306 protein-coding genes and 14 pseudogenes are annotated in these 346,204 nt (G+C 60.7%); 144 read left to right on the forward strand and 176 right to left on the reverse strand.

Annotated features, from left to right (window positions below; genetic code table 11):
- Nucleotides 1-71: 71 nt before the first annotated feature.
- The 10 genes and pseudogenes from A9D14_RS17625 to atpD all read right to left on the reverse strand — a co-directional run bounded on the left by A9D14_RS17625 (nt 72) and on the right by atpD (nt 6,880).
- Nucleotides 72-956 carry a F0F1 ATP synthase subunit gamma gene (locus tag A9D14_RS17625; RefSeq protein WP_066850733.1) on the reverse strand — a complete coding sequence of 295 codons (885 nt, stop codon included), beginning with the start codon at nt 954-956 and terminating at the stop codon, nt 72-74.
- 154 nt (nt 957-1,110) lie between these two features.
- Nucleotides 1,111-2,142, reverse strand: a complete 1,032-nt coding sequence (locus tag A9D14_RS20215) for a hypothetical protein (RefSeq protein WP_232469167.1) — start codon at nt 2,140-2,142, stop codon at nt 1,111-1,113.
- A 124-nt stretch (nt 2,143-2,266) separates the two neighbouring features.
- Nucleotides 2,267-2,569: a hypothetical protein gene (locus A9D14_RS20220; protein WP_232469170.1), complete on the reverse strand. Its 303-nt coding sequence runs from the start codon at nt 2,567-2,569 to the stop codon at nt 2,267-2,269.
- Nucleotides 2,553-3,434 (reverse strand): F0F1 ATP synthase subunit delta, encoded by an 882-nt coding sequence (locus A9D14_RS17635; RefSeq protein ID WP_066850734.1) that lies wholly within the window; start codon nt 3,432-3,434, stop codon nt 2,553-2,555. Before A9D14_RS17635 ends, A9D14_RS20220 begins: the two co-directional genes overlap by 17 nt.
- A 3-nt stretch (nt 3,435-3,437) precedes the next feature.
- Nucleotides 3,438-3,718, reverse strand: a pseudogene (locus A9D14_RS17640) (F0F1 ATP synthase subunit C).
- A 25-nt stretch (nt 3,719-3,743) separates the two neighbouring features.
- Nucleotides 3,744-4,445 carry a F0F1 ATP synthase subunit A gene (locus tag A9D14_RS17645; RefSeq protein ID WP_066850735.1) on the reverse strand — a complete coding sequence of 234 codons (702 nt, stop codon included), beginning with the start codon at nt 4,443-4,445 and terminating at the stop codon, nt 3,744-3,746.
- Nucleotides 4,435-4,734 (reverse strand): ATP synthase subunit I, encoded by a 300-nt coding sequence (locus A9D14_RS17650; protein ID WP_332459797.1) that lies wholly within the window; start codon nt 4,732-4,734, stop codon nt 4,435-4,437. Before A9D14_RS17650 ends, A9D14_RS17645 begins: the two co-directional genes overlap by 11 nt.
- Nucleotides 4,735-4,740: 6 nt before the next feature.
- The gene (locus A9D14_RS17655; RefSeq protein ID WP_066850736.1) at nt 4,741-5,079 is read right to left on the reverse strand and encodes an AtpZ/AtpI family protein; all 339 of its coding nucleotides are present in this window, start codon (nt 5,077-5,079) and stop codon (nt 4,741-4,743) included.
- The gene (locus A9D14_RS17660) at nt 5,069-5,461 is read right to left on the reverse strand and encodes a F0F1 ATP synthase subunit epsilon (RefSeq protein ID WP_066850737.1); all 393 of its coding nucleotides are present in this window, start codon (nt 5,459-5,461) and stop codon (nt 5,069-5,071) included. The genes A9D14_RS17655 and A9D14_RS17660 overlap by 11 nt, the downstream gene beginning before the upstream one ends.
- Before the next feature lie 3 nt (nt 5,462-5,464).
- Entirely contained in the window at nt 5,465-6,880 is a 1,416-nt protein-coding gene (atpD, locus tag A9D14_RS17665; protein WP_066850738.1) for a F0F1 ATP synthase subunit beta, read from the reverse strand.
- A gap of 667 nt (nt 6,881-7,547) precedes the next feature.
- Here atpD and A9D14_RS17670 point away from each other — a divergent pair.
- Complete coding sequence (locus tag A9D14_RS17670) at nt 7,548-8,000, forward strand: SPFH domain-containing protein (RefSeq protein WP_232469172.1); 453 nt, start codon at nt 7,548-7,550, stop codon at nt 7,998-8,000.
- A 42-nt stretch (nt 8,001-8,042) separates the two neighbouring features.
- Here the strand turns inward: A9D14_RS17670 and A9D14_RS17675 are convergent, their stop codons facing one another.
- Complete coding sequence (locus tag A9D14_RS17675; protein WP_066850739.1) at nt 8,043-9,122, reverse strand: IS5 family transposase; 1,080 nt, start codon at nt 9,120-9,122, stop codon at nt 8,043-8,045.
- 56 nt (nt 9,123-9,178) lie between these two features.
- Between A9D14_RS17675 and A9D14_RS17680 the strand changes: the two are divergent.
- The 4 genes and pseudogenes from A9D14_RS17680 to A9D14_RS17695 all read left to right on the forward strand — a co-directional run.
- Nucleotides 9,179-9,646 (forward strand): annotated as a pseudogene (locus A9D14_RS17680) (SPFH domain-containing protein); the annotation flags it as partial.
- A gap of 121 nt (nt 9,647-9,767) precedes the next feature.
- Entirely contained in the window at nt 9,768-10,235 is a 468-nt protein-coding gene (locus A9D14_RS17685) for a hypothetical protein (RefSeq protein WP_066850740.1), read from the forward strand.
- Between the two features lie 202 nt (nt 10,236-10,437).
- Nucleotides 10,438-11,181: a Bax inhibitor-1/YccA family protein gene (locus tag A9D14_RS17690; RefSeq protein ID WP_066850741.1), complete on the forward strand. Its 744-nt coding sequence runs from the start codon at nt 10,438-10,440 to the stop codon at nt 11,179-11,181.
- Nucleotides 11,182-11,359: 178 nt separating this feature from the next.
- Nucleotides 11,360-12,268 carry a fructose bisphosphate aldolase gene (locus A9D14_RS17695; RefSeq protein WP_066850742.1) on the forward strand — a complete coding sequence of 303 codons (909 nt, stop codon included), beginning with the start codon at nt 11,360-11,362 and terminating at the stop codon, nt 12,266-12,268.
- Nucleotides 12,269-12,413: 145 nt separating this feature from the next.
- Here the strand turns inward: A9D14_RS17695 and A9D14_RS17700 are convergent, their stop codons facing one another.
- From A9D14_RS17700 to A9D14_RS17710, 3 genes are read right to left on the reverse strand one after another with little or no spacing between them, the layout of a single operon-like run.
- Nucleotides 12,414-13,046: a hypothetical protein gene (locus A9D14_RS17700; RefSeq protein WP_157668303.1), complete on the reverse strand. Its 633-nt coding sequence runs from the start codon at nt 13,044-13,046 to the stop codon at nt 12,414-12,416.
- A gap of 4 nt (nt 13,047-13,050) precedes the next feature.
- Nucleotides 13,051-15,414 carry a heavy metal translocating P-type ATPase gene (locus tag A9D14_RS17705; protein ID WP_066850744.1) on the reverse strand — a complete coding sequence of 788 codons (2,364 nt, stop codon included), beginning with the start codon at nt 15,412-15,414 and terminating at the stop codon, nt 13,051-13,053.
- Nucleotides 15,407-15,691, reverse strand: coding sequence for a hypothetical protein (locus tag A9D14_RS17710; RefSeq protein WP_066850745.1), 285 nt, complete (start codon nt 15,689-15,691; stop codon nt 15,407-15,409). Before A9D14_RS17710 ends, A9D14_RS17705 begins: the two co-directional genes overlap by 8 nt.
- Before the next feature lie 192 nt (nt 15,692-15,883).
- On the opposite strand from A9D14_RS17710, the gene A9D14_RS17715 reads away from it, so the two are divergent.
- Nucleotides 15,884-16,150 carry a metal-sensitive transcriptional regulator gene (locus A9D14_RS17715; RefSeq protein WP_066850746.1) on the forward strand — a complete coding sequence of 89 codons (267 nt, stop codon included), beginning with the start codon at nt 15,884-15,886 and terminating at the stop codon, nt 16,148-16,150.
- A gap of 97 nt (nt 16,151-16,247) precedes the next feature.
- On the opposite strand, the gene A9D14_RS17720 is transcribed toward A9D14_RS17715, so the two are convergent.
- Nucleotides 16,248-17,291 (reverse strand): hypothetical protein, encoded by a 1,044-nt coding sequence (locus A9D14_RS17720; protein WP_066850747.1) that lies wholly within the window; start codon nt 17,289-17,291, stop codon nt 16,248-16,250.
- Nucleotides 17,292-17,530: 239 nt separating this feature from the next.
- Between A9D14_RS17720 and A9D14_RS17725 the strand changes: the two genes are divergently transcribed.
- Nucleotides 17,531-18,178, forward strand: coding sequence for an RNA polymerase sigma factor (locus A9D14_RS17725; RefSeq protein ID WP_066850944.1), 648 nt, complete (start codon nt 17,531-17,533; stop codon nt 18,176-18,178).
- A gap of 265 nt (nt 18,179-18,443) precedes the next feature.
- Here A9D14_RS17725 and A9D14_RS17730 read toward each other — a convergent pair whose 3' ends face one another.
- From A9D14_RS17730 to A9D14_RS17760, 7 genes are all read right to left on the reverse strand, one after another.
- A complete protein-coding gene (locus A9D14_RS17730) occupies nt 18,444-19,391 on the reverse strand; it encodes a ribose-phosphate diphosphokinase (RefSeq protein ID WP_066850748.1) in 948 nt (315 codons plus the stop codon).
- Complete coding sequence (locus tag A9D14_RS17735) at nt 19,388-20,905, reverse strand: thymidine phosphorylase family protein (RefSeq protein WP_198302101.1); 1,518 nt, start codon at nt 20,903-20,905, stop codon at nt 19,388-19,390. Before A9D14_RS17735 ends, A9D14_RS17730 begins: the two co-directional genes overlap by 4 nt.
- A 17-nt stretch (nt 20,906-20,922) precedes the next feature.
- Entirely contained in the window at nt 20,923-22,287 is a 1,365-nt protein-coding gene (locus tag A9D14_RS17740; protein ID WP_066850750.1) for an MBL fold metallo-hydrolase RNA specificity domain-containing protein, read from the reverse strand.
- 214 nt (nt 22,288-22,501) lie between these two features.
- Complete coding sequence (locus A9D14_RS17745) at nt 22,502-24,868, reverse strand: heavy metal translocating P-type ATPase (RefSeq protein ID WP_066850751.1); 2,367 nt, start codon at nt 24,866-24,868, stop codon at nt 22,502-22,504.
- The gene (locus A9D14_RS17750; protein WP_083988180.1) at nt 24,849-25,508 is read right to left on the reverse strand and encodes an NAD-binding protein; all 660 of its coding nucleotides are present in this window, start codon (nt 25,506-25,508) and stop codon (nt 24,849-24,851) included. Before A9D14_RS17750 ends, A9D14_RS17745 begins: the two co-directional genes overlap by 20 nt.
- A complete protein-coding gene (locus A9D14_RS17755) occupies nt 25,465-26,763 on the reverse strand; it encodes a cation:proton antiporter domain-containing protein (RefSeq protein WP_066850753.1) in 1,299 nt (432 codons plus the stop codon). The genes A9D14_RS17750 and A9D14_RS17755 overlap by 44 nt, the downstream gene beginning before the upstream one ends.
- A 228-nt stretch (nt 26,764-26,991) precedes the next feature.
- A complete protein-coding gene (locus A9D14_RS17760) occupies nt 26,992-27,678 on the reverse strand; it encodes a DUF6629 family protein (RefSeq protein ID WP_066850754.1) in 687 nt (228 codons plus the stop codon).
- A 305-nt stretch (nt 27,679-27,983) separates the two neighbouring features.
- On the opposite strand from A9D14_RS17760, the gene A9D14_RS17765 reads away from it, so the two are divergent.
- Nucleotides 27,984-29,600: an L-lactate permease gene (locus A9D14_RS17765; RefSeq protein ID WP_269769232.1), complete on the forward strand. Its 1,617-nt coding sequence runs from the start codon at nt 27,984-27,986 to the stop codon at nt 29,598-29,600.
- A gap of 155 nt (nt 29,601-29,755) precedes the next feature.
- Here A9D14_RS17765 and A9D14_RS17770 read toward each other — a convergent pair whose 3' ends face one another.
- The 3 genes from A9D14_RS17770 to A9D14_RS17780 all read right to left on the reverse strand — a co-directional run bounded on the left by A9D14_RS17770 (nt 29,756) and on the right by A9D14_RS17780 (nt 32,935).
- Nucleotides 29,756-30,319, reverse strand: coding sequence for a lysophospholipid acyltransferase family protein (locus A9D14_RS17770; protein WP_232469174.1), 564 nt, complete (start codon nt 30,317-30,319; stop codon nt 29,756-29,758).
- 458 nt (nt 30,320-30,777) lie between these two features.
- Nucleotides 30,778-31,539, reverse strand: coding sequence for an HAD-IIB family hydrolase (locus A9D14_RS17775; protein ID WP_066850756.1), 762 nt, complete (start codon nt 31,537-31,539; stop codon nt 30,778-30,780).
- Between the two features lie 106 nt (nt 31,540-31,645).
- Nucleotides 31,646-32,935 (reverse strand): glycosyltransferase family 4 protein, encoded by a 1,290-nt coding sequence (locus tag A9D14_RS17780; protein ID WP_157668304.1) that lies wholly within the window; start codon nt 32,933-32,935, stop codon nt 31,646-31,648.
- 480 nt (nt 32,936-33,415) lie between these two features.
- Here A9D14_RS17780 and cls point away from each other — a divergent pair, with 480 nt between their 5' ends.
- The 4 genes from cls (at nt 33,416) to A9D14_RS17800 (ending at nt 39,069) form a co-directional block, all read left to right on the forward strand.
- On the forward strand, nt 33,416-34,846 hold the full coding sequence (gene cls / locus A9D14_RS17785; protein ID WP_066850758.1) for a cardiolipin synthase: 1,431 nt from the start codon (nt 33,416-33,418) through the stop codon (nt 34,844-34,846).
- A 449-nt stretch (nt 34,847-35,295) separates the two neighbouring features.
- Nucleotides 35,296-36,624, forward strand: a complete 1,329-nt coding sequence (locus A9D14_RS17790; RefSeq protein ID WP_083988184.1) for an SAM-dependent methyltransferase — start codon at nt 35,296-35,298, stop codon at nt 36,622-36,624.
- On the forward strand, nt 36,621-37,958 hold the full coding sequence (locus A9D14_RS17795) for a glycoside hydrolase family 130 protein (RefSeq protein ID WP_232469176.1): 1,338 nt from the start codon (nt 36,621-36,623) through the stop codon (nt 37,956-37,958). Before A9D14_RS17790 ends, A9D14_RS17795 begins: the two co-directional genes overlap by 4 nt.
- 160 nt (nt 37,959-38,118) lie before the next feature.
- The gene (locus tag A9D14_RS17800) at nt 38,119-39,069 is read left to right on the forward strand and encodes a DMT family transporter (RefSeq protein WP_198302102.1); all 951 of its coding nucleotides are present in this window, start codon (nt 38,119-38,121) and stop codon (nt 39,067-39,069) included.
- A 51-nt stretch (nt 39,070-39,120) separates the two neighbouring features.
- On the opposite strand, the gene A9D14_RS17805 is transcribed toward A9D14_RS17800, so the two are convergent.
- The 10 genes from A9D14_RS17805 to A9D14_RS17850 all read right to left on the reverse strand — a co-directional run bounded on the left by A9D14_RS17805 (nt 39,121) and on the right by A9D14_RS17850 (nt 48,395).
- The gene (locus tag A9D14_RS17805) at nt 39,121-39,960 is read right to left on the reverse strand and encodes a class I mannose-6-phosphate isomerase (protein ID WP_083988186.1); all 840 of its coding nucleotides are present in this window, start codon (nt 39,958-39,960) and stop codon (nt 39,121-39,123) included.
- Nucleotides 39,961-40,047: 87 nt separating this feature from the next.
- Complete coding sequence (locus A9D14_RS17810) at nt 40,048-40,863, reverse strand: universal stress protein (protein WP_066850762.1); 816 nt, start codon at nt 40,861-40,863, stop codon at nt 40,048-40,050.
- A 321-nt stretch (nt 40,864-41,184) separates the two neighbouring features.
- Nucleotides 41,185-42,453, reverse strand: a complete 1,269-nt coding sequence (locus tag A9D14_RS17815; RefSeq protein ID WP_087910611.1) for a hypothetical protein — start codon at nt 42,451-42,453, stop codon at nt 41,185-41,187.
- 207 nt (nt 42,454-42,660) lie between these two features.
- On the reverse strand, nt 42,661-43,449 hold the full coding sequence (locus tag A9D14_RS17820; RefSeq protein ID WP_066850764.1) for a PepSY domain-containing protein: 789 nt from the start codon (nt 43,447-43,449) through the stop codon (nt 42,661-42,663).
- 6 nt (nt 43,450-43,455) lie between these two features.
- On the reverse strand, nt 43,456-43,992 hold the full coding sequence (locus A9D14_RS17825) for a YybH family protein (protein ID WP_232469178.1): 537 nt from the start codon (nt 43,990-43,992) through the stop codon (nt 43,456-43,458).
- Between the two features lie 41 nt (nt 43,993-44,033).
- Nucleotides 44,034-45,185, reverse strand: coding sequence for a copper resistance protein B (locus A9D14_RS17830; protein WP_066850766.1), 1,152 nt, complete (start codon nt 45,183-45,185; stop codon nt 44,034-44,036).
- The gene (locus A9D14_RS17835; protein WP_066850767.1) at nt 45,182-47,053 is read right to left on the reverse strand and encodes a copper resistance system multicopper oxidase; all 1,872 of its coding nucleotides are present in this window, start codon (nt 47,051-47,053) and stop codon (nt 45,182-45,184) included. The genes A9D14_RS17830 and A9D14_RS17835 overlap by 4 nt, the downstream gene beginning before the upstream one ends.
- Nucleotides 47,054-47,111: 58 nt before the next feature.
- Nucleotides 47,112-47,672 carry an RNA polymerase sigma factor gene (locus A9D14_RS17840; RefSeq protein ID WP_066850768.1) on the reverse strand — a complete coding sequence of 187 codons (561 nt, stop codon included), beginning with the start codon at nt 47,670-47,672 and terminating at the stop codon, nt 47,112-47,114.
- 7 nt (nt 47,673-47,679) lie between these two features.
- Nucleotides 47,680-48,120 carry a periplasmic heavy metal sensor gene (locus A9D14_RS17845; RefSeq protein ID WP_066850769.1) on the reverse strand — a complete coding sequence of 147 codons (441 nt, stop codon included), beginning with the start codon at nt 48,118-48,120 and terminating at the stop codon, nt 47,680-47,682.
- The gene (locus A9D14_RS17850) at nt 48,120-48,395 is read right to left on the reverse strand and encodes a hypothetical protein (RefSeq protein WP_066850770.1); all 276 of its coding nucleotides are present in this window, start codon (nt 48,393-48,395) and stop codon (nt 48,120-48,122) included. Before A9D14_RS17850 ends, A9D14_RS17845 begins: the two co-directional genes overlap by 1 nt.
- A 155-nt stretch (nt 48,396-48,550) precedes the next feature.
- On the opposite strand from A9D14_RS17850, the gene A9D14_RS17855 reads away from it, so the two are divergent.
- The 11 genes from A9D14_RS17855 to A9D14_RS17900 all read left to right on the forward strand — a co-directional run bounded on the left by A9D14_RS17855 (nt 48,551) and on the right by A9D14_RS17900 (nt 55,504).
- Nucleotides 48,551-49,210 carry a DUF2231 domain-containing protein gene (locus A9D14_RS17855; protein ID WP_066850771.1) on the forward strand — a complete coding sequence of 220 codons (660 nt, stop codon included), beginning with the start codon at nt 48,551-48,553 and terminating at the stop codon, nt 49,208-49,210.
- A 12-nt stretch (nt 49,211-49,222) separates the two neighbouring features.
- Nucleotides 49,223-49,612, forward strand: a complete 390-nt coding sequence (locus A9D14_RS19705) for a hypothetical protein (protein ID WP_157668305.1) — start codon at nt 49,223-49,225, stop codon at nt 49,610-49,612.
- Between the two features lie 11 nt (nt 49,613-49,623).
- A complete protein-coding gene (locus tag A9D14_RS17860; RefSeq protein ID WP_066850772.1) occupies nt 49,624-50,100 on the forward strand; it encodes a DUF411 domain-containing protein in 477 nt (158 codons plus the stop codon).
- A 50-nt stretch (nt 50,101-50,150) separates the two neighbouring features.
- Entirely contained in the window at nt 50,151-50,426 is a 276-nt protein-coding gene (locus tag A9D14_RS17865; protein WP_066850773.1) for a DUF5676 family membrane protein, read from the forward strand.
- A gap of 109 nt (nt 50,427-50,535) precedes the next feature.
- The gene (locus tag A9D14_RS17870; RefSeq protein WP_083988216.1) at nt 50,536-51,912 is read left to right on the forward strand and encodes an APC family permease; all 1,377 of its coding nucleotides are present in this window, start codon (nt 50,536-50,538) and stop codon (nt 51,910-51,912) included.
- Nucleotides 51,909-52,664: a MauE/DoxX family redox-associated membrane protein gene (locus A9D14_RS17875; RefSeq protein ID WP_066850775.1), complete on the forward strand. Its 756-nt coding sequence runs from the start codon at nt 51,909-51,911 to the stop codon at nt 52,662-52,664. Before A9D14_RS17870 ends, A9D14_RS17875 begins: the two co-directional genes overlap by 4 nt.
- Complete coding sequence (locus tag A9D14_RS17880) at nt 52,661-53,077, forward strand: potassium channel family protein (RefSeq protein WP_066850776.1); 417 nt, start codon at nt 52,661-52,663, stop codon at nt 53,075-53,077. Before A9D14_RS17875 ends, A9D14_RS17880 begins: the two co-directional genes overlap by 4 nt.
- Before the next feature lie 67 nt (nt 53,078-53,144).
- Nucleotides 53,145-53,675, forward strand: a complete 531-nt coding sequence (locus A9D14_RS17885) for a DUF305 domain-containing protein (protein ID WP_232469197.1) — start codon at nt 53,145-53,147, stop codon at nt 53,673-53,675.
- The gene (locus A9D14_RS17890) at nt 53,672-54,157 is read left to right on the forward strand and encodes a DUF6692 family protein (RefSeq protein WP_066850778.1); all 486 of its coding nucleotides are present in this window, start codon (nt 53,672-53,674) and stop codon (nt 54,155-54,157) included. Before A9D14_RS17885 ends, A9D14_RS17890 begins: the two co-directional genes overlap by 4 nt.
- A gap of 207 nt (nt 54,158-54,364) precedes the next feature.
- Nucleotides 54,365-55,087, forward strand: coding sequence for an NAD(P)-dependent oxidoreductase (locus A9D14_RS17895; RefSeq protein ID WP_066850779.1), 723 nt, complete (start codon nt 54,365-54,367; stop codon nt 55,085-55,087).
- 78 nt (nt 55,088-55,165) lie between these two features.
- Nucleotides 55,166-55,504 (forward strand): hypothetical protein, encoded by a 339-nt coding sequence (locus A9D14_RS17900; RefSeq protein WP_066850947.1) that lies wholly within the window; start codon nt 55,166-55,168, stop codon nt 55,502-55,504.
- Between the two features lie 92 nt (nt 55,505-55,596).
- Here A9D14_RS17900 and A9D14_RS17905 read toward each other — a convergent pair whose 3' ends face one another.
- Nucleotides 55,597-55,863, reverse strand: coding sequence for a metal-sensitive transcriptional regulator (locus A9D14_RS17905; protein WP_066850780.1), 267 nt, complete (start codon nt 55,861-55,863; stop codon nt 55,597-55,599).
- 307 nt (nt 55,864-56,170) lie between these two features.
- Between A9D14_RS17905 and A9D14_RS17910 the strand changes: the two genes are divergently transcribed.
- From A9D14_RS17910 to A9D14_RS17925, 4 genes are all read left to right on the forward strand, one after another.
- Nucleotides 56,171-56,653 carry a DUF305 domain-containing protein gene (locus tag A9D14_RS17910; RefSeq protein ID WP_066850948.1) on the forward strand — a complete coding sequence of 161 codons (483 nt, stop codon included), beginning with the start codon at nt 56,171-56,173 and terminating at the stop codon, nt 56,651-56,653.
- Nucleotides 56,650-57,147: a DUF6692 family protein gene (locus A9D14_RS17915; RefSeq protein WP_066850781.1), complete on the forward strand. Its 498-nt coding sequence runs from the start codon at nt 56,650-56,652 to the stop codon at nt 57,145-57,147. Before A9D14_RS17910 ends, A9D14_RS17915 begins: the two co-directional genes overlap by 4 nt.
- Nucleotides 57,144-57,659, forward strand: a complete 516-nt coding sequence (locus A9D14_RS17920) for a c-type cytochrome (RefSeq protein ID WP_066850782.1) — start codon at nt 57,144-57,146, stop codon at nt 57,657-57,659. Before A9D14_RS17915 ends, A9D14_RS17920 begins: the two co-directional genes overlap by 4 nt.
- Before the next feature lie 134 nt (nt 57,660-57,793).
- Nucleotides 57,794-58,285 (forward strand): DUF2231 domain-containing protein, encoded by a 492-nt coding sequence (locus A9D14_RS17925; RefSeq protein WP_087910613.1) that lies wholly within the window; start codon nt 57,794-57,796, stop codon nt 58,283-58,285.
- A gap of 32 nt (nt 58,286-58,317) precedes the next feature.
- Here the strand turns inward: A9D14_RS17925 and A9D14_RS17930 are convergent, their stop codons facing one another.
- From A9D14_RS17930 to A9D14_RS17960, 7 genes are read right to left on the reverse strand one after another with little or no spacing between them, the layout of a single operon-like run.
- Nucleotides 58,318-58,818: a hypothetical protein gene (locus A9D14_RS17930; protein WP_232469182.1), complete on the reverse strand. Its 501-nt coding sequence runs from the start codon at nt 58,816-58,818 to the stop codon at nt 58,318-58,320.
- Nucleotides 58,815-60,644 (reverse strand): glycoside hydrolase family 15 protein, encoded by a 1,830-nt coding sequence (locus A9D14_RS17935; RefSeq protein WP_066850784.1) that lies wholly within the window; start codon nt 60,642-60,644, stop codon nt 58,815-58,817. The genes A9D14_RS17930 and A9D14_RS17935 overlap by 4 nt, the downstream gene beginning before the upstream one ends.
- A complete protein-coding gene (locus A9D14_RS17940) occupies nt 60,632-61,633 on the reverse strand; it encodes an SDR family oxidoreductase (protein ID WP_066850785.1) in 1,002 nt (333 codons plus the stop codon). Before A9D14_RS17940 ends, A9D14_RS17935 begins: the two co-directional genes overlap by 13 nt.
- Before the next feature lie 6 nt (nt 61,634-61,639).
- Nucleotides 61,640-63,277 carry a GMC family oxidoreductase gene (locus tag A9D14_RS17945; RefSeq protein WP_066850786.1) on the reverse strand — a complete coding sequence of 546 codons (1,638 nt, stop codon included), beginning with the start codon at nt 63,275-63,277 and terminating at the stop codon, nt 61,640-61,642.
- On the reverse strand, nt 63,267-63,875 hold the full coding sequence (locus tag A9D14_RS17950) for a gluconate 2-dehydrogenase subunit 3 family protein (protein WP_157668306.1): 609 nt from the start codon (nt 63,873-63,875) through the stop codon (nt 63,267-63,269). Before A9D14_RS17950 ends, A9D14_RS17945 begins: the two co-directional genes overlap by 11 nt.
- Before the next feature lie 19 nt (nt 63,876-63,894).
- Nucleotides 63,895-64,719, reverse strand: a complete 825-nt coding sequence (locus A9D14_RS17955) for a hypothetical protein (RefSeq protein WP_066850788.1) — start codon at nt 64,717-64,719, stop codon at nt 63,895-63,897.
- Nucleotides 64,719-66,503, reverse strand: coding sequence for a thiamine pyrophosphate-requiring protein (locus A9D14_RS17960; RefSeq protein WP_066850789.1), 1,785 nt, complete (start codon nt 66,501-66,503; stop codon nt 64,719-64,721). The genes A9D14_RS17955 and A9D14_RS17960 overlap by 1 nt, the downstream gene beginning before the upstream one ends.
- A 106-nt stretch (nt 66,504-66,609) precedes the next feature.
- Between A9D14_RS17960 and A9D14_RS17965 the strand changes: the two genes are divergently transcribed.
- On the forward strand, nt 66,610-66,987 hold the full coding sequence (locus A9D14_RS17965) for a sensory rhodopsin transducer (RefSeq protein WP_066850790.1): 378 nt from the start codon (nt 66,610-66,612) through the stop codon (nt 66,985-66,987).
- 7 nt (nt 66,988-66,994) lie between these two features.
- Here the strand turns inward: A9D14_RS17965 and A9D14_RS17970 are convergent, their stop codons facing one another.
- The 3 genes from A9D14_RS17970 to A9D14_RS17980 form a co-directional block, all read right to left on the reverse strand.
- Nucleotides 66,995-68,098, reverse strand: coding sequence for an alpha-hydroxy acid oxidase (locus A9D14_RS17970; protein ID WP_087910614.1), 1,104 nt, complete (start codon nt 68,096-68,098; stop codon nt 66,995-66,997).
- A gap of 156 nt (nt 68,099-68,254) precedes the next feature.
- On the reverse strand, nt 68,255-69,586 hold the full coding sequence (locus tag A9D14_RS17975; protein ID WP_066850792.1) for a PQQ-dependent sugar dehydrogenase: 1,332 nt from the start codon (nt 69,584-69,586) through the stop codon (nt 68,255-68,257).
- Nucleotides 69,577-70,470, reverse strand: coding sequence for a class I SAM-dependent methyltransferase (locus tag A9D14_RS17980; RefSeq protein ID WP_066850793.1), 894 nt, complete (start codon nt 70,468-70,470; stop codon nt 69,577-69,579). The genes A9D14_RS17975 and A9D14_RS17980 overlap by 10 nt, the downstream gene beginning before the upstream one ends.
- A gap of 107 nt (nt 70,471-70,577) precedes the next feature.
- Between A9D14_RS17980 and A9D14_RS17985 the strand changes: the two genes are divergently transcribed.
- Complete coding sequence (locus tag A9D14_RS17985; protein WP_066850794.1) at nt 70,578-71,852, forward strand: SAM-dependent methyltransferase; 1,275 nt, start codon at nt 70,578-70,580, stop codon at nt 71,850-71,852.
- A 478-nt stretch (nt 71,853-72,330) separates the two neighbouring features.
- On the opposite strand, the gene A9D14_RS17990 is transcribed toward A9D14_RS17985, so the two are convergent.
- The 6 genes from A9D14_RS17990 to A9D14_RS18015 form a co-directional block, all read right to left on the reverse strand.
- On the reverse strand, nt 72,331-73,683 hold the full coding sequence (locus tag A9D14_RS17990; RefSeq protein ID WP_063612649.1) for an MBL fold metallo-hydrolase: 1,353 nt from the start codon (nt 73,681-73,683) through the stop codon (nt 72,331-72,333).
- Nucleotides 73,684-73,893: 210 nt separating this feature from the next.
- Nucleotides 73,894-75,660: a SulP family inorganic anion transporter gene (locus A9D14_RS17995; RefSeq protein WP_066850795.1), complete on the reverse strand. Its 1,767-nt coding sequence runs from the start codon at nt 75,658-75,660 to the stop codon at nt 73,894-73,896.
- A 24-nt stretch (nt 75,661-75,684) separates the two neighbouring features.
- The gene (locus A9D14_RS18000) at nt 75,685-76,098 is read right to left on the reverse strand and encodes a DUF6691 family protein (RefSeq protein WP_066850796.1); all 414 of its coding nucleotides are present in this window, start codon (nt 76,096-76,098) and stop codon (nt 75,685-75,687) included.
- Nucleotides 76,095-76,541 carry a YeeE/YedE family protein gene (locus A9D14_RS18005; protein WP_066850797.1) on the reverse strand — a complete coding sequence of 149 codons (447 nt, stop codon included), beginning with the start codon at nt 76,539-76,541 and terminating at the stop codon, nt 76,095-76,097. The genes A9D14_RS18000 and A9D14_RS18005 overlap by 4 nt, the downstream gene beginning before the upstream one ends.
- The gene (locus A9D14_RS18010) at nt 76,541-77,470 is read right to left on the reverse strand and encodes an MBL fold metallo-hydrolase (RefSeq protein ID WP_066850798.1); all 930 of its coding nucleotides are present in this window, start codon (nt 77,468-77,470) and stop codon (nt 76,541-76,543) included. The genes A9D14_RS18005 and A9D14_RS18010 overlap by 1 nt, the downstream gene beginning before the upstream one ends.
- Entirely contained in the window at nt 77,467-77,826 is a 360-nt protein-coding gene (locus tag A9D14_RS18015) for an ArsR/SmtB family transcription factor (RefSeq protein WP_066850950.1), read from the reverse strand. The genes A9D14_RS18010 and A9D14_RS18015 overlap by 4 nt, the downstream gene beginning before the upstream one ends.
- A 134-nt stretch (nt 77,827-77,960) precedes the next feature.
- Between A9D14_RS18015 and A9D14_RS18020 the strand changes: the two genes are divergently transcribed.
- A complete protein-coding gene (locus A9D14_RS18020) occupies nt 77,961-79,307 on the forward strand; it encodes a dihydrolipoyl dehydrogenase family protein (protein WP_087910615.1) in 1,347 nt (448 codons plus the stop codon).
- 8 nt (nt 79,308-79,315) lie between these two features.
- On the opposite strand, the gene A9D14_RS18025 is transcribed toward A9D14_RS18020, so the two are convergent.
- Together A9D14_RS18025 and A9D14_RS18030 are read right to left on the reverse strand one after the other, a co-directional pair.
- A complete protein-coding gene (locus tag A9D14_RS18025; protein ID WP_063612643.1) occupies nt 79,316-79,720 on the reverse strand; it encodes a MerR family transcriptional regulator in 405 nt (134 codons plus the stop codon).
- A gap of 468 nt (nt 79,721-80,188) precedes the next feature.
- A protein-coding gene (locus A9D14_RS18030) for an IS3 family transposase (protein ID WP_087910616.1) occupies nt 80,189-81,540 on the reverse strand; the annotation gives its coding sequence in 2 pieces (ribosomal slippage) (nt 80,189-81,202 and nt 81,205-81,540; 1,350 coding nt in all).
- A gap of 167 nt (nt 81,541-81,707) precedes the next feature.
- Between A9D14_RS18030 and A9D14_RS18035 the strand changes: the two genes are divergently transcribed.
- Together A9D14_RS18035 and A9D14_RS18040 are read left to right on the forward strand one after the other, a co-directional pair.
- Nucleotides 81,708-82,124 carry an MbcA/ParS/Xre antitoxin family protein gene (locus tag A9D14_RS18035; RefSeq protein WP_063612731.1) on the forward strand — a complete coding sequence of 139 codons (417 nt, stop codon included), beginning with the start codon at nt 81,708-81,710 and terminating at the stop codon, nt 82,122-82,124.
- A complete protein-coding gene (locus tag A9D14_RS18040; protein WP_063612641.1) occupies nt 82,121-82,834 on the forward strand; it encodes an RES family NAD+ phosphorylase in 714 nt (237 codons plus the stop codon). Before A9D14_RS18035 ends, A9D14_RS18040 begins: the two co-directional genes overlap by 4 nt.
- Nucleotides 82,835-82,906: 72 nt before the next feature.
- Here A9D14_RS18040 and A9D14_RS19710 read toward each other — a convergent pair whose 3' ends face one another.
- The 15 genes from A9D14_RS19710 to A9D14_RS18115 all read right to left on the reverse strand — a co-directional run bounded on the left by A9D14_RS19710 (nt 82,907) and on the right by A9D14_RS18115 (nt 104,830).
- A complete protein-coding gene (locus A9D14_RS19710) occupies nt 82,907-83,320 on the reverse strand; it encodes a hypothetical protein (RefSeq protein WP_063612640.1) in 414 nt (137 codons plus the stop codon).
- 135 nt (nt 83,321-83,455) lie between these two features.
- A complete protein-coding gene (locus A9D14_RS18050) occupies nt 83,456-83,647 on the reverse strand; it encodes a DUF3008 family protein (RefSeq protein ID WP_063612639.1) in 192 nt (63 codons plus the stop codon).
- Between the two features lie 69 nt (nt 83,648-83,716).
- Nucleotides 83,717-84,082: a PRC-barrel domain-containing protein gene (locus A9D14_RS18055; RefSeq protein ID WP_063612638.1), complete on the reverse strand. Its 366-nt coding sequence runs from the start codon at nt 84,080-84,082 to the stop codon at nt 83,717-83,719.
- Nucleotides 84,083-84,383: 301 nt separating this feature from the next.
- Nucleotides 84,384-85,301 (reverse strand): DMT family transporter, encoded by a 918-nt coding sequence (locus A9D14_RS18060; protein ID WP_063612637.1) that lies wholly within the window; start codon nt 85,299-85,301, stop codon nt 84,384-84,386.
- Nucleotides 85,302-85,648: 347 nt separating this feature from the next.
- Nucleotides 85,649-86,428 (reverse strand): HNH endonuclease, encoded by a 780-nt coding sequence (locus tag A9D14_RS18065; protein WP_232469184.1) that lies wholly within the window; start codon nt 86,426-86,428, stop codon nt 85,649-85,651.
- A complete protein-coding gene (locus A9D14_RS18070) occupies nt 86,425-89,127 on the reverse strand; it encodes an ATP-binding domain-containing protein (RefSeq protein WP_066850951.1) in 2,703 nt (900 codons plus the stop codon). Before A9D14_RS18070 ends, A9D14_RS18065 begins: the two co-directional genes overlap by 4 nt.
- A gap of 17 nt (nt 89,128-89,144) precedes the next feature.
- The gene (locus tag A9D14_RS18075; RefSeq protein WP_066850804.1) at nt 89,145-89,339 is read right to left on the reverse strand and encodes a hypothetical protein; all 195 of its coding nucleotides are present in this window, start codon (nt 89,337-89,339) and stop codon (nt 89,145-89,147) included.
- Nucleotides 89,340-89,389: 50 nt separating this feature from the next.
- A complete protein-coding gene (locus A9D14_RS18080) occupies nt 89,390-89,599 on the reverse strand; it encodes a hypothetical protein (RefSeq protein WP_157668307.1) in 210 nt (69 codons plus the stop codon).
- A gap of 41 nt (nt 89,600-89,640) precedes the next feature.
- A complete protein-coding gene (locus A9D14_RS18085) occupies nt 89,641-93,672 on the reverse strand; it encodes an Eco57I restriction-modification methylase domain-containing protein (RefSeq protein ID WP_066850806.1) in 4,032 nt (1,343 codons plus the stop codon).
- Nucleotides 93,672-96,455, reverse strand: a complete 2,784-nt coding sequence (locus tag A9D14_RS18090; RefSeq protein ID WP_066850807.1) for a DEAD/DEAH box helicase — start codon at nt 96,453-96,455, stop codon at nt 93,672-93,674. The genes A9D14_RS18085 and A9D14_RS18090 overlap by 1 nt, the downstream gene beginning before the upstream one ends.
- Entirely contained in the window at nt 96,452-101,584 is a 5,133-nt protein-coding gene (locus tag A9D14_RS18095; RefSeq protein ID WP_066850808.1) for a DEAD/DEAH box helicase, read from the reverse strand. Before A9D14_RS18095 ends, A9D14_RS18090 begins: the two co-directional genes overlap by 4 nt.
- Nucleotides 101,585-101,759: 175 nt before the next feature.
- Nucleotides 101,760-102,737 carry a helix-turn-helix transcriptional regulator gene (locus A9D14_RS18100; protein ID WP_083988217.1) on the reverse strand — a complete coding sequence of 326 codons (978 nt, stop codon included), beginning with the start codon at nt 102,735-102,737 and terminating at the stop codon, nt 101,760-101,762.
- A gap of 303 nt (nt 102,738-103,040) precedes the next feature.
- A complete protein-coding gene (locus A9D14_RS18105; protein WP_066850810.1) occupies nt 103,041-103,376 on the reverse strand; it encodes a HigA family addiction module antitoxin in 336 nt (111 codons plus the stop codon).
- Between the two features lie 9 nt (nt 103,377-103,385).
- Complete coding sequence (locus A9D14_RS18110; protein WP_066850811.1) at nt 103,386-103,676, reverse strand: type II toxin-antitoxin system RelE/ParE family toxin; 291 nt, start codon at nt 103,674-103,676, stop codon at nt 103,386-103,388.
- Nucleotides 103,677-103,747: 71 nt separating this feature from the next.
- Complete coding sequence (locus A9D14_RS18115; protein ID WP_232469186.1) at nt 103,748-104,830, reverse strand: helix-turn-helix transcriptional regulator; 1,083 nt, start codon at nt 104,828-104,830, stop codon at nt 103,748-103,750.
- A 185-nt stretch (nt 104,831-105,015) separates the two neighbouring features.
- On the opposite strand from A9D14_RS18115, the gene A9D14_RS18120 reads away from it, so the two are divergent.
- The 3 genes from A9D14_RS18120 (at nt 105,016) to A9D14_RS18130 (ending at nt 106,641) form a co-directional block, all read left to right on the forward strand.
- Nucleotides 105,016-106,140: a hypothetical protein gene (locus tag A9D14_RS18120; RefSeq protein WP_083988189.1), complete on the forward strand. Its 1,125-nt coding sequence runs from the start codon at nt 105,016-105,018 to the stop codon at nt 106,138-106,140.
- Nucleotides 106,141-106,149: 9 nt separating this feature from the next.
- Nucleotides 106,150-106,338, forward strand: coding sequence for a hypothetical protein (locus tag A9D14_RS18125; protein ID WP_066850814.1), 189 nt, complete (start codon nt 106,150-106,152; stop codon nt 106,336-106,338).
- A 78-nt stretch (nt 106,339-106,416) separates the two neighbouring features.
- Entirely contained in the window at nt 106,417-106,641 is a 225-nt protein-coding gene (locus tag A9D14_RS18130; RefSeq protein ID WP_066850815.1) for a hypothetical protein, read from the forward strand.
- Nucleotides 106,642-106,674: 33 nt separating this feature from the next.
- On the opposite strand, the gene A9D14_RS18135 is transcribed toward A9D14_RS18130, so the two are convergent.
- The 4 genes from A9D14_RS18135 to A9D14_RS18150 form a co-directional block, all read right to left on the reverse strand.
- Nucleotides 106,675-107,592, reverse strand: a complete 918-nt coding sequence (locus A9D14_RS18135) for a hypothetical protein (RefSeq protein WP_066850816.1) — start codon at nt 107,590-107,592, stop codon at nt 106,675-106,677.
- 162 nt (nt 107,593-107,754) lie between these two features.
- Complete coding sequence (locus A9D14_RS18140; RefSeq protein WP_066850817.1) at nt 107,755-109,101, reverse strand: McrC family protein; 1,347 nt, start codon at nt 109,099-109,101, stop codon at nt 107,755-107,757.
- A 6-nt stretch (nt 109,102-109,107) separates the two neighbouring features.
- Nucleotides 109,108-111,888: an AAA family ATPase gene (locus tag A9D14_RS18145; RefSeq protein WP_066850818.1), complete on the reverse strand. Its 2,781-nt coding sequence runs from the start codon at nt 111,886-111,888 to the stop codon at nt 109,108-109,110.
- Nucleotides 111,885-112,991 carry a DEAD/DEAH box helicase gene (locus A9D14_RS18150; RefSeq protein ID WP_066850819.1) on the reverse strand — a complete coding sequence of 369 codons (1,107 nt, stop codon included), beginning with the start codon at nt 112,989-112,991 and terminating at the stop codon, nt 111,885-111,887. The genes A9D14_RS18145 and A9D14_RS18150 overlap by 4 nt, the downstream gene beginning before the upstream one ends.
- 145 nt (nt 112,992-113,136) lie before the next feature.
- On the opposite strand from A9D14_RS18150, the gene A9D14_RS18155 reads away from it, so the two are divergent.
- Nucleotides 113,137-113,958 carry an IS5 family transposase gene (locus A9D14_RS18155; RefSeq protein ID WP_066561326.1) on the forward strand — a complete coding sequence of 274 codons (822 nt, stop codon included), beginning with the start codon at nt 113,137-113,139 and terminating at the stop codon, nt 113,956-113,958.
- A gap of 11 nt (nt 113,959-113,969) precedes the next feature.
- On the opposite strand, the gene A9D14_RS18160 is transcribed toward A9D14_RS18155, so the two are convergent.
- The 10 genes from A9D14_RS18160 to A9D14_RS18205 all read right to left on the reverse strand — a co-directional run bounded on the left by A9D14_RS18160 (nt 113,970) and on the right by A9D14_RS18205 (nt 129,784).
- Complete coding sequence (locus A9D14_RS18160; protein WP_157668309.1) at nt 113,970-116,246, reverse strand: TM0106 family RecB-like putative nuclease; 2,277 nt, start codon at nt 116,244-116,246, stop codon at nt 113,970-113,972.
- 226 nt (nt 116,247-116,472) lie between these two features.
- Entirely contained in the window at nt 116,473-117,060 is a 588-nt protein-coding gene (locus A9D14_RS18165) for a zeta toxin family protein (protein ID WP_232469188.1), read from the reverse strand.
- A complete protein-coding gene (locus A9D14_RS18170) occupies nt 117,057-117,413 on the reverse strand; it encodes a TA system antitoxin ParD family protein (protein WP_066850821.1) in 357 nt (118 codons plus the stop codon). Before A9D14_RS18170 ends, A9D14_RS18165 begins: the two co-directional genes overlap by 4 nt.
- Before the next feature lie 117 nt (nt 117,414-117,530).
- Nucleotides 117,531-118,745 carry a type II toxin-antitoxin system HipA family toxin gene (locus A9D14_RS18175; protein WP_066850822.1) on the reverse strand — a complete coding sequence of 405 codons (1,215 nt, stop codon included), beginning with the start codon at nt 118,743-118,745 and terminating at the stop codon, nt 117,531-117,533.
- The gene (locus tag A9D14_RS18180) at nt 118,742-119,044 is read right to left on the reverse strand and encodes a helix-turn-helix domain-containing protein (RefSeq protein ID WP_083988191.1); all 303 of its coding nucleotides are present in this window, start codon (nt 119,042-119,044) and stop codon (nt 118,742-118,744) included. Before A9D14_RS18180 ends, A9D14_RS18175 begins: the two co-directional genes overlap by 4 nt.
- Nucleotides 119,045-120,856: 1,812 nt before the next feature.
- Nucleotides 120,857-122,131, reverse strand: a complete 1,275-nt coding sequence (locus tag A9D14_RS18185) for a replication initiator protein A (RefSeq protein ID WP_066850823.1) — start codon at nt 122,129-122,131, stop codon at nt 120,857-120,859.
- A 162-nt stretch (nt 122,132-122,293) separates the two neighbouring features.
- Nucleotides 122,294-123,304, reverse strand: a complete 1,011-nt coding sequence (locus A9D14_RS18190; RefSeq protein ID WP_066850824.1) for a ParB/RepB/Spo0J family partition protein — start codon at nt 123,302-123,304, stop codon at nt 122,294-122,296.
- Nucleotides 123,301-124,500 carry an AAA family ATPase gene (locus tag A9D14_RS18195; protein WP_083988192.1) on the reverse strand — a complete coding sequence of 400 codons (1,200 nt, stop codon included), beginning with the start codon at nt 124,498-124,500 and terminating at the stop codon, nt 123,301-123,303. Before A9D14_RS18195 ends, A9D14_RS18190 begins: the two co-directional genes overlap by 4 nt.
- A 362-nt stretch (nt 124,501-124,862) precedes the next feature.
- On the reverse strand, nt 124,863-128,564 hold the full coding sequence (locus A9D14_RS18200; RefSeq protein WP_066850825.1) for an AAA family ATPase: 3,702 nt from the start codon (nt 128,562-128,564) through the stop codon (nt 124,863-124,865).
- Nucleotides 128,564-129,784: an exonuclease SbcCD subunit D gene (locus A9D14_RS18205; RefSeq protein ID WP_066850826.1), complete on the reverse strand. Its 1,221-nt coding sequence runs from the start codon at nt 129,782-129,784 to the stop codon at nt 128,564-128,566. Before A9D14_RS18205 ends, A9D14_RS18200 begins: the two co-directional genes overlap by 1 nt.
- A 201-nt stretch (nt 129,785-129,985) precedes the next feature.
- On the opposite strand from A9D14_RS18205, the gene A9D14_RS18210 reads away from it, so the two are divergent.
- The 8 genes from A9D14_RS18210 (at nt 129,986) to A9D14_RS18245 (ending at nt 135,466) form a co-directional block, all read left to right on the forward strand.
- A complete protein-coding gene (locus A9D14_RS18210) occupies nt 129,986-130,657 on the forward strand; it encodes a HEPN domain-containing protein (protein WP_087910624.1) in 672 nt (223 codons plus the stop codon).
- Nucleotides 130,658-130,672: 15 nt separating this feature from the next.
- The gene (locus tag A9D14_RS18215) at nt 130,673-131,092 is read left to right on the forward strand and encodes a DUF6508 domain-containing protein (protein ID WP_269769233.1); all 420 of its coding nucleotides are present in this window, start codon (nt 130,673-130,675) and stop codon (nt 131,090-131,092) included.
- Between the two features lie 51 nt (nt 131,093-131,143).
- The gene (locus A9D14_RS18220; protein ID WP_066850828.1) at nt 131,144-131,368 is read left to right on the forward strand and encodes a type II toxin-antitoxin system ParD family antitoxin; all 225 of its coding nucleotides are present in this window, start codon (nt 131,144-131,146) and stop codon (nt 131,366-131,368) included.
- 3 nt (nt 131,369-131,371) lie between these two features.
- Complete coding sequence (locus A9D14_RS18225; protein ID WP_066850829.1) at nt 131,372-131,710, forward strand: type II toxin-antitoxin system RelE/ParE family toxin; 339 nt, start codon at nt 131,372-131,374, stop codon at nt 131,708-131,710.
- An 81-nt stretch (nt 131,711-131,791) separates the two neighbouring features.
- Nucleotides 131,792-132,058, forward strand: a complete 267-nt coding sequence (locus A9D14_RS18230; protein WP_083988193.1) for a WGR domain-containing protein — start codon at nt 131,792-131,794, stop codon at nt 132,056-132,058.
- A gap of 74 nt (nt 132,059-132,132) precedes the next feature.
- A complete protein-coding gene (locus A9D14_RS18235; RefSeq protein ID WP_066850830.1) occupies nt 132,133-134,127 on the forward strand; it encodes an AAA family ATPase in 1,995 nt (664 codons plus the stop codon).
- Complete coding sequence (locus A9D14_RS18240) at nt 134,124-134,894, forward strand: PD-(D/E)XK nuclease family protein (protein ID WP_066850831.1); 771 nt, start codon at nt 134,124-134,126, stop codon at nt 134,892-134,894. Before A9D14_RS18235 ends, A9D14_RS18240 begins: the two co-directional genes overlap by 4 nt.
- Nucleotides 134,891-135,466, forward strand: coding sequence for a hypothetical protein (locus A9D14_RS18245; RefSeq protein WP_066850832.1), 576 nt, complete (start codon nt 134,891-134,893; stop codon nt 135,464-135,466). The genes A9D14_RS18240 and A9D14_RS18245 overlap by 4 nt, the downstream gene beginning before the upstream one ends.
- On the opposite strand, the gene A9D14_RS20530 is transcribed toward A9D14_RS18245, so the two are convergent.
- Nucleotides 135,463-135,645: an NrtR DNA-binding winged helix domain-containing protein gene (locus A9D14_RS20530; protein WP_415877365.1), complete on the reverse strand. Its 183-nt coding sequence runs from the start codon at nt 135,643-135,645 to the stop codon at nt 135,463-135,465. The genes A9D14_RS18245 and A9D14_RS20530 overlap by 4 nt on opposite strands.
- Nucleotides 135,646-135,748: 103 nt before the next feature.
- Here A9D14_RS20530 and tnpA (A9D14_RS18250) point away from each other — a divergent pair, with 103 nt between their 5' ends.
- Genes tnpA (A9D14_RS18250) through tnpC (A9D14_RS18260) form a run of 3 tightly spaced genes read left to right on the forward strand, consistent with a single transcriptional unit; the run spans nt 135,749 to nt 138,186 of the window.
- Complete coding sequence (tnpA, locus tag A9D14_RS18250) at nt 135,749-136,123, forward strand: IS66-like element accessory protein TnpA (protein WP_066848315.1); 375 nt, start codon at nt 135,749-135,751, stop codon at nt 136,121-136,123.
- Nucleotides 136,120-136,461, forward strand: a complete 342-nt coding sequence (tnpB, locus tag A9D14_RS18255; RefSeq protein WP_066843519.1) for an IS66 family insertion sequence element accessory protein TnpB — start codon at nt 136,120-136,122, stop codon at nt 136,459-136,461. The genes tnpA (A9D14_RS18250) and tnpB (A9D14_RS18255) overlap by 4 nt, the downstream gene beginning before the upstream one ends.
- 60 nt (nt 136,462-136,521) lie before the next feature.
- Nucleotides 136,522-138,186 (forward strand): IS66 family transposase, encoded by a 1,665-nt coding sequence (tnpC, locus tag A9D14_RS18260; protein ID WP_066843521.1) that lies wholly within the window; start codon nt 136,522-136,524, stop codon nt 138,184-138,186.
- Nucleotides 138,187-138,334: 148 nt separating this feature from the next.
- On the opposite strand, the gene A9D14_RS18265 is transcribed toward tnpC (A9D14_RS18260), so the two are convergent.
- From A9D14_RS18265 to A9D14_RS18275, 3 genes are read right to left on the reverse strand one after another with little or no spacing between them, the layout of a single operon-like run.
- Complete coding sequence (locus A9D14_RS18265; protein ID WP_066850833.1) at nt 138,335-138,817, reverse strand: hypothetical protein; 483 nt, start codon at nt 138,815-138,817, stop codon at nt 138,335-138,337.
- Entirely contained in the window at nt 138,810-139,517 is a 708-nt protein-coding gene (locus A9D14_RS18270; protein ID WP_066850834.1) for a hypothetical protein, read from the reverse strand. Before A9D14_RS18270 ends, A9D14_RS18265 begins: the two co-directional genes overlap by 8 nt.
- Nucleotides 139,517-140,224: a hypothetical protein gene (locus A9D14_RS18275; RefSeq protein ID WP_066850835.1), complete on the reverse strand. Its 708-nt coding sequence runs from the start codon at nt 140,222-140,224 to the stop codon at nt 139,517-139,519. The genes A9D14_RS18270 and A9D14_RS18275 overlap by 1 nt, the downstream gene beginning before the upstream one ends.
- Before the next feature lie 764 nt (nt 140,225-140,988).
- On the opposite strand from A9D14_RS18275, the gene A9D14_RS18280 reads away from it, so the two are divergent.
- Nucleotides 140,989-144,678 (forward strand): MobA/MobL family protein, encoded by a 3,690-nt coding sequence (locus A9D14_RS18280; protein ID WP_157668310.1) that lies wholly within the window; start codon nt 140,989-140,991, stop codon nt 144,676-144,678.
- Between the two features lie 573 nt (nt 144,679-145,251).
- The gene (locus A9D14_RS18285) at nt 145,252-146,706 is read left to right on the forward strand and encodes a hypothetical protein (protein ID WP_066850837.1); all 1,455 of its coding nucleotides are present in this window, start codon (nt 145,252-145,254) and stop codon (nt 146,704-146,706) included.
- 48 nt (nt 146,707-146,754) lie between these two features.
- Here A9D14_RS18285 and A9D14_RS18290 read toward each other — a convergent pair whose 3' ends face one another.
- Nucleotides 146,755-147,558: a hypothetical protein gene (locus A9D14_RS18290; RefSeq protein WP_066850955.1), complete on the reverse strand. Its 804-nt coding sequence runs from the start codon at nt 147,556-147,558 to the stop codon at nt 146,755-146,757.
- Nucleotides 147,559-147,974: 416 nt separating this feature from the next.
- Between A9D14_RS18290 and A9D14_RS20335 the strand changes: the two genes are divergently transcribed.
- Nucleotides 147,975-148,097 carry a hypothetical protein gene (locus A9D14_RS20335; protein WP_269769234.1) on the forward strand — a complete coding sequence of 41 codons (123 nt, stop codon included), beginning with the start codon at nt 147,975-147,977 and terminating at the stop codon, nt 148,095-148,097.
- Between the two features lie 3 nt (nt 148,098-148,100).
- On the opposite strand, the gene A9D14_RS18295 is transcribed toward A9D14_RS20335, so the two are convergent.
- Nucleotides 148,101-149,615: a caspase family protein gene (locus A9D14_RS18295; RefSeq protein WP_332459796.1), complete on the reverse strand. Its 1,515-nt coding sequence runs from the start codon at nt 149,613-149,615 to the stop codon at nt 148,101-148,103.
- Nucleotides 149,616-150,089: 474 nt separating this feature from the next.
- Between A9D14_RS18295 and A9D14_RS18300 the strand changes: the two genes are divergently transcribed.
- Nucleotides 150,090-150,818 (forward strand): hypothetical protein, encoded by a 729-nt coding sequence (locus A9D14_RS18300; RefSeq protein ID WP_157668311.1) that lies wholly within the window; start codon nt 150,090-150,092, stop codon nt 150,816-150,818.
- A 12-nt stretch (nt 150,819-150,830) separates the two neighbouring features.
- On the opposite strand, the gene A9D14_RS18305 is transcribed toward A9D14_RS18300, so the two are convergent.
- The 9 genes from A9D14_RS18305 to A9D14_RS18345 form a co-directional block, all read right to left on the reverse strand.
- Entirely contained in the window at nt 150,831-151,718 is an 888-nt protein-coding gene (locus tag A9D14_RS18305; protein WP_066850840.1) for a HEPN domain-containing protein, read from the reverse strand.
- A gap of 168 nt (nt 151,719-151,886) precedes the next feature.
- A protein-coding gene (locus tag A9D14_RS18310) for an IS5 family transposase (RefSeq protein WP_087910617.1) occupies nt 151,887-152,709 on the reverse strand; the annotation gives its coding sequence in 2 pieces (ribosomal slippage) (nt 151,887-151,943 and nt 151,945-152,709; 822 coding nt in all).
- A 102-nt stretch (nt 152,710-152,811) separates the two neighbouring features.
- The gene (locus A9D14_RS18315; protein WP_066850841.1) at nt 152,812-154,635 is read right to left on the reverse strand and encodes a UvrD-helicase domain-containing protein; all 1,824 of its coding nucleotides are present in this window, start codon (nt 154,633-154,635) and stop codon (nt 152,812-152,814) included.
- A gap of 8 nt (nt 154,636-154,643) precedes the next feature.
- Nucleotides 154,644-156,518 carry an ATP-dependent nuclease gene (locus tag A9D14_RS18320; RefSeq protein ID WP_066850842.1) on the reverse strand — a complete coding sequence of 625 codons (1,875 nt, stop codon included), beginning with the start codon at nt 156,516-156,518 and terminating at the stop codon, nt 154,644-154,646.
- Between the two features lie 585 nt (nt 156,519-157,103).
- Nucleotides 157,104-158,387 carry an IS256 family transposase gene (locus A9D14_RS18325; protein ID WP_066842647.1) on the reverse strand — a complete coding sequence of 428 codons (1,284 nt, stop codon included), beginning with the start codon at nt 158,385-158,387 and terminating at the stop codon, nt 157,104-157,106.
- A 206-nt stretch (nt 158,388-158,593) separates the two neighbouring features.
- Complete coding sequence (locus A9D14_RS18330) at nt 158,594-159,688, reverse strand: hypothetical protein (RefSeq protein ID WP_157668312.1); 1,095 nt, start codon at nt 159,686-159,688, stop codon at nt 158,594-158,596.
- A 534-nt stretch (nt 159,689-160,222) separates the two neighbouring features.
- Nucleotides 160,223-160,852, reverse strand: coding sequence for a plasmid pRiA4b ORF-3 family protein (locus tag A9D14_RS18335; protein WP_066850844.1), 630 nt, complete (start codon nt 160,850-160,852; stop codon nt 160,223-160,225).
- Between the two features lie 145 nt (nt 160,853-160,997).
- Nucleotides 160,998-161,288: a type II toxin-antitoxin system RelE/ParE family toxin gene (locus tag A9D14_RS18340; RefSeq protein ID WP_066850845.1), complete on the reverse strand. Its 291-nt coding sequence runs from the start codon at nt 161,286-161,288 to the stop codon at nt 160,998-161,000.
- The gene (locus tag A9D14_RS18345) at nt 161,281-161,535 is read right to left on the reverse strand and encodes a type II toxin-antitoxin system ParD family antitoxin (RefSeq protein WP_066850846.1); all 255 of its coding nucleotides are present in this window, start codon (nt 161,533-161,535) and stop codon (nt 161,281-161,283) included. Before A9D14_RS18345 ends, A9D14_RS18340 begins: the two co-directional genes overlap by 8 nt.
- Nucleotides 161,536-161,755: 220 nt before the next feature.
- Between A9D14_RS18345 and A9D14_RS18350 the strand changes: the two genes are divergently transcribed.
- From A9D14_RS18350 to A9D14_RS18370, 5 genes are all read left to right on the forward strand, one after another.
- Nucleotides 161,756-162,571, forward strand: a complete 816-nt coding sequence (locus A9D14_RS18350; RefSeq protein ID WP_157668313.1) for a competence protein CoiA family protein — start codon at nt 161,756-161,758, stop codon at nt 162,569-162,571.
- Nucleotides 162,572-162,988: 417 nt separating this feature from the next.
- Nucleotides 162,989-163,354: an IS66-like element accessory protein TnpA gene (gene tnpA, locus A9D14_RS18355; protein ID WP_062068004.1), complete on the forward strand. Its 366-nt coding sequence runs from the start codon at nt 162,989-162,991 to the stop codon at nt 163,352-163,354.
- Nucleotides 163,351-163,692, forward strand: a complete 342-nt coding sequence (gene tnpB, locus A9D14_RS18360; RefSeq protein ID WP_062068002.1) for an IS66 family insertion sequence element accessory protein TnpB — start codon at nt 163,351-163,353, stop codon at nt 163,690-163,692. The genes tnpA (A9D14_RS18355) and tnpB (A9D14_RS18360) overlap by 4 nt, the downstream gene beginning before the upstream one ends.
- A gap of 73 nt (nt 163,693-163,765) precedes the next feature.
- Entirely contained in the window at nt 163,766-165,409 is a 1,644-nt protein-coding gene (gene tnpC, locus A9D14_RS18365; protein WP_066850848.1) for an IS66 family transposase, read from the forward strand.
- Nucleotides 165,409-165,627, forward strand: coding sequence for a hypothetical protein (locus tag A9D14_RS18370; RefSeq protein ID WP_062067998.1), 219 nt, complete (start codon nt 165,409-165,411; stop codon nt 165,625-165,627). Before tnpC (A9D14_RS18365) ends, A9D14_RS18370 begins: the two co-directional genes overlap by 1 nt.
- 105 nt (nt 165,628-165,732) lie before the next feature.
- On the opposite strand, the gene A9D14_RS18375 is transcribed toward A9D14_RS18370, so the two are convergent.
- The 3 genes from A9D14_RS18375 to A9D14_RS18385 form a co-directional block, all read right to left on the reverse strand.
- Nucleotides 165,733-166,899 carry a helix-turn-helix transcriptional regulator gene (locus A9D14_RS18375; RefSeq protein ID WP_066850849.1) on the reverse strand — a complete coding sequence of 389 codons (1,167 nt, stop codon included), beginning with the start codon at nt 166,897-166,899 and terminating at the stop codon, nt 165,733-165,735.
- Nucleotides 166,900-167,520: 621 nt separating this feature from the next.
- On the reverse strand, nt 167,521-167,835 hold the full coding sequence (locus A9D14_RS18380; protein WP_066850850.1) for a type II toxin-antitoxin system RelE/ParE family toxin: 315 nt from the start codon (nt 167,833-167,835) through the stop codon (nt 167,521-167,523).
- Between the two features lie 3 nt (nt 167,836-167,838).
- The gene (locus A9D14_RS18385; protein WP_198302103.1) at nt 167,839-168,096 is read right to left on the reverse strand and encodes a ribbon-helix-helix domain-containing protein; all 258 of its coding nucleotides are present in this window, start codon (nt 168,094-168,096) and stop codon (nt 167,839-167,841) included.
- Between the two features lie 225 nt (nt 168,097-168,321).
- Here A9D14_RS18385 and A9D14_RS18390 point away from each other — a divergent pair, with 225 nt between their 5' ends.
- The 9 genes from A9D14_RS18390 to A9D14_RS18425 all read left to right on the forward strand — a co-directional run bounded on the left by A9D14_RS18390 (nt 168,322) and on the right by A9D14_RS18425 (nt 175,268).
- A complete protein-coding gene (locus tag A9D14_RS18390) occupies nt 168,322-169,215 on the forward strand; it encodes a 3'-5' exonuclease (RefSeq protein ID WP_087910618.1) in 894 nt (297 codons plus the stop codon).
- Between the two features lie 84 nt (nt 169,216-169,299).
- The gene (locus A9D14_RS18395; protein WP_066850852.1) at nt 169,300-170,133 is read left to right on the forward strand and encodes a hypothetical protein; all 834 of its coding nucleotides are present in this window, start codon (nt 169,300-169,302) and stop codon (nt 170,131-170,133) included.
- A gap of 141 nt (nt 170,134-170,274) precedes the next feature.
- Nucleotides 170,275-170,628, forward strand: a complete 354-nt coding sequence (locus tag A9D14_RS20535) for an HNH endonuclease (RefSeq protein ID WP_157668314.1) — start codon at nt 170,275-170,277, stop codon at nt 170,626-170,628.
- A gap of 76 nt (nt 170,629-170,704) precedes the next feature.
- Nucleotides 170,705-171,526 carry a hypothetical protein gene (locus tag A9D14_RS18400; protein WP_066850853.1) on the forward strand — a complete coding sequence of 274 codons (822 nt, stop codon included), beginning with the start codon at nt 170,705-170,707 and terminating at the stop codon, nt 171,524-171,526.
- Between the two features lie 39 nt (nt 171,527-171,565).
- Nucleotides 171,566-171,979: an MbcA/ParS/Xre antitoxin family protein gene (locus tag A9D14_RS18405; protein ID WP_066850854.1), complete on the forward strand. Its 414-nt coding sequence runs from the start codon at nt 171,566-171,568 to the stop codon at nt 171,977-171,979.
- Nucleotides 171,980-172,059: 80 nt separating this feature from the next.
- Complete coding sequence (locus A9D14_RS18410; protein ID WP_066850855.1) at nt 172,060-173,319, forward strand: type II toxin-antitoxin system HipA family toxin; 1,260 nt, start codon at nt 172,060-172,062, stop codon at nt 173,317-173,319.
- A gap of 374 nt (nt 173,320-173,693) precedes the next feature.
- Nucleotides 173,694-174,248 carry a hypothetical protein gene (locus A9D14_RS18415; RefSeq protein WP_066850856.1) on the forward strand — a complete coding sequence of 185 codons (555 nt, stop codon included), beginning with the start codon at nt 173,694-173,696 and terminating at the stop codon, nt 174,246-174,248.
- Nucleotides 174,217-174,399 (forward strand): hypothetical protein, encoded by a 183-nt coding sequence (locus tag A9D14_RS18420; RefSeq protein ID WP_066850857.1) that lies wholly within the window; start codon nt 174,217-174,219, stop codon nt 174,397-174,399. The genes A9D14_RS18415 and A9D14_RS18420 overlap by 32 nt, the downstream gene beginning before the upstream one ends.
- Before the next feature lie 215 nt (nt 174,400-174,614).
- Nucleotides 174,615-175,268, forward strand: coding sequence for an SOS response-associated peptidase (locus A9D14_RS18425; RefSeq protein WP_232469148.1), 654 nt, complete (start codon nt 174,615-174,617; stop codon nt 175,266-175,268).
- A gap of 8 nt (nt 175,269-175,276) precedes the next feature.
- Here A9D14_RS18425 and A9D14_RS18430 read toward each other — a convergent pair whose 3' ends face one another.
- Together A9D14_RS18430 and A9D14_RS18435 are read right to left on the reverse strand one after the other, a co-directional pair.
- Nucleotides 175,277-175,567 (reverse strand): hypothetical protein, encoded by a 291-nt coding sequence (locus tag A9D14_RS18430; protein ID WP_066850858.1) that lies wholly within the window; start codon nt 175,565-175,567, stop codon nt 175,277-175,279.
- A gap of 249 nt (nt 175,568-175,816) precedes the next feature.
- Entirely contained in the window at nt 175,817-176,068 is a 252-nt protein-coding gene (locus A9D14_RS18435) for a type II toxin-antitoxin system ParD family antitoxin (RefSeq protein WP_066850859.1), read from the reverse strand.
- A 229-nt stretch (nt 176,069-176,297) separates the two neighbouring features.
- Here A9D14_RS18435 and A9D14_RS18440 point away from each other — a divergent pair, with 229 nt between their 5' ends.
- Entirely contained in the window at nt 176,298-176,786 is a 489-nt protein-coding gene (locus A9D14_RS18440) for a hypothetical protein (RefSeq protein WP_066850860.1), read from the forward strand.
- A complete protein-coding gene (locus tag A9D14_RS18445; RefSeq protein ID WP_066850861.1) occupies nt 176,786-178,201 on the forward strand; it encodes a DUF2779 domain-containing protein in 1,416 nt (471 codons plus the stop codon). The genes A9D14_RS18440 and A9D14_RS18445 overlap by 1 nt, the downstream gene beginning before the upstream one ends.
- 355 nt (nt 178,202-178,556) lie before the next feature.
- On the opposite strand, the gene A9D14_RS18450 is transcribed toward A9D14_RS18445, so the two are convergent.
- The 7 genes from A9D14_RS18450 to istA (A9D14_RS18475) form a co-directional block, all read right to left on the reverse strand.
- The gene (locus tag A9D14_RS18450) at nt 178,557-178,847 is read right to left on the reverse strand and encodes a helix-turn-helix domain-containing protein (protein ID WP_066850862.1); all 291 of its coding nucleotides are present in this window, start codon (nt 178,845-178,847) and stop codon (nt 178,557-178,559) included.
- Entirely contained in the window at nt 178,844-179,185 is a 342-nt protein-coding gene (locus A9D14_RS18455; RefSeq protein ID WP_066850863.1) for a type II toxin-antitoxin system RelE/ParE family toxin, read from the reverse strand. Before A9D14_RS18455 ends, A9D14_RS18450 begins: the two co-directional genes overlap by 4 nt.
- A 672-nt stretch (nt 179,186-179,857) precedes the next feature.
- Entirely contained in the window at nt 179,858-180,187 is a 330-nt protein-coding gene (locus tag A9D14_RS18460) for a helix-turn-helix domain-containing protein (protein ID WP_066850864.1), read from the reverse strand.
- Entirely contained in the window at nt 180,174-180,572 is a 399-nt protein-coding gene (locus A9D14_RS18465; RefSeq protein ID WP_415877364.1) for a type II toxin-antitoxin system RelE/ParE family toxin, read from the reverse strand. Before A9D14_RS18465 ends, A9D14_RS18460 begins: the two co-directional genes overlap by 14 nt.
- Nucleotides 180,565-180,714, reverse strand: coding sequence for a hypothetical protein (locus A9D14_RS19720; protein WP_157668315.1), 150 nt, complete (start codon nt 180,712-180,714; stop codon nt 180,565-180,567). The genes A9D14_RS18465 and A9D14_RS19720 overlap by 8 nt, the downstream gene beginning before the upstream one ends.
- Before the next feature lie 160 nt (nt 180,715-180,874).
- Nucleotides 180,875-181,603: an IS21-like element helper ATPase IstB gene (istB, locus tag A9D14_RS18470; protein WP_066842213.1), complete on the reverse strand. Its 729-nt coding sequence runs from the start codon at nt 181,601-181,603 to the stop codon at nt 180,875-180,877.
- Nucleotides 181,590-183,104, reverse strand: coding sequence for an IS21 family transposase (istA, locus tag A9D14_RS18475; RefSeq protein WP_066843861.1), 1,515 nt, complete (start codon nt 183,102-183,104; stop codon nt 181,590-181,592). The genes istB and istA (A9D14_RS18475) overlap by 14 nt, the downstream gene beginning before the upstream one ends.
- Between istA (A9D14_RS18475) and A9D14_RS18480 the strand changes: the two genes are divergently transcribed.
- Nucleotides 183,043-184,206: a carboxylesterase family protein gene (locus A9D14_RS18480; RefSeq protein ID WP_269769231.1), complete on the forward strand. Its 1,164-nt coding sequence runs from the start codon at nt 183,043-183,045 to the stop codon at nt 184,204-184,206. The two genes, istA (A9D14_RS18475) and A9D14_RS18480, sit on opposite strands and share 62 nt — an antisense overlap.
- 45 nt (nt 184,207-184,251) lie before the next feature.
- Here the strand turns inward: A9D14_RS18480 and A9D14_RS18485 are convergent, their stop codons facing one another.
- From A9D14_RS18485 to A9D14_RS18530, 10 genes are all read right to left on the reverse strand, one after another.
- Nucleotides 184,252-185,532, reverse strand: coding sequence for a sugar MFS transporter (locus A9D14_RS18485; protein ID WP_066850866.1), 1,281 nt, complete (start codon nt 185,530-185,532; stop codon nt 184,252-184,254).
- A 28-nt stretch (nt 185,533-185,560) separates the two neighbouring features.
- On the reverse strand, nt 185,561-187,414 hold the full coding sequence (locus A9D14_RS18490) for an alpha-amylase family glycosyl hydrolase (protein ID WP_083988199.1): 1,854 nt from the start codon (nt 187,412-187,414) through the stop codon (nt 185,561-185,563).
- Nucleotides 187,411-188,892: a tryptophan halogenase family protein gene (locus tag A9D14_RS18495; RefSeq protein ID WP_232469150.1), complete on the reverse strand. Its 1,482-nt coding sequence runs from the start codon at nt 188,890-188,892 to the stop codon at nt 187,411-187,413. The genes A9D14_RS18490 and A9D14_RS18495 overlap by 4 nt, the downstream gene beginning before the upstream one ends.
- Nucleotides 188,893-188,943: 51 nt before the next feature.
- Nucleotides 188,944-191,793, reverse strand: a complete 2,850-nt coding sequence (locus A9D14_RS18500) for a TonB-dependent receptor (RefSeq protein ID WP_232469152.1) — start codon at nt 191,791-191,793, stop codon at nt 188,944-188,946.
- A 201-nt stretch (nt 191,794-191,994) separates the two neighbouring features.
- On the reverse strand, nt 191,995-194,505 hold the full coding sequence (locus tag A9D14_RS18505) for a glycoside hydrolase family 31 protein (protein WP_232469154.1): 2,511 nt from the start codon (nt 194,503-194,505) through the stop codon (nt 191,995-191,997).
- A gap of 142 nt (nt 194,506-194,647) precedes the next feature.
- A complete protein-coding gene (locus tag A9D14_RS18510; RefSeq protein ID WP_066850868.1) occupies nt 194,648-195,637 on the reverse strand; it encodes a LacI family DNA-binding transcriptional regulator in 990 nt (329 codons plus the stop codon).
- 760 nt (nt 195,638-196,397) lie between these two features.
- The gene (locus A9D14_RS18515) at nt 196,398-198,452 is read right to left on the reverse strand and encodes an AAA family ATPase (protein WP_066850869.1); all 2,055 of its coding nucleotides are present in this window, start codon (nt 198,450-198,452) and stop codon (nt 196,398-196,400) included.
- 573 nt (nt 198,453-199,025) lie between these two features.
- Nucleotides 199,026-202,238 carry a type I restriction endonuclease subunit R gene (locus tag A9D14_RS18520; RefSeq protein WP_066850870.1) on the reverse strand — a complete coding sequence of 1,071 codons (3,213 nt, stop codon included), beginning with the start codon at nt 202,236-202,238 and terminating at the stop codon, nt 199,026-199,028.
- Nucleotides 202,231-202,635 carry a hypothetical protein gene (locus tag A9D14_RS18525; protein ID WP_066850871.1) on the reverse strand — a complete coding sequence of 135 codons (405 nt, stop codon included), beginning with the start codon at nt 202,633-202,635 and terminating at the stop codon, nt 202,231-202,233. The genes A9D14_RS18520 and A9D14_RS18525 overlap by 8 nt, the downstream gene beginning before the upstream one ends.
- A complete protein-coding gene (locus tag A9D14_RS18530) occupies nt 202,632-203,759 on the reverse strand; it encodes a restriction endonuclease subunit S (protein ID WP_066850872.1) in 1,128 nt (375 codons plus the stop codon). Before A9D14_RS18530 ends, A9D14_RS18525 begins: the two co-directional genes overlap by 4 nt.
- 91 nt (nt 203,760-203,850) lie before the next feature.
- Between A9D14_RS18530 and A9D14_RS18535 the strand changes: the two genes are divergently transcribed.
- Complete coding sequence (locus A9D14_RS18535; RefSeq protein WP_066850873.1) at nt 203,851-204,663, forward strand: IS5 family transposase; 813 nt, start codon at nt 203,851-203,853, stop codon at nt 204,661-204,663.
- Between the two features lie 15 nt (nt 204,664-204,678).
- Here A9D14_RS18535 and A9D14_RS19725 read toward each other — a convergent pair whose 3' ends face one another.
- From A9D14_RS19725 to A9D14_RS18545, 3 genes are all read right to left on the reverse strand, one after another.
- The gene (locus A9D14_RS19725; protein ID WP_156029322.1) at nt 204,679-204,843 is read right to left on the reverse strand and encodes a restriction endonuclease subunit S domain-containing protein; all 165 of its coding nucleotides are present in this window, start codon (nt 204,841-204,843) and stop codon (nt 204,679-204,681) included.
- Nucleotides 204,843-205,943 (reverse strand): Fic family protein, encoded by a 1,101-nt coding sequence (locus A9D14_RS18540; RefSeq protein ID WP_066850874.1) that lies wholly within the window; start codon nt 205,941-205,943, stop codon nt 204,843-204,845. The genes A9D14_RS19725 and A9D14_RS18540 overlap by 1 nt, the downstream gene beginning before the upstream one ends.
- Before the next feature lie 109 nt (nt 205,944-206,052).
- Nucleotides 206,053-207,609 carry a class I SAM-dependent DNA methyltransferase gene (locus A9D14_RS18545; protein WP_066850875.1) on the reverse strand — a complete coding sequence of 519 codons (1,557 nt, stop codon included), beginning with the start codon at nt 207,607-207,609 and terminating at the stop codon, nt 206,053-206,055.
- A 212-nt stretch (nt 207,610-207,821) separates the two neighbouring features.
- On the opposite strand from A9D14_RS18545, the gene A9D14_RS18550 reads away from it, so the two are divergent.
- The 3 genes from A9D14_RS18550 (at nt 207,822) to A9D14_RS19735 (ending at nt 209,224) form a co-directional block, all read left to right on the forward strand.
- Nucleotides 207,822-208,130, forward strand: coding sequence for a HigA family addiction module antitoxin (locus tag A9D14_RS18550; protein WP_202807157.1), 309 nt, complete (start codon nt 207,822-207,824; stop codon nt 208,128-208,130).
- A 682-nt stretch (nt 208,131-208,812) separates the two neighbouring features.
- Entirely contained in the window at nt 208,813-209,094 is a 282-nt protein-coding gene (locus tag A9D14_RS19730; RefSeq protein WP_157668316.1) for a hypothetical protein, read from the forward strand.
- Nucleotides 209,087-209,224 (forward strand): hypothetical protein, encoded by a 138-nt coding sequence (locus tag A9D14_RS19735; RefSeq protein WP_157668317.1) that lies wholly within the window; start codon nt 209,087-209,089, stop codon nt 209,222-209,224. The genes A9D14_RS19730 and A9D14_RS19735 overlap by 8 nt, the downstream gene beginning before the upstream one ends.
- Before the next feature lie 7 nt (nt 209,225-209,231).
- On the opposite strand, the gene A9D14_RS18565 is transcribed toward A9D14_RS19735, so the two are convergent.
- Both A9D14_RS18565 and A9D14_RS18570 read right to left on the reverse strand, forming a co-directional pair.
- Nucleotides 209,232-209,537: a TehB family protein gene (locus A9D14_RS18565; protein WP_066850877.1), complete on the reverse strand. Its 306-nt coding sequence runs from the start codon at nt 209,535-209,537 to the stop codon at nt 209,232-209,234.
- Nucleotides 209,534-209,983, reverse strand: a complete 450-nt coding sequence (locus A9D14_RS18570) for a globin domain-containing protein (RefSeq protein ID WP_066850878.1) — start codon at nt 209,981-209,983, stop codon at nt 209,534-209,536. The genes A9D14_RS18565 and A9D14_RS18570 overlap by 4 nt, the downstream gene beginning before the upstream one ends.
- Nucleotides 209,984-210,087: 104 nt before the next feature.
- On the opposite strand from A9D14_RS18570, the gene A9D14_RS18575 reads away from it, so the two are divergent.
- Nucleotides 210,088-210,531, forward strand: coding sequence for an RrF2 family transcriptional regulator (locus A9D14_RS18575; protein WP_066850879.1), 444 nt, complete (start codon nt 210,088-210,090; stop codon nt 210,529-210,531).
- 179 nt (nt 210,532-210,710) lie between these two features.
- Here A9D14_RS18575 and A9D14_RS18580 read toward each other — a convergent pair whose 3' ends face one another.
- Nucleotides 210,711-211,670, reverse strand: a complete 960-nt coding sequence (locus tag A9D14_RS18580) for a tyrosine-type recombinase/integrase (RefSeq protein WP_066850880.1) — start codon at nt 211,668-211,670, stop codon at nt 210,711-210,713.
- Nucleotides 211,667-212,140 (reverse strand): hypothetical protein, encoded by a 474-nt coding sequence (locus tag A9D14_RS18585; protein WP_157668318.1) that lies wholly within the window; start codon nt 212,138-212,140, stop codon nt 211,667-211,669. The genes A9D14_RS18580 and A9D14_RS18585 overlap by 4 nt, the downstream gene beginning before the upstream one ends.
- Nucleotides 212,141-212,281: 141 nt before the next feature.
- On the opposite strand from A9D14_RS18585, the gene A9D14_RS18590 reads away from it, so the two are divergent.
- The 7 genes and pseudogenes from A9D14_RS18590 to A9D14_RS18620 all read left to right on the forward strand — a co-directional run.
- Complete coding sequence (locus A9D14_RS18590) at nt 212,282-212,707, forward strand: organic hydroperoxide resistance protein (RefSeq protein WP_066850882.1); 426 nt, start codon at nt 212,282-212,284, stop codon at nt 212,705-212,707.
- 10 nt (nt 212,708-212,717) lie between these two features.
- On the forward strand, nt 212,718-213,209 hold the full coding sequence (locus A9D14_RS18595) for a MarR family winged helix-turn-helix transcriptional regulator (protein ID WP_066850883.1): 492 nt from the start codon (nt 212,718-212,720) through the stop codon (nt 213,207-213,209).
- A gap of 40 nt (nt 213,210-213,249) precedes the next feature.
- Complete coding sequence (locus tag A9D14_RS18600) at nt 213,250-213,882, forward strand: glutathione S-transferase family protein (RefSeq protein WP_066850884.1); 633 nt, start codon at nt 213,250-213,252, stop codon at nt 213,880-213,882.
- A 155-nt stretch (nt 213,883-214,037) separates the two neighbouring features.
- Entirely contained in the window at nt 214,038-214,787 is a 750-nt protein-coding gene (locus tag A9D14_RS18605) for a SpoIIAA family protein (protein WP_066850885.1), read from the forward strand.
- Between the two features lie 92 nt (nt 214,788-214,879).
- Nucleotides 214,880-215,041: pseudogene (locus tag A9D14_RS18610) on the forward strand (IS6 family transposase); the annotation flags it as partial.
- A 156-nt stretch (nt 215,042-215,197) separates the two neighbouring features.
- Nucleotides 215,198-216,226, forward strand: a complete 1,029-nt coding sequence (locus tag A9D14_RS18615; protein WP_066850886.1) for an NAD(P)-dependent alcohol dehydrogenase — start codon at nt 215,198-215,200, stop codon at nt 216,224-216,226.
- A gap of 383 nt (nt 216,227-216,609) precedes the next feature.
- Nucleotides 216,610-217,292: pseudogene (locus tag A9D14_RS18620) on the forward strand (IS3 family transposase); the annotation flags it as partial.
- A gap of 137 nt (nt 217,293-217,429) precedes the next feature.
- On the opposite strand, the gene A9D14_RS18625 reads toward A9D14_RS18620, so the two are convergent.
- From A9D14_RS18625 to A9D14_RS18635, 3 genes and pseudogenes are all read right to left on the reverse strand, one after another.
- Nucleotides 217,430-218,509 (reverse strand): transposase, encoded by a 1,080-nt coding sequence (locus A9D14_RS18625; RefSeq protein ID WP_066846364.1) that lies wholly within the window; start codon nt 218,507-218,509, stop codon nt 217,430-217,432.
- Between the two features lie 70 nt (nt 218,510-218,579).
- Nucleotides 218,580-219,283: pseudogene (locus A9D14_RS18630) on the reverse strand (IS5 family transposase); the annotation flags it as partial.
- 231 nt (nt 219,284-219,514) lie between these two features.
- Nucleotides 219,515-220,921, reverse strand: coding sequence for a Coenzyme F420 hydrogenase/dehydrogenase, beta subunit C-terminal domain (locus tag A9D14_RS18635; protein ID WP_083988201.1), 1,407 nt, complete (start codon nt 220,919-220,921; stop codon nt 219,515-219,517).
- An 859-nt stretch (nt 220,922-221,780) separates the two neighbouring features.
- Between A9D14_RS18635 and A9D14_RS18640 the strand changes: the two genes are divergently transcribed.
- The 4 genes from A9D14_RS18640 (at nt 221,781) to A9D14_RS18660 (ending at nt 225,361) form a co-directional block, all read left to right on the forward strand.
- Entirely contained in the window at nt 221,781-222,815 is a 1,035-nt protein-coding gene (locus tag A9D14_RS18640; RefSeq protein ID WP_066850888.1) for an IS110 family RNA-guided transposase, read from the forward strand.
- 389 nt (nt 222,816-223,204) lie between these two features.
- Complete coding sequence (locus A9D14_RS18645; RefSeq protein ID WP_066850889.1) at nt 223,205-223,486, forward strand: type II toxin-antitoxin system RelE/ParE family toxin; 282 nt, start codon at nt 223,205-223,207, stop codon at nt 223,484-223,486.
- Nucleotides 223,486-223,788 carry a HigA family addiction module antitoxin gene (locus A9D14_RS18650; RefSeq protein WP_066850890.1) on the forward strand — a complete coding sequence of 101 codons (303 nt, stop codon included), beginning with the start codon at nt 223,486-223,488 and terminating at the stop codon, nt 223,786-223,788. Before A9D14_RS18645 ends, A9D14_RS18650 begins: the two co-directional genes overlap by 1 nt.
- A gap of 436 nt (nt 223,789-224,224) precedes the next feature.
- Nucleotides 224,225-225,361 carry a MucR family transcriptional regulator gene (locus A9D14_RS18660; RefSeq protein ID WP_066850892.1) on the forward strand — a complete coding sequence of 379 codons (1,137 nt, stop codon included), beginning with the start codon at nt 224,225-224,227 and terminating at the stop codon, nt 225,359-225,361.
- Nucleotides 225,362-225,484: 123 nt separating this feature from the next.
- Here A9D14_RS18660 and A9D14_RS18665 read toward each other — a convergent pair.
- Together A9D14_RS18665 and A9D14_RS18670 are read right to left on the reverse strand one after the other, a co-directional pair.
- Nucleotides 225,485-225,757: pseudogene (locus A9D14_RS18665) on the reverse strand (dGTPase); the annotation flags it as partial.
- 36 nt (nt 225,758-225,793) lie between these two features.
- Nucleotides 225,794-228,763 (reverse strand): annotated as a pseudogene (locus tag A9D14_RS18670) (Tn3 family transposase).
- 129 nt (nt 228,764-228,892) lie between these two features.
- On the opposite strand from A9D14_RS18670, the gene A9D14_RS18675 reads away from it, so the two are divergent.
- From A9D14_RS18675 to A9D14_RS18710, 8 genes are all read left to right on the forward strand, one after another.
- A complete protein-coding gene (locus A9D14_RS18675; RefSeq protein ID WP_066046204.1) occupies nt 228,893-229,534 on the forward strand; it encodes a recombinase family protein in 642 nt (213 codons plus the stop codon).
- The gene (locus A9D14_RS18680) at nt 229,531-230,652 is read left to right on the forward strand and encodes a hypothetical protein (RefSeq protein WP_066850894.1); all 1,122 of its coding nucleotides are present in this window, start codon (nt 229,531-229,533) and stop codon (nt 230,650-230,652) included. Before A9D14_RS18675 ends, A9D14_RS18680 begins: the two co-directional genes overlap by 4 nt.
- 437 nt (nt 230,653-231,089) lie before the next feature.
- Entirely contained in the window at nt 231,090-233,171 is a 2,082-nt protein-coding gene (locus A9D14_RS18685; protein ID WP_066850895.1) for a ParB/RepB/Spo0J family partition protein, read from the forward strand.
- A gap of 130 nt (nt 233,172-233,301) precedes the next feature.
- On the forward strand, nt 233,302-234,297 hold the full coding sequence (locus tag A9D14_RS18690; protein ID WP_066850896.1) for an ArdC family protein: 996 nt from the start codon (nt 233,302-233,304) through the stop codon (nt 234,295-234,297).
- A gap of 63 nt (nt 234,298-234,360) precedes the next feature.
- Entirely contained in the window at nt 234,361-235,026 is a 666-nt protein-coding gene (locus A9D14_RS18695; protein WP_066850897.1) for a citrate synthase family protein, read from the forward strand.
- Between the two features lie 14 nt (nt 235,027-235,040).
- The gene (locus tag A9D14_RS18700; protein WP_066850962.1) at nt 235,041-235,703 is read left to right on the forward strand and encodes a DUF6927 domain-containing protein; all 663 of its coding nucleotides are present in this window, start codon (nt 235,041-235,043) and stop codon (nt 235,701-235,703) included.
- Nucleotides 235,704-235,729: 26 nt separating this feature from the next.
- Nucleotides 235,730-235,960 carry a hypothetical protein gene (locus A9D14_RS18705; protein ID WP_232469156.1) on the forward strand — a complete coding sequence of 77 codons (231 nt, stop codon included), beginning with the start codon at nt 235,730-235,732 and terminating at the stop codon, nt 235,958-235,960.
- Nucleotides 235,957-236,397, forward strand: a complete 441-nt coding sequence (locus A9D14_RS18710; protein WP_332459793.1) for a thermonuclease family protein — start codon at nt 235,957-235,959, stop codon at nt 236,395-236,397. The genes A9D14_RS18705 and A9D14_RS18710 overlap by 4 nt, the downstream gene beginning before the upstream one ends.
- Here the strand turns inward: A9D14_RS18710 and A9D14_RS18715 are convergent.
- A complete protein-coding gene (locus A9D14_RS18715) occupies nt 236,387-236,872 on the reverse strand; it encodes a hypothetical protein (protein WP_066850899.1) in 486 nt (161 codons plus the stop codon). The two genes, A9D14_RS18710 and A9D14_RS18715, sit on opposite strands and share 11 nt — an antisense overlap.
- Before the next feature lie 131 nt (nt 236,873-237,003).
- On the opposite strand from A9D14_RS18715, the gene A9D14_RS18720 reads away from it, so the two are divergent.
- Nucleotides 237,004-238,245 carry a hypothetical protein gene (locus A9D14_RS18720; RefSeq protein ID WP_083988203.1) on the forward strand — a complete coding sequence of 414 codons (1,242 nt, stop codon included), beginning with the start codon at nt 237,004-237,006 and terminating at the stop codon, nt 238,243-238,245.
- Between the two features lie 136 nt (nt 238,246-238,381).
- On the opposite strand, the gene A9D14_RS20225 is transcribed toward A9D14_RS18720, so the two are convergent.
- Both A9D14_RS20225 and A9D14_RS18730 read right to left on the reverse strand, forming a co-directional pair.
- On the reverse strand, nt 238,382-238,552 hold the full coding sequence (locus tag A9D14_RS20225) for a CPBP family glutamic-type intramembrane protease (protein ID WP_230292605.1): 171 nt from the start codon (nt 238,550-238,552) through the stop codon (nt 238,382-238,384).
- Between the two features lie 462 nt (nt 238,553-239,014).
- On the reverse strand, nt 239,015-240,367 hold the full coding sequence (locus A9D14_RS18730) for an NAD(P)/FAD-dependent oxidoreductase (protein WP_225871714.1): 1,353 nt from the start codon (nt 240,365-240,367) through the stop codon (nt 239,015-239,017).
- Between the two features lie 108 nt (nt 240,368-240,475).
- On the opposite strand from A9D14_RS18730, the gene A9D14_RS18735 reads away from it, so the two are divergent.
- The 6 genes from A9D14_RS18735 to A9D14_RS18760 are packed head-to-tail and all read left to right on the forward strand — an operon-like array spanning nt 240,476 to nt 249,303.
- The gene (locus A9D14_RS18735) at nt 240,476-241,516 is read left to right on the forward strand and encodes an efflux RND transporter periplasmic adaptor subunit (RefSeq protein ID WP_066850901.1); all 1,041 of its coding nucleotides are present in this window, start codon (nt 240,476-240,478) and stop codon (nt 241,514-241,516) included.
- A 3-nt stretch (nt 241,517-241,519) separates the two neighbouring features.
- A complete protein-coding gene (locus tag A9D14_RS18740; protein ID WP_066850902.1) occupies nt 241,520-244,660 on the forward strand; it encodes an efflux RND transporter permease subunit in 3,141 nt (1,046 codons plus the stop codon).
- 3 nt (nt 244,661-244,663) lie between these two features.
- Nucleotides 244,664-246,151: an efflux transporter outer membrane subunit gene (locus A9D14_RS18745; RefSeq protein WP_053833465.1), complete on the forward strand. Its 1,488-nt coding sequence runs from the start codon at nt 244,664-244,666 to the stop codon at nt 246,149-246,151.
- Nucleotides 246,138-247,370 carry a patatin-like phospholipase family protein gene (locus A9D14_RS18750; RefSeq protein WP_157668319.1) on the forward strand — a complete coding sequence of 411 codons (1,233 nt, stop codon included), beginning with the start codon at nt 246,138-246,140 and terminating at the stop codon, nt 247,368-247,370. The genes A9D14_RS18745 and A9D14_RS18750 overlap by 14 nt, the downstream gene beginning before the upstream one ends.
- A 32-nt stretch (nt 247,371-247,402) precedes the next feature.
- Nucleotides 247,403-247,792: a Rossmann-fold NAD(P)-binding domain-containing protein gene (locus A9D14_RS20540; protein ID WP_083988204.1), complete on the forward strand. Its 390-nt coding sequence runs from the start codon at nt 247,403-247,405 to the stop codon at nt 247,790-247,792.
- A gap of 29 nt (nt 247,793-247,821) precedes the next feature.
- On the forward strand, nt 247,822-249,303 hold the full coding sequence (locus A9D14_RS18760; protein ID WP_066850964.1) for a phospholipase D-like domain-containing protein: 1,482 nt from the start codon (nt 247,822-247,824) through the stop codon (nt 249,301-249,303).
- Between the two features lie 21 nt (nt 249,304-249,324).
- On the opposite strand, the gene A9D14_RS18765 is transcribed toward A9D14_RS18760, so the two are convergent.
- Nucleotides 249,325-250,839, reverse strand: coding sequence for a mechanosensitive ion channel family protein (locus A9D14_RS18765; RefSeq protein WP_063612715.1), 1,515 nt, complete (start codon nt 250,837-250,839; stop codon nt 249,325-249,327).
- Between the two features lie 441 nt (nt 250,840-251,280).
- On the opposite strand from A9D14_RS18765, the gene A9D14_RS18770 reads away from it, so the two are divergent.
- The 3 genes from A9D14_RS18770 (at nt 251,281) to A9D14_RS18785 (ending at nt 253,436) form a co-directional block, all read left to right on the forward strand.
- The gene (locus A9D14_RS18770) at nt 251,281-251,943 is read left to right on the forward strand and encodes a TetR/AcrR family transcriptional regulator (RefSeq protein WP_053833462.1); all 663 of its coding nucleotides are present in this window, start codon (nt 251,281-251,283) and stop codon (nt 251,941-251,943) included.
- A 417-nt stretch (nt 251,944-252,360) separates the two neighbouring features.
- Nucleotides 252,361-252,906: a sensor histidine kinase gene (locus A9D14_RS18780; RefSeq protein WP_083988206.1), complete on the forward strand. Its 546-nt coding sequence runs from the start codon at nt 252,361-252,363 to the stop codon at nt 252,904-252,906.
- 71 nt (nt 252,907-252,977) lie between these two features.
- Nucleotides 252,978-253,436 (forward strand): ion channel, encoded by a 459-nt coding sequence (locus A9D14_RS18785; protein WP_087910621.1) that lies wholly within the window; start codon nt 252,978-252,980, stop codon nt 253,434-253,436.
- 422 nt (nt 253,437-253,858) lie between these two features.
- Here the strand turns inward: A9D14_RS18785 and A9D14_RS18790 are convergent, their stop codons facing one another.
- The 4 genes from A9D14_RS18790 to A9D14_RS18805 form a co-directional block, all read right to left on the reverse strand.
- Complete coding sequence (locus tag A9D14_RS18790; protein ID WP_157668320.1) at nt 253,859-254,305, reverse strand: hypothetical protein; 447 nt, start codon at nt 254,303-254,305, stop codon at nt 253,859-253,861.
- Nucleotides 254,302-254,571: a hypothetical protein gene (locus tag A9D14_RS18795; RefSeq protein ID WP_046903470.1), complete on the reverse strand. Its 270-nt coding sequence runs from the start codon at nt 254,569-254,571 to the stop codon at nt 254,302-254,304. Before A9D14_RS18795 ends, A9D14_RS18790 begins: the two co-directional genes overlap by 4 nt.
- A gap of 129 nt (nt 254,572-254,700) precedes the next feature.
- Complete coding sequence (locus A9D14_RS18800) at nt 254,701-255,171, reverse strand: MarR family winged helix-turn-helix transcriptional regulator (protein WP_046903469.1); 471 nt, start codon at nt 255,169-255,171, stop codon at nt 254,701-254,703.
- A complete protein-coding gene (locus tag A9D14_RS18805) occupies nt 255,168-255,593 on the reverse strand; it encodes an organic hydroperoxide resistance protein (protein WP_046903468.1) in 426 nt (141 codons plus the stop codon). The genes A9D14_RS18800 and A9D14_RS18805 overlap by 4 nt, the downstream gene beginning before the upstream one ends.
- 461 nt (nt 255,594-256,054) lie before the next feature.
- Here A9D14_RS18805 and istA (A9D14_RS18815) point away from each other — a divergent pair.
- The 3 genes and pseudogenes from istA (A9D14_RS18815) to A9D14_RS18825 all read left to right on the forward strand — a co-directional run bounded on the left by istA (A9D14_RS18815) (nt 256,055) and on the right by A9D14_RS18825 (nt 258,977).
- Nucleotides 256,055-257,568: pseudogene (gene istA, locus A9D14_RS18815) on the forward strand (IS21 family transposase).
- Nucleotides 257,555-257,761 (forward strand): annotated as a pseudogene (locus A9D14_RS18820) (ATP-binding protein); the annotation flags it as partial. The pseudogenes istA (A9D14_RS18815) and A9D14_RS18820, both read left to right, overlap by 14 nt.
- A gap of 106 nt (nt 257,762-257,867) precedes the next feature.
- Nucleotides 257,868-258,977 (forward strand): IS110 family RNA-guided transposase, encoded by a 1,110-nt coding sequence (locus A9D14_RS18825; protein WP_066850731.1) that lies wholly within the window; start codon nt 257,868-257,870, stop codon nt 258,975-258,977.
- Nucleotides 258,978-259,255: 278 nt separating this feature from the next.
- Here A9D14_RS18825 and tnpC (A9D14_RS18830) read toward each other — a convergent pair whose 3' ends face one another.
- From tnpC (A9D14_RS18830) to A9D14_RS18890, 13 genes are all read right to left on the reverse strand, one after another.
- Entirely contained in the window at nt 259,256-260,779 is a 1,524-nt protein-coding gene (tnpC, locus tag A9D14_RS18830; RefSeq protein WP_066850908.1) for an IS66 family transposase, read from the reverse strand.
- Between the two features lie 31 nt (nt 260,780-260,810).
- Nucleotides 260,811-261,167, reverse strand: coding sequence for an IS66 family insertion sequence element accessory protein TnpB (gene tnpB, locus A9D14_RS18835; RefSeq protein WP_066850909.1), 357 nt, complete (start codon nt 261,165-261,167; stop codon nt 260,811-260,813).
- Nucleotides 261,164-261,568, reverse strand: coding sequence for an IS66-like element accessory protein TnpA (gene tnpA / locus A9D14_RS18840; RefSeq protein WP_232469027.1), 405 nt, complete (start codon nt 261,566-261,568; stop codon nt 261,164-261,166). The genes tnpB (A9D14_RS18835) and tnpA (A9D14_RS18840) overlap by 4 nt, the downstream gene beginning before the upstream one ends.
- A 402-nt stretch (nt 261,569-261,970) precedes the next feature.
- Nucleotides 261,971-263,080 (reverse strand): IS110 family RNA-guided transposase, encoded by a 1,110-nt coding sequence (locus tag A9D14_RS18845; protein WP_066850731.1) that lies wholly within the window; start codon nt 263,078-263,080, stop codon nt 261,971-261,973.
- Nucleotides 263,081-263,514: 434 nt separating this feature from the next.
- Nucleotides 263,515-264,207 (reverse strand): AraC family transcriptional regulator, encoded by a 693-nt coding sequence (locus A9D14_RS18850; protein ID WP_087910622.1) that lies wholly within the window; start codon nt 264,205-264,207, stop codon nt 263,515-263,517.
- Nucleotides 264,208-264,314: 107 nt separating this feature from the next.
- On the reverse strand, nt 264,315-265,478 hold the full coding sequence (locus tag A9D14_RS18855; RefSeq protein WP_232469158.1) for a cytochrome P450: 1,164 nt from the start codon (nt 265,476-265,478) through the stop codon (nt 264,315-264,317).
- A 242-nt stretch (nt 265,479-265,720) separates the two neighbouring features.
- Nucleotides 265,721-266,356 (reverse strand): peroxiredoxin, encoded by a 636-nt coding sequence (locus A9D14_RS18860; protein WP_063506149.1) that lies wholly within the window; start codon nt 266,354-266,356, stop codon nt 265,721-265,723.
- A 193-nt stretch (nt 266,357-266,549) separates the two neighbouring features.
- On the reverse strand, nt 266,550-267,029 hold the full coding sequence (gene lspA, locus A9D14_RS18865) for a signal peptidase II (RefSeq protein WP_063506150.1): 480 nt from the start codon (nt 267,027-267,029) through the stop codon (nt 266,550-266,552).
- Nucleotides 267,026-268,420 (reverse strand): aldehyde dehydrogenase family protein, encoded by a 1,395-nt coding sequence (locus A9D14_RS18870; RefSeq protein ID WP_066850910.1) that lies wholly within the window; start codon nt 268,418-268,420, stop codon nt 267,026-267,028. Before A9D14_RS18870 ends, lspA begins: the two co-directional genes overlap by 4 nt.
- A complete protein-coding gene (locus tag A9D14_RS18875; RefSeq protein ID WP_066850911.1) occupies nt 268,417-270,057 on the reverse strand; it encodes an acetolactate synthase large subunit in 1,641 nt (546 codons plus the stop codon). Before A9D14_RS18875 ends, A9D14_RS18870 begins: the two co-directional genes overlap by 4 nt.
- A 67-nt stretch (nt 270,058-270,124) precedes the next feature.
- The gene (locus tag A9D14_RS18880) at nt 270,125-271,714 is read right to left on the reverse strand and encodes a multicopper oxidase family protein (RefSeq protein ID WP_063506153.1); all 1,590 of its coding nucleotides are present in this window, start codon (nt 271,712-271,714) and stop codon (nt 270,125-270,127) included.
- Between the two features lie 26 nt (nt 271,715-271,740).
- Entirely contained in the window at nt 271,741-273,681 is a 1,941-nt protein-coding gene (locus tag A9D14_RS18885; protein WP_063506154.1) for a cytochrome c/FTR1 family iron permease, read from the reverse strand.
- On the reverse strand, nt 273,678-274,340 hold the full coding sequence (locus A9D14_RS18890; RefSeq protein ID WP_063506155.1) for a cation efflux transmembrane domain-containing protein: 663 nt from the start codon (nt 274,338-274,340) through the stop codon (nt 273,678-273,680). Before A9D14_RS18890 ends, A9D14_RS18885 begins: the two co-directional genes overlap by 4 nt.
- A gap of 86 nt (nt 274,341-274,426) precedes the next feature.
- Here A9D14_RS18890 and A9D14_RS18895 point away from each other — a divergent pair, with 86 nt between their 5' ends.
- The 10 genes from A9D14_RS18895 (at nt 274,427) to A9D14_RS18945 (ending at nt 285,793) form a co-directional block, all read left to right on the forward strand.
- Nucleotides 274,427-274,840: a MerR family transcriptional regulator gene (locus A9D14_RS18895; protein WP_050600446.1), complete on the forward strand. Its 414-nt coding sequence runs from the start codon at nt 274,427-274,429 to the stop codon at nt 274,838-274,840.
- 330 nt (nt 274,841-275,170) lie between these two features.
- On the forward strand, nt 275,171-275,518 hold the full coding sequence (locus A9D14_RS18900; RefSeq protein ID WP_050600445.1) for a hypothetical protein: 348 nt from the start codon (nt 275,171-275,173) through the stop codon (nt 275,516-275,518).
- Between the two features lie 63 nt (nt 275,519-275,581).
- Nucleotides 275,582-276,835: a TolC family protein gene (locus A9D14_RS18905; RefSeq protein WP_050600444.1), complete on the forward strand. Its 1,254-nt coding sequence runs from the start codon at nt 275,582-275,584 to the stop codon at nt 276,833-276,835.
- 11 nt (nt 276,836-276,846) lie between these two features.
- On the forward strand, nt 276,847-277,995 hold the full coding sequence (locus A9D14_RS18910) for an efflux RND transporter periplasmic adaptor subunit (RefSeq protein WP_066850912.1): 1,149 nt from the start codon (nt 276,847-276,849) through the stop codon (nt 277,993-277,995).
- A gap of 22 nt (nt 277,996-278,017) precedes the next feature.
- Nucleotides 278,018-281,314 (forward strand): efflux RND transporter permease subunit, encoded by a 3,297-nt coding sequence (locus A9D14_RS18915; protein WP_066850913.1) that lies wholly within the window; start codon nt 278,018-278,020, stop codon nt 281,312-281,314.
- A 440-nt stretch (nt 281,315-281,754) separates the two neighbouring features.
- A complete protein-coding gene (locus tag A9D14_RS18925; RefSeq protein ID WP_050600441.1) occupies nt 281,755-282,126 on the forward strand; it encodes a SpoIIAA family protein in 372 nt (123 codons plus the stop codon).
- Entirely contained in the window at nt 282,123-282,752 is a 630-nt protein-coding gene (locus A9D14_RS18930; protein WP_050600440.1) for a cation diffusion facilitator family transporter, read from the forward strand. Before A9D14_RS18925 ends, A9D14_RS18930 begins: the two co-directional genes overlap by 4 nt.
- Nucleotides 282,749-283,771, forward strand: coding sequence for a sodium:calcium antiporter (locus A9D14_RS18935; protein WP_050600439.1), 1,023 nt, complete (start codon nt 282,749-282,751; stop codon nt 283,769-283,771). The genes A9D14_RS18930 and A9D14_RS18935 overlap by 4 nt, the downstream gene beginning before the upstream one ends.
- 175 nt (nt 283,772-283,946) lie before the next feature.
- Nucleotides 283,947-284,834 carry a ZIP family metal transporter gene (locus A9D14_RS18940; protein WP_050600438.1) on the forward strand — a complete coding sequence of 296 codons (888 nt, stop codon included), beginning with the start codon at nt 283,947-283,949 and terminating at the stop codon, nt 284,832-284,834.
- Nucleotides 284,834-285,793 carry a cation diffusion facilitator family transporter gene (locus A9D14_RS18945; RefSeq protein ID WP_050600437.1) on the forward strand — a complete coding sequence of 320 codons (960 nt, stop codon included), beginning with the start codon at nt 284,834-284,836 and terminating at the stop codon, nt 285,791-285,793. Before A9D14_RS18940 ends, A9D14_RS18945 begins: the two co-directional genes overlap by 1 nt.
- A 503-nt stretch (nt 285,794-286,296) precedes the next feature.
- Here A9D14_RS18945 and A9D14_RS18950 read toward each other — a convergent pair.
- Nucleotides 286,297-286,524, reverse strand: a pseudogene (locus A9D14_RS18950) (transposase domain-containing protein); the annotation flags it as partial.
- 306 nt (nt 286,525-286,830) lie between these two features.
- On the opposite strand from A9D14_RS18950, the gene A9D14_RS18960 reads away from it, so the two are divergent.
- Both A9D14_RS18960 and A9D14_RS20545 read left to right on the forward strand, forming a co-directional pair.
- Entirely contained in the window at nt 286,831-287,010 is a 180-nt protein-coding gene (locus tag A9D14_RS18960; protein ID WP_066847877.1) for a hypothetical protein, read from the forward strand.
- Nucleotides 286,997-289,069 carry a recombinase family protein gene (locus A9D14_RS20545; protein ID WP_066842370.1) on the forward strand — a complete coding sequence of 691 codons (2,073 nt, stop codon included), beginning with the start codon at nt 286,997-286,999 and terminating at the stop codon, nt 289,067-289,069. Before A9D14_RS18960 ends, A9D14_RS20545 begins: the two co-directional genes overlap by 14 nt.
- Before the next feature lie 30 nt (nt 289,070-289,099).
- Here A9D14_RS20545 and tnpC (A9D14_RS18970) read toward each other — a convergent pair.
- From tnpC (A9D14_RS18970) to tnpA (A9D14_RS18980), 3 genes and pseudogenes are all read right to left on the reverse strand, one after another.
- Nucleotides 289,100-290,545: pseudogene (gene tnpC, locus A9D14_RS18970) on the reverse strand (IS66 family transposase); the annotation flags it as partial.
- Nucleotides 290,546-290,605: 60 nt separating this feature from the next.
- Nucleotides 290,606-290,947: an IS66 family insertion sequence element accessory protein TnpB gene (gene tnpB, locus A9D14_RS18975; protein ID WP_066846946.1), complete on the reverse strand. Its 342-nt coding sequence runs from the start codon at nt 290,945-290,947 to the stop codon at nt 290,606-290,608.
- Nucleotides 290,944-291,318 carry an IS66-like element accessory protein TnpA gene (gene tnpA / locus A9D14_RS18980; RefSeq protein ID WP_066848315.1) on the reverse strand — a complete coding sequence of 125 codons (375 nt, stop codon included), beginning with the start codon at nt 291,316-291,318 and terminating at the stop codon, nt 290,944-290,946. The genes tnpB (A9D14_RS18975) and tnpA (A9D14_RS18980) overlap by 4 nt, the downstream gene beginning before the upstream one ends.
- A 170-nt stretch (nt 291,319-291,488) precedes the next feature.
- Between tnpA (A9D14_RS18980) and A9D14_RS18985 the strand changes: the two genes are divergently transcribed.
- Nucleotides 291,489-293,654: a TonB-dependent receptor family protein gene (locus A9D14_RS18985; protein ID WP_232469161.1), complete on the forward strand. Its 2,166-nt coding sequence runs from the start codon at nt 291,489-291,491 to the stop codon at nt 293,652-293,654.
- Nucleotides 293,655-293,900: 246 nt separating this feature from the next.
- On the opposite strand, the gene A9D14_RS18990 is transcribed toward A9D14_RS18985, so the two are convergent.
- Both A9D14_RS18990 and A9D14_RS18995 read right to left on the reverse strand, forming a co-directional pair.
- Nucleotides 293,901-294,227, reverse strand: a complete 327-nt coding sequence (locus tag A9D14_RS18990; protein ID WP_050600435.1) for a YnfA family protein — start codon at nt 294,225-294,227, stop codon at nt 293,901-293,903.
- Entirely contained in the window at nt 294,224-294,622 is a 399-nt protein-coding gene (locus tag A9D14_RS18995; protein ID WP_050600434.1) for a MerR family transcriptional regulator, read from the reverse strand. The genes A9D14_RS18990 and A9D14_RS18995 overlap by 4 nt, the downstream gene beginning before the upstream one ends.
- A gap of 74 nt (nt 294,623-294,696) precedes the next feature.
- Here A9D14_RS18995 and A9D14_RS19000 point away from each other — a divergent pair, with 74 nt between their 5' ends.
- Nucleotides 294,697-295,314, forward strand: coding sequence for a cation efflux transmembrane domain-containing protein (locus tag A9D14_RS19000; protein WP_050600433.1), 618 nt, complete (start codon nt 294,697-294,699; stop codon nt 295,312-295,314).
- A gap of 801 nt (nt 295,315-296,115) precedes the next feature.
- Here A9D14_RS19000 and A9D14_RS19010 read toward each other — a convergent pair.
- Nucleotides 296,116-298,431, reverse strand: coding sequence for an SPW repeat domain-containing protein (locus A9D14_RS19010; RefSeq protein ID WP_332459798.1), 2,316 nt, complete (start codon nt 298,429-298,431; stop codon nt 296,116-296,118).
- On the reverse strand, nt 298,359-298,655 hold the full coding sequence (locus A9D14_RS20415) for an NAD(P)-dependent oxidoreductase (protein ID WP_332459794.1): 297 nt from the start codon (nt 298,653-298,655) through the stop codon (nt 298,359-298,361). The genes A9D14_RS19010 and A9D14_RS20415 overlap by 73 nt, the downstream gene beginning before the upstream one ends.
- Before the next feature lie 346 nt (nt 298,656-299,001).
- Here A9D14_RS20415 and A9D14_RS19015 point away from each other — a divergent pair, with 346 nt between their 5' ends.
- The 11 genes and pseudogenes from A9D14_RS19015 to A9D14_RS19070 all read left to right on the forward strand — a co-directional run bounded on the left by A9D14_RS19015 (nt 299,002) and on the right by A9D14_RS19070 (nt 312,628).
- Nucleotides 299,002-299,445 carry a CBS domain-containing protein gene (locus A9D14_RS19015; protein ID WP_063612671.1) on the forward strand — a complete coding sequence of 148 codons (444 nt, stop codon included), beginning with the start codon at nt 299,002-299,004 and terminating at the stop codon, nt 299,443-299,445.
- Nucleotides 299,446-300,026: 581 nt separating this feature from the next.
- Nucleotides 300,027-301,262 carry a TolC family protein gene (locus A9D14_RS19025; RefSeq protein ID WP_066850917.1) on the forward strand — a complete coding sequence of 412 codons (1,236 nt, stop codon included), beginning with the start codon at nt 300,027-300,029 and terminating at the stop codon, nt 301,260-301,262.
- Nucleotides 301,259-302,776 carry an efflux RND transporter periplasmic adaptor subunit gene (locus A9D14_RS19030; RefSeq protein WP_066850918.1) on the forward strand — a complete coding sequence of 506 codons (1,518 nt, stop codon included), beginning with the start codon at nt 301,259-301,261 and terminating at the stop codon, nt 302,774-302,776. The genes A9D14_RS19025 and A9D14_RS19030 overlap by 4 nt, the downstream gene beginning before the upstream one ends.
- Nucleotides 302,773-305,940, forward strand: coding sequence for an efflux RND transporter permease subunit (locus tag A9D14_RS19035; protein ID WP_066850919.1), 3,168 nt, complete (start codon nt 302,773-302,775; stop codon nt 305,938-305,940). The genes A9D14_RS19030 and A9D14_RS19035 overlap by 4 nt, the downstream gene beginning before the upstream one ends.
- Nucleotides 305,919-306,317, forward strand: coding sequence for a copper-binding protein (locus A9D14_RS19040; protein ID WP_232469163.1), 399 nt, complete (start codon nt 305,919-305,921; stop codon nt 306,315-306,317). Before A9D14_RS19035 ends, A9D14_RS19040 begins: the two co-directional genes overlap by 22 nt.
- Before the next feature lie 173 nt (nt 306,318-306,490).
- Nucleotides 306,491-308,032, forward strand: coding sequence for a multicopper oxidase family protein (locus A9D14_RS19045; protein WP_066850920.1), 1,542 nt, complete (start codon nt 306,491-306,493; stop codon nt 308,030-308,032).
- 12 nt (nt 308,033-308,044) lie between these two features.
- Nucleotides 308,045-308,324, forward strand: a pseudogene (locus A9D14_RS19050) (heavy metal-binding domain-containing protein); the annotation flags it as partial.
- A 297-nt stretch (nt 308,325-308,621) separates the two neighbouring features.
- The gene (locus A9D14_RS19055; protein WP_269769237.1) at nt 308,622-308,858 is read left to right on the forward strand and encodes a methyltransferase domain-containing protein; all 237 of its coding nucleotides are present in this window, start codon (nt 308,622-308,624) and stop codon (nt 308,856-308,858) included.
- Between the two features lie 321 nt (nt 308,859-309,179).
- Nucleotides 309,180-310,463, forward strand: a complete 1,284-nt coding sequence (locus A9D14_RS19060) for an IS256 family transposase (RefSeq protein ID WP_066842647.1) — start codon at nt 309,180-309,182, stop codon at nt 310,461-310,463.
- 577 nt (nt 310,464-311,040) lie between these two features.
- Nucleotides 311,041-312,120, forward strand: a complete 1,080-nt coding sequence (locus A9D14_RS19065; protein ID WP_066846942.1) for an IS5 family transposase — start codon at nt 311,041-311,043, stop codon at nt 312,118-312,120.
- A 181-nt stretch (nt 312,121-312,301) separates the two neighbouring features.
- On the forward strand, nt 312,302-312,628 hold the full coding sequence (locus A9D14_RS19070; protein ID WP_066850923.1) for a hypothetical protein: 327 nt from the start codon (nt 312,302-312,304) through the stop codon (nt 312,626-312,628).
- Between the two features lie 737 nt (nt 312,629-313,365).
- Here A9D14_RS19070 and A9D14_RS20420 read toward each other — a convergent pair.
- Both A9D14_RS20420 and A9D14_RS19750 read right to left on the reverse strand, forming a co-directional pair.
- Nucleotides 313,366-313,497 (reverse strand): annotated as a pseudogene (locus A9D14_RS20420) (YnfA family protein); the annotation flags it as partial.
- Between the two features lie 188 nt (nt 313,498-313,685).
- Nucleotides 313,686-313,904: a MerR family DNA-binding protein gene (locus tag A9D14_RS19750; RefSeq protein WP_066850924.1), complete on the reverse strand. Its 219-nt coding sequence runs from the start codon at nt 313,902-313,904 to the stop codon at nt 313,686-313,688.
- Nucleotides 313,905-314,085: 181 nt separating this feature from the next.
- Between A9D14_RS19750 and A9D14_RS19085 the strand changes: the two genes are divergently transcribed.
- The 4 genes from A9D14_RS19085 (at nt 314,086) to A9D14_RS19100 (ending at nt 319,533) form a co-directional block, all read left to right on the forward strand.
- The gene (locus A9D14_RS19085) at nt 314,086-315,159 is read left to right on the forward strand and encodes a zinc-binding dehydrogenase (protein WP_066850968.1); all 1,074 of its coding nucleotides are present in this window, start codon (nt 314,086-314,088) and stop codon (nt 315,157-315,159) included.
- A gap of 166 nt (nt 315,160-315,325) precedes the next feature.
- Nucleotides 315,326-317,077, forward strand: coding sequence for a copper resistance system multicopper oxidase (locus tag A9D14_RS19090; protein WP_066850925.1), 1,752 nt, complete (start codon nt 315,326-315,328; stop codon nt 317,075-317,077).
- The gene (locus tag A9D14_RS19095; RefSeq protein ID WP_066850926.1) at nt 317,074-318,141 is read left to right on the forward strand and encodes a copper resistance protein B; all 1,068 of its coding nucleotides are present in this window, start codon (nt 317,074-317,076) and stop codon (nt 318,139-318,141) included. Before A9D14_RS19090 ends, A9D14_RS19095 begins: the two co-directional genes overlap by 4 nt.
- A gap of 177 nt (nt 318,142-318,318) precedes the next feature.
- Nucleotides 318,319-319,533 (forward strand): phosphoglycerate kinase, encoded by a 1,215-nt coding sequence (locus tag A9D14_RS19100; protein ID WP_066850927.1) that lies wholly within the window; start codon nt 318,319-318,321, stop codon nt 319,531-319,533.
- Between the two features lie 51 nt (nt 319,534-319,584).
- On the opposite strand, the gene A9D14_RS19105 is transcribed toward A9D14_RS19100, so the two are convergent.
- Entirely contained in the window at nt 319,585-320,208 is a 624-nt protein-coding gene (locus A9D14_RS19105; RefSeq protein WP_066850928.1) for a DUF305 domain-containing protein, read from the reverse strand.
- 433 nt (nt 320,209-320,641) lie between these two features.
- On the opposite strand from A9D14_RS19105, the gene A9D14_RS19110 reads away from it, so the two are divergent.
- Nucleotides 320,642-322,054 carry a sensor histidine kinase gene (locus A9D14_RS19110; protein WP_198302100.1) on the forward strand — a complete coding sequence of 471 codons (1,413 nt, stop codon included), beginning with the start codon at nt 320,642-320,644 and terminating at the stop codon, nt 322,052-322,054.
- Nucleotides 322,055-322,221: 167 nt separating this feature from the next.
- On the opposite strand, the gene A9D14_RS19115 is transcribed toward A9D14_RS19110, so the two are convergent.
- The 4 genes from A9D14_RS19115 to otsB form a co-directional block, all read right to left on the reverse strand.
- The gene (locus tag A9D14_RS19115) at nt 322,222-322,617 is read right to left on the reverse strand and encodes an EMC3/TMCO1 family protein (protein WP_083988222.1); all 396 of its coding nucleotides are present in this window, start codon (nt 322,615-322,617) and stop codon (nt 322,222-322,224) included.
- 103 nt (nt 322,618-322,720) lie between these two features.
- Nucleotides 322,721-323,110 (reverse strand): DUF302 domain-containing protein, encoded by a 390-nt coding sequence (locus A9D14_RS19120; RefSeq protein WP_066850969.1) that lies wholly within the window; start codon nt 323,108-323,110, stop codon nt 322,721-322,723.
- Between the two features lie 298 nt (nt 323,111-323,408).
- Nucleotides 323,409-325,835 carry a glycoside hydrolase family 65 protein gene (locus A9D14_RS19125; RefSeq protein ID WP_066850931.1) on the reverse strand — a complete coding sequence of 809 codons (2,427 nt, stop codon included), beginning with the start codon at nt 325,833-325,835 and terminating at the stop codon, nt 323,409-323,411.
- Nucleotides 325,828-327,402, reverse strand: a complete 1,575-nt coding sequence (otsB, locus tag A9D14_RS19130; RefSeq protein WP_066850932.1) for a trehalose-phosphatase — start codon at nt 327,400-327,402, stop codon at nt 325,828-325,830. The genes A9D14_RS19125 and otsB overlap by 8 nt, the downstream gene beginning before the upstream one ends.
- Before the next feature lie 446 nt (nt 327,403-327,848).
- Here otsB and A9D14_RS19135 point away from each other — a divergent pair, with 446 nt between their 5' ends.
- The 3 genes from A9D14_RS19135 (at nt 327,849) to A9D14_RS19145 (ending at nt 331,354) form a co-directional block, all read left to right on the forward strand.
- Nucleotides 327,849-328,790: a 1-phosphofructokinase family hexose kinase gene (locus tag A9D14_RS19135; protein ID WP_066850933.1), complete on the forward strand. Its 942-nt coding sequence runs from the start codon at nt 327,849-327,851 to the stop codon at nt 328,788-328,790.
- 731 nt (nt 328,791-329,521) lie between these two features.
- Nucleotides 329,522-330,085: an RNA polymerase sigma factor gene (locus A9D14_RS20550; protein WP_066850934.1), complete on the forward strand. Its 564-nt coding sequence runs from the start codon at nt 329,522-329,524 to the stop codon at nt 330,083-330,085.
- A 621-nt stretch (nt 330,086-330,706) separates the two neighbouring features.
- Entirely contained in the window at nt 330,707-331,354 is a 648-nt protein-coding gene (locus A9D14_RS19145; protein WP_066850935.1) for an RNA polymerase sigma factor, read from the forward strand.
- A 68-nt stretch (nt 331,355-331,422) separates the two neighbouring features.
- Here the strand turns inward: A9D14_RS19145 and A9D14_RS19150 are convergent, their stop codons facing one another.
- Nucleotides 331,423-332,166 (reverse strand): Crp/Fnr family transcriptional regulator, encoded by a 744-nt coding sequence (locus A9D14_RS19150; protein WP_083988213.1) that lies wholly within the window; start codon nt 332,164-332,166, stop codon nt 331,423-331,425.
- Nucleotides 332,167-332,265: 99 nt separating this feature from the next.
- On the opposite strand from A9D14_RS19150, the gene A9D14_RS19155 reads away from it, so the two are divergent.
- The 4 genes from A9D14_RS19155 (at nt 332,266) to A9D14_RS19170 (ending at nt 336,736) form a co-directional block, all read left to right on the forward strand.
- Nucleotides 332,266-332,826, forward strand: coding sequence for a hypothetical protein (locus A9D14_RS19155; protein ID WP_066850936.1), 561 nt, complete (start codon nt 332,266-332,268; stop codon nt 332,824-332,826).
- 495 nt (nt 332,827-333,321) lie between these two features.
- Nucleotides 333,322-334,917, forward strand: coding sequence for an ABC1 kinase family protein (locus A9D14_RS19160; protein ID WP_066850937.1), 1,596 nt, complete (start codon nt 333,322-333,324; stop codon nt 334,915-334,917).
- A gap of 53 nt (nt 334,918-334,970) precedes the next feature.
- Entirely contained in the window at nt 334,971-336,026 is a 1,056-nt protein-coding gene (locus tag A9D14_RS19165; protein WP_066850938.1) for a type II glyceraldehyde-3-phosphate dehydrogenase, read from the forward strand.
- On the forward strand, nt 336,026-336,736 hold the full coding sequence (locus A9D14_RS19170; RefSeq protein ID WP_066850971.1) for a CBS domain-containing protein: 711 nt from the start codon (nt 336,026-336,028) through the stop codon (nt 336,734-336,736). Before A9D14_RS19165 ends, A9D14_RS19170 begins: the two co-directional genes overlap by 1 nt.
- A 308-nt stretch (nt 336,737-337,044) precedes the next feature.
- Here the strand turns inward: A9D14_RS19170 and A9D14_RS19175 are convergent, their stop codons facing one another.
- On the reverse strand, nt 337,045-338,052 hold the full coding sequence (locus A9D14_RS19175) for a hydroxyacid dehydrogenase (RefSeq protein WP_066850939.1): 1,008 nt from the start codon (nt 338,050-338,052) through the stop codon (nt 337,045-337,047).
- Nucleotides 338,049-340,472 (reverse strand): phosphoenolpyruvate synthase, encoded by a 2,424-nt coding sequence (gene ppsA / locus A9D14_RS19180; protein ID WP_066850940.1) that lies wholly within the window; start codon nt 340,470-340,472, stop codon nt 338,049-338,051. Before ppsA ends, A9D14_RS19175 begins: the two co-directional genes overlap by 4 nt.
- 528 nt (nt 340,473-341,000) lie before the next feature.
- Here ppsA and eno point away from each other — a divergent pair.
- The gene (gene eno / locus A9D14_RS19185) at nt 341,001-342,278 is read left to right on the forward strand and encodes a phosphopyruvate hydratase (protein ID WP_066850941.1); all 1,278 of its coding nucleotides are present in this window, start codon (nt 341,001-341,003) and stop codon (nt 342,276-342,278) included.
- A gap of 70 nt (nt 342,279-342,348) precedes the next feature.
- Here eno and A9D14_RS20425 read toward each other — a convergent pair whose 3' ends face one another.
- From A9D14_RS20425 to A9D14_RS19205, 5 genes and pseudogenes are all read right to left on the reverse strand, one after another.
- Complete coding sequence (locus A9D14_RS20425; RefSeq protein ID WP_332459795.1) at nt 342,349-342,798, reverse strand: lycopene cyclase domain-containing protein; 450 nt, start codon at nt 342,796-342,798, stop codon at nt 342,349-342,351.
- Complete coding sequence (locus A9D14_RS20430) at nt 342,783-343,055, reverse strand: hypothetical protein (RefSeq protein WP_305930551.1); 273 nt, start codon at nt 343,053-343,055, stop codon at nt 342,783-342,785. The genes A9D14_RS20425 and A9D14_RS20430 overlap by 16 nt, the downstream gene beginning before the upstream one ends.
- A gap of 311 nt (nt 343,056-343,366) precedes the next feature.
- A pseudogene (locus A9D14_RS19195) lies at nt 343,367-344,143 on the reverse strand (polyphosphate kinase 2 family protein).
- Between the two features lie 42 nt (nt 344,144-344,185).
- Nucleotides 344,186-344,875 (reverse strand): methyltransferase family protein, encoded by a 690-nt coding sequence (locus A9D14_RS19200; protein ID WP_066850942.1) that lies wholly within the window; start codon nt 344,873-344,875, stop codon nt 344,186-344,188.
- A 17-nt stretch (nt 344,876-344,892) separates the two neighbouring features.
- The gene (locus A9D14_RS19205) at nt 344,893-345,159 is read right to left on the reverse strand and encodes a DUF2933 domain-containing protein (protein WP_229735667.1); all 267 of its coding nucleotides are present in this window, start codon (nt 345,157-345,159) and stop codon (nt 344,893-344,895) included.
- Nucleotides 345,160-345,510: 351 nt separating this feature from the next.
- Here A9D14_RS19205 and A9D14_RS19210 point away from each other — a divergent pair, with 351 nt between their 5' ends.
- Nucleotides 345,511-345,930 carry a DUF2147 domain-containing protein gene (locus A9D14_RS19210; protein WP_218845286.1) on the forward strand — a complete coding sequence of 140 codons (420 nt, stop codon included), beginning with the start codon at nt 345,511-345,513 and terminating at the stop codon, nt 345,928-345,930.
- Nucleotides 345,931-346,204 lie beyond the last annotated feature (274 nt).

A 346,204-nucleotide genomic window follows, 5' to 3' on the forward strand; every position in this document is an offset into this window, starting at 1 on the left:
GTGGGTTTGGCCTGTCGTGGAGCGACAATGGGCAATAACATGTCCAATGATGATTGCTCCGACGGCGGCAGTTACCGCGATGATGCCAGAGCGTCGAAGCCGGAGATGACATCGAACAGTTCTTCATCAATGTCGCTCTGGCGCAGCTGATGAAAGGCGGCGCGCAGTTGCTCGAGCAATTCGCTGATATTCTTGTCGGCGCGCTCCATGGCTACCAGCCGGCTCGCATTCTCGCTCGCGAGAGACTCGGCGCAGGCCCGAAAGAGTGAGATGAACAGAAACTCGCGGATGAAGGCGCTCGTTGCCGGATAATTGGCGCCTACGATTTCAGGGAGATTCTGGGCGGGCCAGGGGATGTTGAGCAGATCTTGTTGCCACTGTGTGTCGAGCGGCAACAATCGCTGCCCGACCGGTTCATATAGAGAGCCGGGCAACGGGCGATTGTGGAACACCCACAGACTTGCACCATTGGCTGCTTGCGTTTCACTGGCCAACTGAACCTGCGCGACAAGCGAGGCGATGGCCTGGATTGAACTGGGTACTGGCAAGAGTCCCACTAGTTGCAATCCGGCATCCGCCAGGCGGGCAGAAATACGTTCGCCGATCGCCCACACCAAGCATTTGCCGTGAAGCGCGGCAAGGGTCGTGATCGCGTGCTCGGCGATCACGTCGTTAAACTGACCCACCAGACCTTGATCCGACCCGAAAACAATCGCGCTGACTGCTTTGTTGTGCCCGTGTCGTTCTTCGCCGCGCGCTGGAAGCGGGCGCGCGCTTTGCCGAAAGCAGACGCCCAACCCAAGTTCAACAGCGCGCTGGTAATCGGCCAATCCGCGAACGGATCTTTCGAATTGTCCGATGCTCGATGCAGCCAGGGCCTTCATTGTCCGGACGACGGACTGGAGATCGTCGGCACTCTGGATCTTTCGCTTCAGGCCTTCCGTCGTATTGCTCATGACGTGGCCGTTCCATCCTTCGCGGCTTTGAACTGAGCGGCGACCAAAGGGGAACGATTCCTGGACTCGGCTATTGCGTCTGACGGCGGTGCGCCCTGGAAAGGAGCAAGTGCCTGCCGGGCGATTTCGATAATCGCTGCGCGATCGTCATCGCTCAGCTTTTCGGCGCTTTCCAGTTGCGCCCGCACGTTAGCCGGGATGTTGAGGCAGCCTTCTGAACCGCAAGCTCAGCATTCGCCATCTGGCCGAGCGCAACCGTATCGAAAAGTTTCGTGGTTACGGCCAGAAGGATCGCAATTTGCGCCGGTACTGAGACTGGCGCGTTTTCGGGCTGTTGGAGGCAGGCGCGAATGCGGCGACCATGTTCGATTGTTTTGCGGGTGTCTTGATCAAGCTTGGCACCGAACCGGGCGAAGGTCTCGAGTTCCTCAAACTGAGCATAGGCGAGCTTGAGATCGCCAGCTACAGCGCGGAAAGCTGCGCGTTGCGCCTTGCCGCCGACACGCGAGACGGATTTGCCGACATCGACGGCAGGCAATACACCCAGTTCGAACAACGCAGGGGAGAGATATATCTGGCCATCGGTGATCGAAATCAGGTTGGTTGGAATATATGCGGACAGGTTCTGCGCTTCGGTTTCAACGATCGGGCGCCGTGAGCGACCCGCTTCCGAGCTCCTCGCGCAGGTGCGTTGCCCTTTCGAGCAGCCGCGCGTGAATGTAAAAGATATCGCCGGAAAGGCCTCGCGGCCGGGCGGACGTCGCAATAGCAGGGATAGCTCACGGTAAGCACGGGCATGCTGCGTGAGATCGTCATAAACAATCAGCACGGCGCGACCCTGCGCCATGAAATGCTCTGCGATGCTGGTAGCAGCGTAAGGGGCGATGAAGGTCAGACCCGGCGGATCGTTCCCCTCGGTGACCACAACCACCGTATAGTCCATAGCACCGGCTTCCCGCAGTGTTGCTACCGTCTTTGCAACGGCGGAGGCACGCTGGCCGATGGCACAATACACGCACAGCAGATTCTGATCGCGCTGATTGAGAATGGTGTCGATCGCAATGGCGGTCTTGCCTGTCTGTCGATCACCCAAGATCAATTCGCGTTGACCACGGCCGACCGGAATGAGGGCGTCGATGACCTTGATCCCGGTCTGGAGCGGGATCGTAACTGCCGCGCGATCCATAATGTGCGGCGCGTTACGCTCATGGGCAAAGCGCTCGCTGGTGATGACGGGCCTTTGTCGTCGAGCGGTCGTCCAAGCGGATCGATAACGCGCCCCAGCAAGCCATCGCCTACTGCGACATCCATCACCCGGCTCGTGCGCCCGACTTCATCACCAGCGTTGAGATGAGAATGGGGCCCGAGAGCACAACGTCGATTTCGTCTTCGTCGACATTGAACGCTATGCCGAGCGTGCCGCCCTGAAATCTGATGAGTTCCTCAAAGCCGACGGAAGGAAGGCCGGCCACCTTGGCCACACCAGTGGCAATGGCGGTGATCGTGCCGACCTCCTTCGATGTCAGCTGCGGTTTGAATGTTTTTCGCGCCTGTCCAACTGCGGATAAGGCAGGACCGAGAACACTCGGCAAGTTCTCAGGCTTGACGATCATTCGCCCTTCCTGTCCAGTTTTGATGGTTCAGTGATTTTAGGTTGAGACCCTCGGTTTTCGCGATCGATGTTGAGCCGTACTTTAGGGTGGTCTGGGTCTTTACTTCACCTCTCTCCGCAAGTAGTCCATCGACCTGGCTTTCAAGAGACGTCAGATAATCGGCGATGCTCCAGGCGAGCTTTTGTCCATTTGCGATCAGCTCAATCCCGCCGACCAATTCGGGGGCGACAACGAACCGGACGCGGACGTCGATTGAGAAGATATCGTGGAGCGCTTTTTCGATTGCCGCGCGGTGTTCGGCGGGCAAATCAAATGCGCTGCGCACAAGCGCCGGATCAGGGGTCGTCTCGAGAGCCTTGCCAAGTCGCTCCTTGGACCCGCTGTCCATCTCCAGCAGCCGGTCGATGAAGACCTCGCTTATGCGCTCGTCGACATTCGCGGCGGCAAGATCCTTTAACGCCATTCGCGCAACGGAAAAAACCTCCTGCTGGGCCTGGCGGGAGATTGCTTGATTGAGATTGTGAGCCTCGCTTAGCAGCGCTTCCTGTCGTTTTGCACGCATGCCATCGGCGGCCTTCCGTGCTTCGTCGAGGAGCCGCTGTCGCTCCACGCCCACTTCTATGATCGCCATCTTCATGCGGTCGGTGCGTTGCTGATCGAACTGCTCGTTCTTGCGCCGGAACTCCTCGCGCTCTCGTTCCGCTTCCGCCTTTCTTGCGTCGGCGTCGGCGAGTTCGGCAGCGATCCGTTTTTCGCGCGCATCGATCGCGCCTAGGATCGGGCGATAGAGAAAGCGCTTCAACAGCCACACCAGGATGAGAAAGTTGAGCGCTTGCGCACCGACAGTGAACCAATCGATGAGCACGGACTACTGTCCCGCGGTCTGAGCGATGATGTTACTCCAAAACGGATTGGCGAAGATGAGTATCATCGAGATCACGAAGCAATAGATTGCGACCGACTCGATCATGGCCAGCCCCACAAACAAGGTTCGTGTGATCGTGGCAGAAGCATCCGGCTGCTGTGCCAGCGAGCTCAGCGCCGTGGCGACCGCGCGTCCTTCGCCCAGCGCGGGCCCGATACTCCCAAGGCGATCGTCAGTCCGGCAGTGACGATTGAAGCAATCGCAATTAGCGTCGCGCTATCCATAATGCCTCCTTTTTGTTGACGCCGTTCATGCTGAAGGAACTGGTCGTGGCTCTGATCTAGGACCAGTAACGCGTGTGGCGGCAGCGATATATACGGTGGCCAGAATGCTGAAGATGTAGGCTTGCACCATGCCGGTGAGCAGTCCGAGCGCACTCATCACGACGGGGAAAATGAACGGCGTGACGCTGAGGAGGATGGCGAGGATGAGCGCTCCGCTCATCATGTTGCCGAACAGACGCACGGCGAGTGCCAATGTGCGCGACAGTTCACTGATGATGTTGAACGGCAGCATGATGGCTGTCGGTTCCAAATATGATTTGAGATATCCGCCCAGACCCTGTTCCCGAATGCCGTACAGCGGGACGATCACCCAGACGCACAGCGCCAGAGCCGCCGTTGTCGAAAGCGAACCGGTCGGTGGCTCGTAGCCAGGGACAATCGTGAACAGACTGGCCAAGGCGACGAACAGGAAGAGCGTTCCTAAAAAGCCGATGTATTTCCGTGCGGGCCGCAGACCCACATCTTCGATTTGCTGCTCGATGCCCGTGACGATGATTTCCAGCAGATTTTGCCAGCGCGAGCGGTGCAATTCCGTGGAGAGGTTTCGCGTGATGAGCATTGCGCCAATGGCCAGCACAAGCATCAGACCCCATGTGAACACGATTGTGCCGTTGAGCTTGAAAAAGCCTTGCTGCCAGAAGACCATGTCGTCGGGACTAAGGCGCATGGCGTGCCTCCGCTGCCGAGCGGGTGAGGATATTGGTCGATGAACCCGTCAGCCATTTCATCGTCAGACGTGCGGCCAGGAAGCCAAGGAGGGACATGAGCCAGCGCTCCCAATGTGATCCTCCCACCAGATAGAACCCCGCCATGGTGATGCCTGTCCGCACCAGCATGCTGCCCATGAACCAAAGTCCCGGCTGTCTTGACGAAATACCCCTGCGGACGGTCCACCATAGTCCCCGAAGAAGAACACACCGAGCAGAAGGCCAGCGACCAAAGGTGGCCCCAAAGATCCGAGTTCATTCATGGGTGTCTTCCAGATCGTCCTGCATCGCCTTGTCTTCCTTGGCGATCCAGTGCCACGCGTTGAAACAGCCGATGGCAAGACCCGCCACCAACAGGGCGAGAGTCCAGGAAAATTCGGTTGGATGACGTTGATCCAACCAAATGCCGAGCGCGGCCCCGAGCAGCGTCGGGATTGCTACCGACCAGCCGACGAGCCCCATCATTCCCAAACCGAACCAGACGCCTTTGCCGGCATTGCGCCGAGCCTTCAGTTTTCGCTCCGCTTTAGTGCCGATCGTCTTACCGAACGACTGCTCTTGGGTTCGAGGTGTCTTGGTCGGCCTATCTCTCATCGCGGACCGTCACCAAACGGCGGATGAGGTCGCCCTCCAGTTTTGCCAGGGTCGAGCGCATGTCTTGATCGCGTCGGTCGAATGTCAGGAACTCCCGTTCCACCGCGTCGCGCAACTGGCCAAGGACTGTCCCGCTCAGTGCGCGGCGGGCAGAGACGAGCACCTCGGCGCCAGATTTGATAATCACACCTTCATCGATGGCGACGAAAGTCTCCCCGTCAGAGGGCGTTTCGTAAATCAATATACCGGGGACGAGGGCCGCCACGCAGTCCAGACGGTGCGGTAAAATGGCAAACGACCCGTCCGGCGTTTCGGCGACGATGCGCATCACGTCAGTCTTCTCGACGAAGATCTCGAACGGCAGGAGAATCTTGAGATTCATGGGTCAGCCCGCAGGTTCGAGTTCTGATTGAGAGTTCGTTCTGGCTTCGTCGATCGCGCCGATCATGTAGAGCGCGCTTTCGGGGAAGTCCTTGAATTCGTCACGCAGGATGCGCTCACAGCCGCTCAGCGCGTCCTCGAGACTGACCAGTTTGCCCTTGTGGCCTGTGAACTGTTCGGTCGTGAAAAAAGGTTGCGTCAGAAATCGCTCCAACCGGCGTGCGCGCGCGACGATGTTGCGATCGGCGGGGGAAAGCTGTTCCAGACCTAACATGGCGATGATGTCTTTGAGCTCATCATATTGTGCAAGTGTCCGGCGGACCTCCTGGGCCAGGCTATAATGGCGTTCGCCGACGACGCCAGGGGTGGCCATCTTGGATCTGGACTGCAGAGGATCGACGGCCGGGAAAAGCCCTTCGCTGGCCCGCTTGCGCGATAACACGATCGACGCGGAGAGATGCGAGAAGGTGTGCACGGCTGCCGGATCGGTAAAATCATCGGCGGGCACATAGACCGCCTGGATTGAGGTGATTGCGCCGGTGTCGGTGTTGGCGATGCGCTCTTCGAACCCCGATAGCTCGGTGCCCATGGTTGGCTGATAGCCCAGGCGCGACGGCATCTGGCCCATCAAGCCCGACACCTCCATGCCCGCCTGTATGAAGCGGAAGATATTATCGACGAGCAGCAAGACATCGCGGTGTTCGTCGTCGCGGTAATATTCGGCCATCGTCAGGGCCACATGTCCCACACGGAATCGCGCGCCTGGCGGTTCGTTCATCTGCCCAAAGACCATCGCCATGTTCTGTAGCACGCCAGCGTCCTTCATCGCATCGTACAGCTCTTCGCCTTCGCGGCAGCGCTCACCGATACCGCAAAAGATACTGATTCCGGCGTTGTGTCCGATCATATTGTGAATCATTTCGGTCAGCAGCACCGTCTTGCCGACACCCGCTCCGCCGAAAAGTCCCGCCTTGCCGCCGCGTTCGAGCGGCGCCAGAACATCGATGACCTTGATCCCGGTCTCGAAGATCTCCGATTTGGTCGAGCGGTGCATAAGCGAGGGCGGTGCGCGGTGAACCGAACGCCATTCGACTTCGGACAAAGCAGCTTTGCGGTCTATGGCGTTACCAAATACGTCGACCATCCGTGAGAGCACGGACTTACCCACGGGGGCCTTGAGCGGCCCGCCTGTGTTTTCCACCGGCGAGCCGCGAGCCAGGCCCTGTGTCGGTGTTAGGGCAATGCCCCGCACGTGGTGCGCATCTTGCTGCGCCAGCACCTCAATGACGATCTGTCTGTCCGGGCCGGCACGAAGCACGGAATAGATGGGCGGTAAATGATCCTCGAAACGGACATCCACGACACTGCCGCGAACTGCGACGACCACGCCAGCCTTCGCCAATCGCGACGCAGTGCTCATGGCGCCGTGCCAAATGTACTTGCCAGCTGACCTTGGCGTCCGGACGGCCGACAACTTTGCAAGGTTCGAGGGGCGGAGAATGGGCAGGGGGAGGACTCCGCCCCTCGAACGACGCCTGCGCGCTGCTGATTGTTGCCATTATCGCGCGCAGGAACGATCGAAATCATGGATGCGCGCAGCAACAGCGAGGGGCGTATCCCGACCTGGACAGCATGTGAGAATCTCCGTCTGCAAAGTCGTTTCATCAACTGCGGCGCGCCTGGGGCCACTGCAGTGGTTGTCGTTGATTCTGAGATTCTGACGTTCTTCATCTGCGATTCTTACACTTGAAATCTGATTTCTTGGCCTGCGTCGCCCCAAAGGGCATGCGATGGTCGAATCGAGCATATCGATCGTTGTCCAGCCTCCCGGTCCTGAGCCCGAACGCCTGACATGCATTTGTGGTTTGGTTCGGATCATTCACGGCAGGCAGCTGCGGACCGGACTCGGGACATCACCGACATTCTCATACGCCGATTTGCGATGGACGGAGGCGATTCATGGTCTGGCGACCTTCCTTCATTCCATGGCTCTGTAAGATTTCGAATTTCGGCGCGTCTTTGATGGCGTAGTTGCCTCCTATTGGGGCAAGCAGCACATGACAGTGTCCAAGCGATCGGAGAACGAGATGCAGTACGACGCGAGCGGCAACATCTTTACCATAATTGTCATCCTGTTCATTGCGCTGGCAGTTTTCGCAGGCTCGATCCGCATTTTGCGGGAGTATGAGCGCGCGGTTATATTCACGCTCGGTCGTTTTACTGGGGTCAAAGGGCCCGGGCTGATCTTTATTTTCCCGTTTGTACAGACCATTGCACGCGTTGATTTGCGTACGATCGTTCTTGACGTGCCGACCCAGGACCTGATCTCGCGCGACAACGTCTCCATTCACGTGAACGCGGTGATCTACTTCCGCGTGATCGATCCGGAGCGTGCGATCATTCAGGTGGAGCAATTCGATTACGCAATCAGCCAGCTGGACACCCGCAACAACCATGATTTTGGCGCCGTGATTGGGCGGGTTGCGGGGATTGCCGCGAGAGACGCTATTGGAAAGGTTGGATTGGCCAATTTTCGGTGATGTCTTTGGCCTTCCGGGCCTTTTTGTCGATTTCAGGCGCACCTATCCCGTGGCTGCACATCGCTCATGGAAGATCAGGCGGTCGAAGTTGTAGGCGAGATTAGCCAGCGTGAGTTTTGCCTGCGCACGGGCAATGCCGATGGTGCGGATAAAGAGGCCATAGCGGTTCTTCTGGTGGGCAAAGACATGCTCGACCCTGGCCCGGATAGCCGACTTTGCAGCATTCGCGCGTGCCATGTTCTCGGGCATCGGTCTGCCCTTGGGCTTGCGGCGATGGATGCGGCTCTTGAGCATGTTGGCCTTCAGCAATGCCTCGTTCCTGGCGCTACGATAGGCGCTGTCGGCCCAGACATCGCCAGCGGTGTTGGCGGTGTCGATCACCCGGCGCAACTGGCGCCCGTCGCTGTCCGCTGCCGATGTCACCGCTGCTTTGCGAATAAAGCCGAAGCGCCGGTCGATGCTGATATGCGACTTGTAGCCAAACACGGGTGTGGCGATCTGCGGCAGCGGGGTGCCGTCGGGGCGATAACGGATCTTGCCCCCGATCTTCAACGTCCAGCGCGCATCGACATCCTTCTGGTGAGCCTTGTTCGGCTTGCTCCGCCAGATCTGCCTGGCTGACTTGCCGGCTTTGATCGCGGCCTTCTCGTCCTCGGTGTTGCGCTGCTTGGGCGCGGGCACCAGCGTGGCATCGACGATCTGACCGCCCATCGCCAGGTATCCTGCCTCGCGCAGTTGCTGTTCGAACGCCTGCATCAACGCCTCAAGCGTGCCGCTCTCGGTGAGCCGGTTGCGATAGTGACGGATGGTGTTCTCGTCCGGCATCGCGCCGCCAAGGTCGAAACCGAAGAAGCGCATCCAGCTCAGCCGATCTCTGATCATGAACTCCATGCGCGCATCCGACAGATTATGCTGCGCCTGAACCATCAGCACTTTGAACATCGCCACGGGATCGAAGGCCGGGCGACCGCCCTTGGCGCCGTCGCTATAGCCAAGCCCGCGGGTCAGAAGCGGCCGGAAGCGTTCAAACTCAACCGTGCCCGCCAAAACCTCCAGCGGATCGCCGTCCTTGCTCAGCCGGTCCAGGTGCTCCGCAAGCGAAAATAGGCTGCGTGGGTGCATCGACACTCTCCGTTCAATGCCCCGAGTGAATCACAGCACGTGCCTCAAAGCGAGGGGTTTTTGCGGGTGTCCAGCTAGCGCAGACCACGCTTCGCTCGGTGCTCGGCAAGCACGAACTCGACGAAATGCTCTCCGAGCGGGACAAGCTCAACAAGGACATCCAGGAAATTCTCGATGCACAAACCGACGCGTGGGGAATCAAGGTCGCCAATGTCGAAATCAAGCATGTCGATATTCAGGAAAGCATGATCCGTGCGATCGGCCAGCAGGCTGAGGCCGAGCGCGAGCGCCGGGCCCGGGTCATCAATGCCGAAGGCGAGCAACAGGCGGCGCAAAAGCTGCTGGAAGCGGCTGAAACTCTTTCGGCACGTCCTGAAGCCATGCAGCTTCGCTATCTGGGTGCTCTGGGCACAATTGCCGGAGATAAGAGCTCGACCATCGTTTTCCCGTTCCCCATTGAATTTGGAGGATTGTTCGAGACTCTGGCCAAGCAAAAAGATGCGCCTGGTGGCGGCGACGCGTAACCCGTAGGGCAAGCCGATGCAGTCCTGCCCCTTGCCCGGACGTAACAAAGAGGAAGATGCCTTCACTATGAGATACAGATCGTTCTGGCGCCAAGCGCTTGCTACGCTGGGCCTAGCAGGAATGCTCTTCGCTCCGGTCACAGCCAACGCGGGTGTAATCGATGGTTCTCAGAGCGCGGGCGGTCTCACGGTGTATCTAGGCGTGGTGCCGGCGGCAGTGGTGAAGGGTCATCCAACCGGCCATCCCGAGGCGGAGATGCATGGCGGCACGCCGGCAAGCTCTCACAGCATGCACATCACGGCCGCTGTCTTCGAAAAGGCTTCAGGGGCCAGAGTCAAGGACGCGAATGTCACCGCGCATATCCTCGAGCCTGGCGGAATACAACGATCGGTTCGCCTGCAACCGATGACTGTCGCGGGCGCGCTGACTTTCGGCGGGTACACAACCTTTGCCCGAGGCATTAATTACCGGATCGGAATTGTCGTGGACCGCCCGCCGCACATGCTGCCGTCGCAATCGAAGCAGACTCCGCACGCGATGCATCGCAAGCCGTCTGTGACGGTGCATTTCACCTATACCCATGATTGAAGCATGTCGCGCGGCAACCCGGACGGTTGACAGGTGCGTTCCAGCGACGACGGAGGCCTTCCTCTTCCATGGCGCTCTTGTCGTCTAAAGCGCGGGTCTGCATAGCGACAGCAAACTGTAATTCACCGGAGGCTCAAACGTCTTCAGAGGGCGGCGGCAGAAATTCGGCACCGTCAGCGGTCCGGCGCAGGAGGACTTCAGAATGGCAGACCCACTCAAAACTCTAGATCAGCACCCCTTACGGTCCCGCGCGGGGGCGCCCGCCCAAATCTACGATTCGGGGCTGCGATCCTATATGCTCGGCGTCTACAATTATATGGCCAGCGGATTGCTGCTCACCGGCTTGGTCGCGCTATTCGTGGCCAGCACGGACAGTGTACGCGCACTGTTCTTTGCTGCAACCGGAGCGCCGACAGGATTGGGCTGGGTCGCTGTATTCGCGCCCCTGGCGCTAGTGCTTGCCCTGAGCTTTGGCATCAATCGGTTTTCCGAGACGGCGGTCAAGGCCATGTTCTGGAGCTACGCGGCACTCATGGGCGTGTCGCTCGCTACCATTTTTCTTGCTTACACTGGGGTCAGCATCGCCCGCACCTTCTTCGTGGCGGCATCGGCCTTTGCCGCGTTGAGCTTGTGGGGCTATACGACCAAGCGCGATTTGTCCGCGTGGGGATCGTTCCTGATCATGGGCGTGTTCGGACTGATCATCGCCATGCTCGTCAACAAGTTTCTGAAATCCTCGGTGATGGACATGATCGTGAGCGGCATTGGAGTTCTGCTGTTTGCCGGGCTCACGGCCTATGACACCCAGAAGATCAGGAACATCTATTCTGAGGTTAAGGGCAGCGATTTCCGCGGCAAGGCGATCGTAATGGGTGCACTGACGCTGTATCTCGATTTCATCAACCTGTTCCTGTTTCTGCTCCGCTTCATGGGTGAGCGCCGATGACCATACCCGCTGGCAGCTCCAACGGGCGCGGTAATGCACCTTTTCCGGTTCCTCCGGCCGAAGGTCCTGGCGGTCGCGAGCACGGCGTATTCAAACGGAGTGCAAGGCGTGAAATCTGCCGCCGGAAGGAAGTGACACGCAAGAAGGCATCCTCCGCCCGGATGAACGGAGGCGGTGCATGCACGACCCGGTACTGATGGCGCAAATCATTGGCGGTGCCGGCTTCGTTGCTGCGCTCGACCAGTCAGGCGGTTCGACGCCGACCGCGCTGACAAACTATGGCATCAGCGCTCACGATTATTCCGGTGAAGAAGAGATGTTCGCCCTCATCCATCAGATGCGGAGCCGGCTCATTACCGCTCCGTCGTTCGATGGCCGCAAGATCCTGGGTGCGATCCTATTCGAGAAAACGATGGAGGGCGAGGTGGACGGCACGCCCGTGCCGGACTTGCTCCGGCAGCGTGGCATCGTGCCCTTCGTCAAGATCGATCGGGGTCTGGAAGACGAAAAGGATGGTGTTCGGCTCATGAAGCCGATCCCGGGTCTCGAGACCTTGCTTGACCGCGCAAAGGCCAAGGGCATTTTTGGCACGAAAATGCGTTCGCTGATCAACGCGGCGTCCGCCGGAGCCATTGGCGCTATTGTCGATCAACAATTCGGCATCGCAAATCGCATTCTGGACAAGGGCCTGATGCCAATCGTCGAGCCGGAGGTGAACCTGAAAAGCAAGTCGCGCGCCGAATGCGACACTATACTTCTTGGCGCGCTGATGAAAGCACTCGATAAACAGCCAATTGGCCGCCGGGTGATGCTCAAGCTTTCCATGCCAGCAGCGCCAGACCTATTTGCGCCGCTTGTGGGACATCCCAGCTGTGCGCGGGTGTTGGCACTTTCGGGCGGGTATTCGCAGGAAGAGGCTTGTGATGAGCTGGCAAAAAATCATGCGCTTGTGGCAAGCTTCAGCCGTGCGCTCCTGCAGGATCTGCGCGCCGGGATGGATGACGAGGAATTCAATCGCGTGCTCGCCGAAGCCATTGAGCGGATTTACCGCGCGTCGACCGTGAAGACCGCTAACAACCCGGTGTGAATCTTTCGAGAGCTGCCAGCGGGGGCTGCATTCGCCTGTTCCCGCTTACGTTCCGTTCGATTTGGCTTGCGCCTTCCAGCACATATCGCAGACCGGGTCGCCGCGGGAGAGCGTCTGTCGCCGCTCATAATGGCCTCGGCCGCCGTCATTCGCGATGATGTCGGCGCCGGGCCAGTCGTACCGGCACCAGCTTTCGTAAAGAGGCTTCTAGATCGCCGCAGTCGCCCGTTTCCGCAATGAGGGTCCGCATAAGGGTCTGCGGCGGACAGTGGGTAAAGTGGGTGATGAGGTCGTCGCCCTCCCGGCGCACCTCCACCGCGTAACCCGGTGCGCCAGGCGCGTTGAACGGAAAACGCAGCAGCAGTCCGATCGTGCCGCGTAGCCGCTTGCCGGGATCCCGCGTGACCAGACGGAGAGGGAGCGAATTCAGCCGGAGAAGAAGCGCATAGACGTTCCACCCGATGTCGGCGACCGCGCTCCGCGACGATTCTCTGGAAAGCCCTGCTTCGAGCAAGGCCCGATAGGCCGCGGCGGTATAGATGGCTAGCTCCACCATGAGGCGATTGCCTGCGCTCGGAAGTTGACCAAGATCGGACAAGGGGCGCAGTTCCTTCGCCTGTGGCTCCAGGTTCGCGAGGAACAGATCAATCTCATCCGGCAACCAGCGCAGCCACACGCCATCTAACCGCTCGAGAGTTCTCGTTTCGAGCACCTTGCGCGCCGACCTGCTCAGCCTCCAGCGGATCAGCCGACGGACAGGGCGCCAGAGCATATTCACACCGTCATGGCTCGCTTCTGAGATCGAGCGTCCGTAGTCTCAGCGCATTGCCGATAACCGACACCGAAGAGAGGCTCATCGCGGCTGCCGCGATCATCGGGCTCAGCAATATGCCAAACCAGGGGAACAGCACGCCAGCGGCGATCGGCACGCCGAGCGAGTTGTAGGCGAAGGCGAAGAACAGATTCTGCCGGATATTGCGCATGGTTGCACTCGAAAGCCGGTGCGCCTGGGCCAGGCCTTCGAGATCTCCGCGCACAAGGGTCATGCCGGCGCTTTCAATCGCGACATCGGTGCCGGTTCCCATCGCCACCCCAACATCGGCCGCGGCGAGCGCAGGCGCATCGTTGATCCCGTCGCCCGCCATTGCGACAGTCTTGCCTGCCGCCTTCAATTCACCGACGATGCGGTTCTTGTCCGCAGGCGAGACATCGGCATGGACCTCGTCGATCCCCACTTCGTTCGCCACGGCGCGCGCGGTTGCCTCGCTGTCGCCGGTCAGCATGACCACCCGAATACCGGCTGCGTGGAGACGGCCGATGGCGCGCGCGCTGGTCGGCTTGATCGGATCGGCGACGCCGATCAGCCCGGCCGGCTTACCGTCGATTGCAACGAACATCACCGTCCGCCCTTTCGCTCGGGCGGTTTCGGCGGCGTCGGCCATGATCGGGTCATAGGCACCGACCCGGCGCATCATCTTTGCGTTGCCGATCGCGACGCGTCGCTTGCCGACGCTTGCCTCGATACCTTCGCCCGTCACGGAGGAAAAATCGCTCGCCGCCGCGAACTTGTGGCCGCGCGCGCGAGCGCCCTTGACGATCGCCTCGGCGAGCGGGTGTTCACTGCCGATTTCGGCGGCGCCCACCAGGCGCAGCATCTCCGATTCATCGATGCCCTGTGCAGGTTCGACCATGACCAGCTCCGGTCGGCCTTCGGTCAGTGTCCCGGTTTTGTCGACGACGATGGTGTCGACCTTCTCGAAGGTCTCGAGCGCCTCGGCGTTCTTCACCAGGATACCGTTTTGCGCACCCTTGCCGGTCCCGGTCATGATCGACATCGGCGTTGCGAGGCCCAGGGCGCAGGGGCAGGCAATGATGAGTACGGCTACGGCATTGACCAGGCCATACGCGAACGCCGGTTCCGGCCCCCAGACCGCCCAGGCAGCGAAGGTAAGTATGGCGATGCCGATTACCACGGGCACGAACCAGCCCGCGACAAGATCGGCCAGACGCTGGATCGGCGCGCGGCTGCGCTGCGCCTCAGCCACCATCTGCACGATCTTGGACAGCATCGTGTCCTTGCCCACGCGTTCCGCAGTCATGACAAAGCCGCCCGTCTGGTTGACCGTACCCCCCGTCACCTCGTCGCCGATCGACTTTTTCACCGGAAGCGGCTCGCCGCTGATCATCGATTCATCGACGCTGCTCGAGCCTTCAAGAATACGGCCGTCGACGGCGATCTTATCGCCGGGGCGGACGCGCAGGCGGTCGCCCGTCGCGACCTGATCGAGAGCGACCTCACGCTCCGAACCGTCGGGCATGAGTTTTAGCGCGGTCGGCGGCGCGAGTTCGAGCAGCGCGCGCAGAGCGCTCGATGTTGCGCCGCGCGCCTTGAGTTCGAGCACCTGCCCGAGCAGGACAAGCGTGGCGATGACCGCCGCCGCTTCGAAATAGACCGCCACCCGCCCATCGGCATCGTGAAAACCGGGCGGGAAGATGTGCGGCGCAATCGTTCCCACGACGCTGAACGCGTAAGCGATGGCGACGCCGAGCCCGATCAGCGTGAACATGTTGAGGTTCATCGTCCGAACCGATTGCAGACCGCGCGTAAAGAATGGCCAAGCGCCCCAGAGCACGACAGGTGTGGCCAGCGCCAGCTGTATCCATTGCGCCAAGGCCGGTTCGACAAGCTGTGAAAACGGCTGTCCCGGGATCAGATCGCCCATCGCGTAGATGAACAACGGGATAGTGAAGACCAGACTTATCCAGAAGCGGCGGTTCATGTCGACGAGCTCCGGATCGGGGCCGTCATCGAGGCTGAAGGTTTCCGGTTCGAGCGCCATGCCGCAAATCGGGCACGAGCCTGGTCCTTGCTGCCGGATTTCCGGGTGCATCGGGCAGGTGTATATCGTGCCCTCGGGCAGATCCTCGACCGCCTGCAGATGCGTTCCGCTCAGATACATTTCGGGATCGGTCACGAATTTCTGCTGGCAGTGCGCGGAGCAGAAGTAGTGGCGCGCACCATCGTGCTCGGCGCTGTGCTCGGCTCCGGCAATCGTAACGCTCATGCCGCAAACCGGATCAATCGCTACGCCTCCGGTCGGCAGCGCGCCGCTGGCAGGGTCGCAGCAGGTCTTGTGATCAGTCATTTGCAGCTCCGAACCAACGCCTTGTGAGGCGGTGCAGGGGGACGAGGAGGGCCGCCGCCCAGAAACCGTAGATCAAGGACCAAAACAGACCCGCGAGAACACCGCCGAGTGTCAGCCATTCGAACCCGGGGAGCCAGGGCGACCAGGCACGGTGCATTTCGAATCCGGAAGGCAGGGCCAAACCGTAAAGAATACAGGCGATAAGACTGATCATCAGGAACAGGCTCAAAGCCGTGCCCCAGACCAGGATCGCGCGGGGAATGGACAATTGCGTCATGATCGGCTCCTTGCTCCTGACCCGGCAAATTCGGCGTGCTTCGCGGTTTGTCCCGCTCCGATGGACAGGCTAGTGCTTCGACACCCATTCTCCGGTAGCGGACAAGCGGACATTTGTAAACTTTACCCCGGTAGGGTAATTAAGTGCGGTGCATTTGGTACGATATGCCCTGAGGCGACGAAGGATCGGGAGATGAAGTTCACCAAGGAAATCGCTCGTCTGCGGCGGGTCGAGGGCCAGGCGAGGGGTGTGATCCGCATGTTGGAAGACGAGCGGTACTGCGTCGATATCATGCATCAAATCGCTGCGATGGAAGCCGCCTTGCGGGCAACGAGAGCCAGGGTTCTCGCCATTCATGCCCAGGACTGTGTTCAGGAAGCGATCGAGAGCGGCGACAAGGAAACGCAGCGCGCCAAATTCGCAGAACTCGCTGCGCTTTTTGGAAAGGCGGGTCGCTGAGGGCAAAATGCCGGTTGTCATAGCGTTCTGCTTTCCCAGGGCCTCTCCATTTGGGTCCTTGGACAAGGCTTTGAAGGAGTGCTGAGTTGCCTGTCGGTCATCGCTGTCTCTCCAGCGAAGCCATCGAGAGGAATGCGCCGATATAGGCAAGCGTCGATTCCGCGCCTGCGTTGGCATTCATCCGGTCCTCGTGAAGGCCATCATGACACAGACCCTTTTCTGGTTCCACGAGCGCGCGGCCAAGATCATTTCGTCCGAAAAACCATGCCATTGCGATATCCGCGCGCTCGCGCCAGAGGGCGGTGTCGGCACCTGAACTGGCGGCGGCGAGGCACCCATCGACCATGGCATGCGCTTCGATGGGTTGCTGATCGAACCTGCACGGCAATTGGTGTCTGCGTCCAAAATTATGCGTACCGACCGGGTGAAAGACCTGTCCATCGTACTGCCAGTCCCAGAGTGCCTGCAGGGCTGATAGTCCGGCTCCGCGCAGATCAGCCATGCCCAGCACCGTACCGGCCGTAATCGCGGCCTCGGCCAGGCGTCCATTGTCGTAGGCCAGCCCGTCTTCGAACCAGGGCCAGGCAGGTTGCACCGCGTCCCGCCATCGCTGAAGCAATTCATGCGCCAGTTGCTCGCGCAGCTGCTCCGCTTCCCTCCAGGGAGAGCTGTTGCGCAGTAATATGTCCAGACCCGTCAGGACCAAGCTCCACGAACGCGGCGAAGCGAGCTCGTGCAGGCGCGGAAGGACCGCTTCGAGAAGATCGCGTCCCCAGACCCGCATCCATTCCTGAGGCGGCATCGCGATCATGACGCACAAGGCATGAACGGCGCGTGCGCAAGCATCCTCAGCCGCTTCTTCGTCCAGCCAGCGTCGATCATACGTCATGAAGTTCCTGAAATGTCGTGTCTGCCGGTCGAAAGAATGATCGAGAAACGCGGCATAAGCGGTGAGAGCGTGTTGCTCTGTGGCGCTTAGCGTGCGCAGGTGGGCCAGACGGCACATTACGGTAACCGCTCGCGCGTTGTCATCGAGACAGTAGCCATGAGAACGGTCGACGAAATGATGCCGGGCGTGTTGGGCCAGACCCGTATCGTCGGTCAGCGCCAGCAAGTGGACGGTGATCGCCAAGTCAATCATCTTGTGCCATCCTTCACGGCCGCACGCTGAAGCCCGCGCACGCTCGCTGCGTTGCCCGGGTGATCCCGACGACGAGACGAGGCGCTGGTCGTCATCGGCATTTGAGTCGTCCACGATAAGCCTGGATTGTGAGCAATCGATTCGGGTTAAACATGTTAAAGCTTCCTGTAGTGTGGCACTCTGTTGCAGAAGTTTGAGGTAGGCGATCCTCAGCGGGAATATTCGTATTGGAAAGCTCGATGGATGATCCTGCCACTTCGGCGGCTGCCGGCGACGATGCCTTGAGGCCGATGGACGAAGCCGTCCGACGGGCGCTGGTGGACAGTCATCAGGACATTCTCAAATTCCTGAATCGGCGTCTTCACAGTTCCCACGAAGCGGAGGAGGTTCTGCAGCGCTTCATGCTCAAGGCGATCGAGCGCGCGGGAGAGCTTCGCGAGGCAAAGTCGGTCAAAGGTTGGCTTTCGCGCGTTCTGGCAACGACGATTGCCGATTTCCAGCGGACTGTCATCCGACGGCGCAGCAAGGAGATCGGTGTCGATCCGCATGAGCTTGCCGAGAGCAGCCATGCGCACACGCAACCGGAGGTGGATCTTGACCAGACAGTGTGCAACTGCCTTTACCGGCTCCTGCCGACATTGAAGCCCGACTATGCGGAGGTCATATGGCGCGCCGATTTGCTCGAAGAGCCGCGGGACGAGATCGCGAAAAGTCTCGACACGACGGTCAACAATGTGACCGTCAGATTGCACCGCGCACGTCGTGCGCTGAAGACCCGACTCCTGCAGATGTGCCGCACGTGCATCGAGCATGGCTTTCTCGACTGTGAATGTGCCCATGCAGAGTCCTCGCTTCGAGCCCATGTGGGAGGGTTCTCGGCTGATTAGAGATGGCAGATATCTGTCAGGTCTCGAGCGGTTCTCCGGGGCGTAGTGGCAAGTGGGCCGTCCGGGACATTGGTTGACAATACCTGCCCGGGCGGGAGCAGGAATGTTTTCGCTCACTTGAAACGAACAAGCACCTGGCATGTTGTCGGGACGACGGCGGCCGCTCATGGGAAGACGACACCGAATCTCGATAAATCTCCTGCATACCGACTGGCTGACCCATCACCACGGTCGCTGCTTCGTGGCGGATGTTCTGTCCGCATCACTACGAAGGGCTTTCGTTGACGCGTTGACGACCCACCGACGAAGATTCCGGCCGGGCTGTTTCATTGCGCCACGCCTTTAGCGCTGCGGCGATTTGTGGGACGACACTGATTGCGTTGGATGGATGCGCAATGGTGTCGGTACTGACGATCCGGCCGTTGCCCGCCGCCTGCAGTTTCCCAAAGGCATCGCCCGCCAGTATCGGATGGACGACGATTGCGATCGGCGCTGCGGCAGCTGCTTCCCGAAGAATGTGCACCGCTTCGATCATGGTGCGCGCGCTCGAGGCGATGTCATCAATGATCACCGGTGTAAGGTTGGATAAATCGGGCAGATTGGCGGCGGAAATACTGACGTCATAGTCGCCCCTGCGCTCCTTGCGGAGAACTGCGTAGCGAGCGCCGGCAAGGCCGGCGATCTCCTCGACCCACTGACCGCTTTCCTCGTCGGGACCGATAAGGAGCGGATTGGAGACCTCAAGCCGGATCCACGCAGCTATTGCGGGCGCGGCCTGAACCGCAATGGCCGGGATGGAATAGACCGCGCCCAGGTCCGAGTGACGATGAAGGTGCGGATCGACGGTGATGAGTGCATCAAACGTGCGCGAGAGTAGGCGCGCGAAAGTGACCGAAGTTACGGCTTCGCCTTCATTGAAGGCCTTGTCCTGGCGCATATAGGCCAGATAGGGTGCAACGAGGCTGACGCGGCGCGCGCCCATTTCGCGTGCCTTGTCGGCCGCGAACAAGAGGGCCAAGGCCTTGGTATCGGGCCGATCGAGCGTGCACAGCAGAACGACGTCTCGCTCACGGACGGAGGACAACAGGCGCACATAGCTCTCGCCGTCCGGAAACTGGCGCCAGACGATTTCTCCAAGTTCCATGCCGGTCTCGGCACACAAGTGAGCCGCCATGTCGGGCGAGGCGCTGAGCGAGAACAGGACCGGATTCACAGGCTTGCCAATCGAATGACGTCGGGATTGGCGGCGGCGAAGGCCAGCGCGTAGTCCAGCTCGCCGCGGCTCTCCGCGTGAACGGTGAAGATCGGCTCTCCCCGCGCCACTGTCGCACCCAGTTTCACATGTAGCGATATGCCTGCCGATTTGGATCGCGGTGCACCCGCCAACTTGGCAATACGCGCCAGCGTCCGATTGTCGAATGCCGCCACCCTGGCACTGCGCGGTGCGCTGATCGTATATCGCAGCGGTGCGGTGGACGGTTCGGAAAAGCCCCCTTGCGCCTCGCAGATCGCCATGAACTTGTCGAGCGCCCGGCCGTCGTTGAGGATCGAGCTGGCCTGCGCACGCCCCCGCCCGGGCGGTCCGCCAGCGAGGTCGAGAATTCTGCCTGACAGATCAATCGCCCGCTCGCGCAGGTCCGCCGGAGCATCGGGTGCTCTGCGCAGGACGGCGAGAACATCGTGCGCCTCGAGCGCTGGCCCGATGCCCGACCCCACCGGCTGTGTCCCGTCGGTCAACACCGGGGTCACCGAGAGATGGAATTCCGCCGCAACCGCGACCAGATGCGCGCTGAGCCTGGCTGCTTCAGCTGGTGAGCGCACTTTGGCGGTTGCGCCCACGGGTAGATCGAGCAGGACGTGCGTCGCCCCGGCGGCGAGCTTCTTGGACAGGATAGACGCGACAAGTTGGACCTCACTATCCACATCGAGCGCGCGCTCGACGCCGATCAGGATGTCGTCAGCCGGGCTCAGGCGCACATTGCCGCCCCAGACGACACATCCGCCCTCACGCTCGACCACGCGCCGCATCGCTGCCAGATCGAGATTGACTGGCGCCATCACTTCCATCGCATCGGCTGTCCCTGCCGGGGAGGTGATGGCGCGGGAAGAGGTTTTGGGCATGGTGAAGCCGGCAGCGGTGACAATCGCCACAATGAGTGGAGTGGTGCGGTTGGCCGGGAGCCCGCCGACGCAGTGTTTGTCCAAAACCAGTTCATCGGGCCAGTCGAGCCGGTCACCCGCTTCGAGCATGGCACGTGTCAACGCCGCAGTTTCGGTTACGTCGAGCGTCTGCCCGGCAAAGGCGGTCACAAAGCCGGCGAGTTCCACGTCGGAATAGCGGCCGGTGGCGATATCCGCGACGATCCGCGTAAGCCGGTCCTGCTCGAGACGATGGCCGTAGATCTTGACGCGCACATCGCTCATCGAAGCGAGTGGCTGCGGATGACGCACCTCAATGACATCGCCATCGCCAGCATGAAGCTGGCGCCAAAGAGCGTTTGGCAGTCCGACCTCGTCGGGGTCGAGCAGGCCATTTGTCGTGAAAAAGAGCGTTGCGAGTGCGCGGCGGCCTCCCGCATGGACTTCCACGCGCGTCCGCGTCGCGAACCCTTCCGAACGGGCGACTGGACAGTCGGCGTGCATGAACACGATCGCTTCGCCGCCGGTCTCGATGCCGAGGCGCCGAACGCGCAGGCCATGAGGCGCCACTGGCTGGTCGGTAAGCATCTGAGGCCCGCTCGCCCTCATGCGAGCACCACGCGCTCGCCGTGTTCGGGGACCCGCGCCTCCCACCCAAGCCGTTCGGTGATGCAACGGCGAAACGTATCGGAGGCCTCGGGCTCACCGTGAGTCACGAATGTCTGGACCGGCGGATCCTCGAAGCCGCCAAGCCATCGCAGGAGTTCGCCCTGATCGGCATGGGCAGACAGCATGTCGAGACTGGCAACCTCTGCGCGCACAGGGATGAACTCTCCGTGGATCTTCAGTTCGCTGGCACCATCGCGCAGGGCTGCGCCCCGCGTCCCGCCAGCCTGGAAACCGGCCAGGAGGATCGTGTTGCGGGGATCGGGGGCATAAGCTTTGAGATGATGCAATATCCTTCCGCCCGTCGCCATCCCGCTCGCCGCGACAATGATTTTGGGCATGGGGTCGCGATTGAGGCGCTTTGAGTCCTCGACGTCACGGACGTATTCGGCAATGCCGCAGGCCTCCCGGCACTGGTCTTCCGTCAGGCGGTGCTCTCCAACATGGTCGCAGAAGATCGAACTTGCGTTGACCGCCATCGGGCTGTTGAGGAAGATCGGTACGGGACCAAGCCGTCCGCGGCGACGCAGCTGGCTCAGATGAAACAGCAGCGTTTGGGCGCGTCCGACCGCAAATGACGGGATGATGACGCTTCCGCCGCGCCCGATGGTGCGGTTGATGACATCTTCCAACGCGGTTTCGGGGTCGGTCTCGTCATGGTGTCGGTTGCCATAGGTCGACTCGACGACAAGATAGTCTGCTCGCGGAACGCGCACCGGATCGATCATCGTTGCTGCGGAGTAGCGGCCGATATCACCCGAAAAGACGATCCGCTTGCCGTTGCAGTTCAGCTCGATGCTGGCCGCCCCGAGAATATGCCCCATTGGCCGGAAGATCGCGCTGCAGCCTTCGGCAACTCTCGTCGGTTCGTCGAAGCCGGTCGGAGCGAAGGAGGCAAGCGCCGCCTTTGCATCGCGTTCGGTATAGAGTGGAAGAGCCGGCGTGTGTTTGCTGAACCCGCGCTTGTTGGCATAGCGCGCGTCCGCTTCCATGAGATAGCCGCTGTCGGGGAGCAGGAGCTCGCACAGCTTGAAGGTCGCGTGCGTGCTGATCACGGGACCACGGAAACCGTCGCGGACAAGCGCCGGAATGAAACCCGAATGATCAAGATGAGCATGCGTGAGGAGAACGGCATCGATATCGCGCGGCGCGATGGGGAGGGGTTGGCGATTGCGCAGGCGTAGCTGCTTGAAACCTTGGAACAGGCCGCAGTCGACAAGGATTTTGCAGTCGCCGGTCTCGACGAGATATTTCGATCCGGTGACCGTACCGGCACCGCCCAGAAAAGTAAGTTGCAAGGTCATTGGCGCCTTCCTCGGGTGTGGAGCGGCACACCGCGCCGCTTGATGGATAGAGACGCGCTCGCTCGACTGTTATTACAACGCGACTGCCCCGCGTTGATTGCTCTGCCGCATTTGTTCGTGCCTGTCCGGGCGTTGTCGGCTGCTCAATCGCTGGAATGATCCCGCTTTGACAGGAGGGGCAATGCGCCAGCGGTATGCTGCGGGTAGCACAACATCACGCAGGAATCGGGCTCGCCGTGGAGCTCCGATCGCTTTCTCCGGACTCCGCTACGCTCCTGCCGATACCTTCCATTCGCGTCCTTTTGAGGAGCAGTGCATTCACGGCCACGAGCGCGGAGCTCCCCGACATGGCGATGGCGGCGACCGCCGGGCTGATGATCAGCGGGTAGAGGACGCCCGCTGCGACCGGAAAGGCAATGACATTGTAAGCGACAGCCCAGAACAGGTTCTGGTGCATCTTGCGCAAGGTTGCTTTCGAAAGAACGATAGCGCCGACCACGTCATAAGGATCGCTGCGCATAAGTACGACATCGGCGCTTTCCATAGCGACATCGGTGCCGGCCCCGATCGCAAAACCCACATCGGCCTGGGTCAGCGCCGGCGCGTCGTTAATTCCGTCTCCAACCATGCCCACGCGCTTGCCCTGCGCCTGCAACTCCTTGACTTTATCGGCCTTCTGGCCGGGCAGGACGTCGGCGAGCACGGTGCCGATGCCAAGCTGTGCCGCCACGCGCTTTGCCGTGCCCTCATTGTCGCCGGTCAGCATTGCCACTTCGACCCCGCGCTTGCGCAGCGCCGCGACCGCCGCAACGGCGGTGGGGCGCGGGGCGTCGGCGATGGCGATCAGACCGACCAGATCGCCCTTGTGCGCGACGTGAACGACCGTTCGTCCGGCACCCTTCAGCTCGTCCGCCGCCTCGGACAAGGCGCCGAGTGGGACGTTCTCCTCGTCCATCAGTCGGCGATTGCCGAGCAGCACCGTGCTGCCACCGACCAGCGCCTCTGCGCCCATGCCTTCCCGGTTGTGAAAGTCGCGGACGTCGTCGAGCGCGAGATCTCCTGCGCGGTCAAGGATGGCGAGTGCGAGCGGATGTTCCGAACCACGCTCGACCGCGGCGGCGAGCCGCAAAACATCCTCGTCGGACCGGCCTTCCGCAGCGACGATGTCGACCACATGCGGCTGCCCCATGGTTAGCGTGCCGGTCTTGTCGAACACGATCACGTCGAGTTTGGTCGCCTCCTCGAGCGCGCCGGCATTCTTGAACAGGATGCCGTTGGTCGCGCCGAGCCCGGTCCCGACCATGACCGCCATCGGGGTCGCGAGTCCCAGAGCATCCGGGCAAGCAATGACGAAGACGGTTATCGTCAGCGTGACGGCGAACAGCAATGGCGCGCCGAGCCACCAGAACCATGTCGCAAAGGTCGCCAGTCCGATAAGGATCGCGATCAAGACCAACCACTGCGACGCGCGGTCGGCAAGCAGCTGCGCCGGGGCCTTGGAATTCTGCGCTTCCTGGACGAGTTTGACGATTTGGGCCAGCGCGGTGTCGGCACCAACCTTGGTTGCCTTGTACCGGAAGCTGCCGCTCTTGTTGATCGATGCGCCGATGACTTCGTCGCCGACCGCCTTGTTAACCGGCATCGACTCGCCGGTAAGCATCGATTCATCGATCAGCGAGGTTCCTTCGACGATTTCCCCGTCGACGGGGATCTTGTTGCCAGGCTTGATGATGATCGTCTCGCCCACCTGGACTTCGGAGGTGGCGATCTCCACTTCGCGGCCATCGCGAATGACGGTCGCCATCGGCGGCGCGAGATCGAGCAGTGCGCGAATCGCCTGCGACGCCCCGGCGCGCGCGCGCATTTCGAGCCAGTGGCCGAGCAGGATGAAGACCAGCAGGACCGCGACTGCCTCGTAGAACTGCACACCGGGAAAGAGGAAGGTCGAGCCGACGCTGAAGAGATAGCCTGTTCCAACCGACAGCACGACAAGCACCGCCATATTGAGGATCCCATTGCGCAGCGCGCGCCAGGCGGCGACGAAGAACGGCCAGCTGGGATAGATGACCGCGGCGCTCGCGAGGAAGAACAGCCACAGATCGAGGCCCAACTCGAAAGGCGGAGCAGGCGGCGTGAACATGCCGCCCATTGGCGAATAGACGAAGATCGGAATGGTAAAGAGGAGAGCCACCCAGAACCGGTTGCGCATGTCGCGGACCATCGCTTGCATGTCGGCACCAGCGCCGTGTCCCATCTCGTGCGCCATGGCATCCTGCGCGTGCGCCTTGCGGGCAGCCGCAACTCTTTCGTGGCCGGCATGAGCGGATGGTACCGGGTCGGGGCCTGGCTTGCAGACATGTCGGGGATGGACCGCGCCGCGGCAGCGGAAGCCGCAGGAGAGCACGGTCCGGCGCAGCTTTTCCTCGCTGGTCAAACCCTCGTCAAAATCAATCGTAACGCTTCCCGAAGCCGGATTGGCGACAGCGCGACTGACGCCGTCCTCGGCTTCCAGTTGTTTCTCTACGCCGAGATGATCGAGTTCCTCGAAGAGGCCGCCGACCTCAAGCGTCACATTTGCCAAACCAACCTCCAGAAGATTTTTCGTTCTCTCGTCCGGCAGCGTGCACTGCGGATTCGTTGCTCGCTTGGCAAAGACGCTTGAACACCGACGGAATTACACCATGAGTTCGGATTCGCTCTTTCACGGTATCGCGGCGCGACCAATTAGCTCGCCGCGTCGCCCGGAATCGGCTCAAACGGTTCGCGCCGCAAATAGATCGGCGGCGCTCATTGACGATGGCACGTGCAGCTTCCTCGGGGAAGCCGATGCCGGTCAGGAGTTCTTCGCACAATTGCAGACTAGCCTCAACGGTGTCGGGTACCCTCCCCGACGCACCGAGTGCTTGCAGTCGGCGTGCATGCTCAGCATCTTGGGCTCTTGCGTAGATGGGCACATGCGGCCAGAGCTGGTGAGCCGCGCCGACAACATGCTCGGCACTGCCGGGCGCATCCATAGTGGACACGAACGCCGCAGCGCGCTCGATACCTAGATGCGGAAGAAGATCCGGCTGAGTGGCGTCGCCAACGACAACCGGCATTCCCTTCGCACGCTGACGTGCGATGATTTCGCCATCGGTATCGAGCGCGACATAACTGATGCGCTGAGCGTCCAGCAGATCAGCCAGAAGATGCCCAATCCGGCCGAAGCCGCCGATAATCATGCGGGCTTCCCCTGTCCCGAGGTCGGCAGGTACGAGGGTGCCATTCTCCCGCTTCTCCAAAAAATCGGCCCAGCAGACGGTCGGCGGCGGAAAGGGCCGGGGGGAGAAACATCGTCAAGATAACCACCATAAGCATGAACTGACCGACAGTTGGGTCCAGCACGCCGACCGCAAGCCCGGCAGCGAGGACGACGAATGCAAATTCGCCGCCTTGGCAGAACAGGACCGCAGTCTCCGCAGCGACGGCGGCGGGCTGCCGGATCGCTTTCGAAACCACGAACAGGGTCCCAGCTTTGAGTGCGACGAGGCCAATCACTGAAAGTACGACCCAGCCCAGCAACTGCCAGACGGCACTCACGTCAAGGCTCATGCCAACGGACATGAAGAAGAGGCCCAGGAGTAGGCCCTTGAAGGGCTCAATATCACTGGCGATCTGGTGACGATACTCGGTGTCTGCGAACAGCAGCCCAGCAAGAAATGCGCCGAGCGCCATCGAAAGGCCCGCCTGTGCCGTGAGTGCAGCGGTTCCAAGCACAATCAGCAGGACGGCGGCCATAAACACCTCGCGGCTGCCGCTGCCGCCGACGAACCGCAACAGCGGCCGAATAGCAATGCGTCCGACGGCCAGAATGGCGGCGATAATGATAGCAGCCTGAAGGATCGCCCGTGTAGCGGCTCCGGCCAGCGACTCGCTACCTTCCGCGCCGGCCACGCCTACGAGAAAGAGGATGGGGACGACGGCGAGGTCTTGAAACAGGAGGATACCGAACGCTGCGCGCCCGGACCGGGTGCCAAGACGCCCTGTCTCAGTCAAACTCTGCATGACGAGCGCGGTGGATGATAATGCCAGACAAAGCCCTAAAATGGCGGATGCGATCATGGAGTTGCCAAAGGCGTAGGCGATCGCCCCGATGATGGCAGCGGATGCGCAGACTTGCCCGGTGCCAAGACCGAAAACGATCCGTCGCATCCCCCACAATTGCCTCGTTGAGAGTTCAAGGCCGATCATGAACAGCAGAAAGATTATGCCGAGCTCAGCGACGCGACGGACACCGTCGACATCCGCGATAACGACATAGGCGAGCAATGGCACATCCACGACAATGCGATTCAGACCGTGCGGCCCAATCAGGAGACCGGCAAATAGAAATCCGAGGACAGAGCTGACGCCGAGTTTACGGACGGTCGGGATCACCAATCCGGCAGCCGCGAGGAAAACAAAAATTTCCCTCAAGTAGGGAATTTCGTGATCCAACAGTTAAGCCTTTCGAATAGCTGCCATTGAAGCGAGTTGCTCGCACGCTGCCGATCTATGACCCGGTAACGGTCGTCTTGCTTGCAAATGGGTCTTCGAGATACCAGGACGACAAGGATCAAGGAGCATCAGGAATTTTGAGGTGCGTCACCCCGCATCGCTTTTGCCTCCCTCCTCCACCAACAGGAAGACTGTAAACTTTCCCCGATCCAGCGCCACGACATTCCGTCACTCGGCGAGGAAGCGCTCGGATTTTGCTGTGTCCATTCGCGCGCCGGAGGCGAGCGCCGGCGAACGCCGCAAGAAGAACATCAGAACCATCACGCTCATGATCGCCGCAAAGAAACACCAGACCGATATGAACCAGGTTAGGTAAAAGATGCCGGCAAGAAGAAACGACACGATCGCTGCGATGCCAAACCATCGCACCCAGCGGTGGCTCGACAGAAGAGGGCTTATGCAGGTTCCCAAAATATACAGAGCCATGACGATTTTAACGTAGAAGTGGGGTGATACGTAGTCGATATGTCCCTCGGCAGCTGTAGCCACAATCGGAAGCCGGATGAGGAAATAGAGCAGATAAAGACCCACTGCTGTTCCTCCCGCAACCGCTACCAGCAGCGCCTTGCGGCGCCATTTCACAGGTTCGAGAAAATAGACGGCGAGCGGGACAAAGATTGGCCAGAGTACGTGTGAAAATATCGAATAGGCATAAGTCAGCACGGTACTGAGAAGCTGCGTCTTGTCAGGGAATGTCAGCCAAAGTGCGCCCTCGATCAATTGCTGAACGCCAAACAGGAGCGGTATCGCTGCATATGGCCGCTCGGCAGGGTTCCGCGCAAGGCGTATGCTGAATGCACCGGTAACCAGCAACGCTGCTCCGGCGGTGAAACTAGCTGTGGCCGAAAAGCACATATTTGACCTTACCCCCGCAAATTCACGCGCTCATTCTCAATCGACCCTCGCACATTCGGCGGGGACCCGTCTCGATCGACACATGCTTGGGAACTTCCAAAGATGCCACACTAGAGTGCGTACCGCGCGCAGACAAAGATCCCAAACATAAGGCAACCTTGCGTGATCGGGAAGACTGATGTCACGGATAAGGGGACCCACGAGCTCGCGGTTCCAGTGTAATACGTATCCGTACCAAGCGTCTCAATGGGCGCCGGAGGTGCAACGCCCGACAGCAGGGGAGTGCTGGCCCGATCACAATAGCCTTGATCCTTGCCGCGCTTGCGCCGCTCATTGCGGTCCTCGGACTGCTGGTCATGCTTCGTTTGCCTGCCGCCGTGGCGATGCCGTTCAGTCTTCTCGTTACCGCCCTTGTGAGCGTCGTCATCTGGCGTGTGCCGGTAATCCAGGTTCTTGCTGCCGCCGCCGAGGGGACGGTGATCGCGGCATCGATCGTCTGGATAGTCTTCGGGGCGATTTTCCTGCTCAAGGTTCTCACGGCAGGCGGAGCCATGACCGTCATCCGGGACGGGTTCACCCGCATTGCCCCTGACCCCCGCGCGCAAATTATAGTCATCGCCTGGCTTTTCGGGGCCTTCCTCGAAGGTGCTGCTGGTTTCGGAACCCCGGCCGCGATCACCGCACCCTTGCTTGTCGCTCTGCGCTTCAAGCCAATGGCAGCCGTGGTGCTTGCGCTGATTGCCGACAGCAGCCCTGTTTCCTTCGGCGCGATCGGCACGCCCGTCGCAATAGGCCTCGCGCAGGGTCTGGAGGAAGACGGACAGGTCGATGCGGCAATCGCGGCCGACGGTGACCAAAGTTTGGAAACCATGCTCGAGGCAGTCGCGGTTCAGGCAGCGATGATAGATCTTTTTGTCGGCAGCCTCATCCCTCTCATCATGATCCTGATCTTCACGCGTTTCTTCGATGTGCGTCAAAGTTGGAAGGCCGGTCTCGCGGCGTGGAAATTCGCCTTGGCGGCCGGCTTTGCCTACACGCTGCCCGCACTTGGCGTGGCGGCAATGCTCGGGCCCGAGCTGCCCGCGCTCATCGGCGCTCTTTGTGGTCTAGCGATCATGGTTCCGATTGCCCGGAAGGGATGGCTTTTGCCGGATGGAGGGCTGAGACCAACTTTAGAGCACGGCGCCCTCGTCGCCTTCCCGATGTCACTCAAGCGTGCCTGGTCACCCTATTTGCTTCTCGCGGTGATGCTTGTCGTTACGCGGATCGAAATCCTGCCGTTCAAGAGTTGGTTGAACAAGGTTTCCATTCAATGGAACGGCATCTTCGGGACAGAGATCAGTGTCTCGGTCGCGCCATTCTACCTGCCAGGCGCCATGTTTGTTGTCATCGCCGTGCTGACGCTTCGCATGCACCGGATGAACCTTGCCCAGGTCCGAACTTCGCTCAATGAGGCTGCCCGAATCGTCGGAACGAGTGCGATGGCACTGGGCGCAGCGGTGCCGATGGTACGCATTTTTATCCAGTCAGGCGTAAACGACGCTGGTCTTCGCAGCATGCCGATGGAGCTTGCCAGCTTTGCCGCTGGCGGTGTCGGGACGAAATGGCCGCTGGTCGCTCCGTTGCTTGGCGCCCTTGGCAGTTTTCTTTCAGGTAGCGCCACATTCAGCAATATGACATTTGCTCTTTTGCAGACGCAGGCCGCTGAGCAGGTCGGCATGCCAACAGTACTGGTGCTCGCCGGACAAATGCTCGGTGCGAATGCCGGCAACATGGTATCTGTGCTGAACGTGGTAGCCGCAGCCGCGGTGGTTGGTCTGATCAGGGAGGAAGGAACGATCATTCGTTTCACCTTCCTGCCGATGCTCATCTACGCGCTGGCCTCGGGCACGATCATCTTTGCGCTCATGCTGGCGTCGTGACAATGGATCGCGGGCTCCGGCAGTTCGATCACTGTCGCACGGCGCGGGGCTAAATCATGCCGAGGCCACGAACATTATCCGGTAAAAGTGGCCAATAAACTTGCCGCCACTTCACCTAACTCTGAGCCGCTAAATTGGGTAGCGGCATTTTCTTGCTAACCGGCGAGACGGGCGACCTCATCCGCCAACATTCGCTGCGATTGCTGGAAGAACTCCCGAGCGTCCAGGCCTGGCGGAATCGGAGGTAGAAGCGAAACTGTAATGACGCCGGACCGCAGGACAGATCCGGCCGGCCAGAAGCGTCCGGAATCGTGAACGAAAACAAGCGCGGGCAGGCCAAGCGTACGATACAACAGTTCCACGCCGCGTTTGAAAATGATTGGCGATCCGACCGGTTGGCGTGTGCCTTCTGGAAAAATCAACAGTGATCGGCCGTCGGAAAGAGCATCCCGGCACGCTGTCACCATGCTTCGCACCGAGCCGGTGGTGTCGCCTCGATCGATGATGACCATGGGAGAATATCGAAGATACCAACCCAGAACGGGTATTTTGAGAAGTTCCTGCTTCGCGACTATGGCCAGATCGGGAAATAACACGAGTGCCGCAATCGTTTCCCAGGGCGACTGATGATTTCCCAGAATCAAGGCTGGTCTGAGAGCAATATGGCAATCGCCGTGTACGCGATGTATTATACCGGTCCACGCGGCAAGGAGTGCCAAGGTCCCTCGCGCCCAGAGCCGCGTAATTCTGCGCACAACTCGCGGAGGTCTTCCGCTGAGGCAGAGAACAGGAATCAGAGGCGCGAAGCTTAGAGTCCAGAGAACCCAGGAAGCTTTGAAAAGCCATGTTCTCAGCGTGAGAATGTGGAAATGCCTTCCATTTGCGTGCCGCGCGGACCCATGCCGAGGGTTCAGATGGGCCATCAAAAGAGACGCGTACAGGGCACAGGAATTACACAAGCACCTGTTGCACGGCGCGCGGACCTGGCTCGTGGTGCGCGGGCGCGGTTCGAAATCTTCGATGGTGATGATGGCGCACTCGGATCGGCCAACTTGCCGTGTCGACGAGCTGGGTGAAACTTCATGGAAGCTGGAAAGGACGACAAAAGCCGACCTTCCCGAGCGCGTTGCGATATCCGGGCGGCCGGAAGATCGGCTTGCTGGGAGGTTTCCGAGATTCAGAAATGTGTGGAAAGCGGCGGGCCGCAGGCTATGATCGTCCTTATTGCGGTTTTGGTCTCACCGATAAGGGCAACCGGCACAGTTGCGATTCCCGCAGCTCTGACAGGCGCATCATTGCCGCCTGCAAACACTGCATCCCCAAAGAACATCATCTCGTCCTTGCGAATGCTGACCACCTCGGCAAAGCGCGCAAGCCCGTAGGCCTTGTCGACGCCGCGCCGTGTAATATCGAGCGAAGTCGCTCCACCGATACGAATCGAAAAGGCTGGCAACTTTGGCTCGAGGAAAGCTTTGAGCCGCTGACGTTTGCGAAGATCGGGATCCCAGCTTCGTTTTTGGTCGAGTGGCGCCTGCTGGCCGAGACCGGAAAAGGTGATCTGCGTACCTCGATCCTCGATCCGATCGCCCCAGCTCTGCCCGGCATCCAATCCGATCGCCGCGATTGCCTGTTGCAGCGCTGCGTAGATCGCGCTGCGCTCAGTTTCAGTCAGTTCATCGGCATAGATTTGCCGCCAGCGGCGCTCATATTGGAAAAACTTGCTTCCGGAAGTGGGCAAGAGAAAGAGCCGGGACAGGTCAGCGACATCGGGCAGCCGTCCGAGCAGCTGCTTGTCGAATTGGGGCCAGTCCCCGCCTGAGATGACCGCAACCGCCATATGATCGAGCAGGCTGGCCAGAAGGCCACCCATTTCGGCATCAATCGGCTGCTTGCTTTCAGCCAGAGTCCCGTCGAGGTCAAATATGGCGATCGATTTCATGGACGCTCTTTCAAATCCGAATTCAGATTGGGATAGCCACCGAAAACGAGATGCGCGCGCGCTGGGGTCGCGTTTGGCGCAGATCCGGCGATCTCCAATTCAGCCCTCACACTCGCCCATTCACGACAAGCCGTGGCGCATCTGCGCGCAGGGGATCACTGGAGCCGGCCTGCGAAAAGGATGTCTGTGGTTGGGCCTCAAAGTGGGGTTCCGCTTGTTGTAGCGGGATGGGCCGGTTCGCAACATCGCCAATTATCATTGCATACCGTTGCGCCACCGCCGACCAGGTCATTGTGCGGCCGAGCGCAAAGGCGCGTGCCTCGGTCTGGCGCCGCAAGCTGAAGTCCGACAGGAGGCGGCCGACGGCACCGGCCATCGCCTGCGGGTCGCTGAACGGCACCAGCATGCCGCGGCCGTCCGCCAGCAACTCCTGCGCATGCCAATAGGGAGTCGAGACGACCGGCTTTCCCAGGCCAACGGCATAGGCAAGCGTGCCAGAGCAAATCTGCGCCTCGTTAAGATAGGGCGTGACATAGATATCGCAGGCTGCGAGCAGCTGCAGCAGATCGGGCAGATCGACATAGCGATCGACAAAATGGAGATGGCTGGCTACGCCGAACTCGTCCGCCAGTTTGCGAAGACTGTCGCGATAGCGCTCCCCCTCGCTCGCGCGCAGGTGCGGGTGGGTCGCGCCGACGACCGCATAGAGAAGGTCGGGATTGGTCCGGACCAGTTGCGGCAGCGCGGCGATCATCGTCTCGATCCCTTTCCCCGGTGAAAGCAGGCCGAACGTCATGGCAACCGAGCGCCCGCCGAAGCCAAGCGCGTGCTTCGCGCGCTCTGAATCGGACAGAGCAAGGTCGGGAATACCATGCGGCACAACAGCAATCTGGTCTGCCGGTGCAGCATAGATCTGTTCCAGCATCTCACGGCCCTTTTCGGCCATCACGACGAGACGGGCCGAATGCCTAATCAGTTCGGCCATGACCCGTCGCTGATCGTCATCCGGTGTGCTCAGAACTGTATGCAAGATGGTGACCAGAGGTTTGCGAAGCTGGCGCAGGAAGCTCGCGAGATAGGATCCCGCCGGACCGCCATAAAGCCCGAATTCGTGCTGCAGGAGAACGGCATCGACAAGCGAGGAGTTCAGATACTCGGCGGCGTCGGTGTACGTCCGGGCATTTTGCTGTTCAATTTCCAGACCAACTTCCGCAGGGTAATCATACGCTCCAGCTTGATCGGTGACCGCAATCATCTTGCAACCCATTTTGGAAAAACTGCGCAATATCGCACCGCGTAAATCCTGTGAGAAAGTTGCAATTCCGCATTGCCGGGGCACATAGCTGCCGACCATGGCGATCTGAGGGCTGGCGTTCACGACGTTGACTTGATGCATGGTGGATTCTTCACTCGGTCTGTGTGGTAGGGCGAGGCGGTTGCCGATGCTCTCGGGCAAGGTTCGTCCCCTGGATATTGACAAGGACGCGGAGTGAGACTTTTCCTTACGAAGAGCGCGCGCCGCGCGACGCGCGCCGTATGACAACTGTAAGAAGTCGCGCATCGAATCGTCCCTGTGGGCGTTTGATAGGCGGTCCAGAATGGAATGCTATTCATCCGGAGTGCGCATGGCCCGGTAGCGTGGGATCCGAGATGTAAACAACACGGAGCTGCCAATTTCTTCGGATACCGACTGCCCGGCACGGGACGCCCCCCACTCCTCCGTCCCGTGCACGGGGAAGGGCGGCACGTCCAAATCCTGGCGTGTCGCCCTTTCATCTGTCGTCCTTGCGGAACTGGCGCCAATGGGCATTCTCGTTGACGGTGGCAGGTTCTGGGATGGCCGGATCGGCTGCACTGATAGTGCGGCCGGCCCGGCATGAACCTGACAGATCCCATTCCGCTCGCTTACCTGACGCTGGAGTGGACGATCCGCCTTGTCATGCTCGTGACTGTCACATCACGGCGCTCGCCGGAGGAAGCTCGCACCTGGCTTCTGTTCGCTCTCTTTCTTCCGATCCCGACGTTTATATTCTATCTCATCGCAGGCCAACCGAAGGCGCCGCGCTGGCGTAGGCGGCGGTTCGTCGAGGGGCAAATCCTGCTTGCGCGCGCGGCCCGGCAAATCGCCCATTCGCGCCATTGCCTACGGCCGGCGGTGTCGAGTCATCTGGAATCAGCCACGCGTTTCGTCGAAAGCCTCAGTCGATTTCCGGTGCTGGGCGGAAATGCAATCCATTTTCTACCTGATTACGAAGGGGTAATCGATCGGCTTGTTGAGGATATCGAACAGGCAAGCGATCATGTTCATCTGACGACCTATATTTTTGCGGATGACGCAAGCGGCGACCGGATTATGTCGGCGCTGCTGCATGCCGCGAAGCGCGGGATCGATTGCCGCGTGCTGATCGATGCGATGGGTTCGTTTTCCTGGGCATCTTCCGTCACGCGCAGACTGAGGTCGGGAGGTGTCGCGGTCGCTCGCGCGTTCCCCGTCGCATTTCCAGGTTTGGGCAAGGTGCGTGCGGATATTCGCAATCATCGCAAGATCGTCGTGATCGACGGGCAGGTGGGCTACATCGGTTCGCAGAATGTTATCGACAAGAAGGCGTCCTCGGGCCTGATCAACAAGGAACTTGTCCTGCGCGTCGAAGGGCCGATCGTGCTCGAATTGCAAGCGGTCTTTACCGCCGACTGGTTTCTCGAACGAGGGGAGGTGCTCGACCGGAGCCAATTTTTTCCACATGGGCGCGCCAAGGGCAAATACGCCGCTCAGCTTCTGGCGAGCGGTCCGGAATATCCCCTGGCGGGCGCAGGTCCGTTAGTGGTTGCCCTGGTTCATGGCGCGCGGCGCAGTGTCACTTTGACGACCCCATATTTCATTCCGGATGAATCGCTTCTCCAGGCTCTGAAAACAGCCGCGATGCGCGGCGTCGAAGTGCGGATCATTCTTTCGCATGCTAGCGATTCCTGGCTCGTAGGCTTGGCGCAGCGATCCTATTATGAAGAATTTCTGAGCGCCGGGGTCGCGATCTATCTTTACCGCGAGGGGCTGCTGCATGCCAAACACATCAGTATTGACGACGAGATCGTCCTCATCGGATCGCTCAATCTCGACATGCGCTCCTTTTATCTCAATGCCGAGGCCAGCCTGGTTTGCTACGATCGACAGGTTGCTGTCGATCTCAGGATGGAACAGCAGCGCAATCTGGCCGTTAGCGATACGCTCAGCCTGGTGGCTTGGAGGAGGCGATCCTTCCTCGCGACCTTGGCGCAGAACATTGCACGGCTCTTCGGCCCTCTCCTTTGAACGCTTCACCACCCCCGCGCGGAGCATTGGCGGGAGTTTCCTCGGCAGTGATTGCTCGTAATTAGCCTCGTCGATAGGGAGCGCGCAGCCAGTATGCGGAGCGCAGAGCTTGTCGCTTACCGAAGTCTGCGAGCGCATCCTGGATCCGGCATGCTTGCCCGGCTTGCCCGTCCTGGGAGGTCGAATATTGCCGACAGCGCCAAACGCTCGCGGGTTGCGCGCCCCTTTCAGCGCGGTCGCCTCGGCGAAGAAAGCGCCCACATCGCACCAATTCTCAATGCCTGAAAATCGCCGCTCACGCGGCGACCGCATTCAATCTGCCATTCCCGGATAATGACTGGCCGTCCGGGCGCACCGGCCTTGAAGCCATACTACCTTGGAGCGATGTCCTGTAATAGATCGCCTTTGGCGGCGTCTTTCGAAAGTCATCCAGCAAGGTGGGAGCCGAAATGCGCAAATCCAAACAAGTCCATGCCGTACTTGGCCGGCGTTTGCTCGCGGTTCTGGCTCCGTTGCTTCGACGGCTCGTCAAACGGGGCGAACTCATGCTGATCGACGCCGCAGGCAACCGGATGACTTTCGGCACGCCGCAGGATAGTCCGCGAGTGACCGTACGGCTGCACAGGCTTGACCTTCCGCTGCGCCTGCTCATCAATCCCTCGCTGACGCTTGGCGAAGCCTACATGAATGGAGAATGGACGATCGAGGAAGGCACGCTGCGCGACTTCCTGTTTGTTGTCTCATCGAACCTGACCGCGCTGGATGAAGCGCCTTTGGCGCGCCTGCGCACGAAGCTGGGGCGTTTGACGCATGTCCTGCGGCCCATCCGCAAGGCCAAGGCCAAAGCGAATGTTGCGCACCATTACGACCTATCGAGCGGGCTCTATGAAATGTTCCTCGACGAGGATTGGCAATATTCCTGCGCCTATTTTGGCGAGGATTGTGACACGCTCGAGGATGCGCAGGCTGCCAAACGTTCGCACATTGCAAAGAAACTCCTGCCTCAGCCAGGGCACCGGGTTCTCGATATTGGCTGCGGGTGGGGCGGACTAGCGATCGAACTGGCACAGAACTGCGATGCGCAGGTGACGGGGATCACCCTCTCGAAGGAACAGCATCGCCGCGCTGGGGACCGCGCCCGCGAGCAGGGCGTCGATGATCGCGCAGCCTTCAAACTGGCCGACTACCGCGAAATCGACGAGCAATTCGATCGCATTGTCTCGGTGGGAATGTTTGAGCATGTCGGTGCGGCGAGCTTCGGTACCTTTTTCGAGGCGATCAAGCAGAACCTGGCGCCGCGCGGAATAGCCGTCGTACATTCGATCGGCCGCATGGAACCGCCTGGCGGGCGCGACCCGTGGATCGACAAGTATATCTTTCCGGACGGCTATGTTCCCGCCCTGTCGGAAACACTCGCGGCGATCGAGCGCAGCGGCCTTTGGGTGACCGATATCGAAATATTGCGCCTCCATTACGCAGAGACGCTGCGCCACTGGTACGAGAGATTCCAGGAGCGGCGCGCCGCGGCGCACGCACTTTACGACGAACGCTTCTGCCGGATGTGGGAATATTATCTCGCTGCCTGTGAGATGATGTTCCGTAACGGAACCCTGATGGTATTCCAGGTACAGCTTGCCAAGGAGCGCGACGCCGTTCCCCTGACGCGCGACTATCTCTATTCCGATCCGCGGAAGGGGCATCCGCACTGGGCGGATGAGGCGCTCAACGAGCGCGTCGAATCCGAAACCGTCCCGCTGCGCGTGGGCGAATGCGTATGACGCGCAATCCATCATTAGCGACTGGATCGCGCGGCGGGCAGCCCGGGATCATGAAGCGGCTGCCGGTCGAATTGCATCCCGATGCATCGCGGGTCGTCATTCGGCCGTTTTTCCCGGCTGACGATCCCCTTGCCCTGACCATGCCGGAACGCTCGCGGCTGCAGCGCATCGTGGACAGGGTGCTCTCGATGGACCATGCAGCCGTCTCGGCCTACCTTGCGCAGACATTGCTCCCTTTCGAAGACCGCAGCTACTTCGTCGAGAAACTCTTGCTGGCGCGCTTCGAGGAGATCAACGGTCGCATCATCGCGAAATGCTCCGCTACGCGTGAACAGGCGTTGCTCATCGGCGCGTTCTTTCACCAGGAATATTCCTACGAGGCGGCGGCGCTTTTTAATCCGAGTGCCGTCCCGCATCCCGATCAGACGGGTCTGCCGCCAGGCAGCCTACGATTTGTGCTATCGTTGCGCGGCGTGGGGGAGGGGCATATTTCGTCCGTCACGTTTAGGACCGGCAGTTACAATATCAAAACCGGACTCACCATCGATGCGCCAAGCCGCCAGGTCGTCGCGCACCGGCTCGAGCGGGATCCCAATCCATCCGCTAGCGATGGGAGCATCCGGATCGTCTGCAACGAAGGCGATGATCTTTCCGAACGTGTCCTCTTCCCGGTAACGGCGCAGCAACGCAACGGCATCGAAGATCTGCGCCTGGTTCGCTTTGTCGAGGATGATGGCTCATCGCGCTATCTGGGCAGCTATACTGCCTATGACGGCCGGGCCATCGCGCCGGAACTTCTCACAACCGACGATTTCAGAACCTTCAATCTCCACAGAATGGAAGGACCGGGGGCTAACAACAAGGGCCTCGCCTTTTTCCCGAGACGGATAGACGGGAAATACGCACTGCTGTGCCGCCACGACGACGAAAGCATCTGGCTGGCGCTCTCAGACAATCTTCACCATTGGGGCGAAAGCGTCACTGTCGTCTCGCCGCGCTATCCCTGGGAGTTCATCAAGATCGGCAATTGCGGCTCGCCTATCGAACTGGACGAAGGCTGGCTCGTGATCACGCATGGCGTCGGTGCAGTACGAAACTACGCAATTGGTGCGTGCCTGCTCGACAAGAAGGATCCCTCCAGACTTCTGGCGCGCACCCCCGAACCGCTGTTGCGTGCCCAAGCGGACGAACGTTCAGGTTATGTGCCCAATGTGGTTTATAGTTGCGGCAGCCTGGTGCATGACCGGGTGCTTCTTCTTCCCTACGCAATTGCGGATAGTTACACGACATTTGCCACCGTCCCCATCGACCGGCTACTTGCCACTATGCAGTGAAGGCAGGTTTTTCGGTATTGATTGGCGCTGAGCGCAGGAGAAGCGGTGGATTCCAGACGATCGAATTTAGGCCAGCATCGTGCTGCTGCACCGCGGATGCGGTTTGCGCGTACCCAAAGAGGACCCCGAATGTGGCGGTAGCACTATATCCTGTGCGGCGATGCAATGCCCTGAACACCGTCCGGTCGATGACGCTTTGATTCCGCCGAGGCTGTCTGCCATTCTCGTGATGGTCCTTTGGGCCTCATGCTACCCGCTGATCACGATCGGGCTCGCTTTCGCCCCGCATCTGACCTTCGCAAGTCTTCGCGCCGTTACGGCAGGGTCGGCGCTGCTTCTGGTCGCGCTTTGCCTGCGCAAACCCTTCCCGAAAGACAGGGCGGAGTGGGGGTGGATCGCTCTTGCAGGATTTGGCATGACCGGATTCGGTTACTTCGGGATGTTCCATGCAGCCGAATTTGTCGCTCCCGGCCTGGCAACCGTCGTGGCCAATACCCAACCCATCTTCGCAGCGGTACTCGCCTACGGCCTGATCGGGGAACGCCTTGCGTTGCGCGGATGGACCGGCCTGCTGATCGGCTTTCTAGGCGTCGTTATCGTCGCCGCCCCCCAGGTCTTTGCCGGCAACGAGCGCTCAACCGGACTTGGCGTGATGTACGTGCTTCTGGCCGCGCTCGGTGTTGCCGCTGGCAATGTCGCAATCAAGCAACTTGCCAACCGGGTCGACGCGGCGATGGCGATGGGCCTTCAATTGCTTATCGGCGCCATTCCGCTGATGATAATCGCCCTGCTGACCGAACATCCACGTGCTGTCGTCTGGTCGCCGGGCTTCATAGTTTCCCTCGTAGGCCTTGCACTTCCAGGGACAGCACTCGCCTTCTGGCTGTGGCAAACGACTCTGCGCTCGATGCCTCTTTCAAAAGCGAACGTGTTCAGTTTTCTCGTGCCGTTTCTGGGCATTACGATCGGAGCCCTTTTCTTCGCCGAGCCGCTCACTCTCATGGTGATGATCGGCGTGGTCCTCGCCGGCATAGGCGTCTATCTCGGAACGAAAGCCGAGCCCGATAGAGGCCCGGTTCGTGATCAGGGTTCCGCATGCCGATCCAAGTGAAGTGGCTGGCAAGATCGGTAATAGGGCTCTGCGCTGCTCAATTTGGCTTATTCAACGTGACGACACCCAGAGGCCCTCAGTCACCTTGCTGCCTGGATAGGCAACGAGCAGTTCGCCATTGTAGTCGAGGGAATGCTGCTCATCGGCCAGCCATGTCTGGCCCGGCTCCACAGGGGCAGTACCTATACGTCCGTGTCCTGAAAGCGGTACAATCCATGCCGCTGTGCCGGGCGCGAGTGTACCGGCGCGAGCTCCGCTCCATTGCTCGACCACGAATTTATGCCCTTCGGCGACTATCCGGCGAGCATCGGCAAGAACGTACGGTTGTGTTGGAGCCTGCCAGGGTCCAGGGCGTGCCACGCGCAGCGCTGCTTCCAAATGGAGGACGCGCGGACGGCCATAATCGTACATCCTGTAGGTGAGATCGACATTTTGCTGGATCTCGATGAGGGTAATTCCCGCACCGATCGCGTGGATGGTTCCTGCGGGCAGATAGTAGACGTCGCCCGGGCTCACCTCGCGCCAATCAAGCATCGTCTCTATAGTTCCATCGAGCGCTGCGAGGCGCAGGGTGTCGATGGCGACAACTGCCTTCAGCCCCAAGCCGATCTGCGCACCCGGCTCAGCCTTCAGGATCATCCAGCATTCGTCTTTGCCCCTCGGATGTCCGAGCGCTCGCGCTCCGGCATCGTCTGGATGGACCTGGACAGAGAGCCGCTCGCTCGTGAACAGGTATTTGACAAGAAGGACGCCTGAGCGGTGGTTGGGTTCTTCGAACCAGATTTCACCGATCGGATCGTCGCCGCTTGCTGCCTGCGCAAATCCGAAGCCAGGCTGACGGCGACCCCAGACTTTGGCCACCGCGCGGGGAACGAGCTGGACAGGGGTCATAGTCGCCGCCTCCTTCGATTAGCCCTTGCTTGAGGGGCTGGTAAGGAAAAACCATGTGCATATGGCGGGGTCCGTACGCCGATCATATCAGTGCGCGAGAATCAGCGGAACGGGGCTCGTCGTGATAAGATCCTGGGTGACGCCGCCCAGAACAGTTTCGCGGAGTCGCGAATGGCCATAGGCACCGAACACGATATATTCTGCTTCGAGGCTTGCCGCGGCCGCAATGAGCGCATTGGCCACGGTATCTCCGTCGAGCGACCAGTCATGTCTTTCGGCGGTGACACCATATCGCGTCAGGTAATTGCTGAGGGCGTCCAAAGAAGGTTTCTTCCCCTTCTCACTGACACTTACGATATGCAATTTGGGTGCGGCGCGCAGAAGCGAACGGCTCTGCCGAATGGCGTTGGCAGCCTCTGGGGAGCCATTCCAGGCGATCATGGCAGCATTGCTGTTGGTAAAGCGCTGCCCGGCAGTCGGCACGAGTAGTACGGGCGATTGAACATGGAGCGCCACGTCGGCGGCGAGTGGCGCCCTGCGCGGGAGCATCGTTTCCTTCTCTTCGGGTTGGCTTAGAACGATAAGGTCGGCAAACTTCGCGTGTTCGATGATGGTCTGAGCCGCTGATCCCTCGGCGTGAAGCCATTGCCAATCGATTCCCTCCCGTTTGAGCGTATCTTCGATCCGCACCTGTTCAAGTTTCTCGTTTTGGCGAAAAGTCTCGAAGATGCCGGAAGGAACGTATGACCCTCCAAACGGATCGCCGACAAAGAAATACGCATCGAGAGGGCTTGCCTGCAAACAGATCAGCTGCCCGTTGTGGGCGCGGACGACTTCCATGGCAGCAGCTAACCGTGCGGCCTGGCCAGGATCCTGGTTTATGTGGAGCAAAACCGACTTCATCTGATCATCCTGGTCCGGTTGCAATCGAGCGCTTGCGCTGGATCAAAAAGCATACCCTGTTGTCTTTGACGTTTCACTCGATTCGATCTTACACACCGTCCCTGTCGGGCCTGTGGACCTTCAAGACGCCGCTTTTGACAAGGGCACGGGAGCCCTTACCGAGGGCCGAACTCGCACTCATCGCTCGCTGTCGAAATGCCGCTGCCGGGGCCAACAAGCGTAGCGAGCGGGCGGGTATGGCCGCTCATACCCATCCGAACAGCTGGAGGCCTTCCCCAGGGAACACCACAACTTGCGAGCACGAAGAGGATTCGCTGAAATTCAGACTTCCAGGACTGGCGCAAAACCGCCACCCGGTGTGCGCATGTTGGTCGTCTGCCCCCTGTAGAGCCGCGCAGCCTTCAACAATACGGAACCAGCGTAGGTATAGAGCCTCACATCGACCTTGAGGTCCACAGCCTCTCCATCGTACTTGACCTTGCGAAGACTCGGCGGCGCGTATTGCTGGGCGATATAGTCACCGTCCCGGATCTGTGACCAAACGCTGCGGGTAAGCTTGGCACCGCGATAGGCGGCTTTGCTGCCGTATCCCTGCGCCGGCTTGAAGAAGAGATGCCGACGTTCCGCCCAAAGCGACGCGGCGTTATCGGGTGTTACTAGAGTGGTAGCAGGAATAGTCGTCCCAAGAACCTCAGCTTGCTCCTTTGGCAGGCCCCAGTGGGTAAGGAGAGCGCTGTCGCTCAAAAGCGAGAGATTTCGCTTATCGGCCAACATGGTGTGGACGTAAGGGTTTGGCGTGACCACTGCCAGATTGTTCAGATAAGCGCTTTTGAGGACGGAATGGTCCGGCTCATCCAAGGTAAAGTCGACGAGACGATTGTACACCAGATCGATCTTGCAGCCATCCGCAAGAAGTTTACCGCCCGAAGCCTCCAACGCCGTTGGATCAGCGATGACCGCCGAAATTCCCTGACGCTCGAGCGCTGCCTTGGCGAGCAGAAACTCCGGGTAGAGATGCTGATCAAGGGGCGCGTCATCGACTATCGCAATCATGTTGGGTGTCCCGGTGCGGCCCTGCCGCAACCACTCGCTGCGAAACATTCTCGCAATCGCCGGTCCAAAATCTTCCTCTGATCCATTCGAGCCATCAGTGCCGAAGCAGCAGACACGCTGCGCCTTGGCGAGAGCTGCGTTGAGGAACGCGCCGCCAGCATTTGTATTGATCTCGATCAGCACCGGTCCGGATTCGGAAAGATGAAAATCATATCCCATCAGCGCACCGGCAGGGCCCAGATCGGGGGCGGAGCCGGACGGTGCCCACTTCTGCGCCGCCTCACCATATTGCGCGAGGGCTGCGGCGGTCTCCACCGCCCTGACGACGCGTGTCATCACCGTCATTGTCTCCGGCGCGATAAACACCGGCGAGTTCGCGAACAGGTGCGGGTGCGAGATCGCCAACTGCTCCCCGAAACCTTCACGTCCGGTCTGGCTGTTCAATGTGGCCTCGAGCATGTCCCGGTCGAGCGTAATGCAGGAACACACGGAATTGGCACGTAGCGCCGCCTGGAGCGCTTTTGACTTGTCTTGCATCGGGTCTCCTGGCGGCATTTTGGGGGTTATACCAAAGGACGCTGCGGCTCCTGGAATATTTCAAAACATTGGGCGCAGGCATTGCAGGAAGGTAGTGCATCCTTGCCGTGAGCCACGTAGACAGCTATCTTGGCGAATAAAACCTCGAGCGGGCGCATCAAGCAAGTCGGCCGCTTCCGGCGCATCGGAGGGCTGACTCGGAGCCCGTCACCATTTAGAGTTTCCACAGCGTCTGAAGCGATGGGAATCTTGCGAAGTACGCTTCACTTTTCTGCGGCGCAGTTTTGGGAACCGGTTGGCCAAGAGGACAAAGCCCGACAACGCGATCACCGTCCCGCCGATCCCGAACAGCAGCAGCCACCAGCTGTTGATCCGGTCCCGCTCGGTCCAGTCCATGATGTGCAGTCCCCAGACGAAGTCGAAAAAGCGCCAGGTATCGCTTCTTGCGGCGAGGATCGCGCCGCTCGAGGCATCGATGTAGAGCCTCGTCCCGTCTGGATCGGAGAAGGTGATTTGCCACGCTGGAAATGGCCCGCGGAACTCTGTTCCCACCTCGGTTTCGATCAGCTTCGAATTGGCGATCAAGGTCTCGGGCCCAGTCCAGGCGCGCAAAGCGATGGCCCGGGCATCAGCACTCGACAAGGGAGAAACCCTCGTCCCGGTCTCAGTCTGATGAAGCGTCGTCGAGCCATCGCTACGCTCGATCTGGACGAGAGGGCGGCCCGCTACGGATTTGGTCGTTACGGCAACGATGCCTTGTCGATCCATCAACCATCGCGGCGCTGAAAACTCAGGATCGAGCGTTTCGGCCTCGCGCGATATGACGTGCTCGGACCGAACTTGCTCAATCTTGAGAAAGGACATGATCGCGCCGGTTCCCATCCACAATAGTACCTGCACGCCGACAAACAGTGCGAGCCATTTGTGCAGCTTGCTACCGAATATGTGCAGCCGAAGCTTGCGTGACGGCTTTCGCGAAGCCGGAACCGACGCCATGAGATCTTATTGGTTGCGGGGAGGACGCGACGATGAATGGTATTGTACGATCTTCCAGCCATTGGCGTCGTGCGTGAGCACCGATGTCGCTACGCCTTCGCGATCGATCACCCGTCCGTCCGTCAGTTCGATCCGGTAGGTATAGGTTTCCCGGCCGTAAGCCATGTGTCCCATCCGGGTGACCGCGACGGTCGGCTCACCGAAGGTGAAGCTGGTGATCGCGTCCAGTTCAGGCCCCAGGTGATGCGCCATGTAATTGGCGAAGCTGCCTTCATCCTTTCCGTTCTCGTAAACGAAGGATTCTTCCGCAAACAGGGCTATCATGGCCTCAGCATCGCGCGCCTTCAGCGCGTTGCGATACGCTGTGAGAGCAGCCTCCGCCCCCGCGACGTCGTCGTTCATGGCCGCCATATGATCCGCATGGTTCATGCCCTGCGCCGAATGGTCCATCTGCATCGATTGCGAATGCTCTCCATGCCCAGAATGATCCATATCCTGCGCCAACGCCGGCGCCGCACATAAGGCGAGCGCCGCAGCGGCCACGCCCGGAATTATTGTAGTGTGCATCAAATTTTCCTTTTTACTCAGAACCAAAACCGTATGCCGACGACGTAATTCGTCACACTGGGATCTTCTCCCTCGGCGCGTGCGTAGTCGGCGCTCTGACCGATCCTCCATTCCTGATCGATCCCGATATACGGCGCGAATTCACGCGAGAAATGGTAGCGCAGGCGCAGACCGGCTTCGACCGTATCTACCCCCGCACCGATGCCCAGTTCAGGCACATCCTGCGCAGAGAAGGACGCTTCCACACGCGGTTGAATGACCAGGCGCTGGGTTATGCGCTGGTCGAGCTCGGCCTCGATGCGTGCTGTGAGGTCGCCTTTGTCCGACAGGAATGCGGCGGCATCCACTTCGAACAAATAGGGAGCGAGACCCTGGATGCCGACCACGGCATAGGTGCGGTCCATCGGCGCGAAATCCTGCCGGATACCGGCTTGGAAATCGAAAAACGGCGCAATCGCACGACTGTAAAGCGCCTGAACTTCGGCGCTCTCGATCTCTTCGCCGAAACTGCCTTCGCCTTCCGATTTGAACCAGAATTTGTCGAGATCGCCGCCGTAATAGCCCTGCAGGTCGAACAGGTAGCCATCGGACCCCTCGCGCGCGCGGTATTCGACGCGGTCACCCTGGAACCAGAAATACTTCTGGCCGCCTTGTTCATCGCGCAACTGCTCACGGCTTTCGCGCATCGCTTCCACGCCCCAGATCGCATCTCCAGCCCGTGCAGGGCCCGAACCTGCGGAAGCGGGCGGTGGACCGGATGGGATGTCCATCGCCATGGCCTCGTGACCCATGGCGGAACGGTCCATTTCTCCGCCCGCTTGGTCGTCGACCACTCCGGACTGATCCATCGACCCATGGCCCATTTGCGAATGATCCATCTGTGAGTGGTCTACAGGTGACTGGCCCATGGGTTGCGGCACCTCGGGGCTACCTTCACCTTGCGACTGCCTGGATTGGTGATCCATTGCACCATGGTCCATTTGCGAATGGTCCATGGGCATTGCGGAGGATGTCGGCGAGGCATCCTCTTCGCTGCCTTCCTCTTCGGCGGCCTCCTCTGTGTCCGGCGGGTCGGCAGGCTGCATCGGCATGGAATGGTCATGGCCATGGTCTTGCGCGAAGGCGGGCGTTGCCGTTCCGGCAAGCATGAGCGCGATCATATACTTCATCCGCTCTCTCCCACGCGCTGTAGGTCGGGTTGGCCTGCTTCCTGCGGGACCGTCACGATCTGGAACATGCCGGCATGCATGTGATAGAGAAGATGGCAGTGAAACGCCCAGTCTCCTGGCTCGTCGGCGGTGAGATCGAACTGGGCGAAGCCGCCGGGCTGCACGATCACCGTGTGCTTTTGCGGTTGGCGATCGGAAGGTGCGCCATTGACGAGCTCGAAGAAGTGACCGTGCAGATGGATCGGGTGCGCCATCATTGTGTTGTTGACCAGCTTGACCCTAACCCGTTCGTTATAGGCAAAGCGGATCGGCTCGTCGCTGACGGCTGAGAATTTCTCGCCGTCGAACGACCACATGTAGCGCTCCATGTTGCCGGTGAGATGGATTTCCATCTGGCGCGACGGCGTGCGCAGATCGTCATTCGGTTCGAGCGCGACCAGATCTCTATAGTTCAGCACCTTGTGCGGAACCTTGTCGAGACCGATGCCGGGATGGCCCATACGGTCCTGCGGGTTCATGGAAACCATGTCGATGCCCGGACCAACCTCAACATCGGGTGGCAGCCTGGACGTGTCGCGCATGTCCATGCCGCCCATCGACATTCCAGCCATTCCGGCCATCGCTTCCTCGCCTGATCCTTCGCCGCTGTTGCTCATGTCCATGCCACCTGAAGAAGGCGCACCATGACCCATCGCGCCGTGGTCCATGCCGTCCATGTTTCCGCCGGTGCCAGCGCCGTGTGCGCCATGGGCCATTCCGGCCATACCCATGTCGGCCATGGTCAGTAGCGGCGGATCGCGCAGCGCCGGGACAGCCGCGCGGGCACCGGGGCGGCTGGCGAGCGTCGCGACCGCCATGCCCGAGCGATCCATGCTTTCCGCGACGATGGTGTGCGCCTCGCCGATCGGCTCGACGACGATATCGTAGGTCTCGGCGGTGCCGATCTGGAACTCTTCGACCTCGACCGGCCTCACGTTGAGACCGTCGGCCGCTACGACCCAGAATTTCAACCCCGGAATACGGACGTTGTAAAAGGACATGGCGCTACCATTGATCACCCGGATGCGGACCCGCTTGCCGCGCGAAAACAGATATTCCAGTCCCTCTTCAGGACCGTGTCCATTTGCGAGGTAAGTGTAGGTAGAGCCCGTGACGTCGAGGATATCGGTCGGCATCATGCGCATTTCTGCCCACATCCGGCGCTCTTGTCCGGTCAGCGGGTAATCATCGGTCAGGGTGCGCTGCTGGTAATTGAAGTACCCCTCGCCCTTTTTCAGCTTCGACATGATTGTGTGGGGATGCATCGGCGTGAATTCGCTGAGCAGCATCACGTAATCGTAGTCGGCCTGCACCGGGTCGGGTCCGGCAGGATCGACGATGATGGGCCCATAATGCCCGGCCTGTTCCTGCAGGCCGGAATGGCTATGCCACCAATAGGTGCCAGCCTGCCGTATGGCGGGCATTTCGTAGGTGAATGTCTGTCCCGGCCGGATTCCGGGAAAGCTCACACCGGGCACACCATCGAACTGAAACGGCACAAGCAGTCCGTGCCAGTGAATCGAACTGTCTTCGTCCAGCGCATTGGTCACGTTGAGATTGACCGGCTCGCCTTCCTTCAGCCGCACCAGCGGACCGGGAACGCTACCGTTCACCGCTACTCCCATACCGCTACGGCCCTGAACAATTCGCGGGCCGCGCGCGATGGTTAGATCGATGTTGCGGCCGGATACTTCGTCGAAACCCTGGCGGATCGTCGCGCCATGCATGTTGCCGCCGCGCGCCCAGGCGGGCATCGCGGCGGAGGCACCCAAAAGGCCGCCGGCGACGATACTCGAGCCCAGGAATTTGCGCCGATTGATTGCTTGCATGAGAAGGTCCTGTTTGAAGGAGGTTTCTCCTATCCTACGCGGCCGATGGCTGTTCCCCTCACTCGCGCGACACTTTTTCCTTCAGAACCTTTCGGGCGCGGTAGACCAGCGATTCCACCGCCTTTTCAGAAATGCCCAGTATGTCGGCAACCTCGCTCTGGCTTCGGCCCTCGATGGCCGCGAGAATCAGCGCCTCGCGCAGCCGCAAAGGCAGTCGTTGAATTTCGGCATGGGTCTTTTGCAGAAGCTGGCGATCGACTGTCTCGGTTTCCGGAGAGGGCGCAGGATCGGATGCAAGTTCCGGCATGGAAGCATTTCCGAACCCCAGGAACTGCGCTGCCTTCCGCCTGCGGAGTTTGTCGCGACATTTGTTTAGTGTGATGGTCGTGAGGAACGGGAGAACGGGGCGCGCCGGACCTAGCCGCGCGCGTGCGATCCAAGCCGAAGCTAGGGCATTCTGCACGACGTCTTCGGCTTCATCGTGCGCGCCAAGCATTCGCAATGAGGTTGCGAGCAATCGAGGTATGAGCGGCTCTACAAGTTCCGTGAATGCGCGGCGGTCACCAGCGGCGACTTTTGCGACAAGCGCCTGCTCCTGACTATCCGGCTGCCCCTGCACTCCCCGATCATTCAGAAGGCGGACCGGTCAGGGACCGGGCAACCTGCTGATCGAATTCGCGTTGCTGCTCTTCGTCGAGGATGCTGCGCATCGCGAAAACATGCCGGACCGTCGCCTTCTGCAATTCGCCCATACTGGCATGAACCTCATCGATCGCCACGCTGACCTCGGGGCCGTATTCATGCTCCTTGTCCATCGCGGCGGCCAGATTGGCGTTCGCACGCCGAACCGCCAGTTCACGCTGGGCGTTCTCGATTGCGTAGCGTTCCTCGAGACGGTCGAGCCGATCTTCCTGTTGGGCGGTGAGGTTGAGCTGTTCGTGAACGAATTCGTGAAGGCTGGCCGGCTGGGTTGGAGCAAACCATCGCTCGGCGGCGATTGCGCCCAGAATTCCCGCTAGAGCAGCGAGCAGGACAGCGAGCGCGATGTACAGTTTCGGACTTTTCATCAATCGACGTGTAGCAGCGCAGCGGGAGAAAGGCGGGCGTCGCTAAATAGGGGGTAGGCGGTTTCCTGAGCATAGACAGGAGCCTGAACGGTGAGGACGCCCGCGCCGAGCCCAACTGCGAACAGGCCGGCAAACAGCATGCTGCGCATGGCCCTGTCCTGCCGCGCACTTATATCGCCGACACGTTCCCAGACGCCCTCCATGAAGCCGCCGGGCACGCTCGGTGCAACATCGTGGGCAAGAGCGCTCAGAATAGGGTCCAGGTCCTGTTCCATCGGTGCGGGTCGATCCTTCAACTGCTGTTCGCTCCCTATCCCATACGCACGGCGCGTGCGCTCCCCGCACGAATATTTAGTGAGGGGAGGCGGCTCGGGATGCGTAACAGGCAGCATAGCTCTCGTTAATCTGCGGTGAAAGGGCACGCGCCAGCATGAAAACAGTCCATTTTTTGATACTTGTTTGCGCAGTGTTCCTGGCCCTCGGTCCTGTCCATGCGCACGGCGACGAAGCGCATGATTCTCCTGCAGGCGCCGCCGCCACGTCCGTACCCAGTCAGGAAGCGTCTGGGATGAGCGGGATGCAAGGCGCTTCGGGTCAGTCTGCCGAAACCGGCCACGGGTCCGACGCGCATGATGCTGCATCCGGCGGACACGAGAACGCCAGCGAGGGTGACTTTGTCACTGTCCTCAAGAAGCTGCATCCCGCGACGATCCATTTCCCGATCGCACTGTTCCTGCTGGCGGCACTAGCCGAATTGTTCGTCATGGCCGGGAGAGGCGCTGCAGCTGAACCGGCCGTCCGCGTGCTAATCTATGGCGGTGCGGCAGGTGCCGTCGTCGCAGCCCTGTTTGGCTGGATTCATACCGGCCTCTGGTTTGGCGGGGATGCGATCATGCAGTTCCACCGTTGGAACGGAATGCTGATTGCTGCGCTCGGTCTCGCTCTTGCCGCCCTTGCCTACCGGCCGCGTGAAGGCCGAGCCCTTCTGCGCACCGGACTTTTCGCAATGGCCGCGCTCATCCTGCTCCAGGGTTTTCTTGGCGGAGAGCTTGCGCACGGCCCGGATCACCTTGGTCTTTCCTGGACCTGAAGGATACACATCATGCACCATTTCAAGCCGAAGAAGATGATTGGAACGCTTTTCCTCGGGACCGCGCTAGCTGGCCTGGCGGCGTGCGATCAACAACCCGAGCCCATGGCGGACGTCGGAAATACGGCTGCCATCGAGACAGCACCGGCGAGCGCGCCGTCACCAGTTGAGGCCGCTTCCGCAACTCCGACAGAAACCGGCGTAGAAACCGCGCCCGTCGCCAGCGTACCCGCGACCGAGCGCAGGCCAGCTGGCCCCGACGCAGCTCAACCACCGCGCACGCCGACAACCGGTTCGACGCCGACACCCGCTCCAATGACCGCGGATGTTCCGGAACCGGCCGATCCACATGCAGGGCATGACATGGAGTCCATGTCCGATCATGACATGGAAGGAATGTAGGAGATTTGAGCATGAAATTCAGATTTACCGGATTGGGCATACGCCGCGCACGCGCGACACTCGCTACTTTCGGCGTGATCCTCCTCGCAGCCTGCACGAGCGCCGCACAGGCGAGCCCCTATGTAATGTTCCGCGATCCGCAATGCGGATGCTGCGAGGAATGGGCGAAGCATGTTCGCACCGGTCTGGATCACGAGGTCATGGTTCGCGAAGACCGTCCCATGGCCGAGGTAAAGGCCGAAGCAGGCGTGCCTGACGGCTTGGTCTCCTGCCACACGATGGAAGTCGATGGCTATGTGATTGAGGGTCATGTTCCCGCACGCGAGATCGCGCGCCTTCTCGAAGAACGACCCGACGGCGTGACTGGCCTCGCCGTTGCGGGAATGCCCCTTGGCTCCCCCGGCATGGAAGTTGGCGGGAGGGTGCAGCCCTACCAGGTCATCGCTTTCGGACCTGCGGGCGAGCGCGTATTTGCAAGCTATCCATGACCCGCTGGAGCGGGCTGGAGTGAAAGCATTCGATTGAAAGGAAAGCCGATATGACCCATCGATCGATTCGCCCGGAAATCTTGCGATGGGGCTGGACGCTCAGCAGCTTTCTGCTTCTCAGCTATTTTCTCTGTGTGGGTTTCGGCCTCCTTTTCCCTGAGCGGTTTCACATGCACGAGGCCTGGGCGCCTCTCCTGCCAGGCTTCGAATGGCTAACCTGGCGCGGCTTCCTTGCCGGAGCCGTCGGCAGCTTCCTTTATGGCTGGTACATTGGCGTTATCGTGGTGCCGCTTTACGCCGTGTTTGGTCGAGAAAAACGCGGATGACGATACACCTCATACTCCACAGGACCTGTCTTCATCGACGCGTTCCCGGCATTCCGGACGGGGGAGTTCGAGCCTTATGACGGCGACGAAGCATGGCACACATACCGCGATGGAAAGTGCGCCCGACGCCGCTGGTAAGGGGACAATAAGTCTCGCCGGGGGTGTGGCTATGGGTACCGGCGTGATGATCGGCGCTGGGATCTTCGCTCTCACCGGTCAGATCGCGGAACTTGCCGGCCCGCTGTTCCCGCTATCGTTCGTTCTGGGCGCACTCGTCACATCGCTGGCCGCCTATAGCTACATCAAGATGTCCAATGCGTGGCCATCGTCGGGCGGCATCGCGATGATTCTGCAGAAAGCCTATGGTCCTGGCGTCGTTGCGGCCTCGGCTTCCCTGCTCATGGCGCTTTCGATGGTTATCAACGAAAGCCTCGTTGCGCGAACCTTTGCTACCTACGCCCTGCGACCGTTCGGACTTGAGGAGAACAGTCTCCTGCTGTCAGCCTTGGCTCTCGGGCTAATTGTGTTCGCGTATATCGTGAACAAGGCTGGCAATCGATCGGTAAGCGGCTTTTCGCTGATCATGTCGGCGATCAAGATCGGTGGGATTGCTCTGTTTGCCGTGGCCGCCATCGCGGCAAGCGGATTTTTTTCCGGGGCGTTCGCGCAGCAGGCCTCGCAGACAAACGGCGGCGCGTTTCTCGCGTCGGTGGCCTTCTCGATCCTGGCATTCAAGGGTTTCACCACGATCACCAACAGCGGCGGCGAGATTGTCGATCCGCATCGCAATGTCGGCCGCACGATCATGATCTCGATCGCGATCTGCGTGGTAACCTACCTTCTCGTTGCTGTCGCGGTGGGCTCCAATCTGACTATCGGCCAGATCGTCGAGGCGCGAGACTATTCGCTCGCCGCCGCCGCCCGACCTGCGCTTGGTCAGCTAGGGTTCTGGTTCACCATCGTCATCGCGATTGCAGCGACCACCTCCGGGGTGATCGCAAGCGTATTTGCAGTCTCGCGGATGCTCACCATGCTGACCGAGATGAAGATGATCCCCCATAGCCACTTCGGCATGAAGGGCGGGATCAGAAGTCACATGCTCGTTTATACGGTAGTGATCGCAGGCACGCTCGCCGTGCTGTTCGACCTTTCACGGATCGCCTCGCTTGGCGCCTTCTTCTATCTTGTCATGGACATCCTGGTGCATTGGGGCGTCTACCGCCATCTCCGCGAGGAAGTCGGGGCAAGAAGTTCTGTCTTGCTCGCTGCCATCGCCGCCGACGGGGTCATTCTGGCGGCATTCGCGGGCGTAAAGCTCGAAAGCGATCCTGTTATCGTTGGAATCGCTGTGTTTTCCATTGCTGCGGTCTTCGGTCTGGAAACCCTTTTCCTGCAGCGCAAACCTTTACCGAACGGGAACCCGCAGCGCGACACGCGCGTCGATGGAAGCAGCCAAAGCCACGAAAGCGAGGCGGACCAGCAATGAAACAGGCGAAAGTATACCGGATGGTGATGGACGAACATATTTGTCCTTACGGTCTCAAAACGGTCGATCTTTTGAAGCGCGAAGGTTTCGAGATCGACGACAATCACCTTACCTCGCGCGAAGAGACCGACGCGTTCAAGGAAAAACACGACGTCGAAACCACCCCCCAGACGTTCATCGATGGCAAGCGCATCGGTGGCTACGACGACCTGCGCGAGCATTTCGGCAAGTCGCGCAGCCAGCCCGAGGAAGGCGAGACGAGCTACCAGCCCGTGATCGCCATTTTGGGCGTCGCCTTTCTGCTCGGTCTCGCCATCAGCTGGTACGTGTTCGATACCGTTTTCACAATTCAGGCGATCGAATGGTTCGTCAGCCTCTCGATGGCCTTGCTCGCAATCCAGAAGCTGCAGGACATGCGCAGCTTCTCGACCATGTTCCTCAATTACGACCTGCTGGCCCAGCGGTGGGTGCGCTACGGCTTCGTCTATCCCTTCGGAGAGGCGCTGGCGGGTATCCTCATGGTGGCGCACGCCTTGCCGATCATATCGGTCCCGGTGGCGATGTTCATCGGCACGGTCGGTGCGGTCAGCGTCTTCAAGGCGGTCTATATCGACAAGCGCGAATTGAGGTGCGCCTGCGTGGGCGGCAGTTCCAACGTGCCGCTTGGCTTCGTCTCACTGACCGAGAACCTGTTCATGATCGGCATGGGTCTGTGGATGGGCGCCAAGGCGCTGGGCTGGATCACCCTGTGATCGCGGCTCTGCTCCTCGGCTTCGTCCTATTTGCGATCTCGCTCTATTTTCATATGTGGATGCTGCGCGGCGCCAAGGCCCTTTCTCCGCCCGGGAAGGAGCCAAGGCATCTTCGGGTCCTTGCCGGCTCGTCCCTGGTTCTTGCCAGCCATCTCGTCATCGCGGGCATCTTCGCAGGAGGGATGTATGTCGCCAGTCTTTGGGGACTTGGAGCGCTGGAGCAGGACGTCATCGATAGCTGGATGGACTATTATTACTTCGCGCTGATTACGGTATCGACTGTCGGACTGGGCGACATTCTGCCCGCCGGTCACATGCGCGCTATTTCCGGAATAGCCGCACTGACCGGGTTCCTGATGATCAGCTGTACCGCCCAGTATCTCTACCAGACCATGAGCAAACAGGAGAATTGATATGGCGAAAGGCACGCAACACGATCACAGCGAGGGAGGTGGCGGTAATTACTGGCGCTTCATGGCGATGGTCTCGACATCGACCGTTGTCATGTTCTTCCTCATGTATGCCAACACCTATGATGCCGATCACTTCTTCTGGAGCGAAACGCGCTTCTGGATGATGTTCGTGATGGGCGCGATGATGATGGTCGTCATGCTCCTTTTCATGTGGGGGATGTACAAGAACAGGACCAAGAACTTCATCATTCTCGGCGTCGCAGCGGTGGTCTTCGCCCTGGCATTGTGGCTCGTGCGCAGCCAGACCACGATCGACGACGAGGAATATATGGCGGCGATGATCCCGCACCACTCGATCGCGATCATGACCAGCGAACGGGCGCATATCCGCGATCCGCGCGTGCGCAAGCTCGCGCATGACATCATCCTCGCCCAGCGCCGCGAGATCGCGCAAATGAAATACCTCATCGAGGATATCGAGGAAAACGGAGTGAGAGATACCGAGAGGCTGCCCGCGGGCATCGAAACTCCGGTTCCGGCATCTCCACAACCGGATCCAACCCTTGCCGAGACACCCGAAGAAGGAGCTGCGCAATGAAAACGACCTTTATCCTCGCCACAGGGCTGGCTCTCGCGCTGGCTGGGTGCAATCAGAACACCGCCATCGGCAATGATCGCGAAGCGCAGCTTGATCCACCGGCCGAAGCTTCGCCAATCGAGCCTGCTTCCAGCGCGCTGCAGAACATATCGACGGCGCTCGTAAAGCCCGAGACGATGAGCGATGCCGATGTTTTGGCAATCGGCGGGAAGGAAGGTCGTTGTGTCTTCCGCTTGACAGAGGTTGGCTACCCCACCTTCGTTTACGAACCGGGAAGCCAGGGCTTCATCAAGCTGAACGGCAAACTGATCCCGGTCAGCGCCGCCGGTACGGATCGCTATACCAGCGGCGATCTGCTCGTCACTACGCGCCTGCTGGACGATGAAGGCAATGCGGGCTTGCAAGCGCAGGAATTGATCGTGGTCCCGCCCGGGGCAGGAGATGAACTGGGGTACCGTGGGTATTCTATCTGCGATCAGTAGCAGAAAAACCTGCGGGAGCTGCCTGAATTTTTGCCTTAGGCAGACTATGCGCGGGTTTCGAAGCTGCAATGGACAGGCGGCTCCACCTCCCCCAAGAGAGCCTGCGGGTCGCAGGCTCTAGAGCCGTCTCGGAGCCCCGCGCGTGACCAACCCCATGCGCGGGGCTTCACATTCAAGCGCATCATTTGCAATTGCGAAGGTTTCTTTTTGACAGATAATCTGACCCTTGCCGTCTTCGGCGCCGGTGGAAAGACCGGCACGCTGCTCCTCGAACAGGCGAAGCGGCGCGGCCACCACGTGCGCGGTCTCGAGCATCATTTGCCGGACCCGGCGAAACGGATCGAAGGTGCCGACTATATCCAATGCGACGTGCTCGAGGACGACCTTGCTGATGCCATCCGTGGTTGCGATGCGGTTATTTCTACCCTTGGCGTTTCGTTCACGCCATCGACCGCGATCGACCCACCACCGCTCTACACCGAGGGAACACGCCGCATTCTCGAAGCGATGCGCCGGGCGGACATCGACCGGATCGCAGTGATCTCCGCAGCTTTCGTGGACCAGCAGCCCGGAATGCCGTCATGGTTCCGGCTGACTGTTGTCCCCGCTCTGGCAAACATTCTCGAACACATGCGGGTCATGGAGGGCATGCTCGAGGCCGAGCAAGGTCTCAGGTGGACGGCCGCAAGACCCGGTTGGCTTATCAATTTGCCCTATAGCGGCGAAGCGCGAGTGAAAGCGCGGACGCTATCGGCGGACTGCTTCCGCTGCCGCCATGCCGATCTCGCTGCCCTGCTTCTCGATTCAGTAGTGAGTGGGAGGTGGATCAACGAAAAGCCTGCAATCGGCAAGCCGGAGGCTGACGATCTTGAAGGGCTTCTTGCCCTTCGCGAGGAACTGGAAAGCCTCTTCGCATCTTCGTCGCGATAGGTTGAGCGATGGCGATGTTTGTCGCCGTTTGGAATGCGCCGCTTGCGGCATCGGCAATTCGGTCTGGAGTTTGAGAACATGACACATGACAAGAAAGACATCGCAGTGTCGCGGTGGGAAGGCGAGGGCGGGGCACTGCCCTGCGGTCCCCAGGAAGCGCTAGCAGCCACTTGCGACGAGTGGGATATCCCCGCCCTGTCGGACGCGGAGCTCATCCAGCTGCGCATCCGGGTCATTGCCTTGGAAAATATCGTTCTCAGCCTTCTGTCGAAGGCAAGCAACGAGCAGCTGGAGCATATCGCTGAAATGGCGGACTTTATAACGCCGCGGCCCGACGCGAAGCAGCATCCGCTGACCATCCACGCAGCGACCCAAATGAACCATATGGTGGAGCGCGCCAAGCATTTTCGATCATGACGCAGAATGCGGATGGCAACTGGTTGCTTATTTTTCCCACGCTGCCGTTCAGGTCTTTCTCGAAACAGCCTTCAGGAGGGGGGACACCGTCTCTAGCGGTTGAACTTTCCAAAGAGATCGGAAAGTTCCGCCAGTTTCATTCGCTGTGCTTCCTCGTCGCCGCTTTCGATTATGGCTGCGATGGACTCCTGCGCATGGATGGCGAGAACTTTGGTTCTCGTTGCTCGCAAGGCAGCTTCGATGGCTGAAATTTGTTGCAGAATGTCCACGCAGGAACGCTCGTCTTCCATCATGCATATCACGCCTCGTGCCTGACCCTCGATCCGTCGCAGGCGTGTGATCTCTTTTGCGAATTTCATCGTTCGATTCCTCACGATCTCAGGCGACACACAGGAGACTGCCCGGTTATTGCGGGCATGTATGCGAACCGCCGCGTAAATTGGCTGAGCGAAAAGTTCCCTACAAGGCTACTCGGGAAGGAACCGCTAAGCTCTCGAAGGGTTGATCTAATCTGTCGTTGAACGTGGCTTAAAAAGGCCGTCATCGAGGTGCTGTACTGCGGATTGAGCGCGCCCGCCAAACCTTAGGGAACAGGAGAAGCGAATGGCCGAGAACCACCAATCGAAACGAGCGGAAAGCGGCGGTAATTACTGGCGCTTCATGGCGATGGTCTCGACCTCGACGGTGCTCATGTTCTTCCTCATGTATGCCAACACCTATGATGCCGACCACTTCTTCTGGAGCGAGACGCGCTTCTGGATGATGTTCGTCATGGGCGCGATGATGATGGTCGTCATGATCCTTTTCATGTGGGGGATGTACAAGGACAGAAAGAAAAATTTCATCATCATTGGCGTCGCAGCCATAGTCTTCGCGCTCGCGCTCTGGCTGGTCCGCAGTCAGACGACGGTCACGGGAAGCGAGTACATGCAGGCGATGATTCCGCACCATTCGATCGCAATCATGACCAGCGAACGGGCGCATATCCGCGATCCGCGCGTGCGCAAGCTCGCGCACGATATCATCCTCGCCCAGCGCCGCGAGATCGCGCAGATGAAATATCTTATCGCCGATATCGAAGAGAACGGAGTGAGGACCACCGAGAGGCTCCCCGAGGACATCGAAACTCCGCAAGGAGCAATGCGATGAACAAGACATTCTACACTTTTGCCGGACTGGCATTCGCTCTTGCTGCCTGCAACCAGAACACCGCCATCGGCAACGATCGCGAAGCGCAGGTCGATCCAGCGCCCACTCCCGCGCCGATCGAGCCGGCGGCGAGTGCTTTGCGGAACATCGCCACGGCGATCGTCAAACCGGAAACGATGACCACAGCCGAGGTCCAGACCATCGGCGGCGAGCGCGGACGCTGTATTTATCGGCTAACCGAAGTGGGTTTCCCGACGTTCGTCTACGAACCGGGTGTTCGCGGCTTCGTAAAGCTGAACGGCAAGCTGATTCCCCTTACCGCCGAAGGCCCCGATCGCTATTCGAGCGGCGAACTCCTGATCGCGACACGGCTTGTCGATGAAGAAGGAAATGCCGGTCTTCAAGCTCAGGAAATCATCATCGTCCCGCCAGGGGCGAAAGACGAGCTGGGCTATCGAGGATATGTACAATGCGATGAAGGAGTTACGTTGTGACAAGCTTCACCAAGGGGTTGGGCCTCGGTATCGTCGCAACCCTGCTGCTGCTGGTGGCGATTGCGCTGATCGTCATCCTAACCGGTGCATACAATGTAGCGGCCGATGATCGTCATTTGCCGACTACCGAGTGGGCACTCGACACTTCCATGACCAATTCGGTGCAAAGCCGCGCCGAAGACCTTCAAGCACCTGAATTCACTCCGGCAATGGTCGCGGCCGGCGCGGGTGACTACAAGGCCATGTGCGCGCATTGCCATGGCGGTGTCGGCGAGGGGCGGGCGGAATGGAGCGCAGGCATGCTGCCGCATCCACCTGCTCTGGCGACAGCCGCGGAGATGTGGTCGGACGAAGAGGTGTTCTGGCTCGTCAAACACGGCGTAAAGGCATCGGGAATGCCTGCCTTCGGCGGCACGCACGACGATCGGGCAATCTGGAACATTGCAGCGTTCGTGAAAAGCATGCCGGAAATGACCGAGGATGAATATGCCGCGTATCGGGGTGGTCACTGATGCCGGTGTTCGGAACGGGAGCGCTCGCGCCGTTGCGGTCCCGACTGCTTCGGTGCACCGACCTATTTGAAGGATGGTGTCGTCGCAAGTGAAGCTGGCAAAGGAAGAATAGTACCGTGCCACCAGTCCACCCCGTGTTCGTTCACTATCCCATCGCCTTGGGAGCCACCTCGGTCCTGGCAGACACCGCCGCGCTCGTCGCCCACCTCCCCTCGCTGCTCGTTCTCGGGCAATGGTCGATGGCGATTGCTGCTGCAGGTGCGGTAATTGCCGGTATCGCTGGCTACTGGGACATGAAGCGAGACGATCTGGCGGATGAGACACACGAGCTGGTGCACCTTCACTTGAACTCCGGGCTGGTTCTGTTGACCGCTCTCCTTGTCGCGGCAGTATGGCGTTGGTCTCTGGCAGAACCAACGCTTTTCTATCTTGTCTTCGCCTGGATACTTCTCGCCGGCATAGCGCTTCAGGCCTGGATGGGCGGAGAGATCGTTTATGCCCATGGCGGCGGCGTGGCGGCAGCGGGACAGGGAACGGCGCCCGAAGAAGAAGCGAAAAGACCTTCGCGCAAGTTCTACAGTATACTCACCGGCAAGGCCAACGGTAGCAAGCAGCATGATCGGTGAATGGCTTCTTCCCGCTCTTGATCGGAATACGCTTAGGCGGAATAAGCCAAGGCCAGAATCAGCCCATAAGTTGCTTGCGCAAGTACCGTCGTGAGGGGGGTGAGCTTTCCGTAGTGCAGTCCGAATGCTCCCGGCGGCTCGAGCCGGTGCTGACGGCTGGGAGCATCGTATTCGGTGGCCATACGCGGATGGATTATAGGCAGCGCAGGAAGGAAAACGGCTATCAGAAACAGGCCATGGGCAGTTCCCAAAAGGAGGCCGAGCCACCAATCGGATATATGTAGGCTAGCGAACAACAAGGCATAAAAGAAAGCGAAGAACCAGCCACCAAGCAAATAGAGCAGATAGCCGAAGATCAGAGCCCGTCGCCGGTCAGCGGCCACGAATGTGCCGAAGAGAAACGGCAGGCTGAGGCGGGAAAAGCCGAAAAGTTGCGCGCCTTCCAAAATGCTGGTCATCACTGCGGTCGCCACCAGGCCCCACACTGCCGGCGTGACCCAGTTCGCCAAAACCTCCTGCAGCGCTTCGTTCAAACTTCGTCTCCGTTTTTCTCGCCAAGGGCCAAGGCCGCGTGGACGAGCGCCGCATGCGACAGACCTTGCGGAAGGTTGCCGAGCATGATCTGTGCCTCTGGATCGTACTCTTCCGAGAAAATCCTCAGGTCGTTTCCTGCCCCGAGGAGCTTGCGCATCCTCCCCGCAGCTTCGTCGCGCCTGCCCGCCAGCGCCAGATATTCGGCCGCCCAGAAACTACAGGCCATGAACGCTCCTTCGGGGGAGCTGTTATCGTCTATGGACGGATCGTAACGCCAGACGAAAGATCCTTTGGCAAGCTCCGCATCGATCCGCTCGTAGGTCGCAACCATTCGCGGATGATCCGCCTCGATGATCCCCAGCTTGGGCAACAGCAGAACGCTCGCGTCGAGATGCTCGCAGTCCAAGGCTCCGGTATAGGCCTGTCTGTCCTCGTTCCAGCCGTGCTCCAACACGACGGCACGGATCGTGTCGAGGTTTGAGCGCACCTTGTCGCGGTCGAGTTCCAGAAGGTCGCGCTCTTCGAGCCACAGCGCGCCATCGAGAGCACCCCAGCACATCGCTTTCGAGTAAAGATGGTGCAATCGGCCTCGCCGCATCTCCCAGATGCCATTGTCAGGCTGCTGCCAGTTCCCGCACACGGTCTCCACAAAACCGGCCAGTCTCTTCGCTTCGGACCGACCGAAAGTCCCGCCCTGTTCTACCAGTGCGCGGGCGCCCAGGATCACAGAACCGTAACTGTCGAGCTGCACCTGTTGGCTGGCGCCATTGCCGATCCGGACGGGGGCGGAATTGCGGTAGCCCTCAAGATGGGAAACCTCTTTTTCCGGAAGATCGCTTCGGCCGAAAATGTCGTACACAGGTCGCAGTTCGGGCTTGTCCCTTTGCGTCGCATGCATCAGCCAATTGAAATAGGCCTCGGCTTCGTCCTGCAGTCCGCAGCGGACGAAAGCCGAAAGCACGAAATAGGCATCGCGCATCCAGCAATAGCGGTAATCCCAGTTCCGCTTGCCGCCGATCCATTCAGGGAGCGAAGATGTGGCGGCGGCCGCGACCGCGCCCGTTTCGCGGCTGGCCAACAGCCGCAAGGCCATCAGGCTCCGCCGGACAGGCTCGCGAAAATTGCCGCTATAATTGCTGCGCGATAACCACGCGCTCCACCACTGCTCGGCAGCCTGACGCTTCGTCTCGCATTCTTCGCCAAGCACAGGGATGACGCCGATGTCGCGGCGACAAAAGGACAATGAAAAGTACCGGCGATCGCCGGTCTGCAACTTTTCGGATCCAGCGACCTGTCGGCTGTCGCTGTCGCAATCCGCAACATCTGTGCGAAAAAGGATCAGATCGGCCTCGTGCTGGCAGGCCCACGATGTTTTGCCACGTTTTGCAAGATGCGGGTCTTTGCCGAAACACGGGCGAGGTTCGTAAACGAATTCGATGGTGGGGTTGCCACTTTCCGCCTCGACAATGCGAATGAGTTCGCGCTCGGGCTCGAGAGTTCCGCCGAGGCCGTTTGTGCGTAGCGCAAGGAAATCGGTTACTGAAACAATGCCCGTATCCTGGATCAGGCGCGTACGCAGGATCGGCGCTCCACCGATATAGCAGCGTTCGGTGGTGCTCTTTCCCTTCAGCCCGACTGCAAATCTTCCTCCCCAAGCCCCCAGCACGCCGGCGAATAGCGCCGGATCCGCGATGTTGGGCAGGCAGAGCCAGTCGATGCTCCCTGCCTTGGAGACCAGAGCACAGGCCTGCATATCTCCGATGACAGCGTAATCGGCGAGTGGCCTGAAGCCTTCGTCAACCTGATCAGCCCTCACCTTCGCCACAGGCGCGCAACGGCCGTCGCGATGCCGATCAGACCCGCCCCGATCGCGAGGGGAGCGCGGTTTTTCGTCAGCCACAATTGACTGCTGCGTCGCTTCGCCTTGGCGTCGAACGAGCCATGCGCACCATGATCGCCCGCTACCGGCTCATACAGATTGTGCCGCCGGTCGGGCGAAACAGGCTCGTCGGTCTGCTGGCCCGAAACGGCGGTACTAGCCAGATAGCGATCCAGTACCGGCGAGGCGAACCTGTCTCCCCAAACCGATTGCAATGTCGGCCAGCCCAGCTTCACCTCCTTGCGGCCTGCGCTTGCAGCAAAGTGTATCGCCTCTGCGGCGACTTCGGGTTGGTAGGGGGCGCTCGCCGGTTTGGGCTGCATCGGCAGGTTCGTCTTGATCCAGTCGAACTGCGGGGTGTTGACGCCGGGCAGTTGGACCATGCTGATCCGCACCCTGGACTTGTCATGGAGCAATTCGGACCGGACCGAATCGTGGAAACCTTGGATCGCATGCTTGGCCCCGCAATAGGCCGATTGCAGGGGTATGCCGCGATAGGCGAGGGCGCTCCCGACCAGCACGATCGAGCCGCGGTCGCGCGGCACCATTCGCTTCAGCGCGGCGTAGGTCCCGTGCACCTGTCCGAGATAGGTCACTTTCGTGACCCGCTCGTAATCCTCGAGCGACATGTCGACAAAGCGCGAGAGGACGCCGGCGAAGGCTGCATTGATCCATACGTCGACCGGTCCCAATTCTTGCTCGATCCTTGTTGCCGCGTCTTCGACGGCTCCGGCATCGGCGACGTCGCACTGGCAGATGAGGCCTTCGCCGCCAGCCTGCTCGACCTCTCGCATCGCGCCTTCAAGACCATCGCGTCCTCTGGCGATCAGACCGATCTTCGCGCCGTCTTGGGCGAACCGCCGTATGGTCGCCCGTCCGACCCCTGCCGAAGCACCGGTAACCACCACGACTGGTTTCGAGTTCGTTTTATCCATGTCGTATTATAGCTCCCTTCTGCTTGCGAGTTCCGCAATTCGGTCGCTGGTGCGGCAGGCGATCGCCTGGATCGTCAGCGAAGGGTTTACACCGCCCGAAGTGGGGAAAACGGAGCCATCGCAAATCCATAGATTAGGGATATCCCAGCTGCGGCAGTCGGCATCGACGACGCTCGTGGCACGATCATGGCCCATGCGGGCGGTGCCCATCAAATGCGCTGTCTCGCTCTCGTTGCGCCAACGCTGCGTGACTCCGACGACTTCCAGTGCGCGGTCCATGAAATCCAGCGCATGCTCGATCATGGCGTGCTCGTTGTCGCCGAAGGAGAAGGTGACCTGCGGAATGGCAAGTCCGTACTGGTCCGTCTCGTCAACAAGCGTAACGCGATTGCGCTCGCCGGGAAGCACTTCGCCGACCATCTTCAGTCCCGCCGCATGGTTGTATCGGGTCATCTCGTCGAGTAGCTCGCGGCCCCACAGACCTCTTTGCGAGACTGTTCTGGCCCAGTCCGCCGGCAACGGGCCCGGGGCCATGTAGCACCAGCCACCGTGATAATCCTTGCCGGCGTCCTCGTAGTTCCAGTGCTCTGTCAGGGCGAGACTGGGCGGTGCCTTGTAAGAGCGGATCTCGTCTTGCGAATAGCCGTAAACAGACTGGTTTAGATGAACCATCAGGTTCTTGCCGACCAGACCTGACGAATTTGCGAGACCGTCGGGAAACTCGCAACTGGCGGAGTTGAGGAGCAGGCGGGGTGTCTCGATCGCATAACCCGCCACCACGACGTTCCTGGCCTTCTGAAAGCGCCATTCATTACCGCGATGATAGTGGACGCCGGTCACTCGCCCATTCGTAGTTTCGATCCGCCCGACCATCGCCAGATCGCGGATTTCGGCCCCGGCGGCGAGCGCCCGAGGCAGCCAGGTGTTGAGCACCGACTGCTTGGCATTGGTCGAGCAACCGGCGGCGCAGAAACCGCGATAGACGCACGGAGGGGCCTTGCCGCGTGGCGCTGAAAGCGTCGCGATCGGCGTTTCGGCCCAAGCGATACCGAGCTTCTCCGCGCCCCTTGCGAGATAACGGGCGGGGGCGTTCAGGGGATGGGCGCGATAGGGATAGCGCGGGCGCTTCGGTCCCCAAGGATAGCGGACCGGACCCGAGATGCTCAAAGTTTGCTCGACCTCGCGGTAATAGCGCCACATCTCACGCCAATCGAGCGGCCAGTCGACCCCATAACCCAGCTTGCTGCGACTCTTGAACCATTCGGGCCGGAACCGCAGCGAGACCATCATGTAGTGGACGGTCGATCCGCCGACGGCCTTGCCCGAATTGTTCGCGCCCAAATGAATTGGATCGGCACCATCGACAATCCGCTCGTCGGTCCAGTAGAGCTTAGACTGGTGATGCTCGTCCGAGGCAAAATCCTCCAGCGGTCGCCAATAGGCTCCGGCGTCCATGGCGATAACCGAGAAGCCCGCTTCGGCCAGCTTGCAGGCAAGCGTGCCGCCGCCTGCACCGGTGCCGACGATGACGAAGTCTACTTCTTCCTCGCCATATTCGCGCATGGGAACCCAGCCGCCGCGCGTGAACACATCGGGGGCCTTGCCATTCAGCGCGCGGGGCCGCTCTTGCGGGTTATCGTTCATGATGTTGCGGCCACCCGCGAAGGGGACGCCGTGATTCCTCGACGGCTTCCCACGGATCACGCCTGTTCTCGCCAAGCCGGACATAGCCGCGCGGGGATGCCGGTCCGCCAAACCCCATCGCGCTCCACAGCGAGGGCTGCGCCCAATGCGCGGAAGCCAGATCGGGCAGCAGACGCCATTTCCAGAATAGCTCGGACGGCAAGTCCTCCCATAGTTCGGCGCAGACCTCGCCATGTTCCACCATCCCCAGAACCTTGTTTGCGTTATCGGGTTCAAGTTCCGCAAAGTCGCGATCGAAGCGCAGCCTTGCTTCCGCTTCGATCGCATCGAGCCCCCGGCGCCAGCATTCGGCGGTGCGGGGCAGGCAGTCCAGCCGGTGCCCGTCGCCTTCGTCTTTGCCGATCTTTCGCACCACCATCGCCAGGGTGGTGGTTGCGGGTCGTTCCGGTGAGTCGGGGCAAACACGGGTTGTGATCGCACGCAGTGTTGCCAGTTGGGTATCGCTGAGCACGCCTTCGGCGACGGCAAGGGCAAGCCGCCTGTCGACGACTTCGCGGGTTTGCTCGTTCCAGCTCGGTGTGTCTCGCTTGGCAAGCACGTCATAGGTCGGAAAAGGGTCAGTCACGGGCGAATCTACGGATCAGCAACAGTGCTCCAAGGCCGGCGATGGCAAGCCCCGTGAAGGACGGTGGCGCGGGGATGGGCGGCCCGGCGAGCACGTTCTGTCGCCAGTTCTTCCAGCCTCCCATGTTCTTCGACACGCCATAGGCGTGAAACGCCGATCCCAGCAGGCCCAGCGCCGCGGTGGCGGCGAGCGAGGCAGTGGTGATCCAGGTCACGCGCCCGGTCAGGGCAGCGCGCGCCAGCGCGAGGGCAGCGACCGGCGGGATTGCCACTGGTAACCACATTGCGGGATTGTGATACGCGCCTCGGAAGTGGAGCAGTGCGGCCTCTCCGGCTGTCCCGGCAAGGCCCAAAGCGGTGAAGCCGGCAAGCGCACGCCCCGATAACAACGGCACTGGACCCAGCGCCGCGGCGCCGGAACCCAGTGCCTGGGAGGCTGCGCCGAGCGCACCCGCAACAACCAGCGCGGCAGGTGCACCGATCGGTGCCTGGTAGAAGACATTCCCGAGGCTGAAACCACCCGGCTGCTTGGCAATGTTGTAGATATGGAAGCCCAGACCGGCCGCACCTATCCCCACGCTGGCGGCATGAACGCCGATGGACCACGGTCTGACCGCGCTGTTCGCTCCGCCTCGTACAACGAGCGCGCCGTCAGTGATGAGGGATAACGCCGAAGCCCCGAGCGGCAGGACCATCGCCTTGTTGGCAAAGGAGCCGCGATAATGCTCCACAGAGGAATCCGACAGCACCGAACCGGCAACAATGGCCGCGCCTCCGGCAATCAGTCCCGCAGCGTGAGGTCTATCGTCGGCGGGCATCAGTCTTCCGTGAAAACCTTGCTCATCACCTGCTTCGCTGCACCTTTTAGCATGCCCGCTTCGTTCGGATCGCCCTTCAACGCGCTCGTCATGAACGCCTTGGCCTGCTCGAACTTGATGTGCGGCGGCAGCGGCGGGACCTCCGGATCGGTCTTCACCTCGAGAACGCACGGCTTCCCTGCCGAAAGCGCCTCTTCCCATGCAGAACCGAGCTGCCCTGGGTCGTCCACGAAAATTCCCTTGAGGCCGATCATCTCGGCGAACTTGTGATAGGGCATATCGGGCAGGCGCTGCGTCATTTCGGCCTTCGGATTGCCTTCCATCACCCGTTGCTCCCAAGTGACCTGGTTCAAATCCTCGTTGTTGAGCACGCACACGACGAAGGTCTTGTTGGCCCATTTGTGATGGTACTTGGCCACCGTAATGAGCTCGGCCATATTGTTCATCTGCATCGCGCCGTCGCCCACCATCGCGATCACCGGCCGGTCGGGATAGGCGAACTTGGCGGCGATCGCATAGGGCACGCCCGCGCCCATAGAGGCGAGACCGCCCGAAAGCGAGCCCATCATGCCGCGTCGCATCTGGACATCGCGGGCATACCAGTTGGCGCAGGAGCCGGAATCGCTTGTCAGGATCGCGCGATCCGGCACACGCGGGGATAGCTCGGTAAACACGCGTTGCGGGTTGACCGGGTTGGCTTCCACCATCGCGCGGTCGTGCAGCGTCTCTTCCCAGTCCTTTTTCCAGCCAGCGATATCGTCGCGCCAGCCAGTGTCGGTTTTCTGCTCGAGCAGGGGCAGTAGCGCCTCGATAGTGAGCGCGACATCGCCCTGCAGGTTCACATCGTGCGGGAAGCGGATCGAGAGCATTCCGGGCTCGATATCTACCTGCACCCCGCGCGCCTGGTCTTCCTTGGGCAGGAATTCCGAATAGGGGAAACCGGACCCGAGCGTCAGCAGCGTGTCGCACTCCATCATCAGATCGTAGCTCGGCTTGGTGCCAAGCAGGCCGATCGATCCGGTCACCCACGGAAGATCGTCGGGCAACACGTCCTTGCCGAGCAGCGCCTTGGCCGCGCCTGCACCCAGCTTGTCGGCGATGGCGATGACTTCATCCGTCGCACCCTTACTGCCAGCGCCCACGAGCATGGCCACCTTCTTGCCTGAGTTGAGAACTTCCGCCGCACGCTGGAGGTCGTCCTGCGCCGGGACGATCTTCGGCCTGCTATATCCCACACCCGAGAACACCGCCCCGTGCTTGCGGGGCGGTTCCGCCATGTCCTCTTCCTGCAGATCGTTGGGAAATACGAGCGCGGTGACGCGGTTGTTGCCCTTGGCGATCCGCACTGCGCGGTCCACCAAATGGCGCACCTGCGCCGGGACCATGGCATAGCCGGTGAATGCTCCCGCCACGTCCTTGAACATCGAGGTCATGTCGAGTTCCTGCTGGTAATGCGCGCCCACGGCGGTGCGCGCCTGCTGGCCGACGATGGCCAGCACCGGCATGTGGTCCATCCGCGCATCGTAGAGCCCGGTCAGCAGATGCGAGGCGCCGGGGCCCGAGGTCGCCAAGCACACGCCCAACTCGCCGGTGAACTTCGCATGCGCCGAGGCCATGAAGGCGGCCATTTCCTCGTGGCGCACCTGAACGAATTCGAATTTGTCCTTCATCTCGTCGAGGGCGCCGACAAGACCATTGATGCCGTCTCCGGGATAGCCGAAGATCCGGCGCACGCCCCATTCGTGAAGGCGCTTCCAAACAAATTGCGATACTGTCTGTGCCATGATGTCTCCTGAGTCAGGCCCATCCGTCGTATTTGGGAAACGAAAGGTGCCCGGCGAGAGTTCCGAAAGACCGAGGTCTTGAAAAGAAAACAGGAGCAGGTGCACCATGGATGCGATCGGTTGCAAACGTTGGGTTATCGCCGAGGGCTATATTCCCGGAAGCAGCATGGTGAACGCCGATCGGGCACTGGAAAGCCATGAGACCGCATGTATTCTCAATGCCGGTGATCAGCCTGCCAAGGTGCGGATCACTCTGTTCTTCACTGATCGCGATCCGGTCGGCCCTTATGAAATCGATGTCGGGCCCCGGCGAACACTGCATATGCGGTTCAACGATCTGGCCGAACCGGAGGCGGTACCACGAGACACCAGCTATGCCAGCATCATCGAAAGCGATGTTCCGATCATCGTCCAGCATACCCGGCTCGACAGTCGCGCTGCTGAGATCTCCCTCCTGTCGACGATGGCCTTTCCCGCAGAATAGTTCCGGATTAGAGCGGCAGACGGTCTTCCCGGACAAACAGGTCGGGTGACAACGCATCGAGGTTCGGCACGCCATACTGGCCAAGCTCGTTCATCATCTCGGATCGGAGAAGTTCGATCGCGCGGCTGACTCCCGCAGCCCCGAAAGCGTAAAGGCCATAAAGTGTGGCCCGACCGGTCAGAACCGCGTCCGCGCCCAAGGCGCGTGCTTTGAGAATATCGCTGCCTCGGCGAATGCCACCCGAGATGTAAAGCGCGATACGATCTCCGGAGAGTTCTCGGGCGCGCGGCAGGATATCGAGCGCCGAAACCGCCCAGTCTGCCTGCCTACCCCCATGACCGCCAAGAATAACGCCATCGACACCATGCTCAATCGCGCGTGACACATCCTCGAGATTGAGAACACCTTTGAGGAAAAGAGGCTTGCACCATCGTTCGCGGATCCTGGCGAGGTCGTCCCAGCCAAGCGATTTCGGCATTTGCTCTCGGATCCAGTTCGCGCTGTCGAAGAACGAGCGCTCGTCCTTCGGGACGAAGTCGATGACGTTGGAAAACTCCGGCAGACCGCGCGAAAGCGTCGTCACCAGCCAGCGAGGATGACGTGCAGCGTCGATCAGTCCGGGAAGGTTGGGGAAACCGCTAGCGGTTCGGTTCCGCTCGTCCCATTCGCGTTGACCGAAGATCTGGGCGTTGCTGGTGACCACCAGGGCTTCGCAGCCTGCCCGGTCGGCGCGGTCGACGAGCTCCTGCCAGATTTCCTCGCCACCGAAGACATAGAGCTGCCACCAGTGCCGCAGCCCCGGCACCGCCGCGACATCTTCCATCCTGTCGTTCGACATCGTGCTCTGGATGAACGGTACGCCGGCTTCGGCAGCGCCTTGCGCCAGCGCGACATCGGCATTGCGCATGAAAATGCCGTTGAGGCCGGTTGGCGCAATCGCAAGAGGGAGCGATGCGTCGCGGCCCAGCATTTTTGCGGAAACATCGCGGCACGCTTCGTCGGACAGCGTGAAGGGCATCGCTCGCCATTCTGCAAAGGCTTTGCGTTCCCTGTCCAGTGTGGCTTCTTGCCCCGCGCCGCCCTCGAGATATTCAAGGACGAACCGGGGCATGAGCTTGTGGGCCCGGGCGCGGAGATCCGCGATCGACCTGACCCGCGCTATTTTCCTGCCGGCATAGTGAATGCGCCGGGGAGATGATCCGACTTGGGCGACAGTGCCACTCGCTTCTCCCCGCCTGCTCAGGTCCCGTCCCCTGTCGGATCTGACCTACTGGACCGCACGACCTGGCATCTCCTCGTCGGAAACCCGCCAGACCGTGTTGCCCACATCGTCGGCGACCAGCAGCCCGCCTCGCCCATCTAGGGCAACCCCGACGGGCCGACCGTAAGCCTCGCCATCGGCGCTCAGAAAGCCGGTGAGGATATCGTAGACCGGACCGCTGGGTCGCCCTTCAGCGAAAGGGACAAACACGACCTTGTATCCGCTCGGGGGTTTGCGGTTCCACGAGCCGTGCTGACCTATGAAAGCACCTTGCAGGCCGAGCGGCGCCGGATGCGCTGAACCGGTGAATGCCAGCCCTAGCGAGGCGGTGTGCGGGCCGAGCGCGTAGTCGGGAACCAACGCTGAAGCAACGAGGTCGGGGCGGCCCGGCTCGACCCTCTCGTCGACATGATCGCCCCAGTAGGAATAAGGCCAGCCATAGAATCCGCCATCCTCGACCGCTGTCATGTAGTCGGGCGGAACGTCCGACCCAAGCTCGTCACGTTCGTTGACCGCCGTCCAGAGCCGGTTGCTCTCCGGTTCGAACGCCATTCCGACCGGATTGCGCAAACCGCTGGCGAACAGCCGTTCGGCACCGGTGCGCAGATCGATCTCGCGGATTGCGGCGCGACCGACTTCATGCTCCAGTCCGTATTCGCCGATATTGCTCGCCGAACCGATTGCGACATACAGTTTCGTGTTGTCGGGACTGACGGCGAGGCTACGCGTCCAGTGCTGGTTGTATGGTCCGGCAGGAAGGACGGCGATTGTTTCGCCCGCATCGGGAATGCTCGTGGCGCCGGTTTCGTAGCGGAAACGCAGGACCGCGTCGGTATTGGCGACATAGAGATCGGACCCGACCAGCGCCATCCCGAACGGCGAATTAAGTTCGGTGATGAAGGGCGCCCGCATATCGGCGACACCGTCACCGTCCGTATCGCGCAAAAGCGTGATACGGTTAGCGCTCGGGACCGCCGAACCAGCCTTCTTCATGAAAAGCTTCATGAAAAAACCCTTGATACCCTTGCCCAGCTCGGGCTGCGGCGGCGCTGCGGATTCTGCGACGAGGACATCGCCGTTGGGCAGAACATGGAGCCAGCGAGGATGATCCAGTCCGGTGGCGAATGACGTGACCGCCATGCCTTGTGCCGGCACGGGCGCGGCGCCGTCGGGCCAGCCGGTGGCGGGAGCGACATCGAACGTTGGCAAAAGGGTCTCGGCCGGTTCGACGATCTGCGGCGCCGGCCCACTTGCGGCTTCCACCGGTATATCCGCCACATGGCCGCATCCGGCAAGAGCAAGGGAGGCAAGGCAGGTTGAAAAAGCGTTCAGGCGCATGGAGCCTCCTTTTGTAGTTCGGATTCGCCGCGCACTCCCGGTTCGGTCGCCGGGCGCGCAAACGTGAACAAACCATAACGCATGGCACCGGTCCGATAGGCGAGCATCAACCTGGGTAAACTTAGCGCAAAGCTGCGGTTGCGCGTCTCGCTGCTGGTGACAAGTTTACGATAGGAACTGTCGGTGGCGAGCCGTTTCATGAGCCTAAGCAGACAAATGTCCCAGGTCCGCCTTACCTGATGGCTTATATCCTCGAAAGAGAGAAGCTCGAACCCAGCGCATTCGGCGAAGTCGACATACTCCTCACGCGTTCCCATTCCGGGGAGTTGCCCTTCGCGGCAAATCGGCTCGAGCAAATGGCGGATTTCCCATGAGCGCGCGCTTTCCGATGCAAGCCAGGCGCAGATCACCAGTTTGCCGCCGGGCTTGGTGACGCGATGAGCCTCGGCGAAGCATCTCTCCTTGTCGGACATATGCTCGGTGCTCTCGATCGCATAGGCACCGTCGAAAGACTGTTCCGCCAGATCGTTGTGCAGCCAGTCGCGGAGCAGAAATCGAACACTGCCAGTCCGCTGCTCTGCGCGCGCATGTTGCTCCTGCGAAATCGTGAGGCCGGTAACCTCCACGTCATAGGACGTGGCAAGACGCTCGGCCGTTGCACCATAGCCGCATCCAATATCGCAGAAATGCTGCCCGGCTTCGGGTTCCATGCGTTCACCGACCAAATCGACTAGTGCGTCCACTGCCTCGCTGGCCCGCTCGTCGCCCGATCGCCAATAGCCATGATGGACATGTTCGCCCCAGACCTCGCGATAAACACGATCGAGCTCGTCATAGTGACCAGAAACATCGCGCGATTGCGGTTGGGAACGGGGAACGATCATCACCGGTTCCAATCCGTGTGGCCGGAGACTTGTTCCGAGTTGCCCTATAGATAGTATAGAAAATCAGAGATTTGGCGGCGGAGTGCCGCGCCGCGTGGAGTGCCTGAATGAGCAAGCGTTTGATCACCCGCTATCTTGCCGGCATCATCAAGCGCGGAACGCTGGCGGTGTATTTCGCCGATGGTGCAAGCGAGAACTTCGGTACACCTTCGCAAAACTTCCCGGATGTCACCATCCACTTTGCCGATCGCAACGTATCGAGGGACATACTTCTGGACCCGCGACTGGGTGCGGCGGAGGCGTTCATGGACGGGCGGCTGCTTATCGAGCGCGGCGGGATCATGGAACTGGTCGAACTTTTGCGCGCCAACGCGCCGTGGGACCGCGGAGGCTCGATCGGTCGGCCGAGCCGCCTGCGACGATGGCGTAACCGTGCCGCTTTCGCTCTGGAGTCGGTGAATTCGCGGATTGGCTCGCAGCGCAATGTCGCGCATCATTACGATATCGGAAACGCGTTCTACCAACTGATGCTCGATCACCAGCACATGCAGTATAGCTGCGCCTATTGGGACGAAGGCGTCGAGACACTGGCCGAAGCTCAGGAGGCCAAGCTCGCCCATATCGCCGCGAAGCTCGCGCTCGCACCGGGTCAAGAGGTTCTCGATATCGGCTGTGGCTGGGGCGGAATGGCGATCTATCTCGCCCGAACAATGGATCTGAGCGTCACGGGCATCACGCTCAGCGAGGAGCAGCTCGGCCTTGCGCGTACACGCGCCGACGAAGCGGGCGTCTCCGACCGCGTGAAGTTCGAACTGATCGACTACCGCGATCTTGCCGCCAGCGGGCAGCGTTTCGATCGGATTGTCTCTGTAGGCATGTTCGAGCATGTCGGACGCCCGCAATTCGAGACATTCTTCCGCAGCTGCGCCAATATGCTCGCGGATGACGGAGTGATGCTGCTCCATACGATCGGTCGGATCGGCACACCGGGGACAACCGACGCTTTCACGCGCAAATACATCTTCCCCGGCGGCTATATTCCGGCGCTTTCGGAAACCGTCGCGGCGAGCGAGAAATATCGTCTCATTGCCAGTGACGTCGAAGTGCTGCGGCTGCATTACGCCAGAACGCTGCGCGCATGGTATGCCAATTGCGAAGCCAACCGCGAGAGGATCGAGGTAATGTTCGATGCGCGGTTCTATCGCATGTGGATCTTCTACCTAGCCGGCGCCACGGCGGCTTTCGAAAATGGCGGAATGTGCAATTACCAGATTCAGTATTGCCGGGATCGGCGGGCTTTGCCCTTGACGCGCGGATATATGGGCGAGGAGGAAGGGATGTTGCGGGGCAGGTGGGGCAACCTTTCGGGACGGGTTTCTTAAGTTCCTTTGCTGACCTGACAGCAACCGTACGGGCCAGCCACGGAAGATCATGTCCAGATGCTACTGCTCATGGTGCAGTTCTACTTTCGCGCGAAGGAGTTGCATCATCCAATCTGGTCGAACGCAAGGCGCATATCATCAAGGCGACAGCTTCATGCGTGTCTTTCACGTGATTTTCCGCATCATCGAGAGAAACCACCATATCGAGCAGGACGTTTTCGTCGCAGTTTGCTTGACCGTCTTTGCCGACATACCGGTGTCTGACGGTCCTGATCGATCGGATCAGTGACCGGCTGCACCGGGTCCAGATCCATGAACCCGACGTATTGCTCGACGCTGCAAAAAGCCTCGCTGAGATCGGGGCGAGTCTACGATGCTCGCGTGACATACGGATGCGCGCCTTGCGGCGTTACCTTCGCAGATGCAAGGAGCGCGTTCCGCAATTGGTCAGTCGGCTATCGGGATAGGTTTTAGCAATTCAATTCTGCGCTGCTTTCCACGCGCCCATCGAACCCAGGTACACATCCACATTGTCAAAGCCGTGGGCGTCGAGCCAGCCTGCCGCCACTGTCGCCCGCATTCCGCTCGCGCACATGAGGGTGTAGCTGCGGGCCGGGTCCAGATCCTGCCAGCGCTTAGACAGTTCGCCGACATAAATATGCTCCGAGCCGTCGATCGCGGCTGCCGCCCGTTCATCGGCATCACGCACATCGAGCAGTGTCCATTCGTTGTGTTCGCCGGTCAGCCGCCGTTCGACTGTTTCGGTATCCACCATCGGAATCGATCGCATCTTCTTGCCCGCCGCCGCCGCGGGCACCACGCCTACGTAACCACCCAGAACGTTGTCCAGTGCAATGCGGACCAGGTGTTCCATGGCAGTATTCAGCTGGCCCTGCGACGAGGCGATCAGGGCGACACTCTCCCCTTCGCCGATAAACCACCCCGCAAAGGCGGGGATCATCCCAACCGGGAGATTGATACTGCCGGGCAGATGGCCCGACGCATAGGCGAGCGGCTCGCGGATATCGACGAGGTGGTCCGCGCCGCATTCGCCTAGCTCCTGTAGCGACATCGGTTTCGGCTCAATGACCCGCGGAGCGGGACTCCCGCCCTCCAGGTTCAGCCGCTCCATCAACCTGAAATAGGGAGGCTGATAATGGTTCTCTCCCACCTTGAAGTCGATAAAGGCTTCGCGGTCCTCGATCTGCAGCCGCGGATTGTTGTGCCGCTCGTGGCCCACGCTTGAGAACTCGCGGTCGGCCATGCCCGACCCGCAAACAGAACCGGCGCCGTGGGCCGGATAAATGATGGCCTGATCGCCCAGGTCGCAGATCTTGCGCAGGGAATCATAGAGCAGGCCTGCGACCTCGCGTTTGCGGTCGGGATAGAAGTCGGTGCGTCCGACGTCGCCGACGAACAAGACGTCGCCGGTAAACACGGCAACGGCTTTCTCCGGATATTCGGTGTCGAACAATGCGTAGGCGAGATGATCGAATGTATGGCCCGGCGTCTCCAATACGCGGAATTCGAGCTGGCCGACGCGATAGCTGTCGCCCTCGCACGTCGTTTGCGCATAGACGACTTCGCCATCGGCGTTCGGGCCGTGCAGCACCTTTGCCCCGGTCATGTCGGCCAGGACCGCTGCGCCGGAAACGAGGTCCTCATTACGATGCGTCTCGAAAATATGCGTGATCGCCAAGCCTTCGGCGCGGGCCTTCTCGATATAGATGTCGCAATCGCGGCGCGGATCGATCACTGCCGCCTGCCCGCCGGACCCGACGAGATAGGACAGATGGGATAGGCCGGGTGTCTTGATTTTTTCGAGAAGCATGATGAGTTTCCTTCTGGTCGGTTTACGAGGGGATGCGGTCAGGCCGAAAGCAGGCCTCCGAGCAAAACGGTTGGCAACCGTAAAGGATTGCGAGTTCACAGGAAAAGTGCCGCCTGGGCGGACGATGAGGAAAAACAAGTGCGTCGAAAATGCCTATAGCGATGGACGCCGAGAGATATGCCAATCTCCATTTCCTTTTTGGATATTCGTTCATATCAAACCTCGAGCGATATCGTCGGGCAGAGACGGATCGCCATTATCCCGCGACAATTCGCGAAACGCGCGGTTCTGCGACAGAAACACACGCCCGCCGATTTTCTCGAGAAATTCGGTTCGCTTGAGCCGATCCATCACCGGACCTTTAACTTCCGATAGGTGGAGGTCGATCCCGCTATCGGAGAGCCGGTGATTGATCGCCTCGAGGCTTTCCAGGCCCGAGGCGTCCACTTCGTTGACCGCACTGCACATCAGGATGACGTGGCGCACCTCCGGCTGGTCCGCGACGCGCTCGAGCACGTATTCCTCCAGCCAGCGCGCATTGAGATAGGTCAGGCTTTCATCAATACGGATCGACAGGACGTGCGAAACGGTAAAGACATCATGCCGCTCCACATTACGGAAATGTTCGGTTTCCGGAACACGCCCGACGATGGCCGCGTGCGGCCGCGATGCGCGCCACAGATACAGCAGCAGACCAACCACGACACCGGTAATCACGCCCAGTTCCACGCCAGCCAAGAGAGTGGTGACGATGGTCGCCAGATGCGCCGCGAAATCCGCCTTGGAATAGCGCCACAGCTGACCGGACGTCTTCAGATCGACCAAGCTGAGCACCGCGACGATAATCGTGGCCGCCAGCGTGGCGATAGGCAGGCTGAACAGCAGCGGCGTAAGGAACAGCGATGCCAGGGCGATCCCGATGGCCGTATAGGCGCCCGCAGCCGGCGTTTCCGCGCCGGCATCGAAGTTTACCACCGAGCGGGCGAACCCGCCCGTCACCGGATAGCCGCCCGAAAAGGCGCTTGCGATATTCGATGCGCCCAGCCCGATCAGCTCCTGGTCGGGCGAGATACGCTGACGCCTCTTGGCGGCCAAGGTCTGCGCGACCGAGACGCTCTCCACGAACCCGATCACCGAGATCAGCAGAGCGGGCACCCATAGCTGCGCGATCAGGTCCATGTCGGTCGACGGGGTGGCGAAGGGCGGCAGCCCCTGCGGAATGGCCCCGACCAGATCGACGCCTTTTTCCGCAAGATCGAGCATAACGACCGCCAGAATGGTCAGCGCCACCGCGATCACGGGACCCGCCTTCGCAGCGATATCGGCGGCGCGCGATTTCAGCCCGATCCTCAAGAGGGCTGGTTTCAGTCCGCCCCTGACCCAGAACAGGAACAGCGTCGCCGGTATACCGATGGCCAGCGTCCACGGATTGGTCAGGCCTATATTGGACGCGAGCGATCCCAGCATCTCCGGCCAATTGTCGCCGCCGCCCGGAATCCCAAGGATATGCTTGATCTGGCTCGTGGCGATCAGAATGCCGCTGGCCGTGATGAAACCGCTGATCACCGGATGCGAGAGGAGGTTGGCAAGAAAGCCCAGCCGAAGAAAGCCCAGCACAGCCAGCAGGATACCCGACAGAGCGGCCAGCGTGATCGCCGCTTCGACATATTCGGCCGTGCCCTGCGCAGCGACAGCGCTCGCAGCAGATGCGGTCATCAGTGACAGGACCGCGACCGGACCCGCCGCCAGCGTCCGGCTCGTCCCGAACAGCGCATAGGCCACCAACGGCAGGATCGAGGCATATAGCCCGACGACCGGTGGCAGGCCGGCCAGTAAAGCGTAAGCGAGGCTCTGCGGGATCAGCATGATCGTAACGATCACCGCCGCCACCAGATCGTTCGTCAAGACTGAACCATTATAGGTGCGCCCCCATTGCAGAATGGGGAGGTAGCGTGCCAGCAGGTTGGGCTCGGCCATGGCTTCGATTGCTCCGACGACGCTTTAGCGCTGCGGCTCAAACAAGCGGACGATCAGCATTCCGCCCAGCATCGCCGCGACGAATGCCGCCGCCTTTGCCGGTTGGATTACCAGCGCGGCGAAGCCTGGCCCGGGACACAGGCCGGCAATTCCCCAACCGGTGCCGAACAGCGCGGCGCCGCCGATCAGGCGGGGGGTCAGGTCTGTCCGGTCGGGAAGGGCGAACGTGGCTCCAATCAAGGACTGCGCCATGCGCGCCTGGATCCGCCAGGCAATCGCCATCACGATCACCGCGCCGCCCATCACAAACGCGAGGGTAGGATCCCAGTGCCCGAATATGTCGAGAAAGCCGCGTACACGCGCCGGGTCGACCATGCCGCCCAGCGCCAGCCCGCCGCCGAACAATGTCCCCGATAGGAGCGGCACCAGCCGCGTCATGACAGCACCTCTGGCCCCAAGGCGTTCATGACGGCGACGGTCGCGATCCCGGCCGCCATGAAGGTCGCCGTGGCAACAAGTGAGCGCTGCGACAACCGGCTGACGCCACATACGCCGTGGCCGCTGGTGCAGCCGCTGCCGATCCGCGCGCCGATGCCGACCAGAAGGCCCGCCACGATCAGCGGTACGTAACCGGCAAAGCTTGCCTCGATTCCGCCGGTAATCCAGGCGATCAGCATTGCGCCAATCGGCAGGCCCAGGACAAACGCCCACGCTGCGGATCTGGGCATACCGTCCCCGCTGATGCCGCAGGCGCGCGCGGCGATGCCTGACACACCGGCAATTCGCCCTGCGCCCAGCAGCATCAGCGCGGCCGCGAGGCCGATGAGCACGCCGCCGAGCAATCCGGCCACTGGTGCGGCATCGGGAAATCCGGGCAGCATCACAGCTTGTTCACCGGCATCTTGAGGTAGGACGTGCCGTCATCTTCCGGCGGCGGCAAATGGCCGCCGCGCATGTTCACCTGGATGGCTGGCAGGATCAGGCGCGGCATCTCCAGCGTCGCATCGCGCTGCGTGCGCATCTCGACGAACTGATCTTCATCGACATCTTCGTGAAGATGCACATTGGCTGTGCGCTGTGCGAGCATGGTGGTTTCCCACACGAATTCGGTGCGATTGGGCGCTTTGTAATCGTGGCACAGGAATACCCGCGTCTCGTCCGGCAGGCGCATCAGTCGCCGGACCGAGCGATAGAGGTTGCGCGCATTGCCGCCCGGAAAATCGGCCCGCGCAGAGCCATAATCGGGCATGAACATCGTATCGCCGATAAAGGCCGCATCGCCCACGATGTAGGCCATGTCGGCCGGGGTATGGCCGGGAACGTGGAGCGCGATCAGCGGTATCTCGCCGATCATTAATTCGTCGCCATCCTCCAGCAGGCGGTCGAATTGCGAGCCGTCGCGTTCGAATTCGGTGCCTTCGTTGAACACCTTGCCGAATACGCCCTGCACGGTGACGATCCCGCGCCCGATGGCCATTTCGCCGCCCAGCTTTTCCTGCAAATAGGGCGCGGCCGACAGGTGATCGGCATGTGCGTGCGTTTCCAGAATCCAGTCGACGGTCAGGCCTGCCTCGCGCACATAATCGATGATCTCGTCCGCCGCTTCCAGGCTGGTGCGGCCCGAGGGCTGATCGAAATCCCAGACGCTGTCGATAATGGCTGCGCGCTTGGTCTGATCGTCGCTGACGACATAGGTCGCGGTAAAGGTCGGCTCATGGAAGAAGGTTTTGACGTGAGGCGCTCGCGGATTGCCGGCAAGAACGCCGTTCACTTGTGCAATGGCCTTTTCGATATTCGTGTCGTCACTCATACTATCTCTCCGATGTCGTCGCTCGGCTGGGGGGATTGGCCGAGTTCGGGGCAAAAGATGTCGTGCAGCAATTCGAGAACCCGCTGCGCATTCGGGTCGCACACACGGTAGAACACCGACTGGGCCTCCTTGCGGGTCGCGACGAGATCGTCTTCGCGCAATTTTGCGAGGTGCTGCGACAGGGCGGACGGGCTCAGCCCGACTCGCTGCGCCAGATCGCCGACGGACAACTCGCCTTCCTCAGCCAGGAAGCAGAGGACCAGCAGGCGCGATTGGTTGGCCATCACTTTCAGCAGGCGGCTGGCCTCGCCAGCCTGGCGAATGAAATCCGTTTCTGAATGCCCGTCCTGGCCCATAATCTTCTCCATTAGCTATTACTAATTTAGAGCAGGCTAAGATATTCTCAAGGAATGACTTTTGCCTTTCACCGATCTTTCGATGGTGGCATTGGAACCTGTAGCCGCTCCAGCTTCGTTGAGCGGGCAGGAGAGTGAACATGGAATACGATTTGGTAGTGATCGGCACGGGGACTGCAGCCATGGTTTGCGCTATGCGCGTTGCGAAAGCTGGCTGGAAAGTCGCGGTCGTCGACGAGAAACCGTTTGGCGGCACCTGCGCGCTACGCGGCTGCGATCCCAAAAAGATGCTGGTGGCCGGCGCAGAAGCGATCGAAGCAAAACAACGAATGACAGGTCACGGGGTAGAGGGGACTTTACGCATCGATTGGTCCGACCTTATCCGCTTCAAGCGCAGCTTCACCGACCCCGTGCCTGAAAAGCATGAGCGTCGGTATGAAGAGGCCGGCATCGTGACCTTGCATGGAACGGCAAAATTCACGGGGCCTGATCGGCTCTCCGTAGGCGACCAGGAAATCGAATACCGCAAAATCCTGATTGCGTCAGGAGCCAGACCTATACCTCTAGTCATCCCGGGCGAAAAGCACCTGATCGACAATGAGGGCTTTCTCGAATTGCCCTCGCTGCCGAAGCGGATCGTGATGGTCGGCGGCGGATATATCGCCGCCGAGTTTGCGCATATCGCCGCCCGCGCGGGAGCCGAGGTAACGATCCTCCAGCGGGGACCGCGCATGTTGACGCAGTTCGAACCAGAACTGGTGAGCTGGCTCATGGATGCGATCAATCGGATCGGTGTCCGCGTGATTACCGATACGACCGTCGATGCCATTCGAGAACGGGACGGAGAGTATACGGTCCATGCGAGTGGCAAGGAGGGGCCGATCGAGGTTGCGGCCGATCTTGTCGTTCATGCGGCAGGACGGGCCCCGGCGATTGAGCGGCTCGATCTCGAAAAGGGCGGTGTCGCAGTCGAAAACGGAAAGCTGAAGCTGAACGAATTTCTGCAGAGCGTGAGCAATCCGGCCGTCTACGCTGCCGGAGATGCTGCCTCGAACGGGCCGCCACTCACGCCCGTTTCCAGCCATGATGCAAAAGTTGTCGCGACCAATCTCGTCGAAGGCAATCACCGCAAGCCCGACTACAAAGGTGTACCGAGCGTGGCCTTCACGCTTCCGCCTATCGCCCGGGTTGGCCTCACCGAGGCCGACGCGAAAGAGGCGGGGCTGAAATTTCGAACAAAGTGCGAGCGGACCTCTCAATGGTTCACCGCCAGGCGGATCGCTGAACCGGTCTACGGCTACAAGACACTGGTTGATGAGCAGACGGGGAAGATACTGGGCGCCCACCTTGTCGGACCCGGCGCAGATCAGACCATCAATATTTTCGGACTGGCGATCCGCCATGGGCTCACTGCGGACGATCTGAAGACTACGATGTTCGCCTATCCAACCGGCGCGTCTGACATCGGATACATGGTCTAGGGGTGGGTCTAGGGCCGGGCGGTTTCCAGCATGTCTATGACTGCGCAGTCGGGCACATGCCCGCCCGAACACTGCTCGACGGTGGCGGCTAGGTGCCGTTCCAATCGGACGAGATCGTCGATTTTGCCCCGCACTTCTTCGAGGTGATGAACTGCAATCTTGCGCACTTCGTCGCAGCATGCTTTGGCAGGACCGCCCAGGTCCAGAAGTGTCCGAACCTCCTTTGGCGCAAAGCCTAGTTCGCGCGCCCGCTTGATGAATTTGAGTGTGCGAAGGTGACCATCGTCGAACACCCTGTGACCGCCTGCTGTGCGCTCCGGCGCACCGAGCATTCCGATCTTCTCGAAATACCGGATCGTCTCGATATTGACGCCGGTCTTGCGCGCCAGCTCACCTATCGACAGGCCGCCCATGTCGAATCTCCTTGCACCTATATCTACTACAGGAAGTACATAGGGATCGAATCGAGCGGAAGCAAAGATGACCGAGCAGACTATCCAATACGACGAGCCGAAAAACGTGAGCGATCGCGGGGTGGCTGGCGTCGGAGTACTGGCAAGTGCAGCTGCGCTTCTCTCCGCGGCTGCTTGCTGCGTTCTGCCCTTGGCCCTTGTCGCGGTCGGCCTTGGCGCTGGAGGGCTCGCATGGTTTGTTCCCTACCACTTGCCGCTCACAATCGCAGCCTTCCTAGTCGTGGCCCTTGGGTGGTTTCTTCACTTGCGCAAAGTGCGTTTTTGCAGTGCTGATGGCTGTGCGCAGCCTGCCCACAGCAGCGCTACCCGGCTGATATTGCTGATTGCCACCGCTGTCCGTCGTCAGAACATTTGGCACAACTCGCGGCGTAGGTTTGCGGAGTGCGGGCCTCGTCTGAGGTTTGAATGTTAGGCGGCGAGCCTGCGGTGTTGCAAGCGCCGATGTTCGAGTGTCTTTCGCTTGATCCTTTCTCTTCGTTTGATGATGGCAGGAGCCCTGCCGAAGTAGGTATCGGCAGGTGTCACATTGTCGAGGCTCTCGTGGTATCGGCAGTGGTTGTAATGCTCGACGAAGGCCTCGATCTGCTGGTGGAGATCGCCGGGCAGGAAGTAGTTCTCTAGCAGCACGCGGTTCTTCAGGGTCTGGTGCCAGCGCTCGATCTTGCCTTGGGTCTGTGGGTGGAAGGGTGCGCCGCGCACGTGGCTCATCTTGTTGGCCTCGATGTATTCGGCCAGTTCGCCAGCGATGTAGCTGGGGCCATTATCGCTGAGCAGGCGGGGCCTGTGCAGCACGTTGGCGTGATCGCAGCCTGAGGCTGCTAGCGCCATATCGAGCGTGTCAGTGACGTCCTCGGCTCGCATGGTGGTGCAGAGCTTCCATGCAATGATGTAGCGCGAGTAATCGTCGAGCACGGTCGACAGATACATCCAGCCCCACCCGATGATCTTGAAGTAGGTAAAGTCTGTCTGCCACATCTCATTCGGGCGCGTGGTCTTCTTGTGGAACGCCTCTGCCGCCTTGATCACCGTATAGGCCGGGCTGGTGATGAGGTCGTGGGCCTTGAGCAGGCGGTAGACCGTGGCTTCGGACACGAAGTAGCGCTTCTCGTCGGTGAAGCGCACCGCCAGCTCTCTCGGCGATAGCTCGCTGTGTTCCAGAGCCATGTCGACGATCTGATCCTGAACCTCGGGCGCGATCCTGTTCCACACCCGGCTCGGCGTCGATGGCCGGTCTGCCAGCGCTTCGGGCCCGCCTTCAAGGTAGCGATCATACCAGCGGTAGAAGGTCCGGCGAGCAACGCCGAGCTGGTCCAGCGTGCGCTTGGCGGGCAGGTGCGATTGCTCGACGATCCGGATGATCTCGAGCTTCTCGGATGCGGGGTATCTCATTCGTCGCCTCCCCCATCCGCGATCATGCTTTTTTTGAGCAAGCGGTTCTCCAAAGTGAGATCGGCCACGCACTCCTTCAGATCGCGCGCTTCACGGCGCAGACCCTTCACCTCGTCCGTGGTCGCAGCACGCGCAGTGTCACCAGCCAGACGGCGCTTGCCGGCTTCCATGAACTCCTTGGACCAGGTGTAATACAGGCTCTGGGCGATACCCTCGCGGCGGCAAAGCTCGGCAATGGAGTCATCGCCTCGTAGCCCATCGAGCACGATCCGGATCTTGTCTTCCGCTGAGAAGTGTCGGCGGGTCTTGCGGCGGATGTCCTTTACCACCTTTTCGGCGGGCTTTTTGGAGCTTGAGGATTTGGGCTTCATCTTCGTTCCTTCGTCACTACGACGAAGCCCAAATCCTCCTTAAATCACAACCTCAAATCTGTGCCATTGGCGCTGACGGGGGACAAGCGACAAGAACCCCGATATTACAAACGAAGGTTGCCAAATGGCCCTATATGACCCATACGATGCCATATAGGAGTATCATGATGACTGCATTTCAGCCTGTAGACACCGCAATTCGCGATTTTCGGCCCGTCCCGATTACCGATGACGAGGCCGCTGCGATGTTTCGTGCGGTGGTAAACCTGTTCGGAAAATGGGATGTGACCGACGAACAGGCATCCACACTGCTTGACGTCCCCGTGCGGTCTTACCGCCGCTGGAAAGCGGACGGTGAACCCGGCCGGATCGACCGCGACGGCAAGGCGCGATTGTCCAACCTGATCGGTATTCACAAGGCGCTGCGCTATATCTTTCGTGAGACACGGCGCGCCCATGACTGGATCAAGGCACCCAATAGCGCATTTCAGGGTCGCTCCGCGCTCGATATCATGCTGGGCGGCGAACTGACCGATCTGATGCGGGTGCGCCGCTATCTCGACGCCGAGCGTGGCGGCTGGTGATCGATCCCGACACGGTCCCGGTTTCCACCATTGAATGGCAAGACGCGGTCCGTATCATCCGCAGCATCCATCCGCCGATCGATCTGTTCGAGGATATTGCCGATCCTGCCGACTGGCCGCTGCTCATCTCGGCGGAGCAAAAGACCAATCCGCGATTGATGGAAAATATCGGCAATCTCGACCTCGTACCGCAAGAACGGCGTGTCGGCGGACCGGGGGCGACGTATCTTATGGCACCGTTCACCCATGTCAGCCCCGACCGCCCGACGCGATTCAGTGACGGCAGCTATGGCGTGCTCTATGCGGGCAACAGCTTCGAGGTCGCGCTGCTCGAAACCATTCATCATCATAGCCGCTTCATGGCGCGCACGAACGAAGCACCAGGCTGGACTTCGCAATTCCGCGAGGTCGTGATGGACATCAATGCGCGGTTGCATGATCTCCGCGCGGATGAGGGACGATTTAGTAAAGCCGCGGATCCGAATGACTATTCGGCAAGCCAAACGCTGGGAGGGCAGTTACGGGCAGCCGGGTCCAACGGCGTGGCTTATTCCAGCGTGCGCCGCGAAAGTGGCGAGTGTGCTGGCCTGTTCTATCCCGACCTCGCCTCAAATGCGATCCAGGGTCGCCATCTTGATTATCATTGGGATGGGGAGCGGGTTGATCTCTACCGCGATACCAGGACAGGGGAAGTGTTTCGGATCGTGTGACATGTGAGATGCAAATTTTCGGCGGAAATTTTGGAAGGGACGCGGCGCTGACCATACGCCGACAGCTCTGGTCTAATATTGCTGTGGGCGGCCTGTCGATATCCCCGCGACCGCCTGTTCCATCATCAATCGTGTCGAACGCAAAGCGCAATTCAACAAAATGCGATCTTCTTGAGTGCAGCCGATATAAATTCGCGCGTCTTCGGGATCGACGAGCATATCGATCAGAGCGGTTTCGTCGCCGCTTCGATCGCCATCTTCGCCGGCAACAAAGGATCGTTTCATAGCCGCTTCGCAAAGGGTCATCAGGCTATCAAAAACTGGGACGAGAATTTCAAGCCGATGCCGCGCCAGCGTCTGGTATATGTAGGGCTGAACCGCTTCGCCATGATCCTTGGCATCGCGCCAGCATCGCATGACGTCCAGAATTATGCTTTCCGGCATATCCAATGCTTCATCAAAGCGGACCGCCTGAGCCTCCGCCATTGTTTAAAGCCTCTCTAGTCTCTCGAACAGAGTCTTGGATCAGGACGCGCGGAACCAATTTATTGTATCACATACCGAGCGGGGTGGGCGAGCGGTCGCCTGATCGACAAAGCTTCAGTACGGCGATACCGGCGATCAATCATCCTTGTCGGCGTGCTCGGGTTTCCCTTGGCGCTCGCCCTTGGCGAAATCCTCAAGCTCGTCCTCGCTCATCGAGTCGTACATGTCTTTCGAAGCGCCTTGCAGATCGCTCACCTTGGTATCGCCGCGCTTCGCAGACAGAGCTGCTCCTGCGGCTTTTTGCTGGGCTTTCGATTTTGTCGGCATGGTATCTGCTCCTCGTCTCCACTCAATATGCTTCTCGCCACTTCGTGCGCGCTCGGTTCGTGGCTTCCGTCACCAGTAAGGTGTGACCGCCCAATAGTCGTACGACCGCGTCTGGTAATCGCGGTCATAAGCGGTGTCGCGCTCACTTTCCTTATAGGTCGGCGCGCCCTTCAACTGATCCTCGGTCACGTCGAGCTGATAGCCACCCAGATCGGTATTGTAGTCGAACTTCTCCCAAGGAAGGCTGTGCAACTCGCCGCCCATACCAAGGAAGCTGCCCACCGAAATCTCGACATCGCGGGCCTGACCACCGCGTTTTTCGATCAGGACACGTTCGACAGTACCGATCTTGTCGCCATTGGACCCATAGACCGCCGTTCCTTCGACGCGGTCGCTGCCAATCAGATCGCTGCTCCTTACGTTTTGATGCGACATCGTGATAACTCCTTTCCGACTGAAATTGACCAAGAGTGACTTGGTCACAGCGGAGTAACGCTCGCACCGCGATGATAGTTTCTCCGCTCGTCGCAAAAATCCTCTTTGATAACAAAGGTTAGTCACTGAAGCAGTAGGCTGATCGCCATTTAATATGAGCAAGGCGCTCGAACGGCCCGGCGGTTTTCTCGTCGAGAATAGGCTGGCAGCACGGCAGGAAACCGCGTCAAGTTTGCGCGCAACTTGCTGGGGGGCGCTGCGGGATCACATTATGGCGGCTCTGGGAATCCCGGTCCGGAGCCTAATCTTCCGACTTCGAATGCTCGACTATCATCAGAACAAGCCCTGAGAAAACCAACCCAAAGCCCAAGAGGTGAGACCAGCGAAAAGGTTCGCCGAGCAACAAATAAGATAGCACAAGCGCGCTGAGGGGCATGACCGCCATAGCACCTGCCGTGAGTGCTCCCGGCGCTTTGCGGGCACCATTATACCATAAAACAGGAGCAAGCCCCGCTGTAGCCGCGCCCCAGAAGGCTACCGCAAACCACCCAGTCTGACCTACGTCGGAAAAATCGAACGGTTGGGGGTCGAAAACGATAGCCAGAACAACAAAAACCAACGCAGCAATCAATGAGGCTGCCAGCGTGGCCTCCAGCGAGCTTATACCGTCGGACAGTTTCCGTGAAAGCAGGGTGTAGGCTGCCTCGAAACACACGGCCATTGCGACAAGAGCTGCGCCGAGGATCGGAGCTTCCGTGTCTCCGCCTCCTTCCGTTCGTAGCAGATTGATTGCTACTATCCCCGCGACCGCAAGGGCCAGTGCTCCCGACGTCCGCCAGTTCATTGCGGCACCGAAGAAAACTACGGCCGCGCCGGCAGTCACTGCCGGTGTTGCGCTCATGATCGTCGAGCCGATCACGCCTGTAGTGAGACGCATACCAAAAAGCATGGCTGCGGTGAAACCGACCATCCCGAATAATGAAATCGCGACAATCACCCACCAGTCCGACCGCTTCGCACCGGCAAACCGTTTCGTCAGCAGCCATGTAAATGGAGCAAGGACCAGACAAGCGATCAGCATTCGCATGCATGATGCCGTGAAGACCGAGAACTGTTGCCCGATTAGCTTGCTGAGCGGCGTCGCACTGCCAAAGAGTGCCATGCCCAGCAAAAGCTGCACAACAATCGCAGGAGCGGTCGAGCGTCTTTCGGATGCCATGATACTGCAAAAAGTTAGCATGCCGGGCTCCGCTTGGAAAACATAGTCTTGTTTCCGTTTCGCGGGCGGCGTCTCGTGTCAGATAGCTCAGTTCTTCAAGGATCTCGTCTATTTCTTATGCTGCGCCAGAGCCCGATCGCACGTATTCGAGCGATGAGAATTGGGAGGTTGGGAGTGATACGGACGTGACCCGCTCATCCGGCGACCGACCGAGATCAGTCCTAGGGCCACGCGCGCTACTTGGTAGCGGATCCGCGCACAAGCTTTCCTGGGAAGGGTTCCGAAAGGCAGGCCGAGCTGATCCGCTAGAATGATAATATATCTTATGTAAAATCTATCTTCAGTAATTAGAAGCCAAAATGTCGCCGGTGCCAGCTGAGATTCTTCCGGTGTGCATCGGTAAGGTTCGCAATCCGCCGTCCGCTTACGTCCAGCAGGCCGATCTCTGCAGGTCCAAGTTCATTCTTCAGCAGCAGTGCGCCGAAGTCGTCGAATGATGCCAACCCAGAGTCAAATGCTGCATCCAAATGTGCCGCTAGCAGCAGGCCATTGTGAACATCCAGACGCTTCGCATCGCTGTCACAAAGAGCCCAAGGTACGATATGGCTTGCCCGCAGTAGACGGGACTCAGCAACGCCGGATAATGGACAACGAGACTGCCAATAGTCGAGCAAGGCGGTCCGGAAGCGATCCTGACCCTTACGTTGCCGCAATACGCGTTCTGCCTCGGTATCGCCAAGATAAGCGGTTTCCTCTAGGAAGGCCGTCAGCGGATAGTCTGGGACACTGCGTGCGAGGTGAAACACGCGGTTTATGCCGTCATGGAGTTGCGCTCTCGTAGCGAAGGCATAGGCAGCACGAAACCGGCCCGGCGGGGGCCCGGCAGATGCTGCCTCAAATTCGGCAATGACGCCAGGGTGGTCGATCGCCATAAACCAAGGCGAACCATCGTCTGCCGGTCCGATCGCAAGCGCGATCTCGCCCGGCACTCCTTCCTGGTTGCGGAAGTAGAGCCAGCCATCCGCTTCACCACCTTCGCCGCGGTATCCATGGTAATAGGCGGCATCGCGCAATTCGGACGACCAGATGAGTCCCGGATGGCGTAGGCGATCATCAGTATTCTTCACCAAGTGCGTCCATAAGCGAGTTGGGGGTCGTCGAGTTTCGTCGGCAACCGATCGGTGGTACTGGTCAACCCGAGATAGGTGGCTGCACGGGTTGCACCGACATAAATGTAACGATCAAACAGTTCCGGCCGCTCTTCGGCCAGACGGTCCACGTCAAGGAAGAAGACCGCTTCGAACTCCAACCCCTTGATGTGCTCGATAGGAAATACCCTGATATCGTTCGACTTTCCTATGGCTTCTCCATCAGCATAGGCCTTGGCCTTGAGGCTAAGATCGGCCAGACTGGCGTTGAGCGCCGCGGTCAAGCCCGGTAATTGGCCCTGATTGGGAACGAGAACTGCAATTGTTGGTAAGTTGCCGTCGGACAGGACCTGAACCTCCTTGATCCGCGCCACCAACCAGTCGGCCCGCGCGGCATCACTATCAAGCGAGACGCCCTGCACCGGATCGTAGCCGAGGTTCTCTCCATAGTCAGGCGCCGCATCGTCGAATTCGGCCCCTTGGAGTTCAGCCAACTTGCGGGCGAATGTCGAAAGCTTGCGGCTTTGCCGATAAGCTATCGAAATTGTATGTTTTTTAAGCTTCGGCGCCACCCAGGCGAGATCGTCTTCCGACCGGCTCCCCCACAACGTCAGCCGCTGGTTGAAATCGCCGGACAGGAACAACGAACCGGTCGCTGGACGGGCGAGCACGGACATGCAGGCGAGCTGCAGTGGGGAAAAGTCGGTTGCCTCATCCACCAGAACTTGGTTGCGCCGCATGGCCCCGATGGCGTCTAGCAATGCGGGTCGCCGTTCCGCCAGTCCTGACGACAGCCGCCGATCGGCTTCGAAGCCCGCCGCTGCCCGCAACATCGCCAGCATGATCAGATCGACCTCCGCTGGATGCACATGAGACGGCTTGCCCGACTGTTCGCCGTACCACAGCCCTTCCATCCGCATTGCGCGCCGAAACCGACGATAGCGCCCCGGAAAGCGCCGTAAGTAGCTTGCGGGAGCATTGCCCAACATACCGGCGGCGCGCTGCAGAAGGAGTATCTTGCCCACCTCTTTCAAGTCCGGCGAAGCAAGTCCCCGCGCTTCCAGAATGGCAATAATGCGCCCGGCCCGACTTTTGGCAGATGGCTTCCTGCCGGATGCTTGCCGCAAGGCAAGAGTCCTCATGGCCCGCTGGAAGATATCGGCTACCAGTCGCCGACCTTGCAGCGTCGGGCGCGTTTCTTCGGCCTCAGGTTCGATATCATCCTCGCCCTCGTCCTCTTCACCGTCTTCGGCCTCCTCGTCTTCCGACTGTTCCGTCAGCATGGACGTTACCATCGTCGCCAGCGCATCAAGGAACTCGTCATCTTCGCCAGCCAGAGCCCGAAGTGGTTGCGCTAGTGCGCCTCTCGTTCCCTCGCCCAAGGTCCGTGTGATCTGGAACAGATCTGGCCGCATTGCCGCAAGTTCACCCATTAATTGGATAATACTTCCGCCCGAGCGAGCGATCGCGGCGGTCACACGTTTGCCTACCAGAGCCGCGCGCTCGTCGTCGGCTTTGGCGAGCCGCTCGGCCTCTACCGCCAGCTGCTGGATGAAGTTGTCGGCCTGCCAGCGGTCGAAGGCTTCGAACCAGCGGGGCTGATTGAGCAATGTGCCTTCCCCAAGCCATCGATCATCGTGCGGCAAGGGCATCGTAAATCCGCCGCCGCCGCCATTTCGCAGGATACCCAGCACGTTGCGTGCGGTAGCCCAGCGGTAATCGTCCCAGGTCTGCAGCCGCTCGTCATGCGCGGGCACGCCTTCCTTGCTAGCGGCCTCCTTCACATAGAGGCGCAGCAGCTCGGTTGGGGTGAAGAGGATCCAGCTGTCGGCGTGCGCCAGACCTGCTGCGTCCGCCCCTTCAACCAGTGCTTTCTCGTCCTCATCGAGATAGGCATGATCGAGTTTCTGCCTCAGGCGACGGACCATCGTCGTGGTCTTGCCCGTCCCCGGCGGGCCGAACACGGCGATCTGGCGGTCGATCGGCAGACGGAAGATGTCGTCTTGGAACTTGTCGAGGATCGGCGCAATGCGAAGTTGCATCGCGGTTAGAGCATCACGCTTGATGCCCTCATATTCGTTGTGGGCCCCCTCCTCGGTGTCGCCCTCTTCAAGCCACGTTCCCAGCGCGTCGATCTGCTCTTCAGAATAGCCATCCTCTCGCAGCAGGTCGCGTAGCGATTTAACCGAACGCGGTGTCGCATGCTCACGAAAGTGCACCGCCGGCTGCGCATCCCAACCGGCACTGTCTTCCAGCGCCTTGAAAGTTAGCTTCTCCCTCAACAGGAACCAGCGAGCACCACCCGGGAGCGGCACCTCAACATCATCGCCGATATCACGCGGAGCGAGCCTGCCCTTCGGGCTCATATAGCTGCACAGCTCCACCTTTGCGGAAGGCACGGTTCCGGCAGGCGAGATATACAGCGTCTGCAAGCTCTCGTCCTCATCCTCGATAACCAGCCTGGCGATGGCGGGTTCGTGGCGCAGGCGCTGGAGATTGCCTATCCGGTCCTCGTTCCGCTCGCGCAAGTCGGCGGAGAGCTTCTCTGCAGTCGCCTCGTTGACCATCGCGAAAGAGTCGAGCGTGATACCGCGACGGGAAAGGCCTTCGCGTGCTGATGAAGCGATGCTTTCGAAAGCATCGAGCGCTTCACGTGCGACTGGCTTCAACTCTTCCAAGCTACCCCCTCCCAAAGTCATTCGTCGTCCTCAGCAATTGTATCGGTAATCGGTGTCCGCTCGGAGATGGATCCTTGATTGGATAAGTTGCGGATCACCTGATCGATGCGCGAGCGGCCGAAGGTCACGAATTCGCGATCCTCCGCAAATCCGCTGCCTTGGACGTTACACAGCGGAATCTCTCCAAATATTTCGCGAAAGGAGATGATCATGGCGCGCTCGAGCCGACACCAGGAACGGATGCCGTTGCGCCCACGGCAGGTCACGAGCCGTACATCGAATGATTGTACCCCATGCGACCACAGAACATCTTCAGCCGGTACGCCGCGCTGCCGGCAACGCGGGCGATCCCCTTCCTGGTCGTGCCGATATAGGCGATGTGCGAATAGCCGTTTTCATAACGCAGCTTGCGATCGGCGCAGATGACATAGACTTGCCGCTCGTGCTCCAGCGCCACGCGCCGAACTGTCATGGCGGGTGTCCTCTTCAACGAGACCTGCAGGCGACGCGCTGTCACCGATACCCCTCCACCCGTGGGCGCATGCCTTCGGTCACCAGCTTGTCGTAGGCGGCGAGGACGAGGCGGCGGGTGTGGTATTCGCCGTGTTTCTTGATCTCGTTGTTCTTGAGGACGCGGAAGGTTTCGCTGGGGTAGTCTTCGCCCATCACGTCCTTGGGATCGAGGACGTAGCGCAGCTCTTCGCGGGAGAGGCCGTAGGCGAGGGCGTACCAGGCGTCGAGTTCGGCGCGAAGCTGCGCGCGGCGGTCCTCGTCCCAGCGGAACGGCTCGCCCTCATATCCCAAGTCGCGCGCGAAGGGGGCCATGGAATGCGAGGTGTAACTGAGTTCCAGCACCCGCGGGACGATGAAGCCGAGATCGTCCTCGCTGTAGGCGCTGGGGGGGAGGATGGGCAGTTGCTCCAATATGAAAAAATTCAAATGAGTTCCGCCTACCTTCTGACGGGCGACATAGTCGAAAGCGAGAGATGAGAAGTTTGCAGCGAAACCTGCTGTAAGCACCCGTTTGAGGCGCTCCTCAAAGAATATCAACGGAAGTTGATTGCCAAATGCAAAATCGGGGACGAATGCTCCTATTGCTGTCCGCTCGTTATTTGTGTTGGTGATATCCCGAAAGCCAAAGAAATAGCTGCAATTTGGCACATTTCGGAGTTTCCGATCACGCTCCGATTTAGGAAGCCAAACTCGAGGCGTCGGCTCGAAAGTGACATCGCTGAGCTGATCCTCATTCAGCCTAGGCAAAGCTCTTGTATTGTCAGTTTTGCCAGGTGGGTAGGAACCATATCGATGGTCAAAATGCCACATCATTTTGGCTTCGTAGAGCGGCAAATATCGCTCTTGGTTTGCATTTGCCTCGGAACCGCCGGAGAGGTTAAAGTTCGGGGAATTGTCAACTTGCCCAGAAGTGCGCGCCCAGTCGGTGCCGAGCAGTTCCCAACCCATTGCCGCAAGTTCTTCGGCGGTGCGGAAAAGGTGGCTGTCGTTCGACATATCGAACATTCGCATGAAGCTGACGCCCCACGGATTGCGCGCCTCTCCGCTTTTCGCCTCGTTGATCAGAACCGGAACGCGATTGTAGATGCTCGCGGTGAGTTCGGCGTCCTTGCGCGCGCGGAAGACAGGGGCAGTCTTTGTGTTGGGATTGATCCGAGCGATCTCATCGGCCGTGAGTTCGAACGAGCGCCGTTTATCCTCTAGCTCTTCGAAATCCAGCAATAGGCATGCGAACTGGGCTTTCTCCTCAGCTTTGATTTTTCCGATCGTGAGCAAGCAGAAGCGAAGCAACCCTGCTACATGTGGGAAGATTCGACGATCATTTCGGAAGTCGACAAGCGAGATCAATTTCCGCTTATCAATAAGATGACCGAAGAACGGCGCAGTTGTTGCATCGGTGGCGATGCCGGTGGGCACGATGATCCCCGCACGTCCGCTGTCGCTTAGCAAGTTCAGGAATTGTTCTGAGAACAAAGCATACGTGTTGACATCACCCGTGCCGGTATAGGTGTATCGCCCTCCGTCCCCGCCAGAAATACGCGCGAAGGCGCTCGCCGCTTCAGCTTGCCGCTTGGCGCTTTGAAAGGCGTCATAAAGCCGTCGGTCGGGCGACCCTTCTTCCGCAGCGGCCAACTTCTTGATCGCCTTCGCGCGGCCCGCCGCATTGGGTGCATCGGCCACTTCGTGCCCGGCGAAGAACTCCTGCTCCTGCAGCTTGATCCGCTCCCACGGCGGATTGCCCAGCACCACGTCGAACCCGCCCTTGCCGATCAGCACATCGGGAAAGGCGAGCGGCCAGTGGAAGGCGCGGGCTTCTTCCGAAGCGTCAACGGCGGCGGCTTCGAGCGGGCCGTAAACCTGCCCTCCGCCGAGGCGCTTCCAGACGTCCGCCGTCGTCGGCACGGCTGAGCGCCGATAGTTTTCCGGCACTTCCACCTTGGGTAGCAGGAAGGCAGCAGTGTAAAAATCGCAGGCGACCTTGGTGGCCCAACGGTCTGGATCTTTACGCCAGGCCTCGAACGCCTCCCGCTTCTTTTCCACCTGCCCCACCGTGTCTTCCGGCATGCGGCGAATGGTGGAAAGGTTCGCGGCCAGTTTCCTTGGCGGCATGGCCCCGGTGCCGCTGTCGAAATCGAAGGCGCCCTGGCCCTTCTTTTCGTCCTTGTTCTTCTTCTTGTAGTAGGCGGCCGCCTCTTTCACATCGCCAGTCAGCGGCTTGTAGGCATCGTCGGGAATCCCCTGTTCCAGCGCCTCGAGGTCGAACACGCCCAGCAGCGCGTCCCCGCAGCGGATATTGGCGTCGAGGAAGCCCAAGGGTTGCCCCGGTGAAACACTCTCGATCCACAGCGCCACCTTGGCCAATTCCACCGCCATCGGGTTGCGATCCACCCCGTGGACGCAGCGGGCGACCACGTCGCGTAAGCCCGCCTGCCGGTCGGGCGCATCGGGATCGCGCAGCTCGGCCACCTTGTCCGCCATCCGCCGCGCCGCGCCCAGCAGGAAATGCCCCGACCCGCAGGCCGGGTCGATGATCTTGAGATCGAGGATGGCGCGAACCTTGTCCTCCGCCGTCTCACCTTCTGCCTCCGCCTTCTCCAACACCGGGTCGAGCGCGCTGTCGAGCAGCGTTTCGACCAGGCTGTCGGGCGTGTAGTAACTTCCGGTGGTCTTGCGGGTGTTGCCCTTGGCTCCGCTGTCCAGCTCGAATTCCCCGTTGGCTGCAAGGCGCGGGTGGATTTCGAGCAGACTTTCGTAGACGCTGCCCAACTCCTCGGTCTTCATGTCGCGCCAGTTGATGCGCTGCAGGCTGCCGTCCTGCTTCAGGTAACCGAGCCGGTAGATCGCTTCGAGGAAGCGGCGGTTAGGCAGTTTGCTGGCGTCCATCACCGGCGTATTGCCGCGCGCGAACATGCCGCCCAGCGCAGGCAGGCCGAGCATTTCCTGCCCGCGTTCCAGCGCGCGCAAGGTGACCTTCATCCCCTCCCACGCATCGAAATGGCGGTCGCGCGCCACGCGGCGGCGGCTGCGTTCGCGCCAGAAGCCGAAGCCGTAGCTGCTTTCATAGAGATCGCGCGCGGCGCGCGGGGTGCGGCGGGGGTGGAGCAGGTTGCGCTCTTCCGCCACTGCAAGGAAGATCAGGCGATAGACGGTGCGCAGCAATTCCTCGAACAGGGCAGTGAGCGAGACTTCGTTCGCCTCGATCTTTGCGCGCAGTTCAGGATTGGCCTCGATCAGTCCTTGGCCCATTTCGCGCAAGGCATCTTCGACCCCTTCGCGCAGGCGATCGCGCGCGGCGGTGCCGGATTTCATCCCGGCCTCGCGCCATTGTTCCAGCGGGGCGCTGCTGGGGGGCTGGCCGGGATTGCCGAAGCGGGTGGCGTGGGTGAGCAGCCACCAGGCGGTGAAGTCGGCGAACATCTCGTCACGGAACATCGCGGCAAAATCTGCCTCGATCCACGCGGCGCGTGTGAGGCTGGCGTTGTCGCGCATCAGGCGCACGCGGTCGCCGGCGAAGACGAGGCCCCAATAGAACCCGTCGCTGGCGTTGAGCCAGTCCTGCAGCAGCACGACCGGATTGCGCCGGGCGCGGCCGCCCTCCCCGTCACCGAATTCGGGCATGGCCTTGGAAAAACCGTCGCCGTCCTCGACTGGCGCGGCGACGACGATGGGGACGTGGCCGCCCTTTCCTTCCAGAGCGATGCGATAGCGGCGGGCGCCGTCGTGGTGATCCTTCGGTCCTGACAGGTCCTCGAAGCCGAAGGCCTGTTCCAGCAGATCGCGCGCGAACCTGGCAGTCTGTGTGACGGTGGGCTGGTCGATCTTGCTGTAGTCGAGCCAGAGCGCCTGGCCGATGCGGAAGTAGCGCGTGATCTCGTCGGCAAGGTTGGTGCCCTTGGGGCAGCCGTAATCGGCGGCGGTCTTCGCGTTGCGTTCGGCGCCAGCGATCTTGAGAACCTGTTCGGGCGCGATCAGCCCGCCCTCAATGGCGATGGCTTCGAGACCGAGTTCGGTGGTGCGGTTACGGCGAGCCATCAGGCGATCTCCGGCACGAGGACATAGAGGCCGATGACGTCGGCAGGCAGCGCGGACTCGACTTCGGTGGTGGCGCCCTCCCCTCGCATGGCCGCCTTCACCCGGTCGTGATCCTCGCGGAGTGCTTCGGCCCGTTCATGCGCGAAGGTGGCGATCGCCTGTTCGTAATCGTCGAGCCGGTTCAGCGCCTCGCCCACCTGCCGCTCGATCGCGATGCGTTCGATATTGCCGGTGGCTTCTTGTTCCAGCAGCGCGAGAGCTTCGGCCCCGGTTGCGAAAGGCTGCTCCTCGCCCCTGCGGAATGCGAGCGCGGTGGCTTCTTCGGCCAGCAAGGTGCGCCGGCCGCTGACGGTGAGGGTAAAGCGCAACCGCAAGAGCATCACAGTGGTAACGCTCTCTACTGCGCGCGTGCGCCATGTGCCGCAGCGGCCGAGCGGTTCGATCTCACGCGTGCCGCCGGGATCGAGCGCGCCTTCGGCCAGGGTTTCGGCCAGTATCGCCACCAGCGGATGCACGCGGCCAACGTGGGTGACATCGGGTTCGGGATCGTCGGCAAAGCTTACCGCCCGACTGCCGGTGAAGCCGCGCGCCTCCATGCGCTCGCGCAATTGCGTGGGAAGGCGGTCATAGTGAACGCGGGGATGCTTGCCGGTCGTGTCCAGCGGCGCTTCCAGGCGTGATAGCGCGCGGCGGGCAAAGCGTTCAACTTCTTCAGGCCCGCCGTTGAGCGCGCGCAGGCGCTGCCATTCGGGCAGGACTTCGGCGGGTTTGAGCGCGCCTTGTGCGTATCTTGCCTGGCTTTTTTTCGCCGAGTCTTCGGCATTGCGCCACTCGACCTCGAGCTGAGCATCCGCCTCGCCGAAATCGAACATGCCTTGCGATCGATGGCGTTCGGACTTGAGCAACACGGCCTGCATAAGCGCGCTGGTGACGCTTGCGGAATCCTCGGGCACTGGAACCGTGACGCCGAGCGCTTCTCGAATTCGGTCTGCCTTATCGGTGATGACCTGGATTACGGCCCCGTCGATCATCGAGTTCGCGCCGAACATCATGACCGACCAGACATCCTTCGCCGGCTGCCCGAAACGATCGACGCGCCCCTCGCGCTGCTGGTGGCGTGTCGGGTTCCAGTTGAGATCGTAGTGGATGACCGCATTGAACAGCTTCTGCAGGTTGATGCCTTCGGACAGGCAGTCGGTGGCGACGAGAATGCGCCTGTCGTCATCACCCATATCATCCACTCGCTCGCGGCGCTCTTCGGGCGTCAGTCGGCCGGTGACGACCTCGATACGGTGCTTGCGGAAGATCTTGCGCAGTGCCTCGCCTACCGCATCGGCAGTCGAGATGAACCGGCAGAAGACGACGGTGCGAGCGTTTTCCTTCTCCAGCGCCTTGAGCTGTTTAACCAGCATCAGGAACTTTGGATCTTCGTCGACCCGGTCAGCGAGTTTTTCGGCCTGCGAGATGAGCCTGGAAATCTGCTCGCGCTCTTCCCCGGCGAGTGCAGTCGCGGGTTCGACATCGGTGTCGGAAAGCATGCCTTCATCGTCATCGAATAGCACGGGCTCAAGTGCCTCTTCCTCCGCCATGCCGCCCAGGCGGTTGCGGAGAGCACTTGCCGCGGCCGCCGGCGACGAACCCACGCAACGCATCAGGGCCAGCGTTCCCCAGAATGCCAGACGCCTTGCACTGTCTCCATCGGCGTTGGTCGTCACGCCGACGCAGTAGTCGAGCACATCTTCCTGGAAGTTCTGGAAGTCGCCGGTCAGCTGGAAAGGTGCCTCGCGGGAATGCGCGCGTGCAAAAGCACTGCCATCTCCCCAGGCCTCTTCGATATCGGGCCGGCGGCGCTGCACGAAATGCTGGGCCAAGCGGCGGCGGTAGCGTTCGAGCGCATTAGAATCCGCGCCGCCGGGCGCATCGGCGAGGTCAGCATCGATCAGTCCGAGCAGCCTTCCGTACGCATCCTGATTCCCGCTATGTGGAGTAGCCGTCAGCAGCAACATGTGCCGCTCGGGCTTTTCAGCGAGCCGCTCCAACAGGGCAAATCGTTGCTGCGTGCCGCGTTCGCTGCCGCCGACGCAGCTGTGGGCCTCATCAACAATTACGAAATCCGGGCAGGCATGGGCGAAACTGTCACGACGATTGTCGCTCTTGATGTAATCCAGGCTGACGACCGTGTAGGGATAGGCATCAAAGATGCTTTCCGAGAGCGCCAATCCGCGCTCGAGGGAACGGGCTCTCGATGATGTAACGGCGACCGCATCGATGTCGAACTTTTCGGCGAGCTCCCCGACCCACTGGTCGACGAGGTGTGGTGGGCACAATACTGTGAAGCGATCGACTTCGCCCCGATCGATCATTTCCCTCAGGATCATGCCTGCTTCGATCGTCTTGCCGATGCCGACATCATCCGCAATCAGCAGACGTTTGGTTTCCAGGCGCAGCGCCATGAGCATTGGCACGAGCTGGTACGCGCGCGGCTCGACGCCTAGGTGCGCCGCGCTGCGAAAAGGCCCTGCCCCCCTGCGCAATGAAAGGCGAAGCGCGTCGGCGAGTAAGCGCGCCCCATCCTGTGTGTCGGGTTCGTCTGCGGAGGGCGGAGCGAACCGGGCCGGTGTGACCGACATTATCTCTAGAGCAGGCGCGATCACCTGTGCGTCCTCCTCGGAGCCAGACAATGGACGGACGCGAATGAGACCTTCCTCCGGCAACCCGAGCACAATCCACTCGCGCCCCCTCGCCTGAACGAGGTCGCCCGTTCGCAAATCGATGGCGTTCATTCCGAAATTCCCAGTGCCTGTGCCAAATTGCCCGGTGGTTGATCGCCCGGAGACATAGCTAATTCAATTAAAAGGAAACCGGCATTGTCGCACCAAACGCGGCGCTCTTCGGTGGGGCGCCCTGCAGTTGCAGCGACCATTTCTCCCGGCCAAACGTAAGACTGATCAACTCCTCGTTTTTCTGGCGGGGGCCATTTCCAAGTGTCAAACGCACGAAGCCAAGGATCCTCGGTAATACTTTCCCCTGTTGCTTTACTCTTTCCCGGGGCAGCTGCAGCGAAATCCTCTGTGCATTCTGCAAGGCGAAGCAAAACAGAAAGCACCTCCTCATCCTGTCGGTCGATGAGTTCGTGATCGGGTTGATTGTAGTAGGATAGAAGACAGCGATAACAGCCCTTCACACACGCATCGTTTTTGTCCGCAAACTCGGCGCCGTCACGGTGGTAATGCATGAGGTCGAGGGCTTTTTCTGCCAGTGCGCGCCATTGGTCGGCCCCCTCCATAAGGCGCTTGAGTACGCCAGCGCCTCCCTCAGACGCCTCATAGAACAGGATCGCGTTTCGGCTGTCCCGAGTGGGCATGGGCTCGCCGAGCAATTCGCCAGTTTCCAAGACATGTTCTGCTTCGATGGCCCTGGTCAGCGCATGCTGAAGTGTCGCCATCTGGTTTTTGCCAAGCTTCAGTGACCGGTCAAATTGCAACAGGAGGGAGTTCTTCGTGTCTTCCACGAGCGGGACGATCCGCTGGCGCTGAGGCTTGGCTACGTCGTCACCCTCATCGTCCCCTTGCGCTTCATTCTTCAGCCAACGGCCACTGACCGTATCGATATCGAAACCGTGAACCGACTGCTCTTTTCGGCGACGAAGTCCCAAATTCACGCGAGAAAGTTTCGTCTGCGGGCCATATTGCAGGGCAGCTAGGTGGGCTCCCCCTTCTTCCAGCATCAGTTTGCGCCGTCGACTATTGTCCCACTCGAATAGCGTACGTAATTCAAACCCGCGCCTTTGGCGGTCTTCATCGTTGGCAGTAATCCGCGCGCCGGGAACAGCATCCACGTTTTCGATACGATAAAGCTGAGTGAGATCTCCTTCACTGGTAAGCGGGTCACCGCAAACACGGCATTTTTCGAGCGTCTTTTCCTGATGCGCCGCGCCGCAATTTTCGCAACAGCGAAGCTCGCGGGTAACCAGCAGGCCTTCTTCTCCGCGCGTCCCTGCCGCAAGCTTAGCACGATTACACCGATAAGCCTTGCCTTCGTGATAGACGAGACTGTTCGGGCCAAACTCCGCCAAAGCTAGGAAGCGCGGACGCTGCAACACGGCAGTGCCCTTCTCTGCGTCGATGAAGGCATAAAGGGGCAGACGCGGGAAATTGTAGCCGGGCAGGAAGCCCTCGGTTGCCAGATATCGATAAATATTGAAGTCCGAGCTGGCCGAAGATGTACCGGCCTCTAGCAGCCCAACCTGCCTGTCCGCAGCATGGTAGCGTTGACGGGCGGCATCGCGCTCGGCTTTGGACAGTCCAGATCTATCGCCCAGCGCGGCGGCGGCCTGCCGCTCTTCTTGGGCAGAGTTGTAGAGCGTACGCCAGCGATCAAGGGCGCTGTCAAAACTTGCGCTCGCGCTTTTCCATCGATCCTTCACGAAGTCATTCAGATCTTGGATCTCGGGGACGACCTTATCCTGCAAGCCTGATCGAACGACGGCGATTGCCTTTTCTCGCGCTGCTAAATCACCAGTCGCCTTCAGAAACGCGGGTTCCAGATGTCGTCCCAGTGGACGGCCATCTTGCGGCATTTCGAGATTGTCCGGGATGGACTTTAGAAGAGGGTCACGTACCGCCGCCAGCCATTCCGCGTGCACATGTGCCGCAAGAAGGTCGGCATTGGCGAGATCGATTGCTGGTGGCTGTACGATGCCTGCCACTAGGTCGATCCGCCGTTCAAAGTAATACTGATCGTGCGGGCTCTGAGCTGCACAATATGTAATTATGAGGGCCGCCTGCCCGCTGCGTCCAGCGCGACCGGCGCGCTGCGCATAGTTGGCAGGGGTCGGCGGCGCATTACGCAGATAGACCACGTTGAGCTGCGAAATATCGACACCCAACTCCATGGTCGGCGAACAATATAGCAGGGGCAAGAAATCCGGCCTCTCTTCCTTGAGGCGCAGTGTCGCGGTGGCCTCTTTCAATCGCTTCCGGTCAGTATCCCCGAACCTGAACCGGTCCTCACGAAGTTGTCGAAGCTCCTGCTCCACTTGGGCTGTATGCTCGCGCGCTTCGAATGCCATCGGCAATCGGCCAGGATCGCCAAGGCGCTCGGCTACATCGGAGTAGAGCTGAGAGAAAAACAGATTTGCATCCTGGGGATCGGGCTTGTTCTTGCCTTCCGAAAGCCTGATCGCATCAGGTGCGAGACGCCATCCCGTCAGACTACCCGCTGCAAAGCGCCTGACGATCTGGTGACGTTCCGCCGTCACCAGCATGGCCTGGACCAGCGCCTCGCGATCGCCGATCGAAACATCGCCCACTTCTTTTCCAAGCTTGCGGGCCAATCCACCCCGCCCGCTCACTCGGACAATTCGGTCTCGCGGATTACCGCCTTTGCCGACAACCAGAGAGACCTGCACCGCCAGCTCATGGTTTTGCTCTTCTCTGCCAATCGACCAAGGTTCCTTCAGGGTCCCGCGCGAACGCTCGGCGACTTGCTCGAGTTCAGTCTGGTCGAGAGCATCGACCGCGATGGCTAGATTCTGGCGCATGTGATCGAAGAGGGATCGGAACATCTCCTCCCTTTGCGTAGCCGTCGCGCCGGCCAGCAGGAAGAGACCGCGCTTAAAATCCTCATCGATGCCTTCATGCGCTGATGAGGAGTATATGTTCTCATCCGCGGCGAGCATCGCGACGCCAGGATATCCCACCCGGATCAAGTCGAGTTGGTCGAGGTTTGGATTGGTATAGCGCCATCCACGACGAAGATCGTTCCAAACTCTATGCGCCAACACTCGATTGGCCGAGCGCTTCGCTTCGTCTAGCGCCTTGAAGCTAGAAGGCTCCGGATCGAGCATCCATTCAGAACGTCGCATCTCGTCGGCGGGATCGAAGCCGAGCGCCACTCGCACTGCGTCACCGAAGCGTTCGTACTCGAGCCCCTCTGGTCCGGCTCGGCGCACTGCACGCAGGATTGCGCCCCGCAACAAAGTGACGAAAATGAAATCGTTAAAATGTCCTGCCTGGAGCGCGGCGTCCTGACGGTTGTCGGTGAAGCCAAGGAGTTTGCGCCGCTCTCGTTCGGACGGCACGTTCTCCCGCTCCATCCAATCCAGGATCTGACTTGTGATCAGTGTCGTTGCTGAGCTGCGCCCTTCTGCTGAGAGGCTGGCTAGCTTGTTCTGGTCGCGCGCCTGGGGCGCGGGCTGGTGCTTACAGCGGGGACAGAATCGATACTTGCCAGGAAAGAACCACGACCGCACGCCTGATTCAACATGACGCCCCTCCGGCCCTAGATGGAGCATTCTCCCGTCATGTTTTCCCCGATGGCTCGATTTCAAGCGAAGTCCTGCTGCAGCCTGCTCGATCCAGTCCTCTGGATAATCCTCAATCGCTCCCGAGAACGGCAGCATGCCATCGGCGTCCGGCACTAGGAAGCCATGCTGAATGCCCTCGTCGTCCGGTGCATCCTGCGGAGTCTGGTCTATTGGTCTTGCCAGCAATTGCCGATCATCGGTCAGCGAGACCGAATGCACCTCCTGCCCGCAGGAGCGGCAGAAGAATAGTGGGAATAACCGGGCGTCGCGCCGGTCCCGATGGAAAAGCTCGCCCGACAGATCGACAAGCCGCTGACCTGCAGGCTCAAGGGTCGCATGGGCGTGGCCAGCGCCGGAGAGAAACCGATGGAGCTTAAACGCCATGAAGGCCTGCTGTTCGCCATCAGGAATATCGCTCATTGCCACCAGACGCCCCGCCAGTACTTCGAGGCAATCCGCAGGATCGCACCCGCTAAATGTTGCGAGCTTTTCAGCCGCTTGCGAGATCGTCAGCGGCCGGGCTCGCTTGAGCACTTCCCCAGCTTCAAGGCCGACATTTAGTTCTATCCACACTGCCAGAGGATCGTTGCGGAACGCCGCAGAACCGGAGGGCACAGCTGATCGGGAGCGGATCGCCTCGACTACTCTTGCCCGGAGTATGCTTTCGTCACCGACGAACTCGGTTCGGCGTTCGAGCGTCTCGGTAATGACATCTTCTTTTTCCACCGGCTCGCCGAAAAGTGTAGAACCGACACCAGCAACCGCAGCACGGCCAACATCTTCATCCCCGGATGCCATCGTCGCGGAAGTACCGATACATGTCATCCGATGCCCGCCCATCCTCTCCCGTACGCGGCGGACGAGCATCGCGACATCGGCGCCCTGTCGCCCGCGATAGGTATGCAGTTCGTCAAGAACGAGGAATTCGAGACCCTGCATATTCTCCACCACCGCGCGATCGAGATCGTCCTGCCGGGTGAGCAGCAGTTCCAGCATCATGAAGTTGGTCAAGATTATATCTGGACAGAGATCACGGATTTCCTTGCGCCGCGTATCACTCTCCTGCCCGGTGTAACGGGCAAAGGTCGGCTTCAGGTCCGCAGGCAGGTCAGCCAAGCCAATAAACTTTTCGAGTTCTTCGAGTTGCGAATTTGCCAATGCGTTCATAGGGTAAATGATGATGGCGCGAGTGCGCTTGCCCTCCCCCGCACGCCTGGCCTTGAGGATACGGTCGATGATTGGCACGAAGAAGCACAGCGATTTGCCCGAGCCGGTGCCGGTGGTCACAATGTAGTTCTTGCCCTGAGCAGCCTTCGCCAGAGCCTGTTCTTGGTGCCGGAACAGACTGATGGGTGCCCGCGGGTTGCCGAGCGCGAAAACGGCGGGGAGCGCCGGATCGACCGAACCCTCGGCGGCGATCTCATCGATTGTCCTGCCCCGTCGGTATTGCGGGTTGAGGCTGACCAGTGGCTCGGGCCAGAACTTGCCATCGCCGTAGATGCCATCGATCGCGCCACGAAGATCATCCGCGCGAATCTCAGTGAATGACCGTGCAAACTGTTCGTATCGCGCGATGAGGGCTCGATCGAGATCGAAAACGTTCACTTACCCGGCTCCTTGTGGGCCCTAACCAATTGCTGTGACCTGCTTTCAAGCACACACCTCTTGCAATTCTTCTTTGCGTGGGCGGGCGCATCGTGAATGCGGTCGGCGTAAAGCGTCGTCGCTCCGTTCATGAGCTCAAGATGATCGATGTTACGTCATTTTCGGTCGTGCTCATTTAGGAACCCGCCTCCAACGCTTTGTGTGCGGCATCCAGTCTGTCGCGCATCTCCTGTCGAAGATCTTCTGGCTGCTCAATCACCAGATCCCCGCCCCATGTGAACAAATGCTCTGCCATTTCGCGCAGACCACCGGCGCGGAAGCGGATGATCAGCTCATCACCGTCATCCTCGACGGTCTGGCTGGAGTGAAACCGCCAGCTACGCGCGCGTGAAACGGCATGAGGGCGGGCTCGCAGAACAACGTCATGCGGCTCCTCCTGCCAGATACCGAAGCTGTTGGAGAGAAACCCGTCGAGGCTCCAGTCATCAGGCGCGCAACCTATCGATTCCGAGAGGCGTACATTGCTCATCCGATCGAGCCGGAAGTTGATCGGCTCTTGATCCCGATCGGGAAACTTGCCGACGAGATAGGTGATAGGCCCCAGCAGCAGCCCGTATGGCACGACACGGCGCCATTTCGGTTCGGCTCTACCGTCGGCTAGGTAGTCGAACTCGACGCAGTAACCGGCGAGGATGGCCTCCTGCATCACGTCCAGCGTTTCAGGAGGCACCTCGACCACAGGCCCTGCCGTCACACGCGTTCGCTGCAGACGCGCCAGACCATCGAGATCAGTATCGATCTTGCGCTTCTCGGCGTTGTCGAGCGAAGCGAAGATCTTGGTAAGCAGGCTTTGTAAAAGCTCCGCGTTGGGCGCATTCTCGGCCTTGCGTGCATCGCATTCGGCGTGCAGCGCGGCGACCTCCGCTGCATTGGGCCTCGTGTAATGGCGGCGCAGGCTGTCGCGGATGCGAAAGCGCTTCTTGCGGTCATCCATCACCTCGTCGATGTCGAAGTGATCGGCCACGACATTGCGGAGGCGTTCGACCGTCCGGCGATCGACGCCGAGCCGCCCGGCCATCTCGTCCAGCGTCAAGCCCTCGCTCGATGTCGCCAGCATTTCGACCATGGTCAAGGCCCGGTCGAGCTTGCCCATGCGGCGGCCTGAGCCGATGGCCCCGCCGCTTGCGCCCCCACGCGCAATCATTTCTGCCCCCAAGTTCAGCCCCCCGGCTATGACCAAAATCGTCGTAGTAGTTGCAGACGCGCTATGCGCTGAAAACCCCTTGGATCCGGTTAACAACCAGATCGGACCTGTTTACCTTCTCGCTTGCCCTCAATTCGGCAGAAGCGATGCCGGCCAGGCGTTGCGTAAATCGCCTCGGATCGGAGATATCAACCGTCGACACCAAGGGACGCTCGCTCCCCTGTGCCATTCCAAATTCGAAGCACACCCGTTCTATCGAACCAGAACCGACTGAGGATCGAGCGGCTTGCCTTGGAAGGGCAGGACGTTGATCTCCCCTGCCCGCTTGCGAGCCTGGGCAATATCGTAGCTGTTCTGCATCCGCATCAGTGTTGCCATCGACACGCCGAACGCCTTCTCGATCCGCACGGCCATTTCCGGCGAAAGATGCGCGCGTTCATTGAGCAACGTCGAAAGCGTTGCCCGCGTAACGCCAAGCACCTCGGCAGCGTTCGTCACGGACAGGCCGAACGGCTCGAGGATCTCATGCTTGATGAAACCGCCGACATGGGGCGGGTTCTTCATCCGAATTCCGTCAAGTGCTGCCATGACCACCTCCTAGTGGTAATCCTCGTAATCGAGGTCGATGATCTCGATCTCGTCCCGGTCGATCTTGAATGTGAGCCGCCAATTTTTGGTGACGAACAGGCTCCATGTGCCTTTCCGATCACCGGTCAACAGGTGGGCTTTCCAGCTGGGAACGGTTCGAATTTCCTCTTCGCTCTCCATATCCTGAAGGAAGCCGATCATCCGGCGTAGCTTTGGCACCGCCGCTTGATCCAAGCCGCGCTCGTCGTCATCGATCACAAGGCGGCGCAACCCTTTGTGGATCACATTCCTGATCTTCATAGCGGAAGTCTAGCGGCATGGTCGTATCCCGTCAAGTTACACGATACGGCTATATATCTCTTTTCGGCATCTCACAAACTTCTCTCCGCCGCACCCAGCCTGTCGCGCATTTCCTGTCGAAGCTCTTTGGGCCCTTCGATCACCAGATCACCTCCCCACGTAAAAAGATGCTCCGCCATTTCCCGCAAGCCGCCGGCGCGAAAGCGAATGATCAGCTCGTCACCAACATCCTCGAAGCTCTGACTGGGATGAAACCGCCAGCTCCGCGCGCGTGAAACGGCATGAGGGCGGGCGCGCAGGACAACGTCATGCGGCTCCTCCTGCCAGATACCGAAGCTGTTGGAGAGGAACCCGTCGAGGCTCCAGTCATCAGGCGCGCATCCGAGCGTATCGGACAGACGCACATTGCTCATCCGGTCGAGCCGGAAGTTGATGGGCTCCTGTTCCCGATCAGGAAACTTGCCGACGAGATAGGTGCTCGGGCCAAGCAAAAGGCCATAAGGCACCACGCGGCGCCATTTCGGCTCAGCCCTGCCGTCGGCAATGTAATCGAATTCCACGCAGTAACCGGCGAGGATGGATTCTTGCATTACGTCGAGAGTTTCGGGCGGCACTTCAACCACCGGCCCTGCCGTCACCCGGGTGCGCTGCAGCCTGCCGAGGCCATCGAGATCAGTGTCAATCTTCCGCTTTTCGGCATTGTCGAGCGAGGCGAAAATCTTGGTCAGCAAGCTCTGCAGCAATTCGGCATTGGGCGCGTTCTCGGCCTTGCGGGCATCGCATTCGGCGTGAAGCGCAGCCACCTCTGCTGCATTGGGCCGTGTGTAATGGCGGCGCAGGCTGTCGCGGATGCGAAAACGCTTCTTGCGGTCATCCATCACCTCGTCGATGTCGAAGTGATCGGCCACGACATTGCGGAGACGTTCGACCGTCCGGCGGTCGACACCCAGGCGTTCGCTCGATGTCGCCGGCATCTCGACCATGGTCAAAGCTCGGTCGAGCTTACCCATGCGGCGCGGCGCACCGTTCATCCCCCGTTCGTCGCCAATGCTTTGCCCCCGGCTGCGACCGTAATCGTCGTGTCTATTTGCAGAGTTGCAATGCAATGAAAACCCTTGAATTCCGTTAAAATCAAAGTCGAAAGTGCTTACCATCTCCCCTTCCCCAGATCGCTTCGACAAATAGCACTCACCACATCGTCCGCAGAGCGGTGCTGATCACAGATAACGATAGCTGAAAGATTCATCTGGTATGTGATGAACTCACAGCCGCATTTTCTCCGTCCGATCTTGTCGCAGGTCGGGTCCATCGTTCTGCTTAAGCAAACAAAGGAAACCGAATGACGTTAAGCGCGGCCTTGCAGGCCAATATCGAAACCGCCCATGCGGAAGAGGGCATAGCGCTGTATCCAGCCATCTACCGACGCGACGCGCATGGGCGAACCCGCCTCTGGCGGATTGAGCGGGATGGAATTTCCTATCGCGTTCATTCTGGGGTGGTGGATGGTACTCACGCCGTCACGGGATGGACAACAGCGATTGGCAAGCAAAGCCGGACTGATCGCGCGCAGGCCCTCTTCGAAATTGAAAGCGCCTATACGTTTCACCTGCGGCGTGAGTATCACGAGAATGCGGCAGATATCGACACCGCTCGCTTCTTCAAGCCGATGCTGGCCCACAAATACGAAGAATTCGCGCCGGGTTATGCCCAGCCCAAACTTGACGGGATACGTTGCATCGCGCGAGCCGAAGGGCTGTTTACGCGTGAAGGCAGGCCAATAAACGGCGCCCCGCATATCCATCTTCATCTTGCTCCGCTGTTCGAAGCCGATCCGGACCTGATATTGGACGGCGAACTCTACAACCATGCGCTGAAAGACGACTTCAACACGATTGTCAGCATGGTCCGTCGCAAGGTGCCCGATGCCTCCCATCTGGAAAAGTCGTGCGAACTGGTGCAGTTCCACGTCTACGACCTACCCTCATCTCCTGTCGCGTTTGGGGAGCGGATGGACACTGTCACATCGCTCCTGGATAATCTGAAAGCGCCTACGCTAGTGCCGGTCCCGACAGAGCTGATCGACAGCCAGCAAGCCTATGATGCCTTCCACGGCCAATGGATTGAGCAGGGCTATGAAGGATCGATGTGGCGCAGCGACACCGTGTACGAGCAGAAGCGAACCAAGATGCTGCGCAAACGCAAGGACTTTTCGGACGAGGAGTATCCTTGCCTCGAAATTCGGGAAGGAGAAGGTAACTGGGCAGGACTTGCCAAAAGCGTCATATGCCAACTTCCCGATGGACGCACATTCGGAGCTACAATCCGCGGAGACAAAAAGCGAGCGGCCGCGCTACTGCACGAAACTCATCGCGTCGTCACCGTGCGCTATTTCCACCTGACGCCGGACGGGATCCCCCGCTTCCCGGTCGTGACCAAATTCTGGGGTGAAGAACGCGAGATGTAAGGCGATATTGTGCGTAAGAGCGACGGTTGCCTGAGCCAGATCCTGATTGCGCTCGTCGTGTTCGGGCTGCCCTTGTTGGCGTTCGGGATCGAACTGGTGAAATTTGCGAAGGAGGAAACCCTCGGCGCGATAATTTGCACGTCAACAGTCGTTGGGCTCGTATGGCTATATTATCGCCATATCAGCGATGATCGCTGATTTAGCTATTTGGACCATGTCCGTTTCTGTCGCAGTACCTCTCCAACTTCGCTCCACCATTTCAAAAAGGATGCACCGATGCAGTTTTCAGGATTCTGGGTTGCTGGCGACAAGACCAAAGTCGGCGTCACCCCTGCTGTCTTCGACGAAACAGAACTTAGTGAGGCCAGCAACTGGAAGGCCGCGCACCAAAATGAAGATCCCGCATTGCCGCACGGATTTGTCGAATGGGCCGACGCCGTGGCGGACATGGAACGGCGATTAAACGGGAAGATTGGATATCCGATAGAACCAGATCTGTGATCACACGAGATCGGACTGCGTTACATGTCGAACTTAAAGACCCCAATCGAAGTTGTAGTAAAACTTGCCATTCGGCTCGCGATCATAAAATAGCACACCGTACCCATCGGTGTGAAAGTTGAAAATCATGTCATCCTCGAATTTAATAAGAGGATAGGAAATTCCTGCGTCCCAGTTCCAGGGGAAGTAATTTCCGAACAGTTCGATTGTGTCAAAATGAAATCGACACGAGTCAGGCAGACTTACTTTCGCTATTGATTCTGCTCTCTGAACAAAATTCGCATCATATTCGTCCGCGTGGTCCTCACTTCGGATATCAAGAAGGCGATTTACCATCTGATGCAACTGATCTGTGCGTCCGGCTATGCCCGTTATCTGGCGCCCCGCCTCTACCCAAACGGTCCGCTTTGCGGATGTCGCATCCCAGGAATAGACGTTTCGACTGAAGTCAAATTCTGTCAGTGGCCTCGCCAAAGGTGGCGGGGTCAATTGGTCCAGCGTGACAGAATGGCCAGGCAAAACACGCGTTAGGCTGTCACTCCCATCCATCCATACCTGGACCAACCCTTGACCTACGTTGCGGCCGGATTCGGCTGAAAGCCAGTCGAGATCAAGCTGCAGGATAGGCTCAAGATGTAGGCCGTCATTTGACGGCCAAGGAAATTCAGGGCTGGTGTAAAGCGGTCCTGCCACCATCGAACAGGTCCGATCCAATTGTGCTATTGGTCTTAACTCGATAGCAGCTTTCAAAACATAGCGGTGCATGTTGAGCAGGTCCATAACAAAACCGACTGCATCGTCGCTGCTACCGTCTGCGACCATAGAGAGGTCTATTGGGGGCACACCAACCTTGGCGTCAGCGGCCAGTCGCTCCTTGATGTAACAGGTTAATTCGCGAAAGAAGGCTGCATCCGTCTCGTTGCGAGGCTCCATAGTCAGATCAATTGGCATAACAAATCCTAATGGCGCCTGCTATAATACTGGCGGTGGTTGAGATCAGTAATTTACCTGATGCTGATAGGTCTATCTGGAAGTTTCTTCCAAACCGCATTCAATGGTGGAAGGCAACGGTGCGAACCATGAATGATGTGGCTTTTTGAAGATTTATGTTATTCAAAGATCATTGACAGCCCTATCTTGAATTGTTTGATGACTCTCCTCGGACAATTCTCGTAGAATTATGGAGGTCAGATCTCGCTTAAAGAGCTTCTGGGACGAGATGTCGACTGTCGAAACCGCGAGACGCTCGCACCCCTGTGCCAATCCGAATTCGTGCCGTGCTTGTCCCACTGTGCCCGGCACGGAAGGATAAAGCAGCATCAGCCGGTCACAGCGATACAGCCGGGCGTACGCCATCAGCTGGTAGACGTCGGCCTGCTTCACGCCGCGTTTGCGGTCGAACGGATCCGACGCCAACTTCTTCCATTTCGTGTCAATGATAGCGCGCACGCGGCCCGATGATCTCTCGCGCAGCAGGATGTCGGGCTTGGTCTGGAACAGGCTTGGCCTGATATCCTCGCCCTCGCACCAATGACCGAGGCAATATTCGAGACCGCCCTGCGCCACGATCTCGATCCCCGGTTCGCTTAAAGCCTTGCGCAGGCCGGCCGCCACATAGGCCTCGAACAGATCGTTCATGGGGAACAGCAAGGTGATTCCGTCAGCCGCAGCCGCTTGAGTGTGCGTGGTCTGCCATTCGCGCCGCAGGAACAGCTTGGCCATCGCGAACAGGCTGCGCCAGCGGCGATTGCTGCGGTCGATCACCACGCGGTTCCATGGCAGGCTTTTGACCGGCATGTCGGGCACATCGGTCATCATGAATCGCAGTTCGGCCAGCCTGCGCTGTGTTTCCTGATGGCGGGCATGCCGGTGCAGCATCACCGTACAGGCCTTCATCACGCGCATCAGCGGTGTGTCGGCTTCGAGACTGTCGAAGCGGCACGACAGCCGATCGGGACGGACGGCATTGATTGTGAACTGCCGCATCACGTCCAGCCTGCCGCGAAGGGCCGGCAAATCATCCTCGCGTGCGTTGTAGTGTCGGGGCAATCCCCTGCGGGCTTCAGCTAGCAACCGATCGGCAAAAATGCGCACCAGGATATCGAGCAGCGTATGATCCTGCCGCGCCATCGCCGCCGTTTCCCCGGGAGAGATGTCGAGATCGAGCGCGACATCGAGCATGTGCACGAGCCTAGCGCGCACGCTTGCATCGCTCTCGCCATCGCCGGGCTCGATCTTCGGCAGGATTTCCAGCGAGCAGCCCTGCCCCGCCAGTACCCCCACCACCTGACGCGCATGCAGATGCCGGTTCTGTTCGATCAGGATCAGCTGTCCCTCGCTGCCGCCATTTGCATGGCTGCGCGCTGCAGCTAGCAGGCTTTCCGCTTGGGCATGGGTGAAGCCCCCCTCCCCCGTGCCGATGGGAAGCTTCTGCCATTCATGGACGGTGCGATGGGCCACAGGCGCTTACTCTGCCGCTTCCTCGTATTGCGGCTGTTCCTCGCTTTCGTCAGGCAGCGAGCCTTCCAGCAAGCGATCATAGGCATCGGTGAGGAATACGCCCCGCACGGACCAGCTGTCGCGTGGGTCGCCCATGATTCCGGGCGGCGCCTTCAGCGTTGTCTTCTCGAGAAATCCGTCGCCCACGACCGAGGCGATCCGCGACCAATCCTCGAAGAAATATTCCTGCAGCAGGGGAATGACCTTGTCGCGCATCGTGGCATCGATGGCGCGGCGGTCCTTGCCGCCATCACCCATGAAGAATGCATGGCCGATCCGGTGATCGCGATCGATCAGATATTCGATGCGCTGGTTGATGACGGTGAGCACCTGCCGGAGCGAGATGCCATCGGCCGTTGTCAGCAGAGACGGGTCAGGCGCGATCTCCTCGAACTTGAAGCGGCGGCGAAGCGCAGTATCGATTTGCGCGATCGACCGATCCGCCGTGTTCATCGTGCCGATCACGTGCAAGTTCGACGGCACGCCGAATTCGCGTTTCGAGTAAGGCAGCCGCACTGTCAGCGCATTGCCCTGTCCAAGCCGCTTGTCGGGTTCAAGAAGGGTGATCAGCTCACCGAACACTTTGGAGATATTGGCGCGGTTGATCTCGTCGATGATGAGCACATGCGGCTCGCGCTCGGCGCTCTCATCCTCGACTTCGCTAGCCGCCGCAGCATTCACGAGCCGTTCGATCTCGGTGATGTTGAGGCGCGACTTCGGCACCTCGTAGACCGTATCGAGGCTGAACCGCTTTTCGCTGATCTCGCGGACATCGACCCCTTCCGGGTCATCCCAGAGCCAGCGCACCTTGCGCCGATGGCAATAGCGACCATCGGGCCGCGGAGCATATTCATACGACCCCTCAACCACTCCGATCGCGCGAAAGGCATTCAGCCCCTTCGAGACGATGACAACATCGCCTTCATTGATCCGGTTGCGGAAACGGTCGGGCGATTTGACGTCACCATTCTGCACGGTGAGCTTTTCGTCCGGGAAACGCTCGTGCAACTCGCGCAGGATCGCGTCGCGGTCCCTGAACCTCTCGTCGGACCAGTCGACGTTCTTGAAGCCGAAGATCGCGTAGCCTTCCTCCAGGCTGTCCTCGAACACCCATTCCCACTCGGCCTTGCCTGCCTCGCCGAGCGAGAGCTTGAAGACACTGCGATCATCGAGCGAGAACGCAGCATCTGCTTTCATGACAGGCGCCGCGGCACGGTCAGCGATCCGGCGGAAGATGCCTGGCTCGGGCTTCAATTCGAACCCGCCAGCGGTCTGTCCGTCGGCTGAGCCTGTCGTAGGGCGAAGACCCTCGACAAAATCCTCGTAGCCGAAGTTCTGGTGGAAGGTGACGAACTCGATCCGCTTTTCCTTCACCAGCTCGCCATAGCGTTCCATCAAGGCGGCACGGCCTTCGTCATCGTCGCCGTCGTCCGCGTCGCCATCGCACAGCCGCACCGCCTCCAGCGCTGTCCGATAGGTTTTGCCAGTGCCGGGAGGGCCGTAGAGAATGAGATTGGTGGGTTTGGCCATGCTCAAGACCTTTGCCGCGCTGTCGCCAAAGCGATCACGCCAATATTTGTGATTTCGAAACCAATCGAGATCCTGCGATTCATCCTCATAGATGAAGCCAGCAAGGCGGCGGGCCGCCTCTTTCTTCTCAACCGGCAAGCGCCAGATCGTGTCGTTGTTAGTATATAGCCACCACAGCTTAGGCTCTGTCAGAGGCGTCCAGTCCACCTTGACCGAAAGGCCGTCGTCCGACACTTGCGTGACCACACCGGTTGCGCGAATACGCATCGCGGTGGCGGGATGGCCTCTTTGTTCGAACGGCGCATTGCGCTGCCCGGGGAGGTAGTCACGAAGTACAATGTGGTCGCCAGAACGCATTTCGCGAACCATCTGATTATATTTGCCGCCGTTATCGTACAGCAGGTGCCAATCGCCGCGCTTCACGAAGCCGTCAAACCCATCGACGTCGCCGTCCAATGCGGTGACGAGATAGATAGAACTGGAAACGGCCGCTTCTGCTTCACCTTCTACTTCGAGCTCGTTTGGCCAAAAGCCTGCCCGAGGCGGATCGATCGGAAACTGCTGGCGCAGCTTCTCCAAATTGTTTTCAATGGCGGAAACCAAAAGGGGTGCGCCTGTTTCGGACAGATCGACTGGCGATTGAGCGACTAGTTGGAGTGCGTCATTCCGCGCGTTGAGTGCGACCTCACAGTCTGCGGCTCGCAAGTATCCTATGACTGAATGTGCGCGACTACGGCCCTTGAACTTTCGGCCAAACCGAACCGGCGTGTGGGCGATGTCGACGAACCACCAGTCGAGGCCGGCATTATGAACCGCGCGCGCAATTCGGCAGAAGGAGGCTTCTGTAACCTCGTCCCAGTTCGCGCGTACAGCCCGGAAATCTGCATTGCTGTCAAACTTCGCCAGAATGTCCGAATCGCCAAGATGGGCTGAATCGCGAAACTTGACGTAGGAATTCAATGTGCTGCGGAAATGCGCGAGCGTGTCATACACATTGCCATCGACGGCAATCGCAGATGGATTGGGCAGCCCCGCCGCCTCGTCAGCCTTGCTATAGGCAAGCCTGGCGAAAATCCTCGCGCATTTGTCTTCCCTGAACGCCTCGTCGAGGTCACCAAAATGCTTCTCGATGCGCCGGGCATCTGAAATGCGTGTGCTGACAGTATTAGGAAGGTTGCCCTCTGCCTCGAGCCACGCCTTGTATTCAGCCGTCTTCACTTATCGCCCCCTATTTCCGCCACCCACGCAAGCGTGTTGACGAGCGCCAGATGTTCAACCGATTTGGCGTCCAGTTCCAAGAGCCTGGGACCCGCTATCACCAGCGCGAGCGTGCGGGCGCGGCTGATCGCGACATTGAGGCGGTTCTTCGAATAGAAGAAGTCCACGTGCCGCGGCAGATCGTCCGGGCTCGATGTCGTCATCGAGACGATCACAACCTCGGCCTCCTGTCCCTGGAACTTGTCGACGGTGCCGATCTGCGCCTCTTCAGGCAGCGCTTCCTTCAGCGCGTTCACCTGCATGTTGTAGGGCGCGACGATCAGTATGTTGTCCCATCCAAGCGTGCCCGCCCTCCCCTGCCGGTCGGTGAACTTCGTGCCGATCAGGCTGTCGGCCACTTCCTTGATGCGAGCGACCTCCTCGTCGCTGCGCTGGCCGCAGCCTTCGTGATCCATCGCCACGAAACGGATACCGCGCTCGGCAAGCACCGGATCGGCATCGCCGGGCAGTTGCAGGGTTTGCTGCGCACAATCGGGATGTGCTTTCAGGCGTCCGTCATAGACCGCCTCTGAAATGAACCCGCAGATATCGGGATGCATGCGCCAGCTGGTGTCGAGCAGAATGCCGCGGTCGGGCGCCACGGTCGCATCCTCCTGCAGCAAATATTCAAGTGCCGACTGGCCGCTCTCGCCAGGATGGCTGCCCTGGATGGGCTGGCCAAGCTGCATCTGGTCACCCACCAGCACGATGTTGCGGGCAGAAGTCCCCATCGCGACCAGATTGGCGACCGCGACTTGCCCGGCCTCGTCCACGAACAAATAATCGAAATACTGGTCCACGCTTTCGTCGGCGAAGAACCATGCCGTGCCGCCGATCACGTCGGGCAGATAGTTCTCGAAATCCGAATTACGCTCGATATCGATGACATTGTCGGCGTTCATGAAGCTGTCGGGATTTGCCTTGGTCGCCTTCTTGGCGACGCAGGCGGTCAGCCCGCTTTCGTCGCAGACATCGGCCACGCGGCCCAGAAGGTTGTTGATCGCCTTGTGGCTGTTGCTGGAGATCCCAACCCGCTTGCCCGCAGCGACCAGCGCCGCGATCACGTGGGCACTGGTATATGTCTTGCCCGTACCCGGCGGGCCCTGAGAGCCTGATCCGAAATTAAGTTGAGTGGTATCAGCTGGTTAGCTTGACGCTTACCCAAGTCGTTGATTCAGCGGTTTTGCAACGAACCAAAGGAAATCAACGATGTGGACCGACACCACTCGCGCACTGTATGCCCGCGCGGAACTGGCATTGCCAAGTGATTTGACCGATGCCGAATGGGCGGTGCTGGAGCCGTTCTTCCCGCCACCTTCTCATGTTGGCCGCCCTCGCAAGTGGCCGCTGCGGCGGATTGTCGAAGCGATCCTGTATCTGCTGCGGGGCGGACTGCCATGGCGGATGCTACCGCCCTGCTTTCCGCCAGTCTCGACGGTGCGGCGCTGGTTCTACCTGTGGCGTGATAACAGGCTGTGGCTGTCGCTCAATCATGTCCTGTTGCTGATCGGGCGCGAAGCTGTAGGCCGCGAGGCGTCGCCAAGCGCCGGAGTGATCGACAGCCAGAGCGTCAAAACCACGGAAAGTGGCGGCCCACGGGGCTATGACGCAGGCAAGAAGATCAAGGGACGCAAGCGCCACATCCTCACCGACACCGATGGAAATCTCGTTCATGCGGTAATCCACACCGCCGACATCCAGGATCGTGATGGCGCACCGCTGGTGCTCGCCGAAATCATCCATCGCTTCCCGTGGCTACGGCATGTCTTCGCCGATGGCGGATATGCTGGCGACAAGCTCCGTCAGGCGTTGCGCAGGGTTGGTAAGTGGACCATCGAAATCGTCAAACGGTCCGACAAAGCAAAGGGCTTTGTGGTTCTCCCACGCCGCTGGGCTGTCGAGCGCACTTTGGCATGGCTCAACCGAAACCGGCGTCTCGCAAAGGACTTCGAGCAGACCATCGCCTCGGCAACCGCGTGGCTGTTCATCGCATCGATCCAGCTCCTCACGCGCCGCATCACAAGGCTATGAAATCACATCGGTTAGTTTTGAATCAGACTCTGAATGAATAGCACGCTGTCATCGAGAGCGAGACAGCGCAGCGTCGCGGCCTCGACAAAGCTTTCACCCTCGCGCACCAGGTCGCCGCCGTCCCAATCGTGAAGCGCAGGCTTCTTGCGGTTCAGGAAGCGCAGCAAAGCCTTGTAGCGGGTATCACCCCCCTCCCCTTCCAGCGGAGCGAGTGTTTCGGGGTCCAGGCCTGCCCATGAACAGGCAACCCGGCGGATCGCGGCCTGCAATGCCGCGCTGTTTACCGTGGGCTCGGCCATCAGCCCGCCGTCCAGCGGAAAGCTTTCCTCGCCTTTCAGCTGGCGCTTCAGTTCCAGTGTCCCTTCGCGCAGGTCGAGGCTCTCGATCTTGCCCACCCGGCGCAGGCTCGGGACATGGATCATCGTCTGGCCGACGCGCAGCTTGGTATCCTGCCGCGGGAAACGATAGCGCGCGATGGTGCTCTTCTTTTCCTTGCGCAGCCAGTCCTCGCCGTCGGGGCGGATCATGCCGATGCATTCGCCGTCATCGACGAGCTCGTCCGGATCGCGCTCGCAGCGGTCGAACATGGCCCAAAGCGCCGGCTTGTCGGCTCGCCTGTGAAATTGCGTCAGATGCGCCATCAGCGCCCTCACCCGCTTGTCATGCGGCGCGGGCGCGGTCTCTATGGCGTCGATGAGTGCAGCGGCGGCTCTTTCCGCCGCAATGCGTTCCTCAGTCTTTTCTTCGGAGACGGGCGTGGCGGGGCCGACCTCCCGCCATGGCAGATTGTCCATACGCAGCGTGACCAGCCAGTCGCGCAGCCCCTCGGTGTTCTCGCAGTCCACCCGGTTATATTCGAGGATGCCGTCGAGTATCGTCTGGTCGCCGCTTTCCTGCCAGCTCTTGTATTCAACGATCGACTGGTCGGCCTTCACCACATTCTGCTCGCGCTTTTCGGCGAAGAAGATCTCCATGGTCTTGAGCGAAAGGTCCGGCTCGCTGGTGCGGATCGCCTGGCGCAGCACGCCGTAGAGATCGACGAAGCGCCGCTGGCGCAGCAGATCATCGAGCAGATCCTCGCGGCTCGCATGCTGGGTGGAAAGACGGCGCAGCGAGGTGACCTCATAAGGCGCATAGTGATAGACATGGGCAGCGGGATTTTTCCGCAGATGCTGCGCTATCCAGTCGATCATCGTTTCAAAGGCGATACGTTCCGCATCATGGTCATGCGCCCATTCGAACCGGAATTCAGGGCGCGAGCCATCGCGGAAATGCACGCCCCACAGATAGTCGAGCCCTCCTTCCTCCAGCGGATCCCCCTCGAGGTCGAAGAACAGGTCCGCCGGATCGGGAGCGGGCATGGCGGCAAAGCCCCTCCCCTCCTCTATGGGCAAGGGCACGGCGCGGGGGTCCCCACCCTCGCGCCGTGCCTGCTGCAAGCGCGCCTGCGCCTGCAACCTGCCGAGCGTGGCCGAAGCCATGCGCGGTATACGCGTGCCCTCCCCGGCTCCGGCCAACGCGCCGAGCGTATCGATACCGGCCTTGCGCAGCTTGTCTGCCTGCGGGCGGGCCAGTCCTGCGACCAGGCTGAGGTGATCGCTGGCTTCCCATTCGCTGGCGCAGTGATCGCGCCAAGCGCAGATCGTGCAGGCATCGCAAGGTTCGGGCCGCGAAACGGGAGCGCCCTCCCCTATGAAATCGAGATAGCGCCGCTCTGTCGCACGCAGCACATGGGCAAATTCGGCAAGGCGGAAGCTGTGCGTCTGCCCATCGCCGGTCGCGACATGCACGCGCCGCGGCAGGCGGCCCTGCACCGCCTCCATCATCCGCGCATAAAGTCCAAGCTGCACAATGTGCGATGCCTTCGGACTGCGCGCGAGCTTGGTATCGACAGGCTCGTACGACCACCCGCCAAGCGCCGACGGCTCCTCGACCCGGATCAGGAAGTCGGCATAGCCATGCCATGGCGCATCGAGGAACGCGGCCTGGAAGATCGATGTCGCTCCGCTTGCCATCGCCTCCCGCGTTGCGGCCGCGCGCTCCTCGAGCGAGCCCGAGGTATCGATCTCGACCAAGCCGCCCTTGGCTTGGAGGAACTTGCGGTAGGTGTCCTCGTGTTTCAGCCCGGCTTTCTGCGTCAGCTGGTTCATTTCGCCATCGGCGGCTTTTTCGGGCGCAGCATCGGGATTGGTCGCGCCGAGCAGGTACAATGCCGTCGCGTGGCCGCAGCCGAGAAACCGGACAAGATCGGAAGGCGCGTGAAGCAGCGCGCCATTGTGAATGTACAAGATTGCCCCCTGAAGTAATGACCTGCGTAGGCTATTTCATACAGCTACGTCAGATTCGGTCGTTGCCCCCTGCCCTGATGATGAGCGGCCACTTTACGGCGGCAGAAGGCAATGCAGCGCTTTCACCGGGCAAAGAGACAGCCCATCTGGCGGCGGTAGCGTGCCTCTCGGAAGGCCCAGTCGTCTGAAGCCATGCTGATGAGCACGATGAGGACGAGACCATGTTCTAATCGGCACCGTCGATATATCCGGCCTGGATCCACGACGGCAGAGTTTCTGTTCGCCAGAACAGCCTTCCCCGGCGATACTCGAGGCATCGCCTTGCTGGCGCGGCCAGGCGGCTGTTGTCGAAAACCTGCCCGACATGAGCGAGCATGACGGCCTGCCGGATCAGCGGTAGTGACCGATGATAGCGGCCGCGCACCTTGTTTTCAGGAACGGGGTGCCCGCCTTCTTGCACGCGTTCTGCGACGCGGGCGACGGAGAGGTCCGGATCGTTGACGCCGACATGCAGGACGAGCGTCATAAAGCCCGCTGCTCGCGCCTTGCTGATGAGATCGAGCTTGGATGGGTGGGAGAAGACCGTCTCAGCAACGAAACTTTGTCCCGAGACGATGTGTTGGTCGCGAAGCTCTGCTGCAATCTTCGCAGCAGCGTAGGCCGCCTTTTCGTCGAGATCCTGGAGTTCGTCGCGCTGGATGAGGTCGGCATTGATGAAAGGACCGGCGAACCGGCCTGCGATACGGGTTCGATAGAGAGTTGATTTACCTGACCCGTTCGGTCCTGCGATCAGGACCATGGTCGGTGCGCTCATGCAGGGGCTGCTTCGACCTTGGCTGCGTTGATGTCGCGCTGGTAAACGAGATTGCCGCTATCATCGAGCCCGACGCCGAGGCCACGTAGCTGCCGTTCGATATGGAATTCTATCTCCTCCGAACTGGGGTCTTTGGCGACGGCGGACAGAGCATCGAGCGCGCTGGCATCCTCGGACGACGAAATTTTCGCCTGCAGGATGCGCGCCACGATATCGTGCGACAGCAGGCTCTCGACCGCCTGACCGATACGGATATAGTGCGAGACCTGCCCCGCAAGCGTACGGCTGAACGCCTGGCTGCTCGCTTGCACTGTCTCGAACAACTCGTCCGCGATCTTGATGGACTTGGCCATGGCTCACATCTCCTTTGAACCAAAAGTAGCATGTTGCCACCTCTGGTTCAATATCGTCCGATCAGCGCGCAAGCCGGAACCGGGGCACCCCCGGCGCGAAGCATTTGAAAATTGTAGTCAAACAACGAGCTTCTTGCGGTGCCTTTCGATTGCCGAAACCACTTCACCTGGAAAGGATAGATGCCGGCTCTCCTGATCCCAGAGTTGATCGAAGTGCGCGACTGTTTCACGCGCTGTCGACACCACAAGGTGAGCAGGGAGACGCGCCTTGTCGGCTATTGCCGCCAATTCGGTGTAGGTGAACGAGTCCCATCGCCGTGACTGATGGAATTTGAGCGCAGAATTGTCCTCGGGGAGATACGCCACCGTCGACAGGAGATCGTAGGCGGGGGCCAGAATGGGCCGACGCCGATCCGGATAAGCCAGGGACCAGTTCTTGAGGTGCATGTCCCCATTTCCAATCAGCACGCAATATGTAAGGCGCCGGATGAACTCCACGACGCTGGTCTCATCGGTCTCGATGGCCAGGACGGCCAGAAGTTGGCGATAGCTCGCGTTTTCGTACTTCTCATTCGGGTACACGCCGAAAACCTGGGCGAAATCCTCGATGTGCACAGGTCCCTGCGGACCGCGGTCGAAACGCCTTATGGTGTAAGCGGACTGCCCATAGCGTTGTATCCCTTCCGGCAGACCTTCAATGGCCTCGATCGGCATCAGGTCGATCTCCGGCACGTCGATCCCCAGCTGCTTGGCGAGTGACATCGCCGCAAACTCGGCCTCCGGAGCATCGGGATGCCGTGCTGAGGGCAATTTCACGATCCAGTCGCCTCCCGTACCGCCTGCCGGTATCGCTAGTCCTCCGTTTTTACCCCGGGCGCGGATGCCCGAAAATTTCAGCTGAACTCCGGCCAGCGAGAACCGCATTGTCCGATCGTTCTGCTCAGCTACGCGCTCGTCGGAAATAGGACGGAATTCAGCCGCCACATTGTCGACAGGTAGAACCTTCACAGCACCGGGCAGATCTTCGCCGAGCTGCGTGAGAAGCGGAAACTCGCGGATTGCCTTCACCCCTGCCCGGCGTGCCAAGAAATCTCTCAAGGTCCCTTCGGGCAGTAAGTTGGAGAGGAAGGGTTCGATCTGCGTACGATAGGCACGTGGCGTATCGATCAGACCGCCCAGGGAATCCTTATACGACAGCGATAGGGTGGGTCGGGCGGGATCTGCGGCATAGTCACGGTCGAACGAGAAGATGCTGCCGTCACCATCCAGTGGGACCAGACTTCCTATGCGGATGTCATGAAGGAAAACATCGAGAGCAGCCGCATTGATCATGCGTCATCCTCGTCGAGCCTATATGCTGGGACCTGGCGTGCATTGATTGGAGATCTGGCCGACCGCAATACCCCCTCAAGGACCGCCAGAGCCGCTCGTGGCACCAGCGTTACCTCCAGGCCGAGTGCGCGGCTAAGCTCAGTCAAACTCGAGAGTTGAAGATCTACTCCTCCACTTTCGATTTTTGAAATGTGGCTCTGCGGTATGCCTACCCGGCTGCCCAGCTCCTTTTGCGTCAGGCCCTTTGCTTGCCGGGCAGCTCTTAAGCTTGTCGCAATCTCTTTGTTTCCCGCACTCATCGATCTATGGTGGCAGATAATTTGGATGTTGCATATGCTTATCTATATACGAAGCTCGTCGTATAGGTTTTAATATATATCAAACACGAGTAAGGCCTAAGTCCCCCACACGTGTGCTGGAAAGCGGCATGGCTGACGAAATTTCGATGAGTATATACGTGATTTAGATTCTGGCCGACCAGCCAATAAGGAACACTCGTTTGCCGACCGCACCTCACCCTGTCGCTAATGACACGCTCAGCGGCCAGGCTTAGCCCTTTTCCGCAAGGCTCTTCGCCACGACGCCCTCGAAGAATTGCTGCCACCGAAGCGCTAGCTTCAACCCGCGCCGCGATCAGATCAACATGTCGAACTTGACGTTGTCGGATTAGATAAGCCCCGGGATCATTCGGCGTCTAGCCCAGTCTCATCCGCTTCAATACTGATCAAGAAGAGCGCGCAGGGCTGTCTCGCTACTTCGCGCTCGCCACCGCCCTGGGTCAAGACGTTAGCTTGATCCCTTTGCGGCCGATTGCACCGATCTCAAGCAGAGGTTTGCCCGCATCGGAAAAGATCGTCTTGGACTTTCCTGACCTCTTGAGGGCATTGGCGGCCTTGGCAAGTGACCGGATGATCTCGGGGACTGGCTGACGCTCCCCCTTCCCTTCCCATAAATCAATAATGAATCCGCCAAAGGCGCATCGTTAATGGGGTTATATCTTAAGTTAGAGAGTTAAGAGCGGTTCGTTGGGCCAAAACACAAGAGACTCCGGCGAGTCGGACCCTGTGGATAGAATCCAATAACACGGTGTTACCAATCTGATAGCACGACCGGTAGATTCTAATAACACGCTAAAGCGGCTTTGATACCACGTTGGCTATTAGTGACGGTGTGGATAACCGAAGCCGTGAGTGTCCTCGTCGGCCATACCTATCTGGCGGCGGAGGCGGTTTTGAGGGCGTTAGCATACGTAGCAGCGGTTCCAACGGTGCGATGCATATTGAGGTATTGCGGCGCGGACGTGTTTTTAGGATGGCCATGTAATTTGGCCAAACGTGTTTTCAGGAATCTGGGTTTTGCCTTTTATCTCTGAGATCCAGGTTTAGGCACCAATTTTCTTCCCAGCCCCTCTTTCCCGCCAAATACTCTTAGGCGGAGCTGGCTCGAAACTTCTGATCCAACAGGATAACATTAGGCTTGCCTGCGCGGCAGCAGCGCGCTTTGGGATCGGGATCGGGCGACAGGTTACGGACGAAGTTGGGACAGACTTGGCTCTGCTCTCGACAAACAGGACCTTCCTTAATCCATTCCTAAAAACACGTTGAGATGGACGTGGAGACCGCCTTCCTAGCATTGCTAGCGTGCAGCTGCCCTCCCCCTGCCCCGTGCCACTACCAGTCTAGTACGCGGGCATGCTGCAGCTGTTCGTCAGTTTAGAGGGGCGGCCAACAATGCTCAAAGCGGTAGAGCAAACAGAAGGTCATGATCTCAACTCGTTGCGAGAGAGGTGATGCCGAGAGACCGGCGGGAAAGCTAATCTGCTGAGCCTAGACTTCGGCCCCCCGAACGCATCCTGCGGCTGACAAGGCTTCAAGGCTTGGGGGAGAATCCCCTCATTTAGACGAGCTCGGCCGACCTCGCGATTACAACTGCCCGAAACGGCCAATCAAACCGAATCCGCCATTTGCCCTGGAAACAAGATGAGAGATTAAGCGTCGATCGCCTTGAGCCAAAGCACATGGACCAAGACAGTGTCTTGGCCGGGCAGGGGCAAGAGTGAGTCTAAACTACAGAGAACGGCTCCGAAGCGAGGCAATCGGTCCTCCCGTCGTTCAAATGCCGGGCAGCTGGTATTTGTTGCGCTCGTGGTGCTTCTTCATGAACCCGTAGAAGCGCTTGGAATAGTTTCTCGGCAACTCGGCAGGGTTGGCACCGAGGAATGCGTCAAACGTCTTCATGAGAACGTCGAGATCCCAACCAGGGCATTCCGCCTGAATTGCCTCGTAGATTTCGCGGTCAAGGATGTCTTGCGCCCGACTGCCGCGCGGTGGCTGCGGTGCGCGTCTTGCAGCTTCGCCATAGACTTGGGCATGAGGGTTGGCCGGATTGGTGTCTTCGAACTTTAACCTAGTCGCAGTGCGCGTTAGAATCTGGCGTGTGAGATGTGGGTCGACAAACTCTTCATCCGAGCCGGAAGGGGCCGTGGACGCAGGATTTGCCGGAGAAGGCGTCGGCAAGGACGAAGCTGCACACAGGGGCGAGGGGCGGGGAAGGGGAGGGGTATCATTCGCCGGATGCCCTTCCAGGTACTTCCTCATGACCATTTTGAGCTTGGGGCGTGGTGTGTCGGCGCCGATCACTTCCAGATCAATCTCTGGAAGATTGTTCGCTCGCGCCAACTCGAGAATCTTATTCTTGAAGGAGGAGAGCGAACTTTCGCTACCACTCTTTTGGTGCAAGGTCTCAAAGCCAATCGCGAACCCTGAAGCGCCATTGCCACCTGCGTGCTTGCGACTTGCTCGATATAGCCATTTGCCTAGGCCGCTTGTGATTTCAAAATAAAGTGGCGAAATGGCAAGAACGTTCCGTTTGTCCATCACGCCTTCGAAGAACCACTTTGATAGCGTGATTTCCATACCAAGCGAGCGTTGCGTCTTCTCGTCGACCAGGTGCGTATAGCTGTCGATCCACGAGAACGTGGTCTCGCGCGTTTTGGAGTTGGCTCGAATGTTGGTCTTAATCGTGGTAGCCTGAAGGCGATCGAGTGCCGCAATCAGGCGCTCGTAAGCACGACCGCTGACCCCCCAGCAGATTCGCTTTAAGAGATTGCCGGGTTGGAGGCGGATAGTAGGCGAGAGGTCATTGTCACCCCGCTCGCGAAGCTCGTTCAGATGCGATGCGAGATATATCATGATGTCGGCGTCCCAAATCGTCGCCATACCGTATTCGGGGTTGGCGGATACGTGGACGTGAACGCTCTTGTCGGGACTGATATAATCGATCGGCTTGATGCGCTTCTTCTTAGCCAAGCTGAAGAAGGGGCGCTGCATGGTCTCCTGATAGTCGCGCAGCGAGATGTCGCTGAAGTCGGGCAGCGTGAAAAACATCTCGAACTGGACTTTCCGGCCGCCTGCGACGGCCGGTGACGCATCAGAAGTCACATTATAAACTCACTCATTCCAGACGCGTCCCACGCGTGGGACATTGGGGTTAAGTTACTGTAATACTTAAATAAAGCGCCATTCCACAGACTTGCTAAAGTGTGGGCCTTACCGGCCCGCCTTCTTTATCCTCGCATTCTCGATCAATGGACGGAGCGCATCGAGAATCTCATCCGTCGAAAGGTCATTTGGCGTCAGAGTCAAAGTGAGGCCCCGGCCTCGGTCCTGATCGACCTGGCCTATTCGGGCACCACCAGCCTCGATCATTATTTTCTGTGATCGGCCCCGACTAAATATACTCGTCGCCTTGACCAATCTGGCAACGACTTCGGCACCAGATATCGGTTCCTCATCGCCTGATTGCCGAAAGCTTTGCTCGCTTGCGATGTGGGCCGCAGCTTCCTCCATCTTCGCAAGATTCGCCGGATTGCGAATGAGGGGGAGCAGCTTGTCGCCATACCGGACATGGAGATCCATTGGCGAATTGAACGCGCTGACGATGGACTGTGGTATCTCAGTAAGGCCAATGTATCGAGCCAGATTGGACGTTGAGACTTTAAGCCTCTCAGCCATCTTTCGCTGGACGCCATCATAGTAGGCATTGACTGCAGCTTTGTAGTTGAGCCCGCGCTCTAAATCCGAAATGTCTTCGCGTTCGCGGTTTTCGATGTCGGCGAGCCGGAATGCCGCCTCGTCATCAATATCTTCGATAATCGCGACGAGTTCGATGTCGGGATAATGATTAGCGTTGAGCCAGCTGACCGCCCAGTGTCGCCGGGTACCAATAATTAGCTCGTAGGGGCGTTCCGCCTTCGGCGTCCGGCGAACCACCACCGGAATGCGGTTGCCGTTTTCCGCCTGAATGGAATCGATGAGGGTACGCAGGCGAACCTCAGACAACAGCGCATAGTCGCGTGCGTTGCCAGGCCAGATAGAGCATTCGGAAGGTTTGAGCCGAATGGAGGGCTTTTTCACCATACGGGCAGATTCGCCGAAGCCGTCGAGGCGCTTGCTGGTAAATGTCGTCCTCGGTTCGCCCCGGGGTGCGTCTTGAGGAACAGCAGTTGGCTCCGTGGGACCCGCCGCGAGAGCTTCCTCAATCATCGACCGCCGGCTCATGCTGCGGCACTCGCGAGAGCGTCAGATGAAGGTCCGGCGATGCTGGTGGATGGCCACTGTTGCCGCATCTGTTGGACGACCTCATTAAAGACGGCATCCAAATTCTCTCGACAGCGATTGTAGGTGGCATGCGAAGCGGACGGTTTGCTTTCGTAGACTGACCGGAACGCCTGTGTTGCGTTCTTTATTTCCTCAGACGCGAGGATGGGCTGACTGAGCAAATACATGCCGTATGTTGCTTGCATCATCTTCCACATATCGTTTTCGCCGGGCTTGTTGGGCGAAAAGGCGGAACACACTACTCGAATGAAGCCGTAGTCGACGGGGGTGTCGTTCGCTTCGAGCACCTCGATGTTTTCCGCGATTGTATTCATGAAGTGGATGGTCGAGAGATAGTCTAGCTGGCGTGCAGGGACGGGGACCAAGAGGCCGGTGGCCGCTGCCATGACATTGAGACCGAGAAAGCCCATTGCCGGCGGCGGATCAAGTAGGATGACGTCAAAGTCCTTTATGACGTTCTCGATGCCAATACGTAGCCGTTGAAGGCCTTCGCGAACGGCTTGTCCGCCTTCACGTAGCGTAGCAGTCAGGTCCCATTCGGCATCCTGGAGTCCAAGGCTAGACGGGATAACTTTGATCGTCGGCCATGCCGTATCGTGGATAGATGCCGGGAAATCGTCGAAATTACTACGAGGGGACAAGAAATTTCCGAGAGTCTTCTCCTCGTCAAGGAGCATTTCAGGCTTAATATCGAACATCGTGGTTGTCGATGCTTGCGGATCACAGTCAATCACAAGCACCTTGTAGCCGTGGAGCGCAAGGTAATCGGCGAAATGCTTGGTAATCGTCGATTTGCCGACGCCGCCTTTAAAGTTCTGGACGGCTATAACCACCGCGTCTTCGTGATCGGCTTTCCCGGGATGTATTCCCAAAGATTCGCGGATCTGAGTCAAATCCTCAAGCGTGTAGAAACGTCGGCCGTTGGCTAATTGTTTTGGGGCCGCCAGACGGCCTTCCTTCTCTGCCTTGGCCAGAGCTTCAGGCGTACGCCCGACCAGTTCGGCGGCGACACCCGGCCCGAATGTCATGTCGAGAACTTTCCGTTCCTCAGGATCAAATACGATTTTTTTGACCCGATCGCTCATCTCTTCGCATGAACGGGTAATTCCGCGCAACGTGTTTACGATGTACGACATCGGCACTTGGCTCCCTGTGAATCAGTTCCGATGACTCGGTTTGGATTTAGACAGCAGGAATGGGTCCGAAAGTCAAACCTGTGCTATTTGGGGTGTTGAAAAGCAAACGAGGAGCCAGACCAAACGTCGTCTGCCAACTTGGAAGATCTGCGAGCCCATACTAGCGATTGAACGCGCGTCCCGATGCCGATGTGCGAACGCTACAGACGGAGGCATCGGTGGCTTTAGGCGGTGCTGGTGGAATTGAGCGGGGCCGCTGGCATTAAATGGCGTATGATGAGATCGCCAATTGCGGCTGTGTTACTCATAATCGCGAAGCCGCTTTAAGACGCGTTTTGCTGACGTTTCCGGCTCTCAGCCTGCTACCCAGAAACAACCTCCAACCGACTGCGTCCCGGTGAAAGCTCCTCAACCAGAATCTTCACAGGAATACGCTCTTTCAATTCCTCGACATGGCTGATGACACCGACGCGGCGCCCGGTCGCGTGCAGGTTTTCAAGGACTGATAATGCTTGCCCCAAACTTGCCGGATCGAGCGAGCCAAAACCCTCGTCGATAAACAGGCTCTCGATCCGGACACCGCGTCCGCTACTCATTTCCGCAAGGCCCAGCGCAAGGGCGAGACTGACGAGGAAGCGTTCGCCGCCCGACAGATTGTGAAGGCCGCGAACCTGGCCTGCCAGATCGTGATCCACGACCTGGATCACCATATCGCCGCCGCCGCCGCGCTGCAGGGCATAGCGTGGCTTCAGATCGGACAATCGCGCATTGGCGGCGACAAGCAGACGGTCCAGCGTCAGCCCTTGTGCATAACGGCGGAAGCGGTTGCCGTTCGCATCCCCGATCAAGCTGCCCAGCTTGAGCCAGGGTTCAGCCTCTTTTTGCCAAGCGGCATGCCGGGCGCGCAGCGCTGCAGTGCGGCTGCGCAGACTATCGTCGCTGGCGATCCTGCCGTCGATTTCGCTTTTGCGTTCTTCCGCGGCACGACGCTCGGAATTGGCCTGCTGAAGGGCTTCGATCAGAGCATCCCCCAAGAGGGCAGGGCGGTCGCTTGCCTTGTGCAGAGCCAGATCGCCCCGGCGCCCTTGCAGCGCAGCCTGCGCGCCGGTGACCGCATCCGAAAGGGCCTGAAGCGCTAGCTCCTCCGCTTCCCGGTCGCCTTCGTTCGCACCGGCAGATTCAATCTCTGTGGCGGTCAGCTCACTGCGTGCCAACGCAGCGGAGAAGTCGGTGGATTGCTGCTCGGCACTATTGCTGAGCCGGGCGGCTTCGTCACGAGTGACCTCCACTGCCGACTTGGCCGAGGCCTGTGCCGTTTGCACCTCGCCCAGCTTCTGACGAGCCGTATCCCGATCATTAGTAGCGGCGGATACGCGATTTTGCAGATCGCTTTCCACCTCGACAACCGCTTTGCCCGAAAGCAAAGGTGCGCGCTCCTCCTCAAGCGCCCGCTTGTCCGCACTGACGCTGTCGCCTTCGCCTTTCTGACTGTCCTGCCGCGTGCGCGCCACGTTCAGTGCAGTCTGCGTCTCTTCGCGCGCTGCACGAAGGCGGGGGAGGGCGCTCGCGGCGCTCTCGTGCGCAGCCTGAGCGTCATTCCATGCTGAAATCTGGCCTTCCAGCCAGCTTTGCGCATCGCCCAGTTGTTGCCAGCCTGCTTCCATGCCGGGCAGGATGTTCAACCTTCGATCCAAGTCTTCATCAATGCGCGCGAGCGCTGCCCTGTTCTGCGTTTCGCGCCCTGTCAGCGTAATGACGCGAGCACTAATGGCCTGAAGGGTCCTTTCCGCGTCCTCGGCGACGGCACGGGCCGTTTCCAGCGCGGCCAATGCGGCTTGCTCCTTGCTGCGCGTCTGCTCCACGGCCTGCTGCAATCGCCTACCATTTGCCAATTGCTCCGAGACATTCTTTGTCTGGGATGCAACCAGCGCGTGCAAGTCGTCGTGCTCAGGCTCGATTCCGCAAGCGAGCGTGGCGTTGGCCAGCTGTTCCCATGCCTCGTCGCGCGCCTTGCCGAGCCTGGCAAGCCGTTCGCCATATTGCGTCACATCGGTCGCCAGCTGCGCGGCCTGGCTCTCGAAAGCGGTGATTTCGCTTTCGAGCGCGGCGTCGCGCCGTTCCATGTTCTTGAGTTTTGCCTCCAGTGCGTCGGCATGGCCGATGGCTTCGGATACGGGCGCATTTAAGAGTGCGGTCAGCGTAGCGGCTTCATGTTCGCTCGATCCGCATACAGGGCAAGGCTCTCCGGGTACCAGCGTATCGCGCAAATGCGCCGCAGCCGCATCGCCTGCCAACGACACTCGGTCCGCGGTGGTGCGCGCACCCCGGGCCTCTGCTGTGAGCGCTGGGATGCGTTCTGCGAATATGGTCCTTTCATCGCGCGTATCGGCCAGTTTCTGCGCGGTTTGTTTCTGCCGGTTGCGGCGTTCGTCCAGCGCCTGACTGGCCTCGGACAGCTGGTTTGCAGCACTCTCCACCCCCCGAATGGCGGCGGGAATGATCGAGAGGCGCCGATCCCGCTCGCGCAGCTCCTCAAGATGCTGTTCATTCGGTGCTGCCGCTTCAGCGTCTGCCAGCGCATGGCGGTCCGCAGCCAGCGCCTCTTGCGCCGCGCTCCGTGCCTCGGCGGCCTGCTTCGCACGCGTCTCATTCTGCTCAAGTTCGCTGCGCGCGTTGGCAAGTTCGGACCCGCTGCGCGCCAGCTGCTCCGTCAATTCGCGATGTTCTGCCAGATCCGCCCGGATTGCATCGCCTTCTCGCGCCAGACTGCGCAGCGCTTCGTGCTCGGTGATCCACTGAGTGCGGTTAGCCAGTTCGGCTTCGCAGTCCGCGAAAGCTGTATCGGCCGCGGCGAAATTCTCCTCCGCGTCCTCCAGATCCTTGGCCAGCGCGCGGCTGCGTTCATCGCTCTCGACTACGCGGCGGGTGAGATCGGCGATCCGCTCGTCCAGCGTCCGCGCCTTGGCGATTTCCGGTCGGAGGGCGTCGACTTCAATTTGTACCTGCGCCAGAGCGGTCGTCGCCGTGTCTTCAGCTGTGACCGCAGTTTCCAGGGCAAGCGATTGTTTCGCAAGCCTCGCCTCTGCAATTCCGATCCGCTCCTTCGCCTCTCGCGCTTGGAGCGCCGCCTGCTGCATGGCGCGCCAAGATGGCACCAGCTGGGCTGCGCGCTTCGCTGCCGCTAAGGCGACCCGTCGCGGTTCAGCCTCGTCCTGCGCCTCTTGCGCGGCCGCTACGGCCTGCTCGGCATCCCGCACGGCGCCAGCCAGCTGCGTGCCGGTCTGATCCCAGCGCTGGGCTTCCTGCAAAGTCTCCAGCGCCTGTTGCGCGGTCGATAGTGCTTCGGCGGCCTCGGCGGCGCCGGCTTCGAGCTCGGCGCGTTCCACATCGTTTAGCCCGTCGAGCGCGCGGATCTGCTCGAGGATGCCGCGCTCCTCCAGCTTCAACTCACTGGCCTTCTGGCCCGCGAGCCGCCCCAGGCGGCTGTAGATGTCGGTACCGGTGAGTGTTTCCAGCAGTTCGGCCCGCTCGGAATCATTGGCGTTGAGGAATTTCTCGAACTCGCCTTGCGCCAGCACGACAGCGCGCCCGAACTGGTCGGGGGTAAGTCCGATCAACTTCTCGATCTTGTCCTTGATTATCGTGAGCTTGTCAGGACCGCCTTCGCCGCTCTCGAGATTGATGAGCGAGCGCTCGCGCTGCTTCAGCGTCCCCGTGCGGGCGCGTTCCACCGACCAGCGCGCCCGCCAGCGCGTTCCGCGCACTTCGAAGTCAGCCTCGGCAAAACAGGAATCGGCGCCGTGCCGCATGATGGCGCGCACGTCATTGGCCGACAGCTCGTCGCCCGTGCCGGTAATCTTCGAACCCGAACTGGTCGGCCCAAGCCGGGCCATCGTGTCAAACAGCGCCAGACCCATCGCATCGAGCAGCGTCGACTTTCCTGCACCGGTCGGGCCCGTGATGGCAAAGATCCCGGCGCTTTCCAGCGGCTCGGCGGTAAAATCGATGTCGAAGGGGGCTTCAAGGCTGGCGAGATTCTCGCCGCGGATGGCCAATATACGCATCAGGCGTCCTCCTGCCGGGCCGCATCGACCAGTTCGGCAAAGGCAGACAGAAGCTCAGCGCCGGGATCGCCATGCCCCTGGCCGCGGTAGAGGGCAGAGAAGATCTCGGCGGGTTCCAACTCCTCGATCTGCTTGCCGTCCCACGGGGAGGGTTCCGCAGACTGATGGACCGATTGCCGCACGATCCGCGTCAGCCGTACAGGCAGGTCGCGGATGGCCTGGTGAATCTCATGCTGCAGGAACGGCTGCGGCCCATCGGTCGCGACGGTGATTTCGAGGAACGGCCAGAACTCGCGCGGCGTATCGGGATCGAGCTTAGCCGAAAGTGCGTGAAGCTCTTCCAGCACTTCGCTTAGCGGGGCGCTACCGCGATCCGGAACGGCGATGAACGGGGCAGGGCGGGGGATCGGCTCAAGCTCTACTTCTGCTGCACCTTCTGCGATGCGCACCACGGCGATGGAGTGGCGATATTCGCGCTCGGTTGCAGAAAAGGGGAAGGGCGAACCCGAATAGCGGATAGGGCAGGGGCCCTTGATCTGCTGCGGGCGGTGCAAGTGCCCGAGCGCGACATAGGCGCAGCGACCATCGAACAGGCTCGATGCCTGCGCTTCCTCTCCGCCAACCAGAATATTGCGTTCCGATCGTTCGGAAATCTCGCCGCCGGCGACGTGTAAATGACCCATGACGATCAGCGGTAGACCGTCAGCGCGGCGGCAGCCCTCTTCGATGATGGCGGAATAGAGCCCGGACAGGCCCGCCGCGCCATAATCGCCGGGGCGGCAGAACGGCACGGCTGCCACAAGGGCAGAAGGGTCTCCGTTTGAGCCTGCTATCTGCGCGAAAAGGCGGTCGTGATCCACTTCGCCATCGCGGCGCGGCAGATTGCCGACAAGGTGGAGGCGCTGGCTGTCCACAAGCGCGCCGGGCAGGTCGACGCGGGCCGCACTGTCGTGATTTCCGCCGGTGATGACAATCTGCAGATCTGGCATCCGTGCCATCGCATCGCGCAGGAAGCGGAACAGGCGCTGGATCGCCGCGGTGGGCGGATTGGCCACGTCATAGATATCGCCTGCGATCAGCAGGCAATCGGCGCCCAACGCCTCGAGCCGGTCGAGCAGCCAGGCAAGAAACGCGTCATGCTCCGCTTCGCGCGGATGGGCGTGGAGTTCGTGGCCGAGGTGCCAGTCTGAAGTGTGAACGATCGTTAGCGGTGTGGTCATTCCTGTCCTTTCGCCGCTCCGTGTAGGATTGCAAAACGACAAAACCGGTCATGCCCGCCGCTATGATGAATTTTCCACGAACTTATGCGGTAACGAGAGCATGTTCCCCCTTAAGCTGCGGAAATTTGGGCCTACCCCTTGGGATGTGCTGGAAATCGTACGCCTTTTGGCGCAATTTCCGGTCGCAAGGGGGAGTTGGAATTGCCGCAGACCTATCCGGCGGGACACCCGCTGCACGCCGCTAGTCTCAAGACAAAGCAGCGCGAACTCCGCGCCGGTTTTGCCGAGCCGTTGACGCTTCGCGTCCATCGCGCGCTTAGTTGGCTTCTGCGGGCCGAAAATGAAAACGACGATCAGGACGTACGCTTCATCTTGCTATGGATCGGCTTCAATGCTGCCTATGCAGGCAATCTCGACGAGGCGCGCGAGCGCGACCATCTGCGCAACTTCTTCGAGACGATGGTGAAGCTCGATGGACAGAGCCGCATCTACAACATGGTGTGGCAGCGTTTCAGCCAGGAAATCCGCGTGCTGCTGGACAATAAGTACGTGTTCGCGCCGTTCTGGTCTTATCACAACGGTGCCGATGAGCATGCCGATTGGGCGGAGAAATTGGACCGTGCCTACCATAATAGTCGACATGCGCTGGAGGCGCAGGACACGCCGCGGATTCTCTCCATCGTGTTCGACCGGCTTTATGTCCTTCGCAACCAGCTGGTGCACGGCGGGGCGACGTGGAACAGCAGTGTCAACCGCGATCAGGTCCGCGATGGTGCGGCGATTCTAAGCTGCTTGCTGCCGGTGTTCATTGATTTGATGATGGACAACCCGGACGAGGAATGGGCGATGCCGCACTATCCGGTAGTAGAGTAAGAAGAGGGCTCGGCAGTGACCCAAATCTTACGGGATAGGCTCGCCCGCATGGCGCGCTTCGCGGACATTTTTCGCCGCAACGATTTCCAGTTTGGTGAGGAGAGCGAAGCTGCCTTCTCGGAGGACGGTGTGTCGATGATGTCGGCGAGCGATCTGACTCCGCATGCGATGGCATTCGTACAAATTTGCTATGACGATGATTGGATCCGGTCTGATATCGACTGGCCGGAATGGATGGATGGTGACGAGGCTGAAACCCTTCTCGGCAACCCGGCCTCGATCGCGAATTCATCAATAAATCAGCTGGAGCACATTCTGACGGCGTTGGTTCGCTGCGACCGGTTCAACGATGGCACGCTGGAGAGTGCCTTTCGGCGAGGCATACTGGCCGCGGTGGTTGTGCGTTGCGCCGAACTGGCAGTCGAGCAGAGCTGAGGCCAAAGCTCATCTTGCCAAATATTGCCAAACCGCTCATATTCCGCACTAATGGGAACGATGAACATCTCTCTACCCGATCAGCTGCGTGACTGGGTCGATGGTCAGGTCCAGGCGCGTGGCTATGGCAACACCAGCGAATATGTCCGCGAGCTGATCCGCCGCGACCGCGAACGCGAACGGCTGCGCGGGTTGCTGCTCGATGGTGCGCAGTCGCCGATTGGGCCGGTCGCAGACGAAGCTTTCTTCGACGGCTTGCGCGCCCGCGCATCCTGACGAATGGCCACGCGTCGCGTCGTCCTGCGCGAAGCGGCGCGCGGCGATCTGGAACAGGCAACCGACTGGCTGATGAGTGAATCAGGGCGCAATACAGCGGTCGCTTTCATCGATGCTGTGCAGGCCGCGATGCGCCGGATTATAGAACGTCCCGGAACCGGCTCTCCGCGGTGGTCGCATGAGCTGAACCTGCCCGGTCTGCGATCCATGCGGGTCAAGGGGCATGACTGGATGGTCTTCTACATCACCCGTCACGACCATATCGATGTATGGCGAGTGCTGCATGGCGCGCGCGATATCGGCGGCGTCTTGGGCGATCCGAGTGAGGGTGCGGAGCACTGATCGATCCACTGAATCAGTTGGTCCGCACTGATTCAGAATTCCCGTTGGCCAAGCCCGCTGCCACTCGGCACCATCGCCCGCATGGACCTGTGGGAGGACATCACCATTTATTGGGAAGCGCGTGATCCGGCGCGAAACATGACGCGGTTCTACCGTGTGTCCGTGTCGACCGACCTGTTCGGCGTAGCTATTGTAGAGCGTGCGTGGGGTCGCTGCGGATCACGGCCCCGCAATATGCGGCAATCGTTTTCTTCGCGTGCCGATGCAGAGGCGGCAATGCGGCAGGTCTATGCTCGAAGGGCAAGCGCACGGCAGCGGATCGGCACCGATTACAAAATGGTGGCGTGAAGCGCCGAAAGTGAACTACGACCGGTTCTGCCGTCAGTCTGCGTCAAACCCGACCTATGACGAATCGACATGCCTTGGACTGCGCTTCCCACGATCTCGAAAAGGCGGAGCTGGACATCCTGCTCTTAACGATCGCCGAGACGATTGAACGGATGGGGACATACCAGCGCCATGTCGTGGGCAAATCCCTCCTGTGCGAATTGTCGGACAGGTTCGGAATCGATGCAGGCTGGCTTGGCCTGCATGATCGGCACAAGACCAGCGCCAGGGCGGCGCAGATTCTCCAGCTTGTCCCCGCGATTATTCGCGCGCGGAAGCTCCGGCGCAGGTCCAATGCGCTGGACAAACGGATGGATTGGTTGGGGCGGGCCTTCGGGCTCGACCGGGTCGAACGGGATGGGCTGAATATTCTGGCCAGGTTAGAGCTGTTTCCCGAATGGCGCTCGCTCGTCGAATCCATCATTCGGTCGGGTCATCTTACCCTTGATTTGCTGGCGAAGATGACGGGGCATGGCAAGGGCGTCCTTGACCAAAGATTCCACGCAGGGTCGCGTTTGGTTCGGGCTGGTCTGATCCACAGCGATGCCGATGGCGACATCCGTGTCGGCCAATTTCTTGCCAGGCTCACGCGCATGAGGCTGTCGCGGCCCGAGGCGTTGACCGAAAGGTTGATGCCTGAAGCAGGGCCGTCGCGATTGGGCCATCACGACTTCGCGCACCTTGGGCGTGAGGCGGAGTTGGCTCTTTCCCTTGTCGCAGCGCGCAAGGGAGCGTCGATCCTGCTTTATGGCCCGCCCGGAACCGGCAAGACCGAATTCGCGCTGCATATTGTTCGATCCGCAGGGCTCATACCCGTAATGGCCGGCATGACAGATGAACACGGTGACGAACCCAATCGCAGGGACCGTATAGCTCATGTTACGCTTCTGCGCGAGCTGACCCGGGGGCAGGAGAGTCATGCGATCATCGCGGACGAGGCCGACGATATCCTGCATTATGACTGGAGCAGCGATTCGCGGAACAGCTTTTCCAAGGCTTGGCTCAACGCCTTTGTCGATGCCCCCGGACCGCCGACGATCTGGATCGTCAACGATGTCAGTTCGCTTGCCGAAACGACGGTACGGCGGATGGATCATGCCGTGCGCTTCGATTTGCCTCCCGCCGCCGTTCGTCGCCGCATAGTAGGGCGCCATGCTCGTATTGCGGGACTGGCTTTGACCGGCGTGCAAACATCCGCGCTCGCCGCGCTTCCCGCTTCGCCGGCGGTGCTAGAAACGGCGGTATCAGGGGCCGCAACGATCGGCGGTGGCATTGAGGATGCGCAGCTTATTGGCAGCGGACTGGTCGAGGCGTTGACGGGCAGTCCGCCGCCGCCGTTTTCGCTGCCTGCGGCTTATGATCCGGAACTCGCCCGCGCGGATCGCGACCTAACTGATCTGGCCAGGCGTCTCGCCAGTTCTGCTGACAGGAGCTGGAGCTTGCTGTTCCACGGCGCTTCGGGCACCGGGAAAAGCGCCTTTGCGCATTATGTGGCCAGTGCAATGGGCCTGGATATCCAGGTCGAACGGGGTTCCGACCTGCTCGATTCCTATGTCGGCGGGACCGAGCGGTTGATCGCCGCCGCCTTTCACCGGGCCGCCCGTCAAAAAGCGGTGTTGCTGATCGATGAGGCGGATGACTTTCTTTCGGACCGCCGCGGCGCGGTGCGAAGCTGGGAACGAACGATGGTATCCGAAATGCTGCGGCAGATGGAGGCGCTGCGCGCCCCTTTCATCGCCACTTCCAATCTTGCCGACCGGCTCGACCCTGCCACGCAGCGCAGGTTCACCCTGCAAGCCGAGTTTAAAGTGTTGGACGAGGGTCGGGCCAATACACAGTTTCGTAGATGGTTCGGCATCGATTCACCCAGCGCGATGCCGCTCGTGGGCCTTACGCCCGGTGATTTCGCGCAGGTTTCGCGCCGCGCCAGATTGCTTGGAGAGAATGGGGCGGACCGATTGGCGCGATGGTTGCTAAACGAGGCGCGCGCACGCGGCGCTGTCAGACAGCCGCTTGGATTTCGCGCATGACGCGGTATTGCGGCGTGATGGGGCGCAATGAATATACCGCTGTCGCTGCCTTGCCGCGCAGCTGCGATCTGGATCACGTTCGCCGTTGGATGGCGTTGCACCCGAACGGGTATCGTCAGGCGATAAACAAGATCGGCAATGCACCGACGCTTGCAAAGCGGCCCGCCGAAGAGCTGGGCGATGCGAGACGATGGTTCGGCATAACGGACAGAATTCATCCTTTTGCCTGCGAGACACCGCAATGGCTTAGCCTGACCGAAACGCAAGTCATGGCAGGCATCAAACATTATTTGAACATGGGGCCACCAGCCAGAACGATTACCTTCATGAAGGCTGCGGCACCGTGGATGGCGTGGCCCGCTATGCTATCGCAGATCGAGATCTTGACCGAGGTTCCGACCGGCAAAGGCGGGCGGATCGATCTCTTGGTGATGGGGGTTTCCGACGGGTGCGCCTGGGGGCTCGCGGTCGAAGCCAAGTTTGGTGCAAGCCTCGCTCACAACCCGCTTTCCCATTATAGAAAATGTGCTTCTAAAAGCCTTGGCAGGAAAGCGATCGGGGCCGGTTTTGCCAATAGTACCAGGCTCGCACTGATCGTTGCCGCGCCAAAAAAGCAATCGATCATCAAAAGCCGTCTCACTTGGAACAAGGATTGGCGTTTCATGGCGTGGAGCTCGTTGCTTGCTCGTTTCGAGCGCCTTTTGGACCAGACCGACAACGACGCCGAGTTCGCGCATTTTCGAAAACAGATATGGGATTGCCTGTGACCGAGCCTTTTACCGTACCGGAAACCGTCAGCACTTGTTTCTCCGACAAGGCCCTGACCGCTGCCGTCGAGGAAATCCTCGCCGACAGGAAATTCCCTGCCGCGATCGAGTGGGATGAGGTCGAGTCATTTCTCAAGGCACGTGCTTCGGCAGAAGCGGTCCGCTGGGATTATTCGCTCGCGCTCTATCGATTTTTCGAGGCGGTGTGGGGAGATCGCGCGGACTGGATACGCGATCCGGTGGATATGACAGTATCGGACACGGGCTTCGCGGCTGCAGAGCTTTGGGACGATGGGGAGATTAGCGTAAGATATACAGACGGCGACAGGTCGATCTATCTGCTGGCCGGTTTTGATTCAGGAGAGACCTGGATCGGCATTTGTCCGATAAACAAAAACGGTAAGGCGTACGAGGATTGGACGGTTGACGGTTTCGCCTGGGACGAGGACGAAGAATATTTCATGCGCAGTTGGAAGCCGAGTGTCGCCGTCGACGACCAGCTGGCCATCCACGTCAAGGACGCCGCTGATAGAGCTTTCGAAATAGTGACAGGTCTCTACAGCTCGTATTAAACCCGCCGGTCGAACACACTAACCCCGCCTTGTAGTGCATAAAGCCGTGCCGGACGCCGAACCCCATCGTCCTGCCGCGTTTCACCTGTGTCTTCCAGAAAGGCGCGCTCCAACACCTTCCGGCGGAAGGCGTCGGTCTTGTCTTGCTGGGGTGGGGCGATCTGGCAGGCTCGCTCCACCCCAGCAGCTTTGGAACGTATCCATCCGGCGGGGACCGCCTTGTCTGGGTAGGTATTGAGCGCTCTTTAGCGTGCTCTTGTGAGCGCGCTTATGGAGTGGTCGATGGGTCAGGTGACGGTGTTTTCGGGGCCAGAGCGGCGCCGACGTTGGAGCGAGGAAGAGCGGCTGCGGATACTTTCCGATGCTTTCGCGCCGGGCGCCTGCGTTGCCGAGGTGTGCCGACGTCACGATATTTCTTCGGCGCTGATCTACACCTGGCGGCGCAAGCTGCGCGAGGCAGGCGAACGGGCAAGCAGCTTATCCGAGGCGTTGCCGGCGCCGGTGTTTGCCGAAGCGGTGGTGGATGAGGACGCAGCGGCGACCAGCACGGTCGAGCACCCCGTGATGATCATTGATCTGCCGCGCGGCAAGCGGCTGAGCATTTATCCTGCGGCATCACCGGCGCTGGTTGCTGCCGCATTGAAGGCTCTGCGATGATCCCTCCGAGCGCGCGGGTGTGGATCGCGCTGGGCCACACGGACATGCGGAAGGGCATGCAGGGCCTGGCCCTGCTGGTGCAGCAGGGTCTCAAGCGTAATCCTCATAGCGGCGATCTGTTCGTGTTTCGCGGCCGCGCGGGATCGCTGATCAAGATCATCTGGCACGACGGGATCGGCATGTCGCTCTATGCCAAGCGGCTCGAGAAGGGCCGCTTCGTGTGGCCCGCCGCCAAGGAGGGAACGGTGTCGCTGACCCCTTCGCAGTTGGCCTGCCTGCTGGAGGGGATCGACTGGCGCAACCCGCAGTATACGTGGCGCCCGGCGAGCGCAGGATAATCGTCAGAAGGTGGTGTTTTGCCCTTGCGGCAGAGGGTGGAACATGATTCCATCCCTTCCATGGAAGCCGCCATTTCGCCCCTTCCGGACGATGTCGAAGCGCTCAAGGCGCTGGTGGCGACGATGGCCCGCAGAGCCGAGGAGGCCGAGCAGCACGCCGCCACTGTCGCAGCCGAACTGGCCAACGCCCATGCCCACCAGAGCGCCATCGAAGCGGTGATCGCCCACCTCAAGCTGCAGATCGCCAAGCTCAGGCGCGAGCAGTATGGCCCCAGCGCCGAGCGCAGCCGCCGCTTGCTTGATCAGATGGAGCTGCAGCTCGAAGAGCTCGAAGCCGACGCCGCCGAGGACGATCTGATCGCCGAGGAAGCGGCAGCCAAGACCACCACGGTCACCGCGTTCGAACGCAAGCGGCCCACAAGAAAGCCGTTCCCCGATCACCTGCCGCGCGAGCGCGTCGTGGTGCCCGCCCCATGTTCCTGCCCGGCCTGCGGCGGGGATCGGCTCTCCAAGCTCGGCGAAGACGTCACCGAGACGCTCGAGGTGATCCCGCGCTCGTGGAAGGTGATCCAGACGGTGCGCGAGAAGTTCTCGTGCCGGGACTGCGAGAAGATCGCGCAGGCCCCGGCGCCGTTCCACGTGGTCCCGCGCGGATGGGCGGGCCCCAGCTTCCTCGCCATGCTGCTGTTCGAGAAGTTCGGGCAGCACCAACCGCTCAACCGGCAGGCCGAGCGCTTTGCCCGCGAAGGCGTGCCGCTCAGCGTCTCGACGCTGGCTGATCAGGTCGGCGCAGCTGCCCATGCGCTGATGCCGCTCTACAAGCTGATTGAAGCGCACGTCCTTGCTTCGGACCGCATCCATGGTGACGATACCACCGTGCCGGTCATGGCCAGGGGCAAGACCGATACGGCTCGATTATGGGTTTACGTTCGCGATGATCGCCCGTTCGCCGGATCTGATCCACCAGCTGCCCTGTTCCATTACTCGCGCGATCGGCGCGGCGAGCACCCGCAGACCCATCTCGCGGCATGGTCCGGTATCCTGCAGGCCGATGCCTATGGCGGCTACAACGAGCTCTATCGCGAAGGCCGTGATCCCGGTCCCGTGCTGGAAGCTGGATGCTTTGCCCATGCGCGCCGCAAGTTCTTCGAGCTGGCCGATGTCGTAAGCTCAGCCCGCAAGAAGAGCCGTGGCCAGCGCAGCAGCATGACCTATCCGATCGCGCTGGAAGCCGTGCAGCGCCTCGACGCCCTGTTCGATATCGAGCGGGGCATCAATGGCACGGCTCCGGCCGAGCGGATTGCCGTTCGCCAGGAACTCAGCGCACCGCTGATGTCCGAGCTCCACACCTGGCTCACCGCGCAGGTGGCCAAGCTGTCGCGCGGCCATGATCTGACCAAGGCCTGCCTCTACATGCTGAAGCGCTGGGACGCGTTCACCCGCTTCCTTGACGACGGCAGGATCTGCCTCACCAACAATGCTGCCGAACGCGCGTTGCGCTGCATCCCGCTCGGCCGCAAGGCATGGCTGTTCTGCGGGTCCGACCGCGGCGGGCAACGCGCCGCCATCATCTACACGCTGATCCAGACCGCCAAGCTCAATGACGTCGATCCGCAGGCCTGGCTCGCCGATGTCCTCGCCCGCATTGCCGATCACCCCGCCACCAGGCTCGACGAGCTTCTGCCATGGAACTGGGCGCCGCTCCCCGACGCAATCGCCGCGTAACTTCGGCTACGCCTCGGCCGGCGTCACACCGCGGCCTTCACCGGATGGATACTTTGGAACATCGTGTTGGCGAACCAACTTCTTTCCGGAAGAGAACATACGATCCCCGTCACGAAAGCTGATCCCGCGCCCACAATAAGACAATTGGCTAGGCGAAAAGCGCGAGGATGGTCCCCGCACTTCCCAGCAGCGCACCGCCCATTGCCACGAACATTATAGCTGCCAGGAACCACGCCCGATCCTCGGCAAGTGGGGCCGCTGTCGTCAGGCGGCGCCAGAAGCTATTGCCATCATCGATCTTGTCCATCGTGTTGGCCGCCTTCGCTAGCACGTGCTCGGTGTATCGGGCGGATGATTCCAGCTGCTGAACACGCGTGATGGTCGCCTCGATGCCGGCCGCCATGACGGGCATGAGGTCATGCAACTGCTTGAACGAATTCTGCATATCGCGAGCAAGCGCTTGGATGTGCGCATCTCTATTCGTTATCACGAGAAAGTGAATATGGAGTGCGCATAGGCAGAGATATGAATCGTCGATTCCCGTCTCGACCAGGCGCGACATCAGCTGGTGTTCCAGTTCGTTCGGTCGCCGGTCAAAAAGGCTCCTCCACAGAATCGAGATATTATCCACGGCAGTACTCCTCGAGTTGCAGACGGAACGCGCGCAATTCGGAATTGAGCATGAGCTTGCTTCCCGGCTGCGCTGACGTGGCGATCGCTTCGCTGAGCGTAGAATGCCTCTGAAAGAAAGTTGATTTGATGTCGCCGCTGAGGCGAGGTAGCGTGACAAACATGCTCGATTTTTGCATGGCTCCCGTCGGCTTGGTCACGATCAGGGGCACAGGCAAGCCGGCCCGCGCGAGATGCTGTACAATGCGAGGGTCTTCTTCGTTTTCATCAGCCACGTAGATGATGTAAACGGGGCGGGCGAGAGTTGCTTCGAGCTTCCGGTAGATTTCATCTACCCGGTGCAAAAGGCCCGGTTCGAACTCGATGATGGTCAGTTCATCAAGGCGATTAATCCTGATATCGAGGATCTCCGCGATCACCATGTCGGTTGTATTTTGAATGTGGAACCTGGCCCCTTTATGCGCACGGTGCGCGTAACCAGTCATGCCTGCGCACTCGATGAAGGTGCCCTTTCGTTCCGCCCCGGCAAGACAGAATATCGTCGATGATAATGTGCTCGCGCCAACTCCGCCCCTACTTCTGCAGACAAGAATGGTTGCAGACTGCTCCGAGCCTGAGAAGGTCAGTGGGTGCGAGAGTGTTCTCTCCGTTTCCGCAGCAATATGCTGCTGGATCGGGTTGAGCGGCGTCAATGCGTTCATTAGAAGAGGTCCTCTTGTTCGATATCTGATTGTTCGTTTTCTCCGCTAAGCGGCGGAAGAATTTCTTGCTCATTCGAGCCTCGCGCCGAGGACGCGGATTGGCCATGAGGCCAGACGTTCGAACCGGCGTCCGTCGGCTTTTCATTCGCGCTCGAGGGCGCTTCCGATCTCCTTTCTTCGAAAGTCAGATCTTCCGGTACGCTGCTTTTCGACGGCTGCGTGTCTGGCGTTTCAGCCCCTTCTGCAACAGCGTCGGGGGGTACGGATTGTGACGGTCTGATCTTCGGTTTTGATTTCTTGGCTCGGGCCTTGGGCTTGTCGTCCGGCGATAGGGTTGTCGCATCGGACGGACCTCGAGCAATTCCTTCAATCTCAGCGAATACCGCCACCTCCTCTGCCGCGATTTCGGCGATCAACCGGCATTTCCAGTCGTCCACCATCGCGATCCAGGCCTTGTTCTGCGCCTTTTGCAATCGGCGCTCGGCGGCTCGCTTGGAAGCTTTCGTCGAAGTGGACATGAGGTCGGGGTGCTTCTTAGCCTGCCTCGCCTGATAGGCCTCACATGCGGCTTCTTTGGTGTTGCGCTGCTGGAGAGCCTTTGTCTCAAGCTCGTTGTAGCGTTGCCGATATTCAGCCTTCTCGAGCTCGTACTCGGTGACGCGAGCGAGCAAGCACCGTGCGATTTCATCTAGTTTCGGTTTCATCATGCAGTGGTTATAGGATGAAATCTCGCGATCACCAAATACCGTTCGAAATTTTTTTGCGACGCGAGATCAGTCGACTCCGACACCGAGAAAAGGATCGCTACGGCGCCCTTATATTGCGAACCAAAGCGAGATCTTCGTTCGGAATGATGGGTGAAAGTTTTGAACGAAAATTCCTCTATCGTTCGTGAAGCAGATCTAATCTCTGACGAACCAGAATCCTATTTCGGTTCCGGATTGCTACTTACGAATGCAGAAAATGATTTTGTTCGGATTGCTCCCGATTAGGCGCAATACCTCAGGAAGAGGCGCAGCTTCGCAGCACCCCTCCCTGTTGCGTCCTTCGCCACTTCGGCTTCGGATAAGGCTCGCGGCGCTCGCACGTCGACCTCTCGGCCTCCTTCGTTGGGCGGGCTAAAGCCCTCGGGGCGGCGCCTGGCGGTGCCTTGGGGTTTGATTTTTCGAACGCGACGCGCTCCATCTTTTATTCGACTGCACGAACCGATCGCCGCGGCATCTCGCTCTCGCTGCCGGCATCCACTCGCAATCAAATCTGGCTTGCTCAAAAACTCGATCACAACGTGTCATAGCTGAGTTATAGGTCTGCTTGTCGATTTGCGTTCTCGCATCCTACAACCACTCACATGGCAAACCGATACCAAGATCGCGAACTCGACGCTGCGCGCGAGAGTCTAAAATCACTGAACGACAAGAGCGAACGCTTGCGGACGAAGGGGGGAAACCTTGACCGCGACGGAGAGCCCCGCTTGACCGCAACGCGTGAAAGTTCATCCTTCACACCATTGTCGTCCGATCCTTCAGCCGCGGCGCGCAAAAGCTTGCGAGGCGCTGATGGTCTGGACATGCCTCCACGGACAGCGTTCGCGCTCGGCGATCGCCATATCACTGGCGCCGTTGGCAGAGGAGCCGTCCGGCAGCAGAAGTCGGTCGGTTTGCTCGAGCTCGAGGGGCAAAAGAAAGGCGAAGAGGCTTCGCGTCGTTTCACCAAGCTGAACATTCCGGCCGCGAGGCCGCTCCGCGCTTCGAATGCAGCTGGCGCGACGAGCTTCCATTTTTCGCACGAGGCGATCAGCAAGACTCGCGCGGAGAAAGTCACCGCCCGCGGCACCAAGAACCGGAAAGGCGCAGCCGCCGATCACGCCAGCTATATCGAACGCGACGGCGCTGTCGCCAAAGGCGATCAGACGGAACTCGACAAGATCCAGGCTGAGCTTCTCGAGCAGGCGAAGAACAACCCCGAACTGGCGCGCAGCCTGTCCCTCGACCCGACGTCAGCCGAGGGAGCCTCGCAGGAGCCCGCTCAGCCACTCTCTGATGATCTTGGCGCCGGAGGTAGGGCGAGCGTCTACATCGAGCGCGAAAAGGCCCTGGCGCACGATGCAAACGGATCCGCAGTCTTGTTCTCGAACATCTCTGATGATCCTGTCGAGCGCCGCGAATTCTGGAAGCTGGTCGAACGAGCCGAAAGCAATCCCTCTGCCGACAAAATGCAACTCCGCATGGCCGGCAACGAAGAGTTCTGGTCGAAGGTTGCTGCTGACAAGGACTGCCCTAAGCCCGTTCGAGATGCGATCGAAGCGGCCGATCCCAACGAGATCGTCAAGATTTCTACCCGCGATAACGACGCCGTCCGTGCGATCATGAAGCGCCATGGCTGGAAGCCTCGTGAACGCCGGCCAGCCAATGAAACCGACGACCGGAAAGAGGCCCGCGAAGAACGCGAAGCCGCGGCCAGCTGCGGCGCTAAATTTGAAGACGGTCGGGGCGGCCGTGTCCAGTTCAGAATTGTCGGCGAATTGCCGCACGAAGTGTCTCACGAAGCCCGCGTTCGGATCCTCAAAGACTTTACACGCGAGTTCGAAGCGCGAAACCTGCCGCATATCGCGGTCATGCACGCACCAGATCATACGAACGATGATCGAAACTGGCACTTTCATCTCGTTTATCATGACCGGCCGGTCCGCCGCTTTACTGGACTTGCAGAGGACCACCTTAAAGAGCTCCCACTAAAAGCGGGATCGAAGACCGTCCGCCAACACGAAATCATGGCCGAAGCGATCAACGATCCTGCCATCCAGAAGCATGTGGGGTCCTGGGACTTCACCGTGCCTTGGTCATATCGCAAAGCAAACCGTCACACGATGACAACGACACCATTCGCCCAAATGAAGGACCGAGACTGTAACAAGCGCGATTTCATACCGCTGCTACGTCGCAACCTTGCGCATCTCACCAATCGCGAACTTGAGGCTGAAGGCATCGACCGCCGGGTCGACCCGCGTCGATATTCGGTGATGGGGATCCACAAGGAGAGCGACGAGCATCTTGGCACCCAGGCTGCTTCGCTCGAATCGAACGGCGTGCCCACCGAGATCGGGGTTCGCAACGAGGCGAACCAGTGGGAGTTCATCCAGCGCAAACTCGAGGCACAATCCCGTGCCGACCAGGCGAGGATCGACCAGCAGCTCAAGGTCTGGCGCGCTGGCCTCAGCGCTGCCCAGCTATCCGACCAGGATCGTAAAGACGCCGACCGTGAGCTGATCCGCTGGGAGCAATCGGAACGCGTCGCTGCCGAGCACCGCGCGATCGCAAAGCAGATGGCCGAGAATATCGACCGCCTTCGCTCGCGTGGGAACAAGGTTGCAAAGATGGCGAAGAAGCATCTGGGGGCCATCGAAGACGGACGCGCGACCAAGCGACAGCAGTCCAGCAAGCCCCGATATCAAGCCAAGCTCACCGAGGCCGAGATGCATCTTGCCGGTCTCGAGATCATGATGGGCCAAGAGATCTCGCAGATTGCCACCAGCAATGAAGCCGCCATGCGTCATTCGCGCACCGCCGAGACCGCAAAGCTCGTGATCGAAGGCCACATCGAACTTGGCGGCCAGTTGCGCAGGTCCAACGAGCAATCTGCAGCGCCAGCCCACGCCAACGACCCCCAGCTAGCAAACGCACAAACTGCCGACCCAAAACCGGCAGTCGCTGCTCCTGTGGTCGGCAACTCGACCATCGACAGTTACATCAATAGGATCGTCGAACTCAATCGTCGTCTGGTCCCAAGCCAGAAGGGCATCGTGCCGCGCGATCGCGTATCCACGGACATGCCGATCATCAACGCGCCAAACTATGCCTCCGCGCAGACGCGCCTCGCCAAGATCATGGATCACCAGCAGGCCGCGATCGGCAATCTCCTTTCGGCATTCCAAAGGAACCCGCGCATGGTGCAGTTCCGCCAGGAGCCGACCGACCTACATTACATGCTCACCAATGCCGAGCGTTTCAAAATCGGGACGCCCGATCGCGCGATGCAGGCAGCGTTCGTGAACTTTGCTGAAGAACCCGAGATCGTTGCCGAATTGAAGAAGGCGGAAGCCCGCCTGCTCAATGAACGCGCAGCGAAGTCGGTGCAGGCGTTTATGGCCAAAGCCGCAGATAAAATCGTCCAGCCTTCTGCGTCCGTTGAAGCTTCAAAACCTCCCCATGCCAAAGCACCCGAGAAGTCGCACGCGCCCAAGCCTGCCCACGATTACTCGCGCATCATCGAAACGATGCGGGCAAAACACCTCCGGCCTAAGGTCGCGAAGACAGATGCCGGCATCGAGGTCAGCTTCAGCAAAGCCGACGCAGCGCTATACGACCTGCCTGCGAACCTGGTCGTTGACGACGCTCGTTCGATTTCACGGATCGAAGGGATCGCGCGAACGCATGATCGAGCAGTCAAGCGCCTGATCTCGTACATGGCGAAGTACCCGTCCAAGGTCCAAGCAGGCGAGAATGGCCAGGCTCATAAGCTTGCCGCCACAGCTCCTTCGGAACTGCTCGACATCTCGAAGCAATTCTCGCGCGATCCTGAAGTCACCCAGGCAATGCAAAATGCTCTCGTCAAAGCGCGCATGGAAGCTCTCGATCGGCGCAAAGCAGCTGCAACCGAAAAGCCCGCGGCGCCCGAACCCCAAAAGGGCGGGGAAGGGGACTTCGGTCTCTTCAAGATCGAAGACGGCAAGATCGTCATGCCTACCCAGGATCTTCCCGACGTCGAAATTCCCGACTGGCGAACCTACGAGCCGAGCGGATACGGCAATCGCGCGCCCAGGAAGGACGAGGATCAGAAACCCAAAGAGCGCGAGCGCGCCACCATCAGGATCGACCCGTCGCGCGCCCACGAACTTGCGAGCTCGAACGAGCCTGCACAGACCCGCACGCTCACGCTTGGTATCGATCCGATCTTCGACCGCTGGATCGAGGTCAACAATTCCGGCGACCGTGAAGAGCGAGCAAGGCTATCAGCGCTCATCCGGCAGGATGAAAAGCTTCGTGAAATCGCGCAGTCTGTCGAACCTGGCTTCGCCGCGAGCTTCAAGGCGGACTGGGAGCGCCATGATGACCAGATGCGGAACAGGTTTCCGCTACCGCCGAATCTCGGCCTCGAACTGTGATGAGCGGTGTCAGGTCAATTTGAAGCTTCATGATCCGTCGCCGATGACCTGTCGTCAAAGTGAATCAAGGCGAATGGCTTGGTCTGGGACATTCCTGCCGGTCGGCGCCGCGACTGGGAACGTCCGGTTACTCCGACAGCGGCCATTCGTGGATCCGCTTACTCCTCTTCTCCCAGGTCCGGGCTGTCGGACGAACCGGAACGGCAGGTTTTAAGGCGCGAATTGCGGATAGCGGTCATTCTGGATTGCTGATCGTCCACGGCTGACCGCTAGAAACCCGCCTTGCTACGAGCTCGGCAATGATGCGTCCTGTAATCTGAACACAAAGATTGGTCCGGCCTGCGACGCTTGGTGATTGTTGTCCCATCGAAATACACCGAAAAAGGGCGTCGGCGAGCCTCTCTTGCCTCCCTTTTATTGGTCACAACCTTCCGCTTGTGAATTTCTGGCCTTCACCGGACGAAAAGACAAAAACATTGGACGAAAAGGCAAAAAGTTTGCTTTCATGCTGTGCCTCGCCCGCCATTCGGTTAGGATCGTGCGGCGAGACAATAGGGAAACAATCCGCGGTACATGACCGAACCTGAAGACGAATCCGATCCGCTGACGAACCAAGACGAATCGCAGTCGGAGCGAGACGTCGACGAAAACCTGCCCGCTCGGGCCACCGTCAGGATAGGTTCTGGGGTCAATGCGCTGGGTGCCCAGCAGCGCAATTTCGATGCGATCAAGAGGGTGACGCAGGTAGGCGCCCTTGCCAAGCTGAGCACCGGCGCCCAGAGGTTGGCCATGGCAGACAAGGTCTCTGCACTCACCAACATCGGCGTGACGAGCAGGCTTGCCCAGATGCTGGATGAGACAAACCGGCATTCGCTCCATCTGCAGGACATGACCAGCACCGCGCGCCTGCTCGCGCAGAGCGGTATATTCGCGGAAAATTCAAAACTGGCGGCTCTCGCGAGCGGCTATCCAGGCAGCACGCTGCCGAACTGGGCGATCTTTCAGGACCATTCGGATATCGGTCGGTTGATGCGCTCACAGCGCTGGGTCGGTCACTTCTCGGCCGACTCCTTAGACCGCGCAACGGGCCGTGCCGCCAGGTTCGCAACCGGTGGGCTTGTCAGCGAAGAGCTTCGGCTCGTGGCGGAACGCGCAGCCGGCATCAGCGGTGGCTCTGGGATAGACGCGCTGAAGGTCTCGCCAGGGGTCGAGGAGATGCTGGCCCGCAATGTCCGTATCGGCGATACACTCTCCAAACTTTCGATATTCGCTGGCGCCATCGATACGATCGGCGCTTTCAGCCAGGCCAGCAGCGCAGCCGTGGATTCGTTGCTTGGCAAATGGCAGACCCGACCTGACCTTCCTGAAGAATTCTGGCACCGCCGTTCGGTCCGTCAGCGTTACTATGAGGAAGCGGAAGTCGACCGCGGCCTCATCGACACCCGCAACACCGAGATCGTCGAGGTTCTCGTTGAGAGCGGACTTGTCAAAGGCCAGGTTCGCGGAAAGCGCGTCACCGCCGTGATTGAGGCCGGCCCGCTGAGCGTCGAGGTATCGGCCTCGCGCACGCGCATCGGGACCTATCGCGCGATCACCGGCTTTGAAATCGCGATGCGCGGCCTCGTCCGACGTGTGCTCGTGCAAGCCCAGATCGACGCTGGCGAAAACCCGGACACGTGGTTCAAACAGCGCGTTCCCGGCGATATTCTACAGCGAGCAAAGGAGCGCAAGGCAGATGCCGAACGCGCTGGCGAACAGGCTGCCGATCTCATAGCGTTTATCGACCTAGGCGATCTGATCCCTATCGTGACGCTTAAGAAGAACTGGCCGGTATTCCAACCGATCTTCGGCAACGCCGAGGATTTTCGGGTGGACATGCGCCGCCTGAACGCGATCCGCAGGCCCGCAATGCACTCCCGTTCGATCGATCCTGTCCAGTTCACGGAGATGGTCATCGTCATCGACCGCATCAGCTCCATGATAAGGGACAGCTTTGGCTGGATGGCTGAGTGGGACGAAGAGGACTGACGGTGAACCTGCGCACCTGCGGCCGGATGAGGTCGAGGCCTTTGCGGTTCAGGTGACCGCCCCATTGCGCGCCCTCTCGCGTTGGCGGACGCCCTTGACGAAATCGGCGCCGACTCCGTCGTCGGCATCAAGATCGAGCGAGCAGTTGACCAACGCGGCGAAGCTTGCGTCGCTCAGCTTGAAATCGAGCGGCAGCAGGACCGGCAGGCCTTCGCGCCGGGTTTCGATCGCGGCGAAGATCGCCTTGAGATAGTCGGCGAGACCCTTGCGGTTGGCTTTGGTCGCTGCCTCGGTAATTTCGTCACTCGCCTCGATCTCCGCCTCCTCGGCATCGCGCCCCAAAACAGCGATGCATTCAGCGATCTGCGGCCAATATTTGAGCCCATAGGTGCGCGTGGCCTTCAGCGGCTCCCGCACACAGGATTTGTAAAGGTAAACGTCCTCGCCGGCCCGATCGATCAGGTTGAGCGGATGGTATTCGGTGTTGGAATAGAAGCCTGACTGATTATGCAGTTTCTCGCGCTCGCGAAGAAGTTGAACGAGTTCCGCGGCAGTGTCGGCGATCTCGGCATTGACTTCCTCCAAGCGTGCGCGTGCGGCGCGCGCCTCGGCGATCGCTTCGGGATCCCAGAATGTGGCCGAGAGAATTACACCGAGAAAGACGCGAATCGCCAGCTCATCGGGGGCGAGCTTCCTGTGTAGCTCCGAGTAGACGGGTATCATTTCGAGGCGGCGGCTTAACAGCCGCTCGGCCACTGCGCTCTCGCTCGGGACAACGTTGTTTCCGGTATTACAGGCGATTTCGCTTCGCAGGATCGCTTCGCAAAATTCGGTCGGGTCAAGTTGCGTCATCTGTCCGCCCTTTTTTGGCAAGTTGGGTGCGAACCACTTTTTGGCGATCCGCAGCGCACCTGTCGGAACCTGATGCATTGAAAATGAGCAGCATAAAAATACCTGTCCGGTGGCAGTTGCTGTTCACCGAAAATGGCGATCGTCCTGTAAATCGTGCGCGGGTGCCTTTCATTGCGAAACTTCGGCGGAAACGGCAGCGGTTTTGGACACGGCACCGGTGCCTGACGAAAGAAACTGACGGCTCCCGACCAGCGCCGGTCGTTCAGATCGACCACCGAAAACGTCTGCTCTTATCAAAAGCTGCCCATGGAATGCCCCGAAGTGGACTCTCACCAAGGCGCCCGAATATCGGCCATTCTTTCATTAATTCGCCGATCCTAGAAGCGGACGTCCGCCAATGCGATAGGGATGAGGATGTGCTCACCTTTCGCGATCGCAGCTTCCCGGACGATCTGATTGAGGTGCACCGCACCGACCAGCTGTGGGTGCCAAAGAAGCTGAAGCCAGCGACCGACGTAGGCGCGCCGACGCTGGTCTGAAGACTATGTCGGCATTCGGCAGGACCAGCCATAAGGGAACCTGACGCTCGCTATGCCCTTGGCAGGCTTGCCATAGCTGAAGGTGAGCAGCCGGCGCGGGATCACCAGCTGACGCGCAATCCAGTCCTCGAAATCATCGCGATCCAATGTGCGGTGCACGATCTTGTCGCCCTCTTTGAAATCGGCGTCGACCGAACCGAGCACGTTGGCGCCTCCGACGAAAATCTTCTTCACCGCATTGTCTGCCTTGGCGTCGAGCGTCACATCGACGGCGGTCGGCTGTTCCTTGCCCGGCAACACATGGAAGCGCCCGATTTCGGGCAGGAGGCAGCGCGAGATGAAGGCAAAGCTGTCCGCGAACTCCTTGTGCTTCTGCAGCGCGAACACCTCGTTGAACTTGTCGTCCTTCGGATCGTCGCGAACCTCACCGGCACTATCAAAGAAGATCTCGAAGAGCATGCCGTCGAGCAAGGCCTTGCGCTTGACGCCCGGCACAGCGGTCGTGCGATCGGCGAACGCGTTGATGAACCCGACCGCGGAATTCGAATGGCCGCACGCCGACTGATAAATATTGCGGCCCAGGACGAACAGGGAATCGGTGGCGAACTTCGCCAGCACCGGCCCCTTCAGGGTGTCGATCGCCGGGTTCTGGGTGGGCCAAGTGAGCGACTTCAGCTTCTTGATGGCTTTGTGCGAGGTGCGCGCCTCGTCAAGCACGAACAGGGCATCGCTCAGTGCGGTCGGACCATATTCGGTGATCAGCTTCGCAATGCCGAGGTTGAAGTAGAACTCACCGGCGAGCGAAGTGTGCTCCCAAGAGATCTGTTTGCCGCTGGTGGCCGCGCTGAGCGTATTGCGCACGCGCTTGAACATCGCTTCGATCGAGCAGTCCTGCGCGTCGATATGCTCGAGGAGGGCTGCGGTATAGGCGCCATTGCGGCCCTTGCCGTCGTCGGCGAACTGGCCGGGCGAAGTCGAAAAGGCGATCATGGTGCCGCGCGGCGCGTAGACGGCAGCAAGCCCCCTCGCCACGCCGCGGTGCCAGCTCCGTTCGAATGGATTGTCGCGACAGGCGTCGAGGATGATGATGTTGGTGGAGGTGTCGGTCTTCTCCATCTGGGCGATCACGCGATTGAGGGACAGCGAGCTGTGCTTGGCATCGATCTCGTCCTCGACCTCGGTATCAACGGCCGCGAGATAATTGTCGCCGTCGATCTGAAAGCCGTGCCCCGCAAAAAAGAACAGCCCGACGTCTTGGTCGGCGAGCGTCGCTTTGAAACGCTTCAGGGTCTTGTCCATCTGCCGATGGGTGGCATCGTTCAGAAGTGTGACGTCGAACCCGCAGCGCTCGAGCACCTCGGCGACATCTTCCGCGTCATGACCCGGATTCTTGAGCTTGCTGGCATGGGCGTATTTCGCGTTGCCGATGACGAGGGCGGAGAGGGATCTGGACATCTGACCTGGCTGCTGATGAGAGGAAGCGGGTTGACTATCATTGCCCAGTTCGACCCGATCCACCAGTAATGTGGTTATCGCCGCACCTTCCGCCAAGCGCTTGGTAAAATGTCACGCAGCACGCCGAAAGGCATCAGCAGATCTTAGAGAAGGAGCTTAAACGGATCCCCAAGTGACCGGTTTCAAGCATAATCGGACGGTTCCAACTGAGACGCCAATCGGCAGGAAAGTCCCACGACGCGGCGTCCGCTTCCGGCAGCTCCCAACCAAGGTCAGTCGTTCACTCCTCCCCGCCGAGCGTCCGTTAGCAACGAAAGCTGTCGACCACGCGCTTTGAAGCGGACGATCCGCAAGCGCCGTCATCGGCCATTGAACCGAGAAAATGACCTTCCGGCAAGCAGCCAACGATACGGAAAGCACTTTGCCAGGCGTCGTTGGACAACAAGGACAACCCCTTGGCGCGAACGGTGGCGGAGTTATCTCGGGTAGTAGAGACCTGACCAAATTTGCTTTTAGAAGGCAATTGCGGATTCTCCCTTGAACGCACATTACCCGCGCATGACTGCCCGCTGGTTTACCGATCCCGCCGCAAAGGGCCCATCCGCCATCACGCCGACTTTCACCCCGGCCGAACTTCAGGCCTTCGAGGAGATCCTGACGTTCGCACGCGATCCCGCCAATGCTGAGATGGAGCTGTTGCTATGCGTGGACGCAGCCGGAACCTGTGAGTACGGAAGGTCGACCGGACGAAAGGGAGCGCCGTTCACCCCGGAGATTGATGCGGCAATTGCCGCGAGTTGCGGCGTCCGTCAGTGGCATAACCATCCGTCACAAGATTCGCTGAGCCATCATGATTGGTTGTGCGCGGGACTGTCGGACATGGTCGAAGTCCTCGCTCTCAATGACCAAGGATCGATTTTCGTTGGACGGATCGTCAAGTGGGACGATCGACTGCACGGTCTCTTGGAATCGCTTCCGAGGCTCGCAGCTGATCTCGAGATGCACGTCGATGGCCTCGCCAAAGATCGAGGCTTTGCTGCCATACATCTGGTCGCAATGGCCAGCCTGACGGGACATATGCTGAACACTGCCTTGGCCAACACAATGCCGGTACGGTATGCCTACGCCTTGCAAAACGCCGACCAAAGAACGATTGTTGCAGCCGATGCGCTGTCGATCATCGCAGACGGGATCGCCTTCGCCGAACAGGCCATCCAAGAATGGCTCGACAAGCATGCGCCTGCTTCAGATGCCGAGCCGTTGTAAGCAGCCGAACCGCTAGGACGGGAAGAACGGGCGCCGCGGCGCGGGCCAATCGCCGGCTTCCATCTCAGCGGCGAGGTCGCGAGTCCCGAACCGCCTGACTGTCGAAGCCGCCAGGAACTGGACGCCTAGCGCGAGCCTGACGACCTGCAACCGGTTGAGGCCCGCTGGCGCATATCGGCTGGCAACATAGGGCGGAAGGTGCGCCACAATATCCGTCGCAGTCGCATCGTCCCGGTGTGGAGTTTCGCGCGCCAGTCTCTCCATCAGCTTTTTGAGATCGTGGCCTGCCGGGCCCTTGAAGGAATTCGGATCGGCGCCGTTCTTGACCAGCGCCGCCTTCAACGAAAGCTCGGCAGTCATACAGATCGGCTGGAGCATAGAATCGACGCTGAAGGTCGTAGGAAGCCCATTCGCGGCGTCGGCAAGGTTAGAAGTCGCCATCTGCCAGAGCGTCAGTTCCGGCCCCAAGCTACCCTTAATGTCATCGAGGCCGTAAGTAAGGTCGGCAACGTCCGCGAACGCGAAACTCGTGCGAGCGGCCATGTCCCGGTCTTCCCGGCACCAGCGCCACCAGTCCTCAAGGCTTGAAAAGCCCAGCGCGGCCCAGACATTGATCGGGCCTGGGCTGCCGAATACGACAGGCACGACGAATCGCCGAACCTGATCAACCACCGCAACCAGTCCGACGCCCATGCCTGGCCAGTTATCATCAACTTCGGGAATCATCTCCGCATATGCATCCATGATTCTTTGGACTTCGGGGTTGCCGCCGACGCCCATTACGAATGCCGAGCCAAGGATTTCCATCGCCGCGCGGAAGGGACGCTGGTGCAAGTGCAAGCCTTGCTCAGCGTATTTCAGATCGAGCGCACGAAGCGTCTCCTTGGTCCATCTGCTCATGCCGTGAACATAGGTAAAAAGCCAGATTGTGACATTCGTTTCTGGCGGCGCGAACGCCGCAGTCTAACAACAACGGTAATTCGGGTTTTCAAATGAAATTACCCGAACTTAAACGCCAGCGCTTACGGCTCAACCTTAGAGTCTGATTCAAAACTAACCGACGTGATTTCATAGCCTTGTGATGCGGCGCGTGAGGAGCTGGATCGAGGCGATGAACAGCCACGCGGGTTGCCGAGGCGATGGTCTGCTCGAAGTCCTTTGCGAGACGTCGGTTTCGGTTAAGCCATGCCAGGGTGCGCTCGACAACCCAGCGGCGTGGGAGAACCTCAAAGCCCTTTGCTTTGTCGGACCGTTTGACGATTTCGACGGTCCACTTACCAACCCTGCGCAACGCTTGGCGGAGCTTGTCGCCAGCATATCCGCCATCGGCGAAGACATGCCGTAGCCACGGGAAGCGATGGATGATTTCGGCGAGCACCAGCGGTGCGCCATCACGATCCTGGATGTCGGCGGTGTGGATCACCGCATGAACGAGATTTCCATCGGTGTCGGTGAGGATGTGGCGCTTGCGTCCCTTGATCTTCTTGCCTGCGTCATAGCCCCGTGAGCCGCCACTTTCCGTGGTTTTGACGCTCTGGCTGTCGATCACTCCGGCGCTTGGCGACGCCTCGCGGCCTACAGCTTCGCGCCCGATCAGCAACAGGACATGATTGAGCGACAGCCACAGCCTGTTATCACGCCACAGGTAGAACCAGCGTCGCACCGTCGAGACCGGCGGAAAGCAGGGCGGTAGCATCCGCCATGGCAGTCCGCCCCGCAGCAGATACAGGATCGCTTCGACAATCCGCCGCAGCGGCCACTTGCGAGGGCGGCCAACATGAGAAGGTGGCGGGAAGAACGGCTCCAGCACCGCCCATTCGGCATCGGTCAAATCACTTGGCAATGCCAGTTCCGCGCGGGCATACAGTGCGCGAGTGGTGTCGGTCCACATCGTTGATTTCCTTTGGTTCGTTGCAAAACCGCTGAATCAACGACTTGAGTAAGCGTCAAGCTAACCAGCTGATACCACTCAACTTAATTTCGGATCAGGCTCTTATGTCACAGGGATGAGAAGGACGCAGACATCGTCCTTGGGCGACATGATTGTCGTTCGGATCTTCGCGCGGGTCACGCTGACGCGGAAATTCTGGCGCGCCTGTGTCATAGGCCCCGCCCTCACATTGCCGCCAACTATCCGATCTGGGTTACGCTTGATCTCACCTTTGAACCGCGTCGGCCAGCCTTCGAAGATGATGACCTCATCGAACTGCTTACCCTTGGCTTTGTGCATGTTCATCACGACAACACCTGACTCGGGCTTGTGCGCCGTCGCGAAGTGTTCCTGAACGAATGATTGGCGGGTAATGGCAAGAGCGTTCTCATAGGCGCCGGTATCGCGCCAATCCTGCGAAAGGCTCTGACGGAGCGACGTGCCTCGCTCCAATAGGCGAAGGTTGCGGGCTTCTTCGGCAACCTCCACGAGCCGCTTGCAGTCGCCCGTCTCAAGAACTTCGCGAACCATAGTCCAGTCGAAATCTGGCTTGCCGGTCAACACCACTGCGTTGGCAGCCTGATAAACTGCAAATGTCGACTGCAAGACGCTGTTGCCGGGCGTTGCCTTTCCTTTGGCAAGACAACCGTTCCACTTCTCCAGCGCAGACCTGAACCGCGCGGCTTCCTTTAGGTCGCCATTCCTGGGAGTGGCGCCGCCCCGTCCTTCGAAGAAGCTGCAAAGCAGGTCGACAAAGTCATCGAAGCAGCCGCCATGGCTGCGCTGCTGCAGGAGGAACGCGATCATTTCAGCAGCAAGAATTGGCCCTTCCATATCGACGGCTGCCGAATGATCGATCGGTGGCACGTTACCGAACGGCGCACGCAGATTGTCGGACACGAGACGCGTCATGCGCTTGGTGGGAACTAGAATAGCGAGCGACCACTCGCGTTGACCTAGTGCTAAGAGCCGCTGTCGGGCCTGAAGTACCTGAGCAACAAGCGAGGCGAAAGCTTGATTGGGGTTCGACGCAAACAATTCGAATCCCACGCCTTGATAGGGTTTGTCGCGAAACTTGCCCGCAAGGAGATGATTGCCGAAGATAGCAATATCGGTGCCCTTGCTGCGGTGATTGTAGCCGGCAAGGTCGTGCTCCGACGGAGTGAAGGCGGCCTTGAAGTGGTTCAGCCGCTCGGGATCGGCCCCGATAAAATCGAAGATGCGCTGCTCGGGATCGGCCAGTGCGATCAGCGTGCTGCTCTTCCCGATCGCCTCGACGGCGCGCCATTGCTCGGCACTGGTGTCCTGAAATTCGTCCAGGATGATGAACGGGTACATGGTCGAGACGAGCTGGCGCACCTTGACCGAACCATGCAGTAGGGTGGCAACGCGTTCGGCGAACAGGTCGAAGCAGACCTTTCCTTCCTCGGTCGCGAGCCGCATGCGTTCAGCTATTTCCAATGCTGCTTTCTGCGCTTTTTCGTCGTCCGAAAGCTTTGACGGGGCTTTGAAGCCGCTGCGAATCGACGACAATGCGATTGCTTCGTTCGGCGGTGTCAGGATCGTCATCCGCCGCGGGAACCCGACCAGGTAGCCGTGGGCCTTGAGGATGCGCCAGAAGAACGAGTGATAGGTATCGACCTCGATCCGTATCTTTTCCTCCTTGGTTACTGTCCGCTCTTCGTCGATCGCCTCGAAAACGCGCGAGACGGTCGCGCGCGCAAAACTGAGGAAAAGGATGCGCTGCCCAGGCCGCAGTCTTTCACGCGCAATCTTCGCCGCCTTCAGGATCGACACTGTGGTCTTGCCCGAGCCGGGACCGCCGACGACGAGCTGGGGCCCGTCGGCGGTCATCACTTCCTTTTGCGTCGGCGTCAGGTCGACCATGGCGCCCCCTAAGCACCGGACCCAATGCCAGTCTGTTCACCATTCCCCGCCAGAGGCGCGGCCGGTAGCGGAGGCGCAGGCGGCACTGGCGGTGCTGGGGGCGCGACAGGTGCGGGCGGCGGATCACAGATGGCCTTCAATGTTATGCACGCGTCGCGGATCCAAGATGGAATTTCGGCCTCGGAACACTGCCCCAGAAAATCGGCGATGCCCCAATTTCCCTTAGCCCACCCGAAATACTCTTTGAGTGCCTGCATCAGATTGGCCTTGGGATCGGGATAATTGCTGAGAATGTGTGGCGGCCAGTCGAGCGCATTCGAGAACCGCTCGAGCGCCTCCTGGGTCGTATTCTTGAGAATCAGATCCTCGATCCCCTTTTCGTCGTGCATGAAGAGCCGCTCAACCTGGGCTTCGATCGCCGCCTTCGCGGGATCAGTCTGCTTGTCGCATAGCCCGAAAGTCCGTTTGCCAAGGCCCTTATATAGCCCCGCGAGGTCGGCGATCTGCGACTCGGTCCCTGCATCGATAATGCAGATGCCCAGCGCCTCGATCGAGGCATAGGTTTCGGGATTAAGCTCGGACAATCGGCGCGCGGCCACGGGGAAGGCGCTGGCCTCGGTCGCCCCCTCAGCAATCAGCACTCGCCGGGATAGAAGACCCTCGCAGAAGCGTGTGCGGAACTCCTGACGGTAGCGCTTGTGCTTGACGCTATCAGGCAACGCGATCTGCGCCTGGCTCAATTTGCCCGCACTATCCCGTGACATAATTACCGTCTCTTCCAGCTTGAACTCCTCGAGGACGTAGGGCGAATGGGACGTGACGATCGACTGCGCTGCCAGCTTGCGCAACTCGTGCACGATCCGCTTCTGCGCATAGGGCGGAATCGCCGTCTCGACTTCCTCCATCGCGAAAATGACGTTCTGCTTGTCCTCGGCGATCTGCGACAGCATTGCCAAGACCAGCATGTTGATCGTGCCGGTACCCTGCCGGAAGAACGGCGCCGCATGAGTACCGTCGCCGGTCGCGATAAAGGCGGTTACGACCTTGCGCAGATGATCGCGCGTCAGATTCGACACCTTAAGGTGCGGCTTCACGCCCCATTCGCGTGGCACGTATTTCTTTAGCGACTTGTCGATGCTGTCTAGGACGCCGGAAATGCCGAGTGCCGGATCGCTTGCCACGTCGATTCCGGCGAGCGTTCCGATAGTGCCTTCCCACATCTGTGGCCGGATTTCCTTCAGGCGCAGGATGATGTCGAGGAGGCTGCCGTGCTCCAGGCTTAGCGCGCGCGACCCCGTGCGCAGCGAGCGCAGGAAGAGAAAGCCGCAGTGTTGCTTGTCTTTCTTGGTGAAGGGCTCGGATTTGTCGCCTTCGGTCAGGCTTCGCGAATAGAAAGTACTGCCGGTGAAATCGTCTTCCTCCGGGTCATAAGCGCCGATGAAGGTGACACGCAGCGCGGCCTTGATGTCCGCTGCATCCACGCCCGCCGGATTGGCATCGGTGAAGAAATTGCCCGTGGCGACGTTGAGCCATTCTACATGCCCGCCGAACCTGGCCTCCTGCTCTTCGGAAAGGCCAATGATCGTGACTTCAACCCTGATTTTCGGTGCGTCATCGGGGGCCGCGTCCGTCCCCTCATTGGGCTCAGCACCTTCCTCAGGCGCCGCTGGAGCTACGGCGAGATAGTTGCCCTCGAAAAAATCATGCTCGTCGACTGGCGGGCGTCGACTCAGTCGATCCGGACCCAGCGCAAGGTCTATAGCTTCGAGGACAGAGGATTTGCCCGTGTTATTGTCGCCGATGAGGACGGCGTGGTCAGGCAGGACCAGCTTCGTAGAACTGATGCCCCGGAAATTATCGATCGATACGGCGTAGATCTTCAACGCAGCCCCCCCTGGCGCAATTCAGTTCTATTGTTTTCTCTACTCACCGCTACCGCCGATTCGACGCGACGTCACCCGCCATTCCAGCAAAAAGCACCGCGAAGACGGACGAATGGTACGGTTTTGAAATGCAGCCACTGCGGCCGATCAAATATCTTTAGGAAGCGTCGGTGACGCTGGTGCGGCTTGGATAGAAAGGCTGATTATCGTCCATTACAATCCCACAGGACACTCTTGGAAAGTCCAAATAGTGAGACCTAGGAGAAAGGGCTTAAGCAAATCCACAAATGGCCGGTGTCAGCGCAACGCGACGATCCCAGTCGCGACGCCGACTGGCAGAAATGTCCCAGACCAAGTCGCTCAGGCGCACCCATTGATCGATGAACGTAAGGCAAGTTTTGAAGGCTTCAGCTTGAGCCTCGAACGGCGGCAATGTCGGCGAGAGATGCCAAAGTTTGGTTGATCCCGAACGTCAGCGTACTGCTTTCCAGAAATGACAGACCGCTATTCCGCGGCCCGCTTCTGGTCGCGGGAATGTCCCGCTTTCTGTTGAAACTCGCCTGAGCGGCGGTGCTTTCTGCGAGGTTATGCGGCGTTCTTGACTTGGTCAATCTGGTCCTTTTGGCGGTGGTCGATAAGGGCCTGCTTGAGAATTGGCAGCTGCTTGTATGCCTTGAGACGCCGGAAACCCTTCTTGGCTTCGAACATGCCCGCGGCTGTCCAGCGCAAGGCCATCCTGGCATCCCGCCAGCGTTTCACGTTCCGGCAGACCTGTCGGATGACGCTGTTCATGGACTCGATGATATTGGTGCTGGCCAGTGAACGCCTGAGTTCAAGCGGCAGCCCCAGCCTGACCACGGTGAGGATTTCGTCGAGCCCCTCCAGGATCGAGCGCGAGACATCGGGGGCCTCCTGTTCGAAGCGCCGTGCGAGATTGCGGATCAGGCGTTCGGCCTTTTCAGCATCGTCCATCTCCCAGGCCTGCTTCAAGGCGCGGCGTACAGCGGCATGATGCTTGGGCGCAAGGCGGTCGGTGATGTTGCGCGCCTTGTGGACCTGACAGCGCTGGATGGGAATGTCCGCCCCGAAGGTCCGACGCAACGCCTTGCTCAGCGCCTTGGCCCCGTCCACGATGAACAGGTAGCAGCCCTCGGGGTTCACTCCACGCTCGATCAGATTATCGAGCAGGGCTTGCACCGTTGCTGCGTTCTCTGTCGCCCCCTCGACGACACCCAGAGGGTGCTTTTGCCCGGAAGCCTCAATCCCGACAGCGCCGATCATCAGCAGATGATCGTCCAGATGCAGCCCGTCGATCTGGATGGCGACCAGATCCAGCTCCGACAGATCGGAGGCCATCCATTCATCGAGCTTGGCCTGTGTCAGCGCCTTGAACCGCCGGGAGACCGCAGAACTGGATAGGCCGCTGCCCGCGTCCGCAGGTACACCGGCCTCGGGCAGCCGAACGGCACGGCCGAATTTGCGCGTGGCCATGTTCATCACCATCAGGTTCATGGCCCATTGGTCGAGATACCCACCCGCAGCGATCTCCTCCCAACTCGGCAGCGCCATTTCCTTGCCCGTCGCCTTGCTGCGAACGCGCGGGCGATCGACCTCGATCTTGCCGCCATGAAAGCCCACTTGGGATTTCGTGCGACCCCAACGGTAGCCGGGCTTACCAGGGCAATGTTCATAGCGATCCCCCGCCAACCGGGCCACGTCTTCGTTCATCATCTGCGTCAGGCTTTCGATGCCCGCCATCAGGCAGAACTGCTCGAAACTCTTCGTCAGCGCGCCATAGGCGTCCTCGACAAGCGAAGACCCGACAGGCGCGGTGGCCAGGGCACTGGCAGATGTGGTAGTCGTCTTCATGGTGTTGCTTCCTTTCTTGGTTTGATCACCCCGAGCCTACGGCTCAGGGGAAGCAACGCCACCCTCTTTCAAAGTTTCAACACTCGCCGGGACATCCCCTCTGGTCGCTCGAACATTGAGACGAATGTGCCAGAAATGTGCATAACGCTGAAACCACAGATCGGCCGAATTCTCACACCGCGCCCGCCACGAGGGACGGCAGCCCCTCACCTGCGCGAGAAATCCCGCTGCTGAACAGGTTCGCCGCCAAGCTGAACCTCGATAGTCACCTGCGTGAAGCCGCGCTCTCCCTTGTGCAGATGCAGCACCTTGCTCGAGCAGCTCTTGCCTTCCTGGTGGATCGCACGTCGCAAGAAGCAATCCTTTGGTAGATAACCGAGCGTCTGCCCGTGCGTATCCGTCACCGCAAGGGCGAGAGCGTCGTAAGGATTGCCCGCTTCGTGCCAGATACGCACCTCGTCACCCACGCCGATGCCGGCCACCGCCGTGCGGTAGTGCTGCTCGCCAACCAGCGAGACGGGCAACTTCTTCGTCTGGAGCTGGCGCTCCCTCGTTTCGGCCGCGAGACGGTTGCTCTCGCACATCGCCTCCAAGTATTCTGCTGAGGGCTCGCGGCCGAGCCGCTCCCGTGCCTCCCGCAGCCAGCGTGTCAGGTTGTTCTCATTCGGCCCCGTGGCGGGAAACCGGATGTGGAAGACCTCGATCTCATCGATCAGCTCGGCATAGTGCTTCTGCTTTCGCAACAACGTGGCAAGCCGGCGAATTGCCGACTGGTCACACCATCCGATCTGCTTGTTCTCGATATCCGGGGGATGGTTGCGCTCGTGCTCGATGAAGCGCGCATTCGCTTCCCGATATCTGGCGATGGCCAGATCCGGATCGCTCTTCTCCAGCTCCCGCGTGGCGGCGACAAACGCCTTGATTTCGTCGCCTTGAGTTCGCCATTCGTCGTAGCGCTTCCAATCAATCCTCGGCTCGCTGCGGCCAACATGCCGCTCGGGCCCGAAGCTGCGCATGGCGACGCCAGGGTAGATCTTCGAGACGGACGGAAGCTTACGGTTGACGCGTAAAAAAATGAGATCGTCGTCGGTGTATACCTGCAGTTCGCGCGCATCCACGGTATTGCGGATATAGGCGGCGAACACTTGATCGATCTGCTCGATCTGTTCGCCCGTGAAGTGGTGCTCGAACTTGCAAGAGGAACAGGTGACCACCGTCTCGATCGTCAAACCCATCATTGACGTCGAGAAACGATCGCCACAACTGCACGTCAGCGTGACATCAGGGAGAGACTGGCTCATTGTTCAATCAACTCCCGTATCAGATAAGCGGCGCTTTCGAGCCGTTGATCCCGGGCTCAAAGTATCCACGAGAAGCTCCCAACGTTTCCGACGTTGCGGCTCTCACCTTGCGCGATCGTCGGCATTTCCCTTCTCCAGCCTTGCCAGAATTGATGTCCAATGCTGCCGGGCACGCTGAGGCTTTGCAAGATGGCGGCAGGTCCTAGGTGATGGCCACGTGAACGACGGGCAGTTATCCTTCCTCTACGCGCGCAAGTTGCAGGTCGACTACCGGTCCAGTTGCCGTCGCAGAGAAACGGCTGAACCAATGGCAGCTACCAATGACCGAGCCAAAGGCTGGGAACGACTGCTATGTCGGCGCCTTCCGCCTGGATGATCAGACACATGCCAACGGCAGGTTTCTGCGTGAACGGACACTCAAGCGTTTGCTGTAGAACGGCTTAAGTTGGTCGGGTGCTGCCGGAAGAACTTGGCGAATAGCCGCTGGCAGCTTCGTTCGATGCGACGTCAGAGACCGGACGGTCCGCCTCCGGTTCAGTCGCGGATGTGTCGTTGCCGGTAATCGCCGCGACAGGCCCGCATGGCCTTCGCGATGGCCTTGTTGGTTGCATCAAGGTCGAAGCGCTCCGGATCGAACGTCTTGCCCGCCCATCGCCGCACTGACTTGTGCTCCTCATGCGTGGAGTCGAGCCATGCTTCCAGGAAGTCGGCATAGCCGGGGTATCCACCGACATCTTCTGGCGGACCCGACCGTTCGCCGGCGATGCAGCGGGGATATTTGACCTCCTCTTCGATCTCGGCACGACGCAATACCAGCTTGTGCTGCCAATCATCGCCAAAGTCGTATTCATAGGTGATGGTGAGCTTCGCATCGACCTCATAAGGAAATGTCAGATCCTTGAGCTGGACGTCAGTCGCCTCAAACACCCGTGGGCCATAAGCAGCATCTTCAATAGCCTCGGGCGCGCCGATGGTCAGGCCTCCGACACGGAATTGATGCAAATGGCTGTCGGTCCACCCGAATGCTGCCTGCAACACCTCGTGAAGCTGTGCAAAATTGAGATCGCTCGGCAGTTCCAGCGTGCGGGTGATCGCTGGCTCGATGCCGACAATCCGGGCTTCCAGACGGATGATATAAGCGTAGGGGTCGTGGGGTTTGGGCATAGCGGGACCATGCCCGTGATGGCAAAAGCTCGCAAGCATGTGGCCAGCGATGGTGGGGCGACGAACACCCGCGAGGACGAAATACGAATTTTTCTTGAGCCGGATTGGACCCTCGAAGTCGCGCCTGTTGGCGGGTGCTGCCCATTTACAGATATCGGCTGAAGTCCCTGTTGTGGTGGAGAACCCGGACAATCAGAATCGCGCTGCCGGCCGGCCGATAAAAGATAACATGGGCCTGCTGCCTGATCCGGCGCAGACCGGGCGCAAGGTCCTCGGCGCTTCTGCCGAGACCCGGGTTGTCGAGGAGGGATTGAAAACAGGATTGCAGCAGATCGCGGTACTTGCGGGCCTGTTCGATGCCAAACTCAGCTATCGTGTAATCGGCGATTTCGGCAAGATCGGATGCTGCTCGCCTGCTGATTTGCAGGTCAGGCATCTGCAGAGGGACTATGTTTCTCTGCTGTTGTCCATATATCGTCCAGCGACAGATCGCTCACGCCGCTTTCCAGCCCTTCCGCGATCGCCTGCCTCAGTTCGGCCAAGCTGTTCTGCCCTTCCTGATCGCGGCGTACGAGATCACGAATATATTCGCTGTCGTTCGTGAATGCCCCGCGTGCGATCTGAGCCTTGATCCAGGCATCCTGACTGTCGCTGAGCGTGATGGTTTTGCGGATGGTTGCCATGTGCTTCTCCTAAAAAACCGGTATCATACTATCGGTGCGGGCGACAATTATCCTGATAAATTCCTCGCGACAGATGGGCCATCTCGCTGGTCAGCGACCGGCTCCCGTCTGATTGACTTACGGAACATTCCGCGGCCGTCGAGGTGTGCTATGGCCTCTGGCTTCCTTGTATCGACGCAATTCGTACCGCATGGTTCGCAGGTTCGTAGCGAGACAGGCGATGCAGAACGAAGCAACGAAAACCGTCCACCGTAACAGCCTCGGCTTTGTCGTTTCGGATTCCGCGCAGGGCCGAGGGGATTCCGGTGCGAAGATCGTGTGGGGGCTCCGGGAAGACGGCACCAGAGTGTCCATCGACGATGCGAAACGCGGCGGGGCCGAGCATCTGAAATGCGAATGCGGGGCGGATCTGGTCGCTCGCAAGGGTGAGACCAATACGCATCATTTCGCGCATGCCTCAGGCGGGGCGCAGGCCTGTCGGCAAGCGCAACTCGCGGCCATGTGCAGTTTTGCTGTAGGAGCCCTCTCGGGCAAAGCGGACGTGCGGCTTCCGGATGTTGATGGCCGAACCCGTTCGATTGGCTTCGATACAGTGATCGGCGAAGTCTTCGGTGAATTGGCAGGCGTGCGCGCTGCGGCGAGCAAGATTAAATCTCGCCGGGAGGTGGCGATCGTGTTCATGCTGAAACACCGCCAGCCCTTGCCGGACGTGGCGGAATCTAAAGCTTCGGGCTTGTCCGTAATCGCGATCAATCTGGCGCCGCACAGGAACCTGACAGACGAGCAGATTGCCACGGCCATCCGATCCGGTGCCAGCAGGCGCTGGCTATACAATGCGAGGTTTCCAAAAGCGACGACTGATCCAAGCGCAAAGGAGGGGGCTGGAAGGGCTGAACTTCGCGCGCGCATCAATAAGTCGCACATCGACTTATCCGGGCCATCGCGCATAAAATCCAATATCACGGACGAGGAATGGACGTCGCTGGGTCCCGAAGAGCTTCGCAGGCGGCTATTCGGCGACAAATATGAGCGCTGATTTTTATCCGTCCTCGCGCAAGCGTGCTTGAGACGCGTATGTTCGTCCGGGACTAAACGTCGCCGCCATTCTGGACGGCGATGATCGCTTCAAGGTGCTGCGCAGGCTCGAAGAAGAGCGAGCAAGACTGTCAGCGCCCATTCGGCAGGATGAGAAGCTTCGCGAAATCGCGCAATCGGTCGAACCTGGCCATGCCGCTAGCTTCAAGGCGGACTGGGAACGATCCGATTTCAATGCCAGTCCGGCTGGCCGCGGTATCCAGCGCGATCGTGGGAAGGGGCGAGCGCCCAGATGATCGAGCAAATGACCATCGCCGCGAAGGCTGAAGGACCGTACCCATCCGGTGAGGCCCGCCTTGTCCGGCGAGTGAACGACCGGTCTTAAGAGCGCTCGTATGAGCGAGCTTAGGAGCGGAGCATGGGTCAGATCACGGTGATGACGGGGCCGGAGCGTCGTCGGCGTTGGAGCGAGGAGGAGCGGATTGAGATCCTCGCCGAGGCCTTTGCGCCGGGCGCCTGCGTTGCCGATGTATCGCGGCGGCGCGACGTTTCGACCAGCCTGATCTACACATGGCGTCGCAAGTTGCGCGAACAGTCGGCGGCTGCGTCCTTGCCGGTACCGGAGATAAATTTCGCCCAGGCCGTGCTCGCCGATGATGAGCAGCCTGCCGATCACGATCCGTGTGCCGCGGTCACGGTCGATCTTGGCAATGGTCGGTGCGTGCGCATTTCGTCGAATGCGCCTGCCGCACTGGTTTCGGCGACCTTGAAGGCGCTGCGATGATCCCATCGGGCGCGAGGGTCTGGATCGCGATGGGCCACACGGACATGCGCAAGGGCATGCAGGGGTTGGCCTTGCAGGTTCAGCAGGGCCTGAAGCGCGATCCACATGGCGGCGACCTGTTCGTGTTCCGAGGGCGGACGGGATCGCTGGTCAAGATCATCTGGCACGACGGCATCGGCATGTCGCTTTATGCCAAACGGCTCGAGAAGGGTCGCTTCGTCTGGCCCTCGGCGAGAGAGGGCATCGTCTCGCTGACCAATGCCCAATTGTCCTGCCTGCTGGAGGGGATCGACTGGCGTAACCCGCAATATTCATGGCGTCCGCAGAGCGCCGGATAGGGGCTGCATTTTCTTCGTTGGCTGGCGCATTTTGGGCTTTGACCGAAGGCCGATCTGTGATTCCATGCCCCTTATGGACACGGCCGCATCGCCCCTGCCGGACGACGTCGAAGCGCTCAAGGCGCTGCTGGCCGCCGCGCTCTCACGCGCCGATGATGCCGAGGCACGCCTTGCCAAGGCCAGGGCCCGCGAGAGCGCGATCGAGGCGCTGATCGCGCACCTCAAGCTGCAGATCGCCAGGCTGCGTCGCGAGCAATATGGCGCCAGCGCCGAACGCAGCCGACGTCTGCTCGACCAGTTGGAATTGCAGCTCGAAGATCTCGAGGCCGATGCCTGCGAGAATGATTGCGCTGCCGAAGCCGCTGCGGCGAAGACGAGCGAGGTTGCCGCGTTCGACCGCAAGCGCCCGAGCCGCAAGCCGTTCCCCGAACATCTGCCCCGCGAACGCGTCGTCATCCCCGCGCCCTGTTCGTGCCCGTCCTGCGGCAGCGCGCGTCTGTCAAAGCTGGGAGAGGATATCACCGAGACGCTGGAAGTGATCCCGCGCCAGTGGAAGGTGATCCGGACGGTGCGTGAGAAGTTCTCCTGCCGGGATTGCGAGACGATTACGCAGCCCCCGGCGCCGTTCCATGTCGTGCCGCGCGGATGGGCCGGGCCCAGCTTCCTCGCCATGCTACTTTTTGAGAAGTACGGTCAGCACCAGCCCCTCAACCGGCAGGCCGAGCGCTTCGCCCGCGAAGGCGTAGCGCTCAGCACCTCGACCCTGGCCGATCAGGTCGGTGCCGCCGCCTTCGCACTCATGCCGCTCTACCGGCGGATCGAAGCCCATGTGCTGGATGCAGCCCGGATCCATGGCGACGATACGACCGTGCCGGTCATGGCGAAGGGCAAGACCGATACGGCGCGCCTGTGGGTTTATGTGCGCGATGACCGGCCCTTCGCCGGCTCCGATCCGCCAGCAGCCTTGTTCCACTATTCCCGCGATCGGCGCGGTGAGCATCCACGGGAGCATCTGGCGTCCTGGGCAGGGATCCTGCAGGCCGATGCCTATGGCGGCTACAACGAGCTTTACGCTCCCGGTCGTCAGCCAGCACCCGTGATCGAGGCGGGCTGCTTCGCGCATGCACGGCGCAAATTCTTCGAGCTGGCCGATGTCGAGGGAGCCGCGCGCAGGAGAAGCCGCGGCGGACGCAACGGCATGATCTACCCGATCGCGCTAGAAGCCGTGCAGCGCCTCGATGCCCTGTTCGAGATCGAGCGCGGCATCAACGGCAAAACGCCAGGCGAGCGTGTTGCACTCCGGCAGGAACGCAGCGCGCCGCTGATGGCGGGCCTGCACGCCTGGCTCACCGCGCAGCTCGCGAAGCTGTCGCGCAGCCATGATATGGCCAAGGCCATCAACTATATGCTCCGGCGCTGGGGTGCCTTCACCCGGTTCCTCGATGATGGCCGGATCTGCATCACGAACAACGCTGCCGAGCGGGCGCTGCGCTGTGTGCCGCTTGGCCGCAAGGCATGGCTGTTCTGCGGTTCCGACCGCGGCGGACAGCGCGCGGCCGTGCTCTACACGCTGATCCAGACGGCCCGGCTCAACGATGTCGATCCGCAGGCGTGGCTGGCCGATGTCCTCGCGCGCATCGCCGGACATCCTGCCCACCGGATCGACGAACTACTGCCCTGGAACTGGGAATCTGGGCGAGCCAGAATCGCAGCTTGATGGCGCACGTTAACAAGGTCCATTCGGTCAGCACGATCGCACTCGTAGCGCGTCATCTAAGCGTCGAAGAAGATCTGATTGCTGAACTCGCGTCGGGCATGGACCCGGAAGACGGGCTGATCTGGGTGTACAGCCTTGATCGTCCGGACGGCGCGATGGCATTTACCGAATACGGCGTCGAAAACCTCACAACGCTCATCGCCGACCACGATATATAGCACTGCCGCGGCCTTCACCGGATGGGTACGAAGGACCCTCCAGATCAAGCACACAAAAGGGCGCTGGATGGCGCCCTTTTCATTCAGTCAGAATTGGTTCTGCTTCTAGGCCATTTCGATCTGGGAAAGCTTCGCGACCCTAACGTTGCTCTCCTTCGAAAGCGACGATTGCCATTCGGGATTGACCTGCGCCAGTTTGAAGCCGCGCCCGGCCGGCCGAGCCGATACGACACGCACCCGCGGGCCATCGATCAGGGCGAGAACCATCTCGCCTTTCACTTCGGAGCGATCGATCAGTTCGAACACCAGCAGCGCGCTGGTCGGAATGCCCATGCCCAGAACCGGCTTGTCCAGCTTGAGGGCAATGCCCGGTCCCTCGAAATTGCGCGTGAAGGTCTTCTTCGTTTCGGACAGCATCGTCCAGCCATCATGAGTCCTGCCCTCAAGGACCGGCATGGTCTGGTCGTCCGAGACAATATCCGGCTGTTCAGCTGCTGCCACGAGGCTCAGGTTCGACGACCAGTCGACGAGACCCTTTTCGGTCATCATCTTCTCGAGCTTGGCGGCAAACTTCTCGGCACGCTTGCCCGGCAATTTCTGCACCAGGGCGAGAAGCGAAGCGTTATGCCGTTGGTCCAGCGACTGCTGCGAAAACAGTTCGGCCATCATCGCATCGAGACGACCTTCCTGCTCGTATGCCGTAACGCTACGCGCAATATCCCGCATCGATGCGCCGCCCATCATCTTGGCAATCGCCTTGCGGATCTTGTCAGGCCAACGATGGAAAGGGCGCTCAGCGTTCTCGATACGGCTGGCAGTGGCCGCAGGAATCCCGAACTTCTTTTTTAGATCCGTCGTCGACAGGCCGAGTTCGCGCCGGCGAATACGCAATGCGGCGCCGATCCTCAAATCTTCGCGCGTTCCGCCGCGGAACGTCAGCGATGCTTCAGTATGATCGCGCGCCCAGCTTTCACGATCGAAATCCTTCTCGGCCGTATCAATGAACAGGCTCATTGGATCGACGTTGAGAAGCCTTGCCAGCTCGACGACCTCGTCAGGCCGCGGGAAAATCTGTCCTCGTTCAATCTTGGCTAGCCGTATGTAGGTGATCTCCTTCAAACCGGTCTCCCGAACGAAATCGGTCAGCGTCTCGTATCCGGCTTTGCGGCGAAGATCGCGAAGCTTGTTCGGGAAGACGGTTGAGCGGACAATTCCGCTTTCGACGATATGGACCTGCGGCTGTTCGACAAACTTCGCAGCAACGGGTGCCACAGCATAATCTCCTATTGCGATGAAGGGGGACTGGGATTCCGCCCGTCACGAAACTCTATGACCCAGCTGCCGACCATTTCCGGATGGAAAAATCCGAAAAGCCACCAATTGTTTCTATTCCGATAAACCCAGTACAAGGAAGGCTAGCTCAGCAAAAGGTTGCAATCTCGTGCAGATCCATTCCTAGCCGGATAACCAGTCTCATCCTAAAATTATCTGGATTAAACAAACCTCCTAAAATCTTGCCATTCTTGCTCTGGGCGGATCCGGTAACTGCCCTATGGCCACTGGCGTCCTTGTATCGACGCAATTCGCACCGCATGGTTCGCGGGTTCGTAGCGAAATACGCGATGCAGAACGAAGCAACGATAACCGTCCACCGCAATAGTCTCGGCTTCATCGTTTCGGATACCGGGCAGGGCCGGGGCAATTCCGGTGCGAAGATCGTGTGGGGCCGCCGGGAAGACGGCACCAGAGTGTCCATCGAAGATGAAGCGCAGTACCGCCGAATATTTGAAACGCGAATGGGGGGCGGTTCTCCTCGCGCGCAAAGGATAAGACGAGTACGCATCATTTCGCCCACGCTTCAGGCGAGGCGCAAGCCTGGGCAGCAGCGCCACACTATCGCGGCATATCGTCCCGAAACCGTTCGGTCTGGTGCATGTGTTCATGTAGCACTGTCACGATGCCGACCGTACCGTCTGACAATACGCGCCAATAGATATAGTGATGTTCATAGCGGCAGTAATAGCCGTCCACGCCGAATTCGGCCGGGACAGATCGCCACGGGATCTCCCTTGAGGCTATTTGCTCGAAGCAGCTGAACAGGCCGCGGATATATTGTTCGGCCTGTTCGTCACCCCAGCGCTCGCGGGTGTAGCTATAGATCTCGTCGAGACGATGGCCCGCGCGGTCCTGAACGCGAAAAGAGGTCAAAAGTCAGCGCCGAGCATTCCGCGCGATGACGGTGTCGACGTCAAGAGTGTGATAGGCCGATTCCGGCACGGCGAAGGCGGTCTTCAATTCAGCTTTCAGCCGCGCGAACTGCTCCGCTTCCAGTCGTTCCTTATCGCGCCTGATGAGATCGCGCACATATTCGCTGACATTGTCGTAGGCCCCGTCCTCACCGACGTTCCGGGCGACGAAATCCTTGAGCGCGCCGCTAACCCGGACATTGAGGGTCATCATCTCGGCCATGGAAGCCTCCAATCAGATTGGTCCAACATATAAGGGATATTGTGGACAGTAGCAAGGCGTGAGTGACTAGAGCACCAACGCGTGAAAATCGAAGGGGTAAGAAAAGCCTGAACCCGCTGGTCCGCGGTGAAGGTGAGACAGAAGGGAGGAGGGAAAAGGAGGTTACGGCCTCGCATCCGCTCCGCCGGTCTCGCTTGTACCAACGACCGAAGGGTTTTGAACTTCATGAATACCGATGCCAATTCCAATCTCGCGGACATCGTCGATCGCGACAACCGCTTCAGGGTGCTGCGCAGGCTCGAAGAGCCGTGGGGTAAAGAGAGTGATGAGCCCGCAAGAGGCAGAAGAAGAGCGCTGGTACTGGTCGATGTCGAGACGACGGGGCTCGATCCCGAGCATGATGCGATCATCGAACTCGCGCTGATGCAGGTGGTGGTCGAGAGCGAAGGCGATGACCTCGTTCACAGGATCGTGTCCTGGACGAAGCCGGAGGAATGGCTGCAGGACCCCGGACGGGAGATCCCGGAACGCATCAGCTTCCTGACGGGGATCACCGACGATGCCGTCGCCGGCCAGCGGATCGACGACGACCGCGTGCTCGAGGTGCTCTCGAAGGCGGACCTCATCATCGCGCATAATGCGCGCTTCGACCGCGCCTTCATCGAACAGCGCTACCTGGAACTCGGCCCCCGGCCGTGGGCCTGCAGCATGAACGAGATCGACTGGCTGACCCTGGAGATGGACGGGAAGAACCTGGGCTATTTGCTGATGCAGAGCGGCCGCTTCTACCAGGCGCATCATGCAGCGAACGATGTCTGGAGCCTGTTCAAATTGCTGACGCACGCGCCGGCGCACTTCCAGCTGCTCGACGCGCGGACCTGTCTCGACCTGCTGCTGGAGGCGAGCGATGCCGAGAGCTACCGCGTCGAGGCGCTGAACGCGCCCTACGGCTTCAAGGACCGGCTGAAATCCCGCGGCTACAAATGGGATCCGAAGAAGAGGGTGTGGTGGACCGAGCTGGGCTATCCTGAGTACCTCAGCGAGCGGGACTGGTTTGCCGAGCTTGGCCTGCCGTCGTTTGTGGCAACACCGATCGACGCAACGCAGCGCCATCTCTGATCCCCGAACACCTAAGCCAGCATTCTCTCGAAAGGGCCCGCCTCGCGCGGGCCTTTTCGTATCTACCTACAGGACAATTTCCACATGATCATTCTCGACCGCCAGCACCCGATCCGCAATCCCGATGGCCCCGCCATAGTGCAGGAGGTGGACAAGACCATCGTCGTTGCAGACTTCGAGTTCCGCCGAGACCTTGAGAAGCACAGCGCCTATGTCAGACGGGACGGACCCTCGGCGTATCCAACGGCGCGTTGGGCCTTCGACGAGATCGTCTGCGGCTCCTGGGTCGTGATCCGTTTCCCGGCAGGCGAGGTGGAGAAACCCGAGGTCGGGCGCTTCCATTCGCTGTGCCAGCCCGACATGGACGAGATCGACATTGCCGATCATTTCTTCCGCCAGGTGCTCGAGCGGCATGTGGACGGGAACGGCGATCCGGCGCGGTTTGTCACCTGGGGCGGTGACTATAAAGACAACGAGGTGCTGCGGCGCGTGGCGATGTGCTGGGGCGTGACCGTGCCCCCGCAGCTACGCAATACCACTGAAAACTGTCCATTGCGGCTCGACCTTTGCCAGGACTGTTACACGGACGAGATCAAGGGTCTGCACCTGTCCGAGTATGCGTTTGCGCAAGGGCTGCCCGGCAAGGCCATTCCGGCAAGGCAGGTGACCAAGCACGTGCTTGCCGGCGATTGGAAACGCGTCGAGGAGCAATGCGCGGGTGATGTTCTGCTGACCGCCATCCTCGCCGTGCGCCGGCTCGCGACCTGCGGCGAGATCGGCCAGACCGGCAAGGCGTGCACGCGCGCGCTCATCGACCGCTTCTGCGAGCGGGCGCCCACCGATTACACGCGCATGTGGGCGCGCTGGCGCAAGGAGAACCTCGGGCATCGGGAAATCCTGACATGCCGCGGCCGTTGAACCTCGGGGCCGCCATTGTGTTGAGCATCGCGGCCGCGGCGGCACAATTGAAATAGACGCCAGACGAAGGGGAAGGGGGCTCCGGCTAACGCCGTGGTTCCGGACCCACCTCCTTCTCTCACCATAGCTCCAGGACAGACCATGCCCACGACCAGACGCCGGGCAGCGCAGCGCCGGGCGCTGCGCTGGGCGCAGTGCGATCTATGCGCAGGGTGCGGCGCATTCCTAACAAGCGGCAAGCGGCTGCCTCGCCATCACCCTGACTCTCCCACCTTCGATCACGTAATCGCGCGGAGCGCAGGGGGAGGGCGCACGCTCGCAAACGGGCTTCTGAAACACCAGCGCTGCAACCAGCAGCGCGGGCACAAACCGCCAACAGGCTGCGACCTGCTCTGGGTCGATCTCGTGCAGAGCCGGCTGTCGGCACGGCCGCGGAGTTTCAAGGCGACGTTTTCTGGTGGAGTGCCCAATCCAGAACTGGCCCGCCAGCGCTAGCGCTGACTGTAATTCCAATGCGCAACCAACTCGCCCGCCTTCTTGCGGGCATTTTCATCATTGAAAGAAAGAACCCATGATCACATTCAACCGTCCCCGCCCGGTGGGCGGCACCTCCCGCTTCGACCTGCACAGACAGAGCGCAAAGAGCATCGTCGCCGCCTCTTTTGCCTATGCCCGCGACGACGCGCGCTACGAGGCCTACTGTAGCGACCTCGGCGAAGCGGCGGCATACCGACTGCGCTGGCCCTTCTGGCGGATCGTGGCAGGCTCATGGGTCGTGGCCCGCTTTCCCGGATGCCAGGACAGGTCGGTGGTCGAGGCGTTCGAGACACGGATTCAGCCGGAATGCGACGAGACCGATATCGTCGACGAACTCTTCGAGGCCCTGACGGCCGAAGCCCCCGACCCGGATCACACCGCCCAGCTGGTCACATGGGGCGCTCCGCATGACGATGTCCTCTCGCTGCGGCGCGTGGCGCAAATGCAGGGCCGGATCCTGCCGCCGCAATTGCGATCCGCCGAAAGCGCAGCGGCGCATCGGATCAGGCTGAGCGAGCTAACATGCGATGGACGCGAACAGCTGCATCTGGCCGAATATGTCCGGGGACTGGAACTGAGGGGTATCCCGGTTCCCGGGCACTATCTCCCCCATCTGGTCAGGGAGGAGGCATGGGCGAAGATCGCAGAACATTGCGCGGCCAATGCCATGCTCACCGCGATCTGCGCGGCGCGGCATTTCGCGAGCGAGGGCATCGGGCAGGCAGCCGCAGCCTGCACCGATGGCATCGTCGAGGCATTCTGCAAGCAGCCGCCGACGGACTACGTCCGCACCTTGTCGAACTGGCACCGCAGATACCGATACGATCGCCTCTTCGGCGAGCCGGGTTATGAGTGAGCACTGGACTGCATATACATGCTTAAGGGAACCCGACGCATGACCAGACCTCAAAACGGCTTCGGTCGTGGCAGCGGAGGCGATCGCTATCCGCCGATCAGCAAGGACGAAGCCGACGCAGGCGCCCGGGCGATCGTCAGGCTCTTTGCCTTGTGGGAATTGACGGATGCCGAGGCTCAGGCGCTCATGGGTGGTCTCGGCAGCGAGCGCTGGCAGCGCTGGAAACAGGGCAGGGCAGGGGTAATCGAGCGCGAATGCGCGCTCCGCCTTTCGTTGCTGCTCGGCGTTCATGTCGGGTTGAAAACACTCTTCAGCAATCCGGCAGGCGTGCGTGCCTGGATCAGAACGCCCCGGCGCGACCTTGGCGGCGAAGCGCCGCTATCGGTAATGATGGCGCGTTCGATCACGGGCCTTGAACAGGTGCGCTATTTGCTGGCCGCGCTTGGCCAATGAGGATCAGATGCCCTTGATTGCGGTACAAACGCAGCGCCACTGCACGGAAGGCGCCTCCGCGAAATTCTGAGAAGACCAAAATGAAAACTGAAATCATCGACCGCCTCGCGGTCCGGTGGGGTGACTGCCATACTGGTGAACTCGCCCTCGATCGCAATGGCGGCATCAATTTCACTTACGCTGAAAGTTGGCTCCGTGATCCGCAAGCGCTGCCGCTTTCCTGTGGGCTCCCCTTGCAATCCGAAACGTTCGCAGACCGCGCCTGCAAACCGTTCTTCGAGAACCTTCTGCCCGAAGAATGGCAGCGCGAAGCCGCGGCCCGCGCGCTAGAGATCTCACCGGGCAATCCGTTCCGATTGCTGAAGGCGCTGGGCGGCGATACGGCGGGAGCGCTAACGTTCTGGCCAATAGATCAGGCGCTTCCTTCCTGCTTATATGCAGAAACACCCGTCCCGCTGAGCGACGCCGAACTCGTCGATTTGTTCGACCGGATGGCGCGCGCGCCCATGCTGGCGGGGCAGGGGACCCGCTATAGTCTGGCCGGAGCGCAGAGCAAACTTCCTGTGGTGCTGGTCGATAACCGCATCGCGGTGGCTCCCCCGGGACAGGCGACCACCGATATCATCAAGCCTGAGCCCGAGAGGTTTCCGGGGCTGGCTGCAAACGAGGCGTTCTGTTTGGCTTTAGCGAAAAGCATCCGCCTCGGCACGGCTGCCGCCGAATGGCGTTCTGCCAGGGGAAGGGCCTTCCTGCTCGTGTCGCGCTATGACCGGATCACCGCAAGCGGAACGACACGGCGGTTGCATCAAGAAGACTTCGCGCAAGGCCTGGGTGTTCTGCCCTTGAAGAAATATGCGACTGATGGAGGACCGGTTTTTCGCGACTGCTTTGAGCTTGTCCGTCAGGTCACGACCGAACCCGAAGCAGAAAATCTCAAGCTGATCGATGCAGCGCTTTTCAATCTCGTCATCGGCAATGCCGATGCGCATGCCAAGAACTTCAGCCTGCTGCGCAATGGGGATCGGAAAATCGTGCTCGCGCCGCTGTACGATATCATTTCTACCGTGGTGTGGCCCGAGCTCTCGCCCCGTTTCGCCATGAAGTACGGGCGGGCGAGGACGCTTGAAGAGATGTCCACCGGAAGCTTCGAGCGTTTCGCAGCCGATGCGGGCGTCGATGTCCAGATAATCCGGGCACGCGGTGTTTCACTGTGCGAGCGCATCATGCGAAGCATTGAGGCGGGTTTGGAAGTGCCGGGTCTGAGCGAGCGATCTGCTATCTCGGCTCTGGCGGCCTTCATCCACGAACGTGCCGGGCGAGTATCGCTGAACCTCGCGTAGCAAGGGATCTGCGGAAAGAGGCCGGCTGTTCCTTTCCGGCGACCGGACGATAGCGTAAAGTGGCGGCCATGTCGCGGTACACGATCCATAAGAGCGGTGGCATAAGTTCAGGCTTGGGAAGCCGGCCGCTTTCCGAAACCGCGCGTGTTCGTAAGCATGGTCGAATCCGCGGCATGGAAGAGCCGGGCTTGATCGACCGTATCAGATCACTGTTCAGCGGGAGAATGATACGCTGACGGACATCCCGCTTCTCAAGGGTTCAAGTGTCATTTTCGCTTCCTGTGAATTACATCCACGCGCCTGACAGGCGCGTCGCCGCCGCGAATTGCACCGATAACGGCGTGAATGCTTTATTCGAAGTGAGGCCGACCTGAATGTCGCTTTGGCGCCCCCAATTTGAAGATGCTTTGAAAATGCTCGCGCAAATCAGCGCGGCGATGGACGAGCGCGGCTACACACCCCCGGTTCTGGTCGGCGGCGGCGCCGTTGAACTTTATACCCAAGGCATGGTGAACACCGGTGATTTCGATCTGGTTGCGACGCAGCAGGAGGTGCTGGAAGCCATCATGGCCCAGCATGGCTTTGTTCGGCCTAAGGGTGCGGGCATCTCGCTACGAGGGTGGATCCATCCCGACCTCAAGCTTGGCTTCGAGGTTGTCGGCAGTCGGTTGCTTGATGGTCTGGCCGATGACGATCACCTGCAAATTGTCGAAATAAGCGACAACGGAGCGGTAGCGGTCATTTCGATCGAAGATTTGATCGCGGACCGGATGGGGCAGTATTCGTCTGGATCGGCCGATGAAATGCTCGGGCAAGCCAAAGCCATGTTCACGCTTTCGAAAGAACTCGATCGCGATTATATGGATCGCAGGATCCGTGAGGAAACGGCACAGGAATATGGCGTTCAAGACCTTGAAGACGAAGCGTAAGGCGATCAGCCTCGTCGCGCTCGGCGAAGAAATCGCCCAGCGGCGCTTTGCTGTTGGCGAGGTCTTCGTGCCGCGAAATTCCGGAACCCGCCGGACGGTTTCCAAGGCTGCACTACTCGAACAGATCGCGAAGATCGGCGGCAACTGGTGAATCGGTCTTGCGTTTCCCAAGCGCCGCCCCTTCGCTCGAGCAAGGATACTCCGGCGACGAGCGGGTGGATGGCCTGCGTGTATAGAAGCTGGCTAGCGCATGACGGGACAAATCTGCTGAGGACTTTCGGCCTTTAGACGGTGTTTTTACGGACACAGATTCCAACCGTCGCTATTGGTAATGCCTGCAGATTCGTGTGCGGACAGGACCTGCAAATGGTAGTGAGGCATGTTCGGATCAGCCGCCGACTGGCCTTCCACGGGAGCGCCATCATCTGTAATCTCTATCGCCTGAACAGAGCTCCGGATGAAGTCGGCAAGATGTTCGGCGCAGCTGCGATCGCCACAAATGCCGGAGAAGAGATCTATCCAGGCTACCCCGGCCTTGTCCTCGCGGGTGCCCAATTGCGGGCGATGACATGGGGTTTCCCGCTCTCCTTGACGGGGAAGTCGGGACAGAAGCTCAAACCGAAGCCTGTAAACAATGCGCGTGCGGACAAGCTGGACAGCCTCATGTGGCGCTACAGCTTTGCCGAACGGCGGTGCCTGATCCCGTTGACCGCCTTTGCCGAGGCCGAGGGTGTGAAAGGCCACAAGACGCGGACATGGATTAGCTTTGCTGACCAGCCTGTGTTCACTGTCGCCGGCATCTGGCGCGAGAGCGATGAATGGGGACCGGTCTATTCGATGGTAATGACCGAAGAATGTACCGGTATGCAGGGCATTCACGATCGGTCGCCGGTCATCATCGCACCCAGCGATCACAGGCAATGGCAGCACGGTGCGCCCGAGGAGGCACGGGCTTTATGCAAGCCCTACGCAGGCACCCTACACCTCGATCGGACAGACGAGCCTTGGATCCGGCGCTGAATGCGCATCTAATTGGATGTCAATTCCGCGACTTTCGGCGGATATTCGGCGGCCAGCTCGTAAAAATGCCGCCTGTTTCTGAAGGAGCAGACCCAGACGTCGTAGTTAGGCTTATCCTGCCAGGCAATGCCTCGCCTCTTCAATTGTCGAAAGCGTTCGAGAAGATCCCTATCGAATTTGAAGCGGGCCTGGACATGGCCTTTGGCGGCTTTGATCGACACCAGGGATTCGGGGGGCGGGTCATCGTGGAAATTCCGTTCGACTTCGGCCCATTTGAGCGCGATCGCGGCTTCGATCACGACTGGTGGCAATCTCATGCGCGCGCTTTTCGATCCACTGGGATCGCTCTTCCAATTCCTTTGTCTGCCGGGCCTCCAGCGCCTCGGCCTCGGCCATTTGCTGCCTGTCGTCGGCCTCTTTCTGCTGAATTAGCTGGCGAATTTCTGCTTCTCTATGCTGAAGTCGGTGGCGTAGGAGCGAGGTGGCCACGTCCCATTTGGTGAGACCGTGATCTACGGCGAGCGGTGTAAGCCGGTAGCTTCGGCCCGTCATGCGGGTCCGCTATGGGTTTCGTGCATGCGGGCGAGAAATGCTTCGCGATCGAAGGGTCGTGGATCGCCGGACTGTTCCCCTGCAATTAGTGCCTCTTGCAAAGCACGCACCTTGGTCTCGTGCTCTTCGAGTAGGCGAAGTCCCGCACGGACCACATCGCTGGCCGAGCCATAACGACCGGCCTTGACCTGGTCGGTGATGAAGCTGGTGAAGTGATCCCCGATCGTCACTGAGGTGTTGCGTGCCATGGGCAGTCCTTTCGATTACGTATGCCCACCCCGATATACCAAGAAGTAATACAAAGCAATGGCGGTGCTCGTGTGAGGCATTCAGTGGTGGCGCAATCCAACCAGACAAGAGCCAGTCGCAGGCTCAGGGGGTCCGATCTCGATGCGACCGGAACTGTCGCAGGTCTGTAGGAAAAGGCAGCATCACTTCAGACGGTCGGAGTCGCGGCCAGAAAGGAGATGCTCCGTCATGCTGCTCTTGTTGTTCGTCTCGCTTCTCATGTTAGTCCTGCTTGTGGTAGCTGTCATGTCCATGCTGACCGCTGGGGTCGGTAACGCGGTGCAGGCCTCCTGCAGATCTGCTCTCCGGATCTCAGAAGGAAGTGCCGAGGTAGAAGACGCTTTCGGCTGTGCGCTGGCCTGTTGCCCGGAATATGCCACGCCATTGCTCGAAGCGCGGTCGCCCTGCGCATTGCTGTTGGCTCGCGCCGCCTCTGGTGATCTCGACGCGATGACGGACCAGATCGTCGACCATCTGCGTAGCCACATTCCCGCGTTGGTGGCAGCGCACCTCGCCGTCATCGAGAGAGCCCAGCCTGGTCTTCGCCGACAGGCGATGGCCGATCTGGTCGGGGACTTGCGCAACATGGCTGCCGTGGCGCAGGGGCGGCTCGACTTCCTCGCGGCAAGGCGCAGTGAAATGCGCAGGACTGCCTTGCCTCGCGCGGCCGCGGCCTGATGGTGGGACTGTCCAAATCCCGCATTGCGGCGTTCGAGCAATGTCCGCGTCGGCTCTGGCTTCAGGTCCATCGCCGCGATCTTGCCGAATGGGGCGAGGGAGCCGAAGCGCTGTTCGTCATCGGCAACGAAGTGGGCGAGGCGGCCTGCGCGCTGCATCCCGGTGGCATCATGATCGAGGCCGAGCCGGACCTGGCTGCAGCGCTGGAAACCACCGCGCGCCTGATTGCGGAAGATCATCCCGGTCCGCTGTTCGAGGCGACCTTCATGCACCGCGGCGTTCTTGTCAGGGTCGACGTGATGGAGCGGCTGCCAGGCGGTGGCTGGCATGTCGCCGAAGTGAAGAGTTCGACCGCGTCCAAGGAGTACCATACGGGCGACCTGGCGACGCAGGTCTGGGTGCTGCAGGGCTGCGGCATCGATGTCCGGTCGGCTGCGATCCGCCACGTCAACAACCGGTTCGTATTGCAGGTTCCGGGCAAACTGGACGGGCTGCTGCGCGATGCCGACATGCTCGGGATGCTGGGCGGGATCATCGCGGGTCGCGATGAGGTGGTTGGTAAGGCTCAGGCGGTGCTGGCGGAGGAGGAGCCGCAGACGGCGCCGGGCGATCATTGCAGCAGGCCGCATGACTGCGAATTCGCCGCACACTGCCGCAGGGGAGAGCCGCTGCCACCGGAATGGCCGGTGACGGTGCTGCCGCGCGGGGCAGGGGCCGCATGGCTGGCGCGCGGCTATGACGATCTGCTCGATGTTCCGGCAGACCGTTTGTCGGGCGTGAACGCCATTGTCCACGCCGCAACGGTCAGCGGCACGCCCTATCACGACCGCGGCGGTGCCGCTTTCGAGATGATGCAATGGGGCTGGCCGCGGGTGTGGCTGGATTTCGAGACAATCGCCTTTGGAGTTCCGCGCTGGATCGGTACGCGTCCCCATCAGCAGATTCCGTTCCAATTCTCGCTTCACCTCGAGCAGGAAAACGGCACGATGGCCCATTCCGAATTCCTGTCGACCGATGGGAACGATCCGCGCCGCGCCTGTGCGGAGGCGCTTGTCGAGCAGATCCCGGCAGGGGCCGCGATCGTCGCCTATCACGCGCCGTTTGAACGCCGCGTTCTGCGCTACCTTGCCGAGTGTTTCCCGGATCTTTCCGATGCATTGCAGGACATGGCCGAGCGCTGCGTCGACCTTCTCCCGGTCACCCGCAAGCACTGGTACCACCGCGACCAGCGCGGAAGTTGGTCGCTCAAGAAGGTGCTGCCGACGATAGCCTCACTTGATTACGGCTCGCTCGAGGTGAAGGACGGCGGCGATGCGCAGGCTACATATCTCGAGGCAATCGATCCCGCCACTGACCCGGACCGTCAACTGCTGCTGCGCGAAGCCTTGCTAGCCTATTGCGAGCGGGACACCTGAGCGATGGTGCTGATTGCCCGCGCACTTGCATTAACCCGCCATCGTGATGGGGTCTGAGATCTGCGTCAGATTTCGCAGCATAACAGGCATCAAAACTTGCCCATTTAGGACATCGGGGAATGACTGGCGTCAGGCATTCTTCAAGCCCGACTGATGAGGGTGCTATCCGCAACATCGAAAACTGGCGGAAAACTGCCAATCCATCTCCCACAAATCGCAGGACATGCGGATCGCATCCCCCAAATCCGCAGAAGGCCGTCAAGCACCCGTGCGGGGGGTGAGTATCTGAATTGCGGGTTCGACGCGTAGCACTGTGGCCCCTCAAACCTTCCGGTGAAACCTCCCGTTCGAGGTCTTAGCGCAATAGCTCGCCGACCAACGAAGGCTTCTTGGCAATCATCGCCAGCAGGACCTGTGCGGGACCGGTCGGTTGCCTGCGGCCATGTTCCCAGTTGAGCAATGTGCCCTTGGCAACACCGATGCTGCGCGCGAACGCACTTTGCGACAGTCCGGTCTTCGCCCGGATAGCCGCGACATCCACCACCGGCACTTCGATCGTGTGAATGCGGATGCCGGTCTCCTTGCCCTGGGCGTGGTCCATCGCCTCGCTCAGTCCCTGCATGATGCTGTTATAGGCCGTGCTCATGTGTTGTCTCCAAAGCGCGCGATCAGGGTCTTGCTCAGCTCAACCGCTGCTGCTTGTTCGGCCCTGGTCAGATTATCCTTCTCGTTCTTGGCGAACACGGTGACGAGGTAGATTGGCATATGCCTGCCACCGAAAACGTAGATGATCCTGTAACCGCCGCTTTTGCCGCCACCTGCACGCGGGATACGGACCTTGCGCAAACCTCCGCCCAACGACACGCCCGCTTCCGGGTTGGCGGCGATGTAATCAACCAAGCCCATGCGTTCTTCATCGCCCATGATGGTCTTGGCGCGCCGCTGGAACTCGGGTAGTTCGACAACGGTCTGCAAGATCGCCATGCGCACCGTATATAAGCCATTGGCGTATAGGTCAATGACGCACTACACCGGCTGACAAGCACAAGGACTTGCCCGTTCCGCATCCGTTGAGCGAAACCTGCCCCATGAACACTGGGCACGTTCTTGCGATCGGTACACGCAGCATCAGCGCCGCGTACCATTCACAGGCGTGAACACCCGCAAGCCGATGCTGGCTCCCGATGGCGTGGTGCCGGGCGTTGAATTCTGCAGAAACTTCGGGGCGCGGCGCGCGGCCCGGAAACGCTCTGCGCTTTAGCATGCCGCTGCCCGAACATTAGCGACGGGCGTTCAGCGTATCGCGTCAAACTATTTTTCAAGAAGCGTTACGGTTTAATCAGCCACTGACGTGACGGACCACCCGCTGGATCAAATGCTCTCGTAAGTCGGTTCTCCATTGGCCGTATGCTTCGACGCCTGCCTTGCTTCTTTCACCGGCGGAGAGATCTAAACCGCCAGCAATCCGAGAGCGACCGATGCGGAAGCGGCCGAGGAAGACACGGAGCGCAAAGGTGGCAGGCACCTCAGGTGCAACCCATCACACCTCCGGGCGGAAACAGGGTCATTTGCAACACCATCGGCACCATCACTACATGCCGCTGATCATATAGGATGAGCGGGCTGGCAGGGAATATGGCGTGGCAATGTGCCGGTTTACGCCACCGCATCCAGCCCGCTGCGCTGGATGATCGAAAGCAGCCGCAGCGCCGGCCCTCCCGGCCTTTTCGCCCCGCGTTCCCAGTCTGACACAAGGTTTTTCGACACGTTGAGATAGCGCGCAAACACCGGCTGCGAGACATGCTCTGCCTCCCGGATCGCCTTGATTTCGTTAGGTGATAGAACCGGCGCAGGCGCTAGAGACGCCTCATCGAACTCGCGCATGGTGCGTTTGTCTATGCTGCCCGCGTCGTGCAGGCCTTCCATCATTTCGTGGACGGCGGCCATTGCCTCGCTTTTGTAGGTCTTCGCCTTAGTCTTGCTCATCGTTTTTCACCTCGACCAATCGGCCTGCTTCAACTTCCGTTTCGATCTGGCCATCGCCCAAATCCAGCATGATGCTCGCAGCCTTGCGATATACCTTCAGTTCCGCCGCACTCAGGTTCGCCTGGTCGCTCTTGGCAAAGGCAAACACGAATATGGCCCGCTCGCCCGAGCGGAAGATCAGGATCGAACGATAGCCGCCCGATTTACCTCCGCCCCGGCGCGCGATGCGCTGCTTGATGAGCCCGCTGCCAAGGTCGGCATCGATCAGGCCAGTTTCAGCCCGGTGCACGGCATCGGCAAGCGCGGCATCGCTGATCTTCTCCTTTGCCGCGAACTTGGCGAACCAGCGGTTGGCGTAGATGCGGATGCGTGGGCTCTCAGTCATGCAGCAACGATTTGCTATCATACTTAGTGTTATGGTTCAATGAACGAGTGCCGTTCATGCTCTGCTCGATCAGGTCGCCGATGCGCAGCGCAGCCCCGATGACGTGACCATCGACAAGATGGGCATAGCGGGCGGCTGTCAATCGGCGTTCAATCGGGACCCCCTATCGGCGCGCAAAAGGGACCCCCTTGGTGTTGCATAGATTGATCGATGTTGGGCGCTGGTTTCGCGCTGCTGGCGGCGTAGGGAGGGCGTAGCCCGACCGGAGGCGTCAGCAGCGCGAAGGCGTTTTTCTGATCGGGTCAGCTGCGGTTTTTGAAGCGCCAGCTGTCGTTGCCGGTCTCGACGATGTCGCAATGGTGGGTGATGCGGTCGAGCAGCGCGGTGGTCATCTTCGGGTCGCCGAACACGGTGGGCCACTCGCCGAAGGCGAGGTTGGTGGTGATGATGACCGAGGTCTGCTCGTAGAGCTTGCTGATCAGGTGGAACAAGAGCTGCCCGCCGGATCGGGCGAACGGCAGATAACCCAGTTCATCGAGCACCACGAGATCGAGTCGGCTGAGCTGGGCGGCGATGGATCCGGCTTTGCCGATACGCGCCTCTTCCTCGAGCCGGGTGACGAGATCGACCGTGTTGAAGTAGCGCCCACGGGCACCGACACGCACGACGCTGGCGGTGATTGCGGTGGCCAGATGGGTCTTGCCCGTCCCTGTGCCGCCGATGAGCACGATGTTGCGGCGACCGGGCAGGAACGAACCTGCGTGCAGGGAACGCACCAGCCCTTCGTTGATAGGGGTGCCCTCGAACACGAAGGCATCGAGGTCCTTGATTACAGGCAGCTTGGCCGCGGTCATGCGGTAGCGGATCGAGGCAGCATGACGATGCGCTGCTTCTGCCCGCAGCAGGTCGGTCAGGATCTCGTTGGTCGTGCGCTTGCGCTGCAGCCCGGTGGTTACCGCCTCGTCGAAGGCTCCTGCCATGCCCTTGAGGCCGAGCGCGCGCATCGCCTCGATCATTTCATGCCGCTGCATTGAAGCCTCGCACCGTATCGTAGCGCGCGCAGTCCGCGATCGGCGGGTGACTGAGCTTGAGATCAACGACCACGTCCAGAGTGCGCTCGGATGGCGGGTCCCGGTATCGGGCCAGGATGTTGAGGATCACCTCGTCGCTGACGGCCCCGTTATCGAGCGCCTCCCGGATCGCGGCCTCGACCGCTTCCAGACCATCGGTCATTACGGCTGCCAGTACGCGCACGAAGCGGCGGTCGGCTTCATCACCGCCGCCCAGCTTGCGCCGCAACCGCGTCAGTGCCGGTGGCAGGTCCCACCCCTGGAAGGGCGCGCCGTTCCGCAAAGCGCCGGGCTTGTTCGCCAGAACGGGCAGGTAATGCCAGGGATCATAGATCGTCCGGTCACGGCCGAAGTGCCGGGCATGCTCGGCGATTACCTCGTCGCCGAGGCGCACGACAATGCGGTCGGCATAGGCGCGGACCTGGACGGCCCGCCGCGCAGCCTTGGCCATGACTGAGTAGCGGTTGCGGTCGAAGCTGATCAGGCACGTGCCGGTCACGGCATGGGCGGTCTCGTGGAAGCCGTCGAAGGGCGCCAACATCGGCTGCAAGGCAGACCGTTCGAGGTCCAGCGCTTCGGCAACGGTCAGCTCCTTCTGCTCGGGATGCGCGTGCGTTGCGGCCCAGCGCAGGCACTCGGCCTCCAGCCACCCGTTGAGCTCCTCGATGCTGGCAAAGCGCAGGCGAGGCTGGAAGAACCGGCCCCGGATCGTCTGGACCTGATGTTCGACCTGACCCTTCTCCCATCCCGCCGCCGGCGAGCAAGCGGTCGGCTCGACCATGTAATGATCGGCCATGACCAGAAAGCGGCGGTTGAACACCCGCTCCTTGCCGACGAACACGGTGGTGACCGCGGTCTTCATGTTATCGTAGATGCCGCGCAGGGGAACGCCGCCAAAAAAGGCAAAGCCCCGGGCATGGGCGTCGAACACCATCTCCTGCGTCTCGCGCGGATAGGCCCGGACGTAGACAGCCCGCGACGCACACAGCCGCATCTGCGCCACCTTCACTCGCATCGGCTTGCCCGCGATCTCCACATCCTCGTGGCTCCAGTCGAACTGGTAGGCCTCGCCGGGCTTGAACATGAGCGGGATGAACGCGGGCGCCCCATCACCCGCATCCTTGCGCCTCGCTTCCGTCCAGCGCCGGGCGTAGCGCCGGACCGCGTCGTAGGATCCCTCGAACCCCTCACGGCACAGCAGATCATGGATCCGGGTCATGCGCAGCCGATCACGCCGGTGCCGGGCCTCGTTCTCCGCCAGCAGCGTGTCGAGCCGCTCCTGAAACGGCCCAAGCCGGGGCAGCGGTTGAACCGTGCGGCGATAATCGAATGCGCCTTCTGGTGCCCGGATCGCCTTGCGCACCACCTTGCGGGATAACCGCAGATCGCGCGCAATCGCCTTGATCGCCTTCCCGCTCGCGTGCTCCCGCCGAATCCGAACAATCGTCTCCACCACCAACATCCCGATCTCACCACCTGGAAAACCAGGCGGTCAACTACACCATCAGAATGAAGGGTCCCTTTTAGACGCCGATCACCCCTCTAACAGGGTCCCTTTTGCACGCCGATCCACAGCCATCGCAAGCCGCGGGGTGCTGTTCGTCAGCTTCAACTATCGGGTGGGGCGGTTCGGGTTCTTCGCGTTTCCGCAGTTGACCGCTGAGGATCCCGACGACGGGTTGCTGGGCAATTACGGGTTCATGGACCAGATCGCCGCGTTGGGTTGGCTGCGGGAGAACGTCGCGGCGTTCGGCGGCGATCCGGGCAACGTCACGGTCATCGGCGAAAGCGCAGGTGGCATGTCGGTGCACAATCTGGTGACCTCACCGCTGGCACGCGGTCTGTTCCACAAGGCCGTGGTGATGTCTGGCGGCGATGCAAAATCAGCCGATGTTACGCTGGCCGAGGCGGAAGAGATCGGGGTGAACTTCGCACGGGCCCAGGGGCTCGATCCGACCGCTTCCGATGCGTTGCAGCGTCTGCGGCAACTGAGCGCGGAGGAGGTGACCGGCGGGCTGAACCTGTCGCAGCTATCCGGAACTCAAGGGCCGCGGACCTTCACACGTCCATTCCCGGACGGGACGGTCGCCGTGGACATGGACAAAGCCTATGCCAGCGGTGCCTTCGCGCCGGTTCCAATGATCGTGGGGGCGACCAGCGCCGATATTGGCGGGCCAGTCGGATACATGATCGCCGGCGCGCGCGAAGCAGCGGGTATGCTGGCCGACAAGGGCGTGCCCGTGTGGCACTACCGCTTCTCCTATGTCGCGGACGCAATCGGTCAGACCGGTGCGCAGCACGCTTCCGAGATCCCGTTCTTTTTCGACAATACGGCAATCAAGTATGGCACCGCGACAACGCCCCAGGACATCGCGATCGGCAGAACGATCGCGGATTACATCGTCCACTTTGCAAGAACGGGTGAGCCGAATGGACCGGACTTGCCATTTTGGCCCCGATATACACGCGCCAGCGACATGATCATGGACTTCGCTGAGAGCGGAAGGGCTGAGGTCAAACCCGACCCTTGGGGGGCCGAGATCGATGCAAGCCAAGCACGCTGAGCTTCGTGCTCTTCCGCTTTCGGCTCTTCACAGCCATTGATGCAGCTACAGCATTGCAGGCTTTCTGGCGAAGATGCCGAAGCCGGCAATCGCTGCATAGCACAGCGCGGGCAGGATCAGCGCGACCGCGAGACTGCCGCTCAGATCGGCCAGCATTCCGGTAGCAAGCGGGATCACGGCGCCGCCGAAGATCGCGACATTGATCAGGCCCGAACCGTCCGCCGCCCGTGACCCCAGGTTTTCGGAGGCGAGACTGAATATGGTCGGGAACATGATCGCGTTTGCCAACCCAACCGCCAGGATGCTGTAGGCAGCCAACGTGCCGCCCGAATTGGTGGAAACGCCCAGCAGCACGATTGCACCCGCCGCAGCACAGGCCAGCACCAGCCCCGGGCTGACGACGCGCAGTACGACGGACCCAAGAAAGCGGCCGACCATTGCACCCGCCCAATAAAGGCTGACCATCCAGCCAACCGCACTTTCAGGAGCGTCGAGCACACGGTCCTGCATCAGGTAGTTGATAACGAGGGAGCCGATCGAAACCTCCGCCCCGACATATAGAAAGATCGACAATGCGCCGAACCCGAATCGCGGACGGCGCAGCAGGTCGAGGCCGCCCAGCATGCTGGAGGGTTCGTGCCGTTCGCCCTTGAGCCGGTTGCGGAACAGCCACACGACCAGCGCCACCACGGCAATGGCGGCAGCAAGGCCGACATAGCCGTTCACGATTGCTTGGCTTTCCGCCCGGCGATAGGCATCGAGTGCCGGACCGGAGAGTTCCGCTGCGGACACCGTCACAAGGCTGCCCAAGATCAGGATGGAGCCGACATAAGGGAAGATCGTGGTGCCCAGCGAGTTGAACGCCTGCGCGAAGGTCAGCCGGCTGTGCGCCGTTTTCGGATTACCGAGCAGGCTGATCAGCGGATTGGCCACCACCTGCACCAGCACCACTCCGCTCGCCAGCACGAACAGGGCGAACAGGAACAGCGGATAGGTGGCGCTCTGCGCGGCGGGGATGAACAGCAGGCAGCCAATCATCATTGCGACCAGGCCCACCACCGCTCCACGCATGTACCCGATGCGTTTGACCAGCTGCGATGCCGGAATGCCGACCAGCAGGTAGGCGGTGAAGAAGCAGAACTGCACCAGCATCGCCTGTGTGTAGTTCAGCGTGAACAGCTCCTTCAGCTTCGGAATGATCACGTCATTGAGGCTGGTGATCCCGCCGAAGATGAAGAACAGCGCAAAGACGAAGCCCTGCAATCCGGGTGCCTGAATGGGCGCGGCCGATCGGTCGGCGTGCAGTGCAGAGGGAACGATGGCCATGGGTGCAACCTGATTGGAGAAGGGGAAATTACCGCGCCTGGCAGATGGCGTAGCCCAGCGGGGGCAGGGTGACGGCGACGCTGCCAGGGGCGCTGACCGTCGGCGCGCACGTGCCGGCAAGGGCAGCAAAGGCGCTGGAGGCGGTCTCCACCTGCACCTGCTGCGTCACGGCCTTGGTGGAGGTGTTGAAGACCAGCAGCATTTCACGTCCGCTGGCGGGGTCGAAACGCGAAATCGCCAGCACGCCGGGCGCATCGCCGCGAGCGCGCAGAACCTGCTGCCCGCGGGTCAGCGCAGCATGGGCGGTGCGGATACGGGCCAGCTCGGCAATTTGGCGGAACAGCGGATGGGCGGTGTCGAAATTGATATCGGCGGTGGTCGCATCGCTGCCGAGCAGGGTGTTGTCATTGTAGCTGGCGACTTCGCTGGCGAACATGTCCTCCCGCGATCCCTGGTCGCCGCCATCCCCGGTAAAGCCCTGCTCGTCGCCTGAGTAGATCGTCGGCACGCCGCGCAGCGTCAGCAGCATGGCGTTTGCCAGCATGGTGCGTTCCAGCAGCTCGGCATCGCTCGCTTGTGGGAAGGCGCGCCGCAACTGGAAGCCAAAGCGGCCATCATCGTGATTGCCGGTGAAGGTCGGCAGGGTAAGCGCGGTGTCGAAACCGTGTTCGTATAGTGCATCGCCGTCAAACAGCGTCTCGAATGCATTGGTGCCAGCCGTGCCGGCGACGGTCTGGACCACCGCCTCGCGGAAGGCGAAGTCGAGCACGGCCGGTAGCTTGTCGACGCGGGTAAACCTGGCGAGACCCCCCGCATCTAGCGCGTGCAGCGCAACTTCGCCGAAGATGTGAAAATTCGGGATGCCGCGCGTCCGGGCGCGATCGAGCATTGCGGGGACGAAGGCCTGCCAGAACTCCGGGTTCACATGACGTGCCGTGTCGATGCGAAACCCATCGATGCCGAAGCGGTCAATCCAGCCCCCAAAGATATCGATCATGCCCGCGACAACCCGAGGATGTTCCGTCATTACGTCATCAAGCCCGAAGAAATCGCCCATGGTGGAGCTTTCGCCGGCGAAGCTGGTGTTGCCGCGATTATGGTACAGCAGGGGGTCGTTCAGCCATGCAGGGCTCTTGGCGGTCTCCTCGCCGGCGGGAATGTAAGGATGGTATGCCCAAGCCGGATCTGTCAGCCGCGCCCAGTTGGCCGCAGCGGGATCGGCATTGCCGGTGAAGCCGGGGTTGATCGGCTCACCATCGACCCCGCCGGAGGTGGTGTAGGGAAAATCCGCCAGACCGCGATAGCTGCAATCCGCGCCCGCTCCCTTGTTGCCATCGCCATCGCATTCGCGATACCGGATCACGTCGGCCGTGTGATTGACCACGATATCCATGTAGACCTTCAGGCCCCGCCGATGGGCGGCCTCCACCAGCGCGGCGAAGTCGGCATCCGTGCCGAAATGCGGATCGACATGTTCGAAGTCCGTGATCCAGTAGCCATGATAGCCCGCCGACTGGCGGCCCGGCGGACCCTGCACCGGCTTGTTGCGGAAGATCGGCCCGACCCACAACGCCGTCACGCCAAGGGCTTGGAGATAGTCGAGCCGCTGCAGCAGCCCTTTCAGATCACCGCCATGATAGAACCCGGTATCCGCGGGATCATAGCCGGTGACGGAACGATCGCCGGAGAGACCGCCGCGATCATTGCCCTTGTCGCCATTCTCAAACCGGTCGGGCAGAACGAAGTAGATCACCTCGTCCTGCGGCAGACGCTGCTGCAGGGCGGTGGCGGCGGGCGGTACAGCCTGTGCACAGGCGGTAGTGGCGGAGAATAGCAGGGCGAGCGCGGGCAGGGCGGAGCCGATCAGGCGAGAGGGGGTCATGCGGGCGTCTCCAGTGCGGCAAGGAAGGCTTCGTGCGAGGGCATCCGGTCGACCGTTGCGGCCGAATGGCGCCGTGCGAGGGCAAGGAACTCGGCCAGTTCGGCAGGGGTAGGGGCATTGGCCAGAGGGTGATGCCGTGCCGGCACGATCCCCTGTCCCACCATCACCTGCAACCAGGCCACTTCGGTAAACAGGTCGTCGGGGTCGCGCGCGATCTGGCCGGTGGCGCGGAACAGGTCGATACGGTGTTGGAGCCGGTCGGGCAGGGGAGTGGACCTGCGCTCGGCCCAGAACGGTTCAGGCCGATCATTGGCGTGATAATGCAGGATCAGGAAGTCCCGTACGGCCTGCCATTCGCGTTCCGTCTGCCGGTTGTATTCCGCCGCCAGGGCAGGTGCGACGTCCGCCGCGGGCAGAAGCTCGAGGAGGCGGGCGATCCCTGACTGGATCAAGTGGATGCTGGTGGATTCGAGCGGTTCGAGGAAGCCGGCGGCAAGGCCTAGCGCCAAGCAATTTCCGACCCAGGCACGGCGGCGGCGTCCGGCGCGGAAGCGCAGGGGGCGCGGCTGCGAAAGGGGGCGACCGTCAAGATTGGTGAGGAGCGTGTCGGCCGCCTGCTGATCGTCCATGTGCGCGCTGCTGTAGACCAGGCCGTTGCCGGTCCGGTGCTGCAAGGGGATGCGCCACTGCCAGCCTGCCACGCGCGCGGTGGCGCGGGTGTAGGGGGTCAGCGGGCGGACACCTTCGCACTGCACGGCGAGCGCGCGGTCGCAAGGGAGCCAGCGGCTCCAATCATCGAAGCCGACCCCCAGCTTGCCGCCCAGCAGCATGCTGGCAAAGCCGGTGCAGTCGATAAAGAAACGGCCCGCGATGCTGCGGCCATCGTCCAGCTGTACCGCCTGTATCAGGCCGCTCGCGCCATCGTGGCGGATATCGGCCACGCGCCCTTCCGTGCGCCGCACGCCGCGCCCTTCAGCATAGCTGCGCAGGAAGGCGGCGTAGAGCGCGGCATCGAATTGGAATGCCCAGGCAAGGCCAGTGGGCAGGTCAGGCCGGCCCTGATCGGGCGCGAAGCGGTTGGCCCCGGCGGCCAGTGCGCTGGTAGAGAACGCCCACAAATCCGCATCTGGCTGCTGTGCCTGGTGCCGCAGCCAGTAATGATGGAACGGCACCAGTCCCAGCCTGCGGCCAATCGTGCCGAACGCGTGGTAGTAGCGGCTGCCATTCTGCGACCAGTCGACGAATTCGATCCCCAGTTTGATCGTGCCATTGGTCTGGCGGATCAGCTCGGCGTCATCGATCCCCAGGCTCTGATTGAACAGACGGATCTGCGGGATCGTCGCTTCGCCGACGCCGACGGTGCCGATCGCATCTGATTCCACCAGCGCGACGCTGCGTTCGCGCGGCAGGAAGCGGGCCAGGGCGGCGGCGGCCATCCAGCCGGCGGTGCCGCCCCCCACGATCACGAAATCATGCATGGTCCCTCCCATCGCCCGCCGCCACGCAGGTGGCGGCGGGCGGAGTGATGGTCAGAACTTGTAGCTGAACCCGGCCAGGAACCGGCGACCATAGGTCTGATAATCGATCACCTGGGACGCTTCCTGGCCATTGATGGTCACGAACGGGGCGTCCGTCAGGTTCTGGCCCTGCAGGAACAGCGACATGCCGTTGAGCGTGCCGGAGGAGAAGTCGTACCCGACCTGCGCATCCACGATCGTCTCGTCCAGCGCCCGGCGGCGGGTGCGCGCCGCGCCGAAGCCCGACAGCTCGCCCACGAAGGTGGAGCGGTAGCGGACCGAGCCGCGGACGTTCAGGCCCCACTTCTCAAAGAACGCGGTGCCGTTCAGCACCCAGCGCGAATAGCCGGGAATGTCCTCTGCCTCGCCGCCGGGGGTCGGGACAATTTCCGTCTTGGTGTACGAACCGCCGCCGGTGACGCCGAAACCGTCCAGCGCGGCGACCAGGTCGCCCAGCTGCATCGTGCTGGCGAGTTCGACGCCGTAGATGCTGCCGCCTTCGCCATTGATCGGTTGCGTGTTGCGCCCCAGCGTCGGCGTGCCTTCCGGCGCGCCGGTCGGCAGCGGGAATCCGGCGAAGTCGAACGGTACTTCCAGATTGTAGACGAAGCTCTTCAGGTCCTTGTAGAAACCCTGTGCCGCGACATAGCCGCTATTGCCGAAGTACTTCTCCACCGTCACGTCGAACGAATTGGACCGGATCGGTCGCAGATACGGATTGCCACCGGTCCCGCTGATGATCTCTTCCTGCGTGTTGTAGCCATAGCCATTGGCGACGCGCATGTCGTCCATCCGCGGGCGCTGCATCTGTCGCGCGGCACCGAGGCGGAACACCCAGTCGCTGGGCAGCCGCAGCGACAGGTTCAAACTGGGCAGCACATCGACATAATCGTCGCCCCGCTCCAACTCGCTGAAACCGGCGCCGTTGAACACCTGGCCGGAGGAGGACTGTTCCGTGAACACGGCCTGCAAGCCGAAATTACCGGTCAGGTCCGCTTCGCCGATCTCCTGATCGATGGTCCCCTGCGCATAGGCGGTGATGACATCCTCGTTGACCCGGAAGGCGGAGGAGATGACGTCATTCGTCAGGTTCGGCACCCGGTCATAGACGCCGCCATCCAGCAGGGCGCGCGGATCGTAGCTGAGGATCGGCCCCAACCCCAGATAGGACACATCGGTCGATTCCAGCACATATTCGGCCGGGATTACCTGGCTCAGCGCATCGTTGGGCAGCACCAGGAAGAATTGCGTCGGCACCAGATCCTTCGTGCGGACGGTATAGTTCACGCCGGCGCGCATGCTGGCCAGGAATCCGACATCAAGCTCCTTCTCCAGTTCGGCGCGGAACTGCTTGATCTCGTCCTTGATGTCGCGGTCGTTATAGTAGCCGGCCTGTCGGTTCGCGCCGCCCCAGCCCAGCGGATCGGTCAGCAGGATCAGGTTGGGATCGGAATAATCCAGCGTGGGGCTGAATGTCGTACCCTCGTCGCCGGAAACGAAGCCGATCGTGTCGGTCGCGCCCGTATTGGGCCCGAAGCCGGTGCCGCCATATGTTTCGAGGACGATCTCATTCCGGTCGGTACGCGAGTAGCTGGCATCAAGCTGGGCGCTCCAGCCATTATCGCCTTCCCAGCGGCCGTTCCAGCCGAAGGAGTACAGCTTCGCGCTACGCTCGAACCCGTCATTGCGCACCAGCCCTTCGACATTGTTGAACGTGCCGGAGGTGACCAGGCCATCGGTGATCACGGCATCGGTCAGCGGCGACTTGGGCACGGTGTTGCCGTTCGCATCGGTGATCGTGCCGGCATAGCTGAGCGGCAGTTCGATGCCGCGCTTGATCTGGTCGTCGTTGAAATCGGAATAGAACGCATCGAAGGTGGTGGTGATGCTGTCGGTCGGGCGCCATTCCACCGTGCCCTGCAGGCCCAGGCGCGTCAGCGTGGTGGACGTGACGTAGGACTTGGAGCCACCGATCACCGCCACGCCCGGCGCGGCGGGATTAGCAGTGTCGAAGCCCCACGCATTGTATTCCTGGATCTGGTACGGCTCGTCCAGATAGGATGCGGACAGCGCCACGCCGATCGTGTCGTCGGCGAACTGGTCGACATAGGTCGCGCTGACGCGATAGCCCAGGTCCTGCGACCCGGCATTGAGCTTGCCCGCATCGGCATAGGTGCCGCGTGCCCCGATGGAAACGACCTGCCGGCCATATTCCAGCGGGCGGATGGTGCGCAGATCGACCGTGCCCGACAGGCCCTGTCCGATCAGCGAGGCGTCGGCCGTTTTGTAGACGAGCACCTGGTTGACCACTTCGGACGGGTACTGATCATATTCCACCGCCCGGTTGTCGCCGGTGGAGGTCTGTTCGCGGCCGTTCAGCAGGGTGGTCGAAAAATCGGGCGCGAAGCCGCGAATGGAGATCTGGTTCGATCGGCCGCTGACGCGCTGGCTGGTCAGCCCGGGCAGGCGCGCGATGGATTCAGCGATGGAGGCGTCGGGCAGCTTGCCGATGTCCTCGGCAGAAATGGATTCCACCACCACGTCCCGCGTACGCTTGGCCGCAACCGCGTTTTCCAGCGCGGCGCGGAAGCCTGTCACGACGATCTCGGGCGAGCCTGCTGCAACAGCGCCACCCTCTGCCTGCAGCCCGTCGGCGCTGGGCGCCTCGTTCGGGTTCGCGGCAGTGGCGGAACTGGCGTTGGGATCGGGCAGGTTGGTGGACGCCTGGCCCGCCTGCGCCGCGGCCGGCACCGCCAGCATCAGCGAAGCGGCGATCGCCACGAAGCTGGTCTCCGCAGCAGCGCGACGCGCACGGGCGGAGGTCACGGCTACAATATTCCCGGTCAGAATTGGATCAATCATGGCTCATCCCCTCATGGATCGGACGGTTCCTCCCTGTGGGGGCCGCCGACTCCTTGCATGCGTTGGTCGTTACGTAATCGTTTACAGTGATGCCGGTGAGAGAGGCAAGAACCATCCCGAACCGTCATTGTGCGGTAATGAAACGTGGTATTGCGGCAACACCGGACGGCGGCTTGGTGATCCGCCGCCCGTACCTGCCGGTCAGTTGCGGGCGACGGTGATCTCGGTTGGCCGGCTCGGCGCGTCGAAGGTGAAGCCAACCGTCCGGGTCGCCGCATCGCTGCGGCTGTCGAGCGTGCGGCGGCCCTGGCGCACCTCCGCCGTCCCGTCCCAGCCGTGCACCGTCACGGCGATCTGTTGCCACCAGGGGCTGAACCGCCCTTCGCGTGCGCCGATGTCGATGCTGACCCCTTCGGGCGTGACCGTGCAGGTCAGTTCCTGCCGCACATAACCGCCTTGCTGGAAAGCCATCGAATGCCCGTCATCGGCATAGAGGGTGCCGCGACAATCCTCGCCCGGATAGACATCCAGCATCAGCGGGCCAGCCGGCGTTTCCGACAGGCTTTGCACCACGGCCTGCCGCGGCAGGATGGTGCCGGCGCGCACGAAGATGGGCAGGTGATCCAGGCGGGGTGTCTCGCGCACGATGCTGCTGGGCACGCGCGGGCCGCCGGTCGCCTGCGTGGCAGACAGGATCGGCGCGTCGTCCTGATCGGCGGCGGGTTCCCCCGCCGGCAGGCCGGTCCAGTAATCGTACCATCCGCCCGCCGGCAGGCACACGTCATATTGCTGCGGCGATTCCGGCTTGGGCGGCGGCGCCACCAGCATCGCGCCGCCGACGGTGAAGGTCCAGCTTTGATCGCACGCGGCGTTCAGCGCGCCGGGGTAGTCATAGAACACCGGGCGCAGGATCGGGTCGCCGGTGCGCGCATTCAGTTCCGCCAGGCCATACAGGTATGGCATCAGGCGATACCGTTCTTCGATGAAGCGGCGGCGGATCGCCAGATGTTCCGGACCGTCGACCCACGGCTCCACGCGGGGCGTGTCCTTGGCCGAGTGATTGCGGAACACGGGATAGAACGCGCCGATCTGGAACCAGCGGGTCAGCAGGTCCGCGCTGGGTCCACCGCCAAAGCCGCTGACGTCCGCCCCGGAATAGGAAAAGCCCGACAGGCCCAGATTGATGATCTGCTGGATCGACAGCTTCAGGTGATCCCAGCTGGCCGTGTTGTCGCCCGTCCAGGTCACGGAGTAGCGCTGCCCGCCGGCATAGCTGGCGCGGGTCATGACATAGGCCCGTTCGTCCGGGCGCAGCGTGCGCAGGCCATCATAGGTCGCGCGGGTGTTCTCCATCCCATAGACGTTGTGCATCTCCAGCTGGGTGGCGGTGCGCGGCGCGAAATCGTCACTGGCGATACGGTGGACATTGTCCAGCGGCATGGTCTTGGTCGGCGTCTCGAAGATCGCCGGCTCGTTCATGTCATTCCAAGCACCCGCGACGCCCCAGTCCAGCTGTTCCTCGAACAGGGCGCCCCACCAGTCACGCGTGCTTTCCTGCGTGAAATCGGGAAACACGGAAGGACCCGGCCAGACAGGTGCGACATAGGTCTGCCCGTCGGCGCGCTTCACCCAGTGATCGCCGGCAGTGCCGGTCTCATAAGGGGTGTAGCCTTCGTTCGGGGCGGCGGCGATGTGCAGGTCGGTGATGGTGATCACCTTCATGCCGTCGTCACCCAGATCTTCGATGAGGCCGGGCAGGTCAGGGAAGGTCTTTGTGTTAACCGTGAACGGGCGGTTGCGGTCCTGGAAGTCGATGTCGAGCCACATCACGTCAGTCGGTATGCGTTCGGCACGCAGCCGGGCCGCAACATCGCGCACCTCCTCTGCGGACATGTAGCTGTAACGTGACTGCTGGTAGCCCAGCGCCCATTGCGGGGTCAGCGGCGCCTTGCCGGTCAGGTCAGTGTAGCGGCGCACGACCTCTGCCGTGGAGGGGCCGTTGATGATGTAATAGTCGATCGGGCCATCCGGGCCGCCGAAAGACAGCACCCCTTCTTCCTTGTGGCCGAAATCGAACCAAGTGCGCCAGGTGTTGTCCAGGAAGATGCCGTAGCTGCCACCGGCCCCGCCGACTCCGATAAAGAACGGAATGGACTTGTAGATGGGATCGTCAGCCGAGGAGAAGCCGAACGCATCGGTGTTCCAGTTGACGAAGCTCTTGCCGCGGCGGTCCATCCCGCCAGTCTTGTCGCCCATGCCGAAATAGCGTTCTGACTGAGGCATGGCCTTGCGCAGGGTAAATGCGCTGCCGTCCAGCGTTACCGAATTCGGGGCGTCTTGCGTGATCACCGCGCCAGACATGTCGGTGACAGTGAGTCGACCGTCCGCAAACGTAACGCGCATCGTGGCCGTGGAGAAGCCGTCCGACGCAGGCGTTACACGCGCTTCGCGGTCGCGCATCTCTGGCGATACGGCCCAGCTGGCATCTTCCGGCATGGTGCCGTCGCGGCCGATCGTCACGCGCAGGATGTCGTCGGTGAGGGCGGTGACACGCATCCGCATATCGGCCCGCGCGACCTCCATCCCGGCGGGCTGCGCGGTCATGGCGGCGGAGACGGTCTGACCCTGCGCAAGGGCCGATTGGGCGGCGGAAGCCAGCACGGTGGCCGACAGAGCGGCGCACAACAGCATGGTCTTGCGATGACGGAACATTTTTTCCTCCCTTGTTCGTGAGCCGATTCGGCTTCTCATTAGGCTACGTAATCGATTACGGTGACTGCGAGTACAGAGGTTGGCGGCGAACAACAAGATGTTGCGTGTCAGGACATGCATGTGGTGATCCGGAGCAGGGCTCTCAGGCGGACTGGCGGCGCACCATGTCCAGTGGCAGGCACACGGAACCCGTCGCCTCGCCTGCCATACGCCTGAACAGCAGATCCAGCATGACCTGCGCCGCGGCGCTCAGATCCTGGCGGATCGTGGTCAACGCCGGCATGATGTGCGCAGCCAGGGTCACGTCATCATACCCGACAACCGGGACGTCGTCCGGCACCCTCCGGCCACTTTCCACAATCGCCCGGATCACCCCCATCGCAATCACGTCAGATGCAGCAACGACGGCGTCGACGTCCGAACTGGTGGCCAGCGCCCCTTCGAGCGAGTTCAGCCGCGGATCGAAGGACAATGGCACCGCGATCTGCGGGCCGGGGCTGATGCCGCATTCCTGATGAGCCTGCAGGTATCCTGCGTGACGCGCGGCAAGTTCCGGAATGTCGGTCATGCCGGCAAAGGCGATCCGGCGCTTGCCCAGCTGCAACAGATGTTCGGTTGCCAGTCGCCCACCCATGTGGTTGTCGGTTCCAACACAGCAATAATTGCCATCGACCCCAGCGGTCTCGCCCCAGACAATCAAAGGCATGTAACTGCGTCCCACCAGGCGCAGCGCGGCCTCCTGATCCGATTGGCACAGAACGATTATACCATCGACGCGGCCGCTGCGAGCCAGGTTGTCCAGCCAGTCGGGATCGTGCGGATTGACCGCGGAAAGCAGCATTGCATGCTCGCGTTGAGCAAGTCCGTCCATAAGGTGACCGATCAATGCGGTATAGAACGGATCGGACACCCGCTGCGCGCTTTCATGGCCCAGCGGGATGACCACACCGATTGATTGCGTGCGCCCCAGACGCAGGTTACGTGCAGCCTGATTGACGCGGAAACCGTGATTGTTGGCGATCTCCATGACCTTGCGCCTGGTCTCCAGGCTGATCTGTGCGTGACCCGACAGTGCCCGTGAGACGGTGGCTGCGGTGACCCCGGCAAGCTCGGCGATATCCGCCAGTTTCATAACTTCTTTTCGAACGACCAACGGACCACTCTCCCTTTTTCGCGTTGGGCATCTGCCGGGACAAGTCGCAAGCTTTTTCTGGATTGAACCGAGCATTGAATTGATCTGGACGCTAGATGTGATTTTGCCGGTGCCAACCGTTCAGCTGCGGCACCCGGCCATCGAGGGTGCACGTTACGGCCACCCATCTTTGGGCCGCGGCAGCGGCACGGTGACAGACCAAGCTTTGATACACTGGGTGTACGATCTGATAATTACGCCGGTGATTTGTCGCGCATTGCATGCCGGGCGGGTGCGTTTATCGCCCTTTTCCCGGCTAAGCGAAACCTTGTGATTCCGTTCGTTCGCGAAGAGCTAACCGCGAAAGCGGTTGTCCGCTGACTACACGGTTTTACCATTCTCTAGCCGATTACAGCACCGGAAGCCGGCCTTCGAACCATGATGAATGAACGGCCGGTTTGGAGAAGCATCAAACTGGCATCGAACGTCCGATATGAGGTCACGCCAGAGGAGCGTCCGGATGGCAGCTCGCGACCAAATCTTGCCCTTTTCAAGACAGCGGCGCGAATGTCCGCTCACGTTGAAACCGGTCATTTGCGACATTAATAGCTGGCAAGTATGGAGCGCCGCCCGGACATCCAGCGCTGACTTTTTGAGATACGAACGCCGCTCTTCAATGAGAGTCCTCGCCCGCGTGGCGCTACAAGAGGCAGATTTGAGATTATCTTGCCGAAGGTTCAGGTCATCCGACCGTGATCGCTCAGCAGGTCGATATCTGCTGAAACGCATCAGCGAGAATCTTCGGGCAAAATTCCGGATAATCCGTGACCGTCACTTCGGAGATCCGTCGCGCCAAGACGCCACGATTGCGAGTGTATCGCTTCAACGGGTCGAAGGTCGAAGCGAGGATGCTCTCAAGCACGTGACCGTTAATCGACGCATATCGTTTCCGGATCCGAACTGATGCCCCGCCTAGATACGCGATATCAATAAACCTGCCGTCGTCATCGGGCAGCACGATACCGTTCTGCACCGTATCCGCCAGATGCTGCAGTTCCGATGCGTCCAACGCATCGAGGGCGCGCGGACTCATTTGCAGGTCCTTGACCGGCATTCGCTCAAGAACCATTAGCATGCCGATCAGGAGCGGATCGAGCAGGATGTTCTCGACCGTATAGTGCGAGCCCGCGCCGATGACCCGCACCCGTTCGGTCGAAACCGCCTTCGCGTCCCAATCGATTAGACCATAGACGGAGCCTACGCTCCGGGCGGCCAAGTCACCCACGATCTGCCGGACGACAGCCTCCCCTGCGTGCATCTCGTCGCCAGCGCCGACCGTCACGGCCTTGCTCTTGTCGCGAATGCTCGTGCCGATAAAATTCAGCTCCTTGTTCAGCGCAAGGCGGGGTTTGATGGCCGCGTAGATCTTCTCGAAGGCCGCCGCGTCGGTATCGCTTTCGCAGAAAACCTGCCGCCGCCCGGAATAATCGATCGACAGAGTAGGAACGCCGAACGTGAGTTTGTTGATCGCCTCCTGCTTCGACACACGCTGAGGCCGTCCGTCCACCATCGCGAAGATGGATTTGTCAGGCGACAGAGCGACAGTGGTCGGCGAGTGCGTCGTCAGAATGACCCGGATGCCGAGTTCACCCACGATCCCCCGTTCGATCGCGCTCAACCAGCGTTGAACCATCTCCGGATGGAGTGAGGCATCCATCTCGTCCAGCAGCAAAAGCATAGGCCGCTGAAAACCGACCATCGCGGGGTTAGGCCGCATGACGCTGACGGCGAAGCGGAGCAGAACCTGTTCACCGGACGACAGATCGCTGAAGGTCAGTTCATCACCACCGTCGTTCAGACGAAGCCGGAAGCGAACCGAAAGCGCCATATCGAGTGATGGCGGCACCACCTCGAAAGGAAGGCCCATCGCTGCAAGCAGCTCGGTGACAGTTTCCCAAGGCGGCGGACCATATTTAATCACGAATTGATCATGGTCGAGAAACTGCGTCCTAGCACCGCGTTTAGCCTGGATTTCGTCCATATCGTTGGTGAACACTCGATCGCGATAGGCACCGAATAACTCGACTATGTTTGGCTGGAACATCTCCACCGAGATACGAGACCGTAGAGATTCGGCCATCTCTTGCGTCACTTCCAGTGCCGTGACACCAAACTCCGTCTGCGCGATACTAAGATCGCTGAAGAACATGCTGTTTGTCGGATCTGATGTAGTGGATTGCATCTTGAGAGCTTCCGCGGCCTCAAGGAAGATATCGATCATTTGTTTAGCACGGGCATCGTGCTCAGCTATTCCGGCGCGCTGTGAAAGCTGGACAGGTCCCAGACGCCAAGGATCTTCTTCCGGCGTCAAGAGAGCGTCCAAATTTCCGTCAAGCAAATCAGCCAAGCGCTTCCGGACAACAAGCAGCAGCTCCGCTCGCTTATTTTCGAAAGCGTACATCGGATAGGGCATCGCCTGTGGCGGAGCGGCGGTATTACCAAACCGTTCGCCCAGCTTGCTGGCCCGTTCAGAAGCAAACTGACCGTCCGTATCCGCCCAATTTCGGATCAACGTAATCTGCGGATGCCCTGACGGTTGCATGGGTGGAACATAGCCGGCGGGCATCCCGGGCATTGGCGCAGGTGGTGCCAATTGACCGAACAGATCGCAGCGAATGTTCTGCATGTGCAGGCCATTGAGCAGCTGGCTTTTCCCGCTGCCATTTAGCCCAGTGAGTATGGTCAGCGCCGGAAGATCGATCGGCTCGAAGGTGGGTATCGCCTTGTACGGTGCAAACGTAGTGATCTTCATCATCAGGTTCTCATCAAGGGTCTATTACACGACCCTATCGATGTAACCAGTGCTCCGTCCATAGTCAGCGTCGGATGGTGCAGCGCCCCTTAGGATAATAACACGTTCTCTCGCGGATGTTTGAGAAGATGCGGTTGGTATATCGACTAACGATTGCCTTAGCGCTGACGCGTGATGGTAGATGGGCGACCTTTCTCATCAACGTGCCGGTAATGCGACATTCCAGAAACGGCCATTCCCGCGCATTCGCACAACGATCATCAGCGCTTCAGGAATGGCAGGTGTTGAATGGGCACCTGCCATGCCCGGCAAAGCTCGCGAATGGCGGCTCTGTCCCAATTTAAGCCGGTGCGAGTGGCTCGTTAGCCCAGCATAGAGCCATAACGTAGGTGAACAAATGTCCGCTTCTGGGAAACGGAAAAGGGGCGCTGAACGTCCAGTTTGGGGTCCTCGCTACGTCAGAGCCGCCAGACAACTCCTGCCCTACATTCAGCAGTTCAGGGCGAAGGTCAGCAACATTGCTTGGTTCGCTAAGATCTGCCGTATTCCCGCGACCAGTATCAGCGAAGCAAGCGTTCACCATCGCTCTGCTAGCAACTCGGCCTGCTGGATGACTGTTTGAACGGCGACGTCCTGAAGGTCAGGGGGGAAACCGTATTTGCGCAGGATCCGCTTAACCAGCACCCGCATGCGCGCGCGGGCGCTTTCGCGATGAGACCAATCGACTGTAGCACCCGCGCGTAAGGTGTTCACCAGCTCTGCGGCGATTACCTTCAGACTGTCGTTGCCTATGATGTCTACGGCGCTCTCGTTGTCGGCCAGCGCGTCGTAGAAGGCAATCTCGTCACGGGTCAGGCCTTCTGCCTCGCCGCGCGCCTGTTCGGCGCGGATCTGCTTGGCCAGATCGATCAGCGTCTGCAGCACCTCGACCGTGCTAACGGCGTTGGTGTGGTAACGGGCGATGGCGTCGGTCAGGCGTTCGGAATAGCGTCGGCTCTCGACCGCGTTGGTGCGGCTGCGCGAGCGGATCTGGTCGCCAAGCAGCTTCTTCAACGCCTCCAGCGCCAGGTTCGGTCGATCCATCGCCTTCACCTCGGCAAGGAAGTCATCGGACAGGATCGAGATGTCGGGCGTACTCAGCCCTGCAGCTTGCAGGATGTCGACAATCTCGGTCGATACCACCGACTTGTCGATGAGCTGCTGGACGGCGAAGTCGCGGTCGCTGGTCGAGCCGCTGCCGCTACCTGTCTTGGCAAGCGCGGCGCGGATCGTCTGGTAGAAGGCGATATCGTCACGGATCGCGCGGGCCTCGACGTTGGCGGCGGCGAGCGCGAAAGCCTTGGTCAGCGCGAGCACCGCGTCTTGGAAGCGGCGGTGCGCAGCTTTACGGGCGTCGTCATTCGTCTCCTTCGCGGCCGCTTCATGCTGGCGGGCAAGGACGAACTCGATTGCCTCGGCGAGGCACTTCAGCCGCTCAACCGGCGTGCCGGATATTCCGGGCGTGCAGTCGAAGCCGTGGAACATCGCCTGGACCACGTCAAACTTCTCGAGCAGCACCGCGACCGCCTGCGCCTCATCGATTCCTGTCTCGGCGGCGTCGGAGGCGGAATACTGGCCAAGCGCCTTCTTCAGGTTCTGCGCGACGCCGATGTAATCAACCACCAGTCCGGCCGGCTTGTCGCGGAACACCCGGTTCACCCGTGCGATGGCCTGCATCAGGCCGTGGCCGCGCATCGGCTTGTCGATATACATGGTGTGCATCGACGGCGCGTCGAAGCCGGTCAGCCACATATCGCGCACAATCACGAGCCGCAGCGGATCGGCCGGGTCCTTGGCCCGCTTGGCCAACAAATCACGCCGCGCCTTGTTGCCGATGTGGGGCTGCCACGCGGGCAGATCGGCGGCGGAGCCGGTCATGACGACCTTAACCGTGCCCTGCCTGTCGTCTTCATCGTGCCATTCGGGCCGTAGCGCGATGAGCTCGTAGTATAGCGCCACGCAGATGCGGCGGCTCATGCAGACGACCATCGCTTTGCCATCCATCGCTGTCAGCCGGTCCTCCAGATGGGCGACCAGATCGGCGGCGACCATCTCAAGCCGTTTCTTCGATCCAACCAGCTTCTCCACTGCAGACCAGCGTTGCTTCAGCCGCTCTTGCTCGCTTGTCGCCTCGTCCTCGGTAAGTCCGTCGATCTCGGCATCAATGACGGGCAGCTCTTCGGGTGGCAGTTCGATGCGGGCGAGGCGGCTCTCGTAGTAGATCGGCACAGTCGCGCCGTCCTCGACAGCGCGGGAGATGTCGTAGATGTCGACATAATCGCCGAACACGGCGGGCGTGTTGACGTCGTCCTTCTCGATCGGCGTCCCCGTGAAGCCGATGAATGAGGCGTTTGGCAGTGCGTCGCGGAGATACTTGGCGAAGCCATAGGCCAGCTCACCCGTCTTGCGGTCAATCCGTGCACGGAAACCGTATTGCGATCGGTGGGCCTCGTCCGCGATAACGATGACGTTGCGACGATTGCTGACCACGGGATAGTCGCTCGTCCCCGCCGCCGGCGCGAACTTCTGCATGGTGGTGAAGATCACCCCGCCGGACGCGCGGTCGAGCCGGTCGGTCAGGTCCTCGCGGCTGTCGATCTGGATGGGCGTCTGACGGATCAGGTCGGCGCACATCGAGAAGGTGGCGAAGAGCTGGTCGTCCAGGTCGTTGCGATCGGTGATGACGACGATCGTCGGGTTCTCCAGCGCCGGCTCCCGCACCAGTAGCCCGGCATAGAAGGCCATCAGGAAGCTCTTGCCACTACCTTGCGTGTGCCAGATGACGCCGATCCGGCGGTCGCCGTCAGGATGCAACGCGGCGTCGGGCAGACCGTAGCGTAACGGGCTTTCGCGCACCGCCTTTGCAGCCGAGATGCCCGGCACGGCCCGCAGGGTCGCGGCGACGGCACGCTGTGCGGCATAGAACTGGTGATAGCCGGCGATGATCTTGACGACGCCACGCCCGGCATCGCCGAACACCGTGAAGTCCCGGATCAGCATCAGGAGGCGTTGCTGGTCGAGCACGCCGGCGATCATCACCTCCAGCTCGGGCAGGCCCTTGGGCGCGATGTCCTCGCCATCCACGGTGCGCCACGGCATAAACCGCTCCTCGTCCGCGGTCAGCGAACCTACTCGCGCGGTCATGCCGTCGGAGGCGATCAGCAGCGCGTTGGTGCGGAACAGCGATCCAATCTCGCGCTTGTAGGTCTGGAGCTGGTTGTAGGCGCCGGAGACGGTGGCGTTCTCGTCGCCCGGATTCTTCAGCTCGATCACCGCGATGGGCAGGCCATTGAGGAACAGCACGATATCGGGCCGGCGGGTATGACCGCGCTCGATGACGGTGAACTGGTTGATGGCCAGCCAGTCGTTCATGTCGAGGCCGCATCCGGCAGGGCTGAAGTCGACCAGCCGCACGCGGTCGCCACGGATAGCGCCATCGGCGGCGCGATATTCTACCGGCACCCCTTCGACGATCAGCCCGTGGAGACGCCGGTTCTCCTCCACCTGGCCCGGCATCTCGACCGCCATGACCTTGCGGACCGCATCGGCGCGTGCGTCGGCGGGTATGTGCGGGTTCAGTCGATCGACAGCGGCGGTAAGGCGCGCAGCAAGGATGACGTCGCTGTTGGCGGCACGCTCGGGCGCCTTACCGTCAGGCGAGGCGTCGATGCCGAAGGCGACCTGCCAGCCCCGCTCTGCCAGCCAGGCGAGCGCGGCCTCCTCGACAACGGATTCGGTGAGCTTAGCCAAAGGTGGACGACCAGGATCGAGGCGGAAAGGCGCGATCCATGGCGCATCGATCCAGAGCCGATCGTACCTGATCCGACGCAGTTCGGTCGCCATCCACGTCGTTCAGGCGATCGATCAAGTCTCGCTCAGGGCGCGACAACGTTGCCAGTGCGTGATCGATATACGGCGTGATGGTCCCGTCCCACGCGGACTCCAGCGCCTCATGCGGGCCATGATGCCGCTTGTGGCAATATTCATCCCACAGCGTGCGACAGCCATGGTCATCGCCGAAGATGCCTGTTGCTTCGAAGCGCTGCATTGCGTGCACCACCTTGCGGGCCAGCCGGTCGTAGGTCCAGTCGGCAAAATGATCAGCGGCGCGGATCACATCGTCATACGGGTCCTCGCTGTTGGTCATGCTGCCAGGGCTTCAGCATCTCGAACGCGGATCTCGCCTGACATCAGCTTCGGGAGGAGCGCGTCGCGGGTGGTGACGAGCTTGCGGGTTTCTGCCCGGTTCTGAAGCATCAGCTTCATCATCGGCCCTACCGTGCGCTCAAATGCCTCGAACAAGGTTGAGGATCCGACCAACGCCTCGACTGCGCGCAATGCAGGCGGAGAGATGCGCTGATGGCTCTTCGACGTGCCGGTGACCATGCCTTCCATGGTCTGGCGGAAGGCATTGTCACTAAACAGGGCGAAGAGCAGACTACCGCTTGCAGGCGCCTTGGGCACGAAGGCGAGGAACTCCGTCGATGCGATCTGACGCATTTCGCCCTTTTCGTTCGGCACCCAAACCCGTGAGATTTCAGGGTTGAGCTTCGAGAGCAATACGGCACCGGCCGGCACCAGTGTCTTGTTGCTCTTGATGCTGTTACCCGTATCTAACGCAGGCGAACCGCCGGCGTCGAATGCCGGCAAGCTGTAATGCTCGAACACCTCTTCGCCAGTCGCACCCGGATTGATGGTGGCGGTATGCTGGTGCGCAAGATCGCTCAAGGTGTGGCTGTGCCATCCCTTGGGCGCGCTATCCTCGCCTAGGCTGTCGGGGAAAAGGGACCAAAGGTCTGGGGCGAGATAGGCGGAGCGGCCTTCGGCCTTGGCGCGGGTGGGGCCGAAATCGACGAACCAGTCCCGGAACAACGCCCGCGCGCTCGCCTCCAGCGTTTCGTTCATCCGGCGATTGAGTTCGATCTTGTTATCGAGAGCCGAGAGGACGGCGGATATTCTTTGCTGCTCGGCAACCGGCGGCAGCTTGAAACTGTAGGACAGTATACGTCCGGGCGACGTATGCTTTACAGTCGACCCGGTGGCACTTCCCAAAACTTCATGACGATAGCCATTAGTCCGCATGAGCCAAGCGATGAACGATAAGTCTGCACTGTGATCTTTAAGAGTTACCTTACCAACACGTTGGTTATGCAGAAAGCGGAAATCGCTGTCGGGAACTGTGGCGGAATAGCCCAGCGTATCGGCTTGCTTGCTGAGGTCCGTCATGGTCACGATGACGTCGCCCGGTGACAGGACATATTCGGCCGGCACTGGGCCATCGTAAGAGGCTGTGTCGAAAAGGGTTGAGTGGCCGGGATTTGGCTGATTCCAGAGGGTTGCTGAGACCAATCCGGAGCCTTGCATGTGGACCCCGACCACCCGTCGGCATCATAGCCGACAAACGCCGCGCTATGCGAGCGATCTTACCGATGCCGAGTGGGATCTGATCGCGCCGTATCTGCCACCGCCGGAGCGCAAGGGGCGGCCACGAGCACATGCCATGCGCGAGATCGTCAATGGTATCTTCTACGTGCTGCGGACCGGCTGCCCCTGGCGGCTGATCCCGTCGGACCTGCCACCATGGTCGACGCTGTGGCGCTGGTTCCGGCACTGGCGGGACGAGGGGCTGTTTGCACAGATCAGCCATCGCCTGGTGATCCGCGAGCGCGAACGTTGGGGACGCGAACCATCACCCTCGGCCGCCGTGATCGACAGCCAGTCGGTCAAGACGACCGAGAGCGGCGGGCCACGCGGCTACGATGCCGCCAAGAAGATCCTTGGCCGCAAGCGGCAGGCGATGGTCGATACCGACGGCCGGTTGCTCGGGCTGCAGGTCGACCCTGCCGATGTGCAGGATCGCGACGGCGCGGTGCCGCTGCTCAAGGCATCGCGTGCCCGACATCCGTTCGTCGCCAAGGCGTTCGCCGACAGCGCCTACAATGCCGACCGGGTTGCCAGCGCCACCAGCATCGATGTGCAGATCGTCCGCAAGATCGCCGACCAGACCGGCTTCGTCGTCCATCCCCGCCGCTGGGTTGTCGAGCGCACCTTCGCCTGGCTCGGCCGCAACCGCCGCCTCGCCAAGGACTTCGAGGCGACCGTCGCATCTGCAACAGCCTTCATCTACGCCGCTTCAGCCATGCTCCTCACCCGCCGACTGGCGCGGCCGAAGTGACTTTCGACACAGACTCTAAGACTTCACTTTGCCGAGCTGAAATCCTCCGCCGATTGCGAAATTCCCAGGAGTAACCAGCACGTCGCTGGTCACATAATCGACAAAATATTCTCCCTTGAAGGCAAAGCCATGCTGGACGGTGATAAGATCATCGAGGCGAACCTGAGCCCAGTTATCCATCACGCCGCCCCACCCACAAACAGCGCAACCAGTCGCTGGTTCATATAGTAGTTACTCCGCCCGAACCGCTGCTTGTCCAAGAACCCCGCCTCTGCCAACATGTCGAGATACTTGGTCGCGGTTGGTCGCGATACGCCCAGCTCCCTCTCGACGTAGTCGATCCGCGTATAGGGATGGCGGAACATGTTGTTGAGCAGGTCCTGCGAGTAGATCTTCGGATGCTCGGCGCGGATGCGTTGCTTGTACTCGGCCATCAGCACGCGCATTCCCTCGATCAGCGCCAGCGTGCCCTTCGCCGTCTCGGCGACACCGCGGATCATGTACAGCAGCCATGCCTCCCATGCCTCCGCCGCGCCCTCGCTGTCGCGCACGGCTTGGAGCAGCCGGTAATATTCGCCTTTCCGCCCGGTGATCCATCGGCTGAGATACAGCACCGGCACGTCAAGCAGCCCGGAATGCGTCAGATACAGCACGTTGATGATCCGCCCCAGTCGGCCGTTGCCGTCGCTGAAGGGGTGGATGCTTTCGAACTGGTGGTGGACGATCGCCATCTTCACCAGCGGGTCAAGGTCGCTCGTCTCGTCCTCGTTGATGAACCGCTCCAGCGCCGCCATGTGCGCGCGCACGGCGCTGCCTTCCTGCGGCGGGACATAGACCATCTCGCCGGTCTGGTCGTTCTTCAGCGCGGTGCCTGGTGTGTTGCGGAACTCCTCGTCGGTTCGCTTCAACATCTGGAACATGGCGATGATCATGTTGTTGGTCAGCAGCCCGCCCAGCCGCCGCTGTTCGACAAAGCCATGGCGCAGCGCGTCGGCATAGCGCGCCACCTCCTTCGCCGCGGGGGAGGCGGGGTTCTCCGGAAAGGCATTGGCCTGGAACAGCTCATCCTGGGTGGTGACGATGTTCTCGATCTCCGAACTCGCCTTCGCCTCCTGCAAGGCAAGCGTGTCGATCAGGATGCCTTGATTGGGTATCGAGGCAGCTCGGCCCTTCAGCTCGGCGAGGTGCCGGTGCGCCTGCGCCAGTGCGCGCAGCACCGCTGGCGTCTCCTCCACGCCGGGCGGCGGCAGGTTCGGGATGGCGTAGCTAGCCTTCAGCACCGGTCGGCGGTTCCTTGAAACGACATGCAGAATTTTTTGCACATCGCGTGGGACGTGTAAAGAAAACGGCGTTTCCTTTTCACGTCGTGCATACATGCAAAGACGCTGACTATTCCGCTGGCACGATCACGCTGGCGAGCCGCTGGCGGATGACATCGGTCAGCCGGGCACTCTCGGCGAACTGTTCCTCCAACGTCGCCTGCAGCTCGCCGAAGCGCTCGGCAAAGGGAACCGCATCCGCCTCTACGGCCTCGGCACCGACATAGCGGCCAGGCGTGAGGACGTAGCCATGGCCGGCAATGGTGTCGTGACTGGCCGCGCAGGCGAAGCCGGGAACGTCGGCATAGCCGTCGCCCTCACGCCAGGCGTGATACGTGCCGGCGATCTTGGCGATGTCGGCACCGCTGAACTCGCGCCGGGTGCGGTCAATCATGTGGCCGAGCTTGCGCGCATCAATAAACAGGATCTCGCCACGACGGTCACGCAGCTTCTTGTCGCGGCCAACGCCGTTCGACTTGTCCTTCGCCAGGAACCAGACGCACACGGGGATTTGGGTCGAGTAGAAGAGTTGGCCGGGCATGGCGATCATGCAGTCGATCACGTCTCCGTCTACCATCGCCCGGCGGATGTCGCCCTCGCCATTCTGGGTCGAGGACATTGATCCGTTGGCGAGGATCACGCCGGCAGTGCCCGTGGGCGCTAGGTGATGCAGGATGTGCTGGAGCCAGGCGAAGTTGGCGTTGCCCGCCGGTGGTGCGCCGAACTGCCAGCGCGCATCCTCCTTGATCCGGTCGCCGCCCCAATCGGAGATGTTGAACGGCGGATTGGCGAGCACATAATCGGCGCGCAGGTCCGGCATTTCATCTTTGTGGAAGCTGCCCTCGCTGTTCCAGCGGATGTCGGCGTCAATGCCGCGCACCACCAGGTTCATCATCGCCAGCCGCCACGTCGTGTGGTTCGACTCCTGGCCATAGATGGCTATGTCGCCGATCCGGCCGCCGTGGCTCTCGACGAACTTCTCGGACTGGACAAACATGCCGCCGGAGCCGCAGCACGGATCGTACACGCGCCCCTTATAAGGTTCGAGCATCTCCACCATCGTCCGGACGACGGAGCGCGGCGTGTAGAACTCGCCACCGCGCTTGCCCTCGCTGCCGGCGAACTGGCCCAGGAAATATTCGTAAACCCGGCCGAGCAGGTCGCGCGACGCATTGCCGGCGTCCTTGAAGCCGATACCGGATATCAGGTCGATCAGCTCGCCCAGCATCACGGCATTCAGCCCGGGCCGGGCATAGTCCTTCGGCAGCACGCCTTTGAGCCCTGGATTGACCTTCTCGATCTCCAGCATGGCGTCGTCGATGATCTTGCCAATGCCGGGCTGCTTGGCGCTCGCCTGCAAGTGTGACCAGCGCGCGCCTTTAGGCACCCAGAAGATGTTCTCGGCGCGATACTCATCCTCATCCTCGGCGCCTTCCGGATACTCGGCGAGCAGCTGCGTATGCTTCTCCTCAAACCCCTCGGAGATGTGCTTGAGGAAGATCAGGCCGAGCGCGACATGCTTGTAGTCCGACGGCTCCATGTTGCCGCGCAGCTTGTCCGCCGCTCTGAACAGCTCTGCCTCGAACCCGAGATCCCCGCCTGCCGTCGTCTTAGATACCCGTGCCATGCTCGTCCTGATTGATGCCTTACCGCTTGATAGCCATTGCGCACTGCAGCGGCCAGCATCAACCAGCTGGTCACCAAGCCGGAGCCTTTGCCGGTGACGCGGAACTGGCGCCTGACTCTTCCGTGTCAATGGTTATAGAATTGAGACCACTAAAGTCGACACTAAGGGCTACAAACAGGAGCTTTGCCGTGAACGCTCATACCGGTTTTCGCATGAAGAATCCTGCCCATCCGGGTGGCTTCATCAAGTACGACATTATTGAGCCGCTGGACCTGACGGTGACCGCCGCGGCCGAGGTGCTGGGGGTTACCCGCGCAGCATTGTCGGCGCTCCTCAACGAGCGGGCAAACCTGTCGCCGGAAATGGCCCTCCGGGTGGAGAAGGCGTTCGGTGTTTCAATGGACACTTTGATGCGCATGCAGAGCAGCTTCGACATCGCCCAGACGAGGCGGCGGGAAGGCGAAATCAAGGTGACCCCGTTCCAGGGTAAGCCGCGGGATCAGGGCGTCTCTGCAACGTGATTTGAACAGGAAGCCACCGCGATTTGCTCGTCTGCTTCAGCCCACCGCGGGGACGCATAGCGCAGCGTCGCCGGTGACGAAATCAGACGTCAGGAATGCCGCAGCATTCGCCCTCGCGGCTCATGTTTGAAGGCAGTACCTGCTGGCGCGACCGGTCGCGCCATCCGTACCGCGCGCCCAGCTTGAACTCCCTCATCTGCAATCCGCGAAGGTTAGCCTCGTCCGGGGCAGTCCGACTTAGGCGCAGCGCGGCACCTCCCGTGCCGTTGATGGCTATTTGGTCCCCAAACCGGAACATTCACGGAACTCAGCTCGGTTTGGGCTTAGCAGTCTCACGGCCGACGGCCTCGCCGCACCGACCGGAAGCTAATATAATCAGCAGGTTAGCGCCTCTGCAGCGGCCACGGCAAATCAGCCGATCAGTCCCTAATTGACAAGCACACCCTACACGGCGACCGTCAGTGTTAAGTGTCTGAGATCGTTCATGTTATCAGGTGATATCATGATATACCCGGATATCATGCCCGTAGAGCGCCCTCTAACCTACTGAAAATGCGTCCTAATCCGATTATATTCGGGTATATCACAATCCCACTTCCAAGCTCCCATCGCCCTTGGTATAAGAGAGCTTCGAAAGCCCCACCATCCACTACCAACCAGTGGATGTGTGATGACAGAATCAATGACTGCTTTCATCGGCTTGCGGGTCTGCACCGATGATCTCGCCCAGATAGACGCACTGGCCGCCAAGCACGGCTGCTCGCGTGCCGAAGCTGCGCGCAATGTCCTTCGGCTAGGCTTGCCTCTGGCCCAAAAAGGCCATTCCATCGACCTGCAGCGAATGATCCTCCTGATCGAGCACATGCAGGCTTCGATCGACGTTATAATTCACCGTGAGCATGCTGACGCAGCGGAACAGCTCGTCACGATAGCGCAAGAACGCATGGCGCAATTCCATGCGTAAGAACGACATCCGCTTCAGCGGCAAAGCCGCCACCATCGAGCATCATTCCGCACGCGGTAAGGTCACACGAAACGCGGGCAATTTCAGCCGTGGCTCGCTCTTGCGGGCCGGACCTGCTGAGTGGGGATAGTGCGCGACTAATCGGTCGTGCGGAAGAATTCGACATGGAAACGCACGGGGCCCAGGGGCTCGACATGATGGCGTATCGTCGGCTCGATGATGCCGGGCCCGCTTTCAGGCGTCAGCACGGTTTCGAACGCGGCGCGGCGCGGGTCGGTGACACGGTAGGCGAGCCGGCCGCTTTCGACGTGTACGAGGCCCCAGCTACCGTCCTTCGTCGCATGATCGGCCAGCAATGCGGTCGGGACGCTTTCCTCAGTGAAGTCGCCGCTGCGCCTGACGCTGCGCAAGCCATCGGGAAGGCTGCGGGCGGGCGGATTCACGCGCTGTCCTCCGTGGCGTAGAGCGTCTCTTCACGTCCGATGAGAATGTCAGCGAGGAACCAGTAGGCCTCGCCCCATGCCTCCAGCACCTCGTCCGCCGCGGCGTCGCCGAGGATGTCGCGGATCGCGGGCAGAAGCGCGTCGGCGACGGCGGGATAATGTTCGGGTTTCACATGCGTTGCCACATGGCGCTGCGCAATGCGCTCGATCGCGGGTTTCAGCGCATCGAGCTTGTCGACGTTCTTGGCGAACGCAAGGATGGCGGCCGCAAGCCGCCGCGGCTGTTCGCCGGATTCCTGCGCGGCCATGTCGAACAGCGTCTTGATTTCGGGGTCGACGAACAACCGCTCATACATGCGCGTCGTGATGGCGACGCCATGCTGCTCAAGCGCTGGCGCGGTCGATTTCACGATCGCCAGGGTTTCGGGGGAAAGGGGCTTGGTCATGGCGTCATCCTTCGCGGCTTGCGTTAAACATGCATATTCAGTGCATCTATACGGCTGCGAAGAAAGATGCAATTAGAAGTCATGTTTAACCGGCAGAAATCGCCATGCGGCTGACGCGCTACACCGACTATGGTCTGCGCGTGTTGCTCTACCTGGCCGAACGGCCCGATACGCTTCCCTCGATCGCGGCGATGGCCGAGTTCCACAAGATTTCGCGCAATCACCTGATGAAGGTCGTGCACGATCTGGGCCGCGCCGGTTTCGTCAGCACCGTACGAGGGCGGTTGGGCGGCGTACGCCTCGCGCGGCCGCCCGGCGAAATCAATGTCGGCGCGGTGGTGCGCCGGATGGAGGACGATTTCCATATCGTCGATTGTCCCTCATGCCGCATCGCGGGCCATTGCGGCTTGCGCGGTGCGTTGGGCGAGGCGCTGGCGGCATTTCTGGCCGTGCTCGACGGCTATACGGTCGCGGATCTGGTGGCCAAGCAGCCTGGGCCGCAGGCACTGTTCCCGGAACTGGACGAGGCAACCGATCCTTTCGGATAGGCAAAATCCCGGTCGAATATCAGGAGCATATTTCTACTCCCTATGACGGCAATGAGTACGCAAAGCTGCGAACCCCGATCGCCGCGGGGACGACCGGCATCTGAAGTGTGCCACCCAATACCTGCCATGCCGCAAACCACCCAGTGGCAGTCATCAGCATAAGGCACATTCCACTGTGTTCAAAGCCGCACCCGCTCCACCTCCGCCAGCGTGATGTCGTCCTTGCGTCGGTCGTAAAGCTGAGTGGTGCGGGTGGAGCTGTGATTGGCCATGGCGGCGGCGTTTTCCAGCGTGCCGCCATTCTTCAGGTAAGTGGTGATCCCGGTCGCGCGGAAGGTGTGGTTGCCGATCGCGGTATCGATTCCCGCAGCCTTTGCCCGGCGCCGCACCATGGCCCAGGCATTGGCCTGCGGCAGCGGGGTCTCGCTCAGCTGTTTGGTGGCCCGCGAGATGGTGCGGAACAGGGGCGAGCGCGGGTCGGTCAGGCCGCAGCCGTCGATATAGGCCTGGAGATATTCTTCCAATTGGTGGTGGCATGGCATTTCGTGTCGTTTGCCGCCCTTTTCGTGCAGCCGGACCCATAGCCGGCGGTTTTGCACGAACACATCCTCGACACGGCAAGCCAGCGCCGCACCAATGCGCGCGAAACTGTAGACCATCAATCCGATCAGCGCCCGGTCACGCAGGCCGGCGTCACCCGCAATATCGATGCTCTCGATCAACGCCTTTGCCTCGCTCGCCTCGAGCACCGGCGTACGCCCGCGGCGCACCACATGCGCCGGGCCACGCACCGAGGCGGCCGGATTGTGAGGCACGATCTGACCGACCACCAACCAGTCGAACAGATGACGGATCGCGGCGAGCCGTTGCTTGACCGTCGGCGCCGCGACTTCGCGGCCCAATTCCTCGATCCATGCCGCCACATGCATCGGTACGATCGCTGCCAAGCTGCCGACGCCATGGCTCTCGCACCAGGTGAGGAAGTCGCCCGCGGCGCGCGCATAGGCCCGGCGCGTGTTCGCGTTGCGGATCTCGGCGGCGAAGAATTCGAGAAAGCGGATGCGGGTGCGCCCGTCTGCCGCAGTGACCAGCGCCGGCAGCTGCAAAGAGCCACCGGGCAGTACGACTGGCGCGTTCATTTATCCGGCGCCTGGGCGGCGGCAGCGTCGGCAACCCCGGCGATCTCGGCCATTCGCCAAGTCCACCAGCTGCCGATGGTTTCCAAGGTCGGGCGCGGCTTCGAACAGGCGCCGCCATCGATCCAGGATGCGGTCTTCGTAATGCCTTCGGCTTCCGCCTGCGCCACCATCTCGTCATGGGGCATAAGATACCAGTCATCGCTATGAGGAAAGGCGATCCAGATGTCGCGACCGACATAATTGCGATCGATTGTCCATCGGCTCTTCAGCTGAACCTTGCGGATCACGCCGTCGCTTTCGCGATAAAGAATGAAATCGACCCCACCATCATAGACCGGCAGGAAGGCGTTGAAGTCCTGCTCGAGCGCGAGGCTGATTACCGTATTGCGGTTGATAGCCTCGCGGACCTGTGATCGATAGCGGCTCATGGCACCGATAATAGCTACCTGGCAGTATTTGATAAAGGACATTATCAGATATTCCTACGATGCTCGCAATCGGTTCGCGCAGGTCTTCGAAGAACCGAGTGACCAGACGCACGACAAACGGGTTGCATTCATATATATGGCTAGCTATATAATGGCTTCACATTTAAAGAAGGAATTTCCCCGATGAGCGCACTTTATACCACCAAGGTCACTGCCACCGGCGGGCGCAGCGGGCGCATCGCCAGCGACGACGGACTGCTCGAACTCGATCTCGCCATGCCGAGCGGCCTGGGCGGCAAGGGCGGCGCCACCAATCCCGAACAGCTGTTCGCCGCAGGCTACGCCGCCTGCTTCGGCAATGCCGTGATCCATGTCACCCGCAACACCCACAAGATCGCCGATGACGACGTGACCGTGATCGGCACCGTCTCGCTGGCTCCCAACGCCGATGGCGGCTTTGCCCTGTCGGTCGCGCTCGACGTGGCGATTGCCGGCGTCGATCAGAACACCGCGGAAAAGATCGTCGATCAGGCGCACAAGGTGTGTCCCTATTCCAATGCGGTGCGCGGCAATATCGATGTCGAACTCTCGGTTCGGGCCGACGCCTGAGAATCCGCGGATGACGGACGATCGCCATCTATCGGAACAGGAGGGGGATGAATTGCTGCGCCTCGACCGCCAGCTCTGCTTCCCCCTCTATGCCGCGACCAACCTGCTCCAGCGCCTCTATCGCCCGATGCTGGAGCCGCTCGGCCTGACCTATTCGCAATATCTGGTGATGCTGGTCCTGTGGGAGCGCGAGCCGGTTACGGTGGGCGAGTTGCAGAGCTGCCTGCGTCTCGATGTCGGCACACTAAGCCCGATGCTGAAACGCATGGAGCGCGCCGGGCTGGTGACGCGGATACGCGACCCGCGGGACGAGCGTCGGGTGCTGATCGCGCCGACGCCGAAAGGTCGCGACCTTAAAATCGAGGCGCGCGGCATCCCGCATGCCCTGGCCAAGCAGGTGGGGGTCGACGCAGAGCGGATCCACGCCCTGCGAGAGTTGACCCACGCCCTTGTCGGCCAGCTTGGCGAAGCGGCGGAGCGGGAAAGCCATCCCGCCGCCTGATCGCTCCGCACCCAGTCACATTCTCAAAAAGGATTTCCGCATGATCGTTGTCCATCACCTTGAAACATCGCGCTCGACGCGCATCCTCTGGCTGCTTGAGGAGCTGGGGCTCGAATACGAAATGCACCGCCACGCGCGGGTCAATGGCCGGGCCCCCGAAAACCTCAAGCATATCCATCCGCTGGGCAAGGCACCCTTCATCGTCGATGGCGATCTGGTGCTGGCGGAATCGAGTGCCATCCTGCGCTACATCGATGCCCGCTATGGCGGCGGCCGGCTTTCCCCGTTGGCTGGCACCGCCGAGGGTGCGATGCACGACCAGTGGCTCGACCTGGCCGAAGGCTCGGCAAGCTTTCCGCTCCTGCTGCCGCTGCTGGGCCAGATGATGGGCGGATTGCCCGATCCGATGGCGCAATTCGCCGCGGCCCGGGCCAAGGACTTGCTTGCCTATATCGCCGAAGGCGTGGGCGAAGGGCCTTACCTGATGGGTGAGCGGCTCACGCTTGCCGACATCCAGATGGTCTATACGCTCGAAATGGCCAACATGGCCGGGGCGCTCGATGGCTATCCGGCGCTGCAGTCCTATCGCGACAGGCTTCACCGGGAGCCGGGCCTCATCAAGGCTATAGAGGTAGGCGGATCGTTGGTGCCGTCCAGCTGGTCACGCGGTTGAATAACTTGCTACGCACGAGAAGAACTACATGACGACCATGGCCCTAAGGCTTGTTCAGGATACGTTCTCGCTTAGCGTACGTAGAATGCACTTTCGTGTAGTCACACCAGCTAGCACCAGCTTCAATTGCAACTGAATGTTTTGGAGATTCAATCATGATCAATATTGAACCTCTCGGGCCTGCTGCATCTGCGGTTACGATCACCGATACCGTAGAGAGCGCTGACATGACCAAGCTGGTCGATTTTGCGAGAGACATCGCGGCCAGGGACGGAAAGTCAGACCTTCTGTTCGATATCAACCAGGTGCGCGGTCTTGATGCGGGTGCCATCGGCAAGGAACTGGCCCATCTGCCAACGATGATCGCGATGCTCAGAAAGCTCGACCGGATCGCTGTCGTGGCCGACGAGGATTGGTTGCGAACTGGCGCTCGACTGGAAAGCGCGCTCTTGCCGGGAGTCGTGTACGAGGTGTTTGACCGCGATCGGGCAGACAGGGCGCGCCGGTGGATCACCAGGCAGTCCGACGACCCGCACGTAGACAGCATCCGTCTGGTCGACGTCCCGGCTTCCGGTGTGATCGCATTCGAGCTCGATGGCCGGATCACTGGCGAAAATGCCCGAAAGGTCATCAAGCAAGCCAGCGAAGCGCTCGAAAGCTCCGGCGCGACGCGCATGATGGCCAGGATCAGGCGCTGGGATGGTTTCGACATGGACGCGCTGGCGAAAGCCGGCGTGCTGGAAACCAAGATCTCGCTGGCGAAGAAGATCGAACGCTATGCGATCGTAGGCGGACCCGAATGGATCGGCTCAATGGGGAAGGTGTTCGCGCCGTTGACAGGTCTCGAGATGCGGCAGTTCGAGCACGATGACGAAGACAAGGCTCTGCGCTGGTTGTCCGAGTAAGCCGCCCGCAAGGTTCGCCTCATGGCGGGGCTCTGTTGCAAAGTTTCGCGTGCTGGCAGAAGCGCCTCCAATGGGAGAAATGAGCGAGTGCGATGAGCGACTTCAAGGGACGACATTTCGAAGGTGAGGTAATCCTGTGGTCGGTCCGTTGGTATTGTCGCTCTCCCATCAGCTATCGGGATCTCGAGGAGATGCTGACTGAACACGGCCTTGAGGTCGATGATGCGAAGATCTACCGCTGGGTGCAGCGCTATAGGGCCCTCAGCCTTGGCCGAAACGATTCGAATTGCTCAACCAGCATTTCCCCGGAGCCGCTTGATCACCATGGAGCAGTGGCCTCTCCCGGTCGCTGGCCATCTTTGCAACAGAGCTCACGCTAGTGTGTCTCTGCGCAAAACGGAGACATCGCTATGAAAGCTGTTCGCTTCCTGGAAGTTGGACGTCCTGCCGAGATTGTCGATCTGCCGAAGCCGACACCGGCGCCGGGTGAGGTGCTGGTGCGTATTGCAGGAGCCGGAGTATGTCATTCCGATCTGCACGTGCTGGACGAAGGCATCGGTATCGCAGGACCCTTTACGCTGGGTCACGAGAACGCTGGCTGGATCGCGGCACTCGGGGAAGGCGTCACCGGATGGAAGGAAGGCGACCCGGTGGCGGTCTATGGTCCGTGGGGCTGCGGCGCCTGTCACACATGCCAGACGTCCGCGGAGAACTACTGCGAACGTCATGCCACGATTCCCACCTACGGCGGGGGCCTGGGCTCGGATGGCGGCATGGCCGAATATATGATCGTGCCATCGGCCCGGCTGCTCGTTCCGCTGGGCAAGCTCGATCCGGTTACCACGGCGCCCCTCAGTGATGCCGCGCTGACGCCCTACCATGCGATCAAGACGGCGCTGCCGCTCCTGACGCCGGATGCGACGGTGCTGGTGCTCGGGGTCGGCGGTCTCGGCCACATGGCAGTTCAGATCTTGCGCGCGCTTACGCCCGCCCGCCTGATTGCCGGCGATATCGATGACGTTAAACTTTCCCATGCCCGCGAACTAGGCGCCACTCACACGATCAACACGCGTGAGAAGACGGCTACTGAGGAAATACGGGATCTGGTCGGCCAGCGTGGCGTCACGGTCGCGCTCGATTTCGTCGGCGCGCAGGCGACGATCGACATCGCCGCCAGCGTCGTGGGCCGTAACAGCCGGCTATCGATTGTCGGTCTGGCCGGGGGCACGTTGCACTATGCAGCCAACAACCCGCCTTACGGCACCCAGGTGACGGTCCCCTATTGGGGCTCACGCACCGAGTTGATGGAAGTCATCGCGCTCGCGCAATCGGGCCGGATCAAGGCGACCGTTGAGACATTCCCCCTCGAACAGGCGAATGACGTTTACCAGCGTTTACGCGACGGGAAGATCCAGGGACGTGCCATACTGATACCCTGAACCTTGGGGCTTGGACCCCGGATTCACTGACGAAAAGGCTGCGCTACCGATGCGAACGGGTAATTTGTGCGGGGTCCTTCAAAGCTGAGGGATTGTTACCGTCCAGCTACTCGTTCGCATCGGTAGCCGGCATAGCAAAACAGTAGCTGGTGGCGCCTTCTGCCAATCCAGCTTTCCCGAAAGTGGAGAGTTTTGAGAGAGGCAAGCTTCGTATTTTGATGGGGATAATCACATCAAAATCCTAGGCATCCGCAGAGCCGAGACGGCACAATGACCTCATGACAGACACTCTCACGCCGGCCGAACGCAGCGAGCGCATGTGAGGTGGTGCCGGTTTTCTGGACAGGAGGCTAAGCTATCCCGGACGTGAGGGATGGACGACAATGAAGACGACGCGGAAGCGGTATACGGGCGAGTTCAAGGCCAGGGTGGCGCTGGAGGCGATTAGAGGCGACCTGACGCTAGCGGAGCTGGCGGCCAAGCACGGCATCCACCCGACGATGATCGCGACGTGGAAGCGGCAGGCGATCGCTGGCATGGCGGCGACCTTCTCGGGAGCGACCGAAGCGGCCAAGGCTGCGGGCGACACCGAGATCGAGAAGCTGTACGCGAAGATCGGGCAGCTGGTGGTGGAACGGGATTTTTTGTCCAAGGGGTTCGCGCGATGAGCGTCGAGCGGCGGCGGCAGATGATCGAGCGGGAGCATGCCAGCCTGTCGATTGCGGCGCAGTGCCGGCTGGTGTCGATCAGCCGGTCGTCGTTTTACTATGCGCCGATGCCGGAGGCGGCCGAGACGCTGGCGCTGATGGCGGTGATCGACGCCTCGTTCCTCGACCACCCCTGGTATGGCAGCCGCCAAATGGCGCGGCACCTGTGCCGCCTCGGCCATGCGGTCGGGCGTCGGCGGGTGCGACGGCTGATGGCGAAGATGGGGCTTGCGCCCATCTACCAGCGCCCACGGACGAGCGATCCGCACCCGGAGCACCGGATCTACCCGTACCTGCTGCGCGATCTGGAGATCACCCGGCCGGGTCACGTCTGGTGCGCCGACATTACCTGGACACCCGCAACAACCATGATTTTGGCGCCGTGATTGGGCGGGTTGCGGGGATTGCCGCGAGAGACGCTATTGGAAAGGTTGGATTGGCCAATTTTCGGTGATGTCTTTGGGCTTCCGGGCCTTTTTGTCGATTTCAGGCGCACCTATCCCGTGGCTGCACATCGCTCATGGAAGATCAGGCGGTCGAAGTTGTAGGCGAGATTAGCCAGCGTGAGTTTTGCCTGCGCCCTGGCGAGCCCGATGGTCCGGATGAATAGACCATAGCGATTCTTCTGGTGCGCAAAGACGTGCTCCACCTTGGCCCGCACGGCCGATTTCGCGGCATTGGCGCGCGCGATGCGCTCGGGCATCGGTTTGCCCTTGGGCTTTCTGCGATGGATGCGGCTCGTGAGCATGTTGCGCGCCAGCCATGTCTCGTTCTTCTGGCTGCGATAGGCGCTGTCGGCCCAGACATCGCCAGCGGTGTTGGCGGTGTCGATCACCCGGCGCAACTGGCGCCCGTCGCTGTCGGCGGCCGATGTCACCGCTGCTTTGCGAATAAAGCCGAAGCGCCGGTCGATGCTGATATGCGACTTGTAGCCAAACACGGGTGTGGCGATCTGCGGCAGCGGGGTGCCGTCGGGACGATAGCGGACCTTGCCGCCGATCTTCAACGTCCAGCGTGCATCGACATCCTTCTGGTGAGCCTTGTTCGGCTTGCTGCGCCAGATCTGCCTGGCTGACTTGCCGGCTTTGATCGCGGCCTTCTCGTCCTCGGTGTTGCGCTGCTTGGGCGCGGGCACCAGCGTGGCATCGACGATCTGACCGCCCATCGCCAGGTATCCTGCCTCGCGCAGTTGCTGTTCGAACGCCTGCATCAACGCCTCAAGCGTGCCGCTCTCGGTGAGCCGGTTGCGATAGTGACGGATGGTGTTCTCGTCCGGCATCGCGCCGCCAAGGTCGAAGCCGAAGAAGCGCATCCAGCTCAGGCGATCTCTGATCATGAACTCCATGCGCGCATCCGACAGATTATGCTGCGCCTGAACCACCAGCACTTTGAACATCGCCACGGGATCGAAGGCCGGGCGACCGCCCTTGGCGCCATCGCTATAGCCAAGCCCGCGGGTCAGAAGCGGCCGGAAGCGTTCAAACTCAACCGTGCCCGCCAAAACCTCCAGCGGATCGCCGTCCTTGCTCAGCCGGTCCAAGTGCTCCGCAAGCGAAAACAGGCTGTGTGGCTGCATCGATGCTCTCCTTCCAATGCCCCGAGTGAATCACAGCACGTGCCTCAAAGCGAGGGGTTTTTGCGGGTGTCCAGCTGCGGATCAGCCCATGCGCACGGTCGATGCCGATATGGTTCTTGTAGCCGAACATCGGGATGGCAAGATCGACCGGCTTGAAGCCCTGGGGTCGCCGCCCTCCTTCACCTTGGCCTTGGAGTATTTGACCGTCCAGCGCGCGTCACGGTCTTTCTGCCGGACCTTGGCGGGCCTGGCCTTCCAGCGCTCCGGGATCTTGCCCTCTTTGATCGCCGCCTTCTCTTCGTCGGTGTTGCGCTGCTTGGGCGCCGGCACCACGGTCGCATCGATGATCTGCCCGCCCATCGCCAGATAACCGCGGTCAGTCAGCGCTGCATCGAAGCGCGCAAAAAGCTTGTCGATCGCCTTTGCCTGCACCAGCTTCTCCCGGAACAGCCACACCGTCGTTGCGTCAGGCACCCTGCCATCGAGCCCCAGCCCCAGGAACCGCTGGAACGAGAGCCGGTCCTTGATCTGGAACTCGCATCCCTCGTCCGACAGCGAGTAGAGCGCCTGCAGCACCAGGATCTTGAACATCATCACCGGATCGAACGGAGGCCTGCCGCCTTTTCCCCGAGCGCTCCGCCGCAGCACTGTCACAAGCGGCCCGCGGAACACCTCGAAATCCACCACCGCCGCCAACCGCTCCAGCGGATCCCCCGCCGCGCTCAGCGCTGTATAGCGGTCCGACAAATCAAAAAAACCGGGCTGAGCCACCATCATCGCCTCCGCTCAATTCAAGGGAGATTGAATCAGATTAGCCCATCAAAGGCGAGGGTTTTTCGAGGTGTCCGATATAGGTCACATCCGCACACCATACCCGGTTCGACCGCTTGACCACCAGTTTCCGCTACAAGTTAGGGATATATGCGATGCTACGGATGCGGATCGCTGGCCGCCAGTGACAAAACGCCCTCATGCATGCTCAATCACAGTTCTGCCAAGGTAGTACTAAAAATAGCGGCGCTTCAGACGTTTCAGTGCACGATAAAGTTTACCGGCAATCATTAGGGGAATTGGTCTACTGTACAAGCCGCGCATTTCAGAGATATGTGGTGCTAAACTTTCCCGGAAAACGTTAAAGTCTCGAGCAGATACTGCCTGGCTCCAATACGAATGACTAAGCTGTCTTAGTTTGCTCCGCTGTTCATAAATCCTTTTGCGCTTCTCTGACAACGCATCGGAGGGTAGCACTCGTTTTTTGGGTGTCCATGCTCCCGCAGCATGCTTTTGAAATAATCGAAAAGCTAGGCCCTCACGACGGTCACGCAACCCGCCCGCCTGAGATTGCGCCATATGATCGGCCGAAAGTACATCTAAACTCAGGCGCCCGTCGGCGCGGGCCCGAGCAACAATTTGCGCAAGGGCGATGGACCTCACTACAACAACAGAGTTTCCTTCCGTATCGTTGCTATAGTTCGGCAGCCATGCATCGCCAACTGCGATATCGGCGGTCTCCGCAAAAACATCATCGCAGTAATCGCAAGCACTATAACGAAAGAAATTCAATCCCCAGTCGCCACTTATCGAAGCCCTAACCGGTGAAACACTTTCTTTTTCTTCTGACCGGAGATAAACACCGTAGTCGCTAGCGTCTCGCTCGGAAAGTTTTACGCGGAAGTCGATTTCTTTCAGTTCTCCCGGCGGTATATCTTGTTCCCAAGCGAGAGCGTCAGAAAAGGATGCGCTCTTAAGATGCCCACAAACCAGTCCTACCGTGTAGACGACTCTCTCACGAATTACTTGGTCTTGTTCTGCTAAGCGGCGAACAGTTTTTACAAAGCAAGGAAGTCCCACAAAAACGTATTTGCCTGGCACGCGGCGGACTTCTGCGATCACCTCAGAGATCTCAACCGGGTAATAGCGAGACTTCGCCCTTGAAGTGATCTCTTCTTCGGTTCGGGAGATGCTGTACCTGAAAAGTGCTCCCGTTTCCTGTCGATCCGCTGGTCGGACATGGATGACTGCGTCAACCAAACCGTCCTTCAACAACTGCGCGAGGATCCAAGTAGTGAATCCGCCAGAAGCGCCGCGCTTCCGAAAGGATCCTTCTGCGACATAGCCCGCATAAAGGGCCTCGTGCCAACCCAATCGCGAGTCATGACTGGCGTTCTCCCCGAAGAACATCCTGCCAAGAGCATCTTCATGGAAGCCATTGTCGCTGAACGGACAAACCGAAAGTGCCTTTTCTGTCTCGATAACAGATATTTTTGGAAGGCTAGCTTTGTATTGCCCACAGCCTTCGGACGTTATTTCGATATCAGGAGAGACAGCTGCGCAACCGCCACATCCGATACAGTATCCTCCATCAATGACAGTTGATAACGTTCCTTTATCCCTAACTATTTCCATGGTCATCGATAAAATCTCTCAGACTTACCCTTAATAATTTCCGATCTGAACAACCGAAAGCTGTCGCAACTAGGCCTCACCGATGAGGGACGACAAAATGCGTAGCTCTGCGTTGTTGACGTCAAGCGGCAATGCCTACGTCGTGAGCATCGAAATGCCGTAGGTATCGTTCCCAACTGAGGCAAGCGCGACCGAATTGTTCCAGGGGTAAAAGGTAGGGAAGAAGTGGGAAACTGACGCGAGATTGCACTGCGAAGTTTGGACAGAATGTCGATATGTGCCACCATCACTGCGATCGCGGCGAACCCTCGCAGACCATCCATGCTGGGAAAATACTGACGCTGTCTCGTATCAAACTGCACCCCCAATGGCATGGCGAATCTGCTTATATCTGCGTTGTGTAGCGAAGGAGCAGTAGATCTCGACGCTGGACAGTCATAGCGTTCCGTCGTGCGGGCCGCGACAGTGAGGCGATCAGAAGGGGCCTTCCCTCCAATGTCTGTATCGAACCAATCGGTATTCTTTTCAACATTTCCGCCGCGACCGCGTTCCTATTAGGTTTTGAATGTCGGCTTGGCGACCGCTGAATGTCGGTTTCTGGCAAGAGCTGCCGTTCGGCGATATGCTGTGAACGGCAGCAATGTCCCAAAATCCGGCAATCGACTTCGATAGGCAGCCTTGTCCGCTTTCGGGCAATCGAAAGCTGATTAGTATTGACCGAAAGCGGGCGCGTAGCTGACGCCCGGATAAATCCGCTGGAATGTCCGCTATCCGCATCTGTCGTCCGAAAGCTGATGGGGTGGACGCCCCCCGACGGCCTTTATGGCAAAGTGGAGGTGTTGAAGCACCACTAGAGGAGGCGTCCGTGTCACAGGTTACCACGATTGGTCTGGATATCGCGAAGAACGTTTTTCATGCCCATGGCGCGGATGAGCGTGGAGCGATGGTTTTCAGTCGCAAACTGACCCGAGCCAAGTTGCTCGACTTCTTTGCCAAGCAACCCACGTGTGTAGTCGCACTCGAGGCATGTGGCGGTGCGCATCACTGGGCACGCGAGTTAGCCGCGTTGGGGCACGACGCTCGACTGATCCCGCCATCCTACGTGAAGCCGTTCGTGAAGCGGAACAAAAGCGATGCCTTGGATGCGGAAGCGATCTGCGAGGCAGCGCAGCGCCCCGGTATGCGCTATGTGGCGGTGAAGTGCGAGGAGCAACAGGCGGCCGGCCTCGTGTTCCGCACGCGCGATCTGATGGTTCGCCAGCGCACGCAGCTGATCAATGCGATCCGCGGTCATCTGAGCGAATATGGTTGGGTCGCTCCTCGCGGAACGGCGCACATGGCGATGTTGGCCGATCTTCTCGAAGAAGAGGCAATGGCCGCCACTCTTCCGCAAGCGGCGCGACCAATGTTCAAGCTGATGGTCGAGCACCTGAATGAACTCGAAAAGCGCGTCGCAGAGTTGGACCGCGAAATCGCCCGCCGTGCGAAGGAAGACGAAGATGCCCGGCGGCTCATGACCATTCCCGGTGTCGGTCCGATCGCGGCAACGGCAATTCTCGCGCTCGCACCGCCGATCGAGACTTTCCGCAAGAGCCGCGACTTCGCGGCATGGCTGGGTCTGACACCGCGCCAGCACTCAACCGGTGGTAAGCAACGCCTTGGCAGCATATCACGAATGGGCGAACGGAGCATTCGACGACTGCTGATCATCGGCGGCAGCTCGATAGTTCGCCAGGCAAGACGCTTCGGGGCGCCGGAAGGTTCGTGGCTGGAACGCATGCTGGCTCGTAAGCCGCGCATGCTGGTCTCGGTGGCGCTTGCCAACAAAATGGCGCGCATGGTCTGGGCCCTGCTTACCAAGCGCGAAGATCATAGAGCTCCGGCGGCCCTCGCGGTGTAAGTCGCGAACGGCAGCCAGAGGCGTCGGAGGACGTAGGCGATCGAAGGAGGGTATGGCACAACCGTCGGCGAGACGGGGCTGGAAGAACCAGAGAATGGCAGGGCGCTAGCCAAGCGCGCAAAGCTGAAATGGATCCAGTCCGCGAACTCCCATACTGGCCCGCAGCTATGGTGCTGCTCATCGAGGCCGGACAGATGACAGCATCCGACTACGTGCCAACATACCCGAATTTATTGCTTGCATCCCATGGGGCGTCCACAGATGACTTTCCGGATCGTCCGACAATCACGCCATTCACTCTAGCCCTGGGGAGACCTGCTTGCCACACCCTGTAATGGAGAACGTTACAGTCCCTTGACCAACTTTGTAATGCATGGCATTACAACTCCTTGGAGATCGAAAGCATCGATCATAAGAACCTTCGCAAGTTTTTCACGAGCGGGAAGGCGAGGGGGCTCATGGAGGTGGAACGCCTGCGCAGGATGCTCGCGTTTATCGATGCCGCGGGTTCATTTGCCGAGTTAGGCATCCCGCCGAACTTCGGTTTCCATGCGCTGACAGGCGATCGCGATGGGCGGTTTGCAATGACGGTGACGAAGAACTGGCGGCTCGTGTTCACCAAGGTTGACGAGACCACCATCGCCAATCTCGACTTGGAGGATTATCACTGATGGCTCTCAAGATGCATCGCACGCTGGCGGTTCACCCCGGCACCTGGCTCAAGGAAGAGATGGTGGTGCCTTATGGCGTTACTGTCACTGACCTGGCCGAGCGCTTCGGTGTATCGCGGCCGCCATTGAGCAATCTGCTCAACGGCAAGGCGGGACTGTCGCCTGAAATGGCGATCCGTTTCGAAAAGGCTTTCGGTGTTTCTGCGGCAACGCTGCTACGCATGCAGGCGACCTATGATCTCGCGCGCGCGGAGAAATTGGCCGACGGTATCAAGGTCGATCGTATCCCGGAGCCTGTCTAAGCGACATAGCGAGCGTCGGCCTTCGGAACCGCTTCGGGGGCGAACTTCTGCATTTCTGAGGCTTGCACCAGTTTCTGCAAGTTAGAGAAGACACTATTTTCGCCAGACAGAGATGCCACGCTTTGATGCAGCAGGGGCACCGCGTAGTCTCGCGAAATTGCGCAGCACTGCCCCTGCGGGTGCGCAGGCTTGGCTGTGACGAACCCCTTGGACCCGCTGCGCATGCAGCGAGCACGGTCAGGTCCGTGTGACAATGCAAGCCATTCAGTCTAACGTGTATTGATAGAGTCTTCATCGTCGTCAGCGTTCTGAATGTTCCGCTGCCATATCTACTTTGAGGTTCCGCCGCTGCATGGGCCGAGCAAGCAATTTGACATTCAATTGGTAGCAGCGCACGGGATCTCCCTTGCGACATTCAATTTCCCGACGGATAATCATGAACGATTTTGACGCGCGCCGTGCTTCGCTGGAACTGGTTACCGCCTTTGTAAATAACAACAGGCTCACGGCTGCCGAGCTTCCGAAATTGCTCGGCGATGTATTTAAAGCAATTTCGGATTTCGAGGCTAAATCCGGGGAAGAGGCTGACCTCGACGAAAAGCAGTTCGAGGCTGATGCGCCAATCGCACCTGCTCCCGCCGCGACCCTCGGAACCGCATCGACAGCAATTGCCGAGCTCTCCGAAAGTCAAACCCCGGCAATTGACGATGGCCCGCAGGCACCTACGGCCCAAGAGCCTGCCGTGTCGGTCGAAACCTCGCTTGCCGATCCGAGTGTCATCGTCTCGCTGATCACTGGCGAGAAGTTCAAGATGCTCAAACGACACCTGAAAAAGCACGGCGTGACTGAGGCGGAATACAGGAAGCGTTTTGATTTGCCCGACGATTATCCGATGGTCGCGCCCGCCTATTCGAAGCTCCGCCGCGAAGTGGCGACAAAGATGCATCAGAATGGCAAAGAGGGCGGTTCGGAGAGCAAGGCTGCGGAAGAACCAGGGGCTGCAACCGTTGATGAGCCATCCAAGGCGCCGAAACGGAAAGTCGCTACGGCCAATAAGACCTCTCAAGGAAAGGTGACTTCTTCACAAAAGAAAGCGCGCGCGAGCAGAGCCGCTTCCGCAAGGGCTTTAAAGCGAGACAAGGGGCCTGAGGAGACTGAGACCACCGAAACCCGTGCCGCCCCGGAGAATGCCCCCGACGTGTCGTCGGTCGCTCACGGCGCCCCGGACGCTAACCCGGCTTCGAACTCGCTGCCTGAAGGCATGCAGACTGACATGGCAAACGCGGACAACAAGCCCTTGGAGCCAGCAACTGAGAAGCCTGTGCGGAAACGGCGCATGGCCCGGCAACCGGCTGACGAAAGTCTTGCTGCCAATACAACCCCGGCTCTTACGGACAAGCCTGAGAATGCGGATGCCAGTTCGGCTGACACAGGTGCAAAAGCCAAGTCTGCAGGCCGCAAGACCAGCAAGGCGAGGGGAGGGGGCGCGACGAAAACGACATCGGCCGGCGCCGGTGTGGAGCCGAAATCGGCGAGCAAGGACCGCAAGAAACTCTCACCGGTATTTCGCTGAGAATTGTGGCGGCAGCAAACAGCGGACGCCAGAGCAAAGGACGAACCTAGCAGGAGTTGGGGCAGGGCAAGAAGGTAGCCGCCGCCCTACCGCAGAACTGCAATCAGCTGTTGTTCCGCCGCTTCAGAGTCGGTCAAACACCGAGCCCATGCGAGGTGAGAACAGCCGCTCGTAGGTTTTGAGAAGGTGCGTGTCGGTCATGGCGGCGATATAGTCGCAAATGATCCGCGGGTCGCCGTGAGCCGCGGTGAATTTCGCCAGCACCTCTCGGGGCAGCAGACGATCCGGATCAGCCTCCATTGCTTCGAAGACGGCGACGACCATGCTTTGCCCCTTGTATTCAAAGTGTTGCACTGAAGGGCTGGTGATCACTTCGCGCACGACGAAGTCCTGCAGAACGGGGGCCGGTGAGAGAATGTTCGAAAACGTACGCTAAGCATCCCGACCGTTCCGATGGAGGCGGAGCGGCCTGAACCGCTCGCGGGGCTTGTCCATCTCGCTCCACAGATAGTCGCCAGTGAGGCCGATATGCTCCCAGCCCAATGGCGCGACATGGGCAAGCAGTTCGTCCAGCACCTCGACACCGCTGGCGCGCAAATGCCGGACGGCGCGGTCGAGATAGACGGTGTTCCAGAGCGTGACGGCCGCGGTGAGCAGGGTCAGGCCAGAGGCACGATGGCGCTGGTTCTCGAAGGTGCGGTCGCGCAGTTCGCCGAGGCGGTTGAAGAAGATGGCGCGGGCGAGCGCGTTGCGGGCCTCACCCTTGTTGAGGATGCTGCCGGTGCGACGCCGCTGTTCGGGATCGTCGAACCAGTCGAGCATGAACAGTGTGCGCTCAATCCGCCCGATCTCACGCAGCGCGCGGGCGACGGGGTTTTGACGCGGGAAACCCGCCAGCTTGCGCAGCATGACCGAGGCACTGACGGTGCCGGCGCGGATCGAGGCGGCGAGCCGCAGCGTCTCGTCCCAATCCTCTTCGATCGCGCGAACGTTGACCGGGCCCGCGACAAGTTGGCGCAGCGTCGGCCAAGGATCGAGCGACGACAGGCTATACAGGCGGCGTTCGTTGAGGTCGCGAATACGCGGTGCGAAGCGGAAGCCGAGCAGATGGCACAAGCCGAAGACATGATCGACCGCCCCGGCGGTATCGGTCGCATGTTCGCGGATCACCAGTTCACTCTCATGATCGAGCAGGCCGTCGAGGACATGCGCGGCCTCACCAGCATTGGCGGCTATGACCTTGGTATGGAACGGCGTGAAGCGGTCGGTGACGTGGGTGTAGAACAGCACGCCGGGTTCGCTGCCGTAGCGGGCGTTGCGATCGGCGCGCGCCTCGCCCTGACCGCCGGCGCGGAAGAACTGCCCGTCCGAGGACGATGTGTCGCCCGGTCCCCAGACCTAGGCGAGCGGATGCGCGGTGTGGCAGTCTACGATCGCCGCCAGCGCCGACAGGTACGTTTCATCGCGCACATGCCATTCCGCAGTCCAGCGCAGGCGTGACAATGTCAGCCCACGCGAGCTTTCCGCCATGCGCCCGAGGCCGAGATTGGTCGCATCGGCGAGGATCGACCCCATCAGCGCGGACTGGTCAGAGGCCGGCTCGCCACTGCGGGCATGAACGAAACGGTCGGCAAAGCCCGACCACGCGGCGACCTCAACCAGCAGGTCCGTAATGCGGACACGCGGCAGCATCGCGTAGAGCCGGGCCTTCAGCGCCTCGGCATCGTCGGACGGAGATCGCCGGATCGGCGAGATCAACAACTGCCCGCGCTCGATCGTTACGTCGACCAGTTCGCCGGCCGCGGCTGCGCGCTCCACCTCGGTCATGCGCTGGGTCAGCATCGCGCGCCGTTCCTCATACCATTGAGAAAAACGGGACGGCACGGCGAGGCGCAGATCGCTATCGGTGCGCATCGTCTCAAAGGCGGGCACCGGCAGCAGGTAATCGTCCAGCGTGCGATAGGCGCGGCTGCCATCTACCCAGATGCTGCCTGATCCGAGCCGTTCGCGCAGGTGGACGATCACCGCGATCTCATAGGCGCGGCGGTCGATTGTCCCTTCGGCCGGCTGCACGACCTTGTGCCAGCGTGGCTTGATGAAGCTGGTCGGCACACGCTTCGGCAGGACCGATCGGCCGTCGCGGTACATCGTTCGCAGCGCCTCGATCGCGCCGAGCAGCGGATCGCCCGATCTCGCGGTCCGGAAGGTGAAGGCGGCGAGGAAGGTCGGGGCGAACCGCCGCACGGCAGGGTAGCGTTCGACCACTTCCTCCAGACCGTCATCGGCCGCACGCGTCAGATCCTCGGCGAAGCGGATGCTGCGTTCGAGCTGATCCCAGCCCACCCGGTCATCGATCGTGCGAAAGGCGTCGCGTCCGCTCGCGCGTGCATCGACCAGCAAGCGGCCGAGCCGGACATGAAAGCGCGCCGTGTCTTTCAGCATCCGTGCCTGCCCGAGCAGCCGGTCGGACCGGGTACGGTCGGCGCGGCGGAACAGCGCCCCCACCATCTTCTCGACCATGACCAAGGCGGCATCGGTCAGCGCCGCCTCCATCTCGATCATGGAGGCGACCAGCATCGCGAGTCGGCGCGGGCGTTCGAGACGCCGGAGGTGTTGCGCAGTGACGATGCCGGCGGTCCGGGCGATGACGGCATAGCGGGCGGCATGGATACGTCGTGCCCGATCGGTTGCGATCCCGATGCCGCGCACCGCGTCGAGCCGTTCGACGATCCCCTTCAGGTTCGACGCCGATGGCGCTTCCGGCCATTCGCGTAGCCATCCCAGACGGGTGCGACCATTGTCATCGGATGCGATCAGGCGTTCGAGTGCCGCTTCCTGATCGGCCGAGCAATCGCGGATCAGTCCGGCATGGGCGGCCTTGCGTGCATGGGCCCGCACGATGAGGGCGAGCCGTTCCAGCGTCGATGCCGCAGGCAGAACAATCCGGTCGAGCCGCAGGCGATTGACCATGCCGGCGACGATCGCCTCGCCCCGATCGGTCGAGGTGGCGATCTCTGATCCCAGTGCCAGCGTCGATCGTACGTCGATCCGGTCAAAGGCGCGCAGACCAAGATACGCTTCGATCTCGGCGCGATGCTCGCGCAGCGTCGTCGCACGGGCAGAATAGTCGGCGAAGTCGTCGATCCGGCAACCGATCTGGTCGGCGAGCAGCGACAGCATGAGGGCGGGCACTGCTTCACTCGGCAGCAGCGCACGCCCCGGATGACGCAGGTAGCAGAGCTGCACGGCATAGCCGAGCCGGTTCGCTCTGCGCCGACGACGCGCTACCTGCGCGAGGTCATCGGGGCCGAGAGTGAAGAGCCGCTCGATCGTCGCGCTGTCAGAAGGCGGATCGAAGATCACAGCGCGCTGCGCAGGCGATAATATTGTTCTGGACGGCATCGGCTTCCTGTTTGTCACGCAACAGGGATGTGGCCCTGTTCATGGAGCATAGACGAGGAGACGGGTTATGTGACATTATGCAGATTGATCGACGGGCAATGCCGCTCCGTCACGCAGACGGACGTATATGTGACAACGCAGCTCGGTTACGCGCGAGTGTCCAAGGCGGATGGCAGCCAGGTTCACGACCTTCAGCACGACGCGCTGGTCGCGGCCGGCGTCGATCCCGAGCATATCTATGAGGATGCCGCGTCGGGCCGGCTCGACAAGCGGCCGGGGCTGGATGCCTGCCTGAAGGCACTGCGCCGTGATGACACGCTGGTCATATGGAAGCTCGACCGCCTCGGTCGCGACCTGCGCCACCTCGTTAACACAGTCGGCGACCTGACCAAGCGTGGCATCGGCCTCAAGGTGCTGGCCGGCGAAGGCGCGTCGATCGACACCACCACCGCCAACGGTCGGTTGATCTTTGCGATTTTTGCCGGCCTCGCCGAGTTTGAGCGCGAGTTGATCGTCGAGCGCACCCGCGCCGGTCTGGAATCGGCACGTGCGCGCGGCCGACATGGCGGTCGCCCGTTCAAGATGACGCCCGCCAAACTGCGGCTTGCCCAGGCGGCTATGGGCAAACCCGAAACCAAGGTCGCCGAGCTGTGCGCCGAGCTGGGCATCACGCGTCAGACGCTCTACCGGCATGTTACGCCGAACGGAGAGATCAGGACGGACGGACAGAAGCTTCTCGCTCGAAAAGCGCGCCCATCGATCAAGGCATGACGAATTTGAACAATCTCACGTTCGTATTCATCGGAGGGGAGCATCAGGTCCTGCATCTCGCGCCGGTCGCCGCAGAACTTAGCCTGAGCCATCCGGATATCACGGTCCGCTGCATCTGCGCCGACGACCGCACCGCCGCCGCCTTGCGCGCAGTGGCTGCGGCGATGAGAGCCAGCACGATGACCGTGACGCAGATCGCCTGGCCTTGGGCGGGCAGGATTGCAGCGCGCATAACGGGCAGCCGCTCGGCGGCGAAGGGGCCCCTGCTGGCGCGGATCCGATGGCAGGCCCGCAAGACCCAGGCCATCATCGTTCCCGAGCGCACCTCTGCGGCGTTGCGATGGCTCGGATGGAAGCGTCCGCTGGTACATTTCCGCCACGGCGCTGGCGACCGTGCACCATCCTCCGAAGCCAAGCAGAGAGCCTTCGATGCCATCTTCGTTCCCGGACAGAAAGACATCGAGCGTGCCGTCGCGCAAGGCCTCAGCCGTAAGCGGCTTTCGGCCGTGGGCTATATAAAGATCGACTATTTGCAGGCCTTGCCCACCGGACCGCAATTGTTCGACAACGATCGCCCGACCGTCTTCTACAACCCTCATTTTGATCCTGCGCTGTCCTCGATCGGGATCGCTCGCGATGTCATCGCCCGTTTCCGCCAACAGGAGCGGTACAACTTGGTCTTCGCCCCTCATGTCCGCGCGTTCGAAAACCTCGATCCGATCGCGCGAGCGCGGTGGCTGGAACTTGCCGTGCCAGAGCACATCGCGGTCGATCTGGATTCTCCCAAGCTGTTCGACATGAGCTATGCGCGGGCCGCCGACATCTATCTGGGCGACATGTCGAGCCAGCTTTACGAATTCCTCGCTAAGCCGCGGCCCGTCGCTTTCGTGAATGCGCATGGCGCTAACTGGCAGGACGATCCAAGGTACGCTGGTTGGCATCTGGGAGAGGTCGCATCAGGTGCCGACGATGTGCTTGCTGCAGTAGATCGAGCCTTCGAACGGCATCCCGACATGATCCAAAGACAGGCGAAAGCGACAGCGTTCGCGTTCGGCCGCTACGATGGCGCAATCAAACGGGCCTCATACCAACTGCTCCACACCCTGCAATCGCTCTGATCCCTTAGCGTACGTTTTCGAACATTCTCTCACCGGACCCCAAGGACGTCGCCAAGCTGCTCACCACGCTCGGGGTCAAGCAGACGGCCGCGCTGCCGCCCGAACAGATCGCCGCTGCAGTCTTGGGCGGCGCCAGTGTTTCGTTGCAGCAGCCCTTCCCCTGCGAACTAAAGCGTTCACGTGCTAACACGTCCACACGTGTGGAAATCGTCGGAGCCCCGGCCAGCCAACTCCCTTGGCTCAAGTCCCTCGGCTGCTTCTCCGAGGTGATTTCGTACCGCACCCGAGTTTTCCTCCCTGTGGACCAGGTGCCGGACATCCTCGTGCGCCTGCTCGCCTCAACGGCGGCCGAAACGACCTGAAGAGAAAGGGAAGGAGGACCGGAGAAGGTGTCCGGCGAGGATTTCGCCGGTCCATTCCTACCAGGAGACCTTGTCATGAACCAGATGATCCCGCTGGCGAAGCTCCGGCTTTCGCCCATCAACGTCCGCACCGTGTCGGACGAAAAGCTCAACATTCCCTCCATGGCTGCCGACATCGCGGCGCGCGGCGTCCTGCAGAACCTGCTCGCCACGCCAGTCAAGAAGCCGCGCGGCAGCTTCGAGGTGTTCGACGGCGGACGGCGGCTTCGTGCGCTGAACCTGCTCGCCGAACAAGGCACGATCGACGCCGCGACCTTCGAGGTTCCGGTGCTCGTCGTGAAAGCCGAGGACGCCGAACTTAGCGAGACCTCGCTTGCCGCCAACTTCCACCAGCTCAAGCTCACGCCCGCCGAGGAATGCCGCGCCTTCCAGCACTTCCTGGGAGTCGACGGAGACATCGACGCGGTGGCCAAGCGGTTTGGGCAGACTCGGCGGTTCATTGAGGGACGCCTGCGCCTCGCCGGGCTCGCAGACCCCGTGTTCGAGGCCCTCGCCAAGGGCGACATAACCCTCGACATGGCGAAGGCCTACGCATCGACCGACGATCACACCAAACAGGTGCGGATCTTCGAACAGTACGGCCACTACAGCTACACCACGCCCGACCAAATTCGACGGTCGATCGCCGGCGACGCGCTGAAGGCGAGCGATCCGATCGCAATCCTCGTGGGCGAAGACGCCTATGTCGCCGCCGGCGGCAGCGTCGAGCGCGAGCTGTTCAGCGAGGACGGTGACCGTTGGGCGGACCCCGAGATCGCGCGCGAGCTCGCCGGCAAGCTGATGGAAGCCGAAGCCCAGCGCCTCGGCGAGGAAACCGGGCTTGCCTGGATCCGTCCGATCGCCAGCTCGCATATCTACAACGCGACCGCCGATCTTCACCGGGTCAGTCTCCCCACTGTCCCGTTTACCGACGAGGAGCAGCAGCGGATCGACACCATCGCCGAGCGTATGGACGAGATCGCCGGGCAGATCGACAGCGGCCAGGTCGAGGACGAGGCGGCCGCCACCCTCGAGGACGAGTACCGCACGCTCGACGCCGAGTACGACGAGCTCAACGATCGGCCCACGATCCTGCCCGACGACCTGAAGGCACAGGTCGGCACCTTCCTCATCCTCGCACCCGACGGCTCGATGAAGCTGGAAACCAGCTACTTCAGCGAGACGCCGATCCGCAGCGAGGACGACGATCAGGGCTCGACCGGAGGCGCGATCAAGAGCAACGGCTCGCCGACGGAACCGGAGGCGACCGCTCCCGGCGGCAAGCCGTTGAGCGCGCGTCTTTCGGACGAACTGGCGATGCAGCGGCGCGATATTCTCGCGGCCTCGATCCTCGCCAACCCCGCCCTCGCCCTCGATTACGCTCTGTTCGCAATGATCGACGGGAACCGCGGCTACGATCGCTACGGCACGACGATGAAGGCATCGCGCCCACAGGATCCGGCACTCGGCAGCGAGATGGAGCCCACCCAGGCCCGCATCGCGATCGAACAGGCACGCGAAGCGCTCGATGCGAGATGGACCGAGGCCGGTGACGTGACCGCGCGTTTCGAGGCGTTCCGCACCCTCGACGACGAGGCCAAGGCGGCCTGGCTCGCGCTGATGGTGGCGGGCTCGCTCGAGGCCAAGCCCGAGTATTCGGCGACGACCAACCCGCTGCACGCGCGGCTCGCGTCGATCCTCGAAATCGACGTCGCGCAATGGTGGCGGCCGACTTCGGCGAACTTCTTCGACCGCGTCGCCAAGGGCGCCCTGCTCGCGCTGCTCACCGAGATCGGCGGCACGACGCTCGCGGCGCGCTACAGCGCTTCGAAGAAAGGGGACGTATCCTCGGCCTGCGAAAAGCTCTTCGCTGGCGAGGCAATCACCGAAACCGACACCAAGGAAGCGGCCCTTGCATGGGTGCCCGACGCGATGCGCTTCGACGTCGAACGCCCCGCCCTCGAAGACTCGCCCGACGACAAGGATGACGACGAAACGGGTGTCGACAAGGACGACGAGGGTCTCGATCCCGACGACGATCCTGCCGACGACTTCGGTGACGACGTCAACGACTTCGACGTCGAGCATCCCGAAGAAGCCCTCGAACCCGCCGAATAGCGGCCCCTCGCCTGTCTCCTGGGCGACACTCGCGGCAGCCGGTTGCGATCGGCTGCCGCTTTCTTGTCACCATTCAACACGTTCACGTGTTCACACGTGTGCATGTTGCATTCAGCCGAAAGGTTCCATCATGCGCAAGCATTCCCGCGCCCCTCGCCCGCGCCGCGACATCGCCAACGAGATCACCGCCCTTATTCTTTCTAAACTCGAAACCGGCGTTCTGCCCTGGGCACGCCCGTGGGACCGTTCTGGCGGTGGCGGGCGCCCGCTGCGCCATTGCGGCACCCCCTATACCGGGATCAACACCCTGTTCCTGTGGGCTATGGCCGATGCGTGCGGCTTCAATAGCCGGTACTGGATGACGTATCGCCAAGCCCATGCCATGGGCGCGCAGGTCCGCAAGGGCGAAACATCCTCGCTCAGCGTCTACTACTCGCAGATCAGCAAGACCGACACCGACAAGGTCACCGGCGAGGAGCACAACCGCAGCATCCGCTTCCTGAAGGCTTACAACGTCTTCAACGCCGACCAGGTCGACGGCTTGCCGACGCATTACTACCCGGAGCTTGTTCCGCCGGAGCCCCGGCAGGAATCACAACACCGCGAAGCGATCGACGGCTTCTTCGCCAACCTTCCGGTCGAGGTCCGGCACGGTGGCAACGCCGCCTATTTCTCACCTGTCGGCGATTACATCCAGATGCCCGAGCGCGGCGCGTTTCATTCGGACGACCTCTACGCAAGCACCCGCGCGCACGAGTCGATTCACTGGTCAGGCGGGGCAGGGCGGCTCGAGCGCAAATTCGGCAAGCGCTTCGGTGATGCCGCCTACGCCTTCGAGGAACTCGTGGCCTCGATCGGCCAATGCCTCGTTTGCGCCGACCTGGGTCTACCCGCAGAGCTGCACGACAACCACGCCAGTTATATCGACCATTGGCTGAAGATCCTGAAGGGTGACGCGAGCGCGATCATCCACGCCGCCTCTAAGGCGGAACAGGCTTTCGGTTATCTCAAGAGTTTCAGCACGTCCACGTGTGAACACGTGGGCAGGTTCAGAACCGTGTCCGACGCAGGCGGCGACGCAATCGGAACCGACGGGGTGCGCGAGACGGTCGACCTGGCCGCGTGATGGCACGACCGGCGCGAAAGGGGAGGGGGAGGGGAAGTGGCACCTTTCCAAGGGAGATACGCCATGCCTCCGATCCCCGCTTACGATCTCGCGTTCCGCTTCGAACGGGCGCTGCAGCCCGACGCACTGCGGATCGTCACCACATGCGCGCGCGCCGTCAACGAGGCGATGGACGACGCTCATCTCGCAGGCCTCTACCCCGGAACCGATCCCGCCGTCCTGCTTCTAGCCCGGCACATGGGGCGGATCGCCGCCGGTGACGATCCCGAAGCCAGGCACCCCCAGGACGCGGTGCTTCGCGCATCCTGCATGGAACGGATCAGACAACTGCGCTCGGCCGATGTTCTCGTGCCGCTGGTGCGCCGCGGCGTCGGACACGATCCGCATCTCGTCCGCGTCTACAAGGACGCCGCCCGATCGCGGCTACGTGCCTTGGCGCATGAACTCGGGTTCTACGGCGAGACCTACGATCTGCGCAGCCTCGCAGCGGGATCGGCGCCGCCGCCGCGCTTCGAGCTGGCCACCGACCGCTTTCGCCTGCAGCTCGATCCCGACCGGATGATGCCCGGTCGCGAGGTCACCTACATGCGCGCCGAACAGCGGCAGGGAGGATGGACCGGCTCGCTCACGCGCGTGGAGATCGGCGTCCTCGGCGACATCGCCAAGTTCGCCCGCACCCTTCGCCGCGAGCTGCATCTCGCGGCGCCCGCCCCAACCACCGCACTGTGAAGAAAGGACCCATCATGGGATGGCTCTCCATGCCGTTGTCGAGCATGTACCCGCACTCGACACCGAAGGCGTATCTCGACGCCCAATTCACCTACGAACACGTTTATAGTCCAACAGGTGAACGTGTTGACACGTTAAAAACAGCACCCACGCTGCCCGATGGCCACCAACGGCGGGGCTTGCGGGTGCTGGCATCGTCCTGCCTGCACAACAAGGTGTATTATGCGGCGGTTGTGCCGATAACCGACGGGATCGCGGGCACGGCTTTCGCCGTCGTCTGCCTCGTCCGCTGGACCCCGCGCGCGAAGGATGGTTACGTCTTCGCCTTCAAGGACATGGATGAAACCGCCCGTCCTTACGAGGACGATTGTCCCGAGCGGATCCTCACGCTGCTCGGAGAGACCGACGACCCTGCCGCGCTCAATTGGCGCAGGCGCTGCATCCGCAATCTGGCCCGTGCGACACGCAAGCTCGAGGACGGAATGCGAATCCGCTTCGCGTCACCGATCAGGTTCGTCGACGGGCATGAAGGGACGGACTTCGTCATCCGCAAACAAGGCCGCCGCACCGCTCTCGCGCTGACCGATAGCGGGCCCGCGCGATACCGAGTCAGCAACCTTGCCAAGATGACGTTCTCGATCGTGCCCCAGACCAAGGTTCACGCCACGCAGTTCTAGCGCGCCCGAATGCAACATGGCAGACCATGAACAAGAAAGACCCGACCATGACCGACCCCCTCGCGGCTTCCGCCAACCTCAGCCCGAAACGGCATGACCTGTGCAGCCGCACGCATGCGCAGCGGCTCGCAGGACGGCTGATGGACCAACTCGGCCGCCCAATGGCGGTTATTCACACCGGCAATCCGCTTCAACCCTTTCGCGTCGGCAAGTGCGACGGTGCGGAGGGCAGGGTGGTGGTCGAGGTTCGCTCGTGAACGTGTGCACGCTCTCACTTGTTATCACATTGGCTGCATGCGCACCGCCGCCGCTCCCGCCGGAAGAAGCGCTGGCCGACTGCAGCGTCTCCGACGGTGACACGATCCGCTGCGGCGAGGAGCGCATACGGCTTCTCGGCATCGACGCACCCGAGCTTCCCGGACACTGCCGGCCCGGGCGCGCCTGTGCGCCCGGAGATCCGTCCACAAGCGCAGACAGTCTCAGCTCCGCCATGACGGGACGCCTCGCCATCCGTCGCTTCGGAAAGGATCGCTACGGGCGCACGCTCGCGATGGTTTCAGCCGATGGCACGGACCTTTCCTGTCACCAGCTGAGCGCAGGGCAGGCGCTTTATCGTTCCGATTGGGACGATCTCTCGGCCATCATGCGCATCTGCCCCGACGCCATCACGGCGTCGCCCGATCTCATTCGGTGAGCGCCGGATCTGCCGACCAGGACGCGCCCTGCACGAAATCGTCGAGAGGGCGGACCACTGGCCCATCGGGCTCCGCCGCGACGTAGGGATTCACCAGCGGCATCGTCGTGACCCCACGCCTAGGCAGCTTACCCGCAACATGCCCGCGGGCCTCGAGCAGCTCCTCAAGCCACATGAGATCGTCCAGCATCTGCACGACACCGCGGCCCGCGAGGATGTAGTAGAGGCACCGCTGGTAGTCGTCACAACTGTTGCCCAGGATCGTCGACAGCTTGCGTTTACCGCCCGAGACACCCTCGTGGACCCACTCGACCGCCTCGCGCAGCTCCACGGCCGCGAAATACGCGTCCTCGACGTCCATTCCTATCGCAGCCGCCGCGAGCATGCGCTGGGTCGGCCGATTGGCAGGATCAACGCTCGCATCGCGCAGTGTGATGTCGAGATCGAACCGGTTGAGATACGCAGATCGCTTCATGTCACAGGTCTCCCTACTGTGAACATAGAGTGAACAGACTAGACCGTCAACGCGGTTTCGGCTAGGAACAAGGCATGTGGTTGGTGCCTCGCCAGTCGAGAGGCCTGTCTCTCCGTTCGGACGTCCCTCAAGTGGTCCGCGACGCGCTCGTGCGCTGGTACGAAGGGGAGGGCACCGATGCCGACCACCGCGCCAGCGTCACCATGGTCGTCAAGGCACGGACGCATGGGCAATGGATCGCGTGCGATTGCCTCGGCGCGGACACGCCCCCACCGCTCATGTCGCCAGCCTATCTCTCGGAAGCCGAAACCTACTATCTGCGACGCCTCACCAGCGAACGCCAGAAGCGCCCCGAACACGAGAACGACTGCCCATTTTTCCGCGAGCAGGCGCCCCAGCGCTTCCGCGAGAAGCGCAGCGCCGTCCCGCCGACGATCGACGAACCGCACGGGCTGTTCACGGCCCACAGGCTTGCCCCGGAGAAGCTCGCCGGCATGCCCGACGAGAGCGAACCCGACGACCGGACCCGCGGCGTCGCGATACCGCGGCTCGCGCGCCTGCTCTGGCTGCTGATGGAAATGTCGGCGGTGAACGTGGTCGAGCCGCTCCCGGCGGACAGCGGCCGCGACAGCTCGATGGCAAAGGAGTTCGCGCGCCTGCGCAGCGCCGCCGAACGTCTGTTCGTTGCCCCGGGCATTCCGCTCTCAAAGCATTTCTACACCCACATCGAGCCCTACGAGCGCAATGTCGTGTTCGCGCGTCTGCGCAAAGCGGCGCAGACCTGGCCCACCGGACTTGCGCCGCAGGCCTTCCTTGCCCTCTACGCGCTCGACATTTCAGGAACGACGATCACGCTCGCTCAGGGCCATGCACTGGAGATCAAGACCCGCGTCCAATATTCGGGCGCTCTCGCCGGCCCCCCATATCTTGTCCTTGTCGTGGTCGGCGAACACAATCCACGCGACGGCTATGCTGCGTTGCGCGCCTACGCCCGGCCACTCGCGCGCGCCACGAACTTCGTGGCGGTCCACAACCAGGCCGAGCGCGACGCCGTGACCGGTCTTCTCGACCTCCAGTATCGCTGGCGCCGCCGCGATATCGCGATCGGCTTCAAGCGCCCGCTGTTCGACCTCGCGTCGCGGATCGGGCCGATCCGACCGGATCTCGTTCTCGACATTCAGGACGACAGCACCGGCGAGCTCATCGAAGCGGCTATCGAGGTGATCGCAAAGGACGACCCCGACTATCTCGACGCCAAGCAGCACAAGATCGCGGCGCTGGCCGAGCTCGGACCAACCGTATTTGCCCGAGCCGCGACGATCCGAGATCACGGCATGGCGGCGATCCTGAAGGCGAACCTGGGCATCGGCTGAAAGGGATCCGGCCTATGTCCGATCGAGTTCAGATCGACCGGAACTCTCGGCCAGTAGCGTCAGCTTTGCGCCCCAAATTCGGTCATTTTACGGGCAGAATGCTGATCCCGGAAGCGGGCATTCCGGGAAGACATCTTCACACGATGAACGAGAGCGAATTGCCGAAATTGTGAAGCAGAACCGGCAGGAGCAGGCTTCCGGTGCGCAAACGCAGCCAGACCGCGATAAAGGCTGGGATTGCCGTCAGCGCCATCGTGATGGGATCGAAGGCAAAGCTGTCGTCCGAGAAGCCACAGGCATGTGCCAATCCGAACAGGAAGCACGACAGGACCGCGCCCCATCCCCAATCGACCCGAGGAACCGTCTCCTTCCGGTGAAAGCCTGATCCAGCGCGAACAGCAGGATGCCACGATAGAAGAGCTCCTCCTCCAAACCCGGCATGGTGAGCTGAAACGCGATATCTTCGCCGCTAGCCGGGTTTCCAGGGAAGATGAGAGCTATGACGTAGTGTCGCCGAAGCCGTTCGGTCTTCATGCGACCGCCATGCCTACCGCTGCTTAGTCAACTGAGGTAGATCGACGCCAAAGACAGATACGCTGATCTTAGATGCGGTTTGGCTTCGAGCGCTTCCTGCGATCAAGTGCAAGCTAGGTCGCGACAACTTGCAGGTGATGGATAGCGAGGCCAGGCGAGCCTTCGAATGGTCCTAGATGGCGGTGCGGGAGCATGCTTTCATCATGGTCAACTATTTGAATATTGGCTGAGACCGCTACTTGTCATCGGGCCGCCCGCTTTCTGGGTCGCTGAGCGGCGGCTGCCGGGCATCGCTTGTGGTTGATCCCGTCAACAACCGCGCCCCGCGTCCGTAAGTAAACCATGCCCAAGCCCAGTTGACATAGACGACCAGGCGGCTGCGAAAGTCCACAAGCAGCATCAAATGTATAAGTGACCAGACCAGCCAGGCGAGAAATCCCGTGAGCCGGAGCCTGCCGAATTGCGCCGCCGCACGCGAGCGCCCGATCACCGCCATGGTACCATAGTCGCGGTAGCGGAAGGCGCCGGGCTCGCGCCGACCGGCGATACGGGCCGCGAGCAGCTTCCCGACATATGTGCCCTGCTGCTTGGCAACTGGTGCAAGAGCCGGCAAGCGCTCGTCGCCGCCTGCTTCGAAACTTGCGACGTCCCCGATCGCAAAGATGTTTGGATGACCCGGCACCGAACAATCGGACCGGACCGTTACAGCCCCGTTGCGGACCCCATCGATTCCAAGCCATTCAGCAGCCGGACGGGCCTCAGTGCCGGCACACCACAGCACGGCTCCGGTATCTATCCGCTCGCTACCGAGCACCACCCCGGTGGGATCGATTGCCTCGACGGCCGTGCCAATCCGCACCTCCACCCCCATCGAGGTTAGAGCTTCGGTCGCATAGGTCGAAAGCGCGGGATCGAAACCCGACAGCAAACGGCCGCCCGCCTCGCATAGGACCACACGCGTGTCGCGCGGATCGATGCGAGAGAAATCGCGCGCCAAAGTCGCGCGTGCGAGTTCGGAGATGGTCCCAGCCAGTTCCACGCCAGTTGGGCCGCCCCCAACAATAGCAAAGGTCAGGAGGCGTCGTATCTCTGCGTCGTCGGTCGACTGCTCGGCCCGCTCGAACGCTTCCAGCAACCGCGCGCGGATGGCAAGCGCATCCTCAATCGTCTTGAGAACCAGCGTGTGTTCGCGCCAGTTGTCCTGTCCAAAAAAGCTCGAGGCCGATCCCGTGGCGAGTACGAGATAATCGTATGGCAACCGATGCCCATCGCGCAGCAGCACCGAGCGCGCCCTGATATCGACGCCTGTAACCTCCGCCATCAACACACTTAGGTTTGACCCGCCGCGCATCAGCACACGGGTGGCCGTAGCGATATCGGACGGGGAAAGCGCCGCAGTCGCGACCTGGTATAGCAGCGGTTGAAACAGGTGATGATTGGTTTGGTCGATCAGCGTCACTTCCGCGGCATTGCCGCGAAGAGCGCGCGCCGCAGCCATGCCGCCGAAACCGGCGCCGACGATGACGACCCGGGGGCGGTTCGTCGATTCGGGATGAGACAGGTTCAGCGAAAGCGTTTGGCCTTGCAATTGGGTCTTCCTATTGCGACGAGCGATGATATGTAAACTTATTCGTTTCATTTTGGGCGCATGTCAAAGTCTGATTCGCGCCGAACCATTTTCAGACCCAAATTCTTCATGCTGCGCATATTCGTTTCGCTAATTTTCGCATGCCTTGTTGCAGGTTGCGACGATGCTCCCATTCCGGAGGAGGCCGATCGGCGTCCGGTCAAACTCTACACCGTGGCGGCAGGCGGTCAGGCGAGGACTTACGAGTTTCCCGCGATCATCGAGGCAAGCACATCTTCGGATCTAACCTTCGATGTGCCGGGCAAGATCGTCCGGCTGACGGTGGACCAGGGCGATTTCGTCAGGGCCGGCACGGTGATCGCGCAGCTCGACCAGACCATCGCGCGCAACCAGCTCGTCCAGGCACGCGAACAGTACGAGGCGGCACAGGATGCATTCCGCCGCGCCGACGCGCTGGTCGGCGAAGGCGCGATTCCGCGGGCAGTGCACGTTCAGCGCGAAACGCAGCGCGACACTGCGCGAGCCGAACTTGACAATGCGCGCGAGCAGTTGGAGAAGACCGTCTTGCGGGCGCCCTTTTCGGGCCGCGTGGCCAGGCGACTGACCGAGCCGTTCGAATATGTTTCGCCGCAGCAGCCGGTCGTGACCTTACAGACCGCCGGTTCCGCCAAGGTGGTGGTCCAGGTTCCCTCGTCCATCGTTGCCAATGCCGAGCAGCGGGCCCCGATCAACGCGGCGATCGCGCTCGACAGTCTTCCCGACAGGCGGTTCGCGGCCCGGTTCGGCTCGTTCGCCACCGACGCCACGCGTCAGTCGCTCACCTACGAGGCGACGTTCCTGTTCGATCCGCCTTCCGGCGCGCTGATCCTGCCGGGCATGACGGGAACACTGCATGTCGAGCTCGATACCGATGATGCCGAGATGCCGGCTGTGCCACTGGAAGCGATCGTTGGGCGTGACGAAAAGACATTCGTCTGGCGCGTGGACCGCAGGACCGGAGCCATCGCGCTGCGCCGCGTCACCGTAGGCAAGGGAGCAGGCGGAATGCTGCCTGTAACTGCCGGCATCGGCCGCGGAGACCTGATAGTGGCTGCTGGCGTGGCCAATCTCGAAGAGGGGATGAAAGTCCGCCCCTACGAGCGGGACTGAGCCATGTCGTTTAATCCCGCCGTCTTCTCGATCAGGAATCGCCTGCTCATCCTGCTCGTCATCATCGGGACGATCGTTGCCGGGATGGCGGCCTATGGGTCGCTGCCGCGCTTCGAGGATCCCGAGTTCACCATCCGCCGCGCTGTCGTGGTAACACCCTATCCTGGCGGATCGCCGATGGAGGTCGCCACCGAGGTCACCCAGCGTCTCGAGCGGGAGATCGGGCAGATGCAGGAGGTGAAGGAGATTGTTTCGACCTCCGAGGCGGGCCAGTCGCGCATCGAGGTGGAGATCAAGTACGAGTTCGGGCGCAACAAGGAACAGCTCCAGATCGTCTGGACCAAGCTGCGCAACCGCGTGGCCGATGCCGCCCGGCTGCTTCCGCCCGGGGCAGGTCCCTCGATCGTCAACGACGATTTCGGCGACGTCTTCGGCATCTTCTACATGCTAACCGCCGATGGTTATTCGCCGGCCGAGCTGTACGACTATGCCGAAAAGCTGCGCACCGACCTGAGCGGTGTGGAGGGTGTGGGCAAGGTGGTGCTGTCGGGCGAGCAACGCGAGGCCTTCTATGTCGAGATCATGCGCGAGCGGGTCGCGGCGCTGGGGCTGTCGGTGCAGAGCGTCTATCAGGATCTAGCACAGCAGAATTCCGTCGTCGCAGCGGGCAGCGTGCGCGTCGGCGACCAGCGTCTGGAGATCGTTCCCACCGGCGAGATCGATTCGGTCGAGGAATTGCGCGATCTGCCGGTGATGACCGGCCAGGAAGGCGCGGTCGTGAGACTGGGCGATCTGGCCCGCGTGACGCGCGGCTATGTCGATCCGCCGATGCAGATCCTGCGCTACAATGGCAGGCCGGCGGTGGGCATGGGCATCTCGAATGCGACCGGCACAAATGTGGTCGAGGTCGGCGAGGCGATCGAAGCCAAGCTGCGCGCGAGCGAGAGCGACCGCCCGATCGGCATCGAGATCCACGAATTCTACCACCAGGGCAAGGTGGTGTCGGACGCGATCGGCGATTTCGTGATCAATGTCGCGACGGCGCTCGTCATCGTGGTGGTCACGCTGCTGATCTTCATGGGCTGGCGCTCGGCCGTGGTCATCGGCGCCGTGCTCATGCTCACCGTCGCGGCGACGCTGGCTGGGATGAATGCCGGCGGGATACCGATGCACCGCATCTCGCTGGGCGCGCTGATCATCGCGCTGGGAATGATGGTGGACAACGCCATCGTCGTGGTCGAGGGGATGCTCGTCGGCCTCAAGCAGGGCAAAAACAGGCTGGAGGCGGCGCGCGCGATCGTGGGCCAGATGCTGTGGCCGCTACTAGGAGGCACGCTGGTCGGCATCATCGCCTTCGCCCCGATCGGCCTCGCCCCCGGGCAGGTCGCCGAATACACCAATCACCTGTTCTGGGTGGTGATGATCTCGCTCTTGTTCTCGTGGTTCTTCGCGGTCACCGTAGCGCCTTTTCTCGCCAACTGGCTGTTCGAGAAGGAGGAGGATGCTGCCGCTTCCGGCACTGATCGGGAGACAGGATTCGATGCAGGCCACGACGGTCTCGAGGACGAGGCCGCCCCGCAGCGCGAAGCCGGCCGGATCGGCACCGCCTATCGCGAATGGCTCGCGCGCGCGCTGCGCCATCGCTGGCGTACCATGGGCCTGACCGGGGGGTTGTTCGCCGTCTCCCTTGTGGGCTTCGCGTTCGTGGAACAGGGTTTCTTTCCCGCCTCCACCACGCCGCATTTGATGGTCGATTACTGGCTGCCTGCGGGCACCGATATCGAGCGGACCAATGCCGACCTGGAGGAGATTGAGGAGGATCTGGCGACGATGGACGGCGTTACTGACGTTCAGACCGTGGTCGGCATGGGTACCTTGCGTTACAAGCTGGTCTATCAGCCCGAGGCGCCGACATCCTCCTTCGGCCAGATGATCCTGCGGGTTGAGGACGCCTCGACGCTCGAGCGGCTGCAGGCAGATGTGCATGCCTATTTGCAAAAGAACGCCCCCGAAGCGCGCGCCAAGGTCTGGCTGTTCGAACTGGGGCCGGGTGGCGGCTCGAAGATCGAGGCGCAGTTTTCGGGGCCCGATCCGGCGGTTCTGCAGAGCCTGGCGCAGCAGGCCAAGGATGTCTTCGCCGAGGACGAAGCGGCCATCCTCGTGAAGGATGACTGGCGCGAGCAGGTGCCGGTCATCCACCCGCTCTATTCCGAAACGCGCGCGCGTCGCCTTGGCGTCAGCCGCGAGGACGTGGCCGAGGCCTTGCAGGGCACGTTCGCGGGCCGTCCGATAGGCGTCTTCCGCGAGGGCGACGACCTGATCCCGATCATCGCCCGCTCGCCCGAAAGCGAAACGCGCGACGCGCAGAACATGGAAGCAATCCAGGTGTTCAGCGCCAGCGGCGCCTCGCTTCCGCTGCAGGAAGTGATCGACGGTTTCGAGACCCGCTGGCGTCATTCGCAGATTCAGCGGATCGATCAGCGCTGGGCAATCAACGCCCAGGCCGATCCCGCGCCGGGCGAAACCGCCAACCGTCTGCTCGATCGCGTGCGCGGAGACGTCGAGGCGATCGAACTGCCTTCCAGCTACCATTTCGAATGGGACGGCCAGGAAGGAACGAGCACCGAGGCGATCGATTCGCTGATTGGCGTGGTCCCGCTCGGTGTCATCGGCATGGTGCTGGTGGTAATCGTGCTGTTCAACGCAGTGCGCCAGCCGGTGATCATTTTCATGATCGTGCCGCTGGCGATCATCGGCGTAACCATCGGCCTGCTCATCACCGGCATAGCGATGGAGTTCATCGCCATTCTCGGTGTGCTCTCGCTCTCGGGCCTGCTGATCAAGAACGCGATCGTGCTGGTCGATCAGATGGATATCGAGATCGGCGAGGGCAAACCGCGTTTCGATGCCATCATTGAGGCAGCCTATGATCGCGCCCGCCCGGTCATCCTGAGTTCGCTGACGACGGTACTCGGCGTCATCCCACTGCTGTTCGACGCCTTCTTCAAGGCGATGGCCGTGGTCCTGGCCTTCGGGCTGGCCTTCGGGACGGTACTGACCCTGTTCGTGGTGCCGGTCCTCTATGCAATCTTCTTCAAGATCGGCCCTGACGAGACCGCAGCCGAGCCACAGGGGGCAAGTTGAACCATGCGCATCGTCCCTCTCACCGCCATGTTGCTCGGCCTGATGCTGGTGTCAGGCTGCTCGCATCCCGACAGGGTCGGCGATGGTCCGGTCGCACCCGCCCGCGCGGCCCTGCCGCCTTTGCCGGAACGCTGGCGGGCAGTCGCCGATGCCGCAGGGCCGGTCGCGGACGGATGGGTCGCCGCCTTCGGCGACCCGCGCCTCGCCGCGCTCGTGGCCGAAGCGCAGGAGAAGAACAGTGATCTTCAGGCCGCCGCGGCGCAGGTCCAGCGCGCCGCAGCACTTGCCCGTCAGGCGCGTTCCGGGCTGCGTCCGGCCGTTCAGGCGGTCGGCCTGGGTTCGCGCAGCCATATCGAGATCGATGATATCGAAATCGGCGGGCAGGCCGGACTGCCGGTGCCGTCCAGCATCGAATATGACAGCACCAGCTTTCTGGGACTGGCGCAGGCGAGTTGGGAAATCGACCTGTGGGGCAGGATCAGCGATGGCTGGTATGCCGCGCTCGAGAACGAGGCGGCTGCCCGCGCCGACTATTTCGCGGCCCGGCAATCGATTGCCGCGGGCGTGGCGCGCGCCTATCTGGTCTCGATCGAGGCTTCGCGGCAGGTGGGGCTGGCCGAGGAAGCGGTTGATACGCTCGAACATCTGCATCGCCTGGTGGGTCTGCAGGTCCGCGAGGGCGTCGCGATGGATGGCGATCTGGCACTGATCCGCGCCAATCTCGAACAGGCGCGCGAGGCTCTCGCACGGGCACAGGGCGCGCGGCGCGAGGCGATCCGTGCTCTCGAACTACTGGTCGGGCGCTATCCCGCGGCCGAGTTCGCCTCGGGAATTGACTTGCCGCCCATGCCAACGCCGCCGCCTGCCGGGCTGCCTTCGACGCTGCTCGAGCGGCGGCCCGATCTGGTCGCGGCCGAGCGGCGCGTCGCCGCCGCACTGCATGCCGAGGACCAGGCCAGCAAGGCGCGCCTGCCGCGCCTGTCGCTCACGGGGCTGGCGGGCGCGGTGTCGGACGCCCTTGAAAATATCTTCGATCCTACCGCGACCCTGTTCAGCATTGGCGGCAATGTCGCGGCGCCGATCTACCAGGGCGGCGCGCTGGCTGCCGGCGAAAACATTGCCGATGCCGAACTGCGCGCGGCGATCGCGCAATATGCCGGCGCCGCGCTGGCCGCTTTCGAGGAGGTGGAAACCGCGCTCGACAGCGGCGTGGTGCTTCGCCGCCGCCGGGACGCGGCCGTCATCCGCGTGCGCGAGATAGAGGAAGCGCTCAGGATCGAGGATCTGCGGTACAGGGTCGGCGAAAGCAGCCTGCTTGACGTGTTGCAGATCCGGCAGCAGGCGATCACTGCGCGCAGCGATCTGGCGACGATCGAGCGCATGGAACGCGAGCAGTTCGTCACGCTCAATCTGGCGCTCGGCGGAAGCTGGAACGCGCCGGAGGCTGATCCCCCAGAGATTTCCGAGAAGGATGGCGATGCGAACCCGTAAAGAACTCCGCCTGACCATGATGCCGGGACAGGCCATCGACCTGGTGCGAACGCTCGTCCTGGGAGTGCTCGGCCCCGCATTGCTGCTTGGCGGTTGTGCCAGCTTCGACCGGCAACCGTTCGAGGCCGCGCAGATCGAAGCCGCGCACGCGCCGGATTCGCCGAAAATCCGCCATTGGGCCAATTCCCCCGACCTGTTGACACAGATCTCGATCGCCCCGCCACCGCCGGGCGCGCCACTGCGCGTGCTCGCGCTGTCGGGCGGTGGGGATGACGGGGCCTATGGTGCGGGTTTTCTCAACGGATGGTCGCAAACCGGCAAGCGACCTGAATTTGCCGTGGTCACTGGAGTCAGCACCGGGGCTCTCATCGCCCCCTTCGCGCTGCTCGGGCCGGACTACGACGACGAGCTGAAACGCGCCTATACCGAGATCACGCCCGACGACATTTACAAGGACCGCTTCGCGTTGGCGATCCCGTTCTCGACCAGCGTCGCGACGACCGGGCCGCTCGAGGCTCTAATCGCCCGCTTCGCCACTGATGCGGTGATCGATGCCATCGGCGAAGAGCACCGCAAGGGCCGGCGCCTGTTCGTCGGCACCGTCAGCCTCGACCGCCCCGGCAATGCGATCTGGGACATGGGAGCGATCGCGGCCGGTGATGCGCCCGGTCGCTATGCCCTTTTCCGGCGCATCCTGCTCGCCAGCAGCTCCGTCCCGGTGCAGTTCCCCCCGGTGCTGATCGAGATGGAAGCGCAGGGAGAGCGAATCAGCGAACTCCATGTCGATGGCGGCACCATTGCGACCCTGATGGCCGCTCCGCCGGTCGCGAACGACCAGATCCTGCGAGACAGCCAGTCCCCAACGGAGCTGTATCTGCTGGTCAACGGCAAGATGGCAGGCGAGTTCGAGCTGATCGAAGCAGGTCTCTCCAGCATCGCCAAGCGGACGCTTGAGGCGATGCTCTTCTCCAGCCTCCAGGACCGTGTGGCCTCGGCCTATGTCTGGGCGAGATCGACCGGCGCCGGATATCACTTGACCTTTATCGAGCAGGACTTCGACGCGGACGAGCACGATCTTTTCGAGCAGGATTATATGCGCACGCTGTTCGACTATGGCGTGGAGCGCGGTCGGGCACAGGCATGGCAGGATAGTCCGCCATCGTCGGATCCGGACACTGTCGCATCAGCCGTGCCCGAAACGACGAGTTCCGAGGATTAGCGCCCGTCATGGCACCGGGACGAACATACCGCATGAGCTTCGCCTTTTCCGATATCCCCCATCAATCCGGACGGCCGGCCGTCGTTAACGGCGCCAATAGCGGCACCGGCTACGAGATCGCCCCGCACCTGGCGATGAAAGGCGTGCGCGTGCTGCTGGCGTGTCGCGATGCCGAGCACGGCACTTTGCGTGTCTTACAGGCCGTGACCGATCCGCAAGCGGAAGGCGGCGGCCATCCCGGTCCTTGCGGTCTCATGGGGATGCGTGGCCAGACTTCGGGTCGCGCGGTCGTGACAGACCCGACTCGCGACCGGGAGATGACGAGAAAGCTGTGCAACAGGTCGGTTGCACTAACCGGAACAGAACCGGACATTGGCCCTGCTGTTCCGTCGCAGACAACGCCTCCCGACAGCGCACCGTAACGCGGATGCGCGACCGGCACCCTCCGTTCATGATACAGCGCGCAGCTTCTCATGCGTTCGGAAATACGGCACTTTCCGCAATCGGCTTGAGTGTCGCTAAGCACGCGGTGGGCCATCCCGGCCTGACGGGCGTTGCACTTGTCGAGGACGGCATAGACGCGTTTGCCATCCGCTCTCGACTCATCGCCGCGGCCGAAAGATCGATCGACCTGCAATATTACATCTGGCGCGACGATCTGACCGGTAATCTCCTGCTGGAAGACTTGCGCAGAGCGGCAGCGCGGGGTGTACGGGTCCGTCTGCTGGTTGACGATAACGGCATTCCCGGCCTCGACCGCAAATTGCGCTGGCTGGCCAGCGACCGCAATTTCGAAATCCGCATTTTCAATCCGTTTCGAAACCGACACTTCAAGCCGCTCGATTTCCTGCTGGATTTCCACCGCGTCAATCGCAGGATGCATTCGAAAAGCTTTACAGTCGACAATCAGATAACCTGTGTCGGCGGGCGTAATGTCGGAGACGAGTACTTCGCCAACCGAGAGCAGGGGATTTTTGCCGATGTGGATGCGCTTTGCGTAGGCGCGGTGGTGCAAGAAGTCTCCGAATGTTTCGATGCGTTCTGGAATTTTCCCGCTGCAGTCGAAATCGACTGCATCGTGAAGGAAGATCCGAAGCAGTACGCGGCAAGCGGGGCAACTGATTTCACGCGGTCAGTTTCCGGCCCCTCCGCGACCGATTATCTAAGCCGTGCCGCCGGATCTGTTTTGCTTGAGCGTGCGCGGGCCGGACGGATTGAATTCGAATGGGTGCCCGTCGAGCTGGTCAGCGATCGGCCCGCCAAGGTTCTCGGACAATCGCGTCAAGGCGATCTCATGGCTAGCGTCCTCAGGGGTCTCATCGGTCAACCGGAAAGGGAATTGCTCGTCGTTTCGGGCTATTTCGTGCCGACCTCATCAGGTGCCAGGGCCTTTGCGCAAATGGCACGCAACGGGGTCGATGTGCGCGTCCTGACCAATTCCTTTGCTTCGACCGATGTCGCTATGGTTCATGCCGGATATGCAAAGCATCGGCATTTTCTCGTGAAGTCGGGGGTGCGTCTGTATGAGATGCCTGCCCCTGGAGACCGGCCCAAGACCACCCGCAAATCTCTGCGTCGACCTTCGCCGCGCAACACAAACGAGAATGCCACCCTGCATGCCAAGATGTTCGCTGTAGACGGCCGTCGGGTCTTTGTCGGTTCTTTCAATTTCGATCCGCGCTCTTTCGCTCTCAATACTGAGCTCGGGATCGTCATCCAGAGTGAGAATCTGGCGGCACAGATGCACCACGCCTTCGATACCATGATCGCGTCCGGCTCCTACAAAATCGTCGTGGATGACAAAGGCCGACTGAACTGGATGGACATGCGCGACGATGTCCGTCAATGTGAACTGGCCGAGCCTGGAACCACATGGTGGTCGCGAGTGCTCACTCGCCTTCTCAGCAAAACGCCGATCGATTGGCTGCTGTGAATACCATCTGGGCGCGGCGACCTACGCGCCGACGTCATTCTCCTGGGTCACCAAATGGACCGTCCGCGTCGGGTAGGCGATAGCGAGACCGGCTGCCTTCAACCTCTCGAAAATGGCCAGCAGCAGTTCCTGCCGGATCAGTCGGCTTTCCGCGTAATCGGCAACCATGATGTAGGACCAGATCTCGATATCCAGCGAGCTCTCGCCGAAATGAGCAAATCGAGCACGGAGGCCATCCTTTTCAATCAGGTGGTGATCGCGCAGGATCTGCTCGATAATCTCCACGGCCCGGCGCAGCTGGCCTGCGGAGATACCGTATTCGACGCCGATCGTGGGATTGAAGAGAAAGCGGTCGCGCTTGGCGAAGTTTTCGATCTCGCGGGAGGAAAAATCACCGTTCGGGATGGTGACGAGCGTGCGTTCATTCGTGCGAATCCTCGTCGAGCGCATACCGATATCCTCTACGGTGCCGACAATATCTCCCGCGCGGCAGAAGTCTCCGACCTGAACAGGGCGGTCTGCGATGACGTTCAGGCTGCCGATCAAATTCTCCACGGCCTTCTGTGCGCCTAACGCCAAGGCGATGCCGCCAATGCCCAATGCGGCAATGCCCGTGGTCACATCGACCCCCAGCGTGTCGAGGACCGCTACCGTCGCCAATAGGAAGAGCACTATCTTTGCCGTACGCCGCAACAGGACGACGACCGACACTGCCTGCCGCCGCTGGCGGCGTTCCATCCGGGCACTAGCAACGCGTGCGATGGCATCGACCAGGCGCAGCGCAAACCAAGCAAGCGCTACCCAGCCAACGATACCGATATAGCGCAGCAAGGTCTGGCGCGCGACGATGGACGCCTCGATGCTGCCCGTCCACAGGTGGAAGGTCACCACTGCGAGAAACAGGCTGAGCGGCGGCAAGGCGGCCTGCGTGAAGCGGTAGATCGCGCTTTTCTCGCGGTCGGCCACAAAACGCCGCATGATGGCCAGAAGTCCGGCCGATATAAGCCAGTAGAGAAAGAAACTGCCGGCTGCGCTCCCGAGCAAGAGAGCCCAGTCCTGCAGCGGGGCTCCGGCCACCTCGGCGCTTTCACCGTCTTCCGGTTCAGCCGGATTTGTCGCCGCCACAGACACTGCTTCGAGAGCTTCAACGGTCTCCTGCGAAATCCCCCAGACCTCGCTGCCGACAGGGCTGTCGGTCCGGGTGAGAAGGATCGGCAGACTTTCCTCGCCGCCGAGCCTGCCTACCTCTTCGGTGTCGGCCGGCAGTTCATCGTCGAGACGCCCACTCGCTTCGTTCGACAAGGCACCGAAAGGCAGGAGCGTCCCCTGTTGGTCGAGCGCGGCTTGCAGCTTGGTGGCCCAGATCGCTCCTTGATCGACAAGTTGAGCCTCATCCTCTTCCGCAGACAGGTGGAAATAGTGAGCAGCCCTCGTGTAGTCCTTCGCCGCCAGGGCGCTGATCAGGCCGGTCACCGTTCCACGCGGCGTCTCGCGACCGAAAGGGTCGGTAGCCACTTCAGCGGCCTGCTCGGCCATCGGCTCCGCCACAGGAGCGATTTGAGCGGAAGCCGGTGTTAAGGCGGCGCAGGCGACCAGCAATAAAAGGGCAGAAAGACGGAGAACCGATATCGGTCCGATCGGGATATTATCTGGAAGGCGCTGGCCATCGCAGTTCCGCAATGGCTTCAACCCTACGAACCTACGAAAGACAGAGATTGCATTCCAACCGCTAAAGCTCGGCTCACTGATCGATCGGAGAGATTGCCTTGGGGGAAAGGCCATTTTTGCTGGCGCCGGCGATGAAAGAAAGTAAACTCACCGGTACCATGCCGTTTTCCGTTGCGGCAGGCAAGCGTTCATGTGGGCATCATTAGTCCGCGTTGCCCGCTGCGGAGCTTTGCCTGGCCATACCACAAAGGCCTCGTCCTACTGGGCAGCAGATCAGATGGCCGAACCAATGCAATAGTGAGAGAATAGATGTCACTTCCCCGCAGAACCTCAAGCGGCGGTCGTCCTTCAAAAGAGGAGGCCGAGAAACTAGGCGAGCACATATTGCAGGAAGCGCTGCAGGAATTTATCGCTAAGGGCCTCGATGCGTCCCGGATGGACGCGATCGCCGCTTCGGCCCACGTATCGAAGCGAACACTTTACGCACGCTACAAATCCAAGGATGAACTGCTATGTGCGACGATGGACTATGGTATTGCGAAGCACATCCGTCCGGTGAGCACTCTTCCTGCCAATGGCCCCATTCGCGAGCGCCTCGAAGCCGTTGCGCATAAATTTCTAGAAGCCTCGCTCACCGCAGAAGGCCGCGGCATACAGACCTTGCTGACATGGCTTGCCAATTACCGCCCCGATTTGCAGAACAAGATCAGGGCCAAAGCCGTGGCTGACGTTACCGGCGTTATGAACCAAATTCTAAAGGACGGCTACGCAAACGGAGAAATTGCGTTCTCAGACTTCCCGGCGATCGCTAAGATAGTCTTCGACTTATTATTCTCCTTGCCGAATTATGAAATACTGAGGGGCATGGGTCCCGAATATCATGGCAGCGAATCCGTCAGCCTGGACAAGGAACTTGATTTCGTGATGGCTGCACTTCGCACTGGCGTCGTCTTTTCGACGAATGGGCGGTAAGCTGGCGCATATCTTATAAATCAGTAACTTCGTTGCATTGGTTTGAACCTAAAGATATTTCAGTATCCTTCGGATTCATCGTGATCGGAGTGTCCAGAAGATGGCCCCGGCTCAATGTGCTCTGGAATCTCGTCGAGCAATGTTCTGCCAGAGGCGTACCGCCGCCCGAGCGTCTCGATAAACCCTTAGTAACGCTTCGCATCACGATCTCCTACAGATCAATGCCGTCGTCGGGGTTGCGAGGCCTGTCGCGCCAGCCCTTGCATCCGTCGCCGCAAGGCCGATGCGCGCGCAGCTTCATCCGGGTCATCCTCGAAAATCGCGAACTCGCCGGTCGGTAACGAGTCCGGCGTTTCTCGTGCGATATCGAGATGATCGGGCAGTTCGGGTTCGCGGCGGAGCCCATGAGTTTTCTCCATGACGGGCCGGTCGGGAGCCTCTCTCCTGACCTCAAAACTTTCACGAAGCGCAGCGTCGCCCTCTTACTATAAAGAGAGCGACGCCGCGGTCTGGGCGACGGTGGAGGTCAACCTTACGGCTCTGACTGGTGATCTATTGGCGCTGCATTCAGATGAGGACCGCATCGGCCTCGACCTTTCGCCGGCAAGCCATGTGCTGGGTGATCCCACCGCGCTCGGACGGATTTTTGATAACCTCGTCGATAATGCCCTGCGCCACGCCTCGACCGTCACGGTAAGGAATGATTCGGATGGCGGTAAGACCTGCTGGTCGTTTGAGGACGATGGCCCGGGAGTTGCGCCCGACCAACAACTGACGTTAGGCACGGCCTATGCCCGTTTCGATCCGTCACGCGATCGACAGACGGGCGGAGCCGGCCTTGGCTTAGCGATCGTCTGCGGACTTGCCGAAGCCATAGGCGGCTCCGTCTCGTTCCGGTCCAAGCCGGGCCGAGGACTGCATGTGCAAGTCGTGCTGTTGTCGGCGGGTAGAAGCTCAGAATGAGCGAGACTCCACTGCAGACTGATAATAATCGGAGGAGTAAATCAAATTGATAAAATTGAGGATCATCAACGATGAGTATCGTCGCTCAACTCGCGATCGGAACGGTGACCGTTGCACTTACCATCATCATGCAAGCGTGTTTTGCCGCAATAGCCTTCTCAGTCGATGATCGCTTCACGCCGCCTCGCACGCGAACAACACGCTTTGGAGCGACCTTGCTTCTTGCCGCTTCTACGATATGGATGCTGCTCGCTATCACGCTGGCGGCTTGGATTTGGGCGGGCCTGTTTATTGTATTGGGTGCCTTCGAAGCGCTGGAACCGGCGCTCTATTTCGCAACGGTTTCCCTGACGACGCTAGGCTTCGGCGACGTTATCCTCTCGCAGGATGTGCGGCTGCTGTCTGCGATCGTGGCTGCCAACGGCCTCGTCATGTTCGGTTTGAGCACTGCGTTTCTTCTCGAATTCGTGGGTCAGGTGCGCGAGGAGAAAGGCAGTTCGACGCGATCCCACATTTCGACGGCAGAATGACTTCGTACAGAACCGGCTCACTTTGGCTAGCATAAACGATTGTGCCTGCCCACTCTACCCGCATCGCCTTGTCCAAGTAGAAAACGCCGATCCGCCCGGGTTTCGACAAATAGTCTGGGGCTTGGCGCTTGCGTAGACTGGATGGTCAAAAGTGGAATGGCGGGTTGCGACTCTAATGTCGGTCCTAACCACCAACTCGGCGGTTCGCCAGAAGCAGATGTTCGCATGGCATGCGCTCAGGTCGGCTTCGCCCTCTCATCCCAGTCATCCGAGCATTGAGGGCTACGTTCCGAAAGCGGACGTCGGTTCGAGGGCGTCGGAGCGATGCCCATATCGGACAATAGGATTAGTCGGCTTAACGGAGATGGATTGGGCTTAAGGACATCTCGAACGGTGGCAACAAAGCGACCTGGGTTCGGTCTTTATCCGCCTTTGACTTGTGCAGGGTCGAGCGCCTGCACCGGGGTTGCGAGAAAGCGGAATGGCTCGGCGGTTCCTTGCTTCGCGGCCGCGACAGCGTTGATGAGCAGCGCCGCCGAAGCGGCAAACCCTTCGATTGAATTTGCCTTGCTAAGCCAGACCCGCGAGGCCTTGGGCGACACGCCCACGGTAACTTCCAGCGCGGCATTGCGCGAACGCGCGGCCGACCGGTAGAAGCTCTGGTCATCAAAGGGGTCGAGCGAATAGTCCAGATCCTGTCCGGCAAGGATCTTGGCATCGGCCTTCGTGGCACTTCTCCGGTGAACGCCCGACAGCCACAGGGTCCGCGCCTGGCCATTCTCCAGAAATGCGGCGGCCATGGTTGAACGGGATATCGGCAAGAGCCAAGTCGGTGGAACGGCTCGACGTCTCTGACCTTGCCGATTCATCGGAAAGCCTCGCGGTTTGGCTGAAGTGCGATCTCACCTTTGATGCTGCCGAGATTGTCGCGAACGTCGACTACGCCAACCTCGTCTTCCAGCAGCGCCTGCACGTCCTGCGACAGCTCTTGCAGCTTCAACATGTCGGGGCCGGTCAGGACGATTTCGATCGGATCGCCCGATGTTGGCTGTCCGGTCTCGGGTGCCACCAGTAGAGTGGCACCGGCGACATTGCGGTCGAGATAGGTCTGTAAAGTCGGGTCGGCAGTCCTCATTTACGCGGGCGGGCGAGAGGAAACGAACTGCATCGCAAGGTCGCTCGACTATCGCTAAGCGTCCCAGTGGACGCCCCACGAAGATCGGACAGGCAATCCTCGCAGACGTGCGACACCTGCTGAGAGGCTTCACCTCTTCGAGCCGGTTTGCTCCGCAAGCAGTTCGACAAGCCTGCGCACGCTGTCCCGCAGTTCGTCAATCCCTTCGGATTTGCGCCCCCTCGCGAGGGTTTCGGGAACATACACTGCCTGGTTGCGCAGTATTTTTCCACTCTCGGTCAGTTCGATAACCACTCGGCGCTCGTCTTCCGGATCGCGTGTTCGTCGAACCAGGCCGGCGGCCTCCATACGCTTCAGCAGAGGGGTGAGAGTTCCGCTATCGAGGTAAAGCCGCGCGCCGAGGGAGCCCACCGTCTGGGGTTCTTTCTCCCATAATACCAGCATGACCAGATATTGCGGATAGGTGAGACCCAGCTCCCGAAGAACAGGGCCATAGAGGCGGCTGAGGAGGTTGGTGGCAGCATAAAGGGGAAAGCAAACCTGTCGATCGAGCAACAAGGGATCGCGCGGGTCCTGTGCTGCTGCCACCCCGTCATTCATTGGGCGAACACATTAATTTTCACATCGACGTTTCCGCTGACTGCGTTGGAATAGGGGCAAGCAGCGTGGGCGTTCTTCACGATCTCGTCAGCCTTTGCCTGATTGACCCCGGCAATTTCGACATCCAGTGTGACAGCGAGATTAAACCCGTCATTACCATTCGGCAAGAGGCCGACCTGGCAGGAGACTTCAATGTCGTCGTCACCCACCTTGTCGGTCTGTGCCCGCGTTACATGGATCACGGCATTTTCGAAGCAAGCCGCATAACCAGCAGCGAAGAGTTGCTCGGGATTAGTCGCGTCGCCCTTGCCACCGAGTTCCTTCGGTAGAGCGAGGTCGAGCTCGAGAATGCCATCTTCGCTTTTGACCTTTCCGGCGCGGCCACCATAGGCGTTAACGCGAGTGTTGTAGAGATTTTTCATGTTAGCTCCTTACGGTTAGACAGCAGGATAAATAGTATCCAATTATATTGTGCGCAATATATAATTTGCAAGGCGCGTCATGCTGGCAGACACGCCTTTGCGTCAAATTCTGACCGCGTCACCTGCCCAAAGCCCTCAGAATAGTCTTCTCGACCGGCGAGTAGCTATTGTCGGAACGCTCGAGACTGATCGGCTCACGCGGTAGCAGTGGCGGCTGCGCAATGAAGCGCGGCTGCTTACCGTAATCCTTATATGCAGAATGCACGAGGAAAGGGTGGCACAGATACACCTTGCCGGCCGGACCCGTTGCCAGTTGCTCCAGGCGATGGGCCGATCCGGCGAATCCGTCTGTGGATCGGCGTGCAAAAGGGACCCTGTTAGCGGGGTGATCGGCGTCTAAAAGGGACCCTTCATTCTGATGGTGTAGTTGACCGCCTGGTTTTCCAAGTGGTGAGATCGGGATGTTGGTGGTGGAGACGGTCGTTCGGATTAGGCGGGAACACGCGAGCGGGAAGGCGATCAAGGCGATTGCGCGCGATCTGCGGTTATCCCGCAAGGTGGTGCGCAAGGCGATCCGGGCACAGAAGGCGCATTCGATTATCGCCGCACGGTTCAACCGCTGCCCCGGCTTGGGCCGTTTCAGGAGCGGCTCGACACGCTGCTGGCGGAGAACGAGGCCCGGCACCGGCGTGATCGGCTGCGCATGACCCGGATCCATGATCTGCTGTGCCGTGAGGGGTTCGAGGGATCCTACGACGCGGTCCGGCGCTACGCCCGGCGCTGGACGGAAGCGAGGCGCAAGGATGCGGGTGATGGGGTGCCCGCGTTCATCCCGCTCATGTTCAAGCCCGGCGAGGCCTACCAGTTCGACTGGAGCCACGAGGATGTGGAGATCGCGGGCAAGCCGATGCGAGTGAAGGTGGCGCAGATGCGGCTGTGTGCGTCGCGGGCTGTCTACGTCCGGGCCTATCCGCGCGAGACGCAGGAGATGGTGTTCGACGCCCATGCCCGGGGCTTTGCCTTTTTTGGCGGCGTTCCCCTGCGCGGCATCTACGATAACATGAAGACCGCGGTCACCACCGTGTTCGTCGGCAAGGAGCGGGTGTTCAACCGCCGCTTTCTGGTCATGGCCGATCATTACATGGTCGAGCCGACCGCTTGCTCGCCGGCGGCGGGATGGGAGAAGGGGCAGGTCGAGAACCAGGTCCAGACCATCCGGGGACGCTTCTTCCAGCCCCGCCTGCGCTTTGCCAGCATCGAAGAGCTCAACGGATGGCTGGAGGCTGAGTGTCTTCGCTGGGCCGCAACGCACGCGCATCCCGAGCAGAAGGAGCTGTCCGTGGCCGAGGCGCTGGACCTCGAACGGCCTGCCTTGCAGCCGATGTTGGCACCCTTCGACGGCTTCCACGAGACCGCCCATGCCGTGACCGGCACCTGCCTGATCAGCTTCGACCGCAACCGCTACTCGGTCATGGCCAAGGCGGCGCGGCGGGCTGTCCAGGTCCGGGCCTATGCCGACCGCATCATTGTTCGCCTGGGCGACGATGTAATCGCCGAGCATGCCCGGCACTTCGGCCGCGACCGGACGATCTATGATCCCTGGCACTACCTGCCCGTTCTGGCCAACAAGCCTGGTGCCTTGCGGAACGGGGCGCCCTTCCAGGGCTGGGACCTGCCACCGGCATTGGCGCGATTGCGGCGCAAGCTGGGCGGCGGTGACGAAGCCGATCGTCGCTTCGTGCGCGTGCTGGCAGCCGTAATGCCCGATGGCCTGGAAGCGGTCGAGGCCGCGATCCGGGAGGCGCTTGATAGCGGTGCCGTCAGCGACGAGGTAATCCTCAACATCCTGGCCCGATACCGGGACCCGCCACCCGAGTGCCCCCTGGACGTGGTCGTTGATCTCAAGCTCAGTCACCCGCCGATCGCGGACTGCGCGCGCTACGATACGGTGCGAGACCTCCATGCAGCGGCATGAGATGATCGAGGCGATGCGCGCTCTCGGCCTCAAGGGCATGGCAGGGGCCTTCGACGAGGCGGTTACCACCGGGCTGCAGCGCAAGCGCACGACCCACGAGATCCTGACCGACCTGCTGCGTGCCGAAGCCGCGCATCGTCATGCCGCCTCGATCCGCTACCGCATGACCGCGGCCAAGCTGCCTGTAATCAAGGTAAGACCGTATGTCCGTCTCGGTGTTTGAGTTGGCTCGCCCTACACTGTACTTCCGAGGGTTGCTCGGGGTGGCCGAGCCGATCCTCATCACAGGAGGACGAGCCATGGATCAGCATACAGATGTTTTCGTCGGGATCGACGTGGCAAAGTCGCGCAACGCTATTGCGATTGCCGACAGCGAGCGTGGCGGTGAGGTCAGGTATTTCGGTGAAGTGGACGCCGCGCCCGATGCGATGCGGCGGGCGGTGCAGCGGATTACCGCGAAGCACGGGCGAGCGCATTTCTGCTATGAGGCCGGACCCACCGGTTACGGCCTCTTCCGTCTCATCACCGGCATGGGGCATTCTTGCGACGTCGTTGCACCCTCGTTGATCCCAAGGAGACCTGGCGACCGGGTAAAGACCAACCGGCGCGATGCGGTAGGGCTGGCCAAGCTTTTGCGGGCCGGAGAGCTGACGCCGGTCTGGGTTCCTGACGAGGGGCATGAAGCGATGCGCGACCTTGTCCGCGCGCGATCGGCCGCGGTCCAAGCGCAACGCGTTCATCGCCAACAGGTCAGCGCCTTCATGCTGAAGCATGGCCGGATCTATCCGCGCAAGAAGAGCTGGTCGATGCGGTATCTGCGGTGGCTTCAGGAACAGCGCTTTGAACATCCTGCCCACCAGATTGCGTTGCAGGAACTCGTCGATGCTGTGCGGATATCGAAGGAGCGGATCGACCGCATTGAGGCTGCGATCGTTGAGTTCCTGCCAAGCTGGTCATTGGCGCCCGTCGTCCGGGCTCTTCAAGCATTACGCGGTGTCGATCTGATCGTCGCAGTGACGTTCGCCACCGAAGTTGGTGACGTGCGACGCTTCGACAGCCCTGGGCAGCTCATGGGATATCTCGGCCTGGTGCCAAGCGAACGGTCCACCGGCGACACGATCCGGCGCGGCGGCATTACCAAGGCTGGCAACAGCCGCGTTCGACATATGCTGGTCGAGAGCGCGTGGACCTACCGTCACCCGCCTCGAGTGGGTGCAAAGAAGCTATATCTCCTCGAACAGACCACACCGAAGGTCCGCGAGATCGCGTGGAAGGCGCAGAGCCGCCTGACCGGGCGGTATCGCGCGCTCAGCGCGAACGGCAAGAAGACGACCGTGGTATGCACGGCGGTCGCCCGCGAACTGGCTGGCTTCATGTGGGCAGTGGCTCGGGAGGTGCAAACAGCCTGAGGCTGCTCAAGACTCCCGCGCACAGGCGGGGGTGGGGCCACGGCAGGGGAACATCCGTCATGCGCTTTGTGGCCGGCATCGCCGACGCCCGTTGTAAGATCGGATCAGCCCCGGACGCATAATCGGGAATGCGGTAACCAACCCGCGTATCAGAGCTTGATCACCGACGTCTCTCAGGCCCCACCTCCACCTGTGTGCGGATGCACACGCACCGTTCTTTGCCGAACGGATGATGCCACGCGCCCTGAGTGTTGACAGCGGACATCAGAGCGCTGTTTTCAGCCCACGTCGCCCCAGGGCATGAGTTCGCCGACGCGGTTGGCCGGGTGACCGTTGGCGAGGCTCGAGAGAGTGGCGGTCAACCAGGCGTTCGGATCGATACCGTTCAGTTTGCAGTTTTCAATGAGCGTGGCGATCACCGCCCAGTTGTCGCCGCCTTCGTCGGAACCGGCGAACAGGGCGTTTTTGCGATTGAGGGCGAGCGGGCGGATGGAGCGCTCGACGGTGTTGTTGTCGAGATCGATGCGGCCATCATCAAGGAACCGGAGGAGGCCATCCCACCGGGTGAGCGCATAGCGGATCGCTTCACCGAGCCTGCTCTTGGTGCTGACCTGCCGGCCACGGGTGTCGAGATACTGGTGGAGATCGTCCACGATGGGCCTGCTCCGTGCATTGCGGACGGTCTGGCGTTGCCGCGCCGACGATCCCCGCACTTCGTCTTCGATGGCATAGAGTTCGGCGATGCGGCGCAGCACATCTGATGCGACCGGCGAGCTGTCTGCCAGTTCGTAGAATTTGCGTCGCACATGCGCCCAGCAGAACGCGAGGGTCACGTCGCCGCGACGGCGGGCAAGAGCAGCGTAGCCGCCATAGCCATCGACCTGCAGAATGCCTGCAAAACCCTCGAGATGCGCTTCGGGCCGTTCGGCCTTGCGATCGGCGGCATAGACGTAGGCGACCATCGGGGGATCGCTGCCGCCCCAGGGTCGATCATCGCGGGCATAGGCCCATAGCTGACCGGTCTTGGTTCTGCCTCGTCCTGGATCGAGCACCGGTGCCGTGGTCTCGTCGGCGAACAAGCGCCCAGATCGTCGCATTTCTTCGAGGACATGATCGCGCAAGGGTCGCAGATACCAGGCCGCCCGGCCAACCCAGTCGGCAAGCGTCGAACGGTCAAGCTGAACGCCCTGCCGGGCATAGATCTGTGCCTGCCGGTAAAGCGGCAGGTGATCGGCGTACTTGGAGACCAGCACCTGCGCGATCAGCGTTTCGGTCGGGATGCCGCCCTCGACGATGCGGGCCGGTGCTGGAGCCTGGACGATGGCGCTCTCGCACGATCGGCAACCGTAGCGGGGACGACGCGTGACCAGCACGCGGAAGGTTGCCGGAACCACGTCGAGGCGTTCGGAGACATCTTCGCCAATCTGGTGGAGAGCACCGCCGCAGCAGGGGCAGTCATGGCTCTCAACATCGACAACCTGCTCGATCCGTTCCAGATGCGTCGGAAGCGAACCACGGTTGGTCTTGCGCGGGCGCTCGGCCTTCTGCTTGCTCGCCTGCTCCTGCGCGTGTTCGGCTGCGGCCAGGGCTGCTTCGACTTCCTCAAGGGCAAGCTCGAACTGGTCGGGATCGAGTTGCTCGGAACGGCGACCGAACCGGTGACGCTGCATCGCTTCGATGATCGCGCGCAGGCGCTCGACCTCATCGCGGAATGTCTTGAGCGTATCGAGCTCACGGGCCTGTTCGAGCACGAGCGCTCGCAGCGCTTCGACGTCTTCGGGCAGGTCCGCTTCTATCAGCATGGAGACACTGAATCAGTGGTGCGGTATCCCGTCAAGCGGCAATCTGCGGCGCCTTCGGACGACGTCCGCCATGGACACGCCGCCAGTCCAGTCCCTCCAGCAAAGCGCCCAGTTGTGCCGCTGTAAGGCGCATTACACCATCGCGGATGCCGGGCCACTTGAAGCCGCCCGTCTCCATCTTCTTGGCCATCAAACACAGGCCCGTGACATCCCACCAGATCATCTTGATCCGGTCGGCGCGCTTGGCCCGGAACACATAGATCACGCCGGAATAGGGCTTGCCGCCATACTCGGCGGCCACCAGTGCCGCGAGCGAGTCCGGTCCCTTGCGAAAATCTACCGGGCGCGTTGCGACCATCACCTTTGCGCCAGTACCGGGCCCGATCATCGCGTCTCTCGCAGCGCAGTGATCACTGCCGAAATCGTGCCCGCATCCGCTCCGCACCCGATCTTCACCGTGATCCCGTCCACTTCCAGTTCCACCGTACTGGCCTTGCCGCGGCGTCGCCGTCGTGTCGGCTTGTGCCTTGGTGCCGGATCGGGATCGGGCATCGCATCGATCACCGCCGGAACGAAGGTCTGCTCCGGCTTTGCAGTCTCAGGAACTATGAGACCGTGTTCTTCCATCTGCGCACGCAACTGGCGACGCCAGGTGAAGAGTTGCGAAGGAACCAGGCCATGACGGCGCGCGACCGCGCTCACCGACTGCATCCCCGAATAGCTCTCGGCGACAATCGAGGCCTTCACCTCCGGCGGCCAGTCCCGACGCTTGCCCGCGCCGGTGAACACCTCAAACCGCTGAACACCGTTAGTGCCAGTATCGTCACATGACATCGTCATAGCACCAACGCCCCTCCCGCAGATTAGGGCGCGGAAACTCGACGCTTCAGATTATCTGCGCAAGGTGGAGACGCGACAGCGCTCTGATGTCCGCTGTCAACACTCAGGGCGCGTGGCATCATCCGTTCGGCAAAGAACGGTGCGTGTGCATCCGCACACAGGTGGAGGTGGGGCCTGAGAGACGTCGGTGATCAAGCTCTGATACGCGGGTTGGTTACCGCATTCCCGATTATGCGTCCGGGGCTGATCCGATCTTACAACGGGCGTCGGCGATGCCGGCCACAAAGCGCATGACGGATGTTCCCCTGCCGTGGCCCCACCCCCGCCTGTGCGCGGGAGTCTTGAGCAGCCTCAGGCTGTTTGCACCTCCCGAGCCACTGCCCACATGAAGCCAGCCAGTTCGCGGGCGACCGCCGTGCATACCACGGTCGTCTTCTTGCCGTTCGCGCTGAGCGCGCGATACCGCCCGGTCAGGCGGCTCTGCGCCTTCCACGCGATCTCGCGGACCTTCGGTGTGGTCTGTTCGAGGAGATATAGCTTCTTTGCACCCACTCGAGGCGGGTGACGGTAGGTCCACGCGCTCTCGACCAGCATATGTCGAACGCGGCTGTTGCCAGCCTTGGTAATGCCGCCGCGCCGGATCGTGTCGCCGGTGGACCGTTCGCTTGGCACCAGGCCGAGATATCCCATGAGCTGCCCAGGGCTGTCGAAGCGTCGCACGTCACCAACTTCGGTGGCGAACGTCACTGCGACGATCAGATCGACACCGCGTAATGCTTGAAGAGCCCGGACGACGGGCGCCAATGACCAGCTTGGCAGGAACTCAACGATCGCAGCCTCAATGCGGTCGATCCGCTCCTTCGATATCCGCACAGCATCGACGAGTTCCTGCAACGCAATCTGGTGGGCAGGATGTTCAAAGCGCTGTTCCTGAAGCCACCGCAGATACCGCATCGACCAGCTCTTCTTGCGCGGATAGATCCGGCCATGCTTCAGCATGAAGGCGCTGACCTGTTGGCGATGAACGCGTTGCGCTTGGACCGCGGCCGATCGCGCGCGGACAAGGTCGCGCATCGCTTCATGCCCCTCGTCAGGAACCCAGACCGGCGTCAGCTCTCCGGCCCGCAAAAGCTTGGCCAGCCCTACCGCATCGCGCCGGTTGGTCTTTACCCGGTCGCCAGGTCTCCTTGGGATCAACGAGGGTGCAACGACGTCGCAAGAATGCCCCATGCCGGTGATGAGACGGAAGAGGCCGTAACCGGTGGGTCCGGCCTCATAGCAGAAATGCGCTCGCCCGTGCTTCGCGGTAATCCGCTGCACCGCCCGCCGCATCGCATCGGGCGCGGCGTCCACTTCACCGAAATACCTGACCTCACCGCCACGCTCGCTGTCGGCAATCGCAATAGCGTTGCGCGACTTTGCCACGTCGATCCCGACGAAAACATCTGTATGCTGATCCATGGCTCGTCCTCCTGTGATGAGGATCGGCTCGGCCACCCCGAGCAACCCTCGGAAGTACAGTGTAGGGCGAGCCAACTCAAACACCGAGACGGACATACGGTCTTACGAAGAAGCAGCACCATAGCCACAAGAGACCCTTCGTTTACAAGGGCATGCAAAACGTCCCGCCCGCCATCCCCATGGCTCGAATTCCACTGATTTTCGAAAGGCGCGATATGCTCGGCGGCAAGTGAGGTCCCGATCGCAGCGATGACCAGAACTAACAGCCAGGCCGGCGAACTATCCGAGGACACGATCGCCGTAGCGCCCCCGACAAAACCAAAAAAATAGAGTGGGGCATAGAGATAACGAAAAACGACCACTGGAGCCTCCATCAAACGATGGATCCATTTACGCTCCCGTCGCCCACCGGTCTTGAACGTTTCGGTGGTGTTTTAACGCACGATGGTAATCGCGATTTTTGCAAGACCCAGTGATGGCGTCACGCCGAACCATTCGACCAAACGACGGGTAAAGTGCGCTTGATCGGAAAACCCACCCGCGGCCGCTGCGGCAGCGACACTATGAGATTGGTCGAAGCTCTCGATGGCACGCTGAACCTGTAACCATTGCAGGAGCTTGGTTGTCGGCACTCCAAAATCCCGAACCGCAATCTCCCGCATCCGCGTGGTGGAAACGCCAACGGCTTTGGCCAATTCCGAAGGGGTTGCCCCGGGTCCGATCCGTTGCAGCGCAGAGCGGAGGCGCGGGTCGATTCGCCTCGATCTCTTTCGGTTCAAAAAACCCTCTATCCATTTGCGTGCGTCGTTCCCGGATCGAACCAGAGCCAATGCATTCGCTTCAGCGGTCGAAAGCCGTTCCAGTCCAACACTCTTATTGAGGTCACGGGTTCCCATGAAAAACGGATCGACATACAGATTTGGCAGGATGGCACCGGATGGCGTCAAGCGGTGAACCGTGGTGGCAGGGATGAGAACGGCTTCACCGGGCGACAAGCGAAGATCTCGGTCAGCGGTAATGCTGCAAGAGTCGCCCAGCGAAAGACTGATCTGGTGTGCCAGATGACTGTGCGGCCGGTTCTCTCCTGTTTGGGCGTCGAGAAGTGCCCATCCAAATCCGAGCATCATGCTGCCCTCCCATGGAGCGTCGGTGCTTCTCAAAGAGCGATTTCGTCTTAGCTGCTGTGCAATCGGACGTTCCTTTCTGAGAGATCTCAACGCGTTCCCGACTCTCCTCAAGTCTCTTTCAAAGACCGCTCACTGCGCCGGATATCCGCGAGAATGATCTTGCTGACTGGCAGCGCCGGCATCCGGGAACGATCGATGCGCAGATTCTGCGCGGGAAGCCGATATTCCATTTCGCAAAGAAGCATTCGCAACGAGCGCTCCATCACTTCGAGCACGACTGTCTCACCGGGGCAGCGATGATTTTTCGAGACATCGCCGCCGCCCTGAGGGATTAATGCGAACGCGGAAAAGTCTTCCTTGCGAAAGCGATCCGGATTGACGATTTCCGGCTCGTTCCAGAGATGAGGATCAGTGTTGGTTGCGTGTAAGTCGAGCAGGAAACGTCGGCCGGCGGGAAAACGGACATTTCGCCAGCGAAAGTCCTTTCGGCTCCTGGCAGCGACCGCAGGGAAGAACGGATAGAACCGGCGCACTTCCTGCACGAAACGGCCTAACTCAGAGCGATCGGATGCAGGGGTCGGAGCCACATCGGGAAATGAATGGAGAGCATGCGCCAGGAGAGTGATATAGACAGACGTAGCGACGGTTGGGCGCAGAACGTTCAGCAGTTCGACGGCAGCGATCCTGGGACTTAGCAGCGCACCATCCTCATCCCGGTGCGCAGCAATCACAGCCAGCGCCGATTCAGCGGGTGGGACCAGACGGCGGTCACGCGCATCCTTGATGACGCGAGCAAGCCACGCTTCGGAACGGCTGCGAGCGCGCCGGGCCCGAAAATGGCCCAAGCCGAGCGCGGCCGCGCGGTCGAAGAGTAGAACAAGGTCGCGAGTTCGCTTGATGCGCTCTTCAGCCGGTAGTGGCACACCGGCCCAGTCGCACACTGCTTCGGCCAATATGGGATGCAGCGCTTCGTAGAAGATTACCTGCGATTCCCGGGTCCATGCCGGGAGCTGGGCCAACCACATTTTCTCGAATTTCTCTCCCAGAGCCTCGACACGCTCTTGCGTCAGCAACGACACGAACATTTCCTTGCGCCGCAGATGCCGCTCGCCATCCAGACCCTGGACTCCGCCCTTGCCAGTCAAAGTCGCCCGAACCGGTTCCGGCATCGCGCCGTCGCGCGACATTCGCGCTTTATCGTAGAACATCTCGGCCGCAGCTTCGCCGCGCAGGCACACAGTCCGCCGGAGCAACAGGCGGGTTTCGAACATATTGCCACCGGTTCGCGAGCAGACCGTGTTTACGAAGTCATAGGGCCGCCTCAGGAAATGGAGTGTGCTGTCGAAGGGCCCTCGCGGTATGAGTTCTTCGCTCTGTTTTATGGAACGTTTCATAGACCAATACCGTCCTCTCGATTTGGCATATCGGTGCCGAGCCAGGCACGGCAAAACCAACCGGCGCGCTTTTGATTATGCTCCCGCCGATAAGTCTCGCATTGCCCCTTATGCTGCGATCAATCCTGCGGCTGCGGTGTGACGCGCAGATAAGGTTTTACCGTCTCCCAGCCTTTGGGGAATTTCTCACGCGCTTCTTCATCGCTGAGCGAAGGCACGATGATGACGTCCTCGCCCTGCTGCCAGTTCACAGGTGTGGCCACGCTGTGGTCCGCCGTCAGTTGCAGCGAATCGATAATCCGCAAGATCTCTTCGAAATTTCGTCCCGTGCTCGCGGGATAAGTGAGCGTAAGTTTCACTTTCTTATCGGGACCGATGATGAACACCGAGCGGACGGTGAATGAATCATCAGCCTGCGGATGGATCATTCCATAGAGATCAGCGATTTCACGATCCGGGTCCGCGACCAGCGGAAAGTTGAGAGCATGACCCTGGGTTTCGGCAATGTCGCCCGCCCAAGCTCGATGATCTTCGAGCGGATCGACGCTGAGACCGATCACTTTGACGCCGCGTTTGTCGAATTCAGGCTTGAGGCGGGCAACCTCACCAAGTTCCGTCGTGCAAACAGGAGTGAAATCCGCAGGGTGCGAGAACAGCACCGCCCAGTCGTCACCCATCCATTCATGGAATTTGAGCGTGCCATCGGTTGTGTCGGCCTCGAAATCGGGTGCGGTGTCGCCAAGTTGAAGTGTCATTGAAAATCTCCTGTGGTGAGCGCTAAAGCAACGCAGCTACACGTACAGATGGGTGCTACAGTTGCTGTAGGTGCAACCGAGATCGCGACCAAGCGGCGTTCAGACGCGATAGACGGCATCGCCAGCGTGCTGGTGTGGCGACCTTCCGCGCTATGCGGAAGCGTTCGTCTTTTCTCATTGCGTCCGGTCTTAATCAGCTCGTATTCGCGCTGGTTTCAGGCTGGTCTTCGCCCACCAGGATCAAAAGCCCCAGTCCCGCTACGATCGCGACGTCGGCCAGATTGAATGATGGCCAATGAAAATTGTCCCAGTACAAATCGATAAAGTCCCTGACGGCGCCAAACATCAGCCTGTCTGCAACGTTGCCGAGCGCTCCGCCAATCGCCAAGCTCAAGCCGAGCGCATGGATGGGGGATCGGGTTCTCATCAGCCAAATCCCGAGCATGCCCGAAAGCAGAACGCCGATCGCGATAAGGATCACGGGGGCTGCTCCACCGGCCAGTCCGAAAGCCACGCCGCTATTGGCGATGGCGACTAGATTGAAGCCCGGGAACACTGCGATCACGTTACCCGAACCAACCAAAGAATGCGCCCAGGTTTTCGACAATTGGTCGAGGCCGAAGCTAACCAGAATCAAAACGGGCGCAAGCCGTTTCGCCGCGCTCAAGGTCATCGGACGCTGGATGGTGCATTCACGACCACCATCTTTTCTTCGCTCATATCGGCCATCGTGTAACCGATACCGCCTGTTCCGAGACCCGACTGACGGCGTCCTGCGAACGGCATCCAGTCGACGCGAAATGCGGTATGATCGTTGACCATTACGGCTGACGCGGCCAGCGCTTCGACGCAGTAATCGGCCCAGGACATTCGGTCGGTAAACACAGCCGCCTGGAAGGCGTAGGGAAGCGCGTTCGCCTGCGTGATCGCAGCATCGACGTCGTCGTATCCGTAAATGCAGACCACAGGGCCGAACACTTCCTTCCGCGATACATCGGCGTCGTCGGGCGGATCGACAAGGACCGTGGGCTGGTAAAGGGTAGAACCCGTGCGCTTACCCCCTGCGGCGAGCCTGCCGCCGCCCTGAACGGCTGCATCGACCCAGGATTCGACGCGGTCGACTTCGGCAGGACGAATGAGCGGACCGCATTGGGTTTCCGCATTGGTCGGATCGCCCACCGTCAGCGCTTCTGCTCCCGCAGCGAGCTCGGCAGCGAAGTCCGGCAATTCGGCGCGCGGAACGAACACGCGCTGCACCGAGACGCAGACCTGACCAGAATGATAAAAGCCCCCTTTCAGGAGCGGAGGAATTACCTTGGCGTGCGCAACGCTGTCATCGACGATGACCGGGGCCGCGCCCCCATGTTCCAGCGCCAAGCGGGTGCCAGGGGCCAGTTTGGAGCGGAGCATCCAGCCAACTCTGGCCGAACCGATGAAGGAGAAGAACGCAGTTCGTGGATCGGTGACCATTTTTTCGGCGACCTCGTCCGAGCACGGCACGAAACGGCACCAATCTTCATTGAGTCCGGCTTCATAAAGGATTTCGACGAAACTCTTGCAGGAGAGGGGCGTGTCCTTGGCCGGTTTCACCAGTACAGGGCATCCGGTTGCAACCGCCGGTCCCACCTGATGGGCGATCAGGTTCAGAGGATGATTGAAAGCGGAGATCGCCACGACCGGTCCGATCGGCTCACGGAAAGTATAGGCTTTGCGTCCTGCCCCCGCCTGCGTCAGGTCCATCGGGATTTCGCGCCCGCCGCTGGCGAATAATTCGTGTATGCACAGTTCGACGCTCTGAATGGCGCGACTGGTTTCCACGCGCGCGTCGATGATGGGTTTGCCGCCCTCGCGCGCAATCTGCATTGCCAGCGTCTCCGCGCGCTCGCGCATCAGCACGCTGGCGCGCTGCAGGATGGCGATGCGTTCATGGGCGGGGAGCCGCGCTTGCCGGTCTTCGTGCAGCGCGCGCGCCTCGTCGAGCCAACGATCGATTTGTGGCCAGTCGACCAGCTCCACGCTGCCAATGCATTCCTGGTCGTAGGGATTGAGGACCTGCCACGTCATTGGGGACACTCCATCGCCTTCAGTTCATCGATCAGAACCTTGCGGTTCTCGGAATAATCCACCGGTAAGTCGATGAGGTGAACGCCGCCGCTTTCGAACGCTTCATTCAACGTCGGTACCAGTGCTTCGCTGCTCTCGATCCGGTGGCCCGTCGCACCATAACTCTTCGCATAGGCAACGAAGTCGGGGTTGGCGAAGCTCAGACCGTATTCGGGAAAGCCAAGTTCTTCCTGCTTCCATCGGATCATACCGTAAGCGGAATCATTGAGAATGAGTACGACAAGGTTGAGGCCGAGCCTGACCGCGGTTTCCACCTCCTGCGAATTCATCATGAACCCGCCATCGCCGCATACGGCGAGCACGCGGCGCTCGGGCGACAGCATCGCTGCCATCATCGCCGAGGGGAGACCCGCTCCCATCGTCGCCAACGCGTTGTCGAGCAGAATGGTGTTGGGCTCATGCGCGATATAGTTGCGGGCGAACCAGATCTTGTAGATACCATTGTCGAGCGCGACGATATCATCCCGGCCCATGACCGTCCGCACATCTGCAACGATGCGCTGGGGCACCATCGGAAAGCGGCCATCGTCGCTGCCTTGGCGGATGTGCGCGGCGATATTTTCGTGGACATTGGCGTAGGCTGCCGGGTCACTAGGGTGTTTTCCGCGTAGCCGGTTTCCCAGTCGCTCGACAGATCCGGCAATATCGCCAATGACTTCCAGCTGCGGAAAATAGACCTGGTCGACCTCTGCGGCCTTGTAATTTATATGGATAACGGTGCGTCCGTCAGGCTCCATGTAAAAGGGCGGTTTCTCGACCACGTCATGGCCGATATTGACGATCAGGTCTGCGCGATCGATGGCACAATGAACATAGTCATCCGACGATAGAGCCGCCGTTCCCAGATACAGGGGGCTTGCCTCATCGAGCACTCCCTTGCCCATCTGCGTATTAAAAAACGGAAATTGGGTATCGTCGACGAACTTTCGGAGCGCCTTGCAGGCGCTACGTCGGTTGGCCCCGGCACCAACCAAAAGCAGCGGGCGATCGGCGGCGAGAATTCGCTCGGCAGCTTCGTCTAGCGCGGCATCTCCGGCCACCGCATATTGGCGGGGGTGGGGCGCAACGACCGGTTCGGAGGTTTCTTCCTCGGCAATATCTTCAGGCAGTTCCAGCAGAACTGCACCGGGTCGCTCTTCCTGAGCTCTCCTGAAACCTTCGCGCACGAGCGAAGGAATGCGCTCCCCATTCACGATCTGCTTCGCCATCTTGCACAAGGGAGTGAAAAGCGAGACAACATCGACGATCTGGAACTGCGCCTGCTTCGAGACCTTGATGGGTTTTTGGCCGGTTATCATGACCAGAGGGAAAGCGCCCAGAGCGGCATAAGCTGCGGGCGTCGTGAGGTTTGTCGCCCCTGGTCCCAGCGTGGCAAGGCATACGCCGGCTTTACCGGTAAGACGTCCATAGGTTGCCGCCATGAACCCTGCCCCTTGCTCGTGCCGGGTAACGATCAGACGGATCGACGAGGTCCGCAGTGACTCCAGAAGATCGAGGTTTTCTTCGCCCGGAACCGCGAAGATATACTCGACGCCTTCGGCTTCCAACGCGGCGACAAGAAGATCGGATGCTTTCATGGAATGGTTCTCGCATTGGTGAGGGCCTGGAGGCTGTCGGTGGCAGGTCTTCTGCTCGGCTACTGATTCAGGCTGTGACGGTGAATTGCCCCATCATGCCGGCATCTTCGTGCTCGAGGATGTGGCAGTGGTACATGTAAGGCAAATCCGGGTCGGTGTAGTCCTCGAACCGCAAAAGGAGCCGCACGGTCTCGCCCGGATAGACGACGACCGTGTCCTTTAACCCCTGTTCCGCCGCCTCAGGTGCCCGGCCGTTCCGGTCGAGGATACGGAACTGCACATCATGAATGTGGAACGGATGCGCCATCATCGAGGCATTCTCGACCTGCCAGATTTCGGTGGTATTGACCCGCACTGTCTCGTCGATACGCTGCATGTCCATCGATTTGCCGTTGATGGTAAAACCGCCTCCACGCATCATGCGCATTCCCATGCCCATATCGAGAACGAAACGGCGCGTCCGGACCGCGTCGCCTGGATCGATCTGAGGCAAGGTAGCGAGCTGGCGCGGCATAGCGATCGCCCGCCTGCGGCTTGCGGCCGGCCGGATGTCCAGCACGGTAAAGCGACGCCTTTCATCCATCATACCGCCCATCATCCCATCGCGACGCTCCCGTTCGCCCATCATCCAATTGTCCACCGGCCGGTCGGAATCGCGCGTGGGTCCGGGCCCTCTCATTCCCCGGCCCCTATTTCCCATGCCCATGATTTCGAGCCCGTCCGCAAGCAGCGAAACCGGCCTTCCGTCGCTGACATCGACGATTACCTGCGCGCGTTCGCCCGGGGCGAGAACAACATTGTCGGTTGGCAGCGGCGCGGCGAGCAAACCGCCGTCGGTTCCGATCTGATGGAAGCTGCGGCCATCGTCGAACCCGAAACGGTAAAAGCGTGCGTTCGAGCCATTGACCAGACGCAGCCGAAGGCGATCAGACTTTGCTTCAAAGACGGGTTCGACGATGCCATTGACCAGCATCGTATCACCCATCATCCCCATCATGACATTGTGCATACGTGTGGAGTAAATGAGGCTTCCATCGCTCGCGAAAGCGCGGTCCTGAACGACCAGCGGTATATCATCGATGCCATAGTCGTTTGGAAGGTCGAGCGCCTCGCTCGCGCTGTCGCGGACGTAGATCATTCCGGCCAGACCCTGATAGACCTGTGGCCCAGAGCGACGGTGCGCATGCGAATGATACCAGAACATCGATGCGCGCTGGCGGACATCGAAACGCGCGGTCCAGCTGCCTCCTGGCTCGATCGGTTGATGCGGTCCGCCATCGGCGCGCGCAGGCAGATGAAAGCCGTGCCAGTGGACGGTCGCCGTTTCGGATAGATCGCTCGTGACATTCATCCGCACCGTATCGCCCGCGTTCAGTTCAAGCGTGGGGCCGAGATAGGGCTGGTTGATGCCGATGGTTGGCGTTTCGATCCCGTCAAAAAATTGCGAGACGCCGTGGCGCAGATTGAGATCGAAAACCCTCTCGCCGCCTTCTCGTTCGCCTGAATAAAGAGGAGGAATGAGAAGTTGCGAGCGTGCCGTTCCCGAAGCAAGCGTTGCTTTCTTGCCTATCAATAGGTCGCGCCCGGCATATGCGGCTATCCCCAATGCACCTGCGCCAAGCATCGCACCGCCAAGAATGGAACGTCTGTCGATCATATCGCTTTCCTGCGACCGGAGCGCCGCTAGCCGGATTCGGCTTGCGGCGTCCGCACTTGCAGGCCTTTCGTTCTGTTGCGCCAATAACCCAGCGTGATCAGGGCGAGTGTGAGGATTTGCGCTGCCACCGGCTCGAGTGCTGGTGCAATGCCCAGAATCGGAACGCGGGGCAGGTCCGGAAGCGGGGTGATGCCCAGCAGACCGGCTTCCTGGAGGCCCGAAATGCCCTTCCCGGCCAGAACGACGGCAAGAATGCCGATCAGGATCGAGCTGTACGCGAAGAAGGTTCCGATCGGCAGTCGGCGGCTGTAGCGCAGCATCGCCCAGGCGATTAGTCCGAGCAACACGACTGCGGAGGCGGCGCCGCCGAGAATTGCGTCGGCATGCCCCTGAGTCCAGAGCGCCGCGAAGAAGAGAATCGTTTCAAAGACCTCCCGATAAACCACCAGAAACGCCAGCCCGAACAGAAACCATGCGGACCTGCGCGAGAGAGCGTGCTGCATGGTTTTCTGGATATAGCGTTGCCATTCGCCGGCCTGCGACTTGCCGTGCATCCAAATACCGACCGACAGCAGGACGAGCGCGGCAAAAAGCGATCCGAACCCCTCTACGAGTTCACGGCCTGCTCCACTTATGCCGATCAGGTAAGTCGCTGCCACCCAAGTCAGGCCACCGGCGACAAGGGCCGACAGCCATCCGCCATGGACGAAGGGCAGAACTTCCGTTCTCTCGGCCTTGCGCAGGAACGCGATCATCGCGATCACGATCAGCAATGCCTCGAGCCCTTCGCGCAACAGGATCGCAAAGGCTCCTGCGAATGCCGACGCCTCACTGGCATTGTCCGGGGCGAGGACCGTCTCGGCGCGGTAGAAAAGAACGTCGAGCGCATTCACCCTTTGGGCGACGGCGGCCAGCGGATCCCCGCGACCTATTGCCGCTCGAAGCTCCGCCATGCCGGTTTCGACAGATGCGAGCAGGTCTGCATCGCGCGTGCTTAAAACGGCTTCCAATGGTTCGAAGCCATCCAGATAGGCCGAGAGTGCGAGTTCGCGCGCTTCGGCCTCATTACCCGCTTCGTAAGCGGCAAGACTTTGCTGCAAGCGTTTGCGTGCCAAAGCGAGTGAGCCGGTCGTATCGCTCGCCATGGCTTCGGGATGAGCCCGCAAATAGGCCATAACGGCATCGGCACGCTCGGTGCTGATCGCCTCGCCAAGGGTTGCCGGCGTAAGGCCGGATAGAGCGGCGAGGTCAGGAATACGCGCCCGGATTTCCGGATCGTCGTTCCAGATCCGTCTGCCGCGCTCCACATCCTCAAATGCGATCGACCCTGAATAGTAGGCCAGGCTCCAGCGATCTTCCGCCCCGAGATCGGAAAAGCCCGGCATGGCCGTTCCCTCCAGACCCTGTCCAATGACCTGGTAGAGCGCGAAAGCGCTTCGCTCGCGGGCACGGACGACGTCGTCGAACGCGATTGGCGGGGGATCGAGTCCCTCTGCCGCGGGGCCGTCGCCTCCTCCGCTCACGCCATGACAGCTTGCGCAGTTCTGGGCGTACAGCGCGGCACCTCGCGCGAGGTCGGGTGCCGCCTCGGGAGCAAGCGGAACGGGAAACGCCGCGATCAGCTCGCTTGCCAATCTGCGCGCGTCTCGTGCGACGACAGCAGGCTCCACCTTCGTCGAGATTGACTCGACGAGAGCCTCTGCCTCCGCAACCAGCTGGGCACGGTGCGCGTTTGCGGGCAGGGCAGCCATGCGTTCGGCTACCGAGGCAGAAAATTCCTGCATTTCGGCATACTCCAGCTCGTTCGTGACTTCACCGCCGCTAACGGCTTCGGTGTAATCCACGGCGATGTAATCGAGCAGGCGCCAGGTCGTCTGAACCGCGTCATGCGTGCCTGCAGAAGCGGGCATTGCGACTGCGATCGACAGGAAAGCGATCAATTGGACCGCAAAAGCACGTAGCGTCATTTGGAGGCGGCCTTTCCGAGAGCCGAAACATGCTGCGCGCGAAGTTCCTCGGTGGCACGCCGGACAATAAGATAGGCCGAATGCAGGAAGATCAGTGCGATCACCGCTGCGACCAGCAGATCGGGCCAGGCTTGCCCGGTCCAGGCGACCAGGGCAGCAGCGATGATCACTCCGACATTGGCGATCGCGTCATTGCGGCTGAACAGCCAGATCGCGGATACATGTGCGTCGCCTTCGCGAAACCGCATCAGCACAAGCGCCGCCGCGATGTTGACTATCAAGGCTGCGACGGCGATCCCGCCCATCAAGCCGGCTTCCGGCGCGACCGCGTTAAGCGATCGCCAGACCGCCAGACCGATCACTCCGAGGCCTAGTACGCCCAGAAACAGCCCCTGTGCCAGCGCGACCCGGGCGCGCGTGCGGGCAGTCCACGCAAGAGCAAGGATGCCGATGAGCGTGATCGATCCATCGCCGATGAAGTCGAGAGCGTCGGCCTTGAGCGCTTGGCTGTCCGCCAGAAACCCGCCGAAGGCCTCGAAAACGCCAAAGCCCAGATTGAGCAATACGACGATCCAAAGGGCGCGGCGATAGGCGGGGTCTGCGCCTGCTCTTTGCGTATCGCCTGTGCAGCCGCAATCCGATGTTTCGTTATTCGACATGAGGCATTAGGTAACACCTCTAGCAACTGTAGGAGCAAGCCAAAATTGCGAATGGTTCGCGGTTTCGGAGCTGGAGGAGTGAGTTCATGCTTATCGGAGGTCTTTCGAAGGCGACGGGCACCAAGGTCAATACGATAAGGTTTTATGAGGATATCGGACTGATGCCCGAAGCCGCGCGTACGGCAGCGGGGCAGCGAACCTACAAAGAGCAGGACGTCGAGCGCCTTTCCTTTATTCGGCATGCTCGAAAATTGGGGTTTTCGATCGATGAAACACGCTCGCTTTTAAGCGTGAAGGCGAGACCGGATCAGAGCTGTGACGAGGCGGGTGACATCGCTTTGCGGCACCTTCGAGCCGTGGACGAGCGCATCAGTCGGCTACAAGCGCTTCGTTCCGAACTGAGAAGTGTGGTCGCGGCCTGCACGGGCGGCGAGGTTTCCGAATGCAAAATCATCGAAACGCTTTCTCGAAACCCAGCCGCCTCTTCCGCGGGTCGCTGACGCGAAAGCTATAATGGGACTATGGACACCGAACCCAGACAGCAAAAAAAGTGCTTGCACCTCCAGTCGCTGGAAGCGTTATCATCGTGATAATCCAGATTCTGATGTCGTGATCTAGGATTGGATGGCTGATTATGACGGAACTTGGGTAATTTGAATATTAATCAGCTTTCGCCTTATAAGAACGCTGCATTCATTCCATGGAATTTGGTCGAAAAAGAAACTACTCGAACAATATTCATTGTCCGGACGCTTCGTGACAATATCACATTACAGCAACCGAGAAGATTTTTGTTTCAACTTTCGTTTCACCTTGTTAGGGGCCACAGGATGTTCGATCTGAACGCCTTGATTCCCGTCAGGATTGTCGCCGCCCTTTTGGCGGTCGCAGCGCTGATGGCGTCTCCGGCGGTCGAAGCAGCGCAATGTGCGGACGAGCTGTCAGAAATAGCCTATTCGGTCCAGATGTTCGACATTGATGCGGACGAGAGCCCGCAAAACGAAAGCCCGGAGCAGCAGGAATGCGCCCACGGGCATTGCCATCACGTCGCCGCAGCACTGAAATCGAAGCTTTTAAACGACATGCCCGACCGGCTTAACATCACGGTTGGGTCGCATATGGCCGAAGAATTATTCGGCGATGCGAGCAATTTACCCAAACGCCCTCCTCGCGCCTGACGACCGTCACTGCGCTGCTTGACGCAGCGCATTTCGATTTGTCAGCAGAGAGAGTTTTGAAAAATGCCAGCCATCAAATGGCGAGGGGCCCTGATAGCAGGGCTAACCCTCGCCGCAATTGTCACGCCTGTGGCAGCGCAGGAGCGGGAGCTTCTGACGCTCGACGAGGCGTTGGGCCGGACAGGCGTGGTTGCCGAACCCGCTAACACCGAGTTAAACCCGCGCATCGTCGGCCCTCGAGCGGAAGCCGAGGCGGCGCAGGCTCTTGTCGGACAGGCGCGGTTGCGGCCCAACCCTGAAATATCGCTCGAGGTCGAGAACATCGCCGGGAGTGGGGCCTTCTCCGGGCTAAGCGCCACCGAATATACGCTTGCTGTCGGACAGCGGCTCGAACTTGGAGGTAAACGCGGCACACGCGTCGAGGCTGCCCGGGCGCAGGCACAGCTGGCGGATCTGCGGGCTGACCTTGCGGGGGCCGAACTCGGATTTCTTGTCCGTGAACGCTACGTAGCAGCGGCTGCAGCAGCCTCGCGCGTCGAACTGGCCCTCGATGTGGTTGAGCGAAACGAAGAGCTCGCCCGCATTGCCGGTCTCCTCGTAGAAGTCGGGCGCGAGCCCCCGCTCCGTGCTCTTCGGGCCGAAGCGGCCTTGGCGGAAGCGCAAGCCGAACTTCAGGCCGCCGAAGCGACAAGTCTTGCAGCCCGAACGGCCCTCGCCTCGCTATGGGGCGATCAGGGGGCGCCGCCGCTTGTTCCGAGCAGGTTCCCCGGGATCGAACCGCCCGGTGCTGTAATGGCGACAGCAAGCGGTCTGCAATTGCGAGTGGCGCGTGCGGAAAGCACCGCCGCCGCCGCCGAGATCGATCGTGAGCGCAGCCTGCGCATTCCCGATCCCGTCGTTTCCGCCGGTGTTCGACGCTTCGAGGAAAGCAATGACAGTGCCTTTCTTCTCGGTGTCTCGATCCCGCTTCCCTTCTTGAATCGTAATCAGGGCAATATCGCTGCAGCCGAAGCAAGGCTGCGCGCCGCCAATGCTCGCGAGGCTGTAGCGTTGGCCGATTTCGAGCAAGCCGTGACGCGCGCACGATCGCAATATCTTGCTGCCGAAGCGCGCGTCGAGACGCTTTCCACGACATCACTCCCCCAGGCCGAGGAGGCTCTTCGGCTCGTCCGCATCGGTTATCGCAATGGCCGTTTTCCGTTGATCGAAGTGTTGAGCGCAGCCGAAGCGCGCGATGCCATTCGCGAGGCGTTGATTGCTGCGCAAGAAGACCGGGGACAAGCTGCCGCCGAACTGATCAGGCTGGCCGCACAATGAGGAATACCAAAATGAACCGCAAAAGACTGGCGATCATCGCCGGAATTGTCATACTTGTTTCGGCCTTGATGCTGATGTTCTGGCCTGACAGCCAGGTCGACACCCACGCGGACGAAGAGGTCGCAGAGACAGAACTGCCCGAGGGGCTCGTGCTAATCGAGCAAGAGCAGATCCGCACCGCCGAGATCGAGGTCGCAGCGGTGCAAACGGGTGCCGCTGTCGAACTCGTATTTCCTGCAACGGTTGCGGCAAGTCCGACCGCCAGCGCACGCATCGATGCACGGGCTTCCGGTGTCGTGCGCAGCGTTGGCAAGACGCTTGGCGATTATGTCCGGCAGGGCGAGACCGTCGCTCGGATCGAAAGCGCCGATGCGGCTGCACTCGCTTCCCAGCTTAGTGCCGCCCGCGCCCGCGTAACCGAGCTTTCGGCGGCCTATGAACGGGAGCGCCGGCTATTCGAAGCCAACGTGACCGCACGCCAGGATCTCGAAGCGGCGCGCGCCAATCTTGACGTTGCCCGTTCCGAACTGAACCGGTCGCAGGCGGCCGTCGCCGCGGCAGGCGTGAGCGGCGATGGACGCTCGCTCGCTGTCACCAGTCCGCTTTCGGGCCGTGTGACCGCCGCTCCAATCGTGCTCGGCTCGTTCGTCGACGCCGGGGAGGAGCTTTACAGCGTGGTCAATCCCAGCGGCTTGCAGATCGAGGTTGCGCTGCCTTCCGAAGATGCTTCACGCATCCAGCCTGGCGACGAGGCTGCGTTGATCCTCGGCGATGGAAGGGAGGTCGGCGCTCGCGTCCGGTCGGTAACGCCTTCGCTCGATGCCGAGAGCCGTAGCGCGACAGCGGTTCTTACCTTGACGCGCGCCGTTCCCGGTCTGCAGCCCGGATCGTTCCTTCAGGCGCGTATTCGCCCCTCGGGCGAATTGGACCAGAGCCGTATCGCGGTACCCGAAGATGCTGTGCAGGTGCTCGAAGGACGCGATGTTGTCTTCGTGCGGACACGACGCGGATTTCAGGCTCGGGAGGTCGAGATCGGCAGCCGGTCTGCCGGAATGGTGACGATCCTCTCCGGGCTCGAGCCCGGTCAGCGGATCGCGACTGCCAATGCCTTCCTGTTGAAGTCCGAGCTCGAAAAGGAGGGCGCAGAACATGGCCATTGATCAAACCACGGCATCTTCTCCCATGTCTTCGGACGAAGGTAGCCACCGTCACGGCCCGATCGGAGTCATCCTCGATGTCGCCGTTCGTTTCCGCTGGGCGATCATCGTCCTGACCGTGTTCGCAGCGATCTACGGAGCGTTCAATCTGGTGCGCCTGCCGATCGACGCGGTTCCCGACATCACCAACACGCAGGTCCAGATCAACACCAGCGCTGCCGCGCTCTCACCTTCGCAGGTCGAGACGCAGGTGACCTTCCCCATCGAAACCGGACTTGCCGGGATCGAAGGCCTGGAGATGACACGATCGATTTCGCGCAACGGCTTCAGCCAGGTCACCGCGATTTTCGAGGAGGGCACCGACCTCTACTTCGCCCGGCAGCAGGTGAACGAACGGCTCGCGCCGATTGGCGCTTCATTGCCCGAAGGAGCGGAGCCTACCATGGGGCCGATCTCCACCGGCCTTGGCGAAGTGCTGATGTATACGATCGAGTATGAGCATCCCGGTGGCAAGGGTGCGACCACTGGTGGCCGCACAGGCTGGCAGTCCGATGGCAGCTTCATCACCGAACGCGGCGACCGCCTCGAGAGTGAGGTGGCTAAGGCGGCCTATCTGCGCACTGTGCAGGATTGGGTGGTCGCGCCGTTGATGCGCTCGATCGACGGCGTGGCCGGCGTGGATTCGATTGGCGGGTTCGAAAAGCAATTCCTTGTTCAGCCCGATCCGGCACGTCTCACCGGCTATGGCCTGTCATTCGACTCACTCATCGATGCTCTAGAAGCCGCCAATCTGGCGGCAGGCGCCAATTTCGTCGATCGTGCCGACGAAGCCCTGCTTGTCCGCGTGGACGCGAGGCTGGGCAGCATTGCCGACATCGAAGAAGCCGTCATTGCGACCCGCGAGGGCGTGCCCATCCGCATCGGCGATGTGGCCGATGTGGAGATCGGCGGCGACCTGCGAACCGGTGCTGCTTCACTGAACGGTGAAGAGGCGGTGGTGGGAACCGTGTTGATGCGCGCGGGCGAGAACAGCCGGACCGTTGCGGCTGGTGCTGCCGAGAGACTTGAAGAGGTCCGCGCATCGCTTCCGGACGGAGTTGTCGCTGAGATTGTCTACAATCGTTCCTCACTAGTCGATGCGACGATCTCCACCGTCGAAAAGAACCTGCTCGAAGGCGCATTGCTCGTGATCGCCGTCCTGTTCCTCTTGCTCGGCAATATCCGCGCCGCCATAATCACCGCACTGGTCATTCCCGTTTCGATGCTGATGGCAGCGGTGGGGATGAACCGGCTTGGTGTCTCAGGTAATCTGATGAGCCTGGGCGCGCTCGACTTCGGGCTGATCGTCGATGGTGCGGTCATCATTGTCGAGAACAGCGTCGCCCGGCTTGCGGCCCGGCAACATCGCGAAGGACGCTTGCTTACCTTGGGTGAGCGGCTGACCGAAACGCGTCTCGCAGCGCAGGAAATGATCAAACCGACCGTCTACGGTCAGGCGATTATCTTCCTCGTCTTCGCGCCGCTGCTGACCTTTACCGGGGTCGAGGGCAAGACGTTCTCGCCCATGGCGATCACGATGCTGCTCGCGCTGGCTTCGGCCTTCGTTCTTTCATTGACCTTCGTGCCAGCGATGATTGCGGTCCTGCTCAACAAGAAGCTGACCGAAAAGGAGGTGAAGCCCATTCGCTGGGCCAAAGAGCGCTACGGTCCCGCCGTGCGCAAGGTCATTGCGCGGCCCTGGCCGATGATTGGTGCCGGGGTTGGTCTCTTCACAGTAGCGGTTTTTGTGTTCGGCTTTCTGGGCAGCGAGTTCACCCCGCAGCTCGATGAACGCGACATCGCGGTGCAATCCTTGCGCATCCCCTCGACATCGCTCGAACGCTCGCTGGCGATGCAGCGGCGGGTCGAAGACCGGCTCGAAGAGTTTCCCCAAGTTGATCTTGTGTTCTCACGGACGGGCACGGCCGAAGTCGCCAGCGATCCAATGCCCCCCAATGCTTCGGACGCTTATGTCATCCTGAAGCCTCGCGACGAATGGCCCGATCCCGATTTGCCGAAAGATGAGCTTGTTGGTGAAATGGAAAGCGCGCTCGGAGGCCTCATCGGCAATCTCTACGAGTTCAGCCAGCCTATCGAGCTGCGCTTCAACGAGCTGATCGCCGGTGTGCGCGGCGATGTCGCGGTCAAGCTCTACGGCGATGACCTCACTGCGCTCACCGAAGCTGCGGGCGAGGTCGCGGGCGTGCTTGGAGGTGTCGAAGGCGCCGCGGACGTGAAGGTGCAGCAGGTGACCGGCTTTCCTACGCTGGACATCGCCTTCGATCGCCCGACCATCGCGCGCTATGGTCTGACCGTCGAGGAAGTGGCACAGTCGGTTGCTATCGCGCTCGGCGGGCGGCCAGCAGGACTGGTGTTCGAGGGCGATCGCCGTTTCGATGTTGTCGTGCGCCTCGAGGATGCTACGCGCGACGATTTCGACCAGCTCGGCGCGCTCCCGATCGTGCTTGAAAACGGGGTCACCGTTCCTTTGCGGACATTGGCCGATTTTCAGGTCGTCGATGGCCTTGCCGAGGTTCGGCGAGAGCAGGGCCGAAGGCTTGTGATCGTCTCGGCCAACGTACGCGAGCGCGATCTCGGCTCCTTTGTTGAGGAAGCGCAGGAAAGGGTTTCGACCGGCGTCGATATGCCGCCGGCCTCCTTCATCGAATGGGGCGGACAGTATCAGAACCTGCAGGAAGCGCAGGCGCGGCTCACCATCGTCGTCCCGATTGCCTTCGCTCTGGTTCTCCTCTTGCTGTTCATGGCTTTGGGTGGATGGGTTCCAGCGCTTGCCGTGTTCAGTGCCATTCCCATGGCCTTGGCTGGCGGGGTGTTCGCTCTGGCGCTGCGAGGCTTGCCATTCTCGGTGTCGGCAGCGGTCGGCTTTATCGCGCTTTCCGGCGTGGCGGTGCTCAACGGTCTCGTCATGATGACCGCGATCCGGCAGCGACTCGACAGCGGGATGTCACTGGATGAGGCGATTGCCGATGGCGCGCTGGCGCGACTGCGACCGGTGCTCATGACCGCGTTGGTGGCGTCGCTGGGTTTTGTGCCGATGGCGATTGCCACAGGAACAGGTGCTGAGGTGCAACGTCCCTTGGCTACGGTGGTTATCGGCGGGCTGATCACAGCCACTGCGCTCACGCTGTTCGTTTTGCCAGCGATCGCTCGCCTGGTACTCGATGATGGCAAGGAGAAGCGAAGCTGGCGCCAAAGATGGTGGGACCGCCTGCGTCGCAACGTCACGCCTGAGGAACGTAAAGAACTTCGGGATGTTACTTGAAGGGGAGGGCTAATTGAAGTTAGCTAGGTCAATTTGTCTGCCTCAGATCGCTTCGGGACTGACAAGTCTCGAAGCGATCCGGTATCGGACTCAATTGCGGGCGCGCGGAGCCTCGGCAGAACGCCCGGCTGCGATACGGGCACGGCGTGGGTGTTTTTCGCCGATGGCTTCTATGCAGAGGTGCAACCTTCGGACGGTGATCTGTCCGCTGTCGGCATCTGGCGCGATGAGGGTGAGGCCATCGCATATACCATGACCATAAGCCCTTCGAACGGCATGCGCGGCCAATGCAAGTGCGCCATCTTACGATCGAAGATTGTAGCCCGGGACGGCCCTTCACCTGCAACTATCGAGGTTTCGAGCGCATCTTTTACCGCTGTCCAGAGGACGCGCCAAAGCCGCTCGACGGTCGCGCGGAACATTCAAGAGGAGAAATCGCCATGCTCACCGCAATCGAAGATAACGGTCTGTTGCTCATCAGGGCGGACGGAACGCTTTCCGATAGCGACTATGACCGCTTCGTTCCGTTTTTCGAGCGCGTCGCGGCGCGAGTTCCTGGGACGGTTCCGATGCTTATCGAACTTGCTCCCGACTTTTCTGGCTGGGATATGGGCGGTCTCTGGCGCGACCTGAAATTCGATGCGAAGCACAAGGACAGCTTCGGCCGGATCGCGATGGTCGGCGATAGTAGTTGGGAAGAGTGGGGCACCAAGCTTTTCGATCCGCTATTCCGCGCGGAGATGAGGTTTTTCACACCTGTCGAGCGGGTTGCCGCCGAAAGCTGGGCGAGAGACGGAAGGAATGCGTCATGAGCGGCGAAGGCGAACTCAACCTCGATTCGGCCGAAAAGCGCCGCACTCTCTGGATCGTTTTCTGGCTCAATGTGGCGATTGCGATAGGGTTTTTCATCACCGGGGTAATCGGCGATTCCAACGCGCTGATTGCCAATGGGCTCGACAATTCGTCGGACGCGATTGTCTATGCATTGAGCCTGCTTGCGCTCACCCGCTCCCGGGTCTGGAAGCGCGGAGCCGCGCGTTTTTCCGGGGTCATGCTGCTTGTGTTCGCAGGCGGTGTGATTCTCGATGCCATCCGGCGCTTCATGGAGGGTTCGGATCCGATCGGCGGCGTCATGATGGTGATGGCGCTGGTTGCCGGTGCGGTGAACCTCTGGTGCCTTTACCTGCTGAAACGTTTGCAGAATAAGGATGTCAATTTACGTGCAGCCACCACGTTCAGTTTGAATGATTTCGTTTCGAACGGCGGGATTATCATAGCGGGTATCGTAGTGTTTTTCACCGGATCGAATTGGCCCGATCTCGTCGTCGGGATCGGTGTGGCCTGCATAGCGATCTACGGCGGCATCGAGATCCTGCGCGATGCGCATATGGACATCCATGAGGAAGAGGGCACAGAGCACGAGGGCTGGCGCAAGTGATCGCGGTCTGGGCAGCGGTTCTCCTCGCCGCCGTCTGGGCCGCTCATTGGGGCGCGGAACGCCTGTCCGCACCGCTCAAGAAATTACGCAAGCAATGGGGGTTCTCCGTCGCGGCGGGGGGCTCCTTTTTAGGTCTAGCCGCCGCTTCGCCAGAGATGGGCATCAATGTGACGAGCGCTGCTCGTGATGTGTCCGATATCGGCCTTGGCGCCATGCTGGGTTCGACCGTTCTGGTGATTCCGGTGATCGTGACGACCGCTTATCTGGCGACCCGTAAAGGGGCCCTTGAAGGTGCTGACAAGGAGCACAAGAAGCATCGTCGTGATCATTACGTCGCGGTCGATAAGGGGGCTCTTACCGTCCAGGCGCTGCCTTACCTGGCGATCCTCGCGGTCTTCGCTCTACTGACGCTTCCCGCCCCTTGGCGCGGGTTGCAGCCGATCGATGGATGGCTGCTGCTGATCGCGTATCTCGCCTATCTCCTTCAGGCTCTCGTTCGGGGCCGAGAGAAGGGAGAGGAGGTAGAGTGGAGTCTAAAGGAGAAATGGATGGCCATAGCGGGCGTCGGCGCCCTGGCGGTCGGGGCCTACTTCACCGTATTCTCGACCGAAAGGATCGTGAGCGCACTCGGCATCCCGAATATCGTCGGCGGTCTTTTCATCACTGCCGCCGTCGCATCGCTGCCCGAGGTGTTCACGACCTGGAGCGTCGCGCGCTCCGGTCAGGTGACCTCCGCCAGCACAAGCGTGATCGGCGACCATGTCGTGACCATGACGCTCGCCTTCATCCCGCTCACCATCATCGGAACGCCGATCGAGAATTTTCAACTCTTCTGGGTCAGTCTCGCGTTCGTCGTGCTGATGGCCGCGCTATACGCTCTCTTTCTTTCGTTGGGAGACGAAGAGAAAAGAGGCTTTGGTCGATGGCACATCTTCGCGTTCTGGGCAGCCAATGCGGCTTTTATTGCCGTAATATTCCTGTGGGTGAAGCCTTTGCAAGTCTCCGGAGGAGCCGGATGAGCAATGACAACCGAGATCAGGGTGAACGGAGCGGCCATAGCCACCGCGAAGAGGATCATGACGATCAGCCCTTGCTTATGAGGACATCTCCCCGAAAAGATTTTGATGGAGATTTGCCTGTCGCGCGGAAGAAAGTCGCAGACGAACTTCCGGCGGTACGGGGTTTGAAAAGCTAATGAGCCTTTTCGACACTATCTTTGAGACACAAAGCCGATCGCATGTTTTGCTTCTTGCGATATTCGCAAGCACCGGCTTGGTCGTAGGGACGTTGTGGGTCGAACGTGTGGGGGCGGGATTGCGCCGGTCCGATCTGTTGTATCCTGCTGCTGCGGGCGTTCTGTTTGCGACCGCTGCGCTAGCGGTTACGCCGTTCGTCCAATCGGCAGTCGACAGCTGGGCCATCCCTGTGCTCTTTTTGCTCGGTGGAGGAGCCTATGTTCTTCTGTGCAAGGCAGCCGGCTATCTCAGAGGCCGTTTCGCGGACGGCAAAAGAAAGCAGCATGATCATGACGAGGATTTGTCCAATGTTGCTGTATCGTCGATCTTCTCCATCGTCGATCTGATCGGCTATGGTTTGACCCTCGGTATTGCAGCAGCCGCTTCCGTGACTTTGGCAATAGTCACCGCGGCAGGGTTGGCCATGGCGAATGTCTTGGTCAGTCGTCAGATTGGCTCCAGGTTCATAGCCGCTAGCTCAAGCCGAATGGACCGCATCGCGCTACAGGTCGGTCTCGCTCTGGCCTTCATCGGTTCTGCGCTGTTGGCATTCTGGATGGTACACAGTGTCGATAGTTTCGGGCTGCCTTGGCTCCTCACCGTCCTTGCAGGGTTGCTCCTGGCTGCGGCGGTAAGAGCTTTGCTTCTTCATCAAGCGGCACACACAGCGGGGCACTTCAAATCGCTTCTTGTTTTTCTCGTCGGGTTCGCCCTTCTCGCACTCATTTTCGCCGGGCTTGATGAATTATCAGACGCGGTGGATCTTCCGAATTCGGGTTTGGAGCATCCCGCAGAGCGACCGGCAGTCGCGTTTAGCATTGAACCCTTCACAATGGGACGCGAGTAATGGAGCAATCCCACGGTCACGCCGGACATAGTCACGGCGAAGAAAATCTCAGCGATCGCCAGCTGATCTTTGCAGTGGCGATCAACGTTTTGCTTACAGTTGCCCAAATCATTGGCGGGATCGTCTCAGGGTCGCTCGCGCTCATAGCCGACGCCTTGCACAATTTCAGCGATGCGGCTTCGCTTGGCCTGGCCTGGTTCGCGCGCAAAATCGGGCGGCGACCCGCCGACAAACTTATGACCTTCGGTTATGCGCAAGGCGAAGTCGTCGCCGCACTCATCAACCTCACGACGCTGCTTATCATCGGCTTCTACCTGTTGGTGGAGGCAATCAACCGGTTCGCCGATCCCCAACCGGTCGAGGGATGGACCGTCATAGGCGTGGCGGGCATAGCGCTGGTCATCGATCTGGTGACTGCCTTCATCGTCTATCGCGGTTCGCATGACAGCATCAACATGAAGGCGGCCTTTCTGCACAACGTCTCCGATGCTCTCGCGTCGGTCGGTGTGATCGTTGCTGGCGCGCTGATCCTGCTATACGATCTCTACATCGCGGATCTGATCATCACCCTAATCATCGCCGGTTATGTCATCTGGCAGGGGGTGACCCTGATGCCGCGGACAGTCCGGCTCTTGATGGGCGCGGTTCCCGACGAGCTGGAGTTTGATCGGATCGTTTTGGCACTCGAAAAGTTGGATGGGATCGACGGAGTACATCATGTTCATGTTTGGTCGATCGGCGAGCATCACCGGGCGCTGGAAACGCATGTAACCCCTGAAGGCGCTTCACTTGAGCAATTCGAGAAAGTGAAGGGCCGGGCTAGGTCGATGTTGAAAGAAGAATTTCAAATTGAGCATGCGACATTCGAAGCGTGCTTTGAAACGGACTGCGAAGCCGATCTCGTTCCCGCGCATCAAACCGCACATCCGCATGAAGTTGGCGGACCCCATCAGCCTTAGATTTGTGTGCGTATTCGATGACGTCTGCAGACCACGATAATTGCTGAAAAACCGGAAACCCGGGCCGTCAAAGCTCGGCCGCAAGGTTTGGGTGCGTACGAGTGTTCGTTGAACAACCCTAACTCAGGCTTGCGAGGATTGTCGGGCTTGCCATCGGCCTGGCCCTGCTCGTGCAAAAAGGACCGCGCTGCGCAAGGTGTTAAATGCGTTGCAGTTGCTCGGTTACAAAGGAAAACAGCCGACCGCAGGCTTACTCTTTGAAGCTCAGGTAAATCACCACATCCTTGCCTCATCGGTGTCGCAAATCCCCCGCGCTGCGCTGCACAGCTACGCGCACGAGCGCTACCGAGAAGTTTTCCCAAAGCGTGTTTTTGCTCTTGCGAGGCAATCGCAATAAGGTTAGGGCCCGGATTTCCACACTCGGAGAACAGGAAGTTTTTATGTATCGTACGTATCCATCCGGTGAAGGCCGCGGTGTGACGCCGGCCGAGGCGTAGCCGAAGTTACGCGGCGATTGCGTCGGGGAGCGGCGCCCAGTTCCATGGCAGAAGCTCGTCGAGCCTGGTGGCGGGGTGATCGGCAATGCGGGCGAGGACATCGGCGAGCCAGGCCTGCGGATCGACGTCATTGAGCTTGGCGGTCTGGATCAGCGTGTAGATGATGGCGGCGCGTTGCCCGCCGCGGTCGGACCCGCAGAACAGCCATGCCTTGCGGCCGAGCGGCATCGCCCGTTCATTCTGCCCATGTCGGCGAAGAGCGGGAAGTTCACTATCCTTGGCATCCCTATTTCGGGCGGAAAGTCAGCGTACGGCGGGTAGAGGAGCGAGCGACGGGGCGCTTTCTCAAGGTCGAAGGCCCATCTGGCATCGTCGTTTCGATGCCTGGTTGGATGGTTGATCCGGTCGCCTGCTCCAAGATGAGAATCGGCCCGCCCCAAGTTGATGTTGCAGCGCTTTCCGATTTGAAGAGGCTGGTCACCGCGGTCGCTGCTTCACCAAACTCCCAACGCGATGATGGAGTCGCATTGGAGGAAGTCGATGAACAAGCACGACACGCCCGCACCGGCCTCGGGCAGACAGATGAGCCTGATCTTCGAGCCCCGGAGGGTGGACGGGATGAGCGAGGCGGAACGGACGAAGGCCGTAATCACGCTTGCTCAAATCCTGATGCAAGCCGCTGGCCTCGTCGTCGAGGAGCTCGGCGATGACCGGCACTGATTTAATCCCGGCGCAACTGCTGAAGCGCAAGGCCGTCGTCTACGTGCGACAATCGACACAATCCCAGGTCATGACCAACCTGGAAAGCCAGCGGCGGCAATACGACCTCGTCGACAGCGCACGTCAGCACGGTTTCACCGATATCGAAGTCATCGACGATGATCTCGGACGATCCGCGAGCGGAACCGTTGCGCGGCCCGGCTTTGATCGCCTGGTCGCATCATTGTGCGCGGGCAAGGTGGGTGCCGTGCTGTGCCTCGATGCGTCAAGGCTCGCGCGAAATGGTCGCGACTGGCACCATCTGCTGGAACTGTGCGGGCTCGTTGAAGCCCGTGTCATCGATCATGATGGCGTGTACAATCCTTGCCAGCCCAACGACCGCCTACTCCTGGGAATGAAGGGCAGCATCAGCGAGTTCGAGCTCGGCGTTCTCAGGACGCGAATGCTCGATGCCGCGAGGTCGAAGGCGCGCCGCGGCGAATTGCGGTTGTCTGTCCCGTTCGGCTACATCTGGCACCGCGAAGCGGGCCTGGGACTCGATCCCGACTTACGCCTTCAGGAGGTAATCCGGCTCATCTTTGCGCGCTTCCGAGAGCTGGGCAGTGCGCGTCAGGTGCTGTTGTCTATGAAGGCCGATGGAATCCACTTCCCGCGGCCTTCGGACGAAGGCCGCATGACCAGCTTCACATGGTTACCTATCCGCTATCGCAACGTCATCGCCGTCCTCAAAAACCCCTTCTATGCAGGTGTTTACGTCTACGGGAAAAGCGAAAAGCGGACTACCATTGTCGATGGGCGAGCGCGGCGAAGCTACGGGCATGGCAAGCCGGTCGGAACCTGGGAGGTGTTCATCAAGGAGCACCACGAGGGCTACGTCAGCTGGGAAGAATACGAGCGCAACCAGAAGCAGCTGGCCCTCAACAACTATGGCCGCGCTGGCGGCGTAAAGTCAGGCCGAGGCGGCAAGGCACTGCTGTCAGGGATCATGACGTGCGGACGGTGCGGGCGGCGACTGAGCGTTGCTTACACCGGTAACCCGCAAAGTCGGCCAGTCTACCGCTGTGACAAGCCGAACCTGATGATGGGCTTACCTCGATGCATGACCTTTGGCGGTCTACGAGTGGATGCAGCAGTTGCGCGCGAACTGCTGCGCGCGGTAGAACCCTTGGCGATCGAAGCCGCGTTCGAGGCGGAGCGGATGAACCGGGAACGACAAGAAGAGCAGCGCCAGATCCTCGACCTGGAACTCCAGCAGGCGCGCTACGAGGCCAGCCTAGCCGAGCGCCGCTACGCAGCTTGTGATCCCGATAATCGCCTGATAGCGGCGCAGCTGGAGAAAAACTGGGAAATCGCGCTCCGTCGCGTGCGGGACTTGAAGGCTCGCCAGCCTGCGGAAGGGCCCTCGACCATCGAGGCCGATCCAAATGCCTTCGCCAATCTGGCGGAAAACCTGTCGGCGGCCTGGAACGCTCCGGATGTGACGATGCGCGCTCGCCAGCAAATGCTACGTACAATGATCGCCGACATCGTCGTCGATGTCGATGATGCCGTGCGTGACGTCGTGCTCACGATCCATTGGCGGGGCGGCCAGCACTCGGAACTGCGGGTTCGCAAGCCGAAAGCCGGCGAGCACGGTTGTGCAACAGCGGAGGATGCGCTGGAGGTGATGCGCAGCATGGCGGGCCGTTGGTCCGACGAGCATATCGCCGCGACGCTGAATCGGATGGGCTTGCCCACCGGCCAAGGCAAAACCTGGACGGCGCACCGGGTCTACTCTGTTCGGCGCGTGCGAGGGATCGATGCCTATCGGTCTGCGGTGAAAGACGGCGAATGGCTCACCATGACTGAGGCGGCCAAAGCGCTTGGCACCTCAAGCCATACGATAAGACTTCTCATCAAAACCGGCGTGCTTCCGGCAGTGCAGGTCGTACCGCGCGCACCGCATCAAATCCGCTCCGCCGATTTGATGTCGGAAGCGGTAAAATCTGCGATGGCCCGAAAGGGTCGCCCGTGTCGCGTTGTTGACGCGGACATGCTTCCAATGTTTACAGATACTTGAATACGGAGTGCATAATGAAACACGCTTCGCGATGCAGCGCAACGCGCGTTCGGCAGCATTGTTGGTGAGGCAGATCCTGCCGTCGTCAAGGAAGCGGGTGAACGCGTCCCAGCGCTTCAGCATGTAGAGGCAGGCCTTGGTCAGATCATGGCCGCGCGACAGCTTGGCCACCTGCGCGGTGAGCCAGGTGTGGAGCTCGGACATCAGCGGTGCGCTGAGTTCCTGGCGAACGGCAATCCGCTCGGCCGGAGCCGTGCCATTGATGCCCCGCTCGATATCGAACAGGGCGTCGAGGCGCTGCACGGCTTCCAGCGCGATCGGATAGGTCATGCTGCTGCGCTGGCCACGGCTCTTCTTGCGGGCTGAGCTTACGACATCGGCCAGCTCGAAGAACTTGCGGCGCGCATGGGCAAAGCATCCAGCTTCCAGCACGGGACCGGGATCACGGCCTTCGCGATAGAGCTCGTTGTAGCCGCCATAGGCATCGGCCTGCAGGATACCGGACCATGCCGCGAGATGGGTCTGCGGGTGCTCGCCGCGCCGATCGCGCGAGTAATGGAACAGGGCAGCTGGTGGATCAGATCCGGCGAACGGGCGATCATCGCGAACGTAAACCCATAATCGAGCCGTATCGGTCTTGCCCCTGGCCATGACCGGCACGGTGGTATCGTCACCATGGATGCGGTCCGAAGCAAGGACGTGCGCTTCAATCAGCTTGTAGAGCGGCATCAGCGCATGGGCAGCCGCGCCGACCTGATCGGCGAGGGTCGAGACGCTGAGCGGCACGCCTTCGCGGGCAAAGCGCTCGGCCTGCCGGTTGAGCGGTTGGTGCTGCCCATACTTCTCGAACAATAGCATCGCCAGGAAGCTTGGTCCGGCCCATCCGCGCGGGACGACATGGAACGGCGCAGGGGCCTGCGCGATCTTCTCGCAGTCCCGGCACGAGAACTTCTCGCGCACCGTCTGGATCACCTTCCACGAGCGCGGGATCACCTCGAGCGTCTCGGTGACGTCTTCGCCGAGCTTGGAGAGCCGATCCCCGCCGCAGGCCGGGCAGGAACATGGGGCGGGCACCACGACGCGCTCGCGCGGCAGATGATCGGGAAACGGCTTCCTTGCCGGGCGCTTGCGCTCGAGGGCGGTGACGGTGGTGGTCCTGGCTGCCGCTTCCTCGGCGATCAGATCGTCCTCAGCGGCATCAGCCTCGAGATCTTCGAGCTGCAGCTCCATCTGATCCAGCAGGCGGCGGCTGCGCTCGGCGCTGGCGCCATACTGCTCGCGCCTGAGCTTGGCGATCTGCAGCTTGAGGTGGGCGATCACCGCTTCGATGGCGCTCTCGCGGGCATGGGCGTTGGCCAGTTCGGCTGCGACAGTGGCGGCGTGCTGCTCGGCCTCCTCGGCTCTGCGGGCCATCGTCGCCACCAGCGCCTTGAGCGCTTCGACATCGTCCGGAACGGGCGAGATGGCGGCTTCCATGACGCAGAGTGAATCACGTGGGATGCCCTGCTGCAAGAGCAAAATGCCACCTTCTGACGATTATCCTGCGCTCTGCGGCCGCCACGTATACTGCGGGTTGCGCCAGTCGATCCCCTCCAGCAGGCAGGCCAGCTGGGACGGGGTCAAGGATACCGTTCCGTCCTTCGCCGAGGGCCATACAAACCGGCCCTTCTCGAGCCGCTTGGCATAGAGCGACATGCCGATCCCGTCGTGCCAGATGATCTTGATCAGCGATCCCGCGCGGCCGCGAAACACGAACAGATCGCCGCTATGAGGATTACGCTTGAGACCCTGCTGCACCAGCAGGGCCAGGCCCTGCATGCCCTTCCGCATGTCCGTGTGGCCCAGCGCGATCCACACCCGCGCGCTCGGAGGGATCATCGCAGAGCCTTCAATGCGGCAGCAACCAGCGCCGGTGATGCCGCAGGATAAATGCTCAGCCGCTTGCCGCGCGGCAGATCAATGATCATCACGGGGTGCTCGACCGTGCTGGTCGCCGCTGCGTCCTCATCCACCACCGCTTCGGCAAACACCGGCGCCGGCAACGCCTCGGATAAGCTGCTTGCCCGTTCGCCTGCCTCGCGCAGCTTGCGCCGCCAGGTGTAGATCAGCGCCGAAGAAATATCGTGACGTCGGCACACCTCGGCAACGCAGGCGCCCGGCGCGAAAGCATCGGAAAGTATCCGCAGCCGCTCTTCCTCGCTCCAACGTCGGCGCCGCTCTGGCCCCGAAAACACCGTCACCTGACCCATCGACCACTCCATAAGCGCGCTCACAAGAGCACGCTAAAGAGCGCTCAATACCTACCCAGACAAGGCGGTCCCCGCCGGATGGATACTATCGTACTACCGTCTCGTCCCTCGCAATCGCTTTGTCCGCACCGGCGGTGGCACAAGAGACTACCGGGCCTGATGACGGAGAGGTGCGCGCCGAACAGATTGCAGACGAGCGCCGGGAGAATCCGGTGGATTCGATCATCGTGGTCGGCGGCCGGATCGATCCCTACCGTATCGCGGGATCGGCCGATCTTATCGACAGCGAGGATCTGCGCCGGTTCGATTACGGGGATGTAAATCGCGTCCTGCGGCAGGTCCCCGGCATCAACACGCAGGAGGAAGACGGGTTCGGCTTGTTCCCGAATATCGGTCTGCGCGGCAGTCCGGTCGAACGTTCGAGCAACATCACGCTCATGGAAGACGGCGTGCTGATCGCGCCTGCTCCCTATGCCGCGCCGGCAGCGTATTATTTCCCGGCCATCGGGCGCATGCAGGCGGTCGAAGTCACGAAAGGGGCCGCCGCCATTCGCTATGGGCCCCGTACGATCGGCGGGGCGGTCAATCTTCGGTCGACCGACATTCCGGCCGACGGGCTGGCTGGCTACGCTTTCGGGCAATACGGGTCGCGCGACTATTATCAGGGACAGGCCTGGGTCGGTGGAGACACGGACTACGTCGGCGCGCTGCTTGAAACCTACCAGCAGGGCAGCGACGGCTTCAAGACGATTGATGGGCTTCCCGACGCCGACACCGGTTTCGAGCGACAGGATTACCGTGGACGCTTGGCTGTTCACACAGCACCGGACGCGCCTGTCGAGGCGCGACTGGAATTCGTCTATGGCCGATCGGACCTTGAAGCCAACGAGACGTACCTTGGACTTGCCGACACCGATTTCGCCGCGGAGCCCTATCGTCGCTATGCGGCAAGCCAGCGCGACGCTTTTTCCGGTGAGCACGATCAATATCGCGTTACCGGCAGCTTGGCATTTTCTGACGGAACGAGGATCACAGCTACGCTGTACCGGAACGACTTTGCCCGCAGCTGGTCCAAGCTCCAGGATATCGACTTCGACGGCGATGGCAGCTTCGATTCAATTAGCTCGGTTTTCGTTAATCCAGAGGACAATGCCGGGGCGCTTAGCATCTTGCGCGGGGCGGATAGCTTCGAGGGCGCGGTTCGCATACGGAACAACAACCGCGTCTATCGCAGCGAAGGCGCTCAGATTTCGCTTGAGCGCCCCTTCGAGATGGGCGGCGCGAGGCACAACCTTGCCGTATCTGTCCGCTACCACGAGGATGAGGAAGACAGGCTGCAAAACGAGGAATTCTACTCACAGATCGGGGGTGATCTCGTCTTCGAACGGCAGACCGATCTTGGTCAGCAAGCCAACCGGGAAGCGAAAGCAAAGGCGATCGCGTTCTATATCGAGGACCGGATCGAGATCGGTGCCCTGACACTGACTCCCGGCTTGAGGTATGAAGGGATTGACCTGACCCGGCTCGACTATGCCGGGTCGGACCCGGATCGCTCAAATGGGCCGACACGTGTCCGTCAGACCAATATCGATCAGTGGTTGCCAGGTCTTGGCGCCACCTACGAGTTGGGTGATGCCATATTGCTGGCAGGTGTGTCGCGCGGTTTCTCACCTCCCGGTCCAGGCAATCCTGATGCACGGGCCGAGGAAAGCTGGAACTACGAAGCCGGGGTCCGCTATCGGAGCGACAAGGTCCAGGTCTCCGCGATCGGCTTCTACAACGACTACTCGAACCTTCTGGGCAACTGCACTCAATCCGTGGGCTGCAGCGTCGGTGATATTGGCGATCAGTTCAATGGCGGCGCGGTTACGGTCAAAGGGCTGGAACTGTCGGCGGCGGTTGAACCTCGCCTTTCCAATTCGGTCTCGTTCCCGCTCTCGCTTGCCTACACGTTCACGGATGCAGAATTCGACAGCAGCTTCGACAGCGAATTTTTTGGCGACGTAAACGAAGGCGATGACCTGCCGTACATCGCGCGCCATCAGCTCTATGTCGAAGCGGGGGTAAACATGGGACGTGCGGCGGCTACCGTTGGCGCCAACTACGTTTCCGAGTTGCGCGACAATCCAGGAAGCGGAGCCGTTGCTGAAAACGAGAGGATCGATGATCGCATCGTCTTCGATATTGCGGGAAGTTACGCGCTGACTGACAAATTCTCCCTGTTTGCGCGCGTCGACAATGTTCTCGACAATCAATACGCCGTGAGCAGGCGCCCGTTCGGTCTGCGACCAGGGGTTCCGCGGCGCATTGTGGGTGGTGCTCGGGTCAGTTTTTAAACTCCGCGTGAGGCTTTTGGCGTTGATGTTCGCGCCCCCTTCATTTTGCGTGCTTGGAGGCGAGAACTGAGATGAAAGCTGACCCTAGATCGAATGCCAGACGGGATTGGGCAGGGCGGAACTCCCCACCAAGACTGTTGCGGACGCCTGGGGGTGAGCTCGTCCGCGAATCCTGGTTCTCGAACGACAATCGTATCCCTGAAAAGTCGACCGGTGTTTTCAGTATCAGGGATTCGTCGCGATCTTTCAGGCCACGCGTGGCGCGAAAAGGATGACTGTGGCACCGCCGAGGCAGATCAATGCTCCTAGCAGATCCCAGCGATCCGGCTGTGTATCTTCGACGAGCCAGAGCCAGCCAAGCGACGCGGTGATATAGACGCCGCCATAGGCGGCGAAGGCTCGCCCTGCAGCATCCGCCTCAATGCGAGCAAGGAGATAGGCGAACAACACGAGCGCCAATACTCCGGGAAGGAGCCACCAGGCGCTCCTGTCCATTCTGAACCAGGCCCAGAACGCAAAGCACCCCGCAATCTCGGCGAGCGCGGCAAGGGGATAGATCCATATCGCGTTCACGCTTCAGTCCCCTCGGCGAGCGCTTCAATGACCAGACAGGTGCCGACCGTTCCTTGCTCGCAGTTTTCCAGCATCCGGCGCAGTTCCCTTCGGAGAGCCTCCAGATCGGCAATCTTGCGGTTGACTTCGCCCAGGTGCGCTCGTGCCAGCGTGTCGACCGCATGGCAGGCCCGCGACCGGTCGTCGGCCAGTTCGAGAAGTTCGCGAATGCGCGTCATGGAAAACCCCAGGTCGCGCGCGCGGCGAATGAAATTCAGTCTCCGGGCGTGCTCGGGACCGTAGTCGCGATAGTTGGCCTGTGTGCGGGGCGGGGACGCGAGAACGCCCTCGCGTTCATAGTAACGGATGGTTTCCGCTTTTACGCCCGCCGCGCGGGCGAGTTCACCGATCCGCATAGGCTTCCCTCGATCGCTTGACCTTGTAGCGACTACAAGGTGTATAAATCGATTCGACACAAGGAGTCGAGCGAATGGGAAAAAATTGCTGCGGTCCTGTCGAGGACGTCGAGGCGAATAATGATCCGCTGTGGCGCCGTATCCTGTGGATCGCTCTCATTCTCAATGCGGTTATGTTCAGCGTCGAAATCGTGGCGGGCCTTGCTGCTGATTCGCGTGCATTGCAGGCTGACGCACTCGATTTTCTGGGCGATGCGGCAAATTACGCCATAAGTCTCTGCGTTGCCGGAATGGCGCTTGCGTGGCGCGCTTGCGCAGCCATTGCCAAAGCAGCGACCATGCTGGCGTTCGGGCTATGGGTGCTTGGCTCCGCGATCTGGGGTTTCTTTGTCGGTGCCTCGCCGGACGCCGGGACCATGGGCATTATCGGAACCGTCGCGCTTGCGGTGAATCTCGCAGTTGCCGCGATGTTGTTCCGGTTTCGCACGGGTGATGCCAACATGCGCTCGGTGTGGATTTGCTCGCGCAACGACGCGATCGGCAATGTAGCGGTTCTGGGCGCGGCGCTGGGTGTCTTCGGAACCGGGCGCGCGTGGCCCGACCTGGTCGTGGCCGCCATTATGGCCAGCCTAGCAATTTGGGGCAGTATTGAGGTATTCGGTCAAGCGCGCGGTGAGTTGCGCTCTGCTTGAGAAGGGACTCCGACAGGCAGTTACGTGATAGCACGACCTCTGCTGGCTTACGCTAACTTCCTTTCAAAGCCCATTGAAGGCCAACCGCTTTCAATTATTGCAGGTGACCGCATGAGTACTGGTCCATCAAAACCATCCTTGCGGTGGACTCCGGAGACGGTGATGTTTTCGGCGGCCGGGTAACGATTGTCTCTCCTGATGGTGACAGTCTTGATGCAATTCGTCGCGCTGCTCATCCCGGCGACCGCTGCTCATTAGGAATCACTTTCGCTCGCTTCGACTAGGCTGACCCAAGTCCCATTTTTCGTGAGAGCCAAAGGGTCGCGGTCGGGACAAGAACCCACATGATTATGGGAACGAGTCCGATCTTTGTCCCAGGGACTAGCGGCATAGTGGGACTGTAGGTCCAGCCCCAGGCAGCCCCAACGGCCAATATTTCGACCACGGATGTTATCGCGAGACCGATGGCGAGATAGATAAGGAAGCGGGATATTGGCCAGTCGACAAGCCAAGGTGTTCGGCGGTTTCCCAACGAGGCGCCCAGATAGGCCGCCACCATGATACCCGCGTCACCGAACGATGCCAGACCACATCGGTATGCGGCTTCAACAGGACCAAGCCCGTCAGTGCTGTAGAACGGGAGCTGGAACATTTCCCAGGCGAAGGCAATCAGTCCGCCGAAAATGGCGATCCACAGGGCGGGATGCGCGCCCCGCCACACTGCTTCGGGCCTACCCGTATTAATAGGCTCCAAAGCTCACCATCCTATTGCATTGGCTCCGCCATCGCCATGCCGATCCGCTAAACAACGAACCGGTCCCAGCTTCCGTAATGTTCGTCGCTCCGATGCCCTCTTGGCAGGCTCAGTACAATCAGAAGCGCTCCGAGCATCGTACCGACAACGTTGCCAACAGTACTGGCGCCTCCGTCCATAAGCCACGGAGCCACGATGAGCCAGGCACCGAACGCGACGTTGAGAAAGCGCAATGGCCTTGCGACCTCCGCCATGGCAATTACCGATACCGTGATGACCAGCGCGCCGACCAGATGGTCGCTGTCAGCAAGAGGCGGTACATTCCCAAGAACGAGCCTGGAGAACATCAGGAAAGCACCGATCAGCACACTGATGGCCAATGTCCATGGGACCGTGACCCCGCGCGCCGCCGAACCGCCGATCGCCGCGAGCGGAGCATCGAAACCGGGATGTGAGTCCTTGCTGCCGCCTGGCAGCGCGTCGCCGCGGAAGAACGAGCGCCAGAACGGTCGCCCGCGCCGCGTGTTGAGAACCAGGAACTGGCCCATCGCGACCAGCTCGTCGAGCGAATAGGGGATCATGATCAGCATCGCGGCCGCCGCCATGAGGCAGATCGTGCAATAGGTGCCGATCATGATCGGCTGGATGATGATGAAGTAGATGCTGATCACGCCGAGGGGCACGACGACGATGCCGAACAGTGTCACCATCCAGGGCATGGTCCGCCAGCGGGCCCTGCCGCCCATGACGCCCATCAGGATCTCGAACATGTAGCTCATCGCACCGATGCCGCCATCGGCCACCGGCCAGGCCTTGGAGACATCGGAGGTAATGATGTATTCGGTCCCGTTGAGCGCGCTTGGCGAAGCGAAGAACGGCTCCCACACGCCGTCGATATGGCCGAGCTGATATGCCGTGAGGATACGTGAAAGAAAGAAACCGACGGCGCCGAGAATAATGATCGGCATGCGCTGGACATAGGTCGAGGGCGAATAGGTCCAACCCGGCGGCACGTCGCTGTCGTCCATCATGCCTTCCGGAGCCATGCCCGGCATCATGGGCACCAGGATGGTGAAAGCGATCACCAGTGCGCCGATGAAAGTGTCGTTGGCATAGACGGCAGCATCGGGCGTCCAGAACAGCAACGGGGCGCCGAGCAGCCAGATGCCGATACAGGTGTTCGCCCATTGCGCCCAGCCTCCGCGTGGCGAGAGCGAAATAGCCGCGAAGATCATGATCAGCATGCCGCTCACCAAATCGTTCCAGGCTGTCAGCCAGCTTCGTAGCGCGGGATCCCAGAGATCGCGATCCTCGGTTATGCGCGTGACTGCAGCGGTAAATTCGCTCTGGTCGAAGGTCCCGAAGACAAACGGTGTGGTCGCGAGCCATAGGCCGAGCAACATCGTAAACCAATGAACCCAGAGCATGTTGAAATGCATCTTGCGCATGTGACCGGCGTGGTCCGCCAGAGCATCTTCGCTTAGCGGGGCAGGCTCTGCCTCATCGGCTTCATCGAAATTGCTGCCGGCCACCCGCGCGGCATTGAGCTTGTTCTCGCGGTACCAGGCCGAAGGATCGGCTTTCAGACCTTCGACGATCCGCGGGAGGGCGGTCCTCAGCCTGTGCTGCGGCGTCCAGTCCAGCCTTTCCCGCGCATTGCTGAGATCGAGTTCGTAGTGGTCGTCCGAAATGTCCACCATCCACGGCCGGATGAAAGCCTCTTCGCCAAGCACTTCGTTTTCGACCCAGGCGCCGGTCTTGGCGAGGCCCTTCGGCACCGCGCGTGTCGTCCAGTCCTCATCGTGGATCAGGCGTCCAAGCGACTTTTGCAGTTCGCCATAGGACATCACGTCATCTTCGCCGAGAAGAACCGGCCATTCACTGGGAAGCTCGCGCCGCCGGTCGACGATGCGCTCGATCCCGTCGAGCAAATCCTCAAGGTGCAAATATGGCTGTCCGGTGTCGAGGTCACCGGGATAGACGCGGGCGCTCGGCCGCTTCTCGTAAATTCGCGCGACCTGCTGTGCCAGAAACGCCGAATGGCCTTCATCGTCGTATACGCCCGCAGGCCGCACGAAGACCGCATCGATGTCGCCGCGCTTCTCGCGGATCAACTGCTCGGTGCGGACCTTCGATTCGCGGTAGGGCAGATCCGTGTCCAGCGGCGAGGTCTCGTCGATCAGCCCGCCGCCCTTGATGGGGGCATGGGCCAGCATCGTGCTCACGAACACGAACTGGTCGATTTCGAAATCCTGAAGTGCGTCGAGCAATCGACCGGTTCCCTTGACCGTCACCGCGTCATATTTGGGGTTCGGTTCACCGGTAAGATCGAAATAGGCAGCAAGGTGGACGAAGGAGGCGATCCTTTTGCCATAGGCGTTCGAACGCGTTCGAAGGCGGCATCGATGCTCGCCTGGTCGGTGACATCGACACAGACGCATTCGGCCTCTGCCGGGGGATGGGGAGCGGCGTCGCGGTCGAATCCGATCACGCGGTATCTCGCTGCAAGCTTCTTTACGATGGCTGAGCCGATATAGCCGCTCGAGCCAGTAACGATCACGACAGGTTTATCGGAGTTGTCAGTCAAGATATGATCCTTGCTTCGACTTTGAACGACCTCACGACCCTTGAGCGGTGCCTAAAAACCTCAATCTAACAGAGTTTCCAACCCGAAAGCGTGCGGGAAAACGCAGTCCTTCTCCCTGTTACGAAATAACGATCGATTTCCCTCACATCGAGAGCAATTTCCGCAGCGAGCGGGCATTGGATTTAACTAACGGCACCCTTCCTGCCGAGCCTCGGGTTTCCTCGGCAGCCGATAATACGGACCAGCGCGAAAGACCAACGAGTCGGCTTTGAAATAGGAACACATGGTAAGGGGAGACCGTAGTTCTGTCATATCAAACTACAATTTTCGAAGAGTAGGAGGCGACATGAAGGCCCAAGACGTAATGACATCGAACCCCGCATGCTGCAATCCATCGAGCACCGTGCAAGAGGCAGCTTTACTGATGGTCGATAATGATTGCGGCCAAATTCCCGTTGTCGACGATTCCGGCGCTTTGGTGGGTGTGGTGACTGACAGGGACATCGCCTGCCGGTGTGTTGCCAAAGGCTATTCCTCCGATCAAAGTGTGGAGGAAGTGATGACGTCGTCACCTGTCACTGTCAGCGTCAATGCGAGTGTCGATGAATGCTGCGCCAAGATGGAAGACAATCAGGTTCGCCGGCTTCCGGTGGTCGATGACGAGGGCAAATGTTGCGGTATCGTTGCGCAGGCCGACATCGCCAGAAGTGCAGCCGAGAAGGAAACCGGCGACCTCGTGCGCGAGGTATCGGAGGCCAGTTCGGAGCCAGCTTCGGCGGGATGCTGCTAGTCGCACAAGACTATTGATTTTACGCGGATAAAGCGGACGGGGCGATCTGATCGGTTCCCCACCGCCATCGCTCGTTACTTGCCAATCGCATCACCCCCGACTATCTGGGCCCAGTGAAATTCATTCGTGCCTTGACCTTGATCCTGTTTGGATTCGGACTCTTCGTCCAGGTTGGAGCGAATGCGGCAGCCCTTCCTCAGATCGAAGCGGCGGAGATGAGCGATTGTGCCGAGATGGCCGATAGCGACACATCCCCTGATCCGACAGGACCATGTTCCAGCATGACGCTCGATTGCGTGATTGCCATGAATTGCTTGCCGCCTTTGGCTCTGTCGAATGCGACTGAAATGGAGGGTGCGCCCCTTCGTTTGGTACCGAGCGACCTTGTTTCTGCGGCCCCGTGGTTTGAAACAGATCCACCGCGACCGGAATCGCCTCCTCCAAAACCAATCCTCACCGTCTAGTTTTCCCTGAAGGCGCGCTGCGCCTTTTGCGAGACTGACGAACGATGCAGCCGCACGAACCGGTCTTCGCCGGTGCGGCATGTTATGTCGTCAGCTCGCTCTGCACGAGTGAGATTTATGAACTGGCGAATTGGTTGGGTGCCGTTTTCGGCCCTGCTGGTCGCGCAGGCTGCCCAAGCGCAGTCGGTCGGCTATGAAGAAACCCTTGCGGCGGCGCGGGCGGAACAGCCCATGCTTGAAGCGGGCGCTTTGCGTATACAGGCGAGGCGCGATGCTGCGGACGCAGCGGACGAATTGCCCGATCCACGCGTTCGTGCAGGCGTGATGAACTTGCCGGTCACCGGACCCGCTGCATTTAATCCGTATGCGCAATTGCCGACGCAGCTCGCGGTGGACATCGAGCAGGAAATTCCCAATCTTGCCAGGCGGCGAGCACGATACGGCCTTGCCGGATCCGAAATCGGTATTGCCGAAGCCCGTCTTGGCTTGTCCGAACGTTCCATCCTCGCCGAGGCGGGGACGGCTTGGATTGGCCTGTATTATGCTCAGCAGCGCCTCGCTCTTGCGCGCGACTCTCTGGACAGCTTAAGGGACTTCGTTCCGGTCGCAGTCAGTGCCGTCGCTTCGGGATCGGCCAGACCTGCCGAAAGCCTTGCGATCCGGCGCGAGCTTCTCGAAATCGAGGATGCCATTACCCGGATCGAGGCTGCGCGCGCAGCCGCGCGTGCCCGGCTGCAGCGATATATCGCCGGAAGCGAGCCCGTCGCTGCGGGGGGCGCTCCCCAAGTTACCGTGGACCCGGAAGAGCTTCGGTTCGCGTTGGAGGCCAATCCGGAATTGCGTCTGTCGGATGCCGAGCAGCGACGTGCCGAAGCTGCAGCCGATCTGGCACGCGCTGAAAAGCGACCTGATTTCGGCGTCAGCGTGACTTATGGACACCGTAATCCTGATTTTGGCAGTGTCGTATCGGTCATGGGATCGGTCACTTTGCCAATCTTCACTGACAGGCGCCAGAACCCGCGCATCGCGGCGGCCGAAGCAGACGCTGCTGCCGCCTCGGCTGAGCGCGTCGATCGCCTGAGGGCGATCAGGGCCCGGTTCGAAACCGATCTTGCTGCGTGGCGTAGTGCGCTACAGCAATGGGAACGTGCGCGTGACCAGCTCCTCCCGCTCGCGCGGGATCGTGCGCAGCTCGAAACCGCCAGCTTCGCTGCTGGCCGCGCCGACCTCGTTGATGTGATCGCGGCCAAATCTGCGCTCGCATTGCTCGAACTCGAGATCCTCGAACGCGAACAGTTGGCTGTCGAAGCCGCTGCAGCTCTACGTCTTACTTATGGGGAGGACAGGCCATGAAAGCCGTGTTCGAACGTCTTTCGCCGCGCCAGCGTTCTTATGCAGCGGCGGCGGGTATTGCCCTGATCAGCCTGGGGGCTGGCTACGGTCTATCGATGCTCGGCGGCGGTAGCAAAGGCGGTGACGCCGCTTCCGATACCGGCTGCGAAGAAGTGCTCTACTGGTACGATCCGATGGTGCCGGATCAGCGCTTCGACGAGCCGGGCAAATCCCCGTTCATGGACATGCAGCTGGTACCCAAATGCGCTGATGGCGATGCGCAGGCTGGCGGAGGGGTCAGCATCGATTCCGGAATGGTCCAGAACTTCGGCATTCGCACTGCCGATGCCGAATACGGCGTGCTGGAACCGGAAACGACGGTGACCGGCACGCTTGCCTATAATGGCAGCGAGGTAGCGATCGTCCAGCCACGCGCGGGCGGCTATGTTCAGCGAACATACGGCCACGCCCCGCAGGATCTGATTGCAAGAGGCGCGCCGATTGTCGACCTGCTGGTGCCTGAATGGGGCGGCGCCCAGCAGGAATTTCTTGCCGTGGCGGCCACTGGCGACGCGGCGCTTACCAGTGCAGCCCGCCAGCGCCTTCGATTGCTCGGGATGCCGGAAGGCGTGATCTCCTCGGTGGCTCGAAGCGGGAGACCCCAATCGACGATCACCGTCACCGCGCCGCAATCGGGTGCGATTACGTCGCTCGGTGTAAGGCCGGGCATGACCGTCATGGCAGGCCAAAGCCTCGCCGAAATCAGCGGCTACAGTCCGATCTGGCTCGAGGCCGCTGTGCCCGAGGCCCTTGCGGGAAGCGCCCGCGTGGGACAGCCGGTAAGCGCGACGCTCACCGCTTTTCCTGGCGAGCGATTTGCAGGGCGGATCATTGCCATCCTGCCGAGTGCACAGGAGGCAAGCCGGACGATTACCGTGCGCGCAGCGATGCCCAACCCCGGTCTTCGCCTGAAACCGGGCATGTTTGCGCAGGTCACGATCGCTCCTGAACGGCGTGAAGCATTGCTCATCCCGTCGGAGGCCGTGATCCGCACCGGCGAACGCACGCTGGTGATGATCACTCAGGAAAGCGGAGGATACCGACCTGCCGAAGTCCGGATCGGGCGAGAAGCAGGCGGCCGCACCGAAGTTCTCGCGGGCCTCGCGGCAGGCGAGGAGGTGGTTACCTCCGGCCAGTTCCTGCTCGATTCCGAAGCCAGCCTTGCGGGTATCGATGTGCGTCCCATCGATGATGCACCGACGGCTGCCGGTGAAGAAGGCGCACAGGCGCAGGCGGATGCGGACGAGCTGCGCACCTATCGAGCCACAGGTACGATCGAACGCATCACTGCCCGCAGCATTACCTTGCGGCACGGGCCGGTCGAAGCTCTGGAATGGCCAGCCATGACGATGGGTTTTGCCACTGAAGGTCCGGCCCAGGTTCGCGGTTTCCAACGCGGCGACCGGGTGACCTTTACCTTCGTTCAGGCAAGCACCGGTCCGCGCATCGTCTCGATCCGGAAGACCGGCCAATGATCGCGCGGATCATTGACAGTTCGATCGCCAACCGCCTTTTCGTGGTTCTGGCGGCGATCGGCCTGGCGCTCGCCGGCTTCTGGGCAGTGCGGACCACCCCTGTCGATGCGCTTCCCGATTTGTCCGACGTGCAGGTGGTTATCCGCTCCAACTATGCCGGGCAGGCCCCGCGTATCGTGGAGGACCAGGTTACCTATCCACTGGCGACGACCATGCTCTCGGTGCCGGGAGCAAAGACCGTGCGCGGCTATTCGTTTTTCGGCGATAGCTATGTCTACGTGATCTTTGAGGACGGGACCGATCTCTACTGGGCGCGCTCGCGCGTGCTCGAATATCTCAACCAGGTCCAGAACCGCTTGCCTGACGGCGTCGAAAGCACGCTAGGCCCCGACGCAACCGGTGTGGGATGGATTTACGAGTATGCCCTGGTTGACCGCAACGGGGGTCACGACCTTGCAGGGCTGCGAAGCCTGCAGGACTGGTTCCTGCGTTACGAGCTGAAGACCATTCCGGGCATCGCCGAGGTCGCCAGCGTGGGGGGCATGGTCAAGCAGTATCAGATCGTCCTCGATCCTTACCGCATGGCCTCGCTCGGCGTGACTCACGCCGAAGTGGTCAAGGCGGTCCAGGCCGGCAATCAGGAGGCGGGCGGATCCATCGTCGAGATGGGCGAAGCGGAATTCATGGTGCGTTCGTCAGGCTATCTGGGCAGCCTCGATGACTTCCGTGCGATCCCCCTGCGGGCTGAAGCGGGGGGTGTGCCGGTCATGCTTGGCGAAGTCGCCAATGTCCAGATCGGTCCCGAACTGCGCCGCGGTATCGCCGAACTGAACGGCCAGGGCGAAGTCGCGGGCGGCATCGTCATTCTGCGGCAAGGGGCCGACGCGCGCGGTGCGATCGAGGCGGTGGAGGTGAAGCTGGAACAGTTGAAGGCGAGCCTGCCCGACGGGGTCGAGATCGTCACCACCTATGACCGTTCGCAACTGATCGATGCCTCGGTCGATAACCTCACCACCAAGCTGATCGAGGAATTCATCGTCGTCGCGCTCGTGTGCCTGCTGTTCCTGTGGCACGCCCGCTCTGCGCTGGTCGCCGTGGTTACCTTGCCTTTGGGCGTTCTGGCAGCCTTTCTGGTGATGCGCTTCCAAGGCGTGAACGCCAACATCATGTCGCTTGGCGGCATCGCCATTGCGATCGGTGCGATGGTCGATGCGGCGGTGGTGATGATCGAGAACGCGCACAAGCACATCGAGCGCTGGACCGAGGACAATCCCGATACGGTCATGTCGGGTGAGGAGCGCTGGCGGATCGTCGCAGACGCATCGAAGGAAGTGGGTCCGGCGCTGTTTTTCAGCCTTCTGATCATCACCTTGTCCTTCCTGCCGGTCTTCACTTTGCAGGCGCAGGAAGGGCGGCTCTTTGCTCCGCTGGCCTTCACCAAGACCTATGCGATGGCGGCGGCGGCGATCCTGTCGGTCACGCTGGTTCCAGTGCTGATGGGATGGCTGATCCGGGGCAAGATACCGCGGGAAGACAGCAATCCGATCAACAAGGCGCTGACCCGTGCCTATCGGCCGGGGCTCGACTGGGTAATGCGGCGTCCGAAAGCGACGCTGGTCATTGCCGGACTGATCTTTGCGACGACGTTGGTACCCTTCACGCGGCTGGGCGGCGAATTCCTGCCTCCGCTCGATGAGGGCGATCTGCTCTACATGCCGAGCGCGCTTCCCGGGCTTTCGCCGGGTGAGGCATCGGCACTGCTTCAGCGGACCGACCGCCTGATCAAGACCGTTCCCGAAGTCGACACCGTTTTCGGCAAGGCGGGCCGCGCTGACACCGCCACCGATCCCGCGCCGCTGACGATGTTCGAGACGACGATCAGCTTCAAGCCGCGCGAGGAATGGCGCGAGGGGATGACGCCCGACAAGCTGGTCGAGGAGCTCGACCGGGTGGTGCGGGTCCCGGGCCTCGCCAATGTCTGGGTGCCGCCGATCCGCAACCGCATCGACATGCTCGCGACAGGCATCAAAAGCCCGATCGGGGTCAAGGTCTCGGGCGAGGATCTGGGCGAGATCGAACGCGTGGCGCTTCAGGTCGAACAGATTGCCAAACAGGTACCAGGTGTCAGTTCGGCGCTCGCTGAAAGACTTTCGGGCGGGCGCTATGTCGATGTTGATATCAATCGTCTGGAAGCGGCCCGTTACGGGCTCAACATTGCCGATGTGCAGCAGATCGTGTCGGGCGCGATCGGCGGAGCGAATGTCGCGCGCACGGTGGAGGGGCTAGCCCGCTATCCGGTCAATGTCCGCTATCCGCGCGAGATCCGCGACAGCGTCGATGAGCTGCGCCACCTTCCGGTTCTGACCCCTGCGGGACAGCAAATCACGCTTGGCACAGTGGCGGATGTCCGCGTGACCAGCGGTCCGCCCATGCTCAAGAGCGAGCAGGGCAGGCCGACCAGCTATGTCTATGTCGATGTGCGCGGGCGCGACCTTACCTCGGTGGTGAGCGAGTTGCAGGAAGCGATCGGGGCGGAGGTCGATCTGCCAGCAGGCGTCAGCCTTTCCTATGCCGGGCAGTTTGAATATCTGACCCGCGCCTACGAGCGGTTGCAGATCGTCGTGCCGGCAACACTCGCGATCATCTTCCTGCTGCTCTATCTGATCTTCCGCCGCTTCGACGAGGCGCTGCTGATCATGGGCACGCTACCCTTCGCGCTGACCGGCGGCTTCTGGCTGCTCTATTTGATGGGATACAACCAGTCCGTCGCAACCGCCGTCGGGTTCATTGCGCTGGCAGGGGTCTCGGCGGAATTCGGCGTGGTCATGCTGATCTACCTGAAGGCCGCGCTGGAGCGGCGAGAGGGCGATCTCGATGCCGAGGAGGTATCGGCAGCCATCCGCGAAGGCGCGCTGCTCCGCGTCCGGCCCAAGGCGATGACCGTCGCCGTGATCCTCGCCGGTCTGTTCCCGATCCTGATCGGCACCGGTGCCGGATCCGAGGTGATGAGCCGTATCGCGGCCCCGATGATCGGCGGGATGATCACCGCCCCGCTGCTTTCAATGTTCGTACTTCCCGCCGCCTATCTGATGATGCGGCGCCCCCGGACCATTCGGTCCAAATCCCCCGAAGGAGAAGAAGAATGCGTATCACAACCCTCATGACTCTGTTGGCAGCGCCTCTGGCGCTCGCCGCCTGTGGTTCCGGCGACGATACCGAAATGATGGACGACACGGCCATGGCTGAAGGCCAGATGGCAGACGGTCAGATGCCGATGGACGGTGGCGATATGTCCATGATGGGATCGGACAGCGCGATGCAGACCGCCAGCGCCGAAGGGACCGTCACCGCCATCGACGCCGATGCGGGAACGATCACTGTCGATCACGGCGCTGTCCCCGCAATCGAATGGCCGGCCATGACGATGGCATTCGAAGCCGATGAGGAGCTGCGTCAGGACGTGGCGGTTGGCGACACGATCTCGTTCGACTTCACGACCGATGAAAGTGGCAACGCGATCACTTCGATCACCAAGAAGTAATTGTGAACCGGCCCCGGATCATTTTCGGGGTCGGCACACTAGGAGAAGGACGATGATGAACTGTGACATGCCAGCGGCCATGATGGGGATCATGGGCCTGTTCTGCTTATTGCTGACCATCCTCATGGTGTTGGGCATCGCTGCACTGATCAAATATCTCCGGGGCAGGTAAGATGGACCAGTGGGCGAAGGCATCGGGTCTCAATCGACGCGCATTACTGCGACGGGCCGGCGCAGCGGCGACCGGCCTTGTGGCTCTTCCCTTGTCTGCTTGCGAAGCACGAAATTCGCTGTTTAGCGCCGATGGAGCCGGCGCGAATCCGCTCGCCATTCCGAAGCTCGATCAGGGAATTGTCGAACAAGGCGAGCGGGTCTTTCGACTGTCAATATCCGCTGGGCAGAAGGAATTCGCTCCCGGAGTCGCTTCGCCTACGATCGGAGTGAACGCGCCTTATCTCGGTCAGACATTGGAGATGCGCCGCGGCGAGCGCGTCCAGCTGCATGTCGACAACGGCCTGGACGAGGGAGCCACAGTCCACTGGCACGGGTTCGAACTTCCCGCCGCTGCGGACGGCGGGCCGCACCAGCTGATCCGCCCCGGCGCCCGCTGGAGCCCGTCTTTCGAAGTGCGCCAGCGCGCCTCGCTCTACTGGTATCATTCGCACCTGCATCGCGGCACGGGACCGCAGGTCTATGCTGGTCTTGCCGCACCGATCTATGTCCGTGATGATGAAGAGGACGCGCTGGACCTGCCGAGCGAATACGGCGTGGATGATATTCCGCTTATCGTTCAGGACCGCTTGCTCGATAGCTCCGGCAAGCTCCTCTATCCGCAGAACATGCATGCGCAGATGATGGGCGTGCGCGGGAATCGTCTCTACGTCAATGGCACGCAAAACGCGGTGTTTGACGCCCGGACCGGCCTGTTACGCCTACGGATCCTCAATGGATCGAACGCTCGTTTCTACGATTTCTCGCTGTCCGGTGGTCAGACCATGCAGCTCATCGTCAGTGATGGTGGCTTGCTGGAGCGTCCGCATGCGGTCCGCTCGCTCAGGCTCGCACCAGGTGAGCGGGCGCAAGTGGTCGTCGATCTGTCCGAGGGGCGCCCACTCAGTCTTGTGGCGACCAGTCCTGACAATTCGAGGGGCATGATGGGCGGCGACGGCGGCGGCATGATGGGCGGCGGTATGATGGTCCGACGCCGCGACGATACCGAGATGGACGAGCCGTTCCGCGTCCTCGATATCAGACCCTCTGGCTCCTCGCCGCAAAGGAAACTGCTGCCGCAGCTTGCCGCGCTACCAGCAATTGACCCTTCACTTGCAGTGCGAACCCGGAGGTTCGTGCTCGATATGGGAATGATGGGCGGCGGGATGTCGATCAACGGTGCCAGCATGAACATGAACGTCGTCAACGAACGCGTTCCCGTCGGACAGTGGGAGATCTGGGAAATCGCCAACGCCTCGATGATGGCGCATCCGTTTCATATCCACAATGCGCAGTTCCGCGTGATCGACCGGGATGGACGCGCGCCGCCGCCGCTGGAAACGGGGTTCAAGGATACGGTTATCGTCAATCCGCGCGAGCAGGTGCGCGTGCTGCTGCGCTTCGAGGAATATACCGACCCGGATCTGCCTTACATGTATCACTGCCATATCCTCGAGCATGAGGATGCCGGCATGATGGGGCAGTTCCTCGTGGTGAACAGCTAGGAAGGAATGGGCATGAGCCAGGATGAGAGCGTAATCGAAGGCACCGCAATCGATCCGGTTTGCGGAATGAGCGTTGCGATCGACGGCGCCGAACACGTCGCGAGACACGAAGGCGCCGAGCATTATTTCTGTTCTTCGCGCTGTCACGACAAGTTTCTCGGCGATCCCGATCTCTATCTGTCGGGTGCGCATCTCGGAGGATGTCCCTGACGGGACGATCTACACTTGCCCCATGCACCCGGAGATCCGTCAGCCCGGGCCCGGATCGTGTCCGATCTGTGGGATGGCAGTCACTTCGAAATCGGGGCCCCTGGCTCTTCATCGTCTCGGTCCAGCTCTTCGCACGCCGTATCGCAAGGCCATGAAATCGCAACCGATAATTACGAATCAGACTCTTTGAAGGACCGTTTCCGCAAGAATAGTTCAACCGGCCCCAAGCTGGTCATTGGTCTCGCAAGTGGTGCTGGACAAGGTGCGATCGCAGTAGGCCAACCATCGGCAGCAAACTCGCACTCAGTAGGGGGCAGCAAGGCTGTCTGCGAAATGAAAAGGTATCGGATGTTGAACGATTGCCCTGAGCCCGGCGAAGATTCGGCACATGCTCGATGCCAAGCAGCTGCACCCCGGCGATCTTGTGGTCGACCTATGCTGCGGCTCAGGACAGAATTTCGCCGATCTGCAGCGGCGCGTTGGCCCTTACGGTCGTATCATCGGAGTGGATATTTCCGCAGGCATGCTTGACGTCGCAAGCGTCCTTGTCGCGCGCAAGGGATGGGAAAATTTTCGATCTCGTTCAAGCCAACATTTCCGACGACAATTTGCCTGACAACACGTCAGCTGCCCCGTCCACATTGGCATCGATATCATTCAGGACGTCGAAGTAGCTGTTGCGCACTTGGCCGCAACAATGCCAGACGGTTCGCGTTTGGGGATTCTCGGATGCAAGGAGTCAGGGTCTTGGCCGACTGGCTCCTTCGGCTCGGTATATTTCCCAGTCGATCGATGGATATCCACCGCGAACAGCTCTCGATCCGACCGGATCTCGCTGGGGGATGTCCCGGCGAGTGTTGAAACTTTGAAAGAGGGTGGCGTTGCTTCCCCTGAGCCGTAGGCTCGGGGTGATCAAACCAAGAAAGGAAGCAACACCATGAAGACGACTACCACATCTGCCAGTGCCCTGGCCACCGCGCCTGTCGGGTCTTCGCTTGTCGAGGACGCCTATGGCGCGCTGACGAAGAGTTTCGAGCAGTTCTGCCTGATGGCGGGCATCGAAAGCCTGACGCAGATGATGAACGAAGACGTGGCCCGGTTGGCGGGGGATCGCTATGAACATTGCCCTGGTAAGCCCGGCTACCGTTGGGGTCGCACGAAATCCCAAGTGGGCTTTCATGGCGGCAAGATCGAGGTCGATCGCCCGCGCGTTCGCAGCAAGGCGACGGGCAAGGAAATGGCGCTGCCGAGTTGGGAGGAGATCGCTGCGGGTGGGTATCTCGACCAATGGGCCATGAACCTGATGGTGATGAACATGGCCACGCGCAAATTCGGCCGTGCCGTTCGGCTGCCCGAGGCCGGTGTACCTGCGGACGCGGGCAGCGGCCTATCCAGTTCTGCGGTCTCCCGGCGGTTCAAGGCGCTGACACAGGCCAAGCTCGATGAATGGATGGCCTCCGATCTGTCGGAGCTGGATCTGGTCGCCATCCAGATCGACGGGCTGCATCTGGACGATCATCTGCTGATGATCGGCGCTGTCGGGATTGAGGCTTCCGGGCAAAAGCACCCTCTGGGTGTCGTCGAGGGGGCGACAGAGAACGCAGCAACGGTGCAAGCCCTGCTCGATAATCTGATCGAGCGTGGAGTGAACCCCGAGGGCTGCTACCTGTTCATCGTGGACGGGGCCAAGGCGCTGAGCAAGGCGTTGCGTCGGACCTTCGGGGCGGACATTCCCATCCAGCGCTGTCAGGTCCACAAGGCGCGCAACATCACCGACCGCCTTGCGCCCAAGCATCATGCCGCTGTACGCCGCGCCTTGAAGCAGGCCTGGGAGATGGACGATGCTGAAAAGGCCGAACGCCTGATCCGCAATCTCGCACGGCGCTTCGAACAGGAGGCCCCCGATGTCTCGCGCTCGATCCTGGAGGGGCTCGACGAAATCCTCACCGTGGTCAGGCTGGGGCTGCCGCTTGAACTCAGGCGTTCACTGGCCAGCACCAATATCATCGAGTCCATGAACAGCGTCATCCGACAGGTCTGCCGGAACGTGAAACGCTGGCGGGATGCCAGGATGGCCTTGCGCTGGACAGCCGCGGGCATGTTCGAAGCCAAGAAGGGTTTCCGGCGTCTCAAGGCATACAAGCAGCTGCCAATTCTCAAGCAGGCCCTTATCGACCACCGCCAAAAGGACCAGATTGACCAAGTCAAGAACGCCGCATAACCTCGCAGAAAGCACCGCCGCTCAGGCGAGTTTCAACAGAAAGCGGGACATTCCCTCTCGCTGCCGAGCGATTGCGTCAACCGGTCGCGCGCACTTCCTTCCGGTTTGGTATATTCTACTGGTCTGTCGCGGTTAAGAAATAACTCCCAGTAGATAAACACCCCAAGAGAGCACTACTGAGTTGCTTAGCTTCACCCAGTCTCTTTTGAGATCGAGGCCAACGTAGTGCCGCAGCCGTCCGTTGGACAATGCTGAGAATTGCGGAGCCTCCAACAAAACTAGGCTTCGTGGACAAAGGATATCCAGAGTTTGACTGAGGCGAGCGCGACGAAGCCGAGGTAGGACTCTCTGGTCTTGTCATAGCGGTTGTTTCGCGGCCACGTTAAAACGTCGTGCAGACGAGAGAGGGCGTTTGTTATGGTAATCGGGACACGAGTTTCTGAGCGGCTTCTGTACCTAACGCCGCCCGATGAACAATAGGTTTCTTCTCGAACTTGGGCTAGCTGGACACCCGTAATAACCTCTCGCTTTGAGACCGCTGCTGTGATTCATTCGGTGCATTGTAAGGAGAGCATCGATGCAGCCACGCAGCCTGTTTTCGCTGGCGGAGCACCTAGACCGGCTGAGCAAGGACGGCGATCCGCTCGAGGTTTTGGCGGGCACGGTGGATTTCGAGCGTTTCCGGCCGCTACTGACCCGCGGCCTAGGGTATAGCAACGGCGCAAAAGGCGGTCGGCCGCCGTTCGATCCGGTCGCGATGTTCAAGGTGCTGGTGGTTCAGGCACAGCATAATCTGTCGGATGCGCGCATGGAGTTCATGATCCGCGATCGCTTGAGCTGGATGCGCTTTTTCGGCTTCGATCTGGGTGGCGCGATGCCCGACGAGAACACCATCCGTCACTATCGCAACCGGCTAACCGGGAGCGGGACGCTCGAGGCATTGATGCAGGCGTTCGAGCGGCAACTGCACGAGGCAGGTTATCTCGCCATGGGCGGCCAGATCGTGGATGCCACGCTGGTGCCCGCGCCCAAGCAGCGCAACACCGAGGACGAGAAGGCCGCCATCAAGGCGGGCAAGTCGGCGAAGCAGATCTGGCGCGGCAAGCCAAACAAGGCGCACCAGAAGGATGTCGACGCGCGCTGGACGGTGAAGATCGGCGGCAAGATCCGATATCGCCCGGATGGGACACCGCTGCCGCAGATCGCCACGCCGGTGTTCGGTTACAAATCCCATATCAGCATCGACCGCCGCTTCGGCTTTATTCGCAGGGCAGCGGTGACATCGGCGGCGCATAGCGACGGGCGTCAGTTGCGCTGCGTGATCGACACCAGCAACACCGCCAGCGACGTCTGGGCCGACAGCGCCTATCGCAGCCAGAAGAACGAGACATGGCTGGCGCGCAACATGCTCACGAGCCGCATCCATCGCAGAAAGCCCAAGGGCAAACCGATGCCCGAGCGCATCGCGCGCGCCAATGCCGCGAAATCGGCCGTGCGGGCCAAGGTGGAGCACGTCTTTGCGCACCAGAAGAATCGCTATGGTCTATTCATCCGGACCATTGGGCTCGCCAGGGCGCAGGCCAAACTTACGCTGGCCAACCTGGTCTACAATTTCGACCGCCTGATCTTCCACGAGCGGCGGGCAGCCACAGGATAGGTGCGCCTGAATGCAGGAAATGGGCTGACCAGCGACGAAAATACAACCTCAGAAGGCCCAGCGCCGTCATGAAATGGCACTCCTCACGCTACGCACCTCAAGCCGCCCAATCACGCGGCCAAAATCAGAGTTGTTGCGGGTGTCCAGCTCGCGGTAAGCGCAGTATAATTGGGAGACCCACATGGCGGTAGAAGAATCCGATGGACACGTCGAGAAATCGGTAACGCGTGACGACGGCAGCTGGCAAATCCCAGAGCCGGGTCACTCTGAACTCGTGCAGATGCGAATTCGCCTCATCACCCTTGAAAACATCGTTCTCGGGCTGCTCTCTGATGCGACCGAAAAGCAGGTCGACCAGATAAGGCGGCGCGCCGATATGATAGAGCCACGCGCTGATGCCACAAGGCATCCGCTCACCGAATTGGCAGCAGACGACATGCGGAAATTTCTTGATCGATCTCAAAGGATCCTGAAAGTAAGCCGTTCCAGCGACGCGATCATAGAATAACTATCGACCAAGTGAGTGAAGTTGCTGGTTTTGCCGGATCCGCTTTTTACGACCGTCGCGAATAAAGGCTGAAGCGTGAATCGAACTTTTTGGCTGATATTTTTGTGGGATCCTGGTCGCCTTCGTCTAAGAGATTTTCCAAATGCCTTTCTTCGACGGTGCAAACCTCACCCCATATGAGCGAACAGTACGCTGCGGCCTCGCCAGTCTCGGCGATGGCCGAATCCTGTTGACGGTTAATGAATTGGCCGTCCTCAAAGGCGGTGGCAACTGGCTTTGGTAACCTTCCAAGTCCCCGATCGCAATCTACCTTGTCTTTGGTCTCGAGGTTGCGGCCGTGGTGGTATTGATTGCCACCTCGCTGCCGCGCGAGAGCATGTCAAGTTGGCGCTATAGCGACTTGATGCCGGTCGAGCCTGCAACGGGCCTGGCTCTGGTGCTCATCAATATGTGGATTATCGTACCTGACTTTCCTTGGCTTTCGTGAGGTTTGTGCGGCCTAAACCTGAATGATTAACCTCGGCGCTTACTGTTTCGTTCAAAATTCCCCCCGCCGCCTTATCCTAGGCATGCGATTGGCGAGCAGGATAAATTCGGAAAGGGCAAACTATGTGCCGCCGAGCGCGAAAAGCAGGAGCCACCAACTGTTGATGTGGTGGCTCTGCGTCCAATCCATGATGTGGAGTCTCCAGATGATAACTCCGCCAGCTAGCCAATTGCGGTGAGGGCGAGGCCGATCAGACGTCGTGCGGCGCAAACAGAATAGATGCGGCACTGGCGGGACAAATCGCCGTTTCCAGCAGGTCCCAGCGGTCCGTCGGAGTTTCTTCGACCATCCAGAGCCAGCGACGTGAGGCAGCGATATAGACGCCGCGATAAGCCGCAAACGCCCGACCTGCGGCGTCGGCGTCAGTCCGCGCAAAAAATGTGCGAAGAGGGCGAACGACAGGATGCCGGGTTCAGCCACAAGCGCTGAGCGATCCATACTCATCCACGCCAGAAAGCAAGACACCCCGCGATTTCGGCGAGCGCGGCTAGGGATAGATCCAGACGGCGCTCACTGGATCGCGTCTTTTGCGAGCGTCTCGATAACCCGGCAGTCGCTGACGGTGCCCTGGTCGCAGGTCGCAAGCATTCGGTCGAGTTCCCCGTGGAGCGCAAGGAGATCGATCTTCCGTTCGACTTCGGCGAGATCAGTGCGCGCAAGCGCACCGACGGCCGCGCAGGATCGTGACTTGTCGTCGGCCAGGTCGAGCAGTTCGCGAAACCGGAGCATAGGACACCAACCGCTATGACAGCTCCGAAAGTTGTAATATCACGTCTCGATAAGCGTCTATATCCTTGTGCACGGAAAATGCCTGTCAGCAACAACTTGCTGATCAGTACTCGTCGCGCAGCCTTGGGATGTCTCTTTGTGCAATCAAAAGAGATGCGTGTTTACAAAGACAGGGATGATCATGGCGAAGATGAAGGCAGCGGTGTTCGTGGAGCCGGGGCGGATTGTGCTCGATGAGAAGCCGATTCCGGAAGTCGGGGCACTCGATGCGCTTGTGCGGATCACCACTACCACCATCTGCGGCACCGACGTGCACATTCTGAAAGGCGAATATCCGGTTGCCCCCGGCCTTACCGTTGGACACGAGCCGGTCGGGATTATCGAAAAGCTGGGCTCGGCCGTCACCGGGTACCACGAGGGTCAGCGGGTGATCGCAGGCGCGATCTCACCCAGTGGCCACAGCAACGCCTGTCTTGCCGGCTTTCATTCGCAAGACGGACCGGACGCTCGCCATGGCTGGAAATCGATCGGCGGATGGAAGCTCGGTAACACGATCGACGGCTGCCAGGCGGAGTATGTGCTGGTTCCGGACGCCATGGCTAACCTCGCCCCTGTCCCCGACGGTCTGACGGACGAGCAGGTGTTGATGTGCCCGGATATCATGTCGACGGGCTTTGGAGGGGCAGAGCGAGGCGGCGTCCGGATCGGCGATACCGTCGCGGTATTCGCGCAGGGGCCTATTGGCCTCTGCGCTGCGGCCGGCGCGAAGCTTGCCGGGGCAACCCTCGTCATTGGGGTCGATCGTTTGCCCGCACGTCTCCAGACCGCGAAAGCGCTGGGTATTGATGCCGTGGTGGACGCCGGCACCGTCGATCCTGTGGACGAGATACTGCGCCTGACCGACGGGCGGGGGGTGGACGTCGCGATCGAGGCGCTTGGAAGCCAGGCAACATTCGAGGCATGCCTGAGGGTGCTGCGCCCAGGTGGAACGCTTTCGAGTCTTGGCGTCTATTCCGCGGATATAAATGTCCCGCTGGATGCGTTTGCCGCCGGGCTTGGCGATCTCAGCATCGTAACGACGCTGTGTCCGGGCGGAAAGGAACGCATGCGCCGACTCATCAACGTCCTGGCGGCGGGGAGGGTAGACCTCCGGCCCATGGTTACCCATCGCTACAAGCTCGACGACATCGAAGCAGCCTATGAACTCTTCGCCCACCAGCGTGACGGCGTACTCAAGGTGGCCATCACACCTTAAAAAAGCCTCCCTCTCTCGAAGGGTCCCAGGCCTTGGGGTTTGGCCAAGAGAAAGCCGATACAATAATGGATATTTTGATCTGGATCATGGGCGAGGGCAATCAAAAAGGTCTTTGCCAAACCCAGGCTTCAGAACCGCACGACCGAACCACCAGCAGAGATAATAGATGACATCAATTGATCGACGAAAGTTTTTGGCCGCAGGCAGCGTCTCGCTCGGTGCCCTGGGTATCGCGGCTGCCATGCCAGCTTGGGCGCGCGGAGCGATGGGGGGAACTCTTGCGCGTCGCGGTAGCGATGTCCTGTCGGGAGAACATCTAAGCCTGACAGTGGCCGACGCCGTTTTCGAGACGGGGACTCGTCATGGTCCCGCTGTCACGGTCAATGGAACGATCCCGGGACCGTTGTTGCGTCTGAGAGAGGGACAGAACCTCGTCGTCGATTTGCTCAACAACAGCTCGGAAGATACCTCGGTCCACTGGCATGGCATGCTGGTTCCATTCCTCATGGACGGTGTTCCGGGCGTATCGATGGCCGGCCTCAAGCCCGGCGACCGCTTCCGCTACGAATTCCCGGTCCGGCAGGCAGGGACCTACTGGTGGCACGCGCACACGTTGCAGGAGCCAATGGGACATTACGGCCCCATCATCATCGATCCGGCCGAGCCTGAGCCTTTCGCCTATGATCGTGACTACGTCCTCATGCTCTCGGACTGGTCGCCGATGAACCCGCATACGATCATGAAAAAGCTCAAGGTGGCCGACGCCTATTTCAACTACAACAAAACCACTGCGACCGACAATTATCCGCTGAGCGGTGCGGCGCGCAGGATGTGGGCGCGCATGCGGATGATGCCGACCGACATCTCTGATGTCACCGGGTCGACCTACAGCTTCCTCGTCAACGGATATGGTCCCGAGGACGGGCTGGAATTTGCCTATCGCCCGGGGGAACGAATCCGCCTCAGAATCATCAACGGCGCCGCGATGACCTATTTTAACGTGCGGATTCCCGGATTGCCGATGACAGTTGTCGCCGCAGACGGGCAGAATGTCCGCCCCTTCGAGGTTGACGAGTTCCAGATTGGCAACGCGGAAACATACGATGTCATCATTGAGCCGAGAGATGGCGATGCCTTTGCCTTTATCGCCGAAGCGATGGATCGCACCGGGATGGGGCTGGCCATGTTCGCGGCCCGACCGGGCGCGCGCGCTTCCCTCCCTGAACTGCGCGCGCCGCCGCTGCTGACAATGGCCGATATGGGCATGAGCGGCATGGAACCTGGCTCGATGGACCATGAAGGCGTGGGAGGCGCACAGCCTGCGCCAATGGGTGCGATGACGATGGACGGAATGAGCATGCGCGACACATCGAGGTTGCCAGCCGACGTAAAGGTCGGTCCGGGGCTTGACATGGTGGCGATGAATCCGGTCGACCGCATGGGCTATCCCGGTACCGGGCTCGATAAGGTCGCTCACCGCGTGCTGACGTACAAGGACCTGGTCGCGGCCAAGCCGAACAGGGATCAGCGCCAGCCCTCGCGCTCGGTCGAGATTCATCTGACCGGTAACATGGAGCGCTACATGTGGTCGTTTGACGGAAAGAAGTTTTCTGCCGTCACCGATGACCCCATTCGCTTCGCGTTCAACGAACGCGTCCGTGTGCGTCTGGTGAACGACACGATGATGGCGCATCCCATTCACCTGCACGGCCATTTCTTCGAACTGGTGAATGGCCACGACGGTTTTCAGCCCCTCAAGCATACGCTTACGGTCCAGCCAGGAAGCAGTGCAACTTTTGATCTGACTGCCGATGAGCCTGGCGACTGGGCATTCCATTGCCACCTTATCTACCACATGCACAACGGCATGTTTCAGGTCGTCACCGTCCGCCCCCTGAACGGGGAGGTTGGGCAATGAGGACTGGAGCGTTCATTCTTCTGCTGGCTTCGGCTGCTCCTGCATACGCACAAGAGCATGCGGCGCACCAACCCCACGAAGTGCAAGCAGATGCACCAGATAAGGCGCCGCCGCAGTCGGCGCATCCCGAGCAGGAAAGCGAAATCCAGGCAGCCACAGCGCTGCCGCCGATGGATCACGGGTCGATGGATCATCAGCAGCCAGGCGAGCCGGGAGGAATGGATTCCGGCGCCGTTGGCCACGATCCTGCGGGAGCCATGGAGATGGACGGCGCCATAGATCACTCGGCTCATGGCGCGATGGATAAAGTTGCGGGAATCCCGGAAGCTCCGCCGCCGCCGGAGGCCTTTTCTGGCCCTGCCTATGCGGCCGACGCCTTCGTCGGTTCCCAAACCATGGCAGCTTCGCGCGCAGCCGTGGCGCGCGTGGTCAGCGGCCTGCCCGTCTTCTGGTTCATGGCTGACCGGGCGGAATATCGCGTGCGCCAGGGCAAAGACGGATATTTGTGGGATGTTCAAGGCTATTACGGCGGCGATATCGACAAGTTCTGGTTCAAGAGCGAAGGTGAGGGCGTTTTCAGCGAGAATCCGGAATCAGCTGAAGTCCAAGCGCTCTGGAGCCACGCAATTGGCCCATGGTGGGATCTGCAAGCGGGTGTCCGGCAAGATCTGGCCGGTCCCGACCGGACGCATGCAGTCGTTGGCGTCCAGGGGCTTGCCCCCTACCTTTTCGAAGTCGATGCGGCCGCCTTCGTTTCCAACAAGGGTGATGTCACCGCGCGGATCGAGGGCGAACTTGACCAGCGTATCACCCAGCGGCTGATCCTGCAGCCGCGCGCGGAGATAGGCCTTTCGGCACAGGACATTCCAGAGCTCGGGATAGGCGCCGGCGTCGACCGGATCGAGGCCGGCTTGCGCTTGCGATACGAGTTCGTGCGCGAATTTGCACCCTATGTCGGGATCGATCAGGAGTGGCGGCTTGGCCAAAGCGCCGATTATGCCAGGGCTGCCGGAGAGGATCCGAGCGTGACCAGTTTCGTCGTTGGCGTGCGTCTATGGTTCTGACACGCAAGCCTCAGCTGGGAAACGAATATTCTCGAGTATGAGCCGGATCGTCAATTGCAGTGACGGTCTCGGCCACGTCCTTCGGCCCGAGTAAAGCTGATAAGGCGATCGGAACATATTTTGCACTGAGCGTGGAGAGTATCCACCCGTTCGCAGACAGAATGAAAGGCGCATATTATGCTCGGGCCCTCCTCTGCCTCATCCTTGCGGACACTCGATGATATCGACTTTGGCGGCAAGACCGCCATCGTCAGGGTCGACCTCAATGTGCCCGTCGAAGACGGGGTCGTGGCCGACGCCACCCGGATCGAGCGCATTATCCCTACGCTTCGCGAACTGATCGCGAAGGACGCGAAAGTTGTCCTCCTTTCTCACCTGGGTCGTCCGAAGGGAAAGGTGGTTGCCGATATGAGTCTCGAGCCCGTCGCGGGCGCGCTGGAGAAAGCGATGGGCAGGCCGGTTCGTTTCGTCGCGACGAACTGGCGCGATGGCCATGCGAGAGAGGCCGTCAAAGCCGCGGCGCCGGGCGATCTACTGCTCATGGAAAACACGCGGTTCCATCCGGGTGAGGAGACCAACGATCCAGAGCTGGTCGCGCAGTTCGCAAACCTGGGCGACATATACGTAAACGACGCATTTTCCTCAGCGCATCGTGCTCATGCATCGACGGAGGGCATCGCGCACGTGCTGCCGGCGGTGGCAGGGCGCGCTCTGCAGGCTGAGATCAAGTCGCTGAGCCTGGTTCTCGAAAACCCGGATCGCCCGGTGTTCGCGCTTGTCGGCGGAGCCAAGGTTTCCACCAAGCTCGATCTCCTCGTCAATTTGGTCGCCAAGATGCAGGCCATCGGCATTGGGGGTGCGATGGCCAACACGTTTCTGGCTGCCCAGGACCGGCCAATAGGCAGATCGATGGCCGAACGCGAAATGCTGGACAATGCCCGTGAGGTTATCCACCGTGCTAACGAGGCCGGTTGCACGATTTTCCTGCCGATCGACGTGGTCGTAGCCACCGAGTTTACCGCCGGCGCCGTCTCGCGTACGGTTTCGGTTGAGCGGGTCGGCGCAGACGAAATGATCCTCGACGTCGGTCCCGCGACAGTAGCGCTTCTTGAGAAGGCGCTGAAGCACATGCGGACCGTCGTCTGGAATGGTCCGGTTGGAGCGTTCGAGGTTCCGCCCTTCGACCAGGGAACGGTAGCCCTTGCCGGGGCGATCGCCGATTTGGCAGATGCCGGGCGCCTCCGAGCAGTCGCGGGCGGGGGTGACACGGCCGCAGCGCTCAACCACGCGGGCGTTGCCGACCGGTTCAGTTACGTGTCGAGCGCAGGTGGGGCGTTCCTCGAATGGTTAGAGGGCAAGGCTTTGCCCGGCGTCGTGGCGCTGCGAAGATGAAGGTGAAATCATATGCGCACAGAACCATGTATGACCTCTTTCCTCGCACCTCTAAGCTTCTAGCCCCTCCCGCGCACGCTCGAGCACCTTCATCTCCTTAACCTGCTCGTTCCTGAGCTTTCGGACCGCATTGGCAGTGTCTCTAGGAACGCCGGGTTGCTTCAGCAGGACATTGGACATTTCTATCGCGCCGCGATGATGTTCGATCATCTTCCTCAACCAGACCCTGGACACACCGGGACCGAAAACGCCTGTGGTTGCATCGTGCATTTTTTGTATCGGCCGCAGAAAGACCAGCGCGCTCTCGACATCTGTGGGCCCGTCGCGTAGCAGCTTCTCGAGCTCGCGGACCGCCCGTTCCTGCGCTCGCACCGTGTGCATTGCCAGAGCCCGGATTTCAGGAGATGGATTTTCCTGAAGAAGCACCCGCGACAGTGCCGCTCCGCCCTCGTGGTGCGCAATCATCATTCTTACCCAATTGTCGCCCGAGCTCGTTCCGATGGCGGCTCTCATGCTGTCGTACATGGCGGTTTCGGCCCGGAAGAATGGCCCAAGATCATGTGAAATGGCCTCGGAGGGATCGCCGCCGTTCTGGGCCCCCGTGCGGTCACAAGCCGACATTGTCATCAACAAGCAAGTTGCCGTGATCTGCCGCGCGTCCAGTCGTTTCTTCATATCCGCCGATCTGAGGATTGCACTGGCATATATTCTTATCACCCCGATGTTGATTCGTCACACGTCTGCGTACCTCCAATGAGCTGGCACTATCAGCATCTTGGATAGTGAGTGTCTTGGGCTGACGCGCGGAAAGGCCGCTCCAGGTTCATCGGAGGTTTTGTGTCGATGGAGGAAATCGCCTCCTGCCATCCCTGCCGGCAGTCGAATGACACCTTCACGATTTCTGGACCTGGGACGGGAGATTGCGAGCAACAGGACGCTTCTGGAGCCTTGTCCGGACAGGCGGCTGCGGAGCAACCATGCCGACGATGAGCTTTTCCGTCGGCTTGAACCTTTTCAGTGCGATGGTCGGATAGTCCTTGGATTTGCCGTGGGACAGGGACAAGGTACACCGGACTTTAATGTAGATCGCTACATCGGGAGGGAATTCATGGTCGGCGGAAGCCATCCTGCATCAGCAGCTTCAGGATCGGATATTCTTGCGCTGATTGGCGATGGTGTCGTCAGCACAGACGGAAGCGGACGCATCCTGCTTTTCAACCGTGCAGCTGAAGAGATTTTCGGCTACGAGGCTGACGAGATACTTGGCGAAACGGTCGAGATCCTTCTTCCTCGTCGCTTTCGTGCGAGACATGTCAGCGACGTGAAGGCGTTCGCGGCGGATTCGGAGGCGACCCGTCGCATCATGGGGCATCGCAGGGAAGTGCTCGGGCAACGCAAGAATGGCGAAGAATTCCCCGTCGAAGCCACGCTATCCCGGCATGTGCTCAGTGGGAACACCACCCTCACGGTCGTGATCCGAGACGTCTCGGAGCGCAGGCATCTTGAGCAGCAACTCGAAACGCGTAACCGCGAGCTTGCAGCGAACGAAAGCCGCCTGCGCCTGGCGCTTGAGGGCGGGCGCATGGGTACGTGGGAGTGGAACCTCCAGAACAATGAACTCGTGGGCGACGACGCCTTGCGGCACCTATGGGGGTTGAGCGAACAGGAACGGCTCAATGTCGATGATGCTTTTGCGAGGGTTCACCCGGAGGATCTACCCGGGCTGCGCCGGGTGCTCGATAACGCCATTGCCAGGACCGAAGAGTTTACAGGTGAATTCCGGACTCGCGATCGGGAGGGATCATCCCGCTGGGTAGCCGCGCGGGGCACGGTCTTGCGCGGAGGGGCAGGAGAAGCCAAGACCCTTGTTGGCGTCTCCTTCGATGTGAGCGAGCGGCGTGAGCTTGACGAACAGCGACGCCTGCTCGCCGCCGAGCTGAATCACCGCATGAAGAACATGATGGCGTTGGTTCAATCCGTCGTGAGTCTTTCCTCCCGTGGCACCCAATCCGTGGACGCTTACAAGCAGGCGCTGCAGGGGAGACTTGGCGCGGTCGCCAAGAGCCTGCACCTGACGCAAGGCGGCGAGAGCGGCACCACTCTGCTTGATCAGCTCCTTCGCGAGTTGGAGCCTTTCCGGAACGCGCATGGCACCAACATTGTGCTCGCAGGCCCAACTGTCCCACTTGATGCGAAGACAGGTCTTTCAGTCGGGTTGGTTCTCCACGAATTGGCTACCAATGCTGCGAAATACGGGGCCCTGAGCCGGGCGACAGGGACCGTCTCGGTAGAATGGGCCCTTGAGGACAGTGATCGAGGCTGTTGGCTGACGCTGGAATGGAGAGAGAGCGGCGGACCGCCCGTATCTCCGCCAACGCACCGCGGTTTTGGCAGTACCCTGATCGAGACAACGCTTACGCGATCTTTGCGCGGGAAAGTTGAAATAGACTATCTTCCCCAGGGATTGCTCTGCCGTATGGCCTTGCCGCTTGAGAACAAAGAGGAACGGTTGAGCCTCTGATTGGACATTTCCAAAAAATCTGATCAGCGGCAAACTTATTAGCAGGAAGGAACGCTGCCTCCCGAGCAATCGGTTGGTGCCTTTCGCGCCGCGTTTCCGCGACTCGTCGGTTGAAGCCCGATGGGCCGCCGTGTCGTTTTCCCGGCGCGGCGGCTCTGATCGGTTTGTTAATGATGCGTCATTTCGCCCTGCTGAGCCGCCATCTGCTCCATCATGTCATGCATCATCGCCATGCGTTCCTGACAAGCGCGCATCATGGCGGCATGATCGCCTTTCATCATGCTTGCCATGTGTTCCTGCATTTTCTGCTGGTGCTCGGCCATCAGTCGCTGGCGCTCGGCCGGGTCAGTGGCGGTGCGCGCCTTTTGCATCAGCGCGCGCATTTCCTCCATCTTCTGATGGTGCTCTTGCATCGCTTGAGACCCCATCATCATGCCGGCCTTGTGGTCCGGTTCACCAGCCTGAGCGGTTGTAGCGCCGTGCTGATGTTCAGCCTGCTGTGCAATGGCGGGCGACGAAGCAAGCGCAGTGGCAAGTGCGGTTGCAAAAAGTGTCCGTTTCATCATTATTTCCTCTTCATTCCAGGGGGTCGGTCGTGGATCTTCTTTACATAGGCATTCTCCTTGGAACATTTCTCAGGGGGTAAACAGGCCTATCGAGCCATTGTCAGAGCGCCGCTATCACCGCTTTCAATTTATCCCTCACATCCGTAGCGACCTCTGCTAGCGCCTCGTTTTCGACCGCTTGCATCGAGGCGACCGGATCGACCGCAGCGACTTCGAACACTTCGGCAGCAACCTGCTGGATAATGACGTTGCAGGGCAGCATGGTTCCGATCTTGTCCTCGGCCTGCAATGCCTTGTGCGCCAGGCTTGGATTGCATGCGCCCAGAATACGGTAGGGCCGGAAGTCCGCGCCGATCTTTTCCTTTAGAGTTGCCTGCAGGTTGATCTCAGTGAGAATACCGAACCCTTGTTCTTGCAGCGCGGCCTTCACGCGCTCGTGCGCGGCTTCGATGTCTCCGGCTTCGATGGTCTTGGCAGAATAATAGCTCACGTTCGTTTCTCCTGTGTTGTTGCGGGCCGGCCTGGTTGCCGAATAGTGCCGGATCATGCCGATGGAGATGGTCATGCACGTGCGGCCCACAGAGCTCTGCGTCATCCGATCCGACGACGCGGCGCCGGCAACAGGGGGGGGTTCGGCCAGGTCGGCCAATCGGGGCGGCAAGGTCCGGGTAAGAGGACAACTTGCTGAGAGGTTTGCCGGAGCAACCGCAAACTGCTACGAGCCCCGCACCAGGCTGGCTCGGTGCGCCCAGTTCGAAATCGCAGGTCATTCCGGTTGAGCATCACGCTTAGCCGCCTTCAGCCCGATCATCACCACGCTGTGGGTAATGGCAAGCGACCTGACGGACTTCGCCCGCGCCCAGAGGGTAGCTTTTGCCGCCAATCACAAGCCGGCTCGGTCCATCCCAGCTCTCGGATGCAGACACGGTGATGCGGCCGCCTTTGATCTCGACATCGAGCCATTGACCGCGGTGGCGAATGCGAAAGCTCAGACCTTGCAGCTCGTGCGGAAGGCAAGGGTCGAGCCGCAGCGTGTCATCGCGAATTTCCAGTCCGGTCTGCCCGCGCTGGATCAGATCAACCGTGCCGGCCATGGCACCAAGATGAATGCCCTCTGGGGTCGTACCTCCCTGAACATCGGCAATGTCACTCTCCAGCGCGTCTTTCAGCTGCATCCAGGATTCCGCTCGGTCCGATCGGGCCAGAACCCAGGAATGCACAATCCCGCTCAGCGTCGAGCCGTTGGAGGTTCGTCGCAGATAATAATCGACAGTTCGCGGGATCAGCTCTTTCTCAAAGCTATAGCCAAGACGGTTAAACAGATGTCCCAGTTCGTCGGATGAAAAGAGATAAAACAGCATCAGCACGTCGGCCTGCTTTGATGCCTTGTAGCGATTGACGGTGTCTCCCTCGGCCTCAAGGATGCGATCGAGCCGGCGAATGTCTCCGTACCTCTCTCGGTAAGCCTCCCACTCGAACTCCAGCAGCCTTTCATAACCTTCGAACTGGCTGATCACTCCTTCGTGGAACGGTACCATCAGCTTGCGGCTGATCTCATCCCAGGCGACGAGGTCCTCCGCGCTGAGACCGAGCGATTCGTCGAGTTCGGTTCGCCGTTCAGCATCGAGGTGATTGCGGGCCTCCAATGCGCGACCGAGCACCCAGGCTGCCATGACATTGGTGTAGGCGTTGTTGTCGAGTCCGGGCGTATCCGACCAGGGATAGCTATCGTGGAATTCGTCCGGGCCCATTACGCCGCGAATTTCGTATCGGCCGCGAATTGGGTTGAAGACTGCTATGCTCGCCCAGAATCGAGCGATCTCGAATAGCATTTCCGCGCCGTAAAACGACAGGAACTCGTGATCTCCCGTCGCCTGGTAATAGCGCCAGACATTGTACGCGATGGCGGCATTGACGTGGCGTTGCAGGTGCGAGTTGTCGGGCAACCAGCGGCCGGATTTGGGGTTGAGATGGAGCGTCTGCGTCTCCTCCCGCCCGTCGCTGCCGCTCTGCCACGGGTACATGGCGCCGCGGTATCCGCTCTCATGCGCCAGCCACCGTGCCATGGGCAACCTGCGATGACGGTAGCACAGCAGCGCGCGCGTGATCTCGGGGATGCGCAGGTTGAAGAAAGGGAAGATGAAGAGTTCGTCCCAGAAGATATGACCGCGATATGCCTCGCCATGAAGCCCGCGCGCGGGCACACCGGCGTCGAGATCGACGCTGTGCGGTGAAACGGTCTGCAACAAATGGAAGATGTGCAGCCGCAGGATCATCTGCGTGCGCTGTGCTCCCTCCATAACGATGTCGCAGCGGCGCCACAGATGCGACCAGGCGCGGGTGTGATCCTCGAGCAGCGCCGCAAAGCGGCCCGACTTGCGCAGCGTGTTCCGTGCCGCCTGCTCGGGACTCGAAATAGCCCGGTCACGCGAGGTGTGTAGCGCGACGATCTTTTCAATCGTGACGGGGCTTCCTTCCGCCACCTCGAACGAGAGCGCGTGAGCGGCATAACCGTGATCCTGCCGGAACTGGCGCTCGCTTTTTATTCTTTCGTTGTTGCTGTAAGCGTGAGTTTGGGCCGCCTCGGCGATCCGGATACGCGACTGGCTGGTCTCAGCGACGAGAAGAAGACCATCCTCACCGAATTCCTCGGCGATCAATGGGATGAGGTGCTTGCCATCGAGCTGGCGGTAGCGCGTAACGCCGCTGTTGGTCACTCGTCCGTCGAGGGCGGACAGCACTTCGATGCCCCCCGACCAGTTGTCTGGTGCAAGCGTCCATTCTATCGCGGCAAGGTGGGGCGAACCCATGTGGACGAGACGGCGGGCGGTGAGACGCGTTTCCCTCCCTTCGCGGTCGCGCACGCGCATTACGCGCCGGAGCACGCCTTGTTCCAGGTCCAGTTCCTGGCGGTAGACAAGGATCTGGGTGCTGGGCAGATTGAGCCACTCGCCACCCTCCGGCCGGAAGGTGAGCGGGAGCCAGTTCGGCAGGTTGACGAGATCCTCGTTTTCAACCGGCCGCCCGGCAATATCCGTCACCAGACGATTGTATCCGCCCGCCAGGTACGTGCCGGGATAGTGGGTTTCGTCCGCATCGCTCTCTTCCACCGCGCCACGGGTTGCGAAATAGCCGTTGCCGAGCGTGCACAGCGCCTCGCGCAAGGCTTCCTGGTCCGGGTCGAAGCCTTCATAGGCAAGGGTCCAGCTAGCCACGACGCGCCAGCCTTCGAGAGAGGGAGCCCAGAAACCGCTCGACAGCCTTGGTGCCCGACAATTTATACTGCGCTGAGGTGTGGCGGCCAGCATTCGTGACCAGGATGCCGATTCCCCGACCTGACAGTGCGGCAAACGCGTCTTCGTCCGTATCGTCGTCGCCGACATAGAGCGGCACGACGTCTTCTGCTTCGAGATCGAGCGCGGACAATAGCCAGAGAACGGCTTTGCCCTTGTCCCAGTCCAAATCCGGACGCAACTCGAAAACCTTCTTGCCGGTCGTTTGCCTCAGGCCATGGCGTTCAGCCGCCGTCTCCGCGGCGCGTTTGATTCGCGTGATTTGCCTTCGCGCCACCAGACGGTAGTGGACAGCGATGGCGAACTTCTTGCGTTCGAGCAGAACGCCTTCGATGTCGCCAATCTCGGCCTGGAGCAGTGCTTCGGCACGGTCCAGCGCCGAAAGAAAGGCGGAAGCGCCTTCATGCTCCTCATGCAAGCCATCGGGACCTGCGATGTCGAAGCCATGACTTCCAGCATAGACGAGACCGTCAAGGCCGACCAGACGAGCCACCTCCGCGCGGTCGCGCCCGCTGACGATGGCGACATGGCAATGCGAGGCAAGATCCGCGAGGATCCCCCGCATTTCGGCGGACAGGACGGCAAGTTCTGGCCGGGCGACGATCGGCGTCAGCGTGCCGTCGTAGTCGAGAAAAACGGCCGGACGCTTTCTGGAAAATAGTGCGCATATGCCGGCCGTGCAGGAGAGGGCGTCGGGCAGCAGATCGGCGGTCTGATGATACTGGATCGGAGGAATCGGGCGAAGCTCCAGTTCGGCAAGATCCTCAACCACGATATGGGCACCATTTGCTTTCATGGCAGCCGCAACGCCGGTCCGGTCGATACCGATCACGAGTCCGAAGCCGCCCGCCCTGCCGGCCGCTACACCGGCAATGGCATCTTCTATGACAACCGAGTGTTGCGGGGGCGTTTCCAGGCGCCGCGCTGCTTCGAGAAAGGTATCTGGCCGCGGCTTTCCTGCCAGCGAAAGCCGTTCGGCTTCCACGCCGTCGATCCGCACGTCGAAAATCCCTTTCAGACCGGCTGCATCGAGGACAGCCGATGCGTTCTTGCTTGAGGAGACGAGAGCGGTTTTCACGCCTTGACGGCGAAGCTCTCGGATGAAGGCAACGCTGGTTTCGAAGACTTCTACGCCGCTATCTGCCAGCTGCTCCTGGAAGAAACGATTCTTGCGGTTGCCGAGACCACAGATCGTCTCGCGATCAGGCGGATCGGCAGGATCGCCATGGGGCAGGCTGATCTTGCGCGATACGAGGAAGCTGCGCACTCCCTCGTATCGGGGCATGCCATCGATGAAGCGTCGGTAGTCCTCTTCTCCGAACGCTCGATATGGCTTGCCGCGCCGGTTTGTACGCTGGGCAAGGTATTCGTCGAACAATTGCTTCCATGCCGCTGCATGCAGCTGCGCCGTATTGGTGACCACGCCGTCAAGGTCAAAGAGGAAGGCCGCGTAACCCTCTTCATGCGGATCGGCCGGACCAGGGCTCATCGCTTTGCTGTGTCTCCGTTCTGCGGCGGTCCACCGATGACCGGCATCAGCGCTCTGCCCTACTTCGAGTGATGAAGCTTCTTTTCTCCCTGCGGGCGCACAAGAGAGGCTCCCAAGAAGAAGGACTACCATTAGACGAACGCGCTGCTGGCGCATTACACCGGTGCGCGCGCCGCTCGCTCCTGCGGTGGTCCTCCGGACGGGCAAGTTTGCGGCATGGGCCGGGGAGACGACCGACGTATCGGCGCGGCTTTTCACCTGTCGGCGGTTCTCGAAAGGACCATGGGAGCGGCCCGCGCGTAACAAATCGGCATAAGCAACGTCTGTCGCACGATGTCCGGCTCGAGATCACAGAAGACTTGCTACGCTGCCCTTGGCGGGCGGCGCTACCCGGTTGCTGTCCATCGGCCGGCATCGTGTCCAGGATAGCTGGGAGGAGCTGGCGAATGAAGACGATTGTGACATTGACTCTGAATCCCTCGATTGACGGCTCTGCCGAGGCGGACTTGGTGCGACCGGTTCACAAGATCCGAACGTCCGATGAACGCTATGACCCTGGAGGAGGCGGTATCAATGTGGCCCGGGTCATCCGGGAGCTGGGTGGCCCTGCACTTGCGATGTATCTGGCCGGCGGCGCGACCGGCAGTGTGCTCGACGACCTTCTCGAAACCGCATTGATTGCACACCGTCGTATACCGATCGAGGACCATACCCGCATCAGCCACGCAGTCTTTGAACGCTCGAGCGGCGAGGAATATCGCTTCGTCCCCGCGGGCCCGCTCGTGATGGAGTGGGAATGGCGCGCAATCCTGGAGGCCCTCGAAGATATCGATTGCGAATACCTCGTCGCCAGCGGCAGCTTGCCGCGTGCTGTTCCCGACGATTTCTATGAGACCGTAGCTGCCCTGGCGCACCGCAAGGGAATTCGACTGGTTCTCGATACGTCGGGAAGCGCGCTTCGTGCCGGGCTTGTTCGCGGCGTCCACCTGGTGAAGCCCAGCCTTGGCGAACTTGAGGCGCTGGCCGGACGCAGGCTCGCCGACGGCGCGGCACAAGAGGCGGCGGCCAGAGAGCTCATTGATGCTGGTTCGGCAGAGATGGTGGCGCTGACGCTTGGGCGCGACGGTGCGTTGCTCGTGACCGCTCAAGCCGCGATACGCCAGCCGGCGCTCGATGTGGTCGCAAAGAGCGCGGTCGGCGCTGGCGACAGCTTCGTCGCGGCGATGACACTCGCTTTGGCGCAGGGCCGTGATGAGCAAGATGCTTTCGCCTACGGCATGGCGGCAGGCGCTGCCGCCGTGTTGTCGCCTGGCACTGGCCTGTGTCGCCGCGAAGATGTCGAGCGGCTATATGGTGAACTGACCAGGCAAATCGCGCCTCGGCCGTGAGCGCACCGGAAAATCGAACAACGGGAACGGACAAACCAATCATTGCCGCTCGTTTGAGCGAACCCTGATGGGTGCCCGGTCGCCTTAGATGCGCGGCGTTGACATAGCTCAATGCCGGCCGAGGCATTCGCGTGTCAGGTGCCCCAGATGGCGACCGGGCCATCGGATATGTCGGTGCCGCTTCAGTGAGAAAAGCTTCTGCAAGAAACCCCAATCGTGCTGCAAGCTTGCGCCGCTTGGTTCTCTGCCTGTTGCTGGCGCTCGGCCTGAACTTTCTTCATCTCGATGCGGCCGTGTTCGCGGCTCCGGTCGCGACATCCACGTCGCAAGTAGCCGAACTGGAAGAGCATTGCACGACCGGCGCACTTCACAAACAGTCCCCTGCAACCGCTGACCATTGCCGCTCGTCGATCTGCTGCGCGGTTCTGCCCGGTAGCAACTTGTCTCGTCGCGCCGCACCGACAGCCGGAGCATGGTCGATTGGGCCAGCGGACACTTTTGATCCTGCACTCCTCGAAAGAGAAATCCCACCGCCCCGACTGGCCGCGTAAATCCGGCTTTTCGCGGTGGGTATGCGCGGGTCCTTTGCGATCCGACCCCCCCCCTTTTGGTTTCCTCGGCATGGAGGCATTACTATGCCAACCTTAACACATAACGGGTCATCCCGACCCTCGTCTGCACGCGGCGAGGACGCCGTCATCCAACGACTGACCGAATGCCGCGCCGAATTCATGCGGTACTTCCAACGGCGACTGAGCCGTTCCGAGGAAGCGGAGGATGCGTTTCAGGATTTCTGCGTCAAAGTCCTTCGGGCCGCCTGGGAACCGCAGGACAACGGGAAGGTGGACGCCTGGCTCCGACGCGTCCTGCGCAATTCGCTTATTGACCATTATCGGCGGCGCGCGGCGCGGCAGCGGGGCAGGGATGCCTATGAAGCCGAGCCCCGGGAAATGGCGGATACTCCCGAAACGGACTATGATGAAAATCCATGCACTTGCGTTCAGGACGCCTTGCCGGCGCTTCGCTCGGATTACGCCGAGATCATCCGGCGCGTCGATCTCGAAGAAGAACCGCGAGAAACTATTGCGGCTGATCTCGGGCTCACGCCCAACAATATCGGAGTACGCCTGCACAGGGCGCGTCGGGCGATGAAGGATCAGATCGAAAAGCGCTGTTCCACCTGCCATTTCAGGAGCTCTGGCGACTGCGATTGCAGTCCCGTAACGCACGAAGCGCAGCGGAACAGCGAACACGATGGTCTGAAAGGAGCTGCCATCGCGGCATCCTTCTTCTGAATTGCGCAGCACCTGTTGTTCATTGTGCGAGACAGGAGAGGATTGGCGGCATGGCACGCCCTGGCTGGGCCAGGAAGGAGTGGAGTGATCTTTTGAATATCAAACGCCCACGCATCGTCAGAAGAGCAGTCAATCACATTGGGATTCTAGCCAAGATCACTTCGCCCAATGGATCAGACTGCTCCTCTGGCAAGCGCCGGTTCTCCTGATGGAGGGGTGATCCCGGCAAGACGCGGTATCAGTGCGGGCGAAGGCGTTTTGGCAATGTCGAGGGCATTCCGGTCGTGCGGCTTGGATCGCGCGCCTGCTGTTCCTTGTGCACCGAAAGCGAGAATGCACTGCTTCTGCCACCAGCGAGCCCGAGGACGGTCCGATCGGTTGCGCCATGGCGCTGGGGCGAGACTTCGCAGCACCGATCGAATTTGCAGGTCCGCGGCTCAAGGGCCGCAGGGATGCGGCAGGTATATTCGTCGAAGCGCAGGTCCCTCAAAGGTCAGACAACGCAAGTTTTCGCTTTCGCTAAGGCGCACTTGCATCAAGCGAGGTCTGAAAAGCCTTTGTAGGCAGGCTTGGCTGTAACAACCGCTAAGCCACTGCGTCGATAATGGCTGGAGACCCACATTGACCCATGACGACCCATTGCCGGATGATGATCCCGACATCGCCGCCCGGGCAGCGGATGCTGCAGTTCGCCGCGCGCTCGTCGAAGGGCACCGGCAGATTCTAGGTTTTCTTCGCCGGCGACTGGGCAGCGGGGAGGAGGCCGAGGAGGTCCTGCAGATGTTCATGCTGCGCGCTGTCGAGCGGTCTGCTGACCTGCGCGATGTGCGCAGCGTTCGTGGCTGGCTCAGCCGTATTCTCGCCACGACAATCGTTGATCACCAGCGTCGAGCCGGCAAACGGCGTAAACGGGAGGAAATCGTGGATCCCGTCGATCTCGAGCAACTGTCGATCGAACCGGATGACGAGCTCGAAGAGGCGATCTGCAATTGTCTTTACAAGCTCTTGCCGACTCTCAAGCCGGAATATGCCGAGGTGATCTGGCGCATAGACTTGCTAGAAGAACCACGGGACCGGGTGGCGGCGAGCCTTGGTGTCAGTTTGAACAATATCACCGTCAGGCTGCATCGCGGTCGTCAGGCGCTCAAGAAGCGGCTGGAAGAAATGTGCATGACCTGTCCGGTTCATGGTTTCCTCGACTGTCGATGTGACGAGGCAGAGCGATGGCGCCGCCGCCGCGAGCAACTGGGCGGGCGCGCCGAGATATAGTGGCCGCACCGTCAAATCGACCTGGTCGGAGTTCGGGTGCCTTTCCGCTGACCTGACGGCCCGGCAGTTTAGAAGCCTTCGTTGAGGTCCTCAAGCGCAGGCAGGTTGGAGAGATGGACGACGCCAGCTTCGCGAAGCTCTATGAACCCGTCCTTTTTCAGTTGGGTGAAGGTACGGCTTACGGTTTCTACCGTGAGACCGAGATAGTCGGCGATATCGGTGCGGGTCATGGGCAGTATGACAGGATCAGCCGTTCCTCCGGACCGCGCGGCGCGGCGGGATAGCATGAGGAGGAATGTGGAGACCCGTTCGCGCGCGGTCTTGCGGCCGAGCAGCACCATATGGTCCTGTGCGGCCGCAAGTTCGTTGGATGCTATCCCGAGAAGCCGCCGCTCGATGCCCGGAAAGTCCGTCAGCATGGCAGCGAACTGCTTGCGGGGGAATCGGCAACATCGCACCCGCGTGACTGCCTCTGCACTGCAGCCGTATCTTTCCAGGAAAGAGAGCCCGAGGAAGTCACCGGCAAACAGAAAACCGGTAATCTGTTGCCGGCCATCGGGTAACAGCTTGTAGACTTTTACCGTACCGTCGGTGACATTGAAAAGGTGGTCTGCCGGGTCGCCTTCGGTCACGAAAATCTGATGCCGAGCAATGTCCTGCACGCTGGTAATCGCGGCAAGTCGGTCAAGATCGCAATCGTCGATCGCATCGCATACACTGAGGACGCGCGCGGCACATGCAGCGCAGGGTTCCGGCAAGAGCTCCTTTCCGGACGAGAGTGACTGTACTTGCTGTGCGCATGCGCTCTTCATGGACTTCCTTCGTCCACCAATTTGTAGCTTAACAATTGAGACACATCAAGGAACTCCGCGATCCCCGCATTATCAACTGCTGCGGTGATGGAGTTGTGAATGACGCACGAGATGAATTTCGGGAATCCGATCAGCGTCGCCCCGCTCCGGAGCACGCAAATCGGCCAGGCGTTTCCTCTTGTCCGAGAAGTCGCACCCATTTTGATGTTCGAGCAATGGATCCGGATTGCCAGTCCCCTGACAAGGGAAGATAAATTCGACAGACGCGGGATTCTCGCAGCGACAGTCGCTTCTGGCCACCTTTATGGGCTGTGCCTGTACCGAGTCGAACCGCTTAAGAGTCCCAAGCCCCTTGTAGCACATTATCTCGCAGCGTTCGGCATCGGTCAGCAGGCGCCGGTCGCCCGGTCTCTGGTCGCTGCCATTGACAGCCTCGCGTTCCGGCTTGGCTGCGAAATCATACAGACCAGCGTTGCCTCATCACAGCGGAGCGTACGCGCCTGTCTCGAGGCGGCAGGTCATCGTATCCGCCAGGTAGAATTTTCCAAGTATATTGGAGACGCGGAGGATAACCAAATGCCGGCACGATACACCGATCTATCATGGCTCGAACAGTGGCACCGGGGCGACGATATTTCCTCCGCGGCAAAGCGAGGATAAGCGCGGTCCTCACTCGCCGCTCCTGACCTTTCGCTAAGGCGCCTCTGTAACAATGCCGGTGCTCGCGCGTCTCTCTCGAGGTCAGCCCGCCGGTTTTGATGGCGACCCGGCCAGGCGGTTTTTCCAGAGAGGAGGTTGGCATGAGGATGGAATGGCTGCGGCGCGTTGCACGCATGCATGCGATAGCTCTCGGTGGACGCGCGCGGCAAGGGGACGCGCGGCGTTTCCCTGCCGTACGAGTTCTTACAGCCCGGAAAGCGCGACTCGGCAATTGCGACCAGAGGCAATCCATTCTTGGTCCGCGCTCATCGCCCCGCGACTGCGACATCAGGCCTCGCATTGATCCTGTCGGAGGCACCGGATACCAGGGTCGACTCTACGAGACTGCCGCCGCCGGCAACCGTCCGTCCGCGCGATTTCCCAGGGGCCAGTGGCCGGCGCGCGGGCACTTCTCGAAAGCCGCGCTATGAGCGCGAGAGTCCGATTGCGGGCATCATGATCGGTCGGCTTCTCCACATTGGCGCACGGGCTATAGGTCTGCTCGGCCTCGCTGCGTATGAGCGATTGCGCCGCACACCGCCCGATCGCTCTTGCTTACCACGCCGCGCCCGCATTTCGCTTGAACGGCTCGGTCCGACATTCGTCAAGCTCGGGCAGACATTGAGCTTGCGCCGGGATTTGTTGTCCGAGCGGTGGCTCGATGAACTGGGGCGGCTGCAGGATAATGTCGAGCCTTTTCCAGGTGCTGAGGCGCAACAGGCGGTCGAGGAAGCCTTTGGCCAGTCGACCGAGCAACTCTTTGCGACTTTCGAGACCAAACCTTTGGCGGCCGCGTCCATTGCGCAGGTCCACCGCGCCCGTCTGCACAACGGGCGCGCGGTCATCGTCAAGATTCGCCGGCCCGCAATCCGCGCCCGCATCGACCGCGACATGCGTGCGCTGGTCGCTACCACCCGGTTACTCATAATCATTGCCCCCCGACTTGAACGCCTTCAACCGCTGCGTCTCGTCGACGAAATATGGGCTAATCTGCGCAAGGAAACCGATTTCCGGCAAGAGGCACGCAACATCCGCCGTTTCAACGAAGCCTTTCGCGACTGGCCGTCGCTCTTTATCCCCAATGTAATTGACGACCTTCAAACCGAGACCGTTCTGGTCCAGGAAATGAGCGGTGGGACGGGGATTGCCGACCCTTCGGTTGATGGCCCTCGCCTGGCGGAAGTACTTGTCGACGCCTATCTTAACCAGTTCTTCGTCATCGGGCTCTTCCACGGCGATCCACACCCCGGCAATTTATTCGTCACGCCTGATGGAAGACTGTGCTTCCACGACTTTGGTCTGACAGGATATCTCGATAACCGTACACGCCGCGCGCTCGCGTTTTTCCTTCAGGCCTTCGTAAGTGGCGACCCGCTGTGGATGCTGGATTCAGCGATCGACCTGGGGCTGCTCCATCAGGTCGATGACCGATCCGCGTTTATCAGGGGCATCGACGAAATACTCGCCGACTATGCGTCACTGCCATTGAAAGACTGGTCGCTTGCCGAGGCGGTCCTGCGGGTTGCGCATCTGGGTCCTGACGACAAGGTTATGTTGCCGCAAAACCTCGTGGTTCTGATGCGGACCCTATTCCTCATCGAGAGCGCTCTGCGTACGCTCGATCCGGACCTCAAAATCCTCGATACGCTGCTGGCGCGCGGTCGCGACGTGATGAAACGCCTCCTGAGTGATGAGACGGGCAATGGTGGCCGCGCTCGTTTGAAGGCAGAAGCCGCGCTGGCAGCCCATGACTTGCCCGGCGTGCTCGCGGCCTTTCTCCGGCGCCTGCAGAGCGATGGCTTCCACCCCGCCATAATTGTCCGGCACGAGGGACTGGAAACCATCGAAGCTCACCTCGACAGGACCGGCAACCGGCTCGCCTTGGCGCTCGTGACCCTGGGCCTCTACATCGCGGCGTCCCTTTTGATGCTGCACAGCGCCGGGCCACGGGTGCTGGGCAACGTCCCGCTGCTCGCGCTCCTCGGCTATTTATTGGCGTTGGGGTTATCATTCCGACTGGTCGGGGCGGTCGGGCGGTCAGGCCGGCTATAGAAGGATTGACCGATGGACAGCCAGCGAGAATCAATCAACCTGAGGAGAATGACGTGAATGGAAATCGAAAGATCCGCGTAGCCGTCAACGGTTATGGTGTCATCGGCAAACGGGTGGCCGACGCGGTTGCCCGGCAGGACGATATGGAACTCGCAGGGGTTTCCGACATCAACGCCGACTGGCGCTCACGCATGGTGACGCAAAAGGGCTATCGGCTATTTGGTGCGGCGAAAGAACAGGCCGACCTCATGCGTGAAGCCGGACTCGATGTGAGCGGAACGCTTGAGGATCTGCTCGCAGCAGCCGACCTGGTCGTCGATTGCACGCCGAAGCACGTAGCGGCCAAGAATGTCGAAATCTACCGGCAGGTGGGTATCAAATTCATCGTTCAGGGCGGCGAGAAGCATACGGTCACCGGGCATTCGTTCGTGGCCGAGTCGAGTTACGTGGGCGCGCTCGATCGGGAGAGCACCCGCGTTGTTTCCTGCAACACGACCTCGATTGTCCGGACGTTGAGCGCGCTGAAAAATGCCGGCCTGCTCCGCCGGGCCCGGGGTACGTTGCTGCGCCGCGCCACCGACCCGTGGGAGAGTCATCTCGGCGGAATCATGAATACGCTGGTTCCGGAACCCGAAATTCCTAGCCATCAGGGGCCTGATGCCAAGAGCGTCGATCCCGAGCTCGATGTCGTCACGATGGCGGTAAAGGTGCCCGAAACCCTGGCGCACCTGCACTACTGGGCGGTGCAACTGACCCGCCCGGCGGAAAAGGAAGAGGTACTCGAGGCTTTTCGTTCGTCGAGCCGTATCGCGCTCATCCGCATGGCAGATGGACTGACGGCCATAAACACCGTGAAGGAGTTGATGGCCGATCTCGGCCGGCCTCACGACAACCTCTACGAAGTAGCCCTGTGGTCGGACATGCTGAAGGTGGAAGGGGATGAACTATTCTACGGCTACATGGTCGATAACCAGGCGATCGTCATTCCTGAAACGGTCGACGCAATAAGGGCTCTGGTCGGGCAAATTCGTGATCCGAATGAGTCCATTGCCAGGACCAATGCCGCGCTTGGAATCGGTACCATCGCCAAAGCTCTGGGAGATCAATGATGAAGATGAAGCACATTATGACACCCTCGGTCGTTTCGGTTGCGCCGGAGACACCGATCCCGGAGGTTGCCCGGCTCCTTCTTGAGCGGCATATCAGTGCCGTGCCGGTGATCGATGCCAGCGGCGAGCTCAGGGGTATTGTTAGCGAAGGGGACCTGCTGCGCAGGACCGAGGACGGTAGCCATCCGCACGGTTCCTGGTGGTTGAGACATTTCTCCAAAAAGGGGGCAAGCGCGGCGGATTATGTGAAGGCACGCGGGCGCTTCGCCGCAGACGTGATGACGCCCGAAGTAGTTACCGTCACGGAGGATTCCCTGAGCAGCGAAGTGGCACACCTGCTGGAAACCCAAAGGATCAAGCGTGTTCCGGTCATGCGCGAGGGCAAAGTTGTCGGCATCGTCAGTCGCGCCGATCTTATACGCGGTCTGGCCGCGGGCAAAGACATGGCGTCTCCCCCCGTGTCAGTCGCAGACGAGACAATCCGCGAACAGCTTCTCAAGGAACTCGAGCAAGCGGACTGGGCCCCGTCCTACGGTATCAGCGTGATTGTCGCAGACGGGACCGTGCGTATTTGGGGCCTTGTGGATTCGCAGGGTCAAGTGGACGCGCTCCGGGTCGCAGTCGAGAATGTCCCGGGCGTAAAGGGTCTGGAACTGAGCGTCGAGACAATGCCTCCCTATGCCTGGGGGGCCTATGGCTGGGTCGCCTGAAGGGCTCTGCCTGAACACGACGCGGGCAAGGGCAAAAATGGTGGATCGCTCCATTGGGGCAGCGGTTCATGCCGGATGCCTTAACGCGCACCATCGCAGGGGGTTGATCAGGGATACCTGAGCCTGGTGCCGCCATAGGCGTTTTGCCGTGATCGCTACGTCCCGGAGCATGACCGAAGCGAGCAAAAGTTTGGTGTTCCGACGGCGGTGTTCGCCGGCCCGAAACCATCCGGGCGCCGATCAGGGGCGCGGTAAGGGCCCGTAGCGGACTTGGCTGCTGGTTCTGTGCATTGGAGAAGGTGTGAACTTTACCGTTCTCCAACCAGATTACGCGGCTCGCCGCGCCCGAATGCCTCGATATTCTCCACGGTGGTTTCGATGATCCGCCGAACGGCGCTTTGCGTATTATAGGCATTATGGGGCGTCACAATCACGTTCGGGAACCGCAGCAAGACGTGATTGGCGACGAGCGCCTTGAGGTCGTAGCCATCGCTCGACGCTCCCCGAAAAATTTGCGCCTCCTCGCGCACCAGAGGCTCCTGTGGCAATACGTCAAGTCCCGCCGCCCGAACCTTGCCATCGGCCAGAGCTCGTACCAGCGCAGGCACATCGACAACGTTGCCACGCGCAGTGTTGATCAGGAGTGCGCCGGACTTCATCAGGTCGAACTCGCGGTCGGAAATTAGACTCGCGGTTCCCGGGTTCGCCGGCACGTGGAGTGTGATTACGTCCGCATCTGCGAGAACTTCATCTAAAGCGGCATAGCGAAACCCGAATTGTGTTGCCGCGTCTTCATCCGGATAGAGATCGTAGGCCACGACATTCATGCCGAACCCGCCAGCGATCTCGATCGCGCGGCGGCCTATTCGTCCGGTTCCGATGACGCCGAGCGTCTTGCCACGCAGTTCGAAGCCGCGCAGCCCGGCTTGCGAGAAGTCGCCGCGGCGTGTGCGCTCCACCGCCTCGACCAGATTGCGGGCGACGGCCAGGAGCAGGGCGAAGGCATGCTCCGCCACGGTCGAATCGCCATAGTCGGGTACGTTCGCGACCGCGACACCGTGCGCCTTGCACCAGTCCAAATCGACATGATCGTATCCGGTAGACCGGGTTGCGATCAGCTTGAGACGGGGGAACTGGGTCAGTACGTCGGCGCCGAGCTGTGAGTTCACGAAGGTGCTTACGACTTCTGCCGACGTGAAGAGGGTGGCGGTTTGCGGGTCGAGGCGCTGGCGAGTGCATTCGACCTCGTGCTCGGGTTCAAGCCTCAGACACGCCTGGTGCTCCCACTCTTCCGTCTCGAACACGACGACCTTCATCGAGAAGCATCCGGCTCGGAGGTTGCTCGCGGCGCGGTCTTCAAACTCTGCTCGACTTGGGCAACGTTGCGAAGCGTAGAGACAAAGCTGTCGGGGTTGAGCGAGATCGAATCGATGCCTTCTTCAACCAGAAAAGCGGCGTATTCGGGATAGTTGCTGGGGGCCTGGCCGCAGATCCCGATCTTGATGCCGGCGGCGTGCGCCTGGACGATGGCTTCGCGAATCGCACGCTTTACCGCTTCATTGCGCTCATCGAACAGGGCGGCGAGATCGCCCGAGTCCCGATCGACTCCGAGCACGAGTTGCGTGAGGTCATTGGAACCAATCGAAAATCCGTCGAAGCGCTGCGCGAACTCTTCGGCAAGGAAGACGTTGGCGGGAATCTCGCACATCATGTAGATTTCGAGGCCGTCCCGGCCCCGCTCGAGTTCGTTCTCTTTCATCACGGCAAGCACGCGATCAGCCTCCTCGAGCGTGCGGCAGAATGGCACCATGACGACAACGTTCTCGAGACCGATCCTTTCGCGCACCGTCTTCAGCGCTCGGCATTCCAGGGCAAAACCCTCGCGATAGCGCTCGTCGTAGTAGCGCGAAGCACCGCGCCATCCGAGCATCGGATTCTCCTCTTCCGGTTCGAAAACGCTGCCGCCGAGGAGGTGGGCATATTCATTGGATTTGAAGTCGCTCAAGCGCACGATCACGGGGTGCGGGTGGTAGGGTGCTGCGAGCTTGGCGATTCCCAGCGCGAGCGTCTCGACGAAGAAGTCGACTGGGTCATCGTAGCCGCGCGTGCGCTGGCGGATCTCTCGCCGCGCCGCTGGATCGGCCACGCGGTCGGGATGGATCAGCGCCATCGGATGGATCTTGATCAGATTGTTGATGATGAACTCCATCCGCGCAAGGCCAACTCCTCGCGCAGGCAGGCGCCACCAGCGGAAGGCGGCGGCAGGGCTGGCGATGTTCACCATCATCGCGATTCGGGTTTCGGGCAGGTCGGAAACATCCACCTGCGATGACTCGAATTCCAGGATGCCTTCGTATACAACGCCCCGATCACCTTCAGCGCAGGAAAGCGTGATTTCCTGCCCGTCAAGCAGCAGTTCGGTGCCATGGCCCGTGCCGACGATGGCGGGCACTCCCAGTTCGCGGCTGACGATGGCGGCGTGGCTGGTCGTGCCGCCATGATCGGTGATGATTCCGGCGGCCTTCTTCATGATCGGGACCCAGTCGGGGTCCGTCATGCCGGTCACGAGGATGGCTCCGTCGCGGAAGGTGTCGATGTCGGCGGCGCTGCGAATGGCACATACTTGACCCGAGGCAATCGCTTCGCCGATCGCCGAGCCGGTGATGATCGGCTTTCCCTTCGTCTTCAGGCGGTAGCTCTTGATTTGGCCGGTTTGCCGGGACGACTGCACCGTCTCGGGCCGCGCCTGGACCATGTAGAGTTCGCCGGTCTCTCCGTCCTTGGCCCATTCCATGTCCATCGGCCGGCCGTAGTGGTCCTCGATCGTTGCGGCCCAGCGGCCGAGCTCCAGAATTTCCGCTTCGCTGAGAACGAAGGCCTGGCGCTCCTTCTGGGTGGTTGCAACTGTCGTGGTGCGCTCGCTCCCGCCGGTCGCGTAGATCATCTTGGTCTCTTTGGCGCCGAGCGTCTTCTCGATGATCGGGGTGTAGCGCCGGTCGTCGAGTAAGGGCTTGAAGACGAGATATTTGTCGGGATCGACCGCGCCCTGCACGACGGTTTCGCCGAGACCCCATGCGGCGCTGATCACGGCGACGCCGGGAAATCCGGTTTCCGTATCGATCGAAAACATGACTCCCGAACCTGCCAGGTCGGAGCGTACCATCCGCTGGACGCCGATCGACAGCGCGACTTCCAGATGATCGAACCCCTGGGTTTCTCGGTAGCTGATCGCCCGGTCGGTAAACAGCGAGGCGTAGCACCGCCGGCAGGCGTCGAGCAGCGTGCGCTCACCGCGCACATTGAGAAAGGTTTCCTGCTGACCGGCAAAGCTCGCCTGGGGCAAGTCTTCAGCAGTCGCACTCGAGCGCACAGCAACACTGATCTCATCCTGGCCGCTGCGGCGGGAAAGCTCGCGATAGGCGTCCCGGATTTCCGTGGCGATCGCCTCCGGGAATTCTCCGTCGAGAAACAGTCGGCGGATCGTTTCGCCTGTTTCATGCAACGAGGCGTTTTCACTCTTCAATGCCGCAATGCTGGCGCGTAGCTCCGGCTCGATTTCGTTGGCAGCCACATATTCGCGAAAGGCCGCGGCGGTCGTCGCGAAGCCGCCCGGCACACGCACGCCCTTCTCCTTGAGTGTGCGTACCATCTCACCAAGCGAGGCGTTCTTGCCGCCGACGATGGGAACGTCGCCCACGTTCAGGGACTCAAACCAGGCTATGCGTTTTTCCGTCATCGCTGCGCTCCTTGTGCACTCACGGCTGATATAAATCCTATTGCCGACTACCTGCCGCGAAGCGATTTCCGACAGCGAACCAGGGACCGCTCTTGCTGCCGCGCCGGCCAAGGACAGACTATCAGTATGTCCCGGAAGGGACGCAGGGCAGCACCCGATCTTACAGTACCGCGTGGTGCGGGTCCCCCGGGAAACCGGCAAGCGGATTTCCATGTTGCTGCCAGACTCGTCATTTCAGACGCGGAGATCGGCGCGCTTGCACGCGATTGGAGAGGGCGTTCTGGTAAGGATCGGCCCGCTGCGACGTCTCTTTGATGACGCGCCAATGCGCGTGCCTGCTGCAGATACGAGCAGTGACGAAAGACGTGACGAAGACGGTGTCGCAATTCGGACGCGGGTCGATCGGCGGACGACTTTCGGAATGTGCTGGGGCCGTGCCGCTGCCGTCGGTTGTAACATCGCAGGACAAAGCGTGAGTTGGCCGAGGCCGCGGTCATTGAATTTGTTTGCTGGAATAGGAAACTTCGAATGAAGCGAACCATTGCTGCTCTGTCGGCGCACGAGATTCTTGACTCGCGCGGTTGGCCCACGGTCAAGGTGACAGTCCGTCTGGAGGGCGGTATCACCGCAAGCGCGTCGGTGCCCTCGGGAGCATCGACTGGCCAGTTCGAGGCCCACGAACTTCGCGACGGCGATGCGGCGCGGTATGCCGGTCGCGGGGTCCTGAAGGCGGTCGCAAATGTTGAACGCGAAATCGCGGGCGCCCTCATCGGTCTGGATGTTGTCCTGCAGCCGGAAATTGATCGGTTGATGTGTGAACTCGACGGAACCGAGAACAAGGCGCGGCTCGGCGCAAACGCCGTTCTCGGTGTTTCGCTGGTGGTCGCTCGGGCCGCTGCTCAGGCGATGGAATTACCGCTCTACCAGTATCTCGGGGGTTCCACCGCCCGGCGTCTCCCGGTCCCCATGATGAACATTATCAATGGCGGCAAGCATGCCGCCAATGGGCTCCAGATGCAGGAGTTCATGATCGTACCGCATGGTGCCCCGACATACGGCGAAGCGCTGCGCTATGGTTCGGAAACCTATCATGTCCTGAGGGGGCTTCTGGAAGAGAAAGGCCTGGGTGCGGGGGTCGGTGATGAAGGCGGGTTCGCGCCCCATCTGAAAGACGAGCGTCAAGCGCTCGAGCTGATCGTCCGCGCAATTGAGGTGGCAGGCTATGAACCAGGCCGTCAAATTGCCATCGCGCTGGATCCCGCAGCGACCTCCTTCGTCAAGGACGGCGGTTATGTCCTGCCCGGGCTCGGCGGAGCGCATATGACCAGTGACGAACTTCTGGCTGTCTACACTGACTGGATTGCCGCATTTCCGATCGTGTCGATCGAGGATGGTTTCGGCGAACAGGACTGGCCCGCCTTTGTAAAGCAGACCCTGGCGATGGGAGACCGCATCCAGATCGTCGGCGATGACCTGTATGTTACCAATTCGCGTTTCATCCAGCGGGGCATTGATGACAAAGCCACGAACGCTGCTTTGATCAAGCCCAACCAGATCGGCACGGTTACCGAAACGGTGGCGGCGATCGAACTGTGTCGGCGAGCTGGACTGCGCTACAAATTCTCCCATCGATCCGGCGAGACAGAAGACGACTTTATCGCAGATTTTGCCGTCGCGATGACCGGTGGTCAGTTCAAGGGCGGAGCGCCGTGTCGAGGTGAACGTCTCGCCAAGTACAATCGCTTGCTGGAAATCGAGCACCAACTCGGCGGCGAAGCCATTTTCTCATCGCCATTTGTCGCATGAGAGCCGCCAGGCGTCTGGATTGCCATTACTGCGCCCTGATGATGGCCGCGAAGCTCGATCGCGCTGGGGCTCAGACACCATCCCGTTTAGGCAGCGGCGAGGACTTCGACCACGTCAGATGCTCGTAGACGTTTGCCCAATAAAGGCCAAATGCGCCGCCAAATAGCAACTCTTTAACTGGTATGCCGGCAGGCAGTATCCCTGACAAAGCGGGCAGATTCCAGACCTGTTCGATATAGGTAGGCGTCGTGATCCGAAGACCGACGATAAAGATTGCGTAGAACACAAGAAAGAGAATGCCGCCGATAAACGTCTTGGCGAGGAGATCCGGGCGGCACCAAACGGCGGCCCCAGTACCGGCCGCCATTGCAATGACCGCAGGATAGATTGGATTCCACCCAAGAGCCATGAGCGGAAAGAAAAATAGCACCGGCGTGGCCAGTGCAAGGCGGTGCAGACGGTGCCGGTGATGGGACTCGACGGGCATCGTCTCGTGCCGGCTCATCAGATTGTAGAGCACAACGCCAATGCCGCCGATGCTGAAAGAGAAAATGATACTCTCGAGGTCAAAACCGGTTTTTGGGCGAGATCGAATAGGCTGGGCGGATGCCAGTATTCAGGGACGAATAGCGGCTCGGTCAAGCCGAGTGGCGCCGTGCCAAGTGCGGCCCGCACCATTACCTTCCGGTGCACGGGGAACGCAAGGTAGATCAGGGCAAAGGCCAAGAGGAATGCCAGCGACCACATCAACCAGACGAAATCATTGGACAGGTTCATCCTCGTTCCCTGACATTCTCGGGCACGCAGGCAAATCCTTGTCGCTCAGAGGCGGTGATGCGGTCATGCGTTAGCGGTATCGCGTTCGGGCGATGTGCGCTGTGAACCGCAGCACCGTCAATCGGCCTTCGCAACACAGCCTTTCGCAGACGACAAGACCGAGTCTCGGATCGGACAAAAATGTTCGCCGATGATCTCGGAGACTTGCGCACACCGGTGCCGGAGTTGCCCATGCCAATGACACGGTGTTTTTGCGTAATGTGCCTTCAAGATTTTAGTTTCCGTGGTCCACGGGACTGACTTGCGGCGGTTTACGGCGCGATAAGACCCTGTTCGAGCGCAGCGCTGTCGTAGAGGAATACGGTGTTGGGATCCGGCAAGCCGAAATCGGTGTGCGGCGCTTCCCCGAAACGGCTCAACAGATCGCTGATGAGCGAAAGCCGGGTGTGGTGTTTGTCGTCGGCCCGCACCACCGTCCATGGTGCGGCAACGCTGTGTGTACGGGCAAGCATTTCGTTGCGAGCCGCGCTGTAGGCATCCCAGCGTTTAATTGCTTGGTCATCCACTGGACTGAGTTTCTACTGCTTCAGCGGATCTTTCCGGCGAGCAACCAAAAGCCTTTTCTGTTCCTCCTTCGAAATATCGAGATAATATTTGACCAACGTGACGCCGCAATGCGCGAGAAGCTGCTCAAACAGCGGCACGGGCGCCATGAATTCCTCACATTCCGCTTCCGTGCTATAGTTCATCACCTTCTCGACGCCAGCGCGATTGTACCAGCTACGATTGAACACGACAATCTCGCCCTCAGCCGCAAGATGGTTTGCACAGCGCTGGAAATACCAGGACCGGCGATCATGGTCCGATGGTGCACCAAGGGCCACTACTCGGGTGTCTCGAGGACTCAGATGCTTGACGATGCGCTTGATCGTGCCGTCCTTGCCGGCTGCATCGCGCCCTTCCAGAATGATCAGCAGCTTGCGGCCATCGGCGATCACCTAGCGTTGCAACGCGCTGAGCCCGATCTGAAGCGCATGGAGTTTCTCGGCGTAGCCGGGCGCAGATCTGTCCTGCTTGTTCTTGCTCATATCGATCTGACAATCTCTACTAGGGCTTCGTCCTGGGCCGTTTTAGAACGGGCGCCGCGGTCGCCTTTTGGGCAGATTTGGATCACCTGACCGCGAGCGCGACAGCCTGGGAATAAAACCCGGGACGCGTGCCATGTAGGCGCGATAGTCCTGGCCGAAAGCGGCGAGCGCCTCGCGCTCCTCGCTCCGGGCGAGACGCACATACATGACAACCAGGACCGGGAACATCGCCAGCGTTAGGACAGTCGGCCATTGGAACAGGAAGCCGAGCATGACGAGGATGAAGCCGTCATATTGTGGATGCCGGACGTAGGAATAGATACCTTCAGTTGCGAGCTTCTCTTGCTTCTGGGCCCGGTAAAGCCGTGCCCAACCGCTCGATATCATCCAGAAGCCACTGCCGATCAGGATGAAGCTCAGGATATGAAAGGGCCCGAAGTGAGGGTTGGCTTGCCATCCGAACAACTCCTCGAGCAGATGGCCGGCGTCGTGCGAGAACCAGTCCACCTGCGGATAGTTGCTCTGGAGCCAGCCCGAGAGCAGGTAGATGGTCAGCGGGAAGCCGTACATCTCCGCGAAAAGTGCGACGAGAAAAGCACTGAAAGCGCTGAATGATCGCCAATCGCGCTTGGTTTGCGGTTTGAAGAAGCTGAACGCGAAGAAAATGAAGATCGCGGAGTTGAGGATCACCAGACCCCAAAGTCCATAGGCGGCGGATGCGTCGCTATGCATGGCAGGTTTCTCCGGAGTTATCGGCGACGGGCGCTGGAATCGGTGACCTTGTGTCCGCTGTGGCGATCGCGGACCGGATTCGCGCCGTTGTTGCTGGTGCGCTGATCATCATCATCACCACCTTGGCCGCCATGACCTCCGTGTCCACCGTGCATGAACATGTGGAGCAGCGGGCAGGCCAGCAAGAGCAAAGCCCAGGGAAGTATGCTGAGCGCGTGAACCCTATGCTCGGTAAGCAGGAAATACCCCGCAATCGCTGCAAAACCGAGGAAGACGATCGGCATCCGCCATCCCCGTCTGTCGGACGCGTGCTTGTGACCTTGCCTCATATCTTGCTCCCACTTTCGGCCTAAGGACGGTAGCCATCAAAGAAAGGAGGCCGCCTCAGCATCATGGACGCGCGATGGCTCCCCAGATTACAGTCCGCTCGGCAGAACAGGCCTTGACTTTATCGACTACCGAGCCGGGGGAAGCCGCAAAGAGTTTCCACGAACACGCTCCATTGTCGCTCCAGAAGCGGTGCGTCAGAACGAGGACAAGGTCGTCGCCAACGTGAGAGTGTATGAGCCGCCTGACGATGTTCGTTCATCAGACCTAGTATGCCCGGTTCTCTTTTGGTGTAAGAAGGAGAGGCTATGATTCGTTTGGTCATCATGGGCGCGGCCCTCATCTTTGCATCGAATGCGGCACATGCTCGGCAAACCGGAGCGCCGAATGAGGCTATCATGGGTGTTTGGGCTAACCCGTCCGGAAGTGTTCGTGTCCGGATCGAGGAATGCGGCACGAAGCTTTGCGGCGTCGTTGTTTATGCAAACGAGAAAGCGAAGGCCGACGCAGCGAAAGCCGGAACCGACGTGCTCATAGGCATCAATCTTTTCCGCGAGTTCGATCGGTACGGCCGGAACAAATGGCGCGGGAAAGTTCTGGTTCCCGATCTCGACAGAACGGTCGGCGGGGAATTGAAACCGATCAGCGCCGACACCCTCCAGGTTCATGGATGTATGTTCGGGCATGTCGGTTGCAAGAACCAGAAATGGACGCGGGTTTCAAACTGATGTGTACTGCCGGGAGCGTTGCAACCGCAGAGAGCACGTTGAACACGATCGTCCATTTGACGTCTGCCCTTTGCCCTGCGGGGCAGGAAAGTGAAGTGGCAAACTGATTCCCCCATCACGATAAAGGAACCGTCACCGCCTTCTCTCCATGCATTGATTAGTGGCCGATCGATGCGCCATATAACTCCTATATGGCGATGTGTCGATGTGTCGGTCAATTAAGGACATTGTTAGCGAAGCGGACCGGCTGCACAGGTCCGAGGGCGGGAGCCTC

It is taken from the genome of Croceicoccus marinus (assembly GCF_001661675.2).
GTDB classification, from domain to species: domain Bacteria; phylum Pseudomonadota; class Alphaproteobacteria; order Sphingomonadales; family Sphingomonadaceae; genus Croceicoccus; species Croceicoccus marinus.

Excerpts from the sequence above, each read along its gene's own strand:
- A9D14_RS17675 (WP_066850739.1), bottom strand. The coding sequence starts at position 9,122 with ATGCACCCACGCAGCCTATTTTCGCTTGCGGAGCACCTGGACCGGCTG.
- A9D14_RS18770 (WP_053833462.1), top strand. The coding sequence starts at position 251,281 with ATGTCACTTCCCCGCAGAACCTCAAGCGGCGGTCGTCCTTCAAAAGAG.
- A9D14_RS17965 (WP_066850790.1), top strand. The coding sequence starts at position 66,610 with ATGGATGCGATCGGTTGCAAACGTTGGGTTATCGCCGAGGGCTATATT.
- A9D14_RS18285 (WP_066850837.1), top strand. The coding sequence starts at position 145,252 with ATGACCGAACCTGAAGACGAATCCGATCCGCTGACGAACCAAGACGAA.
- A9D14_RS18090 (WP_066850807.1), bottom strand. The coding sequence starts at position 96,455 with ATGAACGCCATCGATTTGCGAACGGGCGACCTCGTTCAGGCGAGGGGG.
- A9D14_RS18080 (WP_157668307.1), bottom strand. The coding sequence starts at position 89,599 with ATGACAGTTCGGCGCGTGGCGCTGGAGCACGAGCGGCAAGTCTATGTC.
- A9D14_RS18465 (WP_415877364.1), bottom strand. The coding sequence starts at position 180,572 with ATGACTGAGAGCCCACGCATCCGCATCTACGCCAACCGCTGGTTCGCC.
- A9D14_RS17835 (WP_066850767.1), bottom strand. The coding sequence starts at position 47,053 with ATGCAAGCAATCAATCGGCGCAAATTCCTGGGCTCGAGTATCGTCGCC.
- A9D14_RS17810 (WP_066850762.1), bottom strand. The coding sequence starts at position 40,863 with ATGAAGTCGGTTTTGCTCCACATAAACCAGGATCCTGGCCAGGCCGCA.
- A9D14_RS18500 (WP_232469152.1), bottom strand. The coding sequence starts at position 191,793 with ATGATTGATCCAATTCTGACCGGGAATATTGTAGCCGTGACCTCCGCC.
- A9D14_RS19100 (WP_066850927.1), top strand. The coding sequence starts at position 318,319 with ATGCTCGGGCCCTCCTCTGCCTCATCCTTGCGGACACTCGATGATATC.
- A9D14_RS17870 (WP_083988216.1), top strand. The coding sequence starts at position 50,536 with ATGGAAAGTGCGCCCGACGCCGCTGGTAAGGGGACAATAAGTCTCGCC.
- A9D14_RS17885 (WP_232469197.1), top strand. The coding sequence starts at position 53,145 with ATGGTCTCGACATCGACCGTTGTCATGTTCTTCCTCATGTATGCCAAC.
- A9D14_RS18570 (WP_066850878.1), bottom strand. The coding sequence starts at position 209,983 with ATGACCAAGCCCCTTTCCCCCGAAACCCTGGCGATCGTGAAATCGACC.
- A9D14_RS18325 (WP_066842647.1), bottom strand. The coding sequence starts at position 158,387 with ATGAAGACGACTACCACATCTGCCAGTGCCCTGGCCACCGCGCCTGTC.
- A9D14_RS18010 (WP_066850798.1), bottom strand. The coding sequence starts at position 77,470 with ATGAGTGACGACACGAATATCGAAAAGGCCATTGCACAAGTGAACGGC.
- A9D14_RS17690 (WP_066850741.1), top strand. The coding sequence starts at position 10,438 with ATGGCAGACCCACTCAAAACTCTAGATCAGCACCCCTTACGGTCCCGC.
- A9D14_RS18305 (WP_066850840.1), bottom strand. The coding sequence starts at position 151,718 with ATGAGCAGATGGACCAAGGAGACGCTTCGTGCGCTCGATCTGAAATAC.
- A9D14_RS17670 (WP_232469172.1), top strand. The coding sequence starts at position 7,548 with ATGCAGTACGACGCGAGCGGCAACATCTTTACCATAATTGTCATCCTG.
- A9D14_RS18105 (WP_066850810.1), bottom strand. The coding sequence starts at position 103,376 with ATGGCAGCACTTGACGGAATTCGGATGAAGAACCCGCCCCATGTCGGC.
- A9D14_RS18740 (WP_066850902.1), top strand. The coding sequence starts at position 241,520 with ATGTCGTTTAATCCCGCCGTCTTCTCGATCAGGAATCGCCTGCTCATC.
- A9D14_RS18370 (WP_062067998.1), top strand. The coding sequence starts at position 165,409 with ATGGCGCACGTTAACAAGGTCCATTCGGTCAGCACGATCGCACTCGTA.
- A9D14_RS18220 (WP_066850828.1), top strand. The coding sequence starts at position 131,144 with ATGGGAACGATGAACATCTCTCTACCCGATCAGCTGCGTGACTGGGTC.
- A9D14_RS19065 (WP_066846942.1), top strand. The coding sequence starts at position 311,041 with ATGCAGCCACGCAGCCTGTTTTCGCTGGCGGAGCACCTAGACCGGCTG.
- tnpA (WP_066848315.1), top strand. The coding sequence starts at position 135,749 with ATGGGTCAGGTGACGGTGTTTTCGGGGCCAGAGCGGCGCCGACGTTGG.
- A9D14_RS18930 (WP_050600440.1), top strand. The coding sequence starts at position 282,123 with ATGAGCGGCGAAGGCGAACTCAACCTCGATTCGGCCGAAAAGCGCCGC.
- A9D14_RS19205 (WP_229735667.1), bottom strand. The coding sequence starts at position 345,159 with ATGCCGATCGTCTTCCTCGGTTTTGCAGCGATTGCGGGGTATTTCCTG.
- A9D14_RS19210 (WP_218845286.1), top strand. The coding sequence starts at position 345,511 with ATGATTCGTTTGGTCATCATGGGCGCGGCCCTCATCTTTGCATCGAAT.
- A9D14_RS19070 (WP_066850923.1), top strand. The coding sequence starts at position 312,302 with ATGGCGGTAGAAGAATCCGATGGACACGTCGAGAAATCGGTAACGCGT.
- A9D14_RS18050 (WP_063612639.1), bottom strand. The coding sequence starts at position 83,647 with ATGCCGACAAAATCGAAAGCCCAGCAAAAAGCCGCAGGAGCAGCTCTG.
- A9D14_RS18085 (WP_066850806.1), bottom strand. The coding sequence starts at position 93,672 with ATGGCTCGCCGTAACCGCACCACCGAACTCGGTCTCGAAGCCATCGCC.
- istB (WP_066842213.1), bottom strand. The coding sequence starts at position 181,603 with ATGCAGCGGCATGAAATGATCGAGGCGATGCGCGCGCTCGGCCTCAAG.
- A9D14_RS18165 (WP_232469188.1), bottom strand. The coding sequence starts at position 117,060 with ATGAGCGCACCGACCATGGTCCTGATCGCAGGACCGAACGGGTCAGGT.
- A9D14_RS19150 (WP_083988213.1), bottom strand. The coding sequence starts at position 332,166 with ATGAAGAGCGCATGCGCACAGCAAGTACAGTCACTCTCGTCCGGAAAG.
- A9D14_RS18700 (WP_066850962.1), top strand. The coding sequence starts at position 235,041 with ATGGGATGGCTCTCCATGCCGTTGTCGAGCATGTACCCGCACTCGACA.
- A9D14_RS20535 (WP_157668314.1), top strand. The coding sequence starts at position 170,275 with ATGCCCACGACCAGACGCCGGGCAGCGCAGCGCCGGGCGCTGCGCTGG.
- A9D14_RS19135 (WP_066850933.1), top strand. The coding sequence starts at position 327,849 with ATGAAGACGATTGTGACATTGACTCTGAATCCCTCGATTGACGGCTCT.
- A9D14_RS18275 (WP_066850835.1), bottom strand. The coding sequence starts at position 140,224 with ATGATGAAACCGAAACTAGATGAAATCGCACGGTGCTTGCTCGCTCGC.
- A9D14_RS18115 (WP_232469186.1), bottom strand. The coding sequence starts at position 104,830 with ATGGTAAGCACTTTCGACTTTGATTTTAACGGAATTCAAGGGTTTTCA.
- A9D14_RS19110 (WP_198302100.1), top strand. The coding sequence starts at position 320,642 with ATGGTCGGCGGAAGCCATCCTGCATCAGCAGCTTCAGGATCGGATATT.
- A9D14_RS18615 (WP_066850886.1), top strand. The coding sequence starts at position 215,198 with ATGAAAGCTGTTCGCTTCCTGGAAGTTGGACGTCCTGCCGAGATTGTC.
- A9D14_RS18495 (WP_232469150.1), bottom strand. The coding sequence starts at position 188,892 with ATGCATGATTTCGTGATCGTGGGGGGCGGCACCGCCGGCTGGATGGCC.
- A9D14_RS18735 (WP_066850901.1), top strand. The coding sequence starts at position 240,476 with ATGCTGCGCATATTCGTTTCGCTAATTTTCGCATGCCTTGTTGCAGGT.
- A9D14_RS18705 (WP_232469156.1), top strand. The coding sequence starts at position 235,730 with ATGAACAAGAAAGACCCGACCATGACCGACCCCCTCGCGGCTTCCGCC.
- A9D14_RS17860 (WP_066850772.1), top strand. The coding sequence starts at position 49,624 with ATGAAATTCAGATTTACCGGATTGGGCATACGCCGCGCACGCGCGACA.
- A9D14_RS17985 (WP_066850794.1), top strand. The coding sequence starts at position 70,578 with ATGAGCAAGCGTTTGATCACCCGCTATCTTGCCGGCATCATCAAGCGC.
- A9D14_RS18460 (WP_066850864.1), bottom strand. The coding sequence starts at position 180,187 with ATGAGCAAGACTAAGGCGAAGACCTACAAAAGCGAGGCAATGGCCGCC.
- A9D14_RS18075 (WP_066850804.1), bottom strand. The coding sequence starts at position 89,339 with ATGATCATCTCCTTTCGCGAAATATTTGGAGAGATTCCGCTGTGTAAC.
- A9D14_RS17805 (WP_083988186.1), bottom strand. The coding sequence starts at position 39,960 with ATGACCCCTGTCCAGCTCGTTCCCCGCGCGGTGGCCAAAGTCTGGGGT.
- A9D14_RS18345 (WP_066850846.1), bottom strand. The coding sequence starts at position 161,535 with ATGGCAACCATCCGCAAAACCATCACGCTCAGCGACAGTCAGGATGCC.
- A9D14_RS18650 (WP_066850890.1), top strand. The coding sequence starts at position 223,486 with ATGGCTCTCAAGATGCATCGCACGCTGGCGGTTCACCCCGGCACCTGG.
- A9D14_RS18510 (WP_066850868.1), bottom strand. The coding sequence starts at position 195,637 with ATGAAACTGGCGGATATCGCCGAGCTTGCCGGGGTCACCGCAGCCACC.
- A9D14_RS20215 (WP_232469167.1), bottom strand. The coding sequence starts at position 2,142 with ATGGATCGCGCGGCAGTTACGATCCCGCTCCAGACCGGGATCAAGGTC.
- A9D14_RS17660 (WP_066850737.1), bottom strand. The coding sequence starts at position 5,461 with ATGAATCTCAAGATTCTCCTGCCGTTCGAGATCTTCGTCGAGAAGACT.
- A9D14_RS18825 (WP_066850731.1), top strand. The coding sequence starts at position 257,868 with ATGGATCAGCATACAGATGTTTTCGTCGGGATCGACGTGGCAAAGTCG.
- A9D14_RS17890 (WP_066850778.1), top strand. The coding sequence starts at position 53,672 with ATGAAAACGACCTTTATCCTCGCCACAGGGCTGGCTCTCGCGCTGGCT.
- A9D14_RS18025 (WP_063612643.1), bottom strand. The coding sequence starts at position 79,720 with ATGGGCGGCCTGTCGATAGGTGAGCTGGCGCGCAAGACCGGCGTCAAT.
- A9D14_RS18580 (WP_066850880.1), bottom strand. The coding sequence starts at position 211,670 with ATGAACGCGCCAGTCGTACTGCCCGGTGGCTCTTTGCAGCTGCCGGCG.
- A9D14_RS19730 (WP_157668316.1), top strand. The coding sequence starts at position 208,813 with ATGACTGCTTTCATCGGCTTGCGGGTCTGCACCGATGATCTCGCCCAG.
- A9D14_RS18760 (WP_066850964.1), top strand. The coding sequence starts at position 247,822 with ATGATACAGCGCGCAGCTTCTCATGCGTTCGGAAATACGGCACTTTCC.
- A9D14_RS18790 (WP_157668320.1), bottom strand. The coding sequence starts at position 254,305 with ATGAATCGGCAAGGTCAGAGACGTCGAGCCGTTCCACCGACTTGGCTC.
- A9D14_RS18635 (WP_083988201.1), bottom strand. The coding sequence starts at position 220,921 with ATGACCATGGAAATAGTTAGGGATAAAGGAACGTTATCAACTGTCATT.
- A9D14_RS17905 (WP_066850780.1), bottom strand. The coding sequence starts at position 55,863 with ATGAAATTCGCAAAAGAGATCACACGCCTGCGACGGATCGAGGGTCAG.
- A9D14_RS17955 (WP_066850788.1), bottom strand. The coding sequence starts at position 64,719 with ATGCCCGCCGACGATAGACCTCACGCTGCGGGACTGATTGCCGGAGGC.
- A9D14_RS18880 (WP_063506153.1), bottom strand. The coding sequence starts at position 271,714 with ATGATCGACAGACGTTCCATTCTTGGCGGTGCGATGCTTGGCGCAGGT.
- A9D14_RS18205 (WP_066850826.1), bottom strand. The coding sequence starts at position 129,784 with ATGACCACACCGCTAACGATCGTTCACACTTCAGACTGGCACCTCGGC.
- A9D14_RS18195 (WP_083988192.1), bottom strand. The coding sequence starts at position 124,500 with ATGTCGTACATCGTAAACACGTTGCGCGGAATTACCCGTTCATGCGAA.
- A9D14_RS18780 (WP_083988206.1), top strand. The coding sequence starts at position 252,361 with ATGACGGGCCGGTCGGGAGCCTCTCTCCTGACCTCAAAACTTTCACGA.
- A9D14_RS17820 (WP_066850764.1), bottom strand. The coding sequence starts at position 43,449 with ATGGCGTCGGTTCCGGCTTCGCGAAAGCCGTCACGCAAGCTTCGGCTG.
- A9D14_RS17845 (WP_066850769.1), bottom strand. The coding sequence starts at position 48,120 with ATGAAAAGTCCGAAACTGTACATCGCGCTCGCTGTCCTGCTCGCTGCT.
- A9D14_RS18490 (WP_083988199.1), bottom strand. The coding sequence starts at position 187,414 with ATGACCCCCTCTCGCCTGATCGGCTCCGCCCTGCCCGCGCTCGCCCTG.
- A9D14_RS19710 (WP_063612640.1), bottom strand. The coding sequence starts at position 83,320 with ATGGCGGAGGCTCAGGCGGTCCGCTTTGATGAAGCATTGGATATGCCG.
- atpD (WP_066850738.1), bottom strand. The coding sequence starts at position 6,880 with ATGAGCACTGCGTCGCGATTGGCGAAGGCTGGCGTGGTCGTCGCAGTT.
- A9D14_RS18545 (WP_066850875.1), bottom strand. The coding sequence starts at position 207,609 with ATGGCACGGGTATCTAAGACGACGGCAGGCGGGGATCTCGGGTTCGAG.
- A9D14_RS17900 (WP_066850947.1), top strand. The coding sequence starts at position 55,166 with ATGACACATGACAAGAAAGACATCGCAGTGTCGCGGTGGGAAGGCGAG.
- A9D14_RS19160 (WP_066850937.1), top strand. The coding sequence starts at position 333,322 with ATGATCGGTCGGCTTCTCCACATTGGCGCACGGGCTATAGGTCTGCTC.
- eno (WP_066850941.1), top strand. The coding sequence starts at position 341,001 with ATGAAGCGAACCATTGCTGCTCTGTCGGCGCACGAGATTCTTGACTCG.
- A9D14_RS17815 (WP_087910611.1), bottom strand. The coding sequence starts at position 42,453 with ATGCAAGACAAGTCAAAAGCGCTCCAGGCGGCGCTACGTGCCAATTCC.
- A9D14_RS20550 (WP_066850934.1), top strand. The coding sequence starts at position 329,522 with ATGCGGTACTTCCAACGGCGACTGAGCCGTTCCGAGGAAGCGGAGGAT.
- A9D14_RS19705 (WP_157668305.1), top strand. The coding sequence starts at position 49,223 with ATGCACCATTTCAAGCCGAAGAAGATGATTGGAACGCTTTTCCTCGGG.
- cls (WP_066850758.1), top strand. The coding sequence starts at position 33,416 with ATGAACCTGACAGATCCCATTCCGCTCGCTTACCTGACGCTGGAGTGG.
- A9D14_RS18340 (WP_066850845.1), bottom strand. The coding sequence starts at position 161,288 with ATGCCTGACCTGCAAATCAGCAGGCGAGCAGCATCCGATCTTGCCGAA.
- A9D14_RS17830 (WP_066850766.1), bottom strand. The coding sequence starts at position 45,185 with ATGAAGTATATGATCGCGCTCATGCTTGCCGGAACGGCAACGCCCGCC.
- A9D14_RS18170 (WP_066850821.1), bottom strand. The coding sequence starts at position 117,413 with ATGGCCAAGTCCATCAAGATCGCGGACGAGTTGTTCGAGACAGTGCAA.
- A9D14_RS19085 (WP_066850968.1), top strand. The coding sequence starts at position 314,086 with ATGGCGAAGATGAAGGCAGCGGTGTTCGTGGAGCCGGGGCGGATTGTG.
- A9D14_RS19060 (WP_066842647.1), top strand. The coding sequence starts at position 309,180 with ATGAAGACGACTACCACATCTGCCAGTGCCCTGGCCACCGCGCCTGTC.
- A9D14_RS18180 (WP_083988191.1), bottom strand. The coding sequence starts at position 119,044 with ATGAGTGCGGGAAACAAAGAGATTGCGACAAGCTTAAGAGCTGCCCGG.
- A9D14_RS18240 (WP_066850831.1), top strand. The coding sequence starts at position 134,124 with ATGACGCGGTATTGCGGCGTGATGGGGCGCAATGAATATACCGCTGTC.
- A9D14_RS18155 (WP_066561326.1), top strand. The coding sequence starts at position 113,137 with ATGTGGACCGACACCACTCGCGCACTGTATGCCCGCGCGGAACTGGCA.
- A9D14_RS18535 (WP_066850873.1), top strand. The coding sequence starts at position 203,851 with ATGTGGACCCCGACCACCCGTCGGCATCATAGCCGACAAACGCCGCGC.
- A9D14_RS18600 (WP_066850884.1), top strand. The coding sequence starts at position 213,250 with ATGATCGTTGTCCATCACCTTGAAACATCGCGCTCGACGCGCATCCTC.
- A9D14_RS17945 (WP_066850786.1), bottom strand. The coding sequence starts at position 63,277 with ATGAACGATAACCCGCAAGAGCGGCCCCGCGCGCTGAATGGCAAGGCC.
- A9D14_RS19735 (WP_157668317.1), top strand. The coding sequence starts at position 209,087 with ATGCGTAAGAACGACATCCGCTTCAGCGGCAAAGCCGCCACCATCGAG.
- A9D14_RS18750 (WP_157668319.1), top strand. The coding sequence starts at position 246,138 with ATGCGAACCCGTAAAGAACTCCGCCTGACCATGATGCCGGGACAGGCC.
- otsB (WP_066850932.1), bottom strand. The coding sequence starts at position 327,402 with ATGAGCCCTGGTCCGGCCGATCCGCATGAAGAGGGTTACGCGGCCTTC.
- A9D14_RS19115 (WP_083988222.1), bottom strand. The coding sequence starts at position 322,617 with ATGAAACGGACACTTTTTGCAACCGCACTTGCCACTGCGCTTGCTTCG.
- A9D14_RS18915 (WP_066850913.1), top strand. The coding sequence starts at position 278,018 with ATGTCTTCGGACGAAGGTAGCCACCGTCACGGCCCGATCGGAGTCATC.
- A9D14_RS18695 (WP_066850897.1), top strand. The coding sequence starts at position 234,361 with ATGCCTCCGATCCCCGCTTACGATCTCGCGTTCCGCTTCGAACGGGCG.
- A9D14_RS18100 (WP_083988217.1), bottom strand. The coding sequence starts at position 102,737 with ATGGGCAAGCTCGACCGGGCCTTGACCATGGTCGAAATGCTGGCGACA.
- A9D14_RS18715 (WP_066850899.1), bottom strand. The coding sequence starts at position 236,872 with ATGAAGCGATCTGCGTATCTCAACCGGTTCGATCTCGACATCACACTG.
- A9D14_RS17850 (WP_066850770.1), bottom strand. The coding sequence starts at position 48,395 with ATGGAACAGGACCTGGACCCTATTCTGAGCGCTCTTGCCCACGATGTT.
- A9D14_RS18785 (WP_087910621.1), top strand. The coding sequence starts at position 252,978 with ATGAGTATCGTCGCTCAACTCGCGATCGGAACGGTGACCGTTGCACTT.
- A9D14_RS18425 (WP_232469148.1), top strand. The coding sequence starts at position 174,615 with ATGGTAGTGAGGCATGTTCGGATCAGCCGCCGACTGGCCTTCCACGGG.
- tnpB (WP_066846946.1), bottom strand. The coding sequence starts at position 290,947 with ATGATCCCTCCGAGCGCGCGGGTGTGGATCGCGCTGGGCCACACGGAC.
- A9D14_RS18035 (WP_063612731.1), top strand. The coding sequence starts at position 81,708 with ATGACTGCATTTCAGCCTGTAGACACCGCAATTCGCGATTTTCGGCCC.
- A9D14_RS17865 (WP_066850773.1), top strand. The coding sequence starts at position 50,151 with ATGACCCATCGATCGATTCGCCCGGAAATCTTGCGATGGGGCTGGACG.
- A9D14_RS18910 (WP_066850912.1), top strand. The coding sequence starts at position 276,847 with ATGAACCGCAAAAGACTGGCGATCATCGCCGGAATTGTCATACTTGTT.
- A9D14_RS18550 (WP_202807157.1), top strand. The coding sequence starts at position 207,822 with ATGAAGAATCCTGCCCATCCGGGTGGCTTCATCAAGTACGACATTATT.
- A9D14_RS18765 (WP_063612715.1), bottom strand. The coding sequence starts at position 250,839 with ATGGCCGAGCAGGCCGCTGAAGTGGCTACCGACCCTTTCGGTCGCGAG.
- A9D14_RS17970 (WP_087910614.1), bottom strand. The coding sequence starts at position 68,098 with ATGCCCCGGTTCGTCCTTGAATATCTCGAGGGCGGCGCGGGGCAAGAA.
- A9D14_RS18395 (WP_066850852.1), top strand. The coding sequence starts at position 169,300 with ATGATCATTCTCGACCGCCAGCACCCGATCCGCAATCCCGATGGCCCC.
- A9D14_RS18505 (WP_232469154.1), bottom strand. The coding sequence starts at position 194,505 with ATGTTCCGTCATCGCAAGACCATGCTGTTGTGCGCCGCTCTGTCGGCC.
- A9D14_RS18060 (WP_063612637.1), bottom strand. The coding sequence starts at position 85,301 with ATGGCATCCGAAAGACGCTCGACCGCTCCTGCGATTGTTGTGCAGCTT.
- A9D14_RS19025 (WP_066850917.1), top strand. The coding sequence starts at position 300,027 with ATGAACTGGCGAATTGGTTGGGTGCCGTTTTCGGCCCTGCTGGTCGCG.
- A9D14_RS18435 (WP_066850859.1), bottom strand. The coding sequence starts at position 176,068 with ATGGCACGCAACACCTCAGTGACGATCGGGGATCACTTCACCAGCTTC.
- A9D14_RS18415 (WP_066850856.1), top strand. The coding sequence starts at position 173,694 with ATGTCGCTTTGGCGCCCCCAATTTGAAGATGCTTTGAAAATGCTCGCG.
- A9D14_RS19725 (WP_156029322.1), bottom strand. The coding sequence starts at position 204,843 with ATGGATAACTGGGCTCAGGTTCGCCTCGATGATCTTATCACCGTCCAG.
- A9D14_RS18895 (WP_050600446.1), top strand. The coding sequence starts at position 274,427 with ATGCTTATCGGAGGTCTTTCGAAGGCGACGGGCACCAAGGTCAATACG.
- A9D14_RS18455 (WP_066850863.1), bottom strand. The coding sequence starts at position 179,185 with ATGGCGATCTTGCAGACCGTTGTCGAACTACCCGAGTTCCAGCGGCGC.
- A9D14_RS18175 (WP_066850822.1), bottom strand. The coding sequence starts at position 118,745 with ATGATCAATGCGGCTGCTCTCGATGTTTTCCTTCATGACATCCGCATA.
- A9D14_RS18845 (WP_066850731.1), bottom strand. The coding sequence starts at position 263,080 with ATGGATCAGCATACAGATGTTTTCGTCGGGATCGACGTGGCAAAGTCG.
- A9D14_RS18385 (WP_198302103.1), bottom strand. The coding sequence starts at position 168,096 with ATGGCCGAGATGATGACCCTCAATGTCCGGGTTAGCGGCGCGCTCAAG.
- A9D14_RS18270 (WP_066850834.1), bottom strand. The coding sequence starts at position 139,517 with ATGAACGCATTGACGCCGCTCAACCCGATCCAGCAGCATATTGCTGCG.
- A9D14_RS18945 (WP_050600437.1), top strand. The coding sequence starts at position 284,834 with ATGGAGCAATCCCACGGTCACGCCGGACATAGTCACGGCGAAGAAAAT.
- A9D14_RS18485 (WP_066850866.1), bottom strand. The coding sequence starts at position 185,532 with ATGGCCATCGTTCCCTCTGCACTGCACGCCGACCGATCGGCCGCGCCC.
- A9D14_RS18120 (WP_083988189.1), top strand. The coding sequence starts at position 105,016 with ATGACGTTAAGCGCGGCCTTGCAGGCCAATATCGAAACCGCCCATGCG.
- A9D14_RS18590 (WP_066850882.1), top strand. The coding sequence starts at position 212,282 with ATGAGCGCACTTTATACCACCAAGGTCACTGCCACCGGCGGGCGCAGC.
- A9D14_RS18960 (WP_066847877.1), top strand. The coding sequence starts at position 286,831 with ATGAACAAGCACGACACGCCCGCACCGGCCTCGGGCAGACAGATGAGC.
- A9D14_RS18225 (WP_066850829.1), top strand. The coding sequence starts at position 131,372 with ATGGCCACGCGTCGCGTCGTCCTGCGCGAAGCGGCGCGCGGCGATCTG.
- A9D14_RS18805 (WP_046903468.1), bottom strand. The coding sequence starts at position 255,593 with ATGAAAAATCTCTACAACACTCGCGTTAACGCCTATGGTGGCCGCGCC.
- A9D14_RS18660 (WP_066850892.1), top strand. The coding sequence starts at position 224,225 with ATGAACGATTTTGACGCGCGCCGTGCTTCGCTGGAACTGGTTACCGCC.
- tnpB (WP_066850909.1), bottom strand. The coding sequence starts at position 261,167 with ATGATCGGGCCCGGTACTGGCGCAAAGGTGATGGTCGCAACGCGCCCG.
- tnpA (WP_066848315.1), bottom strand. The coding sequence starts at position 291,318 with ATGGGTCAGGTGACGGTGTTTTCGGGGCCAGAGCGGCGCCGACGTTGG.
- A9D14_RS18350 (WP_157668313.1), top strand. The coding sequence starts at position 161,756 with ATGCAGAACGAAGCAACGAAAACCGTCCACCGTAACAGCCTCGGCTTT.
- tnpC (WP_066850848.1), top strand. The coding sequence starts at position 163,766 with ATGGACACGGCCGCATCGCCCCTGCCGGACGACGTCGAAGCGCTCAAG.
- A9D14_RS18875 (WP_066850911.1), bottom strand. The coding sequence starts at position 270,057 with ATGAAAGCATCCGATCTTCTTGTCGCCGCGTTGGAAGCCGAAGGCGTC.
- A9D14_RS20430 (WP_305930551.1), bottom strand. The coding sequence starts at position 343,055 with ATGAACCTGTCCAATGATTTCGTCTGGTTGATGTGGTCGCTGGCATTC.
- A9D14_RS18890 (WP_063506155.1), bottom strand. The coding sequence starts at position 274,340 with ATGTCGAATAACGAAACATCGGATTGCGGCTGCACAGGCGATACGCAA.
- A9D14_RS18605 (WP_066850885.1), top strand. The coding sequence starts at position 214,038 with ATGATCAATATTGAACCTCTCGGGCCTGCTGCATCTGCGGTTACGATC.
- A9D14_RS17940 (WP_066850785.1), bottom strand. The coding sequence starts at position 61,633 with ATGGATAAAACGAACTCGAAACCAGTCGTGGTGGTTACCGGTGCTTCG.
- A9D14_RS18525 (WP_066850871.1), bottom strand. The coding sequence starts at position 202,635 with ATGACCAACAGCGAGGACCCGTATGACGATGTGATCCGCGCCGCTGAT.
- A9D14_RS19015 (WP_063612671.1), top strand. The coding sequence starts at position 299,002 with ATGAAGGCCCAAGACGTAATGACATCGAACCCCGCATGCTGCAATCCA.
- tnpB (WP_066843519.1), top strand. The coding sequence starts at position 136,120 with ATGATCCCTCCGAGCGCGCGGGTGTGGATCGCGCTGGGCCACACGGAC.
- A9D14_RS19040 (WP_232469163.1), top strand. The coding sequence starts at position 305,919 with ATGCGTATCACAACCCTCATGACTCTGTTGGCAGCGCCTCTGGCGCTC.
- A9D14_RS18185 (WP_066850823.1), bottom strand. The coding sequence starts at position 122,131 with ATGTTTTTCACGCTGCCCGACTTCAGCGACATCTCGCTGCGCGACTAT.
- A9D14_RS17720 (WP_066850747.1), bottom strand. The coding sequence starts at position 17,291 with ATGATTGACTTGGCGATCACCGTCCACTTGCTGGCGCTGACCGACGAT.
- A9D14_RS17795 (WP_232469176.1), top strand. The coding sequence starts at position 36,621 with ATGACGCGCAATCCATCATTAGCGACTGGATCGCGCGGCGGGCAGCCC.
- A9D14_RS17740 (WP_066850750.1), bottom strand. The coding sequence starts at position 22,287 with ATGACCTTGCAACTTACTTTTCTGGGCGGTGCCGGTACGGTCACCGGA.
- A9D14_RS18005 (WP_066850797.1), bottom strand. The coding sequence starts at position 76,541 with ATGCTGCCCGGATTTCCCGATGCCGCACCAGTGGCCGGATTGCTCGGC.
- A9D14_RS19030 (WP_066850918.1), top strand. The coding sequence starts at position 301,259 with ATGAAAGCCGTGTTCGAACGTCTTTCGCCGCGCCAGCGTTCTTATGCA.
- A9D14_RS19095 (WP_066850926.1), top strand. The coding sequence starts at position 317,074 with ATGAGGACTGGAGCGTTCATTCTTCTGCTGGCTTCGGCTGCTCCTGCA.
- A9D14_RS17695 (WP_066850742.1), top strand. The coding sequence starts at position 11,360 with ATGCACGACCCGGTACTGATGGCGCAAATCATTGGCGGTGCCGGCTTC.
- A9D14_RS18290 (WP_066850955.1), bottom strand. The coding sequence starts at position 147,558 with ATGACGCAACTTGACCCGACCGAATTTTGCGAAGCGATCCTGCGAAGC.
- A9D14_RS18410 (WP_066850855.1), top strand. The coding sequence starts at position 172,060 with ATGAAAACTGAAATCATCGACCGCCTCGCGGTCCGGTGGGGTGACTGC.
- A9D14_RS17875 (WP_066850775.1), top strand. The coding sequence starts at position 51,909 with ATGAAACAGGCGAAAGTATACCGGATGGTGATGGACGAACATATTTGT.
- A9D14_RS17710 (WP_066850745.1), bottom strand. The coding sequence starts at position 15,691 with ATGACGCAATTGTCCATTCCCCGCGCGATCCTGGTCTGGGGCACGGCT.
- A9D14_RS17775 (WP_066850756.1), bottom strand. The coding sequence starts at position 31,539 with ATGAAATCGATCGCCATATTTGACCTCGACGGGACTCTGGCTGAAAGC.
- A9D14_RS18015 (WP_066850950.1), bottom strand. The coding sequence starts at position 77,826 with ATGGGCCAGGACGGGCATTCAGAAACGGATTTCATTCGCCAGGCTGGC.
- A9D14_RS18330 (WP_157668312.1), bottom strand. The coding sequence starts at position 159,688 with ATGAGCCAGTCTCTCCCTGATGTCACGCTGACGTGCAGTTGTGGCGAT.
- istA (WP_066843861.1), bottom strand. The coding sequence starts at position 183,104 with ATGTTGGTGGTGGAGACGATTGTTCGGATTCGGCGGGAGCACGCGAGC.
- A9D14_RS17725 (WP_066850944.1), top strand. The coding sequence starts at position 17,531 with ATGGATGATCCTGCCACTTCGGCGGCTGCCGGCGACGATGCCTTGAGG.
- tnpC (WP_066843521.1), top strand. The coding sequence starts at position 136,522 with ATGGAAGCCGCCATTTCGCCCCTTCCGGACGATGTCGAAGCGCTCAAG.
- A9D14_RS17960 (WP_066850789.1), bottom strand. The coding sequence starts at position 66,503 with ATGGCACAGACAGTATCGCAATTTGTTTGGAAGCGCCTTCACGAATGG.
- A9D14_RS20540 (WP_083988204.1), top strand. The coding sequence starts at position 247,403 with ATGAGCTTCGCCTTTTCCGATATCCCCCATCAATCCGGACGGCCGGCC.
- tnpB (WP_062068002.1), top strand. The coding sequence starts at position 163,351 with ATGATCCCATCGGGCGCGAGGGTCTGGATCGCGATGGGCCACACGGAC.
- A9D14_RS18855 (WP_232469158.1), bottom strand. The coding sequence starts at position 265,478 with ATGTTCGAAACCCGCCTGTTGCTCCGGCGGACTGTGTGCCTGCGCGGC.
- A9D14_RS18000 (WP_066850796.1), bottom strand. The coding sequence starts at position 76,098 with ATGACGCGGCTGGTGCCGCTCCTATCGGGGACATTGTTCGGCGGCGGG.
- A9D14_RS18515 (WP_066850869.1), bottom strand. The coding sequence starts at position 198,452 with ATGATGAAGATCACTACGTTTGCACCGTACAAGGCGATACCCACCTTC.
- A9D14_RS18335 (WP_066850844.1), bottom strand. The coding sequence starts at position 160,852 with ATGCCCAAACCCCACGACCCCTACGCTTATATCATCCGTCTGGAAGCC.
- A9D14_RS17655 (WP_066850736.1), bottom strand. The coding sequence starts at position 5,079 with ATGAGAGATAGGCCGACCAAGACACCTCGAACCCAAGAGCAGTCGTTC.
- A9D14_RS19155 (WP_066850936.1), top strand. The coding sequence starts at position 332,266 with ATGACGCACGAGATGAATTTCGGGAATCCGATCAGCGTCGCCCCGCTC.
- ppsA (WP_066850940.1), bottom strand. The coding sequence starts at position 340,472 with ATGACGGAAAAACGCATAGCCTGGTTTGAGTCCCTGAACGTGGGCGAC.
- A9D14_RS18420 (WP_066850857.1), top strand. The coding sequence starts at position 174,217 with ATGGCGTTCAAGACCTTGAAGACGAAGCGTAAGGCGATCAGCCTCGTC.
- A9D14_RS18685 (WP_066850895.1), top strand. The coding sequence starts at position 231,090 with ATGAACCAGATGATCCCGCTGGCGAAGCTCCGGCTTTCGCCCATCAAC.
- A9D14_RS18995 (WP_050600434.1), bottom strand. The coding sequence starts at position 294,622 with ATGCGGATCGGTGAACTCGCCCGCGCGGCGGGCGTAAAAGCGGAAACC.
- A9D14_RS18390 (WP_087910618.1), top strand. The coding sequence starts at position 168,322 with ATGAATACCGATGCCAATTCCAATCTCGCGGACATCGTCGATCGCGAC.
- A9D14_RS18925 (WP_050600441.1), top strand. The coding sequence starts at position 281,755 with ATGCTCACCGCAATCGAAGATAACGGTCTGTTGCTCATCAGGGCGGAC.
- A9D14_RS18135 (WP_066850816.1), bottom strand. The coding sequence starts at position 107,592 with ATGCCAATTGATCTGACTATGGAGCCTCGCAACGAGACGGATGCAGCC.
- A9D14_RS17715 (WP_066850746.1), top strand. The coding sequence starts at position 15,884 with ATGAAGTTCACCAAGGAAATCGCTCGTCTGCGGCGGGTCGAGGGCCAG.
- A9D14_RS19000 (WP_050600433.1), top strand. The coding sequence starts at position 294,697 with ATGGGAAAAAATTGCTGCGGTCCTGTCGAGGACGTCGAGGCGAATAAT.
- lspA (WP_063506150.1), bottom strand. The coding sequence starts at position 267,029 with ATGACCTTGAGCGCGGCGAAACGGCTTGCGCCCGTTTTGATTCTGGTT.
- A9D14_RS17625 (WP_066850733.1), bottom strand. The coding sequence starts at position 956 with ATGAGCAATACGACGGAAGGCCTGAAGCGAAAGATCCAGAGTGCCGAC.
- A9D14_RS18315 (WP_066850841.1), bottom strand. The coding sequence starts at position 154,635 with ATGGTCGACCTGACGCCGACGCAAAAGGAAGTGATGACCGCCGACGGG.
- A9D14_RS18940 (WP_050600438.1), top strand. The coding sequence starts at position 283,947 with ATGAGCCTTTTCGACACTATCTTTGAGACACAAAGCCGATCGCATGTT.
- A9D14_RS18860 (WP_063506149.1), bottom strand. The coding sequence starts at position 266,356 with ATGACACTTCAACTTGGCGACACCGCACCCGATTTCGAGGCCGACACA.
- A9D14_RS19035 (WP_066850919.1), top strand. The coding sequence starts at position 302,773 with ATGATCGCGCGGATCATTGACAGTTCGATCGCCAACCGCCTTTTCGTG.
- A9D14_RS18230 (WP_083988193.1), top strand. The coding sequence starts at position 131,792 with ATGGACCTGTGGGAGGACATCACCATTTATTGGGAAGCGCGTGATCCG.
- A9D14_RS17790 (WP_083988184.1), top strand. The coding sequence starts at position 35,296 with ATGCGCAAATCCAAACAAGTCCATGCCGTACTTGGCCGGCGTTTGCTC.
- A9D14_RS17975 (WP_066850792.1), bottom strand. The coding sequence starts at position 69,586 with ATGCGCCTGAACGCTTTTTCAACCTGCCTTGCCTCCCTTGCTCTTGCC.
- A9D14_RS17735 (WP_198302101.1), bottom strand. The coding sequence starts at position 20,905 with ATGCTTACCGACCAGCCAGTGGCGCCTCATGGCCTGCGCGTTCGGCGC.
- A9D14_RS18795 (WP_046903470.1), bottom strand. The coding sequence starts at position 254,571 with ATGAGGACTGCCGACCCGACTTTACAGACCTATCTCGACCGCAATGTC.
- A9D14_RS18905 (WP_050600444.1), top strand. The coding sequence starts at position 275,582 with ATGCCAGCCATCAAATGGCGAGGGGCCCTGATAGCAGGGCTAACCCTC.
- A9D14_RS18405 (WP_066850854.1), top strand. The coding sequence starts at position 171,566 with ATGACCAGACCTCAAAACGGCTTCGGTCGTGGCAGCGGAGGCGATCGC.
- A9D14_RS18440 (WP_066850860.1), top strand. The coding sequence starts at position 176,298 with ATGCTGCTCTTGTTGTTCGTCTCGCTTCTCATGTTAGTCCTGCTTGTG.
- A9D14_RS17980 (WP_066850793.1), bottom strand. The coding sequence starts at position 70,470 with ATGATCGTTCCCCGTTCCCAACCGCAATCGCGCGATGTTTCTGGTCAC.
- A9D14_RS17995 (WP_066850795.1), bottom strand. The coding sequence starts at position 75,660 with ATGGCCGAGCCCAACCTGCTGGCACGCTACCTCCCCATTCTGCAATGG.
- A9D14_RS18110 (WP_066850811.1), bottom strand. The coding sequence starts at position 103,676 with ATGAAGATCAGGAATGTGATCCACAAAGGGTTGCGCCGCCTTGTGATC.
- A9D14_RS18190 (WP_066850824.1), bottom strand. The coding sequence starts at position 123,304 with ATGAGCCGGCGGTCGATGATTGAGGAAGCTCTCGCGGCGGGTCCCACG.
- A9D14_RS19175 (WP_066850939.1), bottom strand. The coding sequence starts at position 338,052 with ATGAAGGTCGTCGTGTTCGAGACGGAAGAGTGGGAGCACCAGGCGTGT.
- A9D14_RS18450 (WP_066850862.1), bottom strand. The coding sequence starts at position 178,847 with ATGAGCACGGCCTATAACAGCATCATGCAGGGACTGAGCGAGGCGATG.
- A9D14_RS18400 (WP_066850853.1), top strand. The coding sequence starts at position 170,705 with ATGATCACATTCAACCGTCCCCGCCCGGTGGGCGGCACCTCCCGCTTC.
- A9D14_RS18800 (WP_046903469.1), bottom strand. The coding sequence starts at position 255,171 with ATGAATGACGGGGTGGCAGCAGCACAGGACCCGCGCGATCCCTTGTTG.
- A9D14_RS17780 (WP_157668304.1), bottom strand. The coding sequence starts at position 32,935 with ATGCATCAAGTCAACGTCGTGAACGCCAGCCCTCAGATCGCCATGGTC.
- A9D14_RS17800 (WP_198302102.1), top strand. The coding sequence starts at position 38,119 with ATGCAATGCCCTGAACACCGTCCGGTCGATGACGCTTTGATTCCGCCG.
- A9D14_RS18585 (WP_157668318.1), bottom strand. The coding sequence starts at position 212,140 with ATGTCCTTTATCAAATACTGCCAGGTAGCTATTATCGGTGCCATGAGC.
- A9D14_RS18200 (WP_066850825.1), bottom strand. The coding sequence starts at position 128,564 with ATGCGTATATTGGCCATCCGCGGCGAGAATCTCGCCAGCCTTGAAGCC.
- A9D14_RS17705 (WP_066850744.1), bottom strand. The coding sequence starts at position 15,414 with ATGACTGATCACAAGACCTGCTGCGACCCTGCCAGCGGCGCGCTGCCG.
- A9D14_RS18445 (WP_066850861.1), top strand. The coding sequence starts at position 176,786 with ATGGTGGGACTGTCCAAATCCCGCATTGCGGCGTTCGAGCAATGTCCG.
- A9D14_RS19105 (WP_066850928.1), bottom strand. The coding sequence starts at position 320,208 with ATGAAGAAACGACTGGACGCGCGGCAGATCACGGCAACTTGCTTGTTG.
- A9D14_RS18885 (WP_063506154.1), bottom strand. The coding sequence starts at position 273,681 with ATGACGCTACGTGCTTTTGCGGTCCAATTGATCGCTTTCCTGTCGATC.
- A9D14_RS18850 (WP_087910622.1), bottom strand. The coding sequence starts at position 264,207 with ATGATGCTCGGATTTGGATGGGCACTTCTCGACGCCCAAACAGGAGAG.
- A9D14_RS18625 (WP_066846364.1), bottom strand. The coding sequence starts at position 218,509 with ATGCAGCCACACAGCCTGTTTTCGCTTGCGGAGCACTTGGACCGGCTG.
- A9D14_RS18680 (WP_066850894.1), top strand. The coding sequence starts at position 229,531 with ATGACGAATTTGAACAATCTCACGTTCGTATTCATCGGAGGGGAGCAT.
- A9D14_RS17915 (WP_066850781.1), top strand. The coding sequence starts at position 56,650 with ATGAACAAGACATTCTACACTTTTGCCGGACTGGCATTCGCTCTTGCT.
- A9D14_RS19200 (WP_066850942.1), bottom strand. The coding sequence starts at position 344,875 with ATGCATAGCGACGCATCCGCCGCCTATGGACTTTGGGGTCTGGTGATC.
- A9D14_RS18575 (WP_066850879.1), top strand. The coding sequence starts at position 210,088 with ATGCGGCTGACGCGCTACACCGACTATGGTCTGCGCGTGTTGCTCTAC.
- A9D14_RS19090 (WP_066850925.1), top strand. The coding sequence starts at position 315,326 with ATGACATCAATTGATCGACGAAAGTTTTTGGCCGCAGGCAGCGTCTCG.
- tnpC (WP_066850908.1), bottom strand. The coding sequence starts at position 260,779 with ATGCTGATAGAAGCGGACCTGCCCGAAGACGTCGAAGCGCTGCGAGCG.
- A9D14_RS19750 (WP_066850924.1), bottom strand. The coding sequence starts at position 313,904 with ATGCTCCGGTTTCGCGAACTGCTCGACCTGGCCGACGACAAGTCACGA.
- A9D14_RS17760 (WP_066850754.1), bottom strand. The coding sequence starts at position 27,678 with ATGTGCTTTTCGGCCACAGCTAGTTTCACCGCCGGAGCAGCGTTGCTG.
- A9D14_RS18870 (WP_066850910.1), bottom strand. The coding sequence starts at position 268,420 with ATGACGTGGCAGGTCCTCAATCCCTACGACCAGGAATGCATTGGCAGC.
- A9D14_RS18900 (WP_050600445.1), top strand. The coding sequence starts at position 275,171 with ATGTTCGATCTGAACGCCTTGATTCCCGTCAGGATTGTCGCCGCCCTT.
- A9D14_RS20545 (WP_066842370.1), top strand. The coding sequence starts at position 286,997 with ATGACCGGCACTGATTTAATCCCGGCGCAACTGCTGAAGCGCAAGGCC.
- A9D14_RS17990 (WP_063612649.1), bottom strand. The coding sequence starts at position 73,683 with ATGCTTCTCGAAAAAATCAAGACACCCGGCCTATCCCATCTGTCCTAT.
- A9D14_RS17910 (WP_066850948.1), top strand. The coding sequence starts at position 56,171 with ATGGTCTCGACCTCGACGGTGCTCATGTTCTTCCTCATGTATGCCAAC.
- A9D14_RS18055 (WP_063612638.1), bottom strand. The coding sequence starts at position 84,082 with ATGTCGCATCAAAACGTAAGGAGCAGCGATCTGATTGGCAGCGACCGC.
- A9D14_RS18690 (WP_066850896.1), top strand. The coding sequence starts at position 233,302 with ATGCGCAAGCATTCCCGCGCCCCTCGCCCGCGCCGCGACATCGCCAAC.
- A9D14_RS17645 (WP_066850735.1), bottom strand. The coding sequence starts at position 4,445 with ATGCGCCTTAGTCCCGACGACATGGTCTTCTGGCAGCAAGGCTTTTTC.
- A9D14_RS19170 (WP_066850971.1), top strand. The coding sequence starts at position 336,026 with ATGAAGATGAAGCACATTATGACACCCTCGGTCGTTTCGGTTGCGCCG.
- A9D14_RS20220 (WP_232469170.1), bottom strand. The coding sequence starts at position 2,569 with ATGATCGTCAAGCCTGAGAACTTGCCGAGTGTTCTCGGTCCTGCCTTA.
- A9D14_RS19045 (WP_066850920.1), top strand. The coding sequence starts at position 306,491 with ATGGACCAGTGGGCGAAGGCATCGGGTCTCAATCGACGCGCATTACTG.
- A9D14_RS17685 (WP_066850740.1), top strand. The coding sequence starts at position 9,768 with ATGCTCTTCGCTCCGGTCACAGCCAACGCGGGTGTAATCGATGGTTCT.
- A9D14_RS17855 (WP_066850771.1), top strand. The coding sequence starts at position 48,551 with ATGAAAACAGTCCATTTTTTGATACTTGTTTGCGCAGTGTTCCTGGCC.
- A9D14_RS18745 (WP_053833465.1), top strand. The coding sequence starts at position 244,664 with ATGCGCATCGTCCCTCTCACCGCCATGTTGCTCGGCCTGATGCTGGTG.
- tnpA (WP_062068004.1), top strand. The coding sequence starts at position 162,989 with ATGGGTCAGATCACGGTGATGACGGGGCCGGAGCGTCGTCGGCGTTGG.
- A9D14_RS18595 (WP_066850883.1), top strand. The coding sequence starts at position 212,718 with ATGACGGACGATCGCCATCTATCGGAACAGGAGGGGGATGAATTGCTG.
- A9D14_RS17750 (WP_083988180.1), bottom strand. The coding sequence starts at position 25,508 with ATGATTATCGGCGGCTTCGGCCGGATTGGGCATCTTCTGGCTGATCTG.
- A9D14_RS18130 (WP_066850815.1), top strand. The coding sequence starts at position 106,417 with ATGCAGTTTTCAGGATTCTGGGTTGCTGGCGACAAGACCAAAGTCGGC.